Origin of the sequence: Allobaculum stercoricanis DSM 13633 (assembly GCF_000384195.1) — a bacterium.
GTDB classification, from domain to species: Bacteria; Bacillota_I; Bacilli_A; order Erysipelotrichales; family Erysipelotrichaceae; genus Allobaculum; species Allobaculum stercoricanis.
The window spans coordinates 144,416-605,788 of sequence record NZ_KB913034.1; the positions used below are offsets into that span (position 1 = coordinate 144,416).

At 38.2% G+C, this 461,373-nt stretch carries 395 protein-coding genes, 24 tRNA genes, 6 rRNA genes, 2 other RNA genes, 2 pseudogenes, 3 riboswitches and 2 other annotated features (1 of these 434 running past the window's edge); of the genes and pseudogenes, 319 read left to right on the forward strand and 110 right to left on the reverse strand.

The window, feature by feature from the left end; all coding sequences use genetic code 11:
* The first annotated feature begins 40 nt into the window (after positions 1-40).
* From ALLST_RS0100670 to ALLST_RS0100710, 9 genes are all read left to right on the forward strand, one after another.
* Positions 41-595, forward strand: a complete 555-nt coding sequence (locus tag ALLST_RS0100670; protein WP_019892044.1) for a TetR-like C-terminal domain-containing protein — start codon at positions 41-43, stop codon at positions 593-595.
* A gap of 147 nt (positions 596-742) precedes the next feature.
* The gene (locus ALLST_RS0100675; protein ID WP_019892045.1) at positions 743-2,536 is read left to right on the forward strand and encodes an oleate hydratase; all 1,794 of its coding nucleotides are present in this window, start codon (positions 743-745) and stop codon (positions 2,534-2,536) included.
* Positions 2,537-2,753: 217 nt separating this feature from the next.
* Positions 2,754-3,089 (forward strand): PTS sugar transporter subunit IIB, encoded by a 336-nt coding sequence (locus ALLST_RS09635; RefSeq protein ID WP_019892046.1) that lies wholly within the window; start codon positions 2,754-2,756, stop codon positions 3,087-3,089.
* A gap of 373 nt (positions 3,090-3,462) precedes the next feature.
* Positions 3,463-3,624: a hypothetical protein gene (locus ALLST_RS11390; protein ID WP_019892047.1), complete on the forward strand. Its 162-nt coding sequence runs from the start codon at positions 3,463-3,465 to the stop codon at positions 3,622-3,624.
* Positions 3,625-4,094: 470 nt separating this feature from the next.
* Complete coding sequence (gene tkt, locus ALLST_RS0100690) at positions 4,095-6,086, forward strand: transketolase (RefSeq protein WP_019892048.1); 1,992 nt, start codon at positions 4,095-4,097, stop codon at positions 6,084-6,086.
* A 186-nt stretch (positions 6,087-6,272) separates the two neighbouring features.
* The gene (locus tag ALLST_RS0100695; RefSeq protein ID WP_019892049.1) at positions 6,273-6,797 is read left to right on the forward strand and encodes a flavin reductase family protein; all 525 of its coding nucleotides are present in this window, start codon (positions 6,273-6,275) and stop codon (positions 6,795-6,797) included.
* Positions 6,798-7,010: 213 nt separating this feature from the next.
* Entirely contained in the window at positions 7,011-7,811 is an 801-nt protein-coding gene (locus ALLST_RS0100700; RefSeq protein ID WP_019892050.1) for a TrmB family transcriptional regulator, read from the forward strand.
* 127 nt (positions 7,812-7,938) lie between these two features.
* Complete coding sequence (locus ALLST_RS10875; RefSeq protein ID WP_019892051.1) at positions 7,939-9,189, forward strand: proline racemase family protein; 1,251 nt, start codon at positions 7,939-7,941, stop codon at positions 9,187-9,189.
* Positions 9,170-9,427, forward strand: a complete 258-nt coding sequence (locus tag ALLST_RS0100710) for a tautomerase family protein (protein ID WP_019892052.1) — start codon at positions 9,170-9,172, stop codon at positions 9,425-9,427. The genes ALLST_RS10875 and ALLST_RS0100710 overlap by 20 nt, the downstream gene beginning before the upstream one ends.
* 334 nt (positions 9,428-9,761) lie before the next feature.
* On the opposite strand, the gene ALLST_RS0100715 is transcribed toward ALLST_RS0100710, so the two are convergent.
* Together ALLST_RS0100715 and ALLST_RS0100720 are read right to left on the reverse strand one after the other, a co-directional pair.
* Positions 9,762-9,837 (reverse strand) — tRNA-Asn (locus ALLST_RS0100715).
* Positions 9,838-9,863: 26 nt separating this feature from the next.
* Positions 9,864-9,939 (reverse strand) — tRNA-Asn (locus ALLST_RS0100720).
* Between the two features lie 372 nt (positions 9,940-10,311).
* On the opposite strand from ALLST_RS0100720, the gene ALLST_RS0100725 reads away from it, so the two are divergent.
* The 3 genes from ALLST_RS0100725 (at position 10,312) to ALLST_RS0100735 (ending at position 12,831) form a co-directional block, all read left to right on the forward strand.
* Complete coding sequence (locus ALLST_RS0100725) at positions 10,312-11,268, forward strand: HAD family hydrolase (RefSeq protein WP_245553752.1); 957 nt, start codon at positions 10,312-10,314, stop codon at positions 11,266-11,268.
* Positions 11,269-11,288: 20 nt separating this feature from the next.
* A complete protein-coding gene (locus tag ALLST_RS0100730) occupies positions 11,289-12,203 on the forward strand; it encodes a calcium/sodium antiporter (RefSeq protein ID WP_019892054.1) in 915 nt (304 codons plus the stop codon).
* Between the two features lie 85 nt (positions 12,204-12,288).
* Complete coding sequence (locus tag ALLST_RS0100735) at positions 12,289-12,831, forward strand: nitroreductase family protein (protein WP_019892055.1); 543 nt, start codon at positions 12,289-12,291, stop codon at positions 12,829-12,831.
* 103 nt (positions 12,832-12,934) lie between these two features.
* On the opposite strand, the gene ALLST_RS0100740 is transcribed toward ALLST_RS0100735, so the two are convergent.
* Entirely contained in the window at positions 12,935-15,637 is a 2,703-nt protein-coding gene (locus ALLST_RS0100740) for a transglycosylase domain-containing protein (RefSeq protein WP_019892057.1), read from the reverse strand.
* Positions 15,638-15,640: 3 nt separating this feature from the next.
* Positions 15,641-16,141, reverse strand: a complete 501-nt coding sequence (locus ALLST_RS0100745) for a Holliday junction resolvase RecU (RefSeq protein ID WP_245553753.1) — start codon at positions 16,139-16,141, stop codon at positions 15,641-15,643.
* 555 nt (positions 16,142-16,696) lie between these two features.
* On the opposite strand from ALLST_RS0100745, the gene ALLST_RS10880 reads away from it, so the two are divergent.
* Together ALLST_RS10880 and rnpB are read left to right on the forward strand one after the other, a co-directional pair.
* Positions 16,697-17,170 (forward strand): DivIVA domain-containing protein, encoded by a 474-nt coding sequence (locus ALLST_RS10880; protein ID WP_019892061.1) that lies wholly within the window; start codon positions 16,697-16,699, stop codon positions 17,168-17,170.
* 54 nt (positions 17,171-17,224) lie between these two features.
* Positions 17,225-17,572: RNase P RNA component class B (rnpB, locus tag ALLST_RS11200), an RNA gene on the forward strand.
* A 42-nt stretch (positions 17,573-17,614) separates the two neighbouring features.
* Here rnpB and ALLST_RS0100760 read toward each other — a convergent pair.
* From ALLST_RS0100760 to def, 3 genes are all read right to left on the reverse strand, one after another.
* Entirely contained in the window at positions 17,615-18,478 is an 864-nt protein-coding gene (locus ALLST_RS0100760) for a metallophosphoesterase (RefSeq protein WP_019892062.1), read from the reverse strand.
* A gap of 202 nt (positions 18,479-18,680) precedes the next feature.
* Entirely contained in the window at positions 18,681-20,582 is a 1,902-nt protein-coding gene (locus ALLST_RS0100770; protein WP_019892065.1) for a ribonuclease J, read from the reverse strand.
* 380 nt (positions 20,583-20,962) lie between these two features.
* Positions 20,963-21,511, reverse strand: a complete 549-nt coding sequence (def, locus tag ALLST_RS0100775; RefSeq protein ID WP_019892066.1) for a peptide deformylase — start codon at positions 21,509-21,511, stop codon at positions 20,963-20,965.
* Positions 21,512-21,777: 266 nt separating this feature from the next.
* Here def and ALLST_RS09650 point away from each other — a divergent pair, with 266 nt between their 5' ends.
* The 26 genes from ALLST_RS09650 (at position 21,778) to ALLST_RS0100910 (ending at position 53,365) form a co-directional block, all read left to right on the forward strand.
* The gene (locus tag ALLST_RS09650) at positions 21,778-23,106 is read left to right on the forward strand and encodes an FtsW/RodA/SpoVE family cell cycle protein (RefSeq protein ID WP_245553778.1); all 1,329 of its coding nucleotides are present in this window, start codon (positions 21,778-21,780) and stop codon (positions 23,104-23,106) included.
* Positions 23,107-23,370: 264 nt separating this feature from the next.
* Complete coding sequence (coaD, locus tag ALLST_RS0100785) at positions 23,371-23,859, forward strand: pantetheine-phosphate adenylyltransferase (RefSeq protein WP_019892068.1); 489 nt, start codon at positions 23,371-23,373, stop codon at positions 23,857-23,859.
* A 4-nt stretch (positions 23,860-23,863) separates the two neighbouring features.
* Entirely contained in the window at positions 23,864-24,547 is a 684-nt protein-coding gene (gene rnc / locus ALLST_RS0100790; protein ID WP_019892069.1) for a ribonuclease III, read from the forward strand.
* On the forward strand, positions 24,544-28,878 hold the full coding sequence (locus tag ALLST_RS0100795) for a PolC-type DNA polymerase III (protein ID WP_019892070.1): 4,335 nt from the start codon (positions 24,544-24,546) through the stop codon (positions 28,876-28,878). Before rnc ends, ALLST_RS0100795 begins: the two co-directional genes overlap by 4 nt.
* Before the next feature lie 311 nt (positions 28,879-29,189).
* Complete coding sequence (locus tag ALLST_RS10885) at positions 29,190-30,383, forward strand: CAP domain-containing protein (protein WP_019892071.1); 1,194 nt, start codon at positions 29,190-29,192, stop codon at positions 30,381-30,383.
* 96 nt (positions 30,384-30,479) lie between these two features.
* Positions 30,480-30,761: a type II toxin-antitoxin system RelB/DinJ family antitoxin gene (locus ALLST_RS09660; RefSeq protein ID WP_019892072.1), complete on the forward strand. Its 282-nt coding sequence runs from the start codon at positions 30,480-30,482 to the stop codon at positions 30,759-30,761.
* A gap of 186 nt (positions 30,762-30,947) precedes the next feature.
* Positions 30,948-32,177, forward strand: coding sequence for a serine hydroxymethyltransferase (locus ALLST_RS0100810; RefSeq protein ID WP_019892073.1), 1,230 nt, complete (start codon positions 30,948-30,950; stop codon positions 32,175-32,177).
* Entirely contained in the window at positions 32,170-32,643 is a 474-nt protein-coding gene (locus tag ALLST_RS0100815; protein WP_019892074.1) for a 23S rRNA (pseudouridine(1915)-N(3))-methyltransferase RlmH, read from the forward strand. The genes ALLST_RS0100810 and ALLST_RS0100815 overlap by 8 nt, the downstream gene beginning before the upstream one ends.
* 194 nt (positions 32,644-32,837) lie before the next feature.
* Positions 32,838-34,451 (forward strand): hypothetical protein, encoded by a 1,614-nt coding sequence (locus ALLST_RS0100820; RefSeq protein WP_019892075.1) that lies wholly within the window; start codon positions 32,838-32,840, stop codon positions 34,449-34,451.
* Between the two features lie 268 nt (positions 34,452-34,719).
* Positions 34,720-37,872, forward strand: a complete 3,153-nt coding sequence (locus ALLST_RS0100825; protein WP_019892076.1) for a DEAD/DEAH box helicase — start codon at positions 34,720-34,722, stop codon at positions 37,870-37,872.
* 174 nt (positions 37,873-38,046) lie between these two features.
* A complete protein-coding gene (locus ALLST_RS0100830; protein WP_019892077.1) occupies positions 38,047-39,228 on the forward strand; it encodes a phosphoglycerate kinase in 1,182 nt (393 codons plus the stop codon).
* 79 nt (positions 39,229-39,307) lie between these two features.
* Positions 39,308-40,054 carry a triose-phosphate isomerase gene (gene tpiA, locus ALLST_RS0100835; protein ID WP_019892078.1) on the forward strand — a complete coding sequence of 249 codons (747 nt, stop codon included), beginning with the start codon at positions 39,308-39,310 and terminating at the stop codon, positions 40,052-40,054.
* 497 nt (positions 40,055-40,551) lie between these two features.
* The gene (locus ALLST_RS11510; RefSeq protein ID WP_019892079.1) at positions 40,552-41,679 is read left to right on the forward strand and encodes an NlpC/P60 family protein; all 1,128 of its coding nucleotides are present in this window, start codon (positions 40,552-40,554) and stop codon (positions 41,677-41,679) included.
* 73 nt (positions 41,680-41,752) lie between these two features.
* Complete coding sequence (gene ispF, locus ALLST_RS0100850; RefSeq protein WP_019892080.1) at positions 41,753-42,241, forward strand: 2-C-methyl-D-erythritol 2,4-cyclodiphosphate synthase; 489 nt, start codon at positions 41,753-41,755, stop codon at positions 42,239-42,241.
* Positions 42,242-42,421: 180 nt separating this feature from the next.
* Positions 42,422-42,865, forward strand: coding sequence for a D-aminoacyl-tRNA deacylase (gene dtd / locus ALLST_RS0100855; protein WP_019892081.1), 444 nt, complete (start codon positions 42,422-42,424; stop codon positions 42,863-42,865).
* 52 nt (positions 42,866-42,917) lie between these two features.
* Complete coding sequence (gene folD, locus ALLST_RS0100860; RefSeq protein WP_019892082.1) at positions 42,918-43,769, forward strand: bifunctional methylenetetrahydrofolate dehydrogenase/methenyltetrahydrofolate cyclohydrolase FolD; 852 nt, start codon at positions 42,918-42,920, stop codon at positions 43,767-43,769.
* Positions 43,766-43,978, forward strand: a complete 213-nt coding sequence (locus ALLST_RS0100865; protein ID WP_019892083.1) for a DUF951 domain-containing protein — start codon at positions 43,766-43,768, stop codon at positions 43,976-43,978. Before folD ends, ALLST_RS0100865 begins: the two co-directional genes overlap by 4 nt.
* A gap of 63 nt (positions 43,979-44,041) precedes the next feature.
* Positions 44,042-45,142, forward strand: a complete 1,101-nt coding sequence (gene ychF / locus ALLST_RS0100870; RefSeq protein ID WP_019892084.1) for a redox-regulated ATPase YchF — start codon at positions 44,042-44,044, stop codon at positions 45,140-45,142.
* 220 nt (positions 45,143-45,362) lie between these two features.
* The gene (locus ALLST_RS0100875) at positions 45,363-46,016 is read left to right on the forward strand and encodes a site-2 protease family protein (RefSeq protein WP_019892086.1); all 654 of its coding nucleotides are present in this window, start codon (positions 45,363-45,365) and stop codon (positions 46,014-46,016) included.
* Positions 46,017-46,407: 391 nt separating this feature from the next.
* Positions 46,408-47,595 (forward strand): ABC transporter substrate-binding protein, encoded by a 1,188-nt coding sequence (locus ALLST_RS0100880; RefSeq protein ID WP_019892087.1) that lies wholly within the window; start codon positions 46,408-46,410, stop codon positions 47,593-47,595.
* 55 nt (positions 47,596-47,650) lie between these two features.
* Complete coding sequence (locus ALLST_RS0100885) at positions 47,651-48,529, forward strand: branched-chain amino acid ABC transporter permease (RefSeq protein WP_019892088.1); 879 nt, start codon at positions 47,651-47,653, stop codon at positions 48,527-48,529.
* A 3-nt stretch (positions 48,530-48,532) separates the two neighbouring features.
* On the forward strand, positions 48,533-49,495 hold the full coding sequence (locus tag ALLST_RS0100890; RefSeq protein WP_019892089.1) for a branched-chain amino acid ABC transporter permease: 963 nt from the start codon (positions 48,533-48,535) through the stop codon (positions 49,493-49,495).
* Positions 49,496-50,275: an ABC transporter ATP-binding protein gene (locus ALLST_RS0100895; RefSeq protein ID WP_019892090.1), complete on the forward strand. Its 780-nt coding sequence runs from the start codon at positions 49,496-49,498 to the stop codon at positions 50,273-50,275.
* Between the two features lie 7 nt (positions 50,276-50,282).
* On the forward strand, positions 50,283-50,999 hold the full coding sequence (locus ALLST_RS0100900) for an ABC transporter ATP-binding protein (RefSeq protein WP_026472720.1): 717 nt from the start codon (positions 50,283-50,285) through the stop codon (positions 50,997-50,999).
* A 102-nt stretch (positions 51,000-51,101) separates the two neighbouring features.
* Entirely contained in the window at positions 51,102-51,746 is a 645-nt protein-coding gene (locus tag ALLST_RS0100905; RefSeq protein ID WP_019892092.1) for a CBS and ACT domain-containing protein, read from the forward strand.
* A 353-nt stretch (positions 51,747-52,099) separates the two neighbouring features.
* On the forward strand, positions 52,100-53,365 hold the full coding sequence (locus ALLST_RS0100910) for a cation:proton antiporter (RefSeq protein WP_019892095.1): 1,266 nt from the start codon (positions 52,100-52,102) through the stop codon (positions 53,363-53,365).
* A 90-nt stretch (positions 53,366-53,455) separates the two neighbouring features.
* Here ALLST_RS0100910 and ALLST_RS0100915 read toward each other — a convergent pair whose 3' ends face one another.
* The 4 genes from ALLST_RS0100915 to ALLST_RS0100930 all read right to left on the reverse strand — a co-directional run bounded on the left by ALLST_RS0100915 (position 53,456) and on the right by ALLST_RS0100930 (position 56,995).
* Positions 53,456-54,151 (reverse strand): TIGR00266 family protein, encoded by a 696-nt coding sequence (locus tag ALLST_RS0100915; RefSeq protein WP_019892096.1) that lies wholly within the window; start codon positions 54,149-54,151, stop codon positions 53,456-53,458.
* Positions 54,152-54,166: 15 nt separating this feature from the next.
* Positions 54,167-54,838 (reverse strand): TIGR00266 family protein, encoded by a 672-nt coding sequence (locus ALLST_RS0100920; RefSeq protein ID WP_019892097.1) that lies wholly within the window; start codon positions 54,836-54,838, stop codon positions 54,167-54,169.
* A gap of 226 nt (positions 54,839-55,064) precedes the next feature.
* The gene (locus ALLST_RS0100925) at positions 55,065-56,282 is read right to left on the reverse strand and encodes an L-serine ammonia-lyase, iron-sulfur-dependent, subunit alpha (protein WP_019892098.1); all 1,218 of its coding nucleotides are present in this window, start codon (positions 56,280-56,282) and stop codon (positions 55,065-55,067) included.
* A 5-nt stretch (positions 56,283-56,287) separates the two neighbouring features.
* The gene (locus tag ALLST_RS0100930) at positions 56,288-56,995 is read right to left on the reverse strand and encodes a hypothetical protein (RefSeq protein ID WP_019892099.1); all 708 of its coding nucleotides are present in this window, start codon (positions 56,993-56,995) and stop codon (positions 56,288-56,290) included.
* Positions 56,996-57,211: 216 nt separating this feature from the next.
* On the opposite strand from ALLST_RS0100930, the gene ALLST_RS0100935 reads away from it, so the two are divergent.
* The 3 genes from ALLST_RS0100935 to rpoC all read left to right on the forward strand — a co-directional run bounded on the left by ALLST_RS0100935 (position 57,212) and on the right by rpoC (position 66,444).
* A complete protein-coding gene (locus tag ALLST_RS0100935) occupies positions 57,212-57,742 on the forward strand; it encodes a hypothetical protein (RefSeq protein ID WP_019892100.1) in 531 nt (176 codons plus the stop codon).
* Positions 57,743-58,297: 555 nt separating this feature from the next.
* Positions 58,298-62,509, forward strand: coding sequence for a DNA-directed RNA polymerase subunit beta (gene rpoB, locus ALLST_RS0100940; protein WP_019892101.1), 4,212 nt, complete (start codon positions 58,298-58,300; stop codon positions 62,507-62,509).
* A 5-nt stretch (positions 62,510-62,514) separates the two neighbouring features.
* Positions 62,515-66,444 (forward strand): DNA-directed RNA polymerase subunit beta', encoded by a 3,930-nt coding sequence (rpoC, locus tag ALLST_RS0100945; protein WP_019892102.1) that lies wholly within the window; start codon positions 62,515-62,517, stop codon positions 66,442-66,444.
* Positions 66,445-66,641: 197 nt separating this feature from the next.
* Here rpoC and ALLST_RS0100950 read toward each other — a convergent pair whose 3' ends face one another.
* Both ALLST_RS0100950 and asnA read right to left on the reverse strand, forming a co-directional pair.
* Positions 66,642-66,986, reverse strand: coding sequence for a hypothetical protein (locus tag ALLST_RS0100950; protein WP_019892103.1), 345 nt, complete (start codon positions 66,984-66,986; stop codon positions 66,642-66,644).
* A 252-nt stretch (positions 66,987-67,238) separates the two neighbouring features.
* A complete protein-coding gene (gene asnA / locus ALLST_RS0100955) occupies positions 67,239-68,246 on the reverse strand; it encodes an aspartate--ammonia ligase (protein ID WP_019892104.1) in 1,008 nt (335 codons plus the stop codon).
* Positions 68,247-68,607: 361 nt separating this feature from the next.
* Here asnA and ALLST_RS0100960 point away from each other — a divergent pair, with 361 nt between their 5' ends.
* The 12 genes from ALLST_RS0100960 (at position 68,608) to ALLST_RS09670 (ending at position 84,404) form a co-directional block, all read left to right on the forward strand.
* Positions 68,608-69,984, forward strand: a complete 1,377-nt coding sequence (locus ALLST_RS0100960; protein ID WP_019892105.1) for an MATE family efflux transporter — start codon at positions 68,608-68,610, stop codon at positions 69,982-69,984.
* 228 nt (positions 69,985-70,212) lie between these two features.
* On the forward strand, positions 70,213-71,277 hold the full coding sequence (locus ALLST_RS0100965; protein ID WP_019892106.1) for a branched-chain amino acid aminotransferase: 1,065 nt from the start codon (positions 70,213-70,215) through the stop codon (positions 71,275-71,277).
* 184 nt (positions 71,278-71,461) lie between these two features.
* Positions 71,462-71,680, forward strand: coding sequence for a hypothetical protein (locus ALLST_RS0100970; RefSeq protein ID WP_019892107.1), 219 nt, complete (start codon positions 71,462-71,464; stop codon positions 71,678-71,680).
* Between the two features lie 305 nt (positions 71,681-71,985).
* Positions 71,986-73,959, forward strand: coding sequence for an LTA synthase family protein (locus ALLST_RS10890; protein ID WP_019892109.1), 1,974 nt, complete (start codon positions 71,986-71,988; stop codon positions 73,957-73,959).
* A 451-nt stretch (positions 73,960-74,410) separates the two neighbouring features.
* Positions 74,411-76,093 (forward strand): biosynthetic-type acetolactate synthase large subunit, encoded by a 1,683-nt coding sequence (gene ilvB, locus ALLST_RS0100980; RefSeq protein WP_019892110.1) that lies wholly within the window; start codon positions 74,411-74,413, stop codon positions 76,091-76,093.
* Positions 76,093-76,644 (forward strand): acetolactate synthase small subunit, encoded by a 552-nt coding sequence (gene ilvN / locus ALLST_RS0100985; RefSeq protein ID WP_019892111.1) that lies wholly within the window; start codon positions 76,093-76,095, stop codon positions 76,642-76,644. Before ilvB ends, ilvN begins: the two co-directional genes overlap by 1 nt.
* A gap of 36 nt (positions 76,645-76,680) precedes the next feature.
* On the forward strand, positions 76,681-77,730 hold the full coding sequence (ilvC, locus tag ALLST_RS0100990; RefSeq protein WP_342662496.1) for a ketol-acid reductoisomerase: 1,050 nt from the start codon (positions 76,681-76,683) through the stop codon (positions 77,728-77,730).
* A gap of 281 nt (positions 77,731-78,011) precedes the next feature.
* Positions 78,012-79,670, forward strand: a complete 1,659-nt coding sequence (gene ilvD, locus ALLST_RS0100995) for a dihydroxy-acid dehydratase (RefSeq protein ID WP_026472721.1) — start codon at positions 78,012-78,014, stop codon at positions 79,668-79,670.
* Entirely contained in the window at positions 79,667-80,842 is a 1,176-nt protein-coding gene (locus tag ALLST_RS0101000; protein WP_019892114.1) for an ATP-binding protein, read from the forward strand. Before ilvD ends, ALLST_RS0101000 begins: the two co-directional genes overlap by 4 nt.
* A gap of 8 nt (positions 80,843-80,850) precedes the next feature.
* Positions 80,851-82,047: a threonine ammonia-lyase gene (gene ilvA, locus ALLST_RS0101005; RefSeq protein ID WP_019892115.1), complete on the forward strand. Its 1,197-nt coding sequence runs from the start codon at positions 80,851-80,853 to the stop codon at positions 82,045-82,047.
* Between the two features lie 26 nt (positions 82,048-82,073).
* A complete protein-coding gene (locus tag ALLST_RS0101010) occupies positions 82,074-82,448 on the forward strand; it encodes a RidA family protein (protein ID WP_019892116.1) in 375 nt (124 codons plus the stop codon).
* 330 nt (positions 82,449-82,778) lie between these two features.
* Positions 82,779-84,404 carry a sulfatase-like hydrolase/transferase gene (locus ALLST_RS09670; RefSeq protein WP_019892117.1) on the forward strand — a complete coding sequence of 542 codons (1,626 nt, stop codon included), beginning with the start codon at positions 82,779-82,781 and terminating at the stop codon, positions 84,402-84,404.
* Positions 84,405-84,469: 65 nt separating this feature from the next.
* On the opposite strand, the gene ALLST_RS0101020 is transcribed toward ALLST_RS09670, so the two are convergent.
* From ALLST_RS0101020 to ALLST_RS0101060, 8 genes are all read right to left on the reverse strand, one after another.
* The gene (locus ALLST_RS0101020) at positions 84,470-84,703 is read right to left on the reverse strand and encodes a hypothetical protein (protein WP_019892118.1); all 234 of its coding nucleotides are present in this window, start codon (positions 84,701-84,703) and stop codon (positions 84,470-84,472) included.
* Between the two features lie 171 nt (positions 84,704-84,874).
* Positions 84,875-84,948, reverse strand: a tRNA-Gly gene (locus tag ALLST_RS0101025).
* Between the two features lie 4 nt (positions 84,949-84,952).
* Positions 84,953-85,028, reverse strand: a tRNA-Lys gene (locus ALLST_RS0101030).
* A gap of 5 nt (positions 85,029-85,033) precedes the next feature.
* Positions 85,034-85,109 (reverse strand) — tRNA-Thr (locus ALLST_RS0101035).
* A 3-nt stretch (positions 85,110-85,112) separates the two neighbouring features.
* Positions 85,113-85,188, reverse strand: a tRNA-Val gene (locus tag ALLST_RS0101040).
* Positions 85,189-85,551: 363 nt separating this feature from the next.
* Positions 85,552-85,627: transfer RNA gene (locus ALLST_RS0101050), tRNA-Lys, on the reverse strand.
* 5 nt (positions 85,628-85,632) lie between these two features.
* Positions 85,633-85,708 (reverse strand) — tRNA-Thr (locus tag ALLST_RS0101055).
* A gap of 3 nt (positions 85,709-85,711) precedes the next feature.
* A tRNA-Val gene (locus ALLST_RS0101060) sits at positions 85,712-85,787 on the reverse strand.
* A 272-nt stretch (positions 85,788-86,059) separates the two neighbouring features.
* Here ALLST_RS0101060 and ALLST_RS09675 point away from each other — a divergent pair.
* From ALLST_RS09675 to ALLST_RS0101090, 6 genes are all read left to right on the forward strand, one after another.
* Positions 86,060-86,830 carry a M15 family metallopeptidase gene (locus ALLST_RS09675; protein ID WP_019892120.1) on the forward strand — a complete coding sequence of 257 codons (771 nt, stop codon included), beginning with the start codon at positions 86,060-86,062 and terminating at the stop codon, positions 86,828-86,830.
* A gap of 16 nt (positions 86,831-86,846) precedes the next feature.
* On the forward strand, positions 86,847-87,530 hold the full coding sequence (locus ALLST_RS0101070; RefSeq protein ID WP_019892122.1) for a response regulator transcription factor: 684 nt from the start codon (positions 86,847-86,849) through the stop codon (positions 87,528-87,530).
* Positions 87,523-88,806: a sensor histidine kinase gene (locus tag ALLST_RS10895; RefSeq protein WP_019892124.1), complete on the forward strand. Its 1,284-nt coding sequence runs from the start codon at positions 87,523-87,525 to the stop codon at positions 88,804-88,806. The genes ALLST_RS0101070 and ALLST_RS10895 overlap by 8 nt, the downstream gene beginning before the upstream one ends.
* A gap of 368 nt (positions 88,807-89,174) precedes the next feature.
* Positions 89,175-89,420, forward strand: a complete 246-nt coding sequence (locus tag ALLST_RS0101080; protein ID WP_026472722.1) for a FeoA family protein — start codon at positions 89,175-89,177, stop codon at positions 89,418-89,420.
* Positions 89,417-91,549 (forward strand): ferrous iron transport protein B, encoded by a 2,133-nt coding sequence (feoB, locus tag ALLST_RS0101085; RefSeq protein ID WP_019892128.1) that lies wholly within the window; start codon positions 89,417-89,419, stop codon positions 91,547-91,549. The genes ALLST_RS0101080 and feoB overlap by 4 nt, the downstream gene beginning before the upstream one ends.
* A gap of 153 nt (positions 91,550-91,702) precedes the next feature.
* Entirely contained in the window at positions 91,703-92,254 is a 552-nt protein-coding gene (locus ALLST_RS0101090; RefSeq protein WP_019892129.1) for a hypothetical protein, read from the forward strand.
* A gap of 331 nt (positions 92,255-92,585) precedes the next feature.
* On the opposite strand, the gene ALLST_RS0101095 is transcribed toward ALLST_RS0101090, so the two are convergent.
* Both ALLST_RS0101095 and ALLST_RS0101100 read right to left on the reverse strand, forming a co-directional pair.
* Positions 92,586-92,661: transfer RNA gene (locus tag ALLST_RS0101095), tRNA-Gln, on the reverse strand.
* Positions 92,662-92,716: 55 nt separating this feature from the next.
* The gene (locus tag ALLST_RS0101100) at positions 92,717-93,160 is read right to left on the reverse strand and encodes a hypothetical protein (protein WP_019892131.1); all 444 of its coding nucleotides are present in this window, start codon (positions 93,158-93,160) and stop codon (positions 92,717-92,719) included.
* A 71-nt stretch (positions 93,161-93,231) separates the two neighbouring features.
* Between ALLST_RS0101100 and ALLST_RS0101105 the strand changes: the two genes are divergently transcribed.
* The 8 genes from ALLST_RS0101105 (at position 93,232) to ssrA (ending at position 100,154) form a co-directional block, all read left to right on the forward strand.
* On the forward strand, positions 93,232-94,200 hold the full coding sequence (locus tag ALLST_RS0101105) for a rod shape-determining protein (protein WP_019892132.1): 969 nt from the start codon (positions 93,232-93,234) through the stop codon (positions 94,198-94,200).
* Between the two features lie 241 nt (positions 94,201-94,441).
* The gene (gene infA / locus ALLST_RS0101110; RefSeq protein WP_019892133.1) at positions 94,442-94,660 is read left to right on the forward strand and encodes a translation initiation factor IF-1; all 219 of its coding nucleotides are present in this window, start codon (positions 94,442-94,444) and stop codon (positions 94,658-94,660) included.
* 83 nt (positions 94,661-94,743) lie between these two features.
* Entirely contained in the window at positions 94,744-95,694 is a 951-nt protein-coding gene (locus ALLST_RS0101115; protein ID WP_019892134.1) for a DNA-directed RNA polymerase subunit alpha, read from the forward strand.
* A 277-nt stretch (positions 95,695-95,971) separates the two neighbouring features.
* Positions 95,972-96,142, forward strand: coding sequence for a hypothetical protein (locus ALLST_RS11400; protein ID WP_019892135.1), 171 nt, complete (start codon positions 95,972-95,974; stop codon positions 96,140-96,142).
* Between the two features lie 199 nt (positions 96,143-96,341).
* Positions 96,342-98,105 (forward strand): ABC-F family ATP-binding cassette domain-containing protein, encoded by a 1,764-nt coding sequence (locus ALLST_RS0101125; protein ID WP_019892136.1) that lies wholly within the window; start codon positions 96,342-96,344, stop codon positions 98,103-98,105.
* A gap of 590 nt (positions 98,106-98,695) precedes the next feature.
* Complete coding sequence (locus ALLST_RS0101130) at positions 98,696-98,917, forward strand: helix-turn-helix domain-containing protein (RefSeq protein ID WP_019892137.1); 222 nt, start codon at positions 98,696-98,698, stop codon at positions 98,915-98,917.
* 299 nt (positions 98,918-99,216) lie between these two features.
* A complete protein-coding gene (gene smpB, locus ALLST_RS0101135; RefSeq protein ID WP_019892138.1) occupies positions 99,217-99,687 on the forward strand; it encodes an SsrA-binding protein SmpB in 471 nt (156 codons plus the stop codon).
* Positions 99,688-99,772: 85 nt separating this feature from the next.
* Positions 99,773-100,154, forward strand: a transfer-messenger RNA (tmRNA) gene (gene ssrA / locus ALLST_RS11205).
* Positions 100,155-100,354: 200 nt separating this feature from the next.
* On the opposite strand, the gene ALLST_RS0101140 is transcribed toward ssrA, so the two are convergent.
* Positions 100,355-100,786: a Spx/MgsR family RNA polymerase-binding regulatory protein gene (locus ALLST_RS0101140; protein ID WP_019892139.1), complete on the reverse strand. Its 432-nt coding sequence runs from the start codon at positions 100,784-100,786 to the stop codon at positions 100,355-100,357.
* A gap of 654 nt (positions 100,787-101,440) precedes the next feature.
* Here ALLST_RS0101140 and ALLST_RS0101145 point away from each other — a divergent pair.
* Entirely contained in the window at positions 101,441-102,130 is a 690-nt protein-coding gene (locus tag ALLST_RS0101145; RefSeq protein ID WP_019892140.1) for a Fic family protein, read from the forward strand.
* 225 nt (positions 102,131-102,355) lie between these two features.
* Here the strand turns inward: ALLST_RS0101145 and ALLST_RS0101150 are convergent, their stop codons facing one another.
* Positions 102,356-103,243 (reverse strand): hypothetical protein, encoded by an 888-nt coding sequence (locus tag ALLST_RS0101150; RefSeq protein ID WP_019892141.1) that lies wholly within the window; start codon positions 103,241-103,243, stop codon positions 102,356-102,358.
* Positions 103,244-103,739: 496 nt separating this feature from the next.
* On the opposite strand from ALLST_RS0101150, the gene ALLST_RS0101155 reads away from it, so the two are divergent.
* From ALLST_RS0101155 to ALLST_RS0101170, 4 genes are all read left to right on the forward strand, one after another.
* Positions 103,740-104,198 (forward strand): peroxiredoxin, encoded by a 459-nt coding sequence (locus ALLST_RS0101155; RefSeq protein WP_019892143.1) that lies wholly within the window; start codon positions 103,740-103,742, stop codon positions 104,196-104,198.
* Between the two features lie 162 nt (positions 104,199-104,360).
* The gene (gene pfkA / locus ALLST_RS0101160) at positions 104,361-105,323 is read left to right on the forward strand and encodes a 6-phosphofructokinase (protein ID WP_019892145.1); all 963 of its coding nucleotides are present in this window, start codon (positions 104,361-104,363) and stop codon (positions 105,321-105,323) included.
* Positions 105,324-105,389: 66 nt separating this feature from the next.
* Positions 105,390-106,808, forward strand: a complete 1,419-nt coding sequence (pyk, locus tag ALLST_RS0101165) for a pyruvate kinase (RefSeq protein WP_019892146.1) — start codon at positions 105,390-105,392, stop codon at positions 106,806-106,808.
* 106 nt (positions 106,809-106,914) lie between these two features.
* A riboswitch (Fluoride riboswitch) is annotated at positions 106,915-106,986 on the forward strand.
* A gap of 50 nt (positions 106,987-107,036) precedes the next feature.
* Positions 107,037-108,236, forward strand: a complete 1,200-nt coding sequence (locus ALLST_RS0101170; RefSeq protein WP_019892148.1) for a cation:proton antiporter — start codon at positions 107,037-107,039, stop codon at positions 108,234-108,236.
* Positions 108,237-108,340: 104 nt separating this feature from the next.
* Here ALLST_RS0101170 and ALLST_RS10900 read toward each other — a convergent pair whose 3' ends face one another.
* Entirely contained in the window at positions 108,341-111,682 is a 3,342-nt protein-coding gene (locus tag ALLST_RS10900) for an FtsX-like permease family protein (protein ID WP_019892149.1), read from the reverse strand.
* Entirely contained in the window at positions 111,682-112,383 is a 702-nt protein-coding gene (locus ALLST_RS0101180) for an ABC transporter ATP-binding protein (protein ID WP_019892150.1), read from the reverse strand. The genes ALLST_RS10900 and ALLST_RS0101180 overlap by 1 nt, the downstream gene beginning before the upstream one ends.
* A gap of 467 nt (positions 112,384-112,850) precedes the next feature.
* Here ALLST_RS0101180 and ALLST_RS0101185 point away from each other — a divergent pair, with 467 nt between their 5' ends.
* From ALLST_RS0101185 to atpC, 21 genes are all read left to right on the forward strand, one after another.
* Entirely contained in the window at positions 112,851-113,741 is an 891-nt protein-coding gene (locus ALLST_RS0101185) for a DegV family protein (protein ID WP_019892151.1), read from the forward strand.
* Positions 113,716-114,612, forward strand: coding sequence for a DegV family protein (locus ALLST_RS09690; protein ID WP_019892152.1), 897 nt, complete (start codon positions 113,716-113,718; stop codon positions 114,610-114,612). The genes ALLST_RS0101185 and ALLST_RS09690 overlap by 26 nt, the downstream gene beginning before the upstream one ends.
* A gap of 305 nt (positions 114,613-114,917) precedes the next feature.
* Positions 114,918-115,211: a 30S ribosomal protein S6 gene (gene rpsF, locus ALLST_RS0101195; protein ID WP_019892153.1), complete on the forward strand. Its 294-nt coding sequence runs from the start codon at positions 114,918-114,920 to the stop codon at positions 115,209-115,211.
* Between the two features lie 11 nt (positions 115,212-115,222).
* Positions 115,223-115,816 (forward strand): single-stranded DNA-binding protein, encoded by a 594-nt coding sequence (locus ALLST_RS0101200; RefSeq protein ID WP_019892154.1) that lies wholly within the window; start codon positions 115,223-115,225, stop codon positions 115,814-115,816.
* A 14-nt stretch (positions 115,817-115,830) separates the two neighbouring features.
* On the forward strand, positions 115,831-116,061 hold the full coding sequence (gene rpsR / locus ALLST_RS0101205) for a 30S ribosomal protein S18 (RefSeq protein WP_019892155.1): 231 nt from the start codon (positions 115,831-115,833) through the stop codon (positions 116,059-116,061).
* Positions 116,062-116,319: 258 nt separating this feature from the next.
* Positions 116,320-117,198, forward strand: coding sequence for a DUF2232 domain-containing protein (locus ALLST_RS0101210; protein WP_019892156.1), 879 nt, complete (start codon positions 116,320-116,322; stop codon positions 117,196-117,198).
* The gene (locus tag ALLST_RS0101215; protein ID WP_019892157.1) at positions 117,185-119,125 is read left to right on the forward strand and encodes a GGDEF domain-containing protein; all 1,941 of its coding nucleotides are present in this window, start codon (positions 117,185-117,187) and stop codon (positions 119,123-119,125) included. The genes ALLST_RS0101210 and ALLST_RS0101215 overlap by 14 nt, the downstream gene beginning before the upstream one ends.
* A gap of 1 nt (position 119,126) precedes the next feature.
* Positions 119,127-119,579 (forward strand): 50S ribosomal protein L9, encoded by a 453-nt coding sequence (gene rplI, locus ALLST_RS0101220; RefSeq protein ID WP_019892158.1) that lies wholly within the window; start codon positions 119,127-119,129, stop codon positions 119,577-119,579.
* Positions 119,580-120,932 (forward strand): replicative DNA helicase, encoded by a 1,353-nt coding sequence (gene dnaB, locus ALLST_RS0101225; RefSeq protein WP_019892159.1) that lies wholly within the window; start codon positions 119,580-119,582, stop codon positions 120,930-120,932.
* Positions 120,922-121,782 carry an MBL fold metallo-hydrolase gene (locus tag ALLST_RS09695; RefSeq protein WP_019892160.1) on the forward strand — a complete coding sequence of 287 codons (861 nt, stop codon included), beginning with the start codon at positions 120,922-120,924 and terminating at the stop codon, positions 121,780-121,782. Before dnaB ends, ALLST_RS09695 begins: the two co-directional genes overlap by 11 nt.
* Positions 121,783-122,225: 443 nt before the next feature.
* Positions 122,226-122,846 carry a uracil phosphoribosyltransferase gene (gene upp, locus ALLST_RS0101235; RefSeq protein ID WP_019892163.1) on the forward strand — a complete coding sequence of 207 codons (621 nt, stop codon included), beginning with the start codon at positions 122,226-122,228 and terminating at the stop codon, positions 122,844-122,846.
* Positions 122,846-123,037 carry an AtpZ/AtpI family protein gene (locus ALLST_RS11805; RefSeq protein ID WP_019892164.1) on the forward strand — a complete coding sequence of 64 codons (192 nt, stop codon included), beginning with the start codon at positions 122,846-122,848 and terminating at the stop codon, positions 123,035-123,037. Before upp ends, ALLST_RS11805 begins: the two co-directional genes overlap by 1 nt.
* Positions 123,038-123,063: 26 nt before the next feature.
* Positions 123,064-123,447, forward strand: a complete 384-nt coding sequence (locus tag ALLST_RS0101245; protein WP_019892165.1) for a hypothetical protein — start codon at positions 123,064-123,066, stop codon at positions 123,445-123,447.
* Positions 123,440-124,147 carry a F0F1 ATP synthase subunit A gene (locus ALLST_RS0101250; protein ID WP_019892166.1) on the forward strand — a complete coding sequence of 236 codons (708 nt, stop codon included), beginning with the start codon at positions 123,440-123,442 and terminating at the stop codon, positions 124,145-124,147. The genes ALLST_RS0101245 and ALLST_RS0101250 overlap by 8 nt, the downstream gene beginning before the upstream one ends.
* 127 nt (positions 124,148-124,274) lie before the next feature.
* Positions 124,275-124,517: an ATP synthase F0 subunit C gene (gene atpE / locus ALLST_RS0101255; protein WP_019892167.1), complete on the forward strand. Its 243-nt coding sequence runs from the start codon at positions 124,275-124,277 to the stop codon at positions 124,515-124,517.
* Between the two features lie 17 nt (positions 124,518-124,534).
* Complete coding sequence (gene atpF / locus ALLST_RS0101260) at positions 124,535-125,050, forward strand: F0F1 ATP synthase subunit B (RefSeq protein ID WP_019892168.1); 516 nt, start codon at positions 124,535-124,537, stop codon at positions 125,048-125,050.
* Positions 125,044-125,577, forward strand: a complete 534-nt coding sequence (gene atpH, locus ALLST_RS10905; protein ID WP_019892169.1) for an ATP synthase F1 subunit delta — start codon at positions 125,044-125,046, stop codon at positions 125,575-125,577. The genes atpF and atpH overlap by 7 nt, the downstream gene beginning before the upstream one ends.
* Before the next feature lie 15 nt (positions 125,578-125,592).
* The gene (atpA, locus tag ALLST_RS0101270; RefSeq protein ID WP_019892170.1) at positions 125,593-127,113 is read left to right on the forward strand and encodes a F0F1 ATP synthase subunit alpha; all 1,521 of its coding nucleotides are present in this window, start codon (positions 125,593-125,595) and stop codon (positions 127,111-127,113) included.
* 1 nt (position 127,114) lies between these two features.
* Positions 127,115-127,963 (forward strand): ATP synthase F1 subunit gamma, encoded by an 849-nt coding sequence (gene atpG, locus ALLST_RS0101275; protein WP_019892171.1) that lies wholly within the window; start codon positions 127,115-127,117, stop codon positions 127,961-127,963.
* A gap of 18 nt (positions 127,964-127,981) precedes the next feature.
* The gene (atpD, locus tag ALLST_RS0101280; RefSeq protein WP_019892173.1) at positions 127,982-129,418 is read left to right on the forward strand and encodes a F0F1 ATP synthase subunit beta; all 1,437 of its coding nucleotides are present in this window, start codon (positions 127,982-127,984) and stop codon (positions 129,416-129,418) included.
* Positions 129,415-129,822: an ATP synthase F1 subunit epsilon gene (gene atpC, locus ALLST_RS0101285; protein ID WP_019892174.1), complete on the forward strand. Its 408-nt coding sequence runs from the start codon at positions 129,415-129,417 to the stop codon at positions 129,820-129,822. The genes atpD and atpC overlap by 4 nt, the downstream gene beginning before the upstream one ends.
* Positions 129,823-129,942: 120 nt before the next feature.
* On the opposite strand, the gene ALLST_RS0101290 is transcribed toward atpC, so the two are convergent.
* The 6 genes from ALLST_RS0101290 to ALLST_RS11615 all read right to left on the reverse strand — a co-directional run bounded on the left by ALLST_RS0101290 (position 129,943) and on the right by ALLST_RS11615 (position 135,270).
* Positions 129,943-130,527, reverse strand: a complete 585-nt coding sequence (locus ALLST_RS0101290; RefSeq protein ID WP_019892175.1) for an ANTAR domain-containing response regulator — start codon at positions 130,525-130,527, stop codon at positions 129,943-129,945.
* Between the two features lie 33 nt (positions 130,528-130,560).
* Positions 130,561-131,772: a glutamine synthetase family protein gene (locus tag ALLST_RS0101295; protein ID WP_019892176.1), complete on the reverse strand. Its 1,212-nt coding sequence runs from the start codon at positions 131,770-131,772 to the stop codon at positions 130,561-130,563.
* Positions 131,773-131,791: 19 nt separating this feature from the next.
* Complete coding sequence (locus ALLST_RS0101300; protein ID WP_245553754.1) at positions 131,792-132,490, reverse strand: GltB/FmdC/FwdC-like GXGXG domain-containing protein; 699 nt, start codon at positions 132,488-132,490, stop codon at positions 131,792-131,794.
* A 179-nt stretch (positions 132,491-132,669) separates the two neighbouring features.
* On the reverse strand, positions 132,670-134,175 hold the full coding sequence (locus ALLST_RS0101305; RefSeq protein WP_019892178.1) for a glutamate synthase-related protein: 1,506 nt from the start codon (positions 134,173-134,175) through the stop codon (positions 132,670-132,672).
* A gap of 1 nt (position 134,176) precedes the next feature.
* Entirely contained in the window at positions 134,177-134,869 is a 693-nt protein-coding gene (locus tag ALLST_RS11610) for a class II glutamine amidotransferase (protein ID WP_245553755.1), read from the reverse strand.
* Positions 134,866-135,270, reverse strand: coding sequence for a hypothetical protein (locus ALLST_RS11615; RefSeq protein ID WP_245553756.1), 405 nt, complete (start codon positions 135,268-135,270; stop codon positions 134,866-134,868). The genes ALLST_RS11610 and ALLST_RS11615 overlap by 4 nt, the downstream gene beginning before the upstream one ends.
* 391 nt (positions 135,271-135,661) lie before the next feature.
* Between ALLST_RS11615 and ALLST_RS0101320 the strand changes: the two genes are divergently transcribed.
* From ALLST_RS0101320 to ALLST_RS0101400, 16 genes are all read left to right on the forward strand, one after another.
* Positions 135,662-137,758: a glutamine synthetase III family protein gene (locus ALLST_RS0101320; RefSeq protein ID WP_019892180.1), complete on the forward strand. Its 2,097-nt coding sequence runs from the start codon at positions 135,662-135,664 to the stop codon at positions 137,756-137,758.
* 381 nt (positions 137,759-138,139) lie between these two features.
* Complete coding sequence (gene asnB, locus ALLST_RS0101325) at positions 138,140-139,714, forward strand: asparagine synthase B (protein WP_019892181.1); 1,575 nt, start codon at positions 138,140-138,142, stop codon at positions 139,712-139,714.
* Positions 139,715-139,957: 243 nt separating this feature from the next.
* Positions 139,958-140,671: a phosphoribosylaminoimidazolesuccinocarboxamide synthase gene (purC, locus tag ALLST_RS0101330; protein ID WP_019892182.1), complete on the forward strand. Its 714-nt coding sequence runs from the start codon at positions 139,958-139,960 to the stop codon at positions 140,669-140,671.
* A gap of 233 nt (positions 140,672-140,904) precedes the next feature.
* Positions 140,905-141,018: a hypothetical protein gene (locus ALLST_RS11210; RefSeq protein WP_019892184.1), complete on the forward strand. Its 114-nt coding sequence runs from the start codon at positions 140,905-140,907 to the stop codon at positions 141,016-141,018.
* A gap of 19 nt (positions 141,019-141,037) precedes the next feature.
* Positions 141,038-142,651, forward strand: coding sequence for a CTP synthase (locus ALLST_RS0101345; RefSeq protein ID WP_019892185.1), 1,614 nt, complete (start codon positions 141,038-141,040; stop codon positions 142,649-142,651).
* A complete protein-coding gene (gene purF, locus ALLST_RS0101350; RefSeq protein ID WP_019892187.1) occupies positions 142,648-144,093 on the forward strand; it encodes an amidophosphoribosyltransferase in 1,446 nt (481 codons plus the stop codon). The genes ALLST_RS0101345 and purF overlap by 4 nt, the downstream gene beginning before the upstream one ends.
* Positions 144,074-145,156, forward strand: coding sequence for a glutamine-hydrolyzing carbamoyl-phosphate synthase small subunit (gene carA, locus ALLST_RS0101355; RefSeq protein WP_019892188.1), 1,083 nt, complete (start codon positions 144,074-144,076; stop codon positions 145,154-145,156). The genes purF and carA overlap by 20 nt, the downstream gene beginning before the upstream one ends.
* Positions 145,157-145,160: 4 nt before the next feature.
* Positions 145,161-148,343: a carbamoyl-phosphate synthase large subunit gene (gene carB, locus ALLST_RS0101360; RefSeq protein WP_019892189.1), complete on the forward strand. Its 3,183-nt coding sequence runs from the start codon at positions 145,161-145,163 to the stop codon at positions 148,341-148,343.
* Positions 148,344-148,719: 376 nt separating this feature from the next.
* A complete protein-coding gene (gene murB, locus ALLST_RS09710; RefSeq protein WP_019892190.1) occupies positions 148,720-149,604 on the forward strand; it encodes a UDP-N-acetylmuramate dehydrogenase in 885 nt (294 codons plus the stop codon).
* Between the two features lie 205 nt (positions 149,605-149,809).
* Positions 149,810-150,679: a patatin-like phospholipase family protein gene (locus tag ALLST_RS0101370; protein WP_019892192.1), complete on the forward strand. Its 870-nt coding sequence runs from the start codon at positions 149,810-149,812 to the stop codon at positions 150,677-150,679.
* A 105-nt stretch (positions 150,680-150,784) separates the two neighbouring features.
* A riboswitch (FMN riboswitch) is annotated at positions 150,785-150,899 on the forward strand.
* Positions 150,900-150,979: 80 nt separating this feature from the next.
* Positions 150,980-151,627 (forward strand): ECF transporter S component, encoded by a 648-nt coding sequence (locus ALLST_RS0101375; protein ID WP_026472728.1) that lies wholly within the window; start codon positions 150,980-150,982, stop codon positions 151,625-151,627.
* Positions 151,628-152,140: 513 nt separating this feature from the next.
* On the forward strand, positions 152,141-152,410 hold the full coding sequence (locus ALLST_RS0101380; protein ID WP_019892194.1) for a hypothetical protein: 270 nt from the start codon (positions 152,141-152,143) through the stop codon (positions 152,408-152,410).
* 311 nt (positions 152,411-152,721) lie between these two features.
* A tRNA-His gene (locus tag ALLST_RS0101385) sits at positions 152,722-152,797 on the forward strand.
* Positions 152,798-152,904: 107 nt separating this feature from the next.
* Entirely contained in the window at positions 152,905-154,131 is a 1,227-nt protein-coding gene (locus tag ALLST_RS0101390) for a peptidoglycan bridge formation glycyltransferase FemA/FemB family protein (protein ID WP_019892195.1), read from the forward strand.
* A gap of 25 nt (positions 154,132-154,156) precedes the next feature.
* The gene (locus ALLST_RS10910) at positions 154,157-154,786 is read left to right on the forward strand and encodes a thioredoxin domain-containing protein (protein ID WP_019892196.1); all 630 of its coding nucleotides are present in this window, start codon (positions 154,157-154,159) and stop codon (positions 154,784-154,786) included.
* Positions 154,787-154,960: 174 nt separating this feature from the next.
* Positions 154,961-156,112 carry a LysR family transcriptional regulator gene (locus tag ALLST_RS0101400; RefSeq protein ID WP_019892198.1) on the forward strand — a complete coding sequence of 384 codons (1,152 nt, stop codon included), beginning with the start codon at positions 154,961-154,963 and terminating at the stop codon, positions 156,110-156,112.
* Positions 156,113-156,236: 124 nt separating this feature from the next.
* Here the strand turns inward: ALLST_RS0101400 and ALLST_RS0101405 are convergent.
* The 7 genes from ALLST_RS0101405 to ALLST_RS0101435 form a co-directional block, all read right to left on the reverse strand.
* Positions 156,237-156,310: transfer RNA gene (locus ALLST_RS0101405), tRNA-Gly, on the reverse strand.
* A gap of 12 nt (positions 156,311-156,322) precedes the next feature.
* Positions 156,323-156,399: transfer RNA gene (locus ALLST_RS0101410), tRNA-Asp, on the reverse strand.
* A gap of 41 nt (positions 156,400-156,440) precedes the next feature.
* Positions 156,441-156,514, reverse strand: a tRNA-Gly gene (locus ALLST_RS0101415).
* A gap of 4 nt (positions 156,515-156,518) precedes the next feature.
* Positions 156,519-156,595 (reverse strand) — tRNA-Asp (locus ALLST_RS0101420).
* A gap of 42 nt (positions 156,596-156,637) precedes the next feature.
* A tRNA-Gly gene (locus ALLST_RS0101425) sits at positions 156,638-156,711 on the reverse strand.
* Between the two features lie 4 nt (positions 156,712-156,715).
* Positions 156,716-156,792 (reverse strand) — tRNA-Asp (locus ALLST_RS0101430).
* Positions 156,793-156,796: 4 nt separating this feature from the next.
* Positions 156,797-156,887 (reverse strand) — tRNA-Ser (locus ALLST_RS0101435).
* A gap of 142 nt (positions 156,888-157,029) precedes the next feature.
* Between ALLST_RS0101435 and radC the strand changes: the two genes are divergently transcribed.
* The 8 genes from radC to ALLST_RS10915 all read left to right on the forward strand — a co-directional run bounded on the left by radC (position 157,030) and on the right by ALLST_RS10915 (position 165,840).
* On the forward strand, positions 157,030-157,707 hold the full coding sequence (gene radC, locus ALLST_RS0101440) for a RadC family protein (RefSeq protein ID WP_019892199.1): 678 nt from the start codon (positions 157,030-157,032) through the stop codon (positions 157,705-157,707).
* Positions 157,708-157,897: 190 nt separating this feature from the next.
* Positions 157,898-158,740, forward strand: coding sequence for a rod shape-determining protein MreC (mreC, locus tag ALLST_RS0101445; protein ID WP_245553757.1), 843 nt, complete (start codon positions 157,898-157,900; stop codon positions 158,738-158,740).
* Positions 158,737-159,348, forward strand: a complete 612-nt coding sequence (locus ALLST_RS0101450; RefSeq protein WP_019892201.1) for a hypothetical protein — start codon at positions 158,737-158,739, stop codon at positions 159,346-159,348. The genes mreC and ALLST_RS0101450 overlap by 4 nt, the downstream gene beginning before the upstream one ends.
* Before the next feature lie 125 nt (positions 159,349-159,473).
* On the forward strand, positions 159,474-162,116 hold the full coding sequence (polA, locus tag ALLST_RS0101455; RefSeq protein ID WP_019892202.1) for a DNA polymerase I: 2,643 nt from the start codon (positions 159,474-159,476) through the stop codon (positions 162,114-162,116).
* Positions 162,116-163,003, forward strand: coding sequence for a DNA-formamidopyrimidine glycosylase (gene mutM, locus ALLST_RS09720; protein WP_019892203.1), 888 nt, complete (start codon positions 162,116-162,118; stop codon positions 163,001-163,003). The genes polA and mutM overlap by 1 nt, the downstream gene beginning before the upstream one ends.
* A 3-nt stretch (positions 163,004-163,006) precedes the next feature.
* Entirely contained in the window at positions 163,007-163,618 is a 612-nt protein-coding gene (gene coaE / locus ALLST_RS0101465; RefSeq protein WP_019892204.1) for a dephospho-CoA kinase, read from the forward strand.
* A 43-nt stretch (positions 163,619-163,661) separates the two neighbouring features.
* On the forward strand, positions 163,662-164,915 hold the full coding sequence (locus tag ALLST_RS0101470) for a DnaD domain protein (RefSeq protein ID WP_019892206.1): 1,254 nt from the start codon (positions 163,662-163,664) through the stop codon (positions 164,913-164,915).
* Entirely contained in the window at positions 164,902-165,840 is a 939-nt protein-coding gene (locus tag ALLST_RS10915; protein WP_019892208.1) for an ATP-binding protein, read from the forward strand. Before ALLST_RS0101470 ends, ALLST_RS10915 begins: the two co-directional genes overlap by 14 nt.
* A gap of 127 nt (positions 165,841-165,967) precedes the next feature.
* On the opposite strand, the gene ALLST_RS0101480 is transcribed toward ALLST_RS10915, so the two are convergent.
* Positions 165,968-167,218: an IS110 family RNA-guided transposase gene (locus tag ALLST_RS0101480; protein ID WP_019892209.1), complete on the reverse strand. Its 1,251-nt coding sequence runs from the start codon at positions 167,216-167,218 to the stop codon at positions 165,968-165,970.
* Positions 167,219-167,771: 553 nt separating this feature from the next.
* Between ALLST_RS0101480 and fba the strand changes: the two genes are divergently transcribed.
* On the forward strand, positions 167,772-168,638 hold the full coding sequence (gene fba, locus ALLST_RS0101485) for a class II fructose-1,6-bisphosphate aldolase (protein WP_019892210.1): 867 nt from the start codon (positions 167,772-167,774) through the stop codon (positions 168,636-168,638).
* A gap of 130 nt (positions 168,639-168,768) precedes the next feature.
* On the opposite strand, the gene ALLST_RS0101490 is transcribed toward fba, so the two are convergent.
* Positions 168,769-169,305: a hypothetical protein gene (locus tag ALLST_RS0101490; RefSeq protein ID WP_019892211.1), complete on the reverse strand. Its 537-nt coding sequence runs from the start codon at positions 169,303-169,305 to the stop codon at positions 168,769-168,771.
* Positions 169,306-169,628: 323 nt separating this feature from the next.
* On the opposite strand from ALLST_RS0101490, the gene ALLST_RS0101495 reads away from it, so the two are divergent.
* From ALLST_RS0101495 to ALLST_RS0101510, 4 genes are all read left to right on the forward strand, one after another.
* Positions 169,629-171,533: an alpha/beta hydrolase family protein gene (locus ALLST_RS0101495; RefSeq protein WP_019892212.1), complete on the forward strand. Its 1,905-nt coding sequence runs from the start codon at positions 169,629-169,631 to the stop codon at positions 171,531-171,533.
* On the forward strand, positions 171,530-172,024 hold the full coding sequence (locus tag ALLST_RS0101500; protein WP_019892213.1) for a PTS sugar transporter subunit IIA: 495 nt from the start codon (positions 171,530-171,532) through the stop codon (positions 172,022-172,024). Before ALLST_RS0101495 ends, ALLST_RS0101500 begins: the two co-directional genes overlap by 4 nt.
* A 206-nt stretch (positions 172,025-172,230) precedes the next feature.
* Positions 172,231-173,505 (forward strand): UDP-N-acetylglucosamine 1-carboxyvinyltransferase, encoded by a 1,275-nt coding sequence (locus ALLST_RS0101505; protein ID WP_019892214.1) that lies wholly within the window; start codon positions 172,231-172,233, stop codon positions 173,503-173,505.
* A gap of 109 nt (positions 173,506-173,614) precedes the next feature.
* Positions 173,615-174,376, forward strand: a complete 762-nt coding sequence (locus ALLST_RS0101510; RefSeq protein WP_019892215.1) for a LytTR family DNA-binding domain-containing protein — start codon at positions 173,615-173,617, stop codon at positions 174,374-174,376.
* A gap of 88 nt (positions 174,377-174,464) precedes the next feature.
* On the opposite strand, the gene ALLST_RS0101515 is transcribed toward ALLST_RS0101510, so the two are convergent.
* Positions 174,465-174,677, reverse strand: a complete 213-nt coding sequence (locus tag ALLST_RS0101515) for a hypothetical protein (RefSeq protein ID WP_019892216.1) — start codon at positions 174,675-174,677, stop codon at positions 174,465-174,467.
* Between the two features lie 101 nt (positions 174,678-174,778).
* Positions 174,779-175,369, reverse strand: a complete 591-nt coding sequence (locus ALLST_RS0101520) for a sugar O-acetyltransferase (protein ID WP_019892217.1) — start codon at positions 175,367-175,369, stop codon at positions 174,779-174,781.
* 303 nt (positions 175,370-175,672) lie between these two features.
* Between ALLST_RS0101520 and ALLST_RS0101525 the strand changes: the two genes are divergently transcribed.
* From ALLST_RS0101525 to ALLST_RS0101585, 12 genes are all read left to right on the forward strand, one after another.
* The gene (locus ALLST_RS0101525; protein WP_019892218.1) at positions 175,673-176,446 is read left to right on the forward strand and encodes a Cof-type HAD-IIB family hydrolase; all 774 of its coding nucleotides are present in this window, start codon (positions 175,673-175,675) and stop codon (positions 176,444-176,446) included.
* Between the two features lie 44 nt (positions 176,447-176,490).
* Entirely contained in the window at positions 176,491-177,480 is a 990-nt protein-coding gene (gene cdaA / locus ALLST_RS09730; protein WP_019892219.1) for a diadenylate cyclase CdaA, read from the forward strand.
* Entirely contained in the window at positions 177,470-178,309 is an 840-nt protein-coding gene (locus ALLST_RS0101535; protein ID WP_019892220.1) for a CdaR family protein, read from the forward strand. The genes cdaA and ALLST_RS0101535 overlap by 11 nt, the downstream gene beginning before the upstream one ends.
* Positions 178,310-178,529: 220 nt before the next feature.
* The gene (glmM, locus tag ALLST_RS0101540) at positions 178,530-179,873 is read left to right on the forward strand and encodes a phosphoglucosamine mutase (protein WP_019892222.1); all 1,344 of its coding nucleotides are present in this window, start codon (positions 178,530-178,532) and stop codon (positions 179,871-179,873) included.
* A 174-nt stretch (positions 179,874-180,047) separates the two neighbouring features.
* Positions 180,048-180,704 (forward strand): response regulator transcription factor, encoded by a 657-nt coding sequence (locus ALLST_RS0101545; RefSeq protein WP_019892223.1) that lies wholly within the window; start codon positions 180,048-180,050, stop codon positions 180,702-180,704.
* A 3-nt stretch (positions 180,705-180,707) separates the two neighbouring features.
* Positions 180,708-182,216: a HAMP domain-containing sensor histidine kinase gene (locus tag ALLST_RS0101550; protein ID WP_019892225.1), complete on the forward strand. Its 1,509-nt coding sequence runs from the start codon at positions 180,708-180,710 to the stop codon at positions 182,214-182,216.
* Positions 182,217-182,353: 137 nt separating this feature from the next.
* Positions 182,354-183,361, forward strand: coding sequence for a Gfo/Idh/MocA family protein (locus ALLST_RS0101555; protein ID WP_019892227.1), 1,008 nt, complete (start codon positions 182,354-182,356; stop codon positions 183,359-183,361).
* A gap of 115 nt (positions 183,362-183,476) precedes the next feature.
* Complete coding sequence (locus ALLST_RS0101560) at positions 183,477-184,304, forward strand: histidinol-phosphatase HisJ family protein (RefSeq protein WP_019892229.1); 828 nt, start codon at positions 183,477-183,479, stop codon at positions 184,302-184,304.
* 513 nt (positions 184,305-184,817) lie between these two features.
* Positions 184,818-186,344 (forward strand): 16S ribosomal RNA (locus tag ALLST_RS09735).
* A gap of 265 nt (positions 186,345-186,609) precedes the next feature.
* Positions 186,610-189,480, forward strand: a 23S ribosomal RNA gene (locus ALLST_RS0101575).
* 89 nt (positions 189,481-189,569) lie between these two features.
* Positions 189,570-189,674: ribosomal RNA gene (gene rrf, locus ALLST_RS0101580) — 5S ribosomal RNA — on the forward strand.
* The 16S, 23S and 5S rRNA genes sit together here, the layout of an rRNA operon.
* Positions 189,675-189,828: 154 nt before the next feature.
* Positions 189,829-190,527 (forward strand): DUF3800 domain-containing protein, encoded by a 699-nt coding sequence (locus ALLST_RS0101585; RefSeq protein ID WP_019892231.1) that lies wholly within the window; start codon positions 189,829-189,831, stop codon positions 190,525-190,527.
* Positions 190,528-191,148: 621 nt separating this feature from the next.
* On the opposite strand, the gene ALLST_RS0101590 is transcribed toward ALLST_RS0101585, so the two are convergent.
* The 4 genes from ALLST_RS0101590 to ALLST_RS0101605 all read right to left on the reverse strand — a co-directional run bounded on the left by ALLST_RS0101590 (position 191,149) and on the right by ALLST_RS0101605 (position 199,136).
* On the reverse strand, positions 191,149-195,609 hold the full coding sequence (locus ALLST_RS0101590) for a coiled-coil domain-containing protein (RefSeq protein ID WP_019892232.1): 4,461 nt from the start codon (positions 195,607-195,609) through the stop codon (positions 191,149-191,151).
* On the reverse strand, positions 195,593-196,282 hold the full coding sequence (locus tag ALLST_RS0101595) for a DUF6063 family protein (protein ID WP_019892233.1): 690 nt from the start codon (positions 196,280-196,282) through the stop codon (positions 195,593-195,595). Before ALLST_RS0101595 ends, ALLST_RS0101590 begins: the two co-directional genes overlap by 17 nt.
* Positions 196,279-197,862, reverse strand: coding sequence for a hypothetical protein (locus ALLST_RS0101600; RefSeq protein WP_019892235.1), 1,584 nt, complete (start codon positions 197,860-197,862; stop codon positions 196,279-196,281). The genes ALLST_RS0101595 and ALLST_RS0101600 overlap by 4 nt, the downstream gene beginning before the upstream one ends.
* A gap of 293 nt (positions 197,863-198,155) precedes the next feature.
* Entirely contained in the window at positions 198,156-199,136 is a 981-nt protein-coding gene (locus tag ALLST_RS0101605; RefSeq protein ID WP_019892236.1) for a Wadjet anti-phage system protein JetD domain-containing protein, read from the reverse strand.
* A 461-nt stretch (positions 199,137-199,597) separates the two neighbouring features.
* Between ALLST_RS0101605 and ALLST_RS09740 the strand changes: the two genes are divergently transcribed.
* The 5 genes from ALLST_RS09740 (at position 199,598) to ALLST_RS0101630 (ending at position 205,014) form a co-directional block, all read left to right on the forward strand.
* Entirely contained in the window at positions 199,598-200,731 is a 1,134-nt protein-coding gene (locus tag ALLST_RS09740) for an ABC transporter ATP-binding protein (RefSeq protein WP_019892239.1), read from the forward strand.
* Complete coding sequence (locus ALLST_RS0101615; protein WP_019892240.1) at positions 200,728-201,615, forward strand: carbohydrate ABC transporter permease; 888 nt, start codon at positions 200,728-200,730, stop codon at positions 201,613-201,615. Before ALLST_RS09740 ends, ALLST_RS0101615 begins: the two co-directional genes overlap by 4 nt.
* Before the next feature lie 12 nt (positions 201,616-201,627).
* Positions 201,628-202,452 carry a carbohydrate ABC transporter permease gene (locus tag ALLST_RS0101620; protein ID WP_019892241.1) on the forward strand — a complete coding sequence of 275 codons (825 nt, stop codon included), beginning with the start codon at positions 201,628-201,630 and terminating at the stop codon, positions 202,450-202,452.
* On the forward strand, positions 202,449-204,050 hold the full coding sequence (locus ALLST_RS0101625) for an ABC transporter substrate-binding protein (RefSeq protein WP_019892242.1): 1,602 nt from the start codon (positions 202,449-202,451) through the stop codon (positions 204,048-204,050). Before ALLST_RS0101620 ends, ALLST_RS0101625 begins: the two co-directional genes overlap by 4 nt.
* 184 nt (positions 204,051-204,234) lie before the next feature.
* On the forward strand, positions 204,235-205,014 hold the full coding sequence (locus ALLST_RS0101630; protein ID WP_019892243.1) for a hypothetical protein: 780 nt from the start codon (positions 204,235-204,237) through the stop codon (positions 205,012-205,014).
* Between the two features lie 61 nt (positions 205,015-205,075).
* Here ALLST_RS0101630 and ALLST_RS0101635 read toward each other — a convergent pair whose 3' ends face one another.
* Positions 205,076-205,450 carry an ArsR/SmtB family transcription factor gene (locus tag ALLST_RS0101635; RefSeq protein WP_019892244.1) on the reverse strand — a complete coding sequence of 125 codons (375 nt, stop codon included), beginning with the start codon at positions 205,448-205,450 and terminating at the stop codon, positions 205,076-205,078.
* Positions 205,451-205,786: 336 nt separating this feature from the next.
* Here ALLST_RS0101635 and ALLST_RS0101640 point away from each other — a divergent pair, with 336 nt between their 5' ends.
* Both ALLST_RS0101640 and ALLST_RS0101645 read left to right on the forward strand, forming a co-directional pair.
* Positions 205,787-206,002, forward strand: coding sequence for a cation transporter (locus tag ALLST_RS0101640; protein WP_019892245.1), 216 nt, complete (start codon positions 205,787-205,789; stop codon positions 206,000-206,002).
* Between the two features lie 14 nt (positions 206,003-206,016).
* The gene (locus ALLST_RS0101645; protein WP_026472731.1) at positions 206,017-207,897 is read left to right on the forward strand and encodes a heavy metal translocating P-type ATPase; all 1,881 of its coding nucleotides are present in this window, start codon (positions 206,017-206,019) and stop codon (positions 207,895-207,897) included.
* Between the two features lie 126 nt (positions 207,898-208,023).
* Here ALLST_RS0101645 and ALLST_RS0101650 read toward each other — a convergent pair whose 3' ends face one another.
* Entirely contained in the window at positions 208,024-210,228 is a 2,205-nt protein-coding gene (locus ALLST_RS0101650) for a Tex-like N-terminal domain-containing protein (protein ID WP_019892247.1), read from the reverse strand.
* Positions 210,229-210,696: 468 nt separating this feature from the next.
* Here ALLST_RS0101650 and thrS point away from each other — a divergent pair, with 468 nt between their 5' ends.
* The 8 genes from thrS (at position 210,697) to ALLST_RS0101700 (ending at position 220,317) form a co-directional block, all read left to right on the forward strand.
* On the forward strand, positions 210,697-212,448 hold the full coding sequence (thrS, locus tag ALLST_RS0101655) for a threonine--tRNA ligase (protein WP_019892248.1): 1,752 nt from the start codon (positions 210,697-210,699) through the stop codon (positions 212,446-212,448).
* Positions 212,427-213,359 (forward strand): hypothetical protein, encoded by a 933-nt coding sequence (locus ALLST_RS0101660; protein WP_019892249.1) that lies wholly within the window; start codon positions 212,427-212,429, stop codon positions 213,357-213,359. Before thrS ends, ALLST_RS0101660 begins: the two co-directional genes overlap by 22 nt.
* Before the next feature lie 361 nt (positions 213,360-213,720).
* The gene (gene rdgB, locus ALLST_RS0101665; RefSeq protein WP_019892251.1) at positions 213,721-214,311 is read left to right on the forward strand and encodes an RdgB/HAM1 family non-canonical purine NTP pyrophosphatase; all 591 of its coding nucleotides are present in this window, start codon (positions 213,721-213,723) and stop codon (positions 214,309-214,311) included.
* Positions 214,308-214,877: a tRNA (cytidine(34)-2'-O)-methyltransferase gene (locus ALLST_RS0101670; protein ID WP_019892252.1), complete on the forward strand. Its 570-nt coding sequence runs from the start codon at positions 214,308-214,310 to the stop codon at positions 214,875-214,877. Before rdgB ends, ALLST_RS0101670 begins: the two co-directional genes overlap by 4 nt.
* 651 nt (positions 214,878-215,528) lie before the next feature.
* Positions 215,529-216,875: an NlpC/P60 family protein gene (locus ALLST_RS0101680; protein WP_019892254.1), complete on the forward strand. Its 1,347-nt coding sequence runs from the start codon at positions 215,529-215,531 to the stop codon at positions 216,873-216,875.
* Between the two features lie 287 nt (positions 216,876-217,162).
* Positions 217,163-218,359 (forward strand): M16 family metallopeptidase, encoded by a 1,197-nt coding sequence (locus ALLST_RS0101685; protein WP_019892255.1) that lies wholly within the window; start codon positions 217,163-217,165, stop codon positions 218,357-218,359.
* Position 218,360: 1 nt separating this feature from the next.
* Positions 218,361-219,647, forward strand: a complete 1,287-nt coding sequence (yfmH, locus tag ALLST_RS0101690) for an EF-P 5-aminopentanol modification-associated protein YfmH (protein ID WP_019892256.1) — start codon at positions 218,361-218,363, stop codon at positions 219,645-219,647.
* 361 nt (positions 219,648-220,008) lie between these two features.
* Positions 220,009-220,317, forward strand: coding sequence for a single-stranded DNA-binding protein (locus tag ALLST_RS0101700; RefSeq protein WP_019892260.1), 309 nt, complete (start codon positions 220,009-220,011; stop codon positions 220,315-220,317).
* 129 nt (positions 220,318-220,446) lie between these two features.
* Here the strand turns inward: ALLST_RS0101700 and rpsD are convergent, their stop codons facing one another.
* Entirely contained in the window at positions 220,447-221,055 is a 609-nt protein-coding gene (gene rpsD / locus ALLST_RS0101710; RefSeq protein WP_019892262.1) for a 30S ribosomal protein S4, read from the reverse strand.
* Between the two features lie 680 nt (positions 221,056-221,735).
* Between rpsD and nagA the strand changes: the two genes are divergently transcribed.
* The 8 genes and pseudogenes from nagA (at position 221,736) to rlmD (ALLST_RS0101770) (ending at position 232,099) form a co-directional block, all read left to right on the forward strand.
* Positions 221,736-222,872, forward strand: coding sequence for an N-acetylglucosamine-6-phosphate deacetylase (gene nagA / locus ALLST_RS0101715; RefSeq protein ID WP_019892263.1), 1,137 nt, complete (start codon positions 221,736-221,738; stop codon positions 222,870-222,872).
* Positions 222,873-223,340: 468 nt separating this feature from the next.
* A pseudogene (locus ALLST_RS11810) lies at positions 223,341-224,602 on the forward strand (IS110 family RNA-guided transposase).
* 502 nt (positions 224,603-225,104) lie between these two features.
* Positions 225,105-225,344, forward strand: coding sequence for a hypothetical protein (locus ALLST_RS0101740; RefSeq protein ID WP_019892268.1), 240 nt, complete (start codon positions 225,105-225,107; stop codon positions 225,342-225,344).
* Positions 225,345-225,819: 475 nt separating this feature from the next.
* On the forward strand, positions 225,820-227,604 hold the full coding sequence (locus tag ALLST_RS0101750; RefSeq protein WP_019892270.1) for a septation ring formation regulator EzrA: 1,785 nt from the start codon (positions 225,820-225,822) through the stop codon (positions 227,602-227,604).
* Positions 227,605-227,608: 4 nt separating this feature from the next.
* The gene (locus ALLST_RS0101755) at positions 227,609-228,736 is read left to right on the forward strand and encodes a cysteine desulfurase family protein (RefSeq protein WP_019892271.1); all 1,128 of its coding nucleotides are present in this window, start codon (positions 227,609-227,611) and stop codon (positions 228,734-228,736) included.
* Positions 228,720-229,922, forward strand: a complete 1,203-nt coding sequence (thiI, locus tag ALLST_RS0101760) for a tRNA uracil 4-sulfurtransferase ThiI (RefSeq protein ID WP_019892273.1) — start codon at positions 228,720-228,722, stop codon at positions 229,920-229,922. Before ALLST_RS0101755 ends, thiI begins: the two co-directional genes overlap by 17 nt.
* An 85-nt stretch (positions 229,923-230,007) precedes the next feature.
* Positions 230,008-230,790 (forward strand): putative RNA methyltransferase, encoded by a 783-nt coding sequence (locus ALLST_RS0101765; RefSeq protein WP_019892274.1) that lies wholly within the window; start codon positions 230,008-230,010, stop codon positions 230,788-230,790.
* The gene (gene rlmD, locus ALLST_RS0101770) at positions 230,774-232,099 is read left to right on the forward strand and encodes a 23S rRNA (uracil(1939)-C(5))-methyltransferase RlmD (protein WP_019892275.1); all 1,326 of its coding nucleotides are present in this window, start codon (positions 230,774-230,776) and stop codon (positions 232,097-232,099) included. Before ALLST_RS0101765 ends, rlmD (ALLST_RS0101770) begins: the two co-directional genes overlap by 17 nt.
* Positions 232,100-232,461: 362 nt before the next feature.
* On the opposite strand, the gene ALLST_RS0101775 is transcribed toward rlmD (ALLST_RS0101770), so the two are convergent.
* Positions 232,462-233,007, reverse strand: coding sequence for a hypothetical protein (locus tag ALLST_RS0101775; protein ID WP_019892276.1), 546 nt, complete (start codon positions 233,005-233,007; stop codon positions 232,462-232,464).
* 103 nt (positions 233,008-233,110) lie between these two features.
* Between ALLST_RS0101775 and ALLST_RS0101780 the strand changes: the two genes are divergently transcribed.
* From ALLST_RS0101780 to ALLST_RS0101795, 4 genes are all read left to right on the forward strand, one after another.
* Positions 233,111-233,854 carry a hypothetical protein gene (locus tag ALLST_RS0101780; RefSeq protein WP_019892277.1) on the forward strand — a complete coding sequence of 248 codons (744 nt, stop codon included), beginning with the start codon at positions 233,111-233,113 and terminating at the stop codon, positions 233,852-233,854.
* Positions 233,855-234,042: 188 nt separating this feature from the next.
* A complete protein-coding gene (locus ALLST_RS0101785) occupies positions 234,043-234,417 on the forward strand; it encodes a GntR family transcriptional regulator (protein WP_019892278.1) in 375 nt (124 codons plus the stop codon).
* A gap of 1 nt (position 234,418) precedes the next feature.
* Positions 234,419-235,285 (forward strand): ABC transporter ATP-binding protein, encoded by an 867-nt coding sequence (locus tag ALLST_RS0101790; protein WP_019892279.1) that lies wholly within the window; start codon positions 234,419-234,421, stop codon positions 235,283-235,285.
* Positions 235,279-235,929: an ABC-2 transporter permease gene (locus tag ALLST_RS0101795; RefSeq protein WP_019892280.1), complete on the forward strand. Its 651-nt coding sequence runs from the start codon at positions 235,279-235,281 to the stop codon at positions 235,927-235,929. The genes ALLST_RS0101790 and ALLST_RS0101795 overlap by 7 nt, the downstream gene beginning before the upstream one ends.
* A 290-nt stretch (positions 235,930-236,219) precedes the next feature.
* On the opposite strand, the gene ALLST_RS0101800 is transcribed toward ALLST_RS0101795, so the two are convergent.
* Positions 236,220-236,903, reverse strand: a complete 684-nt coding sequence (locus tag ALLST_RS0101800) for a phosphoribosylaminoimidazolesuccinocarboxamide synthase (RefSeq protein WP_019892281.1) — start codon at positions 236,901-236,903, stop codon at positions 236,220-236,222.
* Positions 236,904-237,683: 780 nt separating this feature from the next.
* On the opposite strand from ALLST_RS0101800, the gene ALLST_RS0101805 reads away from it, so the two are divergent.
* The gene (locus tag ALLST_RS0101805; protein ID WP_019892282.1) at positions 237,684-239,150 is read left to right on the forward strand and encodes a C69 family dipeptidase; all 1,467 of its coding nucleotides are present in this window, start codon (positions 237,684-237,686) and stop codon (positions 239,148-239,150) included.
* Positions 239,151-239,231: 81 nt separating this feature from the next.
* Here ALLST_RS0101805 and ALLST_RS0101810 read toward each other — a convergent pair whose 3' ends face one another.
* Entirely contained in the window at positions 239,232-239,792 is a 561-nt protein-coding gene (locus ALLST_RS0101810; RefSeq protein ID WP_019892283.1) for a GNAT family N-acetyltransferase, read from the reverse strand.
* A gap of 299 nt (positions 239,793-240,091) precedes the next feature.
* Positions 240,092-241,513, reverse strand: coding sequence for an amidophosphoribosyltransferase (locus ALLST_RS0101815; RefSeq protein ID WP_019892284.1), 1,422 nt, complete (start codon positions 241,511-241,513; stop codon positions 240,092-240,094).
* Between the two features lie 338 nt (positions 241,514-241,851).
* Here ALLST_RS0101815 and ALLST_RS0101820 point away from each other — a divergent pair, with 338 nt between their 5' ends.
* The 9 genes from ALLST_RS0101820 (at position 241,852) to ALLST_RS0101860 (ending at position 251,493) form a co-directional block, all read left to right on the forward strand.
* Entirely contained in the window at positions 241,852-242,694 is an 843-nt protein-coding gene (locus ALLST_RS0101820) for a zinc ribbon domain-containing protein (RefSeq protein WP_019892285.1), read from the forward strand.
* Between the two features lie 195 nt (positions 242,695-242,889).
* Positions 242,890-243,402 carry a gamma carbonic anhydrase family protein gene (locus ALLST_RS0101825; protein ID WP_019892286.1) on the forward strand — a complete coding sequence of 171 codons (513 nt, stop codon included), beginning with the start codon at positions 242,890-242,892 and terminating at the stop codon, positions 243,400-243,402.
* Between the two features lie 114 nt (positions 243,403-243,516).
* Positions 243,517-244,014 carry a GNAT family N-acetyltransferase gene (locus ALLST_RS0101830; RefSeq protein ID WP_019892289.1) on the forward strand — a complete coding sequence of 166 codons (498 nt, stop codon included), beginning with the start codon at positions 243,517-243,519 and terminating at the stop codon, positions 244,012-244,014.
* A 392-nt stretch (positions 244,015-244,406) separates the two neighbouring features.
* On the forward strand, positions 244,407-245,657 hold the full coding sequence (locus ALLST_RS0101835; protein ID WP_019892209.1) for an IS110 family RNA-guided transposase: 1,251 nt from the start codon (positions 244,407-244,409) through the stop codon (positions 245,655-245,657).
* A 270-nt stretch (positions 245,658-245,927) separates the two neighbouring features.
* Entirely contained in the window at positions 245,928-247,172 is a 1,245-nt protein-coding gene (locus ALLST_RS0101840; protein WP_019892290.1) for a helix-turn-helix domain-containing protein, read from the forward strand.
* A 22-nt stretch (positions 247,173-247,194) separates the two neighbouring features.
* A complete protein-coding gene (gene pgsA / locus ALLST_RS0101845; RefSeq protein ID WP_019892291.1) occupies positions 247,195-247,773 on the forward strand; it encodes a CDP-diacylglycerol--glycerol-3-phosphate 3-phosphatidyltransferase in 579 nt (192 codons plus the stop codon).
* Positions 247,774-247,872: 99 nt separating this feature from the next.
* Complete coding sequence (locus ALLST_RS0101850) at positions 247,873-248,379, forward strand: CinA family protein (RefSeq protein WP_019892292.1); 507 nt, start codon at positions 247,873-247,875, stop codon at positions 248,377-248,379.
* 215 nt (positions 248,380-248,594) lie between these two features.
* Positions 248,595-249,725 (forward strand): recombinase RecA, encoded by a 1,131-nt coding sequence (recA, locus tag ALLST_RS0101855; RefSeq protein WP_019892293.1) that lies wholly within the window; start codon positions 248,595-248,597, stop codon positions 249,723-249,725.
* Positions 249,726-250,047: 322 nt separating this feature from the next.
* Positions 250,048-251,493 (forward strand): nicotinate phosphoribosyltransferase, encoded by a 1,446-nt coding sequence (locus ALLST_RS0101860; protein WP_019892294.1) that lies wholly within the window; start codon positions 250,048-250,050, stop codon positions 251,491-251,493.
* An 87-nt stretch (positions 251,494-251,580) separates the two neighbouring features.
* On the opposite strand, the gene ALLST_RS09750 is transcribed toward ALLST_RS0101860, so the two are convergent.
* Positions 251,581-252,336 (reverse strand): alpha/beta hydrolase, encoded by a 756-nt coding sequence (locus ALLST_RS09750; protein ID WP_019892295.1) that lies wholly within the window; start codon positions 252,334-252,336, stop codon positions 251,581-251,583.
* A gap of 438 nt (positions 252,337-252,774) precedes the next feature.
* Here ALLST_RS09750 and ALLST_RS0101875 point away from each other — a divergent pair, with 438 nt between their 5' ends.
* From ALLST_RS0101875 to ALLST_RS0101895, 5 genes are all read left to right on the forward strand, one after another.
* Positions 252,775-253,095 (forward strand): hypothetical protein, encoded by a 321-nt coding sequence (locus tag ALLST_RS0101875; RefSeq protein ID WP_019892297.1) that lies wholly within the window; start codon positions 252,775-252,777, stop codon positions 253,093-253,095.
* A 314-nt stretch (positions 253,096-253,409) separates the two neighbouring features.
* Positions 253,410-253,644, forward strand: a binding site (T-box leader).
* Between the two features lie 44 nt (positions 253,645-253,688).
* Entirely contained in the window at positions 253,689-254,732 is a 1,044-nt protein-coding gene (locus ALLST_RS0101880; RefSeq protein ID WP_019892298.1) for a methionine ABC transporter ATP-binding protein, read from the forward strand.
* A complete protein-coding gene (locus ALLST_RS0101885; RefSeq protein WP_019892299.1) occupies positions 254,716-255,393 on the forward strand; it encodes a methionine ABC transporter permease in 678 nt (225 codons plus the stop codon). Before ALLST_RS0101880 ends, ALLST_RS0101885 begins: the two co-directional genes overlap by 17 nt.
* A 105-nt stretch (positions 255,394-255,498) precedes the next feature.
* A complete protein-coding gene (locus ALLST_RS0101890; RefSeq protein ID WP_019892301.1) occupies positions 255,499-256,356 on the forward strand; it encodes a MetQ/NlpA family ABC transporter substrate-binding protein in 858 nt (285 codons plus the stop codon).
* Positions 256,357-256,557: 201 nt separating this feature from the next.
* On the forward strand, positions 256,558-257,937 hold the full coding sequence (locus ALLST_RS0101895) for an ISL3 family transposase (protein ID WP_019892303.1): 1,380 nt from the start codon (positions 256,558-256,560) through the stop codon (positions 257,935-257,937).
* A gap of 94 nt (positions 257,938-258,031) precedes the next feature.
* On the opposite strand, the gene ALLST_RS0101900 is transcribed toward ALLST_RS0101895, so the two are convergent.
* Entirely contained in the window at positions 258,032-258,931 is a 900-nt protein-coding gene (locus tag ALLST_RS0101900; RefSeq protein WP_019892305.1) for a class I SAM-dependent methyltransferase, read from the reverse strand.
* 188 nt (positions 258,932-259,119) lie between these two features.
* Between ALLST_RS0101900 and ALLST_RS0101905 the strand changes: the two genes are divergently transcribed.
* The 13 genes from ALLST_RS0101905 to ALLST_RS0101965 all read left to right on the forward strand — a co-directional run bounded on the left by ALLST_RS0101905 (position 259,120) and on the right by ALLST_RS0101965 (position 275,428).
* A complete protein-coding gene (locus ALLST_RS0101905; RefSeq protein ID WP_019892307.1) occupies positions 259,120-260,295 on the forward strand; it encodes a hypothetical protein in 1,176 nt (391 codons plus the stop codon).
* 207 nt (positions 260,296-260,502) lie between these two features.
* Positions 260,503-262,806: an ATP-dependent helicase gene (locus ALLST_RS09755; RefSeq protein WP_019892311.1), complete on the forward strand. Its 2,304-nt coding sequence runs from the start codon at positions 260,503-260,505 to the stop codon at positions 262,804-262,806.
* Positions 262,803-264,107, forward strand: a complete 1,305-nt coding sequence (locus tag ALLST_RS09760) for a chloride channel protein (protein WP_019892313.1) — start codon at positions 262,803-262,805, stop codon at positions 264,105-264,107. Before ALLST_RS09755 ends, ALLST_RS09760 begins: the two co-directional genes overlap by 4 nt.
* A 189-nt stretch (positions 264,108-264,296) precedes the next feature.
* Positions 264,297-266,294 (forward strand): NAD-dependent DNA ligase LigA, encoded by a 1,998-nt coding sequence (ligA, locus tag ALLST_RS0101925; protein ID WP_019892315.1) that lies wholly within the window; start codon positions 264,297-264,299, stop codon positions 266,292-266,294.
* Positions 266,284-267,372 carry a CamS family sex pheromone protein gene (locus tag ALLST_RS0101930; RefSeq protein WP_019892317.1) on the forward strand — a complete coding sequence of 363 codons (1,089 nt, stop codon included), beginning with the start codon at positions 266,284-266,286 and terminating at the stop codon, positions 267,370-267,372. The genes ligA and ALLST_RS0101930 overlap by 11 nt, the downstream gene beginning before the upstream one ends.
* Before the next feature lie 94 nt (positions 267,373-267,466).
* Positions 267,467-267,760 (forward strand): Asp-tRNA(Asn)/Glu-tRNA(Gln) amidotransferase subunit GatC, encoded by a 294-nt coding sequence (gatC, locus tag ALLST_RS0101935; RefSeq protein ID WP_019892319.1) that lies wholly within the window; start codon positions 267,467-267,469, stop codon positions 267,758-267,760.
* Positions 267,760-268,593 (forward strand): amidase, encoded by an 834-nt coding sequence (locus ALLST_RS11745; RefSeq protein WP_281166743.1) that lies wholly within the window; start codon positions 267,760-267,762, stop codon positions 268,591-268,593. Before gatC ends, ALLST_RS11745 begins: the two co-directional genes overlap by 1 nt.
* Positions 268,506-269,153: an amidase family protein gene (locus ALLST_RS11750; protein ID WP_281166745.1), complete on the forward strand. Its 648-nt coding sequence runs from the start codon at positions 268,506-268,508 to the stop codon at positions 269,151-269,153. Before ALLST_RS11745 ends, ALLST_RS11750 begins: the two co-directional genes overlap by 88 nt.
* Positions 269,138-270,559: an Asp-tRNA(Asn)/Glu-tRNA(Gln) amidotransferase subunit GatB gene (gatB, locus tag ALLST_RS0101945; protein ID WP_019892321.1), complete on the forward strand. Its 1,422-nt coding sequence runs from the start codon at positions 269,138-269,140 to the stop codon at positions 270,557-270,559. The genes ALLST_RS11750 and gatB overlap by 16 nt, the downstream gene beginning before the upstream one ends.
* A gap of 294 nt (positions 270,560-270,853) precedes the next feature.
* Positions 270,854-271,516, forward strand: a complete 663-nt coding sequence (locus ALLST_RS0101950; RefSeq protein ID WP_019892322.1) for a hypothetical protein — start codon at positions 270,854-270,856, stop codon at positions 271,514-271,516.
* 647 nt (positions 271,517-272,163) lie between these two features.
* Positions 272,164-272,349, forward strand: a complete 186-nt coding sequence (locus tag ALLST_RS0101955) for a hypothetical protein (protein ID WP_019892323.1) — start codon at positions 272,164-272,166, stop codon at positions 272,347-272,349.
* A gap of 761 nt (positions 272,350-273,110) precedes the next feature.
* Positions 273,111-273,827 (forward strand): ABC transporter ATP-binding protein, encoded by a 717-nt coding sequence (locus ALLST_RS0101960; protein WP_019892325.1) that lies wholly within the window; start codon positions 273,111-273,113, stop codon positions 273,825-273,827.
* Positions 273,824-275,428: a hypothetical protein gene (locus tag ALLST_RS0101965; RefSeq protein ID WP_019892327.1), complete on the forward strand. Its 1,605-nt coding sequence runs from the start codon at positions 273,824-273,826 to the stop codon at positions 275,426-275,428. The genes ALLST_RS0101960 and ALLST_RS0101965 overlap by 4 nt, the downstream gene beginning before the upstream one ends.
* Positions 275,429-275,476: 48 nt before the next feature.
* On the opposite strand, the gene ALLST_RS11645 is transcribed toward ALLST_RS0101965, so the two are convergent.
* The 5 genes from ALLST_RS11645 to ALLST_RS0101990 all read right to left on the reverse strand — a co-directional run bounded on the left by ALLST_RS11645 (position 275,477) and on the right by ALLST_RS0101990 (position 281,866).
* On the reverse strand, positions 275,477-276,481 hold the full coding sequence (locus tag ALLST_RS11645) for an ArdC-like ssDNA-binding domain-containing protein (RefSeq protein ID WP_019892329.1): 1,005 nt from the start codon (positions 276,479-276,481) through the stop codon (positions 275,477-275,479).
* 129 nt (positions 276,482-276,610) lie between these two features.
* Positions 276,611-278,497, reverse strand: a complete 1,887-nt coding sequence (locus tag ALLST_RS0101975; RefSeq protein ID WP_019892331.1) for an ABC transporter ATP-binding protein — start codon at positions 278,495-278,497, stop codon at positions 276,611-276,613.
* Complete coding sequence (locus ALLST_RS0101980) at positions 278,484-280,226, reverse strand: ABC transporter ATP-binding protein (RefSeq protein ID WP_019892334.1); 1,743 nt, start codon at positions 280,224-280,226, stop codon at positions 278,484-278,486. Before ALLST_RS0101980 ends, ALLST_RS0101975 begins: the two co-directional genes overlap by 14 nt.
* On the reverse strand, positions 280,198-280,689 hold the full coding sequence (locus ALLST_RS10920) for a MarR family winged helix-turn-helix transcriptional regulator (RefSeq protein ID WP_019892336.1): 492 nt from the start codon (positions 280,687-280,689) through the stop codon (positions 280,198-280,200). The genes ALLST_RS0101980 and ALLST_RS10920 overlap by 29 nt, the downstream gene beginning before the upstream one ends.
* Positions 280,690-281,101: 412 nt before the next feature.
* Entirely contained in the window at positions 281,102-281,866 is a 765-nt protein-coding gene (locus tag ALLST_RS0101990; protein WP_019892338.1) for a 4Fe-4S binding protein, read from the reverse strand.
* Positions 281,867-282,531: 665 nt separating this feature from the next.
* Here ALLST_RS0101990 and ALLST_RS09775 point away from each other — a divergent pair.
* From ALLST_RS09775 to ALLST_RS0102020, 7 genes are all read left to right on the forward strand, one after another.
* A 16S ribosomal RNA gene (locus ALLST_RS09775) occupies positions 282,532-284,058 on the forward strand.
* A 265-nt stretch (positions 284,059-284,323) separates the two neighbouring features.
* Positions 284,324-287,194, forward strand: a 23S ribosomal RNA gene (locus tag ALLST_RS0102000).
* A gap of 89 nt (positions 287,195-287,283) precedes the next feature.
* Positions 287,284-287,388, forward strand: a 5S ribosomal RNA gene (rrf, locus tag ALLST_RS0102005).
* A gap of 175 nt (positions 287,389-287,563) precedes the next feature.
* Complete coding sequence (gene rlmD, locus ALLST_RS0102010) at positions 287,564-288,868, forward strand: 23S rRNA (uracil(1939)-C(5))-methyltransferase RlmD (RefSeq protein WP_019892340.1); 1,305 nt, start codon at positions 287,564-287,566, stop codon at positions 288,866-288,868.
* Positions 288,869-288,904: 36 nt separating this feature from the next.
* Complete coding sequence (locus tag ALLST_RS11550) at positions 288,905-289,297, forward strand: LD-carboxypeptidase (RefSeq protein WP_211215108.1); 393 nt, start codon at positions 288,905-288,907, stop codon at positions 289,295-289,297.
* On the forward strand, positions 289,216-289,965 hold the full coding sequence (locus tag ALLST_RS11555) for an LD-carboxypeptidase (protein WP_425386753.1): 750 nt from the start codon (positions 289,216-289,218) through the stop codon (positions 289,963-289,965). Before ALLST_RS11550 ends, ALLST_RS11555 begins: the two co-directional genes overlap by 82 nt.
* Positions 289,966-290,000: 35 nt before the next feature.
* The gene (locus tag ALLST_RS0102020; RefSeq protein ID WP_019892341.1) at positions 290,001-290,756 is read left to right on the forward strand and encodes a ChbG/HpnK family deacetylase; all 756 of its coding nucleotides are present in this window, start codon (positions 290,001-290,003) and stop codon (positions 290,754-290,756) included.
* Positions 290,757-290,823: 67 nt separating this feature from the next.
* On the opposite strand, the gene ALLST_RS0102025 is transcribed toward ALLST_RS0102020, so the two are convergent.
* Positions 290,824-291,867, reverse strand: a complete 1,044-nt coding sequence (locus tag ALLST_RS0102025) for a LacI family DNA-binding transcriptional regulator (RefSeq protein WP_019892342.1) — start codon at positions 291,865-291,867, stop codon at positions 290,824-290,826.
* Positions 291,868-292,107: 240 nt separating this feature from the next.
* A complete protein-coding gene (locus ALLST_RS0102030; RefSeq protein ID WP_019892343.1) occupies positions 292,108-293,097 on the reverse strand; it encodes an asparaginase in 990 nt (329 codons plus the stop codon).
* Positions 293,098-293,322: 225 nt separating this feature from the next.
* Here ALLST_RS0102030 and ALLST_RS0102035 point away from each other — a divergent pair.
* A tRNA-Leu gene (locus ALLST_RS0102035) sits at positions 293,323-293,406 on the forward strand.
* Between the two features lie 393 nt (positions 293,407-293,799).
* On the opposite strand, the gene ALLST_RS0102040 is transcribed toward ALLST_RS0102035, so the two are convergent.
* Genes ALLST_RS0102040 through ALLST_RS0102050 form a run of 3 tightly spaced genes read right to left on the reverse strand, consistent with a single transcriptional unit; the run spans position 293,800 to position 295,533 of the window.
* A complete protein-coding gene (locus ALLST_RS0102040; RefSeq protein WP_019892344.1) occupies positions 293,800-294,033 on the reverse strand; it encodes a hypothetical protein in 234 nt (77 codons plus the stop codon).
* Between the two features lie 13 nt (positions 294,034-294,046).
* A complete protein-coding gene (locus ALLST_RS0102045) occupies positions 294,047-295,159 on the reverse strand; it encodes a M56 family metallopeptidase (protein WP_019892345.1) in 1,113 nt (370 codons plus the stop codon).
* Between the two features lie 14 nt (positions 295,160-295,173).
* Positions 295,174-295,533 (reverse strand): BlaI/MecI/CopY family transcriptional regulator, encoded by a 360-nt coding sequence (locus ALLST_RS0102050; RefSeq protein ID WP_019892346.1) that lies wholly within the window; start codon positions 295,531-295,533, stop codon positions 295,174-295,176.
* Positions 295,534-295,754: 221 nt separating this feature from the next.
* Between ALLST_RS0102050 and ALLST_RS0102055 the strand changes: the two genes are divergently transcribed.
* On the forward strand, positions 295,755-296,279 hold the full coding sequence (locus tag ALLST_RS0102055; protein WP_019892347.1) for a thioredoxin family protein: 525 nt from the start codon (positions 295,755-295,757) through the stop codon (positions 296,277-296,279).
* 86 nt (positions 296,280-296,365) lie between these two features.
* Positions 296,366-296,713: a hypothetical protein gene (locus ALLST_RS09785; protein ID WP_019892348.1), complete on the forward strand. Its 348-nt coding sequence runs from the start codon at positions 296,366-296,368 to the stop codon at positions 296,711-296,713.
* Positions 296,714-297,488: 775 nt separating this feature from the next.
* On the opposite strand, the gene ALLST_RS0102065 is transcribed toward ALLST_RS09785, so the two are convergent.
* Positions 297,489-297,773: a hypothetical protein gene (locus ALLST_RS0102065; RefSeq protein ID WP_019892350.1), complete on the reverse strand. Its 285-nt coding sequence runs from the start codon at positions 297,771-297,773 to the stop codon at positions 297,489-297,491.
* A 356-nt stretch (positions 297,774-298,129) separates the two neighbouring features.
* Between ALLST_RS0102065 and ALLST_RS0102070 the strand changes: the two genes are divergently transcribed.
* Positions 298,130-299,266 (forward strand): hypothetical protein, encoded by a 1,137-nt coding sequence (locus ALLST_RS0102070; RefSeq protein ID WP_019892352.1) that lies wholly within the window; start codon positions 298,130-298,132, stop codon positions 299,264-299,266.
* A 184-nt stretch (positions 299,267-299,450) separates the two neighbouring features.
* Positions 299,451-299,526, forward strand: a tRNA-Thr gene (locus tag ALLST_RS0102075).
* A gap of 175 nt (positions 299,527-299,701) precedes the next feature.
* Here ALLST_RS0102075 and ALLST_RS0102080 read toward each other — a convergent pair.
* Both ALLST_RS0102080 and ALLST_RS0102085 read right to left on the reverse strand, forming a co-directional pair.
* The gene (locus ALLST_RS0102080) at positions 299,702-299,902 is read right to left on the reverse strand and encodes a hypothetical protein (protein WP_019892354.1); all 201 of its coding nucleotides are present in this window, start codon (positions 299,900-299,902) and stop codon (positions 299,702-299,704) included.
* Between the two features lie 18 nt (positions 299,903-299,920).
* A complete protein-coding gene (locus ALLST_RS0102085; protein ID WP_019892355.1) occupies positions 299,921-300,646 on the reverse strand; it encodes a hypothetical protein in 726 nt (241 codons plus the stop codon).
* Between the two features lie 488 nt (positions 300,647-301,134).
* Here ALLST_RS0102085 and ALLST_RS10925 point away from each other — a divergent pair, with 488 nt between their 5' ends.
* The 5 genes from ALLST_RS10925 to ALLST_RS0102110 all read left to right on the forward strand — a co-directional run bounded on the left by ALLST_RS10925 (position 301,135) and on the right by ALLST_RS0102110 (position 308,512).
* Positions 301,135-302,187 (forward strand): M23 family metallopeptidase, encoded by a 1,053-nt coding sequence (locus ALLST_RS10925; protein ID WP_083921993.1) that lies wholly within the window; start codon positions 301,135-301,137, stop codon positions 302,185-302,187.
* A gap of 338 nt (positions 302,188-302,525) precedes the next feature.
* Positions 302,526-303,899 (forward strand): RsmB/NOP family class I SAM-dependent RNA methyltransferase, encoded by a 1,374-nt coding sequence (locus tag ALLST_RS0102095; protein WP_019892358.1) that lies wholly within the window; start codon positions 302,526-302,528, stop codon positions 303,897-303,899.
* Positions 303,892-304,755 (forward strand): YitT family protein, encoded by an 864-nt coding sequence (locus ALLST_RS0102100; RefSeq protein ID WP_019892360.1) that lies wholly within the window; start codon positions 303,892-303,894, stop codon positions 304,753-304,755. The genes ALLST_RS0102095 and ALLST_RS0102100 overlap by 8 nt, the downstream gene beginning before the upstream one ends.
* A gap of 377 nt (positions 304,756-305,132) precedes the next feature.
* Positions 305,133-307,706, forward strand: a complete 2,574-nt coding sequence (locus ALLST_RS0102105) for an ATP-dependent Clp protease ATP-binding subunit (RefSeq protein WP_019892362.1) — start codon at positions 305,133-305,135, stop codon at positions 307,704-307,706.
* 62 nt (positions 307,707-307,768) lie between these two features.
* Entirely contained in the window at positions 307,769-308,512 is a 744-nt protein-coding gene (locus ALLST_RS0102110; RefSeq protein ID WP_019892364.1) for an NAD-dependent protein deacylase, read from the forward strand.
* Positions 308,513-308,555: 43 nt separating this feature from the next.
* Here the strand turns inward: ALLST_RS0102110 and ALLST_RS10930 are convergent, their stop codons facing one another.
* Both ALLST_RS10930 and ALLST_RS0102120 read right to left on the reverse strand, forming a co-directional pair.
* A complete protein-coding gene (locus tag ALLST_RS10930) occupies positions 308,556-308,918 on the reverse strand; it encodes a helix-turn-helix domain-containing protein (protein ID WP_019892366.1) in 363 nt (120 codons plus the stop codon).
* Between the two features lie 174 nt (positions 308,919-309,092).
* Positions 309,093-309,182 (reverse strand) — tRNA-Ser (locus ALLST_RS0102120).
* A 571-nt stretch (positions 309,183-309,753) separates the two neighbouring features.
* Here ALLST_RS0102120 and ALLST_RS0102125 point away from each other — a divergent pair.
* Both ALLST_RS0102125 and ALLST_RS0102130 read left to right on the forward strand, forming a co-directional pair.
* Positions 309,754-311,043 (forward strand): tetratricopeptide repeat protein, encoded by a 1,290-nt coding sequence (locus tag ALLST_RS0102125; RefSeq protein ID WP_019892367.1) that lies wholly within the window; start codon positions 309,754-309,756, stop codon positions 311,041-311,043.
* Positions 311,044-311,292: 249 nt separating this feature from the next.
* Positions 311,293-311,679, forward strand: coding sequence for a hypothetical protein (locus tag ALLST_RS0102130; RefSeq protein WP_019892368.1), 387 nt, complete (start codon positions 311,293-311,295; stop codon positions 311,677-311,679).
* A 170-nt stretch (positions 311,680-311,849) separates the two neighbouring features.
* Here the strand turns inward: ALLST_RS0102130 and ALLST_RS0102135 are convergent, their stop codons facing one another.
* Positions 311,850-312,434 (reverse strand): hypothetical protein, encoded by a 585-nt coding sequence (locus ALLST_RS0102135; RefSeq protein ID WP_019892369.1) that lies wholly within the window; start codon positions 312,432-312,434, stop codon positions 311,850-311,852.
* A gap of 267 nt (positions 312,435-312,701) precedes the next feature.
* Here ALLST_RS0102135 and ALLST_RS10935 point away from each other — a divergent pair, with 267 nt between their 5' ends.
* The 10 genes from ALLST_RS10935 to ALLST_RS11215 all read left to right on the forward strand — a co-directional run bounded on the left by ALLST_RS10935 (position 312,702) and on the right by ALLST_RS11215 (position 323,676).
* Positions 312,702-314,753 (forward strand): FHA domain-containing protein, encoded by a 2,052-nt coding sequence (locus ALLST_RS10935; protein WP_019892370.1) that lies wholly within the window; start codon positions 312,702-312,704, stop codon positions 314,751-314,753.
* A complete protein-coding gene (locus tag ALLST_RS0102145) occupies positions 314,728-316,143 on the forward strand; it encodes a protein kinase domain-containing protein (protein ID WP_019892371.1) in 1,416 nt (471 codons plus the stop codon). The genes ALLST_RS10935 and ALLST_RS0102145 overlap by 26 nt, the downstream gene beginning before the upstream one ends.
* Before the next feature lie 17 nt (positions 316,144-316,160).
* Positions 316,161-317,873 (forward strand): hypothetical protein, encoded by a 1,713-nt coding sequence (locus tag ALLST_RS0102150; RefSeq protein WP_019892372.1) that lies wholly within the window; start codon positions 316,161-316,163, stop codon positions 317,871-317,873.
* Positions 317,866-321,480 carry an FtsK/SpoIIIE domain-containing protein gene (locus ALLST_RS0102155; RefSeq protein ID WP_019892373.1) on the forward strand — a complete coding sequence of 1,205 codons (3,615 nt, stop codon included), beginning with the start codon at positions 317,866-317,868 and terminating at the stop codon, positions 321,478-321,480. Before ALLST_RS0102150 ends, ALLST_RS0102155 begins: the two co-directional genes overlap by 8 nt.
* Positions 321,481-321,482: 2 nt before the next feature.
* The gene (locus ALLST_RS0102160; protein ID WP_019892375.1) at positions 321,483-321,800 is read left to right on the forward strand and encodes a hypothetical protein; all 318 of its coding nucleotides are present in this window, start codon (positions 321,483-321,485) and stop codon (positions 321,798-321,800) included.
* Positions 321,797-322,087 carry a WXG100 family type VII secretion target gene (locus ALLST_RS0102165; RefSeq protein WP_019892377.1) on the forward strand — a complete coding sequence of 97 codons (291 nt, stop codon included), beginning with the start codon at positions 321,797-321,799 and terminating at the stop codon, positions 322,085-322,087. The genes ALLST_RS0102160 and ALLST_RS0102165 overlap by 4 nt, the downstream gene beginning before the upstream one ends.
* A gap of 20 nt (positions 322,088-322,107) precedes the next feature.
* Complete coding sequence (locus ALLST_RS09805) at positions 322,108-322,392, forward strand: WXG100 family type VII secretion target (RefSeq protein WP_019892378.1); 285 nt, start codon at positions 322,108-322,110, stop codon at positions 322,390-322,392.
* 147 nt (positions 322,393-322,539) lie between these two features.
* On the forward strand, positions 322,540-323,349 hold the full coding sequence (locus ALLST_RS0102175) for a hypothetical protein (protein ID WP_019892380.1): 810 nt from the start codon (positions 322,540-322,542) through the stop codon (positions 323,347-323,349).
* A 23-nt stretch (positions 323,350-323,372) separates the two neighbouring features.
* Entirely contained in the window at positions 323,373-323,498 is a 126-nt protein-coding gene (locus ALLST_RS11755) for a DUF4176 domain-containing protein (protein ID WP_211215110.1), read from the forward strand.
* The gene (locus ALLST_RS11215; protein WP_211215111.1) at positions 323,479-323,676 is read left to right on the forward strand and encodes a DUF4176 domain-containing protein; all 198 of its coding nucleotides are present in this window, start codon (positions 323,479-323,481) and stop codon (positions 323,674-323,676) included. Before ALLST_RS11755 ends, ALLST_RS11215 begins: the two co-directional genes overlap by 20 nt.
* Before the next feature lie 137 nt (positions 323,677-323,813).
* Here ALLST_RS11215 and thiD read toward each other — a convergent pair whose 3' ends face one another.
* The 7 genes from thiD to ALLST_RS0102220 form a co-directional block, all read right to left on the reverse strand.
* Positions 323,814-324,644 (reverse strand): bifunctional hydroxymethylpyrimidine kinase/phosphomethylpyrimidine kinase, encoded by an 831-nt coding sequence (gene thiD, locus ALLST_RS11565; protein ID WP_026472737.1) that lies wholly within the window; start codon positions 324,642-324,644, stop codon positions 323,814-323,816.
* 69 nt (positions 324,645-324,713) lie between these two features.
* Complete coding sequence (locus ALLST_RS11570) at positions 324,714-325,364, reverse strand: HAD family hydrolase (RefSeq protein WP_019892383.1); 651 nt, start codon at positions 325,362-325,364, stop codon at positions 324,714-324,716.
* Positions 325,361-326,002: a thiamine phosphate synthase gene (gene thiE, locus ALLST_RS0102200; protein WP_019892385.1), complete on the reverse strand. Its 642-nt coding sequence runs from the start codon at positions 326,000-326,002 to the stop codon at positions 325,361-325,363. The genes ALLST_RS11570 and thiE overlap by 4 nt, the downstream gene beginning before the upstream one ends.
* Complete coding sequence (gene thiM, locus ALLST_RS0102205; protein ID WP_019892386.1) at positions 325,989-326,807, reverse strand: hydroxyethylthiazole kinase; 819 nt, start codon at positions 326,805-326,807, stop codon at positions 325,989-325,991. Before thiM ends, thiE begins: the two co-directional genes overlap by 14 nt.
* Position 326,808: 1 nt before the next feature.
* The gene (gene thiW / locus ALLST_RS0102210; RefSeq protein ID WP_026472738.1) at positions 326,809-327,327 is read right to left on the reverse strand and encodes an energy coupling factor transporter S component ThiW; all 519 of its coding nucleotides are present in this window, start codon (positions 327,325-327,327) and stop codon (positions 326,809-326,811) included.
* Positions 327,328-327,607: 280 nt separating this feature from the next.
* Positions 327,608-327,715: riboswitch (TPP riboswitch) on the reverse strand.
* 167 nt (positions 327,716-327,882) lie between these two features.
* A complete protein-coding gene (locus tag ALLST_RS0102215; protein ID WP_019892390.1) occupies positions 327,883-328,824 on the reverse strand; it encodes a peptidylprolyl isomerase PrsA in 942 nt (313 codons plus the stop codon).
* Position 328,825: 1 nt separating this feature from the next.
* Entirely contained in the window at positions 328,826-329,938 is a 1,113-nt protein-coding gene (locus tag ALLST_RS0102220) for a peptidylprolyl isomerase (RefSeq protein ID WP_019892392.1), read from the reverse strand.
* A 712-nt stretch (positions 329,939-330,650) separates the two neighbouring features.
* Between ALLST_RS0102220 and sufC the strand changes: the two genes are divergently transcribed.
* From sufC to ALLST_RS0102255, 7 genes are read left to right on the forward strand one after another with little or no spacing between them, the layout of a single operon-like run.
* The gene (gene sufC / locus ALLST_RS0102225) at positions 330,651-331,466 is read left to right on the forward strand and encodes a Fe-S cluster assembly ATPase SufC (protein ID WP_019892394.1); all 816 of its coding nucleotides are present in this window, start codon (positions 330,651-330,653) and stop codon (positions 331,464-331,466) included.
* 5 nt (positions 331,467-331,471) lie between these two features.
* Positions 331,472-332,260, forward strand: coding sequence for a SufD family Fe-S cluster assembly protein (locus tag ALLST_RS10945; RefSeq protein WP_019892395.1), 789 nt, complete (start codon positions 331,472-331,474; stop codon positions 332,258-332,260).
* Positions 332,250-333,518, forward strand: coding sequence for an aminotransferase class V-fold PLP-dependent enzyme (locus tag ALLST_RS0102235; RefSeq protein WP_019892398.1), 1,269 nt, complete (start codon positions 332,250-332,252; stop codon positions 333,516-333,518). Before ALLST_RS10945 ends, ALLST_RS0102235 begins: the two co-directional genes overlap by 11 nt.
* Positions 333,519-333,532: 14 nt before the next feature.
* Complete coding sequence (sufU, locus tag ALLST_RS0102240) at positions 333,533-333,991, forward strand: Fe-S cluster assembly sulfur transfer protein SufU (RefSeq protein ID WP_019892400.1); 459 nt, start codon at positions 333,533-333,535, stop codon at positions 333,989-333,991.
* 1 nt (position 333,992) lies between these two features.
* Entirely contained in the window at positions 333,993-335,408 is a 1,416-nt protein-coding gene (gene sufB, locus ALLST_RS0102245) for a Fe-S cluster assembly protein SufB (protein WP_019892402.1), read from the forward strand.
* A 15-nt stretch (positions 335,409-335,423) separates the two neighbouring features.
* Positions 335,424-336,023, forward strand: coding sequence for a 5-formyltetrahydrofolate cyclo-ligase (locus ALLST_RS10950; protein ID WP_169336050.1), 600 nt, complete (start codon positions 335,424-335,426; stop codon positions 336,021-336,023).
* A 43-nt stretch (positions 336,024-336,066) separates the two neighbouring features.
* On the forward strand, positions 336,067-337,125 hold the full coding sequence (locus ALLST_RS0102255) for a hypothetical protein (protein ID WP_019892404.1): 1,059 nt from the start codon (positions 336,067-336,069) through the stop codon (positions 337,123-337,125).
* Positions 337,126-337,246: 121 nt separating this feature from the next.
* Here ALLST_RS0102255 and ALLST_RS0102260 read toward each other — a convergent pair whose 3' ends face one another.
* The 4 genes from ALLST_RS0102260 to ALLST_RS09830 all read right to left on the reverse strand — a co-directional run bounded on the left by ALLST_RS0102260 (position 337,247) and on the right by ALLST_RS09830 (position 339,837).
* Positions 337,247-337,453: a cold-shock protein gene (locus ALLST_RS0102260; RefSeq protein WP_019892405.1), complete on the reverse strand. Its 207-nt coding sequence runs from the start codon at positions 337,451-337,453 to the stop codon at positions 337,247-337,249.
* A 1,269-nt stretch (positions 337,454-338,722) separates the two neighbouring features.
* Positions 338,723-338,908, reverse strand: a complete 186-nt coding sequence (locus ALLST_RS0102270) for a DUF4926 domain-containing protein (protein ID WP_019892407.1) — start codon at positions 338,906-338,908, stop codon at positions 338,723-338,725.
* A 3-nt stretch (positions 338,909-338,911) separates the two neighbouring features.
* Positions 338,912-339,322 carry a DUF6883 domain-containing protein gene (locus ALLST_RS11575; RefSeq protein ID WP_019892408.1) on the reverse strand — a complete coding sequence of 137 codons (411 nt, stop codon included), beginning with the start codon at positions 339,320-339,322 and terminating at the stop codon, positions 338,912-338,914.
* Positions 339,322-339,837 carry a DUF4417 domain-containing protein gene (locus ALLST_RS09830; protein ID WP_019892409.1) on the reverse strand — a complete coding sequence of 172 codons (516 nt, stop codon included), beginning with the start codon at positions 339,835-339,837 and terminating at the stop codon, positions 339,322-339,324. Before ALLST_RS09830 ends, ALLST_RS11575 begins: the two co-directional genes overlap by 1 nt.
* A 530-nt stretch (positions 339,838-340,367) precedes the next feature.
* On the opposite strand from ALLST_RS09830, the pseudogene ALLST_RS11425 reads away from it, so the two are divergent.
* Together ALLST_RS11425 and ALLST_RS11430 are read left to right on the forward strand one after the other, a co-directional pair.
* Positions 340,368-340,737: pseudogene (locus ALLST_RS11425) on the forward strand (family 1 glycosylhydrolase); the annotation flags it as partial.
* Between the two features lie 231 nt (positions 340,738-340,968).
* Positions 340,969-341,053 (forward strand) — tRNA-Leu (locus ALLST_RS11430).
* A gap of 231 nt (positions 341,054-341,284) precedes the next feature.
* Here the strand turns inward: ALLST_RS11430 and ALLST_RS0102290 are convergent.
* From ALLST_RS0102290 to ALLST_RS0102330, 9 genes are all read right to left on the reverse strand, one after another.
* Complete coding sequence (locus tag ALLST_RS0102290) at positions 341,285-342,727, reverse strand: leucine-rich repeat domain-containing protein (RefSeq protein WP_019892411.1); 1,443 nt, start codon at positions 342,725-342,727, stop codon at positions 341,285-341,287.
* 72 nt (positions 342,728-342,799) lie between these two features.
* On the reverse strand, positions 342,800-343,315 hold the full coding sequence (locus ALLST_RS0102295; protein ID WP_019892412.1) for a DNA-deoxyinosine glycosylase: 516 nt from the start codon (positions 343,313-343,315) through the stop codon (positions 342,800-342,802).
* A 92-nt stretch (positions 343,316-343,407) separates the two neighbouring features.
* Positions 343,408-344,586 (reverse strand): DHHW family protein, encoded by a 1,179-nt coding sequence (locus ALLST_RS0102300; protein WP_019892413.1) that lies wholly within the window; start codon positions 344,584-344,586, stop codon positions 343,408-343,410.
* A 15-nt stretch (positions 344,587-344,601) separates the two neighbouring features.
* Positions 344,602-346,017, reverse strand: a complete 1,416-nt coding sequence (locus ALLST_RS0102305) for an MBOAT family O-acyltransferase (RefSeq protein WP_019892414.1) — start codon at positions 346,015-346,017, stop codon at positions 344,602-344,604.
* Between the two features lie 2 nt (positions 346,018-346,019).
* The gene (locus tag ALLST_RS0102310) at positions 346,020-346,511 is read right to left on the reverse strand and encodes a DUF4358 domain-containing protein (RefSeq protein WP_019892415.1); all 492 of its coding nucleotides are present in this window, start codon (positions 346,509-346,511) and stop codon (positions 346,020-346,022) included.
* Positions 346,512-346,562: 51 nt separating this feature from the next.
* On the reverse strand, positions 346,563-347,477 hold the full coding sequence (locus ALLST_RS0102315; RefSeq protein ID WP_019892417.1) for an SGNH/GDSL hydrolase family protein: 915 nt from the start codon (positions 347,475-347,477) through the stop codon (positions 346,563-346,565).
* Between the two features lie 360 nt (positions 347,478-347,837).
* Positions 347,838-348,821 carry an aspartate-semialdehyde dehydrogenase gene (locus ALLST_RS0102320; RefSeq protein ID WP_019892418.1) on the reverse strand — a complete coding sequence of 328 codons (984 nt, stop codon included), beginning with the start codon at positions 348,819-348,821 and terminating at the stop codon, positions 347,838-347,840.
* Positions 348,822-348,859: 38 nt separating this feature from the next.
* A complete protein-coding gene (locus ALLST_RS0102325) occupies positions 348,860-350,230 on the reverse strand; it encodes an aspartate kinase (RefSeq protein ID WP_019892419.1) in 1,371 nt (456 codons plus the stop codon).
* Complete coding sequence (locus ALLST_RS0102330; protein WP_019892420.1) at positions 350,227-351,414, reverse strand: homoserine dehydrogenase family protein; 1,188 nt, start codon at positions 351,412-351,414, stop codon at positions 350,227-350,229. Before ALLST_RS0102330 ends, ALLST_RS0102325 begins: the two co-directional genes overlap by 4 nt.
* Positions 351,415-351,586: 172 nt before the next feature.
* On the opposite strand from ALLST_RS0102330, the gene thrC reads away from it, so the two are divergent.
* The 13 genes from thrC to ALLST_RS0102395 all read left to right on the forward strand — a co-directional run bounded on the left by thrC (position 351,587) and on the right by ALLST_RS0102395 (position 364,690).
* Positions 351,587-353,071, forward strand: a complete 1,485-nt coding sequence (thrC, locus tag ALLST_RS0102335) for a threonine synthase (RefSeq protein ID WP_019892421.1) — start codon at positions 351,587-351,589, stop codon at positions 353,069-353,071.
* Positions 353,068-353,940: a homoserine kinase gene (thrB, locus tag ALLST_RS0102340; RefSeq protein ID WP_019892423.1), complete on the forward strand. Its 873-nt coding sequence runs from the start codon at positions 353,068-353,070 to the stop codon at positions 353,938-353,940. The genes thrC and thrB overlap by 4 nt, the downstream gene beginning before the upstream one ends.
* The gene (locus ALLST_RS0102345) at positions 353,933-354,367 is read left to right on the forward strand and encodes an ACT domain-containing protein (protein WP_019892424.1); all 435 of its coding nucleotides are present in this window, start codon (positions 353,933-353,935) and stop codon (positions 354,365-354,367) included. The genes thrB and ALLST_RS0102345 overlap by 8 nt, the downstream gene beginning before the upstream one ends.
* The gene (locus ALLST_RS0102350) at positions 354,367-355,077 is read left to right on the forward strand and encodes a TIGR01906 family membrane protein (protein WP_019892425.1); all 711 of its coding nucleotides are present in this window, start codon (positions 354,367-354,369) and stop codon (positions 355,075-355,077) included. The genes ALLST_RS0102345 and ALLST_RS0102350 overlap by 1 nt, the downstream gene beginning before the upstream one ends.
* 388 nt (positions 355,078-355,465) lie before the next feature.
* Positions 355,466-356,074 carry a Maf family protein gene (locus tag ALLST_RS0102355; protein ID WP_019892427.1) on the forward strand — a complete coding sequence of 203 codons (609 nt, stop codon included), beginning with the start codon at positions 355,466-355,468 and terminating at the stop codon, positions 356,072-356,074.
* 116 nt (positions 356,075-356,190) lie between these two features.
* Positions 356,191-356,264 (forward strand) — tRNA-Thr (locus ALLST_RS0102360).
* 182 nt (positions 356,265-356,446) lie between these two features.
* Entirely contained in the window at positions 356,447-358,045 is a 1,599-nt protein-coding gene (locus ALLST_RS0102365) for a putative manganese-dependent inorganic diphosphatase (RefSeq protein WP_019892428.1), read from the forward strand.
* A 358-nt stretch (positions 358,046-358,403) separates the two neighbouring features.
* Entirely contained in the window at positions 358,404-359,609 is a 1,206-nt protein-coding gene (pepT, locus tag ALLST_RS0102370; RefSeq protein WP_019892429.1) for a peptidase T, read from the forward strand.
* A gap of 1 nt (position 359,610) precedes the next feature.
* Positions 359,611-360,780 (forward strand): NAD(P)-dependent malic enzyme, encoded by a 1,170-nt coding sequence (locus ALLST_RS0102375; RefSeq protein ID WP_019892430.1) that lies wholly within the window; start codon positions 359,611-359,613, stop codon positions 360,778-360,780.
* Positions 360,773-361,633 (forward strand): patatin-like phospholipase family protein, encoded by an 861-nt coding sequence (locus ALLST_RS0102380; protein ID WP_019892431.1) that lies wholly within the window; start codon positions 360,773-360,775, stop codon positions 361,631-361,633. Before ALLST_RS0102375 ends, ALLST_RS0102380 begins: the two co-directional genes overlap by 8 nt.
* Before the next feature lie 58 nt (positions 361,634-361,691).
* Entirely contained in the window at positions 361,692-362,870 is a 1,179-nt protein-coding gene (rpoD, locus tag ALLST_RS0102385) for an RNA polymerase sigma factor RpoD (RefSeq protein WP_019892432.1), read from the forward strand.
* Positions 362,871-363,041: 171 nt separating this feature from the next.
* Positions 363,042-363,815, forward strand: a complete 774-nt coding sequence (locus ALLST_RS0102390; RefSeq protein WP_019892433.1) for an HAD-IIB family hydrolase — start codon at positions 363,042-363,044, stop codon at positions 363,813-363,815.
* A gap of 2 nt (positions 363,816-363,817) precedes the next feature.
* Complete coding sequence (locus ALLST_RS0102395) at positions 363,818-364,690, forward strand: aldose epimerase family protein (RefSeq protein WP_019892434.1); 873 nt, start codon at positions 363,818-363,820, stop codon at positions 364,688-364,690.
* A 98-nt stretch (positions 364,691-364,788) separates the two neighbouring features.
* Here ALLST_RS0102395 and ALLST_RS0102400 read toward each other — a convergent pair whose 3' ends face one another.
* Positions 364,789-365,370: a hypothetical protein gene (locus ALLST_RS0102400; protein WP_019892435.1), complete on the reverse strand. Its 582-nt coding sequence runs from the start codon at positions 365,368-365,370 to the stop codon at positions 364,789-364,791.
* 282 nt (positions 365,371-365,652) lie between these two features.
* On the opposite strand from ALLST_RS0102400, the gene ALLST_RS0102405 reads away from it, so the two are divergent.
* Both ALLST_RS0102405 and agaF read left to right on the forward strand, forming a co-directional pair.
* Positions 365,653-366,828, forward strand: coding sequence for an SIS domain-containing protein (locus ALLST_RS0102405; protein WP_019892436.1), 1,176 nt, complete (start codon positions 365,653-365,655; stop codon positions 366,826-366,828).
* 11 nt (positions 366,829-366,839) lie between these two features.
* Entirely contained in the window at positions 366,840-367,274 is a 435-nt protein-coding gene (gene agaF / locus ALLST_RS0102410) for a PTS galactosamine/N-acetylgalactosamine transporter subunit IIA (RefSeq protein ID WP_019892437.1), read from the forward strand.
* Between the two features lie 176 nt (positions 367,275-367,450).
* On the opposite strand, the gene ALLST_RS0102420 is transcribed toward agaF, so the two are convergent.
* The gene (locus ALLST_RS0102420; RefSeq protein ID WP_019892440.1) at positions 367,451-368,620 is read right to left on the reverse strand and encodes a helix-turn-helix domain-containing protein; all 1,170 of its coding nucleotides are present in this window, start codon (positions 368,618-368,620) and stop codon (positions 367,451-367,453) included.
* 929 nt (positions 368,621-369,549) lie between these two features.
* Between ALLST_RS0102420 and agaB the strand changes: the two genes are divergently transcribed.
* Genes agaB through ALLST_RS0102435 form a run of 3 tightly spaced genes read left to right on the forward strand, consistent with a single transcriptional unit; the run spans position 369,550 to position 371,774 of the window.
* Positions 369,550-370,026 (forward strand): PTS galactosamine transporter subunit IIB, encoded by a 477-nt coding sequence (gene agaB / locus ALLST_RS0102425; protein WP_019892442.1) that lies wholly within the window; start codon positions 369,550-369,552, stop codon positions 370,024-370,026.
* Between the two features lie 40 nt (positions 370,027-370,066).
* Positions 370,067-370,864, forward strand: a complete 798-nt coding sequence (locus ALLST_RS0102430; RefSeq protein WP_019892443.1) for a PTS sugar transporter subunit IIC — start codon at positions 370,067-370,069, stop codon at positions 370,862-370,864.
* Positions 370,854-371,774, forward strand: a complete 921-nt coding sequence (locus ALLST_RS0102435; protein ID WP_019892444.1) for a PTS system mannose/fructose/sorbose family transporter subunit IID — start codon at positions 370,854-370,856, stop codon at positions 371,772-371,774. Before ALLST_RS0102430 ends, ALLST_RS0102435 begins: the two co-directional genes overlap by 11 nt.
* Before the next feature lie 335 nt (positions 371,775-372,109).
* On the opposite strand, the gene ALLST_RS0102440 is transcribed toward ALLST_RS0102435, so the two are convergent.
* A complete protein-coding gene (locus ALLST_RS0102440) occupies positions 372,110-372,985 on the reverse strand; it encodes a MerR family transcriptional regulator (protein ID WP_019892445.1) in 876 nt (291 codons plus the stop codon).
* A gap of 196 nt (positions 372,986-373,181) precedes the next feature.
* Positions 373,182-374,069 carry a YitT family protein gene (locus tag ALLST_RS0102445; RefSeq protein ID WP_019892446.1) on the reverse strand — a complete coding sequence of 296 codons (888 nt, stop codon included), beginning with the start codon at positions 374,067-374,069 and terminating at the stop codon, positions 373,182-373,184.
* A gap of 137 nt (positions 374,070-374,206) precedes the next feature.
* Here ALLST_RS0102445 and ALLST_RS0102450 point away from each other — a divergent pair, with 137 nt between their 5' ends.
* From ALLST_RS0102450 to ALLST_RS0102565, 24 genes are all read left to right on the forward strand, one after another.
* The gene (locus ALLST_RS0102450; protein ID WP_019892447.1) at positions 374,207-376,111 is read left to right on the forward strand and encodes a BglG family transcription antiterminator; all 1,905 of its coding nucleotides are present in this window, start codon (positions 374,207-374,209) and stop codon (positions 376,109-376,111) included.
* Between the two features lie 103 nt (positions 376,112-376,214).
* Positions 376,215-376,964: a copper homeostasis protein CutC gene (locus tag ALLST_RS0102455; protein ID WP_019892448.1), complete on the forward strand. Its 750-nt coding sequence runs from the start codon at positions 376,215-376,217 to the stop codon at positions 376,962-376,964.
* A gap of 352 nt (positions 376,965-377,316) precedes the next feature.
* A complete protein-coding gene (locus tag ALLST_RS10955; RefSeq protein ID WP_019892449.1) occupies positions 377,317-377,940 on the forward strand; it encodes an RDD family protein in 624 nt (207 codons plus the stop codon).
* Positions 377,941-378,020: 80 nt separating this feature from the next.
* Positions 378,021-378,347 carry a PTS sugar transporter subunit IIB gene (locus ALLST_RS0102465; RefSeq protein WP_019892451.1) on the forward strand — a complete coding sequence of 109 codons (327 nt, stop codon included), beginning with the start codon at positions 378,021-378,023 and terminating at the stop codon, positions 378,345-378,347.
* Between the two features lie 3 nt (positions 378,348-378,350).
* Positions 378,351-379,694, forward strand: a complete 1,344-nt coding sequence (locus ALLST_RS0102470) for a PTS sugar transporter subunit IIC (RefSeq protein ID WP_019892453.1) — start codon at positions 378,351-378,353, stop codon at positions 379,692-379,694.
* Positions 379,695-379,696: 2 nt separating this feature from the next.
* Complete coding sequence (locus tag ALLST_RS0102475; protein ID WP_033399744.1) at positions 379,697-380,221, forward strand: GrdB-related putative oxidoreductase; 525 nt, start codon at positions 379,697-379,699, stop codon at positions 380,219-380,221.
* Between the two features lie 45 nt (positions 380,222-380,266).
* On the forward strand, positions 380,267-381,307 hold the full coding sequence (locus ALLST_RS0102480; RefSeq protein ID WP_019892455.1) for a zinc-binding metallopeptidase family protein: 1,041 nt from the start codon (positions 380,267-380,269) through the stop codon (positions 381,305-381,307).
* Positions 381,300-382,361, forward strand: coding sequence for a M42 family metallopeptidase (locus ALLST_RS09840; protein ID WP_019892456.1), 1,062 nt, complete (start codon positions 381,300-381,302; stop codon positions 382,359-382,361). The genes ALLST_RS0102480 and ALLST_RS09840 overlap by 8 nt, the downstream gene beginning before the upstream one ends.
* An 11-nt stretch (positions 382,362-382,372) precedes the next feature.
* Entirely contained in the window at positions 382,373-383,503 is a 1,131-nt protein-coding gene (locus ALLST_RS0102490) for a Sapep family Mn(2+)-dependent dipeptidase (protein ID WP_019892457.1), read from the forward strand.
* A gap of 488 nt (positions 383,504-383,991) precedes the next feature.
* Positions 383,992-384,945, forward strand: coding sequence for a glycosylasparaginase (locus ALLST_RS0102500; protein WP_019892459.1), 954 nt, complete (start codon positions 383,992-383,994; stop codon positions 384,943-384,945).
* 131 nt (positions 384,946-385,076) lie between these two features.
* Positions 385,077-385,388 carry a PTS sugar transporter subunit IIA gene (locus tag ALLST_RS0102505; protein WP_019892460.1) on the forward strand — a complete coding sequence of 104 codons (312 nt, stop codon included), beginning with the start codon at positions 385,077-385,079 and terminating at the stop codon, positions 385,386-385,388.
* Positions 385,389-385,598: 210 nt separating this feature from the next.
* Positions 385,599-386,315 (forward strand): glucosamine-6-phosphate deaminase, encoded by a 717-nt coding sequence (nagB, locus tag ALLST_RS0102510; protein WP_019892461.1) that lies wholly within the window; start codon positions 385,599-385,601, stop codon positions 386,313-386,315.
* 399 nt (positions 386,316-386,714) lie between these two features.
* The gene (locus tag ALLST_RS10960) at positions 386,715-387,449 is read left to right on the forward strand and encodes a hypothetical protein (protein ID WP_019892464.1); all 735 of its coding nucleotides are present in this window, start codon (positions 386,715-386,717) and stop codon (positions 387,447-387,449) included.
* A 65-nt stretch (positions 387,450-387,514) separates the two neighbouring features.
* Entirely contained in the window at positions 387,515-388,240 is a 726-nt protein-coding gene (locus ALLST_RS0102520; RefSeq protein ID WP_019892465.1) for a transposase, read from the forward strand.
* Positions 388,240-389,208, forward strand: a complete 969-nt coding sequence (locus ALLST_RS0102525) for an IS3 family transposase (RefSeq protein ID WP_019892466.1) — start codon at positions 388,240-388,242, stop codon at positions 389,206-389,208. Before ALLST_RS0102520 ends, ALLST_RS0102525 begins: the two co-directional genes overlap by 1 nt.
* Before the next feature lie 52 nt (positions 389,209-389,260).
* Positions 389,261-389,386: a hypothetical protein gene (locus tag ALLST_RS11760; protein ID WP_281166746.1), complete on the forward strand. Its 126-nt coding sequence runs from the start codon at positions 389,261-389,263 to the stop codon at positions 389,384-389,386.
* Positions 389,387-389,680: 294 nt separating this feature from the next.
* Positions 389,681-390,445 carry a class B sortase gene (srtB, locus tag ALLST_RS0102530; RefSeq protein ID WP_026472745.1) on the forward strand — a complete coding sequence of 255 codons (765 nt, stop codon included), beginning with the start codon at positions 389,681-389,683 and terminating at the stop codon, positions 390,443-390,445.
* Positions 390,446-390,661: 216 nt separating this feature from the next.
* On the forward strand, positions 390,662-391,762 hold the full coding sequence (gene murG / locus ALLST_RS0102535) for an undecaprenyldiphospho-muramoylpentapeptide beta-N-acetylglucosaminyltransferase (protein WP_019892468.1): 1,101 nt from the start codon (positions 390,662-390,664) through the stop codon (positions 391,760-391,762).
* A 2-nt stretch (positions 391,763-391,764) separates the two neighbouring features.
* A complete protein-coding gene (gene murB, locus ALLST_RS0102540) occupies positions 391,765-392,682 on the forward strand; it encodes a UDP-N-acetylmuramate dehydrogenase (protein ID WP_019892469.1) in 918 nt (305 codons plus the stop codon).
* Complete coding sequence (locus ALLST_RS0102545; protein ID WP_019892470.1) at positions 392,657-393,730, forward strand: FtsQ-type POTRA domain-containing protein; 1,074 nt, start codon at positions 392,657-392,659, stop codon at positions 393,728-393,730. Before murB (ALLST_RS0102540) ends, ALLST_RS0102545 begins: the two co-directional genes overlap by 26 nt.
* 493 nt (positions 393,731-394,223) lie before the next feature.
* Positions 394,224-394,583: an Asp23/Gls24 family envelope stress response protein gene (locus ALLST_RS0102550; RefSeq protein ID WP_019892471.1), complete on the forward strand. Its 360-nt coding sequence runs from the start codon at positions 394,224-394,226 to the stop codon at positions 394,581-394,583.
* Positions 394,584-394,595: 12 nt separating this feature from the next.
* Positions 394,596-396,245 carry a fatty acid kinase ATP-binding subunit FakA gene (locus ALLST_RS0102555; protein ID WP_019892472.1) on the forward strand — a complete coding sequence of 550 codons (1,650 nt, stop codon included), beginning with the start codon at positions 394,596-394,598 and terminating at the stop codon, positions 396,243-396,245.
* Between the two features lie 300 nt (positions 396,246-396,545).
* Entirely contained in the window at positions 396,546-397,448 is a 903-nt protein-coding gene (locus tag ALLST_RS0102560) for an ROK family protein (protein WP_019892473.1), read from the forward strand.
* A gap of 449 nt (positions 397,449-397,897) precedes the next feature.
* Entirely contained in the window at positions 397,898-398,653 is a 756-nt protein-coding gene (locus tag ALLST_RS0102565) for a metallophosphoesterase family protein (protein WP_019892475.1), read from the forward strand.
* 196 nt (positions 398,654-398,849) lie between these two features.
* Here ALLST_RS0102565 and ALLST_RS0102570 read toward each other — a convergent pair whose 3' ends face one another.
* Both ALLST_RS0102570 and ALLST_RS0102575 read right to left on the reverse strand, forming a co-directional pair.
* Positions 398,850-399,821: an L-lactate dehydrogenase gene (locus tag ALLST_RS0102570; protein ID WP_019892476.1), complete on the reverse strand. Its 972-nt coding sequence runs from the start codon at positions 399,819-399,821 to the stop codon at positions 398,850-398,852.
* 274 nt (positions 399,822-400,095) lie between these two features.
* Positions 400,096-401,280: a S1C family serine protease gene (locus ALLST_RS0102575; RefSeq protein ID WP_019892478.1), complete on the reverse strand. Its 1,185-nt coding sequence runs from the start codon at positions 401,278-401,280 to the stop codon at positions 400,096-400,098.
* Positions 401,281-401,554: 274 nt separating this feature from the next.
* On the opposite strand from ALLST_RS0102575, the gene ALLST_RS0102580 reads away from it, so the two are divergent.
* The 7 genes from ALLST_RS0102580 (at position 401,555) to ALLST_RS09855 (ending at position 408,828) form a co-directional block, all read left to right on the forward strand.
* On the forward strand, positions 401,555-403,318 hold the full coding sequence (locus ALLST_RS0102580; RefSeq protein WP_019892479.1) for a hypothetical protein: 1,764 nt from the start codon (positions 401,555-401,557) through the stop codon (positions 403,316-403,318).
* A 90-nt stretch (positions 403,319-403,408) separates the two neighbouring features.
* The gene (locus tag ALLST_RS0102585; RefSeq protein WP_019892480.1) at positions 403,409-403,657 is read left to right on the forward strand and encodes a hypothetical protein; all 249 of its coding nucleotides are present in this window, start codon (positions 403,409-403,411) and stop codon (positions 403,655-403,657) included.
* A 123-nt stretch (positions 403,658-403,780) separates the two neighbouring features.
* Entirely contained in the window at positions 403,781-404,029 is a 249-nt protein-coding gene (locus ALLST_RS0102590; RefSeq protein ID WP_019892481.1) for a hypothetical protein, read from the forward strand.
* Positions 404,030-404,212: 183 nt separating this feature from the next.
* Positions 404,213-405,436 (forward strand): NADP-dependent isocitrate dehydrogenase, encoded by a 1,224-nt coding sequence (locus ALLST_RS0102600; protein ID WP_019892483.1) that lies wholly within the window; start codon positions 404,213-404,215, stop codon positions 405,434-405,436.
* A 363-nt stretch (positions 405,437-405,799) separates the two neighbouring features.
* Positions 405,800-406,180 carry an IS66 family insertion sequence element accessory protein TnpB gene (gene tnpB, locus ALLST_RS09850; RefSeq protein WP_019891920.1) on the forward strand — a complete coding sequence of 127 codons (381 nt, stop codon included), beginning with the start codon at positions 405,800-405,802 and terminating at the stop codon, positions 406,178-406,180.
* A 132-nt stretch (positions 406,181-406,312) separates the two neighbouring features.
* Complete coding sequence (tnpC, locus tag ALLST_RS0102610; RefSeq protein ID WP_019892484.1) at positions 406,313-408,094, forward strand: IS66 family transposase; 1,782 nt, start codon at positions 406,313-406,315, stop codon at positions 408,092-408,094.
* Between the two features lie 260 nt (positions 408,095-408,354).
* A complete protein-coding gene (locus ALLST_RS09855; protein ID WP_019892485.1) occupies positions 408,355-408,828 on the forward strand; it encodes a hypothetical protein in 474 nt (157 codons plus the stop codon).
* Between the two features lie 285 nt (positions 408,829-409,113).
* Here ALLST_RS09855 and ALLST_RS0102620 read toward each other — a convergent pair whose 3' ends face one another.
* Positions 409,114-409,593 carry a hypothetical protein gene (locus ALLST_RS0102620; RefSeq protein WP_019892487.1) on the reverse strand — a complete coding sequence of 160 codons (480 nt, stop codon included), beginning with the start codon at positions 409,591-409,593 and terminating at the stop codon, positions 409,114-409,116.
* Positions 409,594-409,758: 165 nt separating this feature from the next.
* On the reverse strand, positions 409,759-411,084 hold the full coding sequence (locus ALLST_RS0102625; protein WP_019892488.1) for a citrate synthase: 1,326 nt from the start codon (positions 411,082-411,084) through the stop codon (positions 409,759-409,761).
* Between the two features lie 164 nt (positions 411,085-411,248).
* Between ALLST_RS0102625 and ALLST_RS0102630 the strand changes: the two genes are divergently transcribed.
* The 14 genes from ALLST_RS0102630 to hisE all read left to right on the forward strand — a co-directional run bounded on the left by ALLST_RS0102630 (position 411,249) and on the right by hisE (position 423,989).
* Complete coding sequence (locus ALLST_RS0102630; RefSeq protein ID WP_019892490.1) at positions 411,249-413,174, forward strand: aconitate hydratase; 1,926 nt, start codon at positions 411,249-411,251, stop codon at positions 413,172-413,174.
* A 47-nt stretch (positions 413,175-413,221) separates the two neighbouring features.
* On the forward strand, positions 413,222-414,163 hold the full coding sequence (locus ALLST_RS0102635; RefSeq protein ID WP_019892491.1) for an SPFH domain-containing protein: 942 nt from the start codon (positions 413,222-413,224) through the stop codon (positions 414,161-414,163).
* Positions 414,164-414,341: 178 nt separating this feature from the next.
* The gene (locus ALLST_RS0102640; protein ID WP_019892492.1) at positions 414,342-414,782 is read left to right on the forward strand and encodes an NfeD family protein; all 441 of its coding nucleotides are present in this window, start codon (positions 414,342-414,344) and stop codon (positions 414,780-414,782) included.
* Positions 414,783-414,950: 168 nt separating this feature from the next.
* Entirely contained in the window at positions 414,951-415,874 is a 924-nt protein-coding gene (locus ALLST_RS0102645) for an HAD-IIB family hydrolase (RefSeq protein WP_019892493.1), read from the forward strand.
* Between the two features lie 222 nt (positions 415,875-416,096).
* Positions 416,097-416,319: a binding site (T-box leader), on the forward strand.
* Positions 416,320-416,433: 114 nt separating this feature from the next.
* Positions 416,434-417,549 (forward strand): ATP phosphoribosyltransferase regulatory subunit, encoded by a 1,116-nt coding sequence (hisZ, locus tag ALLST_RS0102655; RefSeq protein WP_019892495.1) that lies wholly within the window; start codon positions 416,434-416,436, stop codon positions 417,547-417,549.
* Positions 417,546-418,184 (forward strand): ATP phosphoribosyltransferase, encoded by a 639-nt coding sequence (hisG, locus tag ALLST_RS0102660; protein ID WP_019892496.1) that lies wholly within the window; start codon positions 417,546-417,548, stop codon positions 418,182-418,184. Before hisZ ends, hisG begins: the two co-directional genes overlap by 4 nt.
* Complete coding sequence (hisD, locus tag ALLST_RS0102665) at positions 418,171-419,472, forward strand: histidinol dehydrogenase (RefSeq protein WP_019892497.1); 1,302 nt, start codon at positions 418,171-418,173, stop codon at positions 419,470-419,472. Before hisG ends, hisD begins: the two co-directional genes overlap by 14 nt.
* A 19-nt stretch (positions 419,473-419,491) precedes the next feature.
* Positions 419,492-420,526, forward strand: coding sequence for a pyridoxal phosphate-dependent aminotransferase (locus tag ALLST_RS0102670; RefSeq protein WP_019892498.1), 1,035 nt, complete (start codon positions 419,492-419,494; stop codon positions 420,524-420,526).
* A 69-nt stretch (positions 420,527-420,595) separates the two neighbouring features.
* Positions 420,596-421,177: an imidazoleglycerol-phosphate dehydratase HisB gene (gene hisB / locus ALLST_RS0102675; RefSeq protein ID WP_019892499.1), complete on the forward strand. Its 582-nt coding sequence runs from the start codon at positions 420,596-420,598 to the stop codon at positions 421,175-421,177.
* On the forward strand, positions 421,174-421,818 hold the full coding sequence (gene hisH / locus ALLST_RS0102680; protein ID WP_019892500.1) for an imidazole glycerol phosphate synthase subunit HisH: 645 nt from the start codon (positions 421,174-421,176) through the stop codon (positions 421,816-421,818). The genes hisB and hisH overlap by 4 nt, the downstream gene beginning before the upstream one ends.
* Complete coding sequence (gene hisA / locus ALLST_RS0102685) at positions 421,815-422,546, forward strand: 1-(5-phosphoribosyl)-5-[(5-phosphoribosylamino)methylideneamino]imidazole-4-carboxamide isomerase (RefSeq protein WP_019892502.1); 732 nt, start codon at positions 421,815-421,817, stop codon at positions 422,544-422,546. The genes hisH and hisA overlap by 4 nt, the downstream gene beginning before the upstream one ends.
* Before the next feature lie 2 nt (positions 422,547-422,548).
* Positions 422,549-423,304 carry an imidazole glycerol phosphate synthase subunit HisF gene (hisF, locus tag ALLST_RS0102690; protein ID WP_019892503.1) on the forward strand — a complete coding sequence of 252 codons (756 nt, stop codon included), beginning with the start codon at positions 422,549-422,551 and terminating at the stop codon, positions 423,302-423,304.
* Complete coding sequence (gene hisI, locus ALLST_RS0102695) at positions 423,301-423,630, forward strand: phosphoribosyl-AMP cyclohydrolase (RefSeq protein WP_019892504.1); 330 nt, start codon at positions 423,301-423,303, stop codon at positions 423,628-423,630. Before hisF ends, hisI begins: the two co-directional genes overlap by 4 nt.
* A gap of 29 nt (positions 423,631-423,659) precedes the next feature.
* Positions 423,660-423,989: a phosphoribosyl-ATP diphosphatase gene (gene hisE / locus ALLST_RS0102700; protein WP_026472746.1), complete on the forward strand. Its 330-nt coding sequence runs from the start codon at positions 423,660-423,662 to the stop codon at positions 423,987-423,989.
* Positions 423,990-424,067: 78 nt separating this feature from the next.
* On the opposite strand, the gene ALLST_RS0102705 is transcribed toward hisE, so the two are convergent.
* Positions 424,068-424,670: a LysO family transporter gene (locus ALLST_RS0102705; RefSeq protein WP_019892506.1), complete on the reverse strand. Its 603-nt coding sequence runs from the start codon at positions 424,668-424,670 to the stop codon at positions 424,068-424,070.
* A 9-nt stretch (positions 424,671-424,679) separates the two neighbouring features.
* Entirely contained in the window at positions 424,680-424,964 is a 285-nt protein-coding gene (locus tag ALLST_RS0102710) for a hypothetical protein (RefSeq protein ID WP_019892507.1), read from the reverse strand.
* 409 nt (positions 424,965-425,373) lie between these two features.
* Between ALLST_RS0102710 and ALLST_RS0102715 the strand changes: the two genes are divergently transcribed.
* The 15 genes from ALLST_RS0102715 (at position 425,374) to ALLST_RS0102785 (ending at position 442,487) form a co-directional block, all read left to right on the forward strand.
* Positions 425,374-425,979, forward strand: a complete 606-nt coding sequence (locus ALLST_RS0102715) for a hypothetical protein (RefSeq protein WP_019892508.1) — start codon at positions 425,374-425,376, stop codon at positions 425,977-425,979.
* A gap of 175 nt (positions 425,980-426,154) precedes the next feature.
* On the forward strand, positions 426,155-426,868 hold the full coding sequence (locus ALLST_RS0102720) for a response regulator transcription factor (RefSeq protein ID WP_019892509.1): 714 nt from the start codon (positions 426,155-426,157) through the stop codon (positions 426,866-426,868).
* Positions 426,868-429,558 (forward strand): histidine kinase dimerization/phospho-acceptor domain-containing protein, encoded by a 2,691-nt coding sequence (locus ALLST_RS0102725; RefSeq protein ID WP_019892510.1) that lies wholly within the window; start codon positions 426,868-426,870, stop codon positions 429,556-429,558. Before ALLST_RS0102720 ends, ALLST_RS0102725 begins: the two co-directional genes overlap by 1 nt.
* 54 nt (positions 429,559-429,612) lie before the next feature.
* Positions 429,613-430,737: an AI-2E family transporter gene (locus ALLST_RS0102730; RefSeq protein ID WP_019892511.1), complete on the forward strand. Its 1,125-nt coding sequence runs from the start codon at positions 429,613-429,615 to the stop codon at positions 430,735-430,737.
* Positions 430,738-430,752: 15 nt separating this feature from the next.
* A complete protein-coding gene (locus tag ALLST_RS0102735; protein ID WP_019892512.1) occupies positions 430,753-431,586 on the forward strand; it encodes a glycosyltransferase family 8 protein in 834 nt (277 codons plus the stop codon).
* Between the two features lie 527 nt (positions 431,587-432,113).
* A complete protein-coding gene (gene murI / locus ALLST_RS0102740) occupies positions 432,114-432,890 on the forward strand; it encodes a glutamate racemase (RefSeq protein ID WP_019892513.1) in 777 nt (258 codons plus the stop codon).
* Positions 432,883-434,277 carry an aminopeptidase gene (locus ALLST_RS0102745; protein ID WP_019892514.1) on the forward strand — a complete coding sequence of 465 codons (1,395 nt, stop codon included), beginning with the start codon at positions 432,883-432,885 and terminating at the stop codon, positions 434,275-434,277. Before murI ends, ALLST_RS0102745 begins: the two co-directional genes overlap by 8 nt.
* A gap of 191 nt (positions 434,278-434,468) precedes the next feature.
* Positions 434,469-435,296 carry a pyridoxamine kinase gene (locus ALLST_RS0102750; RefSeq protein WP_019892515.1) on the forward strand — a complete coding sequence of 276 codons (828 nt, stop codon included), beginning with the start codon at positions 434,469-434,471 and terminating at the stop codon, positions 435,294-435,296.
* On the forward strand, positions 435,293-435,559 hold the full coding sequence (locus ALLST_RS0102755) for a TIGR04076 family protein (protein ID WP_019892516.1): 267 nt from the start codon (positions 435,293-435,295) through the stop codon (positions 435,557-435,559). The genes ALLST_RS0102750 and ALLST_RS0102755 overlap by 4 nt, the downstream gene beginning before the upstream one ends.
* A 221-nt stretch (positions 435,560-435,780) precedes the next feature.
* Positions 435,781-437,895 carry a serine hydrolase gene (locus ALLST_RS0102760; RefSeq protein WP_019892518.1) on the forward strand — a complete coding sequence of 705 codons (2,115 nt, stop codon included), beginning with the start codon at positions 435,781-435,783 and terminating at the stop codon, positions 437,893-437,895.
* Between the two features lie 304 nt (positions 437,896-438,199).
* Positions 438,200-439,249, forward strand: a complete 1,050-nt coding sequence (locus ALLST_RS0102765; protein WP_156816550.1) for a hypothetical protein — start codon at positions 438,200-438,202, stop codon at positions 439,247-439,249.
* A 168-nt stretch (positions 439,250-439,417) separates the two neighbouring features.
* Positions 439,418-440,209, forward strand: coding sequence for an HD domain-containing protein (locus ALLST_RS10965; RefSeq protein WP_019892521.1), 792 nt, complete (start codon positions 439,418-439,420; stop codon positions 440,207-440,209).
* Between the two features lie 55 nt (positions 440,210-440,264).
* The gene (locus ALLST_RS0102775; protein WP_019892522.1) at positions 440,265-441,119 is read left to right on the forward strand and encodes a Cof-type HAD-IIB family hydrolase; all 855 of its coding nucleotides are present in this window, start codon (positions 440,265-440,267) and stop codon (positions 441,117-441,119) included.
* Positions 441,120-441,123: 4 nt separating this feature from the next.
* Positions 441,124-441,996, forward strand: a complete 873-nt coding sequence (gene thyA, locus ALLST_RS0102780; RefSeq protein ID WP_019892523.1) for a thymidylate synthase — start codon at positions 441,124-441,126, stop codon at positions 441,994-441,996.
* Positions 441,996-442,487, forward strand: a complete 492-nt coding sequence (locus ALLST_RS0102785; RefSeq protein ID WP_026472748.1) for a dihydrofolate reductase — start codon at positions 441,996-441,998, stop codon at positions 442,485-442,487. The genes thyA and ALLST_RS0102785 overlap by 1 nt, the downstream gene beginning before the upstream one ends.
* Before the next feature lie 52 nt (positions 442,488-442,539).
* Here the strand turns inward: ALLST_RS0102785 and ALLST_RS0102790 are convergent, their stop codons facing one another.
* From ALLST_RS0102790 to ALLST_RS0102810, 5 genes are all read right to left on the reverse strand, one after another.
* Positions 442,540-443,466 carry an AEC family transporter gene (locus ALLST_RS0102790; RefSeq protein ID WP_019892525.1) on the reverse strand — a complete coding sequence of 309 codons (927 nt, stop codon included), beginning with the start codon at positions 443,464-443,466 and terminating at the stop codon, positions 442,540-442,542.
* A gap of 140 nt (positions 443,467-443,606) precedes the next feature.
* A complete protein-coding gene (locus ALLST_RS0102795; RefSeq protein WP_019892526.1) occupies positions 443,607-443,951 on the reverse strand; it encodes a hypothetical protein in 345 nt (114 codons plus the stop codon).
* Positions 443,952-444,144: 193 nt separating this feature from the next.
* The gene (locus ALLST_RS0102800) at positions 444,145-446,697 is read right to left on the reverse strand and encodes a translation factor GTPase family protein (protein WP_019892527.1); all 2,553 of its coding nucleotides are present in this window, start codon (positions 446,695-446,697) and stop codon (positions 444,145-444,147) included.
* 122 nt (positions 446,698-446,819) lie between these two features.
* Complete coding sequence (locus ALLST_RS09865) at positions 446,820-447,512, reverse strand: histidine phosphatase family protein (RefSeq protein ID WP_019892529.1); 693 nt, start codon at positions 447,510-447,512, stop codon at positions 446,820-446,822.
* 482 nt (positions 447,513-447,994) lie between these two features.
* A tRNA-Lys gene (locus tag ALLST_RS0102810) sits at positions 447,995-448,070 on the reverse strand.
* 354 nt (positions 448,071-448,424) lie between these two features.
* On the opposite strand from ALLST_RS0102810, the gene ALLST_RS0102815 reads away from it, so the two are divergent.
* The 5 genes from ALLST_RS0102815 to rplT all read left to right on the forward strand — a co-directional run bounded on the left by ALLST_RS0102815 (position 448,425) and on the right by rplT (position 452,251).
* Positions 448,425-449,336 carry a DUF7916 family protein gene (locus tag ALLST_RS0102815; RefSeq protein WP_019892530.1) on the forward strand — a complete coding sequence of 304 codons (912 nt, stop codon included), beginning with the start codon at positions 448,425-448,427 and terminating at the stop codon, positions 449,334-449,336.
* Between the two features lie 211 nt (positions 449,337-449,547).
* The gene (locus ALLST_RS0102820) at positions 449,548-450,636 is read left to right on the forward strand and encodes a DUF871 domain-containing protein (protein ID WP_019892531.1); all 1,089 of its coding nucleotides are present in this window, start codon (positions 449,548-449,550) and stop codon (positions 450,634-450,636) included.
* Positions 450,637-450,997: 361 nt separating this feature from the next.
* Complete coding sequence (gene infC, locus ALLST_RS09870; protein ID WP_019892533.1) at positions 450,998-451,642, forward strand: translation initiation factor IF-3; 645 nt, start codon at positions 450,998-451,000, stop codon at positions 451,640-451,642.
* A gap of 40 nt (positions 451,643-451,682) precedes the next feature.
* A complete protein-coding gene (gene rpmI / locus ALLST_RS0102830) occupies positions 451,683-451,877 on the forward strand; it encodes a 50S ribosomal protein L35 (RefSeq protein WP_019892534.1) in 195 nt (64 codons plus the stop codon).
* Between the two features lie 17 nt (positions 451,878-451,894).
* On the forward strand, positions 451,895-452,251 hold the full coding sequence (gene rplT / locus ALLST_RS0102835) for a 50S ribosomal protein L20 (RefSeq protein WP_019892535.1): 357 nt from the start codon (positions 451,895-451,897) through the stop codon (positions 452,249-452,251).
* A gap of 135 nt (positions 452,252-452,386) precedes the next feature.
* Here the strand turns inward: rplT and ALLST_RS0102840 are convergent, their stop codons facing one another.
* Positions 452,387-452,767, reverse strand: a complete 381-nt coding sequence (locus tag ALLST_RS0102840) for a BlaI/MecI/CopY family transcriptional regulator (RefSeq protein WP_019892536.1) — start codon at positions 452,765-452,767, stop codon at positions 452,387-452,389.
* A 1,055-nt stretch (positions 452,768-453,822) separates the two neighbouring features.
* On the opposite strand from ALLST_RS0102840, the gene ALLST_RS0102845 reads away from it, so the two are divergent.
* The 3 genes from ALLST_RS0102845 to ALLST_RS0102855 all read left to right on the forward strand — a co-directional run bounded on the left by ALLST_RS0102845 (position 453,823) and on the right by ALLST_RS0102855 (position 456,075).
* Positions 453,823-454,152 carry a tRNA-binding protein gene (locus ALLST_RS0102845; protein ID WP_019892537.1) on the forward strand — a complete coding sequence of 110 codons (330 nt, stop codon included), beginning with the start codon at positions 453,823-453,825 and terminating at the stop codon, positions 454,150-454,152.
* A gap of 33 nt (positions 454,153-454,185) precedes the next feature.
* Entirely contained in the window at positions 454,186-454,707 is a 522-nt protein-coding gene (locus ALLST_RS0102850; protein WP_019892538.1) for a hypothetical protein, read from the forward strand.
* A 210-nt stretch (positions 454,708-454,917) separates the two neighbouring features.
* Entirely contained in the window at positions 454,918-456,075 is a 1,158-nt protein-coding gene (locus ALLST_RS0102855) for a CD0519/CD1768 family membrane protein (RefSeq protein WP_019892539.1), read from the forward strand.
* A 27-nt stretch (positions 456,076-456,102) separates the two neighbouring features.
* Here the strand turns inward: ALLST_RS0102855 and ALLST_RS0102860 are convergent, their stop codons facing one another.
* The gene (locus ALLST_RS0102860) at positions 456,103-456,684 is read right to left on the reverse strand and encodes a helix-turn-helix domain-containing protein (protein ID WP_019892540.1); all 582 of its coding nucleotides are present in this window, start codon (positions 456,682-456,684) and stop codon (positions 456,103-456,105) included.
* A 77-nt stretch (positions 456,685-456,761) separates the two neighbouring features.
* On the opposite strand from ALLST_RS0102860, the gene ALLST_RS0102865 reads away from it, so the two are divergent.
* The 4 genes in view from ALLST_RS0102865 to ALLST_RS0102880 are tightly spaced (at most 53 nt apart) and all read left to right on the forward strand, a layout consistent with a single transcriptional unit that may run on beyond the window.
* A complete protein-coding gene (locus ALLST_RS0102865) occupies positions 456,762-457,676 on the forward strand; it encodes a trans-4-hydroxy-L-proline dehydratase activase (protein ID WP_019892541.1) in 915 nt (304 codons plus the stop codon).
* 2 nt (positions 457,677-457,678) lie between these two features.
* Positions 457,679-460,057, forward strand: coding sequence for a trans-4-hydroxy-L-proline dehydratase (hypD, locus tag ALLST_RS0102870; protein ID WP_019892542.1), 2,379 nt, complete (start codon positions 457,679-457,681; stop codon positions 460,055-460,057).
* A 42-nt stretch (positions 460,058-460,099) separates the two neighbouring features.
* Positions 460,100-460,894, forward strand: a complete 795-nt coding sequence (proC, locus tag ALLST_RS0102875) for a pyrroline-5-carboxylate reductase (RefSeq protein WP_019892543.1) — start codon at positions 460,100-460,102, stop codon at positions 460,892-460,894.
* A 53-nt stretch (positions 460,895-460,947) separates the two neighbouring features.
* On the forward strand, positions 460,948-461,373 hold the 5' end (the start) of the coding sequence (locus ALLST_RS0102880; RefSeq protein ID WP_019892545.1) for an iron-containing alcohol dehydrogenase. Its footprint extends 687 nt past the window's final position; the window shows 426 of its 1,113 coding nt (coding positions 1-426); its start codon is at positions 460,948-460,950; its stop codon lies off the right edge, out of view.

A 461,373-nucleotide genomic window follows, 5' to 3' on the forward strand; every position in this document is an offset into this window, starting at 1 on the left:
TGGTGCAGACGAATATAATGTTGAAGAAGGTGTGAGTTGAATGTCCCAAGTAACAAAACGAGCATTAGAGCAATCTCTTAAAAATTTGTTGCTCAAAAAGCCATTAACCAAAATTACAGTCGGTGATATTACCGAGGATTGCGGAATCAATCGCATGACGTTTTATTATCACTTCAAAGATATCTATGATTTAGTCGAATGGTCATGCCTAGAAGATGCCAAACGGGCATTAGAAGAAAAGAAAACTTACGATACCTGGCAACAAGGTTTCTTGCAAATCTTTAAAGCGGTACAAGAAAACAAGCCATTTATTTTGAATGTTTGCCGTTGTGTACATCGCGAGCAAGTAGAAAAATACTTGCAACCGCTTGTGGATCAGTTGCTTTTAGATGTGATTAATGAAGAGGCTACAGGGATAATTGTGCGCGATGAAGATAAACAGTTTATTGCCAAAGTTTATTCTTATATGTTCATTGGCTTGATGCTTGATTGGATCAAAGACGATATGCGCGAAGATCCTAAACAAATCGTAGATAATCTTTCTAAGGTTATAAAAGGGTCTATTTCAACGGCTCTTTCGCGATTTAAACTCTAAATTTATCATTTTGAAGAGTTTGATAAAATTTTTTACACCTTATTGCTCCATGATAAAAATTTAGTCATGGGGCTTTTTTTGTTTATTGTGCCTCTTTTGAAACGGAACATAATGAGGGCGTAAACAAAAACAGGAGGTTTTAGTGATATGTATTACTCTGCAGGAAATTATGAATCATTTGCTCATCCAGAAAAACCAAAGGATGTAGACAAAAAATCCGCTTATATTATCGGGACAGGTTTAGCTGGATTGACCGCTGCCTTTTATCTTGTTCGAGATGGACAAATGAAAGGGGAACATATCCATCTATTGGAAAAATTAGAACTTGCCGGAGGAAGTTGCGACGGACGTAAAGATGTAACGAAAGGATTCTTCATGCGTGGCGGTCGTGAAATGGATAACCACTTTGAAATTATGTGGGATACATTCCGTGATGTACCTTCTATTGAAACACCAGGTGTTTCCGTATTGGATGAATATTATTGGCTCAATAAACACGATCCAAACTATTCCTTATGTCGTGCGACTGTAAATTGTGGTCAAGATGCCCATACAGATAAAAAATTCGAATTGGATAAAGACTCCGCAATGGCTTTATCGAAATTATTCTTAACACCAGAAAAAGACTTGGAAAATAAAAAGATTTCCGATGTCCTTCCAGAATCTTTCTGGAAAACGAATTTCTGGCTCTATTGGCAGACAATGTTTGCCTTTCAACGTTGGTCTAGTGCTTTGGAAATGAAACGTTACTTATGCCGTTATGTTCACCACATTGATGGATTACCAGATTTTACCGCATTACGTTTCACAAAATATAACCAATACGAAAGTATGATTCTCCCTTTAGTTAAATATCTAGAAAGTCATGGTGTTCGTATTGAATATGGCATGGATGTCAAAAACGTCATCATCGAAACGGTCGGAGATAAGAAAATTGCTAAACAAATTATTTATGTCAAAGATGGTCAAGAACAGTCTATTGATTTAATTGAAGATGATCTTGTCTTTATTACTAACGGATGCTGCACAGACACTTCTTGTTACGGGGATCAGAAACATGCTCCAGATTTATCAGCGGTTAAAAATGGTTATGGCGAATCTTGGGATATGTGGAAAGCAATCTGTGCTCAAGCTGAACATGGAGAATATGGAAATCCAGACGCATTCTGCAGCAATGTAGAAGCAACAAACTGGATGAGTGCTACAGTGGCTACTTCTAATGAAGAAATCATTGAACACATTATGAACGTTTGTAAACGTGATCCACGGGCAGGTAAAGTGACAACTGGCGGTATTGTTACCGTTAAAGATAGCACAGATAACTGGTATCTTTCTTGGACAATCAACCGTCAACCACAATTCAAATCTCAAGATAAAAACATGGTTTTAATTTGGTTGTATGGTTTGAGCACAAATAAAGAAGGAAACTATATGAAAAAAGCAATGCGTGATTGCACAGGTGAAGAAATCTGTCGTGAATGGTTATATCACATCGGCATTCCAACAGATGAAATTGATGATCTTGCACAAAATGCCTGCAATACAACAACTTGCTTCATGCCTTATATCAATGCCTTCTTCCAACCAAGAAAACAATCCGATCGTCCAAAAGTTGTACCAGATGGTGCAGTAAACTTTGCGTTCATCGGTCAATTTGCGGAAACACCACGCGATACAATTTTCACTACTGAATATTCAATGCGTACAGGTATGGAATCTGTTTATACTTTATTGGATATTGATCGTGGTGTACCAGAAGTTTGGGGAAGTAAATATGATGTACGTGAACTTTTACGTGCTAGCTATTATGCCCTCGATAAAAAGCCAATTACAGAAGTAGGATTATCTTTTAAAGAAAGAGAAGCAATCAAACTCTTGCTGAAAAAAGTAAAAGGAACTGATGTAGAAATTTTACTTAAAGAAAGCGGCTTAATCGGATAAAAGAATAAGAATAGAGGTCGAATGTAGAACTTGAAATAGGTTCGAATTCGACCTTTTTATATTGCTTGTTTTGCAGATCACCATAGATCAAAGACAAAAGAAGATTTATTTAAGAAACTTCGCCCAAAAAATGTTATGAATAATAATGTACATCGTATAAAAAGTTCAACAACAACATAATAATAGGAATCAACAGATTGGAAAGAAGGGTTCAATCATGAAAATATCTTTGATCTGTACAGGTGGACTATCAACAGATTGGATTGTTGAAAAAATAGAAACCTACGCGCAAGAACACGGGCAAGTTGTCGACATTCAGACATTTGGTGCGGCTGATTATGATCCAGGAGCAAGCGAAGGGGATGCAGTATTGTTAGGGCCACAGATCGGTTATTATCAAGAAGAAGTGCAAGAAAAATTGGGAATGGAAGTGGGTGTGATTTCTTCAGCTGACTATGCCACAGCCAATATTGGCGACATTCTCATGATGGCCAAAAAACTAGCGAAAAAAAGAAGTGATAAACCAAGTGAAACAGCAAAAAAAGAAGAATAAAAAAGGGAGACCAATTTTGTTCTTCTTTTTTTTGTTTACTACAAATAGACGAAATGACGTAATGGTTATCCGGCGTGGATGGAAATGATGAAAAATGTGAAAACGATGTAAAATAAATTCTGTTTGTTTTTCTTTTATTTTCAATAGTGTACAATGAAAGCGCATTGGTTTTCAAATTCGGGGCTAGGAAATAGTACGAAATAGGTTGTTAAATCTACGTATTTGGTATGAATGTATTGTATAAATATTTGTAAATATTTAACAATTTAGAAATGAAACAATTCATTTTAAGAAGTACACTTCAAGCATAGATTTAAAGAATATTACTATTTTCTCAATCGATCAAAAATCTATGACACAAGGAGGATCTAATATGTCAAAAGAATTAAATGAAGTAAAAATCGAAGATGTGAAAGTTAAGGTTTTACTTGATGAAGAAAAAGTTCCAACTCTAGAAACATCGAAAAAACAAAAAAGCTTTGGCGAACTCCTCGAACAGTTCTGGAGATTGGACGAAGATTTAGTTGAAGAATAAAATTAAACTCATGAATAATAAAGAAGAGGGAATGGAAAGCCCCCTTTTTTTGTGCAACGAAAAAGCGTGAATCGTGATGATCCAAGAGTTAAAAGGCATAAATCGAATCATCGCAATCCAAACGATTTGCAAACATGAAATAAAGCGAAAGCAAGAGGGAAAAGTGAAGAAATTTTCATTTTCTAACATAAAGAGAAAACGATGGACTTCGCATAGGAAAAGTAACCGAAAACGATGTAAACATTTGACCAATAGGCCAATAATAGGCAAAATAATAGCGCTAGAGGTATACCTAGCGTATCGCTTAGCTTTTTTTTAGGTAAAATCTGTTGGTTTTATGAAGAATGAGCGAAAATATAAATAAGCGAAATTGTGAAAAAATGAGCATACTTGTGAATATCTAGACTTTTTAAACTTTTAAGGTATTCTATTAAAAGGCTCAAAAAAGCCGCAAGATTAAGGAAAATAACATGACGAAAATTGATCAACTATCAGTGAATGCAATACGAATTCTCGCTGCTGACACAATTCAGAAAGCGAAATCTGGACACCCAGGCGCACCTTTGGGAACAGCACCAATGATGTATGAGCTCTACACTCATGAACTCAATCACAATCCACAAGATCCAAAATGGGAAAACCGTGATCGTTTCATCCTTTCAGGTGGACACGGATCTGCTGGATTATATTCTTTACTTCATTTATTTGGATACAAGATCAGCATGGATGATCTTAAAAACTTCCGCCAATTAGATTCATTAACTCCAGGACATCCTGAATATGGACATACTGATGGAGTGGAATGTACAACAGGACCATTAGGGTCTGGTTTATCCGCAGCTGTAGGTATGGCAATTGCGGAAGCTTACTTAGCAGAAAAATTTAACCGCCCAGGATTCCCAATCGTCGACCATAACACATACGTTGAAGTCGGTGATGGAGACTTAATGGAAGGTATTTCCCAAGAAGCATTGTCTTTAGCGGGAACTTTAAAACTGGATAAAATGATTATCCTTTATGACTCCAACGATATTACTATCGAAGGCGATACTCATCCAACATTTGGCGAAGATGTTAACCGCCGTATGGAAGCATTAGGATTCAACACTTGGTTTATTGAAGATGGAAATGATCAAGATGTAATTCGCCAAGCAATCGAAGAAGCAAAAGCAGATCATGAAAAACCATCCTTCATTACAGTAAAAACAAGAATCGGTTACGGTTCTCCAAAAGAAGGTTTAGCAAGCAGCCATGGTGAACCACTTGGCGTAGAAAACGTTGCAGCCCTGAAGAAAAACTTAGGCTGGGACGAAGATAAATTCTTCTATGTTCCTGAAGAAGTTTATGCAAACTTCAAAGAACAAGCACAACGTGGTGCACAAGCACAAGCACAATGGGAAGAAATGTATGCACAATATAAAGAACAGTATCCAGAAGTGGAAGCTGCTTATCGTGCAATGTTCGTTAAAGAACCAACAGCGGACAAAATTGAAGCCCTTGATTTATTTGCTCCAGTAGAAAAAGCAGAAGCAACACGTGTTTCTTCTGGTCGAATTCTGAATAAATTAAAAGACGTAATGCCTAACTTAATTGGTGGATCCGCTGACTTAGGTCCATCCAACAAAACAATTATGGAAGGTGAAGACTTCTTTACTGCTGAAAACCGCAATGGACGCAACATCCACTTTGGTGTTCGTGAACTTGCGATGGCAGGAATTTGTAACGGTTTGGCTTTAGCTGGACTTCGTCCATATGCGGGAACATTCTTTGTATTCTCCGACTACTCCAAACCAATGGCGCGTTTAGCTGCTTTGATGAACTTACCAGTAGTTTATGTTTATACACACGACTCTATTGGTGTTGGTGAAGATGGTCCTACTCACGAACCAATTGAACACTTAGCTTCTTATCGTTCTTTACCAAACATCGTTGTATTCCGCCCTGCTGATGCAGTAGAAACTGCAGCGGGATGGACACTTGCTCTTGACCGTACTGAAGGTCCAACTGCTTTAATTTTGACTCGTCAAAACGTAGAACAAATCCCAACATCTTCTAAAGAAGCATTGAAGGGTGCTTATATTGTTAAAGATTCTAAAAATGAAACACCTGAAGCGATCTTCATTGCATCTGGATCTGAAGTTGCTCCAACATTACAAGCAGCAGCAGTCCTTGAAGAAGAAGGCGTTGACGTTCGTGTAGTATCCATGCCAAGTATGGAATTATTCGAAATGCAGTCCGAAGAATATCGTGAATCTATTCTTCCAAGATCTGTTCGTAACCGTGTTTCTGTAGAAGCATCTAAAGACTTCGGTTGGGGACGTTATGTTGGAATCGATGGCGATATGGTTGGCATGAAGAGCTTCGGCGCTTCCGCACCATCAAGCCAATTATTTGAATACTTCGGTTTCACAAAAGAAAACATTGCTCAAACGATGAGAAATGTGATCGCTCGTAATCGCTAGATATTGATTTCAATCACAATAAGGCAATCGCAAGATGAAGTTTGATGATTTCATCGGCGATCGCCTTTTTTGTTTGTAATTCAGGCAAAACGATTTGTTCAATATTTGATACTTAGGTAAGTGAATACGCTCCAACAAGTGATTAGCGAAATGAGTATAATAAAACTAAGAAAGAGAGGAATTGTGATGAAACGAGTTCCAGTATCTATTGAAGACTATGCCGGACATATTATGAAATGTCTGCCACAAGGAGGATGTTTACTCTCAACAAGCTATAATGATGTATTAGATACGATGACGATTGGATGGGGAACGATTGGTGTGGATTGGAGTATGCCAATTTTAAACGTCTATGTTCGAGAAAGTCGATTCACAAAGACACTGTTGGATAAGAATCCCCAATTTACAATCAATGTCCCACTTCCAGGAGCAGATGTACGTAAAATTCTCGGCTATTGTGGAACGAAATCAGGCCGTGAGGTGAATAAGTTCAAAGATTTAGATTTACATGCCATTAAAGGCGAAAAGGTCGATGCGCCAGCGATTCTTGAACTTCCTTTAACGATTGAATGTGAAGTAATCTACAAACAAGATCAAGATCCCAAATGCATGAGTGAAGAGATCAAACAGCGCTTTTATTCTATGGGGGACTACCATACGGTATATACCGGAAAAATTGTCAATGCATATATTCTTGAAGAAGATGAATAGAGATTTTATATAATGAGTCATAATGGATGAGTTTTTCCTCATCAACAAAAAATCCGCAAATCCCAAATGGAAGGAGCGGATTTTTTAATGCCCCAATATCGAGGAAAGAAAAAAGATGGATATGTCTTTTGATGATCAAAAATCATGTTTGATTAACGAAGGTCTAAGCTAAGGTTTATTTGGAAAAGGGTTGAAATGTGATAGAGTTTTTACATGGAAAATTTATGGACGTTAATGAAGAAATTTAACTTCACAGAGTATGAAACAAAGGTATATACGACATTATTAAAGATTGGTAAGGCGACAGGCTATGAAGTCAGTAAGATGTCAGGTGTTCCGCGCTCAAAAGTGTATAACGTCTTAGAAAGCTTATATCAAAAAGGGATCGTACAAAGAAGCAGTGGTGAACCAACTTTATATAGCGCAATCGGTGTCGATGATTTTATTGATTCGTTACGAACTGGAACGATGAATGATCTAACTAGCTTGCAGCGAGTCCTTCGTAAAGAAGAACAAACGGTGCATGAATCCAATGAAATCTGGAATTTAGAAGGCTATGAGAATATTCTTGCAAAAGTGAAAAATTTAGTTCGTTCCGCTAAAGATGAATTGTTTATTCAAATATGGCTGGAAGATGTAGATGAAGAATTGTTGGAATTGTTGCAGGAAGCGGAACAAAGAATGGATAAGTATGTCTTGATTTTATTTAGTCCGCATCATGAATATGAAATTGGTTTAAAGCGATATTATCCGCATTATTTTGAACATGAAAAATTGGAGGAAATGCAGTCTCGCTGGATCAATGTTGTAAAGGATAATTCGTACATGATGTTGTCTACGATTCATTCGAAAGATTGGGCGAGTGCTGTATCGACGTGTTTTGCACCGATGGTCTTCTTGGCCAAAGAGTATGTCAAGCACGATGCGTACACGGCTCGAATTTTGGAATTGTTGGATGAAAAGACGATTCAATTGCTTGGAAAAGAGAAAGAAAAAGTTCGCGATATTTTTTAGTTCAGGAGACAATCCTGGACTTTTTATTTTGCTTGGGTTTGTAAGCGTTGACTATGTGGTTATGCCTTGTTAAAACCTTAACAAGATGTATTAGTTACGCAGGGTAACTACTAGAAAGGAAAGCGCGATGATTTATTTAAGTGCTAGTGACATCGAAATGGTTGTCAAACATGAAGAAGTCGTATCCATCATTGAAGAAGCGATGCGTCTTTATGAAAGTAAGAACTTTGTACAGCCTGATCGGATTACTGTGACACGAGGTGATACTGAAACATATTTGTATATGCCTTGTTTTACAGATGAAATGAAGGGTACAAAATTTTTGACTTTATTTAGCGAAAATGCGGCGAAGGGTGTTCCTACAATTCAAGGTCTAATGATGTTGAATGATAATGAAACAGGAAAAGTAGCGTGCATGATGGATGGTTCTACATTGACAGCATATCGAACAGGGGCTGTTGGTTCTTGTGGAATCAAACATACAACTCCAGAAAATGTTTCAAAACTTGGTGTTGTGGGTACGGGTGTGCAAGGCTTCTATCAGTGTTTATATGCATCCAAAATTCGTCCGATTAAAGATATTTATGTATTTGATATCTTTGCGGATAAGGCAGAAGATTTTGCATCTCGTGTCAAAGTTGCATTACCAGAAGTAAATGTGCATGTAATGGCGACAGTTTGCGTTGAAGCCGGTCTTGTGGAAATGAAAGAACCATATACAGATGTTGTGTTGGATGCTCCTGCCGGAATTATTCGTACCCATGTCAAAGTGGAAAATAAAAAAGCGACAGAAGTAACGATCACAAACGTTCCAAGTTTTGTATATAAAGAAAATTTACCTTTGACAATTGATAGAAAAGAAATTGTTGTTGATATCGTATTTGCGGGTAACTTCTTTGCTTTAGTGGATGCAAGTCAGTTTGATTTTGAAATTGGGGCTCAGAATGTCTCTAAGTTTTCTAAAGTTGGCGTTAAGATCTTAGATACGATCAAAGAAACATTCCCAGTAAAACATCCATTGTTGGATATTACTGTAGTTGACCATTGTGAATTCTATACAAAATGTCCACATGAAGGAGCCGATATTTGTAATACGGTAATCTTTGGTGCTGGACAGTGTGACCGTTCTCCTTGTGGTACAGGAACAAGTAGCATGTTAGTGAAACTACACCATATGGGAAAATTAAAAGTTGGTGACAGCATCGTGACAGAAAGTGTAATTGGTTCTCATTTCACTGGTCGCATTGCCCAAGAAACGACAGTTGGTGATTTCAAGGCGATTGTTCCACAAATCACTGGAAGTGCCTATATTACAGATGTAAGTACATATTTAATCGATAAAGATGATCCATTAAAATATGGATTCCAATTGGGATAAAAAGATGCCGCATTTAAAAGTACAAATGTATCCAGGACGTACGGATGCGCAGAAAGAACAGTTGGCAAAGTCTTTAGAAGAGTGCATGAAGGAAGTTCTGGGATCACCTTCTAGCAGCATTTCCATTGCGATCGAAGAAATTCCACAGGAAAACTGGCATGAAGAGGTCGTAGAAAAAGAATTGAAGGAAAATTCGAATACTGTGGTGAAAATGCCAGGATATCCATTAGATAAATAAAGCATGAATTAAAAGAGGCGTCTGCAGACGCCTTTTTTATATCGCAGTTAGAATTGAATTGGAAAATAAACCTTCTCGTGATGAAAAATTTGTTCGATCATGAGTGAGAAATGGATTGTTCATTTTGTGGCGTACAATGGCTAAATATTGCGATTCTATGAATATTTCTGCAGCTTTAAAACGAAAATAAATACATCAAGATCAAGTGAGCCGAATCTTTAAATTGTGAGGGTTCGCTTTTTAATTGAAAAGGTAGGGACTAAAGAAAAGAGAAAAACAAAAAAACTCTATCGCAAAGTTTATTGAAAACTTCTTGATAGAGTATTATTGTCAATGGCGCCTGAAACAAGACTCGAACTTGTGACCTGCCGGTTAACAGCCGGATGCTCTACCGACTGAGCTATTCAGGCATCCAAATGAATTAAAACAAACAAAATGGCGCCTGAAACAAGACTCGAACTTGTGACCTGCCGGTTAACAGCCGGATGCTCTACCGACTGAGCTATTCAGGCGCTTTCTGAATGCCTTATTAAAATACCATGGACATACGCCTAGTGCAAGTCTTTTTTACATTTTTTTTATAAATTTTTTGCGGCGCCAATTTTGCCTTACCGATTCATGTATAAAGGGGCAACTTATCATATGAGATCTAGGATATAATCCTCAAAGCAAAAATTGATGGGAATAATGGGAAATAAAAGTTCTCTGTTCGCAAAGAAGAATAGTTGCGTAGCGAATAGCACCTAAAACTGAAAAGGCTTACCACTGTTTTGAATATGCTGTAAAAAATGATAATTAGAAAAGGAATTGGTTTAATAGGCAATAAAGGTAGCACATCGAATGATAAATCGTATACTCTTCTTTGGAAGATGATTCAGGTTAACATGAACAACAAGAAGAATATGCAAGAAAAAATTGATCACGAAGATCCACTTCAAGGGATTCAAAAGCCAACCCATCCTATTAAAGCGGTAGTGATGGATATGGATGGAACTTTATTAGATGAACACAATCGCATTACACCCAATACACAAGCAAAGTTGATTGAACTACAAGAAAAAGGAGTTCAACTTATTTTGGCTTCGGGGCGCAGTTATACTCGCTTGTTGCCTTATGCCGACCAATTGAATATGAAAGAACATCATGGTTATTTATTAGAGATCGATGGCGTTGCCTTATACGATCTTGCTTTAGATCAACGGACGAAATATCACATGATGTCTTTGGCAGAAATTCAAGAAATCTTCGATTACTTAACGACAAAGTCTGCGGAAACGCAGGCGATGTTTGATGATGGCTTGTTTGGTTATATTGCTCCGGAGCTGATGGAAAAGAAAATCGCATTACGAAAAACAATGAATGTCGATGAAGACTTTCCATGGACTGCCGGTCCTTGGTCTTGGTTATGTGATTTTCGGGATGGTTATCCGAATATCCACTACATCAAATCAGCTAAAGAAATCACATTGCCCATTAATAAACTGCAAATTATGCAAGAAGAGCAACCGCTCGCACTTTTATTCCAAGATCTTCAACAAAAATTTGGGGATCAGTTTTCTATTTATCGCACCACCCCGCGTCAATTAGAAGTATTGCCTAAAGGCTTTTCTAAAGGGAGTGGCGTTTTGGCTTTAATGGAAAAAGAAGGATGGAAAAAAGACGAAGTTGTTGTGTTTGGCGATGGGGAAAATGATTGTTCGATGTTTGAAGTTGTCGAGTATTCATTTGCGATGGGAAATGCAAAACAATACGTGCAAAACAAGGCACGTTATGTCACCAAATCAAATCGTCAGGAAGGTGTAATTTACGCCTTGCAAGCATTAGGTCTTTTATCAAACTAAATCGGGAAGGAAATTTCAAAATGTCTTATATTTTGTTACTCGTAGGGTTTGCGCTTTTGATTAAAGGTGCAGATTATTTCGTAGACGGGGCTTCAGGAATCGCTAGACGCTTCAATGTGTCTTCGACCATTATTGGTTTAACGATTGTTGCTTTGGGAACATCACTTCCAGAAGCGGCAGTTTCAATTACTGCTTCTATGGTCGGAAGTAACCAGCTGGCAATTTCAAACATTGTTGGATCCAATATCTTCAATACATTAGTTGTTGTTGGTGCTTCTGCTTTGATTGCTCCTTTTATCGTCGATCGAGCAGTCATTAAACGCGATATGTCCGTGAATATCGGATGCTCCATTTTATTATTGGCAGCAGTTTTAACAGGTACACTAGACCGTTGGATGGGGATTATCTTATTGGTTTTACTCACTGCTTACATTACGGTGTTAATTCGTCATGCTAAAGCAGATGAAGAACCTAGCGTTGCCCCAAAACGTCCGGTTTGGCAATTAGTTCTGTTTTTAGTCGTTGGAGCAGTAGCCATTATCTTTGGTGGAAACGTGACAGTTGAAGCTGCAAAAGCAATCGCTCTCCAACTGGGTATGTCTGAAAACTTAATTGGTTTAACTGTTGTTGCTGTGGGAACTTCATTACCAGAATTAGTAACGTCTATCGTTGCGGCGAAAAAAGGCGAAAGTGGCTTATCTATTGGTAATGCGATTGGTTCTAACATCATGAACATTTTATTCATCTTAGGTGCTTCTGCAACGATCATGCCATTAGCGGCTAGCGTCTATAATATGATCGATTGCGCCGTTCTTTTAGCTGTAGCGATCTTAATTATCGCTTTATGTTGGAAATCGCCAAAGATCACACGTTCAAAAGGAATCTTCATGATTGCGATCTATGTTGTATTCCTTGTTTATACAATCATGCGTTAATCGATGAATTAAAATGAAAGTCCTCTTTGAGGACTTTTTTTCTACAATAAAGAAAAACAAACCAAAAGAAGGAAGGGATTCTCGTATGGATTTTTCAAAAGTTATTCAAGAAAGACGAACAATTCGGGTTTATCAAGATCAATCTATTGATCCAAAAGTGATTGATTCCATCATGCAAGCGACGACATTTGCCCCAAGCTGGAAAAACTCACAGTGTTGGCGGTTTTATGTCGTTAGTGAAAAACAAACGTTACAAGCGTTAAAAGAGCGTGGATTACCGGAAGGAAACCGTCAAAAAGTGGAACATGCCCCTTGCATCATTGTGGCTTGTGTGGAAAAAGGACTGAGTGGTTTAGGCGCAGACAATCAATATGCCAACTCAATTGGAGAGGGTTGGGGTTATTTTGATTTAGGTCTAGCTGTAGAAAATCTTTGTTTAGAAGCCTGCAATCAAGGCTTAGGAACATTAATTATGGGGATTCGCAATGAAGGGGAAATTGAGGCGTTATTCAACATTCCGCAAAAATATGAAGTTGTTGCACTCATTGCCTTAGGCTATCCAGCAATCAAGCCGCCAATGCCGTTAAGAAAGAAAGTAGAAGAGGTCTGTACTTTTATTACCGACTAAAACATCAGGGCTATATATTTTTGGCATCTATCTTGAGGATAGATGCTTTTTTTCGAAAAATGGACAGAAAAAAACACGGCTTAAAATTAAGCCGTGTTTGAAATTAGCTGATCATTTGATTAAGAGCACGTAATCTTGAATCGGATGGGGCCAATACAAGAAGATCATTGACATCGATAGTTGGCAATGAATTTGAATATTCATCGGCAAGAGAAGTTAAGTTTTCGCTTGCTGCATGTTCTTCTTGGTTTTCGTCTTGTAAGACTTGGGCAGATTCAGGAGCAACGTTGTCTGGAATAATGGGTTCTTCCGGAACGATCGGTTCTACTGGAGCGTTTGGATCAACTGGAACGTTTGGATCAACTGGAGGATTTGGTTCCTCTGGATTGATGATTGGATCATCTGGTTTTGTGCTTGGAGCATTTGGATCTGTTGAAGAATCGTTTGGATTTTCCGTTGTAGAATCTTTTGGACCACAAGCATTACCATTTAGTACAGTTCCTTCAGGGCAGGTGCATGTTCCATCGGCAAATGTACCGCCGGAAGCTTCACAAGCTTTTTTGTTTTCTTCTTCTTTTTTCTCATCGGAGTCTTCAGAAGAAATTAGTGTACCAGAAGTGATATCACCACGAGCTGCGAAATCAGATTTGATGAATCCGCCGTTATAATCGGAAACACCTTCTGGTCGTTCGATTGGAGCATAGTTACCACCTTCAGCAAGGAAGTCAAGCATGTGACGGTTAATATGGAAAGCCGTTGCGGCTTGCAGTTCTGTCCATGTCATGTAGTAACCTTGCATGAAGTAAGCAGGTAAATAACCAGACCATGTGGAAATGGTGTAGGTATTGGTATAACCCATAGACCATTCATCTTTCATAACCCCAGGTGGGATACCGTATTGAACGGCTTCTTCTTCCCAAGAGGAAGTACCGGATTTACCGTACGCTGTATAGTATGGGCTTCCAAGAATTTCGTTGTAGTTTTGGTAGCCGCCATAAACAACTTCACGCAGTAAAGTTGACATCATGAAGGCAGCAGCTGGAGAGATTAACTCATAAGATGTGGAGTTGCCCATGATTTCGGCATTGTCAGAACGACGGATCACACGACGAACGCGGTGAGCGTTAATGCGTGTACCTTGGTTAGCAAACATGGAATAAGCCGAAGCCATTTGGATTGGAGATGCATACATATCGGCACCACCAATGCAGTATTGAGGAACGAAACGTTCAGCAACTTCAGTATCAAAACCTAAGTTTTTACAGAAGTTAATCCAATAATCTAAGCCTGTTGAATCGACAAGGTCGATCATGGCTTGCGCTGCAGTTGTGTTTTTCGATACACCGAGTGCTTTAGACAAGGTCATTGGACCATCGTATTTGCCATCGGAGTTTCGTAAGTCAGAACCAGCATGCCAATAGTCTTTAGCTTTATCGTCTACGACGTGCGTCGTTGCCCAACCGAGAATATCGAATGTTGAGGAATAGGATAACAGAGGTTTCATGGCCGAACCTGGCTGACGTGTATTGATGGAGTTATCTTGTTTAACACTATCTGAGTGGTAATGACGTCCTGGACCAACGGCGATAATTTCACCAGTGGAGTTGTTGACGATCGCTGTACCAACATCAAGCATTTCGTTTGGGAATGGAACAACTTCACCTTTCATGATTTTGTCGAGCTCGTTTTGCGCACCGACATTTAATGCAGTGTAGATGTCCATTGGAATAATACTTGGATCTTGGCCGGTTAATTCTTGAACTTCATTGATCGTTTGGTCAATGTAGGCTTGGTTTGGATCGACCGAAATCGTTTCGCGATAATCAAGCGCAAAAGCTAAATCAGCATTTGCTTCAAGGTTGAATTCTTCTTCGGTGATGTAACCGTGTTTGAGCATTAACTCAAGTGTTTGGTTACGTCTTTCTTGACCGGCGGCTAAGTGGTCGATGGAACTTGCTTGTTCATCAACACCATGGATGTTGTTAAGAGGGTTGTTTGTAAAAGGAGCGTTGATACTTCCGGCAAGGAAGGCAGACTCGCCAAGGTTTAAGGCGCTGACATCTTTGTTGAAGTAGTATTTAGCGGCTTTTTGAATCCCTCTTGTGTTTCCACCAGAACCAAACCAAATGCGGTTCAAGTAGTATTCCATAATATCTTCTTTGCTGATCGTTTGTTCAGCGATCAAGGCTAAGTAGATTTCTTGGATTTTTAATTTGACTTGTTCGATTTTAGAGATGCTTCCTTTTTCCGAGATGAGCTTGCTTTCTTGGTTTTTAGTAAAAGCGTTATCGATCATCTGCATCGTCAGTGTGGAACCACCTTGCGAGAAACTACCGGAACTTAAGTTGGTCATGGCAGCTGCAATAAAACGAGGTAAGTCGAATCCGTTATGTGTGAAGTAACGGGAGTCTTCGATAGAAAGGAAAGCATCGATGACGTTTTGTGGGATTTGCTCGTAAGAAACGTCGTCGCGAATTTCCGAACCAAACTCGTAGATCATATTTCCGCTTTCATCGAAGATACGCGAGTTAGATAGCGTGGATAAGCCATCTTTGGAAAAGCGCATGCCTTCTGGATCATTAACGATGTTGACTAAAACAAAGAAGACAGAGACACATCCAACTAAAAATAAAGTGAGAATGGTGACCGCAAATTTATTCCAGCCATCAAGTTTACGACGCGGCTTTTTACCACGAGGATGATTGCTTGAAGATTTCCTTTTCCGTTGTGGGGGTGCTTTAGGCGCTTGACTTGTGTTGTCAGATGGCGCTGTAGAGGGGTCATTAGGTGTGTTAGTATTGTTCACCGGTTACTCTCCTTTCAAGTAGCGTTGATCAACTGCTTTTAAGTAGTTGATGCGCGGATAAATTCCTTCTTGCAAAAGAAGGGCATTTTGTTCAAACCATGCATAAGGAATGGAGTGAGAAGTTGAATGCTTAATTTCTCGAATCAATTCCATCGCATCCGCCAAATACGTCTTTTTGTGGGATGTAAAGCGAATGATAAAAAATCCAATTCCGCCTTGCTCATTCACCATTTTAAGATGGCTGATTTGATGATCTTGGATCATGCTTTTGGGCAGGCTAGTGCGATTTTGGGTTTGTTTCGCTTCAAAATCGATATAGTGCCCTTTATACAAACCGTTATAGTCGGTTGTTGAAGGGGTTCGATAATACGCCTCAGTGATTCGAGCTCGGGCGCGAAGCGGATAGTCAACCTTCACAACTTGGATGGGAGTTGGCTTTTTATAGATTAATGCGAGGTGTTTTTCTTTGTAGTAGAGATTGGAAGCATTGAGATCTTCTTCCAAACTCGATCCGCGCGAAGAGTGGTTATCACTCACCCTTTGAATCGTGGCGCGGTGAATTGAATTAGGGTATCGAATGCTGTTTGTCACGTTGTTCATTATATAAAAAAGACCAAAGCCTTTCAATGAAGCATGCTTTACGCAAATAGATCCCTATTTATCAAAGGTACTCCTTATTTTACTTTATATAAAGTTATTTTTAACGAACAATTATGAAATAATCGCAAATTAAGAATTTTGATCCATTCTAGAAGGGATAGAAATGGACAAGTTTGAAAAAGCATGCAAAAAAATGTATACCAAGTCGGTGATGGAATAAAAATAAAGATGAATCGTGTAAAAAGCGATCGAAATGAAAGGATTTTTGTTTTCTTTAGCCAGAGAAAGGGAAACAAGATAAGATAGTAACGATTTCAAGCAAAATGGTTTGCTTGAGACCAATCCAAGATGAAAATGGACTCAATCATTCAAAACCAAATCCCAAGGAGCATTCCTTTTGCGTGAATTGAACAGAATATTGAGCGATGTTATAATTCAAGGCAAGCGATGGAGGTAATCATGCCAGCACAATTAACAGCCCAAGATATTTATTACAAAGAATTTTCTATCGACAAACAAGGAGGTTATTCCTCTGATGAAGTCGATTCTTTTTTAGACCAAGTCATTGAAGATTATCAAGATTTTGAAGAACACACTAAAAAATATTCCAGTGCTCTAGTAAGTTGCGATCATAAAATCAAAGAACTTAGTGAGGAAAACACAAACTTGAAGAAAGAAACTTCTGCATTGAACGAACAAATTCATGTATTAAGAAATGCCCTTCAAGAAGCAAAAGTTAAACTTGAACGAGCAACAGTGGAAATTCGTTCATTAAAAGAAGAAGCAAGAGAAGAATATGACGAACAAGATACAGTTGAATTACAACCACAAGATTTGACTTTAAATGCGCAAGAAGAAGCAAAAGATCCAATCGAAGAACTCGCAAGACGTGTTGCTCGTTTAGAAGAAGCTGTATTTAACTCTTTCCATTAATCATTTTTTTCGCTAGAATAGTTGAGATCTTTTCAAAAGAAAAATCTGTCATATAAATGGATGCAGCTGCTGGCATCACTTGATGTTAGAGGAAAGTCCATGCTCGCACAGTCTGCGATGACTGTAGTGTTTGTGCCAGTCCAATCAATAAGGCTGGGGCGCCGCAAGGTGTACGGCTGAATCGATGCCTAAAGGGTAACCCATGGCAAAGATCTTTAAAAGTGCCACAGTGACGTAGCTTTTTTGGAAACGAAAAAGGTGGAACGAGGTAAACCCCTCAAGCGAGAAACCCAAATTTGGTAGGGGAACCGTCCAAAGCGAAATGAAGTGGAGGATGGATGCGAAAGCATAGATAAATTGCTGCACTTGCATGATTGCAAGAACAAAACATGGCTTATGAAATTTGTATGACATCAAGCGTCCGCAAGGACGCTTTTTTTTCGCTTAACCTTGATTGAGGGTTAGATATAAAATCTCACAAGGAGAATTGAGTCGAGCGTTCACGTTGACACAACCAATGCCATTAGAAATTTCATAAGGGAAATTTAAAGACAGGCGATGGTTTTGATCAATTCGGCTTGCTCCATCCATTTGTTGATAACCGCCGTAAATGGGCCAGTTAATTTGCGTGCCATGAGCATGTCCTGCTAAAGCATAATCGACACTTAAACCACTTTGACTAGCGGTAATGAAATGGTCGGGATAATGGGAAAGCAAAATGCAGAATTGATCAGGTTGAAAGGCATTGAGTAGTGCATTAGGATCAGCGTTGACATTGAATCCGCCTAAACGAACGCCTTGCAAGCTGTTGTTGGAGAGAACGACACTAGAATTGTTCAACAATTCAACTTGGGATTGTCGTAAAACGTCTTCAACAATGAGGCGATGGTTTTCAAAGACAAGATCTTGTTCGCCATAAACCGCAAATTTTCCTAAAGGAGCAGCAATGGAAGAAAGCCAATTGACCATTCTAGAGCGAACCGAATCACTTAGATCAGCAGTAGAAGAAAATAAATCGCCACCAAGCAATAAGACATCCGGATTTAGTTTTTTGACTTGCTCAAATAAATCATTCGCTTTTTGATCGCTAAAGGAAGCGGGGTCGTATTCAATATCGCTTAAAAAGACAATGGATACTTGATCCATCGAATCCGGGATGGCGGAAGAAGTAATTTGTTCATAGCGAGTGGTGATTTGATTGGGATTATGAAAGAAAGCTCGATACATCGCAACGTTAGTCAGTAACATCATTGTGGTCAAACATCCCGCAATCGTCACCAACAATTTAGAAAAAAAAGACATGCGCATGATGAAGCTCCTTTCTGCAGCAAGAAAATATTTTTTGCTGCGCAACTGTGATTTAGATTATAGAACATTTCCATCAATCGTAAAACGAACCGATTTGAAAGAACAGATTGCGCATCTAAAAAAAACCACATTTTTCAATGCATGAAAGAGGGATCAGGATAAAGATAAGAGAAAAGGGAGTGCGTGGACACTCCCTTTGTTGTTAATTTTGATGATTCGAATTGTTTGGGTTATTCGAATTGTTTGAATTTGGTCTGTTGAAATGCCTTGGGTTATTTCGAGCCATATTCTTCAATTTCTGTTGGGCAGCAATTTCTTCCATCGCTTTGCGTGAGTTTAGAATGACCGGAACAACGATGGGGTTACGATGCGTCTTTTTAAAGAGGAAAGGTTCTAGTGAAGAACGAATGCAGTTTTTAATATCTGCAAATTTCGTTTTCTCTTTCATCTTTGTTTGCAAGGCATTGGCCACAATGAATTCTGCTTCTTTAATTAAAGCTTGCGAATCTTTTAGGAAAACAAATCCGCGTGAAACAATGACTGGTCTTGAGAGTAAAGAGTTCGTCGAAGAGTCAATCGGCACAACGACGGCAACCATACCATTGTCCGCTAAAATGCGACGGTCTTTTAATACAGCAGTGGAAAGACCAGAGATGTCATTACCATCGACATAAATATCGTCACCTTGATAACGCCAGTTCGATAAGATGACTTCGTGATTACGTAATAACAACACGTCACCATTGGCGCAAACAAAGATGTTTTCTTTAGGCATACCGGTTTCGATTGCCGTTTGTCGGTGTTGCATCAACATTTTGTGTTCACCATGAATGGGCATGAAGTATTTTGGTTTAATCAGCTGTAACATCAACATTTGTTCTTGCTTCGAGGCATGGCCAGTAGTGTGCAAGTTGGTGAGGACAGATTTGTTTAAAACAGTTGCGCCAGAGCGGAACAGTTTATCGACAATTTTATTGACGGATACATCGTTTCCAGGAATTGGATTCGAGGAGAAGACAACAGTATCCGTTGGTTTTAAGTGGATGTAGCGGTGCGTACCATTGACGATACGGCTTAGGGCAGCTAAAGGTTCCCCTTGGCTTCCGGTACATAATAGGCACACTTTTTCATCTGGAGTAGAGCGTAATAAATCTGGGGACAATAAGTCTTGATCCCGAACTTTGATTACACCCATTTTACGGCCGATTTCGACAACGTTTTCCATGGAACGACCGAAGACGGCAACTTTGCGTCCTGTTTTCACGGCAGCATCGATAATTTGCGCAACACGGTAAACGTTAGAAGCGAATGTCGCAACGATAATGCGATCTTTAGCTCGGTTCATAATATGGAAGATTTCGCGAGCAACTTCTTTTTCAGAAACAGAGAAGCCCTCAACACCAGAGTTTGTGGAATCTGCCATTAATAAATCCGGTTTAACGGCACCGATATAAGCCATTTTTTGGTAATCCGCATTTTGTCCAATAGGAGTTAAGTCAAATTTGAAGTCTCCGGTATGGACGATTGAACCATTGGAGGTTGTAATCATAACCCCAAGGGAGTCTGGGATCGAGTGGATCGTATTGAAAAAGCCGACATTAAAATATTTCGTTTTAATCGCGGAATTTTCATTGATCTCGATGATGTTTACTTTTGGTGCATCTTTATGTTCGGAGAGCTTTTTTTCAATTAAAGCTTTCGCAAAGCGAGGTGCATAAATCGTATCAATCGTTGTTTGTTTTAATAAAAATGGGATTCCGCCAATATGGTCTTCGTGACCATGGGTAATGACGAGAATTTTGCGCTTGAAGTTGCAACGAATCAAGTGATGATAATCAGGGATGACATAGTCAACGCCTAATAAATCGGTGTCTGGAAATAAAACACCACAATCGACGATTAAAATTTCGTTGCCTTGTTCATAGCAGTACATGTTTTTTCCGACTTCACCGAGTCCACCTAAAGCATAGATTTGAGTGTCCGTATCGAGGACATCTGTTCTTGAGTGAGGGGTGTTGTGTCTTGAATTGGAAGCATAATATCTTCGTGGGCGATGGGAAGCACTTTGACGATTTGGATTAGTGCGATATGTATTGTTATTCATTTAGGGAATGCTTCATCCTTTCTTATTGAGTATGGGGATTTCGCGATGAAAATCGAACGCGATTTGGCTTTGTGTGGATAGTGGTCATTGTTTAGGTTTAAAAAATGAATGATTCAAAACACACATATTTGATCTCATCTACTCCAATTTATGATGAAAAATAATGAAATTCGAGTCAGGAGTAGAACGAATCAATTGATCCAAAAGCGAAACGATCATTAGATTCAGAAATGATTTCCGAATGAATTCACTTCATTCTAACATGAAATAGCATGGAGAAAACAAAGATGATCTCAATCGATCATCATTTATAGAAAAAGAAAAGCGCTTCTTATTTGGAATGAAGAAACGCCTAGGTTAAAAACAATAGAAAATCTAAATTAGATCACAACAGTATCTTTAAGCTGCATGATCGATTCATCGATGCGATCGTAATAGAGTACACCAGAAAGGTGATCGATTTCATGTTGTAAAACGATAGCTAAATAGCCTTCTGCTTCAATTGTGAGTTCTTGGTCAGTTAATAAATCATAAGCTTTCACTTTAATGCGGTTGCTGCGAGCAACGTGACCAGGATGGAATTCCGGAACAGAAAGGCATCCTTCACCTGTGCTTAAAGTGGCTTTCGTTTTGGATTTGTTGACGATGCGCGGATTCGCTAAAGCAAATTCAATGCATTCTCCATCTTCGTCATCGACAACAACGGCGATCATTTTTTTCGCGACACCAACTTGAATAGCAGCTAAACCAACTGCTGGGGAAAGATTATCTGTTTGGCAAAGCTCGTCATCTTGGCTACGTTTGACATAGCTGTGTAAAGCAAGTAACAATTCGCGATCTTCTTCACTTAAAGGAAGGGCAACATTTTCACTGCGTGAACGCATGCGAGGATCGGAATCAACAATAATATCATCATTGGATAAAACCATAGAGTTCTCCTTTTCTTTTTGATCAAATCAAATCTCTAGATAAATCCTAGAGAACAAGTTTTAATATTGTATTGAGATTTGCAAGGTTATATAGATCAATCATAGAGTGATTTATGTGCAAAAATAAAACAAATGCTCATATATATTAGCGATTTTTTGCCGGTTTTCAAACTGGCTTTTTGTGATGACTCTTCTTGATAAAAATGTTCAAGAAGATCTGTGCTAAAATAAGAAACAATTTGAAGGGGGTGTATCTTGTGGAAGAAATGCAACTTGAACAACAATCCGTTGTTCAAGCCACAAAGCAGCGACGATTTCGCATGAAAGATTGGATTCTTCCTAAATATGGAAGTGATCCATGGATTACCCTAACTTCATTTCTTTTGATGGTTTTTGGGACCGTCATGGTCGTGTCAACGAACATGGGGGTAAGTGTCGGGAGTACAAGATCATTAATAATTGTCCTCATCAAACAAGTCGTCTTTATGTGTGCCGCTTGGGGAGTAGGGATGAACTTTGTTTCCAAACTATTCAACTATCGGATTGCCCGCTTTTGGCAAATCGCCTTGTTGTTGCTTTATTTTGCAGCCTTAGTGGCGACATTTGTGATCGGGGTTGACATCAATGGATCACGGGCTTGGATCCAAATTGGATCACTATTTACCATTCAACCCTCAGAGTTTGGAAAACCTTTACTTATTATGTGTTTAGCGTTGTCTGCGGGCTCGATCCATCTTTTGCCAAAAGAAAAACGGAAGTTTTCTTATGTTTTCCGCTATCCCATCATCATGTTGTGTTTTTCGACGGTTTTTGTCGGCGGACTGCAAAAAGACTTTGGATCATTAGCGATCACAATGTTAATTGGTTTAGTTGGAGTTTTAATTCCTTCTTATACATCACTAGAGAAATGGCAAAGAGGGTTTGTTATTACAGTGGGCATGCTCTTTATCTTATTTATAGTGGGTTGCTATTTAACAGATATCTTTGTCGATTTATTTGGAAATGTGGGTTTGATGCGACACATTGCAGTGCGTATCGAAAATATGAAAAATCCTTATCTAGATATCCATGGGGATGGTTATCAACCAGCCAATGCACTCTATGCGATTGCTGATGGCGGATTAAAGGGAACTGGCTTTGGAACATCCGTTCGTAAATATGGCTTTTTAACGCAATCAGAATCTGACTATATTCTTGCCATTATTATTGAAGAGTTAGGAATTGCCGGCCTTTCTATTGTTGTCGTTGGCTATGGCATTATTTTCTGGCGTTTAATCCATTGGGCTTTAAGAGCGAGCAAGCAAGAAGATAAAGTCTTGTTGTGTGGCGTTGCAACCTATTTTGTTGCACACTTCATTATCAATGTCGGAGGGGTCAGCACACTGATTCCGATGACTGGGGTTCCGTTATTGTTGATTTCTGCCGGTGGTTCCGCATTGATTGCGGTGAATATCGCATTGGGAATGGCCCAATCGAGAATCAGTGCCATTCGCATTGCGACAAATGATATTCATGAGCGACCACCTCATCCAAAAAGAGAGAAAAAACAAAAGAAACAGCGGCCGAAAACGAAAGAAATAGCTGTAAAACGTTAAATTCAAACCATAAAACATGAGGTCTTCATATGTGGACAAGGACTGAATCTTGTCTTGGATGAAGACCTTTTATCTTTTAGATTTAACTTGAATTGAGCATCAATTTGGTCTAGACGTTTCCATAAAGGGTAAGTTTGGTTAAAATACGAACGTGTCTTTATCGCAATTACGATCAAGACCGAACTTTTCTACAAAAGTTTTTGTTTGAACCCGATTTGAAATAAAAACTTTTGTGGAAAATCGAATCAATAGAGGAGATATATCATGAGAGGAATATTTGCAGGATCTTTTGATCCACCTACAAAAGGACATGAAGATATCATTTTAAGAAGCGCGAAGCTATTTGACGAAGTTGTCGTTTTAGTTTCCCCCAACTCTTTAAAATCAGGCATGTTTTCCAATGAACAACGTAAAGCGTGGTTAGAAGAAATGGTGCGCGATTTAGATCATGTCAAAGTTGAAATTAACGAAGGACTGACTGTGCAAAAAGCACGTCAACTCCAAGGGGATGTACTCATTCGTTCGATGCGAAATGAGACAGACTTTCCATCAGAAGCGAACAATGCTTGGCTGAATCTTTGTTTAGATCAAGGCATGGACACGATGTTTTTAATCGGAAGACCGGAACACGCCATGATTTCATCAAGCAATGTTCGAGAACTTTTAAAATATCACCAGAGCATTGAGCATCTTGTGCCTGCCAATGTCTTTGCCGATTTACAACCAGAACTTTCGAATCAAAAAGAAGGATAAAACTATGAAAACATTAATTGACTGGCTCAAAGAGAAAGGTTTCGAGCCGAATAATATTCAATTGTATTATGAGGCTTGTACGCATTCCTCCTATGCCAATGAACATCAATCGAATTTAGATGATAACGAACGTTTGGAATTTGTCGGGGACGCTGTTTTACAAATTTGGTCCGCAACAGCGCTCTATAATTTAGTGCCGGCTTTACATGAAGGAAAAATGACAACTATTCGTGCCCAAACTGTTTGTGAAAGTACGCTTGCCAAATTAAACCAACAAATGGGATGGTATGAGTTTTTACGCCTCGGGGTCGGGGAAGAAAAAAGTGGAGGGCGCTCAAGACCTTCCATTTTGGCCGATCATTTTGAAGCTTGTATTGGGGCGATTTACTTAGATCTCGGTTATCAAGCGGCGAAAAAAATTCTAGATGAATATATGAAGCCACTGATCACAGCAAAAAAACCGGAAGATGTCACAGACTATAAAACGCAATTACAAGAATATGTGCAAACCGATAATAAATGCACAATTCAATATCGTTTATTAAAAGAAAGTGGACCTTCAAATGCGCCGGTTTTCACGATGGGCGTTTTCCTTGATGAAATTTGCATGGGTCAAGGGGAAAGCACAACAAAGAAAAAAGCGGAACAAAAAGCGGCCAAAGAAGCGATGAGAAAATTAGCCGTATGAACCAACTCCGGATTGTCGAAATATTAAAAGACTGCCTGGATGATGCATTGATTGAAGCGTTAAGTGAAGTCATCCTTTGTGAACAACCGATTTATCATGCGAAATCCCAATATTTGGAAATGCACTTACAAGCCAAAGAGATGATTTTAGCACCGGACTATGAGCGCACGCTCATGCAACTTCGTCTTGCTTTGCATACGGATATTCAACTCCATCTTCACTATGAAAATATCCAACTCGGTTTAGCTTTGCTTGAACCGTATTTAAACCGCATTTGTATGAGTCAAGCAGCCCTTGAAGCTTTTAAAGGGTTGTTACCGTCTTTTCAAGAACCAAATACATTGATCTATAAAACAATGCGCATGGATTGTTTGAATCAAATGCAAGAATCGGTACAAATTCTAGAAAGACAAATGACCCAATGTGGATTTGATGTGAATATTCAATGCGAATATGAAGATCCAGGAAGAATCCCTGAACCTGTCGCAGTGGTCAAAGAAAATCCTGATATTAAACGAACTGCACGCGTGAACTCTTTCGAACACGAAAAAGATTCATGGTCCGGTTATGGGGGAAATAAATATGAACCAATTGAGATTCGCTTGCTTCAAGATGGTTTACAAAATGTCCAGATTGAAGGCCGAATCTTTGCTTTAGAAATTAAAGAGCTGCGCAATGGACGTCACTTGATGGAAATTTATGTGTCAGATGATGACGATGCGATGCTTTGTAAGATGTTTGATAAAAAGAACTTCACGCTTGAACAAATGAAAGAATATCGCGTGGGGGATTATGTCAAAGTGTCCGGATCGGTTAGCTTTGATAAATTCCAACGGAACATCACATTAATGATCAGCAAGTTGGAATTAACGCGTAAACCGAAACGAAAAGATACAGCGATTGAAAAACGAATTGAATGGCACGTTCATTCCACGTTCTCAGAAATGGATGGCGTTTGTTCAATTGAGTCTTATATTCAACAAGCCTGGGATTGGAATATGCCAGCGATTGGTCTTTGTGACCATAACGTTGTCCAAGCCTTCCCGCTTGCTCAACACAAAATTGAAGCGCTCAAGAAAAAAGATCCAAATCATCCATTCAAGATGTTATATGGATGTGAAATGACAATGGTGAATGATCAATACAACATTGTCTATAACGTGCGCGATCAAAAACTAGATGATGCAGAATTTGTCGTTTTTGACTTGGAAACCACAGGATTATCGAATCGCTTAGATCGTATTATCGAGTTTGGGGCAGTCAAATTAAAAGAAGGCGAAATTCTTGATCGTAAGCAACTCTTCATCAATCCTAAACGCCAAATTCCGTTGCATATTTCCGAATTGACGCATATTCAACAAAGTGATGTCGATGCAGCATTGCCGATTGAAGATGTCTTTGATGAATTGCGCGAATTTATTGGCGATGCGATTTTAGTTGCCCATAATGCGACATTTGACGTCGGCATGCTCAATGCAGCCGCGCGTGATTTAGGAAAACCAGAATTTACCAACCCCGTTATCGATACCTTGCCAGCAGCCCATTCGATGCTCAATTTACGGGGCTATCGATTAGGAAATGTGTGCCGTCATTATGAGGTGGATTACGATGGCGAAGGGGCGCACCGTGCTGACTACGATGCGGAAGTCTTATCCAGTGTCTTTATGTATATGATGCGCGAGTGGGGCAGTGATGCAACATTAGAAACGGTCGCAAATTTAGATCATTCTAGCGCACTACGTAAAAACCGAGGTCGCCATATCAATGTCTTTGCCAAAAACAAACAAGGATTAAAAGAGTTATTTGAACTAGTGACTTTATCTCATACGAAGTATTTAAAGTACAACCCGAATGCGACAAACGTGACTGGCGAACCGATTATCCCGCGTTTTGTTCTTGAGGAATATCACGCCAAAGGAAATCTATTATTTGGTTCTGCTTGTCAAAATGGGGAAATCTTTGAATTAGCCCATACGCGAAGTGAACAAGAATTGTTAGAAGCGGCCAAGTTCTACGATTATTTAGAAGTTCAGCCGTTGCCGGTGTATCAAAACTTAATCGTTAGACAAAGCATTTCTTCCGTTAAAGAGTTATCTCAAATTCTTCAATTTATTATCGATGCCGGGAAAAAGTTGAATATCCCGGTTATTGCCTCAGGGGATTGCCATTATGTTGACTTACGCCATCGTCGCGTTCGTGATGTGTATATCAATTCCAAAGTAACAGGTGGTGGACGTCATCCATTATTTATTCGTGATGAGCGTTTACGCCAAACGACATCTTCTCCTGATCAACATTTCTTAACGACGACTGAAATGTTAGAAGCTTTTTCTTGGCTCGATGAAGAAACGCGCCAAGAAATCGTCATTGATAATCCGAAAAAACTTGCTGAACTTACAGAAGAGCTTTTCCCAGTCAAAGACAAGTTATATCCACCAGAAATGGAAGGATCTGACCAAAAACTCAGTGACATTTGTTACGAAACCGCCAAGAAACAATATGGAGATCCATTGCCAGAACCTGTTGCGGCACGTTTGAAAAAAGAGCTGGATGCGATTATTGGTGCCGGATACTACGTGGTTTATTACATTTCACATTTATTGGTGAAAAAGAGTAATGAAGATGGCTACTTGGTCGGCTCGCGAGGATCGGTTGGTTCGTCCTTTGTTGCGACGATGTCGGGAATTACCGAAGTCAACCCCTTGCCACCACATTACATTTGTCCAAATTGTCATCATTTGGAATGGATCAATGATGGTTCTGTACATTCGGGCTTTGACTTGCCGGATAAACTTTGTCCGGAATGTGGTGCACCATTAAAAGGGGAAGGACAAGATATTCCATTCGAAACATTCTTAGGTTTCCATGGGGATAAAGTTCCAGATATCGACTTGAACTTTTCAGGGGAATATCAAGCCAATGCCCACGCCTTTACTAAAACAATCTTTGGTGAAGATCACGTCTTTAGAGCGGGAACTGTTGGTACCGTCCAAGAAAAGACGGCGTATGGCTTTGTCAAAGGTTATGAAGAAGAAATGGGATTAGAAAACAACCCATTCTCTGAATATAAACGTCGCGACATCGCTAGTGAGTGTGCGGGGGTAAAACGAACGACCGGCCAACACCCAGGCGGTATTGTCGTTGTGCCACTAGATATGGATGTCCATGACTTTACACCTGTGCAATATCCAGCCAATAACCCCTATGCGGAATGGAAAACAACGCACTTCGACTTCCATCAAATTCATGACAACATTTTGAAGTTTGATATTTTAGGGCACGTCGATCCAACTGCGATGAAAATGTTAGAGCGGATCACCGGCGTGGATGTGACGAAAATCCCAATGAACGATCCAGAAACAATGTCGATTTTCTCATCGCCAAAAGCATTGGGAATCGATACCACAACGTATTCGGAAGCGACAGGAGCAGCGGGAATTCCAGAGTTTGGAACGCCATTTGTTCGTGGGATTTTGGAACTGACGAAACCAACAACTTTTGCGGAGTTAGTTTCTATTTCTGGTTTATCGCATGGAACAGACGTTTGGTTAAATAACGCAAAAGATTTAATCGATAACGGAACGTGTAACTTACGAGAAGTCATTGGATGTCGTGACGACATTATGATTGACTTAATCCGTTATGGCTTACCTTCAAAAGACAGCTTTACGATTATGGAAAGTGTTCGTAAAGGGAAAGGGTTAAAGCCAGAATGGGAAAAAATGATGGAAGACAATCATGTTCCGGTTTGGTATGTCGATTCTTGTAAAAAGATCAAATACATGTTCCCAAAAGCCCATGCGGTCGCTTACGTTATGATGGCGATCCGTATTGCTTGGTTTAAAGTACATATGCCTCGAGCATACTATTGTCAATTTTTCTCGATTCGTAGTGATGCTTATGATCTACCGGTTATGACAAGTGGTTTAGCGGCTATTCAAAAGCGGATGCATGAAATCCGCATGGCCAAGCAAGACCCAACTCGAAAAGTCGAGAATAAAGAACTGGCTCTCTATGATGTGTTAGAGCTTTGTCAAGAAATGTATATGCGTGGCTATCATTTCTCGAATCTCTCGATTGAACGCTCAGCAGCCAATGAGTTTATACTCGATCCGGATGATGATCATGCGATCATTCCGCCATTTACAGCAGTGGATTCACTAGGTTTAGCGGTAGCTCAATCGATCGTTAAAGCGCGTAATGAACGCCATTTTATTTCGAAAGAAGACTTATTAAATCGAACTTCGATTTCTAAAACACTCGTTGAACGCCTCGATCTATTAGGCGCTTTAGAGGGGCTAGATGAAGGAAATCAGCTGACCTTATTCTGATTAATGTCTACGTATAAAAAACATGCAAAATTGATTTGTTCAAAATTTTGCATGTTTTTTCCTTTTTTAAGGGAGATTCAAAAAAAGACTTGAATAATTCGACTTGTTCGTGAAAGAATTAGACTTAGGCTGAAGTATAGATATGGATTTAAAGCCAAAAATATGCATTTTTTATTCTTTTTTGTCATAAATCAGTAAAAAAATGCGGCTGCATAAATTTAATCATGAAACAGTTTTCTTAAAATTATGAAAAAACTCATTTGTATTTTTCTTAAGAATTACGAATGATCGCACAAAGGGGGCGCACCGAAATGAGACATTTATCTAAAACGATTGCAGGCACGCTATTAGCATTCGCATTGACTGTAACACCTGTAGTATCGAATATGAGTGTCATGGCCAATACACCAGAACCAATCGTAGTTGATGAAGGTTTCGAAGAGCCAACATATATCAATGAATCCAATACGTATTTATCACAAGACATGGTAAATGCTTATTTAGCTGGCTATAGCGCAAATGATGCAAATATCATTGGTTTCTTTTTAAGAATTGGCGAACAAGAAGCTGCGGCAATCGTTGCTCGTGGAGTAGCAGAAGGTCATATCAATTTAAGTGATCCTAGCGAACCAACAAATTTCGATTATCTTAAACAAGCAGCACGTTACGTTGACGAATGTAACTTGTACCGTTCTTGGGCTGGCGCAGGAGAATTAAGAATTGATCCAGTATTAGTAGCTGTTTCAATCGTTCAAACGAACATCTCTAAAAATACGCTTATTCACTCCAATCTTTACACACCTTATGAATGTTTAGCTGTAGGCGGAACGATCGGCGCAGCAAGTAATTCCGGGTTAGGAAACCCATTTGACATGTGGTATTGGGATGAAGCACCTTATCAAGGGATTCATTACCGCAATTTACTGCGTCCTGATTTTACAACAACAGGTTTTGCGGTATGTTCCAATGCTTTCTATAACGGCTATGTAATGCCTGCTTTTGGACAAACATTTGATGTGAGACAAAACGGCAATAGAACTTATTCTGTATCAGAATTTATAGCATTACTCGATAATGCGAACACAGATACAAACGAAAGTGCACAAGCGATGTATCGAATGTACAACCCAAATAACAGTGAGCACTTCTACACAGGCGATGTCAATGAAGTCAACGTCTTAGAAGCGAATGGTTGGCAACCAGAAGGAATTGGTTGGTATGCACCAAATTCAGGCGCTCCAGTTTATCGTTTGTATAACCCAAATAGCGGAATTCACCACTACACAATGGATCGCAATGAATGTAATACATTAGTTGCGATGGGTTGGAAAGAAGAACCAGGATGGTTATCTGCTCCACAAAGTGGTGTCCCTTTATACCGTCAATACAACCCAAATGCACCAGTTGGACAAGCAACACATAACTACACAACCGATCAAAACGAAGTGCAAGTTTTAAATAGTGCAGGCTGGATTAATGAAGGAGTTTGTTGGTACGGCGTTTAGTCAAACAAACACATCTTGCAAAAGTGAAAGCATGAGCGAGAAAGTGTTTTCGATAATGCTTTCATGATAAAATTCAATAAAAGCGAGGATGTACATATGGCACAAACGAATGTAAGTTTCGAAATGAACGAAAAATTGTTGACTGAATTACAAGATCTTTGCGATGAATTAGGCATGGATACGGAAGATGCATTTAAACTTTTCGCAAAGAAAATGGTCAATCAACAAGAAATTCCTTTTGAAGTAACCGTCGATGATCTTCCAAATGATGATGAACAATCAAAACTCGTTCGCGTTTTGAAAGTAACTGCCCTTGTTGCAGCAGTCGCTGCAGCAATTACAGTTGTTGTTCACTTCATTCGAAAATGCTTCAATTAAGTTCAATCAATAAGGACAAAAAAGACTCTGTTCGACCTTGTTGTCAACAGAGTTTTTTGTATGCCTAAATAAAAGATTCTTGAAAAGATGACACAGATTCTTTAAATCGGAATAAATCAAAGCGTTGTATGTGAGAATCACAAAGAATTTGTTAAGGTAAAACTTAACAAAGAGAGGATATTCATTATGCGAGATCTTGAAATGTTTGAAATCATTGCCCGTGAAGAGCAACGCCAAAAAAATAACATCGAACTGATTGCTTCTGAAAACTATGTTTCTCGTGAAGTACGCGAAGCTCAGGGATCCGTTCTAACGAATAAATATGCCGAAGGTTATCCTGGTAAACGCTACTATGGTGGATGTGTTTATGTCGACCAAGCAGAAGAGTTAACTCGCCAACGGGCGAAAGAACTCTTTGGTGCAGAACATGCCAATGTACAAGCCCATTCAGGAAGCCAGGCCAATATGTCTGTTTACAATACTGTACTTGAACCAGGTGATACGGTACTCGGTATGGATTTAACGAGTGGCGGACATTTAACCCATGGTCATCCCCTGAATTTTTCGGGGCGTACGTATCACTTCGTTCCTTATAATGTTGATCCTAAAACTTGCCGCATCGATTACGATAAACTCGAACAACTAGCCCTAGAACATCATCCTAAACTCATCGTTGCTGGAGCATCCGCTTATCCTAGAAAAATCGACTTTAAGCGTCTGGGGGAAATTGCAAAAAAATCCGGATCATTACTCATGGTTGATATGGCTCATATTGCGGGACTTGTTGCTGCTGGGTTACATCAAAATCCGGTGCCTTACGCCGATTTTGTGACGACAACAACGCATAAAACATTGCGCGGACCACGCGGGGGAATGGTACTTTGTAAAGAAAAATTTGCGAAACAATTAGATTCACAAACTTTCCCAGGTATGCAAGGTGGACCATTGGAACACGTGATTGCCGCAAAAGGAATTGCACTATATGAAGCGATGCAACCGGCATTTAAAGTTTATGCTCAACAGATTTTAGATAATATCCAAGCGATGGTTCGTGTCTTTGAACAAGAAGGATTCAAAATGGTATCTGGTGGTAGCGATAATCACTTGTTGTTGCTGGATACACTTTCATCTTTAAACATGACCGGAAAAGATGCAGAACATTTATTAGATATAGCGGGCATCACCGTCAATAAAAATACAATTCCATTCGATACGCAAAAACCATTTATCACATCCGGGATTCGTATTGGATCGGCTGCGATGACAAGCCGCGGCTTAAAAGAAAAAGAATTTGAACAAATCGCCCGTTGGATTGTTCAAGTCCTCAGGGCAAACGATGAACAATATGCTCAAGAAATCAAAAAAGAAGTTGTTGCTTTAACGCAAAACTATCCAGCGGAGGCCGTCTTTGATTAAGTTATTTTGTATCGGAAAAAATAAAGATTCCTCGTTGCGCAAGTGGGAAGATGAATATAAAAAACGTCTTTCTGCTTTTGATAAAATCGAAGTTGTTGAATTCAAAGATGAACCCGATTCTCATTCAGAGCGAGAAAAAGAAGCGGAAAAAATCAAAGAGATTGAAGGTGCTCGAGTTTTAGACAAAATCAAACCGGATGACTTTGTGATTCTCTTGGATTTACATGGCAAAACGGTCGATTCGATCGAATTTTCTAAGTTAAGAAGCCAATGGACGCGAACCTCTAAACCCTTAGTCTTCGTCATTGCGGGCTCACTTGGCCCAAGTGCCGATTTAGTAAAACGGGCGAATTGGCGATGGAAACTTTCCGATTTGACGATGACTCATTTAATGTGTCGAGTTTTAGTTCTCGAACAAATTTATCGATCATTTATGATTGAAGCGGGGCGCCGCTATCATAAATAGAACGGGATCAAAATAGATATCGATCAGGTCTTCCTGCTGCAGTTGCCGATGGGGAAGGCCTTTTTATTTGACGAGTTTTATAAAATAAGGTAAAAGGCAAAATGCCCCTAAATTGTCCAGAGCGCTGTACAATAGTTGTGATTTTAAATGAGACAAATTTCAACAATGATGTTGTATGAATATGAGGAATACTTATGGACCGAAGAGCGAAAAACTATTTAAGTTATGTGGCGGTGATTCTTCTGACTTATTTTTTAGGATTGACGATATTATCCGCCAGTGAAGAACATACATTGATCCAACGCTTGAACCCAGAAAGTGCACCCCAAATTGGGATGGGTTATTATCTTTTGATCGCCTTACTGGGGGCTTTATTATTGTGTGCAATTGCATGGATATATTTATCGCGAAAAAATGCCAAGACATTTAAGGAAGTATTGCAAACCAAAAAAGGACAAACCGTGTTTGCTTGCAGTGGAATCTCGGGGGCTTTGCTTTCTTGTCTAGCTTCACTCGGACTGATTGGTTCTTTACCTGCAATGCCCCACCATGCTGATTTAACACCAAGTGTAGCAATCAACGATTCAACCGAGGCAAGTGAACAAGAAGTCAGTTCGACTTCAGTCTATATACCGCCAATTCCGGAACTGCCTCCAATTAAACCGGCAGAAAACCATATTGAACTGGCCAAAGGAATCCAAACCATTGCAAATCAACAAACAATTACAGACCTCATTGAATCGAATCAACCGGATCTAAGTTGTGTTCTTGGCCTAGAGGGATCCCATATCACAATCGATTCCTCGATTCTGCAAAAAAGTGGAGATTCAACAGTGCTGGAAGATGCGCTTTTGTTTGGTGTTAATGGAGCATTAGTTGCCGCACCGGGTTCGACACTGAATGTGCTCGCTACGCGAATTGAAACAAATGGACTGGCCAATACGGGGGTAGTCGTGAATGGATTAAATGCGACAGCTTCCTTAACGGGATCGGATGTTTTGACAAACGCTTTACATTCGCCAGCCTATTTTGCGGGATATCAAGGTCAATTGAAAGTAACAGAAGGTTATAGTTCGACACAAGGTGATGCCTCAGCAATCTTTGTTCCCCAATCGACAGCCATTATTGAAGCACAATCACTAAATGCGAATACGCTCGGCCTTGATTCACCACTTGTTTTAGCCCAAGGAATATTGAAGGGGTCCAATATCAATGCCACAATTGATCGTTCCGTATTGGCTAAAATTAAATCTGGAGGAGATGTTACGCTTTCAGATTCGAAGTTTACGGTGGGGGCAATGCAAGCTGAAACGGATGAGCATGCAATATTCGTGATGGAAAATCGAGACCAAAGTGAAAAACAAGATTGGACGGTTTTGAATTTAAACAATAACGAATGGATCGTGCCAACGACTTCGCCGGCGTCTAATGATGCATTTTGTTTTGTGATTGATCATGTCGGAGCACAAATTGAATTGATCAATAATGCGATTTATCAAGTTCCTCAACTTGCAAAAGTAAGTGCGGGGAAATTGAATCTGAACTGTATTCAACAAATACTCCAAGGCCCACTTGTTGCGGACCAAGATAGTGAAGTGAACATGAATTTAACGCAATCCAGTATCTTCACCGGTTCGATCAATGCCAATCAAGCTTGTCCAAAGGTAAAACTTAGCCTAGACGAATCCAGTCAAATCGTCTTAACCGACAACATTTATGTTAGTGAATTCAACAATGCTAATGCAACAAATACGAATATCACCACAAATGGGTTTCATATTTTCGTTAATGGAAATCCGGTTGTTTAACGTAAGTGAAATAAATAGAAATCAAATGAATCCATATCACTTTGAACATCAATTGAGTGATATGGATTTTTTAATACTTAGAAATAGTAGTGAAAGATTTTGGACTATATATATTTCATATGTGAATAAAAAAGGAAAACGGAGTGAATACTAGCAGGTATAATAAAGACAATCTTTATTTTTGAAATTAACAATCGCCATTCGATATAGTTTGATTTTCTATTGCTTTAATGAAAGTCAAAAGATGACGGGGAGTAGGAGGTTTTTGATGTTAAAGCCCGGTTTATATGAACAAGTTATCAATCATGCTCTGAGCGATGAACTCGACCATATTCCGCAATCGCGAAAAGCCATTGCGCCAATTGATCAGGCGGAGTCTTCCAAAATATTGTCGCAATATTTAGCAAATGTATTTCAAAAAGCACTCGATCGAGTCAAAGGGAAAAAAGATGACTTAACCTCACAAATCGAACTGACAAATCAAATTGTGAACTTGATTCAAAAAGAAACACAAGAAGCAGATTTTGTTGATTTTGAAGTGGATTTGCGAGCAGAACAATTGTTTGCACTTCTCAAAGAAAATGATCCTCGTTTAGTGGTGAATCAAACTGCCAATAGTCTTGAACGTCCGGAAACATCAATTGCGCAAAGCTCGCTTTTTACGGGCGCAAAATATGAACCGCAAATGTTCATGGAGCTCAAAAAAGAAATTGCATCAGCAAATCGGATTGATATATTAGTGTCCTTTATTAAATGGACGGGATTGCGCCTGATCATCGATGAGTTAAAGGAATTTACCCAAAATGGTGGCGAACTACGTATTATTACGACTTCCTATATGGGCGCAACGGATGCTAAAGCAATCGAAGAATTGCGTCAGTTATCTCATACCAAAATAAAAGTTAGTTATAATACAAAATCCACACGTCTTCATGCCAAAGCGTATGTGTTTTATCGCGACACGGGCTTCTCAACCGCTTATGTTGGCTCATCGAATATTTCTAATGCCGCTTTAACGAGTGGATTGGAATGGAATACGAAAGTGACTAAGCAGGATTTACCAGAAATTATGGATAAAATTTCTGCGACTTTTGAATACTACTGGAATGACAAAGAATTTGAATGTTATGACGAAGGACAAAAAGAACGTTTAGCAAAAGCGCTAAAAGCAGAAAAATATTTGGATACGAATCAAGATTACAAATATACGTTGGATATTCAACCTTATGCTTATCAACAAGAAATTTTAGATCAGTTAGAAGCCGAACGAACTGTGCGCGGATATATGAAAAATTTGGTCGTTGCGGCAACAGGGACAGGGAAAACGGTAATCTCGGCTTTAGATTACAAGAGGTTTTGTCATAAGAATTCAGGTCAGCCTTGTCGCTTGTTGTTTGTGGCCCATCGAGAAGAAATCCTTAAACAAAGTTTATATACGTTTCGAGCGGTATTAAAAGATGCGAATTTTGGCGAGATGTTTGTTGGAAATTATAAACCAGAGAATATAGATCATTTATTCATTTCGATTCAGACACTGAATTCACAAAGTTTTACCGAGAAAACCGAAGCAACGTTTTATGATTACATCATTGTCGATGAATTTCATCATGCTGCGGCACCGAGTTACCAAAAACTTTTGGGATATTATCACCCTACGATTTTATTAGGATTAACAGCAACACCAGAACGTATGGATGGAAAAAGTATTTTGTCTTATTTCAACCAACGTATAGCGGCTGAAATTCGTTTGCCAGAAGCAATTGATCGGAAATTACTTTGCCCATTTCAGTATTTTGGGGTCACAGACACAGTGGACTTAAATGATTTGAAATGGACAGCAGGCGGTTATCAAAAAAGCGATCTAGAGCAAGTCTATACCTATAGTGCACAAGCAAACCGGCGGGCTAATCATGTTGTTGCTTCTGTTTTGAAATATGTCACAGACATTGATGATGTAAAAGGACTTGGATTTTGTGTGACCGTTGAACACGCCAAATTCATGAGTCACTATTTCAATGCGCATCAAATTCCCGCAATGTGTTTGAGTGGACAATCTTCAAGTGAAGAAAGACGAATGGCAACCAATCGGCTAGTTTCAGGAGAAGTTCGCTTTATATTCGTAGTAGATATTTACAATGAAGGGGTGGATATTCCGGAAGTGAATACCGTTCTTTTCCTTAGACCAACAGAATCGCTAACGATTTTCTTACAACAGCTTGGACGTGGTTTGCGTCTAGCAGAAAATAAAGAATGTCTAACTGTGCTCGATTTTATTGGCCAGGCAAATCGAAAGTACAATTTCGAAGACAAATTTACGGCATTATTGTCGAATACGGCCAACAGTATGCAACGAGAAATAAAAAATGGATTTGTGAATGTCCCAAAAGGTTGTTACATCCAATTAGAAAAGAAAGCGACAAAATACATCTTAGACAATATCAAAGCGTCTTATGGAAATGTTTCGGGATTGATCTCACGGGTGAGATCATATCAGGAAGATACAGGATTGGATTTAACACTGACTAATTTTTTAAAGTACTATCACCTGGATCCTAAAATGATTTATAAGTTCTCAACATTCTCGCGCATTTGTGCTCGCGCTGATGTGATCGACAATTTTGAAGAGCCATTAGAGGGAATTTTAGAAAAAGCATTTGCGAAATTTTCGTTGATTGATTCGCGACGTTGGATTTTATTTCTCCTTAAAATTCTTCCGAATTTGAATAAAGTGGAGTTTGCGACACTAACGGATTGCGAAAAGAGAATGATGCAGATGTTCTATATCACAATTTGGGGAAAAGCGATCGAAAACTGGAACAGTGAAGAAGTATTGGATCATCTTTATGCTTTGTCGCAAAGTAAAGTTTTATTGCAAGAGCTAATCGAATTATTACAATACCGTTTCGATACGATTGATTTTATTGATGAACCGGTGGATTTGGGTTTTGATTGCCCATTGGATTTGCATTGTACGTATACGCGTGATCAATTGTTAGTCGCAATGGATTTTATGAAGCCACAAAATGTTCGTGAAGGTGTCAAATGGTTACCCGATAAACAAGTGGATGTGTTTTTAGTCACTTTGAATAAATCGGATAAAGATTATTCACCAACAACGATGTATAACGACTATTCAATCAATGAACGTTTATTTCATTGGCAAAGTCAAAGTACGACTTCAGAAAGTTCCGCAACCGGTCAGCGTTATATTCATCACATTGAGCGAAAGAGCAAAGTGTTGTTATTTGTTCGTGAAGCAAAGGTGGATCGTAAGACAAACAGTACTCAAGCTTATACTTATCTAGGCCTGGCGAACTACGTCAAACACAAAGGAAGTAAACCGATGAATATTACATGGCAGCTTGATCAACCGATCCCAGCTAAATTTTTGAAAAAGACAAACAAACTTGTAGTGGGTTAATAAAGGACATAATAAAACTATGAAAACGATCTCAAAAAGAACAGTTTGTGAAAAACAAAACAAATTGAATCGAATATGAGTTACAGAAGGGAAACGTTATTACAATCCGATATACGAGTGATATACTGTTATCAGAAATGTGCCCCGCACAATTAAGGAGGATGAATTAGCATCATGGCAAAGAAAACTGTCAAAGATCTCGACGTTAAAGGAAAAAAAGTCATCGTTCGTGCTGACTTAAACGTTCCTCACAAAGGAAGCGAGATCACAAACGACAACCGTGTAAAAGCAGCTGTACCTACATTGAAATATTTAGTCGATAACGGTGCAAAAGTTATTTTAATGTCTCACTTAGGAAAAGTTAAAACTGAAGAAGACAAAGCTAAAAACGATCTTGGTATCGTAGCACCAAGACTCCAGGAACTTCTTCCTGAAGCAACTGTTAAATTCTGCCCAGTTACTCGTGGCGCTGAATTAGAAGAAATGGTTGCTGCTTTACAGCCAGGCGAAATCCTGCTCATGCAGAACACTCGTTATGAAAAAGGCGAAAGCAAAAACGATCCTGAATTAGGTCAATACTGGGCAAGCCTCGGTGATATGTTCGTAGAAGACGCATTCGGTTCTGTTCACCGTGCTCACGCTTCTACAGTAGGTATCCCATCTAACTTACCAGAAAACGCACTTGGCTTCTTAGTAGAAAAAGAAGTCACTATGTTAGGTCGTGCAGTAGACGAACCAGTTAGCCCATTCGTTGCAATCTTAGGTGGAGCGAAAGTATCTGACAAAATCGCTGTAATCGAAAACATGCTTGATAAAGCAGACAAAGTTATCGTTGGTGGCGGTATGGCTTACACATTCATGAAAGCTATGGGTCACGAAGTTGGTAACTCCTTACTTGAAGAAGACAAAATCGAACTTGCAAAAACAATCATGGCTAAAGGTGGAGATAAATTAATCCTGCCAGTAGACAATGTTGTTGCTGATAAATTCGCTAACGATGCAGAAGTAAAAGTTGTTGACCGCGACATTCCAGAAGGATGGATGGGTCTTGATATCGGTCCTAAATCTATTGAACTGTTCAAAGAAACTTTACAAGGTGCTAAAACAGTTGTTTGGAATGGCCCAATGGGTGTATTCGAAATGCCTAACTTCGCTAAAGGTACTTTAGCTGTATGTGAAGCAATCTCTGAATTACCAGATGCTGTTACAGTAATCGGTGGTGGAGACAGTGCTGCAGCTGCTATCCAACTTGGATTCGAAGATAAATTCAGCCACATTTCTACAGGTGGTGGAGCTTCTCTTGAATACATGGAAGGTAAAGTATTACCAGGTATCGCAATCATCACTGAAGCTTAAGTTTTAAAGTAGAATACTTAAATAATAATTCGCATAAGATAAGCTGATTTAAAATCGGCAAGATAGAGGTATTAAAGACATGAGAAATCAAATTATTGTCGGAAACTGGAAAATGAACAAAAACAACGCTGAAACTAAAGCGTTCTTTGAAACAGTAGATGCTGTTGCAACAAGCGACAAAGGTCTTTACGGTGTTGGTGTTCCTTTCACAGATTTAAGAACTGCATTAGACGGTGCTAAAAACTTAATCGTTGCTGCTGAAAACTGCCACTTCGAAGATAGCGGTGCTTTCACTGGCGAAGTATCTGTTCCAATGTTAGTAGAACTTGGTGTTAAATATTGCATTATCGGTCACTCCGAAAGACGCCAAATGTTCGGTGACACTGATGAAACAGTAAACAAAAAAGCTAAAAAATTACTTGCTGCTGGAATCACTCCAATCCTTTGCATTGGTGAAACTGAAGAAGAATATGACAACGGCAAAACTGCTGATGTTGTAGCTGCTCAATTAAAAGGTTCTTTAGCAGACATCCCAGCTGCTGACTATGCAAATATCGTATTAGCATACGAACCAATCTGGGCAATCGGAACTGGAAAATCCGCTTCCGTTGAAATCGCAGAAAACTGCTGCAAACTCGTTCGTGATGTAGTTTGCGACATCGCAGGTGCTGATGCTGCTGACAAAGTTCGCATTCAGTACGGTGGATCTGTAAAACCAAATAACATCGTTGAATACATGGCTCAACCAGATATCGATGGTGCTTTAATTGGTGGTGCTTCTTTAAAAGAAGATTCCTTCATCGAAATTATCGAAAAAACAAAATAAGTTTTTTAACGAGAATTCAAATTGCGTCAGCTTTGGCTGGCGCTTTTTTTTGAATCGCAAATAAGAAGAATGAGGATAAAACTACCTTTTTTGATCAATGTGTCTTTAAAAAATATAAAATTTTTCTAAATGCTCATTTTACGTACATCCTGTTTGAAATCAAATCGAGAAAAGGGTTTAAAAGAGTCTAAATGATCGATAGATAAAGTAAAAATGTGGTAAATTCATAAGAGTGAATAATCATCGTTTTCGCACACTACCTAAATTGGTGCGAAAAATTCTTTTTTGATCGATAGGTAAAGGAAAAAGAAGGTTGACATATTGTTTTTTTTCAAGGTATCTTAGTTAATGAAAGACTGCCTTAATATGCCTAAATTATTCGCTTTTCTTTTAAAACGTAAAAAAACGATATCTAGGTGGTTTGAAAAATGCTTTTTGATAGACCGGCTAATTTTCTTGTTGAAAAGTAGCTTTAAGATGAAAAAAGGAAACGAATTATGAACTTTTTAGAAAAAGACGGGAATAAAATTGCTGTTGCTTTAACGACTGCATCTGCGGTTGCGGCTGGTTTTTCTGTATATACAATGACAACTTCACAAGAAGGTGCCGACCTCGTTGCATCCGCAATTCAAATTTTGGATCCAACTTCTACAAACCAAGAAGTGGAAACAAAACATTATATTGATCAGACAGATCAAAAATTACCTCGTGTAATTACTGGAATGGCTTTTGATGAAGACGTGCGTGAACAGTCTGATTTTGAAGTAGTTAATGAATCAAGTTCTATGGAATTTGAAACGGTTGCTACAGTAGAAACACCAGTCGAAACTGTTGAAGCACCAGTCCAGGCGCCAGCAGAACCAATCCAAGTAGCAGACGAAAATCAAATCGTTACAAACTACGTTGAACCTGTAGTCAATGCACCAGCACCAGCACCTGTAGAAGTACCAGTACAACAAACCGTTCAACCAGAAGCTCCTGCACAACCAGAAGTCCCTGCACAACCTGAAACGCCTGAGGTTCTATTAGATGAAAATCAACAACAACCAATTGTCCCAGAAGAAAATTTGACAGTTGATGATCATGCAGTTGTTGATGCTCCATTCTCTGAGTTGCCAAGTGATTCGCAAGCACCAATTGCCCAAGAAGTCCCTTCAACTCCAGAACAACCCGCTCCAGAAGCGCCAGCAGAACCAGTTGTTCCAGAAGTGCCAATGGCACCAACACCAGAACAACCAGGGCCAGGAGTACCAAGTGCAAACCCATACCAAGAATTGAATGATCGCATTGCCCAAGAAGCAATGAAATTAGTCGGTGTAACAGATGGCTTGCAATGTACAGAAGTAGTCCAAATGGCAATGTCCAATGCTGGAGTACAAGATGCGCAATGCTTATGGCCAAATCAATATGAATCTGCATTTGGATTTGCGACGGATAATCCACAAGCAGGAAACTTAATCTATTACAACCAAGGTGGAAATGGTAAAGATCATATCGCCATTTATATTGGAAATGGTCAAGCCGTTCATGGGAACTATACAATCGATGGTGTAGCTCAAACTGTTATCGCAAGCGATAAAATCCTAGGTTGCGAAGACTATACTTATATCCAAGTTGATCGCTAGGAAACTGGAATATGAATTCAACGAAAAATGAATGCGCCGTTTTGCGGCGCATTTTTTTGGAAGGGAGATATCAATGAAATTTCGAATTGGACAAGCTGTCGATATTCACCAATTAGATGAATCACGACCTCTTATTTTAGGCGGAGTCAAAATTGATGCACCAAAAGGTTTAGTGGGGCATTCTGATGCGGATGTGCTTGTGCATGCAATTGGGGAGAGCATTTTAGGCGCTTTGGCATTAGGAGATTTAGGAAAACATTTTCCAGATACGGATCCAGCATATAAAGGAATTAATTCGATGATTTTGCTGGAAAATATCTATCGTAAAATGAAAGATTGTCATTATCGTATTGGAAATATCGATGCGACGGTATTAGCGGAAAAACCAAAGCTCGCTCCCTATATTTTGCCGATGAGACAAAACATTGCCGATTGTCTTTGTTGCTCCATTGATCAAGTTTCCATTAAAGCAACCCGAGGCGAAAAAATGGGCTTTATTGGACGCCAGGAAGGAATGTGCGCAACGAGCATTTGTCTTTTAGAATCGGAAGACGAACTTTAAAACGCTTTATTTGCAGAGATCATTTCAGAAAAATAAAAATTGATTTGTTCACCAACATAAATCGCTATAATAGATAGGTTAACTTGAAAAGACGACGTGTTTCGTCATGTCTACAGAATAAAAAAGAACGAAGATTTTCAGAATTTGAAAATCGGTAGAATAAAAATAGAAAGGGAAGTTATGCGAGTTGTCGTACAACGTGTCAAACACGCAAGTTGCACAGTAGATGGGAAAATTACCGGTGCAATCGAAAATGGCTTATGCTTATTTGTTGGATTTAAACCGGAAGATGATCAAGCCGTGATGCAAAAAGTGATTCGTAAAATTGTCAATCTGCGGATCTTTGATGATGAGCAAGGTGTTATGAATCGATCCGTTCTTGATGTTGAAGGAACTGTTTTATCGATTTCACAATTCACACTTTATGCGAATTGTAAAAAAGGCAATCGGCCAAGTTATGGACTTGCCGCAAATGCCGAAACGGCTTCAAAGCTCTATGATCAGTTCAATGATTTGTTAGAAAAAGAAATTCATGTCGAAAAAGGAATTTTCCAAGCGGACATGAAGATTGATTTATTAAACGATGGTCCGGTAACGATTATTTTAGATAGTGATGAACTCTAATTGGTAAATTACAGGACAATTAGTTTTAATAAATACAAAGAGGAAAATGTTTATGATTCTTTATGGAAGTGAATTAGCAGCAAAACTTCATGAAGGCATGAAGGAAACGATTGAGCAAATTAAAGCTTCAAATCAGAGAATCCCTTGCCTTTCCGTCATTTTAGTCGGGGATAACCCAGCCAGTCAGTCTTATGTCAAATCCAAAGCAAATGCATGCCATAAAATTGGTCTGGAAAATCGCACAATTCGTCTTGCTGGCGATATTAGTCAAGAAGAACTAGAAAAAGTGATTCAAGAAGAAAACGAAAATCCCAATGTTGATGGAATTCTCGTGCAATTGCCTTTGCCTGAAGGACTGAATGAACAACGCGCATTACTTGCCGTTTCTCCAGATAAAGATGTCGATGGCTTACACCCAATGAATGCGGGCGCATTGTTGTTAGATCGCCCAGGATTTTTGCCTTGTACGGCAAAAGGGGTAATGGCCATTTTAAAAGAAGCCGGATACGATGATTTGACCGGCAAAAAAGCGGTGGTAATGGGGCGTTCAAGCTTAGTGGGCAAACCATTAGCATTGCTCTTACAACAAAAAAATGCGACAGTTACTGTTGTTCATTCAAAAACTGTCAATGCCAAAGAAATCTGCAAAGAAGCAGATATCCTTATTGCTGCGATTGGCAAAGCTGGATTTGTAACAGCAGATTATGTTCGCCCGGGAGCTGTCGTGATTGATGTTGGCATTAACCGCGTAGAGGGTAAACTAAAAGGAGATGTCGATTTTGATTCGGTCGAACCTTTGGCAAGTATCATTACACCTGTACCAAAAGGAGTTGGACCAATGACAGTTTGCATGCTTTTGGATAACACAATTGAAGCTTGGAAAAAACATGAGGGAATCGCATGAGTGATTTAAATTATGATTTAGGCGATATTATCGAAATGAAAAAAGAACATGCGTGCCATCTTTCTAAAGAATGGAAGATTATTCGCATGGGCGCAGACATTCGCGTGAAGTGTTTAGGATGCCAAAGCAGCGTTTTAATGCCGCGCTCTAAATTCGATAAACGAATTAAAAAAATTGTACGAAAAGCCGATGGATCTGTTCCTGAATAAGTCCATCACAAAATAAAGAGAAAACATATTTGTTAGTTTTCAAAAAGAAAGGAAGTTTTAGACATGTCATTAACCGCAGGAATTGTAGGTTTACCAAACGTCGGAAAATCGACATTATTTAATGCGATTACCAATTCACAAGCTGAAGCCGCAAACTACCCATTTGCGACGATTCAGCCAAACGTCGGAGTCGTAGAAGTACCAGATGCTCGAATTAAACGTCTTACAGAGCTCTTTAACCCAAAGAAAACAATCTATACAACATTTGAATTCACAGATATTGCCGGATTGGTTAAAGGGGCATCTAAAGGGGAAGGCTTAGGAAACCAATTTTTAGGAAACATCCGAACAACAGATGCGATCTGCCACGTTGTACGTTGTTTTGATGATGCCAATATTACACACGTTGAAAACTCTGTCGATCCGATTCGTGATGCGGAAACAATTAATTTGGAATTGATTTTGGCTGATTTACAAACAGTCGACAATCGTATTTCTAAAGTAGAACGTAAAGCAACAAGTGGCGATAAAGCAGCAAAAACAGAAATGGCTTTATTGTCTCGCTTAAAGCCACATTTAGAAGCAGGCAACCCAGCCCGTTCATTAGAATATAACGAAGATGAGCGAGCTATGATTCAACAATACAACTTGTTGACGATGAAACCTGTGATCTATGTAGCAAACATGGATGACGAAGGCTTTGCGGCGCCAGAAGAAAATAAATATTTCCAACAGTTAAGCGAATTTGCTCAAAAAGAAGGCGCACAAATCGTGCCAATCTGTGCGCGTTTAGAAGAAGAATTATCAGGATTAGAACCAGAAGAAAAAGAAGTGTTCTTAGAAGATTTGGGTCTTCCACAATCTGGTTTAGACCATCTGATTCAAACCGCCTATACCGCTTTGGATTTATGTACATTTTTAACTGCAGGAACGGATGAATGTCGTGCATGGACATTTAAACGCGGCATGAAAGCTCCTGATTGTGCGGGTGTAATCCATACTGATTTTAAACGCGGATTTATTCGTGCTGAAGTGTATGCGTTTGACGATATCGATCGTTTAGAAACAGAACAAGCTGTAAAAGAAGCAGGAAAAATGCGTTTGGAAGGAAAAGAATACGTCGTTCAAGATGGCGATGTAATGCATTTCCGTTTCAACGTTTAATTTGAAATGAGAATAACCTTCTGTTTAAATCCAATAAGCAGAAGGTTTCTTTTTGTCAGAATGTAAAAATTATTGTTCATTCTCAATATGAATAAGAAGAATGAGCATTTTTGACGTGGTGTGCAAGAAGAGTTCGCTATAATTGATACTATCGAATTCATTTTCAAACAGAAAAAATCAAATTTTAAATGATTCAAAGATAATGATGAAGGGAGAACGTATGTATCGACTGAATTTTGAAATGCTTGTCATCCAACTTGTCGCAGTCGTTTTAGCGATGTCCATCCATGAAATGGCTCATGGTTTGGCAGCTTATTTTCTAGGCGATTCAACCGCAAAAGCAAGAGGACGAATTTCATTAAATCCACTCGCCCATATTGATTGGCTGGGCATTATTTGTTTAATGTTCTTCGGCTTTGGTTGGGCAAAACCAGTTCCAATTAATCCTTATAACTACAAAGACCCAAAATCTGGTATGGTTTGGACGGCATTTGCAGGTCCGATCGCAAACTTTGTTCTGTCCTTTGTTTGCGTTTTTCTCTTTACTTTAATTGCGAGCATATCGGGAAGTTTTGCGTATTCAACGATCGGATCATTTATTTTATCCTTACTCTCGAATACAGCAGTGGTTTCTGCCGGATTTGGGATTTTTAACTTACTTCCAATTCCACCACTAGATGGTTCACGGATCTTCTGGGCTTTTTTACCTGATCGTGATTACTATAGAGTGAATAATCCACCACAATGGGTAACTTTTGCGATTTTTATTTTAATCTTCAGTGGTCTTTTATCTTATCCACTTTCACTGATGCGCAGCACCTTAATTGGATGGATGTCTAGTGCTTCAACAGTAATTGTTGGCTTGTTTCTCTAAATAAAAGATCGAAAATTTTACAGTCTTCTCTATTACACGATTTATTACGTGTAGTGAGAAGACTTTTTATTTTGTCAAAAGAAAAGAAAGATGGAAAAGAGATGAGTAGGTGAAAAACAAATTTGAAGTGAGAAAAACTAAAAATCACATCATATTGTTTATTGATCATGTGAATTGAAAAAATATGATCAATCGTAATGATTTTGTCTAGAGATTAAAGACAAAGCGCCGATATAAAAGAGGTCGGGAAGAAGAGGAATGAAAAAATATAAGTTATTTACATTATTTTTCTGAAAAATAAGTCATTTTTCATGAGAATTACACGATAGGAATTGAGATTCATGAAAATTGTGGTTAAACTTGTGTCATCTTAAGAAAGAGGAAATAAGAAATGAACACAAAAATCTGGAAATCAGCCGCAGCTGTTTGCTTGACATCAGCAATGGTTGCTGGCTGCTCAAATGCCCCTGCATCTAATGGAAACGCTGCTACTGGTGGAGCGGATCTTGGAGATACAGTAAAAGTTGGTTTGAACTTCGAACTTTCTGGACCAACTGCTGACTATGGAACAAAAGAAAGAAATGGCGCAGCAATCGCTATTGAACAATTCAACGCTCGTGAAGATAAACCATTCACAGTTGAAGGCGTTGAAATCGATAATAAAGGTGAACCTGCTGAAGCTGTTACAGCAACAACAAAATTAATTGAACAAGACCAAGTAGCTGGTGTTGTTGGTCCAGCGACTTCAGGTTGTTCTATTGCGACGTTTGACTTTGCAACTGCAAAACAAGTCCCAGTTGTAGCGCCATCCGCAACGCAAGTCGGAGCAACATTAAAACCAGATGGTAGTGCCTACGAATTTGCATGGCGTGTATGCTTTGAAGATAGCTTCCAAGGTAAAGGAATGGCAGAATATGCATTCAATACTTTAGGAATTAAAAAAGTTGCCATCATCAATGAAGTATCTGACTACGGAAATGGTGTATCTGCTGCATTTAAAGAAAAATTCGTTGAACTTGGTGGTGAAGTTCTCGATGAAACACAATACCAATCTGGAGATAAAGACTTCGCAAGTTTTGTTACCAAAATCAAAGATTTAGACTTCGATGGAATTTATGTTGCTGGATACTACAATGAAGCTGCACAAATCGTAAAAGCAATTAAAGCGGAAGGTATTGATAAACCAATCATCGGTGCTGATGGTTTCGATTCTCAAGACTTTATCGATCAAGTTAGTGCCGAAACTGCAAATAATATCTTCTATACAACTGCTTATACGGCAATTGAGCCTTCTGAAGAATTAACGAGATTTATCGCCGATTACAATGCAAAATATGGTGAAGATCCAAGTATGTTCGCTGCGCTGTCTTATGATGCAACAAACTTGTTATTACAAGCTTTAGAAACAAGCGGTAAAACAGGCGCTGATTTAAATGAAGCAATCAAAAATATTGAATTCTCTGGTATCACGGGATCTTTCAGCTTTGACCAAACTACACATACTCCAAAAAAGAACGTTCTCGTTGTAGAACTTGTTGATGGCGTACAATCCAACGTAGAAAGCGTTAAAGTTGAATAATTTCATACACAACTGCAGGGGGTGATCCCCTGCCTTTTTTTAGAAAGGAGATTCTATGTCACAATTTCTTCAACAAGTCGTAAACGGCCTGTCATTGGGAAGTATTTATGCGTTAGTCGCATTGGGTTATACGATGGTTTACGGCATCATCAAACTGATCAACTTTGCACATGGTGATATTTATATGATTGGTGCTTATACAGCATTTTTCGTAACCACATATTTAGGAATGAGTTTTATTCCAGCATTATTGGTTTGTATGATTGTGTGCGGAATATTAGGCGTGGGGATTGAGAGAATCGCTTATAAACCTTTGCGTAAAGCACCACGAATCACAGCTTTGATTACAGCGATCGGGGTTAGTTACGTGATTGAATATACGATGCAATTTTTTATGGGAACATCAGTAAAAACGTACCCAAAAATGTTGCCGGATATTTCTTGGCAAATTGGGGCTGTTAAAATTTCCTATATCCAAATGGTTATTTTTACAGTCACAATCGTTTTGATGGTGTTATTAACATTCATTATTCATAAAACAAAAATTGGGCGAGCAATGCGTGCTGTTTCGGCAGATGAAAATGGTGCAAAATTGATGGGTATTTCGGTCGATAACACAATTTCCATCACATTCTTAATCGGGTCTGCTTTAGCTGGTGCAGCGGGTATGTTAGTTGGCTTATATTACAACTCAGCAAGTCCATTGATGGGAATGGTTCCAGGTTTAAAAGCATTCGTTGCGGCCGTATTTGGTGGTATTGGATCGATTCCAGGGGCATTAGTCGGTGGCTTATTTATTGGTGTTGCCGAAACAATGGTCGTTGCATACGGTTCTTCCTTATACCGTGATGCAATTGTGTACATTATTTTGATTATTGTATTGATCGTGAAGCCAGCAGGGCTCTTTGGCAAAAATGAAAGAGAGAAGGTGTAGTCCATGGCAAAACAACTGTATACCCGTACAAATATGATCTGGACTGCGATTGTCCTTTCTATTTTTGCGGTACTGACTTTATTGATGCAAACTGGAATGATCAACTCCTATTATGAGTCCACTCTCTTTACGATTTGCGTCAATATTATTTTGGCTGTGTCTTTGAACTTGATCGTTGGAATTTGTGGTCAGTTCTCTTTAGGACACGCCGGATTCATGGCAATTGGGGCGTATGTTGCTGGGATCGTCACTCGTTATATCCCAACTTATGGCGGATTATTTATTGGAATTCTTCTTGGCTTTGTGATTTCAGCAATTGCTGCAATCATCGTTTCGGTTCCAACATTACGCTTACGGGGAGACTACTTAGCGATTGCGACATTAGGTTTTTCTGAAATCATTCGTATTTGTATCCAAAACATGAAAATCACAAATGGTGCAGCCGGATTAACGGGAATTCCTCAACTCACAACCTGGCCAATTTTATTCTTGGCAGTTGTGATTTCGATCATCATTTGCACAAACTTTGTTCGCTCTGTTCCTGGACGTGCAGCGATAGCGATTAATGATGATGAAATCGCTGCTGAAGCGATGGGAATCAATACGACTAAATATAAAGTTATTGCTTTTGTGATCGGAGCGATTTTAGCGTCTTTGGCCGGTAGCTTATTCGCGAACTACTTCTACGTATTGAACCCGAACCAATTTACATTTAACAAATCGATCGATATTCTCGTCATCGTCGTATTTGGGGGGATGGGCAGTATGTCTGCTTCCGTACTTGCGGCAATTGTATTGGGTATTTTAAATATGTATCTCCAGCAGTTTACAGATATTCGTATGATTATCTATGGAGCAACTTTGATTTTAATGATGATCTTCAGACCACAAGGTATTTTAGGTACTTGGGAATTTTCTGTGGATCGTTTGTTGAATAAAATGAAACGGAAAAAGGAGGCTGTCTAGATGGAACCAATTCTTGAAGTCTCAAATCTGTCCAAAAACTTTGGTGGTCTTGCGGCTGTTTCCAACATCAATATGACGATCAACAAAGGAGAATTAGTTGGATTAATCGGACCGAATGGTGCGGGGAAAACGACGTTCTTCAACTTGTTAACCGGAGTTTATGAACCATCGGAAGGGTTAATTGAATTGACCATTGATGGAAAGAAAAAACAAATCGGAGGCTTAAAGCCATATAAAATTACGTCTTTAGGCTTAGCACGAACATTCCAAAATATTCGTCTGTTCAAGAGCATGACCGTTTTGGAAAACGTAAAACTGGCCATGCACAAAAATGCCGGCTATGGCGTTGCAAGTGCTTTATTACGTACCCCTAAGTTTTATAATGCGGAACGTTGGATCGAAGAAAAAGCGTGTGAATATTTACAAGAAGTCGGTTTGTATCGCAAACGTTTTGAAAAAGCGACAAACTTACCTTATGGGGAACAACGACGCCTAGAAATCGCACGCGCTTTGGCTACGGATCCAGTGATTCTCTTTTTAGATGAGCCAGCAGCGGGGATGAACCCACAAGAAACAGATGAACTGACAAAACTCATTTATCATCTGCGCGATAAATACAACTTGACAGTTGTTTTGATTGAACACGATATGTCTTTGGTTATGACACTTTGTGAAAGAATCTTTGTATTGAACTATGGTCAGATGATCGCATCGGGCACACCAGAAGAAATCAAAAACAATGAATTTGTAATTAAGGCCTACCTTGGAGAGGAGATCTAGTATGAGCTTGTTGGAAGTAAAAGACCTTCATGTTCACTATGGAGTGATCGAAGCTTTAAAAGGCGTCTCCATTAAGGTTGAACCCGGTCAAATTGTGACATTAATCGGTGCGAATGGTGCCGGAAAAACAAGCCTGATGCATGCCATCAGTGGGATTGTTAAAAAAACAGAAGGTGAAATCATCTTCAAAGATAAATCGATTTTCAAGTCCAATGCAGCCCATATTGTGGCGGATGGACTAGTTCAAGTCCCTGAAGGACGTCACGTATTCCCAGGTCTTTCTGTATATGAAAACTTGATGATGGGCGCGTATTTACGAAAAGATAAAAAGAACCTTCAAGATGACTTGAATAAAATCTATGAACGTTTCCCAATTTTGGAAAAACGTAAAAACCAAGATGCCTCAACACTGTCTGGTGGAGAACAACAAATGTTAGCGATGGGACGTGCTTTAATGGCTAGACCAACTTTGTTGTTGTTAGATGAACCTTCGATGGGGTTAGCGCCTATTTTGGTTAAAGAAATTTTCTCAATTATTTCTGATATTCAAAAAGGTGGAACGACGATTTTGTTGGTTGAACAAAACGCTCGTATGGCATTGTCAATTGCTGATTATGCGTATGTATTAGAAACTGGAAAAGTTGTACTTGAAGGCCCGGCAAAAGAGTTAGCTAATTCAACAGAAGTACAAGAAGCTTATTTAGGTGGAAGCGCCAAAAAATAAAGAATTTGACCTTTCATCTGTTGTATAAACGACAGATAATAAAATTAGATAGAAATAAACGACCATGTTCATTCATCATTAAAATGGTCTTAAGGAGCTAATATGTTTCGTGTTATTGATTTTATGACGCAAAATCCAGTTACCGTCGCTCCCGACGAAAAGATTTCTGCAGTCATCGATTTAATGAAATATAACAAGATCCATCGTACACCAGTTGTGGATAGCAATGATGAACTTGTTGGCTTAATTACAGAAGGCATGATTGCTTCTAGTAATTCAGCAACAAGTTTGAGTATTTATGAACTGAATTATTTGTTATCGAAGACAAACGTGCGTACGGTGATGATCAAACATCCAATTTCGGTGAACGAAAATGCACTCATGGAAGAAGCAGCGGAAAAATTGTTAAAACATGACATTGGATGCTTACCAGTCGTAAACGATCAAAATAAAGTTACTGGAATTTTGACGCAAAATGATATCTTCAAAGCCTTTTTAGATATGCTTGCTTGGAAAAAGAGCGGTTCTCGTATCGTATTAGGTGTTCCGGAAGGTGTCGGGATTCTAGAAAAAGTCATGGGCTTATTCGCAAGTGAAAATGTTTCGATTAACTCACTATCCGTCTATGATTTAAATGAGACAGACGCCCAAATTTTAATCAAAACAAAAGGTGTTGTTGATCCAAAACGGATTAATGAAATTTTTGAACCAGCAGGCTTTAAAGTATTAAGTATTGAAGAACTTTAAAAAATTTAAATGAAGTGAAGTCAAATGATGAAACTTGGCTTCACTTTTTTATTACCAAAAAAGATTCATTACAAATCAGATTATTACAATATTCCATAACAAAGAGATTTAAAAACAACCGATTTGAATGGGGATTGAACCCGTAGAAAGTGGAATGCGTTTACATTGTTGGGCATTATCTGACTAAATTTAAATGATAGAAAAGGAATTTGAAATTTCTAAAAAAAAGATAAAGATTTGAATTGTATTTTTAAAAGAACGCGCTAGAATCTCGTGAGTATTAAGAAAAAGATGCTTTTGTATTTCAGAGAAAGAGGAAAAAGAAGTTATCTGATTTCTTAGGAGGAAATGTTTTGGAATTTGCTTTAGGCATTGGAACAGCAATTGTTGCTGGTCTTTTAATGACGCGTTTAGGCAATAAATTGAACTTGCCAGACGTAACTGCATATTTGATTGCAGGTTTAATTCTTGGCCCTTGCTGCTTAGGATTATTAAAAATTCCTGGACTTGGCTTTCATACGTTTGAAGATGTTGAAATCCTCAGTCCATTCAATGATGTTGCGCTCGGATTTATCGCATTTGCGATCGGTAGCGAATTTAGAATTACTCAATTAAGAAAAACAGGTCATGCAGCGGTGATTATTGGTGTTTTACAAGCAGTCATCACAACATTACTTGTGGATCTTGTTTTATTTGGTGTTCATCTTATTTTCCCAGAAGTTATCACAGTTGCGGATGCTTTGATTTTAGGGGCAATTGCTGCGGCAACGGCGCCAGCTGCAACTTTGATGGTTGTCCGTCAGTATAAAGCTAAAGGAGATGTCACTTCTACTTTATTACCAGTTGTTGCCTTAGACGATGCAGTAGGATTAATTCTATTTGCATTAAGCTATGGTATCGCGACAAACTTAAGTTCTGGCGGAACGAGTGATGTAGTTACATTATTTGGTGGGCCTATTTTGGAAATCGTGTTCTCCATTGGTATTGGTGCTTTAATCGGATGGGTATTAACGCATGTCGCAAGAATTTTCCATTCCAACCGTAACCGTATTTCTTTAATTGTAGGTTTCATCATTTTAGGTGTAACAATTTCATCTATGGAATTTAACGTATTCGGAATTGAATTCGAATTATCTTCCTTATTAGTGAATATGATGCTCGGTACTGTATTCTGCAACTGCTGCAAACACAGTGAAGATTTAATGGATCGTGCTGACCGTTGGTCTGCTCCATTATTAACATTATTCTTCGTATTAAGTGGTGCAGAATTGAACATCTTCACATTCGGAAACATTCCAGTATTACTCATTGGTTTGATCTACATCACAACTCGTTGTGTCGGAAAATACATTGGTGCCGCAATTTCTTCTAAAATTGCCCATTCTCCTGCCATGGTTCAAAAATGGCTGGGAATCACATTGTTCCCACAAGCTGGTGTTGCTTTAGGTATGGCAGCAACAGTTGCAGCACGTATGGGTGCTGAAGGTGCTTTAATTCGTAACATCGTCTTATTAGGTGTTATGGTTTACGAATTATTAGGACCATCTTTAACAAAATATGCTTTAACAAAAGCAGGCGAAATCAAACCTAAAAACCAAAGACAAGCAATTGCTGAATAATCGCAATCTGCCATTTAAAACTGCCGGAGCAATCTGACAGTTTTTATTTTGGGACATAAAGAAAAAGGAGTCGATTTGACTCCTTTTGTTTTAGCTATTAGAAGGAAGGAAAGGACTAACGGCATCAGCTAAGCTGTGAATATTTCTAGTTTGAATTAGAACTGTGCCATTGCCATGGAATTCATTGACGAAGCCTTCTCCCGTTTTAAAACCAAATTCTCCGGATGCTACATGAATGTTGTATTGCAAAGAAGCATCCCAAGCGACAACGTGCTCATTATCGACGGTGATCGGTTTTTCTGGCGTAACATTAATCGCTAAAAGATCACCAAATGCAGAAACGAAAATATCTCCTGTACCTTGCGTTTCCATGACAAATAAACCACCAGTACCACCAAATAAAGCGCGTTCTAATCCTTGTGATTTCATGACATATTCAACACTTTGATCACAAGCAAGAAAAGCACCAGTATTGATGCGATATTGACGATTAGGACTTACTTTTAGGCATTGGATTTTTCCTGGAGTACTTGGAGCAATTCCAATAAAACTATCATCACTTAAACCGATTGCATGGGTGATAAAAAAGCTTTCGCCACTTGTTATACTGCGTCCAAGCGCACCGAGCATGCCACCAATTCCAGATTTGTTGGAATTCATTTTACCTTCCATTGCAACATTGGATAAGTACGCCATACAACCGCGTTCGATTTTAATACTTTCTTGGTTTTTAAGTTGGATATGTAACATTGGGCAATCTGAATCGCCTAAGATTTTATAATTCATAAATTTCTCCTTTGATTATATTGCACTAGCTAAGCTGTGAATATTTCTGGTTTGAATTAGAACTGTGCCATTGCCATGGAATTCATTGACGAAGCCTTCTCCCGTTTTAAAACCAAATTCACCGGATGCTACATGAATGTTGTATTGCAAAGAAGCATCCCAAGCGACAACGTGTTCATTATCGACGGTGATCGGTTTTTCTGGCGTAACATTAATCGCTAAAAGATCGCCAAAAGCGGATACGAAAATATCTCCTGTACCTTGCGTTTCCATGACAAATAAACCACCAGTACCACCAAATAAAGCGCGTTCTAATCCTTGTGATTTCATGGCATATTCAACATTTTGATCACAAGCAAGAAAAGCACCAGTATTGATGCGATATTGACGACCAGCACCGACTTGAAGACATTGAATTTTTCCTGGAGTACTTGGAGCAATTCCAATAAAACTATCATCACTTGAACCGGTCGCATAAGTGATAAAAAAGCTTTCGCCACTTGTCATACTGCGTCCAAGTGCACCGAGCATGCCACCAATTCCGGATTTGTTGGAATTCATTTTGCCTTCCATTGCAACATTGGATAAGTACGCCATACAACCGCGTTCGATTTTAATACTTTCTTGGTTTTTAAGTTGGATATGTAACACGGGACAATCTGAATCACCTAAGATTTTATAATTCATATCGTGCTCCTTTTTCATTTGAAAATGAAAGGGTTTCTTTGAGTTTATATTAAAGTAAGTTGTCGGATAAAACAATTGAATTGAGGCCGAAATTACAGGGGTAAATTGCCTTGAATCGGCGAGAAAAGGGATGTTTCAAAAGAGCTAAAGAGAAGGGCTTTTTTAAATCAGTTCTCATTGTTTCAACCAAAAAAAGGCAAGGAGTAGACCCTTGCCTTTCGTATGTTTATTTATTGTTTTCTTTTTCCATGACTACGGCAGCTAAACCGTCTAATGAAGTTTCTTTGAGCTCCATAGGCAATTTTTTACCCGTCAGGTTCATCGTTTTGACAACCATGTCAAAGGAAACACGGTTTTTCTTCACGTTTCGCAAATATTTTGCAAGACGAGCGGCATCAACGGCGCGTGTTGTCGCAACTGCATTTCGTTCGATGCAAGGAATCATGACGTAACCCATAACTGGGTCACAAGTTAAACCTAAATGGTGTTCTAACCCAATTTCGGCAGCACATTCGATTTGTTCGTTACTCATCCGATCGCAACATGCGCAAAAAGCAGCACCCATTGCACAAGCAGCACCGACTTCGGCTTGGCAACCAGCTTTTGCCCCAGAAATAGTCGCATTTTCTTGGATTAAGTTTCCGATAAGGCCGGCAACTTTTAAGCCATTAAAGATGACTTTTTTAGGGATCTTTTTATCGATGGAATAATGGTAAACCAAAGAAGGTAATACCCCACTAGAACCCATCGTTGGAGCAGTGACAACAGTACCGCCAGAGGCGTTTTGTTCACTTGCAGCATACGCATAGCTTTGTAAAAGTAAAGCATCGCGATCGGCCTCGTTATGACAAGTATTGGCAGATTCATATAGAGCGTAAGCTACACGATCCAAATTTAATTTGCCGGGTAAACGACCTGTTTTGGATAAACCTTTTTTAACTGAGTCGATCATCGCTTTATAAATTTTTGCTAAGTAGACATCAATGTCTTTGCCTTCTACTTCACTAACGTATTCATCATAAGTTAAATAGTTTTCACGACAATATTGATCGATCGCATCCATTGTTGTGTGCGGATAAATATCAACCGCACTTTGTGGAGGTTGGCCATCGATCATGAGTTTACCACCACCGATGGAAACATAAGTTTTTGTGATCACAGAGCCATCAGGATTAAAGGCTTTGATGATCATTGTATTCGGGTGGTCTTGAGGTGTTTTATAATCGAATATAATTTCAACGAATTTACCTTTCAGCGTCTTTTTTAAGATCGCATCCGTTAAGTGGCCTTTACCCGTTAAAGCAAGAGAACCATAAAGCGTAATTTCAAAACTTTTTGCTTCTGGGGCACTGGCTAAAATGTCTTGTGCAGCTCGCATTGGGCCAAAAGTGTGCGAGCTAGAAGGTCCGGGACCTATTTTAAAAAGTTCACGTATTGTTTGCATATAGATTATCCTTCATACCAAGTTGTTAAATCAGCGGGGAAATGGATGTTAACAGGCTCATCAACTTGAATTGGGTCAAGCGAAAGCGATAAATCGATAGGAGAGGTGGAGTTACCAATTTCTAAACCACCTTTAACTTCTAAATTGATCGATTGAAATTGCTCGTTGACAATTTTCGTTTTGATCACAGCACGCTCAATATTTGCGGCACCATAATCATCGATGAGTTTTTCCATCATTACCGGACGAATCGTATAAGTGTAAACATTTTCTTCATCCTCTTTGGTAATCGATTCAAAGATCGCATCCCGTTCCTTGCGATTGAGATTTAAAAATGGATTAGGGAGATGGAAATCTGAAGAATCTTCAATGCCAATGTTGGCAGCTAAAGATTGTGATTTCGTGCCAAAGAAATTCAAGTATGTCTTGCCATCGCAAATATAGAATTCGATTTGTTGATCTTCAGGTAAATCGGTCGTAATCGCAACTTCGACAGGCGATTGATTGAATGCGATATATAAATCTGAACTGAGATCAGACAAGCGAATTGTTCCGTTGACCGATAATGTTTCCGCTTCGCACAAATGGTTATACGAGGAGAAAAATAAATCTGTTAACGCACTGTGATTGCTGTTGGCTTGGCATCCAGTAAACATCAAAGCACTGGATAAAATAACAGTACTCTTGATGAAATGATTTTTGACCAAATTCATAATCCACTCCTTTTTTGAATGCAATTGTCTATGATTTGCGTATTCATATTCATTATAGAAGATAATTTGTCTATTCGCTTAATCTTCGCAGGCTTTCTGATGATAAACAAGATAAAATGAGCATATCGATTCAAGCTTAAATTAAAGTGAATGACTTTGTTTTCGGTAAGCGAACGAAAGAAAGTATTACGTGAACAAAACAAGGAGGAAAATAGAATGATTTTATTGTATGGAGGAAATAAAGACACCTATGTCGCAATCGCCAAACAATTTTTAAAAGATAGAACGATTCGTCATGTCAATGATTCGATGTTGAACTATACAATAGGACAGCTCATTGACCCGAATTCGGATTTAGAGTTCTTTGCGTCGCCCACGCAAATGTATGACGAAATGTTTATTTATTTTACTGAGGATGAACGAGAACAAATTATTCCGTTGTTTCATCACTTTGAACAACAAGGATTAGCGCATCCCGTTGCTGCAATAGAAACGCCAAATAATCTTAAGATGACTTTAAAAGAAGAATTAGAAGATTTATTGGCAGAAGAGCAATATTTCAAAAAGAGAAATCGTCTCGTTGAATTTTTGGAAAATGTAAACTCGAAGCGTCTTGAGCAAGATGGACAATATCGTGAGTTTGTCATGCTTGTGTTCAGCTTGCTTCAACAAGAACAACTTCCAGAAAAAGTAGTCGATGAAATGATTCAGATCATGGATGATCTAAACTCTAATGAGCAAGCGTAAAGAAAGTTAGAAGATTCAATATGGCTAGAGATTAAAACAGATGAAGATTGTCTCATCTGTTTTTTCTTTTGCTCAAAAAAAGGGGAGATAATTTGAAAAGTAAGGAAAAGGGGATACAAAAAAACATAGAATACGCCATGATGAGCATAAAGAGCAAATCAATAGCGTTTTCAATAAATTTGAACTGTTATTTTGTAGAAGTAGATGTAAAATAAAATATGTATTGGGTCTTCAATTCAAGAGATGAATCGAGCAATTCATAATCTAGAGTTGAAGACCTTTCTTTACTTTATGAATGGGCAATTTTAAAAGTGAATGAGCAGCCAAATGGATAAAAATAAGGGCGAAACCCAAGAAAATCAGAAGTTTAAGTGAAATCGGAATAATATGGTTTTAAGATTTGTCAAGAAAAATAGACAAATTCGCACTTTTAAGCGTAAATTTTCTTAAAAAATATCAGAATGGTTGCGCAAGTTGACCCTAAATCATATTATAGTAAATTGCATAATAGCCGAAAAATGGCTATTGTTCAATTTTGAAGAAAGGATCGTGCGCATGGAAGGAAATAGACCATACCAAATCGTTCCGAAAGGAAAAAAAGCGTTTAGACGGGACTATTCCAAGGTCTCCGGTAAATTGGAGCTTCCGAATCTAGTAGAGATTCAAACAAATTCCTATGACTGGTTTGTCAAAAAAGGAATTGAGGAAGTCTTTCAAGAGATCTTCCCTATCGAAAGCTTTAACAAGAATATTAAATTGAATTACAAAGGGTACCACTTCGCAACAACAAAAGCCAAAGATAAAAATGGCAATCAAAGTGAAGGTGGACCTAAATACACAGCTGAAGAATGCATGGAGAAGGAGTGCAACTATTCTGCGCCTCTTTATGTTGACATGGAGCTGGAAATTGTCAATGAAAACGGAGAAGTACTTCGTAAAGAAGACACCGTGTTCTTAGGCGAACTTCCGCTGATGACAGAAACTGGTACTTTTATTATCAATGGAGCTGAACGTGTAATCGTCTCTCAGATTGTTCGTTCTCCAGGAGCTTATTTCTCTGAAAGCTTCGATAATAAGACCGGTCGGCAAAATTATGCATGTGAGTTGATCCCAAGCCGAGGCACATGGCTTGAGTTCATGACCGAACAGAAGAAAAACACAAATGGTCGCGCGATTAACGTATCAATCGATCGTCGCCGTAAAGTCCTCTCTTCGATCTTCTTTAAAGCATTGGGAATGTCTTTCTCTTTAGAAAAAGGAGAAGATACATTCAATACTGAACCTTTAGAAACATTCTTAAAGGCAATGGGTAAAGAACCTCATGATGTGCCAATCGATGAAGGTAAACGTGAATACATGGATCAGTATCTGATGTTATTCAACGCCTTCTTCGGAAAATCTGAAGATATTGAAAACACACTGTTAGCTGACAAAGTTAAAACGACAGAAGAAGCATTGCTTTCTTTCTATGAAAACCAACGTTCCGATGAAATCCCAACATTAGACGGATCCATCACGTTGATGCAGGCTAAATTCTTCGATCCACGTCGTTATGATTTAACTAAAGCTGGACGTTATAAATTAGGCAAAAAATTAAATGTTTATGCTCGTTTAATGAACAACACATTAGCTCACGACATTATCGGTGCAAATGGTGAAGTGTTCATGCCAGCAGGAACACATGTAACACGCCAAGAAAGAATTGAACTTCAAAAGGAACTTTCTAAAGGTGTATACATGAATCCATATCCATTCAAACCAGAATTCCATGAAGCAGATATCGTGACAATTCCTACTTCTTACCAAACAGGATTAGTAGGCCGTATCTTAGCGGATGAAGTGGTTGTTGATGGAGAAGTTTTCGAATTGGGTCAAGTTTTAACTACTCAAGACGTAAACGTGCTCGCACAAGCTGAACAAGAAATCAAAGTTTATGCTGGATTGGTTGCAAAACCAGTTTTATTAACAGAAGAAAACTTTGATGCAGTCATGAACTATGGTCAACGTTTATACACATTAGCTCGTTTGACAAAAGCAAACGGCGCTGATTTAAGAAACGAAGATTTCGATACAATTGCTGCTCGTTATGAAATCGGTGTTTCCCCAGAACGCTTAGATTCCGCAACTTTATTCGATCTGAAGTCTCGTATGGCTCAAGGCGAAGTTTATGCATGGTTAGTCGGAGCTGCTGTTCAGGAAATCGATGTTCTTGATCAAAACGGTAACGTTTGCCACATTACTGGTAACGATCCATTTGCGAACATGCATACAGTGACAATTTCTGACATTTATGCATTCTTTGCTTATTCGCTAAACGTTATGGAAGGCGTTGGCGATACAGATGATATCGATATGTTAGGTAACCGTCGTATTCGTTCTGTAGGTGAACTGATTCAAAACCAATTCCGTATCGGTTTAAGCCGTATGGAACGTGTGGTTAAAGAAAGAATGTCCATCCAAGAAACTGATACGATCAACCCTAAAAAATTAACAAATATCCGTCCTTTAACTGCTGCAATTAAAGAGTTCTTCTCTTCTTCTCAGTTGTCACAGTTCATGGACCAACAAAACCCACTTGCTGAATTGACAAACAAACGTCGTATTTCTGCATTAGGTCCAGGTGGTTTAACAAGAGACCGTGCGGGCTTCGAAGTTCGTGACGTTCACTCTTCTCACTACGGAAGAATCTGTCCAATCGAAACACCTGAAGGACCAAACATCGGTTTGATTTCAAACTTAACAACTTACGCAAAAATCAACGAATATGGATTTATCCAAACTCCATATCGTCGTGTAAACCCAGACGGAACAGTTTCTGAAGAAGCGATCTACTTATCTGCTGATGAAGAAAGTGATTATGTTATCGCACAGGCCAACGAAGTTCGTGATGGTCGTTTAATCAACGATCGTGTCGTTGCTCGTAAAAACGGGGATACAGTAATCGCAGATAAATCTGAAGTAGAATTAGCCGACGTATCGCCAAAACAGATCGTCTCTGTAGCGACAGCTTGTATTCCATTCTTGGAAAACGATGACGCTTCTCGTGCCTTAATGGGTGCCAACATGCAACGTCAGGCTGTACCTCTTTTAAATCCACATTCTCCATTCGTTGGAACAGGTATCGAATATAAGATTGCTCGTGACTCCGGTGTCGGAATTGTTGCAAAAGAAGACGGAACAATTACTTACGTTGACTCTTTACGTATTATCAACACAGATAAAGACGGTAAAGAACATACTTATCACTTACGTAAATTCTCTCGTTCCAATGCGTCTACATGCATCAACCAAAAACCAATCGTTAAAGTTGGTGAAGAAGTTGAAGCTGGCGATATCCTTGCCGATGGACCATCTATGCAAAATGGGGAATTAGCGTTAGGACAAAACGTAACAATCGCCTACATGACTTGGTATGGTTACAACTATGAAGATGCCATCATCATGTCAGAACGTATGGTTAGCGATGACGTTTATACTTCTATTCACTTAGAGGAATACGACATCGACTGCCGTGATACAAAACTCGGGCCTGAAGAAATCACTCGTGATATTCCAAACGTAAGTGAAAGTGCATTACGTAAATTGGACGCAAACGGTGTCATCTTAAAAGGTTCTGAAGTTCACGAAAACGATATCCTTGTTGGTAAAGTTACACCAAAAGGACAATCTGAAGTTTCTCCAGAAGAAAAACTGTTGTTAGCAATCTTCGGTGAAAAATCACGTGAAGTTCGTGATAACTCCTTGAAAGTACCTCATGGTGGTGCTGGTATTGTTCATTCCACAAAAGTATTCAAACGTGGCGATGGATCTGACCTTCCACCTGGAGTAAATACTCGCGTTAAAGTTTATATTGCGCAAAAACGTAAAATTTCTGAAGGTGACAAAATGTCCGGTCGTCACGGTAACAAAGGTGTCATCTCCAAGATTCTGCCATTAGAAGATATGCCATTCATGCAAGATGGACGTCCAATCGACATCATCTTGAACCCATTCGGGGTACCTTCTCGTATGAACATCGGACAGATTCTGGAAATTCACTTAGGCTATGCAGCGAAAAAGTTGAATCAGAAATTCGCAACGCCAGTATTCGATGGTTTATCCAACGAAGACTTGGCAGATGTTATGAAAGAAGCACAAATGACATTTGATGGAAAACAAGTTCTTTACGATGGTCAAACAGGTCTGCCATTCGATGAACGTATTTCTGTCGGTGTAATGTACATGATCAAACTTGCTCACATGGTTGACGACAAATTGCACGCTCGTGCAACTGGACCATACTCCACAATTACGCAACAGCCATTAGGTGGTAAAGCGCAAAACGGTGGTCAGAGATTTGGGGAAATGGAAGTTTGGGCACTTGAAGCATATGGTGCATCTCATACTCTTCAAGAAATCCTCACAATCAAATCTGACGATATCCAAGGTCGTATTGAAACTTATGAAGCAATTACGAAAGGTAAAGATATTCCAGAACCAGGAATTCCAGAATCCTTCCGCGTATTGATCAACGAGTTACAAGGTTTAGCAATTGATGTCACTTTATTAGATGACAACAACAACCCAGTATCTTTAAACTTCTCTACGAAAAACGATGCGCCAGCTCGTGAAGATTTAAATGGTCTTGAAGCAAACGATCAAGAACCAGTTTTAGAAAATGATCTTGATGCAGAGGATATTGCAGATGGATTCGACATGCTCGATGAGTTTGACGAAGCTGCAGTGAATCTCGATCAGCTAGACGAACAAGAATTGGAGGATGAATAAATCGAATGTCAGTCAATAATTTCTCCTCAATTCAGGTTAAATTAGCTTCTCCGGAAACCATTGAAAAATGGTCTTACGGGGAAGTCCTCAAACCTGAAACGATCAACTACCGTTCACAGAAAGCTGAACGTGATGGTTTATTCTGCGAACGCATTTTCGGTCCAACAAAAGACTACGAATGTGCTTGTGGAAAATATAAAAAAATTAAACATTTCAATGGTGTGAAATGTGAACGTTGCGGTGTTGAAATCACGAAGAGTTCTGTTCGCCGTGAACGTATGGGTCACATCCACCTTGCTGCTCCAGTTGCACATATTTGGTACTTACGTGGTATTCCATCTCGTATGGCATTACTGCTTGACTTAACACCAAAGCAATTGGAAGAAGTTGTATACTTTGTAAGCTATGTTGTTACAGATCCAATGGAATCTGGATTGGCTTACAAACAGATTCTTTCTGAACGTGAATTCCGTGAAAACCAGGCTACTTATGGTCCTCTTGGATTTAAAGCAAAAACTGGTGCTGAAGCAGTGTTAGAACTGTTACAGAACGTGAATTTAGATGAAGAATATGCAGCAGTAGAAGAACAATTGGAAAAAGCAACTGGTGAAAAACGTAAGAAAATGATCAAACGTTTGGACACAATCAATGCGTTCCGCCATTCCGACAACAAGCCAGAATGGATGATTCTTCAAAATATTCCAGTTATACCACCAGATTTACGACCAATGTTACAGTTGGATGGTGGACGTTTTGCGACAAGTGATTTGAACGACTTATACCGTCGTGTTATCACACGTAATAACCGTTTGAAAAAACTGTTAGATCTTGGTACTCCAAACATCATCGTTCAAAACGAAAAACGTATGTTACAGGAAGCTGTTGATGCCTTGATCGACAATGGACGTCGTTCCAAACCAATCACTGGTGCTGGTGGACGTGCATTAAAATCACTGTCTCACTCCTTAAAAGGTAAACAAGGACGTTTCCGTCAGAACTTGTTAGGTAAACGTGTTGACTTCTCTGGACGTTCCGTAATCGCGGTTGGACCAGATTTAAAGATGTATCAATGCGGTATTCCACGTGAAATGGCAATCAACTTATTCAAACCATTCGTAATTAACGAAATGGTGAATTCGGAAGTTGTCACAAATGCAAAACAAGCCGAAAAAATGATTGAAGCCCGTGATGAAAAAATCTGGCCAATCGTTGAAAAAGTAATCGAAGGATATCCTGTATTACTGAACCGTGCCCCTACACTGCACCGTTTAGGTATTCAGGCGTTCATTCCAAAATTAGTTGAAGGACGTGCAATGCGTCTGCACCCACTTGTATGTACAGCGTTCAACGCCGACTTCGATGGTGACCAGATGGCGATTCACGTACCATTATCTGAAGAAGCTCGTGCCGAAGCATTAGTTATGATGTTAGGTAGCCATAACATCCTCGGTCCAAAAGACGGTAAACCTATCGTTACTCCTGGTCAGGACATGGTTATGGGTAACTTCTATTTGACAATGGAAGAAACTAAAGAAGAACTGCTTGAAGAAGCTGAACGTTACCGTCAAGCTGGCGTTGAAAAAGAAGCCAAAACTTGGGAACGTTATGCGAATGCGGAAGGTACAGTATATGCCAATATCGATGAAGTTATGTTGGCTTACAAAACTGGATTAGTGCACTTACACTCTCGTATCGCATTACCAGTATCCGGATTAAACAAAGAATCAATTGGACCAGAACATGCTGATGATTTACTGGCAACAACTGTTGGTAAAATCATTTTCAACGGAATGTTCCCAAGTGATTTCCCATACTTAAACGAAGTGTCTAAAGAAAACTTCGAAAAAACACCAGACCGTTACTTCATTCAACCAGGTACTGATGTTAAAAAATTCATTGCCCAACTGCCTACAGTTGATGCGGTGAAGAAAAAAGACTTAGGTAAAGTCATTGCCGAAGTATTTAAACGATACAAAGTTGATGATGTTGCTGAAATCTTAGACGAAATCAAATCCCTCGGATTTAAATATTCCACAGTTGCCGGAATTACCGTTGCACTGTCCGACATCGAAGTTGCCCCTAACAAAGAAATGCATATCGAAGAAGGTCGTGAAAAAGCGGATCAATTGAAACATTTACAACAAAAAGGTCTGCTCACGATGGAAGAATGGGAACGTCACCTCAATAAATTATGGGCTGATGTTAAAGATGACATCGTTGAAGAATTGATGGCAAACTTACCACGTAAAAACCCAATCAACATGATGGCGACTTCTGGAGCCCGTGGTAATACGTCCAACTTTACTCAGTTAGCCGGAATGCGTGGTCTGATGGCTCGTCCGGCAAAAGGTAAATCTCGTGCTGGTGAATATGTACCATCCATCATCGAGGTTCCTATCTACTCTTGCTTCCGTGAAGGTCTGAACGTATCCGAGTTCTTTATTTCCACGCACGGTGTGCGTAAAGGGTTAACCGATACAGCCTTAAAAACTGCTGAATCTGGTTACTTAACTCGTCGTTTAGTTGACGTTGCGCAAGATGTCATCATTAAAGAAGACGATTGCGGAACAGATAAAGGTTTCTGGGTTGAAGATCTTGTTGATCGTAAAACAAACACAGTAATCGAAGGATTATATGACCGCCTTGTTGGACGTTATTCCAAACAAGATGTTCTGAATCCAACAACAGGTGAATTGATTATCGAATCTGATACTTACATGACAGAAGCGATTGCGAAACAAATCGTTGATGCTGGTGTAACAGGCTTATATATTCGTTCACCATTTACATGCAAATCCACAAACGGAATTTGCGTAAAATGTTACGGTAAAAACATGGCAACAGGTAAGGTTGTCGAAGTGGGTGAAGCTGTTGGTACAATGGCTGCGCAATCCATTGGTGAACCTGGTACTCAGCTGACCATGCGTACGTTCCATACCGGTGGGGTAGCCGGTGGTGACGGTGGGGATATCACTCAAGGTCTTCCTCGTGTCGAAGAACTTTTCGAAGCACGTCATCCAAAAGGTGTTGCGGTTATCGCACAAATCACTGGTGAAATTGTTTCAATCAAACGTATTGATGGAACAATGCGCCAAGAAGTTATTATTAAAAACGAAACAGAATCTGTTTCTCACAAAATCAATGCCAACCAGACTCTGCGCCCATGGGTTGCTGTAGGTCAGGAAATTGAAGCGGGTCAACCATTAACTGAAGGTCCATTGGATCCAAAAGAATTGCTTGCTGTTGCTGGTGTTAACCAAGTACAAAACTACATTCTTAAAGAAGTTAAAAAGGTTTACCAATCTCAAGGTATCGAAATTTCCGATAAACACTTGGAAGTTATGATTCGTCAGATGATGAAAAAAGTAATCATCACTGATCCAGGAGACACAGATCTAAATGTTGGTGTACAACTTTCCCTCAACAACATTACGCAAATCAACCGTAATGCATTATTGAACGGAAAAACACCAGCTACATTCCAACCAATTCTGTTGGGTATTTCTAAATCTTCCGTTGAAACGGATTCCTTCCTTTCCGCTGCGTCCTTCCAGGAAACAACGAAAGTACTTACTGATGCAACAATTAAAGGTAAAGTGGATCACCTCATTGGTCTGAAAGAAAACGTTATTATCGGTAAATTAATTCCAGCAGGTACTGGATGCAAAGGCGATCGTCAACAAAACGAAGAAGTTCGTCGTATGGCTGAACGTTTACGTGCAAAACGTCGTTCCCGTCAGATCGAACAGCATCATGACACAAGCTTTGAACAGTTTGCGAATGTTGCCTCCACTGGTTCTACAACACCAGATATTCTGATGCCAGAAACAGTTGAAGATCAGTCTGTTCTCGAAAATGATTCTATCTTAAATGATCCAGAACGTTTCGCTGAACAATTAGAACACTTAGATTCTTTGAAAGATTCTAAACGCTAGTATCTACCCATTTATCAATCAACAAGGAGCTCTTCATATTGAGGGCTCCTTTTGTCTTTGTATGAAATGCGATTTTAATAAAACAAAAAAGACGATTATGTGCTTAACATAAAGCAATAATCGTCTTTTTAATCTGTTTGATGAGTGGAAAGCTTTTGCGGTGTTTATTTATGTTTCTGAATAGGGAAAAGTCTTTTTTAAAAATTTGGATCCACAGGAGCATTTAGTCCGGCTTCTAAATATTTCTTTTCTAATTCAGGCATATTTTCGAGGATTTCGATTTGTTCAGAAGTTAAATTTTCGCCATTTTGAAGGAAAATTTCTGCAAAACCGGATCTTTCTTTGTTTGCATCTTCTTGTGCTGCTGGCGGGGTATCTACGATTTCTTTTTGCTTTTCGGCGGAATTATCATGATTCTGTTGGAAATTTTCTGCAGATACGGAATTATGGTTTGTTTTCAACTTAGAGAACACAATACTCATAGCAGAAACACTCAGGATCACAGCAGCTGATCCCATTAAAATAGCATTTCGTTTTTTCATAATATCTCCTTTCTAGAGTAGTAAAACCTTCTCTATAAACAGTTTAACAATCTTTTGTGAAAAAAACGCTGTGGTTTATTTTAGATGAAATGATGTTTATGCATGGGACTAATTTACAGATGCAAAGATCTTAGAGGTATAGGTGGAATATTTTGAATCATTCAACAAAAAAGATTCTCTATCATAAGAGTAGAAAGACTCAAATGTAAAGAGAATCTGTTTGTTTGAATTTGATGTGAATATAAGTACTGGCTATAGCAGTTGAATGTTTGCTTCTTTACAAGCTTTACGCATATCCTCTGGCCATAAAGAAGCTTGAACTTCACCAACATGCGCTTTTTTCAACAACAACATACATAGACGAGATTGTCCAATCCCGCCACCAATGGTGTAAGGTAATTCACAATTTAAAATTTTCTTGTGGAAAGGCAATTGTTCACGATCAGTTGCATGTTCTTTGACGAGCTGTTCATGGAGACTGTTTTCATCGACACGAATGCCCATACTCGAAATTTCCATTGCAGCTTGCAGTGGTTCGTACCAGAACAAGATATCTCCATTGAGTTTCCAGTCATCATAGTCAGGGGAACGACCATCATGCTTTTCGCCATTGCTTAAACGATCACCGATCTGCATGACAAAGACTGCGCCATATTTTTTACAAGCGGCGTTTTCTCGTTCTTTCGCTGTTAAATCAGGGTATTCATCTAACAATTGTTGAGAAGTCAAAAAAGTGATGCTTTCTGGAAGCTTGTTGACTGCTTGTGGGTATTTGTACCAAACTTCGTGTTCCATGTGTTTGATTACTTTGAAAATCTGTTCAACATGGGCTTTGAGTGTTTCGATCGTTCTCTCTTCTTTTGTGATGACTTTTTCCCAGTCCCATTGATCCACATAAGAGGAGTGAATGTTATCGAGCTCTTCATCTTTGCGGATGGCGTTCATGTTGGTATATAAACCTTCACCAGGTTTAAATCCGTATTCGCCTAATGCGTTACGTTTCCATTTTGCCAGAGAGTGAACAACTTCAATTTGTTCATCGCCAATAGATGCCATCGTAAAATGAACAGGAGTTTCGGTTCCGTTTAAGTTATCGTTTAAACCGGAAGATTTTGTAACGTATAAAGGCGCAGAAATACGTTCTAAGTGCATTTCTTTTCCAAATTCATGTTGGAATGTATCACGGATATATTTAATCGCTTGTTGTGTCTCACGAATTGTTAAGACAGGATCATAGTTTTTTGGAATCGTTAATTTCATAAGACTACCTCCTTCTGAAAGTAATGTAAATCTTGAAAAATACTGAAAGAGTATACCACAAGATTAAGGTAAGAGCCTTCCTTTGTGTTCATTGTTTAGATACTTACTTGAAAAATGTCTGTTTTTGTAAAGTTCAAGCAGGCGAAATCGAAACGGTGTAATTCAAGATTGGAAATGGGATCTATCCAATGCATGACAATAAATAAAAATAAAAGTAAATCAAATATATTTATCTTTTTGACTAAAAAATGGTGGAATCCGGACAAGATTTATCGTTTTGTCAAAAGAGAATTTATTTTAAATTTAAATGGAATTAAGATGAGAAGTCGAATAAGAGAGAAAAAGGGGAGGAGAATAGAGCATGGAAATGAAGCTTCGCAATACGGATGTCACGTTGATGACAAAAGGTCCCATTGCTAAACAAATGATCGCATTTGCGATTCCAATATTTTTAGGACAATTATTTCAACAGTTGTATAACACGGTAGACACACTCATTGTAGGAAACGTTCTTGGAGCACACGCTTTAGCAGCGGTAGCCTCTTCGGGGAATTTAATTCTACTTTTGGTTGGCTTTTTCAACGGTGTTTCAATGGGGGCATCTGTTGTTATTTCGCAATGTTTTGGAGCGGGTCAACATAATAAATTATCGAGAACGATCCATACGACAGTTGCGGCGGGTATTTTGATTTCAATTGTCCTTGCTGTATTAGGACGATGGTTATCACCATTGATTTTAGTTTGGATGGATACACCGGCAGAAGTTTTAAGTTTGAGTAATGAATATTTCGAAATTTACTTCACAGGAATTGCCGGCTTAGTTCTTTACAATATGTTGTCGGGTATTTTAAGAGCGGTTGGGGACTCTCGTCATCCACTTTATTATTTGATTGTTTCTTCTGTTTTAAATGTGGTGCTCGACTTATATTTTATTTCGGTATTAAATTGGGGAGTTGCCGGAGCTGCAATCGCTACAGTAATCGCCCAAGCTTTTTCAGCACTTTTGGCGTTTTGGACTTTGTTACGAGTAGACGGAAGTCATCGAATTGAATTGAAAAAGATTCGCTTTTATGGGGATGAATTAAAAGAAATCATTCGTTTTGGGATTCCTACAGGTGTACAAAACTCCATTATTTCGTTGGCAAACGTCATCGTTCAATCCAATATTAACCAATTTGGTTCTTTAGCAATGGCCGGTTGTGGAGCTTATTCCAAACTTGAAGGATTTGCATTCTTGCCCATTATGTCGTTTAGTTTAGCCATTTCGACATTCGTTGGACAAAACCTAGGGGCACGAGAAATAGATCGAGCACAAAAAGGAGCACGCTTTGGCGTATGGTGTTGTGTATTGATGGCGGAATTGATCGGAATTATTTTCTTTATCTTTGCGCCACAACTCACTGCTTGGTTTGATCGCAATCCAGATGTAATCGCATATGGTGTAGGACGAGCCCGCAACAACGCTTTGTTTTATTGCTTATTGGCTTATTCACACGCGATTAGTGCGGTATGTCGAGGTGGGGGAAAACCAGCAGTTCCAATGTATGTGATGATTATCTTCTGGTGCATTATCCGTGTTTCATTTTTGTATATCACAGCACCACTAAATAATATTCAATTTGTTTATTGGGTTTATCCATTAACGTGGTCGCTATCGTCCATTTTCTTTGCCTGGTATTATCATAAAAAGAAATGGCTGGATCCAATTCGCATGGCACTTGGACAAAAAGAAAACTAAACTCGCAATTTGTATAGAAAAACGATCGAGAATAGAAGGAAATTGAAAAACTTCTTTTCTCGATTTTTATTTTCGTTGTTTGAAACAAAAACTCCGCTTTCTTAAAAATGTAAGGTTTTCAACAGTTTTCATTGAGTTCCGTTTAAATCAGCCGTGTTTTATTGCACGAGGATATTGAAAAGTGTAAGTTAAAAAGAAAATAGAGAAAAATTCAAAGGAGTTTAAAATATGGAAATTCGTTTTGAACCTCGTCAGGTCTTGAAGAAAAAACCACAAGGACCTCTCGGATTTGGTAAATACTATACAGATTATATGTTTATGTGCGATTGGGATGCTGACCAAGGAGGTTTCCACGATGCGCGCATTATTCCTTTTGGACCGATCGAATTAGATCCAGCAACGATGGTACTACACTATGCGCAAGAAACATTTGAAGGGTTAAAGGCATATCGAACAGCTGACAATAAAATTCAATTATTCCGTCCAGAAAAGAATGCCAAACGTTTCGCTAATTCTAATGAACGTTTATCAATGCCTCAAGTTCCAGAAGAATTCTTCGTGCAAGCGATTCGGGAATTGGTTAAAGTCGAAAAAGATTGGGTCCCTCAAAATGAGGGAGAGTCACTCTATATTCGTCCGTTTATGTTTGCCTCGGAAAGCGCAGTCGGGGTGCATCCGGCTGTTTCCTATAAATTTATGATCATTCTTTCTCCAGTAGGCGCTTATTACCCACAAGGAATGGCACCAGTAAAAATCTGGGTTGAAGATGATTATATTCGTGCGGCACCAGGTGGAACTGGTTTTACAAAATGCGGTGGTAACTATGCGGGAAGTTTGAAAGCCCAAGAAAAAGCAGAAGAAAAAGGCTATACCCAAGTGTTATGGCTCGATGGCGTACACAAAAAATATGTTGAAGAAGTCGGAAGTATGAACGTCATGTTCTTAATCGACAACGAAGTTTGGACAGCGCCAATCGATGGAACGGTATTACCTGGGGTAACACGAGATTCAATTTTGCATTTGTTATCTGATTGGGGATATACAATCCGTGAAGAACATCTTGCGATTGATGATTTGATGGCGGCAGCGCAAGATGGCCGTTTACAAGAAGCTTGGGGAACTGGAACAGCTGCCGTTATTTCACCAATTGGTGAGCTGTACTATAAAGGAACAGCTACCCAAATTAACGATTTTAAAACAGGAGAATTAACTCAAAAACTGTATGACACATTGACTGGCATTCAGTGGGGAAAATTAGAAGATCCATATCATTGGACACAAGTTGTTGAATAATCATGGAGAAAGAAAGCTTGGCTGAAACCAAGCTTTTTCTTTGAGCTATAAACGGCAAATCAAAATAAAATTGTAAGCGATTGGCCATCATTAGAGGAAATTGATGGATAGAAATTAAATGTGTACTGCGAGTGAAATTGATTTGAAGTGTAGTTTGGGGTACACTTTGGACAGAGGCAAATTTATGAATCCAATTTTAAAAGAACTTACCGGAATTGAAGGTAAAAAACACATCGTTACTTCTATTGAATACGATACTCCGACTGAAAAAAGTCAGGATGTTGTCTTCGATTCTGTGCGCGACATTTTAAGTAATGGTCTAGATCATTTTTCTAAGATCACATTTGATGTAGAGCCAGATGGAAGCAAAGTAAAAGTAGAAGTTACTGAAAACAAAATGTAGAAACAAAGCGCCTGTAATCGAAACAGGCGCATTTTTTTGCCTATGAAATAGAAGATTCAACATGAAAATTCTTACGACAAACTTAGGGAACTCTTAAATTTTACAATCTTTTCACATATCCTTAAAAATCGCTTGATTCAAATAAAGTCTTTGCTAACATAAGGAACGGTATAAGAAAATTAGCCTTTTTTTATGCGCTCTTAATCTTTGTATTTTTAGCGTAAAACCGAAATGAATTGAACCTTTGAATGCAAATGCATTCGCTGTTGAAAATAGATGAAATCAAAATTGAGGAGGGGATTTACATGTGGATTTTAATTGGAACTTTGATTTATATCGTTTTCTGGTTAACTTGTATCGCGGCTTATGGAGTGCACTATTTGTCCGACACGATTCAAATTACAAGTTTTACCCAGGTCATTTATACATTAACAGCCGGAACTGAGGGGGCTGAAGGAACAATTGGTTCAGCAATCAGCGGATTTTTCCAATCGTATTGGCTCGTGTTAATTATTGGGACAGCAATTTTTGCTTATTACATTTATTTATGTATTCAAAATCAAAAAGCAAAAAAAGCCGGAATCCCTTTCTTTAAAGAAACAAAAACGCAACGTGTTTTCTATTGCTCTGTTGTCGGGGCGGCAGTCATCGTCACAAGTTTATTTGGAACGCAACTTTATCAAGGTTGGCAAGTCTTAGGGGTTGGCGATTATTTAGAAAATGTGAATCGTGAATCAACAATTTACGATGAAAACTTTATTGAACCGGATTCAGTCAATATCAAATTCCCACAAAAGAAGAAAAATTTAATTCATATCGTCATTGAATCGATGGAATCTTCCTATACTTCTCACGAAAATGGCGGTGGATATGACAACGATTTAATCCCGGGATTATATCAACTTGCTAAAGAAGGAACAGACTTTTCAGCACCAGGAACAAAAGAACTCAATGGAGCAATCGTAACCGCAAACTCCGGATGGACAGTTGCCGGTTTAGTTGCGATGAGTGCTGCTGTACCATTAAATGTTGGGAATGGTGATTTTAACCGTAACTTCAACGACAAAGATAAATTCATGCCACACTTAATTACGATGGGCGATATCCTTGAAGATCATGGATATTCCAATTATTTCATGTGTGGATCCGATGCATCCTTTGCCGGACGTCGAAACTATTATCAACAACACGGTGATTATGAAATTTTAGATCATCGTCAGGCCATGAAAGAAAAAGCAATCCCAGAAGGATATTCCGTATGGTGGGGTTTTGAAGATAAAAAACTCTTTAGTTGGGCAGAAAAGAAATTGGGTCAAATTTCGAAAAAGAATGAACCATTTAACTTTACTGTTTTAACAGCGGATACGCATTTCCCAGAAGGATATCCTTGTGATCTTTGTAAAGACGAATTTGATAGCCAATATGAAAACGTTGTTGCTTGTACTGATCGACAAGTGACTGAGTTTGTTCGTTGGATTCAAAAACAAGACTTTTATGAAGATACGACAATTGTGATTAGTGGTGACCACTATAGTATGGATGGTTCTGTCGCAAAAACGACAGGTGCAGATTATGACCGTCGTGCTTATGCAATTGTTTTAAATGGACCAGAATATACATTAAATAAAACAAGAGAATTCTGTACACTCGATTTATATCCAACCATTATGGAAGCTTTAGGCATCCAAATTGAAGGACATCGTTTAGGTTTAGGAACAAGCTTATATTCAAATGTCGATACTTTAATCGAAAAAATGGGTGAGCTTGGTTTAAATGCCGAATTAGTAGCGGATTCTAGCTACTACAACAAGGTCATTATGAGTGGTGACCAAACAGAAGTTACGGATAAAAAAGAAGATCCAAAACCAAAACCAGAAGATAAAGAACCAGAAGAACAAAAGGAACAAGAGGTTTACGAACAAGTTCAAACGAACCAAAATATTCAAGCCGCTGTTCCACCATATTATCAACCAACGGTACCTTGGCCAGATCAAGGCTATGCGCCAGTGAATCCAGAAACTCCAGCAGATCCAAATGCAGGTAGCGAAGTGCCAACAGATCCAAACGCTGGAACTGAAGTGCCAACAGATCCAAATGCGGGAACAGAACCCCCAATCGATCCAGGAGCAGGAAGTGAAGTGCCAAATCTTCCGGAAACTCCAATTGATCCAGGAGTAAATCAGGAAGTACCACCAGTGATGCCACCAACAGATCAAACTGTGCCACAAACGCCACCGGCTACACCAGAACCACCACAAGGTGAAGTTGTTCCTGAATAAATTCAATTCAAAAATAAGCCAGTAGAAATGGACTAGATTCATTTCACTGGCTTTTTTTTATAGGTGCAAGCAAGACGTGAATTAGAAATATTTTCATTTAAATGAAGTTATAAAAATAAAAAATATGCAATTCATGAAAAAAAACAAAAAATAGCAAGATTATTTAGTTCTTTGTGAATTTGAATGGTGAAAATTTTGAAGAATTATTTTGCTGTTTCGAGAACATATAGCGAATATTCTATGGCTTTTGCCAACTTGTTCATAGAAAAAAGGCAAAGAGATCTTTCGATTTGCAAACCGAGTGAAGAATATTTCACAGAAAGAAAACAATCAGAAATGTAACAAACTGCAATGATATTGAAAAATTAATGAAAAATATTCGAACATTGATTGAAGCCAAATTCTAGCTGTGATATAAGAAGCATAATCATTTTTGAAAAGGAAGATTAATATGAAAAAGAACGGTGCACAAATTATCATCGAGACACTGTTAGAACAAGATGTCGATACTGTATTTGGATATCCAGGTGGTCAAGTCCTCGATTTATATGATGCCCTCTACGAATATCGTGACCGTTTGACCCATGTATTAAGTTCTCATGAACAACATGCATGTCATGCTGCGGATGGATATTTTCGGGCTACAGGGAAAACGGGTGTTGTTATTGCGACATCTGGTCCGGGTGCGACGAACTTAGTGACGGGAATTGCAACGGCTTATCTTGATTCAGTCCCTTTAGTTGCGATTACAGGAAACGTATCGACAAGTCTAATTGGTCGAGATTCATTCCAAGAAGTCGATATTACCGGAGTCACTTTACCGGTCACAAAACACAATTTTATCGTCCATACGATAGAAGACTTAGCGCCAATTTTGCACACCGCCTTTGAAATTGCTCGATCCGGTCGTCCAGGTCCAGTTTTAGTCGATGTGCCCAAAGATATTCAACAAACAGTCATTGACTATGAGCCTTTGGGAAAAGCAAAAAAAGCTCAAGAAAAACCGGTGAATGAATATCAAATGAGCAAAGCAGTAAAAATGATCAATGAAGCGCAACGACCATTTATTTATATCGGTGGTGGATCTTTGGGGGCAGAAGTTTCTGAAGAAATTATGCAACTCGCAGATAAAATTGATGCACCAATTGGTTCGACTTTAATGGGGCTTTCTTGCATCCCGACAACATGTGAACGCTTTTTAGGAATGCAGGGAATGCATGGTCATTATGCCTCATCAATGGCCCAAAATGAATGTGACTTAATCATTTCAATTGGTTGTCGTTTCTCCGATCGGGCAACAGGAAATGTTCGTAAATATGCAAAACAAGCGAAGATTTTACAATTAGATATCGACGCAGCAGAACTGAATAAAAATATTACGGTTGATTTAGGATTGGCAGGAGACATTCATGATGCAGTGGTGCGATTGATTGATCAAGTGGATCAACAAAACCATACCGAATGGCATGAGCGGGTTGAACATTTAAAACGCCAAGAACAAATTCAACAGGATCAAATGTTGCAACCGCATCGTTTAACGCCACAGGCATTAATTAATGAAATTGCTAAATATACTGAAGAGAGTACCCCAATCGCAACCGATGTTGGACAACATCAAATGTGGGTCGCGCAATCTTATCCATTCCAAAAACCAAGAACATTCATTTCTTCTGGTGGTTTAGGAACAATGGGATTTGGTTTAGGCGCAGCGATTGGTGCGGCGTTTGGTTCGAAAAAAAGAACGATTCTCTTTACTGGTGATGGTAGCTTTGGCATGAACTTAAACGAACTAGCCACATTAAAAACAACAGGGGCACCAGTCGTGATCGTCGTCTTTAACAATGGTGTATTAGGAATGGTTCGGCAGTGGCAAACGCTGTTTTATAATCAACACTATTCCAATACTGATTTACAAGAACGCCAAAGCGATTTTGCGAAGATTGCCGAAGCGTTTGGTATACCTGGCTTTAAGATTCATACGCTAGATGAGTTGTCTGAACAAGTCGCTAAAGCAATGGCGAAGTCCGGTCCAGTCTTGATTGATGTAACGATTGACCCAGATGAATTTGTATTACCGATGCTTCCACCTGGAGGCAGCATGGATGATATTATCACCCTGCGGGAGGAAATCTGATGGAACGTTTTGAGATCGCTTGTTTAGTGGATAACTCAGCGGGTGTATTGACTCGTGTCTCTAGCTTATTTACACGTCGTGGTTTCAATATTAACTCTTTAACCGTTGGTGCAACGGAAGACCCTAACTATTCACGAATCACGATTTCCGTCAATGGAGATGAGAAAATTCGTTCGCAATGTGTCAAACAGTTAAGAAAGCTTTATAACGTCAAACACGTCAAAGAAATGATTCCCGAAGATCGAGTAAGCCGCGAACTTGCTTTGATTAAACTGAAAAACACACCGGAAACACGTCCGGAAATCGTTAGTGCAGTAGATATATTCCGCTGTAAGATTGTCGACTTCTCCCCGAATACGCTCTGTGTTGAAATTACGGGAGAGTCTTCTAAAATCGATGCCTTTTTAACGGTTGTTGCCCCTTATGGCATTTTAGAAATGAGCCGAACAGGTGTCGTTGCTTTACAAAGAGGTTGTCATTATCTCAGTGATGATGTCCCCGAAGAATCCGCTTTAATGGAAGTCAACAAAGCTGCTATCGTTTTACGATAAACAAGAGAAGCTGCTTTGTTAGATAGAAAATGGAATATAAGGAATACCTTAAAAGGAGAACAGAAAATGGAAAACAGAATCTTCTATGAACAAGACTGCGATTTAAATCGCTTAAATGGGAAAAAAATCGCCATCATCGGTTATGGATCTCAAGGACATGCCCATGCATTGAACCTTCGTGATTCAGGATGCGATGTTGTGATCGGTCTTTATCCAGGAAGTAAATCAGCTCAAAAAGCAAAAGAACAAGGATTTGAAGTATTATCCGTTGGTGAAGCGACTAAAGTTGCAGATATCGTGATGGTTTTAATTCCAGATGAAAAACAAAAAGCCGTTTATCGTGCTGAAATCGAACCAAACTTAACGGCTGGAAAAACAATTGCTTTTGCGCATGGCTTCAATATCCACTTTGCTCAAATCGTTGCGCCAAAAGATGTGAACGTCATCATGATTGCACCAAAAGGTCCAGGTCATACAGTTCGTAGCGAATATCAAGTGGGAAAAGGTGTTCCATCCTTAATTGCAGTTGAACAAGATGCAACTGGCGATGCATGGGAATTAGGCCTTGCTTATGCAGCTGGAATTGGTGCTAGCCGCGCTGGGGTATTAGAAACAACTTTCCGTACAGAAACAGAAACTGACCTGTTTGGTGAACAAGCCGTTCTTTGTGGTGGAGTTTGCGCATTGATGCAAGCTGGTTTTGAAACATTAGTAGAGGCTGGCTATGATCCACGTAATGCCTACTTTGAATGTATTCATGAAATGAAACTGATCGTTGACTTAATCTATCAGTCTGGATTTGAAGGAATGCGTTATTCCATTTCTAACACAGCTGAATATGGAGATTACATCACTGGCGAAAAAATCATTACTGACGATACAAAACTGGCAATGAAGAAAATTCTGAAAGATATCCAAGATGGAACATTCGCCAAAGATTTCTTGTTAGATATGTCTGAAGCAGGTGGTCAAGCTCACTTTAAAGCCATGAGAAAACGTGCTGCTGAACATCCAAGCTCTAAAGTTGGAGAGGAAATCCGCAAGCTTTATTCTTGGGCTGACGAAGATAAACTCGTAAATAACTAATTAAACGAAATCAAGATCGAAATGAAATGTCATTTCGATATCGAGTGAACGTGAAGAAAAAACTGCTATCGAATATCTTAGATATCGCTAGCAGTTTTTCTGTTTATATCTGTTAAAACTAGCGGTTTTCGCTTTAAAAATGACTTTGTTGATCAAGTTGTAAAACCGAAAGAAAAGAAGATGGTCTGGCAATGTTGTAAAATAAACATAATTGTTACAGAAAACTGAAAGGTAAAATTTGAGTATACCTATCCATCAATGAACAAGAAGAGGATTGAATGATGAAAAGTGATGAAATGAAAAAAGGGTTGGAAAAGGCACCCCAACGAAGCCTTCTTCATGCATTAGGATTAACTCAAGAAGAAATTGATCGCCCATTAGTTGGCATCGTTTCAAGCTGGAATGAAATCGTTCCAGGCCATATGAATTTAGACAAAATCACCGAAGCGGTTAAAATGGGCGTTTCGATGGCTGGTGGGACACCAATTGTTTTTCCAGCGATTGCTGTATGTGATGGCATTGCGATGGGACATAATGGAATGCGTTATTCTTTAGTTACTCGTGACTTGATTGCGGATTCAACTGAATCGATGGCTCTTGCGCATGCCTTTGATGCATTAGTGATGATTCCAAACTGTGATAAAAACGTTCCTGGCTTATTAATGGCAGCAGCACGTTTGAATTTACCAACGATTTTCGTTTCGGGTGGACCGATGTTAGCGGGACGAATTGATAATCATAAAACATCTTTATCGAGTATGTTTGAAGCAGTGGGAGCATATAAAGCCGGAAAAATCGATGAAGCAAAATTACGCGAATATGAATTGAACACTTGCCCATCTTGTGGGTCATGTTCGGGAATGTATACCGCAAACTCTCACAACTGTTTATCAGAAGTGTTAGGAATGGCCCTAAAAGGAAACGGCACAATTCCAGCAGTTTATTCACGTCGTATTGAATTGGCTAAAAAAGCCGGCATGCAAGTGATGGAACTCGTTAAACGAAATATCCGTCCTCGCGACATTATGACCGAAGCGGCTTTTAAAAATGCGATTACAGCGGATATGGCTCTAGGATGTTCAACGAACTCGATGCTGCATTTACCTGCTATTGCGCATGAATGTGGGATTGCGATCGATTTAGAAGAAGTCAATCATATCTCGGAACGCACACCGAATCTATGCCATTTGGCACCAGCGGGACCAACGTATATGGAAGATCTCGATGTAGCAGGTGGCGTTTATGCTGTGCTTAAAGAATTAGAAGATGCGGGATTAATCGATGGCAGCACGATGACGGTAACGGGAAAAACGTTGCATGAAAATATCGAAAATGCGATTAACCTAGATCCAGAAGTCATCCGCCCACTGAATAATCCGTTTACGAAAACGGGTGGCTTAGCAGTACTTAAAGGAAACATCGCCCCACAGGGTTGCGTCGTAAAACGTTCAGCTGTCGCTAGCGAAATGTTGTGTCATACCGGACCGGCGATTGTATTTGATTCTGAAGAAGAAGCAATTGCGGGAATTTTTGGTGGCAAAGTAAAAGCGGGTGACGTTGTTGTAATCCGTTATGAAGGACCAGCAGGTGGACCGGGAATGCGTGAAATGTTAAGTCCAACTTCCGCTATTGCGGGTATGGGCTTAGATAAAGATGTCGCTTTGATTACTGATGGTCGCTTCTCTGGGGCAACACGTGGTGCAGCAATTGGCCATATTACGCCAGAAGCAGTAAAAGGTGGATTAATTGCTTATGTTAAAGATGGCGATCAAATCGCAATCAATATTCCTGAATATTCAATTGAATTATTAGTGGACGAACAAGAAATTGAAAAACGAAAAGCAGAAATGACAATCAAAGAAAAGAAAGATGTCACAGGCTATCTTAAACGTTATTCCAAACTTGTTTCAGGTGCAGATCAAGGAGCGACCTTGTCATGAGTGAAACGCTAGCTGATCGCTTGGAAAACTTAATTGTCTTCATGGGTCTTAATGAAGACCCCATCTTTAAAGCTTTTATTGATGTCTTGAAAGCAGATGAAGCGAGTTGTTATGCAAAAGCAGCTCGTTTCACAGGCTTATTGTATAAAGCAGGCTATGTGAGTTGGACGGATTATGTATTTGATCAAATCGACAATATGCCGACGTGTCTTTCTGATGCATATATTGAATCGGGTAGTATTCCAGAAAGAATGGTGAATATCGCAATGGACGAACTGAATTCGATTTCTCAAGCTTGTTCCATTACGCCCGATCAACTCGGCATTCGACGGGATTTATGGAGTGCTGAAGCGATTGACTTCCAAGCCGGATATTTAAATCGTTTGTTGATGATGGATCAAACGGGAATTGGAATTTTTGGTTTACACCACATGTTTCGCTTAAAACGCACAACTGATCTGGAATTAGTTCCAGTTGTGCATCCCGATCCCATCACAATGGATCAACTTTTTGGCTATGAAAGCCAACATCAAGCGATCATTGCGAATACAGAAGGATTATTAGCAGGAAAAATGGCGAGCAATTTGTTGTTATATGGCGATGCTGGAACAGGGAAATCAGCTTCGATTAAAGCAATCGCCAATCGTTATGCTAAAAAAGGTTTGCGCCTAATTGAGGTGGGAAAAGATCGAATTCCGATCTTACCTGAACTTTTAGATTTGATCGCTAAACAACCTTTAAAGTTCGTGATTTATATCGATGATTTATCCTTTAGCGAAGATGACGATTCTTTTGCCCAATTAAAGGCAGTATTAGAAGGATCGGTCAGTGCTAGAAGTGAGAATACAGTCATTTATGCGACAAGTAATCGACGTCATTTAGTCAAAGAGTCTTTCTCGGCAAGAACGGGCGATGACATGCATGTGCGCGACACACTGCAAGAAACACTTTCTTTGTCGCAACGATTTGGACAATGCATTTTCTTTGAAAAACCAAATGCTCAAGAATATCTCAACTTAATTCATCACATTGCGCAAGAATATGGAGTGGATGTAGATGAACAAGTTGAACAGCGCGCAAGTGCTTATGCGATTGCGCAAGGCGGACGTTCCCCTCGAATTGCCCGTCAGTTTATTGAAAATGAAATGATTCAAGCAAAGGAAGGGGAATAGAATAAAAGATGCTTTCACTTGAAACGATCTATCACGCCAAATATGTTTTAAAAGACATTATTCGGCAAACCGACTTAATTCCAGCACCTAAAATCAAATCGGGAGTTAACGTCTATTTAAAAACAGAAAACTTACAACATACGGGTTCATTTAAAATCCGTGGTGCTTCTTATAAAATTTCACAACTCTCTGAGGAAGAAAAACGTCATGGCGTTATTGCTTGTTCGGCGGGAAATCATGCCCAAGGAGTAGCTCTAGCGGCACAAAAATGTAATATCCCAGCAGTCATTTGTCTGCCAGAAGGCGCACCGATTTCCAAAGTCGAAGCGACAAGAGCATATGGTGCAGAAGTGGTTTTAGTGCCTGGAGTTTATGATGATGCGTATGCCAAAGCAATCTCTTTACGCGACGAAAAAGGCTATACATTTATTCACCCTTTCAATGATGAATTAGTCATTGCCGGTCAAGGAACAATTGGTTTAGAAATTTTAGATCAATTAGATAATGTGGATGCCGTTGTTGTTCCGATTGGTGGCGGAGGATTGATCTCCGGAGTTGCCTATGCGATTAAAACGCTACGTCCTGATGTAAAAGTGTATGGTGTCCAATCCGCAGGGGCGCCGAGTATGCTGAATTCTTTAGAGCATGAACAAATCACTTGTCTAGAACACGTGCAAACGATTGCGGATGGAATTAAAGTCAAAGAACCGGGAGATCATACATTTGATTTATGTCGCCAATACGTAGACCAAATTGTAACGGTGACAGATGATGAAGTAGCAGGTGCGATTTTAAAATTGATCGAAACGCAAAAGTTGATCACAGAAGGTGCAGGAGCCGTTTCGGTTGCGGCAGTGATGTACGATAAAATCCCAGTAGAAGGCAAAAATGTCGTTTGTATTTTATCCGGTGGGAATATTGACGTAACGATCTTATCTAAAGTCATCGAACGTGGTTTATTAAAAGCTGGGCGAAGTGATACGCTCGCTATTCAATTAGAAGATCGTCCGGGACAATTAGCAAAAGTGTCCAAATTGTTGGCATCTTTAAATGCGAATGTTGTCAGTGTATTCTATGATAAAGCAAGCGAAGGAAGTAACATCACAGATTGCGTATTGCGAATTAATATCGAAACCCGTGATGCCGATCATATTCGCGAAGTCCATCAAGCTTTAGCAGAAAATGGATTTTCATTACTCGATTAGTAAATTAAAAAGAAATGAGGAACAATATGAATAAAATTTCTACGCCAAATGCGCCAGCGGCAATCGGCCCTTATAGCCAGGCGATTTCAGTCAATGGATTTGTGTTTACTTCTGGACAAATCGCATTAGACCCAAAAACAGGCGAAGTTGTCGGAACAACAGTTGCTGAACAAACAGAACGCATTATGCAAAACCTAAAAGCGGTTTTAGAATGTGCAAACAGTGATTTTGATCATGCGATTAAAACAACGTGTTTTTTAGCCGATATGAATGATTTTTCGACTTTCAACGAAGTGTATGGCAAATACTTCACTTCTAAACCAGCACGCAGTTGCGTGGCGGTAAAAACTTTACCAAAAGGCGTACTTGCAGAAGTTGAAGTGATTGCTTTGGTCAAATAAGAAATAGAACAGATCCAATTGCGTAAGATTTGAATTGAACACAAATCTTACGCAATTTTTTTAATCGTATAAATCAGGCAAAGATAAAAGATAGAACAATCAGTTTTTGTGGAAAATGATAGGAATTATTCAATCAAAGTTAAAGTATTTTTAAGAATTAGATTTTATGATGGAACACATTAAATGGTGGATGACAAACAAAATCTAGCGATCAAACAAAAAGTCTGTAAGCGATTTGACTCAGGTCAAAATTAGATATTTTGTTGAGAAAACGAAGATGATAAAAATGTAATTATCCATTTCAAATCAAGGGATCTACAATAAGACATTATGAAAAAACGATGGAGAAAACACTTGTCCATTTGGACAGGTACGTGTGCATATATATTATTTTTGCTTGTGTGTATTCTTTTGTATGCGATTGACTACATTACCAATGTCATCCAAGTTGAGTCGTTTTCCCAGTTTTTATATACGATGCAAGTCGGTATGGGAGGCGCTTCGAATACGATTGTGCAAATTCTGCAAGGATTTGCGCAGACGTATTTAATTTGGATTATTATTGCAACGATTCTATATGCTTGTTTCTTGCATTTGTTCATTCAAGAAAAGCATGCGAAAAAGTCATATCGCTTCTCAAATACAGTTTTGACTTTAAATAGCGCAGCTTTAGTCGCATCGGTGATTACAGCTGGAACGTTAGTGTATCAAGTAAAACAAGGATATAAGGCGTTGAAAATCGATGAATATTTTGAAGAACAAAATATTGTTTCGACACTTTACGAGGATCATTATACGAAAACCGATTCTAGCCTTGTTCAGTTTCCCAAAAAGAAGAAAAATCTAATCTATATCTATTTGGAATCGATGGAATCAACGTATGCCGACAAAGAACACGGTGGTGAATTTGTTCAAAACTTGATTCCTCATCTGACTCAGTTGGCCAATGATAATGTTGATTTTAGTGAAAACGACTCTTTAATGATCAATGGCGGGCAAGTGACCAATAATACAAGTTGGACGGTTGCCGGTATGGTTGCCCAAACAAGTGGAACCCCACTTGGCGTATCCAACTCCAAATATAATCATTCATTTGATGAAGATATGTTATTTATGCCGAATGTGGTTAGCCTTGGCGATTTGCTCAAAGAACAAGGTTATTCCAACACATTGATGTGTGGTTCGGAAGCAAGCTATGCAGGGCGGGCTAATTATTTCCGCCAACATGGGGACTATACAATTCTCGATTTAAATGAAGCTCATGAATCGGGAAAATTGCCTAAGGACTACCATGAATGGTGGGGATTTGAAGATTCAAAACTGATCGAGTTTGCAAAAGAAGAAATCACAGAACTGGCTAAACAAGATCAACCTTTTAACTTCACGATGTTAACTGCAGATACGCATTTTAAAGATGGCTATTTGTGTGAAGATTGCCCAGATACGTTTGATGAGCAATATGAAAATGTGATTATGTGCTCAGATCAAAGAATTGCCGAATTTGTCCACTGGATTCAACAACAAGATTTCTATCAAGATACAGTCATTGTTTTAGCTGGAGATCATTTATCCATGGATGGATTGATCAATCAAGAGGTGGGTTTGGATTGTCAAAGAAAGACGTATTTTACCGTGATTAACGGGCCAGACTACATATTGAATAAAACTCGAAGCTACACGACACTAGATATTTTTCCGACCACTGTAGAGGCTTTAGGGGCCCAAATTGAAGGAGATCATTTAGGCTTGGGAACAAGTTTATATGCCGATGCTCCAACGTTAAGTGAAGAGTTTGGATTTGAATGGCTGAACAAACAAATCTCTTATCATAATGTTTGCTATGAACAGGAAATTATGGAGGGCGATGGTTTGGATGTCGATGGCAATGAGCATGAAGAAACCAATACGACATTATTGAGTTATTTCATGCCAAAGACTAAAACCGAACAACAATAAGCAATAAAAAGGACTCAAACAAGATTTAGTTTAGATCTTGATGAGTCCTTTTTTGTGTGTGAGGATTATTGATTTTTATTGGATGAATGATCATCGGTAGTACGAACGGCTTCTTCGATTTGATCTTCAAAAGAAGAGGAGGAAGACGAGCTAGATACGCGACGTAAAATTACGCCAATCAGTAAACATGCAATGCCGACATACAAAAAGATGGATTGAAGGTTGATCGCAAAAAGAAGTAAGCAAATACTAGCGGCTATATAAGCGCAAGTTGCAATCGTTTTTGAATATTTTGACATGTCATCATTATAACAAAGACCAAATGGGAAAAACGAAAAATGCATGAAATCATTAGAAGGTGGAGAAAAAGCTTGTGAATTCGATTTATTTTGAAAAAGGGATTAAGATAAGAGAAGATCTAGAAAAAAAGAATAAAAAAACGATGACTTGCGTCATCGTATAATATGCAATGGAGCAGGTGATGAGAATCGAACTCACGTAGTCAGCTTGGAAGGCTGAAGTTCTACCATTGAACTACACCTGCAAGATGGTGACTCGGCAGGGATTCGAACCCTGGACCCCTTGATTAAAAGTCAAGTGCTCTACCAACTGAGCTACCGAGTCATAAATGGTGCCGACTAGAGGACTTGAACCCCCAACCTACTGATTACAAGTCAGTTGCTCTACCAATTGAGCTAAGTCGGCGAATGGTGGAGGCTAACGGGCTCGAACCGCTGACCCTCTGCTTGTAAGGCAGATGCTCTCCCAACTGAGCTAAGCCTCCATTGCTTAAGTGCTAGGTCATTATAGCGGATTGTCGTATCAGATGCAAATGTTTTTTTAACTTTTTTTATCTGACTGCCTTTTGCCTTAACAACGAGGGTTATTATCGCATATAGATTTTAAAATGCAAGAGGAAATTTATATTTTTTTAAATTTTTTTATGGACAATAACGATCGCGAATTAGAGGGGAGTGAGAGGCATTTTGTATTCTTTCTCGTCTGCGAGATAAAATTGCTGGATCAGGAAAAAATAAAAAAAGACTTGAGAAATCTCAAGCCGACGGGCTGCATAAGCAGCAAGATCAAATATATACGAATGGAACAAGTGTATTGATCGTTTGTTTGTTCCATGGGTTTAACAAGATGGTGACTCGGCAGGGATTCGAACCCTGGACCCCTTGATTAAAAGTCAAGTGCTCTACCAACTGAGCTACCGAGTCATAAATGGTGCCGACTAGAGGACTTGAACCCCCAACCTACTGATTACAAGTCAGTTGCTCTACCAATTGAGCTAAGTCGGCGAATGGTGGAGGCTAACGGGCTCGAACCGCTGACCCTCTGCTTGTAAGGCAGATGCTCTCCCAACTGAGCTAAGCCTCCATCGCTTAAGTGCCTGATCATAATAACTGAAATCATTGTGCAATGCAAGTAAATATTTCAAAAAAATTAAAATTTTTTTATTCGCCTATTGAGCCTTAAAATGGAGGAAATAAATCGCAAGCTTTTGAGTGTTGTTTTGCTTGCTACAAAATTACGATTTGCACGATATGAATCGATTTTTTTGAAATATGACGAATTTGATCGATTGTTTTAATCTTTGTTTTGAACTTGTATGGAACGATATATAAAGTAGGGCAGAAAAGGAGTGGAATATGGAAAGAAGTAATTTAATAAGCGAAAAGAATATGCAGTTTCCGTCAATTCATGAGGGAAACTTGATTTTAGTGAATCCAGATTATCCTTGCCAGAGTCAGCCAAGTCGGCTCAGTGAAGTGCGACCTGCTCAAAATACTGTTTTATTAGAAGATCAGGCATCACGTGCTTTGATGGAATTGTTTGATCGTCTTGAGATCGTGGGTGAAATTGTTTGTTTTGATGGGTATCGAACACAACAACAACAAATTGAGCTTTACCAAAACTCTTTGGAGGAAAATGGTCAAGAATATACAGAGAAGTTTGTCGCAAAACCAGGATGTAGTGAACATGAATGTGGATTGGCAATTGATTTAGCATTAAATCAAGATGACATTGATCCGATTTGCCCATCATTTCCTGATCATGGAATTTGTGGCTTGTTTCGTAAACAAGCGGCAAGTGCTGGATTTATGGAACGATATAAAGAATCTAAAAAAGAAATCACCAAGATCAGTGGCGAAGAGTGGCACTTTCGTTATGTGGGAATTCCACATGCCTTAATTATGTTGGAAACTGGATTTTGTTTAGAAGAATATATTGAGTGGATTCGTAATTATCCACTGACTCGTCACCCACTTTACTATGAGGGGTGGACGATTGGTTATGTCAGCCAAGATATGCCGTTACCGAAATTGGATAAAAATTTAGAGTGTTCAATTTCTGGGGATAACGTCAAAGGATGGATTGTGACTTGTGCCGGTCATGTGAAATTTGACACTGTAGAGTAAAAGGGATGGGATCGATATGAAAATTTTGATTGTTGAAGATGAAAAAAATCTTGCCCAAGCCATTGCTGCAACGCTAAGCGCTCATGCATATAGCGTGGATGTCGTTCATGATGGAATTCAAGGGGCACAACAAGCAAGTAGTGGAATTTATGATTTAGTCATTTTAGATGTCATGCTGCCAGGAATGGATGGTTTTGAAATTTTAGATGAAGTCCGTTCATTAGCCCCGGAAACACGGGTGATTATGTTGACAGCTCGCTCGGAACTTTCTGATAAGTTAAATGGACTTAAAAATGGGGCGGATGATTACATGACTAAACCATTCCATATGGAAGAGTTGATTGCGCGTATTGATTTACAGTTGAAAAAAAGCAGTGCTCTACAAAAAGAACGATTAGAACTCGGAAATACTTTTTTGGATATGAGCAGTGGGATGTTAGGCGCAAAACAAAGTGGTGAAACGATCGCATTATCGCTTAGAGAATATGCATTGATGGAATACTTTTTGAATCATCCGGGGCAAATTTTGTCACGTGATCAAATTTATTCCAAAGTTTGGGGTTGGGATAATGAAATTGAATCCAACAACCTTGAAGCTTACTTATCTTTTTTAAGAAAGAAACTGCGTTTAATTGGCAGTGATATCCAAATTAAATCCGTACGGGGAATGGGATATAAGGTTGTAAAAAACGATGCGTGAGTTACGTCGTAAAGTTTTTGTCTCACTTTATTCCTTATTTACGGTTTTGATTGTTCTTGTCGTCGGGTTTGCTAGCTACCAATCTTATCGCTCGGCGCATGACCGTATGCAACAAACATTAACAATCGTTTCTAAAACAGCGCAAGGAATCGCCAGTTCAACTGAATATGGGCCATGGCTTAGCCCTACTGAGGGTCAAATGCCAAGTTTAGATGATCTCGAGGTTATTTCTGAGATGCCTATTTGTTTGGTGATGCTCGATGCGCAAGGAGAGATCTATCGGATTTATATCTCTGATGTCGTTCATGATGAAATGGTTCGCGAAACAATTTATAAAAGTAAATGGATTGAGAATAATTTCATTCCGCCGACAAAATATATCGGGAACTTATATCGAGACCATTTAAGCTGGTCATATGTCTCTGATCGAGCAATCGTGGTGGCTTCAACGGAAGTTTTGCAATCGCATTTATGGACGAGTTTGACGTGGATGCTTGCATTTGGGGCTTTATTTGAAACTTTGTTGTTTTTTGTTTGTCGGCGAGCGGCGGATTCAATGATTGCCCCGATTCAACAAATGTTTGAAAAACAAAAACAATTCGTTGCAGATGCGAGTCATGAGTTAAAAACTCCGGTGGCCGTGATTTTGGCAAATGCAGAAGCGATGGAACAAGATCACGATGAGCATTGGCTCAAAAATATCGAAGAAGAAGCAACACGTATGAATTCGTTGATCACGAATTTGTTAGATTTAACGCGATCTGAACAAACGGATCCTGTTTTAGAACGCGTCAATTTGAGTCGGTTATTAGAAAAACAAAGCTTGATTATGGAAGCTTCGATGTTTGAAAAAAATCTTGTTTTAGAAGAAGACATTGAGCCTGATTTAATGTGTATGGCCAATAGCGCAGCGATGCAACAAGTCATTACGATTTTGTTGGATAATGCGATGGAACACTCAGACGGCAAAATTATGGTTAAAGCGAGCAAAAAAGGAAAAGATATTCAATTTTCAGTATCCAATAGTGGAAAACCGATTCCGCCAGAAGATCGGGAGCGGATTTTTGAACGTTTCTATCGCGCCGATGTAGCACGCAATCGTTCGAGTGGACGTTATGGATTAGGGCTTGCGATTGCTAAAAGTATTGTGGATAGCCATCATGGTCGCATTCAAGTGAGTTGTGATGAGGGAATTACCTCATTCGTTGTCACGCTTAAAATGATCTCTGATATCAATAAAGAGAATAAAAATCGAAGCGTAGATAAAGTTGGATAAAATACACTTCAAAACAAATGTTACGCCTTGGGTTTGACGAGGAAATAATCGTTAAATTCAAGGCTTTTTTATCCTTTTTGGAGCATGTTAGCAAACAGAAAAGAGAGTGCTTACATCAAATTGATCGAAAAGATAAGCAAGATTTAGAATTTGCTAGTTAGTGTATGCTACTTTGCAATTGAAATATCAAGTTAGCAAGAGTAAACTCTGTGTGTTAAATTGGGTAGTATTCACTAACCTATAATCTTTTAAGAAAGATTAGAAAAGCTAAAAAACGAGATCAACCAAAATGAAGTGTTTTGAAATGTTATCTGTCTTTTGTTTAAATAGATAAGTTAAAAAACACAAGGGAAGGGATGATGTTGAATATGACGTTGAAGGAATTAAAGCCTGGGGATCGAGCAAGAGTAACACGGATCAATTGTCAGGGTGCATTAAAACGCAGAATTATGGATATGGGCGTTACGAAAGGTGTCGAATTACTCGTTCGTAAACTTGCACCATTAGGAGATCCTATGGAAATCAATTTGCGGGGTTATGAACTGACAATTCGTAAACAAGAATGCGAAGCAATTGAAGTGGAAATGATTGAGAGAAAGGGAAAGAGATCATGATTCGAATTGCATTAGCAGGAAATCCGAACTCAGGAAAGACAACGCTTTTCAATGTTCTAACCGGATCCAATCAATACGTAGGAAACTGGCCAGGTGTAACTGTCGAGAAAAAAGAAGGTTGCCTAAAAGGGAACAAAGAAATTGTAATTCAAGATTTACCTGGGATTTATTCACTTTCTCCTTATACCCCTGAAGAAGTCGTTACTCGTACTTATTTAATCCATGAAAAACCCAATGCGATTTTGAATATCGTCGACGCATCGAGTCTCGAGAGAAACTTATATTTAACAAGCCAATTGTTAGAACTCGATATTCCGGTTGTTGTGGCATTGAACATGATGGATGTCGTTGAAAAACAAAATGAGCGCATTGACCTTCAAGAATTATCCAAACGTCTCGGTTGTCCGGTCTTTGGGATGTCTGCTGCCAATAATGATGGAATTGAAGCGGCGTCTAAAGCGGTTGTCCGCTTAGTTTTAGAAAATAAAAAACCGATTCCTTCGACGTTTTCTGAAGAAGTAGAATCTGCTCTTGATCAAATTGAACAACTCTTGCCCATTCAAGAACAGGCACGTTGGTATGCGATCAAAGCGTTCGAAAATGATGAGAAAGTGTTTGCGGAATTGAGTCTTGAAGACTCTGTTCGTGGTCAAATCAGTAAAATTCGTGAGCAGTTGGAAACGAAATTGGATGATGATAGCGAAAGTATCATTACGGACGGGCGATATAATTGGGTCGCTAAAATTTTGCGTGGTGTGTATGAAAAACCTTATAAACATGCCATGACTACATCGGATAAAATTGACCACTTTGTCACAAACCGCTGGTTAGCTTTACCTCTATTTGTGATTATTATGGGCTTAGTTTATTACTTGGCGTTATCCACAGTCGGGACTTATATGACGGATTGGGTGAATGATGTCTTTATTGCCCAATGGTGTCAAGGAGGAATGCGTGCCTTTTTAGAGAGTGTGCATGCATCTGATCAAGTCATCTCATTAGTCGTTGATGGAATTATTGGCGGAATCGGTGCGCCGTTAGGGTTCGTTCCGCAGATGGCTATGATCTTCCTTTGTTTATCCTTCTTGGAAGATTGTGGTTACATGAGTCGAATTGCGTTTATTATGGACCGCATTTTTAGACGCTTCGGTTTAAGTGGTAAATCCTTTATTTCTTTCATGGTTTCCACAGGTTGTGGTGTTCCGGGGATTATGTCTGCAAGAACAATTAAAGATGAACGCGATCGGCGAATGACGATGATTGTTACAACATCGATGCCTTGCGGAGCAAAACTGCCTGTCATTTCGTTATTTGCGGGAGCGATTTTTGGCAATGATGGTGGTTGGTGGATTGCGTGGGCCACTTATGTCTTTGGAATTATCGCCATTATTTTATCGGCGTTAGTGCTTAAACATACAAAAATGTTTGCGGGAGAATCTTCGCCATTCATTATGGAACTTCCAGCCTATCATTTACCAAAGATGAAAAACGTCTTACGTCAAACTTGGCAAAGATGTTGGCACTTCCTTAAAAAAGCGGGAACAATTTTATTCGTATGTTGCGTCATTACATGGGCTTTGGTGTCCTATGGCTTTGGTCCAGATGGATTTGGCTTAGTTCAAGAAGTAGATCAATCTTTACTTGCTGCGATTGGAAGTTTTATTGCTCCAATCTTTACTCCTCTTGGTTGGGGCAATTGGCAAGCAACAGCTGCGGGATTATCAGGCTTTGTTGCGAAAGAACAGATTGTTTCGACTATTGGTGTTTTGGCTAATGTCGCAGACGATACGGGATTGGATCCGCAATTATGGCAAGCGGTAGGGGTGATGTTCCCAAGTGCAGCGGCAGCAATGTCTTTCTTGTTGTTTAACTTACTTGATGCACCATGCTTGGGTGCAATTTCAACGCTAGCAAAAGAAATGAATTCTCATAAATGGACAGCGTTTGCGATTGGTTGGCAAATGTTCTATGCATATTCCATTTCATTAGTTGTGTATCAGCTTTGGACATGGTTTGCGACGGGAATGTTCGGACTTTGGACGATTATTGCAATTGGCGTGGTTACATTCTATTTGTTTATGATTGTAAAACCGATGAATAAAGTTTCACCAAAACAAGCGACAAAATAATTCAACACATATCATTTGAATCTACAAAACGATTCGATACACTCGATATAAAAATGAAAAACCAGGTCAATAAGCAAGAAATTATGTTGCGAAATTGATCTGGTTTTTATTGTTGGATTGAGCAAGTTAGAAAGTGTTGATAAAATTCAAGTTATGAAAACTTTTCTATCTCGAAGTTGGCTATGGATCGGCGTGTTATCCTTAGTTTGCTTTACGTTGTGCCCATATGTTGGGTGGTATGCGATCGGAACATTAGCTGTATTTGGCGGAGGCGTTTATACAGTGAAAAAAGCAGTAGATCGCAAGAAGAAGATTTTAGAGAACACGGATGTCTTTTCTAAAATGACACGCAAACAAAAAGATGCATTTCTCGCAAATGATCACAAAGAAGTGCGATCAATTGAATCGATTTCCAAAATGATGCCTTATTTATGTTTTGTTATTGCGCTATTAAATGGATATACGTATTACTACAACGCGAAGGCACAAATTGAAGCGGTAGGGATTGCGCAAATCATTCCGACTTCGTTGGCATTACCAATTTTAATTGTAGGCATGGTCTTATGGTTATTGTTTTTTATTGGTTTTAGCTTCCGTATGAATGAAACAAAAGTAGATGAAGAACATATCGTTCGTTCTGCTAAAAATGAACACAGTCTTTTAGATCGTTCTGTGCGCGCCAAAAAAGGAAAGATTAAACGTTAAGTTGAGCGCGTGGTCTAAAGAAAAAAAGAAGTTGTCGCAATTCTTGGATTTGATTGTGAAATTGAATTTAAGAAGATTGTGCATCTAAAACGGCTTTTAGCTCCTTTTTTAAACAAATCACAAAAATGTTTATTTGCCTTGTGTCTGGTTTCTCTTTTGATGAGTGACCAGGCATTTTTGCTCTATTGGTATGAATTTTGGTTCTAAGTAAAACTGTGTGGGATTTGTCTTTTGGATTAAAAATTTAAATCTCTTTTTTCGCAAAAGAGAAGAGGATCACTTGGAAATAAGAAAAAACCCTTACGTATTTACGTAAGGGTTGAATTTCAAATGGCTGGAGTACCTGGATTCGAACCAGGGAAATGCAGGAGTCAAAGTCCTGTGCCTTACCGCTTGGCTATACTCCAATGAGCTGTTTTTGCTTCGCTTTTTTGCGATTGCCTTTGTAGTATAACAAGCCTCTTAGAACGTGTCAAACATCTTTTTAAGTTTTTTTTGCAAATGTTGATGTTGTACTTTTAGTGCAACCTGTAAAATATGTTTGAGAGCAGAAGGGTTGATCCGATGTGTTTGAGTAAGAAGAAGATCTTGGTCAAATAAAAGCAGTGCGGGACAAATGTATTGACGCCCTGTTCCAAAAACGGGTTTGGATTGGATGCAACCATACGATTGGGCTATTTCGTTATACGGATGAGAATTGATTGTGATGGGAAAATCAAAATAGTGCTGCAAAGCGTTTTGATCTTCGATTGCACAATCAACAGCGAATTCCATGTGAATATTTAGTGACTTTAACCATTCGCTGTTGTCTTGTAAAAGGTCTAACTTCTTTAATGCTTGAAAATGAGGTAAAGAAGGTAGAAGAACCAATAGACGAAGTGGGTGATGGATTAAAAGTTCTTTCATGAAATACCTGTACTTTGGTTATACTAAAACTAAAGCAAATAAACATCAAGCAAAAACACGGAGGTGAAAGCATGATTCGAGCGGGAATTGATATAGGAGCCCATTCTTTACGGTTAGTGATTGAAAAAGAAGGGCTCGTATTCGATGAACCGGCTTTAGGGGCATTTAATGCAAAAGATGAAATTCTCGCAATTGGCAATCAAGCGTTAGATTTAAAAGGGAAAAGTCCGGATGTCATGGTCAAAGCGCCGATTCAAGATGGCCAAGTGGACTTTCCTGTTTTAGAAGCGATCCTCAACGAATTGTGTTTTGAATTTAGGTTATTTAGATTTTTTCAAAAGACGCAAATTATCGTATCCTATCCAACCTCGTTAGATGAAAATTTAATTGATCGCTTAAAAGACTCGTTAATGGGATTGGGTGCATTTGAGATTTATTTTGATCAGGAAATATGGATGGCAGCGATTGGCAGTGGCTTGGATTTATTTTTGCCAGTTGCAAGTTGTGTATTAACGGTCGGTTATTCTAATTGCGATATTGCGTTGTTTTGTAATGGGAAGATTGAGCAAAGATGGTCTTCAAGAGTGTATAACGGGGCGCAAGCAACAGAACGCATACAAGATTGGTTTTTATATCAAGAAAACATGGAAGTCGCACCAGCGACCATCGATCAACTGATTCGCAATTTTGGCACGGTCCGGATTAGTAATACACCAAAAGCAACGCTTGTAAGAGGCATCGATGTCTCGACGCAAGTGGTACGGGAACGGATGATCCATCAAAATGAAATTGCAGCGATCCTCGCCCCTTTAGCACGCGATTTATCGGCGTGGGTGATGAGCTTTTTAGAAGAAGTTCCGGATCATTATCGTTTAGATTTAGCCCAAAGAGGAATTGTTGCTTCAGGGGGTACGATGAAAATCGAAGGGCTAGCGCAAACGATTGAAAACATTGCAGATTGTCCTGTGTATTTAACAGATCGCCCAGACCGCACGGTGGCAAAAGGCTTGGAATTGTTACTCGCAACGCTTCATCAATAGGATTATTTGTGAAAAAAATAGTTCGTTTTTGACAAATCAATGGTAAAATAACAAAACCACAAAGTATCTTGAATGACAAAAACCGCTCTTTTTAAAAGGAAAACTGTCATTTTTTGGTCTCTTTTTAGAATGTTAAGCGAATTCAAGTGAGTTTATTTGCAAAGGTCGTAAAATCAAGATATATTGATAAATGGCTATTTATGCTCTTTTTAATAAAAAATAAGGAGGGACTGGAGACTACATGGCAAAACAGGACATGATCGAACTTGATGGTTTGGTAACAGACACACTTCCAAATGCCGCATTTAAAGTACAACTTGAAAATGGACATGAGATTCTAGCTCACGTTTCAGGTAAAATCCGCATGCATCATATTCGTATTCTCCCAGGTGATAGAGTCAGAGTGGATATTTCTCCATATGACTTAACACGCGGTCGAATTACTTTTAGATATAAATAAGTTTAAATACGGTTAGATTCGATAGAAGATTCTAACTCGATAAAGGTTTTGAAATTATTCACTTGATTTAAGGAGGTTTCAATATGGAAGTATTTTCCAGAGCAACATTCAATCAGCTTCCTGATTGCACAGATACCCGTGCCACATTCACACTTGAACCACTCGCAAGAGGATTTGGAACGACAATTGGTAACGCCATCTGCCGTACATTATTAACAGATCTTCCAGGGACAGCTGTGATTGGTTGGAAGATTGATGGTATTACTCCAGACTCCATTGTCATCGACCAACTTGTCGAAGACGTGGTTCGTGTAAAATTGAATACCAAAGCAATTCAAATCGATACAGAAGAAGAAGGACTCATTACTTTACATATTTCCAAAGCAAACGGTCCTTGCACAATTACAGCAGCAGATATTATTTGCCCAGAATCTACAATGGTTGTAGATCCTGATCAAGTGATCTGTCATTTAAAAGAAGGACAAAATCTGGAAATGGATTTATTTGTTGCCACAGGAAGCGGTTATAAACTCGCATCTGAAATTGCGCAAGAATATAAACTTCCAGAAGATGCAGTAGTTATGGATGCCGTATTTACTCCAATTAAGTCTGCAGACTACAAATCTGAACCAACTTTATTGGGACATGATACAAAATATGACAAAGTCACTTTTGATATCCAAACAAACGGATCCATTACACCAATGGATGCAATCACAAATGCAGCGCAAATCTTAATTGATTTTATGGATGGCATTGTTCCATTTGCACAAATGGATTTGGAGGAAAGCTTTACTGTTCAACCTCCAGCACCAAAAGAAGTTACAAAAACTTCTGCTATGATGATTGAAGATCTTGAACTTTCTGTACGTTCTTACAACTGCCTAAAACGTGCTGGAATTCAAACTGTTGAAGAATTAACGCAAAAGAGCGAAGACGATATGATGCACGTTAAAAACCTGGGTAAAAAATCTCTCCAAGAAGTTAAAGAACGTCTTGAAAGTCTTGGCTATGGCTTTAAGAAATTCGACTAATCTTCGGTTAATTGAAATTTGAATTTAAACAAAAGCATGGCGACAATCATGTCCCGTGCTTTTTATTATGGTGTTTCCATAGACGCTAAAAAGGATCCACAAGCCGTAACAATTACGAAAAGGTTGTTTTACAATTTTTGTAAAATAAGGTGAAGCAAAAAGAGACAGTTAGAGAAAAGATAATGTCGTAAATCTTGTTTTCTAGATTATGGAGAAAACATGGAACAAGGATTAAACTTCTCCTACTTGGCAAATCGATAAATGTGAGGGCAAGAAAATGGATAGAATACAAATTATTGCGGTAGTCATTGGGATTATTTGGGTATTTGCAGTTTATATCATGACTGTAACAGGACTTGTGAGTCAAAATACCCAATTTATACTGGATAGTATCATGCTTATTCTCCTTTCTATTGTGGTAACATGGCAATCAAAACAAAATAAATAGTGCAATTGTCATAAAATGAGTTTTGAATAGACGAGTTCAAGATGATTTTTTAGTGTGCTTGTTGCTTTAAAAGAAAACGATAAGAAGTTCATAGTTTGTGATACATGATTTAGAAATGTCTTTGGAATGTATAAGCGAGATATTCACAAACAAAACGAAATTAAAGTAAGTTTGTTATACTTGTGCAGAGGTGATCAATATGTTATTTTCAGCAGCCGATTTATATCTGAATTATGGAATGGGACCAGTGTTGGATCACGTTTCATTAGATGCTAAAGAAGGCGAAAAGATTGGATTAGTGGGATTGAATGGCTGTGGAAAATCTACACTATTAAAAGTGCTCGCTGACCACGAACCAGCGCAAGGGAAAATCATTCGCACAAAAGGAATGAAAGTTCATCTTCTCGAACAAAATCCTCATTTCAGTCAAGTGACAATTATTGACGAGATGAAGACACAAAATGCGAAACTCAAAGAACCACGAGAAGAGTATGAATTGAAATCAATTTTGACGCGTCTTGGTTTAAATGAGATGAATCAAGAGATTTCAACACTTTCTGGTGGTCAACAAAAACGTTTAGCTTTAGCGCTCGCTTTGGCAGATCGAGCAGACTTACTGTTGTTGGATGAACCGACAAACCATTTGGATATTGACATGATTAACTGGTTAGAAAACTGGTTAAACAAATCTAAACAAACTGTGATCACCGTTACACACGATCGCTATTTTCTAGAGCGAGCTTGTACACGTATTTTAGAATTAGACCATGGAAAACTGTATTCCCACGAAGGATCTTTCGAAACGTATCTGCAAGCTAAAGCGCAACGCGAATTGGATGAGGATAATAGAGCGAAGAAAAGGGAAAACTTATATCGCAAAGAACTCGAATGGGTTCGTGCGGGTGTGCAAGCACGATCAACCAAATCAAAATCAAGATTGGATCGTTTTGAACAATTACGAAATGAGCGAACAAAAAAAGTAAATCAAACGATGGATTTACGTTTTCCAGCGGAACGTTTAGGAAAAAAGACATTAGAATGGCGCAATATTACGTTTGCTTATCCAGATCAAGACTTTCTGTTTAGTGATTTCTCTTATTTATGCAAACGCACAGACCGTTTAGCGTTTGTGGGGGAAAATGGAACTGGAAAATCAACATTTTTGAATCTAGTTGCGGGGATGCTAAAACCAATCATGGGTGAGTTTGAATATGGACAAACTGTTAAAATTGGTTATTTTAGACAGATTATGCCCTTTGAAGATTTGTCTAAACGAGTGATTGACTATATTGAAGAAAATGCGTCCAAAGTCGAAACACTTGAAGGAACACTTACAGCTTCGGCTATGTTAGAACGATTCATGTTCGATAAAAATAAGCAATACTTACCGATCGAACGCTTATCTGGTGGCGAGCGAAGACGTTTATATTTAGTCAAAGTGCTGATGGAAGCACCCAATGTTTTATTACTAGATGAACCGGGAAATGATTTAGACATCACAACAATGGAAGTTTTAGAAGATTATTTAGATAGTTTTCCTGGCATTGTGATGTTTGTTTCGCATGATCGCTACTTCATTGACCGTATCGCTAATGAAGTATTTGAATTGCAAGCGGATTGTAAGTGGCATCGCTATACTGGTGGTTATAGTGATTTGGTTTATGCTCATGAACAAGAAAAGAAAGATTTAGAAGCAACGACTGTAAAACCCAAAGCAACAACGAAAACAAGACGACCTTCTCTTTCCTATATGGAGAAAAAGGAATTAGAACAATTGCTCGTGAAAATGGAAACTTTGCAAAAACATAGAGACGAACTCAACGAGCAAATGGGACAAACGACTGAATACGCAAAACTTGCTGAAATCGAAAAAGAACGAGATGAACTTCAAGAACAAATTGATGAAGCGGAGATGCGTTGGCTCGAATTAGAAGAGAAGAAAGAACAATACCAAGCAATGTAATGAAGGTGCACGAAAGTGTGCCTTTTTTTCATCTTTTTTCTTATGCGGCTTTCTTATGAGAGAAAAATAGTTTATGCACGATTTGTCCATATTCAAACAAAACTAAATGTATAGGAAAAATTATCGATGGAAAGGTGATTTTGACTTTTTTGTCTCAGGAAAAAAGGAGATCATGAGAGGTTAAATAAGAAACAAAAAAATACATAGTATGGGATAATTATGGGCTGAAAAGCGATTGATTCACAGAAAGAAGGACATATAGAGGCTATTTTTTGTGAATTAAACTAAAAATATTTTTGAAATCGCTTTGAAATGTTGAATACGCCACCAAAAATGATTTGTGCTATCAAATGGTCACAATAGTGAATAATGTTTAAAAATGAATTGATAGTGAATAGAAAGTATTATCAATTTATTAAGATTCTTTTCTTATCCAATGGATATATTTCAATGGTAAGAACAAAAAATAGGAAATATGTCATAGATATGTCGAAAGATATGAAAAATACATAGTTTATCGGCTTATTGAATTATATTGTTGATTTTTTAATTGTAGTCGGTAGTATAAAAAAAGAGGAGAGATGTACTTTATGGTCAAAAATAATATTGAAGTCGACATTAAAGTTAAAATTCTCGAAGGTGGATTTACCCAGGAACGTTTAGGAGCAAAAATCGGAACTACTTCCCAGTATGTCAACAGAATTATCAAGAAGAAAGACGGCTTGCTCAACAAAACTTTCATTCAGATGATGGAAGCTCTCGGTTATGATATCGAACTGGTGTATGTGCCACGCGAGAAAAAAGATGCCTAAGCTGGCGCAACTAGTAGAGATCATCAGTTATAGACATCATCACATCAGAAGAGAACAGAACTCTTCGATACATAGGGTATAAAAGGGAATACCGTACACTCCTTTTTATGCCCGTTTTTTTCTTGATGTTTGAGGGGTGGATCGTATCACAAATCAAACGATTTAAAACTTGGATCGAGTCAAAATGAAGAGTGCTTCAAATCTCTGTAGTAAAATAGACTTATATGTAAAATAAGATACATAAAGGATCTCGACATGCATAATTGAGAATACAAATACAATAGAAAGGAAAGTTAAATATGGCTGCTCCAACCACAAAAGGACGAAAACGCGTCGCAGAAAATCGAAAAGCGCGTCATGACTTTGAATTGCTAGATTTCTATGAAGCCGGAATTGAACTAAAAGGGACAGAAATTAAAAGCGTTCGTAATGGAAAAGTTCAACTCAAAGATTCCTACATCTCTATACGTAATGGCCAAGCCCTAGTAAAAGGGATGCATATTTCACCTTATGAATTCGGCAACCGCTTTAATCATGAAGAAGACCGCGATCGCCGTTTACTTTTGCATAAAAATGAAATTTTAAAACTCGATCAACAAGTCCGTTTAAAAGGAATGACTCTCGTTCCTGTGTCTTTATATTTGACACATGGTTTATGTAAATTAGAGATTGCTGTTGCACGAGGAAAAAATTTGCACGACAAACGAGAAACGGCAAAAAATCGTGATGCTGAACGTGAAATTCGTAAAGCAATGAAAGAACGGTATTAATTTTTTTTGATCTAGGGGAACTCTCTGAGCTTAAATCTTGTATTCAAGATAAGACTTCGGTAATATGGATCCGTAGATCAAACATGGGGATGTTTTTGGCATTCGATGAGTAATTGTTTGGACTCAACCACAGCCGGGTGATTCCGTTAAACATCATTCAAAAATAAACGCTAATAAATTTAACTTTGGCCGCACTTTTAACAACGGTGCTGTTGCCTTCGCTGCTTAATAGACGAATATACAGTCTGCAGCCGCTTTAGACGAGTTCGCTTTCTTCTAGTCTGAAGCCGTCGGCGAAAAGAAGATAAGCCAGTAAATGGGCTGGATTGACCTGGACGAAAAATTCACAGCCACACCATTAGAAATTGCGTCTGTCCAAGTCTAATGGAAATTTGACAGAATAAGCTGTAAACGTTGACTCGTGGGACATTGCTTAGACGCGAGTTCGAGTCTCGCCATCTCCACCAATTGACATATATTCGAACCCACTATTTATATCAAGAATTGCTTCAGGTTCGTTTTTGATAAACAGGCGTAGATATTAGCTCTGCGTCTTTTTTGTTGAAAAAACATGATAAATGTAAAAAGACTTCCCTAGATCATATAAATAGGATTGATCGAGTGGAAGTCTTTTTTGCTTATTTTACTTATGTTTTAAAGAAGAGAGCTAGAATGCGCGTAAGCTCAATTCAGGAGTAAGGATTGATTGTTCAATTTGATCAAAGTCTTCATGACGACGTGCAACAGGTACCATTGCAGTGATTTCATCATCATCATAGCCGATGACCATATTTCTTTCCGATAACATAATCGGTCGTTTTAAAACGGAAGGGTTACGCTGAATAAAACGTGTAAGTTCGTTGATCGACATTTCGTCAAGATTTTCTTTAAGGTTGACGTAAGCTTTGGAACGAGTAGAGATAATATCTTCTGTTCCATTTTCACAACGAGAAAGTAAATACTTAATTTCAGCTTCGGAAAGTAAATTGGAGAAGATGTTTTTTTCTACAAAATTGATGTGGTTGTCTTCAAGCCATTTTTTAGCTTTTCGGCAACTTGCGCATCCCGGTGAAGTGTAAAACAAAATAGCGTTTTTCATATAATTTATGCCTCCAAAAACTTTCATAAGTTTTAATTTGCGGGATAATTGATGAATGAGGTTATATGTATACCCGATTCAAATTTAATTATTGTTGCATCTTCATCTTATCTTTATCAGTATTAAGAAGCAACAAAAACATTATGCGAAATGATGTGATACCAAAGTGGAAACAGATCTTAAATCGCGAAAAAAAGCTTTATTTATCGATGTCATGATCTTTATACAATCTTTATATTTGCGTTTAACATTGTTTCTCTAGTGTTAGTGATTTTAGTCGCTTAAACGTTTGGATTGTGAAGAAATCTAAACGTTCATCACGAACAGCTCTAAGCATAGAGGGTATTTCTAAACATAAAATTAATTTTCCTAAAAAATAAATGGATATATTTCATTCAGATTCACAAAAATAGAAAATCTGTAAAACACGTGGTGTAAACCAAAAAGGTCACGCAGAAAAAGAGATAGAGCATTTAAGGTTGAGATCCATGAGAAATGCGTTATTTTAGTGTTCAAGAACGGTGAAATCACGTTTGAATGTAAGAAAGAATGAAAATATAACTTTCGACATGAAAAAAATGACTTAAATTCAGCAGTCAGACAGAAATTCATCTATAATCTAAATATATAAAACACCAGTTAAGGAGAATTATTATGGATGCTAGAGAAGTATTAAAAACAAACCAAACTTATCGGGAAGATTTTATTACGCGCGCTATTTATAACTCCAATGCGATCGAAGGAAGTACATTAACTCGCAACGAAACTTACGCGCTCGTTTTTGATTCAAACCATTGTCCAATTAATGCAAATGCTAAAGAAATTCATCAAGCAATTAACCATAAAAGAGCAATGAAATTAATGTTGGAACGTGTGTATAAGCATGAGCCATTAACAGAAGCTTATTTAATGAATATTAACGATCTCATCAACGAGAATATTTTATTTGGTGGTGCTTATCGTGAAGATCCAGCTATTGTTTCTGGATCAAGTAAGACTTTCCCTGGACCAGAAGAAATCGAAATGTTCTTAGAAAAGTTTATTGCTGAATACAATGAACTTGTTGAAAAAGGATTTGATATGGAAGATGTCGCTAAGTTGCATATCGAGTTTGAAAATATTCACCCATTCTCAGATGGAAATGGCCGTACAGGTCGTATTTTGGTTAACTCTATGTTAATTAGTGGCGGAAAAACGCCAATCTGCTTGCCTTTAGAATTACGAAACGATTACTACAAAATCTTAGAAACAAACAATGTAAAGGCATTAGCTGAAATTTTCAACGAACTTCAGGAAAAAGAAGAAGAACGTATGAATGATTTTATCGCTTTAGCAAAAGCGTAATCGAAAATAAATAATAAGTTAGAACAAGAACCGACGTGCTCGAATTGATGAGTATGTCGGTTTTTTGTCGATAACAAGGGATGGTGCGCAAGGATGATGCCGATAAAAAATGAAACTATCGGGTAGGAAATAAAAAGTCTCCATAGAAGAGTTAGCACAATGTAGAAAAGTGCGAATTTCTATGGGGACTAAAGCATGTTAAGTAAAAGAATATTTAGAAAATGACTATGGTTTTAGCGTGATTGCTTGATTGACGAGATCTTCAGCAAGCCAGTCATCTTCATCAGATGCAGTTAATGTGAATTCAATTTGTTCAACATCACTGATTTTACTTTCTTCTAAAGAGCGATCAGACCAATGCATAGAACTAAATGCAGATTTTCCAGCCGGAACGGAGTTTGCATAGAAGGGGTCGATCATAAAGCCATTGATGGCAGCATCGTCGACGGAAAACATGATATTTTTATCGGTTTTATTTACAAAGTACAGATTTACGGTATATCCAAATGTACCTTCTGGATCATATCCGGTAACGATTACGCTAACTTGGTCATTATCGACTAAAACAGTATCACTAGGTTGACTGTTGCGAACAAAATGCGTTGCTTGTTCTTCGCCGTAAGGATAGATGTGGACGGTTTCTTTTGCGACAGGATCAGCTGCCCAATCGTCGTTGTCATAAACACGGAAAGTAATCTCGATATCAGTACAATCGCCAATTCCATTTTCCTTTAAAGTATGATCGGCAAAGTTGATCTCTTTCAATGCTTTTTTGCTGGGTGCGACTTCTGTAGCAAATAATGGATTGGCACTAACACCATTTATTGCAGCGTTCTCAATAGAAAACATGTAGTTTTTATCTGCTGATTTGTTTTCTAGTTCTGCTTTCACGGTGTATCCCCAAATATTGTCGGGATCTAATTCGGTGAGTTTGATTGAGCAATATTCATTATCAATAGCTACGATTTCTGAAAAAGTACTTTTGGCTTCTGAAAGTTCTTTTTGTGATAAAGAAGACGATCCTTTAGAAGGTGTGGAAGGTTCGTGATTGGAACATGCGATGAGTGAAGCAGACATTCCAAGTGCAAAAAGTAGGGGCGTTAATTTTTTCATTTTTTTTCTCCTTTGTTGATCAATTGGGCATGATTAAAACACATGCCATAGATCAATTGTGCGTTGTTGAATAGCCCCCTAAAACAAATCTCACAATAAATATTCTATGCATTATGTTTGATTTCAAGATGTACCCTAGAATGAGTATAACATCTTTTTTAAACGATAATGATAGCGTTTAACAAATGATGAAAGGGCTTAAATCGCATTTAAAAAGAAAAAACGGTGAATTTTAACAATTGAAAAATATCTAAAAAAGAGATTGAAAAATACTTTTGGTCTGCGAATTTTGGAAGGCAATCAAGAGTGATTTTGCGGATGTGTATGATTTCAGGCATAAACCAGGAAACGAATCCGAAAATAAAGTAAGATTCGCATGAAAAAGAGTAAAAATAGAGTAAAAAGGCTCAAAGGTTTAGTAAAATAGATACTGGCAGAACCTGATTCTGTAGAAGAGTCAGTCGAAAAAAAAGAGTTGAGAATTAAAGGAGAAGTTATGTTAGAAATTGGAACGCTAGCTCCAGATTTTACGCTAATGGACCAAGATGGCAACCCTGTTACATTATCTGATTTTCGTAATCAGAAAGTCGTATTGTACTTCTATCCAAAAGACAATACGAGTGGATGTACAACACAAGCTTGTAGCTATCGCGACCATTATCCGCAGTTCATCGAAAAAGGAGCGAAAGTGATTGGTGTATCAAAAGATACAGTTCGATCACATGCTAACTTCAAAGCAAAATATGATTTGCCTTTTACATTATTGGCAGATCCAGAACGTGAAGTTCTTGCTTTGTATGATGTGCTAAAAGAAAAAACGATGTACGGCAAGAAGGCCATTGGCACAGTTCGAACAACGTATTTAATTGATGAAAACGGTGTGATTATTCAAGCTTATGACAAAGTTAAAGCAGATTTAGATAGCGAAAATCTTTTAGCAGACTTAAGTGTTTAAACTTGATAAATTTTTGGCGAATTCTTTTATTGGGGAAATAGAGCAACCACGAAATGTGATAAAATAACAATGATTGTTTGTGTCACATTTGATCAATCGATCGAATCGAAATGATTGCTTTAAAAAACCAAAAATAATGACCAGAATTGGAGGAAGCAAAAGATGATCAAAAGAATTGGAGTTTTGACTTCCGGTGGAGATTCTCCAGGGATGAACGCCGCTGTCCGTGCGATCACTAAAATTGGGATTAATGCCGGACTAGAAGTATTCGGTATTTATAACGGGTATAAAGGAATGGTTGAAGGTTATATCGAACCTTTAACATCTGAATCAGTTAGCGAAATTCTCACTCGAGGTGGGACAGTGCTTGGATCCGCTCGTTTACCTGAATTTAAAGACGAAGAAGTACGTAAAAAAGCGATTAAACAACTTCAAAAACGTGGAATTGAAGCTGTAATTGTGATTGGCGGAGATGGTTCTTATCGTGGCGCTTTGGAACTGACGCATATGGGCATTAACTGCATCGGTTTACCAGGCACAATCGATAACGACATCACATGTACCGACTATACAATTGGCTTTATGACGGCACTAAACACGATTGTTGATGCAGTCGATAAGCTAAGAGATACGTCCAACTCCCATCACCGTTGCTCAATTGTTGAGGTAATGGGAAACCGTTGTGGAGATTTGGCTTTATGGTCGGGTATCGCTTGTGGCGCGGAAATTATCGTAACGAGTGAAAGTGGCTTCGACGAACAAGATGTTTTGGATCGTCTTCGTGATTTAGACCAGATTAAAAAGAAAAAACACGCGATCGTCATCATCTCCGAAAAGATCACTGACGTTCATCAATTTGCGAAGAGAGTTACTTTGAATACAGGTTTCTCTGGCAGAGCAACTGTTCTCGGTCACATCCAACGTGGTGGTTCTCCATGCCCATTCGATCGTATGTTAGCGAGCCAAATGGCTGAAAAGGCCATTGACCTTTTAATGCAAGGCATTGGTGGTCAATGTGTTGCGATTCGAAACAACAAAATCACTTCATATCCAATTGAACGTGCACTTGTTACACCATCAGAATCAAAGAAACCGTTAACAAACTTATTTGAGCGAATTGGATAAAAAAGATTTAAAAAAGCCCTGTAATCTTGATATAAATTTGACTGAATAAAATGAGGTAAGAAATAAATGGACAAGAAAACGAAAGTTGTCTGCACGATTGGCCCAGCCAGTGAAGACAAAGAAATGATCGTAAAGTTAGTCAACGAAGGGATGAACATCTGTCGTTTAAACTTCTCCCATGGTGACTATGTAGAACAAGGAAACCGAATCACTCGTATTCGTGAAGTTTCCAAAGAACTTAAAAAACCAATCGGAATTATGTTGGACACTAAAGGACCAGAAATTCGTTTAGGCGAATTCGAAAACGGTGGTGTTCAATTTGAAAAAGGTGACGAAGTAACAATCGTCAATGACCCAACTTTAAAAGGAACTCGTGAATCTTTCGCAGTAGTTGTTCCTGAAGTATTCAACGACGTAAAAGTTGGCGACTACATTTTGATGGACGACGGAAAAATGCGTGTTAACATCACTTCTGTAGATGCTGGTAAATCTTTTAAAGGTATCGTTGCAAACCCACACTTCTTAAAATCTAAAAAAGGATGTAACTTACCAGGAATTATCCTGTCTATGCCATTCCTTTCTAAAAAAGACGAATCTGACTTACGCTTCGGTGCACAGAACGATATCGACTACGTTGCATTATCTTTCGTACGTCGTAAAGAAGACGTTCTTGCAGTTAAAGATATCTTAATTTCTGAAGGTAAAGACGATATCCAAATCATCGCTAAAATCGAAAACCAAGAAGGTTTCGATAACTTACGCGACATTCTTGAAGTAGCTGATGGAATCATGGTTGCTCGTGGTGACTTAGGTGTAAACGTATCTTTAGAATATGTACCAATTTACCAAAAACAAATGATCCGTATCGCAAACGAAATGGGTAAACCAGTAATCACTGCAACTCACATGCTCGAAAGTATGCAAGGAAACCCAAGACCTACACGTGCTGAAGCAAGTGACGTTGCTAATGCCATTATGGATGGTACAGATGCTGTCATGACTTCTGCTGAAACTGCAGCCGGAAGCTACCCAGCTGAAGCAGTTCGTACATTCACAAAAATTGCGAATGCAATTGAACCAATGATCGACTACAAAACTCGTCTTGCTGACGGTATTGCTTCTAGCAACCGCAACATGTCTGACTCCATCGCCATTTCTGCAGCTGAAACTGCTTTAGCAATGGATATCAAAGCAATCGTTGCATTCACTCAATCTGGTTTAACTGCAAAACGTATGGCTAAATTCCGTCCAAAAGCTCCAATTATCGCTGTAACTTTTGACGAAAAAGTTCAACGTTCCCTGCTTCCAGTATTTGGTGTATTACCAGTAGTAACTGACGTGCAGAATACTCAACAAAACGATGTTCAACTCGCTCGTAACATTGCATTAAAAAATGGATTACGTCGTGGAGATAACATCCTTGTTGTTGCTGGATACCCAGTAGGTTCTGGATCAACAAACATGATGAAAATCGTGACTATTTAGTTGAAATCACAAAATCAAATAACCAAGCACCCTTGTCTTTGCACATCAGGGTGCTTTTTTCTTGGCTATGTATAAATGTTTTACAAATGTGAGCATTCATGATATAAATTTTTCAGGGAATGAAGTTCTCCCTAGGGAAACCTAAACCGCTAATTCAGCTGATGACTTCTACGATTGTTTTAATCGTGGAAAATCATCAGCTTTTTTCGTTCTAAGGAGGAAATTTATATGTTGACATCTTTGGCACTCATTTTTCTTGTGGGATTTGCGATGGCCTCCATTTTCCAAAAATTGAAATTGCCAAGAATTGTGGGGATGTTGCTTACCGGTATTTTGCTTGGCCCACATATGTTGAATTTATTGCAAGATTCGATTTTATCGATTTCTGGCGAACTAAGACAAATGGCCTTAATTGTGATTTTGATTAAGGCGGGACTTTCATTAAATTTAAACGATCTCAAAAAAGTTGGACGCCCAGCTGTGATGATGGCTTTTGTTCCAGCGACATTTGAACTTTTAGCTTTTGTGATCTTTGCGCCGATGATTTTAGGAATAAACCGAATCGATGCGGCAGTGATGGGCGCCGTTCTTGCTGCTGTTTCGCCAGCTGTCGTTGTTCCGCGAATGGTCATGTTGATGGAAGAAAAGTATGGGACAAAGAAAAGTATCCCGCAGATGATTTTGGCAGGAGCTTCTTGTGATGACATTTATGTCATTGTCCTATTTTCATCGTTTGTATCGATGGCACAAGGTGGCCAAGCAAATTGGGGTGATTTTTTGAATATACCGGTGTCGATTGTGCTTGGTGTTGCCTTAGGAGCAATTGTGGGTTATTTGTTGAGTCTCTTTTTTGAAATGGCTTATACGCATGGGCACTACATTCGAAATACGATGAAGGTGATTTTAATTTTGGCTATTTCTTTTGCGCTTATGGCGATCGAAACAGCGTTAAAACCAATTGTTTCTGTTTCTGGACTATTGGCGATTGTAAGCATGGCTTGTGTGTTGAAAATTAAAAGTCCAGTCATTGTCTCGTCGCGTCTATCAAATAAGTTTGGCAAGTTATGGATTGCTGCGGAAGTGATTTTATTTGTTCTAGTAGGGGCGACAATCGATATTCGCTATACATTGAATGCCGGTTTGACAGCAGTGTTGATGATTTTTGTCGCTTTAGTCATCCGTTCAATTGGGGTGTTCTTATGTCTTATCAAGACACCACTCAATGGGAAAGAACGCCTCTTTTGCATCATTGCCTATTTGCCTAAAGCAACAGTGCAAGCGGCAATCGGTTCTGTACCTTTGGCCATGGGCCTTCCTTGTGGTCAAATCGTTTTATCTGTTGCTGTTTTGGCTATTTTGATCACTGCTCCATTAGGCGCTTTGGGAATGGATCGAACGTATCGAATTTTATTAGAAAAAGAAGCATAATCTGCTTTTAACAAAGAAAAAGAAAAATCCCTAAATCGAGAACCCGGATGGCCGGTTCTATGATTTAGGGATTTTATTGTTTGATATTAGGTAATGATTAGTGATTATTCAACTGCTTTTAAGGATTCAACCATTTGGATTTTACGCAGACGGAATTTCATGATCCAGTTGACAATGAGCGTGAAGATCATCGTCAAGGCAACGGAATAAGCATAGGATTGCCAAAAAATGGTGCGGCCAAAGCGAATCGTATCTAATTCAGCAAGCGCCATAATTAAATCGTGCAGATAAATCCCTAACAATAAGCCAGTAAGGCTACCGATTAAAGCTAGGATAATTGTCTCGCGATTGACGTAGGCATTCACTTCTTTTTCATTGAAACCAAGAACTTTAATCGTCGCAATTTCGCGCATACGTTCGGAAATGTTGACGTTAGATAAGTTGTATAACACAACAAATGCGAGCAAGGCGGCGGATAAGACGAGAACGATGACAATCATCTTGATCGATGAAATCATGTTCTCAAAGTTCTCAATCACGGATGAATAGAACGATACAGAGCGAATGTCTTTGTTGTTCATAATCTTCGATCCTAAATCGTTTTCGAATTGTGGATCAGTCTGATCGTTTTTCAATAAGATTGAGCAGACTGGCGTTTCTTTAATGCCTGTTTTTTCAAAAGTCTCTTCGGTGATGAAGATTTCATGACCAGTATATTGTTCGAAAATACCGGCAACTTTGATTTTGACTGTGCGATTATATTCGCTTGTTTTAAAGGTGAGTTCATCGCCGACTTTAATGTTGAGCTTTTGGGCTGTTTTGATCGGGACGAGGGCTCCATCATTGCTGAGCGTATTAGCAGAATCGCGCGTTTCTGGATTGAATGTCATGAAATCGGCAAAGGAATCATCATCAGGGATAATATTCAGCGTTGCCGAGACATCTTTATCATCATAGTTCACGCTAATGGCAAGTGTTTCTAGAGCAAAGGCATCATTGACACCATCATAAGAAGAAACTTCTTGAGCGATGTTGTTTGCTTTATCAAGATCGACAGTTGGATCGGTCCGCAACGTTGCATCGTAGTGGTAGACTTCTTTGAACTGTCGCGGAACGATATCGCTAATTGAGTCATTTAAACCAAATCCCGCAACTAATAAAGCGGAGCAGCCGGAAATGCCGATAACGGTCATAAAGAATCGCTTCTTGTAACGGAATAAGTTGCGGATTGTAACTTTTTGCATGAAGTTAAATTTAGACCAAATCATCGGGATTCGTTCGATCAAAATTCTCTTACCTGCTTTTGCGGCTTTAGGTCGCATGAGTTGTGCGGGCACTTCCCGCATTTCCTTATAAATCGAAATCCAAGTTGCGGCGAGCACAACGAGGGTAACCATAGCAGAGGCCATAAGCATTAAGCCAGGTTGGAAACGGAATTTGATGGCATCCAGGTTATACATGATGTTCCATGCATTGTAGATGATCAATGGGAAAATATACATGCCTAGCACACATCCGATGATCGAACCGATGATCGATGCAGAACCGGCATAGATTAAATACTTTGCACTGATTTGCCAGCGTGAGTAACCAAGCGCTTTGAGTGTTCCCATTTCGTTACGCTGTTCGTCGACCATGCGAGTCATGGTTGTCATACAAACAAGGGCAGCAACGAGAAAGAAGAACACAGGGAAGACGGATGAAATGCCATCCATACGATCTGCACAAGATTCATAGTCGCGATAAGAATAGTGTGAGTTACGATCGAGAACATGCCAAGTAGCGCCCATTTCTTCGATCTTTTCACGCGCTTTTTTTATATCGCTTTGCGCTTGCAGTTTTTGTCGTTCAAATTCAGCGAGGTTTGTTTCATATTCTGTTTTACCATCGTTGAATTCTTGTTCTTTTGTGGTGAGTTCAGCTACGCCATTTGCGTATTGGAGTTCGCCTTCATCTAATTGCTTTTTAGATTGCTCTAATGTTTTAGCATTTTGATCAAGTTGGATCTTTGTGTTTTCCAACGTTTCCCGTTTTAACAACAACGTCATCAATTGCGTTTCGGAATTTTCGATTGTCGAAATGGCTGCGTTTAACTTGGCAAGATTTTCTTGTCCAGCTTCACGAGATCCCCCAATTTGCAACAAAATTTCGTTTCGCGTATCGTTCACGGTGATTTCGGCTTGGTTGATCTTGCTTTGCAGATTCATCGAAGTTTCAGTCAAGATTGCAATGAATGGACTGTTAGGATGGTTTTCTTTGAGATCGATCAGCTGTTTGTTGACCTCATAGAGTTGGTCATTCATCGTTGCGATCGAATCAACGGTCACTTGCAGTTGGTCTAAAGAGGCTAGTGCCGTTTCAAGTTTTGTTTTTTGAGCTTTTAATTCGCCAAGCTTTTGACGAGCGTCATCTAATTGGGCAATGCCATTGTTGACTTGTTCTAAGCCATCATTGACTTGCTTGCGCGCATCTTGGAGTTGCTTGACGCCATCGTTATATTGCTTTTTACCCTCATCCAGCTGTTTTCTGGATTCTTCTAATTTCTTTTTCCCTTCATCGAGCTGTTTTTGTCCTTCGTCGAGTTTCTCTTTTGCTTCATCGAGTTTAGATTGAGCATCATCAAGTTTTTCCTTAGCTTTTTTTTCTTCTTCATCGATTTTAGCGTAGTAAGAATCGAGCGTATCTTGAATGCGGCCGTCAGCAATTTCTTCAATATTTGCGACGACAGGATCAACTTGATCAAAGTATCGACTCGAGTAGGAATCGAGCGCTTTTGCCCCTTCAACGGTGACATCGATTTCAGTATAGTAGTCGGCTTTGATCACACTTTCAGGGACGTAGACAAAGGTGTTGACTGTTCCGCTACCAATTGCGGAGGTGCCTAGTTCATACGATAAGTAGTTTGGACTGTTTACTTTTCCGACAATGGTAAAGGTATGTCGGTTTAAATCGTCTTCAATGGGCGTTGCGGTCCCAGAATATAAATCAATCGTCTGTCCAATGTCGAAGGAACCAAACATTTGACCCGATGCGCTATCTGCCTGTAACAAGCATTCGTCTTCATTTTCTGGCATACGGCCTTCGATTAAGCGGGGCTGATTGATCGATTGTCCGGCAGAGTAGGACATCAGTTTAACGACAATTTCTCGAGAATCGATTTTCGTTAAATAGTCGTTTGAAAACTGCCCTTGTGCCTCTTCAACTCCTTCGACTTCGCGTAAAGCTTCGAGGTCTTCTTCATTTAATCCAATTGTCGAGAAGACTTGAATGTCTTGGAGGTTATAGCGATCGAAATAGAGATCGGCGGTATTTTTCATATCTGGAGCACTCGCCTTGATGCCGGCAAAGAAAGCGACACCTAAGGAGACGATAGCCAATATGGAAAGATAGCGCCCAAGTGAATGTTTAATCTCTTCGATCAAATCTTTTATCAAAATAGGAGGCATTAGTATTCAATCTCCTGAGCACTTTGTGGATGTTCGTTGAGTGTAATACTATCGATTTTTCCGGAACGAACGCGGATGATCTTATCGCCAATTGGGGTTAAAGCTAAGTTGTGGGTAATGACGATGACGGTTGTTTTTTCTTTTTTGCAGATGTTCTGCAAAACTTGAAGAACTTGTTTACCGGTTTGATAATCCAATGCTCCAGTTGGTTCATCACAAAGAAGTAATCGCGGATTTTTTGCGATTGCACGAGCTATGGCAACTCGTTGTTGTTCACCACCAGAAATCTGCGATGGGAAATTGGATTTACGTTCACTTAATCCGACGGCATCTAAAGTCTCTTCAATATCCAAAGGGTTTTTAGATATTTGACAGGCGAGTTCGACGTTTTCGAGAACGGTTAAGTTTTGAATTAAATTGTAGAACTGGAACACGAACCCGACATCATCACGACGATAATAAGTCAACTCATTATCGGTATAGTCACTGATGATTTTGTCGCCAACTTTAATCGTTCCAGCTGTGGCTTTATCCATTCCACCTAAAAGGTTTAAAATTGTCGATTTACCAGCGCCAGACGCACCAGCAATAATCACAAATTCACCTTCTTCAATGTCAAAGGAAACGCCATCTAAAGCGTGAATTGTCACTTCACCCATCTGATAGTCTTTGCGAACGTTATTAAATTCAATAAAACTCATGGGGATTCCTTTCTGTTCGAATAAAACAATCATGTATAGAGAGTTGAAACTGACTAGCTCGATCTAGTTTTGATTTTTAAGGCTGAGAGAATTAAAAAAGAAAGCTAAATAGTAAGCGAGTACAATCATTTTTATTTTATCAAAGTATCATCAACTCGAAATGCAAATGCTCTAAATCAAAGACAAAAGACGACGTATAATCTCGATTTGCTAACATGAACAGGTGAAAAAACTTAACGAATCTCTTTAGTCTAGGAAAAAGGACGAATCTGCTTTACATGAACAATGAAAATTGTACTTTTCGCCTTTGGCGTAAATCATGCAACGCAGAGGCACTTTTCTTGTTTTTTCAAAACAAAAATAGGCACAATAAAAGCGACCGATTACATCGGTCGTTTGAACTATAGATAATAATCAAAAAGATATAAGAGATATTTTCAATTAAATACGAAAGAAGGAAGAAAGATATGAAAGTTAAGGTTGTTACTGATTCGGGATGTGGATTAAGCCAAGCGCAAGCTGAGCATTTAGGGATTGGTTTTTTACCTTTACAAGTCAATGTGGATAGTCAACAATATTTAGATGGTGTAGATCTCGATACCCAAACGTTATATCGACTTTTGCAAGAAGGAAAAATGCCGACGACAAGCCAACCGCCACTTTATTTAGAAGAAGAATTATTTGAACAATATAAAAAAGAGGGATATACCGATTTAGTAGCGGTGAACATATCTTCAGGATTATCAAGTACCAATGAAGTTGTGCAAGCAACCGCAAAACGAGTGGGATTAAATGTACATACATTAGATATTGGGACAACATTAGCAATTCAACGCTATTTAGTGATTGCGGCTAAACAATTAGTGGATCAACAAAAAGACCCACAAGAAGTGATTGCTCTTTTACAAAAAGCAGTGGATACGAGCGAAGGATATTTAATTGTTGATAACTTAGACCATTTAGCAGCAGGGGGCCGTTTGACTCCGTTAGCCGCCAAATTGGGTGGGTTATTAAAAATCAAACCGGTTTTGAAAGTTGCTAAATCAACAGGAGGAAAAGTAGACTCTTTTGATAAAGTGCGCACCTTTAATAAAGCCCTTGCGAAAGGAATTGAGCAAGTTGAAAAGGCTATCCAATCCGGAAAGGAATATGAATTTTTTATTTTAAACGGAAATGAAGATGCCAATTCGCAAAAGGCGTATAATTTGTTACATGCTTGTGCACCAAACACCAATATTACAGTCTTAGATATGTTTGCGGTTATTGCGTGCCATACAGGATTAGGCTCAATTGGAATTCAGTTTATCGAGAAAATTGAAGGAGTTGAATACGATGAAGCTAGCATTTGTGACAGATAGTGGAACAGGATTCAATGCAGAATTCTGGAAAGAAAGAGGTATCTACTCTCTTCCTTTGCAAATCACCATCGATCAAGAAACGTTTGAAGAAAACGAAACCATTTCATATGGTCAAATCATTCGTAATTTACATGATCAAGTTTTGATGAAAACATCACTTCCTTCTTTAGGAAAGATCGAAGATTTATTTGAAGAATTAAAAAATGAAGGATATGAAGGCGTGTTCTGTGTACCGATTTGTAGCGGACTTTCCGGAACGCTCAACGCGATGGAGAGCGCAGCACGCCAAGTAGGCTTACAGTTTTATGGTTATGATTGTTACAGCACTGCAGTCGTGGAAGCACATTGCATAGAAATCGCCAAACGCTTATATGACCAAGGAAAAACCATTGAAGAAATTATGGCAACGCTTGATCAAATTTGTGCGCATGCCAATACAGTCGTTTTATGTAATGACTTGCAACACATGAAACGGGGCGGACGTTTGACGGCGGCAGCGGCAATGCTTGGCGGCATGTTAAAAATTAAACCGCTTTTACATTTAGATCGCTCGACAGCAGGACGCGTCGATGTGTTTGAAAAAGTGCGAACGATGACAAAAGCGCAAGATCATATTATTGAACATCTTAAAGAAGTTGGCGTGCAAGCGGGCGACGATATTACTGTAGCGCACGTGGATTCATTAGAAGCGGCAAAGGAATTTGCGAAAAAAATTGCTGCGCAATTTCCAGATTGCTCAGTGCGAGTAATCGATTTAGTCAGCGCAGTGGGAATTCATACGGGATTAAATACACTTTGTGTGCAAGTGTTCGATCCAGCCGGATATGACGTTGATGTTTATAACGATCAAAACGCCATTAAAATCCAATAATCAAAATTGAACACAATCAAATAAGATGAAAAAGATGCTTTTGTAAAACGTAAACAGAGGACTTTTTCGATTGTTTTATCGGACACCAAGCAAGAATAGGATGTTGTTGGGGTTCTTTGTTCGATATGAAAATAAAGCGATAAATAAGGTATTTAGAAATACTTTGCGATTGCAAAAGAATTGGAAAAAGAGAGTTGAAGTTCTTGCGAATATTTGTTACAGTTATTCGGCAAGTCTAGCTTGCTCTCTGCCTTGATCTTTTTCAAACAGAACAAGGCCATTAGACCAAAGGGAGGTGTACTCAAATGAAAAAATACGAAGCTATGATCATTGTGAATGAATCTCTTGATGATGCACAATATGCAGCTCTTGAAAAAAGACTGTCTGCACCAATCACAGAAAACGGCGGTTCTATCGACAAAGTTGACAACTGGGGCGTAAAAGAATTCGCTTATGAAATCAATCACATGAAAAAAGGCCGCTATGTAGTGGTTAACTTAACAGCGAATAACGAAGGTATTGAAGAATTCCAGCGTCTTTGCCGGATCAACAATAGCGTCATCCGCACAATGGTAATTAAAACAGAAGAAGAGAAGTAGAGGACAGAATTATGAACCGAGTAGACTTGATCGGTAGATTAACCAAAGATCTTGAACTTCGCCGTTCCAACAATGGCAACAGCGTGATTCGTTTTACACTTGCGGTAGATCGTCGATTCAAACAGCCAGGTGGCCCAGAAGCTGATTTTATTTCTTGTGTCGCATTTGGGAAAACTGCAGAAAATATGGCTCGCTTCCTACATAAAGGTTCTTTAATTGCTGTAGAAGGAAGAATCCAAACCGGAAGTTATATGAACCAGCAACAACAACGTGTATATACAACAGACATTGTTGCGGATTCTGTTACATTCTTAGAGACTAGAAAATCTCAAGGATTTAATGACAATAACGGATTCAATCAAAACTATTCTAACCCAAATTCCGGTTATCAAAATCAACAGTATGGCGCACAACAGAATGCATATCAGGATAGCTACCAAGCCAATCCTTATGCACAAAGCGTAAACACTGGATTTGGACATCCAGCACCAACGCCTGTTGATATGCCTACTTCTAGTTTCGATAACTCTTCATCAGCAGACACAAGCGGTCTGTTTGATGATTCTGAAACACTTGATATTTCATCAGATGATTTACCATTTTAGAAAGGAGATCCGACATGGCTTTCAAAAAACAGCGCATGGGACGCAAAAAAGTTTGCTATTTCACTAAAAATAAAATTAAAGAAATCGACTATAAAGATGTTGAATTATTAAAACGCTTCATCAACGCGAATGGAAAAATTATTCCTAGACGCGTAACTGGCACTCGTGCTCGTTATCAGAGACAATTAGCTACTGCTATCAAACGTGCTAGACAGATGGCTTTATTACCATACGTAATTGACTAATTCAATTCATGCTAGTTCAAGGACGGGTCTTTGACCTGTCTTTTTTTTTCGCTTGTTCAAACCTAGATCCATTCAGAACAGTTTTAAGATTTGATTTTTTGTTACATCTTGCTATGATCCTTTGATTTTAAAGAAGATGAACAGAAAAATATTATTCACGTTTGCAATGATGGAGACTTTATAAATACGATATCAATTGGACAAAGAGATCGTTCTTCGCAATGGAATAAGAGGGCACATACTGCTAAGATTAATGTTATGAAAACAAAATCAATTGCTAAAGCAGGTTTGATTTGTGCGATTTATGGCATGTTTGTTGAACTCGATGTGTTGACCGGCTTGTTGATTGAGACAACATTTCCATATATATTCGCCCTGCCGATCTTTATTTGTGCATTAAAGGAAAATCAAAAAATATCGTTAAGTGCTTTATGTGCCATGGTGATTTTGACCTTCATCTTGTCTTCACTGACCACTTGGGTGATTGCTATTTCAATGCTACTTGCCGGTTGGTGCTTTGGATATTGTATGAATCAGCAATATTCGATGGCAAAAGCAACAGTGATTACATTTGGCGTTTTGATGGTGTCGAGTTTATTACAAATTACCGTTTTGGCTAACTTATTCGGGTTTGACCCAGCGAGCATGAAAGGTTTTTATCGGTGGATTGAACCGATTATCTCTTGGCAAGGACTTTATGTATTACTTGCCGGATTTGAAGCACTGCTAGAAACGATTACGATTGCTTTAATGTCTATTTTAATTGCCTTCAAAATCGTCCCTTATAAAGCAATGCGACCACTTAAATCAATTGGACGTGTACCTGTAGGTTGTGTTTGGGTATTCACTTTTGGGATAATTATATGGATACTCCTTTTGCTTTTTGATCTACAAGTTCAATCTTGGATCAAAGATGTTTTGTTGTTCGCAATTCTTTTCAGTTTGATTGGTTTCATCTGGAACGGTTGCATGATTTTACAAAGAAAAGCGATACAACGGCAATCCCGTATATTGGCGATTGTTGTTGTGATTACGACATTTATCCCGGTTGTTCATTTCGTACAAGCGACAGTTGGTGGTTGGGATTTAATGAAGCGCGCTTTCTTCAAGATGAGGAATCATTATGAATCAGTTTAAACATTGGATAATTTCATTTCTGTTATTACAAGTCGTAGCATTTGCGATGATCGTTTATTTAGCCTATGCCCAAGCATGGGTGGTCTTTGCGATTTTTCTGACGATGACGCTGTTGACGGATGTGATTTTCTTTGGCTTTTTGATCTCTATTCGTCGTAAAGGAATTCAAAGGGATTTAGACATCAGCCGCGTTTTAGGAAAAGATGCCAAAGATGCATTAGAGTTCGGAGAAATTGGCATTATTACTTATGATGATGAATATATCTGTACTTGGACTTCTGACTATCTTCAAAAACAAGGCATTGATTTAGTCAATCAAAAGCTCACGACATTTTTACCGAATATTCGCGAATTATTTGGAGATGTTGATACGATTACTGGAACATACAAGGATCAGATTTTTGAAGTTACACATAAAGAGGGTAGCCAAGTCTTGTTTGTTCGTGATATTACGAAAGTGTCTAAATTAGAAAGTAAGATCAAGCACGGTTCAACGGTTGTCGGCTTGTTATGTTTAGATAACTATGATGAATATCAAAGTATGGATGATGAAGAAGTCATCAATGAAATCAACAACGAAATTCGAATGCCGATTATTGCTTGGGCAAAAGAATTCGGCATCTTCATTCGTCGCATGCGTTCAGACCGCTATTTACTTGTGTTGGATGATGAGATTTTAACGAAAATCCGCAAAAACGATTTCCAAATTTTGCAGCAGATCAAAGATATCTCCGCAAAACTTGATATCGCCATTACTCTGTCGATTGTCTTAGTCGAAAATATGCCGGACTTTTTAGAGTTAGATCGCACGCTCAATGATGCTTTGGAAATTATTCAATCACGAGGTGGGGACCAAGCAGTCATTAAAAATGGAATTTTACCGTATGAATTTATCGGTGGAAATACAGAAAAATCATCGAGTGGATCGAAAGTGCGCGTTCGAATTGTCGGATCAAGTATTCAAGACTCCGTTCGCAATGGGGGAAAAGTATTTGTTTTAGGCCATGTCAATACGGACTATGATGCGATGGGAGCGGCAATCGCAGTTTCAAGTTGGGCTAAAGCACTCAAAAAAGAAGTGTCGATTGTCTTAAAAAATGTGCCTCGTGATGCGCAACTCCAACAAACGATGGATTACTATAATGAAAAAATGACAACCCGTCATCATTTCATTACAGAAGATGAGGCGATTGAACGGCTGGATCCGAAAAAAGATATTTTAATTATGGTTGACCACTCTAATCCGCAAATCTCGAGTGGTAAGCGTCTTGTTGAAATGGGCGTACAAACGATTATTATTGACCACCACCGTCGTGCACCAGCATTTCCAGACAACGTGCTCACATCCTATATTGAATCGCAAGCCTCGAGTACTTGTGAACTTTTAACGGAACTTTTACAAACTTCACCTGTTGTTGTTCCAATTTATGAAATGGAAGCAACGATTATGTATCTCGGAATTTTAGTAGATACAGGACGATTTAAACAACATACATCCGAGAGAACTTTTTTGGCGGCCGGTATTTTACGCTCTTGGGGGGCAAATCCACAAGTGGCAGAACAAGCGCTCAAAGAAAGCTATTCCGATTTCAAAAAGCGTTCAGCTTTGATTGAAACAGCTCAGATTTACCGTGATAAGTATATGATTGATGTGTTACCAGTTTCAGTATCGAGAACAATGCTCTCGCAAATCTCGGATAGCCTGTTAAAATTTAAAGGTTGCCAAGCAGCGTTCACGATTGGTGTGAATGAAAATAATGGCGCTACCGCCATTTCTGCGCGAAGCGATGGAACAGTGAATGTTCAAAAGATTATGGAAAAAATGAATGGAGGAGGTCATTTTAGTGCTGCGGCTTTAGAGCGTGATGATATTTCATGCAACCAAGCAGAGCGGATTTTAAAAGACTTACTCGATCAGGAGGGATAAAATGAAAGTCATTTTGCTACAAGACGTTCGTAACGTCGGAAAAAAAGATGAAGTCAAAGAAGTTTCAGATGGATATGGAAGAAACTTCTTGATTAAACAGAATCTTGCAGAACCTTACAACAAAGTTACTTCTCGTGAATTAGATCAACGTAAAGAAGAAGAACGTCTACAAGATTTAGAAAATCAAAAACAAGCTGAAATCACTGCCGAAGAACTCAAAGAAATGACGCTTGAATTCCAATTGAATACAGGAAAAGGCGGCAATACATTTGGTCAGATTTCTTCTAAACAAATCGTTGCAGCTTTAGCTCAAAAAGGAGTACACGTAGATAAACGTAAAATCATCATGGATACTCCAGTTGCTTCATTAGGAACGACAAAAGTTAAAGTCGATCTTTATAAAGGTAAAATTATTGGCACCATTAACGTGCATGTTAGCGCTAAAGGGGCCTAAATGATTCGCGAACTGCCAAATGCCCAACGCATGGAGCAGTCATTACTCGGTTCACTCCTCGTCTTTCCGGAAGTCATCTCGCTTTGTCGGGATGCGGATTTGAGTGCGACTGAGTTTTTTGTTCCAGCGCACCAAAAAATTTATGACGCAATTTTAGAAGTTGCAGATGAAGGTCAAGCGATTGACTTTGAACGTATTTTGCAACGTTTAACAGAAAATGGCGATGAATCTTCGAGCGGTGGGCTAGAGTATTTATCTCAATTAATGGATGCAGCAGTCTCCGGTGCAGCAGCTGCAAGCTACATTGAAACAATTCAAAATAAATCGCAATTACGCCGTTTAATTGAAACGTCCGATAAAATTGCTGAACAAGCTGGAACCTCTAACGCACAAATCGACACGATTTTAGACGATGCTGAACGTCTAGTTATGGATGTTACCCGCAAAAGAAGAGGAACTGATTTTAAATCTTCTCGTGAGATTGTCGCTGAAGTTAAAGCTGAACTTGAAATGTTGAGAACTTCCAAAGGAATCAGTGGCATACGAACGGGATATGCGGAACTCGACCGCATGACAAATGGGTTCCATCCTGGCGATTTGATTATTTTAGCGGCTCGTCCAGCGATGGGGAAATCAGCCTTGGCCTTGAACTTTGCAAGCCAAGTTGCCCAAAGAAACCCTGGGGCAGTGGCAATTTTTTCACTAGAAATGCCTGGGGCATCGTTAGTCAAACGTATTTTATCTTCGATTGGCCGAATTGATGGTTCAAAACTCGTTTCCGGGAAACTCGATCCTGAAGATCTCAATAACTTAAACGATGCTTGCAATATCTTAAGTGAACGAAAAATTTTCATTGATGATACTTCGATGATTAAAGTCTCACAAATCTTTTCGAAATGTCGAAAACTACGTTCGCAAGAAGGATCACTTTCACTCATTGTTATTGACTACTTGCAGTTAATTTCTGGCGGTGGTCGTTCGGACTCTCGTCAACAAGAAGTTTCGGAAATTTCACGTAACTTGAAAATCTTGGCTAAAGAGATGGAATGTCCAGTTATTGCCTTGTCTCAGTTATCACGTAAAGTTGAAGAACGTTCAGACCATGAACCACAATTATCTGACTTACGTGAATCTGGATCTATCGAGCAGGATGCCGATATCGTTATGTTTATTTATCGTGAAAAGTATTATGCCAAAGATCCAGACGACAATGATCCTACCGAAACTGTCGATCTCTCGCTCAAAAAGCACCGTAATGGGGAAACCGGAAAAATTGAACTCGTCTTTGAAAAGAATTGTTCTTTGTTCTCTTCTAAAATTAGTGAAGGGGAGTTAGACCGTTATGCAAATTAATTTGTTTTGTTCGGGATCCAAAGGAAATTCTTGTTTAATTCAAACAACAACGACCAAAGTGTTAGTCGATTGTGGACCGAGCACAAAACGCTACATGACAAACTCCCTCAAAGATGTTGATGTCAAAGTCGACGATTTAGATGCCGTGTTGATTACCCATTCACATTCGGATCATATTCGCCAATTGGCGATGTTTCAATGTGTACCGATTTATACATGCTGCCCACTTCAAGTTAAAAATTCCAAACGCGAAGAAGTACCTTTGGATTTGCATATGATTACACCACCAGCGCAGTTTGGTATTGGGGATTTAGTCATTCAAGCTTTTCCAACATCACATGATTCTGGACCAAGTATGGGCTTTGTCATTTATCATGAAAATGAAAAACTCGTCTATGTCACGGATACGGGATATATCAAAGCCGATTATTTCGATTTGTTAAGTGATGCCGATTACTATATTTTCGAAAGCAATCACGATTTAGAAATGTTGCAACAAACAGATCGCCCATATTGGTTAAAAGCGCGTATTGCTTGCGATACCGGACACTTATGTAATGCCGATAGTGCAAGATTGTTATCGCATTTTATTTCATCCAGAACAAAACGTATTGTACTTGCGCACTTGTCTGAAGAAGCAAATACACCAGAACTAGCACTTGAAACGTTGTCTCAACGTTTACAAATTTGTGGAATCGACGATCAACGGATGGTGATCGAAGCGGCAAGTCAGTGGCAACCCATTCGTTTTGGGCAAAAAGATCGGGCGCAAGCGCAAGTAGAAGCGCTCGACGAGAAAACTTGTTATTGTAATTTGCGAATGGATGAAATGCTTCCTTCCCAGTCATAAAAATAAATTGATTGATATCACCGAGACTGAATGATTAGTTTCAATAAAATAAGGCGGATCTTCGTTCTTCATCATTTTTGAAGAGTGAACAAAGTCCGCTTTTTTATATGTTGATTCGGCGTGTTATTTGCAAAATGAGATGAAAACGGTGCCTTAACTTTTTTAAATGATATCTCGGTCAGAACAGTTTGTTCCTCTATTTTTGCGGGGAAAATAAAGAGCTGAAAAAAGGGGATGATCCTATGTTTTGAAACAAAAGATGAGTTGTGATACATCGCATCTTTGCAAATTTGATTGCTTGCCCTTTGTTTGGAGATATTGAGTCTAACATTGTGATTGCTTTTAAAACAGAGTCAGAAAAACTGTACAGAAAGCAAGCGCTATGCATTAATCCGGACGCTGTCTTTGTTATAATTAGATAGATAAAGGAAGGTGATTCATTCATGTTAACCGTATTTAATCATCCGCTGATTAGTCATAAATTGACAATTATGCGTGATAAAAACACGTCAACGAAAGATTTTCGTGACAACTTAGATGAAATTGGATCTTTGATGGTATATGAGGTCACTCGTGATTTACCATTAGTTGATGTTGAGGTGGAAACACCAATGTGCAAAATGACAGGAGCAAAGCTGGCAAAAGATGTAATCGTTGTTCCAATTTTACGTGCAGGTCTAGGCATGACAGCAGGGATTATGAATTTAATTCCAACCGCAAAAGTAGCACACGTAGGTTTGTTCAGAGACGAAGAAACGTTAGAACCACACACATATTTTGAAAAATATCCAAAAAATATTGCGGATGCGTATGTTATTGTCGTAGACCCAATGTTGGCAACTGGTGGAAGTAGCGTTGCTGCAATTGATATGGTCAAAAAACAAGGGGCTAAAAACATTAAATTAGTTTGTTTAGTAGGTGCCCAAGAAGGTGTAGACAACGTTGAAAAACATCACCCAGATGTCGATATTTACCTCGCTGCTTTAGATGACCATTTAAGTGAAACTGGTTATATCGTTCCTGGCTTAGGAGATGCCGGCGACCGTATCTTTGGAACGAAATAATGTCGCCCTCAAAATTTGCAGGTTATCTTTTAGCAAACTTGTTATTTTGTATTTGGATTGGATATTTGATTGATTCTTGGACGAATATGACCCCATTTTGGATCATCGCCTTTACCCTTTACGCCATAGTTGGCAGCTTTTTAATCTTTATACATCGCAATAAACATAAAAGCGATATCCGCAAAGATTAGAAAATGAAAAACTGGAGCTATTGTTGATGAGTAAGGGACTGAAACAAATTTTTAAACAGTCTTTGATCTACACCACAGTTATTGTAGTCTTAGGCGCAATTTTAATCGCATTATTTTGGCCTAGTGTCTCGCGTATGAATGCACTACTGGGTTTATTTTGGGGTGCATTGATCGCTTTATGTGGTTTTTCATTGATCTGTCATATGGTGAGCAATTTATCGCAATCCATTCAGGAAGGAAAGAAGAAAGGCAGGTCAGGCTACTTTCTTCGTTATGCATTTTATGCAGTTAGCCTGGCATTAGGTGCATGGCTTCGTTTTTCGCTGATAACCATGCTATTGGGGGTAGTGGCACAAAAAGCCAGCCTTGTGTTGTATACCCTAATAAACGAAAGGATTAAAGATGAGTGACGTATCACAAATTGTAATCCATATCGGCTCCTTTGAATTTCAATTACACCAGTCAATTCTGGTCTGGCTGGTGATCTGCGTATTGATGGCTATTGTTGCTTATATCGCAGGGAAAAAAATAGAGAATGCGGACCCATCCGTTGCCCCAAAAGGGATCGTTTATTGGTCCGAGGAGCTGTATAACCTTTGTCTTTATGTAATCAAAGGTAACTTGAAAGAGACAACTGCTCATTATTTGCCAATGTTTGGCACAATTATGATCGGCATGCTTCTTTCCAATCTCGTTGGATTGGTCGGATTCCAGAACCCAACCTCCAATATCTCATTTAACGCAACACTCGCGTTAATGTTCTTTTTGATGATTCAATTCCATGGCATTACGAAAAGTGGCTTGATTGCTCGATTGAAAGAATTGACGGAACCAATGTGGTTATTAACGCCATTGAATGTCATCGGGGAATTGGCAACACCAATTTCGTTGACGATGCGTCTTTTCGGAAACATCCTCGCTGGAACAATCATCTCGCTATTGATTTATACCGTTATTAAATCTGTAGCTCCAATTGGCTATATTGGCTTATTGATCACTCCATTTATCCATATGTATTTGGATATTTTCTCTGGTGTGATTCAAACGTATATCTTCTTTACTTTGGGTACGTATTTCTTAGGACAACAAGTTGCCCAACAAGAAGATTAATGGATAAAACTCTTAATCAAAGAGAATTCCAAATCTATTGGAAATAAAACACAAATTTTGGAATAAACAATCTGTATGAGCGGTTGTTTATCATAAGAAACATTAATGAAAAGGAGAAATTTTATTTATGTTTAACGAAGAATTTGTCAGAGGTATGGCAGTCCTTGGTGCAGGTATCGCCATGATCGCTGGTTTAGGCCCTGGTATTGGTCAAGGTTTTGCCGCTGGTAAAGGTGCTGAAGCAGTTGGCCGTAACCCAGATGCAGCGAGCAAAATTCAATCTATCATGGTTTTAGGTATTGCCCTTGCCGAAACAACAGGTATTTACGCTTTAGTTATTGCCATCATGCTGATCTTTGTTAAAGGCTAGAATTATGGTGAGATTAGATGATTGATTTTAATATTGACAACTATCTGCGAATTTCCTGGCAGGATGTTTTGCTGGTATGCATCTCAACATTCATCATCGTCTTATTCTGCAAGCATTTTTTCTGGGATAAACTTTTAGCTTTTGTCGCAAAACGACAGGCCCTTATTCAAGAGAATATCGATGCCTCCAAACATTTGCGCGAACAAGCTTTAGAAGAAAAGAAACAATATGATGCACAAATCGCAAGTGCTGGATCAAAGGCGAATGCCATCATTGAGCAAGCAAAACGCGATGCACAAGCGCAAAAAAATGAAATCATCGATTCTGCAAAAAATCAGGCGGAAAATATTGCCCGCGCTGCGCAAGAAGAAATTGAACGTGACAAGCTGAAAGCACAAAAAGAAATGAAAGATGCGATTTGTGATGTCGCAATCACAGCTGCGAGTCAGATTCTTGAATCAGAAATTGATGCAAATAAGCAGAAAGATATTTTGGATAAATTGATTGACCAGGCAGGTGAAGGTAAATGGTAGATAAAAGCTTGCCTTTTGCCCAAGCACTGCTTTCAATCGGACAAGACAATAAGCAAGAAGATCAATATCTTGTAAACTTAAACGAGCTAAAAAAAATGTTTGAAGAAGTTGATCAATTGCGACTTGTCTTATCTCATCCCGGTGTGGATCGAAAAACAAAGGAAAATATATTGATTGAAACTTGCCAAGATTCAATGGATTCTTCCTTTATCGACTTTTTAAAAGTAGCTTGTCGCCAAAATATGGCAGGACAGTTACCGCAGATTGCCGATCACTATGCGCATTTGCTTGATGAAAGTCGAAACATCCAAACAGTTAAAATTACGTCAAGTATAGAACTGGATGAAAAACAGAAAGCTAAACTGACGACAATTTTAGAAAATAAGCTCAATGGAAAAGTGAAACTCGAATGTGTCGTTGATCCATCGCTTATTGCCGGAATGAAAATTCAAACTGAAGATGCAATATTGGATGCGAGCTATTTAAAAGCGCTCGAAAAAATGAAAGAACAGCTTACGAAAAGCTAAAAACAGGTGATGTGAATGAGTTTAAATCCCGCAGAGATTTCAAAACTGATCAAAGCACAGATCCAAAATGTAGATAAAGATATTGAAATGAACGAAAGCGGAACTGTCCTCAGTGTTGGGGATGGGATTGCGACCGTTTATGGACTGAAAAGCGCAATGATGAGTGAACTTCTTCTTTTCCCTCATGACGTTTATGGAATGGTCATGAACTTAGAAGAAGACCAAGTCGGCGTTGTTTTGATGAGTAATGATCCCGATATCAAAGAGGGGGATACAGTTACACGTACGGGTCACGTTGTCGAAGTACCTGTCGGCGATGCGATGTTAGGTCGTGTAGTGAATGCTCTCGGTCAGCCAATTGATGGCAAAGGAGCAATTGAAGGTACACGTCTTCGTCCAGTTGAACGTGTTGCTCCTGGTGTAATGACGAGAAAAAGTGTATCTGTACCTCTCCAAACCGGTTTAAAAATTATTGACTCTATGATCCCAATTGGTCGTGGTCAGCGTGAGTTGATCATTGGTGATAGACAAACAGGTAAAACTGCGATCGCGATTGATACAATCATCAACCAAAAAGATCAAGGAGTGAATTGTATTTATGTAGCCATTGGCCAAAAAGCGTCAACGGTTGCACAAATTGTTGAAAAATTAAAACAGTTCGGTGCGATGGACTATACAACAGTTGTTGTCTCCACAGCATCCGAAGCAGCTCCATTACAATACATTGCCCCTTATTCAGGATGTGCAATTGGGGAAGAATGGATGGAACAAGGTAAAGACGTTTTAATCGTCTATGATGACTTGTCCAAGCACGCCGTAGCTTATCGTGCAATGGCGTTATTATTACGTCGACCACCAGGACGTGAAGCATATCCTGGTGACGTATTCTACTTACACTCCAGATTACTCGAACGAGCTGCTCGTTTGAATGAAAATCATGGTGGTGGATCACTGACTGCTTTGCCAATTATCGAAACGCAAGCAGGTGATATCGCTGCTTATATTCCAACAAACGTTATTTCCATCACGGATGGACAGATCTTCTTAAAAACAGATATGTTCAACTCTGGTTTAAGACCTGCTGTCGATTCTGGTTTATCGGTATCCCGTGTTGGTTCTGCTGCCCAAGTAAAAGCAATGAAGCAAGTTTCAGGTTCCTTAAAACTTGAACTCGCTCAGTTTGCGGAAATGGAAGCATTCTCTAAATTCGGATCGGATTTAGATGCAGCAACTGCTGAAGTCTTAAATCACGGTTATCGTTTGACGCAATTGCTCGTTCAAAAACAATACGCACCATTATCAATGCCAGAAGAAGTATTGGCTTTGTTTAGTGGAAAATACAAATTCTTGAAATCAATCCCAGTAGAAATGGTTCAAGACTTTGAAGAAAAAATGTTACTGTTTTTCAAAAATGAACATCCAGAAATCATTGCCCAAATCGATCAAGAGGGTGTTTTGAGTGATGAATTGATTGCAACAATCAAAGATTACATGCAACAATTTTTGGATGACTATAAAGTAAAGGCAGGAATCTAGTATGGCTGCAAGTAAGCAGGCCATAAAAACCAGAATTGCTTCTGTCGCTTCGACTAAAAAAATCACGAATGCAATGCAGATGGTCGCAAGCTCAAAGCTGAATAAAATTCGCAATGCGATGGAGAAAAACCGTGAATATGCGACAAGCCTCCAAGAGGTGCTCGCTATGGTTTTAGCTCGGTCCGATCAAGGAAATCGTTTGTTGCATGAAGATCCGAATAAACCTTGTTATTTATTTGTGATCACAAGTGATATGGGCCTTTGCGGGGCATATAATGCCAACGTGTTTAAGGTGTTAGAAAAAGAAATGCAGCCTCACGATTATGTAGTCATGATTGGAACGCATGGCAATAACTGGGCGAAAGCACGCAATATCGATTTAACGCAGACTTTGCTCGATATGAGCGAAGAAGATGCATATCCAGAACTTGCTAGTTATATTGATCAAGCGTTAACGCTTTATGATGAGCATAAAATTGGTGCGATCAAAGTGCTTTATACGCGTTATGTGAATACATTGATGTTTGAACCAGAAATCGAAACACTGCTTCCACCAAAAGTACCTGAATCAGTTCAAGAAACGAAAGTGCGAGCAGAAACGATTTTTGAACCAGAAAAATCAGTGATGTTAGCCAGCCTAATTCCAATGATCACCAAAAACGTTTTGTATTCCAAATATATGGAAAGTAAAACGAGTGAACAAGCAAGCCGTCGTTTGGCTATGGAAAATGCGACGGACAATGCGCAAGAATTAGAAGAAAAACTCAACCTCGAATACAACCGAGTAAGACAGAGTGCAATTACTCAGGAAATTACAGAAATCGTTGGCGGTGCCAACGCTCTGAACTAGAAAGGATGCGAATCTGTGATGGAAAACAAAGAAGCATCGCTTACAGTCGAAAAAAACATCGGGAAAGTCGTTCAAATTGTCGGACCTGTTGTCGATATTCGATTTGAAAGCGGAAAACTGCCTGATCTTTTATGCGCAATTCAAATCCCACTTACGGATGGTCAAAGCCTGACTGTAGAAGTTGCCCAGGGCATTGGTAACGACTTAGTACGTTGTATTGCCATGGGATCAACAGATGGTTTAGTCCGTGGCATGGACGCAATCGATACAGGTAAACCAATTCAAGCACCTGTAGGAGAAGAAATTTTAGGCCGTATGTTTAACGTCTTAGGTCAACCTATCGATGAATTAGGACCAGTAGACGCAAAACAATATATGCCAATCCACCGTGCAGCACCAAAATTTGACGAACAGTCGACAACTTCCGCAATTTTAGAGACAGGAATTAAAGTCATCGACTTATTAACTCCATATGCTCGAGGCGGTAAGATCGGTCTGTTTGGTGGTGCCGGTGTCGGCAAAACTGTATTAATTCAGGAGTTGATCCACAATATCGCTTCTGAACATGGTGGTAAATCTGTCGTTGTAGGTGTCGGTGAACGTACACGTGAAGGAAACGACATGTACCACGAAATGAAAGACTCTGGAGTATTAGATAAAACCGTATTAGTTTATGGTCAGATGAACGAATCTCCAGGAGCTCGTATGCGTGTTGGATTAACCGGGTTAACTATGGCGGAATATTTCCGTGATGTTGACCATCAAGACGTATTGTTATTTATTGATAACATCTTCCGTTTCACCCAAGCGGGATCTGAAGTATCCGCTCTTTTAGGACGTGTTCCTTCAGCCGTTGGTTATCAGCCAACATTAGCAACGGAAATGGGGCAATTACAGGAAAGAATTACATCCACAAAGGATGGTTCTATTACTTCCATTCAAGCGGTTTATGTACCAGCCGATGACTTAACTGACCCAGCTCCAGCGACAACTTTCTCTCACTTGGATGCGAAAACAGTATTAGACCGTTCAATTGCGGCACTAGGAATTTTCCCAGCCGTAGATCCATTGGAATCTAGCTCTCGTATGTTAGATCCACAAATCATTGGTGATCGTCACTACAAAGTAGCGCGTGGCGTACAAGAAATCCTGCAGAAATACAATGAATTGCAAGATATCATTGCAATTTTAGGTATGGATGAATTGTCTGAAGAAGATAAGAAAATTGTTAACCGTGCTAGACGTGTTCGTAACTTCTTATCTCAACCTTTCCACGTTGCTGAAGTATTCTCGGGTATTGCCGGAGAATATGTATCACTTGAAACAACGATTGATTCTTTTGAAAAGCTATTATCCGGTGAATATGACAATTTACCAGAACAAGCGTTCATGTTCGTTGGATCAATTGAAGAAGCCGTCGAAAAGGCGAAAGCAATTGAGGAAGAAGCTCAGTGATCGAACTCGAAATCGTAACGCCAAATGGGCATTACTTGGATGATACAGTTAAAAGTATCCATGCCAAAAGCTTGATGGGTGAATTTACGCTTTTGCCTAATCACATGCCAATCGTGATGTCTTTAGTGCCTTGTCGTTTAGTATTAACGATGAAGAATGACACTAAAGAAGAATATGCGATTTCAGGTGGGATTTTACACTTCGATGCCAACAAGGCGACGCTTTTAACCGATGCAATCGAAGGGAAAGCTGAAATTGATATTCCACGTGCACAAGCTGCCTATAAGCGAGCACGCACACGAATTGAAAAACAGACAGAGCAGACCAATATGCGACGGGCTGAACTTGCATTACAAAGAGCAATCAACCGACTGTCGATTACCAATACACAACCAAAAGATTGACGCATCAATCACCGACACGAGTTGATTAGAGACTAGAAAATCAACAAAAAACAAGAAAACCGCCTTATATAAGGCGGTTTTTAAAATTAAGTCTTAGTAGAGATTTACTCGATCAAAAATTTATGAATAGGTTCTAATAATTTCTTCTGCAATAATTCGTTTTGAAATGCATCGATCCATGGCTTGTTTTTCTATGTAACGATGCGCCTCTGGTTCATCAAATTTGAGTTCGCGAATGAGGATCCATTTTGCACGGTTGACGATACGGATTTCTTGCATTTTTTCTTCAATGGACAATGTTTTCTTTTCGGTTTTTCTGATTTTTTCTCGTGCGCTTGAAAGCCAGCTAAGAGCGATGACCATTGTTTGTTTTGAGATGGGTTTTGAAAGCACAAAAACACCGTGTTCAGCGACTTTATCATAGATTTCTTCTTGAAGCTCCGCCCCAACCATCAAAAGGACAACGCTCTCTTTTGAATTCGCTGAATCAATCGCAAAGCGTGTACCGACATCATCAGGGAGTGGTGAGTTGATGATCACAAAATCAAAAGAACGTTCGGTGAGTGCTCGCTTAGCAGCACTGATATTGGATGCGAAATGAATTGGTGAATATTTTGAAGTGGGGAGCATAGCGACGAGTGTACGATTAAATCTTTCAGCCGCTGAAACGATTAGAGTGCTATAAACTCTTTCTTTCAAACTCATTGTTGCTCCCTCCTTTTCGGCTGCTATTCAGCTTTATTTATTGCAGTAGATATCTAAAATTGCTGCAGGGATGTGTTGTTGAATGAAATCACTAGTTGTCGCTGACTTACGAGCATCGTATAAACTTGAAGGTAGTTTTCTAAAATTTTCTAAAGTTTTTGCATCTGCTTTGTATAAGTTAATATTGGCAACTTTGGGTAAGTCAAGTTTATTTTCAAGTCCATATAATGCAGCATAAATAATTAAGGTAAAGGCAAGATACGGATTTGCCATCGGATCTGGTGAACGAAGTTCGGCACGACGATATTCACCAACTGCCGCAGGAATGCGAACGAGCTGAGAACGGTTTTCACTAGACCAAGAAACGTATCCCGGGGCTTTATCTATTCCAAAGCGCTTATAGGAATCTTCAGTAGGATTCAGGAATGCAGTCATATCTATAACCTTATCGAGAATACCGGCGATCATATAACTCAAGTTTTTCGAATGATCACTTGGTTGAACAGACATATTGATATGAAATCCGTTGCCGGGTTCGTGCTCAAGAGGTTTGGGACTGAAATCTACAAAAACACCGTTATGATGAGCAACTGTTTTTACAATGGTCTGGAAGGTCATTGTGTTATCCGCTGCCGTTAAAGGATCCGAGTAGCGAAAGTCGATTTCATTTTGGCCAGGACCAACTTCATGATGGGAGCTTTCAGGGCGGATGCCCATTTGTTCTAAAGTAAGACAGATTTCGCGACGAATGTTTTCACCCCGATCTTCTGGAGCAAGATCCATGTAACCGGCATTATCGTAAGGGATTTTTGTTGGTTTATTCTTTTCATCAAGCTCAAAAAGATAAAACTCCTGCTCAGAACCAAAGGCAAAAGTGTATCCGGCTTTTTTAGCTTCCTCTACGGCTTTTTTTAGCAGACTTCGAGTATCACATTCAAACGGTCTTCCGTCAGGATAGGAGATGCTTGTAAACATCCGGACAACCTTACCATGCTCAGGTCTCCACGGTAAAAGCATCAGAGTTTCGGGATCGGGATGGAGTAAAAGATCAGAATACATTTCATCGCCAAATCCTGCGATTGCCGAAGCGTCAAAGGCAATCCCATATTCAAAAGCGCGAGGCAACTCCTCAGGCATAATTGAGATATTTTTTTGTTTTCCAAAGACGTCACAAAAGGTAAGACGAATAAATTTTACATCATCCTCTTGGACGTATTGGATTACCTCTTCTTTTGAACACTTCATATGATCCTACCTACTTTCTTTAATTTTCTACATACATTTGTTTGTAAGGATTGTTGCTGTCAGGAGTAACGACAGTGAAGGGGGAAGCTAACACCTCGTTTATATTGTAACCAAATAAATCACAGTATTCGATAAGATATGTTTTCAATTCTTCCATATCCGATTCATTGGCTAAGCGAGCGGTTACTTGACGAGGGAATTTCACGTCTTTACATTCACTTCTTAAAAACATTTTTCCACCATGCATTCCCGTACAAGGGAAGAATCCGATGATGTTTTTATTTTTTTCTTCGAGGCCGAGAACAATAATGACACCACCTGCTTGATATTCGCCAAGAAAACTTCCCGCACTTCCGCCAATTACCATAACGGGGACTTTTGTTTTGTAGGATTTCATATGGATGCCGGCACGGTAGCCGGCATTGCCTTTGACAAAAATTTTTCCGCCCCGCATGGCATAGCCTGCAGCATCACCGATATTGCCATGGATAATAATTTTCCCTTCATTCATCGTATCTCCTACGGCATCTTGTGCGTTTGCATGAACGATAATGGTCGATCCATTGAGATAAGCGCCTAAAGCATTACCGGGTACGCCATGAATTGTGATGTTCTTATCCGACAGACCAGCGCCAATGAACCGTTGACCGCAACATTCCTCAAGTGTAATAGGGCTAGTATTGTTTCGCAAAGCTTCATTTAAAGTTTTGTAATCCAAATTTTTAACATTCAATAACATGATATAAACCAACTTTCCAATAAAGTTTTATGATTTTTAGGAGAAAATGAGTTTTCGCAACCTTAAAAATAACCGAGTTGCAACTATTGTTGTACAACAAGTTATTTAAATGATTCATGCGAAAATGCTAAGTTTAATATTTACTCATAATTGTTTCTTTATTCTCCGGCATGAGCAATGCCTAAAATCTCAAGTTCTTTGTTCGTTAGTCCGATGCCACGTAACATCAGACGGTTTCCACGAAGAGCCTCGATGGAGTTGATGCCCATACCGCCCATTAATTCTTTGATTTCTTGTTGCCAGGCGGTTATTAAATTGACAAGACGTTTGCAGCCTAAATCAGGGTTGAGACGCTTAACGAGATCCTCTCTTTGTGTTGCAATCCCCCAATTACATTTGCCACTTTGGCAGGTGCGACAAAGATGGCATCCCAGAGCAAGCAGGGCTGCCGTTGCAATATAGCAAGCATCCGCTCCAAGAGCGATCATTTTCACAACATCAGCGGCATTGCGGATACTGCCACCAACAACAAGAGACACATTGTTTCGGATCCCTTCATCACGAAGTCGTTGATCGACCGCTGCCAAAGCAAGTTCAATAGGGATACCGACGTTATCACGGATACGGGTGGGTGCTGCACCTGTACCACCACGCAAGCCATCAATCGCGATAATATCCGCACCACTTCTGGCAATGCCGCTTGCAATAGCGGCAATATTATGTACGGCGGCGACTTTTACAATGACAGGTTTTTTATATTCTGTTGCCTCTTTTAGTGAGAAGACAAGTTGACGAAGATCTTCGATCGAATAAATATCGTGATGGGGAGCTGGAGAAATCGCATCTGATCCTTCAGGAATCATTCGGGTACGAGAAACATCGCCAACAATTTTTGCTCCTGGCAAATGACCACCAATTCCTGGTTTTGCACCTTGTCCCATTTTGATTTCAATCGCAGCGCCGGCGTTTAGAAAGTCTTCATGAACACCGAAGCGTCCAGAAGCAACTTGAACGATTGTATTTGGACCATATACATAGAAATCTTCATGCAGACCACCTTCGCCGGTATTATAGAGAATGCCAAGTTCAGTAGCGGCACGGGCTAAGGCGGCGTGAGCGTTATAACTGATGGAACCATAACTCATCGCAGAAAACATGATGGGCACAGATAGTTCAATCTGTGGAGGCAATTCGCATTTTAATTGTCCATTTTTGTCACGCTCAATTTTTTCAGGCTTTTTCCCCAAGAACACGCGGGTTTCCATAGGCTCACGCAAAGGATCGATTGGGGGATTGGTGACCTGTGAGGCATTGATCAGGATTTTATCTAAATATACCGGCAACTCATTGGGATTGCCCATAGATGAAAGGAGGACACCACCGCTATTTGCCTGTTTGTAGATTTCTTTAATCGTATTGCTCTGCCAATTGGCGTTTTCGCGAAAAGTACAGTCACTCTTGACGATTTTTAGCGCTCTAGTCGGACAGAATGATACACAACGCTGACAGTTGATACATTTGGTTTCGTCAGCCACCATCACCCCTTTTTCTTTGTTTAAGATGTGAACCTCATTAGCACATTGCCTTTCGCATATACGGCAGGTGATGCAGCGATCGGTATTGCGGATCACTTCAAATTCGGGGTAGATAAATTCTAAACTCATTTTAAAATGCACCTTCCTTTACCTTCACAATTACCGGTTCACCGCCGGCGGGAGCCCAAATGTTTTGGGCATCAGGTTCCATTGTGCGAATCGCTGCTTCTTCGCTAGCGATAAAGACTTTATCTTCTTTTTCGCCAACCACCATTGAACGAAGTTTTAAGCGATCGTTCAAGGCCATCAGTCCACCCTCAAAGCCAAGGACAATAGAAAAAGGTCCGGTGATGAGCAAGCTTGCAAACAGAGTTCGTAGAAAAGTATATTTTTCTTTTTCGGCTAAATTCGTTTTGTCTTCAATCGTGCTCCAGAATGGGGCGGCAACAACGCTAGCCGCTTCATCGAGCGTGAGTCCCTGCACGCGAAGCAGGTAGTCCATAATATAGGTGATGACTTCTGTATCGGTTTGTAAGGTACATTTATAGCCGAACATCTCAATAAAACGGCGGTTCGCATCATAGGAAGAAATTTCACCATTATGGACGATGGACCAATCAAGTAGGGTAAACGGGTGAGCCCCACCCCACCATCCGGGAGTATTCGTCGGGTAGCGACCGTGAGCAATCCAACAATAACCTTCGTATTCCTCCAGTTTATAAAAGACCCCAACATCTTCTGGATAACCAACGGCTTTGAAGGTTCCCATATTCTTGCCACTAGAAAAGACATATGCCCCCTGCAATTCGGAGTTGATCTTCATGACCGTTCGAGCGACGAATTCTTTTTCATCAAGTTGCAACGAGCAAGTAAGGATTTAAATGGAGCAACAAAGTATCTCCAAATAATCGGCTCATCTTTGATTTCAGGGATGGTCCGTGTGGGAATCTTTTCACTCTTTACAATTTCAAAGCGATCTTTTAAAAATTCCTCACATTTTTTTCGTGTTGCCCGGGAGTCATAAAACAGATGTAATGCGTAAAAATCTTTATATTCGGGATAAATGCCATAACCACTGAAACCACCACCAAGTCCATTGGAACGGTCATGCATAGGTTTCATTGCGTTGTAAATAATATCGCCGGACATCCTTTTTCCTTCTTTGGAAATAACAGCCGCAATTGTACATCCGGAGGGGATTCGTACTTGTCCTTCTACTTTCATATGGATTCCTTTCCTTTTCAAAATAGATAAGAAAAGGCGCTCATCTCGCTACAGAATCAGTTCTGTATTGAAATGAACGCCTTTGCTCATTTTTTCTTTTTCGGTACCTTACACCATGAACTTCGTTTTATCAAGGGAATAAGGAGGGTTTCTAAATTTCGTTGAAATTTGTTTGAAAAAGTTTTCTGAAAATGTTTGACAAATTATTTTTGTGGGTATATAAAAGCTTGCATAAAAGCAGATACGTCTTTGGGCGGAGTGTTCAAAGAGGTTCTTCTTCTTTTTGGAATCCAAAAACAAGTACAGATAAAGAAGGCAAAGGCGTCTTTAATGTTTTTACATTAAAGGCGCCTTTGTCTATTTAGGAAAACAAGGAAAAGGAGAATGTATTATGTCAACGGTAACAGATTATTTTGGCAGTTTGGTTTTTGATGACAGAGTAATGAAAGCTACGCTATCCGCTAAGGTATACGGCTCATTGAAAAAGACGATTGAACAAGGAACAGAACTAGATATCAGCGTTGCTAATGCCGTGGCTGCAGCAATGAAGGATTGGGCGGTTGCTAAAGGAGCAACACACTATACGCATTGGTTTCAGCCACTTACAGGGATCACCGCCGAAAAACATGATAGTTTTATTACTCCATCACCTGATGGTGGGGTGATTATGGAGTTTTCAGGAAAAGAACTCATCAAAGGTGAACCAGATGCTTCTTCTTTCCCAAGTGGTGGTCTAAGAGCTACTTTTGAGGCAAGAGGGTATACTGCATGGGATCCAACATCTTATGCGTTTATTAAAGGGAAAACTTTGTGTATTCCTACCGCATTTTGTGCCTATGGCGCACAAGCGCTCGATAAAAAGACACCTCTGTTGCGTTCTATGGAGGCCCTTAATAAGCAGGCATTGCGGATTCTTAGACTATTTGGCAACGAGAGTGTAAAGCGAGTGACTAGCTCTGTCGGTCCCGAACAAGAGTATTTTCTAATCACAAAGGAAATGTATGATCAACGACCTGATCTTCGTTTTACTGGTCGCACTTTATTTGGGGCAAAGCCGCCAAAAGGACAAGAAATGGATGACCATTATTTTGGGGTCATCAAGCCAAGAGTTGCCGCGTATATGGAAGAACTGAATGAAGAACTCTGGAAGTTAGGAATCTTGGCCAAAACGGAACACAACGAAGTTGCGCCAGCTCAACATGAATTGGCGCCAATCTATACGACGACCAATATTGCAACCGACCACAACCAGCTTACGATGGAAATTATGCAAAAAGTGGCCGGAAAGCATGGGCTTGTTTGCTTGCTTCATGAAAAACCTTTCGCCGGGGTCAACGGAAGTGGCAAGCACAACAACTGGTCGATTGCGACTGATACGGGTCAGAACCTCCTTTCACCGGGTGCAACACCTTATGAAAATGCGCAGTTCTTGTTGTTCTTGTGCGCAGTCATTAAAGCAGTAGATGATTATCAAGATCTTCTTCGTATTTCTGTTGCGACTGCGGGAAACGATCATCGTCTGGGCGCAAACGAAGCACCTCCTGCGGTTGTATCTATGTTTTTGGGCGATGAGTTAAATGCGGTTTTGGAAGCGATCAAAACGGATACTCCTTATAAAGATATAGTAAAGACGCAAATGAAACTTGGAGTTGATGTGCTGCCGAAGTTTAATCGGGATACGACTGACCGAAACAGAACATCTCCATTTGCTTTTACAGGTAATAAGTTCGAGTTCCGGATGCTCGGTTCTTCTAACAGCATCGCTTGTGCAAACATTATGTTAAACAGTGCAGTTGCCGAGTCTTTAAAAATCTACGCGGATCGATTGGAAGGTGTAGAAGATTTTGAAACGGCTCTTCATGAGATGATTCGTAAAACAATCAAAGATCACAAACGCATCATCTTTAATGGGAATGGATATGACGAAAGTTGGATTCAAGAAGCAACCGAAAAACGTGGCTTGATCAACTACCGCACAACTGCGGATTGTATGCCGCATCTATTGGATCAAAAGAATGTCGATATGCTCACCTCTCATGGGGTGTTCACCGAAGCAGAGCTTGAGTCTAGATGTGAAATTATGCTAGAGAACTATTGCAAGACGATTGTGATTGAAGCAAACACAATGATTGATATGGCAAAGACGCAGATCGCTCCGGCAATCGAAGCGTATTGCGCTGATGTAGCAAAGGCGGCAACGACAAAGAAAGAGCTTGATCGTGCACTTGCTTGCAGCTATGAAACTGAACTGGTAAGAAAACTTTCAGCATTGACTGATCGGATTGCAATCCAGGTCGAAGAGTTGGAGCAGGCTATTATTTCTTTGAATCGTGCAGAAAATATCATCGAAGAATCCGCTATGATTCGTGATAAAGTGCTTGGCTTGATGGGGAAATTAAGAATCCCTTGCGATGAAGCGGAAACTCTTACTGCAAAGCGCTATTGGCCGATGCCGACTTATGCAGATATTTTATTTAGCGTCAAATAAATAGAGACAATGATCCATCATAGCAATAGAAAAAGGAATGTCGTTTCAAGACAATTCAAGAGTTAAATAGATTCGATTTATGCCATTGAAAGACGAAAATAAATAACAAAATATAGGAAAAGCGTTTGAGAAAAGACAAATCATGTAGATCACTTGTTTATAGCGAGTACGAGAGGGTGGAAGTCGTATAGCAAGCCTGCATGAATAACACTTTTCGAGCTGCAATCTGAACAGAAAATTCTGAGTAGGTGCGCCGTATCGTCATACGTTAATTGACAGAGTCTTCATTGAGACTTGGAAAATGAGAACAAATGCAGGTGGCACCGCGAGTACAGCAATCGCCCTGTAGGATGCTGAATTTATTTTATGGAGGAATTTTCCATGTGTTCTATTATGGGTTATTGCGGTGGTAGTGCCAATTTGCAGAAAGGTTTTGCCCGAACTGAATCACGAGGACCAGATGACAGTCGAATTATTGATACGGGCAATGGCCTTCTCGGGTTTCACCGTCTTGCTATTATGGGAATGACCCCTTCGGGGATGCAGCCATTTGAACTGGATGGCAGTTATGTTGTTTGTAATGGTGAGCTATATGGTTTTGAAAAACAGAAGGAAATACTGAAACAGAAAGGTTATACATTTAAAAGTGATTCGGATTGTGAAATCCTGCTCCCGATGTACTTTGAATATGGCACAGATATTTTCGCTATGCTCGATGCAGAGTTTGTTTGCATTATTTATGACGGAAAAACAGGAGAGTATATTGCTGCTCGCGATCCAATCGGAATTCGTCCGTTATATTATGGTTATGACGATCAGTCAGTGATTTTGTTTGCTAGTGAGGCCAAAAACCTTATTGGACTTACTGATCAGATTCTGCCTTTTCCTCCTGGTCATTACTACAAAGATGGAAAGTTTATCTGCTATTGCGATATAGCCAAGGTAGATGCAGTTTGCCATGATGATCTTGAAACTGCATGTACATTGATTCGTAAAAAATTGGTGGCTGGCGTAGAAAAACGCCTTGTTGCTGATGCTAAAGTAGGTTTTTTACTTTCAGGGGGCTTAGATTCTTCTTTGGTTTGCGCGATTGCTGCTTTAAAAAGTCAAACACCGATAAAAACCTTTGCGATTGGAATGAGCGAAGATGCTATCGATTTGAAATATGCCAAACAAGTTGCTGACTATATCGGTAGCGATCATACGGAAATCTATATGACCCCTGATGAAGTTATCAATACATTGGATGAATTGATTTATATATTAGGTACCTTTGATATTACGACGATCCGCGCCAGTATGGGGATGTATCTCATCTGCAAAGCAATTCATGAGCAGAGTGACATCCGTGTGCTTTTGACTGGGGAAATTTCAGATGAATTGTTTGGGTATAAATATACTGACTTTGCTCCATCGGCCAAAGCATTTCAAGAAGAAGCCCAAAAGCGTGTCCGTGAGCTTCATATGTATGATGTACTTCGCGCAGATCGTTGTATTTCTGCAAACTCACTTGAAGCTAGAGTACCTTTCGGTGATCTTGATTTTGTAAAATACGTCATGGCGCTTGATCCCAAAATGAAGATGAATCAATATGGCAAGGGTAAATATTTGCTTCGCAAAGCATTTGAAGAAAGCGGCTATCTTCCCGATGAAATTTTATGGCGAGAAAAAGCTGCTTTTTCTGACGCAGTGGGACATTCTATGGTGGACTATCTCAAAGAATATGCCAATCAAAAATTTTCAGATCGAGAATTTGAAATTGCGTGTAAAAAATATACGCATGCCACACCATTCACGAAAGAATCACTGCTCTATCGCGAAATTTTTGAAAAATACTATCCAGGTCAAGCGGAAATGATTGTTGACTTTTGGATGCCAAACAAGTCCTGGAAAGGTTGCAACGTCAATGATCCTTCTGCTCGTGCGCTTTCAAATTATGGGGATAGTGGGAAATAAATTCGAATCTTAAACTTTTTTTAAAACGTTTTACCAAGTGGTTGACAAAGAGAGCAAAGTAGATTTTACTTTCTGAGTAAAAGGCAAAGGCGTCTTGGGTTCTATACTCGAAGTGTCTTTGTCTCTTTTTTTTGTCAATCACTAAATTTCATATAAGGGCAATGGTGTCTTTAATGTTGATGCATTAAAACATCAGGCCCTTTTTTGTTTTTTGAAGTGAAAAGAGTAATCGGAGGGACACACATGACTAAAAAAGAGCAACTTTATGAAGGAAAAGCAAAAAAAGTTTTTGCGACCGATGCACCAGAATTACTCATCGTTTCCTACAAGGACGATGCGACGGCATTTAATGGCCTCAAGAAAGGAACGATTGTCGGCAAAGGGGTGATCAACAATCGGATGAGTAATCTGCTGATGCAAAAACTTGAAAAGGCGGGAATTCCTACGCATTTTGTTGAGGAATTAAGTGAGCGCGAAACGCTAGTCAAGAAAGTTTCAATTATTCCCCTTGAAGTCATTATTCGAAACATCGCTGCGGGCTCTTTTTCCAAACGTTATGGGGTGGACGAAGGATTTGTATTTGAAACGCCAACGATCGAATTTTCATATAAAAATGATGAACTCGGCGACCCATTGATGAATGAATATCACGCAATCGCAATGAAACTCGCAACTCAAGAAGAAATCGAAACAATCAAGAAATATGCCTTTGCCATCAATGAACAATTAAAAGCATTTTGGGCAGAATGCGGGGTTATTTTAGTGGATTTCAAATTAGAGTTTGGAAAACTTTTAGATGGAACAATCGTGCTTGCTGATGAGATTAGCCCAGACACTTGCCGACTTTGGGATCGTAAAACGGGCGAAAAATTAGACAAAGACAGATTTCGTCGTGATCTAGGTGGTGTGGAAGACGCGTATGCAGAAGTGATGAAGCGTTTGAACGAACATATTTAACGAATGAATGATGCGGGTGAATTGAAGCACGGAACGATTGCTTTGATCGAGGAGCATCAACCAGTGATTGCCCTTTGTTGCAACGAAGACATTATGGAAAAAAAACGATGAACAATATCGTAGAGGTAAAAACAAGAGGGGCATAAGTGTTTGATGTTCCCTTTAAGGATAATCGATAAATTGTATCATTGGTCGATGATATGGCTTATGTACCAAAAGTAGAGACTGTTTTCATGGCAACAGTAGAAATCATTCCGTTGCAGCTGCTTGCATACTACATGGCCAAAGAAAACGGTTGTGATATCGACAAACCGAAAAATTTAGCAAAGTCGGTCACAGTGGAGTGACCAGTTGAGGAAAAGCAGAATGACGAAATATATATTTGTTACAGGAGGCGTTGTATCCGGTCTTGGTAAAGGAATTACCGCTGCCTCGTTAGGAAGATTGTTAAAAGCCCGTGGTTTAAGGGTCGCGGCTCAGAAATTAGATCCCTATATCAATGTTGATCCGGGGACGATGAGCCCTTATCAACATGGTGAAGTATATGTGACAGAGGATGGTGCCGAAACTGACTTGGATCTCGGACATTATGAACGTTTCATTGATGAAAACCTCAACAAATATTCCAACCTCACCACCGGTAAGGTTTATTGGAATGTACTGAATAAGGAGCGTCGTGGTGAATATCTTGGATCAACCGTGCAGGTTATTCCTCATATTACTAATGAAATAAAAGAATTTGTTTACAGATTAGGAAGAAAAACAAATGCCGATGTGGTGATTACTGAAATAGGTGGAACAATCGGTGATATTGAATCACAACCATTTATTGAAGCAGCACGCCAAATCTCGCTTGAGGTGGGGAAAGAAAATAGCCTTTTTATCCATGTGACATTAGTTCCATATCTAAAAGGATCGGATGAACATAAATCAAAACCGACGCAACATTCCGTAAAAGAACTACAAGGGATGGGAATCAATCCCAATATTTTGATGTTGCGTTGTGATGAGCCATTAGAAGAATCCATATTTAAAAAGATTTCAATGTTTTGCAATGTGAAGCCAGACTGTGTAATCGAGAATATAACTTTACCAAACCTTTATGAAGCACCATTGATGCTAGAAAAATCAAACTTTTCTTCTATTGTGTGCCGAGAGCTGGGTTTAAAAACGCCCGATCCGGATCTTGAAGAATGGACAGCAATGGTAAAGCGGATCAAGGCAAGACCGCATTATGTGGATATTGGTCTAGTTGGAAAATATGTAGGATTGCATGATGCTTACTTGTCGGTTGCAGAAGCACTTCGTCATGCAGGATATTATCACAACACACATATTCGAATTCATTGGATAGATTCGGAAGAGATTACGGTTGAAAATGTCGATGAAGTGTTAGCTAAACTTGACGGGATTCTTGTACCAGGTGGATTTGGTAACCGTGGAATTGAAGGGATGATCTTAGCTGCAAAATATGCTAGAGAAAAGAGTATTCCTTATTTTGGAATCTGCCTAGGTATGCAGATTGCAGTGATCGAATATGCAAGAAATGTTTTAGGAATCAAGGATGCAAACTCAGGGGAATTTGATGAACTATGCAAACATAAAGTCATCGACTTTATGCCTGGACAGAGCAACGATATCGACAAAGGTGGAACATTACGCTTGGGCGCTTATCCTTGCCATATTCAAGAAAAAACAACAATGGAACGTTGTTATGGAACGCTAAATATTAGTGAACGCCACAGACACCGTTATGAATTGAACAACAATTTCCGTGAGGCTTTTGAAAAAGCAGGATTGACACTTAGCGGACTTTCACCTGACGGAAGATTAGTTGAAACAGTGGAGCTGAGTGAAAGACCTTTCCATGTTGGTGTACAGTTCCATCCAGAATTTAAAAGCAGACCGAATAAAGCTCATCCTTTGTTTAAAGGATTTATCGGGGCGGCATTTGAACGGAAATGCGGAGGTAAATCATGAGTCTTCACGAAGAATGTGGCGTATTTGGCGTTATTGCCCCAGAAATCTGTGATGTTGCCAGCATTTCTTATTATGGATTGTATGCACTTCAACATAGAGGTCAGGAAAGTTGTGGCATCGTGGTGAATGATGATGGCGTATTTGTTTCCCATAAAGACTTAGGGCTTGTCAGTGATGTCTTTTCAGCAGAGGTATTATCTCGACTGCCCAAAGGGACAATGGCTATCGGTCATGCTCGTTATGGAACAACTGGGGCGACCAATCGAAATAACTGCCAACCGATTGAAGTGAATCATCAAAAAGGCAGAATGGCGCTAGCGCACAATGGCAATCTTAGCAATGCCGCAAAGCTTAGAAGTGAGTTGGAACTTTCGGGAGCGATTTTTCATACTACGAGTGATACTGAAACAATTGCCTATATTATCACCAAAGAAAGACTGAAAACACCGTCAATTGAGGATGCTCTCAGTCAAGCTATGAATACAATTGAGGGGGCTTATTCTTTAGTGTTGATGTCTGCTCAAAAGTTAATTTGTGCAAGAGACCCGTATGGTTTTCGGCCTTTGTGTTATGGCAAGACGCATGACGGGATATATGTAATTGCCTCTGAAAGTTGTGCGATTAAAGCAGTTGGCGCTGAGTTTATACGGGATGTAGAGCCGGGGGAAATCTTGATCTTCAGTAAAAATGGTGTGGTATCCCGCCGTGAGCATTGCAATAAAAAAGATAAAAAGATTTGTGCGTTTGAGTACATTTATTTTGCGCGTCCCGATTCTGTTATTGATGGCATTTCCGTCCATGCTTCTCGCCTTCAAGCAGGGAAAATTCTCGCAAAGGTCCATCCTGCAAAAGCGGATGTTGTTATCGGTGCTCCGGATTCGGGACTTGATGCGGCGCTTGGTTTCAGTGAGGAATCTGGGATTCCATATGGTATTGGTTTGATCAAAAACAAATATATTGGCAGAACCTTCATTTCTCCAGGACAAGGCGCACGACTGGATGGGGTGAAAATTAAGCTGGCCGCTGTCGAGGAAAGTGTAAAAGGGAAACGAGTGGTTTTGGTGGATGATTCAATCGTTCGCGGAACGACGATGGGCCGTGTTGTAAAGCTACTTCGCGAGGCTGGAGCAACGGAAGTCCACGTACGAATTTCCTCGCCACCTTTTTTGCATCCTTGTTATTACGGAACGGATATTGATTCAGAGGAAAACTTGATTGCCTGCCACCATACCGTTTCAGAAATCGCAAAAATAATTGGTGCAGATTCGCTTGGCTATTTGCCAATCGAACATCTAAGTGAACTTTGTGGCACGAAGCATTTTTGTAGTGCTTGCTTTGATGGTCATTATCCAACAAAAGTGCCAACAGATACTCGAAAGGATCGATTTGAAATACGTTTATCCGACAGGAAGAGGGATAGTGATGGTAAAGGATTTGAATAGAAAAATAATTTTAGAGGATGGGCAAGAATATTATGGTTATGGCTTTGGGGCTAAACAGGAAAAAGTGTGTGAAATTGTCTTCAATACCTCTATGGTCGGTTATCAGGAAATTCTATCTGATCCCTCCTATACTGACCAAGCAGTTGTAATGACCTATCCGTTGATTGGCAACTATGGGATGGCGGATGATGACTATGAGCGAGATACACCAACTCTAGGGGCACTGATCGTGCGCGAATATAATGATGAACCCTCCAACTTCAGAAGCACGGCAACACTGTCCAAGATCATGGAAAAATTTGGGATTCCGGGGATTTATGGAATTGATACGAGAAAACTGACTCGTTCTATTCGCGACTTTGGTTCTCGCAAGATGCTGATCACCGATATTTCTACCCCTTTGGAAAAGGGACTCAGCATTCTGAAATCTATCGACATCCCCACTGATGCAGTATCCCGTGTGAGTTGTAAAAAAATCATGATTTCAAACATTGAAAATCCTCAATATCATGTTGTTGCGATTGATTGTGGCATGAAAATGAATATTGTACGTTCCCTGAATCAAAAAGGCTGCAAAGTGACGATTGTTCCGTGGAGTACGCCAGCCAAGGCGATTATGGCACTGGATCCTGATGGCGTGTTCATTTCCAATGGTCCGGGAGATCCAGTAGATGTTCCTGAGACGATTCAAACGATTAAAGATTTGATTGGCCAATGCCCAATTTTCGGGATTTGCCTAGGTCATCAAATCATTTCTCTAGCTTATGGGGCAAAAACATACAAGCTGAAATTTGGACACCGAGGGGGAAATCATCCAGTACGAAATTTAGAAAACAATAAAATTGAAATCACCTCACAAAATCACTCCTATGCAGTAGATGTTAACAGTTTGAAGGATACGGATTTAACGATTACCCATATCAATCTGCTCGACCACACGATTGAGGGTGTGAAATGCGCGAAAGATAAAGTATTCAGTGTGCAATATCACCCTGAAAGTGCGCCCGGTCCACAGGATAGTGCCTATCTCTTTGACCGATTTATCGAAATGATGGGGGAATAAAACAATGCCGAAAAGAACAGATATTAAAAAAGTGCTTGTTATTGGTTCTGGTCCAATCGTAATCGGTCAGGCAGCCGAATTTGATTATGCAGGGACGCAGGCTTGTCTTGCCTTAAAAGAAGAAGGGTATGAAGTTGTTCTTTGTAACTCAAACCCGGCAACGATTATGACGGATACCTCTATTGCCGATAAGGTATATATGGAGCCGTTGACATTGGAATACATTGCCAAGATCATTCGCTATGAGCGACCAGATGCCATATTACCCGGCATTGGCGGTCAGACGGGTTTGAATCTTGCAATGCAGCTTGAAAAGAAAGGAATTCTTGCTGAATGTCGTGTGGAACTTCTCGGAACCAAAAGCGACTCCATCGAACGAGCTGAAGATCGAGAATTGTTCAAAGAACTTTGTGAAGAATTAGGCGAACCTGTACTTTCTTCCGATATTGCAAGTTCAGTAGAAGAGGGATTAGCTGTTGCGCAAAAGATAGGCTATCCGGTTGTGCTTCGTCCGGCATTTACACTTGGCGGTACAGGCGGTGGTTTTGCTGACAATGAGGCGGAATTTTTGCCGCTGATGAAAAATGCCCTTTCACTCTCTCCAGTCGATCAAGTTTTGATTGAAAAGAGTATTAAAGGTTATAAAGAAATTGAATATGAAGTGATGCGAGATAGCAACGATACCGCAATTACTATTTGTAATATGGAAAATCTCGATCCTGTTGGTATCCATACTGGCGATTCAATTGTCGTTTGTCCATCACAGACACTAACCAATAAAGAGTATCAGATGCTTCGTGACAGTGCGCTCAAAATCATTCGCGCCCTTCAAATCGAAGGTGGATGCAATGTGCAATTCGCCCTTGATCCGAACTCTTTTCAGTATTATCTCATTGAGGTTAATCCGCGAGTTTCGCGATCCTCAGCACTAGCTTCTAAAGCAAGTGGTTATCCTATAGCTCGTGTATCTGCAAAGATTGGGGTGGGGATGACGCTTGATGAAATTCATATCGCCAATACACCAGCTTGTTTTGAGCCGACTCTTGACTATGTGGTGACCAAAATGCCACGCTTCCCATTTGATAAATTTGTAGAGGCGAGTAATGCTCTTTCGACACAGATGAAAGCTACCGGCGAAGTGATGAGCATTGGAAGAACAGTTGAGGAAAGTCTTTTAAAAGCAATACGGTCTTTGGAAATAGGACTTTGTCATTTGTATCATGCAAAATTTGACAATATGAGCAAGGATGAGCTGCTTGATTATATCCAGATCGGTACTGATGATCGTATCTATGCCATTGCCCAACTTTTGCGATTGAAAACTAGCGTGGATCGTATTGCTCAAGCCACTGCGATCGATCGCTTCTTCTTGCGTAAATTACGAAACATTATAGAGGAAGAAAAAGAGATCCAAGATCATCCGGGCAATCTTCAAGTACTTCGTCGAGCAAAGAAAATGGGTTTTTCCGATGAGATTATCGCTCAGTTTTGGAATATGTCGCAAAGCGATGTATTTGCATTAAGAAAAGATAATCATATTCTTCCGGTTTATAAGATGATTGATACGTGCGCTTCTGAATTTGAAAGCTATATTCCGTATTTCTATTCCACTTATGAGGATGAAAACGAGTCGATGATTTCCAATAAACAGAAAGTCATCGTTCTTGGCTCAGGACCAATTCGCATTGGCCAAGGTGTTGAGTTTGACTATTCCACTGTTCGCGCAGTACAGACCATTAAGGCATCAGGCTATGAAGCAATTATCATCAATAACAACCCGGAAACTGTTTCTACTGATTATACATGTTCTGACAAGCTTTATTTTGAACCGCTATGCGTGGAAGATGTGATGAATATCGTCGAGATGGAACAACCCATTGGGGTCATTGCAACGCTCGGTGGTCAAACTGCCATCAACTTGGCTGAACCTTTGAGTCAGCGAGGAGTTAAGATCATTGGCACCGGTTGCGATGCGATTGAGCGGGCGGAAAATCGTGATGCTTTTGAAAAGTTGCTCGCTGCCTTAAATATTCCGCAACCTAAAGGTCAAGCAGTCACGAGTATCGAAAAGGGAATCAAAGCTGCCCAAAAAATCGGTTACCCCGTGCTAGTTCGTCCAAGCTTTGTCCTTGGAGGCAGAGCAATGCAGATCGTTGCCAAAGAAGAAGCATTGCGCAACTATCTTAAAACTGCTGAGGAAATTAATGAAGACAAGCCGGTATTAGTGGATAAATACATCCGTGGTAAAGAAGTTGAGGTCGATGCCATCTGTGATGGCAAACGTGTGTTTGTCCCGGGCATTATGGAACTTGTGGAAAGAACAGGGGTACATTCTGGGGACTCCATCAGCGTGTATCCGCCCTATAGCCTTTCAAATAAGGTGAAAAATACCATTCTTGACTATACAGAAAAGCTCGGACTCGGCATTGGAATTATTGGTTTGTTCAATATTCAGTTTATTGTCGATGAACATGATGATGTGTTTATTATCGAGGTGAACCCACGCTCTTCGAGAACTGTTCCGTTTTTGTCGAAGGCTACAGGGTATAGACTTGCGGACATTGCGACACGATGTAACTTGGGGATGTCCTTGCCGGAACAAGGAATCGATGAGGTTTATCCAAAAGAAAAGGAACGCTTCTATGTAAAAGCTCCAGTATTCTCTTTTTCAAAACTTCACGGAATGGATGCCTATTTGTCCCCTGAAATGAAGTCTACCGGTGAAGCGATCGGATATGACAAAAAACTGCATCGTGCGGTTTATAAGGCGATGACAGCATCGGGTCTTACCCTTCGCAATTATGGGACGGTTGTTGTTAGCGTTGCGGATGAAGATAAAGAAGAAACTTTGCCTTTGATTCGTCGATTCTACAATATGGGCTTTAATATCGAAGCAACTACGTTGACTGGTGAATTTTTGAAGGCTAACGGAATTCGAACACGCATTCGCCATAAACCTAGCGAAGGAAGCGAAGAAGTTTTGGATTCGATTCGTGCCGGTTATGTAAGTTATGTAATTAATACCCGTGCCATTCTTTCAGGTAAGCATTTTGGCGATGGCATCGCTATTCGTCAATGTGCAGCACAAAACAACATCACCATGCTAACTTCTCTAGATACGGTAAGAATGCTTCTAGACGTATTAGAGGAGGTCACACTTGGGATCTCCACTATAGATGCAAAATAAGTTGAATCCGATGAAATTTATAAAAACGCAGAAGCTAAAAAACAACTGATCGGTTTCTGGAAAGCATGTGATTAAAATGTTTTCTGGATCGTTCTATTTCAAAATCAAAAGGTTGAGTTTAAAGAGAAGAACTTTGAATTAGATTTAGAGTGCTTCTCTTTTTTATGTTTGCCAAACTTTGAGTTCATAGAGATTCGATTCGTTTTAGAGCGTGTTGTAACTGATCGCAAGATCAATGCGCGCTCAATAATGGAGTTTCCTCTTTCAAGGTTAAAGCTGATTGTTTTGATCTTTGCCAAAAAATTTGTGATGATATACACGATAAGCAAATGAACAGTACGGTAACAGATCGTTAAATAAAGGAAGAAGTTGAACTATGAATTATTACGAGAATGTATTATTGAAGGAATATACAACATTAAAAATTGGTGGGCCTGCTAAACGTTTTTATGAACCTGAAACAGTTTTAGAAATTTCGCAAATTGTGAAAGAACATAAAGAAAACAATTGGCCACTTGTCGTTTTGGGCAATGGCTCCAATATGTTATTCGAAGATGAAGGATATGATGGATCAGTGTTGCACGTTTCAAAAGCATTGAACCAAATTGAATTTATCGATGACACAACAATTCGAGCTTTTGCAGGTGTAGAAAACGGGGAACTCGCTTTATGGCTTGCAGGACACGAACTTGGCGGATTTGAATTTGCGAGTGGAATTCCAGGGACGATTGGCGGAGCGGTGATTATGAACGCTGGTGCCTACAATGGAGAAATGGTCGATGTTTTATCAGGAGTAGGTTACATCGATGAAGATGGATTGCTTCAATATGCGACAGCTGATCAATTAGAGTTAGGATATCGCCATTCTTGGTTTACAGATCACTTTGGAGTTGTCGTGTATGCGGATTTAAAATTACACAAAACAACACTCAAAGAAGCAGGCGAAAAGCTCTTGGATCTTTATTTGAAACGCCACGCCAAACAACCAATGGAAAAAGCATCAGCGGGATCAACATTCAAACGTCCAGTAAATGGTTATGCCTCAGCGATGATTCAAGAATGTGGCTTACAAGGTTTTGCGGTTGGCGATGCAATGGTGTCGACAAAACATGCTGGCTTTTTGATTAATGATGGCAATGCGACTTGTAAAGACTTTTTAGAACTTGTATCGCATGTGCAAAAAGTAGTCAAAGAGAAATGTGATGCAGACTTGGAATTAGAAGTACGCTATATCCACAAAAATCCAAACGACAATCAATAATACAAAACCACCTGAAGAAGATCGACCATCGATAGCTCAGGTGGTTTTTGTTTGGATCAGAGCAATTGTAAAAAAGAATTTACGATTTGGTTTTGACAAGAAAACAGAAGTTCGTTCATTTCATGCCTAAAGACGTTTAAAAAGTGGCAAAATAAAGGAATATAATCGAACAGATCATCAAGAAAAAAACACGAGGAGGGAAAGCATGACAAGCGGTTTATTGCTAGAAGGTGGCGCAATGCGCGGCTTATATACTGCCGGCGTGATGGATGTGCTTTTAAAACATCATATTGAATTTGATGAGATTATGGGTGTTTCGGCAGGAGCACTTTTTGGGATGAATTATAAATCCAAACAAATTGGACGAGTGCTACGCTACAACAAAAAATATATTACGAATAAAGAATATATGGGTTTTTATTCATTGCTTACAACCGGCAATATCATGAATAAAGATTTTTGTTTCAATAAATTGGTGAATGAACTCGATCCCGTTGATTTTGAAACGTATAGCAAAAGTAAAGAAAACTTTTATGCCGTTGTCACCAATATGGAATCTGGCCAAGCAGAATATATTTTGATGGATGATTTAAAAAATCCGGATCAATTAGAGTATTTACGGGCTTCTGGTTCGATGCCATTTGTCTCAAAGCCTATTTGTGTTCAAGGAAATCAATATCTTGATGGCGGTATTGCCGATAGCATTCCGATTGAAAAAATGATGAGTATGGGGTGTGACAAAATCGTTTTGGTTTTAACTCGACCGGAAAATTATCGCAAAACGAAAACGAATACGCTTGTTCCTCGACTTTTTTATCATCAATATCCTAATTTAGTGGACACGATCAACAATCGGTATATAGCTTACAATAAGCAACTCGATCTCATAGAACAATTAGAACAAGAAGGAAAGATTTTTGTGATTCGTCCTTCACGATTGGTCAAAATGAAAAGAGTGGAAAAGGATCCCGATAAATTACAAGAAATGTATGATTTGGGCGTAAGTGATATGAATCGAGTACTCGCACAATTATTTGATTATTTAAATATTCAGAAAAGCGATTCAGTTAGATGAGAAATAAAAAAATCGAATTGAATCGTGAATATTTGTAAATAAATGAATTCATAATTCAAAATTTTAGGAAGAACGTGAGAATTGCGTTATAATAGTTTAGCAATTAAACCTCTTCAGGGCAGGGTGAAATTCCCTACTGGCGGTATACTCCGCGAACCTTCGGGCCGAACCGGTGCAACTCCGGTAGCAACAGTTAAAGTCTGGATGAAAGAAGAACTTTTTTTGTGCACTTTTTTCACCATGGAAAAATTCCAAGAAGTAGGCTTAAAAGCAACTTTCTTTGTGATTGGAGGTGCACTTATGAAAAAATTATCCACAAAGAAAATGGCAATCCTTGCGCTGTTCAGTGCTTTAGCAGTTGTACTGACATTATTGATGAGGATTCCTCTGATTCCCTCGATTCCTTTTTTTACTTATGATCCTAAAGATATTGTGATCGGAATTGCGGGCTTTTTATTTGGTCCAGCGAGTGCGTTTGTTGTTTCCGCAATCTCTAGTGGAATTGAACTTGCTTTTCGCGGCGGAAACATCATTGACTGGGCAATGAACGTTCTTTCGAGTTGTGCTTTTATTTGTACAGCAGCTTTTGTTTATAAAAAGATGCACTCGAAAAACGGAGCGTTCTATGGCTTGTTAACGGGGATCGTCGTTCAAAACATCGTAATGTTGGCTTGGAACTATGTAATGGATCCAATTTATTTTGGAATGGATCAACAGGCGGTTATCGCAATGTTACCAATGCTTGCATTATTTAACTTCTTGAAATGTTCGATCAATACAATTTTGTTATTACTTGTCTATAAACCAATTGCTAATGCATTGCGTTTATCAGGACTTGTTGCACCAAGCGAACAGACAGTTCCTTCTAATTCGAAAGTCATTGCGATTGTTGGTTGTGGAATTCTTTTAACGATTGTTGTTGTTACGTTGACCATGTTAAAAGGTTAATTCTTTCGATTTTATTCAATGAATCTAAAAATAAGCTTTAGTGAAATGCGAAAATGCATAACGCTAGAGCTTTTTATTTGTCGTGGTTAATCAAAGTGGAAAAAGATTAATTGATTTAACTCAACGGAAATGAAAGTGTTTGAAAATGATTTGATATTTGAAAACGATTACAAATCATATTGAAAAAAATTACATTAGCGTTGCTAACACTCTTGTTTAATGATATTCTCTAAATATAGAAGACACTATATAAAATAAGTGAGGAGAAATGTTAGATGAGGTACAGAAAATATCTGATACATTTCCTCTAGCCATTTGAACAGGCAGTGAATGGCTTTGAGGGGAAAGTATTATAGACTGCCAAAATCGTTCAAAGGTGTGCATTGTGAAAATAAAGCGCAAATTTTTGATTAGTATTGTTTAAATAATTAGATAGGAGAATACTTTTGCAATTCATGAAGAAAGCATGCAATTTTAGCATCTGTATTCTTCTTTAGAAATTACGGTGTAAATATGAAAAAATTTTTCTCGATTAAAAACAAATACTTCATTGCGTTTGTGGTATTGATTGTCATTTATTTTTTGTGGTCTGTAATTTGGATGGGCATTCTTTTTGGAAATGGTTTCCATTACTTTGATCCGGAAGAAACAATTCTTGAAAAATACATAGTCATTTATACTACGCAGATTAACACGTTTCTAGTGCCGATTTTAAGAATGGCTATTACCGGTACAGGACTAAAGATTCTTTATGATATTTTAAAAAAATTAGATCTTTGTTAATATGATTCGATCTTGAAAAGGTGCTGACTAACTCAAGCAAAGGGTGCTTGTAGTAAGTCGGCACCTCTTTTATTTTGAACAATAATGGAAAAAGGAAAGAGAATCTCTACTAATGGTTGGATAGTTTTAAAAAATGATTAGGCTTAAAATAGTAAAAATAAATTCAAAACATCGCACTTATCGATAATAATATAGGGAAGCTCAACGCGTGAATTGATCCACAAAAAAGGCTTATAAAAAAATTTAAAAAAATTTAAAAAATGTTTGACACTTTCTTGAATACTTAGTATATTAATGAGGCATCAAATATGGCGGTTGTGGAGAAGTGGTTAACTCAACGGATTGTGGCTCCGTCATTCGCGCGTTCGAACCGCGTCAGCCGCCCCATTTTTGATAAGTACCCGAACTTCTTAGTTGTTCTAAGTTGTTCGGTTTTTTTATTATACCTTGAGATTGTATAATGGCAGAGATAACTGGAAAGGGGATAAATCCTGATGTCACAGTTCATATTTAAAAACGAAATTTCCCAACAAGAATTTGATACTTTTGCGAGCAATCATGCGCTATGCAATTTATTGCAATCCTATAATTGGTCCAAGATCAAATCAAACTGGGGATCTATGCATACCGGTGTATATAAAGATGGCCAGCTTGCTGGCGTTGCGCTTGTTTTAATCAAACAATTACCACTTGGCTTTACGATGTTTTATATCCCTCGTGGTCCGATTATGGATTATGATGATCAAGAATTAGTAACTTTCTTTTTTCAACAGCTCAGAAAAGAAGGGAAACGTCACCATTGCTTATTTATTAAAATGGATCCTTGTATTGAAGTGGGTGTTTATCCATCAAGTGATACCGATAGACCACGCAATGGCAATGAAAAATATGTGTCTAAAATCGAACAAGCCGGGGCGATTCACCAAGGTTTTACGATGACGCTCAATCAAAGCATTCAAGCCCGTTTTGCGTCGATTTTAAACAAACCGGAAGATTTATTTGCGGCTATGCCGAAAAAGACGAAAAAGCTGATTAAAGAGGCAGATAAACGCCATATTGAAATTGTGAGTGGGCAAGAAGAATTGTTAGATGACTTTGCACGTCTTGTCGAAATGACTGAATCACGCAAACATGTTTCTTTGCGGAATCGTGAATATTTTGCACATTTGATTACGGCTTATCCAAACGACTCAATTATCATGCTAGCAAAGTGCAATCTTAAATTAATCATGGATGAATGTAATCAAAGACTTTCAACCTTAGAAGAGCAACTTGCCCAACTTCCAGAAAACCAAAAGAAAAAGCGTTTCACGCTAGAAGAACAAAAAGCATCTGTTTTGAAAGATATTCATAACGTTCAAGAAGTCATTGATGCTGTGGGGAGTGATGAATCGCGTCCGATTGCTGGGGTTTTAACGATTCGCTATGGTCGCACTTGCGAAATGTTATATGCTGGCATGGACGAAAGATTCCGTCGTTTTATGCCTCAATACAAAACGTATTTAGAAAACTTCCAATGGGCATTTGATCATGGCGTAGAAGAATTCAGCATGGGTGGAGTTGAAGGAACTTTGGATGATGGCTTGACCCATTTCAAGGATAATTTTGCACCGATGATTCATGAATATATTGGTGAATTTGATATTCCGGTTTATAAATTGCTATATAAACCAGCGAAAATGATGTACGAAAAGAAGCGTCAACAACTTAAAGAAGCCTAGAGAAGGCTTTAAAGGAAAAAGACGAATGAATCAACGAAAATTCTTTTCACATATATTTGTTGGCGGATGTGCTTTGTCTTTAATACTTTGTGGATGTACGCAATCGAATTTGACTTCATCACAAATGAGTGAGAATGGCTCAACGCAAAGTGGGCAAGCTTTTGCTTGTGAAGTTACAACTTCATGCGCAAATCAAAGTGAAAGTGGAGATTTGAGTCAACTAGATGCAGCATTAGCGACCTTTACGCCAATGGATTTTGAATCGGCTATTTCTTTTTTTCAAGAAGGCAAAAGTGGAGTTCTCTATTTTGGCTTCTATGATTGCCCATGGTGCCAAGATGTTGTTCCGATTTTAAGCGATGTAGCCGCTAAAAATGGTGGTGAAGTTTTCTATGTGCAAACGCGCGATGCTCAACGACAGCGTTTATACACAGATGAACAGAAAGAACGGATTGTGCCTTATCTTGGCAATTATATGTCGGAAAATAACGAAGGCGTACTCACTTTATATGTACCATTAATTGTTCGCGTTCAAGATGGTAAAGTGACGATGGCACATCAAGGAACGGTAGAGGGTCATCAAGCTGGAGAACGGGAAATGAGCGAAGAGGAACGATTGATCGTTAATCGAGCGATTCAAAATATGTTTGAATAACAATTAAACTTACACAAGTTGACAGAACTGCGGACGATCGAGTCCAAAAGATCAATTGAATAACGGTTCCCTTTTTATAGGTACTCGCATAAGCGAAAACGAGTTCTCATGAAAAGGGGATTTTTTATGGGATTTGAGTAACAGTTGATACAATGTGGATAGTGGAGGAAATATATGTTAGAAACTCGAATTCTTCTATTCATTGAACTCGCAAAAAGTGGGTCTTTGGATGAAGCAGCGAAAATAATTGATCTAGATGTTGATCAAGCTTTGGCGATGGTTCAATCTCTAGAAAATGATCTGAAATGTCAGTTGGTCAGTGAATATCAAAACCATTACCATCTCACAAGATTAGGGGAAAAGTTTTATCACGGATGTACAAGATTGCAAGAAATGGTGATGGACTTGATGGAGGAGATGAACTTTACTCCTGTTCCGCGAATTGCGATTGGATTTAGCGGAATACGGGATAATCAGAAGGTAATCGAACTGGCTAGCCGTTATAAACAACTCTATCCTTCCACAAACTTTACCTATCAAAAGAAAAGCCCAAAACAGATGTTAGAAAGCTTATTTGAACAAAAAATAGATGTATGTTTTGGTCTACAAAACACATTTGATGAACGAGCAGTTGATTTGTGGATTGAGCCGCTGTTCCGTTACAACATTTGTTTTATCTTTAAAAAAGATCATCCGTTGGCATTGGAAAAAGTGATTCACCCCAATCGTTTAGAAGATGAAAACTTACTCATTTTGATGCGTCAAAATGGTCAGAACTTCTTCTTTGATCCATTTATGGCATGCAATATTCGTTCTAGTGTATTTACAATGCAAAAAAGAACGCCAGAAGATTTAATTCATGCGATTTTAGAAGGACAAGGAATTGGGGTAACGAGTGAGGAAATGATCGATCCAGAACAATTGGATAAACTCGATTTAACGTATGCCATTTATCCAAACTCTTATTGTGTGGTCATTCGCGCCGGGGAATCCCGCCAGGAAATTCTGGATTTTATTCGCTTGGCCAAAGAATTCTTTGCGGATTTTGATTTAGAACAATCTGATTTAATCGAACCACATATTATTGAGCGAATTAATGAATTAAAGTCACGACAACGCGGAACAATTATTCAATCGCATGGCGATCGTTTGGTGCTCAATCAAACTAGAGGTGTACAAGGACAAAACTCCGAAAAAGAGTGCAAAAAAGAATTGAAGGAAGCGAAAAAAGAGATCAAAGCACAATTGAAATTAGAAAAGAATCGCCAAGAAATGGATGATCAAAAAAATCTAACTCAAGAAGAAAGTGCTGCATCGTTCGAATAAGAAGATCAAGCTATACCAAATGAGAGAAGAATACTCATTGAGGTATAGCTTTTATTTTATATGGTAAGTGAGTTAGAAATTGAGAAAATAAAAAAACGGACGTTATGTCCGTTGGAATGTTAAATGGAGCGGATGAGGAGAATCGAACTCCCGTATCAACCATGGCAAGGTCGTGTTCTACCATTGAACTACATCCGCAGAATAAAAAAATGGCGGTCCAAACGGGACTCGAACCCGCAACCCCCTCCGTGACAGGGAGGTACGCTAACCAATTGCGCCATTGGACCGTGCATAATAAAACGGACGTTCGTCCGTGATTTAACAAAAATGGAGCAGATGAGGAGAATCGAACTCCCGTATCAACCATGGCAAGGTCGTGTTCTACCATTGAACTACATCTGCATGATGGCGGTCCAAACGGGACTCGAACCCGCAACCCCCTCCGTGACAGGGAGGTACGCTAACCAATTGCGCCATTGGACCATATCAATTTATAATAAATAGTAAGTCGGATTTTTTAAAAAATGGAGCAGATGAGGAGAATCGAACTCCCGTATCAACCATGGCAAGGTCGTGTTCTACCATTGAACTACATCTGCATAGTGGCGGTCCAAACGGGACTCGAACCCGCAACCCCCTCCGTGACAGGGAGGTACGCTAACCAATTGCGCCATTGGACCATGATGGCGGAGAAGGAGAGATTTGAACTCTCGCGCCAGTTTCCCGACCTACACCCTTAGCAGGGGCGCCTCTTCAACCACTTGAGTACTTCTCCAAGGATGAGTCATTGCTGACTTGCCAAAGAATAATAGCATGATAAGTTGGGAAGGACAAGCAAAAAAATAAATTTTTTCGTTCTTTTTGAAAAGTCTTTTTGAAATGGGGAATAAAAACGAGAAATAAGCCTATAAAAGGATATGAAAATCAAAGAAAAAGATAAAAATCAGCGTCCCCGTGAAAAAGCTATTCGCTATGGAATGGAAACTTTAACAGATCAAGAATTGTTATGTTTACTCATTGGATCAGGAACGAAAAAACAAGATGCATGGAAGATTGCCGAAAAAGTTCTAGAAAAAAGTAAAGATCTTTCGCAACTCGCTACCCTTGACATGGCAGATTTGATGGCGATCGAAGGAATAGGTCAAGCGCGAGCGTTGTTGATTCAAGCAGCGTTAGCACTCGCGATGCGCGCTTTAAAAGCGAAAACATTAGTGAAAACGTCCATACGTTGTCAAGAAGATGTTATTCAATGGTTTCGGGCCGAATATGGAAGGGAAAGTCAAGAGCGCTTTGCGGCACTCTTTTTAAATTCGAAAGGAGAAGTCATTCGTCATAAGGTCATCCATATCGGTACGACGAATTGTGCATTGATCCATCCGCGCGATGTATTTCGTGAAGCTTGTTTAGCCAATGCCGTGTCCATCGTCTTTGTTCATAATCATCCTTCAAATGATCCGACGCCAAGCCGGGATGATATTCAAAGCACGCATCAATTCATTGAGATCGCAAAGCTTTTTCAGATGAATGTAACGGATCATATTATTGTGTGCAAAGACTCTTCGTTTAGCTTTGCGGCCCATGCGATGTTGATGTAAGTAAAGATCCAACTACGATTAAAATGTGAAAACTGTAAGAAAAAGACAAAGAATTGGCTTGTGCGTGAGTGATCGGTATAATAAAAAGACAATGAGTATGAAAAATGTGCAAACTTTTCGTTTAGAATAGAATACTTAAAGGAAAGATTTGTTTTGCGACAATAAAAGACGTGTATGAAGGAGGAAGAAGATGCGACGCCGATTCACTAAATTGCAGAAAACTCTCATCCTGTTTATTGGATTCTTTTTCCTGCTAGGAAGCTTGATGCTTTCATTACGACAAAATTCGATCTCTGATCTTGGTTATAGCGCATGGACCTATGTAAAGTATGGATTATTTGATTCACCGGCAGTATCGATTAGTCATGCTTTAGATGATTTTTCCAATCTGTGGCACTCTTATCAAGACAATATTTATCTTAATGAACAACTTGCTAATCAGCGCTCTTATCAGACGCTGTATGCTCAAGAACATAACCGTAATCTCGAGTTACAAGGTTTATTGGAAATGAAAAATGCATTACCAGAATCCACGCAGATCTCTTGCCAAGTGCTTTCTCGTCCAGGCCAAACATGGAATCAAACGATTACAGTATCAGCCGGATCGACTTCCGGGGTTGAAGTGGGTATGGCTGTATGTTCTGCAAATGGACTAGTCGGAATGGTAAGTTCCGTTGAAACGACCACATCCCAAGTAACTTTATTAACAAGCAATGATTTACCAAATAGCTTTGCAGTGCAAATTTCAATGGATGATGGCTCTACTGTAGAAGGTGTCTTCCATGGTTATGATGCGGATCAAAACCGTTATGAAATTCGTTTGTTTGACCATGAGGCAGTTGTCTTACCTGGACAAAAAGTGGCAACGAGTGGAAAAGGTGGCACGTATGCTTCAGGGTTGATGGTGGGAACAGTAACAGGAACAATTATGAATGATGATGCGGTTGTTTCTACTGTATATGTCAGCCCAGTCGAAGATATTAGTGGTTTCACTTACGTCAACATCTTCTCCCAAGGAACACCAGCACCATGAAAAAGAACTTTGGCATCATCTTTGGATTTTTCGGGCTAGCCATGCTCGATTCCATCTTTTCTTATTTAACGCCAATTGATTTTACCTATACGCATTTTTCAATTGCTTGGCATTTTTATTTGACGGGATTATTGGTCTTTGTTCGCGATAAACCAATGATGAACCGATTTTTGATCGGGGCAATGGCGGGAATTGTTCGGGATATGTTTTTTACTTCAACATTCCCATTTAGCTTTCTTTTTTATCCGCTTATTGCACTTGCAGCAGGGGTTTATCAAAATAAAGCGCGCTCTATAGAATCAGCTTGCATGATTTATATTAGCTTGATTTTTTGCGCCGACTTATTCCCATTTTTATTCCAAAAGCTTATTGGGCAAACAACCGTTTCGTTTGTTTCCTGGTTTTATCATGTAGAATTACTTACTTTATTGGTGGGTGGTTTAGTCGTGATTATGATGACTTATATTGATATCGTGATGGACTATTTCTATTTGTTCCAAAGTCGAGTGATCAAAAAGAGTCAGCGTGGTCATCGTCATCCTAAAAGAGAGTTAGCAGCAAGCATGAATCATCCACAAACGGATAATCGCAAACGAAGATTTCGATAACATGAATAAAGTGAAAAGCCGGATCGATCCGGCTTTTTCAATGGATTGTGATTGTGAATCGAGGGGATTGGAGATCCCATCAAAACATGGCACAATCCATGCTAAAATGACACCGAGGTATATCTATGAAAAAACTACTTCTTATTGACGGGAACTCCGTTTTATTTCGAACTTATTACTCCACAATTTATACAAACCCGATGTCCACATCATCAGGAATTCCAACCAATGCGGTTTATGGCTTTATTTCGTTAATCAATAAAGCAATTTCCATGGTTCGTCCCGATGCGATGATGGTCGCATGGGATGCGGGCAAAAAAACGTTCCGCCACGATAAAATGGCGGGGTATAAAGGAACACGTAAATCATTAGATGAAGAGCTCATCGTTCAATTTCCAATCGTTCGCGAATATTTAGATACAGCAAATATTTGTCGTTATGAACAAGAAGGATATGAAGCAGATGATATTATCGGCTCCATGGCCAAAAGTAATCCGGATTATCAAACAACGATTTTGACAAGTGACAAAGACTTGTTACAGTTGGTTGATCCAACGACACAAGTTATTTTGATGAAAAAGGGACTAGCCAGCTTTGATACGATGGACGAAGCGGCAATCCAAGAAAAATATGGATTGAGTCCAAAACAAATTATCGATTTAAAAGGATTGATGGGTGACCCTTCGGATAATATTCCGGGAGTGGCACACATTGGAGAAAAAACAGCCCTGAAATTATTGTACGACTATGGCAGTGTTGAAGGGGTTTATGACCATATTGATGAACTGAAAGGAAAGCGCAAAGAATATTTGGAAGAAGGCAAAGAGATGGCATTCTTGTCCAAAGATTTAGCTACGATTTTTACGCAAATGGATTTACCGATCCAAGTAGAAGATCTTTCTTTATCAGAAATTCCGAGTGAACTTGCCGATTTCTATCGTAAATATGAAATGAAAAGCTTAGTAGAGCGTTTCAATCAAGAAGCGGCGACAAGAAAAAAACTCATTCATGCGGATATGGATGACAATAGGGATGAAGAAACAAGCGAAGAATTAGAAAAAAATGATGCCAACACGATTCAATATGTGGATCATTTTACTGGCCAAGCCAATAGCCAATTGGTGTTGCTTCCTCTTGCTTCTTTGGATCCTTTTTTAGAACAAGAACTATATGGCTTTTTGTATGTACAGGATAATCAAGCGTTTTATTTACCATTAGAAAAAGCGAAAGAAGACCAGGCATTTATTGACCTGTTGACAAATGATCATACATTAGTCACTTGGTCGATTAAAGAAACGCTTCATTTACTCGATCGCCATGGTCTACCATTGGCTAATTTTGCGAATGACTTACAACTAGAAGTTTTCTTGCTTCATTCGCAAGCAACTAAAATTGAAGACCAAATTGCGGCCTTAGATATTGAATTACCGAGTTCTTTACACGAACTTACGCTTAAAAAGCAAGGTGGTTTCACAGTAGAAAGAGCATTGCCTATTTATGGAAAATGGGTTTTAGGATTGCAAGGTAAAGAAGAACAATTGCGCCAACAAATGCAAGAACAAAATATTCTTGATCTTTATGAAAAAATTGAATTACCACTGACTCGCCTTTTATATGAAATGGAATGTTGTGGAATTCAAATCAATGAACAAAAATTGTTGGAAATTGGCCAAGAGTACCAACGTCGCATCGAAGAAATCGAACAGAAGATTTATGAATATGCCGGTCATTCGTTCAATGTTGGATCACCAAAACAACTTGGTGTTGTTCTCTTTGATGAACTCGGATTAAAAGCTGGGAAAAAACGCTCGACAAGTGTTGAAGTCTTAGAAAAATTACAAGGTCAACATCCGATCATCGATGAAATTATGGAATATCGCAAATATTCCAAAATCATTGGTACTTATGTCACCGGTCTACAACGTTATATTCATGAAGGCAAAATTTTTACAACGTTCAATCAAACCGTGACGACAACAGGCCGATTATCCTCATCAGAGCCTAACTTACAAAATATTTCGGTAAAGAGTGCGGAAGGAAAAGAAATTCGTAAAGCGTTCCAAGCGCCGGAAGGTTATTCTTTTATTTCGGCCGATTACTCACAAATTGAATTACGTATGTTAGCCCATATGGCGGATGAACAAGTCATGATTGAAGCATTCCAAAACGATGTGGATATTCATAAACAAACAGCGTCGGCGATTTTCAATGTTCCTCCAATTGAAGTGGATGAAGATCAACGCCGTATTGCGAAGACGGTTAACTTTGCGGTGATTTATGGACAAACTGAATTTGGATTATCGCAAGAGTTAGGCATTTCACGCTATGAAGCGAAAGAATTTATCAATTCTTACTTTGAAAACTATCCAAACATTCATCACTACATGGATGGCTTGATTGAATTCTGTAAAGAACATGGATATGTAGAAACGATGATGCATCGTCGCCGCGAAATTCCTGAAATCCGGGATAAAAACTTCATGACCCGTGAATTTGGAAAACGAGCAGCGATGAATGCGCCAATTCAAGGTTCAGCAGCTGACTTGATCAAAGCGGCAATGTTGAAAGTGAACAAAGCGATGAAAGAAAAACAATTGAAGTCGCAAATGATTTTACAAATCCATGACGAACTGATTTTCTTAGTTCCTGACGATGAACTCGAACAAATGAAACAGCTTGTGATTGATGAAATGGAATCAACGATGGAATTGAAAGTGCCACTTAAAGCCTCACTTGGTGTAGGTAGCGATTGGTACGAGGCGAAATAATGCCAGAGGCACCAGAAGTTCATCATGTCGTTCAATATTTGCAACGACACTTAGCAAACCAACAAATTGTGCAAGCGATTGTTACTTATCCACCTTTGATCGACAATATGCCTGCACAAAATTTTTGCCAACAAATTCAAGGCCAACATTTTCGACAATTTAAACGATTAGGCAAATATATCATTTTAGAATTGGATGATTATACGTTTGTGAGTCATTTGCGTATGGAAGGAAAGTTTTTGATCGTTTCTAGTCGTGAAGAATTTGAACAACTCGACCAAGTACGGGATCGAAAACATATTCATGCCCAGTTTGTTTTAGAAGATGGACGCATAGTTTGTTATAAAGATACGCGAAAATTTGGGCGCATGTCATTATGGCCGCAACAAGATGATTTGCATCATCTTAAACCTTTATCAAAAGTGGGCAAAGATGTATTGGACCCAACACTTTGTGCGCAAGATTTACTCAAAAAGGCTAGTCAAAGAACCATTCCGTTAAAGACTTTTTTGTTAGATCAAAGTGTAATAGCGGGAATTGGGAATATCTATGCCGATGAAATTCTCTTTGCGACCAGGTTGTCTCCATATTGCATGCCTTGTGACTTGTCGAAAAAAGATATGCAAAATATCATCGAGGCCACAAGGTCCATTCTCATGCACGCAATTGAAGCGGGTGGAACAACGATTTTGAGTTTTTCTTATGGATCTAATCATACGGGAAGTTTTCAAAACCAATTACAAGTACATGGTCAAAAAGGAAACTGCCCGATTTGTGGTCATGAAATTGAGCATCAAAAAATCAATGGGCGAACAACCTACTTCTGCCCCCATTGTCAAAAGTTAAAAAAGAAAAGAAGCCGCAAAAACAATCCAATAAAGGAATGAACTATGGAACAACAAAACCAAAAAAAGATTCGAACCTTAGGAATTACGGGGTCGATGGGATCGGGAAAAAGTGCTGCGAGACAAATTCTGGCGCAATATATTCCAACGATTGATTGCGATGGGATTAATCGCGAATTGTTACAAAAAGATCACGAAGGTTGGTATGCTTTAAAACAAGCAAACTTATTTTATGGGGATCCTAATGGTGATATCGATAAACAAGCGATGGCGGATGCGATGTTTGAAGATGCCCAAATCCGTCAAAAAATGGAAGCAATTCTGCAACCGTTAATCATTCAAAAAATGGATGAATGGATGAAACAACAAAATGCTCTTTGTGCCGTTGAAGTGCCTTTATTGTTTGAATGTGATTTACAAGATCATTTCGATCAAGTTTGGACGGTGGTTTGCGAAGATCAAACGGCATTACAACGTTTAGAACAAGGACGAAAGATCAACCCTACAGAGGCTAAACGACGTTTAGCTTTACAATATTCACCACAAAAGAAGGCTCAACAATCCCATGTTGTTTTGCATAACGACCAAGATTTACCAGCTTTACAAAAACAAATCGAAAACCACTTATATCAGCTACAAAATGACATCAAAAAATAGGTGAATAGTTTGATTTTATAAAACAATAGATTGGAGGGGGAATATGGCTAACGTGACCAGTGTCATTGAAAATCAAGAATTATATCGCACAAGCCAGGCGATGCAACTTGTACAAGCGTCGAATATATCCGCAACGTGGTGGTCAGATCTTTCTTTGTTATATCGACCATTAATCGGACCAGAAGCGTTACAGTTTTATTTCATTCTGCAATCTGTTGCTCTTTATCGAAACGATGTCAGTTTGAGTGAACTTAGACAATGGATGAATTGCTCTAATTCGGTTTTACATATGGTTCGAATCCGGCTGGAACAATATAACTTACTTCGAACATTCCAAAACCAAGAAGCAGAAATCTGTAAGTTGCAACTGTGCGCGCCATTGACAGGTCAACAGTTTTTAGAACATGCAGTATTCGCTCGAGCTTTATTCAATAAAATTGGTGAAGAACAGTTTGGAAACTTAGTTGAACTCATTCAACCTAAAATTGAAGAAAATGATCATCTTCAAGAAATTAGTCAGGTACTCTCAACTAAAGCACTTGAAGAGTCGTGGACGAGCGATGCGGAAAAAATGTTGCAATCACTGACACCGCGTTGGGATCAGCCACAAGACTATGATTTTGATTGGAAAACATTCCTGGATAACGCCGAACGTTTATTTCCAGCGCGCTTAAGAACGCCAGAAAACTTAAATCGTATTGCTTATCTCGCAAATGTCTATGGGGTTTCTGCAGCAGATATGCGTGTGAAGTTATCGAGAAGTTTACGAGATGGGCGAACTTGGATTGACTTTGACCATTTAACAAGCCAATTAGCAACAACCACCAAAATTGAAAAACCGCAACAAGCCGATCCAAGTGATTATTCGCAAAAACCTGTTCATTTTTTACAAGCACGTCAAAAGGGCAATGCCAAAGTATTGCCAAGCGAGCGTAAGATGATCGATGAATTAATTCGCCAATACGAATTCTCAAATGAACTGATCAATACAATTTTGGATTATGCAATGGAAACAAATCAAGGTCAGCTGATTGTTCCAATTGTCAATACGATTGCCAATAATGTGGCGCGAAACAATATCAAAACCCGGGATGAAGCGTTAGAGTTTTTCTCAAAAGCACCGAAGAAAATATCAAAACGTAAATATTCATCACGAAATACAATTCCGGAATCAATTACATTACCTAAATGGTATGAGGTTAAAGAATCGGAAAAAGGAACAGATGAGGATGTCGCAAAAATTCTCGCTCTACAAGAAGAATTGTTAAAAGGAGGATCTAGCCATGGAACCGATTGATTTTAAACTCGAACTTGATGAAAATGCCCAAGCTTATCACGATCATCTCGTCAAACAGCTCCAACAAGATCCTCAGGTTCTGGATTTTTTAAAGAAAAATAATCTGGATGCGCAAATTCTTGAACAGCGCTCTGGTGTATTTGATCGTTGGTTAAAAACGATTAAACAGTGTCAATCATGCCAAGGATTGAACTTTTGTGTTTCGAAAGTAAAAGGGAATGCGTGTCATTTAAGTGTGGACGATCAAAATTTCATCAATGAAGAATATATTCCATGCCGCTATCAGCGCCTACTCAATGATCAATTAGCGCACAAAGAAAATTTCACTTTCTCGCATATGCAAAATCAAGACTATCTTGTTTCTTTTGAAGCTCTTTCGCCAACGCTAGCGCAAGAATCAAAAGCATATTTAGTCGCTTATGCGCAAGCAGTTGCGTCTATTAATATGCCACATGGATGTTTATTCTATGGGCAACCGGGAACAGGGAAATCAACATTAATGATGGCTTTGGCTAACGCTTTAGCAAAACAGGGAAAACGAATTGTTTATGTACGTGTCCCTTTACTCATTAGTGAGCTGAAAGAAAATTTAAAAGACAATGAATTTTATCAAAAAACACTGACACGAATGCGTTTAGCAGATGTGTTGTTCCTTGATGATTTTGGCAGCGAATCGGTTTCTCGTTGGTCACGTGATGATATTTTGTTCCCTGTTTTAGATGAACGAATGAATAATCATCGAAAAACATACTTTGCGAGCAACGTAAATATTAGTGAACTCGAGGCAATTTATTCGGTATTCGAGGGATCGGCACTTGGTGGCGTAGCGGCCAAACGATTAATCGATCGTGTCACAACGCTCGCCCAAACGGTGGAATTAACAGGAGTCAGCCGCCGACAATCGCCAAGTGCAAGTCAACTTTAAAGTCTAAATTTATAAAGAGAATGTTCTTTTTCCGGGATGTTCTCTTTTTTTCTGTAACCAAATCGAACGTTTTAGAAAAAAGCGCACAAAATCCCTGACGTTTTTGAAAAAATAAAATAGTAAAATTCTAGAAGGCTACTTGTGCCAGTTGTTCTGGCATGAGAGTTATTCCAAAATTTTCAAGCTTCTTTAAAGTTGATACTAACTTATTTTTGTGATTTTTCTTTTCAAAGTAATCTGAGCCTAAATCTTCATATCTCTCATTCTTTTTGAGTAGTTGCCAAATGATTTGTAATATTGCGTGTGCAACTGCAACAATAGCTCTTTTCCTTCCTCTATGTGAGGCAATCCGTTTATACATTTCTCCAAAGTAAGAATCTTTTTTCAACACAGCTGAGTGAGCACAGACAACTAAAGTACTTCTTAAGAGTTTATTTCCCTTGTTTGTTCTTCCATTCTTTCGTTTCCCAGCGCTTTCATGATTTCCAGGACATAGTCCACCCCATGAACACAAAGCTCCGCTTGTTGGAAAGCGCGACATATCTGTTCCAATGATTGAAACGATCGTTTGTGCACTCGTATCTGAAATACCAGGGATGTCTTTGATTAATTCAACTGCGTTTTCTTCTTCTTCGTTTAGATGATTTGAAATGTCGTCATTCAGTTCTTTGATGTGCGCTTCAAGTTCTGAAATATGAGTTCGAATCACTTTGATCATCTTTGCCTGAATTGGGCTGATACAACCTTGCATATCTTTGATCAATTGTTTTTTAGGTGCTTTTAATCGTTTGGAAATCAACTTTTCTGCAAGAAGTCGTTCATAAGCTTCGTCGTCAAAAATTTCGCCAGAAACAATATAGTCAAGAAGAGCTTTTCCACTCTTACCATTAATATCGGATATTGTCCCAGATAGTTTGATATTCGCTCCTTCTAACATTTTCTGAAGTCGATTCTTTTCAGCACCTAAATCAACGATCAATGATTTTCTGTATCTACATAGTTCGCGAAGTTCTCTTTGACGTCTATTTGGAATAAAACTCGGTTTAAGAAGTCCATTCATTAACAGATCAGAAATCCATTCAGCATCTTTTACATCTGTTTTTCGTCCAGGAACTTGTTTCATGTGTTGAGCATTGACAACCATTGGGTTTAAATCATAGCCTTCAAGAATATTAAAAACAGGCTTCCAATATGAAGCTGTACTTTCCATCGCTACAGCTTCGCATTGATTGGCTGTTAACCAATCCACAAGATCAAGAAGATCTTGAGTTGATGCACCAAAAGAACGAATTTCAGTAGATTGTTTCGTTCTCAAACAAGCAACCAAAATCTTTTTGTGAACATCGATACCACAACAAACCGCATATAGTCTTTCCATAATTACCTCCAAAAATAGAAAAGCGGCCGATCTTCTGCGAATTAATATTTTTTTCTACGTTCTCGAGCAGGGCGAATTATTCGTTCTGTTTCGAAACAGTCAGTGGTGCATACAGAAGATCTTCTATCAATTTTTTTTGCGAGATCAAATCTCAAAAAAGCAACGATCTCTTCCGCTAATTTCAGTATAGCAAGAGAAAAAAGACCGAGTGATCAAATTCACTCGGTTACATCAGGAGTGGTAGAGCCCGACTGTATGGTTATTTTTTTTAGGTGGATCAAAGGGGGAAGAAAAAGTAAGACTAAACATTGAATGAGAAAAAGAAATTGTTTTCTTAAAAAATTCACAAGTAGAAGGAAGAAGTTGTATTGAAGTTTCATCTTGTCTTAAAAGTTTTTTTTATTAATGAAAACAGATTTGATTTAAATAGATAAAGATGATGAAATGTTGATTTTATTCTGTCATAAAATGAAAGAGATCAGTACATAATCCTTTAAAATCGCTATCGAGTAGGATAAACTAGAAATGTTAATAACAAGGAGGAATTTGAGTCATGTTAGTATCTGCAACAGAAATGATTAACAAAGCTCACGAAGGTCACTACGCAATTGGTGCCTTCAATATCAACAACATGGAATGGATTAAAGCCATTCTGCTTGGCTGTGAAGCAAAACAGTCCCCAGTTATCCTCGGTGTATCCGAAGGTGCTGCTAAATACATGTGCGGTTACAAAAATGCTGTTGACATGGTTAAAAACATCATGGAATTCAACAACATTACTGTACCAGTAGCAATCCACCTTGACCACGGTTCTTACGAAGGTGCTAAAAAAGCAATCGAAGCTGGATTCACATCTGTTATGTTCGACGGATCTCACTATCCAATCGAAGAAAACATCGCTAAATCTAAAGAACTGATCGAACTTGCTCACTCTAAAGGTATCTCTATCGAATGTGAAGTTGGTGGCATCGGTGGTGAAGAAGACGGTGTTGTATCCAACGGTGAAGTTGCTGACCCAGCTGAATGCAAACAGATCTCTGATCTTGGTGTAGACTTCTTAGCAGCAGGTATCGGTAACATCCACGGTAAATACCCAGCTGATTGGAAAGGTCTTAACTTTGAAGTATTAGGCAAAATCCAAGAAGTTACTGAAGGTAAACCACTTGTATTACACGGTGGTTCCGGTATTCCTCAGGAAATGGTTAAAGAAGCTATCGCTCTTGGTGTTTCTAAAGTAAACATCAATACTGAATGCCAACTCGTATTTGCTGATGCAACTCGTAAATATGTTGAAGCTGGTAAAGACCTTGCTAACAAAGGTTGGGACCCACGTAAACTTCTTAAACCAGGTGCTGATGCAATCCAAGCTCTTGTAGAAGACTACGTTGAAACATTCCTTGGCTCTGCTCACAAAGCTTAGTTATTATTTTTAATATTCATCATTTATGACAAAAAAAGAGATGGTTCGCCATCTCTTTTTTGTGTGTGTTCTAGTCAAATATGGATTACGAAAAAAATACGATTCATATTCTTGTTACGAGTTTATATGTCTAATAGATCATCTGTTTTATATAGGGAATCAATTCTTCCCAGTTTCCTTTTTGAAAGCCAAACTTCCATAGCGGAAGCACAATTCCGTTTTTCAAGATTAAAACAAGGAACATATCCATATACAACAATTGATCTACGTCATGATACGAAATGGACTTAGTTGTCCCATTAAAACGATAGGCAATCTCTTCTCCAATACAAACACAAAAGGGTATTTCATTTCCTTGTTTTTCCAGGGTTTGATGGATTTTGACTAGCCATTTTTTCTTGTTTCTGAGCGCAGATATGACAAGATAGGCAAGTAGGACAAAGAAACCAATAAAAATAAGAATTGCTGAAAGTAGTGTGTATTCTGTTTTTCCAGACAACACTCCATAAATAAAGGGAGCGATTGCGATGACTAAATAAAGGAATAAAGGGATCTTATTATTTGTTTTTCTTTGATTCCAAATTCCTAATGCTATTTCATTCATGATTTGTTCATTCATTTCAAATTCATTGACGAATGGATAGTTTTGTTTGTTCAAGTTTTCCATTGATTATCCTCTGATTGTATTTCATGCCATTCAAAAAATTAAAATTATGCTCTTATCATTTTTTTACCATAATTGAAGTTTGTTTCCTATCGTTTTATATAAAAAATCATAGTCTATGTTTTGTTTATAGATACTGTAAAAAGAAACGATCCAAGCAAAATGAGGATCATGGAAAAAGCAGGGCATTTCATGAAGAACTGTTGTAAACTATAAAATAAAGTACTCAAAAATAACCTCAATTGAGTGAGCTAGTTTGATCATGTTGTCTTGTATCTTTTGATGAATAGCAAGATGATTTCAAATGGATAAAGGGGATTTGTTTTATGAAGCCTGTTGAAATAAGAGATCTTTTAGAGATGGATTTTTATGGCAATCTGCAAGCAAGAGGCAAAAATGTATTGTTTGTCAAAGGTCATGCAGATCAAAAAAATAATGATTACACTTACGACTTGATGTTATGCCGTGAGGGAAAAATCTATCAAATCACGGATCGGAAGAACGTGAGATCCTATGTGTTTGAAGACAAAAATACGATTTGGTTTGTCAGGGAAGAAAATGGTCAAAGCCAACTTTATCGTATGTATCTAAAAGGTGGCGAAGCGTTATGCAAAGCGACAATCGATCGATCAGGTGTATCGATCTTAGGTTTTGTCGATGAGAATTGCATGGCCCTTAGTTATATTCAAAAAGCAGTAGATGATCACGATCTAGCTAATGATTATGAAGTGCTTGATGAATCGCCTTGGTATGAAAATGACAAAGGATTTGTCAGTGGCCAACGTATTGCTTTAGCAACCTATGATTTAGAATCGAATACATTCCAAGAGATAGAAAATTCGCAATTGCATATTCGTGGGGCAGTCGTACATGACCATTGCATTTATTATTGGGGATATGCTGATACGGGAAAAAAAGAAAAATTACATGCGGATGAAATTTGTGTTTTCAACACAAAGCTACAAAAAACAAGTTGTCTTGTGAAAACGGATTTGTCCATTTTTAACTTACAAGCCACAGAAAATGGCTTATATCTCTTTGCTGAGAATGGAAAGCCAATTGGTCTAAACTCCAATCCGAGTCTTTACTATCTCGACTTTAAATACCAAAGTGTCGACTTGAAAATGGATTGGCAAGAAAACTTAGGAAATAGTGTTGTAGGCGATTGCCAGATCATTGCCGGCAATTCTGTTTGTATGGATAAAGATTGTCTGTATTTTACAACGACAATCGTGGATCATAATAACTTGTTCTGCTGGGATGAAAATCGATTATTACAAGTATTGGAATGGAATGGCACGATTGAAACATTTAGTATTGCCAAAGATACGCTCTATTTTATCGGCGCGAGACCAGATCAACTGCCACAACTTTATCAATACAAAAATGGTGAAATTATCCAATTATCAAATTTCAATCCATTTTTAAAAGATTGTTATGTCGCAACCACAAAACCGGTGTTCTATACCGGATCATTCAATACTCAACAATGTGGATGGGTACTTTATCCAAAAGACTTTGATCCCCAAAAAACATATCCCGCAATTTTAAATATTCATGGCGGACCGAAAATGGCTTATGGGCGTGTGTTTTTCCATGAAATGCAAGTTTGGACATCACATGGTTATTTCGTATTCTTCTGTAATCCATTTGGCTCTGATGGCCAAGGAAATGAATATGCAGATATCCGTGGCCACTATGGATATGAAGATTACCAAGATCTGATGGCTTTTACTGATGCAGTTTTAGCAGAAGTCAAACAAATCGATCCGAATCGATTAGGCGTGACGGGGGGAAGTTATGGCGGCTATATGACCAACTGGATCATTACACATACGTCCCGATTTAAAGCGGCAGCGAGTCAACGTTGTATTTCAAACTGGATTTCATTGTGGGGAACAAGCGATATTGGTCCTGATTTTGTTCGCGATCAAATGCAGGCTGGTCTAGAGGATATTGAAACACTCTGGAAGCATTCGCCACTTAAATATGTAGATCAAGCCGAAACGCCGACTTTATTCATTCATTCGGATGAAGATTATCGCACACCAATTGAACAAGGTTATCAAATGTTAAATGGCTTAATCGATCAAGGCGTTGAAGCTAAAATGATCGTATTCCATGGTGAAAATCATGAACTTTCACGAAGTGGAAAACCTGTTCATCGCATGCGGCGTCTTGAAGAAATTACGAAATGGATGGACGATCATCTAAAGGAAAAAGAATCATGAAGCCTATGATAAAACGAAAAGAAAAAAGAGTTTCGGATAAAAAGTTATTGGCATGTATAGATGGAAAGCTAATGCCGCTAGGGGCGGTCGCAGATCCGGTATTCGCTTCTCGCTTATATGGCGAAGGAGTAGCGATTGTTCCCGAGGATGATGTGATTGTGGCGCCATGTAATGGAACGATCACAATGCTTGCTTATAATCGACAAGCCATCGGTATTGAAACGGAACAAGGAGATATGGTCTTGATTCATATTGGCTTTAATACAGCACAATATGGAGAAAAGGCGTTTGAAGCGCGGGCAACGGAAGGAACAAAAGTAAAACCTGGAATGCCATTGATTACAATCAATCGTCATTTTTTAGAGAGCGTGAATGCGGATATGACAGTCTGCATGGTCATCACAAATCTCAAAAGAATCGAGGATTATCGAGTCCTTGAAGGGGATGTGGTCAGTGCCGGAAAAACACCCGTATTAGAACGAAAAATTTAAAACGGAATATTCGCTATTTGACAAGTATGAAATACAGGATAGGTAAGGAATTGTTTACAAGGATCTTGCTTTACACTTAGATGAAATTCTGTATAATTTTTTTCGTACGTCTTCAAGAATAATCAACAAGAACTTGTTAATGTGTTAATCACAAGGATTTTTGAATGAAAATTAGAAAAGACGTATTTTCGAGAGGAGAAACGAACATGGAAGAAGTCATAAAAATTGAAGGTGGCGTTCGCTTAAACGGAACAGTTCGGATTTCCGGAAGTAAGAACTCGACAGTTGCATTAATTCCTGCTGCTGTTTTAGGAACAGAAAAAGTAACGATTTATGGGGTACCACAAATCTCTGATGTTGAGGCATTGATTGAACTATTAGAAGAGCTTGGCGTAAAAGTCACACGCGTGGATGAAGAAACGCTAGTGATCGATCCATCCGAAATGATGGATGTTCCATTATTAGGGGATGCGGTGCAAAAGCTGCGTGCTTCCTACTATTTCATGGGTGCTCTTTTAGGAAAATATGGAAAATGCATGATCAAAAGCCCAGGTGGATGTTATTTAGGACCTCGTCCAATTGACTTACATATCAAAGGGTTTGAAGCACTTGGCGCAAAAATTAGCTATCCAGGAGATTGTACTTTATTACAAGCACCAAAAGACGGCTTAAAAGGGGCACGTATTTTCTTGGATATTTCTTCTGTTGGGGCAACAATCAACATCATGATGGCAGCCGTTTATGCTAAAGGACGGACAATCATCGATAACGCAGCTCGTGAACCAGAAATCATCGATATTGCGACACTCTTAAATAAAATGGGTGCCCGCATTCATGGTATGGGAACGAGTACTTTAGTCATCGATGGTGTCGAAGAGCTGAAAGGCTGTGTTCATGAAATTATTCCGGACCGTATTGAAGCAGCGACATATATCTTGATTGCTGCAGCAATGGCAGATGATATGAAAATCACGAATGTCATCCCACAACACTTAGAGGCGATCACTTCTAAATTAGAAGAAATCGGCATTAACTTAACTCGTGAAGGGGATACGATTCATGTTTTCGGTAATGAGCCAGATAAATTGTTGAAACCAACAGACATTACCACAAAAGCTTACCCAGGATTTGCAACAGATGTGCAACAACCATTCACGGCTTTATTGACGAAGACAGATGGTTGCTCGAGCGTGACAGAACAAATTTATGTCGAACGTTTTAAACACTGTGCAGAATTAAATCAAATGGGAGCGAACACTTTTGTCAAAGGTGCAACGGCTTATATTAGTGGGCCAACACCATTACATGGTGCATCAGTAACAGCAACGGATTTACGTTGTGGAGCTGCATTAGTCATCGCCGGCTTAATGGCTGATGGGGTAACAGAAATCCATGAAATTAAGCATATTGACCGTGGTTATGACAAACTTGTCGAAAAACTAACGGCATTAGGAGCAAGAATTCGAAGAGAAGTGATTTAGCTTCTCTTTTTTTCTTTGCGAAAAAGAACCATGAATGTTTCGGAAAGTAATTAAAATAGATTAAGATAGAGTCAATACATTCATTTCTTTTAAGAGAGGAAGGGGTTTCATGGTTAAAATCGCAATTCTTGAACATGAAAAAGAAACCAAAGAGATCGTTTTTCAGCTCGCAGGCTTTTTTAATAATATTGACTGGACGTTTAGACACTTTTATAAAGCATCATTACTTGCCAAAGCGATGAAAGAAGAAGAGTATCAAATCTTTTTCTTTGATGAAATGTTCCAGACGCCACGTTTGGAAAGTGTTTTTGTGCACGATAATCCTTCAGCTTTGTTTGTCTATTTATGCCAAGATCCAGCGCATAAACAGGCCACGGAGCACCGCCGTCGAGTACTCTACATCTCAAAATATAATTTAAAACAAGATATGATTTATATCGAAAGTCAGCTCAAAGAACAGATGCGGCAAAAAGAATGTTATCCGCTCAGTTTCCAAGGGGTGAAAATCGATATTCCGATCGAAGACATTTACTATTTGGAAAAAGTGGGAAAATTTGTTCATTTCCATACTCGCAAAGGGGAATTCCATGGCCGTTTGTATTTGGCAGATTTAGAAGAAGAATTCGCAAAATATGGATTTATGCGTGTGCATATTTCGTATTTGGTCAATAGTAAATATTTAACAGGAATTTATAAAGATGAAGTGGAACTGAATCATTCCATGCGTGTTCCGTTATCGCGTGCACAAAAGAAAAAATTAGGTTTAAAAGTACGCAAAGTCGAAGGGGCAACGAATACACCTTTAAAAATGAATAGAGTGATGTATAAACAATCCGATAGTTTGATTGAACAATCTGACGACGATGAATAGAAAAGTTTTTTAAAGAAAAATACGATTTTGATTGAATCATTTGCATAAAAATAAGCGGCAGTGCCCCAAAAGGATGCTGCCGCAATTTTTATGATTTTTTGGAATCATCGTTGTTTGATGATGTGTTTCCTTTTCGTCCCGGAAGTTTTCCTTCATCGACTAATTGTTTGGCAACGCCAATACATAAAAAGCAACAGCCAAGAGGGAAGAACACCATGCTTTTAAAAATGAAGCAGGAGACAAGGAAAACAACTGTCATGACATAGTAGGCATGATAATCTTTCAGATCTTTAAATTTCATTAGCAGATACCTCGTTGTCAATATAGCAGGCATTGATCGAGATTTGTAAGTCTTTGCTTTAGGAATGGTGATTTAAAAGAAAAATCCGCCTAAAAAATGCCTTAGAGTTCACAAAGATCACGGATGCTATCGTCTTTTGTGATTTTACGCAGAATGCGACAAGGGTTGCCAACAGCAACGACATGAGCAGGGATATCTTTGTTCACTAAACTTTTAGCACCAATTACACTGCCTTCACCAATTGTCACGCCCGGTAATATCGTGACATCGCCACCGATCCAAACATTGTCTTCGATCACGATGGGTAAAGCGATTTCGTAGCCTTGGTTTCGCTCTTGATAGATCAAAGGATGGTTTGCAGTATAGAGACCACAACGCGGGCCGATAAAACAATGACGACCGATTGTGATTTTTCCACCATCCATAAAGTAGGCATCGTGGTTAATAAAGGTACCCTTGCCAATACTTGTTCGATATCCATAGTCCGCATATATGGGACTAAGTATGGTCACGTCTTGACCTACATGAGAGAAGAGTTTATTCAAGATTGCTTGTCGAGAGCGCTTTTGGCTTGGCTTAATCTGGTTGAATTGAAAACAAAGATCTTCTGCTTTGTCACGAAGCTTGGATAACTCTAAATCAAAGTTTGCATCATACCAAACTCCTTTTTCCATTCTTTCTTTTTGGCTCATTTGAATGACCTCCTTAGCTGGATTTTAAAGCGATGGATCAGTACATAAAATGCGGTTTGATTCTGTATTGTTTTTATTTTAATCGATCAAATATAGATTAAAAAGATCGGTTTAACCTTTTGTTTTCAAGGCAAAATGAGTATGGAAATCACGTCTTTAAGGTGATGAAAAAAAGACAAAAAAAGGGAGGATTTTACACGGGGATAGAATTGGTTTTATTTATCAAATCAGCGGATTTCTATGGTATCATGGACTAGAAATAACTATCTAATTAACTGCAAAAGATAATAGAAAGAGGACCTTATGAAGCTACTTGCTACAGATTATGACGGAACATTAAAATTTGGTGATTCTGTTCAAGAAAAAGATGTAAAAGCAATCCAAGAATGGAGAAAAGCAGGAAATTTATTTGCGATTGTAACCGGCAGATCAAAACAATCCATCACGCGTGAATTAGAAGAAAACAATATTCAAGTAGACTATTTAGTAACGAATAATGGCGGAATGGTTTTTGATGACAAAGGCGAAATCTTATTAGAAACAACTTTAGATAATATTATGGCAATCGACTTGATGTATGTTTCCCACGAGATGCCTGACGTTGTTTCTTATACCGTTAATGATGGTGTAAATCGTCACAAAGTAGAAGTTCATCCAAATTTAGAAGAACATCGCTATGCAAATCTACAACCAGACTGGACAGAAGAAGAAATTATGGATTCTGGACGCTTTGCCCAAATTGTGTACTCTTGTACAACCCCTGAATCGACAGTAGAACTCGCAAAAAACTTAAACGCTCATTTTGGTGAGATCGTGACTGCGTTTGCCAATAATTTCGTTGTCGATATCGTGCCAAAAGGAGTCGATAAAGCAACGGGAATTGATTTTATTAGTGCTTATGCAAGTGTAAATGATGATGATGTATATTGCATCGGGGATTCTCATAATGATGTACCGATGTTAGAAGCATGCGAAAACTCTGCAGCAGTTTCTATGGCACATACTAATGTCAAAGAGGCTGCTCATTATGAGTATGATAGTGTGGCAGACTACATCGCATTTGCAATGAGTCGCTAGATTGAATATATGAATCAAGTCATCAAACAGAAAGAAGGGATTGTATGGATTTTCAGGATATTATCCTGCTTTTACGTTTGGTTCTTGACGTTTCTATATTAACTGCGCTGGTTTACACTGGTGTTCGCCTTGTTCGTGATAACAGCCGAACGATTCAAATCGTAAAAGGAATTTTAGCATTATTGCTGTTTAAAGCATTAATTGATGTATTCCAATTAAAGACGATTGGTTATTTATTGGATTTCTTCTTGCGATGGGGAATTATCGTGATTTTAATCGTTTTACAACCGGAAATCCGATCGATTCTTGAACAAGTCGGAAAAACAAATGCGAACTTTGTACCGAATTTACCAGTTGAGCGAATGAAAAAAATGGTCGAAGAGCTCGTGAAAGCAGTCAGTGACATGGCAAAAACAAAAACGGGAGCTTTGATTTCCTTGCAGATGGGACAGTCTCTAGAAGAATATGCCAAAACAGGAATCAAAATGGATTCGGATGTTACAGCGGAACTATTAGAGACGATTTTCCAATACGGAACGCCAATGCATGATGGGGCGGTTATTATTGTTGGCGATAAAATCGCTTGTGCTGCGGCATACTATCCATCTACCGCAAAAGATTTGCCATCGAAATATGGAGCACGACATCGTGCTGCGGTCGGGATTTCTGAAGTGAGTGATTCGATTACTTTGATCGTATCCGAAGAAACAGGCAATATTTCGATCGCCCAAAAAGGAACTTTGACGCAATATACACCAGAAAGTTTATATCGTTATTTAGCGAGTCGATTAATCCAACCAACTGAAAATAGATCTTCAGTCTTCCAACCAGTATTAGATTCCGCTCGTTCTTTATCCAATTCATTTGCAAGAGGAAGTCGGAACAAGGAAGAAAAGAAGGATGATCGAATTAGACCTTTATCGGTGTTGAACTTATTACCTGATTCAGCATTAGGTAGCAGCTCACGAATTCAGAAAAAACAAGATTCAAACAAAAAAAAGAAGAAGAGTGGAGGTGAAGGTCGTGGATACTAAACCCCATGGTTTTTTCGGAAAATTATTTCAATCATTAGGCTTGATCGTTCGTTCTCTTTTAGGGCGAATTTCAAAACTATTTGATCGAATTATTTATGATAATCGACTTTCTTTGCTATTCTCTTTTATCTTTGCGCTAGCTATGTGTATTTCCATTAACTATAGCGATTTGCAAGGTAGACTTTTTAAAAACGATTCAGTGACATTGAATATGCCCAATATTCCAGTAGAGGTATTTGTCGATACCAATGCCTTTGAAGTGACCGGCGTGCCAAGTGTCGCAGACATCACCATCGAAGGAGATACGGCTGACATTCAACTTGTTCGTACGCAAAACTCGGCTTCGATTACCGCTGATTTACGACAACTTTCAGAAGGAACAAGTGATGTCACACTTGAAGTATCAGGATTACCGACCGGGCTTACGGTAAAAGTGAATCCGGAAACTGTACAAGCAACATTGGCCAAAAAATATACAAAGACATTCTTTATATCGCCAGATTTAATTGTCGGGAATGGGCAATCACCGAATGCCTACAATGAGCCAGCTTTATCGTCACGCTCAGTTACCGTTCGGGCGACACGCGACAAGCTCAATTCAATTCGTTCAATTCGGGCAATCGTGGATACATCGAGTTATGAAGGCGAATTTGTAGCGGAAGTTCCACTCGTTGCTTATGATGGATCGGGAAAACAAGTGAATGTTTCTATTTCACCAGAAACGGTCACTGCGACAGTGACGCTGGTGCAAAACAATCACGAATCAACAAGTAAAGATAACAATAAAGAGACAGACAAACCAAAATCTTCAATCACAGAATCAAAATAAGGATTCTTCAATTCATTTCGGTGCGAAAAAGAAAATGATTATTGGAAATACAACGTTTCCAGTACAATAAGGTTGTTGAAACAGATAATTTTATATTTGACGAGGCAACCATTATTCTTCGTACGTTTAAGAATGATGAAATGATAGATGGTTTGAATCACTAGCGCCTCGATGGATCATCCAGACAGGCGCTTATTTTATTTAAAAGGAGATTTACAAAATGGGAAAATATTTTGGAACGGATGGAGTAAGAGGTCGTGCAAACGAACAACTTACTTTAGATATGGCTGTGCGTATTGGCCAATGGCTAGGTTGGTATTATTCAAAGTCTAAGACACATGCCAAAATTTTAATTGGCCGCGATACACGTTTATCCGGATCCATGTTTGAACTGGGTTTAGCAGCTGGTGCAGTCAGCACAGGTGCAAATGTGTACTTGTTAGGGATTTGTCCGACGCCGGCAATTTCATATTTAGTTAGCGAAGAAGACTTTGATTGCGGAATCATGGTTTCTGCATCACATAACCCGTTCTATGATAACGGAATTAAAATTTTCAATCACGAAGGCATTAAAATGCCAGAAGATATTTTGTTACAGATCGAAGACTACATCGATGGAAAAAGTCAGATCGAACTCGCAACTGGAGAAAGAGTTGGGGAATATTTTGACTGGGAAACAGGACTTGAGCTTTATATTTCATGGTTGAAGAAAACAAATTCGATGGATTTAAGCGGTATGCATATTGCTGTTGACTTGGCCAATGGTTCTGCTTGTTCAACAGCAGTAGAAACATTAGATGCCTTAGGGGCAACCGTCGATGCGATTAATGCTAGCCCAAATGGAGTCAACATTAACTTAAAAGCAGGATCAACGCACCCAGAAGGGTTACAACGTTTCGTCATTGAAAATCAATGCGATATTGGATTGGCGTTTGATGGGGATGCCGATCGTTTAATTGCCGTTGATGCAAAAGGACGATTAATCAACGGGGATTATATTCTTTATATTTTAGGTCTCCATATGCATGAACAAAATAAACTGAATCAAAACATCGTTGTGACTACAGTTATGGCAAACTTAGGCTTATATAAAGCGTTCCAAAAAAATAACATCGATTATATCCAAACCCCAGTCGGCGATAAATATGTTTTAGAAGAAATGATGAAACATGACTATAGCCTTGGTGGAGAACAATCTGGTCATATTATTTTCTACAAAGATGAAGTGACAGGAGATGGATTATTTAGTGCATTGCGCTTGTTGCATGTAATGAAGGAAACTGGAAAATCTCTCGAAGAATTGGCGAATGGTTTATACATTTATCCACAACTATTAGAAAATGTACAAGTTAAAGATAAAAACATTGTGTTACACGATGAAGACATCCAAGCTAAAATTGATGAAGTGGCCCAATTTTTAGGGGAAGAAGGACGTATTCTCGTTCGTCCGAGTGGAACAGAACCATTAATTCGCGTTATGGTAGAAGCAGCGACGCAAAGACTTTGTGAAGACTGTGTTCACATGGTTACCGACTTAATTTATAAAAAAGGATATGCTGCTTAAAGAAAGCAGAATTCAATCACTAACAATTTAATGTAGTGTTTATGTCATAAGTATTCGTTTAGCTTTAATTTTATTCGATATAATAAAAAGGAAAGTGAATGAAGTGAACTTACAACTCTACTAGAATAGTGGCTTTCATGCCTGGAAGTAAGGAAGACACAAAGGAGATTTCCAATGAAACGAATCATTAATATCGTTGAAGATGAAAAAGACATTAACAATTTAGTTGCTCAATATCTTCGTAAAGAAGGATACGATGTAAATTCGTATTATACCTACGAAGAAGCAAGTGTACACACCCAAGATGATGTTCATCTTTGGATTTTAGATATCATGCTCGATGATAAATCTGGTTTTGACTTATTAGAGGAAATTCGGCAAAGCAATGCCGATACGCCAATTATCTTTATGTCAGCGCGAGATAAAGAATTTGACCGAATTATCGGCTTGGAAAAAGGTTGCGATGATTACATCACAAAACCATTTTCACCAAAAGAACTCGTTTTACGCGTCAACAATTTAATTAAACGGGCTTATAAAGATACGAATAATCGAATCTTTATTGATGGTTATGAACTCGATGAGGAACAACGTAAAGTTTATTCTGATCAAGAAGAAATCGAATTGACGACAAAAGAATTCGACTTATTGATGATGTTTATCAAAAATAAAGGATTTGCGTTCTCTCGTGAAAAGATTTTAGAAATTGTTTGGGATGAAAACTACTTTGGTAGCGACCGTGTTGTCGATGACACATTACGTCGTTTGCGTAAAAAACTGCCAAAACTCAATATCCATACAATCTATGGTTATGGCTATCGTTTGGGGTAGATTATGAAAATGCCTTTACAAAACACATTTAAAAAACTGACCCTGACTCAGCAGATCATGGTTTTGATCTTGATGATGGTTGTGTTTTTAATGTTGTTTTTTAGTTTTTTCCTCTCAGGAAATATTAACGAAACAATTTCGCAACAAATCTATACGACACTTGAGGAAAAACAAAAGCCAATCGTTAGTGCTTTAGAAGTGGGGAAAAGCCCTATACATGATCGCGAATTGTTTGGTTATTTAACGATCGATCGCAAAATCTCAACAGCTGTTGTGACTAAACAAGGTGCCGATATTGTTTGTGCATCTGATATTCACAATCCACCAAAAGGGATGATTGTTGATGGTGTCATTACAGAAGCAAGAGAGATGCTTGAACAGGATCGACCAACGGAACAAAAAGAAGTGTCCTTTAATAGTCACATGTATTATTGTCGATTTACCCCGATTACCGTTGAAGGTATGGATGCTGTTCTTGTTTCCTATACAGATGATGCCTATGCCCAACAACTCCGATCAACCTTGATGGATTCGACGATTTATGTAATTGTGATCGTCTTCTTTATGTTGTTGATCATCTTGTTGCTTTGGGTATTCCAAATCATTCGCCCATTGAATCAGATCAAATCGTATATTGCGCAAATTAAAGAGGGCAAAGATGTCGATTTATATATTTGTCGAGATGATGAAATTGGGGATGTGGCCAAAGAACTGCAGACCTTAACAGCGGAACTTGCTAAACAAGAAAAAGCAAAAGAAGAAATGATTCATAACATTTCGCATGACTTAAAAACGCCAATTGCAACAATTAAGTCATATTCTGAATCCATTAAAGATGGAATCTATCCATATGGTGATTTGGAAAGTAGTGTTGATGTCATTTTGGATAATGCCAAACGTCTTGAAGACAAAGTACACTCCCTTTTATATATGAACCGTGTGGAATACTTAGTGTCTTCGGATTCAGAAGGCGTTACAACCAACATGAAAGACGTCGTAGAAGAAGTTGTTTTAAACGCCAAAGTCATTCGCCCAGAAATTCAATTGATTACGGACGTAGAAGAAGTTTATTTTGATGGCTTGTTTGAATCTTGGCGGGTTTGTATCGAAAACATCCTTCAAAACGCCTTCCGTTATGCAAAAACGTATATCAAAATCGAAGTGCATGAAAATGAACTTTGTATTTCAAACGATGGCCCAAAAATGGATGAAAGCAGAATCGATTCTTTATTTAAACCATTCATTATGGGTGAAGGTGGAAAATTCGGCTTAGGTCTTTCTATCGTATCAAAAGTCGTTGCCGCCAATGAATACAAAGTGCAAGGTATGAATACCGAAGATGGTGTGGCGTTTAGAATTTATCGGGAAGTGGAAGAAAAGAAACCATCGAAACGCGCCAAGGCAATTAATGTAGCGCATTGGAATAACTCCCGAAAAATGCGTGATTCCATCAAAGAAAATAAACAAGAAGAAAATATAGATCCGGAATGCAAACATATGCATAAACGGTAAATAGATCAAATCAATAGAAAACAACCAGGAATGGGCATGATCAACATGCGCTAGCCTGGTTGTTTTTTATAGGTAAAGCGGATGAAACGTGATTAAATAAGAAGTAGAAAACAATCAAAATAAGGAGGAAGAGTCGGATGAAACTTGCAACAATTGGAAGTGGATCAATTGTAGATTTGGCATATCAATCTTTCGCTGAAATAGAGAATATCGAAACATTAGCAGTCTATTCGCGAACAATGGAAAAAGCGAAAGCATTCGCGCAAAAACACAATGTAAAATGCGCATATGACGATTTAGATCAAATGTTTGCAGATCCTAATATCGATACAATTTATATTGCTTCTCCCAATTCTCTACATTATCCACAAGCTAAAAAAGCACTTTTAGCAAAGAAAAATGTCATTCTCGAAAAACCATTTACACCAAATTTAGAACAAACAGAAGAATTGTTTCAAATTGCCCAAGAAAATGGAGTGATGATTTTTGAAGCGATCACGAATGTTCATACAGCAAACTACAAATTACTGAAAGAACATTTGAATAAAGCGGGAAAAGTTCGCCAGTGCCTATTTAACTTCTCTCAATACTCAAGACGCTATGCAAAATACATGGAGCATACAGTTGAAAATGTCTTTGATCCAAAGATGGATGGAGGCGCACTATTAGATATCAATATTTACAATATCCATTTGGCGGTAGGATTATTTGGCCAACCAAAAGAAATTCATTATTATCCTTTGCTAGGATGGAATGGGATCGATACATCAGGCACATTAATGTTGTTATATGAAGATAAAAACATAACTTGTATTGGATCTAAAGATAGTTCTTCCGACTACTTAGGCTATATTCAAGGAGAATCAGGAACATTTAAAATTTCGAATGGTTCGACTGGTCGTATGCAAGATGTAGAGTTTATTCCGCCATTACAAGAAAACCAAACTTCAAACGTTGAACAAATTTCAATCGATCAAGGCTTGCATATGAGTTATGAATTCAAAGACTTCGCAGATGCAATTGATCAACATAACGAAGAGATGTATCAATCTTGCAAAGAACACTCCTTAAAAGTCGCTAAGATCTTAGAAGTTGCCAAACAACAAAGAAATGCGTTAGCGAAAGAAAAAGGATTTGAGCTCTAAAAATTAAAGATGCAATGAAAAGTTCTGATTTGGATGGCAATTTCAGAACTTTTTCTCTAGGACAAATCAACAGAATAAATTAGGGTATACATTAAAAAAGATGAGGAATAGCATCATGATCAAACAAAATTTACATACCCATTCTCAATATGATGATGGTAAATATGCAATTGATGAAATTGTACAAAAAGCACAAGAACGAGGATTTACGATCTTAGGCTTTTCTGGACATGGTTATTATGCAAAAGACGATAGCTCTATGACGCCAGAAAAAACAAAGCAATACATACAAGACGTCCGACAGGCCCAACAACAAGCACCGAATGGATTAAAAATATATTTAGGAATTGAAGAAGATAGCATGGCGCCAATTGAAAATGTCGAAGATTTTGATTATGTGATTGGCAGCGTTCATTACCTTGAGCACAATGGGAAAATTTATCCGATCGATTACTCACAAGAACAATTTGATGAAATGCTGAAAGAAGGATATCAAAACGATATCAATGCTTTGGCCAAAGATTATTATTTAGCAATTGAAAGGCAAGCGCAAAATCCCAATATCCAAATTATTGGTCATTTAGATCTGATTGCGAAATATAATGAGGACCAAACGTATTATTGCTTTGATGATCCTAAGATTTTAAGCTATGCGAAAATCGCGATAGAACAGTTAGTCAAAGCAGGTAAGATTTTTGAAATGAATTCAGGAGCAATGGCAAGAGAATATCGCAATTCCCCTTATCCAAGTATTGAACTTTTGAAGTTGATCTATGAAGCAAATGGAAAAATTTTAATCAATACAGATTGTCATGATAAAGAATATTTAGATTATGGCATGCAAATTTGTTTAGATCTGGCAAAACAAATCGGATTTAAAACGCTAGAAATGTTTAATGGAAAAAATTTTGAATCGAAAAACATAGAGGAATTCTTTGTATAAAGAATTCTTTTTTTTAAAAACGGAAGAAAAGAAGTTGCAACAAGATCTAAAAAAGAGAAAAAACAGGTCAAGGATTAACTCGTTTTTTCGTGGAATTGATATAGAAAACGGATACATTCTACTCAGTATAAGTCAATCAAATTATGGTGATGAAATATGCAAAAAAAAGTGAAATTTTTTTAAAAAATATGCTTGCAAAGAGATGGGATATGTGGTTGAATAGTCGAGCACTCACCGAGCGGCAAGCAAGTGAGGGCACCGACAAAGACTTGGAAAACAACACGAAATAAAGAAATTCAAATTTCGAGTTGACAATCCAAATCTCAAGCGGTATAGTAAACAAGCTTTTTGACCGGGTAGCCGGTTGAAAACAGATGGCTCTTTGAAAACTCAATGACAGACAATTCAAATTCGATAAAAATTATACAACGTCGATTCTGAACAAAAACACTTAATATACTTCAATATATCATTTCACGAAATAAATAAACGCAAATGCGTTTGAGTCAATATCAAATGGAGAGTTTGATCCTGGCTCAGGATGAACGCTGGCGGCATGCCTAATACATGCAAGTCGAACGAGCTACTTCGGTAGCTAGTGGCGAACGGGTGAGTAACACGTAGATAACCTGCCCATACCCGGGGGATACGCTTTGGAAACGAAGTCTAAAACCCCATAGGAAGATTTAAGGCATCTTAAATTTTTGAAATAAGCTTTGGCTTAGGGGATGGATGGATCTGCGGTGCATTAGCTAGTTGGTGAGGTAACAGCTCACCAAGGCGATGATGCATAGCCGGCCTGAGAGGGCGATCGGCCACACTGGGACTGAGACACGGCCCAGACTCCTACGGGAGGCAGCAGTAGGGAATTTTCGTCAATGGGCGCAAGCCTGAACGAGCAATGCCGCGTGGGTGAAGAAGGTCTTCGGATCGTAAAGCTCTGTTGCGAGGGAAAAAGGAAGAGAAGAGGGAATGATTCTCTTTTGATGGTACCTCGCCAGAAAGTCACGGCTAACTACGTGCCAGCAGCCGCGGTAATACGTAGGTGGCGAGCGTTATCCGGAATGATTGGGCGTAAAGGGTGCGCAGGCGGCATATCAAGTCTGAAGTGAAAGGTACGGGCTCAACCTGTACAGGCTTTGGAAACTGGTATGCTCGAGGACAGGAGAGGGCGGTGGAACTCCACGTGTAGCGGTAAAATGCGTAGAGATGTGGAAGAACACCAGTGGCGAAGGCGGCCGCCTGGCCTGTAACTGACGCTCAGGCACGAAAGCGTGGGGAGCAAATAGGATTAGATACCCTAGTAGTCCACGCCCTAAACGATGAGGAGCAGGTGTCGGGGGTAGTACCTCGGTGCCGAAGCTAACGCAATGACTCCTCCGCCTGGGGAGTATGCACGCAAGTGTGAAACTCAAAGGAATTGACGGGGGCCCGCACAAGCGGTGGAGTATGTGGTTTAATTCGAAGCAACGCGAAGAACCTTACCAGGCCTTGACATCCCGAGCAAAGACATAGAGATATGTTAGAGGTTATCTCGGTGACAGGTGGTGCATGGTTGTCGTCAGCTCGTGTCGTGAGATGTTCAGTTAAGTCTGGCAACGAGCGCAACCCTCGTGATGTGTTACTACCATTCAGTTGAGGACTCACATCAGACTGCCGGTGACAAACCGGAGGAAGGCGGGGATGACGTCAAATCATCATGCCCCTTATGGCCTGGGCTACACACGTACTACAATGGCATCTACAGACGGAAGCGAACCTGTGAAGGCAAGCCAATCCGAGAAAAGATGTCCCAGTTCGGATTGAAGTCTGCAACTCGACTTCATGAAGTTGGAATCGCTAGTAATCGCGGATCAGCATGCCGCGGTGAATACGTTCCCGGGCCTTGTACACACCGCCCGTCAAACCATGGAAGCCGGTAACGCCCGAAGCCGATGGCATAACCCGTAAGGGAGTGAGTCGTCGAAGGCGGGACCGATGACTGGGGTTAAGTCGTAACAAGGTATCCCTACGGGAACGTGGGGATGGATCACCTCCTTTCTAAGGAGAAAGTACAAGGGAAGAGTTAAGTGAGTTTGTCATTGAGTTTTGGAAGAGCGATCTTCCAAGGTGAGAGAGGGAGGCCTTGATCATCAACCATCGATCTTTGAAAAACGAATGATCAGTATAAGACATAACAGAAGGTCTGACGTAAGTTGTAGAAAACATTACGAAGGTAATCAGAAAAGATAAACCAAGTCAGAAAAACAGTAAACAGTTCTTATAGTGTAAAAAACAATCTCGAAACAAGCATATTTTGAAATTAGATCAAGCAAGGAAGGGCGTACGGAGGATGCCTTGCCACTCTTGAATGAAGAAGGACGTATTAGACTGCGAAAAGTCATGGGGAGCTGTCAAAAAAGCGCCGATCCATGAATATCCGAATGGGGGAACCCGGCTGGAGTCAAGTCCAGTCATCCATACTTGTATGGAGAACAACCCGGTGAACTGAAACATCTAAGTAGCTGGAGGAAAAGAAAACAAAAGTGATTTTCCGAGTAGCGGCGAGCGAAAGGGAAAGAGCCCAAACCGTAGAAATACGGGGTTGTAGGAACGCGAGATACAAAAGGTAAGTGAACTAGAATGTGATGGAAAGCACAGACAAAGAGGGTGAAATTCCCGTATAGGTAAGCGAACCGAGTCGTTAGCGTCTCCTGAGTACGACGAGACACGAGAAATCTTGTCGGAAGCAGGCGGGACCATCCGCCAAGGCTAAATAAGTAAGAGTGAGCGATAGTGAAGAAGTACCGTGAGGGAAAGGTGAAAAGAACCGCGCAAGCGGAGTGAAAGAGAACCTGAAACCGTATGCCTACAAGAAGTCAGAGCCCGTCAAAGGGTGATGGCGTGCCTTTTGTAGAATGAACCGGCGAGTTACTTTTGGATGCGAGGTTAAGCAGGAAAATGCGAAGCCGAAGCGAAAGCGAGTCTGAATAGGGCGAATAGAGTAGACAGAAGTAGACCCGAAACCGGGTGATCTAGCCATGGGCAGGTTGAAGCAAAGGTGAAACTTTGTGGAGGACCGAACCGACTACCGTTGAAAAGTTAGCGGATGACCTGTGGCTAGCGGAGAAATTCCAATCGAACTCGGAGATAGCTGGTTCTCCCCGAAATAGCTTTAGGGCTAGCGTTAATGGAAAGCTGGCGGAGGTAGAGCACTGAATTCATGATGGCCCCATCCCGGGGTACTGAATGGAATCAAACTGCGAATGCCGTCAGTCAATAGTTGGCAGTCAGAGCGTGGGTGATAAGGTCCATGCTCAAGAGGGAAACAGCCCAGACCGCCGGCTAAGGCCCCAAAATGATGACTCAGTGGAAAAGGATGTGGAGATGCACGGACAACTAGGAGGTTGGCTTAGAAGCAGCCATCCTTGAAAGAGTGCGTAATAGCTCACTAGTCGAGTGGCTCTGCGCCGAAAATGTACCGGGGCTAAGTCATCTGCCGAAGCCGCGGATTTAATTTGATATTAAGTGGTAGGGGAGCGTTGCATATTCATCGAAGCAGGATCGTGAGAGTCTGTGGAGGATATGGAAGTGAGAATGCCGGTGTGAGTAGCGAGATGCAGGTGGGAATCCTGCACACCGAAAGCCCAAGGATTCCAGGGGAAGGTTCGTCCGCCCTGGGTTAGTCGGGACCTAATGCATAGCCGAGAGGCGAAGCAGATGGAAAACAGGCGAAGATTCCTGTACCCGTGATAAAGGCGATGGAGTGACAAAGACGGGAAGTGTGACCCCCTTAATGGATTGGGGGCGAAGCGAAGCAGTACAGATCTAGGCAAATCCGGATCAAGATGTACAGAGCGTGAACGGTAAACGAAATCTTCGGAAAGTAGTGAAGCACATGGAGCGGCTTTCAAGAAAAGCTTCTAGCGTTAACTTTATTGCGGCCCGTACCAAAACCGACACAGGTGGGCACGTAGAGAATACGAAGGTGAGCGAGAGAACTGTTGCCAAGGAACTCGGCAAAATGGCCCCGTACGTTCGCAAGAAGGGGCGCTCGAGAGAGCCGCAGTGAAAAGGCCCAAGCGACTGTTTAACTAAAACACAGCTCTATGCAAAGCCGTAAGGCGAAGTATATGGGGTGACACCTGCCCGGTGCTGGAAGGTTAAGGGGATCTGTTCGTCGCAAGACAAAGCAGTGGTCCGAAGCCCCAGTGAACGGCGGCCGTAACTATAACGGTCCTAAGGTAGCGAAATTCCTTGTCAGGTAAGTTCTGACCCGCACGAAAGGTGAAACGATTTGGGCGCTGTCTCGGCAGCAGACTCGGTGAAATCTTAGTACCTGTGAAAATGCAGGTTACCCGCAACTAGACGGAAAGACCCCATGGAGCTTTACTGCAGCCTGGTATTGGGTTTTGGATGATCATGTACAGGATAGGCGGGAGGCAAAGAGATAGGAACGCTAGTTTCTAAGGAGCCGCCGTTGGGATACCGCCCTTGATGATTTGAACCCCTAACGTAGACGAAAGTCACAGACAGTGCCAGGTGGGCAGTTTGACTGGGGCGGTCGCCTCCTAAAGAGTAACGGAGGCGCCCAAAGGTGCGTTCAGTCTGGATGGAAACCAGACAAAGAGTGTAAATGCAGAAGCGCGCTTGACTGCGACACCGACAAGTGGAGCAGGGACGAAAGTCGGGATTAGTGATCCGGCGGTGCCGAATGGAAGGGCCGTCGCTCAACGGATAAAAGCTACCCTGGGGATAACAGGCTGATCCCGCCCAAGAGTTCACATCGACGGCGGGGTTTGGCACCTCGATGTCGGCTCATCGCATCCTGGAGCTGGATTCGGTTCCAAGGGTTGGGCTGTCCGCCCATTAAAGCGGTACGCGAGCTGGGTTCAGAACGTCGTGAGACAGTTCGGTCCCTATCTGTTGTGGGCGAAGGAGATCTGAGGGGAGCTGTCCTTAGTACGAGAGGACCGGGATGGACCTACCACTGGTGCATCGGTTGTCATGCCAATGGCATAGCCGGGTAGCTAAGTAGGGAATGGATAAGCGCTGAAAGCATCTAAGTGCGAAACCAACCCCAAGATAAGATCTGCGGTAAATAAGACCCCTTAAAGACGATAAGGTGATAGGCTGGGAATGGAAGTGAAGTGATTCATGGAGTTGACCAGTACTAATCGGTCGAAAGCTTCATCTAAGATTCGAGAGTATAAGAAAAAAGGTAACTGTAACAGTTATGTAAATACTGGTCTTCGTTTTTGAAAGATCGATGGAACAATTCAATAGTACAGTGGCGATAGCGGATGGGTCACACCTGATCCCATTTCGAACTCAGAAGTTAAGCCATCTAGCGCCGACGATAGTGAATGCGAAAATAGGAAGCCGCTGGACAAAGAAAAACTGCCTTGATCAAGGCAGTTTTTTTATTGAAAAAATTATGAGATTGATTATACCGTTTTGTAAAGCGGAGAACTGATTTTAATAAGAACGCCTATGATGTATTATTTGAATTAAATGATATAAATAAAATGATTGGAGAGATATCATGACTCAAAATAATGGTCAGGGAAAACATATCATGGTCTATCTTGATGAATCAGGTAATATCCATAAAAACTCTCGAAATCGGTACTATGCAATAGGTGGCTTTTGTTGCGGCAAGGAAGCTCTGCAAAAAATAAAGTCTTCATATAAACGTGCCAATAAAAAAATTAAAGAAACATATGGTATGAATCCAGACGATGAATTAAAGGCATGTAAAATGGATGAAACTCAAAAAATAGCATTGTTTGATGTACTCCAACAAAATAATGATTTTCGTGGCATTGGGATAGTTTTTGATAAGAAAAATTTGTGCAAAGCGATCGAAGGGGAGAATATATTTTATAATTATGGTGTCAAAGTATTGTTTGATGATGTGATCTTACCTTTGGTTGATGAATCAAACGAATCAATTATATTTCATGTGTTCTGCGATAACCGGAGTGTTAAGAGCTGTGAATTGAACGATCTTCAAAGTTATCTATCAACATGCTTTGTTTTTAAAAATTTCTCTTTTACGGTTGAATATAGAAATTCTGCTCATGAATATTCTATTCAAATTGCCGATTTAATCGCTAATACTGCCTTTATGAGCCAGGAACATCGCGAAATGATCGAAAATGTCCTTCAAACATTGGACAAAAATTTTTTTTCGATAGCTTACTTTCCGGATCGCAAAGGAGAAACGGATAAGTTTTTCTAAGTGAAATATTTGTTTAGGAATTATTCATGTGTATACTGTACGTAGAGATAAGACCTGAGTAAAGTAAGTAGATCTTAAGCGTATAGTAAGTACGTTACTCCTTAGGCTCTCTAAATGTACACGATCGCCTCACTATTGAGTGAGGTTTTTTTACTTTTAGTTCGTTAAAAAGAAAAATAATTTTACGTAAATCATATTTCTAAAAAGATTGAGAGAATCAATATGTTTCATTCATGCTTATTTTCGAAATCGTCTCCTCATTTTGTTTACTTAAGTGGATAACGGGACATGAATTTCTACTTGATTAGTTTATTTACAAAAATGTTTAAAACTCCATGAGAGTCGCTGCCAGGCATCTCTAAATAGTTAAGTTAATCTATCCAAAGTTGACGATAGTGTATGGAATAACATACAGTTTCTAAAAAATCCGGAACTACGATAAATGAATTCATCAAGTTCCGGAATATTTAGTTTCTGGGATTTTCGAAATAATCGAAGGAGTGTAAAAAGATGTACCGACAGTGACACATTTTAAATAGCAATATTGGTGCGCTTAACTTTAGCATGAAGACGAATCAGAATTCGTCCAATTACCGATTTCAATTTACTTAAGGATTGACTTTATTCATTCTCCTCGTTTTTGAATAGGCTGAGCTGTTCGTTTCTGTCATAAATCCGAATCTGAACGGGTTCGACAGAACTGTTTTGATGTTCTTGTGGTACTCGGGTATGGACCACATCTAGATGATTTTTTTCATCGAAGTTGGTAATCAGGCGCAGGGTATATATATTTTTGAAGGCATTTAGTACTTCTGCGTTGCCAACATTGGAGAAGGCAACTAGCTGAGTATTTGTGACTTTACAAAGGTTCACTAGTGCCTGAATAATATGGCCGGACTGCACGTAAGCAAATGGGTTGTCTAGTAGCAGAACATGTCCGCTTCGTTTGCCATAGATAGCAGAGAAGTGGTCTTTGCGTTGGAAGTTGAGTAGGGCACTGACAACTACAAAAGCACATAAGAAGCCTTCGGCACCCGACAGTTTACCAGCTTCGTGCCAAGCAATTTTAACTTGGTTGTTTTCTTCTATTTTGTATAAACGGATTGGGATGTTGACAATACCGATCAAATTTTCATAGAGAGCTGGGGCGTAGATGTTCTGCTTAATGAGAGGGATCTGGTTTTCTGGATTTTTTTCGATAGCGACAAGCAACTGATCGAGGTATTCTTCCATCTTGCCTTTTACTCCTGGTTCTATCTCATCCCATTCTTTTACTTCGATGGACAGCATTTTGCGAGTAACATTACCAATCTCAATGGTCGTATCCTGATCGATGGCTTTGAGGTTTTGATGCAGCAAGGACATATAGTCCATTAGAGTGTTAATCAGTGCATGGCGGTTGTCTTTAAGCAGTTTTAGGTCTTCTTCGGTTTTGTCGATTAAGTTTTGTAAGAGTTTTTGCTTTAGCTTAAGCTCATCAGGAAGCGCATACGGGTTTACGAGCAACGGTAGAATAGATTCTAACAGTTGGAAACAGATAGCCATTTTTTTGCGATATTCTTCTTTGACTTTAGTAATCGCAAGACTCAGATCATTATTCATTTTTTGAGCAGTACTTTGCCGGTGATGGCTGGAAGTTATTAAGGCGGTATGCTCGTTGTCGAGTTTTTCTGTAGTCCACTTTTGCACGTCAATTGCTTCGAAATGAACGATATTGTCAGTTTCATCGGTAGGAATTTGCACAAAGCGGGTTAGCGAGGAGACTTCGTTAGCTTCTGCCCGGACGGAGCCAAGAACTTGTTCAAAGTGTGTGGTCTTGGTTTTTAACTCATCCTTGGAAATCGTCAAAGTATCTTGGTCTTCTTTGGCTTTCTGAATTAGACTACCTAGATCTCCCTGACGACATTCTTTGGCTTCAAGCGGAACGCGAGTGCCACAGGTTTCTTCCATATGGTTTTCGAGGGTCTCGATTTGCCCTTCTAATTTTGAAATATCTTTTTCCAGCTTTAGGTTTTTCTGGGTTAGATGATCGATCTTTTTTTTGTTTGCTTTAATCTGATCATATGTTTCTTGTTCGGCTTCAAAAGAATAGGGAATGTTATTCCAGTCTTCTTCCTGGAAACCGTAACGTTTTTCTTGTATTTTGAGCTGCTCTTTGGCAGCCTTTAGCTTAGATTGGGCTTTATCTCTCTCGGCAACGTAAATCCCATATTCCGAACTTTGTAGCTCTGCACTCAGTGAATCAAAGCGCGCACGAAGTTCATTTATTGTTCCTTTGGCTGGTTCGAAGTCTTTGAAGTATTCAAAGGCGCCGACCTGATTGAAGGTATTTATTTTGGCTTGTTTCGCATTTTGAAGAAGACGATCCGCTTCCATTAGGCGATTTAGCATCCCTAGAAGCATTTTGTCCGTATTGTCCAGATCGGATAGCGTCTGGGTAAGCTTGGCGCGCGTTTGGATTTGAAGTTCAAAGTCTTTTGTAGCCTGTTTAAATTTTGTACATATAGTTTTCCATCCATCAAGGAGTACATTTTCATCATTCCAGAAAGTCTTGGCATCGTCGCTTTTCATCATCAGATCATTAATGATTTTTCGGCATTGCTCAAGTTGGAAGGTAAGGTTTGCTTGGGCTTCGATCAGATCCTCTTTGTTTTGTTGTAGAATATCGTATTCGGTTTCCAGCCGCTCAAGTTCTTCTTGGCTTAGACCTTCAGTTTTAACGATATTCCAGTCTTCTTCCAGCTCTTTTTTAGTCCTGCGATAGGTACTAAGAAGGGTTTCATATCCAATCTTTTTGTCCTGTAGGATCTTACTCATTTCTTCTAGTTTAGAAGGGAAGATCAGGTTGGTATTAAAGTGCAGGTAAGTACTTAAATGTCCAAAGTCAATTTTGGACGGATTGGAAAGTACCTCACGACTGCATAAGAAAATTGGTTCGCTGGCATACAGATTGCGTGTGGAGAATTCTTCTAGAATTTTGGCACTTTGTTCTTCATCCATGATCAGTGCGTATGGGAAATAGGGATACTCCTGTACCAGTTTTTCTTTTTTCTTTGGGGGCATTGGCGACTGGCGTAGCCACATTGCACCAGTGATGTAATCAACACCAAGCTTGGCAAAGACATCTTTCATTTCGTTTGATAGACTCAGGCTGGTTCCGGTCTGCATGTTTTCAAGTTCGTTTTTGCAGCGTGTAATATCGCTCATCGCTTGTTCTTCATGAGCTTCATGGAGGGCAATCTGAGACTGATAGCGATGGTCCATCAAATTCGCATCCCAAAGCTTGTTCGGTTCAACGCCTAGTTTTAAGGAGAGTTGCTTCCGGTTTTTCAGAGCCTTTCTAGCGGCGGTCAGTTTTTCTTTAGTGACAATAATTTGGTTATCCAGAGTCAACTCGTCTAGTTCATTTTGTTGGATCTGTTGATTCAAGTTGTTTTTTTGCAATTTTAGCTTGACAATTTGCTCTTGTAAGACTTCATAGCTTGCTTTTGCATTGTTAGCGTTTTGTTCAAGTTGCTTCGTGATGGCATCATACAGTTTATAATCATCTGTCCAACTTAGTGAATGGGTTATTTCCAGATTATTTTTTTCTAAAAAGTTGTTTTCTTCATTGAAAAAAACGTCGATTTTAGATTGGTATACAGCATGTTCAGAGGTGAGGGTATTGACGGATTGATTGAGCGTTTTCTGCTTATTTGTTAGTTCCTTCTGCTCACTTAGCAACTCGTTTTTCTGGACTTCAGACGTTTCAACTTGTTTAGTTTCTTCTTCTAGCTGCATGGAGTACAAAGCGTACAGTTTGCTGCCATAGCTATCTCGCTTTTTGGTGATTTCTTCATGAGGAAGTTGGGCACTTTTGGCCTTTTCACTATATTCCTGATAGGCGGATTCGTACTCGATGATCTTCTGGTATTTATCGGCACAGGCTAACTGTCCTTGATAATGTTCGAGAGCTGCTGTTTCATCTTGGATTCGTTTGATCTCACTGGCGATTTTCTCGGACTCACCCTGGAGTGTTTGATGTTTTGTGTCGTAGCTATACCATTCTTTGGACAGTTTTTCATATTCGAGATGAGCTAGATCTTTTTTTGCTTGAATGATTAGGGCGTCTAGAGTCTCATCTTCTCTAGAAAATGAGGTTAGGGCATTGGAAATACCTCTAGCAAAGGCATCAATCTGATCTCCAGTTGCTTTAAGATCGATATATTCGTCACGAAGACTCAAAGACTGAGTGAAAAAGTTATTGAGTTTGCCCTGAAATTCCATCAATTCGCCTAATGATTTCAGGTTCTCTTTATTTTTGGCCTGCAGCTCGACAAATTCGGTGGTCATCGCCTGAAAGTGTGCCACATGGTTGACTTCTTCCATGTTGGTCTCTTTGTCAATTTTGGCTGCGGCTGCTGGAATCAATACTTCTCGAAGCAGCTTGATTTCAGTATCGTAGGTTTCGCAGAATTTTGCTAGACCAGATTCTTCCAGGTTGAACTGGCGCATCTGAATCCATTCGCCTTGATCAATGCCAAGTTCTTCTAGTTTGGAGAGATAGACTTGTCGGGAGCTAGAATTGGTTAGATTGTAAAGAGCAAAGCGATTTGGATTGGATTTAGCAAAGTTTTCCAGCATTGTTTTCGAACTTTGGAAGGATTTGTAAGCTCGTCGACCATTGGTTTGCAAGTCAACCAGCTCTAGGTTGTCCAACGAAAATTCGACGTCTTTGTCGTATTCAGCAATCCAGGTATACAAGTTGATCTTTTCTTGACTATCCAGATCTGGATTGATCTTGCGGCTGGCCATAAGGCCGATGCAAAACTTGCCGGCTCCAGCATCTTTGAGCCATTCCTGGACAATAAAGGCCGGTTTTGTATCCCGGAAATAATCCGCAAACGGGCGCTTGGGAAAGTTGCGTAATCGTGTTGGAATATAGGGTGCTAGAAGCATCTGGGTCATCACTGATTTTCCGCCACCGTTTTCCATCTTGAGTAGTGTGCTGATGCCATCGATTTCAAGGATCTTGTCCGAAATCACATTGCGACCATAGTTGTACTCCAAGTGAACAAAGCGAACTTTATTGAGTAGAGGCATTAGAATCACCATCTCTTTCTATATTGATAGAGTCCAGAATGGTGAGTTGTTCATCGCTGGACAAAATGACATGCATCAATGCATCAATGCGTGGGGTTAGATATATTTGGTCATCCTCCGGTAGGTACTGAATGAGTTTTTGTTTTTCTAAGAATTTGATCAAAGTCATAAAAATATGGGCTTTGTTGTTGGAGGAGTTGCGATGCTCCATATCGGAGAGTAGGTTGTTGTAAGTATCAACCATTCGTTCATATGGGATATTTCCAGGGTTGTCCGTGTTGTCTAGACCGCTGTTTAATGCATCAGAATAGCGATTCATCCATTCGGCTAAAGTTAAAAACGTTCTGACACGACCACCACCATACTCAGTGGAATAAAACATATCGAGCAGCACGAGTAGAGCGAACATGGATAGGTAATAGTGGACATCGTTTTGGTTTGATTTAATCAAAACGGCTTTTAGGTCTGCTTTGGAGTAGCCGAGAAACTGGTTGTCTTGGCTTGGAAATAGGTACAGGCAGTCTTTTGTCTGAGTCAGCCGGCATTCAAAAGCTGCTGCAGCTGATTCGAGTTGATCGAGATGGTCCGTACCGGACATCAGCCAGACATACATCGGATCGACTGCCAATAGCTGTCTCTCCTTTAAAAGCTGATAAAGAATTTCATTGATCATACAAGCAACTTCCTTTCTAAATGCAACAATAAGCCATCCAAGGAGATAACTGTCTCCAGTTCACCGTCAGGAATAGTGCAATAAATGCGGCGGTCTTGCTTCTGAATCTGGAAATTTACATATTCCTGCAATTCAAGCTGACTTTCCATAGCGCCAAGAATTGCTAGTGGTAAGGAGAATGTGGTCTGTTCTTCCAGGATAATTTCATTTCGCGATCCATATAAATGCTCCAGGTCAAGTGTGGTCAAGGAGGCTAGACTAGCTAACAATTCTCGTGCTTGGTCGACGGATTCAAACTGGTCTAGATCGAAGCACTCATCCAATGGCAGAAAATGGTCTGGTGCTTTGACAAGCTTCATCAAGGCGTCTTCGACTTTCTGATTCATACGACGAACATAATCTTCTTTTTCCTGCTTTTGACGTTCGTACTCTTCTAAATCAAAGTCCGAGTTGATCTCTTCAATCGAACCGTCGTCAAGGTTCACTCGGAGTGGTTGGTACTGGAAGGCTTGGATTAGGGAAAGCTGCTTAGGTGGAGCTTTGAAAAATAAAGGGTGGAGCAGACTATCCAGATTTTCTAAAGATCGTGGCGTATCCATGATTTTCTGCCAGATAACTTGCCGGAAGGGACGTCGCTCGTAGAAGCTCTGGCGCATCTGAAAGCGCAATTGTTCATCGAATAGGGCTGAAAATGAATTAATAGCTTCCAAAATACGGGCATGGGCAAGAATTGAGCGAGACAGATAGCCACTGATCGAATTAAGTGCGGTCAGGTTCTTACTGTCTTGATCAGAAAAAGCGCCAGATTGAATGGCATGATGAAGTTCTTCAGTAAGCTTAGTGACATTTTTACGGTATGTTTGGAATTTTTCTCGGCTATCAGCCATCAACTTGTAGGTGTTCTGGCTTAGTTCTAGATAGTTTTTGCGATCAAGCATCGCGGCGTTGGTTTTTGCTAACAAAGATTTGTTTTGAATTTCGACTTCCTGGATTTTGAGTAGCTGAAAAATCTGGCGGATTTCATCGAGGGCGCGTGGGTAGTTGCCGGCTTTCATTTGCAGTTCGAAGACTAGATCGCGAAACTGTAACTGCATGTTTTCTTCCATCTCTAAAGTTGAAAGCATCAAGTGGAAACCGTCATCGCTCATTTTGTAGGATGCTTTTGGGATGCCATTTTGATAGATGATTTCTGAAATCAGGTAGTTGAGACGGACTTTCCAGCGGTCGTCGTTTTCGATTGGGTTAAAACTGAAGGGAATACCCTGGTTGCACAGGATGCTAGACACCATCAGATCGGCTAGCCGATGACATTGTTCCAGGTCAAGTTGTTTGTGAAACAGCTCACGGTTACCCTCTAAAATGCACATGGAAATGTCTTCAATTAAGCATGTTTCGCTGGCTAGTGTCCGCTCCATGATGAAACGTAGGACCATAAAAAAGAGCAGTATCTGTTCATCGAGGCGTTCAAAACCAAAGCTTTCCAGTGTTCGGCCTTTGGTTTTGAGCATCGAAAACAGCTGTCCAAATAACGCGATTGGATACATTCGTTTCTGAAGGTCAGTATAAAATTCACTTTGCATAGTTTCTCCTCATCAGTGGCCTAGTCTCCGAAGCGAAAAGCTTGAATAGAGGGACAGGTGGTCTGGTTTGTCAAGCATTAAATTCATTTAATATATACTGTAAGTCTGTTAGTCTTAGCCGGTGAGTTCTGTAGTTCAATGAGAAAATGAAGTCTTCGAAATAGTCTTTTATAGAGAATAGCGGGATTCCATTTTTGCAGTGTTGCCTGACATTCTTATCTGTCAGATAAATTTCATAAAACGAGGTGCGTGGATGGAAATGCATTAACAGGCTAAAGAGATTTAACATCTGATCAGCAAGATTTGTATTGGGTATGGTTGAGAATTTCTTGGGGGATATACTGTCCCTTATTCCATAGCTCACGAACTGTGCTTGTAAATTCGGAATCAAAAAAGGCAAAGAAATACTCACCTGTTGTTGGTTCCTGCTTTTCTTTATATTGTGGCATTGTTTTCTTTTCGATATCAAATTTTCGTTTCGCCTCAAGCATTGCCGCATAGCCTGGGAGCCAAGGAATAATGCGGACTTCTGGGTACCTTGCTGCAAACGATTCAAAGATCCGAATCCCCTCGTAGTCCAGATCGCCCCAGTAATAGACTGGATCGATCGAGTTGAGTAACGCAGGGGAACCGAATAAAAGCAGATCCATAAAATAGCTTTCGATCCGATATCCGCCTCCATAGGCTATGCTTTGCAGGTCAAAACCGAGAATGGACGTCTGTGTTATGAGAAGGCGTCTTATGGAAATGAAAGGATCTAGGTTTTCGACGATCAGAAGTGGCCCGGGCTCATCATTTCGTGAGTAGATCGCTAGTGGCTCGTATGTCTGGTAGTAGGCTAGACGCTTGGGATTGAGTGCCAGGTTACGACAAAGTCTATCTCCATGTTGTGCAAGAATTTTTTCTTGGCCAAAGATTTCAAAACTGCGTTCGTTACACGAGACTTCTTCGGGTGGGTCTTCATGGATCGACAGCCAGTGTTGTAGATCCACGATCATGGATTCATCTTTGCTAAACTGCGCTGGATGCTTTTTATAAAACGCTGCAGAAAGGGGAGGCTCAATTAGTCGGTCCGCTTTGGCAACTAAAGGGGCCATATCTTTTTTTTGCTTGACCTTGCGATAACGCTGATACAAAGCGGGCCTTTTGCCGTTGAGTCCAGAGCTTTTAATCGGGACTAAGCGACCTTTGGCCACTTCGTTTTCAATATAATCTACGCCCTGTGCATATGATGGAAATGGGGCGATTAGTTCTTCAAAAAAGATGCCTGTCATGACACCATTGTAACAATATTTTTGTTTTGAACGGACTATAGTAGATAAAAAAAGTTGTTTTTGTTACGCCTTTATCTTTTTTAGTCAAAATGAGTTGTTTTTGATCAATTGATGATTAGAACTGAGTTGGAGAAATCTTCATCCGAAGAAAGTTAATCTCATTAAAATTTGGACGTTCAATTATCTTTTCTTTTGGTGACGGATTTATTGTTTTGATCGATGGCTTTTGTAATACACATTTTTTAAAAACAAAATATCATCAAAATAAGATGATATAACTTATTAATAAGGGCGTTTCATCATGGGTTTACAAAGTTTCTCTTTGCCTTGGTGTAATGCGTATTTTAAAAGAGAAATGGATAGAAATGTTTTGATTTTTAATATGTGGTTTAGAATATAAACAAAGATATAAAGAAAGCTGATTGGTATGAATCAGAGCTTTTGAAAATTGAGAGGATTTTATGGAAATAGGATTGCAACATTTAACCAAGGTTTTTCCTGGTAAAGGGCGAAAAAATAAAAACAAAGAAGTTGTTGCGGTTGATGACTTTAACTTTGTGATTCCGGATGGAAAATTAGTGGGGTTACTTGGACCATCAGGGTGTGGGAAGAGTACAACACTGAATATGATTAGTGGGTTATTAAAACCGAGTGCAGGAAAGATTTTCTTTGGGGATAAAGAGGTAACGTGTTTACCACCTGAAGAACGTGGAGTAGGAATGGTTTTCCAAAACTATGCGCTGTATCCACATATGAGTGTTGAACAAAATATTCGTTTTCCGCTCGAAAATTTAAAAGGGGATCAAAAGTTGGATCCAAATCAAATGAAGGAGAGAGTAGAAGAAGCCGCAAAGCTCGTTAAAATTGAAGGTTTGTTAGATCGAAAGCCTGGTGAGCTTTCTGGTGGACAACAACAGCGAGTTGCGATTGCGCGAGCGTTAGTCAAATTGCCTCGCGTATTGTTATTGGATGAGCCACTATCTAACTTGGATGCAAGACTTCGTCTGCAAACGCGTGAAGAGATTCGTCGTATTCAACAAAAAACAGGCATTACAACTGTATTTGTTACGCATGACCAAGATGAAGCAATGAGTATTTCGGATTTGATCGTAGTGATGAAAGATGGTGTTCTTCAACAAATCGATTCTCCGCAAAATGTTTATGATGATCCAGCTAACCAGTTTGTGGCGCAATTTTTAGGAACGCCACCCATTACGTTATATGACGGACGTATCGAACAAGGAAAATTATGGATTGGAAATGATGCAGTTTTGGATGTGGATCAAAAGCAGGATCAAAACGTCGTGATTGGCGTTCGACCGGAAGGATATATCCTTAAAGAAAATGGTCATTTACATAATGAATTTGTGCGCACAGAAGTAATGGGACGCGATATGAGTGTTCTTTCCAAAAACACAGCGTGCCAAGCTCCTTTTGTTCGTTCGATTCTATCGACAGAACATTTACATTTACTACAAGATAACCAAGCTGTTTTTGATTTGAAGCCACATAAAGTATTCCTGTTTGATGTGAATGATGGGCAAAGACTGCGTTATGCACTGTCGGCGATTGCAGAAAGTAGGGATTTGGAATGAAAAAATACAGAGGCCTACTGTATCTTTTGCCGGCATTCCTCTTTTTAGCGGTCTTCTTGATTTATCCGTTAATCGATGTGTTTATTTACTCGCTCGAAGAAGGATATAGTTCTGCAAGCCAGCAATATGCAGGGATTGGGTTATATAACTATCAATATGTTTTACGTGATCCGTATTTTACGCAAGCTTTGATCAATACGGTTTTACTTGTTGTGATTACAGTTCCTATTTCTACAGGATTATCGTTAGCCATCGCATTTTTATTGATGCGAATCGAAAAGTTGCGTTCACTTTTTCAAACGATTTATTTTTTACCTTACGTCACCAATACGTTAGCGGTAGGAATGGTATTTATGGTGCTGTTTAAACAAACTCCATATTCAGTCGGTTTTGTGAATATGGTCATGGGCTGGGTTGGCTTGAGTCCTGTGGATTTTATTGATGGACCTTATTGGGCAAAAATGTTTGTCCTTTGTTTCTATACGATTTGGGTCGTTATGCCGTTTAAAATTTTAATTTTGACAAGTGCCTTAGCGAGTGTGAATCCGATGTATTACGACGCTGCAAAAATTGATGGAACAAGTTCGTGGCGTACGTTCTATAAAATTACATTACCTTTGATTTCACCATCTGTTTTCTATTTAATCATTACTGGTTTTATAGGCGCATTTAAAGCGTACTCTGATGCGGTTGCCCTTTTTGGAACGAATTTGAATTCAGCGGGTATGAATACTCTTGTTGGATATGTCTTTGATATGTTGTATCGCGATGGAGGTGGTTATCCATCCTATGCATCGGCTGCGGCGATTTTATTATTTGCGATTGTCTTAACCATTACAGTGATTAACTTAATGGTTTCGAAAAAATATACGCATTACAGTTAGGAGGATAGTGGGATGAAAAAAAGAAAACCAATCACTTGGCTTTTATTAGTCTTGTGGGCAATTATGGTCCTGTTTCCTTTTTACTGGATGGTGCTAACGTCTGTTAAAGGATATAGCGCTTATAATGCCGAATATACACCGCAACTATTCTGTGCGAATCCAACGTTTGAAAACTATATTTATGCCTTCACAGAAGTTGATCTCGGTCGCTATTTGTTCAATACGGTCATCTTTACGATGATTACAACGGCTTTAATGGTCGTCGTCTCGATTCTTGCTGCATATGGATTTGCCCGTTTAGATTTCCCAGGGAAAAACATTGTCTTTACGGGATTTTTAGCATTGATGATGATCCCGAATGAATTAGTGGTCATCACCAATTTCCAAACGATTACGGAATTGAATTTGAGAAACACGTTTTTAGGCTTGATTTTGCCCTCTGTTACATCTGTCTTCTATATTTATTTATTGAAAGAAAACTTTGCGCAAATCCCTGATTCTTTATATTATGCCGCAAAGATTGATGGCTCTTCAGATTGGAAGTATTTATGGAAAGTCATGGTGCCAATGTGTCGCCCAACTGTCGTGACGATTACGATTTTAAAAGTCATTGAATGCTGGAATAGCTATATTTGGCCAAGTTTGATTACAGATGATTCAAAGTACTATCTCGTTTCCAATGGAATCCAACAAATTCGTGAAAGTGGGTTTGGACGGGCCAATATCCCGGCGATGATGGCAGCGGTCGTCATTATTAGTATTCCGCTCATTATCTTGTTCTTACTCAATCGCCATAAAATTATGTCTGGTGTTGTTCGAGGGGGGACAAAAGGATGAAGCGCAGTTTATTTGCTCGCATAGCGATCACCATTTCGCTTTGTTTTGCACTTGTTTTGAGTGGTTGTCATGGTGCGAAAACAAAAGTTTCTTTTTCTATACCCGAACAGTTCGATACGACAACTCCAATCGAAATTACGTTTTGGGCGAAAAATGATACAAATAAAAATCAAACGGCAGTTTATAAACAAGCGATCACTAACTTTGAAAAGTTATATCCAAATGTAACTGTCAATATGAAGCTCTATACCGACTATGGGAAAATCTATAACGATGTGATTACCAACATTGCGACGCATACTACACCGAATATTGCGATCACCTATCCTGATCACATTGCCTCTTATATTCAACAAGACGGCATTGTGGTGGGATTAGATGAATTAATGAAAGATGAGAAGTATGGATTAGGCGGGACGGAGTTAAAGTTTGATGGGCCAAATCAAGATGAACTCGTTGAATCATTTGTGCAAGAAGGCGTAATTGGTGATACGCAATATGCGATGCCTTTTATGCGTTCAACCGAAGCGTTGTATATTAACGCTAAACTCGTCGACAATCTTGGTTATGACATTCCGGAAATTGTAACTTGGGACTGGATTTGGGAAGTTTGTAATGCGGCGATTAATACAAAACAAGCCGATGGAATCTATCAAGTGAACAACCAAAAAACATTGATTCCTTTCATCTATAAATCAACAGATAACATGATGATTCAATATTTAGCCCAATCGAATGCCGGTTATAGTGATGAACAAGGAAATATTGATTTATTCAATGATACGACTCGCGAATATTTAAAAACGATTACTGCAGAAACCCAGATGGGTGCTTTTTCGACATTTAAGGTTTCTGGTTATCCAGCCAACTTATTGAATGCTTCACAAACTATTTTTGCGGTAGACTCGACTGCAGGAGCAACGTGGATGGGAGCGCATGCACCACTTTCTGATATTAGTGAAGAAGACTTTACTGAGTTTGAAACAATTGTTCGCCCCGTACCCCAAGCAGATCTCAACAATATTCAAATGATCTCCCAAGGTCCATCCATGGCAGTGTTTGGTAAAGAGAACCCACAAGAAGTATTAGCTTCTTGGTTATTTGTTCAATACTTAATGAGTAATGAAGTCCAAATTCCGTATTCCCAAACGGAAGGATATTTACCTGTAACCAAACAAGCACTTGATGATCCGATTTATCAACAATATTTACAAGATGAAGGAAAAGACGATCTTGAACACTACGATGTCAAAATCCAAGCAACAAAACTGTTGTTAAATAACTTAGATCATACGTTTACCACGCCGGTATTTAATGGCTCAGCGTCATTACGAAATGCGGCTGGAGAGTTAATTGAAGATGTTGTTCGTTCGACGCGTCGAAAACAAACGGTTGATGATGCTTATCTAGATGAACTATATGATAAAGTTACATCTCTCTATCGCTTAGACCAACTCAGTCAAACAATCGAAACGTCTAAAGAGTTAGGACCACTTCCTTCGTCCTCTCGATGGTTTTTGACGATTCTTGGTTGTACATGGGTTTTGATCGCATTGTTTTATGGACGCAAGTACATTCAAAAGCGAAAATCTTCATAAAATAAATCGGTGAGCCATGGAATAATGAACAGAATTGAGGGTTTGAAGCCAACCGATAAACAAAATAGTCCAATATTAGGACGAATATGATTTTTTTGAACCTTTTAGAAAAAAACAAAGTAAACTAAAGATATCGACCCGATAAGGGATAAGATAGTGATTAAGCGATCACGTAGGAGGAAATATGAAAAAGAATGCCTTAACTGCTCTTGTTCTTTGTGCAGGCATGGCCTTAGCTGGATGCTCCAATAATGCACCAGCAGCAGATGGTTCTGGTGCAGCAACAACTGAAACTGCAGCAAATCCAAGTGCAAAATCTGAAGGTGTAATGACTTATCAGGAATACATGGATGCTGAATTAGAATCAGAAGTTACAATTGAAGCATATGTTCAAGCAAAACAGTCTTGGTGGGAAGACAAAGCAACAATCTATGCACAAGATGGTGATGGTGCTTACTTCATCTACAATGCTGCTGTAAGTGAAGATCTCTATGAACAATTAACAGAAGGTACAAAAATTAAAGTTAAAGGCTTCAAAACAGAATGGTCTGGCGAAGTTGAAATTGCAGAAGGTGCAGAAGTTGAAGTTGTTGAAGGCGAAAAATGGACTGCAACAGCAACGGATGTAACAGACTTACTCGCAAATGAAGAAGAACTGATTAAACACCAAAACGAATTCGTTCAATTCAAAGATTTAACAGTTGCTCCAGCACAAGAAGGATCTGAAGAAGCTTTCTTATATAACTATGATGGTTCTGGAGAAGAAGGAAATGACCTTTACTTCAATGTCACAAAAGATGACAAAACTTATACTTTCGTTGTTGAATCTTATTTAACAGGAACAGAAACAGATGTATATAAAGCAGTAAAAGAACTCAAAGTCGGCGATGTGATCGATTGCGAAGGTTTCTTATACTGGTATGAAGGGGCTAATCCACATATCACAACTGTAACTGTGAAATAAAAAATATCCCATAAAATAAATCGATAAAAAAGAGCTACCGCATAAAACGATGTGGTAGCTCTTATTCTTTAATATGGGTGAGGGCAACGTTAATGATGGAATGAATGTGTTCGTCATCTAATGTATAAAACACACCTTTGCCATCTTTTCTAGAACGAACAAGTTTAGCGGATTTAAGGGATCGTAGCTGGTGGGAAACAGCCGAACGGGACATGTTGACGAGCAATGCGATATCCGTAACACAAAGCTCGCCACTTTCTAAAGCGATCAATATTTTTAAACGGGTTGGATCGGCCATGATTTTATAAAAATTGGCAAGTTGATCAATGGTTTCAACTTCGGGAGTATGAGACTTGGCCAGGTTATAGGCTTGTTGATCCCAAATTTCATAAGCATAAGAAGTTGTATTGGAAGAAGCCTTTTCATTTGGATTCATGAAATTATCCTTTCTGATTCTGTTTTATCAGCAAAAGCGAATAGAGTAAAAAGCAATTCAATTCGAGATGCATTGAGAAATGAAATGATTTTAGAGAATTTTGGATCAAAATGTAGATTGAATCTAACATTCACCATTTTTTTATTCTATCAAATTTGTCAACTACTCATCGTATTTTATTGAAAAAAGACAATTGAGTAAGTAAATCGAGTTGCACGCAACGATCGAGAAAAAAATTGTAAAAATAACAGTTGAATGGTTGCGCAACTGTTCGAAAGATGTATAATCAAGATGTAAACAGTTGAACGAGCATTCAACTATAAAAGGAGAACCAAGATGAAAAAGACATATGAAATTGAAGTAGATTGCCCAGTTTGCGCAGGCAAATTAGAAAAATGCGCATTAGCAACAGAAGGAGTAGAAAGCTGCTCAGTTAACGTGATGACTCAAAAATTAGTCATTGAAGCAGAAGCAGACGCTCAAGACAAAATTATTCATGAAATTGCTGAAAAAATGAAAAAAATTGATGACGACATTGTTATTCATATTTAATGGATCGGCAAACTATGACAAAAAAACAAAAGAAAAACCTGAAACGAATTTTAATTAGTGCCGCTTGTTATTTTGGCGTGACGATCTCTAGTTTGTGGATCACTTATCCACCACTTGTCCTCGCCGGTCTTTATTTGTTGATTTATCTGTATATTGCAAGTGATGTTTTGAAACGAACAGTCATGAATATTCGAAATAAAGACTTCATGGATGAAAACTTCTTGATGGCAGTCGCTTCGATCGGAGCGTTTTGTTTACAAGAATATTCAGAAGCAGTTGCGGTTATGTTGTTCTATCAGGTTGGAGAATGGTTCCAATCTTATGCATTAGATCGTTCAAGAAAGAACATTGCAGCCTTAATGGATATTCGTCCAGAATATGCCAATCTAGAAAAAGAAGGATCAATTGAAGAAGTTGATCCTGAAGAAGTCAAAACAGGCGACATTATTGTCATCAAACCAGGGGAACGAGTTCCGCTAGATGGTGTGATTTTAAGTGGAACAAGCTCCATGGATACGTCGGCTTTAACCGGAGAAAGTGTACCTCGTTCAGTACGTCCAGGACAAGAAGTGATTTCAGGATGTATTAACGAAACAGGTGTGCTTCGTGTTGAAGTAAGTCGTCCATATGAAAATTCGACAGTTGCCAGAATTTTAGAAATGGTTGAAAATGCAACGGATAAAAAGAGTCGTTCGGAACAATTCATCACAAAATTTGCGGCTGTCTATACACCAATCGTTGTTTATTCAGCAATTGCCTTAGCGATTGTTCCATCCTTATTTGATGGACAATGGTCAACTTGGATTTATCGAGCGCTGGAATTCCTTGTTATTTCCTGCCCATGCGCTCTCGTCATTTCTGTACCATTAGCATTCTTTGGAGGAATCGGTGGTGCTTCTAAATGCGGTGTACTCGTTAAAGGAAGTACTTATTTACAAGATTTATCAGAAGTTAAAACGATGGTGTTCGATAAAACGGGAACACTGACGCATGGAACATTTGAAGTGAGCAAAATCACAGCGTTGAACATGAGCGAAGAAGCGTTATTAACACTTGTTGCCAAAGCAGAATCATATTCAACACACCCAATCGCATCGAGTATTTTGCGAAAAGCACAACTTGCAGATCCTAAAACTGGAGTTCAAGATGTGCAAGAAATTGCCGGAAAAGGTTTGATTGCCCAAGTCGATGGCCAAAGTGTTGCGGCAGGAAACCAAAAACTTATGGTTTCTCTTGGCATTGATGAAGCAAATCTTATACAAGGAACGGGACTGGGAACAATGGTCCACGTGGCTATTGATGGTCAATATGCAGGGATGATTGAAGTGGCTGACCAGCCAAAAGCTGAAGCCAAAGAAGTTTTCGCTAACCTGAGAAAAGAAGGCGTCAACAAGTTTGTGATGTTGACTGGTGATAGTCAGAGCGTTGCTCAAGCGGTCGCTAAACAAGCGGGAATTGATGAAGTACATGCACAACTTTTACCTGAACAAAAAGTTGAATGTCTCGAACAAATTTTAGATAGCGAGCATCAAGGGGCAGTCGTTTATGTCGGCGATGGGATTAATGATGCACCAGTATTAACAAGAGCTGATGTTGGTATCGCAATGGGCGGTTTAGGAAGCGATGCGGCAATTGAAGCGGCTGATATCGTCTTGATGGAAGATAAACTTTCAGCCCTTGTGACTGCAATGAAAATTTCGCAAAAGACGCTTCATATCGCCAAAGAAAATATCGTCTTTGCCCTTGTGATTAAAGTCGGTATGTTAATTTTAGGCGCCTTTGGTTTTGTGAATATGTGGGGAGCAGTCTTTGCGGATGTTGGTGTCTCTGTTCTCTGTATTCTCAATGCAATTCGCGTTTTAAATGTATCCAAATTTAAAACAGAAACACATTAATCATGCACATGAATAAAATTAAAGAGGATCTTCGTCATGGATGAAGATCCTTTTTTTGGGAGTAGGAAAGTCGAAATGCAGAAAAAAAGATCTTTACTTGAGGCAAAGATCTTTTTGCGACATGAATTAGCGATCCCTACGATTGATTCGATTGTTTTTCTGGGGATGTTTTCCTTTGCGATTATGCGGTTTTCGCTCTGGAACGGGAGCGGAAGGGTCGATCATCGTTAAGGAAATACGTTTGCGAGCAACATCGGTATCCACGACATACACGGTCACGATTTGTCCGGTATGAACGACTTCATTTGGATCGCTGACAAAATGATTACATAAACGTGAGATGTGGACTAAGCCATCTTCATGTAATCCAATATCGACAAAGGCACCAAAACTAGTGACATTGCGAATTGTTCCTTGTAATTCCATTCCTTCAGTTAAGTCTTCAATTTTCAAGATGCCTTTTTTCAAAATAGGTGCATCCATTTTGTCACGAGGGTCAAGTCCAGGAGAGTGAAGTTCTTGAATAATATCGGTGATTGTATATAGATCACTCTCTAAAGTTTTTGCCAATGCTTTGGCATCAAGTTTGGCAAGTGCATCTTTAAAACTTTGGGTATGAAGATCACTTAATGATAAATGCACTTCTTGTAATAAGCGATTGGTCAATTCATAGCTTTCCGGGTGAATGCCGGTGTTATCGAGTGGGTTTTCACCATTGAGAATGCGTAAGAACCCAATACTTTGTTGGTAAGTTTGAGCAGATAATAATTTTTCCAGTTGCAAACGATTGGTGAAAGGATGAGTGTCTCGCGCTTTAACAATTTTGTTGATCTGGGGCTTTTTCAAACCAGAAACGTGGCGCAATAACGATGGTGATGCAGTGTTGATATTTACACCTACTTGGTTAACGGCTTTATCAGTCGCAAAATCGAGCGTTTCTCGGAGTTGTTTTTGTGGTACGTCGTGCTGATATTCTCCAATCCCTAAAGATTGAGGATCAATTTTAACGAGTTCAGAGAGTGGATCTTGTACCCGTCGGCCAATCGAGATAGCAGAACGTTTTTCAACGGGTAAGTCAGGAAATTCTTCTTTAGCTAGTTCACTAGCAGAATAAACCGAAGCGCCTGCTTCCGATCCAATTAAATAAGAAATGTCAGGATAGTCTTCAAGTAAGTTGGCGATCAAATCTTCTGACTCACGACTTGCAGTACCATTGCCGATGACGACAATTGTTGGATGGTATTGGCGAATCCATTGTTTTGTAACTTTAACGGCTTCTAGATAGTCGCGCGATTCTTGATTGACTTCATCATTTTTCCCCATAAAACGGAAAGGGAAAACAACAGTTGTATCTAAAACAGCACCATTTGCGGATAACATCGCAAGTTTACAACCATTAACATAGCCAGGGTCCCAAGATAATAACACTTGGCCTTTTAAAGGACGGGCCATTAACAAGTGGGATAAGTTTGCCGCAAATCCTTTAATGGCATGTTCATGCGCTTTTTCCCGTAATTCGGAACGGATTTCGCGTTTGATGCTAGGAAGCATTAAACGCACTAAAGCATCACGAATGACTGCTTCTAAATAAGCACGAGATGGGGAAGAGGGTTTTAATAGTTTCTTTTGGAGTAACGCTTGTAAAGTGTCGACATCACTCGTAATGGACACGGTTAAGATTTTTTCTTTTTCCGCACGATCAAGAGCTAAAACTCTATGGCTCGGTAAGCGAGTCAGCGTGTTGGAAAATTCATAATAGTTTTGATAAATGCCTTGTGGATCTTGGGCATCTTTCTTTTTCATACTTGTGATCGATTCGTTTTTCTCGATATATTCGCGAACCATTTTTCTTAAATCCGCCCGATCGCTAATTTTTTCAGCCAAAATGTAGCCGGCTTGTTCAAGCGATGGGGTATCTGCTAACTGAGCAGGATCGTATTTTTGTTCCCAGATTTGATCAGCAAGTGGACCAAAACCTTTAGCGATTGCTTCTGTCGCTTTTGTTTTTCGTTTTTCTTTATAAGGTCGATACACTTCTTCTAGATTGGCAAGAGTTTGTGATTCATCGATCGCTTGCTTGAGTTCATGAGTGAGAAGTTTTTTCTCTTCTAAAATTTGCAGGATTGATGCTTTACGATCTTGCAAAGCGTTTTGATATTTCCATGTTTGTTCAATGGAACGAAGTTGATCTTCATCTAAGTTGCCGGTTTGTTCTTTGCGATAACGGGCAATAAATGGAATGGTGGCCCCTTCTTCAAACATGTCCAAAACAATTTGGATTTGGCTTGTTTTTAAAGAAAGTGATTGGGCAATATTTTCAATAATAGTCATAAAACCAGTCTAATCATCTTGAATGACTAAATCAAATCTGGAAAACGAATCAAACGCTAAACAAAGAATTTGAATTCAAAAATGAAATGTCGAAAATTAGATCAAAGAACAAAAATTGTTCGTTTTTTAGAGGCTCAATTTTGACAAGCTAGAATTGTGTTGACTATAATTGGATCAAAGATGTTGAAAAGGACATGGCGTTTGGAATTTGGATTCAGAAAGAAGGGCGGGTGATGCGAGCCCTTTGAAAAATCTAAACGTTACTCCCTTGGAATCGCCCCTGAAAAGGTGTGCCGTATTGCTGCGTTAAAGCATTCAAAGAGCAAGAAATCGAGGTCTATATATTTATAGAGAAGAGATTTCTTGAAATAAGGTGGTACCGCGCACGACAGGCGTCCTTAGGGATTCTGTCGTTTTTTTGTGTTTTCAACACAAATATCAATAATCAAATCAGAAAGGATGAGGACAATGGAACTCGTTAATATTTTAGAAGATGAACACTTATCGATGCTGAACCATTCAGCGGCTCACTTAATGGCGCAAGCTGTAAAACATTTATACCCACAAGCTAAATTCTGGGTTGGACCTGTTATTGCGGATGGGTTCTACTACGATATGGATCTTGGCGATGTCAATTTAACTGATGAAGACTTAGTGAAGATTGAAAAAGAAATGAAAAAACTTGCTAAAGATGGCAAGAGAATTGTTCGCCGCGAAGTATCTAAAGAAGAAGCGCGCGAAATGTTCCAAGACGATCCATATAAAGAAGATTTAATCGAAGGATTAGAAGATGGATCCATTACTGTATATTCTCAAGGTGATTTCACTGACTTATGTCGTGGACCACACGTAGAATCTGTAAAACAACTGAAAAACGTTAAATTACTGAAACATTCTGGTGCTTACTGGAAAGGTGATAAAAACAACAAAGTTTTACAACGTGTATATGGAATCGCCTTTGATACAAAAGAAGATTTAGATGGCTATTTAGAAGCATTAGAAGAAGCAAAAAAACGTGACCACAAAAAATTGGGTCGTGAAATGAACTTGTTCACAATTTCTGAATATGCTCCAGGTATGCCAATTTTCTTACCAGATGGCATGATTTTAAGAAATCTTTTAGAAGACTTCTGGTATGACGTTCATGCTAAAGCAAACTACAAGTTCATCAAGACACCAATTATCATGTCTAGAGAACTTTGGGAACGTTCTGGACACTGGGATCATTACCAGAACAACATGTATACAACAAAAGTAGATGATCGTGACTTTGCGATTAAACCAATGAACTGCCCTGGTGCATTACTCGTATATAACAACGATCTGCATTCTTATAAAGACTTACCATTACGTGTTGGTGAACTTGGACAAGTACACCGTCACGAAGCGTCTGGTGCTTTAAATGGATTATTCCGTGTTCGTACATTTACACAAGACGATGCGCATATTTTCGTCACTCCAGATCAAATCGAATCTGAAGTAAAAGGCGTATTAACTTTAATCGATAAAATCTACAGCGTATTTGGTTTACCTTATACGATCGAATTATCTACTCGTCCAGAAAAAGACTACATCGGAACAGAAGAAATCTGGGATCGTTCCGAAAAAGCGCTTGCTGATGCATGCCATGCAGCAGGTAAAGACTATGTCGTAAACCCAGGAGATGGGGCATTCTACGGACCAAAATTAGATATTCATATCAAAGACTCTTTAGGACGTGATTGGCAATGTGGAACGATCCAGTTGGATATGAACTTACCAGAACGTTTCAATTGCACTTATGTTGACCAAGACGGATCAAAGAAAACTCCATTAATGTTACACCGTGTTGTTTATGGTTCGATCGAACGTTTCATCGGTATCTTGATTGAACACTTTGCAGGTCACTTCCCATTATGGTTAGCGCCAAGACAATTCGTTGTCATTCCAGTTCACCAAGAAAAACACTATGAATATGCGAAAAAAGTTGCAGATCAATTAGAAGCACTCGGTATGCGTGTAACGCTCGATGATCGCAATGAAAAACTTGGCTATCGTGTTCGTGAAGCACAGATCAATAAAATCCCATATCAAATCGTTGTCGGGGATCGAGATATTGAAAACAATACAGTTACAATTCGTAAATCTGGCAGCAAAGACGCTCAGACATTAGATTTAAATGTGGCATTAGATAAATTCAAACAAGAGGTTGATGATAAATGTCTATTCGTCATGGATTAAAATGGGGAGCGAGCCTCCTTGTTGCCCTGACTTTAGCAGCTTGTTCTACAGCCCAAACAACGTCAAGTGCCCAAGCTTTAAGTGAAGTAAGTAGTGAACCAATCAAAGTGTTAGCGCCAGCAGGTGCTCCAGCACTCGCAACACTAGGATTAGGGGATCTAGCCGAAGTGGAATATGTAGAGGGTCAAGATCTATTAGTTAGCGAACTGTCGAAAGCAGATAGCGAATATGATTTGATCGTCGCTCCAATTAACTTAGGCGTAAAAACTTGGAAAGAATCACAAGCTTATCAATTAGATTCCGTTTTAACTTGGGGAAATTTATATATTGTTTCACAGGATGAAAATTGGAATGAAGCCGGAAAAACAATTGCGGCATTTGGAGAAAAAGCAGTTCCGGGAATGGTTTTTAATTCCTTATATCCAGACATGCAAGCCACAATTGAATACTATCCTTCGGTTGTGGAAGCTTCCGCAGCATTACTCTCTCAAAAAGCAGATAGTGCTCTTTTAGCTCAACCAGCTGCAGCAGGTGCAGTTGCAAAAGCTAAAGAAAACGGCACAGAATTATCTTTAGTTGCTGACTTGCAAGCACTTTGGAGCGAGTCTTTCGAAAGTGAACACAAAGGATACCCACAAGCGGCACTCTTTGTGAAAAAAGATCAAGCAGCAAAGTATCAAGATGAATTAGATGCTATGCATACATATCTTGAAAGTGCGACACCAGAAACGATTGAAGCGGATGTTGAAGCAAAAGTGGACCAATTAGGGGTTCCTAATGCAAAAATTGCAGCGGCAACATGGCAACAACAAAACTTGCATATGGTTAAAGCTAGCGAAGTTGAAACAGAAATTGCTGACTTCTTAAGCTTATTTGGCATTGAAATTCCAGAAGGAATGATCGTTCAATAAACAAGGCGTTGAATCAATGATTACGAAAAATGAACTATCTGAATTGTCCGGATAGTTCATTTTTTTAACTTTAAGGAAAGATTTGCATCCTAAATTTACTTATTTGTCATCAGAAAAATAAATGATGCATTTCCTTATATATATAACAAGGTAAGAACATCACAAAAGAACAGGGAAAAACAAGCTTGTTCAACACGTGAAAACAGAGGGAAAATGGCTATTGTTTTCGCATAAGAATTTCGATTTTGGACACATTGCGATAAGATCACAAGTGATCATTCAAAACAAATCGATGAAGAGAAGTAAATATAGACATAAAAAATACACTTCATTGCGATTAAGGATAGAAAAGGACAAACATATGAAAACAGTTTGGATTGCGACGGGAAACCCGCATAAAACAGAAGAGTTTGCGAAGATGCTTGGTGAAAATGTTCAAATCAAAACCCTCAAAGATTTGGACCAAGAACCCATCATCGTTGAAGATGGAACAACATTTGAAGAAAATGCACTGATCAAAGCGAGAGCTTTGCATCAAATCGTGCATGAAGCGGTCATGGCGGACGATTCAGGATTAGAAGTAGACGCTTTAGATAAAGCACCAGGAATTTACTCCGCACGTTTTATGGGCGAAGATACAAGCTATACGATTAAAAACCAAGCAATTCTTGATGCGATCAAGGATAAAACAGGAGATGAGCGTAGCGCACGTTTCGCTTGTGCAATCGCCTGGATTGAAGCAGATGGTACAGAACACGTCTATCGTGCCAATATGGAAGGTTTTATCCACGATAAAATTGAAGGGGAGAATGGATTTGGTTATGATCCAATTTTCTATTTTCCACCATTTAAAACGACAAGTGCTAATGTGCCTGCCGAAATGAAAAATGCTTATTCACATCGTGGACAAGCATTAGAAATGTTAAAGAAAGATTGGGATTTACAACAATGAACCACGTTGTCTTATATGAACCAGAAATTCCAGGCAATACTGGAAATATTATCCGCACATGCATGGCGACCGGATCGACATTACATTTAATTGAACCACTTGGCTTTCGCGTAGATGATAAATCATTAAAACGGGCGGGAATGGACTATGTTCGATCAACCGATATTCACACATACAAAAACTGGGAAGATTTCTTAGCGAAAAATCCGAATGCAACAAAAGATACGATGTATTTTTTAACACGTTATGGACACCGTGCTCCAGCAGAATTTGATTATTCAGATGTATCTCATGACTATTTCTTTGTCTTAGGAAAAGAAAGTACTGGGATTAAAAAAGAAATTTTAATTGAGCACTTAGAACATTGCATGCGCCTTCCAATGAAAGAAGATGCACGTTCTTTAAACCTTTCCAATTGTGCAGCAATCATGGTGTATGAGGCATTACGCCAACAAAACTATCCAGGATTAAGTCATGACGAGTATTTAAAAGGCCCTGAATACCTCGAACAAATTCGACAAGAACTGCAAGACAAGATCGCTTTAGAAGCGGCAAAACAAGACTAAAACAAAATGAAGAAACGAAAAGCGATAGAAAAAGAAGAACTCTATCGCTTTTCTTATAGAAGCAAAGATCAAGTCTTGAAAAGTATCGCACTTAAAAAAAGTATGTTTTTCGCATAAAATCTCAAAATTCCTTTAAAATCACATAAAATACAGAATACACCGATAAATAAAGTAAAAATGCGAATTATTAAGAAATTCTTAAGGGTTTTGGGATCTTACAATTTTTGCATATGGGTAGACTATTGTTTGAAAGTCTGTAAAATGGCAACGTTGAGTTTATTTTTAGACAAACTCGGCTTAGTTCAAAGGGAACCTAATCTTAAAATGATGATAATTATTGTTTTAAGATTAGATTCTAGATCTCATCGCAAATTTCTTTATCTTAGAAGATTGTTTTTATCATAAAATAAGTTGATAAAAATGATGTAAATCGAATTGATTTATAAAGAATTCATGGCGAGAAAAAACGGAAAAAACACCTTATCTCACATAAATTCCCAAAAAGATTTGATTTACACTTTAAATAAAGGACTTGAACGAATAGCGATACTTAGAAATTCTTAAGAAATTCGAAAGATTTTTATTGGGAATTTTGCGCGAAATACACTCTTGTGGTAATTTATCAGTGTTCGATAAAGAGAGGAGAATGAAATGAATTTTGTAGAAAAACACAGTAAACTCCTAGCGATTACGTTATGTTTATGCGCTGCTGGTCCGGTAATTTCTACCGTTCATGCATATGAAGTTCAACCAGGTTGGCATACTGAAGGTGAAGTTAGCTACTACGTTTTAGATAATCACCAAAAAGCTAAAGGCCTGACTCAAATCGACGGGCAGACATACTACTTTAATCAAAATGGTGATATGCAGTATGGCTGGCAAAATGTAGACAATAAAACTTATTATTTTGATAATGGCGGTCAAGCAGTAACTGGAAAATCCGAAATTCAAGGAACCACTTATAACTTCCAGGACACAGGTTGTCTCGATTCTGGATGGAATGAAGATGGAACATACCATAATGAAAAAGGGTTCAAAGTTGCAAATGCTTGGATTAATGAAGAAGGTAATAAATACTACTTCGACGAAAATGGAAATCCAGTGAAATCCACTTGGAGGGATATCGATGGTGCACGTTATTTCTTTGATGAAAACGGACGTACAGTGATCGGTAACTTTGAAGTTGAAGGAACAACTTACTACACTGACGACCAAGGCATGGTTAAACAAGGTTGGCAGATGGAAAATGGAGCTAAAACTTATTACAATGCGGATGGCTCCTTAAACACTGAACCATTAAAAGAAATTGAAGGACAAACATATGCCTTCAATGAAGACGGAACATTAATGACAAATGCCCAGTTCGATGGCATGATCGTTGATGAATCTGGCTTGGTTTCAGAAGCACCTGCACCAGAACCAGCGCCTGCAGCAGAATCTGCTCCAACACCAGAACCAGCACCTGCTCCTGTAGTTGAACAACCAGTTGCAGAAGAACCAGTATATGAAGAACCAATCGTAGAAGAACCTGTATATGAAGAACCAGTGGTTCAAGAAGAAATCTTCGATCAACCAGTAGTTGATGAACCAGTCGTAGATCAACCAGTTGTCGATCAACCAATCGTTGATGAACCTGTAGTTGATCAACCAGTAGTTGATCAGCCAGTAGTAGAAGAACCTGTTGTGAATACTGACAAAGCTTCTGCTATCTATGCAGCAGCTGTTGCACAGCTTGGAATGAGCCAAGACTGCACAATGTTAGTAACAAACTCTCTTGCTGCTGTTGGAATTAGCTTCCACGGTTGGCCAGAAAACTATGCTGCTCTTGGTGATTGGACAAGCAATCCAGTTCCAGGCGACATCATCATCTACAGTGGTCACGTAGCAATTTACGCAGGAAATGGTATGGCTGTACACGGCGGATGGAACGGATATACAACAGAAATGTTCTCCGTAAACTGCTCTGCAGCGTTAATCGGCTATATTCACGTTCGTTAATCTTATAAAATTGATTTCAGAAAGAGGCTTACGCCTCTTTTTTTTTTCGAAATGGGAAGGAAGTCTCTTTAAAGAAAGCGAGAATTTCCTAAAGAACAGATGTGAAAAAGAATAGTTGCATAGGCAAGATCTAGGTTTCAGTCATGCAATTTTGAATAAGCATGTTAATATATGTTTTACTGTTGTTTGATCTAGGCTAGATCGAACAAAAATGAAAAGATCGATCATTTGAATGAAGAAAACGATCCATTCAAGTGAAGATCATTCAAGTTGGAATAGAGCAATTTATGAAAGTAATCAAAACAGAGAAATTTATCGAAAATACAATCAGTGTTCGTTGGTTTACTGATTTAGATCGAAAAACAATAACAGCATGGAATTTGTTATGTGCGCTTTTATCGGCACGAACAGAAAAATTTAATACGCGCCAATCCAAAGCAGCAGCCGATGCACATGCATATGGAGCAAGAATTGGCTATGGCATTATGGGCTATGGCGAAAAACTCATGATTGAATGCCGCATAAGTTATATTCGGGCTGATTTAGTTCAAGATGACCATTACGAACAAGAAATTTTAACTTTACTTGATCAATCATTAAATCATCCTCTTTTAACAGAACAATTTTTACAAGAAGCGAAATATCTTTTGAAAAACCGCTTGATTTATCTCGATCAAGATCCAGATTCACGAGCCCTTCGCGAAGCCCTTAAAATTGCTGGAAAAGGAAATCACTTATCCATCAGTATGCAAGGCTATTTGGAAGATCTTGATGGAATCGAATTAGCAGATGTTCAATCTTGCTATCAAATGTTGAAAAACTTACCATGCCAGACATTAATGGTTGGTAAATTTGGGCAAGCAATCACAGACATGTTAGAAACTCAATATCCAGGCAAACCATTAATGGCAAAATGGCAAGCACTCGTGAGTGAACCTTTTGCAGAAACAACGTTAGAAAGGGAGATTTCACAAAGCTCTCTCGTTCAAATTTACGAAACAGGAGTTTTACCTCAACACGAAGATTATTTTGCTTTATTGGTGCTAAATGGCTTGCTTGGAGCAAGCTCTGTTTCGCTATTGTTTGAAATTATTCGTGAACAGCACAGCTACTGCTATTCGATTAACACGAATTTAATTCGCTTTGATGGAGCGTTAGTAATTTCAACAGGAACTGATCGTAAACATCTACCTGATGTCAAGCGCCTCATTCAAGAAGTGATCGCTGATGTCGTCATGCAAAACTATGATGAAGAAACATTAGAAAGCGTCAAAATGGAAATTTGCGATGGGATGGCGGGACAAAAAGATTCACCAACAAGCATGATGGAACAACAATTCCTCAATGAAATTTTGGCCCGGCAAATCGGTGTAGATCAAATTATGGAGAATATTCAATCTGTGACGAAAGAAGATTTAGCGCGTGTGGCAAGTCGTTTAAAACTTGCGGCAAGTGCACAATTGGTGCAAAAGGAGGGAGAGTAAAATGAAAATTCAATTACCCCTTCGACGTGAACAACGAACGCTTAAAAATGGAATGCATGTCATTTTGATTCAAAAAGAAGGATTTGCGAAATCGCTATTCATGTTAGGAATTCCAGCAGGAGGAATTAACATCACGGATCAAATTGGCGATCAAATTGTGAGTCATCCGCATGGTTGTGCGCATTATTTGGAGCATCAAATGTTTCGCTTAAATGGCCAAGATGTTACTTATGCGCTTGCCCAAGCGCAAGCAAAGACCAATGCGGCAACGGGTTATGATGAAACATCTTATTTTGTTTGGACCAATGCAAGTCCATATGAACCGCTAAAACTATTAATCGATTTTGTCCAAACGTTAGAAATCACCCCAGAAACGGTCGAAAAAGAACGGGGTATTATTTTGAGTGAATATTCACAATATGATCAAGAACCTGAATCTCGCTTGTTAATTGAAACATTTAAAAGCATGTATCATAATCATCCAATGCGGGAAGAGATTTTAGGAACGCCAGAAGATATTTCCAAAATTAGTGTTGAAGATTTAGAACAGTTTTATCAGACCTGGTATGATCCAGCCCAACTTGTCCTTGTCGGCGTTACCGGGCACGATTTAGATGATTTGTTTGATTTTATCGAACAACAAGAAGAAAACTATCCATCAAAAGTTCAACACTTAGCAAAACGAATTTTACCAAGTGAGCCTTGCGAAGTATTGCAACAAAGTAAAACGCTGCATATGGACATTGATTTGCCGTATACATGTGTGGGGGTTAAACTCGATGTTCATGCCGAGGATGCATGGCATTACGTTCGTGATGATTATATGATGAATTTATGGTTAAATAGTCGCTTTGAATCGATGAACCCTGAATTTCAAAACTGGATTGATTCTCATCTCATTGGCGGATTATGTGGTGCAGAAGCGGATTTAGCCAAAGATCACGGCTATATTTTGATTTATGCGCAAACGAATGACCCAGATCGGTTTATTCAAGTCGTCAAAGAAGAATTAAAGGCGAAAACACCGATTTCAAAAGAAGTGTTTGAAAGCTTACTCATTCGCGAAAAAGCATCAAGTATCCGCTTGTGTGAACGATTTGAAACATTGGCTTCACAAAGTGTCGGAGGATATTTTAAAGGCTACGATCCATTGGAAGACCTGAATGTACTTGAAAGTATCCATTTAGAAGATGTGAATGCATTTATTCAAAACTTGAATATGGAACAAATGAGCACAACGACGATTTTGCCACTTGAGTCTTTAAATCAAGATGAAGCAAATGATTAGAATTGAATAGATCTTTTTATAAATGGTCCTATTTGATGATAACTGAAGAAAAAACGCATTTTATCATGGAAAACTCTATGATAATCTGCGTTTTTTTGCGTTTTATCATTCGATCGTGAATTTGGCATCAAGATAGACTCTTCCTATACTAAGAACACGAGCTAAAGCTTCATAAAAAAGGAGGATGATCGAATTAAGTACATGTGTAACTACAATCAGCAGGTTTGACGCATTTTTTCATATCCAATCCAAAATGAATCGATAGGAATCTGGCAACACTAGGATTGAAAGAAACAAATAAACAAAGGAATAAATAAAGAAATCATCAAAATAATAAAGGCAAAATAAGGGGGCAGGTCACATGAATCAATTTTTTGTTATCGGAAAAATTATGGAAATCCCAGAAATTGAGCGGAGTAAAAATGGTTGGAAACGATGTGATCTGAATTTACAAGTTCAACGACCATTTCCTAATGCACAAGGGCAATATGAATTTGACCAAATCGTTGTGCAATTATGGCGTGGTGCCGCAGAAACACTTGTGGCGACTGGCCAAATTGATGGCTGGATGAGTGTTCGTGGAAGAATCCAAACGAATATTGTGGAAAAGGAAGGAAGAACGTATCATAACTATTCTTTAATTGCTGAAAATGTTGAATATCTCCATTAAATTGATCAAACCAGATTGTACAAATGCCTGTTTCTTCCAGACAGGCATTTTGTTTGGCCAAAATAAAAAAAGCGAAGCCATCCATAAAGGAAGGTTTCGCTTGATCGTCGAGATGACGAATTCGAATTCTTATCTGTTGTAGTACTCAACGATAAGAAGTTCGTTGATTGGCTGATCTTTGAAGAGTTCAGCACGTTCTGGGTAACGAACGTATTTACCTTTTTTAGCATCTTTGTCTACTTCAACGAAGTCAACGAAAGATGTAGCAGCAGCAACTGCATCGTTGATGAAAGCTTTGTTTTTATCTTTTTCAGCAACTTCTACAACCATACCTGGTTTTAATGCGTAAGAAGGGATATCCACTTTTTTACCATCAACAAGGATATGACCGTGGTTAACGAGCTGACGAGCAGCACGACGAGTAGTTGCGAAGCCCATACGATAAACGATGTTATCTAAACGGCTTTCAAGCATAACTAAGAAGTTTTCACCAGTAGCACCAGCTTTTTTGTTAGCTTTTTTGTATAAGTTAGCGAACTGTTTTTCAGAGATCTGATAAACGTTACGGATTCTTTGTTTTTCTTGTTTCTGTAATCCGTAGTTAGTTAATTTTACACGACGTGTTTTACCATGCTGACCTGGAGCATATGGACGTCTTGCAAGTTCTTTTCCTGTTTCTGAAATAGAGAAGTTCAGACGACGGGAAACTTTCCAAGTTGAACCTGTGATTCTAGACATAAATGTTTTCCTCCTATTGTCTTCGAACAAAAACAATAACGGGATACAAATCTTCATTGCGGGTGAAATAGACGATGTTTTCTTCAGCCAGCTTACTGTTACTCGCATCTCTTAAGCTATTTCGCCTTAGCTATGACTTTGTATGCTGTTAATTATTCATGCCGAATTACTATAACAAAGATATGGCTCAAATACAAATGATTTTTTTAAAACTATCAATTACGATTTTATTCGATACTTTAAGGGGATTTTTGATGAAATTGAGCAAGAAAAAGCATGATGAATCAGCGAATACAATACACAAAATGACAAGTGGAATGGGATAAAAAATAGATTGGATAATTCGATTCTGATTCAGAAACTACGCGAAGTGATTTTTTGAGAAAATATGTGGAAAAGTATGCACAACCAAGTACTCATTGAGATCGGGTTTATTGAAATCCTGCGCAATTCAATTAGGAGAACCTAAAAGAAATTTGTGAAAAAAAGTAGAGCAGAAGGTAGCTTTTTAAAAAACTATTTGTCAAAACTCAAAAAGATAGCGTTCGAGTTATAATTCCCATTTTTGACGATTATAATAAATATAGTTCTCTTGTAAAACTTGATTTTAATTCGCTGGTTCGTCAAGAACGTGAATGCAATCAAGTTGAGTAACAAGATAGAAAATGGAGAGTCGAACAATGATTATTCAAAGTAAACGCGTTTGGGTCGTTGACACATGGATGCCTTGTCAAATCGAAACTGAAGGCGAAAAAATTAAAGCAATTCTTCCATATGGCACAAAAACACCAGACGAAGATTATGGCAATGAAAGAGTTGTCCCAGGGTTCTTAGATATCCATACACATGGTGCTTATGGTTGGGATACGAACGATGCAACTGAAGATGGCTTACGCAATTGGATGAAAAACATCGTTAAAGAAGGTGTAACTGGTATTTTGCCAACTACAATTACACAATCTGAAGAAGTATTAACGAATGCAGTTAAAAACGTCGCAAAAGTTGTCCGTGACGGATATGAAGGGGCAGAAATCCTTGGAATTCACTTTGAAGGTCCTTATTTAGACCAAGTTTATAAAGGAGCTCAACCAGAACAATATTGCGTACCAGCTGACGTAGAACAATTCAAACGTTATTGGGAAGCAAGTGATCATTTAATTCGTGTCATCACAATGGCAACAGAACATGATAAAGACTACGCTTTAACTCATTTCTGCGTAGACCATGGTGTTCGTGTCAGCCAAGGTCACTCTTCTGCAACTTACCAACAAGCATTAATGGGTGTTGCCAATGGTGCCATGGGTATGACTCACGTCTACAACGGTATGACTAAATTCCACCACCGTGATCCAGGATTAGTTGGTGCAGCATTACGTTTCAATGACGTTTATGGTGAATTGATCTGTGATGGAAACCACTCCACTTACGAAGCAATCTATGATTTCTACCAAGCAAAAGGTCCTCACCATGCAATTATGATCACTGACTCTTTAATGGTTAAATCTTTACCAGTTGGAACACGCGTTCCATTTGGTGGACAGATGATTACTTTAATGCCTGATGGATCCGCTCATTTAGATGCTGGTTCACTTGCAGGAAGTACATTAAACGTAAATAGAGGATTAGAAATCTTAGTAGAAAAAGCAGGTGTACCTTGGTTAAGTGCGATTAACTCTTGCACAATCAACCCTGCAAGCTACTTAGGATTCGAAGATCGTAAAGGATCTATCCAAGCTGGTAAAGATGCTGACTTAGTTGTTCTTGCGGATAACTACGATGTCATCATGACTTACACTCGCGGTAAAAAAGCATTCTAATTTGTTCGTTCTTGAATAAAACAGAATTGGTCAATTAAGAATAGATCAATCCAATACTGTAATCATTTCCCTTTTAGTCGACATTCTAGATGTCACTAAAAGGGATTTTTTTGTAGATTGAACTTATACACGTTAAATATTCAAATTCATCACAAATTTTTGATAACTGCTTTTGATTTGTTAAATAAATTGTATTGCAAAAAAAATAACCATACAGTCGGGCTCTACCACTCCTGATGTAACCGAGTGAATTTGATCACTCGGTCTTTTTTCTCTTGCTATACTGAAATTAGCGGAAGAGATCGTTGCTTTTTTGAGATTTGATCTCGCAAAAAAAATTGATAGAAGATCTTCTGTATGCACCACTGACTGTTTCGAAACAGAACGAATAATTCGCCCTGCTCGAGAACGTAGAAAAAAATATTAATTCGCAGAAGATCGGCCGCTTTTCTATTTTTGGAGGTAATTATGGAAAGACTATATGCGGTTTGTTGTGGTATCGATGTTCACAAAAAGATTTTGGTTGCTTGTTTGAGAACGAAACAATCTACTGAAATTCGTTCTTTTTGGTGCATCAACTCAAGATCTTCTTGATCTTGTGGATTGGTTAACAGCCAATCAATGCGAAGCTGTAGCGATGGAAAGTACAGCTTCATATTGGAAGCCTGTTTTTAATATTCTTGAAGGCTATGATTTAAAACCCAATGGTTGTCAATGCTCAACACATGAAACAAGTTCCTGGACGAAAAACAGATGTAAAAGATGCTGAATGGATTTCTGATCTGTTAATGAATGGACTTCTTAAACCGAGTTTTATTCCAAATAGACGTCAAAGAGAACTTCGCGAACTATGTAGATACAGAAAATCATTGATCGTTGATTTAGGTGCTGAAAAGAATCGACTTCAGAAAATGTTAGAAGGAGCGAATATCAAACTATCTGGGGACAATATCCGATATTAATGGTAAGAGTGGAAAAGCTCTTCTTGACTATATTGTTTCTGGCGAAATTTTTGACGACGAAGCTTATGAACGACTTCTTGCAGAAAAGTTGATTTCCAAACGATTAAAAGCACCTAAAAAACAATTGATCAAAGATATGCAAGGTTGTATCAGCCCAATTCAGGCAAAGATGATCAAAGTGATTCGAACTCATATTTCAGAACTTGAAGCGCACATCAAAGAACTGAATGACGACATTTCAAATCATCTAAACGAAGAAGAAGAAAACGCAGTTGAATTAATCAAAGACATCCCTGGTATTTTCAGATACGAGTGCACCAAACGATCGTTTCAATCATTGGAAACAGATATGTCCGCGCTTTCCAACAAGCGGAGCTTTGTGTTCATGGGGTGGACTATGTCCTGGAAATCATGAAAGCGCTGGGAAACGAAAGAATGGAAGAACAAACAAGGGAAATAAACTCTTAAGAAGTACTTTAGTTGTCTGTGCTCACTCAGCTGTGTTGAAAAAAGATTCTTACTTTGGAGAAATGTATTAAACGGATTGCCTCACATAGAGGAAAGGAAAAGAGGCTATTGTTGCAGTTGGCACACGCAATATTACAAATCATTTGGCAACTACTCAAAAAGAATGAGAGATATGAAGATTTAGGCTCAGATTACTTTGAAAAGAAAAATCACAAAAATAAGTTAGTATCAACTTTAAAGAAGCTTGAAAATTTTGGAATAACTCTCATGCCAGAACAACTGGCACAAGTAGCCTTCTAGAATTTTACTATTTTATTTTTTCAAAAACGTCAGGGATTTTGTGCGCTTTTTTCTAAAACGTTCGATTTGGTTACAGAAAAAAAACGATAGACTTATTCTTTAAGTAAAGATACGGATGTAATGAATATTTGTGACATAAAACGTAGGGTTAGATTTAGCGATTTAAAAATAATAATGAGTATGTTACGTACGTATAAGACTATCGTGATCTATCCTTTTTTACTTGTTAGATATATCTAATATTCCTATGGTCCATGAGATATATAAAGTTAGATGGATCGCTTTTATGATCAATTACGTATCAAAGGACGTGATGCCAATGACTCATTTAGTACTTTGATCAGCAATGGAAATATAAATGTTCGTTTTGATGAGAATCTATTGCTGATCAAATCAATATAGAACAATTAGGTTTTTTAAATATCGAGAATCATTGAGTTCAGAAAGTTTATCAAATTTGTTTGGCGTTCATCGTTTGCATATCAATGAAAGGAAGATCTTTATGAAGAAACTTAATCCAATAGAAAGAGTGAACAGGCTAATTGGGATGTATGGTATCACGGCAATTGTGGGTCCACTTGTGTTTTATTTAAAACTTCGTTTTGAACTCGCAACCTTACTCTGTATCGTATTTGCAGTTTGGATGTTTTTTGACTATAAGCGATGGAAAAAACGAGCCGAGGAATATGTAGTGATTACTTGTGAGGAATACGATCAGTTGAAGAAAAAAGCTAGTGAATAAGACACTTTACAGGTATGAATCATATTTCGATAATTTTTTGATGATCAAAAAATATATAGAAACTACTGTTATTTAAAATAGCGAACAAAAATACGCAATTTATGAATGGATCAATCTAAATGAGGAGATCGATAGACCTATCTCTGTTGATCTAAGCTGATTATATGATAATGATCAAAAATTGAGCGAGAAACATAGAATAAGAACTTCCTACAAAAAGATCTTATTTAGTTTCTCGCCTTTTTATATGGATGGATAATTCCTTATAAATTTGGTGATAGTCATTTTTGAATCAATCGTTTGGAACGATGAGGATCGTTGAGTTTAGAATATTTATATTTAGCGTTTTCAATTCGATTCATCAATTTGCTATAATGGCAAAATCCGATGCGTTTTTGCACATGAACAATTTTCCTCATGTGCAAAGAGAAAGTCGTTTGTTATAATCTAATCTGAATGCGAAGGGGGAGCTGCAATGGAAAATGCATGGAGCCAGTTTGCTGGATGGTGCAATAGTGCCTATCAATATGTCATAAATCACGTTCCTTTAGAGGTAATGGTTTATATAGCAATTGCCATTTTGATCTTAATTTTAATTTCTGTTGTTTCGAGAATGACGAAAAAAGGTCGAGTGGCCAAAAATCTTGCCCAACTTGAAATGGATGTCGAAGCAATTCGTTCCAATCACTTACAAGATAAATTCTTAAAAGCGGAAGCAATTGCCAAAGCGAATGAAGATTTACAAGAACGCGTGGGAGATATCCGTCCAAAATACGAAATCTGTATTGAGTCGGTCAATACATGCGAAAATCTTTACGAAAAAGCTTTTGATTATTTTTCACGTCACAAATATAAAAAAGCATTACGCGCAATGGATGAAGTTGAAGCGGTTCTGTATGACACAGAAGAGCGAATCAATATTGTTGAACAATCATTAGATCAGATTTTATCTCGCGAAACAGAAGTGAAAACAAAAGCGGATAAAGTGATTGAGCAAGTTGCTGCACAAGAAAAACAATACGAGCAAGTTCGTGAAAGTTTATTGGGTGGCCAAAGCTTCATTGAAGAACGACTCAACAACTTGAAATCAATGCAGGCCGATTTGGAATCTCAAATTGAACAATCACAGTTTAACCTTGCTAAAGAAATCATCGATCAATTAGATGAACAATGCAAACTGTTCGATTCTTACTGCAAAGAATATCCATCTTTATACCAACGTGCAAAAGTAGATATTCCAGCGGGAATTGAACAAGTGAAACAGTTAATCGCAAACTTTGAAGAAGATAAGATTGACCCTTCATATCTCAATGTCGACGATAAACTAGATGCGATTCAAAACGCTCTAGACACAGCTTTAAATCATCTCGATAGCGGTGATTTAGAACAAGCAGCGCCACAAATCGATGCCATTACAGATCAGATTTTGGCTTTGCAAGACGACATTACTCTTGAACAATCCGCATTCCATCAAATTCAATCCAATTTAGAAAGCAACTTTAACGTCGTAGATGATGTAGAACGAGAATTAAACGAAATTACTCGTCTCTATGCTTCAATCAAAGATCGTTTTGGTTTAGAAGATTGGACAAAACGTTTTGCGAAAGCAAGAGAACAGATGGAAGTCTTGAAAAAACAAAAAGATGAAATTCAAGAACAGCTCAAAACGAGCGAATATTTCAGTGTTGAATTGATGGACGGTTATCGTAACTTCTCATTAAAAATCGAAGACTTTGGTAAAGAAGTTAGCGATATGAAGGAATTGTTAGTCGGTGCAAGCAGCGATGATTCACGTGCTCGTAAACAGCTGATTAAATTACAGCTGATTTTAAATGAAGTGCGTTTGAATACAAGCATGCGCCAATTACCAGCGATTTCTGCTTCCTTTAATGAGGATTTAGAAGAAGGGGAAAAGAAAATTGCCAATGTTCAAGCAATTTTGGAAAAATCTCCTTTGGATGTAAATGAACTCAACGAAAACCTCCAAGAAGCAATTGATTTCATTTATAAGCTGTATTCCAATGCTACAAACCTTGTTGGTGTAGCGGTGATGGTTGAAAACGCAATTGTCTTTGGCAACCGTTTCCGTTCTTCTTATCCAGCTTTGGATTCCGATTTAACAAAAGCTGAAATCTGTTTCCAAAATGGTGAATACACTCGTGCGCTCAAAATCGCGATCCAGGCAATCGAAACACTTCATCCGGGAATTTATGAGAAGTTGATTGCCCGCAAAGATCCTGCGGTTATGAACCAGGTTTAATTGGATGATCTATTTCGATAATGCAGCAACCACACCGGTCCATCCGGAAGTTGCTGCTCTTTTTGTTAAATTACTCCAAGAATATGGAAACCCGGATTCCTTACATGCTCTTGGACGCAAAACATCGCATTTATTAGATGAAAGTCGCTTAAGAATTGCCAACATGCTTCATGTGCGTAAAGATGAAATTATCTTTACTTCTTGTGCTTCTGAATCCAATTCGATGGCAATTGTGGGCTATGCACTAGCCAACACAAAACGAGGAAAACGGATTATTACTTCCAATGCTGAGCATTCCTCGAACCAATCGGCAATGAAGTTTTTAGAGCAAATGGGCTTTGAAGTGATCTATTTGCCAATTCATGAAGATGGTCAAATCCATGCTCAAGATGTTGCTAAAGCGATGACAGATGACACAATTTTAGTCAGTCTGATTCATGTTTCGAATGAAATGGGCGCAATTAATGATTTAAGTGCGATTAGTGATGTTGTGCATCAAAACCCAACTTGTGTCTTCCATGGCGATTGTACGCAAAGCTTTGGAAAAATCGATATTCCGATGGATAAACTCGATATGATGACCATGTCTGCGCATAAAATTCATGGCGTAAAAGGCTCGGCCTTGTTGTATAAAAAATTCAATATTGAATTACAACCATTACTTTTTGGAGGTCAACAAGAACAAGGGTTGCGTGGGGGAACAGAAAATGCGCCAACGCATATTGCCCTAGCAAAAACGATTCGCCTTGCCTTACAAGAACAAGAAGCAACACAAAAGAAAATCAAAACAATTAAGGATCATTTGATTACTCGCTTACAAGAAATTGAAGGAGCAAAAGTCCTTTCCCCAAAAGATGGTGCTGATTCAATTCTTTGCGTATGTTTTGATCAGATGACAAGCCAAGTTTTACAAAATGCGTTAGATGAAAGAGGAATTTGCGTATCTGCAATTAGTACATGTGAATCGAAACATGCTGGTCCGAATCCTGTTTTAATCAATATGGGATGCACACAAAAGGAAGCAACGCATAATATTCGATTATCTTTTTCTAACCAAAATACATTAAAAGAAGCCGATCAATTTATTGATACAGTAAAGGAGATTATTGCCGCATATGGATTACCGCTATGATCACATTTTGATTCGATACGGGGAATTGTCCTTAAAAGGAAAAAACCGTAAAAACTTTATTCATCGTTTATCCGATAATCTCAAAAAAGCGTTGAAAGGATTTCCCACACTTGAATTTGAAGCGCAATATGACCGGATGTATGTTTATCTTCATCAAGAAGATTGTGATGCGGTTTGTGAAGTCATCGCCAAAGTGTTTGGAATTTCCTCTTTCTCACCAGCAATGAAAGTGGAACCAACAATGGAAGCTGTTTTAGATTCCATTAATCAAGCGATCGATTTAAGTACTCCACATACATTCAAAGTCAAAGCAAGACGTCATGATAAATCATTTGAATTGAATTCTGATGCGATTAACCGTGCAGTTGCGACGCAAATCTTAAAAAACAGTGATTGGAAAGTTAACGTTCATCATCCTGAAGTGACAATTTTAATTGAAGTTCGTGCAGATGCAATTTATGTGATGACGGAAAAAATTGAAGGTGCTGGTGGTTTTCCAGTCGGTGTTGGCGGAAGAGCAATGGTTCTTCTTTCCGGTGGAATCGACTCACCTGTTGCCGCTTATTTAATGATGAAACGTGGAATTCATTTAGAAGCGATTCACTTTGCTGCTCCACCATATACAAGTGCTGAAGCCCGTGATAAAGTCTTCCAATTAGCTAGACTCATCGCTCCTTATCAAGGGGATCTCGTTGTTCATGTTGTACCATTTACGACATTACAATTAGCGATCTATCAGCATGCTCCAGAAAGTTATGCGATCACTTTGATGCGTCGGATGATGATGCGCATTGCTGATGGTTTAGCGCAAAAACGTCATTGCCTAGCAATCGGAACAGGCGAAAGTGTAGGCCAAGTTGCTTCCCAAACATTGGAAAGTATGAACTGTATTAATGCAGTAACCAATATGCCAATGATTCGTCCAGTTGTTTGTATGGACAAAGTCGAAATTATCGACATCGCCCGTCATATCGGAACATATGAAACGTCCATTTTGCCATTTGAAGATTGCTGTACAATCTTTACGCCTAAAGCGCCAGTCACAAAACCAAGAAAAGAAAAATGTGAAGCCTATGAAGCAAGATGGGATTGGCAAGAAATGGTTGACGATTGCATCAATATGGCAGAAATGGTTCGAATTAGCTTCAAAGATGAAGTGAAAAACGAAGAAGAAGATTTATTCTAAATCATAGATTTTATCCAGTCTGAACATCTTTAGCTTTGTTCAGACTTTTTTAAAAAGGAAAAGAAAAGAACAGTACAATAAACTCATGAATTGTCCAATTTGTCATGAACCCTTAACTTTAGAAGGGAAATCATATCAATGTAAAAATAAGCATACTTTCGATCGTGCCAAATCAGGGTATGTGAATTTATCACGGAAACAAAAAGCTTCTGGTGACAATAAGCTGATGGTCCAAGCGCGAAGTGAGTTTTTAGAAAGTGGTTATTACGCATTTCTAAAAGATGAACTTCAAAAATTAATGTCTAAACATCAACCGAAATGTTATTTAGATTTAGGTTGTGGACAAGGCTATTACACAAAAGATTTATCGCAATATGCAAAGTCTGCTTATGGAATCGATTTAAGCGTACCTGCCATCACGCATGCCTCTAAAATCGATAAACATACACAATATATCGTGGGCAGTATTTATGACTTGCCTTTTGAAGGTCAAGAAATGGATTTGTTGACATCCATTTTTACACCGATTCCAACTAAGGAAGCAGCTCGGGTGTTAAAGCCAACAGGCTATCTTGTAACGGTAACACCAGGCAAGATGCATCATGTTGAACTCAAAGAACAACTTTATGAAAATGTTCGTTATAACCCGCCTTTAAAACCATTAGAGGGATTTGAGCTCGTTGAACAACAAGAAATTTCGCAGGTGCATCATGTCCAAGATGTCATGGCTTTGTTGAAAATGACACCATATTTTTATAAAACGCCAAAAGAAGCGATCGAAAAACTGCAAGCCAATCAACAAGGTCTTGCGATCACATTTCATTTTGTGATCAGTACCTGGAGGAAAATAGATGAAAACAAAAATTAAAAAATGGGGGATCAATGGTGAAGGGATTGCCTATTCACATAAGAAGACAATCTTTGTCGACCATGCAATTCCAGGAGAAGTTGTCGACATTGAAATTGTTGAAGATTTACCTAAATATTCAAATGCTGAGGTAAAAGAAGTCATTGAACCTTCACCTCGTCGTCGTATGCATCCCATTTGTCCAAAGTGGGAAAGTTGTGGCGGTTGTTCGATCATTCATGTGGATTATAAAGGCCAAGTTCGCATGAAAGAACAAGTGCTGAAAGAAGCGCTACGTAAATATGCCAATTATGAGGGCAAAGTTGAGCCAATCATTAAAAACCCAGAACCACTCGGTTATCGCAATGCCTGCAAGCTTCCGTTTGGTCATGTGAACGGAAAAATTTGCACAGGAATGTACAAAAAAGGCAGCAATGAGTTTGTGGCGGTGGATCGTTGCTTGATTCATTCTAAAAAACTTGAAAAAGTGCGTATTGAATTGATGGATATTTTTGCGCAATACGACTTACCCGTTGCAGCAAATGCAAAACAACCAGGATTACTTGCTCTTGTTTTAAAAGAATTTGATGAACAAGTTCACGTTACATTTGTGAGCGGTCAGATGAATATCCCTCAGGAATTAGTGGATCAGATTTTAGCGCTTGAAGATGTTGTTTCTGTTTGGCAATCAATCAAAGATGAAGACGTTGCCGATTATGAACTCTTTGGAAAAACGGTGACACATTTAGGCGGACAAGAGCAATTGAGTTTAAAACTTGCTGATTATCAGTTGAATTTACTTCCTAAATCATTCTTCCAACTGAATACCAAACAAGCGATTGCCTTGTATCAGACAATTGCGACATGGATTCCTGAACATTCACATTTCTTAGTGGAAGCTTATTCAGGTGTTGGTGCAATTTCTTTATTTGTGGCTGACCATGCCGATCAAGTAGTTGGAATTGAATATATTGCGGATGCTGTTGACAATGCCAATACGAATGCAAAATTGAATGGAAAAGACAATGTATCTTTTATTTGTGGTGATGCAGGTGAGGAAATGGAAAAACTGATCGCCAAGCAAAGTATTGATACATTAATTGTCGATCCGCCACGTAGTGGATTAAACAAAAAAATGAAAGATTCTATTTTAAAATCGTTACCAGAATCATTAATTTATGTTTCTTGTAATCCAGCTACATTAGGAAAAGATTTAAAAGATTTACAACGAGCATATGAAATCAAACGTGTTCAACCATTTGATTTCTTCTCACAAACTGCTCATGTGGAGACAGCAGTTTTACTCTCTAGACGAAAATCGAAAAAATAGAATACAAAATATAGAAGAAATGAAATAAAGCTCCCAATTTAACAGGGTGTTTCTAATCGAGCTTCATAATGAACATCCAGCAAATGTCTTTTCAAAAGGCAAATTTGCTGGATTTTTTTGTTATAGATTTTTAGCACAAGGGAAAACTGTTTTGGAATCGAATTGGAATTGATCCATATAAATCATTGTAGACAAGTTTGATTTATAGATGATTCCACACGATTTTTCATAGAGTCTTAATTCTGTATGGGTCAAAAAAATCCGAAAGGGTAGAAGTCACCTTTCGGATTGCGTGTTAAATAATTGAAAAAGCCGTTAAAAATACCTGATATTTCTTGGGATGTTCGATTTGGAAAATGATTTCACCAAACTTTAGTTGAATAGTCAAATCCGATGAACTGCTTAACTGTGGCAGTTCCAGCGTCTTTCCAAAAGTTACAACCCACTGTTCCAGACCAATATCTTTGTAATTTCACATTATATATTTGATACTTTGGTCTCGCATAAATTGCACCTCGTTGCCCTTTGTTTAAGGGAAGAGAGTAACTTGCTGTCATGGTCGAAGAAGCAGTAGCATTAAAGCCAACAGCAGATGAAATAGTGGCATATGCAGATGTTACGGTATCACTTACACTATTTGAATAAGTTAGAGATTTTGAAGCTGATAATGTTTCGCCGTTTTTTGATGCACCTGTCCTGTTCGATGCTACTTCGACAAAGGAACCATAACTAATACCTGCTTTACTGACTCCAGTAGATCTGAATGAATTGGTTGGATTACAGTCTATGACCTCGCATACTTGAGGAGTGCTTTTAGGATTTGATGCATGGATTGGTGCATTTATCATACCTGTAACGATCAATGTGGAAGTAGATAAACTAAGCAATAATGATTCGCGTTTTTTCATATTGTTTCTCCTTTCTAATTTAGTTATTGCCTAATTACCTTTTATACAAAAAAATATATAGATCTACAAAAATAATGATAATCTATAAATAGGAGGTGAAGTTATGAAGAAAAAGAGTTTAATCTCAATAGCAGTTTTACTTATGTCATGCTTGCTTGTTTATCTGCTGTGGGATCACACCAATAATAGAAATGATAATAAAAGTGAAAACCACGTAAAGCCTTATTTCGAAACTCCTTCGATTCATACTTGTTCTAATTCTAGCGATCTGTTTTTTGAACTAAGATATGTAGAAAAATCTAAAAATGAGGAGGGAATTGAATGTAATATCGGAATATCAAATGAGAAAGTGTCAATTAAACGAACATCCATAAAGTCAATTACAGCAAATGACAATACGATATACACTATTAGTTTTTATTTAAATACCCCACCAGGGGAAGCGTTATTTGATTTAAACGTGGCTATTAATGGAGAGAATTATGTAATCAAAAATATTACAAATCATAATTTTAATACTGAAGAGATTGTGCCTCGCTCTATTCATGCTTCTGAAACATTTATTCCGCTCACAGATTCGGATTTAAATGAGTTTGTGAACCGCATTACATTAGATAATAAGGACATTACTAATATTGAGTTCGGTGTCTTGTCAGAGAAATTAGTTTCTGTCGATAAAATCGATTCTCATTCTGCTGATATTGTTACGGAAGCAACAGAGCCAGGGATTGTTGGCTACTATATTGTTGAAAATAACCAAAAAGCATGTATCTCTAATGTCTATCATACCTATGAATTATCCAATTATGACGAAATGTTGGAATCAGCAACAAATAGCGATCAGTGATCATATTATGATGGGCGTGCCAGCTTTGTTGAATTAGGATTTTTAAAGTGATGTCAAAAGAGGTCCAGTTATTAAGCTGGACTTTTCATCTGCCTATACTGTACATACTATATATTGACAGTATTAACAGGGTGGCATATACTGTACATGTAATATATATACAGTATATAAGATTACGAGGTGAAACGATGGAAATAATACTTAGTAATTCAAGTTCGAAGCCGATTTATGAGCAGATAGTTCTTCAAATAAAAGAAATGATTATGAACGGAGAATTGAAAGCTAACGACCCGTTACCTTCAATGAGAAAGTTAGCAAAAGATTTACACGTTAGCATTATCACAACACAAAGAGCTTACGATGAATTATCTAAGGATGGATTTATTCATGTTATTCCTGCAAAGGGAGCATTTGTATCAGAACAGAACAAAGATTTTATTCGCGAAGAAAATCTGCGCAGAATTGAAAAACAAATGGAAGAAATATGCATATTGGCTAAACAAACCGGAATAACTAAAGAAGAAATAGAAGAATTACTTCATTTGGTATATGAGGAAAACTGACATGGAAAACGTAATTGAAATAAAAAATCTGAATAAAATATATGATGATTTTCGTTTAGAAAATATAACTTTAAATATATCTAGAGGAAGTGTTGTGGGATTGATTGGCGAAAATGGTGCTGGCAAATCAACGCTCATTCGTTCTCTTTTAGGAGTTATTAAAAGTTCGTCTGATGAGCTTAAAATATTTGGATTAGATCTAAAAACAGATGAAATAAATATTAAGAAAGATATTGCGGTGATATTTGATCAGACGCACTATGATGAAGAGTTTTCGCCTAAGTTTATAGGAAAGATGTTAAGTAAAGTCTATTCTAACTGGGATCAAAAGATGTTTTTAGAATATTTAACGCAATTTCAGCTACCTTTGAAAAAGAAAATCAAAAAGTTTTCTCGAGGAATGAAAATGAAACTGGAGTTTGCGATTGCCTTTAGTCATGGTGCAAAATTACTGGTTTTAGATGAGGCAACAAGTGGACTAGATCCAATAGCTCGTGACGAAATATTATCCATTATTCGCAAGTATACCGAGGATGAAAATCATTCGGTATTGATTTCATCTCATATAACTAGCGATTTAGATAAGATCTCTGATTATATTGTCTATATTCATAATGGAAAATTGATGTTTATGAAGCCATATGAAGAATTAAGAGAAGATTATGGCATTATTCATGCGGGAAAAGAATTATTAGATTCATTGGATCATGATGATGTTGTGGGGATTAAAAAAGAATCATATAGCTATACGATTTTGGTTAAAAATCGCACGTCAATTCAAAATGTTTTTGAAGATTTAGAAATTATAAGACCAACTATCGAAGAAATGATGCTGTTTTATTCTGAGAAAGGAGTCGAATTATGCTAGGCATAATGTTAAAGGATTTTTATCAAGCTTTCTGCAACAGAAAGAATCTAATCAATTGTTTTTTTGGTTTTTTAACTTACTTTGTCTTGTTTTTTGCAATGCCGAGTAAGTATATTGTTATGCTTTTAGTTTGTTTAACAATCCCAATGATTAGTGTTTCACCGTTGCAATATTCAATCGAAAGAGATGAGTTGTCTAAGTTTGATCAGATTATATTGACATATCCAATTTCGAAGAAAAAAATAGTGGTCACTAAACTTTTAGAGACTTATATTTTCTCTTTTGTATGCTTATTCACGCTCTCTATTCCCATTGTATTGACTGCTGTGTATGGATATAAATTTTTGGATTTTAACGATGGATTACTCATTCTAGTTGAAAGTGCAATTTTCACATTGATCATGTTACCAATAAACAATGCAGGTTTTATGATGTTAGGAAATAAGAAAGGCACCATTATGTATGTGGTGATATTGAGTTTTTTTGTTATAGGTTTTCTTATCCTAAATTTTGCAGTTGGGGTTGAACAGTTGTTGTCCATTTCTCTTTATCAGTGGTTATTTTATGGAGGGATGCTAGCTGTTATTTTGAATATTGCAGGATATTTTGCTTGCTTAAAAATATATGATATTAGACATTCCTAGAATTGTAAAAGTGATTAAGGATTTGAAAAAATATGAATCAACAGACATGAACATATGAAAGAATCTATTTGTAAAGAAGATATGCAAATAGATAGTAATTTGCAAGATCGATCGGTACTGATCGTCGGTTTTGATTCATAAAAATTGAAAATTGCCTAATGATATTCTGTTTGGTATGTGAGAGATAGATTTGCTTTATTGAGCAAGTTTATCTCTTTTTTTAGTATTAATGTATGGAAACAGTTCAAAAAAAGGGGCCCTTTGGCCCCTGTTGTTTTTATGAAGATTAATTAGCGATTGTTGATAATTTTTGTTAATTCAACTGGATCAACGATTTTACCGTCTTTGTAAACACGCATGTTTCCAGAAGCGATTTCGTCAATCAGGATAACTTCGTCATTGTTATAACCAAATTCGAATTTGATATCCCATAAATCAAGACCGATAGATTTTAAATCATCAGCAACGATTTTAGTGATTTTTAAAGTCTGTTCTTTCATGCTTTCGAACATTTCTGGAGTCATGATGCCTAAAGCAGCAAGACCTTCACCAGTTACAAGTGGATCACCTAATTCATCATTTTTGAATGTGCATTCAACATATCCACCTTCAAGAACAGTACCATCTTGGATATATTCTCCATATCTACGAATAAAGCTTCCTGTCGCAACTAAACGGCAGATGACTTCAAGTCCGTGTCCAAATACTGTTGCAGGTAAAACTTCCATAGTAGCATCTTCTAAATTAGCACTTACATAGTGAGTTTTGATTCCTGCTTTTTTGAGTAATTCAAAATAGTGGATAGATGTTTCAAGGTTTGCTTTTCCGATTCCTTCAATAGTTAATCCGACAGCGTTTTCACCTGGATCAAATACTCCATCTTTTCCTGTGCAGTCGTCTTTAAACTTCAACATTACGTTTCCGTTATCGAGGCTGTAAACGTCTTTAGTTTTTCCTTCGTAGATTTTTTTCATTTCTATAGTGTCCTTTCATTTGGGTATAACTCTATAACTCTGTGTTAAAACTCTACATGCATTTTTAACACAATATATTTATCACAAAAAAAGGGGAGAAAAAAGACCATTCAACATGTTTAATTCGGTCTTTCGATTTTTTGATTATTCAAACGAATAAGTAACTAGATTAAAGAAAAAAATGAATGATGAAAGAATGTAAGATAGATGAAACACATGTCTAATAAGATGTGAAATGTTTTTTTTGCGAAAGCGCTTAAAATCATAAAATGAAAAAGAAACGAGATGGAAACAAAATGGATTAAAAGCGCATACAGAAAGTTAGATCTTCCCTTGTTTAAAGATCTTTTTCCAGTTTTATTCGATATGAGAAAAACAATAAAAAACAAGTGAAATCTTAACGATTCATTGTGGAATTTATGATGTGAAATTGCCTGAAATTTATCAAATACCTTTTGTTTCCTTAGCGTTTTCATTTATGAATTTATTGATCTTCAATAATACTCAGCATGACCATTTTCATCATGCAAATATGGGTTTGTTTTTTTATAGGAGGACCATAGAAATGACGAATTTCATTATTCAGCTTTCTTTTAAAACGAGGAAATCGGACAGTAAAGATTATTTGTTAAAAGAATAGATGTGAAATATGTTTTTTCAGTGCTGAAAGCCTAATTATGAGCATTCTGGATCAAACAAGAATAGAATGAATAAGGAAGATTGTTTTGCAAATAGAAGAGAGGAAACAATCCAAAGATTAGAGTAAAGGAGGAGAAAAATATGGCTTGTACAACAATTCTTGTTGGTAAAAAAGCAACTTATAATGGCTCAACAATGATTTCACGAAATGATGACAATCCTACCGGATCTTTTGCGGTGAAAAAATTTAAAGTTGTTGAACCAAATGAACAACCTCGCGAATATCATTCGGTGATTTCGCATTGCACAATTGCACTTCCTGATGATCCTATGCGTTATACCGCTGTTCCAAATGTAAACCCAGAAGCAAAGGGAATTTGGGCAGCAGCGGGAATCAATAGTGCAAATGTCGCAATGACTGCAACAGAAACATTAACCACAAATCAGCGTGTTTTAGCCGCTGACCCTTTAGTGGTTTACCAAGAAGCAACTGATACAACTTCAGAACAAATTGGAGGTATTGGGGAAGAAGATATCGTCGTTCTTGTTTTACCTTATATCCATTCGGCTCGCGAAGGAGTCAAACGATTAGGAATGTTATTGGAACAATACGGTACATATGAAAATAACGGAATCGCTTTTGCGGATCATGATGAAGTTTGGTATTTAGAAACGGTCGGTGGCCATCACTGGATCGCTCGTAAATTACCAGATGATTGTTATACAGTGATCGCAAACCAATTCTCATTAGATGAATTTGATTTAGACGATGCAACAGGCGAACAGAAAGAATTTATGGCCAGTGCCGATATTGTTGAATTTATCAATCAGAATCATTTGAATTTATCCAAAGGTCAATTTAATGCACGCCTCGCTTTTGGAAGTCATTCCGATTCTGATCACATCTATAACACGCCACGTGTTTGGTATGGTCAACGCTACTTCAACCGCCAAGATCCAACTTGGACAAACGATGGTTTGTTAACAGGACCAGAAAGTGATGTTTTACCTTGGTGTCGTCAACCAGATCATTTGATCACGGTTGAAGATGTGAAATATGTTCAATCTTCCACTTATCAAGGAACACCATATAGTGTTTACTCCAAATCGGCGCAAGCCAACATCTACCGTTCCATTGGTGTAAATCGCACGAGCTTTTTAGGTGTAGCAGAACTTCGCAATGATGTTCCTCGTGAAGTAAGCTGTATTCAATGGATTGCTTTTGCATCCAACGTTTACAATGCATTAGTGCCAATTTATACCAACTGCACGAAAGTGCCTGAATATATTGGCAATACAACTTTACAAGTGAATACGAATAACTTCTATTGGGCAAATCGCCTCATCGGTGCAATCGCCGATCCTCATCATGACACGACGATTGTTAGTGTAGAAAGATACCAAGAAGCATTAGAATCTGCTTGTCGACAAGTGATCAATGAAGGAGAAAAATCTTTCCAATCCAATTGCGATGCCATTGAATTCTGTAATGCACAAAATCAGAAGATTGTTGATCTTGTGCAAAAATATACGGATCGATTACTCAATGAAGTTTTATTTACAAGCTCTTGCCTCATGCAAAATAGCTACAGCCGTTCAGATAACTAAATTGTTGAATTAAAAAGAAATCAAAAAACACGATCTGCATAACAAGGTCCATTGGGCCATGTTCTCGATCGTGTTTTCTTTTTATAAGATAGGATTGGAAAAAGAAGAGTTTTGCGAATCAGTGTGAGATCGGACGTTTTGCATCGCTTGCATATCTTCAGGAGTGATTTGATAGGCTAAACGTTGCGTACCATCATCTGTATAAATTATGCCGCAATAGGTGAATCCATAACGTAAAATGAGTTTTTGCATAATTTGATTATCAGGATGCGTATCAATTCTTACGTTTTGGCATTGTTGGAAACAAAAGCGGATCAGCTCTTTAAAAAAGCCATGTCTTTTGTGTGTGGAGGCGATACGATGAATCGTCGCATAAGGTTCATGATTGCGCCAATGACCATTTTCAATTAAATCGTAGGTAGGATCATCACCAAAAATCAAAGAGAAGACACCAAGAATTTCCCCTTGATCTTCAACAATATAAGATTGGCCTAGAATAATGTCATTGTAGATCAAAGATTGATTTGGACGATTATCGTTCCATTGATGAGGATTTCCTGTTTCTTTCATGAAGCGACGGGCATGTTCAAAGATGTCTAAAAGGACAGGAATGTCTTGAGCGGTTGTATGGCGAACGTTCATAATAAATCTCACTTTCTATTTTGAAAAATCATTAAAAAAGAAATTGAAAATGTCTTTTCGATTTATCTACAAAATATAAACAAGCAAGAATCTAAAGTTTTCATTGGGTAAACAAAAATTGTTGCTTGAACATTGATAAGGATTATATCGATTTCTATTTTATCTTTAACCTCTTTTGATGAAGAAGATAAAACTCTTTTCTTTTTAGATCAAAACAAGATGTTCGAAATCCCTTACAAGAAAAGGGCGTTTTTAAAAAAAGTCCCAAATATTTGGGACTTTTGAAGGTATAGAGAATGTTATTCAATACCATCGAAACAATATGTGCAAAGTTTGCATTTTGGCAAGCCGATTGATTTTACCAAGTCGTCAAGACGATGGTAACGCAGGCTTGTAAAGTTGGAACGTTGACGAATTGCTTCAAGCATATTGGCATAGCGTTCGCTATCTGGGTTTGTGTATTCAGCCAATACTTCTGCAGAAGGTTCGCCACCTTCTAATTCTTGAATGACACGACGAGTGATTAAATCTAACTCAGATGAAGAGCGGGAGAAGTTCAAATATTTGCAGCCGTATACAATAGGTGGACATGCAGGACGAACATGGACTTCCTTAGCTCCAGAATCGTAAAGGAATTTTGTTGTTTTACCAAGCTGTGTACCACGAACGATTGAGTCATCGATTAATAACAAGCGACGATCTTCAATCATTTCATGAACTGGGATCAGCTTCATTGAAGCAATACGATTACGCTGTTTTTGGCTAGTTGGCATGAATGAACGAGGCCAAGTTGGTGTGTATTTAATAAATGGACGTGCATAAGGTAAATGAGTCTCATTTGCGTAACCAATCGCATGGGCGATACCTGAATCTGGAACCCCAGCAACGCAATCTACGTGATCTTTTAAAAGGTTATCGCGTTGTGCTAATAACTTACCGCAGTTGTTACGCATCAATTCAACGTTAACGCCTTCGTAAGTCGATGTTGGGTATCCATAGTAAACCCAAAGGAAAGAACAGATTTTCATCTCTTCTGTAGCCGGTTTTAAAACCGTAACCGCATCGCTAGTCAGCTCAACAATTTCGGAAGGACCTAATTCCTTGTAGTTTTTATAACCTAAGTTGATAAAAGAATGGCTTTCGAATGCACAACAATAACCAGATCCATCCATTTTTTCACCAACGACAATAGGCGTACGTCCATATTTGTCTCGTGCTGCAATAACGCTGTGTTCAGTTAACAATAAAATAGAGAGCGACCCATCAATCAAGGACTGTAAATATTCAATCCCTTCAACAATGGAATCTTTTAAACAAATAATCGCAGCAGCAACTTCTGTTGGATTAATTTCACCTGTTGTCATTTCATAGAAATAGTTCATTCCATTTTGGAAACAAAGGTGTTCAAGTTCTTTTAAGTTGTTAATACGACCAACTGTAGTGATCGCAAAAGAACCAAATTTGCTACGAACTAATAAAGGTTGTGCTTCGTAGTCAGAAATACAGCCGATACCTAAATTACCGGAAAATTGGTCTAATTCACCATCGAATTTTGTACGGAATGGGGAGTTAGTAATATCGTGAATAGAACGGGAAAAACCGTTTTCACCATGTGTACAAAGACCTGCACGGCGTGTTCCTAAATGTGAATGGTAGTCAGTACCGAAAAACAAATCTAAGACACAATCTTCTTTTAAAGCAGCTCCAAAAAATCCACTCATGATCATTTCCTCCTGCTCGAATGAAAAAGAAATGGATCGTGAACAATCCACTTCTAAAAAGTATTTTAACAAAAATCGAATTCGTAACAGGGGGGAAGTGAGCGAGCTTAAACAATTTCCTTTCATTTTGTACTGAAAAGTGAAATTGATCAGCATTCTGCTCAAAAAATAGAAGAATTATGCCAGGAATTGACTCGGATCAGATAATTTATAGAGAGAAATCAGACAGATTGAATAAAAAACGCTCTTTTTTCACGAATGTTTACTCAATATTAAGAATTTGTTACAAAAATCTAACGTAAGTGTTGGGTATCATGTAATCAAAGGGAGGAAAATACATGAAATGTCCAAAATGTAATTACGATAATCCATCGGGAATTCGCTATTGTCTAAGATGTAATTCATCACTAATCCCCCCTATCCCTCAAGAAACAAAACCACAACAAGTTCAAAAAGCAGATCAAAAATTATTTCCAGTCGTTATTGTGATTATTGTCATTGTCGTGATGATGGCGATCGTTGCTCTTTCTGTTATGAGTATTTTTATTGGCCATATGCAAACGAGTCGCGTTATGCAAGAAATGGTGACTTCATACAGTGAAGAAACATCAGAGTTTGCCGATTTATCCGAACGCTTGTTATATATTCCCGGAACGGATTTGGTCATTGAATTTCCAGAGTATGTGGATTATGTCTACGATTATTCAGAAGATACAGATCAGTTATTATTTGAAATTAAAACGGAAGACAATTTAACGATCACATTTACTTCTTCGCCAATTGATGCTGGATCCTATACGAAGAGTGAAACGCAATCCAGTTTACAAAAAAATGGCTTGTACTATTCGATTGAAGGTTCAGAAAATGAGTATTACTATATTCTTCCTTCAAAACATGGAACGGTATATGGAACAATTATTGATTCATATTCCAACCACTTAGTGAATATTACAGTCGTCGATAATGCATATGTCGAAAATGAATTGCCGGATGAATATTCAGAGACTGAAGGAATTACGGATTCTCTAGAAGATTCACAACAATCGATGATCAATGAAAGTGATCAAGAAGATACGACAAGTGAAGAACAAAGCAATTCTTCGTATGAACAAGACCAACACGTGAACGATCGTTGTCTGTTCGCTCTTGAAGAAATTATGGAATCTACAAATATTGGATAAAATAGAAATATAACGATGTAAAAGACAGATCACTCATCTTTGTGCAATCTGTCTTTTTATTTTTGTCTGGACGTTTGAGGTGTGAATTTTGAATTGGGCAGGACAAGTTCAAAACGATTGCGCAAATTGACTGCGTAAATTGCTAGAATTTCGTAATATCAAAATTGAACCAGACATAATCGATAGAAAGGATGAATGAATATGAATTGGGCAGATCAAGATCAAAACGATAAGTGGTCAAATAAACCTATGTATCAAGGAAAAAACGTAGTGATTGAGGGGGATGTTCGATTTGGTAGGGACACATCCGTTTGGCATAATGCGGTAGTTCGAACAGAAAGCGAACCAATTACGATTGGCCATGCAACAAATATTCAAGATGGATGTATTCTGCATACGGATGCGAATTATCCAATTCATATTGGCCAACATGTTACGATTGGTCATGGCGCAATTATCCATGGAGCAATGATTGAAGACGATTGTTTAATTGGAATGGGGGCAATTGTATTAAATGGAGCCCATTTACAAAAAGGTTGTTTAGTCGGTGCGGGAACGCTAATTCCCGAACATAAAACAATTGAAGCGGGTTCATTAGTCGTGGGTGTACCCGGAAAAGTGATTCGCAAACTGAGTCCACAAGATATTGAACAACAGCGCCAAAACGCTTTTCATTACGTATGTGAAGCCAAGAAAAAGCAGCTTTAGATCAAAAATGAAACAATCATTGTGATAAATGAGCAAACCGAGAGGAATTGATGTATATTGATTCGGTTTTGCTATAATGGATTGGATTGGCAAGGACGCCAGGAGGAAACAGCTATGCTTGAAATTAGAAATGCAAAATTGAGTGATTTAGAGAAAATTGCGAAATTAGAATCTCTTTGTTTTAGTCCAGCTGAGGCAGCAGATCGAGAAAGTTTAAAACAAAGATTAGAAGTTTATCCAAACCATTTCTGGTTGCTCTGGCGAGATGGCGAACTAGTCAGCATGGTCAATGGAATGGTCAGCAACGAAATAGAATTGTTAGATGCTTTCTATACAGATGCGACATTGCATGATGAAAGTGGGGATTGGCAGATGCTTTTTGGCGTTGAAACAGATCCACAATTCAGACAAAGAGGCTATGCTTCAATTTTGATGAAAGAAGCAATCAAAGATTGCGTTAATGATTCTCGAAAAGGCATTATTTTAAACTGCAAAGACCAATACATTCCTTTCTATGAAAAATTAGGATTTACAAATCGTGGTGTCGCAAAATCTGTACACGGCGGTGAAAAATGGAACATCATGGAATTGAATTTGGAAGATGAAATTTAATTCAAAAATAAAAATATGATTTTGAAGGGGCGATGAAATCAGCTTTGTTGCCCCTTTTTGTTTTGTGGAAGATACAATTTAGCAATATGAATATTCATTGATATAAAAATGTAAGCCAAAACATAAAAAATAACCATACAGTCGGGCTCTACCACTCCTGATGTAACCGAGTGAATTTGATCACTCGGTCTTTTTTCTCTTGCTATACTGAAATTAGCGGAAGAGATCGTTGCTTTTTTGAGATTTGATCTCGCAAAAAAAATTGATAGAAGATCTTCTGTATGCACCACTGACTGTTTCGAAACAGAACGAATAATTCGCCCTGCTCGAGAACGTAGAAAAAAATATTAATTCGCAGAAGATCGGCCGCTTTTCTATTTTTGGAGGTAATTATGGAAAGACTATATGCGGTTTGTTGTGGTATCGATGTTCACAAAAAGATTTTGGTTGCTTGTTTGAGAACGAAACAATCTACTGAAATTCGTTCTTTTGGTGCATCAACTCAAGATCTTCTTGATCTTGTGGATTGGTTAACAGCCAATCAATGCGAAGCTGTAGCGATGGAAAGTACAGCTTCATATTGGAAGCCTGTTTTTAATATTCTTGAAGGCTATGATTTAAACCCAATGGTTGTCAATGCTCAACACATGAAACAAGTTCCTGGACGAAAAACAGATGTAAAAGATGCTGAATGGATTTCTGATCTGTTAATGAATGGACTTCTTAAACCGAGTTTTATTCCAAATAGACGTCAAAGAGAACTTCGCGAACTATGTAGATACAGAAAATCATTGATCGTTGATTTAGGTGCTGAAAAGAATCGACTTCAGAAAATGTTAGAAGGAGCGAATATCAAACTATCTGGGACAATATCCGATATTAATGGTAAGAGTGGAAAAGCTCTTCTTGACTATATTGTTTCTGGCGAAATTTTTGACGACGAAGCTTATGAACGACTTCTTGCAGAAAAGTTGATTTCCAAACGATTAAAAGCACCTAAAAAACAATTGATCAAAGATATGCAAGGTTGTATCAGCCCAATTCAGGCAAAGATGATCAAAGTGATTCGAACTCATATTTCAGAACTTGAAGCGCACATCAAAGAACTGAATGACGACATTTCAAATCATCTAAACGAAGAAGAAGAAAACGCAGTTGAATTAATCAAAGACATCCCTGGTATTTCAGATACGAGTGCACAAACGATCGTTTCAATCATTGGAACAGATATGTCGCGCTTTCCAACAAGCGGAGCTTTGTGTTCATGGGGTGGACTATGTCCTGGAAATCATGAAAGCGCTGGGAAACGAAAGAATGGAAGAACAAACAAGGGAAATAAACTCTTAAGAAGTACTTTAGTTGTCTGTGCTCACTCAGCTGTGTTGAAAAAAGATTCTTACTTTGGAGAAATGTATAAACGGATTGCCTCACATAGAGGAAGGAAAAGAGCTATTGTTGCAGTTGCACACGCAATATTACAAATCATTTGGCAACTACTCAAAAAGAATGAGAGATATGAAGATTTAGGCTCAGATTACTTTGAAAAGAAAAATCACAAAAATAAGTTAGTATCAACTTTAAAGAAGCTTGAAAATTTTGGAATAACTCTCATGCCAGAACAACTGGCACAAGTAGCCTTCTAGAATTTTACTATTTTATTTTTTCAAAAACGTCAGGGATTTTGTGCGCTTTTTTCTAAAACGTTCGATTTGGTTACAGAAAAAAAAAAGAAAATGTTTATATATACAAAGATCAAAAAAAGTACATCATTTTGGATGATCTCAAAAACAAGAAAGATGAAAACCAAAGATAACCAGCTATATTTGTTAAATATACGATACTTTTACGGTTTGAGCACCCTTTTTGTTATGATGTTTGAATGTTATAATTCTTTTTCAAGGGAAAAGTAAATTATGCAATATTATCAAATACTCAAACAAAGACGACTGGATTTGAACTTATCGATCCAAGATATTTCTACGCAAACAAGACTTCGACCTGAATATATCCGTGCCATCGAAGAACACAATCTTGATATTTTCTCCGATGACTTTTCATATGTTCGCTATTTCATTCATGGCTATTGCGATGCAATTGGTGTGAATTGGGAATATATTAAGGACGCTGTAGATGCAGATGTGATGGCTTATGCATCAGCGCGCGATCAGGCTTTACAACAAGCTCAGGTTAAGATGATTCAATCGATGCCATCGGCCAAACCATCGAAACAAGCATCACGAGCTTCTAAAAAACGTCGCAACCAGACCAATATGAAAAGTAGCGCATCCAAACTTTCGCGTTACATGAGTTGGGGAAATCAAAACAAGCTTTCTCGTTTGATTTTGGTGAGTGCAGTTTGCTTGATTACGTTGTTTGCGATTATTGGTTATGTCTCGCGCAGTCGTGCGAATGCTTCATTAGAAGCAGAACGCTTGGCTAGAGAACAAGAGTTGAAAAACCAAGAAGAAACAACCCAACGTTTAGCGGAAGATCTCCAAAATCGAAAACGAGGAGAAAGTGCAAACAACCAACAAGGAGCGCTAGGATTAACGGCTTTAGGAAATAGTCGTTATCGTCTAAGCGGATTCTTGCCAACAACGACAACTGTGCCAATTGTAATTACACCAAATGGACAACAAAGCGTCACCATTTATTGGAATGATAATCCAGCTTATTCTGCAACTTCTGATCAATTGATTTCTTATGATCTGAAAGCAGAAGGGGACGGCGTATTACAAGTCACTATTTCTGGTTCAACGAAAACACCAGCGATGAGCATTGGTGGATATATGATTCCGGAAAACTGTCTGACCATCAATTCAACTGGAATGTTAACGATTCAATTTGAAGTGGTTCATGATGGAATTCCTGCGACACAAGGTGAATCACAATCTGTTAGTCAAGAACAACCGACTAGCGAATATGAGTCACAATATGAAGAACCAGTTGAAGAACCGGTAAACGACCCTTCATACTACGAAGATCCAAGTTATGTAGATCCAACATATCAAGACCCCGCATATACAGATCCGACATACGAAGAGCCGCTTTATGAAGAACCGATTTATGGTGGATCAGATGGCTTAACAACTGATGGACAGGATTATTATCCAATTGATGCAAATGGCAATCCGATTTTGCCTGAAGCGGGTTATTAATGGGGGATGAACAAATGAAAAAATGAATTTACCAAATAAGCTCACCGTATTACGTATGGTGATGGTTCCTATTTTATGGGCTGTTTATTTATGTATTCCTGCAGATGCAGGAATCGTATCGCAAGAAGCAAACTTAGGATTACGCAACATTTTAGTTTTAATTCTCTTTACCGTTGCTTCCTTGACAGATATGTTAGATGGCCAAATCGCACGAAAAAGAAATCTGATTACCTCTTTCGGAAAATTTTTGGATCCAATTGCCGACAAAATGTTAGTCAATACAACGTTGATTTTATTGTGCTTTAACCATGAAGCATCTATTATTCCTGTATTAATTATGATTGCTCGTGACTTAATTGTGGATGGATTGCGTTTATCTGCAGCAAGTCAGGGTGAAGTTGTTTCTGCAGGTTTTTCTGGAAAACTTAAAACTGTTTTACAGATGGTCGCAATCATCATGTTGTTACTTCATAACTGGCCATTTGTTTATTTGAATTTGCCAATTAGTGAAATTGCACTTTGGGCAGCAGCTTGCGTCAGTGTATATTCCGGTTGGGTTTATTTCGATAAACTTAAAGATTACGTTTTAGAAACAATGTAAAATATAAAGAAAGTAAATAAGCCATTTGAATATCGATCTTTTCATCGAATTCGAATGGCTTTTCTTTGAGTGAAAGAATGAAGAAAGAGATTAGAACAGATGATGAATAAAGAAGTTGAATACAATATTGATTTTGATCAAGCACAAAATCTCATTGAACTTGCCAAGAAAAAACAAGTCACCATTTCTAGCTGCGAGAGTTTTACTGCAGGATTATTTAGCGCAACGCTCGCTTCAATACCAGGCGCTTCTTGGGTATTAAAGGGAGGATTTGTGACTTATTTTACGGAAATGAAAACGATATTAGCACATGTGGACTTGGATTTAATCCAACAAAAAGGTGTGGTTTCAAAAGAATGCGCAATGGCGATGGCTAGCCAAACAAGAAAGCTGACAAACAGTGATTATAGTGTGTCGTTTACCGGAAATGCCGGACCATCCTCTATGGAAGGAAAGCCGGCAGGATTATTTTATTGTGCCATCGCGACAAAAGAACAAACAAAATTTTTTGAATATCAAGTCGATCTTGAGCGCAATCATTTACGCGGCTATGCCGTAAATCAAATGATTCAAGAATTGATTCACGATTTAGAACATGCGAAATAGTGAATAGTTCATGCACAAAATATGCACATCTAAAATGTGAAAATGCGTATTTTGTAAAAAAATAGATAGACAAAAGGTTTGCTTTCGGTCAATAATTAAGCATCAGAAATGAAATGCGAAAAAATAAAAAATATATTTATTTATTTTTAAGTGACAATAATAATGTCAGAAATACATTTATCGTAAAGACAAGCAGTAATTAGGGGGTAATCAATATGGCAACAAAGAAAGTTGAGAAAGTAAAATCTAAAGACGAGCTTTTAGCAGGCGTTATTAAAGATATTGAAAAAGAATATGGTAAAGGGTCAATCATGAAACTTGGGGATCGTGCAGCAGTTGATGTTGAACCGATCCCATCTGGCTCCTTACTTTTAGATAAAGCACTCGGGATTGGTGGATATCCTAAAGGAAGAATTATCGAGATTTATGGACCTGAATCTTCTGGTAAAACAACATTAGCATTACATGCAATTGCAGAAGTTCAAAAACGTGGTGGCCGTGCTGCATTTATTGACGCAGAAAACGCAATTGATCCAGTATATGCGAAACACTTAGGAGTAAATATCGATGAATTAATTTTGTCCCAGCCAGATTCTGGAGAACAGGCATTAAACATCATGTTGATGTTAATTGAAAGTGGTGCAGTGGATTTAGTTGTTGTTGACTCCGTTGCCGCATTAGTTCCACAAGCTGAATTGGATGGCGAAATGGGCGAAATGCAAGTCGGGGCACAGGCACGTATGATGTCTAAAGCGATGCGTAAACTTTCCGGGATGATGAATCAAAACGATTGTACAGCGATTTTCATCAACCAATTACGTTTGAAAGTCGGTGTGATGTATGGAAACCCAGAAACTACACCAGGTGGCTATGCATTAAAATTCTATTCTTCTGTACGTATCGAAATCCGTAAATCTGAAGTGATTAAAAATGGAACAGAAATTGTCGGAAACAAAGTAAACGTTAAAATCGTGAAGAATAAAGTTGCAGCCCCATTCCGCAAATGTACTTTGGAAATCACTTATGGACAAGGATTGTCTGCTCTTTCTGAATTGATCGATTTAGCTGTAGATTATGATGTCATCAAGAAATCTGGATCCTGGTATTCTTATCAAGGAGATAAGATTGGTCAAGGTAAAGAAGCATCTAAAGAATATTTGAAAAATAACGAAGCTTTACGTAGTGAAATCGAACAAAAAGTTCAAGCATTAATTCGTAGCTCGAATTTGAGTGATGATATTGATCACGACGATATTCAAAATCAAGAAGAATTAGCATTAAATGATGCGATTGAAGAAGATTTCGATAATATCGATCTGGAAACAGGAGAAATCTTAGACGATTAATCCCTATTGATCTCATAACTTAAATGTTCAATCTACAATTTTGTAAATCTATGTAAGCCATACGATATGATTCGTGTGGCTTTTTTTGAGGTTTAAACAAATGCGATGTATGAAATGAAAATCATCTTTTGTACAGGTTATAGGATGATCAAGAACGATAAAAATAGCGGTATCATTTTTGTTAGAGAACTTTTTTATAGAAAAGTACCTAGAATTTTATGGTTTTAAGCGTTTCATGAACTTGAATGATTATAATAATAAAAATATTCAAATTTTTTGAGAAAGCAGATGTGTAATTCTGCTTGATGAAGGGATAAAAAACATGAAAGATGGAAGAAATTTATCTTTGGTCATGGATTTTTATGAACTGACGATGAGCCAGGTCTATTTCAATGATCACAAAGAAGAGGAAGTTGTATTCGACTTGTTTTATCGTCGAAACCCCGATAATGGCGGATTTGCGATTTTTGCGGGATTAAATCAGGTTGTTGAATATATTCAAGATTTATCGTTTACTCACGAACAAATCGAATATTTAAGAAGTTTAAATCGATTTACAGATGAATTCCTTGAATATTTATCGAATGTCCGTTTCACTGGAGATATTTGGGCAATTCCAGAAGGAACACCCGTTTTCCCTTATGAACCATTGATTAAAGTCAGAGCACCTTTGATCGAGGCCCAATTAGTTGAAACAGCATTATTACTTGCGATCAACCACCAAACTTTAATTGCGACAAAAGCGAGACGAATTGTGCAAGCCGCAAAAGGAAAAGCAGTCATGGAATTTGGTGCACGTCGTGCGCATAACTTTGACTCTGCTATTCAAGGGGCACGAGCTGCTTATATTGCAGGTGTAGCAGGAACTGCAACAACGGAAGCAGGGATGCAGTCATCTATTCCCGTATTAGGAACAATGGCGCATTCATTTGTTCAAAGTTTCCCAACAGAATATGAGGCGTTCTTAGAATATGCAAAAACATATCCAAATTCTTGTACTGTCTTAATTGATACATACAACACATTGAAATCCGGATTAGAAAATGCGATTCGTGTGGCTAAAGAATATCTCGAACCAAATGGGTATCGCTTAAAAGGGGTTCGTATTGACTCGGGTGATATGGCCTACTTATCGAAAAAAATTCGTCATCGTTTAGATCAAGAAGGGATGCAAGATTGCTCCATTGTTGTATCGAACTCTTTAGACGAATACTTAATCGAATCTTTAGTTGACCGCCAGGGCGCTAAAATCGATTCTTATGGTGTCGGAGAAAATATGATCGTTTCTAAAAATGCCCCTGTTTTTGGCGGTGTATATAAACTGGCAGCTTTAGAAGAAAACGGTGTTATGGTTCCGAAAATTAAAATTTCGGAAAATGAAGAAAAGATCACCAATCCAGGCGATAAAAGACTGTATCGAATTTATAATAATGAAGATGGCAAAGCAATTGCGGATTTAATCGCATTAAGTGAAGAAGAAATTCGTGAAGATCAGGATTTGACGATTTACCATCCAATGAGTAAATGGAAATCTAAAACACTTGAAGCAGGAACATTTGAAATACGTGAACTTTTAGTCCCAATTTTCGAAAAAGGAAAATTGGTTTACAACATGCCATCCTTAGTGGGGGTTCGTGACTACTGTGCTCGTGAATTAGAAACACTTTGGGATGAAATTAAACGTTTTACTAACCCACAAGAGTACTACGTGGATTTAACGGAAAAATTACTCGATTTAAAAATTTCGATGATCCAAGAAAAACGCTAATGTTGATTCAATAGAAAAAGCCAAACAAAAGGAGATTTCCTTCGGTTTGGCTTTTTTGATGGATTGAGAATGAAAATGACGATCGAATTAATGATCATCCTCATTATCGATGTCATCATCTTGATAAATTTGTGGCTTGATTTCATGACGGAAATAGTCACGAATAAGAGAAAAAGCAAGACTTTGATAAGGACCATCATACAAGAAACGATGCTTAGCATGATGTAAGAAGACTAAGGCTTTTTCTTTGTTTGGAATTTGATTGAATATTTTGCGTGAGGATTTATATTGAACGACTTCGTCACCAGTTCCATGAAGAATGAAGATTGGACATTTGACTTTCAGTATATCGTTACGAAAGTTTTGAACCACACTGACAAAACCTTTGGTATGTTCACCACTCATTGATGGAGCGGCATTGTCGCTTTTGGGCATGATTTTATTTTTGGCAACTCGAGACACTTGGTTAAAATCAAATGGATAAAATGCTGGAGCAGCCAGTAATAAATCTTCAATGGAATAAATACTGGCTAGATGGCTAGCGATAATACCACCCATTGAAAAGCCGACAAGGTGAATGGTTCGGCGTTGTGCAATTGCTTGTTGAATTCTTGTTTCACAACGGCGCATCCATTGGGAAATATCGGTATCATCAGGATCATTTGGATTAAAGTAAGAAAATTGCCAGACCTCAAATCCTTCTTTTTCTAAATATTCAGCAAGTGGATCAAATTCATGCATCGTTTTAAATCCAAAGCCATGGATTGTAATCACAAGATCTTTTTGGGGAAGAGCTTGGCCTTTTGCATCTTTTTTGAAAAAACGTGAGAAGTTGAATTTCATGAAAAACTCCCTCTATTCATGAATCAAAATCAAAAGAGTCTATTATCGATTTTGAAATATAAGTAAATTCGCTATTTCTTATTCTAACGCAAATAAAGGAAGGAAATTCAAAATACGCTTAAAATCCTTGTAAAATCAGGAAATGAAATAGATTCGAACAAAAGAAGAAGTTTTAAGGTGGATGGATCGGTTTGAATTTGATCGATAAAAAACAAGTGGAAACTGTGAAAATTTTAGCAATTTTGCAGGATTTGAGTGCGTATTTATGTGATCTTTATGCAAAATTAAGCATCTTTATTTAGTATTAATTTTCTATCAATTTTTCGTGTATTTAACTTTGAAGACTTTTTGTGACTTGCTAAACTTGTAACGAAAATAAGAAAAAGAGTAATCAATACCGTTTTTCGACCTACGAAAAAGAGGAAGGAAGTCTGTGAAATGCCGAATAGTCCAGAAAAAATGAAGTTATTTTACCTTTGTAGTGCAGCAAGAAACTTGCGTGCAAAAATGATGCGCGCTCTCCATTATACATTGACTGGACAATATGATACGGCGATTCAATATATTCAAGATTATTATCATGAACTCAAATCGCTCCGTAGTGAATATTCTTCTTTAGCGATCGATAAACAAGACTTGTTATGTAAAGATGTCGAATCCTCATTGAAATTTAGCGAACTTGTATGTGATTCAATTATGCAGGCGAATTGTTTACATTCCAAAAATTGCTCGGCAGTAAAATTCCATATTTATAACTAAACGGCAATTTTTGAGTCTAAATTTTTCATTTTGGAAAACGAAAAAGAATAAATATTTGTTGTTTTGAATCGAAAATAGCGTGATATTGATCATTTTCCACGGCCAAAAATAAGATTAAATCGGAAAAATGGGATAAACACCAATCTGAAACGCATAGTTTTTTCTACTAAATCAGAATGATTTGACCACTAAATCGCACATGAACTGAAAAATGTGCGTTTTTTTGTACGCTTTTCTAAATTTTCTGAAAGAAAAATGTTTTATTTTCAAAAAAGGACTTGATGTTTAGAAATGAAATGATAAAGTAGAACCACAAATTGGTGATGAAAAGAAGAGTACCCAATCCAATGTGCAAAGAGAGTTTCTGGTTGGTGTGAAGAAACGACAAAAGGTTGGCGAACATGGTCTTGGAGCTGCATGATCGATAGTTAGACATGACGGGAACGCCCGTTACAGCGTTAGAGTATGAATGTACTTGATGAGGCAGTTGTTGGTGACAACACTGTAAATTTAGGTGGTAACACGGAGTTTATAGCTTTCGTCCTAAGTGATGAGAGCTTTTTTTTATTTTATTGAGCAAGGAGGCAAATGCTTTGATTCAGTTAGAGCATGTAACCAAAACATTTAAAACGAAAGACGGAGATGTCCAAGCTGTAAAAGATGTTTCAATCCATGTCAAAGAAGGAATGATTTATGGCATCATCGGATTTTCTGGAGCAGGAAAATCCACACTTGTCCGTTGCATGAATTTATTAGAAAGACCAGATGAAGGAAAAGTTATTTTCGATGGTCAAGATCTTACACAAGCAAGTCCAGTAGAACTGAGAAAATCACGCAAGAAAATTGGAATGATTTTCCAACACTTCAACTTACTTCCCGCATTAACGATTTATGAGAACATCGCACTTTCTTTACGAATGGAAAAAACACCAAAAGATGAAATCGATGCGAAAGTCATGAATTTATTAGAACTGATTGATTTAGTCGAACGAAAAGATTCTTATCCAAGTCAGTTATCTGGTGGACAAAAACAACGCGTATCGATTGCTCGAGCGTTAGTGAACGATCCAAAAGTATTGTTGTGTGATGAAGCAACTTCAGCACTTGACCCACAAACAACGCAAACAATCTTAAAGTTGATCAAACGAATCAATAAAGAAAGAGGAATCACGGTTGTCATGATTACTCACGAAATGTTTGTCGTGAAAGAAATTTGTGATCGCGTCGCCATTATGGATGCAGGTCGCGTGGTGGAAGAAGGGGACATCGTTGATATTTTCTCTCATCCACAAGAAAAGATGACAAAAGAATTTATTTCTACCGCAAGTAATGCCAACAAAATTGATGAGTTAATTGAACAACAACATCCAATTACGCAACTGAAAGAAAACGAACAACTTGTTCGTCTTCAATATGACCAAACGAATACATCGCACCCGATGATTTCTGAGATTTCTCGTAAATTTAATGTCGACTGCTCGATTATTTACGGAAATATCGAAATCCTTCAAGAATCCCCAATCGGAACATTGATCTGCGTATTAAAAGGGTCTGATGATGATATTCGCAATTCCATCGCTTGCTTTAAACAAGATGGAATTAGAGTGGAGGTGATTAAGCGTGGACACATTGACTAATTGGATCCCTAACGTCATTGAATATTCAAACTTGTTCCCACAAGCCATTGTTGACACCTTGATCATGTTGTTTGTGACGGGTGTGATATCACTATTGATCGGCTTACCTTTGGCCATTATTGTCGTTGTCACAAAACCAGAGGGGATTTGTCCAAATAAAACAATCTTCTTCATCTTAGACAAATTCATTAACTTATTTAGAGCAATTCCATTTGTGATCTTGATTCCGATGCTCTCGGATCCAACCCGTTGGATTTTCCATACGACGATTGGAATTAAGATGGCTTTTGTTCCATTAATTGTTGGAACAGTCCCATTTGTCGCAAGACAGATGGAATCGGCAATGGAAGAAATTCCAGAAGGAATTGTCGAAGCGAGCATTTCCATGGGGATGAGTCCTTGGCAAATTGTTCGCCACGTTTACTTAAAACAAAATATCCCAGGCATGATTCGCGGTATGACAATTGTGTTAATCGCAGTCATTGGTCAAATCGCCATTGTCGGTACAGTTGGTGCTGGTGGTCTGGGTGACTTGGCAATTCGCTTTGGATGGCAAAGACGTATGAACGACATTACTTATGTTGTTTTATTCTTATTGCTCGTCATTATTTCTATTATTCAAATGGTTGGTGACTGGCTTGTTAAAAAGACGACACATTAAGATGTGAACGTTGATGATCGAAAAGATCGAACTGAATTTAGATTTTAATCCTGAATATCATTTGAGGATTAAATAAAAATGAAACACTTTTGGAGGAAAACGAAAATGAAAAAATTGAACACATTGGTGGCTGCTGCAGTATTATCTGCCGGCCTTGTTGGATGCTCTAGCTCCAACAATACTGCTTCTAGTACAGCAGATTCTTCTGCAAAAGCAGATAAAACAATCACTGTTGGGGCAACAACAAGCCCACACGGTGTAATCCTTGAAAAAGCTAAAGATTTATTGGCTGAAAAAGGATACACATTAGAAGTTGTTGAATTCTCTGATTACCCAAACATCAACCCATCTACTTCTGATGGTTCCTTAGATGCAAACTATTTCCAACACTTCCCATACTTAGAAAGTTACAATGCTGACAGCAATTACACTGAAGGTGTAGATGGCTACTTAGTTTCTGCAGGTGCAATTCACTACGAACCACTTGGCATTTATTCTCAAAAACATGAAAGCGTAGATGAAATCGCTGATGGTGCGCAAATCGCAATTCCAAACGATGCAACGAACGAAGCACGTGCATTATTCTTATTAGAAGCACAAGGATGGATCACTTTAGCAGATGATGTAAATATCGCAACTGCAACAATCCATGATATCGAAGAAAATCCAAAGAACTTAGAAATCGTTGAAATTGCTGCTGACCAAGTTGCTTCTAAACTTCCAGATATCGATTTCGGTGTTTTAAACGGAAACTATGCTTTAACTTCTGAAGTAACTGAAGACCTTTTAGTAACAGAAGCAGCTGACTCTGAAGCGGCAAAAACTTACCAAAACATTATCGCTGTTCGTGAAGACAGAAAAGATGATGAAGCAATTAAAACATTAGTCGAAGTATTGAAATCCGATGAAATCAAAAAATTCATCAACGATGAATTTGGTGCTTTTGCAGTTCCTGCTGAATAGTCATCGATTAAAAATTTAAACTAACCCCGAATCTTAAAATCCTTATCGAAGACCCCGACTTTCGATAAGGATTTTTTTGGTTCTAAGTAAAACTGTGTGGGATTTGTCTTTTGGATTAAAAAAATTAATCTCTTTTTTCACAAAAGAAAAGAGATCTCTTTAAAATTGTAATAACCACAAAACAACTTAAGGAGATCTCATATGCATACTAACTGTTCTGTGACCATCAGTCAAACTATTCCTGGAGCTATTGTTTATCCTGAATCACTGACTGGATTCATCAATCAAACAACTGATCTAATCGTCAGCGATTCCGGACAACTTTTTTATCATATCTATGGTGAACAATTCATTACTCCAGAAGATTCTGTTTGTCCTTGTTGCAAAACAACTATGCATGTTCATGGTCAAATCACTCGAGTACTCAAGCATGAATCCAAGGGAAATTCAACTTGCAGAATTTTTGTGAAGGTTACTCGATTCAAATGTCCAAAATGCCATAAAACCCATGTGCAACAGATCCCTTATGAATGCCCCAATCACAGAATGACCACTGATCTTTATAAACAGATCACCTATCATCTTGAACGACATGATTTATCGCTTAAAAAGATCGCACAGATCTGTGGAGTAGATCCGCATACTGTAAAAGCGATTGATAAAGATCGTCTTTCAAAGTTCTACACGACAGAAGATGGATCTCATCGCAAACTCAAGAAACCTATCGAGTATTCGCGTTATCTAGGCATTGATGAATTTAAACTTCATAACCATCATCAATATGCCACTCACATTATCGATCTGGATACAGGACACATTCTATGGATCGCTTTTGGAAAGAAAAAACAGATTGTATATGATTTTATCAACCATGTAGGATACAACTGGATGCGTCACGTTAAAGCAGTGAGCTGTGATATGAATGCCTATTTCTACTCGGCATTCCATGAAAAGTGTCCATGGATCCAGGTTGTGTATGATCGTTTTCATTTGATCAAAAACTTTAATGACAAGGTCATTTCTATGGTCAGAAAAGACGAGCAGCGCCGCTTAATCGAAGAAGGTAATGTCGGGAAAGCTCGTTCATTAAAACAAACCCGATATATTCTTCTATCCTCTCCAGAAACACTTGAAAGGAAGGATGCGCTAGCGAGTCAAGGAACTCTTCTTGATTCTGGTCATGTCCTATTTCGAAAAGAACCCAAAATTCGCAAAGGCGGGTTAATGAAGAAATATAAACAACTATTGAAAGAGAACGAGCTGTTTTTCGCCATAGATCTCATTAAAGAAGAACTAAAAGAGGCCTATGCGACAAGTGACGAAAATACAATGGCAAATCATCTTACGCATATTGTAGAAATCTGCAATGCGACAAAGAATGAACATTTTCAATGGTTCTCTAACTTAATCCTCAAACACTGGAATGGATTGATTAGTCATGCGATTCTACACTTGTCTAATGGCAAAATAGAAGGGATCAATAATAGAATCAAAACGGTTCGAAGAATGTCTTATGGTTTTCGAGATGACGAATATTTCTTCTTGAAATTAATTGACATGAGTCGTTATCGATCAGCTTGATTTATAGATAATCCCACACGATTTTCCATAGAGCCATTTTTTTTAGAAAAAGAAAACCTCGATCTTGTATCGAGGCTTTTGTCAATTATTCAGTTTAGTCGCGTTGGGGATCAAAGCTTGTCCAACGGCCAAAGGATCCGCAAGGTAAATAAGAATTGCCTTTAGTGATCGGTAAAAGTGTTTCTCCTACTTCAACAAAGCCTTTATGCTTACGGGCAACAGTACGTTCTAATGTTTGACGTAAAGTAGTCAATGGGAAACCAGTTGTATATAAATTGACTAAGAAAAACAAAGATTGATCAGATAATAATTCACTTGCTTCAACGAGAAGGTCATAAATATTATCTTCTAGTTTCCAAACTTCGCCATTCGGACCACGACCATAAGAAGGTGGGTCCATAATAATGCCATCATAGGTACGGCCACGGCGTTTTTCACGAGCCAAAAATTTCATCACATCATCGACTAAAAAGCGAATCTTTTTGTTTTGAAGATGATTGAGTTCCATGTTTTCTTTTGCCCAAGCGTTAATGCCTTTTGACGCATCGAGATGCACGACTTCATCCGCTCCAGCTTTTGCAGCAGCCATTGTCGCTCCACCAGTATAGGCAAAAAGATTTAAGATACGAATTTGGCGATTTGGATTTTCTTTTTTAGCATTTTGAATTGTATTCATAATGAAATCCCAGTTTGCAGCTTGTTCAGGGAATAATCCAGTATGCTTAAATCCAGTTGGCGAAATTTTAAAACGCAAATCTTTATAGGAGATCGTCCAATAGTCTTTGATTTTCGTTTTGAATTCCCATTGTCCGCCACCTTTATTTGAACGATGATAAATCGCATGTGCCAATTTCCAATTGGATTCATCATCAATTGGCCAAAGTGCTACGGGATCAGGACGACGCAAAATAATATCGTTCCAACGTTCTAACTTTTCTTTACCCCCAGCATCGAGTACTTCATAATCTTTCCAATCGGATGCAACTTGATTCATAACTTCACCTCTATTTGTTGTTTATTGATTCTATGAATTATAGCATGTGTAAACAACTGTTTTGATTCTACTAGAGAACATTTGATTTTCAAACAATTGGAAAAGAAAATAGGAAATGCGCTATTCTATTAGATGGATCGAATACAGATGAAAATAAAACTCTCATAAAAACAGAAAGGGTTGATAATATGTTTGTTCAATTAATATGTAAAGATCGCAATCCGGATCAGATGGATGAGATTTATCAAACATTAGGCGCATTGTCGCAAAGAGAAGGCGTCCAAATCGAAGATCGTGGTCATGCGGTTGAAATTCTCGTTTGCCCACAAGGAAAAATCGTCGCTCAAGAAGACGAAAAAGATTTGATCTTAGCTGCGAATACCCGTCATGGTGGACCGGGCTTCCATGCTTTTGTGGTTGACTTTTTTGAAGATTTACAAGAAGAAGTAGAAGGCGAATACGAGTTTTTTGATGATACGGAGTACAACAAAGATGAAGACTTTGATCGCCTCATTACCAAATATGAAGAAGAACTCGAATATGTTCGAAAACTGATTTTAGATCGACCAGGATTTAGTGAAAAAAACTATATGTTCGATGAAACGTATTACTTGCCACAAGCACAACAAGGCAAAATTAATACGGCAACCGGCGTGATGGATTTAACGGATTTCCAAACGACAAATATTAAACATTTAATGGATCGTTTCTATGTTTGGAATGATTGGGATCGTGATGGCCAGTTCTATTTAAATAGTGCACTGACTTTAATTGCGAAAGATTATTATGGAAAGTATTCGCATATGGATGAAGTCAGCGCCAAAGTCGCAGAGACAATTGCGGAGGATATCGAAGCCGCTTATCGTTTAAATCCGCTTTTACCTTTACCTTTAAATACGTATCAGGAAATTTGTGAACTTCTTCATCGCGAAAGCAAGTTAAAAGGGGCGATCGCAATGGACGAAGAAATCGTTCCTTATCGCAACAAAGATGTGCATCATATTTTTGAAGATGCCCGAATTGTTGCATTAGGAAGTGCACAAAGAAACTACGATCCAATTTGTCAATCGCTGTTCTTAAGTGCGCCTTATCAAGATGAAGGGGAGTGGAGTTGGCTCATTCAAGCTTCTTTACAACCAGATATTTTGACCAATGTCGATGAGCTATTAGAAAGAGAACCAATTGTCCGAGATGATCAAACGATCGTTTGGATGGATGAATATTTTGAAGAGGGTATTGATTATATCGATGCTATTATTCGTGAAGATGAACGTTATCTGTACATTCATTCATTAGCACAAGACTTAGCGCAAATGGACTATTTGCGCCAATGCATTTTACAATCGGGCTTTTACCACGCTTAATGATTTTGACCACCCAACGAGTCTTGGGTGGTTTTTTTAAATGAAAGCGGATGAAGGTTGGTGTGTAACGGATGTTCAAAAGGAATTCCATCGCAAAAAAATTGCTTTGTGTTAAGATGACAAGAGCCAAAAAATATTCGCCCAAACAGGTGAATAAATTGAATATTGAATACGATTTTCATATTGAAAATAAGAAAGGATAAACCGATGGAACCATTATTAAATTCTTTGAATCAATCGCAAAAAGAAGCCGCGACATGTGTTGACCAACATGTACGGATTGTTGCGGGTGCGGGAAGTGGAAAAACGCGTGTGTTAATGGCACGAATCGAATACTTGATTAACGAGTTAGGTGTTTATCCAAGCAAAATTATGGCGATTACCTTTACCAATAAAGCGACGTGGGAAATGAAAAATCGTCTGACAAAACAAATGGGCGAAATGGATGCTGCAAGAGTACGGATTTCAACGATTCACTCATTATGCGTCCGCATTTTGCGTGAAGATGCTTCAGCGGCAGGCTTTCCTCGCAATTTTGAAATTTTAGATACCGATGATCAAAAATCATTGTTGCGCAGAATTTATAAAGAAAATGAAATTAACTTAAAAGATCATCCTCTCGCTTTAGCAATGGAGGAAATTTCCAATATTCGCAAGCAAGAAGCGGCGCGCCGCTTACCAAAATACAAAGACGATATTCTCGACATTCCCGAGCAAGAAATGGATTCGCAAGTTGTTTTTGCGGCAAAAGAATATTTACGACGTTTAGATGAAATGCGTGCGATGGACTTTGACGATTTGCTGTTGCAGGCGCATAAACTTTTAGCAGAACATGAACAAGTACGAACGAAATGGCAAAACCGCCTCGACTACATTCATGTCGATGAGTTTCAAGACGTTGACCCCATTCAATATGACATCATCCGTCTTATCACACGTGATGATGCAATACTAACGGTAGTCGGAGATCCGGACCAGACGATTTATTCTTGGCGTGGGGCTTCGATTAACATCATTATGAATTTTGAAAAAGACTTCCCCAATACCAAGACAGTCATTCTCGATCAGAACTACCGCTCTTTGCAGCCAATTCTTGAAGCGAGCAACGCATTAATCGCAAATAATCGCAATCGTATTGAGAAAAGTCTATTTAGTGATAAAGAAAGTACAACTTTACTTGATTTTTTTGCCGCAGACGATTTAGAATCTGAAGCTTGGAAAGTCATTGAAACATTACGCAAAGATCGTGGACAATCGAAGCGCAAATGGGAAGACTATATGATTCTCTATCGCTCGAACTACTTGTCACGCTCTTTTGAAAAAGTATTACGTTTGAATCGCATTCCTTATCGTTTAATTGGCGGTGTCCGCTTTTTTGAGCGAAAAGAAGTAAAAGATATTTTGGCTTATATCAAGCTTTTAACGCAGCCTGATCCAACAGATCCTAAACAACTCGCTTTAGATATTCCTTTAGAGCGAATTATTAATGAACCCAAACGCGGCATTGGCAATAAAATGATCCATGATTTGGAATTATTAGCTAAAGAGCGGGATTGCAACGTATTATCCGTGTTGAAAGATGCAAGTTCGCTGACGAAAGCACAAGCAAAAAAAGCAACTCAATTTGTCGAGATGATCGAAAGTCTACAAACAAAATTTAACCATTATGTTGAACAAGGCGAAGTCGATCAAATTATCGATGATATTTTAGACGATACCGGTTATCGTCTAATGTTAAATGCCTTAGGTCAAGAAGGAAAAGATCGTTTGGATAACATTAAAGAGCTCCAAAACGATTTGCATGAAGCGATTAGCGATACCCAAGATTTTACGATCGAAGAGTATTTACAAAATATCTCGTTATTAAGTGATTCAAATAAAGAAAACCAAGCGAATGGTGTAACTTTAATGACTGTCCATGCCGCAAAAGGAACAGAAGCACCTGTTGTTTTTATTGTTGGTGTCAATGAAGGAGTTTTCCCCGCATTGCGATCAATTGAAACAAGAGGATCATCGGCATTAGAAGAAGAGCGCCGCTTGATGTATGTGGCCATGACACGTGCGCAAGAAAAGCTCTATATTAGCTGGAACAGCGGTTATTCTTTTCAAATGGGCGAGTTCTCAAAACCTTCGCGTTTTGTGGTGGAAATTCCGGAAAAATGGATCGAGCGAAAACCTGAGCCTTCATCAACGCTTTTACAAAGCGATGATCTACGTAAAGTTAGAGCACCTAAAAAAGATGATCTTGTTTTAACGAGTGCATCAGGCAAAACGCTCGGTGTGATTCATGGTGGCAAAAATAACAACCGGGCGCAGACTTTAAATAGTCGCCGCATAGCACCAACGAAAACAAAAGACAAAATCAAAGCTGGTGACTTCGTTGAACATCCAAAATTTGGTGTAGGGACTGTATTAGATGTCACACCAACAGCTTTGACGATTGAATTTTCGCAGGGTTATGGCCAAAAGCGGATTGCCCCTGGCTTTGTGAAGAAAAAGGTGATGGAATGAATCAAAAATCAAAAAATATTTTGAAAGCCATAAATATCGATATCACAAAAACACAATTTTTTGGTGAAACACTCATCTATATGGGAATTGGTTTAATCATCGGTATCATTGTTGCTTTCTTTGAATTTATTTTCGCAAAAGGGATCGAAATTGTGACCAACCTTCGACTCAGTCATGGTGGAACATTATGGCTTTTGGCTTTACCGATCTTTGGCTTATTGATCGTTTATGTATTTGATCACTTTGGCGGAAAGTCCAAACAAGGCATGGCATTGGCGTTTAAAATTGAACGTGGTGAAGAAACATCAATTCCAAAGCGCACTCTTTCATTAATGGCACTAGCAACTTGGTTATCTCATTTAGCTGGTGCGAGTGTGGGAAAAGAAGGCGTGGGTATGCAAATTGGTGCGACAGTCTCCAATACGCTAACGCGGAAACTGCCAGTATTAAAAAATCGTAAAACGATTTTTGTGCTCACAGGGATGGCTGCTGGATTTGCGGGATTGTTTGGAACGCCATTTACGGCAATTTTCTTTGCGATGGAAATTTTCGTCAGTGGTGTGATTGAATTTAAAGCGTTAGCACCAGTGGTTATGGCATCAATTTCCGCCGCAAAAGTAACGGCTTTATTAGGTTTACATGCGGAGTCTTTTACTCTTGGCTTAGATTTGCAATTTGAATTATTCACTTATGGTTGGAAGCTCGTATTATTGGGGATCATTTTTGGTTTTGTTGGCGCACTATTTGCGCGGACGATGCATTTTGCCCATCATTTCTTTGAAAAAGTGTTCCCAAATGACTATGTCCGTATTCTAGTAGGCGCAATTGGTGTAGGACTATTATTGTGGTTATTATGGGATGGACGTTATAGTGGATCGGGCGCAAGCTTAATTGAAGCGGTATTCCATGGTGAAACAATATATGCTTGGGATTTCATCTTGAAATTCATTTTGACAGCTTTATGTTTATCGATCGGATTTATCGGTGGTGAGGTTATGCCTCTCTTTACGATCGGAGCAACATTAGGTGCAGTCATTGCGCCATTCTTCGGTTTACCGGCTATTTTTGGTGCGGCATTAGGTTATGCGGCTGTATTTGGAGCGGGAACGAATACTTGGTTAGCTTCCATTATGGTTGGTGCGGAAGTGTTTGGATTTCAATTTTTCCCTTTCTTCTTTGTTTGCTCAACTGTAGCTTATTTATTTAATGGCAACTGCTCTATTTATGCTTTACAAAGAAATTTATCGTTGGCCTTCATGATGGAAGATGCTGATGAAAATGTAAAACCACAAATCAAGTAAGCAAGTACGCACTTGTTTGTTAAACTGTATATTCAACCAGGTTTGTTCATAAGAACACCTGGTTTTTTTGGTACAATAAACAATAGGTCTTTTGGCAATCAAAAGACTTTTGAAATTGAAATAATTTCGATTAAAATTCTTTTGAAACGAATTTGCCAAACTAGTGACAAAAAAGAAAAGAGGTGTCTCATGTCCAAACAACGGATTGAACAACTACGTGCTTTATTAACACAATATGCCACTCAGTATTATATTGAGGATCAACCAACTGTTTCGGATGCTGAATATGACCGCCTGATGGAAGAACTCCAAGCTTTGGAACAACAACATCCAGAGCTTTATGATCCTAATTCACCAACACAACGGATTATCGGGAAGGTGTTAGATGGATTTGAACAAGTTACGCATGCCCAACAAATGTTATCGTTAGGGGATGTGTTCAATAAAGAAGAATTACAAGAATTCGTCGATCGCATTTGGAAACAATTTCCTGATGCTAAATTCACTTGTGAATACAAATATGATGGCTTAGCGATGGCCTTGATGTATGAAGATGGCGATTTTGTTCGCGCCGTGACAAGAGGCGATGGATTTGTTGGAGAAGATGTCAGCGAAAACGTACGAACAATTGCGACCATTCCGATGCATATTGATATGCCCGGTCATGTTGAAGTTCGTGGGGAAGTGATTATGCCTAAAAAGAGCTTTGAAGCGCTCAATGCTCTACAAGAAGAAAATCACCAACCGTTATTTGCCAATCCGCGTAATGCGGCAGCGGGAACGATTCGCAATCTCGATACAAGCATCGCTCGTAAACGCCGTTTGGATATGTACTTATACTATTTCCAAAATGGCGAAGAACATGGCATTCATTCACAACAAGAAGCACTCACATCTTTACAAAAACTGAATTTTCGCGTGGATCCATCGTGGAAACTTTGTTCAACTTTTGATGAGATTTGGTCATTTATTGAACAAGCAAGTCAAAAGCGAGCAGATCTGCCATTTGAAATTGATGGAATTGTTATTAAGCTAAATCGATTTGATCAACAACAACAATTAGGCACAACCGCAAAAGCACCACGCTATGCGATTGCCTATAAATTTCCGGCTGAAGAAGTAGAAACACGATTGATTGATATTACGCTAACGGTTGGACGAACGGGGAAAATTACGCCGAATGCCGTGTTAGAACCAGTTCGAGTAGCGGGAACGAAAGTCAGTGCGGCCACGTTACACAATCGCGACCGCATCGAAAGTTATGATTTAAAAATTAACGACAAAGTCATTATCCGTAAAGCGGGAGACATCATTCCAGAAGTCGTCCGCGCTTTACCAGAAAAACGAGATGATACAGTCGTTGATTTTGTCTGGCCAACAACTTGTCCAATTTGTCATTGTGAATTGGTCAAAGATGAGCAACTAGCCGATTATTATTGCGTTAACCCAGAATGTCCTGCCCAAATTGTCGAAAGTATGATTCATTTCTGCAGTCGCAATGCGATGGATATTGAAGGTATGGGGGATAAAAAAGTCGAGTGGTTACATGATCATCACTTTTTAGACTCGATTGAAGATATTTATTGTTTGCATGAAAAACGAGAACAATTACTTCAACATAAAGGTTGGGGAGAAAAAGGCTTAGATAAGCTTTTTGAAGCGATCGAACAAAGCAAACAACAACCATTAAGCCGCTTGCTTTTTGGTTTAGGTATTCCTTTAATTGGCGCAAAAGCAGCAGCCTTATTGGCGAATGAGTTTGGAACGATGGATGCTTTGATGCAAGCGAATGTCATGCGCTTGCAGTCGATTAATACAATTGGTCATTCAATGGCGACTTCGCTTGTGAAATTTTTTGGCCAAGATAAAAACCAACAATTAATAGCCAATTTAAAAGCACTCCATTTAAATATGGAGCAACCACAAATCAATCAAGAAGAACAAACCGATTCTTTCTTTGCGAATAAAACAGTTGTTGTCACGGGAACGTTACAACAGATGACTAGAAAAGAAGTGACGGAAACGCTCGAACGACTCGGCGCAAAAATAACGAATTCGATCTCGAAAAAGACCGATTTATTGATTGCTGGAGAAAAAGCGGGAAGTAAACTTGAAAAAGCGAAAGCGAATCATGTTCCAATTTGGGATGAAGCGCGCTTTTTAAAGGAGATCCATCATGACGAGTAAAGTGATCAAAACGTTCGTTGCCATGGGGGCAATTTGTACAAGTTTGACTTTGGTCGGGTGTGAGGATAGTGTTCAAAAAGCGCAACCTTTAAAACCAGGCGACTATGCGGCTATCTTGCCATATGAAACAAGCGACACACGCGGAAAACACATTGGTTTAATTGCCGATATTGATATTCGTACACAAATGGAAAAAGGCTTGATGGATATTTCTAAAGCTTATTTTTCACCAGACGAAGTGGCTTACAAAAACCATGCGTTTTTAGATTATGACGAAATCGATGCTTCGGATGGATCAAGAGGACTTTTAGGAACCCTTCGTGATGGCAACCCGAATGGTTTAAATCCAAGTGCCAATGAAGAATTCGATACGGGAAATGGGGTTGTAAAAGGACCAATTCTCGTTGTCGACTTATATGAACTTGATTTTTATACAAACAACGATTTAAAAGGAATTTCGATTGGATTGGCCGTGACTGATGCAGTAGAAGATGACCAAGGCAATCGCATTGAGATCACGCAAGAAAAATTGGATGAATACTTAAACGCAACCGGATCTAAAATTGTTTCGTATATGCGTGAACGGTTTAATGAAATTACGCCAAATATTCCGATTTTAATTGCCGCTTATCAGCTCAATACCAATGAAGAAATTTCCTCTAAAGGTGGGTATGTTTTTACTGAATATTTTACCCAACATCGCAGTAGTACCGATGTGGTATCAGAAGAATATTATCTTTTACCTTCCACAACCTTTACGGAAGCGCAAGCGGATATGGCGTATCAATTTGAAACGTTCCGCCAAGATGTAGCAACAATCTTAACCGATACAACGTATACAGTAGGCCAGGCAAAGGTTCATAATGGTTCGGTACAGCGATTAGACATTACGATTAACGCGCATGGAAAAACAGTTGGTGAAGTTTTAGCTGTTGTTCAATACGTGCGTGAGCGTATGGATATTTTCGAATCGCAAGATTGCGAGTATACCGTGATTATCAAAAACAACGATGAAACATGTGCTTTGATGAAACGTGCTGCAAATAGCACGAAAGTTGAAGTGATCACCGTTTATTAAGAAGTTTAAAATCTCTTTGGAGGAAAGTCTGACTCAAGACTGAAAACAAAGATCAATAGGATCGATGAGATGAATCGACCAAGAAAGGAATAGAATGGAAAAGTTTTCGAGTGAATACTTACGCAAACTAGCGAGCGACTTAAAATTTTCATTAAGTGACGAAGAAGTCGAAGAACTTAAAAAAGATTTTGAAGCCGTAGAACAGCAGATGGAATTATTTGAAACGATCGACACCGAAGGTGTAGAACCGATGGTCTATCCATTTGAAACACCAACGACTTTCTTAAGAGAAGACGTTGAAGATGAAGTGTTAAGCCAAGAAGAGGCATTACAAAACGCTCCAGAAGTACGCATGGGTCATGTCCATGTACCAAAGGTGGTGAAATAATGAAAAGTCTATTAACGCCAAAACAATCTGTTGAAGCAATCAAAACATTACAACCGGTATTAAATGCAGCCATTACGATTGTTGAATCTCCAGAAGAAAATACCAACGATGGGGTATTCGCCAATGTTCCTGTTGTTTTAAAAGACAACGTTTCAACAAAAGGCATTCGCACAACTGCATCCTCAAGAATTTTGGAAAACTATGTACCTGTTTACGATGCAACTATCGTTAAAAAGATGAAAGAACAAGGTGCTGTCATCGTCGCAAAAGCAAGTATGGACGAATTGGGAATGGGTGGAACAAACCGCAATGCTTTAATTGGTCCTGCTTATAACCCATGGAACCAAGACCACATTACGGGTGGATCAAGTGGAGGAAGTGCTGCTTTAACTGCAGCAGGGACAACACCACTGGCGATTGGAACTGATACAGGGGATTCCATTCGTAAACCAGCAGCCTATTGCGGTGTCATCGGGGTTAAACCAACCTATGGTCGCATTTCCCGCTATGGAATCGTGCCTTATTGCTCTTCTTTAGATACAGTAGGTTACTTTACAACCAATATTTCTGATGCGGCACAAGCACTTGAAGTATTAGCTGGACGTGATGATCACGATATGACATCCTCCAACTTACCAGTTGAAAACTACTTAGAAAATCTCAATGGCAATTTAGAAGGTAAGAAAATTGCTGTCTTTAAAACAATAGCGGATCACATTGTCAATCCAACATTGGCAATCCAACATTGGCAAACCGTTTTGAACAACTCGTCAAACAACTCAAAGACCGTGGTGCAATCATTAGTGAAGTTGAAATGGATACCAAACTGCTGAACATGATTGCTCCTGTTTATAAAACGATTTCGAATGCGGAAGCAACAGCAAACCACTCTAACTTAGATGGTTTACGTTTTGGTATGCGCGAAAATGGCGAAAGCGTAGATGAAGTGATGACTGCTTCTCGTACAGCGGGATTCTCTAGTTATGTTCGGGCAAGATTTTTAATTGGTTCTTATTCTTTATTTGAAGAAAACCAAGATCGTATGTTCCGTAAAGCGCAAAAAATTCGTCGTTTAATTGTGGAAGCTTATGCGAAATTGTTTGAAGATGCAGATATCGTTTTAACACCTGCAGCAATGGATACTGCGCCATTGATGAAGGAAAGTGCTGATTTACGTTTTGGTGAAGATCGCTTTGAAAACGAACATATGCAACTTGCCAACTTCTCTGGTTATCCATCTTTAACAATGCCACTTTGTTTGGCAGAAAATGGATTACCATTAGGAATTAATATCACAGCTAAACCATTTGCTGAACAAACCATGTTTGATGTTGCCTATGGTTTAGAACAAATCATCGATTGGAAGGAGGCACCAGCATGTCTTATCAAGTAACGATCGGGATCGAAATCCATTGCGAATTGAAAACAAAAACAAAAATGTTCTCCGCAGCTCCAACAAGCTTCGGGGCATTAGCCAATACAAAAACATCAGTTATCGATTTAGCTCATCCAGGTGTTTTGCCTTGTGTCAATAAAGAAGCAGTTCGCCTTGCGATTAAAGCATGTGGAGGATTACATTGCACAATCGATCCACTTGTAAAATTTGACCGTAAAAACTACTACTACTCCGATTTACCAAAAGGATTCCAGATCACTCAACAATTCCACCCAATTGGACGTGATGGCTATGTTGTGATCAAAACAGATGAAGGCGAAAAACAAGTTCGTATCGAACGTATCCATATGGAAGAAGATACAGCGAAACAGTTCCATAAAGATACGGGAACTTATATCGACTTCAACCGTGCCGGAACACCATTGATTGAAATCGTTTCTCGCCCAGATATGCATTCAGCTCAAGAAGCAGCGGCTTATGTTGAAGCATTACGTCGTACGTTGTTCTACCTCAATGTATCCGATGTCAAAATGGAAGAAGGATCAATGCGTTGTGATGTCAACATCTCTTTAAGCGATGATCCAAATAAATTAGGAACAAAAGTTGAAATCAAAAACTTAAACTCCATTGCCAATGTGCAAAAAGCAGTTCAAGCGGAAATCGAACGCCAAAGTGCTTTATTAGATGCGCATGAACCAATCATTCAATCGACTCGTCGTTTTGATGAACCTTCTAAAACAACAGTGTTAATGCGTAAAAAAGAAGGAAATGTTGACTACAAATATTTCCCAGAACCAAATATCTTCCCAATCCAATTAGATGAACAATGGATTGAATCCATCTTAAATCACTTAGAAGAATTGCCAGAACAAAGATTAGAACGTTTCATGACTACTTTTGGATTAAACGAATACGATGCTTCTGTTATGGTCAATGATCGTGATATGGCTGACTTCTTTGAAGAGGTAATGAAAGATACTAAAGAAGCGAAAAAAGCGGCAAACTGGGTGATCGGGGATCTTTCTGCTTGGTTAAATAAAAACAATAAAACGTTTGCGACAAATCCATGTAAAGCAACAGATATCGCTCGTTTAGTAAACTTAATCGAAGAAGGAACAATCTCTGGAAAACAAGCCAAAGAAGTGTTCGAAGAAGTCATGACGGGAAAGAAACCGGATGATGTCATTCAAGAAAAAGGCATGCAGCAAGTTTCTGACGATTCGACATTAATCGCAATGATTAACGAAGTTCTTGATGCGAACCCACAATCGATTGAAGATTACAAAAATGGTAAAAACCGGGCAGTAGGTTTCTTAATGGGGCAATTGATGAAAGCCTCTAAAGGACAAGCTAACCCTAAAAAAGCAAATGGTTTATTAGTCGAAGAATTGAAAAAACGCTAATTCATCATTTCAAACGAATTTTATTCAAGATAAAAAGCTCCCGTTTAGATCAAATAGGGAGCTTTTCTAATGAACAAAAATGTTCGTTTCCCTCGTTTGCAAAGTGATATAGAATCATTCTGTACGAGAAAAAAGGCTAAAGATAAAGACAATTCTAAACATGGCAAAACAACGTCAGGCAAGTCTAGTACTTGTCTATATTGGATAAACAAGATAAAATACAATTTCAGAAACGATAAAAAAAGAACCGAAAAGGTTAAAATAAATGTGCAAGAATATGGAGGTTATCTGCATATGCCAGAAAAACGAACGAATCGAAAAGTGAGCAAGCCAAAAAAACAAAAAGTAAAACAAGGACATAAGTTAGTTTGGTTAACTTTAATCATTTTAATTATTCCAGTTGTAGTTGTTGGTTATGTTTTGTTGACGAGTGCAAGCGAAAGTGATCAACCAGTTGTGGGTAACCGATTTGATCCTCAAGATTTAAATCCTAAAATTCAAGAAACAGAGATCAACAGTATTCAAGGAGAATTGATGAGTATTGGTGGCATGGAAACAGCTACAGTGACGTTGAAATCGGCAACACTGCGTATCCATTTAAATATGGTCGATAGTGCCGACAATGCCACATTACAAGCGGCAGCGGATCAAGCTTATCAAATTGTGAGCAACCATTTACCAATCGAAACTTACTTTACCAATACGGCTGAAGGTAAAAACTATGATTTAGAAATCGACTCCTATAACTATTTAGTCGATGATACACATCCTCAAGAAGGTTGGCGTTTTATTAAAGTGTCTAAAAGTGGTGCTGGTCAAAAAGTGACAGATATCATCACAGAACCTAGAAATGCGGAATTAGCACAACAAGTTCGCACATCAACCCCACAAGCCACTACAGACACGCCACCGGCTGAAGAAGCTCAAGAACCACTTCCAGAAGAAGTAGTTGAATAAATAAACAAACATAGATGACTCCTCGATAAATAGGTGGTCATCTTTTTTTATCCATAAAAATCAGCGCGTCAATTCTTACCCTTGGTAAAATGAGATATGGATTAGAACGAAATGCAGCTTGTTGCACATCGGTGATAAACACCTATTATCGCGAATTTTTTTAAAGAATTTGTCATGAACAGTATTTCACCGAATGAAATTCGAAAAAGACAATACGAATAAGTGTCCATAAAACGAGAATATTTTAATTCGTTCTCCAATATCATGGCTATGACGAATTAAGGGACCAGAGATTGGGTTCTTATTAAAAGGTGTGTCTAGTTTTAGTTTATAATTTCACGCCTAAAAATTCTAAATAGAGATTATATTTTTGGACGTCGCTAAAGAAATTTCTTTAAGAAAAAATGAAATCAGTGTCAAAAAGCTTCAGAAGGATCCAGAACTTTGAAAATCAATTGTTACAAGAATCAAAAGGAAACGGAAATTTTGAATATATCTAATAGATATAACTGGTAATGATTTTGGATTAATTGATTGAAAATGTTGTAGAACCATAAATGTAAGATTATATTGAAATTGAAAATATATTGAGAAAACATATTAAACTCAGTGAAAGTTTTTACAAATAAATAGAGGAAAGGAGGAAAATGAAAAAACTAATTCGAATCGTTTTGACCATCACAATGATTGCACAATACAGATGGTATCGCAGATATGTTTATCGAACAGCGATTGGTGCGGACGTCAAAGATACTGCTGTCAATCAAAAAATAATTATCGGTGTTCCTAATTCCCCTGAGAATCCACTAGCTTGTCGAGCGTATGGATTCTAGATATACCAAAATAAGAATCGGCATTTTTGTTATTTCTGTTTTGATTGTCATTGGTGCTTATTTATTAATAAAATTAAGGCCAGATGTAATTTCAGAACAAACCTTTAGACTGATTCTTTATATAACTGTGATAGCTAGTTGTTTTTCTCAATATTATCTTTATAAAAAAATAAAAAGAAGTGAATAAATATTTTAAGATCTAGATATTTGTAGAAACAATGGAATAGTGATAAAAACTTGGACGAGGCAGTAACTTAAGGAAATTTACCTTAAGTTACTGCCTTTTGAGGTTGTGTCGGACATAGCACATATCTTGTTGGTGAAAATCTGATCACGGGCATTTGTCGCGAAGTGTAGCAAAGTATAAGCTGAAAGCCGTAAGGCAGGAGTGAGGGAAGTGATGTAGTAAAACTGACGTGCCTGCGAACAGAAACCTGATATAAGGTTAAATGGCGGGTAAGGTTGTCAAGCAAACCAAAGTTCAAAATCTAAAGGGAGTCCCATACTTTGTGCTTAAAAAATAGATCGTAGAAAAATAAGTAATGTTCTTCGAGATTTTTAGTAGGATAAATTAAACAATTTAACTGTGTTATATATTCTCATATGATAGTTATAATCAACTGAAAATAGATAAGTTTCGAAAAGAACACGGAATGAATAGATTACATTGTTGTAAGATTGAAATGTAAAAAATACCAAATTGAATGGCTAAGGCATAAACTGAAGACAGAAGTAAAACGTCCCGACAAGGAGGATCATTTATGATTGAATTAAAAAATGTGACGAAGCGTTTTGGAGATAAAGTTGCTGTTCAAGAAATGAATCTAGAAATTCCTTCTGGATCCATCACCGGCTTTATTGGCCCAAATGGGGCAGGGAAAACGACAACCATTAACATGATGACGGGAGTCCTTAGACCGGATAGTGGCCAAATTTTATTAAACGGCATCGATTTAGAAAAAAATCCTTTAGAAGCCAAAAAACAATTTGTGGTTGTTCCTGATTCACCAGATCTCTTTTTGCGTTTAACAGGACGTGAATATTGCGAACTGATGTCCAAGGTTTATGAAGTAGATCCAACTGTGGCTCAAGAGCGGATTCAACAACTTGTAGAAGAGTTTGATTTGGTTAGTGCTTTTGATGATCAGATTAATAGTTATTCGCATGGGATGCGTCAAAAAGTCATTGTCATTGGTGCGCTAGTCGCCCAACCGGATATTTGGTTTTTAGATGAACCGATGACAGGTTTGGATCCAAATGCGAGTTATCTTTTAAAAGAAAGAATGCGCAAGCAAGCGCAAATGGGAAAAACTGTATTTTTCTCCACTCACGTCTTGGAAGTAGCCGAAAAACTTTGTGACAAAATCGTATTGATCAACAAAGGGCAAATTATTTATGAAGGTTCTTTAGAAGAGTTAAAGGATCGTCATGAAGGTCTTTCTTTAGAAGAAATCTTCTTACAGGAGATTAACAAATGAACAGGACATTATTGCTTTTTTCAATGATGAAGAAAAATACGCGGATGTTGCAACAAGGCAAACATCCAACATTGAGAAAAGTTGGGATGATATTTTTGATGATCTATGTCGCTGCTGTATATGGCGGATTAGCCATTATGCAGTTTACGACACTGCTGAGTGCGGGGCTTATCGAGTTGGCGATTTCTGCTGCATTTGCGACGTTAGTCGTATTCGTGGCTTTTCTTGTTGTGATGATGATCCCGACGATTTTCTATTTTTCGAATGATTTGAAAGTCTATTTGGCCATGCCATTTACACCAAATCAAATCATTGGGGCAAAAACAATGATCGTTGCGTATGGAATGACTCCAGTCATCGCCCTGGTGGCGGCTTGTTTTATCATCTCGGGAGTGATCAGCAATACACTTGGCATTGCCCAATATATATTGATGACATTGAGTCTCTTTGCGGTTGGATATGCCGCAATTGTTGCCGTTGGTGTGATCGAGATTATATTGATGCGCTTTATGCCTTTTTTTCGAGATAAAGATCGCTTTATGCTCATCGTGGGTGGTGTGGTCTCTATTGGTGTTGTCGTTTTGATGCTTGCTATTAATCGGATGGACTTTGATGATATGACGCAGTTTAGCAGTCTGCATATTCCTCTCGAGTTTTTTCCACCAGCATGGGCGAGTTATCACTTAGTTGTCCATCCAAGTTTGTGGAATGCGCTTTTGGTGATTGTCAGCTTTGCAATATGTTTTGGATTATTCTGGTTGTGCGCAAAAACGCTTTATTTAGATATAGCGCAAAATGCTGCTATCCATGTTGCTAAAAAGAAAAAAGCAAAGACAACAGGAGCGTCAAATGCATCAACTTTATCGGTATTGATCAAGACGGAATTTAAAAACTTACTTCGTTCGCCGACTTATTTGATGAATAATGTGCTCAGCGGTTTTTTAGTACCGATTATTATGATGGTCAGTTTTTATGTTTCCTTCACGAAAGCAAGTGATTCTGCGATCAATATTTCAGAACTCTTACCACTGGTACTTGATAGTATTCAAATTGGTGAATTTTGGTTTGCGGCCTTGATTGGTATTTGTTGCGCATGGGTATTTACCAGTTTTAATATGATTGCGGCAACTGCAATTAGCCGTCAAGGACGAAATCGTTTACGCTGGATGTTATCGGCGCCAACGCCATTAACGATGCATCTTAAAGCCTATGTTTATGTGGGAACAATCTTTACGCTGATTAATACCGCTGTCTTTGTTGTCCCATTATTTATCTGGCTCAAGGTGAGTTGGGTCATGTGGTTAGGGTTAATTGTTGGTTTCGTTCCTTCTGTAGTTTTTGAAAACGTATTAAATTTGATGGTGGATTGCTATCATCCGTCGTTAGATTGGATGGATGAAAACGAAGCGATCAAAAAGAATACGAACTCTTTGATTGGGATGTTCTTTATGGCCGTGCAGATGGTCATTGTCATTGTCCCTATTGTTTTGAATATCACACCTAAAATGATGGTGATGATCGCTTTAGGCGTAATGGTCATTGGCTGTTTCTTTATTCGCCCAATTTTAAACCATCTTTCCAAACGAATGATGGATATGTAATAAAAAAGATCGCTACGGCGATCTTTTTTTTGTGAAAAATGAAAGAGATTAAGAACGAATTGTTGGAATTGTTGAAGAGGGAATAAGGGGAGGAATGAGTGAATCGAGCAAGCTTTCTTGTGTCTGAATAACATTTTGGGTATGTTGTTGATTTTGACTTGTTTCAACTCGATCTTGGATAGATGCTTCTGTATTGGCTAAGTCATCTAATAATTGAATCATCGTTAAAGAAATATTGGTGATTCTTTTAAGTGATTGCACGAGAAACGATTCTTTTTTCTTCCATAAAGCAATGTAGGGAAATGAGTATTCAGAACAATCAATGCCCATACGTGAACATACGATATAACTTACTGATTCTGCTTCCATTTCCCGAATGGATTGCTTGCTAGCAAGCAGTTTTTCAAAATCATTAGTTGGCGTATGTAAACGTAGTTTTTCATGTAAAAAGACATGGGCACATTCATGTATCATCGTCTTAAAAGCTTGACGGGAATCACACGTATCGTGAATATAAATTGTTTTGGATTCATACGAACATTTGCCAGTTGCTCCTGCTTCTAGCTTTGCGGGTTGTATTCGATAACCTAAGGCAGTTTCTAAACGGTTTTTAGCTTCATCAAAAATATCGCATTCGCCATGTAAAGTTTTCGGTTCCATGATCTTAGGTAAAGGACGCCCTTCTGTTTGCGAGATGTCAAAAACACAAACCCGACGAAAGCCAACCGTTGTTTCTTTTGTGGCAAGTTGGGTCACTTCATCGATGACTGTTTGTGTTTGGGTGATTGGCGCAAGAATTTTAATTCCTTTTTCGCCTTTTTTGACATGCCGTCCAAATGATTTCCATGTAGCATAGCCAGCGACAAAAGTGGCTTGGGGAAATTGTTTAAAGATCAATAATAAATTGTGGACCGAATACGTTGGAAAGTGCGTCGCAACTTTTAAATAGTCACGATATTGTTTGGATGAAGTGAGCGCGTCGACATTTAGAATGAGCTCTTGAAGGAGATCTTCGACATTTGATTTTTCTAATGATGGATAAGTACTCGACATAGTAATACCTCCTATTTAGTTGTGGTATGAAATGCGCGCTTTGTTTTTGAAAACCTAGAGAAGTGCAAGACAAACATAAAAAAAGCGCTCTATCTCATTGTGAATAGAGCGCAAAAACTAGACGCAAGATTAATCGATTTCTAGAGCACCAGTATAAAGCTGGTAGTAAATGCCTTTTTTTTCAATTAAGGAATCGTGGTTGCCACGTTCGATGATTCGACCTTGATCTAAAACCATAATCGCATCGGAGTTCATAATCGTGGATAAACGGTGGGCGATGACAAAGACAGTACGACCTTTCATCAGTTCATCCATTCCTTCTTGAACGAGTCGTTCAGTACGCGTATCGATACTTGATGTAGCTTCATCGAGAATCAATACTGGTGGATTGGCCACGGCAGCCCGGGCAATAGCGAGTAACTGACGCTGACCTTGAGATAAAGATTCACCATTGGCATGGATATAAGTGTTATAGCCATTTTCGAGATGGTTGATGAAGCTGTCGGCACGAGCAAGTTTTGCGGCTGCGATACATTCTTCATCAGTCGCATCAAGTTTTCCAAAACGGATGTTATCCATAATCGTTCCAGAGAACAATTGCGTATCTTGTAAAACGACACCTAAAGAACGACGTAAGTCAGGTTTTTCGATCAGTTCAATATTGATGCCATCATAAGTGATCGTTCCTTTTTGAATGTCATAGAAACGATTGACCAAATTGGTAATTGTTGTTTTTCCAGCACCAGTTGCCCCAACTAAAGCTACTTTTTGTCCAGCATGTGCATAGAGGTTAATGTCATGCAAAACCGTTTTGTCTTCATTATAACCAAATGTAACATCGTCAAAGATGACATCCCCTTTTAAAGGAACAAGTTCATAACCATTGTTAGAACGTGGGTGTTTCCAGCACCAATGGCCAGTATAATCTTTTGTTTCTACCCATTGATCATTTTCGAGTTTAGTGCGAACTAAGGTTACGATGCCAGAATCACTTTCAGATGGTTCATCGAGAATTTCGAAAATACGAGCAGCACCAGCTTGGGACATAATTACCGCATTGAGTTGTTGAGAGATTTGTGTGATTGGGTTGTTGAATGCTTTGTTTAACGATAACATTGCGGCAATTGTTCCGACTGTCATATTAAACATGCCATGAATCGCAAAGTAACTACCGACGATCGCACATACAACATAAGAGACATAGCCAAAGTTCATGCAGATTGGCATTAAGATATTGGCAAATGTATTTGCTTTTGTGCTTGCTTGGCAAAGTGTATCGTTGATTTTGTCAAAATCTTCTTGCACTTGTTGTTCATGGGAGAAGACTTTGATTACACGAGAACCTTCGATCATTTCTTCAATATATCCATTGACATGACCCAGTTCCCTTTGTTGTTGACGGAAATATTTTCCGGATTTGTGCGTGATCTTTTTCGCGATAAATAACATCAGGATTGAGAAAGATAATGTGATTAACGCTAAGATCCAAGATAACGAGAACATGGAAATGATAACCATAATAATCGTAATTAAAGAGGAGAATACTTGTGGTATCGACGAAGAAATAGTTTGTCGTAATGTATCTGTATCGTTGGTATAGACGGACATAATGTCCCCGTGAGGATGAGTGTCAAAGTATTTGATGGGTAATGTTTGCATGTGAGCGAACAATCTTTCACGGACATTGTTTAATGTGCCTAAACTAATTTTGACAGTCAATCTGTTGAGAACATAAGAAGCAACAACGCCAATGGCGTAGATGACGATCATTTGGATGATCGCTGATAATAACGGGGAAAAATCTTTGGAGCTTGTTGCAAGCATTGGTGTGATGTAATCATCGATTAAACGTTGTTGGAAGGCATTTCCATAAACGTTCGCGAATGAGTTGACACAGACCAAAATGGCGATGATGATAATTAACCATTTATAATCATTCCAAACCATTTTGAATACGCGCTTTAGGCCGTTTGGGTTCAATTTTGCTTTTTTGTTTGAAGTATTAGGCGTTGGCATCTGTGTCATCTCCTTTCTGTTGTGCTTGCCAAGTTGTGCGATAAATTTCGTTGGACTTGAGCAATTCTTCATGAGTACCCATTGCATTGAAGTGACCGTTATCTAAAACTAAGATTTGATCGGCATCCTGCAAGGAGCTAATTCGTTGGGAAATAATAATTTTTGTTGTATCTGGAATTTTTGTACGGAATGCTTCGCGGATGAGAAAGTCAGTTTTTGTATCAACTGCGGAAGTGGAGTCATCCAAAATTAAGATTTTTGGCTTTTTCAGCAGTGCACGAGCAATACAAAGCCGTTGTCTTTGACCACCGGAAACGTTAGTGCCGCCTTGTTCAATATAAGTGTCGTATTGGTCTGGCATACGTTGGATGAATTCATCTGCTTGCGCAAGACGACAAGCTTCCATGATTTCTTCATCGGTTGCATGTTCGTCACCCCAACGCATGTTTTCTTTGATTGTTCCGGAGAACAATACGTTTTTCTGTAAAACCATGGCAACAGAATCGCGCAGTGTTTTTAAATCATATTCTTTAACATTGACACCACCAACACGAACTTCACCACTTGTAACGTCATAAAGACGAGGAATTAAGCTAACGAGTGAAGTTTTTGAGGAACCAGTTCCCCCTAAAATACCTAAAGTTGAACCAGTTGGAATCGAGAAATCAATGTCCCGTAAAACGTAGTGACCATCCACTTGTGGCGTGTAATTGAAATAAACATGATCAAACTCGATCGAGCCATCTTTAACTGTTGTTTGACCATTTTCAGGGGATTCAAGATAGGAAACTTGATTGATGACTTCGGCAATACGATTAGCACTTGCTGTAGACATGGTTAACATGACTAAAATCATGGAGAACATCATTAAAGACATTAATAAGTTCATCACATAGGAGAACAACGAGAATAAATAACCAACTTCCATTGTTCCATCAACGATGTAATGAGCACCGAACCATGAGATTAACAACATACAGGAATAGACTGCAATTTGAACAAATGGTTGGTTGAGAATCATCAATAATTCAGCCTTACGGTTGACGTCGTAAATGTCTTGGGAACGTTTGTTGAAGCGTTCGATGACATAGTCTTCACGAACAAATGATTTAATTGGACGAATACCGGAAATGTTTTCTTGGATTTCTTCGTTTAAGTTGTCATACATCTTGAACATTTTTTTGAAAACTGGGCCAGCTTTTTTAATTAACACACCAATAGATAAAGCAAGGCAAACAAGGACGACGAGTAACCAGCAAGCAATTTTCCAGTTCAAATAGAAAACCATGCATAATGCCATGATAAAGTTCAAAGGAGAGCGGACCGCAATACGGATCAGCATTTGGAACGAGTTTTGAACGTTATTAACATCTGTCGTTAAACGGGTAATTAAACCACCTGTGGAATACTCATCAATATTCATAAACGAAAAGTTTTGAATATTTTTAAATTCAGCAGCGCGTAGGTTTTTACCAAAACCGGCTGCGGCAATTGCGGCATATCGGCCGGACATCGCACCACAAAATAAAGCAAGAATTGCGATGATTAACATTAATGATCCATATCGAATGACGATATCGATATTACTGGGCGTGATTCCTTCATCGACCATTTTGGACATAAAGAATGGAATCAAAATATCTAAGAAAACTTCTAAGCTGACGAAGACGGGGGTAAGAATTGTCTCTTTTTTATACCCTTTAATCTGTTTGGCTAGAGTGGAAATCACAATCTAAAACCTCCTTTTCAAGTAAGTTATTGACGATGGTCTGTAAAAACATCGTTCCAGATTCAATTTCTTCATGGCTTAAGCCTTTTAACATCGCTTCTTCAGCGTTATCAATAATTACGCGAACATTTTCGAGTTGCTCAATTCCTAACTGAGTGAGTTCGATGTTATGAATACGACGATCATTCTTAGAAACAACTCGCTGAATAAGATTTTTGGCTTCTAACCGATCGAGCAATGAAGAAATAGTGGGATTAGATACTTTGAAATGTGCTTGTAAATCTTTTTGAATAATTTCTCGATTTTTTAGGCGATTGGATTGTAAGAAAACGAGGACATCAAATTGTGTTTTAGTTAAATCTTCAGCACGTAATTGATTGTCGATTTTAGTTCTGATGATGTGCTGTAAAGATCCAATAAGGAAACTAACATGTGGTTTATTTTGTTGAGCTGATAAATCCATAAGCTCTCCTTTCTATTTCAATGTTTAACATCGATTAATATGAATCTCGAAATGAAAGACGAGAACATAAATAATGGATGAAAAGGTTGAATGAGATCCTATTTTCTTTTACAGAAATTCACGACATGATGAAATGATAGGAAAGACTTATAAAGAAAAAATGCCGCGATATTCATTTATGAATAGGCGGAATAAGGATCGAATAAGCTAGAAAAAGAATGCTTTTTATACATATCACTCTATATAATAGCTTGCTACATATTAAGTTTTAGGGAAGAAAATGTCAACGCGCTTGCTCATGGAAATCAGTAAAAAAATGGGGTTAAAAACCATACAAAAAAAGAGGTAATAAGTATATACTTTTACCTCTTAAATGGATATTAAATTGATCTAATGAATTGATATTTTATCTTTATAGGAATAATTCGTTTTCCTTCCGAGAAGAAATTACACCTTTGACTCTTTCAATGAGTTGAGCAAGTTGTTCAGGGTTGATTGAACGTGCTTGAACAGGACATTTGACAACGCATCGCATGCAGGAAATGCAATGATGTGGATCGGTTTGATTGGGTCTTGTAGGATCGATAGCTTGAACAGGACAAAGGCTAGCACATTGTCCACATTGCAGGCAGGCATCGCTTGTAATTGGAAGCATTCCACCGCCTGCTTGTTTATAAGGACGGTTTCCAGGAAGGAACTCGATCGATAAATCTGAGATCTTAGAGTCTAGCTTTGCTTGAATTTGATGCACAAAATTTTGGAGATCTTCTTCATCGTTTTTGTCAGGACGAGTGGTCGCAAACTGAGTCATAATCGAGTGTTTAGCCACTGAAGCAATCGCACCGATGACATTCAACTGACATTGATTTGCCAGATCAAATAATTCTATAAGCGTATCGTCATAGGCGCGATTACCATAAACACAAACTAAAACACAATGGGCATGATGACCTTGAATTTGTACAATCCGTTTTGCGGCTAAAGCAGGAACACGTCCGGCATAGCAAGGAACGGCAAGAATAACAAGATCATCGCTATCAATATGGAAGGTCGAAAAATCTAGTGTTGGATTAGTTAAATCAATTGTTGCGAAAGGAACATTCCAAGCGTTGCTTAAAATATCAACGACTTTTTGTGTTCCACCCGTAGGGCTAAATACGATTTGAGTCATATGCATATTCTTTCTCCAATCTATTGTGATCTTTATTATATGGCCTTCATGGATGATTATTGCTAAATAAATGAGAATGGGTGTTATTGATTATTGAATACAACTTAGAAAGATGTCATATCAGAGAAAAGATCATAGAGAAAGTATAAATCGTTTATTTTTTTAAAAGAGGGATCCACAAATAAAGAAAAAGATAAAAATCAACAAAAAAATAAAGATCAAAACGAAGAATTAATAACTCTTTATGAGAAGTATATAATTCAGTATGAATAAAATCTGAAAAAAATAATCCGAAAAAACACGATAGGTAAAGCAAGCACTAATAAAAGTGAATTTTTTTTAAAAATAGGCTTGCAAAGAGATGGGATATGTGGTTGAATAGTCGAGCACTCACCGAGCGGCAAGCAAGTGAGGGCCCGACAAAGACTTGGAAAACAACACGAAATAAAGAAATTCAAATTTCGAGTTGACAATCCAAATCTCAAGCGGTATAGTAAACAAGCTTTTTGACCGGGTAGCCGGTTGAAAACAGATGGCTCTTTGAAAACTCAATGACAGACAATTCAAATTCGATAAAAATTATACAACGTCGATTCTGAACAAAAACACTTAATATACTTCAATATATCATTTCACGAAATAAATAAACGCAAATGCGTTTGAGTCAATATCAAATGGAGAGTTTGATCCTGGCTCAGGATGAACGCTGGCGGCATGCCTAATACATGCAAGTCGAACGAGCTACTTCGGTAGCTAGTGGCGAACGGGTGAGTAACACGTAGATAACCTGCCCATACCCGGGGGATACGCTTTGGAAACGAAGTCTAAAACCCCATAGGAAGATTTAAGGCATCTTAAATTTTTGAAATAAGCTTTGGCTTAGGGGATGGATGGATCTGCGGTGCATTAGCTAGTTGGTGAGGTAACAGCTCACCAAGGCGATGATGCATAGCCGGCCTGAGAGGGCGATCGGCCACACTGGGACTGAGACACGGCCCAGACTCCTACGGGAGGCAGCAGTAGGGAATTTTCGTCAATGGGCGCAAGCCTGAACGAGCAATGCCGCGTGGGTGAAGAAGGTCTTCGGATCGTAAAGCTCTGTTGCGAGGGAAAAAGGAAGAGAAGAGGGAATGATTCTCTTTTGATGGTACCTCGCCAGAAAGTCACGGCTAACTACGTGCCAGCAGCCGCGGTAATACGTAGGTGGCGAGCGTTATCCGGAATGATTGGGCGTAAAGGGTGCGCAGGCGGCATATCAAGTCTGAAGTGAAAGGTACGGGCTCAACCTGTACAGGCTTTGGAAACTGGTATGCTCGAGGACAGGAGAGGGCGGTGGAACTCCACGTGTAGCGGTAAAATGCGTAGAGATGTGGAAGAACACCAGTGGCGAAGGCGGCCGCCTGGCCTGTAACTGACGCTCAGGCACGAAAGCGTGGGGAGCAAATAGGATTAGATACCCTAGTAGTCCACGCCCTAAACGATGAGGAGCAGGTGTCGGGGGTAGTACCTCGGTGCCGAAGCTAACGCAATGACTCCTCCGCCTGGGGAGTATGCACGCAAGTGTGAAACTCAAAGGAATTGACGGGGGCCCGCACAAGCGGTGGAGTATGTGGTTTAATTCGAAGCAACGCGAAGAACCTTACCAGGCCTTGACATCCCGAGCAAAGACATAGAGATATGTTAGAGGTTATCTCGGTGACAGGTGGTGCATGGTTGTCGTCAGCTCGTGTCGTGAGATGTTCAGTTAAGTCTGGCAACGAGCGCAACCCTCGTGATGTGTTACTACCATTCAGTTGAGGACTCACATCAGACTGCCGGTGACAAACCGGAGGAAGGCGGGGATGACGTCAAATCATCATGCCCCTTATGGCCTGGGCTACACACGTACTACAATGGCATCTACAGACGGAAGCGAACCTGTGAAGGCAAGCCAATCCGAGAAAAGATGTCCCAGTTCGGATTGAAGTCTGCAACTCGACTTCATGAAGTTGGAATCGCTAGTAATCGCGGATCAGCATGCCGCGGTGAATACGTTCCCGGGCCTTGTACACACCGCCCGTCAAACCATGGAAGCCGGTAACGCCCGAAGCCGATGGCATAACCCGTAAGGGAGTGAATCGTCGAAGGCGGGACCGATGACTGGGGTTAAGTCGTAACAAGGTATCCCTACGGGAACGTGGGGATGGATCACCTCCTTTCTAAGGAGAAAGTACAAGGGAAGAGTTAAGTGAGTTTGTCATTGAGTTTTGGAAGAGTGATCTTCCAAGGTGAGAGAGGGAGACCTTGATCATCAACCATCGATCTTTGAAAAACGAATGATCAGTATAAGACATAACAGAAGGTCTGACGTAAGTTGTAGAAAACATTACGAAGGTAATCAGAAAAGATAAACCAAGTCAGAAAAACAGTAAACAGTTCTTATAGTGTAAAAAACAATCTCGAAACAAGCATATTTTGAAATTAGATCAAGCAAGGAAGGGCGTACGGAGGATGCCTTGCCACTCTTGAATGAAGAAGGACGTATTAGACTGCGAAAAGTCATGGGGAGCTGTCAAAAAAGCGCCGATCCATGAATATCCGAATGGGGGAACCCGGCTGGAGTCAAGTCCAGTCATCCATACTTGTATGGAGAACAACCCGGTGAACTGAAACATCTAAGTAGCTGGAGGAAAAGAAAACAAAAGTGATTTTCCGAGTAGCGGCGAGCGAAAGGGAAAGAGCCCAAACCGTAGAAATACGGGGTTGTAGGAACGCGAGATACAAAAGGTAAGTGAACTAGAATGTGATGGAAAGCACAGACAAAGAGGGTGAAATTCCCGTATAGGTAAGCGAACTGAGTCGTTAGCGTCTCCTGAGTACGACGAGACACGAGAAATCTTGTCGGAAGCAGGCGGGACCATCCGCCAAGGCTAAATAAGTAAGAGTGAGCGATAGTGAAGAAGTACCGTGAGGGAAAGGTGAAAAGAACCGCGCAAGCGGAGTGAAAGAGAACCTGAAACCGTATGCCTACAAGAAGTCAGAGCCCGTCAAAGGGTGATGGCGTGCCTTTTGTAGAATGAACCGGCGAGTTACTTTTGGATGCGAGGTTAAGCAGGAAAATGCGAAGCCGAAGCGAAAGCGAGTCTGAATAGGGCGAATAGAGTAGACAGAAGTAGACCCGAAACCGGGTGATCTAGCCATGGGCAGGTTGAAGCAAAGGTGAAACTTTGTGGAGGACCGAACCGACTACCGTTGAAAAGTTAGCGGATGACCTGTGGCTAGCGGAGAAATTCCAATCGAACTCGGAGATAGCTGGTTCTCCCCGAAATAGCTTTAGGGCTAGCGTTAATGGAAAGCTGGCGGAGGTAGAGCACTGAATTCATGATGGCCCCATCCCGGGGTACTGAATGGAATCAAACTGCGAATGCCGTCAGTCAATAGTTGGCAGTCAGAGCGTGGGTGATAAGGTCCATGCTCAAGAGGGAAACAGCCCAGACCGCCGGCTAAGGCCCCAAAATGATGACTCAGTGGAAAAGGATGTGGAGATGCACGGACAACTAGGAGGTTGGCTTAGAAGCAGCCATCCTTGAAAGAGTGCGTAATAGCTCACTAGTCGAGTGGCTCTGCGCCGAAAATGTACCGGGGCTAAGTCATCTGCCGAAGCCGCGGATTTAATTTGATATTAAGTGGTAGGGGAGCGTTGCATATTCATCGAAGCAGGATCGTGAGAGTCTGTGGAGGATATGGAAGTGAGAATGCCGGTGTGAGTAGCGAGATGCAGGTGGGAATCCTGCACACCGAAAGCCCAAGGATTCCAGGGGAAGGTTCGTCCGCCCTGGGTTAGTCGGGACCTAATGCATAGCCGAGAGGCGAAGCAGATGGAAAACAGGCGAAGATTCCTGTACCCGTGATAAAGGCGATGGAGTGACAAAGACGGGAAGTGTGACCCCCTTAATGGATTGGGGGCGAAGCGAAGCAGTACAGATCTAGGCAAATCCGGATCAAGATGTACAGAGCGTGAACGGTAAACGAAATCTTCGGAAAGTAGTGAAGCACATGGAGCGGCTTTCAAGAAAAGCTTCTAGCGTTAACTTTATTGCGGCCCGTACCAAAACCGACACAGGTGGGCACGTAGAGAATACGAAGGTGAGCGAGAGAACTGTTGCCAAGGAACTCGGCAAAATGGCCCCGTACGTTCGCAAGAAGGGGCGCTCGAGAGAGCCGCAGTGAAAAGGCCCAAGCGACTGTTTAACTAAAACACAGCTCTATGCAAAGCCGTAAGGCGAAGTATATGGGGTGACACCTGCCCGGTGCTGGAAGGTTAAGGGGATCTGTTCGTCGCAAGACAAAGCAGTGGTCCGAAGCCCCAGTGAACGGCGGCCGTAACTATAACGGTCCTAAGGTAGCGAAATTCCTTGTCAGGTAAGTTCTGACCCGCACGAAAGGTGAAACGATTTGGGCGCTGTCTCGGCAGCAGACTCGGTGAAATCTTAGTACCTGTGAAAATGCAGGTTACCCGCAACTAGACGGAAAGACCCCATGGAGCTTTACTGCAGCCTGGTATTGGGTTTTGGATGATCATGTACAGGATAGGCGGGAGGCAAAGAGATAGGAACGCTAGTTTCTAAGGAGCCGCCGTTGGGATACCGCCCTTGATGATTTGAACCCCTAACGTAGACGAAAGTCACAGACAGTGCCAGGTGGGCAGTTTGACTGGGGCGGTCGCCTCCTAAAGAGTAACGGAGGCGCCCAAAGGTGCGTTCAGTCTGGATGGAAACCAGACAAAGAGTGTAAATGCAGAAGCGCGCTTGACTGCGACACCGACAAGTGGAGCAGGGACGAAAGTCGGGATTAGTGATCCGGCGGTGCCGAATGGAAGGGCCGTCGCTCAACGGATAAAAGCTACCCTGGGGATAACAGGCTGATCCCGCCCAAGAGTTCACATCGACGGCGGGGTTTGGCACCTCGATGTCGGCTCATCGCATCCTGGAGCTGGATTCGGTTCCAAGGGTTGGGCTGTCCGCCCATTAAAGCGGTACGCGAGCTGGGTTCAGAACGTCGTGAGACAGTTCGGTCCCTATCTGTTGTGGGCGAAGGAGATCTGAGGGGAGCTGTCCTTAGTACGAGAGGACCGGGATGGACCTACCACTGGTGCATCGGTTGTCATGCCAATGGCATAGCCGGGTAGCTAAGTAGGGAATGGATAAGCGCTGAAAGCATCTAAGTGCGAAACCAACCCCAAGATAAGATCTGCGGTAAATAAGACCCCTTAAAGACGATAAGGTGATAGGCTGGGAATGGAAGTGAAGTGATTCATGGAGTTGACCAGTACTAATCGGTCGAAAGCTTCATCTAAGATTCGAGAGTATAAGAAAAAAGGTAACTGTAACAGTTATGTAAATACTGGTCTTCGTTTTTGAAAGATCGATGGAACAATTCAATAGTACAGTGGCGATAGCGGATGGGTCACACCTGATCCCATTTCGAACTCAGAAGTTAAGCCATCTAGCGCCGACGATAGTGAATGCGAAAATAGGAAGCCGCTGGACAAAGAAAAAACTGCCTTAATCAAGGCAGTTTTTTTATTGGAAAAATGAATGGAATTTAGTTATTTTGTTTGAGATTTTAGTTAACTTTTTCGGTGATCTAGGATCATTCAATACAAATTTGACGTGAACGTAAAAGTTGTTTACATTGATTTAAGAATAAATTCAGGAGGCATCAATGAAGAAAAATCAAGAATTTGAATTAGAGATTACAGACATTAGTGATCAAGGTTTTGGGATCGGTCATTATCAGGGCATGACAATTTTTGTTTCTAATTTGTTGCCCAAAGAAAAAGCGCTTGTCCGTGTGATTAAAGTGGAAAAGACATATGCGATTGCGCGAGTTATGAAATTAATTAAACAGTCTGATGAACGTGTCCAACCTTTATGTGATCAAGCAGGACGTTGTGGAGGATGTGCCTTCATGCATTTGAATTATCCTTCTCAGCTCGCATACAAGCATAAACAATTAATGGATTTGTTTAATAAGGTGAGCGCAAAGATTGAAGTGCTTCCGATTCTTGCGATGGAAGATCCTTATTACTATCGAAATAAAGCTCAATTTCCTATTGGTGTTCAAAATGGACAAGTTGTTGGAGGCTTCTACAAAGCCAGAACGAATCAAATTGTTCCAATACAGGAATGCAAAATTCAATCAAAAGAAATCAATGACATTTATCATTGGGTATTAAATCATTTATCACTTCAACAAGCCGAGAATTTAAGACACCTTTTCATTCGTCATTCTAAAAAAACGGGAAATTTACAAGTCGTTTTTATCGGTCAAAAAAATATTGACTTGCAGGCAATCACCGTTGATCTTGTTGATCAATTTCCATCAATCCAAAGTGTTATATTTAATGAAAATAAGCGTGCTGACAATGTGATTTTAGGAGACCAATACCAAGTCCTGTATGGTTCTGATTGTATTATTGAACAGTGTTTAAACTTGGAAATCCAACTTCATTTTAAAAGCTTCTTCCAAGTCAATCCTGACCAAATGGAGGTTCTCTATTCAAATGCTTTGTCACTAGCTAATTTAGAAAAAACAGACCATGTCATTGAACTTTATTCTGGAACAGGAACAATCGGTTTGCTTGCCGCAAAACAAGCAGGTCATGTTATTGGGGTAGAAATTGTTGAAGACGCGGTTAAAAACGCAAAAGATAATCAAAAGCGCAATGGTATTGAAAATGCTGAATTTATCTGTATGGATGCCACGAAATTCGCACATCAAAATCAAAATCAAGCAGATGTTGTTTTTGTCGATCCGCCTCGCAAAGGAATGACCAAACAGGGAATTGAAGATATTTGCGCTTTAAATCCAAAGCGAATCGTTTATGTGTCTTGTAATCCAAGAACGCTCGCAAGGGATCTGAAAGAATTTTATGGACGAGGATATACTTGTCCGACCATTCAACCTGTTGATATGTTCCCGCATACAACAGGTGTCGAATCGATTGCTTTGTTGAAACATCAATAATTACGTTTGCAAAAAAATATAGAAAAGAGAAAGCTTATGCAAAAACCAAATCCTTTAAAAAGAGGAGATAAAGTTGCAATTGTGAGTTTATCGAGCGGGATGTTAGGTGAGAAGAGTTGTTCACATAATCTTGAAATCGGGATAAGACGACTCAAAGAATTTGGGTTAGAACCAGTTTTTATGCCAAATGCTTTAAAAGGACTGGATTATTTAAATCGATATCCGCAAAAGCGTGCAGAAGATTTAAAAGCGGCATTTTTAGATCCATCGATTCAGGCAATTATTTGCGCAATTGGTGGTAATGATACTTATCGATTACTTCCTTATTTAATGGAAGATGAAACGTTATTCAATGTGTTAAACAGAACCCTAAATTATTTACTGGCTTTTCGGATACAACGATTAATCATTTTATGTTTTATAAATTAGGTTTGCAGACGTTTTATGGACCGGCATTTATCACTGATTTAGGTGAAATTGCTGATGAAATGCTTCCTTATACAAAGCAAACATTTGAACGATATTTTGTTGATTATACGACATGGAAAATTAAACCAAGCCCTGTTTGGTATGAGGAAAGAACAGATTTTTCCAAACGTGCAGTAGGGACAAATCGAATAAGTCATTTAGAGTTACACGGATATAAACTTTTACAAGGGCAGGATACTTTTTCTGGTGAGTTTTTAGGCGGTTGTTTAGAAAGTATGTATAAAATGCTGTCTAAACAGAAAAAAATAGATGAGGTTGAAATTATTGAGCGTTATTCTATCTTTCCAAGCTGTGAACAGTGGCAAGGTAAAGTTATGTTTTTAGAAACATGTGAAGATCAATCTGCACCGGCTTTAGTTAAGGAAATGTTGACAACAATCGAAAGAACGGGAGCATTCAACAAACTTAAAGGCGTTTTGATTGGTAAACCTCAAGATGAAAGATATTATCAAGAATATAAAGAAATATATTTAGAGGTATTCGGTCATTATGATTTTCCGGTTTTGTATAATGTAAACTTTGGCCATGCTACACCGCGTATTGCTTTACCTTATGGTGCAAAAGTCCTTGTGAAAGCGAATGAACAAACCATTGAATTTATGATCTGATATCGCAATGTTTTTGAAATAGAAAGAGAAATGATATGAAGAAAAAACAAATCTTAGTTCGTGCTGATGATCTAGGCTATTCAAAAGGAGTGAACTATGGTATTGCAGATGCATTAGAAGGCGGAATCATTCAATCGGTTGGTGTGATGGCCAATATGCCGGAAGCGCAAAAAGGGTTAGAATTGATCGCTGGAAAGAATGTGTGTTTAGGTTTGCATACAAATATTTGCTTAGGTAAACCGTTAACGGATCCAAAATTGATTCCTAGTCTTGTTCAAGAAAATGGCGAGTTTAAAACGTCTAAAACTTATCGAAATTCAAAAGAAGACTTTGTTAATTTGGAAGAAGTGATGTTAGAAATTGAAGCTCAATATCAACGCTTTGTACAATTAACTGGGCAAAAACCGGATTATTTAGAAGGACATGCGGTAATGAGCGAGAATTTCTTTAAGGGGATGGAGATTGTCGCAAAACAACATGATTGTGATTATTTCTCTATGAGTTTAACTGGGGCAGTTCAATTTCGAAATTCTGAAGTTGCACTTCTATTAGAATCTTCAAAACCAGATTATGATCCCAAACAAGTTTTAAAAGAGATCGCAACAAGAGACTTTGGCCAACAAATACCGATCCTAATTTGTCATCCGGGATATTTAGATGACTATCTTATAAAAACTTCCTCACTATTAGAACCAAGAACGCTAGAAGTAGAAATGGCGCGAGATACTAAGCTAAAAGAAGAGCTTGAAAAGAGTGGTGTTGAGTTTATCACGTATCGTGATATCCAATAAAAAGATAGCTCAAATCATCAACATGAGTCAAAATGGACTAGAAGATGATTTGAGCTTTTTCTAATTTTTATTTGTTTGTTTTATCTTTAGGTGGACAACAGCTTTCGCGATTGATGATTTGATAGGGTACAAGGGTACGAGAGGCCATCAATCTTGGGTTTTCAAGGTGGTTTAAAGCTTGACTGGCCGCTTCCACGCCAAGTTGAATAGCATTAACATCAATTGAACTGATAAAGGGCGAGTTCAATTTCGAGAAAATGGAATTATTAAAGGAAATAATCGACAAGTCATCCGGAATGGAAATGCCTTGTTCAGCGCAAACTTGGCGAACGATAATTCCAAAAAGATCATCACTAACAACGATTGCGGTAGGTAGGTCTGGATTTGATGGATCGAGAAGATTTCGGATTTGATCCATTGCTTCTTCTATTTGTTCTATTTCAAACGAGAGTTCGGGAATTGTTGGTAGATTGTGTTCGCTTAGGTACATGCGATACCCCCGTCTTCTTGCTGCGGAAAAAAGTTGCGAAGATGGAGCACCAACAAATGCGATCTTTTCATGACCTAAATGAGCTAGATGAGCGGTTGCATCATAGCCGGCTTGGATATTATCGTTATCCACACAAACGGTTTCAGATTTATGAATAATCGGTTGGCCAATTTGCACATAGTCGATGCCTTGATCATATAAATATTGGATAACCGGATCGTTTTTGCGAGCAAATAAAGCGATGAAGGAACAAGCAAAATCAGCTTTTTCCAAGTTTTTGATCGCATGAATAATTTCTGGATCATCTTTACCGGTGATGGTGACACTTAAACAATGACGCATATTCGCAAATTGGCTAATTCCACGAATGACCTCTAAAAAGAACGGGTTTTCATATGCAGAATGGTCAGATGGAGGTAAGATCACTCCTAAAATAGAAAGTCCTTTTTGATGTTCAACAGCCTCTGCAACGACCGGTGGCTCATAACCTAATTCAGCCATTGCTTTGCGAACGCGATCTTGCGTACGCTTGGAGATTGAGGGACTGTTGCGAATAGTTCTGGATACAGTCGAGGGTGAAACTTGTGCTCGAGCGGCAACATCGCGAATAGTAACGGGCATAATATGTCTCCTTTTTGAGTGGCTAATCTGTTCTAAAGAAATGAATGCTAAACAATGTGCATCTATATGCAACAGAATAGCGCAACAAAAGCGCTTTTGAATAGTGATTTTAATGAAATAATATAAAACGATTCTTGAGTGAAGATTCTTAACCATTTATAGCACTCCAACAAGCAAAAAGTCTCTATCCTGAATAACAGAACAGAGACTCTTGAAGATTTCTATAAAATGAGATGCGAATTAATATTCTTTATACAATTGGCGTAGTTGCTCTTTTGAACAATGATTACTTAATCCTAACAACAATAAAATTCTCGCTTTATGCGCCGATAAACGATGGGCAGGAATTGTTTTTTGAAGTGGATCAAAGATCGGGGAATCAAAAGCAGCTCCTTCAAGTAAGCGACTTGAACGAACGATTGTACAATCGCCTTGGTAGTTTTGGATGACTTCTTTGATTTGGCTAGGATAGTTCCCTGCACCTGTTCCGGCTAGAACGACGCCATCATAGTGATCAAGCATATAGCGCAATAAATCAGGATCACAATTGAGATGGACATAGAATATTTCAACTTTTTTATCAAAAGGATACGTTGAATGTGCAAATTGTGAGTAATGAGTATGTCGACGATACGGACTGTGAATCAAATAGACTTGATCGTCTTGCATATAACCTACAGGACCAGGAGCAGCAACTTCAAAGGCATCAGTTTTAATAGAATTGATCTTTGTTAAATCACGACCAGAGTAGATTGTATCGCCAATGACGACAAGAACTCCCAGATCAATCGCATTAGGATTGGCAGCTAATGCGACGGATTGGTAAAGATTCATTGGACCATCAGCACTCGTGGCAGTTGCTGGGCGCATAGCACCAGTCATAATGACGGGTTTATGAACGTTTAATGTTAAGTTTAAGAAGAAAGCTGTTTCTTCTAAAGTGTCCGTACCATGGGTAATCACAATGCCATCAACATTTGGATCTCTTTCAATTTCTTCAACAAAATTCTTTAACTGAATTAAATCGTCATGGGTAATGTCATTGGAATCTTTAGAACAAAAAGGATGAACTTGAAGTTCGGCAAGATTATTGATTTGTGGGATTGTTTCTAAAATGGACACTACAGACAACGTGCCAGCTTGATATTGAGCGGATTCCCCAATCCGACCTGAACCAGCAATCGTTCCTCCAGTCGCAACGATTGCGATTGTTTTTTTAGACTGAATCATGAAATACTCTCTTCTTTCTATTTGAAGTGAGATTATCATAACATGAGTACGTTGAAGATCTTATACAAGAATGAAGAAAAGAAGAGATTAAAAAAAGAAAAACGAAAAGAATTATATGTGAATCAATGGATAAAACTGACAAAATATTTATTTTGAGAAAATCTAGACATTTTAAGGATATAATTTCTTGCCTTTTTTCATAAATGATGGTTTAATAGTGTTCGCGCGGGTGTGGCGAAATTGGCAGACGCACCAGACTTAGGATCTGGCGGTTCCACCGTGGGGGTTCGAGTCCCTTCACCCGCACCATTTTGCAGATCACTCTCAGACTGTTATCGGTTTGAGAGTTTTTTTATTTTTCCTAAATCTATAGTTTAAAATCTTCATCATTGATAGCGCCTTTCTTGCCCGTCTTTACTAAGAAGCATCACAAGCATGGTGGAACATATTTCAAATCCGATTGGCACTTTTTTGGTCCTTTTTAAAATACGAAAAACACATAAGTCATGATTCTATTGCGTCATTTATAAAGTACAATAAACATGCTATTTCGGTTCTCATTTTTCTTCCTATTTAAACTGGGTAAACGTGCATAGATAAAGAAAAGAATATCCCCAAAATAAAGGATATTCTCGATCTTTTTGTTATATGGTTTATAAATGATGTCAATTTATTGGATTTTAACCTAGATATGCGTATGAATCATTGCTCAAGAATCCAATTTGTCATCCAGACTCCTTTTGATGCATTCCAAAGCCGTTTATATTTTTTGCCGTTGATTGTGGTATGAATCCATTTTAAGATATCTTTTTTAGGTTGGATTTCTGTAGGTTGATCAGAATTAATTAATGCTTTATCGTCGGCAAAAACTGGCTGAACATTAAATGAGGAAATCGCAGCTAAACAAACTAAAACTAAAATTAATGTTTTTTTCATAAGTTCGCCTCTTTTATTCGGTAATGATGGGATATTTTGACAGCAATTTATTATCGGGATTCATTGTCGTTATTTTTGTACCGTTAATATAAATACTGTAGCTTCCATCAGGATGTTTTACGATAAAACCGTTTTCTAAGTCACTTGCAGGAGTGGTTGAATATGTTTCGATCGGGGGTTCTAGATAAGGTTCTAAAACAATACAATTACTGATCAGCGGCAAAGAGATAATAATCAAGATTAACAAGATATTGGAGCTCTTCTTATAGGTTTGGTTCAATAAATATGTTATTCGATAATAAAGAGTGCTCGTTCCATCATTTATATAAAACATCGAAGAAATACCAATTCCATCAAAGGACGTTTCTGTTTTAGATGATATGGCTTTTTGGACTTTTAATAATGTTTCTGCATAGTCTGCAACTTCTTGTTCAGAAAAGTAATAAGTTACTTTTTTGTCTACGCGCATTTCAAGAACAAGTTGGATTTTGCTGCATAACCAGTAAATTGGGGGGAACCACCAGTAAATAATCAAAACAATATTTAAGAAAAGCTTGATGATGTTGTCTTTATGTTTTAAATGTTCAAGTTCATGTTGGATGATATGAGTGAATTCTTTTTTTTCTAACCTAATTTCTGGAATTAAGATAATTTTTTTGAACCCCAATATCATTGGAAACGAAATGCCGTTTGCAATCCATACAGGATAGTTAAAACGGGGATCAATATCGATAAAATCTGAAACTTTATTTTTTATTGCTGTTTTTTCTAATAGATCAAAAATAGTTTTGATTTTTTTTAATTGAATGATGAACTTACATATTTGGATTGCGCTCCCAAACAGCCAGATGATAAGCAATAATGATATCACTGAGAAATGGCTAAAAATTTCATAATTAAGAAAAGCTTGGAGCGAGTTCATAATCCAAGGGAATGGGATCGTAAGAGTAAACGGCCATTCAACAGGAAGAAGTAAGCGGAGAATGATCATAAAAGAAAGTATGATCAATAAGTCTGAACGTAAAATATATACTAGTTTTTTATTGAACAGAATCAAATAGAATAGGATGATCATCAAGAAGGTGATGACCAACGTAATAAAAACAGATGAGACAGATAAAATCATAAAATTGGCCTATTCTACGAATTTTTTTTCTTTTGGATTAACTGTTCTAATTTTTCTAATTCTTGTTCATCATGTGTTGCTTCAATTAAATTAGAAGCTATTTCAAAAGGACTTTTAGCTCCGAATAAGAATTGTACATAATCCGCTTGCAAAATTGCGGGTGCATAAAAACGAGCCAATACAGTTCCTGAGTAGTTAATTTCTGCAACTTGAATATATTTCATTTTTAATAATCTTTGAAGAACCTGTTGGACAGTATTGATGTTTAATGATCGTTCTGTTTCAACAATCATGTGAGCTGTCATAGGTTTATCACTCTGCCACAGGATAGACATCACTTCATTTTCTTTTTTTGTTAGCAGTTTGAGAGACATAAATAATTCCTCCTCTTTAAATGAATTATAGATTTAAAATCTTAAATAAACAAATAGTGTTTTTTAAAAAGTATATTGTTAAAATTAACATAGAGAGTTATTATTATAATGAACAAAGGGAAACAAGACAGCTTAAGTCGATGAATAGAAAAAATTATAATTTTTGACAATCGAAATTAATGGAAGACAAATGGTTATTGTGAAGAAAAGAAGTGAGAGAAATGTGCAAGAAAAGAATAGCCATGATCATAAGCGTTATAGTCTTAAATAGTATTGGATTGAGTGGTTGTCAAGTAAATGACGAAACTTTGTTAAATGGGAATCAGGAGTCAATAGTAGAAATTGATCAGGATAAATTCGTAGTTGATCAGAGCATTTTTCGACAAATAAAAGATGACCAAACCTTGAAATTACAAGACAAAAATGATGTCTTTAAGGTTGATGAAGGAATGTATTATGTTTATTTTACTACAGCTGAATGCCCGTTTTGTGAAATGTTAGATTCAATAATTGAGTATTATGCAGTTAAATTCAATCAACCGAAGATTTATTTTGTAGATGGAGATCAATGTAAAGAGCTAGATATCTTCATCAAAGAGAATGATAAAAATCTTACCAAGGATTCTGGATACACATTGTCAGGTGTTCCATCCATGTTAGTGATTGAGGATGGTGAATTAAAGGAATCTTTAACTGGAATTGAACTGATCAATGACGAATTAAAAAGACAAGCTATAGGAAGCTGATTTTCCGTACATAAGGCGCATAGGATTGTATAAAGGATATTTAGTTTAATTGAGGTGTGTGAATTAATATTAGAAGGAGAAAAAATATGAAAAAGTTAACCACATCTTTATTAGCAACTTGTATTTGTTTAGGTAGTTTCTACAATACAGGTATTTTATCTATTAGTGCAAAAGAGGTATCTTCTCATGAAAATCCAGTAATCGAGACCAGAGAAGTAGATTGGCCTGATTACAATTATGGTAATTGGAAAGATGTCGCTGAACATCCTGAAAGGCATCAAAAAGTGGTTCGCTGTATAGGAAAAGTCATTAAAGACATGAAAATTGACATGACCACAGCTGCTGTGCTTGCCGCTTTGGGCAAAGGAGCTAGTTTAGGAACACTATTAGGCGTGGAAGCTGGAGTGAGATTCACTGCATGTATGGTATCTTAAAATGAAATCAAAAGATAGAATGATCAACTTAGTTGTACTAGTCATTGAGTATTTAATGGGGTTGGGTTATTTACCGTTTTTCATATCGACAATGAAAAAGAGCCCATTCTTGTTTGTTTTGGCAATCATTCCGCTCGTAGTATGGATATGGTTTTTATACAGACAAACTAAAAAATTCTTGAATAGAGAACCGTTTTAGGAATGAAATTTAAACCTGATTTATAAGCGGCAATTTTATCCAAGTTAAGCAACTTTAAGTGAGTAAAATGTTCATTTAAACTTTATTTACCACAAGAACACCGAATTTAAACGAATATTCTAAAAAAGATTATATATAATTGAGCACATTTATAAGTGTCACCGTTAAAAACTCTCAGACTGATGCTGGTTTGAGAGTTTTTTATAAGGCGTGTCGGGCATGACACACATCTTGTCGGTGAAAGTCCGGCCACGGGTATTTGTCGCCAAGTGTAGCAAACCGCAAGCCGAAGGCCACAAGGCCGGGGTGAAGGAAGCGGTGTAGCAAATCTGTCGATCCTACGAACAGAAACCTGATATAAGGCCAAATGACGGGTAAGGTTGCTATACAAACCAAAGCCCAAAAGACAAACGTAACGCCAAGACGATAAATCAAAAGGTTGTGCAGTGAAAGATGTGTATCTTACCCAAAGAGATCTTCACAAATAGGATTGAAAACAAACTCAAAGTCCTACAAATAAAAAACGCCATGAATCAGCTAACTGAATTCACGACGTATGGATCGTTATAAAACAATTTATTGAAGAAGGCCAGTTGGACGATTCCATTGCTCAACTTGAGCTTGAATGTATTCGTTAAGACTTGCTAGAAATTCTTCATTATGATAAAGAAAATCTTCATCATCTAAGTCATATTCAATTGATCCGTCAGAAGGAATGGTGGAATATTCGGCGCTTAAGGAAAACGCCACAGGGATATTGACTTCTTCAGTCCCTGCTTGTTCTGATAATTCAAGAAGCTGCTCGAGAATAGGGGCGGCAATTTGTTGAATTAATTCGTATTCACGTAACTCGTCATCCATAGTGATTAGCTCCCTTTCTTCTAAATTCTTGTGATTTCACATTATATAATCACAATTATAACGAAGTTCATAACCCCCTACAAGGTAGAGAAGGGAAAGCGGTTACCTTTACATGATTCAAAAAAGACGAATCAATCCCAAGAGTGATTTGAGCTTGGACTTAGATATGAATGATCTTGTATTTATAAGATAAGGTTGGTGCAGGCTGCTATTTATATGTGCAAGGTAAGACTAAAAGTTGATCATCTTTTGCTTTAACATTAAAATCAGATAATTATTGGTACAATAAAAGAAATAGAACAAAATAATTGCGATATGCTTTATATTTTGATGCGAATAAAGAGGAGCAATTTTGAATGAGCGATAAAGAAAGACAAGATCAGACCGATTCCATTGCAAGCGAAAAAAATGATCATCCAATCAATAATGATATTGATGAATATACACAAAAATTATTGGATCGACGTGCTGAACTGACGTTGTTTCCAGATGATGATGAAGATTTTACATCATCATCTTTAGAAGGTTCACTCACCGATTTTCAACGACGCAATGCAGAACAATCGATGTTAAATGCACTGGATCAATTACGAAAAGAGCGGGGCCAAGTATCCATTGCAGAGGAAGAAAGAAATTTTGAACAAAATGGTGAAAAAAGAGAAGGTCACCAAAACGAAGGCAAAGAAGAATACTACAAAGGAATTGTCCCTAATCGCTATGAAAATAGCAATCGTCTAGACCATTTTTTAGTGACCGAACCACGTCCGCAAACCAAAAAAGAACTTTGGAAACGACCAATTTTTTGGGTGATTTTCTGCGGATGTATTATGATCGCAACACTATTTGGAGCATTTGCATGGAAGGTGACAGTCTATGATCCCCAACATGCAACAGATGTTGATCAAGCTTATGCCTATCGTAAACTGGTCAATTATGCGGATGAATTTCCGATGATGTCAGACCGTCAAAAGAAAGAAATTGTCAATTTAGAGGCAGATTTTAATTCACTTCCTTTAGCGAAAAAAGATGAAATCAATACCTACTTCTCAAATCCGAAACATACAGGAAAAACATTTACCGCTCTGCTGGAAGAATATAAAAAGACAATTGAGGTAGAACAAGATTCTAGAATTCAAGAATTGTTAGATCTAGCACGAAATTGGCAGACGATAGATGGGACAAAGCGAAATACTGTTGTCGATTATTATGATGTTTACCAAGCGTTGGAAGAGAATCAAAAAGAAACAGTGAATCAAGCATTTAAAGAAGGAACAGGTTTAACCTTCGTGGAAGTTTATAATCAAACTTCTGCTGGCTTAAGCGGGGTACCGGTACAAACAAACGCGGATATCCAAGCACAAATTGATTCGTTGACGAAAGATCGCGATAACTATTTGAAATTCTTACAAGAAGAAGGGGAAAGTGGAGAAAATGATGCAATTCTCCAACAATACAATGAACAAATTGCAGCTTTACAAGCAAAATTGCAATAAATTCAAATCATAAAATAAAAACTAAATTTAAAAGCTCCTGATCTATTGAACATGGCCAATTTCCAAAGTCATGTCTATGGATCGGGGCTTTTTTGTTATTTAGATGAGAGCTTCAGATCGAGTTACAACGAAAAATCATTGAGAATGATTGGTTTGAACCAAAAGTGTGTTATTATATTTGAGCGCCGACGTAGCACAGTTGGTAGTGCAACGCACTCGTAACGCGTAGGTCGTAGGTTCAAGTCCTATCGTCGGCACCACTAGAAACTGATTCCGTATTTCATTCATTGAAGTACGGATTTTTTTATGTTTGCTTGATATTCAATTTAAATGCTTTTTAAGGCATGAAAAAACCCTTTTAGAGACGGCTCGTTTACATTGAGTATCTGCTAAAAGGGATAAGATTTTATAGGTCATTATACAAGTGATCGAGTATCAGCTTTCAGGATCATTGTCTTTGTTTTCAGGATGGGCGTTTTCGAGTGCTTGATAAATGACAGCAGCGTGAAAGATAAGCCCGATGAAAATAATTACACCTATACCCAAAAAGCCTAGAAACAGGCACAGAACGCATGATGGAATTAATAAAATAAATCCCCACATAAGAACTTTTTTAGAAATAAACTCTTTTTCCATTTTTTGTTCCAATCTAGCCTAGTAGCTTACGCTTGTTATTTTTGACATAGAGTCGCTAGTGCCATAAAAACTGAATGAAATTGAAGGAGTTTTAGATATACTTACTCCAGAAATTCCGAGGTTTGCAGTTGCGTGAGAATAGGTTGCGCAAATATTTGCGATCCCAGAGCTGTCTAGTTGAGAAATTGTTGCATCGATTCTTACCCAATCTAAAGCTTGTCCATAATAGTGACTGCATTCAACAGCATATCCTAATCCTGTGTTTGGTTGCGATTGCATAAGCGATGTTTTTCCAGATAAAACCCCAACACCTTTGTAGCAAGTTACTGCATTATGACTAGTGATGGCAAAATTGCCAGCCCACGCAATTTCAAAACCATCTTGGATTCGTATAGTTGGAACATTTAACCATTCAGCTACAGCGGAGACTTTGAAAGTATCCTTACCGGGATCGTTGATTCTTGATACAGAGATATAAATTGCCATGTTTGAAAGTGAGATGGCGCCATATGTTTGAAATGTCTGCACAGATATGAGTCCTATTTTCTTTTCTACTTGCACATATTCACCTGAAATGTCAAATGTTGGATCTAATTCTTTCATGTGGTCTAGAATTTCTTTTTGATCATTTGTAAGCTTTGCGTAATTTGAATTTGGATAATCATTGGTGGCAGCATGAATCGGTGCACTAAGTCCAGAGAAACAAATAAGAATCGAAATTAAATAATTTAGGATCTTTTTCATTGAAATTCTCCTTTCTTTAGTCACTGACGCTAAATATTTGAATTCAAATGATAAATCATTTCTTACCGGTTTGTTGAATGGCATAAACTTTATTTGATTAAAGTGAAGCTTACAAAATCGTACTTTGCACTTTTTTTGTTATCTATCAAAGCATCAGTGTGAAGCAAGCCAGTGGTTTTTAAGTAAAAAGATCAAATATTGAAACATATTAAAGCTAAGTTTTTTTGTAAAGAAAGCGCTTTCTTTATCTAATTCAACTTTAACAGGCGGCTCGCAATAATAAAATGTTTTTTTGCAAATATGATATTTTTTATAGAAAATCTAGCCAAAATGTAATGGTTGGACTCGAACTTTTTTAATAATAAGAAATAATAAGAATGCATGTGAAAAATAACCTTTCGATTCAAAACTACAAATTAAAAGAAAGAGAAAATACATGTTTGATTAGAGTTTAGAAACATTATTCGAATATATGTCTATAAAAGGATATGAGACTTATATTCATCATGCTGATGATCAGCTTAAACCTGTACCCTGTATCCAATGAAAAAACGAGTGAATTCTTGGTCGATTTAGCGAATACACAACAATCAGAACAATATAACGGAGAGATTGATCGAGATTTTGCAAAGTTGCGCCAGTATGTCGAAAGACGTTTACTTGTAGTAGAACAAGGAGACCAACGACTTGAACAAAAAATGAATTCAATTGTAAATTTTCGCCATGAAAATTGGCAAGAAGAATACGATTGGTTTTTACATAGGGATGTCGAAGTGCATCGTCAAATCAATTTTTATTCTCGTTTAGATCAACAAATCCAATTGTTCCAACAAGCAAGAGCTGACGAAAAACCAAAAATGGATCAACCGCCTCAAGAAGCATTGGAATATCTTGCGAAAGGAGAGTTAAAACTGATTCATGGTGCTCCAGGGGCAGGGCCTGGTTTTTCTCGAGCATGTCCGGCAGATTTATCTGGAAATGAAATGATAGAAGGAATTGAAGGTGAAATCGAAACGGATAGTAGCATGCTTATGCGCCCAGTTGCCGGCCCTATTTCAGCAGGAACGTGGAGTTATCCTGATGGTGGGTTGCATTTGGGGATGGACATTGCGGCAGGGATGTATTCTCCTTTATATGCGCCCGCAAATGGAGTGATTTTATATGCTGCAAATCCAGTTGGTGATGGCGGAGGATATTTAGGAAACTGGGTTGGTTGGCCTTATGGAGGAGGCAATACGATCGCCATGATTTGTCAAAGCAAAGGTCAGCTATATGGTGTGACTTTTTGTCATTTATCGAGTCGGATTATGGTGAGAGCCGGTCAACAGGTCAAACAAGGAGATATATTGGCCTATACAGGAAATACGGGAAATTCGACAGGACCTCATACCCATATTGAATTATTCGCAATCCATACCTCTTTTGAAGAAGCAGTCAGTTATTTCCAACAAGGAGCAGATTTTTCATTTGGAACAGGATGGTCAACGCCGGCAGCCTGTAGTGCGATCGCTTGCCAATTGCGACCTGAACTTTATTTTTAAGTTTTTAAATCATGTTCTATAAATTGTTGATGATGTCAAAGTAAGTAAAGAGTCATTGTTTTTTATGTTTTTTTTCGTTATTCTTTTGGAATTGATTTAGGTGCTTTCTAAAAGGAGAATTCACTTGATAGTGAAGAGATTTTCAACTTAGAATTCTTTATTGATTGATCAAAGAAGCATTTCAATTTATGGATTGCTTCTTTTACTTTGTTTAAAAACAAAAAATGAATCGAAAAAAGCATGAAATCTGAAGAATAAGTGAATTGCCGCAAGCAGACAAGAATAATCTGTGGGAATGTTTTATCATAAAACAAGCAAACGAAAGAAAGGTAAGAAATATGGATTCATTATTTAAACAACGCATGGAACAATTACTCGTTAATGAATACGATCAATATGTCCAAAGCTTAGAGACCCCTTTGTTTCAGGGGTTGAGAATTTCACCTCGCAAACAAGAGATCGAAATAACCAAAGGATTATTACCTTTCTTGGAAGAACCTTCCAAATTTGCCCGCAATACTTGGTATATTCATGGTCAATACGGACTCCATCATGCGCATTTACAAGGCTTGTTCTATTTACAAGAACCATCCGCTGGCTCGGCCGTAGAATTATTGGATGTCCAACCGAATGATATCGTATTGGATTTATGCGCAGCGCCGGGTTCAAAGAGTACGCAAATTCTTGATCGTTTAGAGGGTGGCTTTTTAGTTGCCAATGAAATCGATGCGAAGCGTGCCCAGGTTCTACTTTCGAATATGGAACGTATGGGTGCTGAAAATTTTATGGTCACAAACATGGATTCCCCAACACTATGCAAGCAATTAAAAAATTGTTTCGACAAGATTTTGGTCGATGCGCCTTGCTCAGGTGAGGGAATGATGAAAAAGCATGAAGCCGCAATTGAGCAATGGTCCTATGACAACGTTTTGCTTTGTGCAGCGAGACAAAAAGAAATTTTACAACAAGCGTGGCTTGCCTTAAAACCTGGGGGAAGCTTAGTCTATTCTACTTGTACATATGCCAAAGAAGAAAATGAAGAGAATGTAGCATGGCTATTAGAAACATTTAAAGATGCAAAACAAGTCGCAATGGATGTGACTTGGGGACGAGAAGGCATTCCAACAGAGGGGATGGATGCCACTAAAGTTCGCCGCATTTTCCCAATGGATGGAGGAGAAGGTCATTTTGCCGCCCGTTTTGAAAAAATTAAAAGTGAAGAGCAATCTACTTCTTCTTTTACCTTTTGCAAAGAAGAAAAACTAGATAAAACGATTCAAGCATTTTTAAACGAACAAACTGATCAGGCATTTACGCATTATTATTTAGAGAAAAATCAAGACAGCACATTCGTGTATGGCATGAATGCTCCTTTTATTAAATTAAAAAAAGGCAAAGTTTTACGTCAAGGGGTTTTCGTGGGGGAATTGCTCAAAGGACGCTTTGAACCTGCACATGCTTTCTATTTATGTAAGACAATAGCTAAACACGCACTGACCAAAACAGAAACAACGATTGAACAAATGGATGATTTCTTTCATGGTCAACAATTAAGTCTTAATGCGCCAAAAGGATATCGTGCCTTGTGTTTGAATGGGATTCCTTATGGCTTCGGTAAAAGTTCACAATCACGGATTACAAATAAGTTACCAAAAGGATTAAGACTTAAACCGAATTCGCATGTAATGGCTACAGGAGGAATGAATGAATAAAAATAATGAGTTCGTACATACGCTTAGACAATATACGATATTGGTCGTAGGCAGTACATTGTTCTCCATGGGGGTCACATTTTTCGTTGTTCCTTGGCAATTGAATACCGGAGGATTGATTGGGATTGCCCAAATCATTTCCTATACGCTTATAGATGGCGCTTCATTATCTGGGGTAATCAACGTACTATTTAATATCCCACTCTTCATTTTGGCATGGCGCAGTTTATCGAAAAATTTCGTGTTTAAGACTTTATTATCGCTTGGGATTCAATCGGCTTTGCTTTCGCTATTGCCGGTGCCTAAGACACCAATTTTAAATGATGAACTATCTTGCGTGATTATCGGTGCTGTCATTGCTGGAGTCGGGATTGGCTTATGCTTACAAGCAGCCGGTAGTGCGGGTGGTTTAGATATTTTAGGAATGTATTTTAGCTACACGAAACCAGGCTTTTCTGTAGGTAAAATTTCTTATATCGTGAATGTGTTTGTTGAAATTGCCGCAGTCTTTATGTTTGGTTTGCCAAACGCTTTGTATTCTACTTTGTTTTTAGTGATCACCTATTTCATTTCAGATAAGGTTCACTTACAAAACATTGTGATGTATGGTTTGATTGTGACTTCAAAAAAAGAAGTAAAAGAACATATTCTTCATGATTTACATCGTGGTGTTACGGCATGGCAAGGCTATGGAGCGTACACCAACAGTGGTAAAGAAATTTTGTTTTGTGTCATGAACAGTTATGAAGTAAAAGCAGTGAAACGAATCGTGAGAACATATGATCCGCAAGCATATTTCATCGTAAGTAAGGGAAGAGCAGAGTTAGGAAATTTCGAACGTCGTTTAATGGAATAAAATAAATCTTGAGCTTGTGAACATTCATTTGTTGACAAGCTTTTTTAGTGTTTAAAACGCATGGTGTGCATAAAAAGTGCGGAAAAAGAAAACGCTATTTTGACTTAATTGCATCGAGTTGCGATAAAACAGATCAAAAAGTACAAACTTAACGAAATTGGAATAATGAATATTAATCAAACAATAACAAATACAAATCGGATAAATATGAAATCTATCTTAAATTGTATTTGTATCTACATAAAAATCTGGATACTAGAGTGTTTTGATGAAATTAGGGAGATGATTCAAAATTCTAAAAATAATTAGGCATTCTATGATTCATCAAACTTGCAAGAGTCTATAATGATGATGTCGGGAAATAAAGGAGGGGAAGTATGGAATTTGATAAAATGTCTGAAAACCTTCAACGCATCATTGTCCAAGCGCTCAATGAAGCAAAATCTAAACAACATTCTAGCGTGGATACAATTGATATCCTTGAAGCAATTTTCAAAGAAGATACCTTAAATGGTTTATTTGATCGACTCAACGTCGACAAGAAACAAGCTTTACAAATCATTGCGCAAGAAGAAGCCAATATTGTGAAGTCAAATTCAGCAAACCTGAATTTTAGTAATGAAGTTCAAAAGTCATTTGAAACTGCCGAAAAATGGGCAGCTGAGCATGATGAAACTTATCTAAGTGTGGCAACATTATGGATTGCACTGATGTTCAATCAGTCTTATATTTCCCGAAAACTTGTTCAAATTTTTAATTTGAAAGAACAACAGTGCTACCAAGCAGAGCTTGAACGACGTGGCGGTCGCAAGATGGATTCACCGAATGCCGAAGATAACTTAGAAGCATTAAAGAAATACGGACGTGATTTAGTTGAAGAAGTTCGTTCAGGTAAAGTGGATCCAATTATCGGTCGTGATGATGAAATTCGGCGAATGATGCAAATTTTGTCTCGTAAAACGAAAAACAACCCAGTCTTAATTGGAGAACCAGGTGTAGGGAAAACAGCCGCAGTCGAAGGTTTGGCATGGCGAATCTTTAAAGATGATGTGCCAGAATCTTTAAAAGACAAAAAGCTAATTGAACTCGATATGGGTTCATTAATTGCCGGTGCCAAATACCGTGGTGAATTTGAAGAACGTCTAAAAGCAATTCTCGATGAAGTAAAACAATCCCAAGGCCAAATTATTTTATTTATTGATGAAATCCATAACCTTGTTGGAGCAGGAAAAACGGAAGGCTCAATGGATGCTGCAAACTTGCTAAAACCATTGTTGGCACGTGGTGAACTGCACATGATTGGGGCAACAACGTTTAATGAATATCGTAAATATATTGAAAAGGATGCGGCTTTAGAAAGACGTTTCCAACAAGTTCAAGTCAAAGAACCAAACGTTGAAGATACAATTTCTATTTTGCGTGGTTTAAAAGATCGTTTCGAATCATATCATGGCGTACATATTAGCGATGATTCACTCGTTGCCGCAGCAACTTTGTCGGATCGTTATATTACCGATCGATTCTTACCAGATAAAGCGATCGACTTAGTCGATGAAGCTTGTGCAACATTAAAAGTTGAAATGGAATCGATGCCTCAAGAATTAGATGAACTACAACGTAAATTGATGTTACTTCAAATCGAAAAAACATCTTTGATGGATGAAGAAGATAAGAAAACATTAGAACGCCGTAGTGAAATCGAAGAAGAAATGGGGCTTTTACAAGAAAAACGGGATGAACTATATACCAAATGGGAAGATGAAAAACGGATTATTGAAAAAGCCAAAGAAGACAAACAAGCTTTAGAAAAAGCAAAATTAGATTTGGAAACAGCGCAAAATGAAATGCGTTATGAAGATGCCGCAAAACTTCGCTATGGAACGATTCCAGAATTAGAAAAACGCATTGCCGAACATCAAGAAGGAAGTCTTGGCAATGAGGCTTTAATTCAAGAAACAGTGAATGAAGAAATGATCGCTAAAATCGTTTCTCGTTGGACTGGAGTTGAAGTGAGTCGTCTCGTCGAATCTGAACGTAAAAAATTATTGAGTTTAAAAGACGAGATGGAAAAACGCGTGGTTGGTCAAGATCATGCGATCGATTTGGTTGTTGATGCCATCTTACGTTCAAAAGCCCAAATTCAAGATGAAAATAGACCAATTGGTTCGTTCTTATTTTTAGGACCTACCGGTGTTGGTAAAACAGAAGTTGCTAAAACGTTAGCTCAACAGTTATTTGATGATGAACGTCATATCGTCCGAATTGATATGTCCGAATATATGGAGAAACACAGCGTCGCTCGTTTGATCGGAGCTCCTCCTGGATATGTAGGATATGATGAAGGTGGACAGTTAACAGAAGCAGTTCGTCGAAATCCATATTCCATTGTATTATTCGATGAAGTTGAAAAAGCGCATCCTGATGTTTTTAACGTCTTGTTACAAATTTTGGATGATGGCCGAATCACAGATTCGAAAGGTGTCACAGTGGATTTCAAAAATACAATTATCATTTTGACATCTAATTTAGGTGCCCAATACGCATTTGAATACAATAAGCAACCACAAGTGCTTTATGAAAAGTACATGGAAGAAGTAAAAAACCACTTCCGTCCAGAATTCATTAACCGTATTGATGAAATTGTTGTCTTTAATGCCTTAGATGAACAAGCCTTTGGCCAGATTGCCCATAAATTCATCCGCGAATTGGCTAAACGTCTTGAACAAAAAGATATTACGTTACATTTAAGCGATGTAGCATACGACAAAATCTCTCAAAATGGTGTAGACCCAGTCTTTGGGGCACGTCCAATGAAACGCTATATCCAGCGTAATCTTGAAACAGATATTGCCAAAAAGATGATTGAGGCAGGCATTATGTCTGATGCGCATATCGAAGTGGATGTAAAAGATCAAAAATTTGATGTTGAAATTCACAAAAAAGAAGACTAAAAATGAAGATATAAAACATACCAGGGATACCGATTTATCCCTGGTTTTTTTAGAGGTGGATTATGACATTAACTGATATTCTTAAAGAATCGAATAACATTGTATTTTTTGGTGGCGCAGGAGTTTCGACAGAAAGTAATATTCCAGATTTCCGTTCGCCAACAGGCTTATATGGAGAGAAAAAAGAGCACACTTATCCTTATCCGGCGGAAACGATGTTATCAAGAACATTCTTTGATCGTTATCCAAAACAATTTTACGAGTTTTATTTCAATGAAATGATTTATCTAAAAGCATTGCCCAATGATGCTCATAAAGCATTAGTCGAATTAGAGAACATGGGCAAACTCAAAGCGATCATTACCCAAAATATTGATGGTTTACATCAAAAAGCAGGATCCAAAACGGTTTATGAACTTCATGGTTCTGTTTTGAGAAACTATTGCCAGAAATGCGGGACATTTTATGATTTAGATCAAACGATTGCAAATCGTGATGAAGATGGGATTCCGCGTTGCCCAAAAGATGGGGCAGTGATTAAACCGGACGTCGTTTTATATGAAGAAGGATTAGACAATGATATTTTGTGGAATGCAGTTGAAGCGATTGCCCAAGCAGATTGTTTAATCGTTGGCGGGACAAGTTTAGTTGTTTATCCAGCAGCAGGCCTTATTGATTATTTTCGCGGACGCCATCTCGTTTTGATTAATCGCGATGAAACAACAAAAGATCATATGGCGAATTTAGTGATTCATGATTCGATTGGAAAAGTTCTCAAAGAAGCAGTAGATCAAATCAAAGAATAAGAAGTAGAGAAAAGAAAAGGCAGGGTCAAAGTTGATCCTGCCTTTATAGTGTCAATTGAATAATGTCTTGTGGTTGCTTTGAAACGGCCAATAAACGTTGACAAAGAATGCGAAGTGTTTCCTGGTCTTGAGGCGACAAAGATCGGTAGTCTTCGATCAATAATTGTTCGTCGACTGTCAAAATTAATGGTGCTTTATTTTCGTCGTCATCTAACCCGATTAAATAATAAAAAGAAACATCCAAATAATCTGCGATTTTATGGAGTTTATCATGAGGGATGTTGTGGATCATATTTGCTTCGTATTTTGAAATTGTCGTTGGTGAGACATCAATTGCTTGAGCGAGATCCACCATTGTTTTATTACGTTTTAATCGTGTTTCACGAATTCTCTGTCCGGTAGTCATAATACAGATATTATAACGAAAAGATGATGAAATGTAAGAAATGTTCTAGCAAATGTGAACGTTTCATGAACAAATTGTTTTGAAATTTCTTCTTGGGGGTAGGTCATGCGAAGAAAATACAATAAAAAAACCAATCTGAAGTGAAGATCACTTACAGATTGGTTTGCTTTCAGATGGCGGAGTCGCAGGGATTCGAACCCTGGGTAAGCTTTCGCCTACACAGCCTTTCCAAGACTGCACCTTAAACCGCTCGGACACGACTCCATCGATTCAGTGCTTATTTAGAATACAAAAAACAGCGGACTAAGTCAAATAGAAATTTAAAAAAATTTTGAGTTTTAATGTCTTCTGATTAGATCTATAAAAATGAGGTGGACAAGTAAAGAATTAAGAGGGAATGGAAAGATAAAAAGTGCATTGGATAGAGAAATCTTGAGTGCGAAAACAATAGATTAAGCTTCATTGTTGAAATTTAGATTAAAATAAGGGAAAATCATCAATCGTTAGTACTTAAACACACAACAGAATTTGTTTCTCTTGTTTGAGCAAACATGAATAAATCACTATTTTTTGATGACATGTTTCCTCTTGTTCATCGAGATGAATCAACTTAGGCAAAAAATACCAATTTGTGCTGAGATTAGGCATAATTAAAATAACTCAATGAAACATTCGATGAATTTATATCATGTGAAATTAAGATGCCATAATTTCACATGATCATGCAGAATATTCCATTTTTTATCGGATTTCATTGCATATAATAAAGAAAGTTTCAAAAAACGAGAGTTAAACTTAAATGTTATTTTTAACATAAAGCAGAGAGGTACTGAGAATGTGGAAATATAAATGTCGAAGTCAGTTGTTATCTTTAATCCTGGCGTTTGTTGCGGGATTTGCGATGACTTTTTTCCTCAATTCCGATGAAATGTTCTTGGAAATGATGGAAGGAACTTTACCGAATGAAGTCATGTCCATTTTTGTTTCGAATCCCTGGATCATTGGTGTTTCGAGTGGAATTGGATTTATGGGTTTGTTGAATGTCTTTTTGCTTATCAGCTTGATCTCAGTTGCCAATACAGGCTTATTACTTATGTTTGCTTTAATTGCGATCATGATGCCTGATTATGCAATTATGATTGGCGTTCTTGCGATTCCTGTGACACTTGTTTTGAATATTTATGGTTGGGTTTCTTTAAGAATGACGGAAAAGAAAAATCTCGCTAAAGCCAATATCAAAGGTGATGATGATATTGTGCGAGCTTTCTTAGAACATCATCAACTCGATCCGAAGTATGAAGCAATTGCCAACGAAGCAAAAGCATCAGTGAAGAAAATTAACTTTGCTTTAGTCCTTGGTTTAATCGCTGAGTTCTGTGCATTATTCTTCTTCCAAAACTTAATTATTTCGATGATCTTAGTCTTCTTCTGTGTAATGGGAATTCAATACTTACAAAGAATTCGCGCAGCAAGTTTGAATAACATTTCAGCAATTTTGATCAACGAATGTAATCCAGAAGGATGCTTATCTGCATTGATTTATTTTGGAAAAAAAGGAAATCACTATAAATTAAAAAATAGAGCATTATGTGCGCAGTGCTTGATTTATCTAAATGAGCCTGAGCTTGCTCAACAAGTATTAATTGAGTTCCCTAAATCCAATGTCACTAATGTTATGGCATATGATTCTTTAATGGGTTATATCTACTACATGTTAAAAGATGAAGAAGGATTGAACCGAGTGAAAAACGAAATGGAATCCGTTCGTGCTGGTACAGGTTCCATGATGATGATGATCAAAACAGAAGAACTCGGGGCAATTCAAAATAGAATTAGCTTGATGAAAGGTGATTTTAATACTTGTAAAAAGTATTATTTGAACTTATTGAAACGTTCTGTTTCTAACCTACAACGATCTGATTGTTCCTACTACATTGCCTTGATTTCATTTGTTCAAGAAGACTACGTCGTGGCTAAAATGTATTTCGAAAAAGTATTACAAACAGGAAATAAATTGTATTTTGTGAACAATGCGAAAAACTATTTATCTAAGATCGAAAACAGTCCACTTCTTGAACATCAACAAGAAGAAATGAATCAACCCATGAATAACCAAATGTTTTAATCCAATCCAAATCTCCTTGTCTAAATTTAGACTTGGAGATTTTTTTTACATCATCCACTATTTGTTTGAAAAGAGATAGACAATAGACAAACATGCCATTGTGTACTCGATTCAATTGCTATAGAAGTGATGAAAAGAAAATCGGAATTGCTAATATAAAATTAGATGAAAAAAACAAAATAACGATTAATAAAAACGAATATGCGCTATATAATAAAAGCAAGAAATATCTTCTAGGAGGTTTTGACAATGACAAGCGAAAACAAAAAGAAGATTCACTACGTGTTTACAATTATGTTCGTTGCATGGGCGATACTCTTAGGACTCTTGTATATCGATTATGTCAAAAACAATCCGAATGTTTCAATTTTGTTTTATGTTCTTGGAATCGCAATGATCGTATTGGTTATTTTCGATATAATCCTCATAAGACGAAAACAAAAATTCAAGTTATCTTCAAAAGGATCGATGATCGGAAAAGTGATCACCTTATGCATTTTGTTTACGACCTTTAATATTGGTTTAGCCTATACGCCTAATGATTCATTTGGTGTGAACTGGATTGGATATCTCGTTAAATTATATTTGATAGTGGGGATGTATTATCCGATTTATCGAGTATTCCATTTCTTTTAAAACGAATTGGAATATTATGGTTCGTGATGAAGATTTGACAAAAGCTTAGACATATCTTTGTGCATTGAAATCGATCAAATCAAGAGCGTTCAGTGATGAAAAGAAAAGGTTGGAACAAACTTTAAAGGATTTTAAGATTTTCTTTAATCCTCGTTGTTCCAACCTATTTTTTATTGATGGTTTGTTGGATATTGCGCAAATGTCAAAACAATAATGTTTAAACAAACGTAGCTGATTTCAGACATCAATGAGATAGATCCGCAAAATGCAATCCAAAGAATTCCACATAAAATCGCTAAGAGTTCAAAGAAAATGATTGTTTTGAACTTTCCATAAGAAAATGGGTTTGTATATAATCGCAACCACAATCCACTCATAAAGATAGAAGAAATTGTACAAAGCAGAGAATGTAAGTCTAGTTGAGCAGAAGATGTTTTTTCTTGCCAAGGAATCAAGACCCCAATACACATCAATACCCATCCACCAATCAAACCGATTTGATAACGTTTGGCATTAGGAAAGGAATATTTTTTGAACAAAAGATTAGATAGAAAAATGGAGTCAAAACTGATCAAAAGCGTGTAAGACAACATAAGAAAAAAATGATGATGGACATAACCTAGGCCTGTTAAATTGTCGACAAAAGGATCAACGACAAAACAAAGGTAAACAGAATATAGACAGATAAAGATGGAGACTGCTAAAAGAAGGGTCCATCTTTTTTTCGCGTTGCATTCTAAAACAGTGTTTTTCATTAGGTGATCTCCATCTTTCTTGGCTTATCAGCAAGTCTTTGGTTTTGAATCTTTTGATTTATACATCCAGTATTTCATTCTAATCTTTTTTATTTTGTTTTGCCTGATATTTAAGTTTGCATTGCATATCGAAGAGCAATGCAATTTAAAGAAAGACAAATTTTGAAAAACTTAAAAATAGAGAACAAACTCAAGAATCACAACTATAAAAGGATACGAGGGCATCCAAGGGTTGGATCATTCGATTCGATCGGCAAGTAAAAGGATATGGATGCAGAAAGGGGAAGAAAAGAGAATCGATCTTTTCAAAAACAATGCGAAATGAAATATGCTTATACGCTTACGCTACAAAATAGACGGATTATTGTTCGCGTTAAATCGAATAAAGATTTTGATCTCTCAGTTTTAAGTACTGTTGATTCAAGCCATCCATTGTTTATGGAAGCTGTACGGCAAAGTCCAGAACATCAAATGATTGAATATGAGACAGGAGATTTGTTGAGCTTAACAGATTTCTTTGATCAAGTTCACTTGAGCAAAGTACAAGCGTGTTGCTTTCTCCATGATTTAGTTCGTGCAATCGGAACGGCATTAAAAAATCAGCCGGTTTTATTGGATCTTGATGCGATTCTTGTTTCTAGTCGAGCTGATCAAATCTATTTATTAAGAGCGCCATTGTCTTTTGATTGTTGGATGAAACGAGAACAAGATGTCGACGAGTTTTGGCAAGATTTACTCGAATATTTACCTTGCGACAACTATGAAATATCTGGCTTGTTGTGGAAAGCGAGAAAAGAAAAACGTGCTATGGAAGAAATCTATCACGATCTCGAAGAACTCTATCAAATCAGCGCCAAGAAAAAGCTTTTTGCTAAACGCCATCAAGTCCCAACATTTCAATTGCCAAAACCGCTTGTAAAACAAGTTAGTGCTGAAAGTCGAATCATTGATCATCAGCCAAGTGCATCTCAACAAAAACCACTTGTTCAACCGGCATTTGCAGGTTTGGATTCTAGTTTGACGAATCAAAATCAACATCAAAGATTGTATGAGACGAATCCTGTTTCTTTTATGGAAAAAGGACCCTTTGATTTCGGATATGAACACGAAAGCACACGATCGCCAAGGTCATCATTTGTGGGATACGATCCAACTTCAATGGCTAAAAGTCCGGCAGTCAGTTTGATTCGCGATCAAGGAAGAGCGGATTTACAAGATCTCCATTTTGACTTTCCAAATGCTTCCTCGAATACAGAAACACTCAATTTTGGCCAAGCTTTTGATTCTCGAAATATCGGGCAGATCAATCCGTATGAAGTTGCGAGTGATCAAATCGGACAAAAACAAAGATCCGACATTAAGACGCAAACTGATTCATTGTACAAGGAGCCAAGTTATTTGAATCTACAAAATATTCAACAACAAAACGGTTATGGTTATGTGCTCAATGATCAATTTGCCCAACAAAACTCATCCTATTATGCAGCAACAAACCAAGGTAACAGCAAAAATCAGACGCATATGTATTCACCTCATCCTCTTGAAACAAACCAAAATGAAAATCCTACACAAGCGCAAAGGAGGAATCAGACTATGCAAGCGAATCCCAACATTATGCCGAATCATTCTAGGTCATTTGTTCGTCATAACTTTGATCCATACGCGAATCAAAGATATAGCGGATACGATCAATCAGATGATTGGCAGCAATGGCAATATTACGAAAATGTTGCATCAAATTATTACGGGCAACAAGAACAACCGGGTTTCTTTGCTCAACCAGATTATGAACAAACCGATTCGGACATGAATCTTCAAGATGTTGCATTGAAGCGCCCCAATCCAAGTGAAAATCGACAAGTAAATACTAGAGCTGAAAGTAACCCTCAACAGACACGTTATTCATATATGCAAGATCAAACTGAGCCATCGCAAATCACCGATCAACAAGCTATTCCGTATTCATTTATCCATGAACCGACATCGGATTATCAAGTCACGGAGACTCTGCCACCAAAACAAAATGAATGCGCGCATATCGATTGGAACAATAAAACATTTTATTTGAAAGGCACACTCTGTATGGCTGGTCGTTCTGAACAATGTCAAGTACATATACCGGATGATTCACTTTCTTTGCAACATGCAAGGTTAAGCAGCGATCAAGGCCGATGGTATATCCAGGATATGAAATCATGCAACGGAACGTGGTTGAATGGCAAACGGATCGTTCGAAAGATGCGCTTGCGTGAAGGTATGATGATCCGATTTGGAAATTGTGAAGCGATTTTCCATGATGCCCCAATCGTCAAATGCTAGAGCCATTCGAACTTCAAGTCATATCCAGACCACGATCACGAGCATGAATTCAACTCAAGTCGTGATGAAAGTTGTCCAAGCCAATGGCACAAACTTAGATTATTTACGCTTAAAACGAGAAGTCGAAGTCCTTACCCAAATTCAAAACGATCGGTTTCCAAGAATTTTAGACCAATTTGAAAATGCAACACGCTTTGGAGTAGTCGAAGAATATTTATCTGGACAAAAACTTGGTGAATGGATAAACAGGACAAAGCCGACAAAAAAGCAACGAATTGCAGTCTTTATCCAAATTTTGGATTTAGTGGAGATTCTTCATCAAAATGGCTTTTTACATATGGGCATTCAATTGGAAGATGTATTGATTCAAAACGAAACCGTGTATTTGACTAATTTTAAAGATTGCCTTTTGATCGGAAGTTTACGTCCCTTAATCGATTCGAAAATTGAACTTCCTTTAGAAGCCCAAAAAGGAATGGCATTAGATATTCGTTCAGATCAAATATCTTTAGCAAAATTATATGAGCAATTTGTTGGCCGTTCTTTATGGCTCAAAAAAGCAAAAGCACCCCATGTGCATAGACGCTTTTCAAGTGTAATGACATGGAAGAAACTGCTGCACATTTCGCTTATTCAAAACCAAATTTGGATTGCGCTAGGTTGTAGTTGTGCGCTAATCGTCATTTTGATTTTGGTGTTCAAGACTTCTTTATTTAGAGAGCAGTTCAATTTACAACAATCTTCAAGTGAAAAGAATCAACTGCAGAGTATTCAATCTATGGATTCGCAAATGATTGAATCAACGCATTCGCTTTCAAATTCAATCACTATTGAAAATGAGGATGTTCAAAGTGCCCAAGATAACTTGTGCATCCAAATATATGAAAAACTCGCTCAAGATCCCGAACAAATTTTAGATTTAGACACTTGGACATCTTATGCCAAAAAGACTTTAGAACAATCATACCTTCCTTTGGCGGGATATCTTTTGGATCACGTACCACCAGGAAGTAAGCAATCGAATTTTGAATTTCAATTATATGAATTTGAATTGTGCGTATTTTGTCAAAAACAAAGCGATGACTCACTTCGTTGGTTGTTATTGAATATCGCAGATCAACCACAATGGGATCAACATTTTTCGCGATTATTGGAATGTTTGTTCGTCAATCAAATTGTCGTAGAACAAGCGTTAATAGAACCTTTGATTCAACAATTAGATCAACAAGTTCCATTAGCGAATACGCTTTGTGTTCATTTGTTGAATTACATTTTATTTTTGCAAAGCCAACAAGCATCGATTTGGCAAATTCCAGATGCAGTCGCAAATGATCTTCAAGTTCATGCTCCAGAGTTATATGGGATGTTTATGAAAACGCAAATTGCATAACGAAAGAAGGTGTCCATATGATCAACACTTGTCTTATTCAGCAATACGCTAATACGCCTATGGCATATATCTATAAGGAAAAAACGCAAAATGAAATTTTAATTAGCAACATCATTCAAGAACCATTTTGGAGATTGAATATTCCTGTTTTAGAGGGGAGTATCACAAAAGATCAATCCCAAATGAGTGAAATTGAAAATCAAGATGAGCAATCATCGGCAAGTGAAAAGAGCTCAGAACAAGCACACCCTAGAGAAGATGAAACAAAAGAAGATTGTGAATCATCTGCGCAAGATCAAACAGAAGAGCAGTCAGAACAAGATCAATCAAAGCAAGAACAAGAAGATGACTATCATATTGCGCATCCCTTTACTCACTCTGGTGCCGTCATTTTGACTAAACAAGAAATGAATTTGAAGTTTGAACAGCTTCCTGAAGATGCAGCACTTTGGATTGAAGAAGATGGAAAAAAGAGAAAAATCGAACTCACTCAAGATGAACTTTCTATTTCATTCAATACAGATCTTGTCAAAGCAACTCTAGTTGATGCACAAGGAAATGTACTTCGAAAATGGTCAATTCTTTGTTTGGCGCAAGAAGATGGATCGCTCAATGATTTGATTTTAGAGGACAAAGAAGAACAACAAGATTCGCAATCGAGTTCTTTGCAAGAGCCAAGTGAGCTAGATTCTTCATTAGAACAACAAGACACTTCACAAAGTGGAGTGAATATGGATTCAAGTACAGCAAATGAATCAGATGATCCTTTAGAAGAACCTTTAGAAAATCCACAACAAAGCCCACCCGAACAAAGCAATCCTTTTCCAGAAGAAGGATCAAACGATACACAGATTCAACAAGAAGCACCAATAGAATCGACACCAAGTTTGTCACAACGTCCCATACAAGCTCCACCTAAACAAGATGTCGTTATCGATATTCCAATCAATTCTAACAATAGTCTTACTCACTCAAATGATGAGGTTTTGACAGTAAAGCCAGAAGAATGTGAAATCAAACTTTCTGTCGATCAAAAAACATTTACGGCTGGACAAAAAGTGTTTACCCAAAATCTTGCTGACGTTCAAATTGTTGTCAGTAAAGGAACACTCTTGAGTACAGAAATTATTTCGCATGATACAAAACAAACTTATTCTTCATTTCAAGATGCGGCAAAAGCTGAACAATCAGGAACATTTGATATCAAAGCTACAATTCTTAACGATAACTTACAACAACAAGCATATTGGACTTTGATTCAAGTCGGTAATGCGATTGCGACAAGTACGACCAAGCAAGGAAAGAAAGTCGATGTTGTTTATCAAATGGATGAACAAGGTAAATTCACTGCTCAAAGTAAAAGTCAAAACCAAAAGATTCAACTGTATCGAAAATTTGAACCGTTGAATAACAAGGAAATTCAAAGTGGAGAAAATCTACGTTTGTATCTCGATAAAGAACCAGGAAATTATCAAGTTCAAATTAATGGTCAAAAAACTGATGTCGACATGGAGAAAGATGAACTTGGTCAGGCATATTTACCGATCGAGACTAAAACAGGAACAAATACCATTCAACTTTTTAAAGATGGTCAAGAGGTATTTAGCCAAGAAATCTTTACAAAAGCGACTAGCCATTTGAATACCATTCTTATTGCAGGAGCATCGCTTTGCGTAGCTTTTATGATTGCCTTGTTTGTGTATAAACGCAAAGGAGAAGTATGTGGATGAGTATGTTTGGATCACTCCTTTTGAAATTCAAAAAATTAGCCCAAAAGAAATGATCGAACAACTTAGTGGTCAATATGTCGAAAATGATTATTGTCTACAAGCTTTAAATCAAATCAATCTCAATGAAGTTTTGAGTGTCAATCAATATTGGATCACTAAACACAAATGGCAATATTGTTGCGTCAAAGGCAATGAACTTGAAGAAAGTAAGGACCGTGAGCTTGGAAAATTGAAACAACGCATTAAACATGGAGGATTTCAACTGAGTTGGGATTCGATGGGTAAATGGCAGCTGAAGCATAATTCGAATTTTCACCTAGCGAAAAGTTATCTGCAATGGATGTATCACAATGGAAAACGAATGGAACAACAAGACTATGTTCTTCAAGATGACGATTGGATCTATTGTTGGCCATACGAGTTTTATGTTCTTGCAGATTGTATCTGGATCAATCTAGAACATACATTTACGACAAGAAATTTGGAAATGTTTGTGGCGGATGAAAAAGGAGATTACGTTTTTTCGCCTTTTATTGGACAAGAAAAATATGAAATTGAGCCATATTTAGAAAATCGTAAGTCCAATTCAAATCGGATGGGCTCTCCGGCTGGAATGATCGTGATCAGTTCACTAGCCTCAGTTTTATCAAATTTCTTGATCAATCCTAATCAAGAAGGATTACTACAAGCGGGATTAGTGAGCGCTATAGTTTCGGGTAGTGCTTTTGTGGGCTGGTATAGTTGGCAATCCCATCGCCGTAAAGTACTCCAACAAAAAGATGAAAATGAATTGATGCAGGAATACTTAGATTATCTTCAACAAAAAGTGAAGACAGTTGAGCAAAGAAGACGAAAGCTCAATAACAGCTTTATTGATGTATGTGAAAAGATTAAAAGTTTTGATCGGTCAATGCATGGCTGCCTTAGCCATGACGATTGGAAACTTCCAGTAGGCATTCAAAAATCGATTTTTGGATCATTTCAATATCCCAATATCCCATGGCAATTCGCGACGAGCAATTCTAAAAAAGCATTAGATCAATTGGCAAGCCAGCCTTTCGATTGTTGGACTTTTTCAATGATCGAACAAGGCGGTATTTATGATTTAACACATTGGCGTATTGAACAAGTGTTATGGCTGTATTTGTTGTGGTGTTGGATGGTCGAAACAAAACAAAGAAAATTTGTGTGGATCACCAAAAAGAAGCTGGCACTGATTCATAACGCTTCAATGCTCAATCATCAATTACTTTGTTTTCGTGATGAAATCGACTTTTTTGCTCTACAAAGCCAATATCCCCAAATTGAATGGACGATTGTAGCCGATCATCTGTTGCCAGAAACAAAATGCAACCCCAAAGATACTTTGCTTTATATCCAAGAAATACATGAAAGTTCCCCTACATTAGTAGTCGTAGAACAACAAAGAAATATTCAATTAGCGAATCAGGAACAAATTAGACAAACAAATCATGACAAGATTGAATCTTTATTTCCCATAAGCATGCCACCAGAAAATTTGTGGCGTAAAACAAGTTATTTAACAGGACAAGAAGATCAAAAACACTCGCTACAAATACCGAGTTGTTATCGACGAGAACTAGAACAAGGAAATCAGAAATTTAAAAAAGTGAATCTTTGTGTCGAACTTTGTCCAGGCGTGTATTGGGATTTAAAAAAAGAAGGACCGCATGCCCTTGTGGCCGGTGCAACAGGGAGTGGGAAAAGTGAAGGACTATGTTCGATTTTATATCAATTAGCTTTGCAAAATTCCGCTTTATCTTTGCAGTATGTGCTGATTGATTTTAAAGGCGGATCGTTTTTAAGCCCATTTTTGGATTTGCCCCATACTGCAGCAGTGTTAACGAATCTCGATTTTCAACAAATATGGCGTTTAGAAAAAGCATTAAATCAAGAATTAGAAAGAAGACAAGATGCAATTAGTCAATTTCTAAAATGTAACCCAGGTGTTCAAACAGAAATAGAAGCAGTACTCAATCCTAAAACGAATCAACTGTTTAGTGAAATCATCGTTGTCGTTGATGAATTCGGTCAATTAAAAAGTCGTTGTCCGGAGTTTATGAAAAGTCTTCAACAAATGGCACGGATCGGTCGATCACTTGGCTTTCATTTGATTTTGTCTACGCAAAAGCCGGCCGGAATTGTCGATGAACAAATTTGGGCCAATGCGAAGAGTCGTCTTTGTTTTCCTGTATTGGATCGGATGGATTCTCGTGAAGTGTTAGGACATGAAAAAGCAGCGATGCTCAAAGCGAGTGGAGAATTCATTTTACAGACTGACGAAAGCGAAAAGATGGGACGTATGTTTTATCTTAAACGACCATTTGATGGAACGTCGAAAGTAGAAAGATTGGATGGGCGAAATAATTGGCAAGTCCTTGAACAACGAACTTTGCAAGACGCTATTCGGCATTTGATTTTAAAACGCCAGGAAATAAAACAATGGCTTTTAGCGCCAGATTTAAAGGAAGTACCAGATGAGTTTAGTGGTTTAAAAGAAGATTTTCTCGATCATTTCGAAAAATATGAAGTGCCCCAAAATCGAATGCATTTATGTTTAGCAAGCGATCAACAAATCGACCAACTCTTTAGCATTTTGTTTTTTGAAAGTCCTCTACCGACTTTAAGCAATATCGATATGATTCAAGCTATACAAAATTCTCATTTTAAAACAAAGCAAAATGAGAAAGTGCTTGAACAGCTTGTTTTGCTCGATGAGTTAGGATTGAAACATTTAGGACTTTGGCAAAATTTGAATTTACCTTCACTATGGCAACTTGCCCAATTCGAACAGCCAGCATTTGTATTGATACGGATGGATGAACAGATCCCATTTGAATTGATCGAAGCATTGTCGAAAAATCATCAACTTAGTGTTTTGATCGCATTTAAGCACATTTCGTTTCGGGATGAAAAACTCTTTCGCTTTTGTAGCAATCGTCTAATTGGTGAAGTAGAAAGTCGAGATCAATTGTCATTGATTTCTGAAGGGAAGATAGCAGCAGTAGAAAAAGCCCCACTACTTCGCATACTCGAGCCAAATGCTCAAAAAGAACAATATATACGCGTGATTATGGGAAACAAAATTCCAAAGTTTAAAACAAAGTCTCATGCATCCAATTTCTGTCATGACTATCAACCGATCGTACTAGAACTCGACTGCAAGCAGCCGATTACCTATTTTGCTAAAGGCTTAATCGGGATTGAAATGACTTTAGGTAAGCCAGTATTTAAAGGAATGAATTCACTTGTGATTTGTTGGCAACAACAAAGTGCTCAAGACTTAGCATTTCGCCTAGTTGAACGTTTAAATTTTGAAAATTCTCGATATAGCTTTGGGATTTTTCCTGAACAAGGCCAATTTGTATTATGCGATCTGGCCAAGCAAGAAGATCCGGCTAATGCGTTGCGACAAATGTTGGAAAAATACGATGTTTTATTCATTGGGGAAGGATTAGAACAGTATAGTTATGCAATTCATCTTCCATATCATACAAAAACGAATAGCCAAGCAATTTATATCCACCAAGGTAAGGTGCTTGAACTGCAACTTGCTCAAGTCTGTGAAATGGAGATGGACGAATAAACATGATCATTTCTTTAAAAGTTTTAGGGAGCAAACGATATCAAATCTTTAAAATTGAGGATCCAAAACATATCAGTTTGACCAAACTAGCGACCTATTATTTTTCGTCGATTCAAGACAAAGATTCAAACCAAATGGAATCAAAAGGAGATCAAAAGGTGGAATATCTGTTTTATTCAAAAGCTGAACAAGGGATTTTAAATCCTTATATTCCATTAAGTCAGTTAAGGGTTGTAGATGAAGATCAATTATTGATCATCCCAACTAACTCGAAATTCCACCTTAATCCTTTTGCAAGCGATAGGAGAATAGACAAATGAGAATACAAGCGAATTTTATTGAAATACGAAATACAGGAAATTTGATTCAACGACAAGCCCAAGAATACGAAGGTTTTATGGATCAGATGTTGAATCGAATGAATGAGCTTCAATCTGCCTGGCAAGGGAGTGATAGCCAAGCGTTTTTAACTCAATTAGAAGCTTTGCGCCCCAAAATGTTGCAATTGAAACAAGCAATCGATCTATATGGCGCTGCACTATTGCATAGTGCCAATGCATACGAACAACTACAAGCCGATCGCACGGCAAGTGCCAAACTACTTTAGATAAGGAAAGGGAATTAGACATGGAAGGAATTGTTATTACGAGTGAAACGCTCGAATCAACTGCAACTCAAGTGCTGAATCAAAAAGCCCAAATGGAGTCTTTGTTTGAACAGATCAAACAAGAGATTCGTTCGATGAATTCATATTGGCAATCACCAGCAAGTGATGCTGCTTTGCAACAATTTGAACAACTTGCCCCTACTTTTGGTAAGTATATTGAAGTCGTCAATAACTACATCGTTTACTTACAACAAACCGCAACGGCCTATCGTGAAAATGAAACGGCGCTTAGTTCTGGTGTATGAGTACGTCATATTACAACCAGCTTATCGCCAGTTTATCCCGTGTTGAACAAAGCATTCCAAGCAATTTACAACCGGAAGAACAAACCGCTTTATCACAAGCATTTAGTCGCGTGTTTTCACTAATTTTTGAACAGATCGAGGCAATTTATGAATATAATTCTCGACACCGAACAATGTAATCGTATTGCCGATGCACTCGCCAACTTGCAACAATCCCAATCTTTTTCAGATCCAAATTTACAAGCAAGAGATCATCAAATTCAAAACCAAATTCATCTGATTGAAAACTTTTTTCGCCGACTTTCCACAATGGTGGAGAATAACGAAAATCGACTCATTTTCAATCAAGACATCTATGTTGGATCGCATACCGGATTGACAGTAAATACGAATTCATCAGGATCAATTCCATCTCTATTAAAAGGGAAAGCGCTCGGCGCAAAAGCCAATCTTGCCTATACGGGAATGTTGGTTGGAAGTGCAAAGAGTATTGGACCGTTTTTTGGTCAGGCCGGAATTTCTGCAATCGAGGGAAATATATCGGGTAAGGCGAGTTTTCGGGTACTCAAAGATAAAAAACTTTATCCTGAATTGAATTTACAGGCACAAGGAAATGCGCATATAGCAGCGGCAAGTGTAATGGGTGGAGTGAACTTAGGAATGGTTCAAACGAGTATTCGAACAGCAGCTGAAGTGGGCGCTGTTTATGGCCATGCAACAGCAGTTCTCGCTCCCGAAAAACAAGTGCTTAGCGCCCAAGTTGGAGCAGCGGCAGTTCGTGGAGAATGCGTTTTAGCGATTGAACTTGCCAACATTAAAGTAACAATTGGCATATCAGGTTCGCTAGGAAGTGTTGAAGCTGGTGTTCATTATTCTAATGAACCAGGTTCTTGGGAGATTGGAACCAATGCGGCGCTGTTTGCGGGAGGTGGATTAAGAATTCGCGTCGATTATTAAAAATAAGAAAAGAGGTGAATTGAATGAAAGATTTTTTACCATTAGGAACAATCGTGACCCTCAAAGGAGGATCCAAGCGAGTGATGATTGTCGGGCGATTGCAACAAGAAACGAATAATCAAATGATCTATGACTATAATGATCTATGACTATAGTGCGGTTTGTTGGCCAGAAGGAATGATTGATTCTAAACAAGTTTATTTATTTAATCATGAGGATCTTGCGATGATTTGGTTTATCGGCTATCAAGATCAAGAAGAATTCGAAGTACGGGCAAGTTTAGAGCGCGAATGTTCTAAATTAAATAGACAATCTACATCTCTTTAACAAAACAAAATGCTGTAAAGATATGCATGAAGCAATTCTTTACAGCATTTTTATCTGTGTATGGAAAAATGTAGTTGAGTTTCCAATGTTGCATAAAACAAACACAGAGCAATTGATCAAATGTGTTGCATGCGTAATCAAGAAGCTTTTTGTTCATGATTTGAATCAGCTGCCTTTTTATATTCTCCAGTAAGGTTAAAAGCGTGATTCATTGGTCCAGAACCTTGGCCGAGATCAAGTTGTGCCGATAAGGCATTGGAAATATAGTCTTTCGCTCTTTGTACTGATGTTTCAAGATCGAATCCTTTGGCAAGGTTTGCGGCAATTGCACTTGAAAGCGTACAGCCTGTTCCGTGTGTGTTTGGGTTGTCGATGCGTTTGCCATAGAACCATTTGATTTTTCCATCTGCACAAAGAAGATCATTGGCATCATTGATATTGTGGCCACCTTTTACAAGCACTGCACAACCATAAGTTTGATTGATGTGAATTGCTGCTTGGACCATGTCGTCTTCGTTTTCGATCTTCATTCCACTAAGTACTTCGGCTTCGGGAATATTTGGTGTTGCAAGAATGGCAATCGGCAAAAGGCAGTTTTTCATCGTCATGACTGCTTCGCTTTGCATAAGGTCAGCACCAGATGTTGCCACCATAACCGGATCGACTACAATTTTATCAGCCTTGTAAAAAGTTAGTTTGTCTACGATTGTTTTGATGAGTTCTGAATTGGAGACCATTCCGATTTTAATTGCATCGGGACGAATATCGGTAAAGATCATATCTAATTGATCAGCAAGAAATTCAGCTGTTGCTTCTAATATGCTAGATACCCCAGTTGTATTTTGAGCAGTTAGGGCAGTGATGGCACTCATCGCATATACGCCATTCATTGTCATCGTTTTAATATCTGCTTGAATACCGGCACCACCGCTGCAATCACTTCCGGCGATAGTCAAAGCTGTTTTCATTTCCATTTTGAAATTCTCCTTTTGTATTTGAATAACTTAAGATAGTCCCTTTAAATTTGCTGTTTCGTTTTATATGTGAAGCAGTTTTTGCGCATTGAAGAAACTGTCAAGATATACATCTGCAAGGTCTTTTAATTCTGCGGTACGTTTTTCGTAACGATCATATACGCCAACAACATAAAAACCGGCATCTTTTGCGGTTTTTGCGCCATGATAACCATCTTCAAATACGGCGGTTTCACTTTGATCAAATCCCATCGCTTGGCAAGCAAGCTCAAAGATATAAGGCTCATCTTTACCATGACCGACTTCGTTGCAAGTAAAAATGGTATCAAAGTAATGGAGCATATCACAGCGTTTTAAAGCAGCTTTTGCTTGCTCAAGATTCAGCGCTGTTGCAATGCACATTTTAATGCCTTTGTTTTGTAAGGCAGTAAGCAAAGCGATGACATGATCTTTTGGCATGACATGATAAAAGTAATAGTCCTCGACAATTTGATTTACCCCATCGATAATTTCCGGCACAGATAAGGGCAAACCATAATTTTCTTTTAAATACGCGGCCGATTGCATTAAGCTCATTGTTTTTAGCGTTTTGCTTAAATCTTTTTTAGGATTATATCCAAAAGAGGCGAGGTAATCAGAAGCAACGGTTTCCCAAATACTCATGCTGTCGAACAGCGTTCCGTCAAAATCGAAAATAGCCCCTTTGATGCTCATGCATTCACCATATTTTCGGAGATACGGTAAAGTTCGCGGCATTCGTTTTCGATATCATCAGCGGAAAAAATTGCACTGACTAAAGCAACGCCATCTACTCCTGTTTTAGATAGCTTGGCAATGTTGCTTTTATTCAAACCACCGATCGCAACGACGGGAATATCGACGGCGTGACAAATATCTAAAAGCGTCTGCATTGGAAGCGAGCCAGAGACGCGTTTAGTCGATGTCGTAAACATTGCACCAACACCAAGGCAATCGGCACCATTTTTAACGGCTTCAAGCGCTTGTTCTACTGTATGGACAGAAACACCAATCATCATATCTTCACCAACTAAAGAACGAACTGCTCCAGCAGCCATATCTTCTTGTCCAACATGGATGCCATCTGCTTTGCATTTGATGGCTACATCCACATTGTCGTTGATAAATAATGGCACATTGTATTTGTGACATAACTCTTTGATCTCGATTGCTTCTTTCAAAAAGGCTTCATCATCTAATTCTTTTTCGCGAAGCTGAACACAAGTGGCACCGCCTTTAAGAGCGGCTTCTACTTGTTGGTAAAGCGTTTGTTTGCCAGTCCACATTCTGTCTGTGACTGCATATAAAAGCATTGTTTTCTTATCGCACTTCATATTTAGCTCCTTTTTCAAGTTGTTCTGGTGTCATGTTATAAATGGCATCAATGATGTAATTTCTATACGAAGCATTGCCATCTAATTCGCTAAGTCGGTCATGAGCAATTTCACCAGCAAGACCCATGGCACAAACAGCAGCGGCAGCAGCTTCTAAAACGTGATCTGGATTGGCGGCAATATATGCCGCTGTTAAAGCGGAAAGTTGGCATCCGGCTCCCGTAATTGTTGTCATCATAGAATGTCCATTGCGAATGACATAAGCTTTTTTAGCGTTGCATACAATATCGATTACACCAGTAATTGTGATGATCGCTCCCGTTTTTTTTGCAAAGCTTTTTGCGAAAATAAGCGCATCATCTAATGTTTCTTCTGTGATTTGATCCGTTATATTGGCATCAACACCTTGGGTTAAGGTCGAAACGCCAGCAAGAGTTTTGATCTCTGAGATATTGCCGCGGATCACTGTAAATTTCACTTCATTCAACAAGCGCAGTGCTGTTTTTGTCCGAAATGTGGAAGCTCCTACACCAACTGGATCAAGAACAACAGGATGTGCAAGTTGATTTGCTCTTTTTCCGGCTAAGATCATCGCTTCAACATTTCTGCTATTCAGGGTGCCAATATTGATATTCAGCCCATCGCAAATCGAGGTGATTTCTTCGACTTCATTTGGATCAGAGGCCATGATTGGCGAAGCTCCACTGGCTAGAACGATATTGGCACAATCATTGACGGTCACATAGTTGGTTATGTTATGAATGAGTGGGGATTTCTTTTTTATGTTTTCAAGGCAGTTTTGCATATTAGTTTCCTAATTTAGATTGAATTTTGCTTAAGATTCCAGAGCGCTGTAGAGTTGTGATGATTAATGCTGATAATAAGGCACCAACTGCAGTAGAGACCAAGAACGGGATTACATAAGCATAAAAAGCAACATCTCCAGCAGCTTTACCCATAAAAGCAATCGCAAAAGGATATGCAGCTAAACCGCCAAGAATAGCCGTGCCAAATACTTCACCAGCACAAGTAGCCCAAATGTTTTTTGTGTATTTATAGACAAGACCACAAAGCAGAGCGCCAAACATACTGCCAGGAAATGCTAATAAACTTCCTAAGGCTAATAAATTACGAAGTAATGAGGCGATAAATGCAGCAGCTAAACCGTAGCTTGGTCCTAATAAAACGGCACACAAAATATTGACCATGTGTTGGACAGGCGAACAGCGACTTGCAAAGATTGGAAATGAGATAACACTTCCCGCTACCGCAACAGCGATCAATAAAGCTGTTAACGCTAGCTTTCTTACATTTGTTTGTTTCATTTGAATGACCATTCCTTTCTGATGCGCTTCAAGGTGTTTAAAGAAATGAAACGCAATACGGCTAAGACAAAACTTAGTGAATTGTAATGAAATAAGTGGACTGATTAAAATACAGAAAAGGAAAGTTTGAAGACTGCTGCTCCTTTTGTTGAGATTACAAGCATCATTCCATTTTTTCGCTTTGAGGGGCGCAATTTCATATTTCTTTTTGATTAGCTTCATTACAATGTTTGATAGTGAATAAAAAACAGGAGATACCTGGCACGGTTGTCTCCTGTAAAAATTCTAGAGTATGACTTCCTACGACAGCATTATCCGCATCAGGTAAAAGGGTCGAAACTAAATGTTTCCTCTCAGCCTGTCCCTACAAGCTCCCCTGTCTTTTTTCGGATTGTATTATAGCACAAAAACTTAACATAGATTTTGAAATCTCTATAGTGAGGATGGTTGTTTACAAATAAAATGGTTTTGCGCGATATCTATGTCATCCATGAAAAATAAAATGCTGTGAAGAAACTCACTAGGTTATTTCTTCACAGCATTTTTGTTTTGTTGTTATTTAGATTGGCTTTCTGAATTCGCACTTTCGAGTGCTTTTTCATAAAGTTCAGGTTGATCAACAAGGTATTCAGGATTCATGCCTTTGTAGTAATCATAAATAGCCTGATCATGGATTTCCAAGTTATATTTTTTGAAATAGAAAATTTGCATTTCTGTTTGAACAGTTTGGTTCGCTTGGAATAGTGTTTTGATCTTAGGTAAGTTTTTGTCGTAGTCTGTAGAAACGACATTGGCAACATAGTAAGTTTTGTCATCTGTTGATGTGTCGTTTGTGAAGACTTGATCCAAAACGCCTTCTTTACCTGCATCTAAAATAGAATTCAATAATGTTGTAGGTAAAGTTTGATCTGTTGCTAAAACGATTTGTTCAGTACCTTTATATGTTGCACCTTCAGATGCGTATTGAGCACTGACTTTTCCAGCGTCTTGGCCATCTTTTAATGCTTGTAAAGCTTTGTTCGCATTATCTTCAGAATCAGTTTCAATGATGGAAACTAATACTGGATCGTATTTTTCGATAATGCTGTCTTTTGCATCTGTTAAATATTTTTCAAATAAGAAAGAAGATTGAACGCTTGGGATTAATGCGCGTTCTAAGTAATCTTGTTTATCCGCAAAGCCTAAAGATTTGATTTGTGTTTCGAAATCTTCACTACTAGAAGAATAATCTTCTAAACGACTTTCTGCTTCTTTTAAGATTTCATCTGTGCGTCCAACTTCCGCATCATAAATTGGTTGACTTGCAAGGAAGATTACACCACTTGCACCAGCAGTAGAACCTTTTAAGCAACGATATTCATCGTTAACGGTATAAGTTTTATTGCCGATTGTCATTAATGTTTCATTTCCGTCTGTTACGGAAGTTTGATTGCTACTAGAGCAACCAACGAGCATTAAGCCAGCCAGTAAGGCGGTTAGAGGTTTTTTCATGTTCATCTTATTCGCCCTCCTGTTCAGTTGTTGTTTCTGTGGAAGTTTCTGTGCTGGAACCAGCTTTTGTTTCGTCTTTTGTTCCACGAATTTCGTTTGCGATCGCTTTTAAGTTTTCATCTAAGTGATCGATTTGAGAATCCATATATTCTTCAACGCTAGCCTGAATTTTGTCATTTGCATAAGAGATTTCTAAATCTTGAGAAGCGTTTAAGATGACTAAAGTTTCTAAACCATTTGCAGAAGAAATAATGTTATTTACTAAAGTCGTTACGATCGTTGAATCTTCGTTTTCTAAAAGAGCAGCAGGATCTGTTTCTTCAACATAAGCTTTATACAATGTGTATTTATCGCCATTGGAAACAGAGATCCAATCTGTTGTTTCGCCTTTTTTCAGTTCGTTAACAGCTTCAAGAACAGAAGAATCTAAATTCGTTGAGTTAGCATCTACATAGCCAACAAAACCCTTCGTTTTGGAAGCATCTTTTTGTTCAGAATATTTTACAGCAACATCAGAGAATGCTTGACCAGCGTCTAATGCGTTTTGAATATCCTTTTGTTTTTGTTTTTGTTCGTCAGTCAGTTCATCTGCATTTTCAACTTCCATAGTGATTACAGAAACAGTACGTGCTTTTTCTGGAATATAAGAAGTTAATTGGGCAATGTGATCTTTGATGAATTGACCATCGAGTTTTTGGATTTTAGAAGCGATTAAGCAATAGTCAGATAGAGCAGAGTCACCTGAGAATCCAAAAGAAGCAAGTTGTGAGTTAATGGAAGCTTTTGTTTTTCCAGTTGAATCGGACTTGATTGCCAATTCGAAGCTTTCTTGCATTTCTTTTGCGGATTTTTTGATTTCATCCGTTGTTTCAATGCTTTGATCAGTTACAGCATTGCGGTACATACTGAATAATACGGAACTTTCAGTGGATTTTGTTTGTTTGAATAAATCGTCACTTGTTACGTTTCCAACAGTTGTAGAAGCAATGACGTCTTTACCATCAACTTGTTTTGATTTCACGCTATCTTTATTCATGTCTGAAACAAAGAAAACTAAAACACCAATAAAGAGAACAGACAAAACGGAAACAAACCAGTATTTTCTAAAAAATTCTGCCATGTCATTTGCTGCGTAATCTTTCGGAAGCAGCAATTTCCTTTCTTTGACGTAATCCGAAAGATAATAAAAGGCAGGCAGGTCCTGCCTGATGTTCAAAAGAATCGGTCATAATTATAAGGAAGGAGCACATAAAATGCAATGTTCACAGCTTGATGGCTGTTTCAATTGCCTTTATTTATCCATCATTATAATAATTGTGATACTCTTGCAAACAAGGAATTAAAATGCTCAAAGATGGATTTTGATTGTATTTTGGATCAAAGACGAAAAAGTCTTTAAAATCCGCAACAATTTTAAAAAGAGAAGCATCTTTTGTGGACGAATTCGACGTCAACCTTATATATTGCTTAAAGATTCAATTTACTTTTAGACGCAATGCATTGAACGAGATGATCGTGCATCGTTGTTTTCTCTTTTTTAATCAGGATTAGATTGAACAGATTCTACTTAAGCTTACAGATCTTAAATGAATATGAAAATGAATTAAAATGCTAGAAAATTGAGCGGATAGGTTCAATCTTTGCGGGGGATAGAGTAAAATTTTTTGATAGCTTAACCTTATTATATATATGAAAAGGAATCATCTTATTTATAAAGAATTCCTTGAACAAGCAAATGATAAAAGTAAGCATATCACTCGATTCAGACTTACAAATGAGCACAAAGTGAGCCGATAGAGTATATTGAAATAGACAAAAAGAGAGGTAGCGAAATGTCAACATTGGAAATCAAAGATTTACATGTCAGCGTTGAAGACAAAGAAATTCTTCGTGGCGTTGATTTGACTATTCATGATGATGAAGTACACGCCTTAATGGGTCCAAATGGTAATGGTAAATCAACATTACTAGCAGCCATTATGGGAAACCCTAAATATACAGTTACACAAGGAACCATCACTTTAGATGGTCAAGATGTTTTATCTCTTTCAGTTGATGAAAGAAGCCGAGCAGGTTTGTTCTTGGGTATGCAATATCCAAGCGAAGTGCCTGGTGTGACCAACTCCGATTTTTTAAGAAGTGCAATGAACGTTCGCCAAGAACGTCCAGTGTCCTTATTTAAATTTATTAAAGGAATGGATCATGCGATTCAACAGTTGGAAATGAAACCAGACTTAGCGCATCGTTTTTTAAACGTTGGGTTCTCTGGTGGAGAAAAGAAAAGAAACGAAATCGTGCAGATGTTGTTATTAAAACCATCCATCACGATGCTCGATGAAATTGACTCTGGTCTTGACGTAGATGCATTACGTATTGTTGCGAATGCGATTCATGCGGAAAGAGAAGAAACACATATGGGATGCGTAGTCGTCAGCCACTATGCTCGTTTCTTAGACTACTTGAATGTTACGCATGCACATATTCTTGTGGATGGAAAAATCGTCGTATCTGGTGGACCAGAATTAATCCATAAAGTAGATACACAAGGATACGACTGGATCGAAAAAGAATTCCATGTCAAAGCAAGAAAAGAAGAAAAACCACAACCCGTTCTGCTTGAAACTTGCGGTGCAAAGAAAGTTGAGTAGGCTCTATGGAAAGAGTCTATGAAAACCGTTTTGCCCAAACAATGGCAATGGATCAAGATTTAAATTTAACATTTAACGAACGTGCAACAGGTTCAATCGTGATCTTTCTTGAAGGGCCAAGTAAAGAAATGAGTCTACATTTAGAAGCAAAATCGTCTTCTCATGTCAAATTATTCATTCAAAATAGCATGGCACATGACCTTCAATTGAAAGTAACAGCCAACATTGCTCATGATGCAAATCTTGAGTGTGGCTTATTAGATTTACAAAACCAACCTTGTCATCTTGAATTACAAGGACACTTGAATGAGCAAGGCGCAAATATGGATTTTTCGATTGCACAGCTTTGCCTTTGCGATTGTCAGAAAAAATCTAATTTGGATATTACAAGCCATGTTAGCCATACATACGGCAATATGCATAACTTTGCGGTTGTTTTTGATGGTGGAAAATATGAAATGGTTGCAGCTGGCCGAATTGTAAAAGGTGCTCATGCATCTGAATCTCATCAAGAAACTCGTGTTTTAACAATGGGAAACAATCACCAGTGTGTAACTTTACCAATTCTTTATATTGATGAGGATGACGTAAAAGCCTCCCATGCTTTAAGCGTAGGCCAACCTGATGCCGAGCAACTCTATTATTTAAATTCTCGTGGATTGACAATGCGCCAAGCGATCGGTCTTTTATCTGTCGGATATTTCAAACCGATCTTAGAATTGATTGAAGATGAAGAGTTAAAGGCAAAAATCGCCCAAGAAACGGAAGAAAGGGTTGGCATGTATGAATATTAAAGAAAATATTGAAGCAATACGTGCGGATTTTCCGATTTTAAAAAGAGAAATGAGCGGTTTGCCTCTCGTTTATTTGGATAGTTGTGCAACAGCGCTAAAGCCACAATGTGTTATTGACGAAGTGGTTCGTTATTACACTTACCTTGGTGCAAATGCCCAGCGTGGTGATTATGAAATGGCAGCGCAAGTTGACTATGCACTGGATGCAGCAAGAAAAACGAGCGCTGAATTTATCAATGCCAAAAAAACGGAAGAAATCGTTTTTACTTCCGGTACAACAGAAGGATTAAACCTTCTTGCTTTAATGATTACCAACCAGTTTTTAAAACAAGGCGATGCAATTTTGACATGTGAAACAGAGCATGCATCTTCCGTATTGCCTTGGCAACAAGCCGGTTTGGCTAAAGATATTCCAGTCAATTTCATCGAAGTTGATCAAGAGGGACGAATTACTCCAGAAAACGTAGAAAAAGCATTTGTTCAATATCCGAACACGAAAGTGGTTGTTTTTGCGCAAGTCTCTAACGTTTTAGGTTTTAATGCACCAATTAAAGAAATTGCCAAAATTGCACATGACCATGGCGCATATCTTGTTGTCGATGGTGCGCAAGCAGTTGCTCATCATGCTATCGATGTTCAAGATATGGATTGCGATTTCTTCTGCTTCTCTAGCCATAAATTATGTGGACCAAGCGGAATTGGTGTCATGTATGGAAAATTCGAGTTACTCGATCAATTACGCCCAATTTTCTTCGGTGGCGAAAGTAATGCACGCTTTGCGAGAAGTTGTGATTCATTAGTTTTGAAAAAAACGCCAACAAAATTTGAATCAGGAACATTACCGATTGAAGGGGCTCTTGGAATGGCAACAGCAATGCGCTATTTGATGAATATTGGATTAAACAACATTCATGAATATGAATGGGAATTAAAACAATACTTTTTAAAACGTGCACAAGAAGAACTTCAAGACAAAATTAAAATTTACAATCCAAACGCGCAAGGCGGAATTGTAACATTTAATGTCTATGACAAAGGCCAATTGATTTTCCCACAGGATATGGCAAGTTACTTATCCAATAAAGGAATTGCCGTACGTTCTGGCCAGCATTGTGCAAAATTAATGGGCGAATTTTTAGGTGTGCCAGGAACAGTCCGGGCAAGCATCTATTTTTATAACACGATTGAAGATATTGACCGACTTGTCGATGCAATCAAAGATGCGACAGTCGAAAAGTGCCTAGATATCTTTTTTTAGAAAAGGGGATAAATATGCCAATCGATCCATCTTACTATCGGGAAATTATTATGGATAACTATTCTTATCCACAAAATAAAGAACTTAAAACAGATGACGGTGAATATGACCAAAGACATATGGCAAGTGATTCCTGCATCGATGACATTACAGTTCAAGCAAAAATTAAAGATGGAATTGTTCAAGATGTTCGCTTTGACGGGCAAGCTTGTACAATCTCCACTGCTTCTACCTCTATTTTGACGCAATTAGTCGCAAATAAGACAGTGGAACAAGCAGAAGCAATTATTCAAAACTATTTCAATATGATCCATGGTCGTCCTTTTGATCCTGAACTCGTTGACGAGGCGATCGTTTTTGAAGGCGTCGCAAAACAACCAAATCGCATTGGTTGTGCAACGATCGGCTGGAAAGCATTAGAAGAAATGTTGCAGGCTCATCGCGAACAGACGACAAAAGAACAGGAGGCTTGAAATGGCTGAAAAAGAACAATCACAAGTACAGGTTTTAGAGGAAAAAGATTACCAGTACGGATTCCATGACGAAGACACTTCTGTTTTTAAAACAGAGAAAGGTTTAACGGAGCAGACGATTCGTGAGATCTCTGCAATTAAAAAAGAACCAGAGTGGATGTTACAAAGACGTTTAGATGCGTACCATTCCTTTTTAAAACAAGAAAATCCAGATTGGGGACCAGATTTATCCCATATTGATTTTGATGAATTTACCTATTACATCAAACCAAGTGAAACCCAAGAACAAGATTGGGAAGAAGTCCCAGAAACAATCCGTAATACATTCCAAAAACTTGGGATCCCAGAAGCTGAACAAAAATATTTAGCCGGGGTCTCTACGCAATATGAATCTGAAGTTGTTTATCACAACATGCTTGAAGAAGTCGAAGAAAAAGGAGTTATTTTCTTAGACACGGATAGTGCGTTACGTCTTCATCCAGAATTGTTCCAAAAATATTTTGGAAAACTCATTCCATATACAGACAACAAATATGCAGCGCTCAATACAGCTGTTTGGTCTGGTGGAAGCTTCATCTACGTTCCAAAAGGCGTGAAGTTAGAAAAACCACTTCAATCTTATTTCAGAATTAACTCGCAATCCGCAGGTCAATTTGAACGTACGCTCATTATCGTCGATGAAGGGGCAGACGTTCATTATGTTGAAGGATGTACTGCACCGATTTATTCGAAAGATTCTTTACATGCGGCAGTTGTTGAAATTTTCGTTCATAAAAATGCGAGATGTCGTTATTCCACTGTTCAAAACTGGTCAACCAATATTATCAACCTCGTAACAAAACGAGCTCGAGTTGAAGATTATGGCCATATGGAATGGATTGATGGAAACATCGGATCCCACTTAAATATGAAATATCCAGCATGTTTTCTTGTTGGACCATATGCGAAAGGGACAACGATCTCTATTGCCGTCGCTTCAAAAGATCAAGTTCAAGACGCCGGCGCAAAAATGGTTCATTTAGCACCACATACTTCTTCAACAATTATTTCCAAATCTGTTGCGAGAAAAGGTGGAGAAGTAGACTACCGTGGTTGGGTTATTCATGGTAAAAATGCGGATCACGCGAAAACAAAAGTTGAATGTGATACGCTAATCTTGGATAAACAATCCCGTTCTGATACGATTCCTTTGAACCGTCACCTCAATCAAACAAGCCAGATTGAACATGAGGCAACAGTTTCAAATATCTCAGAAGAACAACTGTTCTATTTGATGAGTCGTGGTTTAACGGAAGCACAAGCTACAGAAATGATCGTTATGGGCTTCTTAGAACCATTTACCCGCGAATTACCTATGGAATATGCGGTTGAATTAAACCAGTTATTAAAACTGGATATGTCGGATTCCATCGGCTAAAACGCAATGGATACGATGAATCGAAGAAATTGGATTCAAAAAAGAAAGCAGATTCCCAACAAGCAAGAAAGAAATTTTCGAATTGCCTGTGGGCTTCTGCCTTTTTTTAAACGATATCCATCGATTGGAATTTATCTTCCGATTTTAGAAGAAGTGGATGTCTTAGATCATTGTGGATTCCAATTATATGATCAACCTAACGACCAACACTATGTGTATCGTGATTCAAAACTTTTGTCTAAAAGTGAATTTGAAGCAATTCAATGGTCAGCGCCTAAAGTGGAAAGCGAAAGTGTAATGCGCTTTTATCCACTCGATCAATTAGAAAGAGGAGCATTTGGTATTCTTGAACCGAAAGGGGAAAAGAGTGGCCAACAAGAAGTGATCCCCAGTATGATTATCGTGCCTTTAGTGGCGTTTTGTGATGGCTATCGAAAAGGTTATGGAAAAGGCTATTACGATCGCTATCTACAAAACCATCCGCAGAGTTTGCGTGTGGGCATTGCCTTTGATCAACAAGAAGCAAGTTTTATACATGAACAATGGGATCAAAGATTAGATGTTATTATCACGGAAACAAGAGTGTTGATTTATCCAAGGTGTAGCGAAGAATAAAACGATTTAGATCAACAATAAAACCAAGAAAGAAGGTTTATCGATGAGTGTCATTGACAATATTAAAGCGTTCTGGAAAGACTTTGAACAAGAACAAAAAGGCTTGTTAGACGCATTAAACAATCAAAATTATGAAAAATTAACGGAAATCTTAGATACACTAAATTCCGAATGTAATGAGATAAGTGGAGCTCACTTTTTTATTGAAGACGATCCTGAACAACCTGAACTGACGTTTGATACAGGTCCAAATAAAACAAGCCAACTTATTTGTCAACAAATGAAAAAACTCGCTCCAGCAAGCATTAAAAAGACATGGCTGATCAACGATACATTGACTCCTCTGTCCCAAAAAGCGATCGAAGCTGTTTTACAGATTAAAGATGTTGCTTATACATTGATGGATATGACCGCCTTTTATACGATCAATCCCAAAGCGCAAAACTTTGAAGTGCAAGTGTATTGTCCAGGTTTTTCCTTAATTGATAATCCTGAATATAAACGCGAAATGGCCATTTATTTAATCGAACTTGCGGTAGGAGAAAATTGTCTGGAATCTTATATTGGAAGTGCAGATTTTTTAGATGCACCAATCAAAGATGCAAATTTGTGTAATTTATGCGAACTCTATGATGTCATCATGGAAACAGTTCAAAACGAGAAATGGCCAGAATATAAGCATCCATTAGATATTTATACGGTATTTAAACCTCATCAAGACTTTGCTTCGGACTCTTTACGGAAAGATATGAAAATGATCTTTACGGTGAACCCACCATTGATTGAAGAAACATTAGGGGCTAAAAGTGATGTCCAACTCGATTTAAAAGCAAAAGGTGGAGAATATGGTTATATTTATTACGTTAACTTGTTTGACTCCAAAGAAGATGCAGCATTGCGTCAAAAACTCGCCACGCAAATCGAAGCACTGCTTGCACCATTACATTGCGCAAAAGTTATAGGTGGAGCAATTGGAAAATCATATTCCTATATTGATGTTGTTTTATTCGATCAAAAGATGTTTGGACAAGTTTTTGCCCAAATTCAAAGCCAATTGAAAGATAAAGTGGAACTTCATTATCGAAGTTTCGATCAAGACTAAACAATTTAAAAAGCAAGAGGCGCATGGAAACGATTGAATCCATGTGTTTCTTGCTTTTTTTCTTGATCTTTGGTGAGGGTAAAAAAAGAAGTGCTTTGCACTTCTTCATCTGAAATCGAAATTATTCAGCAACAGGTGTAACGTTTGCAGCTTGTTTTCCACGATCGCCTTCAACGACATCGTAAGTAACAGTCTGACCTTCGTCTAAGGAACGGTATCCTTTTTGGTTGATGGAAGAATAATGTACGAATACATCTTTTCCGTCTTCACCAGTAATGAATCCGAAGCCTTTTTCTGCGTTAAACCATTTCACTTTTCCAGTGTTCATGTTTTACCTCCCTGAATAGATTGGAGATTTTTGATTAAAATTCTTTGACTTCAATGCGAACCTGGAAAGAATGGACTATCCAGTAAAAATCAGTTCTTGAATCTATCCTATGCACAAATTATATAGATTTTTGCAACACAGAGTCAAGATAAAACACTTCTAGGCAAACATCAGTGCGCAAACTATTCTAAAAAAAGCGAGTTTTTATAAAGTCTTTATATATGGCGTTTATCTATTAAAAAGGGCTTTGAAAATACTGGATTTTGAATGTCCGTTTAAGTTTATTTTCATGAGATGAACTCACAATAATGAAATCTTATTCGTATGATCTCAAAGCGTATTGATCTATGAAAATAGATTTATCTAACGCAGATCAAAATGCAACACATCAGGAAAAAGAATCGATTTAAAACGGATTTAACATCTAAAAATCGAAGGCAATTAGATCTATACAAACGTTAAAGTCGGAATCGCGTTATTGAAAATGTGCATAATAAGTGTGTGATCGCCTAAAAGTAAAATAGGGACATAGATAAATTGAGTGATTTCTATTGATGTCAATCTAAAAATGCTCGATATGATTGCTCGGGTTGCGTCCTTTGTCGTTTTCGGTTATCCAAATCTTTAGTAATTTTCTTTTTGAATAGAATTTCTCGGATCCTATCTATGTAAAAGTAAAAGATAAACCATGCGATGCTTTATCTTTTACTTGTGATATTGCAGAAGAACTAACGGATAGATTTTGGGTATCTGAAAGATTAGGAATGAATCTTTGAATAGACGTGTTTTTAACAATGATAGATCATTTCTATAGTGTTATCTCTAGTTAATATACGAATCTGGAGAAATCAGAATCTTGGTTATTAAGATAATCGTTTTTGAATGCAACCATTGAAAGGGTGTTGTCGAAAATTTGATGATATTTTTTGCCAATTGATTTAGGTGAAGACATAAGAAACTCCTTTTTCGCTTTACTTACATAATGGGCTGCGTGGCAGTGACGCTCTTGAGGTGAATTGTCAATACCTAAACTGCAAAAAAACATTCGTTTTTGAAAAAGAGAGCATATAAAATGACCCCTAAAACCGAAAAGAATTTTTTCGATCTACAGGGGTCTAAATTTCCAAAAGCTTAACTTAATGACATTGGTAAAAATCGCTTTAAAACTTTCGAGGTTTAGGATGACCTCATGAAAATTTAAAGGCCAAGGTTATCTAAACCTCAACAAATATTAAAGTGTCATTTTTATAATGTTCACAATGATTTGTGTTAGTTATAAACTACAGGTTCTAGTACATCGCATGGTGTGGTATAGACACCTAAGGTATCGCCAGTTGAATCAAAGAATTCAACTTCATAATAAGTGCCATCATATTCTAAAACGATTGCACCTTGAGTTCCAACAGGAAGTTCATTAAATTCTTTGATGAGTTCTACTACATCTAGTTCTTTCATAGCTTATTTTCCTTTCTTGTCAGGATATACCGTTACTATTTTATGCGTAATTCTATTCTTATCTTTTTGTATGACAACTACTACATTAGCATTAATGGATTTTCCAGACTTACCAATTACTTTTGTGTGATAAGTATGTTTAATGCCGAATGGTGTTGTTTCGCTTTTAGTAGGTGATTTACCTACAAGGGAAGCAACTATATTTTTATGAAACAATTTTGAGTCGTTTTTTGAGTAACCTAAAACATCTTTCATAAACTTAGCCTTGGATCCGCCAATTGGATGGTTGACATTTAGCAAATACCCCTCTGTTTTCTTTTTACTATATCTCACATCTTTTGGTGCATTAACAGGAAATTTATTTTTTGTTGCTCCATGAGTATTTCCAAAACCTCCGTGAAAACCTGCCCCCATTAAGCATCCACAGCCTTTCTGCTTTGCATAAATTCACTATCGAATTGCAATATTTCAATTCCCATTTCCTGATACGGAGCAAAAACTTCTTGCGGCATTGCACCATATACAATAAGAGCTGAAGGTTTCAAGCTTTCAATTACATAATTAAGTCCTCTTTGGAAATAAGCACGTTCTACAACTAGCTTCATACACCCATGCGAGCCTACTGCTATAACGCCATGTTTTGTTATTCCTGCACAAGATAGTTTATAAGTTCTTTCATCTCCAAAGCGAATATTTGGAATCACGGCCACCCCATTTTCTTGTAACCAATGAGCTATCGCTCTGCTTCGATAGATATTCCAATACTGCATTACCAAAGGCATGTCGCGATAAACACTAAAATCAGGGGATATGACTCCCTTAAATTTTTTGAGAATTGGAAGATAAACATGCGGTTTATTCCAAAGCCTTTCAAAGTTTGCGTCGTCTTCATAAAAATGTACCCATGCATCATACTCAGTACTTCGCAATGCTTTTGTAAAAATGTTTTTAATTTTTTACAGAAAAGATAATGGATTAATATATCTCAAGAAATCTTATGAAAAATTGTGATCGTTGGTCTGTTTGTCACATCGATCGCCTTCCCCAGACTCGCATAGTCTTTGTTCCAGACAAGATTCGCTAAAGATTTCTCCCTTGTCTTGCACTGTGGTGCATGCGATTCGTCTTGCGACGACCGACGCGCAAAAAGAATTAGTCCTCTCCTATTTGAATGAAAAAGAATAGAAGGAAAAGAGTGTATAAATCGAGTTTGTACTTTAATTTCTTTTTATCCAACATTGCCTGAATTGGTTATTTTTAAATTGCACAAATTGGTAGTTCTTATATTGCATTTTACAAAGAAAAGAAGGTCAGAAAGCAGGAAAACAAAAATTCTGCTTGGACTATCGGAAGATGTCATTTCGCTTATAGACGGAAACATCTCGCGGGAATATATTTGGAGGAATTAAAAATCCTTATTTACAAAGTGTGATTGAGATGACAAATTGACTCAACATGATTACGCACATATTTAAATATGGTTTGTGAACGATATGAAATTCCATTAATAATCGTTGAAAATGGATTAGATGCAAACGATGTGTGCAGTGAAGATACTAAATTCCATGATATCTATCACATTGATTATTTAAGAGATCATATTCAGGCAATGCGCGAAGTAATTGAAGATGGCGTGACTTGATGGGATACACAATGTAGGGTTGTATGGATTTAGTCTCTGCCTCTTCTGGTGAAATGAAAAAAACGTTATGGATTTATCTATGTAGATCGCGATAATGATGGCAATGGGGGACTTGCATCCCGAGAAAAAAGATTCGTTTAAATGGTATAAGAAAGTGATCGCCTCAAATGGGGAAGATTTAGCTTAATCCAAATAGAGACAATTATGATCATTTAGCTATTGAAGAGTTGCAAAGTTGGGATAGTGGGAAAAAATTAGACTTGACCATATTTAGACTTGAATAAACTTCCGGAAGTGTTAGAATAATTAATGGTTTACAAAGAGCCGTGATCGCAAAGATAGTCAATTTAAAAAGTGAAAAAAAGCACTTTACAAAGATTATATTTTGCGTTATATTATATAGGCAACTTCTAAATATGAGGACGTGGTGGAATGGCAGACACGCTACTTTGAGGGGGTAGTGAGCTTAGCTCGTGTGCGTTCAAGTCGCATCGTCCTCACCATTCGAAAGCAAACTTCAAGTCAATTTGGCTTGAAGTTTTTTTTACGTTAATGAGGTGTGACCGTATAAATTTGATCTTAATTGTTAACGGAAAGCTTATCTAACAGAACAGAAACTATTTTCGATTCTTTTAAGCAAAATAAAAAGGCGATGCTTGGTATAAACCAAGCATCGTCAATGTTTTAATGGTAGCCTTATTTTCAATAGGTGTAATAGAGTTAGATGGTTTTGATTAGTCCGTGAATTTGGAGTAGAATGCCATTTTTTCAAGTGGACTCGTATCGATAATTGGGTTGTTTTCTAAACGTAACGCTTCAAGCAATTCTAAATCTTTTAATGGAGATACATCTTCGATGTAGTTTGCTTTGAGCGTTAATTGTCGTAAGAACTTCAAATTCGATAATGGACGTAAATCATGAATCATGTTGTGGTCTAAGCGCAAATAAGAAATAAATTCTAAATCTTGTAATGGGGTTAGATCACGAATGTTGTTGTTGTATAGGTCGACAATACATAATTCATGAAGGTCAGATAATGCAGATAGATCCGCAATGTTGTTGTTTTCCAAAGAAAGAATTTTGAGATCTTTCATGTCTTTTATGCAATCGATGGAACGGATTTGATTACGTCCAACATTCAACTCTGTTAATTTATTGCATTCAACGAGTGGTTCAATCGATGTAATGCGGTTTGTGAATAGATTTAAACGTTCTAGCTTTTCTGCATGTCGCAAGAACTCAATATCAGTTAATTGGCAGAAACGCGCATCAAAGGAGCGTAGGTTTTTAACGTTAGTGAATTCATCGAGATGTGCAATTTCGTTTTTGGAGACATTGAGATCTTGTAGATCTTTAATGTGGTTTAAATTGCGCATGTCGGAGAATCCGGTTTGTTCCATGGAGATTGATTTTAGTTTTGGTAAATCTTCAAAGAAACCAAAATCAGTAGCGTTATTAAAGTCGAGATTTAGATATTCCAAAGAAGGGAAATCTTTGATTGGATGATAATCGACTAAATAAGGGTTATTGGATACATCGAGACGACGTAAATTTTTCATTGCAGAAAGTGGAGAGATGTCCGATAACAAGTTTGTCGAAAGATTCAGTTCTTCAATGTTGTTTAAGAATGATAAATCTTCGATATAGTATCTTCTCATTCCAGACATATCTAAAATCTTTAAGTTTGGCAAACGGCCAAGAATAGAATAGTTAAATGGGCCGTTTTCGGTATTTACGCAAATATTTTCAAGTTGCGTACAGTTTTGAACGTAGTTTAAAGAGTCAATTTTTGCTTTCTTCAAGTTCAATACTTTTAAATTCACCATACTTGCGACAGCTGATAGGTCCATGACATACAAGTTGTTGCGAGAAAGGTTAAGGATTTCAAGATTGTAGTGAGAGTCTAGTGGTTCAATGTCACGTAATCTGTTTCCAGATAAATTGACATTGACTAAGTTCATGAGATTTTTAAGTGGTCTGATGTTGGTAAGTGCATTATTCGAAACATTGATTTTTTCAAGGTTCTCAGCATACTCCAGGCCTTCAAGGGTATCGATATCTAAATCAGAAGCATCTAATTGAATGAGTTCAAGGAGATCTTCTTTTTTGAGCTCTTCCGGCTTTTTATGGAGAGTTCCGGCAATGACATCAGCTAAAGCGGCATTTTGAATTAACATGGTTATCCCTCCGTTAAATTATTGCTATTTCCATTATACATGATAGAAAGATGCATTTGATGATTTTTACAATCATTTCCGATGTTCTTTTTTTAGTGCGTCAAGAATAAGAGGTTTCCAAACTTCCACGAGCTTGTCTAAGCGAAAAGCAGCATTTGCAGGACTAGAGGAAGGAAGATAAATCGCATGTAGTCCATTTGGTTTTTGATAACGATCAAAGAGCTGCAACGCCTTTTTTCCGTTGCAAAATATCGTTGTGATTTCACTTTGTTCGAGAAGGAAAGAAAGGTTTGTGGGCGTGACATCGCGTATGGATGAATCAGATGAACCGTGAATGGAACATTGCTCAATGACATCCCATAATGCAATATGATGGGATTTTAAAAAAGCTTTCTTTTGTTTTGCGGTTGAACCCACTTCTTCATTAAAGATTTCGCCTAACACTTTCCAAAAGCGATTTTGCGGATGAGCATAATAAAAGTTTTGTTTACGGGATTGTACAGAGGGGAATGATCCTAATATCAAAATTTGGCTTGCGGAATCATATTCTGGGGCAAATGGATGAGTAACGTGTTCTAAACTGGACATAAAATCTCCTTTAGTTTGATTTGTAACTTTTAGTGTATCAGGAATACAACATTAAAAAAGCCATTCCAATTGGGGAATGGCTTGAAATCAATTTAAGCTTGTGGTTGTTCTTCTTGTGCTTTTTGCGCTTGTTCTGGTTCGAGCGTACTTTTTAAAATATCTCGTAATGAAATCGTTGAAACAAAGTTGTTATACGAGAAGACCATCGCAATTTTAGTAATTTGACCAGAGGAAAGCACATAGTTCAAGTTGTCATAATAGTAACGAGGATCGACGATATAGATGTTTTTAAAGTAAGGAACTAAAAACGGAATCAGCGAGTTTGCGTAACTATCTTTGAGTAATAATAAGTTTTCTTGCGAATTAGCAAGGGTTGAAATATGAACCAATCCTTGGTTTTGGGAGAGGAATACTTCATATTTATCTTTTCGATTTAAGGCATCGCGATCATAAATCGTAGTCGATTGATGACCATCGTTCCAAGTCACAGTATATTCAGTATTTTGATTGTCTTTATAGACATCAATTTGGTCAGATAAACCATATGAGGCGGTTTTTGAAGCTAGTGTTCCTTCGAATCCTTCTACAACAGGTAAAGGGGTAAACCATTCAGGATTAAATGTGATACTCATAGAATTGAGTAAATGTTCGGCACCGATCATCGCACCTTGGCTTGTCCAATGGTGATCCGTTTTGTAGTAAAGGTAGTCGTTTTGTTTTTCTTTAAAAACAGCACGGGGATCAGCTGGATGAGCAAGTTGGCTATAAATGGAATCTAAAGTCGCATTTTCGCCATGATCATCGACATGAGCTGGAAGTTTATACGACTGAATGTTTGCTGCAGAGGGAGCGACAAGTACCGATGTGGAAACTCCAGTGCTTGCTTCGAGTTGCGAGATCAAAGATAAAGTTTGTTGAATGATCGCATCGTTCGGGTTTGCTGGCTTTTGAAGCAGAGCATCTTTGCCTAAATAGACGTCATCAATTTGTTTTTGACCGATGAGTTTGCGCCATGTGTAGTTGATTCGAAAAAGAAGGTTACGACCTACAAATTGATCGCTCATCGCATCTTCAAATGCTTTTTGATCTTTGCCATTGAGAACACCAGTTAAAGTGATATTTGGCATTTGGGCTAGGGGTCGATTCTCTAATGCGGATTTTGTCGAATCGGGAATGACGAGATTCAATGAAGTCCAGGCCACAGTGATTGTCACTAAAAAGGTGAGAAGATTACGATGATAACGATTTGGCGTTTTTTTATTTTGTTGCATAATATCTCTTCCTTTCTAGAACACGGCATACATAAAAGTTTGTGAGGTTTGTGAGATCAACATGGCAAGGCATAAGATAAATACTAAACCATATCCTAATACGCCCAATAAAGGTTGAAGTGAGCGTTGATTTTTATGGAGTTTTGTCGACAGTCGTGGAATAAACGTAGTGCAACACAAAATTCCTAGAACAAAAACAATGAAATACGTTTGGCCATAGAACAATGCAGTTGCATCGTAGAGTCCGCTTGTGTTGATCATGAAATAACGACCAATCCACGCCAAGCCTTCACTCAATGTTGGACTAGAAAAGAATGTCCAAGAGATGAGTGTCATCAAAATTAAATAAAGATGACGGAAGAAATTAGGGAGTTTTTCTAAATAGCGGTTCAAAAATTTGCGTTCGAGTAAAATCATTCCCGCTTGTAATAAGCCCCAAACAATAAAGGAGGCTTGCGCACCATGCCAAATTCCAGTGAATAGCCAAACGATTAAGACATTGATTAACCATCTTTTTTGATTTACGCGATTTCCACCGAGTGGAATATAAACGTATTCTCTAAACCAATCCGTTAAAGAAATATGCCAATGGCGCCAAAAATCTTGGACGGATAAAGTGCTATAAGGATGATCGAAGTTGGCAGGAATTTCAAAACCAAAAATTCCCGCTAAACCACGTGCCATTCGAGAATAGCCGGCAAAGTCAAAATATAACTGGAAAAAGAAGGCAAATCCATGTAACACGCTTCCTAACCAAGTTGTATTGCCAGCAAGTGCATTGAACACTTCCATAAAGGAATTGGCTAATAAAATCTTATAAGCGAATCCTTGTAAGAATAAAGCAGCGCCTTCACGTTGTAAGTGGGAACGTAAAGGATGGCTTTTTAGTTGCGGTTCGAACTTTGCATAATGTCCGATTGGCCCCATATTGACGCGGCCAAAGAACGCAACAAATACACCAAAATCAACGAAAGAACAAGGCTTTGCTTTTTCACGATAAACATCAAAAACATAGGACATGCACGAGAATAGATAAAAGGATAATCCAATTGGCATGGCCAGTTTTGGGATGATTTGATTTGCACCAAATAAGGAGAAGAATCCCCCAACCCATGGATCAAGATATTTATACATGAACAAAATCAACAAGTTGATTCCAATTGTTCCAATGAGAGCTTGTTTTTTTGTTTTGGGATTTGCTTTACTCTCATTCAATAAGCTGAGCTCATAGGCGCTGATCCAGTTAAACAACAAGGCGATGATCAACAAGATCAAAGAATGGATGGATCCCCAAGCATAGAACAAGAGCGAGACAATCAATAAATAAGTATTTTCGGCTTTGGTATTGTGTAAACGGATAATGCCAAAGCGGTAAATTAGATAAACAAGGGGGAAAAACCCAAAGAGAAAGGAGAAATCGGTAAATTGCATGATTAGGCTCCTTTCAACGCAGAAATAAATGCGTTTTTAACTTGCTCGGTTTCTTGGCCAACATAGAAAATGGCGTAATTCTCTTCAACATCGATCCAACCTTTTTCAACAGCTGCAGCTGCTTCTGGGGCATACCCAGAATAAATGTCAAATTGCGATTGTTGACGAGCGTTTAGTATCTCTTCGATTTTCTGCCCATTGGCAGGATCGAATTCGATCAAAACGATTTCGTTTGGTGAAAGAGCATCGTTTGATCGATATAAACCGATATTGATGACATCATTGGTATCAATATTTAAAAGCCGGCGAATTTTTTGGGTGCTTTGGCGAGGGTAGTTTGTGGCATCAATTGCACCAATAACTTTTTCTTCTACTTTGCTAAAAGTTGTCGTGGAAGAAATTTTTTGATTGAAAAATGAAGGAGCCCAAAAGACAAGTAAACATACCACTAATGCTCCTTTAATAAGCCGGCACATTGTTTGATTTAACTTCATAATTTAACTCCATTTTGAATTTTAAATTTGATTTCGATTCAACAATTCCAGCTAAGGGGTAGGAACAGTATTGATCGCATTATAATAGGCTGTGATCATGTGTCGTCCCCATTGCGGATAGAATGAGGCAGGAAAGTGCAAGCCATCAGGTTCATAGATGGGCGCATTACCATTGTCATCGAGAACGGTGTTATCCACATAAATCCAATTGTTGCGTTCGCACATGCGTTGGATTTGAGCATTAATGGCTTCGAGTCGACCATTTTCTGTGTAGTTCGTCATCGTTCCCGCACGAGGCGCAATGATGCCGTTGACGACAATTTTGGAATTTGGGGTTAATGCAAGAATTTGTTTGATGTATTCTTCATAAACTAAGCCATAGCCGTCTTCTCCACGATCCGCACCAATATCCATAACTAAATCATTGGCTCCATAACTAAGATAGATCACTTCTGGTTTAGAAGCGGCCGCAGCTTGGGTTACTTGTGGTAAAGCTAAAATGGAATCACCGATCCTTGCTAAACAGACGTTTTCAGGCAAATAACCATATTCTTTAAAGCCGACAGCGCGCGAGTCACCTAAAATTACAGAATCGCGAAATAGCGCCCATAGGCGTGAATCATCTGAGCCAATACCTTCTGCAATTTCTTGAAGGCGTTCTTGGCGATCACGTTCACTGATTTTTGCTGAAATGGCGGCTTCATCGCGGTTTTGTAATTCTTCTAAATAGGCGATGCCTTGGGCATAAGTAGACTGTTTGTTGCGATTTTTAAAGAAAAAAACGCCAGTGATGGATAAAGCAACAACAAGTACACCTACTCCGACTGTTTTTGAACTGAACTTCACCTTTTTATGAGCAGCGTGCTTCTCTTTGTTTATTTTTTGAACTGTATGAGAAGGGGAGGGCGCTTGGTTGGACGAATTGTTTTCTTTTGTTAAATCGTTTTGTTCATTTTTAGTTGTCATAAATCGTCCTTCTATCATAAACGTTCCAACAAGAAACAAATTGAAAATGCGATCGGTTCTTGTTGGATTAATATTGAGTAATTAAATGTATATGTGTGATGGGGGATATTAGTTTACATCAAAATTAAGGATCTTGATGGATACTTGTTCATTATACCTTTAAAGTTTGAACTTCACTGCCTTAATGCCGTATTTTGATTCCTTTTTATTTGCAAAAATGGACTCGAAAAAATGCGCTCAAATACATCAGTGTTTTGGTAGTTTTTTACTCGTTTTGCAGGCGGCTAAAGAGTGAAAAAAGCAAGAGAATCGAGATTAAACCAAACAAAAAGACGGCGTTCACCGTCTTTTGCGTTCTAATTACTTTTCGAGTTGGATTAATTCCGCAAGAATTTGCACGGCATTGCTTGCGGCCCCTTTACGGATTTGATCTCCGCAGCAGAAAAGACCAATTGTTTTCTTTTCTGGATCAGCAAGATCATAACGCAAACGCCCTACAAAGACGTCATCTTGATTTGTCGTGTCGATTGGCATTGGATAAATGTTATGTTTTGGATCATCGCGTAACACAACACCTTTGGAATGCGATAATCTTTCTTTTAATTCATCGAGATCTACAGGTTGAGTTGTTTTGACGAGAATCGATTCTGAGTGAGAGCGCCATACGGGAACGCGCACACAAGTGCAATTCACATTTAAATTTGGGGAGTGGAGAATTTTACGCCCTTCATTTTGCATTTTCCATTCTTCAGAAGTGATGCCAAATTCATCAAAGCCTCCAATTTGGGGGATGACATTAAATGCGATTGGATAGGCAAATGCTTCAGGTTGGGCATGTTCGTCAGCTAATTCGCGTTCTAAATCACGAATGCCTTTCACACCAGCGCCAGAAACGGCTTGGAAAGTTGTACAAACGACATTTTCAATATGGTAGAGATCGTTAAGATCATGTAAAGCCATCAAAGCAATGATTGTGGAGCAGTTTGGATTGGCAATAATTCCGTGATGATTTGCGATATCTTGGGCGTTGATTTCGGGAATCACTAGAGGAACGTTGTCATCTAAACGATAAGCAGAGGAGTTGTCGATGACAACACATCCAGCTTGTTGCGCCCAAGGCATCCACATTTTGGTGATGTCATTTTCACAAGCGCCTAAAACATAATCCACACCTTGAAAAGATTGTTCATTCAACTCTTCTACGATATAGCCATCAATTTCTTTACCGGCTGAACGAGCAGAAGCTAAAAGTTTGATATTTCCTTCGATCTTTTGTTCTTTAAGACATTCGAGCATTTGTCTGCCTACTGCACCAGTAGCCCCAGCGATTGCAATAGTCTTCATAATATTCCTTCTTTCTTCAATTTTTTGATCTAATCTATTTAGATCAGCGATTTTCCTTTTGATGGAGCAGTTTCGTAAATTTGGACATCTACATTAGAGGGTTGAACGAATTCTGCATAGATGCATTGAATCGTGCGGGCGAGATCTTTTTCATCGACCCCTACTGTAATGTTGATTTCATTAGAGTCTTGGGCAATCATCACAATACTAATTCCTTCTCGTCCTAACGCCTCGAACAGGCGACCGGCCATACCTGGTTGATGAGACATGGAGTTTCCTACAGTAGACACTAAAGCGATATTGTCGAGAACTTTGAGTTCATCCGGTTGGACAGCTTGCTTAATCGCATGCAAAATTTCATACAAGCCATCTTCAACTTCATTACGAGCAACGATTGCGGTAAAGGAATCGATACCGGAAGGAATGTGTTCAATAGATACATTAAAGCGTTCTAGAACAGAAAGAACTTTGCGCATATAACCAACTTCATTCGACATATGTTTTTTATAAACATAGATTGATAAAAAGCCAGGTTTTCCCGCTAATCCGGTAATTGGATATTTTCGTTGAACTTTGTTGCGCTCTTGAATGATCGTTCCTTGATCGTTTGGCGCATTTGTATTCAAGATGTGAATTGGAATGTTGCTTTCTTTTACAGGGAAGACAGCCTCTTCATGGAGAACAGAGGCACCCATATAAGACAGTTCGCGTAATTCAGAGTAAGTAATATGGGTGATCGGTTCGGGATTTTTAACGATTCGGGGATCGGCCATTAAAAATCCGGAAACGTCTGTCCAGTTTTCATAAACATCAGCTTCAATAATGTTAGCTAAAATCGAACCCGTAATATCGCCTCCACCGCGGGAGAATACCATGATTTTTCCGTTGTTGGATAAGCCATAGAATCCGGGGAAGACGAAATGATCATATTGATTCATCGCAGTTTTTAAGCGGGCTTTTGTGGCATCCCAGTCAATTGTTTTATCGTGGTTAACGCGAATGACATCTGCGGCATCTAAAAAAGGAAATCCTAAATATTCAGCCATTAACTTGGCACAGAAATATTCACCGCGCGAAACGATTTCATTTTGGGAAAGGGAAGAAAGGTTTTGATATAAAGCATCTAATTCCTTTTCAACAGGATATTTTAAATGAAGTGTTTCTTTAATTTCGACAAAACGAGCTTTGATCAAATCAAATACGTTGGAGGCATCGACATGATATTGGCGGTGCGCATCTAATAAATAGAGAAGGTCAGTAATTTTGGAATCGGAACTAAATCGTTTACCAGGTGCAGACACGACGACAAACCGACGGTCGGGATCAGATAGCACAATATCTTTTACTTTTTTAAATTGGCTCGCTTGTGAAACGGATGAGCCACCAAATTTTGTTACTTTTAAAGTCATTTTGCTTGATACACTCCAATCATTGCTTTTTTATCTTGTTTATTGATCACGCTAATTTCTTCTTGGCTCTTGTTTGGAATAAACCAATACATCTTCCTAATTTCTGTATCTAAATTTGCTAACGCTTGATTGAGCTCTGGATCAGGGAAAAGATGCGTTGCCTTTTCTAAATGTTTAAATTGACGTAAATCGATATCATTTGTGGTGCGGACAATCCAATCTTTGCAAATTAAAGAAGCGTCAAAATCGGAATGACGATTCAATTCGATTTTACGAATACGGCCTTGCACGACATCTAAGGCATTGGCAACTAAAGCTTGGGCAGTTGCACTGCCACCGGCACCTTGACCATAGTAGCCTAGCTTTTCAAAAGAAGGTCCATAAACAAGTTGGGCATTATAGTTTTGTTGAACGCTCGCAAAAAATGAATCGTTGGACAGGAAAATAGGTGCAATTAAAGCCGAGTGTTTTCCGTTTACATTTTTGAGCGTTGCGACATGGCGAATGGTGCGATTTGCCGATTTTGCGAGTTCAATATCGATTTTGTCGATATTGGAAATGCCAAACGGTTTCGGTAAATCAGTAATAGAAGCATGGGTTAATAAGCTCGCTAAAATCAAAGACTTGTAATATACATCAATGCCTTCGACATCATTAGTAGGATCGGCCTCGGCAAAGCCAAGAGATTGCGCATTAGAAAGAGCGTTGGCAAAAGAAACTCCATTTTGTTCCATACTTGTCAAAATGTAGTTAGATGTTCCATTTAAAATGCCTTCAACTTGGGTAAGTGGTTCGGCTAAACCGAGTTTTAAAATGGCATCGATAATGGGAATTCCTCCACCAACAGTCGCTTCGATTTGAATACTTCCACCATAATTTTTTGTTAATTCAAGATAAGTATTTAAATATTTACTGATCACGGCTTTGTTGGATGAAATGACGTGTTTTCCATGACGTAATGCGATTTGAATTAATGTGTTGGCAGGTTCTAAACCATTAAGACATTCAAAGACGATGTCAGTTTGCTTTGCGCTTACAATCGTTTTCCCCTGGTCAGTGAAGTAAGGAAGATTCACTTTTGAGGGACGGACAAAGACGTGTTGGATATTTAAGTCATCTAAAGATTGACATAAACGTTCAATCTCTTTTCCGACTGTTCCATAGCCTAAAAGAACACAGTTCATAAAAACTCTCCTTTTTGCAGGTTATTTAGAGATTTAGATCTCTTTGTCAAGAAATTTGAATTTGTGATAAAATTTGTGCTTTTTAACAAAAATGTGTCTATAGTAAAAACACTTGTATTTAAAGCTTGAACATTGTATCATAGAGCATGTGTATTTTCAAGGAGTGAAAATTATGAGAGCTTATTATCAATCAACTCGGCAAAATGCCGTTCATATAAATGCTAAACAGGCAATTTTGCAAGGAATTTGCGAAGATGGTGGTTTATTTGTCTGGCCAGAACTCGCCAAGACGCAATTAGATTTGGAAAAAATTTGCCAAATGGACTATCAACAAATTGCCAATACGATATTTAATTTGATGTTATCTGGCTATGAACAAGACGAGATTGCAGATTGTGTTCAAAATGCGTATACAAGAAGTTTCGAACGGACAAAGCCCGATACGATCACACCGCTTGAAACAGTTGGCGATGTTGAGGTTTTAGAATTATTTAGAGGACCAACAAGTGCATTTAAAGATGTGGCGCTAAGTATTCTGCCTTGGTTTTTATCCAAAGCGTTAAAAGATAGCGATAAAAAAGCTTTGATTTTAACGGCAACAAGTGGAGATACGGGAAAAGCTGCGATGAGCGGGTTTGAAGATGTTGCACAAACCGGAATTTGCGTGTTCTATCCCGATGGGAAAGTATCAGATGTGCAATATCGCCAAATGGCAACGCAAACTGGACAAAACGTGCGTGTTTTTGGGGTTGAAGGAAACTTTGATGATGCCCAAAGCATGGTTAAACAACTCTTCCTTGACGAACAATTAAAACAAAAATTAGCCAAAGAAAACATTGTTTTATCGAGTGCAAACTCGATTAATATCGGACGATTGATTCCCCAAATCGTTTACTATTTTGATGCATACCGCCAATTGGTAAACAAACAACAAATTAAAATTGGTGATGAAGTCTCCTTTAGTGTGCCAACCGGAAATTTTGGGGACGTGTTAGCGGGTTATTATGCAAACTTGCTGGGATTACCGGTTAAAAAATTTTATGTCGCAAGTAATGCCAATAATGTCTTAACTGATTTTTTAAATACTGGAACGTACGATCGTCGTCGTCCGTTTATTCAAACGATTTCACCAAGTATGGATATTTTGATCTCCTCCAATTTGGAACGTTTACTCTACTATGCATCCAATCAAGATTGCCAAAAAGTAGCGGGTTGGATGGAACAATTAGCTAAAGAAGGGTTCTATACTTTAGATGATCAAACCAAAGAGATGATCCAAAATAAATTTGAAGGGGGGTATTATGATGATGACCAACTTAAAACAACAATTGCCAAGGTTTATCAAGAAACAGGATATGTTTTAGATCCTCATTCCGCTGCTGCATATGCACTCGCAAAAGATAAAAAAGGACAAGAGCCAATTATCGCTTTAGCTACAGCTTCTCCTTATAAATTTACACAAGATGTTTTAGCTGCTTTAGGAGGACAGGAAGCAGATGCTTGGTGTGCAATGAAAACTTTATCCACAATGAATGTCGATCCTATTCCGGCAAAACTAAAAGCACTACAACAAGCACCAATTCGACATCGTCAAGTTGTTAGTCCAAAGGGCATGAAAGAAGTGGTTGAACAAAGTGCATTGGAGATCTTTGCATGATTACAGTTTTAGCGCCAGCAACAAGTGCCAATTGTTCGATTGGTTTTGATTGTTTAGGTCTAGCTTTAGATTGGAAGTCGAAAATTTACTTTGAACAGGCCGATGAACATCTCATTACAGGATGTCCGGCACAATATTGTACGCAAGATAATTTGGTGCTGAGTTCCTACTTAAAAACGTGTGAATATGCTAAAGTTGATCCGAAAAAAGTTCATATTCATATTGATTCGGATATCCCGTTTGCTAGAGGATTAGGTTCTTCTAGTCAATGCATTGTTGCGGGAGTTCTTGGTGCAGATGCGTTGATGAATTTGCATTTGAGCGATGAACAAAAATTAGAAGTCGCTTGTCAAATTGAAGGTCATCCCGATAATGTCGCACCGGCATTATTTGGAGGATTGATTGTTTGTGCAAATCATCATGATCATTTGATTAAAGTTAAATTTCCTGCAGGAGGTTGGAAAGCACTCGTTGTAATTCCGAATTATGAAGTGAGCACCCAGGAAGCAAGAAAAGTTTTACCGACAACATTAGAGCGAAATGAAGTTGTTCAACAAGTGTCTCATGCTATGTTATTTGAATATGCATGGGTACATGAACAAGAAGAATTACTCAAAGAAGTCTGCCACGATTTTATTCACGAACCGTATCGTGCAAAGTTAATTGCCGATTATCAAAAGATTCGTGATCTAGCAGATCAATATGGAGTTCCATTTTGGATCTCTGGTTCTGGATCAACCATGGCTTTGATCAGTCAAGATCTAACAAAATTAAATACGATTCAAGCAATAATTGAATCGTTTAATTCGCGATTAGACTGTCGAGTGTTGAATGTTTGCAATACGGGTGCGGAGGTTATATATGGATAAGTATTATTTAGTTCGCTCAGATATTTTGCCTGAAGTGATTGAAAAAGTAGTAGAGGCTCAAAATCTTTTACGGACTGGTCAAGCACGTAGAATTTGTGAAGCCGTTAAGAAGGTCGGAATTTCTCGAGGAACGTTCTATAAATATAAGGACAGTATTTTTCCTTTTGAAGCAGATAACCAAAGTCGCAAAGCGATCATTACTTTAGTTATTCATGATGAAAAAGGCGTTCTTTCGATGATTTTGACGCGAATTGCCCAACTCAACTGTAATATTCTTGCGATTAACCAAACGATTCCAATTAATGACATTTCCAACGTCGTTTTGACTTTAGATGTTACAGAACTCCCTGGAAATATTGAAGATCTCATCGCTTTATTACGTCGACTCGATCGCGTAGCAAGCTGTTCCTTGATCAGTATCGAATAATGAAAAACGCAATTCGAAACACGTTTTCCTTAATCTTTGGTTTATCGATCATCGTTGCGATGATCTTATCGAGTGTTCAAGCTGTGGTGTTTAATCACAGCTTTTATACGTCATTGTATGCTAAACTCAACCTTGCCCAAGTCGAAAATATTTCGCAAGAAGATTTAGAAGAGTCCATCTTTATGATGGTGGATTATGTAGAAGGAAAACGTGATGATTTAAATGGAGAAATCACATGGCGCTCCAAGAAACAACCAACTTTCAATACGAAAGAAATCCGTCATATGAAAGATGTTCGCAATTTATGGTTTAAGGCGAAACTCGTCATGCAAGTTGCATGGGGATTGGTTTTGTTAAGTGTTGTGGTTCTTGTTGTGATCAATCGCAAACAAGCATTATTCGATTTGATGCTTGGATTTAAAAACGGATTGATTGCGATCACAATCCTTTTGGTTTTCTTTGGTTTTTGGTGGTTCATTGACTTTACCGGGTTTTGGACGTGGTTTCATACGATCGTATTTCCAGGAAATTCGGATTGGTTATTAAATCCTGCCACTGATTTTATGATTGTGATTTGTCCGGAACAAATGTTTAGTACGATGGTGTTACAAATCGCTTTGCGATTCATTCTTTCGTTTGGTGGGCTGGCGTTGGTTTTATACGTGTTGACTAAAATCCAAAAAGATCGACTAGATATAAAAAGGATTTAATCCAAGCATGAAGAACAAGCAATAAAAGAAAAAATAGGGATTGTTTAAAAGAAAAAGAGATCATTGAATTGAAATTAAAAAAGGCATCTTGTATAGATGCTTTTTTATCTTTTAGGGCACAAAATTGAAATGAATTGAAGAGATTAATAAGTTTTGAACAAAGAAAAAGGAAAAGACATCTAGCGTTATGCAAACAGCAGCGTCTTTTCCACAGGCGGGTGTCCACAAAAAACTAGGGGGCTAAGTTTTTGTGGACATGTCTAAGAATAAACTCACTTGTGACATTATCGTTGTCATTGAAAAAATAAAAAAAAAGAAAAGAATCATTTTTAATGATATCAAAAGCTAAAAAACAACATCTTATTATATATAGGGAAAGGAAATGTATATGAAACCATTCGTTCTTGCGAGTCAATCGCCACGCCGAAAGCAATTATTAGGACAACTCATTGGTCAAGAAACATTTGAATGTATCCCTTCATGTGCAAATGAAGTTTGGATTGATGCGGATGTAGACACAGCTGTTTTACACATTGCTAAAACAAAAGCAAAAGAAATTGCCGATCGCCACTCTAAGCAATGGGTACTTGGTGCTGATACGATTGTAGTCGATCAACAACGAATTTTAGGAAAACCTAAAAGTTTAGAAGAAGCTAGGCAAACTTTGCATAAGCTATCTGATCATTGGCATGAAGTCAAAACGGCAGTCGTCTTAATTGCACCCGAAGGGGTTCAACCACAAATGCAAGAAGCAGTAGTGACGACCAAAGTTCATTTTCGAAATTTATCCGATGATGAAATCGAACATTATGTCGCAAGTGGCTCACCTTTAGATAAAGCGGGAAGTTATGGCATTCAAGAAGTGGATTTTGTGGATCAAATCGAGGGATCTTTTACGAATGTGATTGGCTTACCGATGGGACTTGTCGAAAACTGGGTGAATGCTTATTTTCCGATCGTGCAAAGTGCAAAAATGATCGAAAAGAACCAAGAGTAACAGTGCCCATTTTGTATACTAGTTCAAGAAATAGGGCTTTTTGTGAAAAATGATTTGTTTGTTGCAATAGTAGGGGAAATATTTTATAGTAATCAAGCAAAACACATAGCCCAATTGCCGATATAGTATAATGGTAATACACGTCCATGGTAAGGATGAACTCGTGGTTCAATTCCGCGTATCGGCACCATTTGAACATCAAGCTAGGTTAAACCTGGCTTTTTTTTAGTCACTGGAGTGAGCTGACCTCCATTAAAAAATGACTTTCGCCGAATCGTTTTTTACTGCAATTTACGGGATGGATTGTCATGATATACTTAAATCAGCAATTCCGTAGAGGATAATTTAACAAGAATAATATTGAGAGGAAACATGAATCAGCCTATCTATGTCATCGGCCATAAACGGCCTGATACAGATTCAGTGTGTGGAGCGATTACGCTTGCTGCATTGAAACAAAAACTTGGTGAAAACGTTGTTCCAGCAAGACTTGGACATTTGAACCCGGAAACAAAATACATTCTTAAAAAAGTAGGCGTTCCAACACCTGTGCGCCTGACGACCGCAAAAAATGCATTAGAAGAAATTGAAATTGATGAAGCTATTTTAATCAATCGCCTCGATACATTACGTTATGGTTGGGATTTGATGCTAGACAATAACACAAAAACGATTTATGTCTTGGACGATAATGGTGATTTTATTGGAATGGTCACATTAGCTGATATTTCTAAAGTCCAAATGCAGGATTTAAATATCACGCGTAATTTATTGAAAGATACACCAGAAGAAAATCTACGTGATGTTGTTCACGGAAAAATCTTGTATCGAGGAGATCGTAAAAAAAGCGGTGATGTACGAATCTCCGATAAAAAGATGATGGAACGTGATTTGACGGGTGCCATCATGGTGTTAAATGATCATGAAGATGACATGATCAAGTCGATGGCCAGAGGTGCGGCCGTGATCATCATTGCCGAAAACTTTGTACCGAATGATTATATTTTTGAAATGGCCAAAGCAATGGGGGTTACTTTAATTAGTACACCTTATAACTTGATGAAAATCATTCAAATGATTTATCGCGCCATTCCAGTTGAATTTATTATGACCCCACGCCATGAAGCAATTGAATTCCATCCAACGGAATATATTGAAGATGTCGAACGCAAAATGTTGCGTACGCGTCATTCTTCTTATCCAGTTGTCGAAGGAAAGAAAATTATCGGTTCAGTTGCCCGCTACCACTTATTGAAAGCTAAACCGAAAAAATTCATTCTCGTCGATCACAACGAATCGAAACAGTCGATTGATGATCGCGATCAAGGGGAAATTTTAGAAATCGTAGACCATCACCGTATTGGTGATATTGAAACAAACCGTCCAATTGTCTTTAGAAATATGATCGTTGGCTCAGTAAATACAATTATTGCCATGATGTATCAAGAATATGGCATTAAGATGGGTGAAAAAATCGCACAACTGATCTTGTATGCGATGATTAGCGATACGATGAACTTTAAGTCGCCAACTTGTACACAAACTGATCGTTTCATTGCTGCTCGCATTGAAGAAGAATATGGATTAGATGCTTCGCAAATGGCAGAAGACCTTTTCCGCAATACGGCAACGATTCGGGAAAAAGATTTTAAATCGATCTTATATCAAGATTGTAAAGAATTTGATTTGTCAGGAATTAAGACAAGCATTAGCCAAGTCTTTGTCTTTGATTATCAAGATGTGGATCAAATTGCGGATGATTTTAAATCCTATATGGCCGATGAGTGTCGAAAGCTTGGCGTAAATTTATGGGTGATCGCCTTTACGAATGTGGAAGGAAATGGCTCACGCTTCCTTGCCGCAGGACCAGAATCATTCCGTGTTGAAGAAGCAATTAAAGGATTTGAAGAAAAGAAATACGTTTCTCGTAAAAAACAAATTGTTCCAGGCCTTGGAGCGGCATTACGTTAATATACAAACCTTCAGTGAAATCGAAAGGACAATCTTTCGAAGCACTGAAGGTTTTTTTCACGAAAAATAAAAATGTGAGAGCCGCAAATTGTTTTGCAAGCGCAATAGTTTGTCCTTGATTAAGCTATGAATAGGACAGAATTGAAAAAATTCACCAATTTCGGGTGTTCTTTTCACATGAAAAATAAAACTTGATTATAATGAAAAGTATGTTAGCTCTAGAAATGCGCCCTTTTTATCTATAGAAAAAACGGCAATCGAGAATGATAGTTATTCATCAGAGCAAACCAAGAACATAAGCACATAAATGCAAAACAAACACGTTAAGTTTACGAAATATAGAAAAGGAGAATTCAAAGTGAGCGTAGTCGATAAATTTTTACACTATGTATCATTTGATACGCAATCCGATGAACATTCAACAACTGCTCCATCCACGCAAAAGCAGTTGATTCTTGCCCAAGAATTAGTGAAAGAACTCAATGAATTAGGAATTGAAAATGCAACACTTGATCCTTATGGTATCGTGTATGCATCTATTGCCCCAACAGCAGGAAAAGAAAACGAAAAAGCCATTGGCTTAATCGCCCATATGGACACTGCAGGTGAAATGAGCGGAAAAGATGTCAAACCAAGAATTGTGAAAAACTATTCGGGAGATGACATCGTTTTAAACGAACAGTTCTCAATGAATCCTGAACAATTTCCAGCTTTAAAAGCAGTAATCGGTGATGATGTGATCGTTACCGATGGAACAACACTTTTAGGTGCGGACGATAAAGCAGGTATTGCGATTATTATGGCTACTTTAGAAAAAGTTTTAAAAGAACAAATTCCCCATGGCCAGATTTGGATTGCCTTTACACCGGACGAAGAAGTTGGACGAGGTGTAGAAAACTTCGATTTAACTAAATTCCCAGCAGATTTTGCATACACATTAGATGGCGCTGAAATTGATTGTGTTGATTATGAAACTTTCAATGCGGCAATGGCAGAAGTTACCTTTACCGGCGCATCCATTCACCCAGGTGAAGCAAAAGATAAAATGATCAATGCGGCAGGCCTTGCAGTGACTTATGCGTCTATGCTTCCACAATGGGCAAAACCAGAACACACTTGTGGTCGTGAAGGATTTATCCATTTACTTGAAATGCATGGTGAATGCGAACACGCTACATTAAGCTATATCGTTCGTGATCATGATCATGATTTATTTGAACATAAAAAACAATTGCTGTTAGATCTTGCACAGTATTTAAACAGCCTACATCCAGATTGTTGTCAAGTGACTCTACGTGAGCAGTATTTAAACATGAAAGACTACATGCAGGGTGATTTTGAATCAGTCAATCGAGCAAAAGCAGCTTTACAAGCATGCGGCATCACACCAAGAAGCTTACCAATTCGTGGGGGAACAGATGGTGCAATGTTAACTCAACGTGGTTTAAATACGCCAAACTTAGGAACAGGTGGAGGAAACTACCACGGTCGTTTTGAATTTGCTTCCGTTCAAAAAATGGAAAAAATGGTTGACGTCGTTTGCCAGATTTTGAAAGGGGAATAAGATGGATTACGCTAAACTCGCTTTAGATGCACATGCGAAATGGCAAGGTAAAATCGATATTGTTTCCAAACCTGTACTCAAAACGGCTTCTGATTTAGCCGTTGCCTATACCCCGGGCGTTGCTGCTCCATGTTTAGAAATTGCTAAAGATCCTGAAACGAGTTTTACCTATACTGGACGTTCTAATTTAATTGCAGTCGTGTCGGATGGCTCTGCTGTATTAGGTTTAGGAAATATTGGTGGCCTAGCTGGCTTACCAGTCATGGAAGGTAAATGTGTTTTATTCAAAGAACTTGGGGGCGTTAATGCGATTCCGATCGTGTTAAATGTCCAAGAAGTTGACCAAATCGTTGATGCAATTGCAGCCATGGAACCTTCTTTTGGTGGCATTAACTTAGAAGATATTGCGGCGCCAAAATGTTTTGAAGTTGAACATAAATTACAGGAAAGAATGAATATTCCTGTGTTCCATGATGATCAGCACGGTACAGCTTGTGTTGTTCTAGCAGCTTTAATTAACGCATTAAAACTAACGCATAAAACAAAAGAAGAGGCCAAAGTTGTCTTTTCAGGTGCGGGAGCTGCAGGTTGCGCAATTGCGAAGTTATTGGCGGATTATGGGTTTAAAAATATTCGTCAATGCGATTTGCAAGGAATGATCACACCAGAGAATGCTGCCAATGAGATGCAAAAAGAATTGGCTTTACGCCTCAATCCAAATGGTGAAACAGGAACGCTGAAAACAGCTTTGAAAAATGCTGATATTTTTATCGGGGTATCCAAAGGTGGATTAGTAGATGAAGAAATGATCGCTTCGATGAACCAAGATGCAATCGTCTTTGCGATGGCAAACCCAATTCCAGAAATTAGTCCGGAACTTGCTAAAAAAGCGGGAGCACGCGTAGTTGGTTGTGGACGTAGCGATTTTCCAAACCAGATCAATAATGTATTGATTTTCCCAGCGTTATTTAGAGGTGTTTTAGATGCTAAAGCCACTCGAATCACCGAATCTATGAAGCTTGCTGCTAGTGAGGCACTCGCTTCATTAATTACAGAAGAAGAATTAACCGATGATTATGTCATCGTTGATGCTTTAGATCCACGTGTAAAAGACGTTGTTTCTAAAGCAGTTGCTAAAGCTGCCCAAGAAGAAGGAGTTATTCGTGCGTAATGTAGGATTAGTCGTTGAAGGCGGCGGGACAAAAATCGCCTATACAGCAGGAGCTTTAAAATGCTTTTTAGAACATCAGATTTATTTTCCATACAGTGTTGGGATTTCGTCTGGATCTGAAGTTTTGTTAGCTTATGTAGCGCGACAAGTAGATCGCTTGACCATCACATCGATCAACGCACCTGCCCAAAAAGGATCCATTGGTTTGATTCCTTTATTTAAAGAAGGCGGACTTTTTGGTCTAGAAGCAACAAATCGTTATATTGAAGCACATGCACCTTTAGATTTTGAATCATTTAAACAATCGCAAACGGAAATGGAAATTGGTGTTTATAATATGAATACCAATGCTGTTGAGTATTTTACGAAAGATTATGTCGATCAAGACATGACATTAATTAAAGCGAGCTGTGCATTACTATTATTAGCTAAACCGTATCATTGGAATGGGCAGAAGTACTTTGATGCTGGTTTAGTCGATATGATTTCTGTCAAGCAAGCACTTGCTCATGGCTGTGAAAAAATTGTCGTGATGTCAACGAAGGAAAAAGGCTACCGCCGTAAACCTGCACCAAAATGGCAGTTATGGCTAGCAAAGTTAATCTATAAAGATCCAGTGATTGTCGACAATTTGAAAAATCGCCACGTTCATTATCAAGAACAATGGGATTTAATTGATCAGCTGGAAAGCGAAGGAAAAGCACTCGTGTTGCGTCCACAAAAAGATATGGGGATTACGCGTTATACAACAGACCCTGAAAAATTAAAACCATGGTTTCAACTCGGTTACGATGAAACACTTGCAAAACTCGATGAAATCAAAGCGTTTTGTGGATTAGACAAAGCAAACTAGCCCATGTGGTTAGCGATCGAAGAGAAAAAAGAGATCAGCATTTGAAAGGGAGATTTGAATGGCTGGAAAGAAAAGCGAAAAAAAACTGAAATTTGAATCAGTCGATGATATTAAACTCGTCTTGGAAGCATCGCGAGATAGCGGAATTCGTTTAGATATTAAAGAATTCAGTGACGCACTCGAAAAGCTTCATCTTGATGAAGCACAAACGACTGAACTGATTGAATGGTGTAGTGAAAATGGTATCAATCCACCAGAATCAGATGAAGATGACTTATTAGACGAAGATCTTGATGATGATCTTGATGATGATTTAGCAGATGATCTCGATGATGAACTTGAAGATCGAGAAAAAGAATTAGCACGTTTAGAAAAAGCGTTTGCGGAATCAACAAGCGGAAAAACAAGTGATCCTGTAAAAGCATACTTAAAAGAAATTGGGGCGATCCCTCTTTTAACTCCTGCCCAAGAAGTTGAAGTTGCAAAACGAATTGAAGCAGGTGACATGGATGCGAAACAAATTTTGATTGACTCTAACTTACGTCTTGTTGTATCTATTGCAAAGAAATATGTAGGGCGTGGTTTATTATTCTTAGACTTAATCCAAGAAGGAAATATTGGTCTGATTAAAGCTGTTGAAAAATTTGACTATACAAAAGGGTTTAAATTTTCAACCTATGCGACTTGGTGGATTCGACAGGCGATCACTCGTGCGATTGCCGACCAAGCAAGAACGATCCGTATCCCTGTCCACATGGTTGAAACCATCAACAAAATGACAAGAATCCAACGTCTTCTTGTTCAAGATTTAGGACGTGACCCAATTCCAGAAGAAATTGCAGAAAAAATGGAAGATATGACTGCAGAAAAAGTTACTGAAATCCAACGTTCTGCATTAGACCCAGTATCTATGGAAACGCCAGTGGGGGATGAAAATGATACTTTCTTAGGAGACTTTATTGAAGATAAATCGACATTGACTCCAGAAGAATATACGCATAACCAATTATTAAAAGAAACGATTGAAGAAGTACTCTCCACATTAACAGAACGTGAAGAGAACGTAATTCGTTTGCGTTTTGGTTTAGACAATGGCCGCACTTGGACTTTGGAAGAAATTGGTAAAAAATTTAATGTCACTCGTGAACGTATTCGTCAGATTGAAGCTAAAGCAATCAAAAAATTGAAAGGTCCACAACGCGCAAAACTGTTACAAAATTTCCATCAAGGAAATTAGTTCAGTTTGAGTTGAACTGTTCTTTATACAATCGTCGAAAAATGGTAAGGCAGATTTTGCTTTACCATTTTTTAGATTGGGCTTTTATCCATAAAACCGTTAGAATAAAAAGCGACTGAAATAAAAATAGGATGATACCTTCAAACAAAATAATACTAAAGGAGTTATTGGATGAAAAAAGCAATATTTTTTGATGTAGATGGAACGCTGTATTTTAACAAGTTTCACCGTTTGGATCCGAATATTCTTCAAGAATTTGATTACCTGAAAGAAGAGGGGTTTGATATCTATTTGTTGAGCAGCCGCTCGCCTTTTGAAATTGTACATCTCCCTCAAGAATTTTTAAGTTACCCTTATGCTGGGATGATTTTGGATGGAGGAGCAGAACTTTATGATCATCATCAAAATCTGCTTTACGCATCGCCTTTAGAGGGGGATGATATCCATAAGATTATCGATTATTGTCAAAACAATAATTTGATTTGGCGCTATTCCGGACCAGATGGAAACTACTTTGACTCAACACCTGCTGATTCAGTGCGATATCACTGGCGTAAACTCTATATGAACTGTCCATTCGTTAAAAAATGGGATGGGGATCGAGCTTGCAACGTCATTATTTGGACAAATGATGTTCAAAAACAAAAGGAGATTGTAAAGCTTTTGCCAGAAGATTCAATCGTTTGTTATTCCGATTGCGTTGAAATTCGCACGAAAGGTATTTCAAAAGAAGATACGGTTAATCGCTTTCGAAAAGAAAAAGGCTATCGCCATATCATTTGTGTCGGCGATGGGATGAATGATGTCGGCATGTTGAAAACGGCAAATCTTGGCGTTGCTGTAGGTAATGCCAAACAAGCGGTTAAAGATGCAGCAGATCTTGTAATTGGCGAGGTTAGCGAAAACGGAGTCAGTACATGGCTTGCAACAAGAAGAGGGAGATAATCATGAGTTTAACGATTCAAAATGATCGAATTTCATTAACAACAGATAATCCAGCAGGACAGATGTTTTCGATTTTAGATAAGAAAATAAATCAAGAACTGCTTTATCAAGCAGATGAAGGATGGAGTGGGCGAAACCCAAGTTTATTCCCGATGGTTGGTTCCACATGGAAAAAAGGGGAATATGAGTGGAAAGGAAAAACGTATCAAATGAAAAATCATGGATTGATTCGTTATGAAGATTTAAATGGATCGATTTGTGAAGATGGCAAAAGCATTTTATATACATTTGACTCTACTGAAGAAACACGTTCGAAATACCCATTCGATTTTCACTTTGAATTAAAATACACACTAATCGAAAAAGGGGTACGTATTGATTATGCGATCAAAAATTCAGGAGAAGAAGCATTACCTTTCTCATTTGGTTTGCACCCTGCATTTAAAACAGTACGTCAAGAAGGGGAAGCTTTTGAAGATTTTTCAATTGAATTTTTTCCAAAAGGACAAGCTGAACAAATTTTATTCTTCTCCGATTTATCTCCAGTAAAACGCGTTCCTGTTTCTTTGGATGAGTGGAAATTATCACACGATGATATCAAAAACTATTTAACACTTGTGTATGATAAAATTGTCGCAGATACAGCAGTTTTAAAATACAAGGATCAGCCTCGGTTAAAGGTAACTTTCAAAGGATTCCCGATGGTTGCTTTATGGAATGCAGGAAAAGAGAATAACTTTATTTGTATTGAACCATGGTTTGGTCATACTGATTTTGAAAAAGTAGAAGTTCCATTTGATCAACGCGAAAATACAATGATCTTACATCCACAAGAAACATTTACTTGTGCTTATTCCATTGAAACGATGGAATAAATCACGGTCCAATACTGTTAAAATGGGAAAAGCTCGGTTAGCAACCGAGCTTTTTTGAACATTGAATGATGATTTAAAAATGTATAAATATGACTAGATTAGTTTTGATCTTCTTTTGGAGCACGCAGAAGCATACGGATTAATGTAAAAGCCATATACAAGCATCCGACTAAAGCGATCCAGCAAATGGTGATAATCACTTGGCTATAGTGTTGATCATAAGCATTGAAGACTAATAAAACCCCAAGCAAAATGTATAAAACGATTTTGATATAAGCTTTTTGGCGAGATTCAGAAGTAATCATTTGATCAACTGTGGAAATTGCCGATTCTTTATCAAAGTTTTTGACAACAGTTAGTCCCTTTTGGAATCGATAAAAGCTATATTCAAATCCAGCAAGGGCAAGTAAGGCAATCACAAAAGCAATCCATAGTGGTAATTCAAACCAACTAGAAAGTGCTGGACCGAGAATCATAAATGTTGCTGCACAAATGACATAACGAGATTGAAAACGATTGAACTTTTTGTATTCGTATTTTGGTAAATACAAAGCTTCGTGAAGATAAGGAGAAACGTAAATCATACGTTTCTTGTTATCGAAATACAGATTCTTTCCTGTAGGTTGACCCGGTTCAGCAACGGCAACTCGTGTAGGTTTGCTACGATTGTTTTGACTCATAAAAAAACATCCTTCCATCATGGTTAAAAAACGCATGTCTTACATTGAAGTATTATAACCGCCTTGCGACAAAAATCACAAAATATCGATGATATTGACGATATTTAGGGCAAAGCATTGCATAAATTAGCAATACATTTAAAGTGATCAACACTATCGCTTAACATAGAGAAACAATATAATTTTCAATTTGTAAAAATCGGTAAAGAAAAAAATTAAATATTCGCAAAAGGACAAATAAAGTTATAATAAAATCATCAAAAGAAAAGGAGATTAAATTTCATGATTTTTGGACATGATGATGCATTCTATCAAGCATGCAACGGGACTTGGACTGCTAGAGAAATTGCGCAGCAGCCAACAACTTGGAAAAAAACAATTAACCAGATTAACGAAATGAAAGGTGAATTAAAATCTTTCATCGATCCACTACTTGCGGATGAAAATCTGGAAATCATCTTCACTGGTGCAGGAACTAGTGAATTCGTGGGAAATGCACTTTTCTCATTTATTAACACTTGCACAGGATTCCGTGCTAAATCTTATGCATCTACTGATTTAGTTCAAACTCCAGCACAATATTTGAACCCAAACCACAAAACATTATTAGTTAGCTTCGGCCGTTCTGGAAACTCTCCAGAAAGCGTTGGTGCTGTTCAAGTAGTTGATGTAGTATGCAAAGAAAATGCATACCACTTATTCATCACTTGCAACAACGAAGGTGCTTTAGCTAAAGCAGTAGCTACTCACCCACATGCATTAGCAATTAACTTAACACCAGAAACACACGATAAGAGCTTCGCAATGACAAGTTCTTTCTCAAACATGATGTTAGCAGCTATGCTTTGCTTCAACTTAGATCGTTTACCAGAAGTTGAAGCTCAATTAGAAGATGCAATCACAGCAGGTCAACGTTTTATCGATGAAGGCTATGTTGCAGCTGATAAAATCGTTAAAGAATACGACTTCAACCGTATTGTTTACCTTGGCGCAAACGTATTAAAAGGTATTGCACAAGAATCTCGCTTAAAACTTTGCGAATTAACAGCAGGTCGCGTAGATACAGTATTCGATTCACCACTTGGTTTCCGTCACGGACCAAAATCTGTAATCAACGATACAACATTAACAATTGTTTACATTTCTGATGACGAATATCAAAGACAATATGAATATGACTTAATCAAAGAAATGTCTGGTCAAAGAAAAGGAAACAAATTAGTTGCTGTTGCAGCTCGTAAATATGCAGATATCGAAGAATTAGTAGATTACTATGTATCCTTCGATCTTGAAGCACCAAGAGAAAATATGTATTTAGCATTCGATTACATCGTATTTGCTCAAGTATTAGCTTTATACAAATCAATCGCAATGGGTAGCACACCAGATAACCCATGTCCAACAGGTGAAGTAAACCGTGTTGTTCAAGGTGTTACAATTTACCCATACGAAGCATAGGAGGAAAACAAATGATCGGATTAATCGTTACTGGTCACGGTCACTTTGCAAGTGGCTTAACTGAAGCATTAAACGTTATTGCAGGACCTGCTGAACATTACGCAGCTGTAGATTTTGAAGTTTCTGATTCCGTTGAAACTCTTTCTGCAAACTTACAAAAAGCAATGGATGACATGAGTGATTGCGAATCTATTATCGTTCTTTCTGATTTAGCAGGTGGTTCACCTTTCAAAACTGCTGTTGAACTCGGATATGCTCGTGGTGTTGAAGTTGTCGCTGGTACAAACTTAGGTATGTTAGTCGAAATTAATATGGTTCGTCAATTCATGGAAGATGTTCATCAATTAGCAGAACAAGCTCTTACAGTAGGTAAAGATCAAGTTCAAAAATTCGTGTTCCAAGCTCCAGTTGAAGAAGAAAATGATGATTTCTCTGATGGAATCTAGTCCACTCCATAAATAATATTCACCAAATCATAAATATGGTCATGAAAAAAGAAGAAGATTGGCAAATGCCACTTCTTCTTTTTTTGCATGCGATAAAACAGAAAAAGAAAACAGCCTTGCCATCAACAAGACTGTTTTCAAAGATGAATAAAAATGAGTGGGTATTGGAATCGCACCTACTGATTAATGGACTTTGAATAATCAGTAGGGGAAAGACCATAGGCTGTTTTGAATTTTCTAGAGAAGTAGTGAATACTCGTAAAGCCAAGCATGTCACTAATCTCTGAAATCGTATAGGTATGTTGCTGAATCAATTGTTTCGCTTGAGAGAGCTTTCGATTCGAAATGTACTGTTTTGGAGAAATGTGTAAGTTATTTCTAAATAAGTTTTGCAAGGAAGATCGAGATACGGAAAACTTCGTGCAAATATCTTCAACAGTAAAGGAAGAATAGAGATTGTTGTTAATGAATACGAGAATTTCATTCAACAAAGTATGCTCATAGTGAATCTGCATAGGGCTAGCACCGGCATCAACAGATTCTTTATGATCGAACTGGTGAAGAAGAATAATAATTTCTTTCAAATATAAAATTGCAAGTTCTTGGTTGAGATAACTGTCATCTTGAACTGCTTTCATAAAGCGACATAGAACTTGATAAATGTCTTTGCGCGAGTGGAATACACGATTCGTTAATGTTTCAGGCAATGCATCATTCATTCTAAACACGACAGTTAAATAGGCACAGTTTTGATCTTCACGAGTGTGATGACTATGAAATTGACCCGGTGCATAGATCATCAAATCATATTTGCTTAAAGGATATTCAGTGTCTTCGATATTTGTTTCAATAGAGCCATGATCAATGTAGATTAGCTCGTAATATTCATGGGCTTCGCCAGGGAAAACGTAAGAACCTTTTCGTACTTGATAATAAGTCGCCAAGATCTCTTCAATATGCAACTTTGTTTCGATCGGTTGATAAGTAATTTCGTTGTTAAGTGGACAAACAACAGGAGATTCCTCTGGAATATAAGCTTCAAGTGTTGATTCATTAGAAATAGAAATAAAACCAAAATACATTCCTGCTTTGATTTCAACAATTCTATGAATGACAAATCGTTCAAACTCTTTTCCATCTTTGGAAATTTCCATCAAGATAATTCCAGATTTGCAATCAACAAAGACTGGAGCAGAGCAATGATAGACTTGCGACACACTTTTGTTTTTGAATTTACTAGACACTTTATGGTAGGTCGTTGTTGGAATGTGAGTTTTCAACTCAGGAAGTTCGTAGTAAACAGCTCCATATGGAGAAAATTCGTAATGTGTTGTTCGTTTTAACATAAGGCCTCCGAGGGATATCTCCATTTGATGTAGAAATTAATCCGTTTTTGAATTTTCTTACTAAAAAGTATAAAAAGTGAAATCTAAGTTGTAAAGGATTTGCACAAAATAATAACTTACATTTTAATTAGTCTTAAAAATTGCAAATGAAATAAATAATATAGATGCTTTTATAACTAATTTTGATACAGTTATATCCTAGCAAGAGTCAAAAAACATTGGATATTGAAGAAAAAACACCCAGAAATACGTCAAAAGAAACGAAAAATTGCAAGAGAACACAAAGTAAAACGTGATTTATATGAGTAAAAACTAAAAAATTATATAACTTGCATAAATTTCCGATTGAGAAATATCAACTGGATGACAAGTAACATAATTTAGTAAATTTAAAGAATATAAATAGTGAATTTTAAGTAAAATAAAAAAATCATAGAAGGAATAGAATCAATATATTGGCACTTTTGAAATTTTAAAGAACAAAAATACAAAATCATCCCCCTTCAGCTCGCTTTTTGAAGCCTAAAAAGGCGGAAATTAACGACATATAAAAAAAACATCTAAGAATTCGGCAGAAATTAAAAGAAGAAGTGCACATATTAGTATTTTCAAATCAAGAAAAAATTTACTGATTTTAAGAAGTTAAATTTTTCTTGATTGAATATGAGCAAAATAGTTGTGAAAAATGGTTTTATTTCGATATTAATCCCAAAATTTTCACATAAACTAAGGAATACGGAGAAAAAACAGTGGATTTTTGACAAAAATTCCGCTTAATTTATCGAATTTAGAAATTATTTTTCTAAACATATTAAAAAATGCAAATATTAATGTGATTTGTGTAAGCGGAAACATCAACAGAACAGATATAATCATAAACGTAGAGAGCGCTTTAAAAGCAAGACTTTATTAGAAAGGAGATTGATTTTATGCCTAATATTGTTGCTACAAGAATCGACAACCGTTTAATTCATGGACAGGTTGCTACTCAGTGGGCTGGTGTTGTTGGTGCTAACTTATTGTTAGTTGCAAACGATGCTGTTGCAAAGGATCAGTTCCGTCAGGGACTCATGAATATGGCTGCTCCTGGTTATGCACAAACTCGTTATTTCTCTATTGATAAAACGATTGCTGTAATCGATAAAGCTAGTCCAGCTCAGAAAATTTTCCTGATCTTAGAAACTCCTCAAGATGCTTTGAGATTGGTTGAGGGTGGAGTTCCTATTGACGTCTTAAACATCGGTAATATGCACATGGCTGAAGGTAAACGCCAAGTTGCTACTTCCGTTGCTGTAGACGATGATGATGTTGCTTGCTTCAAAAAGCTCCAGGAACTTGGCGTTACGTTAGAAATTCAACGTACTCCAAATACTGGTAAAGAAAGTGTAGACAAGTTATTCTCATAATCTCTCTAAGACTTGTCTAGAAAAAAAGGAGACTAAAGAAATGTTTGAAGTCATTTTGTTGGCCATCGTTACATTTATCTTTGCGATTGACCAATTCTCATTGACAGAAATCATCTACCGTCCAATGTGTGCTTGTCCAATTATCGGTGCTATTCTTGGTGATTTAAACACTGGTTTAGTTCTTGGTGGTACATATGAACTTATGATGATCGGTTCAATGCCTGTAGGTGGTGCTCAACCTGCTAACGTTGTAGTTGGTGAAGTTGTAGCCATGATTTTCGCAGTTAAAACTGGTATGGATATCGACTCCGCACTTGGTGCAGCAGTTATCTTCTCCGTATTTGGTACTTACGTTGTAACAATCATGTTTACAATTGCATCTTCTTTCAACTCTTGGTGTGATGAAACTTGCTCTAAAGGTGATGACAGTGGTGTAAGAAAATCAGTTATCGCTGACGTACTCTTACTTGGTAGCTTATTTGCTGTAATCGCAGTTGTTGCTTACGTAGCTGGTTCTTCTATTCAAGCTGCAATGCAATCCTTATCTGAAAACGCTGCATGGTTCATGGCTGGCCTTGGTGAAGCTGGTAAAATGATGCGTTTCGTCGGATTCGGCGTATTGCTTAAAATTATGCTTGCTAACGATATGTGGGGCTATTTCTTAATGGGATTTGCCATTGCTCTTATCGTTGGTAATACACCTAACTTAAGTGGTGCAGCTTTGATCATCGTTGCTTTCATCGGTATCGGTATCGCATTAAGCAACTACTTCACAGCTGTAGCTATTAAACAAGTTTCTGCTAACGCAGCTACGGAGGACTTCTCTGATGGCATCTAATAATACTCAATTAAACCTGCAAGATATGCAGTTCTACAATGACCGCACTCCAGCACCAAAAGTAGATAAAAAAGTGCTGAATAAAATGATCTGGCGTTCTTGTAACCTTCAGATTTGCTTCAACTACGAACGTATGCAAGCAATCGGTTGGTTATGGTGTATGCTTCCAGGTTTAAAAGCGGTTCACAAAAACAAAGATGACTTAGCTATGTCCATGGCTCATAACTTGGACTTCTTAAACACTCACCCATTCATCGTTACATTCGTTATGGGTCTTGTTCTTTCCATGGAACAAAACAAAATGGAAATCCCAACAATTCGTGCCGTACGTATTTCCACTGCTGCTCCATTAGGTGGTATCGGTGACGCATTGTTCTGGTTCACATTAATTCCAATCGTCGCAGGTATGACTTGCGGTATGGCAATTTCTGGTAATATCATGGGTCCAATCATGTACTTCGTTATCGCGTTTGGTGTCGAAATGGTATTACGTTATGTATTAATGTACTGGTCTTACAACTTAGGTCTTGAAGCTGTTAACATGATGACTGCTAACGCAAAAGAATTCACACGTGCTGCTTCTATCCTTGGTGTATTCATCGTTGGTGCTTTAACAGCTAACTACGGTGGTGGTACTACTACAGGTATCGTATTTGAAAACGGTGAAAGCCCAATTGTTCTTCAAAAATACCTGGATACAATCCTGCCATGCTTACTTCCATTATTATTCACATTATTGATGTATGTTCTCCTTAAAAAAGGTTGGACACCAATCAAATGTATCTTCTTACTGCTTGTAATCGGTATCGTTGCTGGTGTATTCGGTCTGCTCGGATCTGGATACGATCCACTAGTACCAGTACCTTGGTTAACTTCAGTTCCAGAAGCTGCAACTGCAATGTTATTCTAGGAATGGAAAAATTAAACGTCCTCGCAAGAGGGCGTTTTTTTTAGGTTTGTTGAGAATATGCACTTCTAGATTTTTTTAAAAGAGAAACGACATAGTTAAGCTTACGTGTGATGTTTTATTTGAAATTATGTTGTTAAGTACAAAGAGAGAATTCAGAAAAGATAAGTAGCTAAAAATCGGATAAAATCATCGAACAAAAAATGTGCATTTTAATCAATACACATTTTTGGGTTCGAATAAAGAAAAAGAGAAGAGCTAAATTACTTTAATTAAAAAAGTGATTCTTTCTAGTAGATCAAAATTTAAATGATGGAAGAGTGCTTTATAAGAATTGATTATTGATCTTTAAGGACAAGGTTAAAATTGGAATCATAGTGCAACCCTAACTCACGACAAATTCTATCGTTTATGGCGTCCAAAACACGTTTGTATTCGGCATATTTTGGCGATAGCACCATCATGTTAGGAATAAATATATCGTTATAACCTTTGTTTTGAAGCTCCTTCATCATTTTTCTTTGAGCAACATAGATCGGATGGTATTTCATAATGCCAGATTTTAGTTTGGCACCCGATAATACCTTCTGTTTTAGTTTTTCATAATCGTTCTCACTCATGTCTCGATATTGAGCAATCATCTCATCGGCAGTTCTTTTTTCCGCTATAGCTCCACCAGCCATTTTTATGCCAAGATCTACAATAAAGGGGATTTTCAATTCAGTTTCATCACAATATTCTAATATGTTTTGCAGAGCTTGTTTTTGTTCTGGCGTGGACATTCGTATATTCAAAAAAGGTCTAAAGTGACTTTTTAAATAAACGCTCCATTCTTTACCAGGTAGCAAGGCTTCAATGGCCTGTTCAACGGTTTGATAATCGAGTAACTCATTTGCTTGATCTAGATTCCCATTTTCAATATATTGTTTAAGTGCTTCGAGTTCTGAATCTTTTAATAGCTTTTCTTGTAGTTTATCCTGATAAATGGAAAGAAGTTTGTTTTTGTCATCTTTTTTCAAAAGAGATTGAATGTCTTTGATACTAATACCGAGCTTTCGATAGAGTGTGATTTTTTTCAAAGTCTCGATATCTTGGTGTGTGTAATTGCGATACCCATTATCGTCTTTATCTACTGACAACAAGCCTTTTTCTTCGTAGTATTTAACAGCACGTTTTGTTATGCCTACTTCTTTGATTACATCGTTTAATAGCATTCAAATACCTCCTTGGTATGTAAACATCATAAGGGTGTACGCAACGTACAGGTCAAGCTTTCTTTACTCAATATATTTTGATTGATCGATTTGTTAATGAGGAATAGGATATAGCGTATGTGAAATTAAAAAAGTCAGCTTCTTAGTTAGGAGCTGACTTTTGAATGAGTTGCGAAATGCTATTTAACTGAATCGATTATTCAATAGGTCGACGATAGAACTTACCGTAGAAATTATCAATTTTATGAGTGTAAATTAGGGCGTTTGGATCTGCCTTAAGGATAATGCGAACGGCTTCTTGCGCTTCATATGTAGAAACGACTGTCTTGCATAAGTGGACAGTTTGATGTCCATAAGCTCCTTGGGCTTCGATGATACTCATACCGTGACGGAAAGCTTCTTGGTATTTTTTAGCGACTACTTCACTATTTGTTGTGGTCACTTCAATTAAAACTTGAGCGTAACGATTAAAGAAGTTATCGATCGTCTTTGTAGAGATGAATTGGAACAGAATAGAATATCCTGCATATTTCCAACCAAACATAGCACCAAAGATAATGATCAAAGTCATGTTAAAAAGGAAGACGTAATTCCAAATACTTTTGTGCAGTAAGTCAGAGATGAATAAAGCAATGAAGTCAGTTCCACCTGTTGAACCATCCGTTCTAAGGGCAATTACAGTAACTAAACCATATAAGAATCCACCAAAGATGATGTTTAATAAAAGGTCATCAAATACAGGTTGAAAGTTAAAAATGGTCAAAAATAAAGATGTGCATGAGAACTGAATGCAGGATAGTAACGTAAATCTCTTTGAGATTCGTTTTGCACAGAATAAAGCACATGGAATATTTAAGGCGAGAATCAAGAATGATGTTGAGAGATTCATGCCAAATAGTTGGGAAATTTTATTGATCAATAAAGCTAGACCGGTAAAACCACTAGACAATAAGTTACACGGATTCATGAAGGTTTGAATCACAAATGTTTGAAGTAGGGAACTACAAACAATTAAAACGATAGAGTAAACTAATCGGATCTGTTTATTTTGAATTTTGTTCGGTTCAATTAATTTCTTTAACATGATTATCACCTAATTCAATTATAGAAGACCCTATATATTCAGAGGTACGCATTAGTTTCCTATCTCTAGGAATTAGGGTGTTGAAGTAACCTTGTAGATTCAAATAAGATAAAATCAATATAGAAAGGATATGGATTATGAACGAGAGACAAGAAAAGATCATCTCTTTTTTAGACCAGAAAAAAGATTGGGTCAAAGGGAAAGATATTGCTTTGGTTATGCACGTGACCACACGAACGATTCGAAGTGATATCGAAACAATTAATAATCAGATGGAAGATGGTTGGATTGAGTCCTCCTATCAAATGGGGTATAGACTTCATATTGAAAAAAAGGCATTAACGCAAACTCATACCAACGGGATTCCACAAACCCCTAAAGAACGATGCGACTACATACTCAAAAAGCTACTCTCTGTTCGTGAGTCTCATATCAGTGAACTTTGCGAACAAGTTTGCGCAAGTATTTATACTGTAGAGCAAGATTTGAAAACGATTCGGACGCGGATGTTACCAGATGATGGATTAGATTTAATCTATAAAAAAGGTTGGGTTTCATTAGTTGGAGATGAATATGAAAAACGGCGTTTATTTAAACGCTTGTTAATGGAAGAAGTGGAAGAAAACTTCTTCAATATTGATTGCATTGCTAAGCTTTACCCAGAATTTGATTTGTATCGATGCAAAGATTTGATGTCTTCTTGTATGAAAGCACACGGTTTTTCTGTTCGTGAAATGGAAGTTCCTATGATCTTGATGCACGTCGGTGTGGCATTAAAAAGAATGATGCTTTTCCATACAATTGAAGAAACCAATGATGACTCTGAAATTGAAAAGACAGTGGAATATGCGGTGGCTAATGATTTATATGATCGGATTGCAAAATTATATCCTTTAAAAGTGAACAAAAATGAGAAACGCCAATTGGCTTTGTTGTTGATGGGGAAAAAGGCATTAGAGTTCACAGATAATACAATTGACTATAATGGTAAAAAGTTTGAATTAGATCAATTGACATTGGATATGTTGCAATCTATTTATTTGCATTTTTGTGTGAATATGAAGGAAGATGAAGAACTTCTTCGTGGATTGTCTTTACACCTGAAATCATTAGTTGGACGGATGAATAATAATACATCGATCACCAATGTTTATTTAGATGAAATCCGCTGGAAATTCCCACTGATTTTCGATATGGCTGTTTGCGCGGGCGAGACACTTAAACAAACAACAGGGATTAATATTTCGCAAGATGAAATTGGGTTTCTTGCTTTGCATTTAGGTGCAAGTTATAACAAAATCACAATGACAAAACGTTATCGTTGTTTGTTGTTTTTCCCAAACGATCAAGCGTTGAGTTCTTTAGTGATCGATAAAATTCGTAATCAATTTGAAGAACGGATTAATATTATTGGGATCGAAAAAACATTTGAAGAAAAAAAGGTCAAAGACATGAATCCAGATTTGATTTTAACGACGATTCCATTAACTCATTCATTAAATATTCCAACGGTTAATATTTCAATTTTCTACAGCCCTGAAAATGAAGCGGAAATTTTTAGTTGCCTAAATAAAATGGATAAAGAAAAAGGGAAGAAAGATTTCGTTAATGGAATTAAAAATTTGATCAAAAAAGAATATTTCTATGATCATTTTCCTGCAAAAAGTGCGGGGGAAGCTTTGCGCAAGATGATTGATCCGCTTGTTACAGATGGACTTGTGCCAAGCAACTATTACAACAGTATTCTAGAACGTGAAAAGTTTGCACCAACCTCTTTCCAAGTAGGCTTTGCCTTACCTCATGCTTTAAACTGTGATGTCAATGAATCTGTGATTTCAATCGCATTTCTAGATCAACCGATTAAGTGGGGGGAATACACGGTAGAATTTGTTATTTTGTTGGGAATTAAACAAAGTGATAATGCTTTATTAGGCGTGTTCTTTGATTGGTGGATTCAATTGGTTTCCGATCCAATTCGCTTTACAAGACTAAAACGCCAAAAAAATTACGAATCATTTATGCATGCGATTTTAGAAGAATAAACTAATACATAGACGTACTCGATATCCAAAAAATAGATCATCAGATCAAAGATGGATCGAATCGATCCGCAAATTCAAAACATAAAGATAAGGAGAAATGAAGATGAAAGATATCAAAATTGAAGTTTGCGCAGGAAGTTATGAAGATTGTTTGGCTGCTGCAAGAGGAAAAGCTGACCGTGTTGAATTAAATAGTGCTTTAGCTTTAGGTGGCTTATCTCCAACGGAAGCAACATTGCGTTTAGTTAAAAGAGATACAGATTTAAAAGTAATCTGCATGGTTCGTCCACGTGGTGCCGGTTTCCATTACACTGAAGTTGAACGAAAAGTGATGATGGCTGAAGCAAAAAGCTTTTTAGAAAATGGTGCGGATGGAATTGCATTTGGTTTTTTAAATGCCGATGGAACAATCGATGTAGAAGCAACTAAAGAAATGATCGATTTAATTCATTCCTACAATAAGGAAGCAGTTTTCCACCGTGCAGTGGATGTAACTCCAGATTTTGAAGAAGCATTCCGTATTTTAGTAGAATTAAAAGCTGATCGTGTTTTGACAAGTGGCCAAGAAGAAAAAGCAATGCAAGGAAAAGAACAGATTAAAAAGATGCAAGAACTCTTTGGTGATCAAATCGAAATCCTTGCGGGAAGTGGTATGAATGCAACAAATGCAATGGAGATGATCCAAGAAACTGGCATTCATCAAATCCATTCTTCTTGCAAAGGTTATGACAATGACCCAACTACATCAGGAGAAAAAGTGACTTATTCTTATTTAGCTGGTGAACATGCTAATGATTATGATGTGGTTAAAGAAGAATTGGTTGCACGATTAATGGCTGCAATCGGTCGCTAATTTTAATCTTGCAATTGAGTTAAGATCTATTTTTTGAATCGAAACACCCCCTTTTTAAACCAAACGAGGTTTAAGGGGGTGTTTTTTTGCGCAAGTGAGAAAGTGTTGGAGAGCATCGATTAGACAAAAATAAGGATTGAAAACGCGGTTAAATAGAAAAAATAAAAAGAAAATGACTAGTTTTTATGCGTTTAGGATTTAAAAGATAGTCTATATTATTCAAAAATAATTGTTTTTGAAAGCAAAAGACTATGTTAAATTTATCTAGTAAGCGGTTTCCCAATATTAGGAAGCGTCTTCAAGCTCATATCTTGTGATGATTCAGTAAGATAGATATGAATGGAGGTATTTTATGAAACAAGGAAGAAAAACAAAGCAGGCAGCTGCAAAGAAAAATGAATCAAGAGCTGGTTACTTTGTGAAGCGTCTTTTCGCTTTTGGGTTTGACTGGTATTTATCAGGAATACTGGCCAATATTGCCATTTCCTTATGTTATGGATTTTTCAACCAAGGAAAGATTGAGGTTCAATACGGGTTCGAAAATATGACAACCCCACAATCCTTAATCACTATTGGAATACTTGCACTAATCTTTTTATTCTATTACGTGTACGTACCTGCAAAAATTTGGAAGGGGCAAACATTGATGCTACACGTGATGCAGTTGAAAGTTGTAGACTTAAACGACCAAGAAGTAGGATTGAAGACATTGCTGTTCCGCTTTGTTGTTGGATGTCTATTATTGGAAGGAACATTCTATTTCTTCACTTCTGCATTTAAAACAATGTTGCTGACAAAGTTCTTACCATTAGATACGGGAACGATGGATTTACTCTTAAGTGGTCCGATCGTAGTTATTTCGGTGATCTCCTTACTCATGTCACTACGTGATAAAACACATAGTCAAACTTTGCACGATAAGATTTCAAAAACTTACGTCAAAGATATTCATGAAGTTGGGAACGGAGCTTTATAAATTTCCTCATATTAGGAAGAAAGTTGAAAACGTTTACTTGTTTTATCTGATATACTCTAATCAACAAGGAGGAAATTACAATGCGTAGAGTTTACTTATTCTGTAATGCGGGAATGTCTACTTCTCTACTGGCAAGTAAAATGCAAAAAGTTGCCGATGAGCATAAACTGCCTTTTGAAGTAAAAGCATTTCCAGACTCTAAAATGGACACAATTATCGCTGAGTTTAATCCTGACTGCATCTGCTTAGGTCCTCAGGTTAAACACCTGTACGGTAAAGTTGTCGAAAAATATGGTCATTTAGGAAAACCAATCTTTGTAATCGATAGCGCTGACTACGGTGCAATGAATGGTGAACGTGTCCTCAAAATGGCAATTAAGAAAATGAAAGAAAACGAAGGGAAATAAAAGATGTTTGACAAGTTAGAAAAAGCGTTAACTCCTATTGCCGATACCCTTTCTAAAAATAAGGTGTTAACTGCTATCCGTGACGGTTTCTTAGTAACCGTTCCAATGACAATCGTAGGTTCCATCTTCTTACTGATTGCAAACTTTCCAATTGATGGATGGTCTGAATTTATCGCTAGCTTCGCTGGTGAAGGATGGGAAGCATATTTATCAGCTGTTACTTCCTCTACATTCGATGTAGTTGCATTAACAGGTGTTTTGGGTATCGGTTATGCTTACGCTCGTGAACAAGGCGTAGACAAAATTGCTGGTGCAGTTGTTGCATTAACATGCTTCTTGATCGTTACTCCTAAATCTCATCCAGATTATGTAAATGAAGCTGGTAAAGCATTCAGCGGTTTCAGCTTTGGTAACTTAGGTACTGCTGGAATGTTCTTGGGTATGATCACTGCGATCGTTTCTGTACTGATTTTCTCATGGGCGATGAAGAGAAAATTAGTCATTAAACTTCCAGATGGTGTACCACCTGCAGTTATGGATTCATTTGCTGCATTGATTCCTGCTGCGTTTGCAATGACAACTTTCGCAATTATTCATGGTATTTTCAAAAATACTTCTTATGAATATGCACACAACTTCATTTATGAAGTACTTCAAGCACCACTTGTTGGTATCGGACGAAGCAACTTATTCGAAGTTACTTACCAATTCTTATCAACATTATTCTGGTTCTTCGGAATCAACGGACCAGCTGTTACAAATACAGTATTTGGCCCAATCCATAAAGTATTAACTCAGGAAAACCTTGATGCTGCTAAAGCAGGTCTTGAAATGACTAATATCTTCACTGCCGGATTCTCTGATTTCTTCTGTAACTACGGTGGTGGAGGATCTACTTTAGGTCTTGTTATCATGATGGCATTCTTAGGTAAATCCGCGCGTATTAAACAACTGGGAAGACTTTCTTTACCAGCTGCGATCTTCGGAATCAACGAACCAATTATCTTCGGTTTACCAATCGTATTAAACCCAATTATGGCTGTGCCATTTATCTTAGTTCCAGTATTGAATACAGTTACTGCAACTATCGCAACAAATATTGGAGTTCTTCCAATTACTTCAGGTGTTCAGTTACCATGGACAATGCCTATCATGTTCTCTGGTTGGTTAGTAACTGGTTCCTTAGTAGCATCTGTATTCCAGTTAGCTCAGTTAGTAATGGATATGTTAATCTACTACCCATTCTTAAAAATGCTGGATAAAAAATACTTGGAAGAAGAAAGCTTACATGCTGATGAAACGGATGACCTCGATGATCTGTCATTCGACGACTTATCATTTGATTAATCATGAAATTACTTTTGATTTTTGATTCTGGTCTTGCTGGAGCAGGTGGAAAAAGTAATCCAAATTGCGAATTAACTGCTAAAAAAGGAATGATCGGAACAGGTGAGATGTTAGCACCTCACTTCAATAAAATCGGAGGAACTGTCATTGCTACACTTTATTGTGGAGTAGAATACTTCAAAGATCATCAAGACGAAGTAGTGAAAAAAATGACAGCGATGGCGAAAAAACTAAGCCCAGACTTTGTAGTTTGTGGTCCTGGTTTCAACTTTCCAGAATACTCAGAAATGTGCGCTATGTGTGCAACATCGATTCTTGAAAATACAGATATCAAAGCCTGTGCGATGATGTCACAAGAAAACTCGGCAACTATTGAGACTTATCGTACAAAAACTCCGATCGTAAAAATGCCTAAAAAAGGCGGTACTGGATTGAATAACTCAATCGAAAATCTTTGTGAATTGATTGATGCAAGTGTAAATCATCCAGAAAAACTTGAAGAAGTTAAAAACAAATATTGCTATTAAAAAAAGAAGCCAGCCGAAAGGTTGGCTTTTTTAGAAAGGCTACTCATGGAAAAAAACAGTTTTGAAAGACTTTCATCTTTATGTCAAGCAATGGGCGTAAGTGGTGAAGAAAATGATGTTAAAGAAATTCTAAAAAATGGATTAGTTGGTGACGAATGGGTTAAAGATCGTTTGGGATCATTATTCTGCGTAAAAAAAAGTAACAATCCAAATGCAAAAACATTGATGATTGCAACGAGCTTAGATGAACTCGGACTCATGGTTAGTGACTATGAAAGTGATGGAACACTGAAATTTGTAGCATTAGAAGGGATTTCTGCAGCAAGTCTTCTTCACCAAAAAGTTTTAGTTTATACAAGAGATCATAAAGCATACACCGGTGTGGTTGCTTGCAATAAAGTACGATTCATGGAAGAACCATCCGCTGCGATCAAAATGGATATGCTCGTATTAGATATGGGTATGACATTAGAAGAAGCGAAAAACGTATTTACAATTGGCGATCTCGTTTCTTTTGCAAGTGAATGTGAACAACTCGGTAGTGATGTCGTAATGGGTAAACAATTAAATACTCGTATGATGTTAGAAGCTATTATCGAAATTAGTGAAAGACTCCAAGGACATGAATTAGATTTCAATGTGGCAATGGGAGGAATTGCGCAATCCATCGTTGGATGGCGTGGAACAAAAACAGCAACTTATGTAGTTCAACCTGACAGTGCGCTTGTTTTATGTGGATTTGATGCGGCTAAATCATCACCAAAAATTACACGTGGTAATGGAATGTGCGTAGGTGTTTACGATAAACAAATGTTACCTGGAAAACGTCTGTTGAATGATTTTACAGATCAGTTTGCTGTCCAAAAATCAATTAGCTTTTATGGCAATGATGGATCCTTCATCCACAAAACTTTAAAAGGAACACCTTCACTTTCTTTAGGTGTTGCAATGAATCACATGGGCGGACCTAGAGTCATGGCAAGTCTGTCTGATTTCGATGATTTAGTCGAAAAAACAGTGCAATACATTTTATCGTTGAACAGCGCTAAAATTGAAGAATTTGGATATGGTGTGAACTATGATTGATTTAAGCGTTTTGAAAAGTCTTTCGGATGCTAAAGGGATTTCTTCTTGTGAGGAAACCGTTTGTGGCATTATCGAAGAAAAAATGAAGGGCCTTGTCGATGATGTACGTCATGATGGATTAGGTTCTGTAATTGGAACGAAATGTTACGACAATAAAGGTCCAAAAATTATGATTGCGACACATGCTGACGAAGTTGGTTTCTTTGTTCGTGACATTGATGAAAATGGATTCTTAAAATTAACACCAGTAGGTAGCTGGTGGTCGCACATGTTGTTAGGTCATAACTTTACAGTTGTGACTCAACAAGGAAAAGAAATTAAAGGCTTTATCGGTAGTATGGCTACTCATGGCTTACCACAAGAAATTCGTTCAAAAACTGTAGATATCAATGATGTGTATCTCGATTTAGGTGTAGCAAGTCGCCAGGAAGCTTTAGATCTAGGCATTCAGATTGGTGATATGGTTGCACCAGACACTGAATTGCGTAGAATGAATAACCCAAAATATATTGCCGGAAAAGCGTTAGACAACCGTGTTAGTTGCGCAGTTGGTCTTTATATTCTTGAACGTTTAAAAAATAAATCTCATGCGCCTTTGTCCTTTGCGGCAACTGCGCAAGAAGAACCAGGGCTAAGAGGGGCGCGTACAGCAACAGACGTGATGCATCCAGATTTGGCGTTTGCGATCGATACGACTCTTGCTGGAGATACGCCAATGAACAAAAACTGCAACCGTTTAGGTGGTGGGGTTGTTCTCTCAATGATTGACTCGAATACTATTGCATCTCGTCCACTCATTCGTTATGTTGAAAATGTATGTAAAAGAGTGGGAATCCCATTCCAATATGCAGTATTTGCAGATGGGGGAACGGATTCAGGTAACATTCATAAAAGTTTTGAAGGAATCGTCAATATGACATTATCGATTCCTATTCGTTACATGCATACAAATCAATCAGTGATTCATGAAGATGATGTTGAAGCTTGCGTGGATTTGCTGACAGCAATTATCGAAGAAATGGATGAAGCAACTTTTGAAACACTGATTAGCTAGGAGAATGCGAAATGAAAGAGAAAATTTTTGCAAAAATCGATGAATTAAAAGATCAGATGATTCAGGATATCTGCGAGATGGTCCAAATCGACTCACAACGCAGTGAACCTCAAGAAGGAATGCCATTTGGTCAAGGTGTAAACAATGCATTAACCAAAGCACTTGAAATTTCTAAACGTGAAGGATTGAGTGTAAAAAATGTAGATGGTTATATGGGTTACGCTCAATTTGGTGAAGGGGAAAACTACATTGGTGTCATGGGACATCTTGATGTCGTTGAAGTAGGAGATGGCTGGATTTATCCTCCATTCTCAGCAACAATTGCAGATAATCGTATTTGGGGACGTGGCGCACTAGATAATAAAGGACCTTTATTCTCTGCGTTCTATGGTATGCTTGCTTTAAAAAAATTAGGCATCGAACCAAATATCCCGATTCGTGTCATCTTCGGTACAAACGAAGAAACAGGTATGGCAGATTGCCGTTACTATCTTGAACACGAAAAAGCGCCATTAATGGGATTTACACCAGACAATAAATTCCCGGCAATTTATGGTGAGCGTGGACGTGCTGTGATTGCAGTAACAGGCAAAAAAGAAGTTGCTGTTCCATTCATCAACGAATACTTTATGAATGCAAAACCAAATGGTGATCGTTTAGGCATCAATTATAAAGATGAACACTTTGGTGAAATGATTATCCGTGGCAAACAGCTGATTGAAGATGGTGATGATTTAGGTATCCGTTTCTCTTTAAGCTACCCAACTTGCGACATTGATGAAGTGATCGCAAAAATCAAATCAAAAGCTGGAGATATGAAAGTCGAAGTGATTTCCAATAGTCCAGTTGTATTACATGAACGTGATTGTTGGTTAGTTCAAACTATTAGCGATGCTTATGCAGAAGCAATGGGTGGATATGTTCAACCAACAACAACAACAGGTGGAACATATGCACATGTTTGTCAAACAATCATTCCATATGGACCTAGTTTTCCAGGACAAAATGGAATTGCCCATCAACCAAATGAATGGATGGACATCGATGATTTAGTGACTTGTGCAAAAGTTTATGCTTGGACACTTTATCGTTTATGCCAGATGGATCAAAACATTGAACCTTGGTCAAAAACAGATCAATAAGCTTTAAGAATTGATCGTTTAAAATCAACTTTAAAATGAAATAAAGCGATTTGAATAGGTGCTGTCCTATAATGTGATAGCACCTTTTTCTTATGGGCCTACAAATAACAAGAATAAAAAAAGAAAACCGATGAACAGAATGTGCGTTTTAGACGATTTGTTCATCTTCCTAAATCTAGGAAGTAGGTAACCTATAAAAATTGCGGAATAAATTTTATAATAAGAGTGTTTAAAGCAGATGATCGTTTCTATGTGAACAATCAAATGAGATTAAATTTTCTATCTACAATTAAAATGATGCTAATTTGTAATGTCGAACAGATTTGCATGATGAATGATTCTTCTAAAAAGCAGGAGGATCAAAACGATCATTCAATGATTTTAGATGTGAAACGATTGATTTCCTCGATTTAGGAAACACTTTGATACAGTCTGCTTGTCTAAACACCTAAGACTTTATTGTCACAAGGAGATAGGAGGAATTGACTATGTGGGCAATGATTGCAACTTGGCGAATGGCGCTTGAAGGAATTACTGCTGGTGGAGAAATGCTTGAAAACAACGCTTCTGCAGGAGATGCGTTAGAAAAAGCAATTCAAGACATCGAAGATTTTCCATATTACAAATCTGTAGGATACGGTGGACTTCCAAACGAAGAAATGGAAGTTGAATTGGATGCCGCTTATATGGATGGCGATACTATGGATGTTGGTGCAGTTGCAGCAATTAAAGACTTCGCAAATCCAATCAGTATTGCAAAACGTTTATCTAAAGAATCTGTAAACTGCTTATTAGTGGCTGAAGGTGCAGAAAAATTTGCACATAAAGAAGGATTCGAAAGAAAAAATATGCTTTCTGATCGTGCTAAAATCCACTATCGCAATCGTGTAAAAGAACAACAACAAGAACTTCGTCCATATATTGGCCATGACACAGTTGGTGTTGTTTCATTAGATAAAGCTGGAAAAATCGTTGTAGGAACTTCTACAAGTGGTTTATTCATGAAGAAAAAAGGTCGTGTTGGCGACTCTCCAATTATTGGTAGTGGCTTCTATGCAGATTCTGAAGTTGGTGGTGCAAGTGCTACTGGTTTGGGTGAAGACTTAATGAAAGGATGCATTTCCTATGAAATCGTCCGTTTAATGAAAGAAGGATATCACCCACAAGAAGCTTGCGAAATCGCTGTCAATAAACTCGATGCTGAATTAAAACAAAGACGTGGTAAAGCTGGCGACTTAAGTGTTGTTGCGTTGAACAATAAAGGTGAATACGGTGTGGCAACAAATATCGAAGGATTCTCCTTTGCGATTGCTCGTGAAAACGAAGAGCCAGCTGTATATCTTGTTAAAAACATTGATGGTAAATGTGTTCATGAACTTGCTAGCCAAGAATGGCTCGATAACTACATGAAAACACGTACTGCTCCATTAAAAGAAAACTAAGAATAACTTTTATTGAGCAGCCGGGATTACCGAGTAAAAATGTTGAATTGAAATGCACTTTCAAAATATTTAAATCATATACAAAATATAAAATACGATATAATACAAATATTGAATTGGAGGAAATTAAAATGGACGGTTTAGAATTAATCAGCTTTCAGATCATTGCAGCTGTAGGAACTGCAAGAAGCAACTATATCGAAGCAATGGAAGTTGCAATTAAAGGCGATATTGAAAAAGCAGAAGCATTAATTAAAGAAGGTGAAGAAGAATTCGTAAAAGCTCACACAGCTCATGGCGAATTAATCACTAAAGAAGCAAGCGGTGAACCAACACAAGTTAATCTTCTTTTAATGCACGCTGAAGACCAATTAATGAGTGCAGAAACTGTAAAAATCGTTGCTTTACAGATGATCGAACTTTTAAAATCGTTAAAAAAATAAACCACTGACGAAATAGAGCGTAAAATTGTTCATGAACAGGAACATTTCAACGCGAAAAACAAAGATCATATTGTTTTTTTGAGCATTCAGAGCTAAAAGGAGATCAACTAAATATCCACTCTAGGAAAAGAAAAGGATATGTTTGATTGATGACCGATTTGTGCAATATATTGAGCTATAATAAAGAGGATAAATAGAGGGAGATTAATCATGAAATTAATTATCACAAAAGACTATAACGAATTGTCTAAAGAAGCATTCAAAGTCATGAAAGAAGTCCTAGACAGCAAAAAAGATGTTGTATTAGGTCTTGCAACAGGAAGCTCTCCAGTTGGACTTTATGCAGAAATGGTAGCTGACCACAAAAACAATGGTACTTCCTATAAAGATATCGTGACTTATAACCTTGATGAATATGTAGACATCGATCGTAACGATCCACAATCTTACTACACATTCATGAACGAACAGTTATTCAGCCACGTTGATATCAAACCAGAAAACACTCATGTTCCTTACGGAAACACAGCTGAAGCTGCTAAAGAATATGATGATGCAGTAAAAGGTGTTGATATTCAATTATTAGGTATTGGACGTAATGGACACATCGGTTTCAACGAACCAGGTACTCCATTTGAAGAAAGAACACATATCGTTGAATTAACTGAAAGCACACGTGATGCAAACAAACGTTTCTTCGACAACGACATCAACAAAGTTCCAACACACGCAATTTCTCAAGGTATCGGAACTGTAATGGATGCGAAGAAAATTCTGTTAATTGCTAATGGTGAAGACAAAGCAGACGCAGTAAAAGCGATGATCGAAGGACCACTGAGCACAGATTGCCCAGCTTCTGTACTTCAAAACCACCCAGACTGCATCGTAATCGTAGACGAAGCAGCTGCTTCTAAATTAACAAAATAAATATCGTTAATTTACTCGTAAAGCGATTTACATAAAACTTATGATTGAAATGGAAAGGGTCATTTTCGGATGATCCTTTTTTCGATTGGACGCAAATAGTTTGATTGTATTTATTTTTTACTATGAAGTGGTTAAATTTAAGGGTGATTTAGTCAAATGTTTGTAATAGAAATCCAAAAGCAAAATGGCTTCTACTATATTATTTATTAGAGGTTATAATTATTGATAATATAATTTATATGCAAAGACAAAGAAGTGTGAAATTCTGAATATGGGATGGATTTATGAAGGGATCGCAGGGTACAGCGCATGAAAAAAATGACTAAGATTGTTCTTACACTGTCTATAATTTTGACACCTTTATTGGGATTTCCAATTTATGCACAGGATGTAAATACGATGCCTGCGCCAGAAATTGAAAATTTTGAACTTGTTGAGTATTTGACAATTGGTGAGACAGGAAAAATTGAAAGTAAAAAAGAAATTTGGAATGGTGTTCCAATCGAATATGATCTCGACATTTGGAACAGTGATCCAACAGTTCTTGATCTCAACAACCAAAATGAATTTAAAGCTTTAAAAGAAGGTAAAATTAACCTTTCCTGGGAAGTTTCTTATTCAAAAGAAACTCTTGGAAAGCTGCATCAAAAATGGCCTGGTCAAGAATTTCCATTACCATTAATTCCTTTTACGGCAACGGTTTATGTAACCAATCAAAAACCAGTCTATCGTCTGTATCATCCGCAATCCGGGGAACATCTTTTTACCACGGATAAAAACGAATACAAAGTTCTATCTGAAAACGGATGGAATGCTGAAAGTAGTCGCTGGTTAAGCGAGAACAATGCTTCGTTGAGTGTCCACCGCTTGTATAATCCTAATGCTGGTGACCATCACTACACGCATGATCTTAAGGAAATTGAAAACTTGAAGTTGGCAGGCTGGAAAGATGAAGGAAGCGTTTTTAATTCTTTCAATCAAAGTGAACAAACGATTCCGGTTTATCGCCTGTATAATCCAAATACAAATACTGGATCTCATCATTTTACAGAAAATAAAAAAGAAGCAAATGAGCTAGAAAAAGTGATAAGTTCCCTTTTAGTAGACACTCGAAATAACTCAATCGAGATGTGATAAGCTCCCAATCTATTGAACACGATAAATACAAAAAATCATGTTCATTGATAGGGAACTTTTTTATGTCTAGAAAAACAAAATATACTGCTGAACAAAAACTTTGGGCAGTTCATCAATACCTCAACCATATGATGTCTGCTTCATCTATTGCGTCAGCCCTCAATATGTCTGCGACAGGGCGCAATTTAATTTTCACTTGGGCTCGGCAATATAAATGTAATGGCGTCGACGCATTTAAAGCCAGACCATCTAATAGCTCATACACTAAAGAGTTCAAAGAACTTGTTTGCCAAGAATATCTAAGTGGGCAAGGTGGGTTAAAAACCCTTGCTACTCGTCATGGAATTCCATCTGATTCGATCGTTTTCAACTGGGTTAAGAAGTATACTAAAAAAACGAACGAACTGAAGGATTACACTCCTCAGCCGGAGGTATACATGGCACCTAGAAAGAAAACAACTTTAGAAGAAAGACGCAAAATTGTTGCATGGTATTACGCTCATGGTTGTAGCTATAAAGAAACTGCTGCTCATTTTGAATGCAGCTATTCTCAAGTCAGAGATTGGGTTATCAAATTCAACGAGCAAGGTGAAGAAGGTCTGCTGGATCGACGAGGGAAAAGAGTCCCTAAAGAAGAACTCGATGAGAATGAACAGTTACGTAGAGAGTTGAAACGACTACAAGCGATTAATCGTCATCTTGAAATGGAGAATGAACTCTTAAAAAAAGCCGAAGCAACAGAAAGGAGATGGTGGAACGATATAGTCGAGTCAAACGAAATCAAATAATGCAAGAATGGAAAGAACATGACTATAAACTGATCGAACAATATCACGTTCAAAAAAATTGGCCGATTCGGGAAATGTGCCAAATTTTAAGTATTAGTCGTGCGGCTTACTATAAATGGCTTCATCGCAAGGAAAAAGGACCAAATCCAGATGAAATCGAGCTGATCGAAAAAATCCAAGAACTCGCAAAGAAAAAGAAACGTTTATATGGATGTAGAAAAATGTCCAGAAAACTGAAGGACATCTATGGAATTGAAGTAGGTGTCAAGAAAGTGTATCGGATCATGGCGAGATTGAATCTTCTTTCTGTTTATCGTCCAAAGAAACATACTTGGATAAAATCTAATCCTGGACAAACTGCAGAAAATATTTTGAATAGAGATTTCGAAAGTACTGCACCGAATCAAAAATGGGTAACTGATATTACTGAAATCAAAGTACCGAAAACAAATCAAAAACTTTATCTTTCTTCGATTTTAGATTTGTATGATCGCAGCGTTATATCATGGAAAGTCAGTACGAAAAACAATTCCGTGCTTGTTGATGAAACATTAAGAGAAGCATTAGAGAAGAATCCAGGAGGATGCCAGCTATTCCATTCAGATAGAGGTTTTCAATATACGCGTCCCGTATTCTGTCATTGGCTAGAAGAAATGGGGATTCAACAATCTATGTCTCGGGTTGGAAGATGCATAGACAACGCAAGTATGGAAGGATTTCAAGGAATTGTAAAAGACATACTCTTTATTCTGCACCCAGAAATCAATTCAATAGAGAGTTGCATCCAAGCTGTATCAGAGACCATTGAATTTTATATGAACGAATATCCACAAGAACGTTTTCATGGAAAAACACCAGCCGTAGTGCGAGCAGAGGCATTCAAAACGGATCATCCAGCAGAATATCCAATTCAACCGAATTTGAGAATCCAGAAATTCTGGAAAAAAATCGAGCAAAAAAATTGGTAATGAATGGCTAGCCATTCATTACCAATACACAACTATATTTAGTTATTTCATAGTGTCTACTTTACAAGGACGCATCAAAGCGGGTTGGAAGTTTGAAGGAATTGCTTATTATGCAAAACCACTACGAACGGATCTAGCAGGTCCAATTATCCAGGAACCAGCTGAGCCAAAAGGATAAGATCTTAATCAAGCAAAGAGGTTTGAGTTCACATGGAATGAACTTAAGCCTCTTTTTCTATTGAGCAAAGATTTTCAAATTTAGAGTTTTGTTTGGAAACGTCTTAAAAGCATGTACAATACTTCTATGAAATCGAAAAAACAACACGAACCGGACTTTTGCAGTCCTCAATATGAAAAACCGCAACCTCGACATGCAAAGAAAATAAATCACGATCAAAATCCAACGAATCATCTTGATCCGTTTCAACAAAATCATCCTAGTCGCAAATCGAAGAAAAAGGGCTCCACATTTTTGATTTGGTTATACCGTTTGATTGGTTTAGCTGCGATTTGTGTTTTTTGTTATGCAGCGTGGAATTTGTATGGGATTTGGAAACAAGATCATCAAATCAAACAAGAAAACGAAGCGCTTCAACAATATATTCAAGCAAATGAAGAAGACCAAACTCCCGAAAAAGAAGAGTACTTCACGATGGATTGGGAAGGAATTAAGGCGCAAAATTCGCAAGTGGTCGCTTGGATTGCGATTCCAGGAACAGATATTTCTTATCCAATCGTACAAGGTGAAGATAACTCCTATTATTTAAATCACACTTTACAAGGCGAATATAACGATATGGGATCGATCTTCTTAGATACAGCTGCAAATCCGCAATTCCTAGACGATAACTCGATTATTTATGGGCATTCTGTTTCGGATATTGGGGGAATGTTTACAAATTTAGAAAAATTTAACGATCAGGAATTTTTTGATACTCATCCTTATTTCTGGTTGATGACACCTACCCAAAACTATCGTGTTACTGCATATGTTTACTATAGTGGCGATGATGAGGGGATGATTTACACAACAGATTTTGGTGATTATCAAAATGAAGTTCTCCAACAGATTCAAAGTGAATCTAAATATGTTCGTCAGATGGATACACAAGAAAAACGTTTTATTTCGTTATCAACTTGTGATTTAACTTATGGCTTCCAATCCAATCAGCGTTATGTATTAATGGGTGCTTTAGAAGAATGGAATGAACTTATTCCTCTTTCTGAAGTGAAATAAGTCAATGATGATTGGCGAAACGAATCAATTTTTTGAGGTTTCGCCTTTTTTTGTGTATTTTAAAAAGCAATTTAAAAATCATGATCAAAAATGATAGCTTTGTAAGAAAAAAGAGTAAAATCTAAATTTAAGCGATAAATATCGCTTTTTGATGGTGTCAACAATAAGAATTGAAAAAATTGCATAAGTTGGCATGTTATAATTTAAAAGATAATTATGAAAAAGATATGTATAGCAACCGGGGGAACTGGAGGTCATATTTATCCAGCGTTAGCCCTCGCTCAAATATGGAAAGAAAAACAACCCGATATTGAAATTATCTTTATCGGCAATGATAACCGCATGGAATCCAAAATTGTACCGGAAGCAGGGTACAAATTTTTGCCTGTTCATGCCATGGGATTAACAGGAAATGTGTTTCACAAAATCAAAGTAGTTTGGTTGATGTTTAAAGCGAAAGGACAGGCTAAAAAATATTTACGCCAGGAACAACCAGATCTGGTGATTGGTTTTGGTGGATATGTTTGTGCACCAGCGGCAATGGCTGCACATGATTTACATATTCCTGTCATGTTACATGAACAAAACTCTGTAGTCGGAAAAGCAAACCAAGTTGTCGCTCGTTATGCCCAAGGGATTGTAACTTGTTATGCAAAAGCGACACAGTTTTTTAAAGAGTCAAAACGCAATGTGCGGGAGTTAGGAAATCCACGTGCTTCTTTAGCGGCAAGAGTGGTTAAAGATGAAGAATACTTCAAATCGCTTGGTTTAGATCCAAAATTGAAAACGATTATGATCGTGATGGGAAGTTTAGGAAGTTCATCGATCAATGAATTAATGAAAGATGCCCTTGGTCAAGTCGATCCTTCTTTACAAATTCTCTATGTCTGCGGCAAAGATAACGATGGGGATTTAACGCTTTTTGATGCATTTAAAAATGTGCATACTGTCCCTTATGTGGATGCATTGCGCATTTATGCCATGTTAGATGGAATTATTTGTCGTGCTGGGGCAACGACACTCGCTGAACTGACCGCTCTAGGTGTTCCGGCTATTATTATTCCGAGCCCTTACGTAACGGAAAATCATCAGTACTACAACGCCAAAAATCTTTCGGATCGTGGTGCTGCATTATTGTTAGAAGAAAAAGATCTCAATGCTAATTCTTTAGCCAAAGCGATTCAAACTGGCTTTATGGATGAAGCAAAGCGATTGTCTTTAAAAGAAAATGCTTATCAACTTGGCACAAGAAACGCAGGGCAAGATATCGTAGAATGGGGCGAACAAATCATCGCCGGGCATCAAAGTGAGGCTTAGTTATGCTAACAAAGGCTCAACTTGAACCATTTGGCGAAACATCTTGTGCAGTTTCGATGAAACAACATACGACTTATAAAATTGGCGGAGTTGCCGATTTTTTAGTCGAAGCTTACGGAACAGAAGAATTGTGCGATTTAATTCAATTATTGAATCAAGAAGATGTTCCTTGGTTGATTTTAGGCAATGGAAGTAATGTCTTGATTGATGATGTCCCATTCCATGGGGTAGTCATTTCCCTAAAGAAATATTTTAAAAACTTCCATTTTGAAGATAACATCCTCTCTTGCCAAGCGGGATGTTCAATTATCGCATTAAGTATCGAAGCGATGAAAAGATCTTTATCTGGACTCGAATTTGCTTCGGGGATTCCGGGAAGTATTGGCGGCGGGATTTATATGAATGCCGGTGCATATTTATCGGATCTAGCAAGCATTTTAATTGATGTGACTGTGCTTAAGGATGGCGAAATTGTGACGATGCGCAATGAAGAATTAGACTTTACGTATCGCCATTCTAACTTTCAAAAACATAAAGATTGGGTGGCTTTATCCGCTCGCTTTCATTTAGAAAATAAACCCCAAAAAGAAATACAAGAAACAATGGATCGTCGTAAACAAAGACGATTAACAACTCAACCAGTGTCGAAACCGTCCGCTGGATCAGTGTTCCGCAATCCACAAGGCTATAACGCCTGGCAGATCGTGGATCAATTGGGTTATCGCGGAAAATCAATTGGGGGAGCAATGGTTAGCCCAATCCATTCCAATTTTATTGTCAATGAAGGAAATGCAACAGCACGGGATGTGGATCGTTTGATTCGCAATATTCAACACGATGCATTGAATCGTTATGGGATTCATTTGATTACTGAAGTAGAAAGGATAAACTGGCATGGCGAAACGGAAGAAATTGCGTAGAAACAAAGATCATTCGCAACCTAAAGCGTATCGTCCTCTTGCAACCTGGAAAAAGGTAACTTGTGGGATTATCGTTTTTGCGTGTGTGTGCCTAGGCGTCTATGCATTTTCTCCTTATACCAAAGTAACAGCACTCATCTGTAATGGAAATTATTACTATACTCCGCAACAGATTTTTAAAATTGCCAATTTATCTGTAAATAAACGAACATTTAGTGTTCCGGAAAGTGAGATTGAAAAACAATTATCGGAAAATCCACTGATCGAATCAGCTGATGTTGTAAAAGATGGACAAAATATCACGATCAACGTCAATGAAAAGATGATTATTGGCTACTATGAAGAAGATGGAGCGAACTATTTAGTTGCATCGACGGGAGAACGAATCAAAGTCGAAAATGAAACAGCACTGCGATCTTTAGTTCATTTTCCTTTAATGGCAGATTTGCCAACAGAAACAATTGATGCGCTTGCTAAGCAGGTGAGTGACCATCCCGATAAGTTAACGCGCAAAATCTTTGAAAAAATCGCCGAAATATTACCTTGGCAAGAAAGCTACGACAAAAATATGTTGAAGCTTGTTTTGCAGGACGGAAATACGGTGTTTACATCGATTAACTCCTTATTTATGATTAGCGCTTATCAACAAGTCCTCAATAATCTACAAGGGGAAAATGTCTGTTTTCTATTTGATGGCATCAATGGCGTCATCAACAAAGTTGCTTGTTCTTACATGTATTTATCTCCGGAAGAACGGGCAGAAAACCGTGAAATTCCAAAACATGTGATCAACCCTGATCTATACCCAAAAGAGGATGAAAAAGAACAATCAACTCAACAGAATACAGAACAGAGTGAGCAACAAACCCCAACAATTGCGGATTTAAATCATCCGCAACCACCAGCGGATTTGAGCACAATTGCCGATTGGCAACCTTCAGCAGTAGATGGAATTCAATACTCACCTTCAACAGGGATGTTTTATTCGACAACAGAAGGAATTTACTATACCTATGACGCAAGTACGGATACGTTTTATCCATATTAGCTTATAAGTAAATATTCTTATAAAAAGATCAAAAGAAATCTAAAGTCTTCATCCAGATCATGCCTATTCAAAAAGGTTGATGTTTAGGAGGAAGGCTTTTTTGTAGATGAAAATGAACGGTGAAAGTGGATTTTGATCGTTATAAATGAAAAGAATATTGATTCGATCAACGATATTTAAAGCAAAATCCCGTGATTTTACCAAACCATAAATAACCTGGGTATCTGCATTGAAAACGTTTCATTTAAAGTAAATATTCAAGAATGATGGAATAGTAACAGATAATCGTAAGAGGAGTTTTTGTTTTGATTGAAAATTGCTTATAATATTGAATGACATTTTATGTCTATTTGATGTGGTCTTTACGGAATTTTCAATTTGCGCCACCATCATCAAATATCCAATTGACACGAAGCGCGCAAAGTTTTGATGTGTTAAAAAATCTATTTAAATCAAAGATAAATCGATCATTGAAGATCGTACTGGAGGAAATATGCCGATTCAAAAATCTACCGAATATGGAACTATCGATATTTCATTAGAAGCGGTCGCTAATCTTGCGGGTGGTACTGCTACAGAATGTTATGGAATCGTTGGAATGGCTAGCCAAAAACTGTTAAGAGATGGTTGGGCTGAATTATTAAGAAAAGAAAATTATTCTCGCGGTGTTATTGTCCGCCAGGACGGGAATTCTTTGATTCTTGACCTTTATGTTGTGGCATTACAAGGAATCCGCATTTCTGAAGTGATGCTTGCTTGCCAACAGCGTGTGCGCTATACCATTGAGAAAAATCTCGAGGTGAAAGTTGATGCCGTGAATATTTTTGTTCAGGGTGTCCGCACAGTAGAATAAGGAGATCACTTCATGGAAAGAATTAATGGGAAACTCTTTAAAGAAATGCTTCGTTCGGGCATGAATTCTCTGACAAATGATCAGGCAAGAATTGATGCGTTGAACGTTTTCCCTGTACCTGATGGAGATACAGGAACAAACATGTGTTTGACGTTCACGAATGGGGCAAAAGAGGCTTTAAAAACAAATGACGAAGCAGTCGGGGCAATTGCCAAAGTCCTTTCTCGTGGACTATTAATGGGTGCTCGTGGGAACTCTGGTGTAATTACATCCCAGATCTTTAGAGGATTCTATCAAGCGATTGCTGATTTAGAAGACATGGATGCGATGCAGTTTGCTAGCGCTCTAGTCAATGGAAGTCGTGTTGCGTATAAAGCAGTTATGCGTCCAGTGGAAGGAACAATTTTAACTGTTGTTCGTGAAGCTGCTGATTATACTTATGCATATTGCGCAACTGAAGAAGTCACAGACTGTATCGAAGTTATGCGTAAAATGGTGGAAGAATCCAAAATTTCTTTGGATACGACACCAGATTTATTACCTGTTTTAAAAGAAGTGGGCGTTGTTGACTCAGGTGGAGCTGGTTTACTTTCTATTTTTGATGGGATGCTCAAAGCACTAGAAGGCAATCCTGTTGAATTAGATGCTTCTGCGACAAAAGCTTCAAGCGAACCAAGTAGCCAAGCTAAAATTGAAGGTGAAGGTGAATTTGGTTTCTGTACTGAATTCATCTTACAGTTAAGTGAACAAGGCGCTAAAAACTTCTCAGAAAACAATTTTAAAGAAGAACTCGCAACGATTGGAAACTCCATTGTATGCGTCCAAGACGAAGATATCGTTAAAGTACATGTTCATACCTTAACGCCTGCTGTTGCAATTAAAATGGGAAAACGCCAAGGTCGCTTCATGAAGTTGAAAGTCGAAAATATGTCCGATCAACATGAAGAAATCTTGTCTAAAGAAAATGATGCTGTTGAAGTTAAAGCAGCACCAAAAGCAGAACGAAAGAAATATGGCTTGATTAGTGTTGCTGCTGGTGATGGAATTGCCAACATGTTTAAAGATTTACGTGTTGATGAAGTCATCTCTGGTGGCCAAACAATGAACCCATCAACAGAAGACTTTATTTCTGCAATTGAAAAAATGAATTGTGACCATATCTTCATCTTCCCAAATAACTCCAATATCGTTATGGCAGCGCAACAAGCAGCAACGGTTATGGAAGATCAAGATGTTCACGTATTACCAGCGAAAACAATTCCACAAGGAATTAGTGCTTGTGTTATGTTCAATCCAGATGCTGAATTAGAAGATAACTTATCAGAAATGACAGCAGCAATTGAAAATGTAAAGAGTGGGGAAGTCACTTACGCAATCAAAGATACAACATATGAGGGTCTGCCCATTAAAGCAGGTCAATATATGGGAATCTTAGGAAAAGCCATTGTTGATGCACAACCCGATATGATGGATGTAACGAAAAAACTTTTATCTGATATGTTAGATGAAGATTCTGAACTCGTAACATTAATCTATGGAGAAGATGCAACGGAAGAACAAGCAGAAGAACTTGCTGCTTATATTGAAGACAATAGCGACGCTGAAGTAGAAATTCACGAAGGAAAACAACCTGTTTATTCTTTTATCATTGGCGTTGAATAAATTTTAGAATAAAAAAGAGGTTTGAACTGATCTGTTAGAATTACGTTCAGTTTTAAAACCTCTTTTTATTTTGATCCATGTAACTGAATACAATTTATGAAGTATAAATAAGAACGAATAAAACGTAGGTTAACTATCGTCTTTTTCCGATGAACAAAGATAAATCTGATGATAAGTTAAAGCAGATATGATTGTTTTTTGTGAAACGTTTAAACATGTTTTTGTAAAAAAATAGAACATAATATTTTATGGCATGTTAAACTAAAGCTAGTATTACTCGTTACATACAGGAGGAAAAAAATGAAGTATTCCATTGGAATCGATATTGGTGGCTCCAATACTCGAGTTGCAGTGATTGATGAGGATTTAAATCTGATCGAGCGTGTACAATTCAAAACAGATGCTCAAGATCCAGATGTGACTCTCAAAAAAATTGCATCTCTCATATCAACATTTAATAAAGAATTCGTTGGAATTGGTATTTCTTGTCCTGGACCATTGGATTTGGAAACTGGATACATTCTTCGCACGCCTAATTTAGGTGAAAAATGGTGGACACTTCCCATTCCGGGAACAATTTCTGAATTAACAGGTCTTCCATGTTATTTGGAAAACGATGCCAATTTAGCAGGCCTTGCTGAAGCCGTTGTTGGTGAAGGAAAAGACAAAGAATTCGTTCAATTTTTAACGATTTCCACAGGCGTAGGATCCGGACAAGTTATTCATAAACAAATCGTGAATGGTGCGCATGGATTTGCTCATGAAATCGCCAATTGCATCGTTTGGCCAGGCGGACCTTCTCATGGTAACCTCGTTCCAGGTGCGATTGAAGCAGTGAGCTCTGGCACAGCGATCACAACACGGGCACGCAATGCGGGGCTTGAAGTTGCGCATGCCGGAGAAGTCAATGATCTTGCAGTAGCAGGAAATGAAGTGGCTCAAAAGATCATGGCTGAAGCGAAAGAACATTTAGCCAATATGATCGCAACGATCATTGCAATTACCGACCCAGAAATTATCATTTTAGGTGGATCAGTCGCAATGAAAATCAATGGATTTGCTGAAGATATTCAAGAACTTGTTAAGGCAAGAGTGTTCGCACCAGTAGCTCCATACGTGGATATTCGACGCTCTACTTTATCAGAAGATTCTGGATTGATTGGTGCAGGTTATTTAGCTTTCTCTAAAGCGGCAGCTAAATAAATAGAAGCTTTCAATTTGTAAATCGCGAAAAAAGAAGACAAAAGAGTTGGACTTGAAGATATTGGTGACGATCGAAAGAAAAACAATTTTGATCCCGACGGCAAACGGTTTCTTCATTTTTCGTTAGCGCAAAGGTTGGCTGATTTATCTATAATTGAAAGATTAAATTTGCAGAAGAACAAATTAATTATGTTTGTTCTCCTGCATTTTTATTATGGCCAGTTGAGCAACAAAATTTATAATGGAAACAAGCAAAGGAAAAGAAAAAAAGCTTGTTGACTAATGAATCTACTTATAAGATTAAAATGGAAAGTGGAAACGTATCCATTTTCATGAAATTCCCTTTATCAAAAGGAAAAAAGAATAAAACATAAAATATCTCGGACAAACGTTTTTAATTGATATAAAGTTAAATCAATCGCATTTGATGCGAATGGAAGAGGTTGACAATGGTATATATCACAAGTGACATCCACGGCGCATTTGATATCCACAAAATAAATCCTCGCGAATTTATCCCTGGACAAACGATGACAGGGGATGATTATCTTGTGATTTGTGGCGATTTTGGCTGTGTTTGGGATGGAGGAAGCTCAGATCGTTTTTGGCTAAATTGGTTTGAAAGCTTACCTTGGACAACGGTTTTTATTGAAGGAAATCATGAAAATTTTGACGTTTTAGAACATTACCCAGTTGTAGAATGGAATCAGGGTAAAGTAAGACAAATTCGTTCGAACGTATTTATGTTAATGCGTGGTGAACGTTATGAATTCGCTGGAAAAAGTTGGTTGGCACTTGGTGGCGGATTCAGTCATGATGTAGAACACCGCCAAGCTGGAAAAAACTGGTGGAATGTTGAAATCTTCTCAAAAGAAGAAGCTTTGCACGCCCAACAAACGATGGAAGCCCACGATTGGAAAGTGGATATTGTCTTGAGTCATGATGTATTTAGTGCTCATCCACTCGCAAATAAATATCAGCACAATATGGCAAATTATTCTGATGATCGTGTTCATCAACATGAATTTTTGGAAAGTATGCGCCAAAAACTTGATTATCAAATTTGGTTTTCGGGACATTATCATGTAGATCGCATCGATTATTTTGATCAAAAACCTTGTGTTGTCTTATTCGATACGGTTGAAGAAGTCGATACATTAATTCAAAAGGCCAAGGATCATCAACCCCTTGATCTTGCTCAATAAATAAAAATTGAATGCATATATAGGAAGTGGCGAATCATTCGTTTACTTCCTTTTTTCATAGGAAAACAACTTAACTTTCGATCATCGTATTGTCGATTCGATAAAAAAAGTTATGAGGAAGAAGATTTCACTCATAACTTTTTGGGGGATAATTTATGTGATTTGATCTAGGCGTTTTGGGAGATCGACTTTTCAATTAGTCAAGATCGATAATATCGCCAAGGTTTTCATTAATTGTTTTAACTAACGTATCGAAAGAGTTGTTAAAACGGTTTTGTTCATTTTCGTTTAATGGCAAAGTCAAGATTTGAGTTGCACCATCACTACCAACTACTGTTGGTGTACTGATGAAGTAACCATATTTTGTATATTCACCATTTTGGTAAGAAGATACTGGAAGGATACAACGTTCATTATTGAGAATAGCGGAAACGATACGTTTTAATGCAAGACCAATTCCATAGTAAGTTGCTTTTTTCAAATCGATAATTTTATAGGCTTTATCACGAACATCAATATAGACGTTTTGGAGTTGCATTAAATCAATTTGGTTTTCATCGAGGTATTCAAGTAATGATTTGCATCCAATAAAGCTATTTGTCCAGCTGACAAAGGAAGAGTCCCCGTGTTCACCAAGAATATAAGCATGGATATTGGATGGGGCAAATCCAAGTAAGTCAGACAGCTCAACACGTAAGCGAGCTGTATCTAATACAGTACCAGAACCGATAACGTGTTGTTTTGGTAATCCAGAAGCTTTCCAAGCAACGTAAGTCATAATATCAACTGGGTTGTTGGCAACGACAAGGATTCCATCGAATTTGTTTGCTTTTAACTGTTCGCAAACGCCTTTTGTAATATTTGCATTGATTTTAACAAGTTCAAGGCGAGATTGACCTGGTCTTTGAGCAGCACCAGCAGTTAATACGACGATGTTACAGAATTCTGCATCCGCATATGTACCGGCATAAACTTTCATTTTAGTATCTGCGTAAACCAGACCATCAGCTAAGTCCATAGCTTCACCACGGGCTTTATCTTCGTTCACGTCAACGAGAACAAGTTCATCAATACCTTTTTCATGCAGTAAAGAATAGGCAAAGGACATCCCTACAAACCCAGTTCCAACGAGCATGAGTCTTCTTTTAGAAATCTTATCTTGAGACATTTTAAAAATTTCCTCCTGTTTTTTCTATTATTGCATGTTTAGCTTTCACTTTGTTGAAAAGAGAAAAAATAATGAAAAAATTTTTGTAAGAGTTTTCCTTTAAATAATCAATTTTCAAATAGGGATTGTCGCGATAAGAAATCATCTTTAAGTGAAAAGTTACATAACCTATGGAGATGTCCCATTTTTTTGTCGATTTTCACGCAAAAGAAAAAAGCCAATGACTTTGAAGATGATCAAAATCGTTGGCTTTTGAAATCAGTTTTAATGAATGCTAAATGCTTGCGTTCATGTTTTTGGCAGAGGATTGAAGATCGTAATTTTGTAAATCAACGGTAAGAGACATTTCTTTGCCATCGCGATTGATTATAATTTCGACTTGGTCCCCAATGGCGTGTTGTTTTAAAACTTGTTTAACATCAGCAGCGGATGTGATTTCTTTACCATCAAAGGAAATGACACGATCCCCGACTTTTAAGCCAGCACGATCAGCTGTTCCGCCTTCAATGACTTGAACGACATAAACACCAGGTTCAATATCAGTATCACCATAGATGTTGTTGTCTTCAATATTTTGCAAAGTGACATTCAATACTGGACGAGAAGTGACACGACCATTTTGGATCAATTCTTGAATAACGCCAGTGACATCGGAAATAGGGATCGCAAACCCTAAACCTTCGATTTCAGTGCTGGAATTTTTGGCATTTACAATACCGACTAAGCGACCGTTAATATCGAACAATCCACCACCTGAGTTACCTGGGTTGATGGCAGCGTCAGTTTGTAAAAGAGTCATTGTTTCGTTATCAATTGTAATTTCGCGACCAACAGCGGAAATTGTACCAGTTGTTACGCTTCCGCCTAACGAACCAAGAGGGTTTCCAATGGCAATGGCAGCTTGGCCAACACGAATGGCATCAGAATCACCAAGAGTAGCAGGGACTAAGTTATTCGCATCGACTTTAATAATCGCAATATCAGTTTGGGGATCTGTTCCCACTAATGTTGCAGTATATTCTGTACCATCTAGTGTTTTCACCTTAATGACACTTGCTCCATCGATGACATGGTTATTTGTGATGATATATCCATCTTGGGAATATACGACACCAGAACCAGCACCTTGGGAGATATATTGACCAAAGATTGAATTTCCAGAAGAAATAGATTCTGTGGAAATTTCGACAACAGAGGGACGAAGTTTTTCGACAACATCGGATACATCGATTGTTGTGACATTTACATTCGTGCTGCCATTATTTGGAGCTTGTTGAACAATTGGGGTATTGTTGGAAGCTTGTTCTTGAGCGATTTTTGTACCTGCATAAGCAGCCCCGCCACTGAGTAAAACAGAAGAAATACCAATGGCACTGACAATACCGATCATTGTGGAATTGCGTAGGGGTTTATGAGAACGTTCAGTTTGTGGGATTTCAGGTGGAGTATTTGTAGACATATGTATATTTTTCATCCTTTCTATAATTCAGATTTCAAATGACACATGATGAGATTTGAAACGATATTTATCATTGATTCAATCGAGTAAATGAAATGTCAATGATATTTTTTATTGGTATGATTTCAGTATATGCGTCAATCTCAAAATAAAGTTAAAACATGCCCGGTTGAAATTAAAAACGTTTATGGATATTTGACTTTTTATTGATCCAAGACATTCACTGAGTTAAAAAATGTTATACTTATGGTGATTAGTCAGGAGAGATTGCCTTATGTCAACAAAAAGTACTGCTGCTAAAACAAGAGCAGCAAAAACTGTTAAGAAAACGACAGCGAAAAAAACAGCTGCCAAAAAAGCCCCTAAAACAACGGCTAAAAAAGCAGTGACACAAGTAGTCATTGAAAAAGCGCCAATAATCACAACTGAAGTGGCTGCATTAGCTAGTCGTACAGAACTTGCCAGAAAATCTGCAGAAGATAATTATACTCAAGTTAATTTAACTGCTCGTTCTTTAAAAGATTCTGCAATCGCGGCTAAAAACTATACAAAACCAGAAAGAAAACCAGCCAAGAAAGTAGTGGCAAAAACGACAGCTAAAAAAGCCAACAAAAAAATTGTATATAACGGATTGCCAACAGTTCGTGGAAAAGATTATGCAAAAGTTGTAGCAGAAAGAATCGCTTCAGCAGCAATGGAAAGCCGTCATGCTTTAGCAACAAAAGCAGTTAAAGAAACTGTATCCCCTGTAGAAGTTGTGGAAGAAAAACCGGCTAAAAAAACAAGAAGAGCTTGCAAACCTAAAAAAGAAACAACAAAAACAACAAAACCTAGAACAACTAGAAAAAAGGCAGTTAAAAAAGTAGACCTTGCAATGGCGAGTCGAATTGCTTTAGCGCAAAAATCTGCAGGAGAAAATACAGCACAAAATAATTTAGCGGCTCGTTCTAAAGCCGATGGTGCACTAGCTGCTAAAGGTTATAAAAAACCAACTCGCAAAAAAGTGAAAAAAGCGAAAAACCCAGCCAAGGTAGAAATGGAAGCGATTATCAACGAAATGAACGCTGGTGCACGAATTATGAAAATGATTGAAGAAGTACCTGGTGTTCCATTCGAAGAAGTAATTCAAGCAGTCCAAGCAAAAGCGGCAATGGCAAGTCGTATTGCCCTGGCAAGCAAAAAGGTGGTTTCAACAATGGAAAGAACTACTCAATGCACACAAGATAGTGAAAAATTCTATAACGATCTTGATGATTACACATTAATTGAAATGTTCAATGCATTAGGCGTTGACATGACACTTGATACATTAAAAGATCAGTTGGCAACAGCCTTAGATATCGATGTTCAAATCGAAACTTATTTAGGCCAAGTCAATGAAGAAGGCAAAACGTATACATTTGAAAAAGATGGATTCGACCTTGGTGTTATTCCATTCTTATGTAAACGTGTTGCTCAAACACTGCCAAATAAAGCGCAAGATAATGTAATGCTTGCCAAAAAGATTATCAAAGATGTTGATCGCATGTTAATTAACGATGGCCTCAATGATGCTGCGATCTACAATGATTTAATGGACGATGTTCGTAAAGTCCTCGTATTCGCACAACGAAACGGAATTTCAACGCTTGCTGAATGCGAAAAAACGATCCCAGCTGATTTAAAAGTATTAGTTGATCGTTTCATGACTGTGGCATATACGATTCTTCCAGGATGGCAATATAACGACGTTAAATACTATGAAGGATTCATCTATGCAGTAGTTGCGCAGTTCGATGACCTTGTTGATCAACAAAACCGTGTCTTAATGGATATTGCCGATCTTTATATCAAACATGGCGATTATCAACGAGGAAATAATGATTATGGTTATGTATTGCGTGAAAACCAAATCAAAGACCAAATCTATTATCGTTATGCTAGCGTTTATGAGCCATTTGATCCTCAGCGCGCTAAAAATATTGCCCAAGATGCTTTACGGGTAATTGACTCTCGCTATGAATATCACCAAAAAATCGTTGATATTCTGAACAAATAAGTCAATTGCTACACACATTTTCTATAAATCGGGTAGAATAAAACGGCTATTCTATTGTTTAAACAATAGAGTTAGAAATGAGGGAAGCAAATGTCAGCATCACCTATTCCACAATGGGTTTTCTCTTGTTTGGATCAATACTCAAACTGCGCATGCGGAATTCGTATTGTAAAACAATTGGGAAAAGAAGGGATCATTGAAGAACTTGAAAAAAGAGGCTATCCCTGTGAATTGGAAATTATTGCGGATCCAAAAGATACAAGCGAATTTCCAGAAGACGGAACATATATTGTGACGTTAAAGACCACAAAGCCAACAAAAAAAGTAGAAGAAGAATAATAGATTCAACTTCTAAGGTAGTTTTGTTTTATTATGCAAAGCTGCCTTTTTTTGTTCTCTAGTCTGCTTGGCAATAAAAGCGAGTAAGTATGATAATATAGAACAAGTAGGAGAAATAGGACGATGAAAAAGAATTCTCAATTTGGCGCCAATACCGTCGCAACAATGTTGATGAAAAAAGCATCTGGAAATGGACAATACCAGGATCAAGATCGCAAAATCGATCCCACTCAAATTGCTTTATATCAAACAGAAATTGAACTCCTTAAAAAACGTGTCGCCATGCTTTCAAAAACGAGAACAGCATGGATGGCCACTTCAATCATTTTATTTGCGATGTTTGTGATCACGCTCGGTTTAAAACTTGCTTAATTAAAACCATTGGTAGATATCTGATCTATCAATGGTTTTCTTTTAAAAAAAGAGTGATCAAGATGATTGAACAAGAAAAATTCAAAAATAGGACAGACGATGAAAAAAGTTTGCTGAAAGAAAATGGAAAAATTGAAAACGAGATGAAAACTGTTTAATATAAATCAATGTGAGGAATAGCTTATGAAAATTCAAATGAAGACCCCATTAGTTGAGATGGATGGGGATGAAATGACTCGTATTCTTTGGAAACAAATCAAAGACATCTTATTAGAACCTTATATTGATTTAAAAACAGAATATTACGATTTGTCGCTGGATGAGCGTGAGAGAACGAAAGACCAAGTCACGATCGATGCAGCAAATGCCAATAAACGTTTAGGTGTGGCAGTAAAATGTGCAACGATTACGCCTAATGCCCAGCGCCAAAAAGAATATAATTTGACGCAAATGTGGAAATCGCCAAATGGAACAATTCGTGCCATTTTGGATGGAACAGTGTTCCGTAAACCGATTATGGTCAAAGGAATTACACCATGCGTGCGAAATTGGGAAAAGCCGATCACAATTGCCCGTCATGCTTTTGGGGACGTTTATCGTGATAGTGAAATCCGGGTGAATCAACCAGGCATCGCAAAACTTATCTTTGAAGCAGAATCGGGAGAGCAAATCGTAGAAGAAATTGCTCGGTTCACAGGGCCTGGTGTTTTACAAGGACAGTTCAACAAAGATGATTCAATCGAATCGTTTTCCCGCAGCTGTTTTGAGTTTGCTTTATCTAGTCATCAAGACTTATGGTTCTCGACGAAAGACACCATTTCCAAAACATATGACCATCGCTTTAAAGATATTTTCCAAAATATCTATGATCGTGAATATAAAGATAAATTTGAATCGGCTGGGTTGGAATATTTCTATACTTTAATTGATGATGCAGTCGCACGCATTATTCGTTCCAAAGGGGGAATGATTTGGGCATGCAAAAACTACGATGGCGATGTGATGTCTGACATGGTTTCTACTGCATTTGGATCTTTAGCAATGATGACTTCTGTCCTCGTTTCACCAGAGGGAAATTATGAATATGAAGCGGCTCATGGAACAGTGACACGCCACTACTACAAATATCTACAAGGCGAAGAAACGTCAACCAATCCAGTTGCGACGATTTTTGCATGGACAGGAGCGCTAAAAAAACGAGGAGAACTCGATCATTTAGATGACCTGATCGCTTTTGCGAATCACTTAGAACAAGCAACTTTACAAACGATTGAAGAAGGGGAAATGACGGGCGATTTAATTACGCTATTTCATAATCCGCAAGTCGAAGCTAAAAAACTGAATTCAAGACAGTTTTTAGAAGCGATTGCCAAACGCCTTCTTGTTTTACAAGTCACAAAAGCTTAATGAAAAAAAGAAGAAGCAATTATTTTGGTTGTTTTAGGTTACCTGAAAGGAATATAGGATTCTTAAGATACTCGTGTTAGTGTGATAAAAAACATATTAGATATTTTTTGATTGTTGATCATATAAAGTCTGTATTGAATTAAAAAGGGAAAATGCTTATTTGCAAGTTTCGAAAAAGTATATGACTTAGAAAGTTAAAGAGACTGTCTTTAAGGAATTATGGAATGAATTCGAGGAATATAATTAACACTTTATATTTTCATTATAAGAACGGAACAATTGTAAGCGTCAAATGAATGACGGGTATTAAGATGAATAGCCTTTTGAGATAATTCGATCAGTTATCTCAGGGGGCTTTTTATTATGAATGATTTCGGCTATTTAGATCTTGGAATAGATTTCTCCAAAGTCAAAAACATTATTCTAGTGAATAAACCAGCCGATCTTCGTAAAGGGATTGATGGTTATGCTTCTATCATTCAGGGAATTTATCACCTAGATCCAACGGATGGTTCTTTGTATCTTTTTACTAACCGAACCAAAGATAAAATGAAAGGAATCCTCCATGATGGCAATGGTTACTGGTTGGTCTATAAACGTCTAGCTAGATCTCATTTAAAATGGCCTTTTACTGAAATAAATCAATATCAAACAATCAGCTCATCACAGTTACAAGCTCTACTATCCGGAATGACAATTGTGCCAGACCCTCAATTTTTACCTCAAAAACCAAAATACATTTAACCCAGCAGGCCACTCTGCTGGGTTTTTGACAAGAACTATATACATATGAAAAAACACATATTTAACATACTTAAATTTAATATAATATCTTATTAAGTTTCATATTATGCATAAATAAGATATAATACAGTTATGGTAAGAATAGATCCTGAAATTAAACAAAAAATCCGAACTAACATAGCGACTCAGATTCGTGAACAAACAAAAGACATGGACAAAAACGATGTCGTGAATTTACTTATTGATACAGTCTGCGAATCTCAAGGCAGAAAAGAGCTCAATAATTATCTCCAAAACGCTCTTTTTGCCGCAAAAACTGAAAACATTCAACTCAGACTCTTTGACTTAGATACCTTAGAACCAACTGATTTGGAAAAAGACACAATCGAATTCTTGAACGAAAAACGTGAAGCCTGTGAGATTACTGAAGAACAGTATCGCGAAGTTTTAGCTAAAGTCCAAAATCATCGAAAAAAGTTGGACAACCAATTAAACGATCTGAAAAAGCTAGATGCCGTTAAGAAAAACAAACCAAGAAAAGACTGCAGAAACCACGAACCCGATATCATCGATGTTATTCAACTCGATGAAAACACTCTCTGCCCATTCTGTGGCAGAAAGATGTCCCATTTAGATTATTCGGAAAAAACCGTTATTGAATACCAACCAGCTCAATACCTAATCAGAAAAATCAAACTGGAAAAAAAGGTTTGTCCGGCAGGATGTACAGATGAAAACGGAAAATCGATGATCGTCAAAGCTCAACCGAAAGAACCAGATCTCATTGACAAGAGCATTGCCACAACTTCTCTTGTTGCCGGACTCGCTTATGAAAAATTCATGATGGGCACACCGTTATACCGCCTTGAAAAGGACGCCTCTGCTTTGGGAGTAGATCTGTCTAGACAGACAATGAGTAATATTTTACAGACGTGCTATGAACAATATCTAATCCCCATCTGCGAACAGATCAATCAGGATCTAGTGAAGCAAAATGTCATCCATATGGATGAAACACCGCTACAGTGTCTTGCCTTAAAAGACCGATCGACTTCCTATATGATCTGTGGAGTTAGTGGAGAATATGCACAACAACAAATGGTTCTTTACCAGTTCAATGAAAGTCGAAAAAAAGAATTTATCATAAGTATGCTTGGGACAGATTTTACCGGCGCACTCATGACAGATGGACTGCAAGGCTACAGATCCTATCCAGGATGCACAAAACTATCTTGTTTGGCACATGCAAGACGGTACTTTTATGATGCCGTTAACTGTAGGGATGATTATGCCCAATTGAAAAAGATTTTGAATGCGTATAAAAATTCCGATGATATTCCGGAAAAAGCTCAAGCCTTCCTTCAAGAACATGAGTCTTTAAATCGTTTAGTTGCCATTTTAAAACAAATCGCAGAACTGTATCAAATCGAGAATGACTTTTCTGATTGTTCAACTGAACAGAGAACACAGGCCAGAAAAAAGCTAAGCAATCCTCGTTTTGAAAAGTTAGTGCAAGAAGTTGAAATTGTAGCAGAAGGATTCGAAGAGAAAACGAAAGCTCATAAAGCTGCAACATACTTCTTGGAGCGTAAAGAAGAATTAGCGAGATACATAGAAAATGGCATTTATCCGATCGATAATAATTTAGCTGAAAGAAAAATAAAGAGTTTCGTGATCGCAAGAAAGAATTTCTTGTTCTCGAATAGTGTCAGCGGAGCAGAATCGGCTGCTGGGTATATGACACTGCTAGAATCAGCTAAAATGAATGGATTAAACCCATTCATGTACCTAGAACACGTTTTGAATACATTGAAGTATTACAAAGAAGAGCAAATTCCACAGAAAGTAGTGGAAGAGTTAGTTCCATACTCTAAAAATCTTCCTGAAAACTTATATCTTCAGTCAAATAATTAAGGCGCTGTATTCTGTTTAGCTACAAACAGAATACAGCGCCTTTTATTCTAATAACACACGTCATTCATTTGACGCTTACGAACAATTCAGCAACGATGGAAACGAAGATTAAGCTTCACTATCGAACAAAAGAGACAGAAAAAATATCTAAACAAAAAGGAAATGCGCATTTACAAGGAAGAATTATTTTATAATTTAGGGGATAAAAGGATTTATTTTTCATGGCGAATACATAGAAACCTGTAAAAGGAGGAAGAAATATGTATAGATTCGAAAATACAAACGCCACAATTGATTATTATATTCCATCATCAAATATTTGTTCTATTTATGAGTTCGATGAAAACTTTGAAAAAAACTGTGTAAGGGTATTAGGTCAACTAAAATATTTGTTTGGAAATCCTAGATACATCACTAATAATTTAGAAAATCAGTTTAGTTATATCATCAAGGCAATCGATGAAAATGAGGATTATTTACTTTTGGAAGTGTATTGTGCTTCAAGTGGACCAGCCATTGGTGGCTTAAATGATAAAAATTCTCATTTTGCAGCTCAAGAATTGACTACATATATACGTCAAGCTCCAGTTGCTGATTATGATTACAAAGGATATTATTTGGACACTATGTCAAAAGTACATTACAGTGTACAAAATGGTGTACCATCTTGGGAAGAAACTGAAATATCGGAAAAAGAAATTGAAGATTTCAAAGAAGAAATCGTTTCTATTTAAGAGCAAAAAAATATAGATTAGATAAATGAAAAACTAAATTTATTTTTACAGTTTCTGTATTTGTAAATGTGCTTTTTGATAGTTTTGCAATTGTTCTTTTAATCAAAAATCAAAGGATCTATTTATTTGAAATGGTAATCTTTAAAATGTTTATCGATTCGAAAAAATATCAAAGAATTGTGCAATATAGATTCAACAAAAAGGATTTGGTTTAGTGAGCGTATAAAAAGAAAACTCTAGGAATAGCTTATAGATAAGCGCCTAGAGTTTTTGTATGAATATGTTTTAAATTGTTTTCGCAAAAGCCTTAAATGCTTCTACTCCATTTTGGTGGAAAGGCAAACTTTTTTCATTGTTGTTGACTAACCAAACGTATTTTCGGCCGTTGTTTAAATTGATTGTAATCGTTTTTGAGAACATCGAAATTCCATTTGCGGCATGGATTTTGATCGATTTAATTTCATCGCGAGTCAGTGTATAAGGATCGCTTGTGGATAAAGCCATACGACCAGGACTCATAATTGAATTTTGGCGGTTTAATTTCGCTAGTGGGAAAAGATCGATATGGTCAGTATGGACGGAAACCCAATAACCACCATATCCTTGGTCAACGTTTTCTGTCATCGCTGTTCCCGCTCCCCCTAAAATGATTGCACCGGTAGGGAAAGTAGAATAAGCGATCATATATTGGTGTTGATCATTTGGAAGTCCTGCATCCGCAAATAAATCATCCATTTTTTCAACGCTATTCCAATCTTGAATCATGTTTTTTCTCCAATTCTTTTTCTTTATATATCCGTATTTTGTCTATATGGAATTTTACATTTGGATTGCGTAAAAACAAAATTTTGTACTCATTTTGTACAAGTCGTTAAAAAAAGAGTGCACATCTACGAAAAAAGCTCATGTCCTTCAACATGAGCAAGATATTTAGAAGTCCATTTTGTCCAATACAGGACATCCATTTTCATCCAATTTGAGTTGGCGATGATCGCCAATATAAATATTTGCAGGACGAATGAGTTTACGGTTATTTTGGCGATTTTCTAAATGGTGAGCAATCCACCCGGCACAACGGCTAATCGCAAATAATGGAGTATACAACGCTTGGTCGATTCCTAATAAATGGTAGGCAAAACCGGAGTAGAAATCGACATTGGCACAAACGGTTGCACCTTTGCGCTTTTTCATCGTTTTAATAGCAGCTTTTTCAAATCGCGCCATTAATTGGAAGGTACTTTCTTGTTGTTTCTCTTTGGCTAATATGCGAACTTCCTCTTTAATCAGCTGACAGCGTGGATCACTTTTTGTATAGATAGCATGGCCGATGCCATAAATTAATCCGGAACGATCGCCAGCTTGTCGATCTAAGATTTTCTCGCATAAGGCTTCGATTTGATCATCTGTCGCATCATTCGAAATTGTTTTGAGTAACATCGCCGTTTGTGATCCAACTTTTTGTGCAGCACCGCCATGTTTTGGACCTTTTAATGAACCGATTGCAGCAGAAATACAAGAATAAATATCCGTTCCGGTAGACGAAATCACGACATTGGCAAATGTTGAGTTATTCCCGCCACCATGATCGGCATGAACCATCATCAAAACATCCAAGACGCGGGCTTCTTGGCGCGAATAAGGTTGATGATTGCGCGCCATCCACAACACATTTTCCGAAAATCCGGCATGGGGTAAGGGATAGGTGGTGATTTTTTGCTTGTGATGGACGGAGAAGACAAACAAAGGTAGAGAAGAAAGAATGACTAAACCTTTCATCATGCGATCTTCTAAAGAGTCATTTTCGGGATTTTGATCTTGTCCGAATAATTTTAAAACTTCAATTTGCATCGCATTTAATAAATTCGCAGTGCGGTAATTGGAGAAAACTAAAGAGTTGGAGTAATGGTGTTTGATCACATACTGGAATTCTTTGAGTTGTTGAGGTGTGGGTAATTGACCAAAGATGAGTAAAAACGCAGTGATTTCATAGCCACAAATAGTTGGCATACTTTTTTCGAGTTTCACTAAATCAGCAACGGAGTACCCGCGATAAATCAGTTCACCTTCAATGGGTTTTTTATCATTATCGATTAACTCATAACCGATCACATCACAAATGCGGGTTAAACCGACTTTTACGCCTGTCCCATTTTCATTGCGCAAGCCTTGTTTGACATGATATTGAGCATATAATTCGGGATTAATTGTGTTATAGGTCTCATTTGCTTGATAAACTTCTTTTAAATTTGCACTCATGTTTATTGGATTCCTTTCCTGCGTGTTTGACAGTATAACAGAGGAATGAACTAAAAATGTAAATAGAACTACAAATATTACATTTAATGAAAGATTTTGCATAAACTTTGAAAGAAATTTGATATGATGAAAACCACAAATTAAAAAGAGGAGTGAATGAAACGATGCAACTGAACTTGACGCAAAAAATCCTCAATGCGCATATTGAGGATCAAAACCCTACTTTTGCAACTCCAGTAGAAGTGAAAATTGATCAAACATTGACGCAAGACGCTACCGGAACGATGGCGTATATCCAACTTGAAGCAATGGGAGTGGATCAAGTAAAAACAGAATTATCAGTCTCTTATGTTGATCACAATACTTTGCAATCCGGCTTTATGAACGCCGATGACCATGCTTATCTTCAATCGATCGCCGCTAAACATGGCGTGTTATATTCCCGAGTCGGAAATGGGATTTGTCATCAAGTCCACTTAGAACGATTTGCTAAACCGGGAAAGACCTTGATTGGTTCGGATTCCCATACCCCAACAGCAGGGGCAATGGCTTGTATCGCTATGGGGGCGGGAGGGCTTGACGTTGCGAAAGCTATGGCAGGTTTTCCTTATACAATTCCTTATCCCCAAGTTGTTGAAGTTCGTTTAGAAGGAAAACTCAATCATGGGGTATCGGCAAAAGATATTATTTTGGAATTATTAAAACGCCGCACTGTAAAAGGTGGCGTGGGGAAAGTGTTTGAATATACCGGATCGGGAGTTCAACATTTAAGCGTTTATCAGCGCGCAACGATCACCAACATGGGGGCAGAACTAGGAGCAACAACTTCGATTTTCCCATCCGACCAGCGCACCCTTGAATTTTTAAAACAACAAAAACGCGAACAAGATTGGATTGAACTGGCTGCTGATCCTGGATGTATTTATGATGATTTAGAAATCATTGATCTGTCGACACTTCGTCCGGCAGTTGCTTGCCCGAATTCTCCAGATGCAGTTTCTCCTATCGATGACTTGCTCCATAAAAAAATAGACCAAGTCGCAATTGGTTCTTGTACAAACTCGGGTTTTGAAGACTTGATGAAAGTTGCATCAATTCTTAAAGGCAAAACGATCGCACCCAATGTATCGCTTGTCGTATCTCCGGGAAGTCGTCAAGTGTTGATAAAACTGATGGAAAATGGCGCTTTACAGACATTTGTTCAAGCTGGAGCGCGTATTTTGGAATGCACTTGTGGACCTTGTATTGGAATGGGGCAATCCCCAAAATCAAACGGGGTCTCTTTAAGAACATTTAACCGAAATTTTTATGGTCGTTCTGGAACAAATTCGGCCGGGGTTTATTTAGTCAGCCCAGAAGTCGCAGCTGCTAGTGCGATTGCGGGAGAGTTTGCTGATCCAACTAATTTAGATTATCAGGATCACGATTTTGAAATGGTTGATTATGTAGATGATTCAATGATTCTTTTACCTTCTAGTCATCCAGAAGATGTAGAGATCGTGCGCGGTCCAAATATTAAACCATTACCGTTAAATGATGAATTGGCGGATTCCTTTACTAAAAAAGTGGTGATTAAACTTGGCGATAACATCACGACGGATCACATTGCGCCAGCCGGTGCAGAAGTTTTACCTTATCGTTCGAATATCGAAAAACTTTCTACTTTCGTATTTAGAAACAATAAAGAAGGATTTGATCAAATCTGTAAAGCGAATCATGGGGGAATTATTGTTGCCAAAGAAAACTATGGTCAAGGAAGCAGTCGGGAACACGCCGCATTAGCACCGATGTATTTAGGGATTAAAGCAGTCATCGCTAAATCATTTGCGCGCATCCATTTAGCAAATTTGATTAATTTTGGCATCTTGCCATTCACATTCAAAAATCCTTGTGATTACGATACGATCGATGAGATGGATGAGCTTGAATTTAAAAATTTAAAACAATTGGACCCCAAAAAAACATATGTCATAATGAATTTGACCAAAAATCTTGAATATGAATTGACTTGTCAATTTGATGAACATGATGTTCCAACTTTACAAGCAGGGGGAACACTTAATTTCATTCGCAAAATGCAAAACGAGTAAACCGAAAAGCAATCATTCAAGGTCAGGTCTAGAAAGAGGATCAATATATGGAGGGAATTATTAAATTGATCATTTTCGCATTATTGTTGTTGATTATCATTTTATTGATCGTCAATAACATTCGCATCGTACCGCAAGCGACAGCTTATGTTGTAGAACGACTTGGCGGATACTATGCAACGTGGGATGTTGGTTTACATATCAAAGTACCACTGATTGATCGAGTGGCTAAAAAAGTTACGCTCAAAGAACAAATTTCAGACTTTGAGCCACAAGCGGTGATTACCAAAGATAATGTCACAATGCAAATTGATACAGTTGTCTTCTTTCAAATTACAGATCCGAAACTGTATGCCTATGGTGTCGAAAACCCGCTTATGGCTATCGAAAATTTAACGGCAACAACATTACGAAATATTATCGGGGATATGGAGCTCGATGAAACATTAACATCTCGTGAAATCATCAATACCCAAATGCGCTCCGCATTAGATATCGCTACCGATCCCTGGGGAATTAAAGTAACGCGTGTAGAACTAAAAAATATCATTCCACCAACTGCAATTCGCGAAGCAATGGAAAAACAAATGAAAGCGGAACGCGAACGCCGGGAAACGATTCTGGTTGCAGAAGGGGAAAAGAAATCGGCAATTTTGATTGCTGAAGGTAAAAAAGAATCGATGATTTTGGATGCTGAAGCCGCAAAACAAGCGGAGATTTTAAAAGCGGAAGCTCAAAAAGAAAAAATGATCCGTGAAGCAGAAGGTCAAGCGGAAGCAATATTGAAAGTTCAACAAGCCAATGCCCAAGGAATTCGGTTCTTAAAAGAAGCAGGGGCAGACCAAAGCGTACTTGCCCTCAAGAGCTTTGAAGCGATGACGAAAGTGGCTGATGGTAAAGCAACGAAGATTATTATTCCATCGGATATGCAAGATATGGCAGGATTAATTACTTCTGCTGTTGAAATCGCAAAAGGACAAAATAGTTAACCTCAACGCTCTAGCCGATTGACCATTCTAGGCTAGAGCGTTTTAGATATCACCAATAAAACGAATACGATATAATTGAAATAAGTTTTATTAGAGATCCCAAAATTATTATTGATGGATTGAATCACGAATGGGTAAAAAAAAGAAAGAATAATCAATTAGAAAGGAAGATCATAAAATGGATAAAATCATATTTTTGTGGTTAATCTTGCTCATCATTTTTGTTGTGATTGAAGCAGCAACGGTGAACTTGACAACAATATGGTTTGCCGGAGGAGCGCTCGTTGCTTTAATTTTCTCATTATGTGGATTGAATCTCATTTGGCAAGTTGCTGCTTTTTTGTTGGTTACAATTCTTTTGTTGATCTTTACAAAGCCAATTGTTCAAAAGCACTTTAACAATAAGCTGATCCCGACAAATATCAATGCAATGATGGGCAAGCAAGCGATCGTGACTGAACAAATTGATAATGTACATGAAACGGGCGCGATTCAAGTGGATGGGTTAACGTGGACTGCTCGTGCAGTCGATCAACAAATTATTGAAGTGGGAAGTGTTGTTGAAGTAATGGAAGTAAAAGGCGTAACGCTTTTTGTACAACCTTCTATTCACAATTAGAATCTTTAGACTTCGCATTGACCCAAAATCAATAGACATTGATAAAACTGTCGATACATGAATCGGCAGTTTTATTTTGATTATGTATGCGCTTTGATGAATTAAAACAAAAAATATCCAAATTTGGATTTAGATTTTGTATCTTGAGGATGAAAGAAAAACAAAAATATGAATACCAATAAACAAGAAGAGAGAATGAAGGTCATGAGTAATCAGATACAAGTATTAAAACCAGAAAAATTAGATATTATTCAATCCGCAAAGAAAAAAGCAATTTTTTTAGATCTCGATGGAACATTTTGGGATCGCCAAATTGTTCCAAATTCAGCTTGGCGTGCTGTCAATCAAGCACGTGAAAATGGCCATTTAGTCTTCGTGAATACGGGAAGACCAGCCCATTTTATTCCGCAGTTTTTATGGGATGCAAAATTAGATGGTTATTGTTTAGCGGCAGGGATGGATTTATATGCTAAAGATCAACATTTGGTTTCGTTCTTTGTAAAACCAGAACTGACGAAGAAAATGGTCCAATATTTAGAAGAACATGATTTTGGATATGCCCTAGAAACGGCAAAAGGAATTTACGAGACCCAACAATATATCGATCGTCATGATCAGTATTTCCAAAAGAAAGGAATGGAAATCAAAGGAAATCGGCATTTGATGTCTGAAATTACAGAAGAAGCTTATAACTACGTTTTAAAAATTTCCTTTAATGCCGATACAGAAAAACCACTTAGAGATGCAGCGGCCGAAATTGGATTTGATATTTTAGAGTACCGTCATCGCTTTAACCCGGAAGGGGATGATAGTGATTTCTATCGAGGTGAACTCACTTGGAATGCCCATAATAAAGCGAATGCAATGGAAACTGTTTTATCGGCAATGAATTTAGATCGTGATCAATATGTCATTGTTGCAATTGGCGATGCTGAAAATGATATTCCCATGCTTGAAGCGGCCGACTTTGCGATTTGTATGGGTCATGCCAACGAGGAAGTTGAAGCTGTTTCAGATGTTAAAACAACGTTATGTCAAGACGATGGCATTTGGAATGCATTTGCATTGTTACAAGTTTTAAAAAAAGATTAATCATTAAAGAACAATGAGGAGGGGAAACTCTCCTTTTTTGTTTGGATGAAGTTATTTTGTAAAAAGTACAATTTTCAAAAGAATTAAAAATTGGCAAGTTTAAAGCATAAATTCAAAAAATGAATCACAATGAAAATAGAATAACGATTATTTACATAAATTGTTGAAAAAGTTACAATTTAATTGACATATGTTTTCAATCCTTCTAAAATCAGCTTAAATTCAGCGACAATGAAGGAACGAGTAAAATCGGGAATTGTTTAGAGAGCTTCTGGTGGGTGGAAAGAAGTCATGAACCGTTTTGAAACACATTCTGGAGTCGGATTCAGGAAATGGAATCCCGGAGTCCCCGTTATCGGATGTACTGTTCAACAGTCGTAGAGGCTACTTTCGTGAGGAAGTAGTAAATAAAGGTGGGAACACGGAATTTACTTTCGTCCTTTGGGATGGAAGTTTTTTTTATTCAAAGACACGATCATAACGAAACGATCGCGTTTAAAAATCAATCAACAATCTTTCCTCTAAAGCAAATAAGAGAAAGAGAAAAGGAAGATACTTTATGGAATTAAGAACACCACTAGGAAATTCAGATCGACTTGCAAAAGAAGTGAGAAAACGAAAAGAGCTTTGTGATCGAATCCAACATGTGTTTGATCAATTTGGATTTGAAGAAGTACAAACGCCGGCATTGGAATACTATCAAACATATAATCAAGCTTTTGCGACGTTACAAGATCGCAAGATGATTAAGTTATTTGATGAAAATCAAGATATCGTCACGATGCGGATGGATATGACGGTACCTATAGCTAGATTAGCAGCCACTTCTTTAAAAAATGCGCAAGTCCCTTTACGTTTATCGTATTTATCCGATGTTTGGAAAGTAAGAAAAGCATTTACAGGGCGCAAAAGTCAAACGCTCGATTGTGGAGTAGAGTTAATTGGTTCTAAAGATGATGCGCAAATTCTCGTTTGTGCGTTGGAAGCACTTGAAGCAAGTGGTTTAAATAATTACAAAATCGAATTATCCGATGCCAGATTATTACAAGTTCCGGCAATGAAGTGTTTTGAACAAGCAGCAGATATCGCAAGACTTGCTGATTTAATCGATCGCAAATCGATGGTTGAACTTAGTGAGTTTTTAGACCAATTCGATTTGGATGAAAGCAATCGTCAATACTTTTTAAATCTTCCTTTATTGGATGGCGGACTGGAAGTGTTTAAACAGGCAAAAGAGCTTGCCCAAGATGAAGAAACGATTCAAACGCTTCAAGATTTAGAAGCACTTGGTCGTTTTTTACAAGAATTAGGCTATGGCGATTATATTCAATTCGATTTAGGTAAACTTCCACATTTGAATTATTACACAGGCATAATTTTTGAAGCTTTTGTTCCTGGTGTGAGCGGCTCGGTTTTATCTGGTGGTCGCTATGACAATTTGATGGCAAGTTTTGGCCGCCCCTTACCTGCAATTGGGTTCGCATTTAAAATCGATCCGCTTGTTGAATTATTAGACACGCTAAAAGATCGAAAGATTCTCGTGATTCGTTATCCAGCTGCATGTGCAAAAGAGGCATATATCATGGCCAAACAAAAACGCCAAGAAGAACCTGTTGCTTTATTGTTGGATGATCATCAAACAAAGATTGTTGTGGAAAGAGAGGTACGACCATGAGTTTACGTATTGCTTTAACGAAAGGTCGTCTAGAAGATCAAACGCTAACGATGTTAGAACAAGCCGGTTACGGCACGCAAAACGTTCGCAATAAAGGACGAGCTTTAGTTTTACCCGATACAAAAAAAGACATTGATTATATTTTGGTTAAATCCAATGATTGCATCACTTATGTCGAACATGGCGTCGCTGATCTAGGGGTCGTCGGCAAAGATACTTTAATGGAAAACGAGGGCAAAGATTACTTTGAAATGCTAGATCTTCAAATGGGAAAATGCTGCTTTATCGTCGCTTCATTACCCCAAGCGAATTTATTTGCGAAAAAAGGGCAAATTCGGATCGGGACGAAATATCCGCATGTCGCTCGGAGCTATTTCTTATCCAAAAATATGGATGTAGAAATTATTAAAATCGATGGTTCGGTCGAACTTTCCCCATTGATCGGGCTAGTGGATGGCATTGTCGACATTATGGAAACAGGCAGTACGCTGAAAGCCAATGGCCTTGTCGTATTAGATGTCTGTGCTCAAATATCGGCGCGTGTCATTGTGAATAAAGCGAGTTGGAAACTTAAAAAAGAAGAAATTATTGCGGTTCTTGCAGATTTAAAAAAGGCGGTGGATGAACGTGCTTAAACCTTATTTACAACAAAACAAAACAGAATTAGCAAACTATTTAGCATCACGGGCATATGAAATTCGCCCCGAAACGCTCATCGCAACGAGTGAAATTTTGGAGGATGTTCGTCAAAACAAAGATCAAGCGCTCAAAAAGTACACAAAACGCTTTGATGGCATTGCATTAGAACAATTTCGAGTCGCTCAAGAGGTCATTGAACAACAAGCGAAAAAAGCTGACCCGTTTTTTGTACAAGCATTAAAAGAAGCAGCGCAAAACATCACCTTCTATCATCAAAAACAAAAACGCAAAGGTTATCGCTTGGATGGTGAAGATGGGGTTTATTTAGGACAAATGATTTTTCCTTTAGAATCCGTAGGAATTTATGTTCCTGGGGGCAGAGCATTATATCCATCTTCAGTTTTGATGAATGCCATTCCCGCTAAAATTGCGGGAGTAAAACGAATCGTCATGACGACTCCTCCAAATGCCGATGGCCTACTTGCCCCCAATCTAGCTGCAGCGGCCATTGTTGCCGGGGTTAGCGAGATTTATACCGTGGGTGGTGCCCAAGCAATTGCCGCTTTAGCGTATGGGACTCAGTCAATTCAACCTGTAGATAAAATTGTAGGACCGGGCAATACGTATGTTGCTGCCGCCAAAAAACTAGTTTATGGCAAAGTCGATATTGACATGATTGCCGGACCAAGTGAAATTCTCGTCATTGCGGATGAACATGCAAATCCGGCATTTGTTGCGGCAGATTTATTGTCGCAAGCGGAACATGATCCATTGGCTTGTTCAATTTTGATTTCGACAGATCAAAACATGATTGATGCAGTCAATGTCGAATTACGCAAACAAACAGAACAATTACCTAAAAAAGAAATTATCGAACAATCTTTAGCAAATTATGGAACGAGCATTTTAGCAAATTCCATTGAAGATGCGATTGCGATTGCCAATGAAGTGGCGCCAGAACATTTGGAATTACAAGTCCAAAATGCCGACCAATATCGAACCTTGTGTCGAAATGCAGGATCGATTTTCCTTGGTTATACAACTTGTGAAAGTATAGGAGACTATTTTGGTGGAACCAATCACGTTTTACCAACCTCACAAACAGCACGCTTTTCTTCACCTCTTTCTGTCGATGATTTTGTGAAGAAATCTTCATATCTTTATTACTCGCAAGAAGCATTGGTCAAACATGGCCAGAAAATTGTCAAAATGGCGCAAGAAGAAAATTTAGATGCGCATGCCAATGCAATCGCTATTCGATTAAACCAATATGAAACAAAATAAAACGAAAGGGGGAGAACGGATGAGTGCTCTTTATCAAGCTCATGTTCAAAAAGGGATCTTGTTAAATGCCAATGAAAGTTCGAATGAACCATCCCAAATGATCTTAGATCAGATTGTGCAAGATTTAAAAGATGGACATCTCAATCGTTATCCAGATGATCAAGCAACCCAGCTCGTGCAAGCATTCGCAAAGTTATACGATCTCGATGCCAAGGGGATTTTAGCGGGGAATGGGAGTGATGCAACTTTACAAATCATGATCAACTCACTTTGTCGTCAAGACCGCCCTTTAGTCACGCTAAAACCTGATTTTGGTATGTACGACTTTTATGCAAGTGCAATGCAAAGCAAGGTATATGCGTATTCAACAAATTGGCAAGGGGAATTTGATGTTCAAGCATTGATTCAATTTGCCAAAGATAAACAAGCGGGATTAGTCTTATTTTCTAACCCCAATAATCCAACAGGGCATCAAATTGATCGGCAAACTCTTTTATCTATGGCTAAAGGACTTGATCCGATTGTCTTGGCAGTGGATGAAGCATATATGGATTTTTCCGATCAAAGTTTATTGGACCAAGTGCAATCTTTAGACAACGTTATTGTGACAAGAACTTTATCTAAAGCTTGGGGACTAGCGGGAGTTCGTTGTGGTTTTTTAATTGCGAATACCAAACTAGCCGAACAACTCGCCAAGTGGCGTGTTGTTTATTCAGTTTCGACCCTTGATCAAATTGCTGCGCAAGCCGGTCTTGCTCATGTTGAAGTGAAAGATGAATATGTCGCTTGTATCCAACAAGAAATAAAACGAATTCAACAACAACTTGACAAAGTGCCACTTTTAAAAGTGGGAGAGATGCATGCCAATTTTTATGCGATTAGCTTTGTTGATGAGCAAGGTAATCTTGATCTCTGGCGCAATGTCCAATTAGAAAAAAGTTTTGTTCAACATAATATCCAAGTGCGTACTTGGCCAAATCATGAACGGATTCGAATCACGATTGGTTTACCCCAACAAAACAATCTCGTTTTGAAATTGATTCAAGCAAATTGATCTTGCCAGGCTAGCCATGAAAGTTCTTTTAGTCAAAATAAACAAAGTAGGATTTGAAAGGAAATATGTATGAGAGAAACACAACTGCAACGGAATACAAAAGAAACCCAAATCGATCTTTCAATCTCTCTAGATGAAGATCAAGCTACAAGTTATGTTTCAACGCCGATTGGCTTTTTTAATCACATGTTAGAGCTGTTCAGTTTTCATTCTAATATTTCAATTGATCTAGAAGCCCAAGGCGATGTTGATGTCGATGATCACCATTTAATCGAAGATACTGGGATTCTTTTAGGCCAAGCGCTTAAAAAAGCTTTAGGGGATAAACGAGGCATTGCTCGTTATGGAAATTGTCGCCTGCCTATGGATGAGGCTTTAGCGCAAGTGGATCTTGATTTTTCCGGACGTCCTTATCTCGTTTTTGAATGTGAATTTCATCGTGAGAGTATTGGCGTTTTTTCTACAGAAATGGTCGAAGAATTTTTACGAGCATTCGCATTTAATGCAGGAATGACTTTGCATATCCATGTCTATGGAAAAAATGATCACCACCAAATCGAAGCAATTTTTAAAGGGCTCGGTCGAGCAATCAAACAAGCGGTCGCTATTGAATCAGATCGCTTACCTTCAACAAAAGGAGTATTAGAATGATTGGAATTATTGATTATGGAATGGGAAATCTCCACTCTGTTTACTCGGCTTGTCAATACTTAGAATTAGAGGCCATCATTTCGGCAGATCCACAACAATTAGAACGATGCGAACGCTTAATATTACCCGGCGTGGGAGCATTTGGGGACATGATTAACATGTTAACAAGTAGTGGTTTGTACGATTGGTTGAAAGAACAAGTTGAAATTTGTCATAAACCTTTACTGGGAATTTGTTTGGGAATGCAGGCTTTATTTGATCGCTCCTTCGAATATGGTGAATATGAAGGCATTCACTTTATGAAAGGCGATATTTGCCCATTAGAGTCTTTACAAGTCCATGAAAAAGGAAAAGAAGTTGTGCTAACGGTGCCACAAATCGGTTGGAATAAGCTGTTCTTTTCTAGTGATTTTGCACTCGCTGATGAATTAGAGGTAGATCCTTATGTTTATTTTGATCACTCATATGCCTTGATGCATTGGGATCCAATCAATTTAAAAGCCTATGCGCAATATGGTCCTTATATTATTCCGGCTATTTTAATTCAAGATAATGTGATGGGATGTCAGTTCCACCCAGAAAAATCCGGACCGACAGGGCTAAGAATTTTGGAATGGTTTGGAAAGGAGTTTTGCGTATGATCCTCTTACCTGCAATCGATATTTTAGAAGGTAAGCCAGTTCGCTTACGGCAAGGAGACTATAACCAAGCAAACCAAGTCGCTGCTTCTGTTTTAGAAACAGCACAGTCATTTGCGGCAAGTGGGGCGACGTGGGTACATTTAGTCGATTTAGATGGGGCAAAAGCAGGACGGCCGATCAACGATGCCCTCATTTTACAAACCGCCCAAGCACTCTCGATCCCTGTTGAAGTTGGTGGTGGAATTCGTAACGAAAGCCAAGCACGCATGTATTTAGATGGAGGAGTAGAGCGTGTCATTCTTTCTACAGCTGCGTTGGCTGATTTAAATTTAGTCAAACGTCTAGCAAAAGACTATCCAGGCAGAATTGCGGTGGGATTAGATTGTAAAGATTCTCGCGTCAAAGTTTCCGGTTGGTTAGAAGATGGTGGAGTGATGATTGAAGACGCTGTGCAAATGATGGAAGAAGCAGGAATTCAAACGCTGATTGTGACCGACATTTGTCGAGATGGCATGTTAAGTGGACCAAGTTATGAGTTGTATCGAAAACTATCAAAATTAACAACTTGTGATCTCATTGCGAGTGGTGGAATTGCGAGTTTAGAAGATTTAGAACAACTTGAAAAAGATGGCAATGTTGTCGGGGCGATTACCGGAAAAGCAATTTATTCGGGCGCCATTGATTTAAAGCCAGCTTTGATGATGTTAAACAAAGCGAAAGGAAAGTAAATATGCTTACCAAACGAATTATTCCATGTCTCGATGTTCGCGATGGCAAAGTGGTTAAAGGGATTAACTTTGTGGGGATCAAAGAAGTCGGAGATCCGGTCGAACTTGCCAAAAAATATAATGATCAGCGCGCTGATGAGCTAGTTTTTTTAGATATCACAGCAACCTATGAAGGGCGTAAAACGATGGTTGATGTCGTTAGGCGTGTTGCCCAACAAGTGTTTATTCCTTTAACTGTTGGCGGGGGAATTTCTTCAATCGAACAAATCCGGGATTTATTACATAGTGGTGCCGATAAAATTTCTTTAAATTCAGCCGCCTTAGACCATCCGGAATTGATTGAACAAGCAGCTAAAGTTTATGGTGCCCAATGTGTTGTTTTAGCTATTGATGCGAAAAAAATGCCCGATGGTTCATGGCATTGCTTTAAAGCAGGAGGTCGTGTGGATACTGGCATAGATGCAGTCGAATGGGCCAAAAAAGCAACAGCATTAGGTGCTGGAGAAATTTTATTAACGAGTATGGATGCCGATGGAACGAAAAAAGGTTTTGATCTTGAACTCTGTCGTGCAATTAAACAAGCGGTCAACGTTCCCGTTATTGCTTCAGGAGGTTGTGGCCAAGTAGAACACTTTGCCCAAGTGTTTGAAGAAGATGTCGCCGATGCAGCGTTAGCGGCTTCTTTATTCCACTATAACGAATTAAGCGTAAGGGACGTGAAAGAACATTTAAAACAGAGAGGAGTCGAAGTTCGATGATCGATCTCGATTTTAAAAAATGTAATGGGCTAATTCCGACAATTGTTCAAGATGTGCATGATGGGACAGTGTTGATGTTGGCCTATATGAATGAAGAAGCGCTGCAAAAAACGCTTGAAACCGGGAAAGCGACGTTTTGGTCGCGCAGTCGCAATGAACTTTGGACAAAAGGGGAAACATCAGGCAATTTCCAACTCGTGAAAAAGATTTATAAAGATTGCGACGAAGATACCTTGTTACTTCAAGTCGAAAGTGTAGGACCAGCTTGTCATACTGGCAATCGAAGTTGTTTCTATCGCTTATTAGAAAAACAGCCTAACTCATGATTGTTTTAGAGATCAAGAAAGGAGAAGAAATGGAACAAAACGAATTTGAAGTCTTGTATCAAACGATTATGGATCGAAAAGAAAATCCCCAAGAAGGATCATATACGGCATATTTGTTTGAAAAAGGCGAAGATAAAATCTTAAAAAAAGTCGGTGAAGAGTGCACGGAGGTTGTGATTGCTTCTTTAAATCAAACGAAAGAAGATTTAGTCAATGAAATGGCGGATCTCATTTATCACTTAACAGTTTTGATGGCGCAAAAAGGAGTTTCAATGGCGGATGTGGAAGCAGAACTCGCCAAACGTTCAGAAAAAAAGCATAATTTAAAAGCCGAGCGAAAACCGATTACCAACTATTAAGCACTGAAAGAATTAAATCAATCTATATATAAATAGAAAACCGTCCAAATCAATTGAATTATTTTGGACGGTTTTTAATTACATGATATTGATAAAGAACGAAATCAAAATTGGAACCATAAACGAGCAGATTACGCCATTGAATACAGATAAAACGACGGTTTCTTCGTTGGTATATTTTAAAATGATCGGCAAGGTCGTATCTTCACTCGTTGCGCCAGCGGGAGCGATGCAAGTGTAGTGATTAAAATGAATAGCGAGAAATGGAATGATCATGAAGGAAAACATCTCACGCATTAGATTGCTCATAAAAGCAATACTGCCTATTTCAGCAGTCGCTAATTCACTAAGGGTAACACCAGCTAAACTATACCAACCTAAGCCACTAGCAATCGCAGTGCCATAACCGATCGGCATTTTTAAAATTAAAGAACAAATAAAGCCCCCTAATATGGAACCAATGATAACTCCAATAGGGATGATGAAAATCTTCACATGATATTCTTTGATTTTAGAAAAAATGCCTTTTTGCATCCCGATGCTAATGCCAACGGAAAACATGAGGACATATAATACGATATCTTTATTTTCTATGATCGCATTGAGTGGGGGCAGTTCGGCTCCAGACATTCCATAAAAGAGTCCGAGAATCAATGCTAAAATCATGACTAAAACAATCATTCATACACCTCATTTTTCTTGAGAATTATCTCTTTTTTCCATAAATTTTTTAGTTAAAACATAGACGATTAGAATGGACAATACGGTGGGGATGAAAAAGAACAATAAACTGGATAGCCCTAATGAAGATAGATTACTCATAAAGTTTTGATCTTTTCCTAATGTTGCGCCCATCGAGAGAATCAACAGAAAAGTACATGCAAGAGAGATAAATTCGTTTTCCTTTTTTGCCCGATTTGGTACGAGGAATCGTCCGGCCAGAATACCAAAACACATAACAATTAAAACATCCACAAAATATCCCCCTTCATTTCAAAAAAAGCATTGCACATTGTATCAAAAATTATAGATAAAATGAACTTTCCTTACTAACGATTCATTTCTGTGAAAGACTTGCCTATTCTTAGGCGAAAAGAATTCGCTATCGTGAAATTGAGGTAGAGAATGAAGAAAACTCAGCTTGAATTCGTACGATAGGAAAACTTTCAAAAATAAAGTCAACAGAACATGAAAAGAAATGTCGTAATCGAGAGGTTGAAGGATTTCTGAAATAATTGAATGGATCATTTACACACCGCTAATGATTGGAGGTGTGTTTTTTAGTTAAGCAAAATGCAAAGAAACATTAGGAAATTGTTTCGATTTTAGCTCGTAAGATTTAACGATTGTTCTTTAAATTAAGATTCAAGGAGTTTTTAATCTTATGAAACAATACTTAATCATTAGTATCGGTATGATTTTATTTGGTTTGAGTTCAACTTATTTGATCGAATTTATAAATCATTGGTTTTTATTGGGGTGCTTTGCGATCTTTTGTAGTTCTGTATTTGTACTTTTTGCCCAATCCCCAAAAGAAGCGATTGTTTTCTATTTGATGTATAGCGTATCGTTTCTTCTTTCAAGATATTTACTGACTAGTTTTGATTTAGCCCCTGTTTTCTATTTCATCACAATTAGTGGTCTTGCTTGTTTGACTATTTTATTTTTGACGCGCCCGGGTGTGAAAATGAATGCTTTACGTTCTTTTGCGGCCCTTGTTTTTATTTTATTTTTAATGAATCAGCCACGATCGGTTTTTTATATTGGTTTAGTGATCGGCATATTGACGTTTGTGAATTTGAGTTTACAAGCAAGTCGTACAGATTTTTCTAAAAAACGCTTCTGGAAAGATCGTACGGCGCATCGAAACTTTCAAGAAAGAATTGCCGCAAGAAATCGATTGACAACCTTGTTGATCGTGCAAAGTGTTTGCGCGGAATATAACAAATTGGATAATTATCAATATAATTCGAAAACGCCATTACTTTAGCGTAAAAGTGGTGTTGTATATAAAATAATAATGTCAATCTTACGTCTTTGTGATTCATTTGAATCACGGTCAAATCTTTGTTTGGTCATGTTAGAATAAAAGTAGTTTGAAAAAACAAACTCATTGATTGATTCAATATCGAATAAACGATTCGTTAAATAGAAAGGGAATAAATATGGAACATTTAATTCTTGTTGTCGAAGACGATCAGGGTCTTCGCGAAGCAATTAATATTTATTTGAAAAGCCAACAATACAAAACAGTGTTAGCAGAAAATGGAATGGAAGGATTACAACAATTGGATAAATTGGGCGATCAAGTGCATCTTGCGATTGTCGATTTAATGATGCCAGTCATGGATGGTTTGACGATGATTCAAGAAGTGCGCAAACGTTATGATTTTCCAATCATCATTCTTTCTGCCCGTTCAGAAGAAGTGGATAAAATTAACGGTTTAACGATGGGTGCGGATGACTATTTAACAAAACCATTCTCATCGATGGAATTATTAGCGCGTGTCAATGCCGCTTTACGTCGTTATGATCGGTTCTTGGAAATGAAAACGACAGGTGTGGATGATAAAAAAGCAGAACTGTTAGTCAATCGAGGTCTGGAACTGAATACCTTAACGAAAGAAGTTCGTGTGGATGGCAAAGAAGTCCATTTGACACCAAAAGAATTTTTAATTCTTGAACTGTTGATGCGTAATCCTGGACGAGTATTTTCTGCTGCCGAAATCTATGAATCAATTTGGAAAGAAGATGCCCTGTCCACAGAAACGATTACCGTTCATATCCGTAAATTACGAGAAAAAATTGAAGAAAATCCAAAAAAACCGGTTTATTTACAAGTTGTCTGGGGCTTGGGCTATAAACTGCGTCGTGACTAATGAAAAATAAAAAGAATTTTTGGTTTACCTCGTTGATCGTTGTACTCACTGTTGTGATCTCGGTTTTAGCCAGTCAAATTACCGGACGAATCGTCATCTCGCAAAACTCGCAACGCATTTATTTAGTGAATTCACTCCAACAATATTTAGAACAAAATGCGGTATCGCGATTGAGAAGTTTAGATTCACAAGCACAATGGTTGAATGTGGAAGAGGATGCTCCTCAAGAAGTTCAGGATTATATTGCGGAAACATTGACGACATCCATTCGTTTAAGTGACGATCAACTATCAAAAGATAGTAACTTAGCGTGGATTATTCATATGCGTGTCGATGGTGTTGACCATGAATATACGCATAACTGGAAAGATTCATACAACATGGAAACCGGAGCCCTCGATTACACGATTCGTAAAAGCGGAAATAAGATTTCCTATTCGGGTTTGAATTATCCAACGCAAGCTTTCAATGCGAAAAAGACAATTCTTGTTCCGCCATCGATCGTTCCGACAAAACGTTTAGGTTCACAAAAAGGTGCCGAATATTCGTATTCATTTAACCTTCCTAATGATTTTTCGATACGTTATTACATTCCGTCGAATATTAAACCCAATGCGGGAGTGATCGCACGGACTTGCGAGAACAAGGATGTCAGAAACTTCTTTTTCGCTCTTTTTGCGGGAAGTGGAGTTTTAGCGGCGATCGTTATTCTGACGAAGTGGAAATATGAAGAAGAAACTTTCATGTTGGCACATTTACGCAATATGAAAGCAATATTTGCATGGTTGACCATGGGGATATCGATTTATGGTGTGGCGTCTATTTTATATGCGCTTGCCGTCTTTAAAGCGAGTGGCACACTGAATCAATTGCTTCAAAGTTTTGGTCTAACGATTACACAAGCAGAAGTAACGGCTTTTGGAACTATACTTGTTGGTTGGATGGTTTTATATCAACTGATCACGTTGGCTTTGTTGTATATCAAATCCATTTTCTCGCAAGGCATCGTGCGTTATTTACAACACGATACCTTAGTTGCGCAAATTTTAAAAAATAGTCAGGTCAACCTTGCACAAGTGATGAGTTCTTCAACAAACAATACTTCGATTTTTCAAATCTTTGTTTTGGGCAGTATTTTAATGGTTATTGTTTGTGCGCTCATTGCTGGTTTTGGCATGGTCTTTGGATCAATTGGATTAATAATTGGCTTTGTCTTTGGGGTCTTGTTATGTTGCGGCTTTTTATGGGGCGTCTATAGCAAGATGGATCAAAGCTATCAAAAAGTTTATCAAGCGAGTCAAAAACTAGCGAACGGTCATTTTAATGATTTAGAAGAACAAGAAATTGGATTGTATCAACCGTTATATAACTTGTTGGTCGAGACATCGAATAGTTGTCAAGAAGCGGTCAAAGAAGGTCTAGCGAGTCAGATTTCTAAAACGCAATTGATTTCGAATGTCTCACACGATTTAAAAACACCAGTAGCCGGCATTCAAAGCTATGCCGAACTGATTTCTTTATCCGATAACATGGATGATATTCATGAGTATTCAAAACGGTTAACGGGATATTCAGAACGTCTAACCGATTTGATCACCGACTTATTTGATGTTGCAAGAGCAACGAGTGGTGATATTGTCCTTGAACAAATTGATTTGGATTTAAGCGAACTGATTATGCAGGTTGCTGCGGAATGGACCGATCAGTTTGACGAAAAACAATTGACACTTGTGATGAATTTACAACCGAATGCCCTAGTGCATTTAGATCCGGGTAAAACGGTTCGCATTATCGAAAACTTATTATCCAATATTTATAAATACGCGATGAAAAATACCCGTGTATTTGTTGATTTGTATGAACGAGAAGGTTTCTGCCATGTAATCTTTAAAAACATCTCTAGTACGCAAATGAATTTTACACCTGAATCGATTGTTGAACGATTTACAAGAGGCGATGCTTCCCGACATGAGAAGGGCAGTGGACTTGGACTTGCGATCGTCAAAAGTTTCACGGAAATTCAACAAGGATCCTTTGAAGTTCAAACAGATGGCGATTTATTTAAAGCAGTCATGATTTTTGAAGCGCCACTTATGGCCAAGATGGCCAAAGAGGCTAGGGAAAAAGAATTTGCGAATCGACCTGAATCGATGCCTGATTTACCTCCAATGCCACCATTAGAAGAACCATTATCTGATACAAGCAATGTCGATCCTATTCAAGTGAATGAGTCCATCATGACTAAAGATGAACCATTACTCGAACATGAAGAAGCTTCTAGTTCAAATGCAAAGGACAATGATGTCATTCAAGAAATGATCAACGAAAATGCTGAAAGTTTACCTGTTGAAAAGATTAGTGAACAAGATCAGCAATCGCAAGAAAATACAGAAGAGATTCCGGCTCTACCTGTAGTTGATGTGGAGGCTATAATTCAAGCTATTCGCGATTTACATCAACGAAAAGTTCAACAACAACAAGAGTATGAAGTCGAAACCGATGTGTTACGCAAGGCTTCTTTGAAATCATCAATAACTGAACTTGAACGCATGGAAAAAGAAGCAATTGCGCAAGCAAAACAAGACATTGAACCAAAATCAGATTTGCAAAGTGATGAATCTATTGATTTGCAAGAGTGGACAAAATGGAAAACATTCATCAAAGAAATAGAAGAAGAACAAGAAAACTAAGCATCTTCAAGGCCAATTTGGAGTTGAAAGTGTTCAATGGTCAGGGAGGTAAACATGAAATTTAATACTAAATCTCCACTATTTCTCGTCACATTTGGAATATTGTTATTTGCCGGGGTAATGAACTTACCGATGGTTTTACAGTTTTTACAAAGTATGTTGAGTTTAGTGTTTCCAGTTATCATTGGACTGGTGTTTGCATTTGTGCTCAATGTGCCCATGCGCGGCTTTGAACGCTTATTAAGACGACTAGCTTCAAAGATGAATAAAAAACCGAGTGATCATACACTTCAAAAGGTAAGTTTATTTTTAACACTGATCACCATTGGACTAGTCATTACGATTGCGTTGACGATGTTATTTCCAGCATTGATCACATCCGTAAAAAGTATTACTCCATTAATGCGGGAACGATGGCCAGAATGGCTCGCTATTTTAAGTAGTCATGAAATTGATGTATCCGCGATTAATGAATGGATGAATAGCCTTGATTTTGAATCGTTAGCAGGTAATGCAAAAAATATTTTGGGTTCTGCATTCAATGCGGCTTCTTCAACGATTTCTTTAATCACGAGTGTTTTATTTGGTTTGATCATTGCTGTCTATGTTTTACTCAGTAAAGAAACGCTAAGCCGACAAACGAGAAAATTTGTTTATGCCAATTTAAAAGAACAAACAGCTGATCAAATTTGTGAAGTCGCAGTTTTAGCACGTGATACATTTGCTAAATTTCTTTCCGGGCAATGTGTGGAAGCGATCATTCTTGGTGTATTGATTTTTGTTTCGTTTAGTGTATTCCAAGTACCTTATGCAGGACTGATTGGCTTTTTGACCAGTTTATTTGCCTTTATCCCTTATGTTGGTGCGTTTGCATCTTGTGCAGTCGGTGTATTTTTGGCTTTACTTGTCGATCCATCAAAAGCAATACTTTGCCTAGTGGTTTATATGGTTGTTCAGTTTGTTGAAAATCAGTTTATTTATCCACATGTCGTTGGTAACTCCGTGGGATTGATGCCAATTTGGACATTGATCGCCGCTTTGATTGGCGGAAAACTGTTTGGTGTTGTGGGAATTATTTTCTCCATTCCTCTTACCGCAACGTTATATGTATTAGTTCGTGAAGATACCAATCATAAGCTTGCCCAAAAAAACAGGTTAAGTACGCAATCCGGCGAATAAAAAGAGGAGTCAAATATGCAGAGTGACAAAATCAATCTTCTCGTCACGTTCGACAAAAATTACATTCGACCGTTTGAAGTAATGCTCAAATCGTTAGTGACCACCAATGCAAAAGAGATGTTTCATGTTTGGCTTTTACATAGTGAAATTCCCATTGAGAATTTGCAAGAACTGCATGAATTTTGTAGCGAACAAAGAGTGACTTTAACGCCGATTCAAGTGGATCGAAAGATCTTTAAATATGCCCCGATTTCCAAACAATATCCGCAAGAAATGTATTACCGCCTATTAGCCCCATTACTTTTGCCAGAATCAATCGAAAAGGTTTTGTATATTGATCCAGATATTCTTGTGATCAATTCAATCCGTCCTTTATGGGAGATTGATTTAGGAGATAATACTTTTGCGGCAGCTTCTCATTCTGGCGTCTTTGATTTGATGAGCGATGTGAACCGGGTCCGATTAGGTCAAGAACACGATTATTATAATTCTGGTGTAATCTTGATTGATTTGATCAAAGCACGAAAGCTTGTCAAAGCTGAAGAGATTTTCGATTATGTAAAAACGCATGCAGCAGAGCTAGTCTTGCCCGATCAAGATGTGTTCAATTTCTTATATGGTGACGATACACTCCAAATCGATGATACGATTTGGAATTTTGATCCACGCTATTTTACGGCATACCGTTTGCGCAGCAATGGTCAGTGCGATATGGATTGGTTGATGCAAAATACAGTCTTTTTACACTTCTGTGGAAAAAAGAAACCTTGGAAAGCAAGCTATTCAAATCGCTTTGCATCGCTGTATAAGCACTACATGAATCTGACATTTCGCAAAACAAATGAGTAAGAAAAATAAGCAATATACAACGAATAAAAGTGGAGTTCGATGAGGATGACTTCACTTTTGTTTTTTCTTCATTTAAAAAAAGAAGGGCTTTGACTAAGTAGGTCGATTTATAGACCAAGAAAGCCATCTTCTTAACGAAAGATTTATGTTCTTCAAAACAGTGCTATATTATTTTTACACAAAAAACAAAGTCTCAAAGACTAAGATAGACGATAAGGTACATCATTGATGATCCAAATGAAGTCTGATCTCACCTTCATTTATGATGTAAAGCAATCAATGAAAAGACGGAAAGATTATTCTAAAAATGAGACCTAAAATCTCAAGGTTATTTGAGCAAACCTAAAAAAGCGAAGAGTAAAAGATCATCATGGTAAGCTTTTAAGGGGGAAAAGAGGTGGATTGAAAATTGTACAATCTACCTTTTTTCTATTTAACAATCAAGACAATCTTATTTTTTGAAAGAATTGAAATCAAATTTAAACGAAATGAAAAAAGATGTTGTATATTGGAAAAAGGTGATACACATGAAAGCGAACGATCCAATCGGAGTATTTGATTCAGGTTTAGGCGGATTAAGTGTCGTCGCAACGCTAAGACAAATGCTTCCTTATGAAAATATTGTTTATTTTGGAGATTCGGCGCGTAATCCTTATGGAACAAAACCAAAACAACAAGTAAGAGATTACTGCTTTGAAATTGTCGAACATTTAAAACAAAAATCTGTAAAAGCAATCGTCATCGCCTGCAATACTGCAACCAGTGTTGCGGCAAATGATTTGCGAAAACAGTACCCAGAATTAGACATTATCGGTATGGAACCAGCATTAAAGCCAGCAGCAACCATGAAGACACCTTCGACGATTGCCGTATGGGCAACGGATTTAACGCTCAAAGAAGAGAAATTTAAACATCTCATGGAGCGTTATGAACAAGACCATACGATTATTCGGGTGGCTTGTCCAAAGCTTGTCGAATTGGTGGAACAAGACGCACTTGATCAAACAGAACTTGTCGATCGTGTTTTACAGGGATATTTAGATCAATGTCAAGGCGCGGAATTTATTGTTTTAGGTTGTACCCACTTTTTATTTTACAAAGAGCGGCTTTTACAACTGATCGATAAAAACGTGCAAGTTATTGATGGCAATGCGGGAACTGTCAATCGCGTTCGCTTTTTATTGGATCAAAAAAATTTGTTGAATCAAGACGAAGAAGGCAATCTTTCTATTGAAAATTCGGATTCTACAAAACTTGAGTTGTCCGAAAAATTAGTAAAAAAAATGGAGGGTAAACATGAGTGAAAAAAAGAATATCTGGCTTGAAAGCACAGATGAACAAAAACAAGACATCATGACAACAGCAGATGGATATATGGATTATCTATCTAAATGTAAAACTGAACGTTTAGCTGTGAAAGAATCAATTTCATTAGCGCAAGAACATGGATATGAAGATATCAAAACATATATTTCTGCAAATAAACCATTAAAAGCTGGTGACAAAGTGTATTACAACATGAATGGAAAAGCATTAGCTTTATTCCATGTGGGTACAAAACCACTTTCTGAAGGTTTAAATATTTTAGGTGCTCATATCGATTCACCACGTATCGATTTAAAACAACATCCAATCTATGAAAAAGATGGAATCTGCCTTTTAGATACTCACTACTATGGTGGAATTAAAGCATACCAATGGGTAACAATTCCTCTTTCTTTATTTGGGGTTGTGTATTTAAAAGATGGTCGCCAAGTAGAAATCGCTATTGGGGACAAAGAAGACGATGAAGTATTTGTAATCACAGATCTTTTAATCCACCTTTCTGGAGAACGAATGACAAGAAAAGCCAATGAAGTCATCGAAGGTGAATCACTCGATGTTACATTTGGCTCAATTCCACAAAAAGGCGATGCGAAAGATCCAGTCAAAGCCAATATTTTAAGTCTATTAAAATCTCGTTACGACATTGAAGAAGAAGACTTTATCAGTGCCGAACTCGAACTCGTTCCAAGTGGTAAAGCAAGAACTTGTGGTTTAGATCACTCCATGATTTTAGGATATGGCCAAGATGACCGCATTTGTGCTTATACATCTTTATTGGCAATGCTCAATACAGCAAATGAAGAAGTAGAAAGAACAAGCGTATGCTTATTAGTCGATAAAGAAGAAGTTGGTTCTATCGGGGCAACAGGTATGCAATCCTACTTCTTTGAAAACGTAGTAGCTGAACTGATGAACTTATTAGGTCAATATAACGAATTAAATGTTCGTCGTGCTTTACAAAACTCTTGCATGTTATCTTGCGACGTTTCAGCTGCTCATGATCCAAACTATGCAGAAGCAAGTTCCCCAAATAACAATGCGGCTGAATTTGGTTATGGTGTTTGCCTGTCTAAATATGTAGGTAGCCGTGGTAAATCCGGATCAAATGATGCTGATGCAGAATATATTTCAAAACTGCGCATGATGGCAAGCGATGCTAATGTCATCTGGCAAACAGGAGAACTTGGAAAAGTAAACCAAGGTGGAGGCGGAACAATCGCTTATATCTTGGCTAGATACGGTATGCAAGTCATCGACTGTGGTGTTGCATTAATGAATATGCATGCACCATTTGAACTCGCTTCTAAAGCAGACGTATACAGCGCATTGAAATTCAATGAAGCTTTCTTACGTTCAATGAAATAAAAACAAATCGCTTGTAGGTGCTTAGCCTACAAGCTTTTTTATACAAATGCAAAAAATGGGTTTATATTTTGTTTATTCTGATTGGCATGAGATGGCTTACAATAAAATCTCCTTTAAATAAAGTGAAAAAATGGCTATTCTAATACTATTAAACGTTATTCGACTCGAAATCCGAATGGAAAGGAGATTATATGAGTAAGAAAATTCTTTTGATTAATGATATGGCGGGATATGGAAAAGTTGCCCTTGCGGCAATGATTCCTGTGTTATCTCACATGAAATATGAAATCTTTAATTTACCAACAGCACTTGTTTCCAATACATTGGACTATGGTAAGTTCGATATTTTAGAAACAACGGGTTATATGAAAAATACAATGCAAGTTTGGGATGAATTGCAATTTGAATTTGATGCCATCTCTACAGGCTTTATTGTGTCTCAAGAACAAACAAAATTGATCTCTGATTTTTGTAAAAAGAAAGCACAAAAAGGAACAGTCATCTTCTGTGATCCAATTATGGGTGATGATGGAATACTCTATAATGGCGTGGAAGAGACGACAATTGATTTAATGCGTGAATTAATTTCTGTTGCCGATTACATTGTTCCTAACTATACCGAAGCCGCATATTTGGCGAAAATGCCTTATCAAAAAGATGGCTATACAGAAGAAGAATATCGCAACATGATCGAGGTTTTACGCGCTACTGGCGCAAAATCTGTCGTGATCACAAGTGCAATTTTAAAAGGAACAAAACAAAGTGCAGTTGTAGGATATGATCATCAACTCGACTCATACTTTAAAATCGACTTTGAAGAAGTTCCTGTTCGTTTTCCAGGGACTGGAGATATTTTCTCCGCAGTATTTACAGGCAAAATCTTAGAAGGTTTACCTGTTGTCAAAGCCACTCAAAAGGCAATGGATGTTGTTAAAAAAATGGTTGAACTCAATATGAATAACGTTGATAAGTATAAAGGGATTCCTTTGGAAATGTATTTAGAGGATTTAGAAGGATGAACAAGCCGAAAATTCGAATCACACTAATCGATCAAAAAGGAAAATGTGGTTGTCATCGGGGACATCAAATTGGGGATAGCTTTGATTTTGATCTTGAAAGAGGAAAACTTTGCCCAATGGCGATGCATGTTGCTTTTCCTTATATTGATATTTTGCGATACGGTGGTGAAATCCCCGGCCAACCGAAAGGAGAAGCTGTCTTTTCTTGTCCTGATGTCGATACGCTCAATATTTTTAAAATTGAACGGATTGATCAAGAATAAGGATTTGCTAGCTTCATGATTTTGAATCCATTGCTTGGATTGAATCATTCATCACGATATAAAAGCTTAAAAAACGACAAGATGATCAAGAAAAAGTCTTGTCGTTTTCTTTTTGGCCTAAAAAAACAAGATACATAGCGAGCTATGAATTCTGTTGGTATAATCAAAAAAGAAATGAGCATTTTTGCTTGTTTTTTTGTGTTTGAAAGAAGGAAGAAGAAATGCCGAAAAATCGATTTTCCCATACACGATCTTGGATCAAAAAAATAGGTTTGGTCACTTTGCCGCTTTGCTTGATCATGACGCAAGTACTTTATGCAAAAGAAGAAGCATGGAGCGAACAGGCTAGTGAAGATCAATTTATTGAAGAGTCAACCCAACTAGAAGTGAATGAAGAATCAGAGGATTTGCAAACCTCTTTTGATCAATCTTCAGCGATGCAAATTGTAAAGTTAACAGAAGCGCAAATTCAAAACTATGTTCCGCAAATCAATATCAATGCACCCGCGAAAACATTAGGAACTAAAGATGTTGAACTTCTTATTCAAGGCATTGAAGAACTCGAAACAAGATCAACCCTCTCAAGAAAACTGAGCCAATATCCACTTGTTGTTCAATTAGAAAGTTTAGATAAAGAACAAAGAAAAACGCTCAAAGAACGCTTGATGGCGATTCGACCTTATATGGAAACCCAGCCCGTTCATTCCATTTATAATCCCAATACAGGTGAACATTTGCTGTCTACAGATATGCATGAAGTGCATGATTTAGAGGCAATGGGGTGGCGTAATGAAGGCATCATTTTTGGCTCAACGATAAAAGAGGGTGTTCCAATTTACCGTTTTTATCAAAAATCAACGGGACATCATCGTTATACGTCGAAAAAAGAAGAAATGGACCAACTTAAAGCAAAGGGTTGGAGTCAAGATCAAACCATTCTCTATGCAAGCCCAATTGATGGCCAAGAAGTTTATCAAATTCAAAATCCAAACGACAAAAGAATTGCTTTAAGTCCAGATCCTCAAGAACGAGAAGCGCTTTGTAAACTGGGGTGGATTGATTTAGGTGTAGCATTTAAAGTGACACCTTATGCCAATGTCGTTGTCCAACAACAAAACAATCAAGCAACGCTACAAGCTTTTGATAGCAAAGGCAATCAGATTGTCGGAACGTTAAAAATGCGCGTCCATGCTGCTTACTTTGATCCTAATCACGAGGGTAAGATGAGCTTTGGATATATTGATGTGTTGCCTGAACACCAAACAGGAGAATTGATTACAGAAAGCTGTTATCGTCTCTATTTAGGCGATGGCCAAATGGCAACAGGTGAACAAAATATCAACAATCAAATCCGCTATTTTGATCTAGGTGATGGCCATATGGTCCGCGATAAAATGATTCGCTATGGAGCTGATCGTAGCGCCTATTATTATGATCAAGAAGGAAATCGATTTACCGGCACGATGGAATATCAAGGACGTCTACTTGAATTCGATGCGCAAACCGGCAAACTGAAGCAAGATGTGCAAAAATTGATGAATCGATTAACACAATATATTGAGCAAAATAAACGACCCAATGAGACTTACTCGCTTGCTTTGCGTTTACCTAATCAAAATGAACAGTATCTTTGGAACAATGGTGTTCAACAATCAGCAAGTACGATGAAATTGTTTGTGATGGGGGCAATTTACGAAAATTATGAAACGTATATTGCGCGCTATGGAAAAACAACAATCGACAACGCTTTACATGCAATGATTACCGTTAGTGATAATGAAAGTTGGAAGTATTTAACTGCTGTTTTAGCAAACGGAAGCTATGCCCAAGGTGTAGAAGAATTGACAAATTGGTGCAAGCAACACGGCTATAGTCAAACGAGAATGGAAAATCGCGCTTATGGAAACTTTACAAGTGTTCATGATTCGTCAAAGATTCTGCAAGATATTTACTTAGGTAAGCTCAAACATTCAAAAGCAATGGAAAATCTCATCTGTCAACAAAGAATTCCAGGGCGTTTACTGGCGGGAATTCCAGCAAATGTAAAAACAGGCAATAAAGCAGGTTGGTTATCCAATACGTCCAATGATTCAGTGATTGTATGGATGGATGATGGCGTTTATATTCTCAGTATGATGACAACAGACTTAGTCGACTACAATAACTGTTTGAAAATGATGCAAACAGTATCCAATCAAACGTATCTTTGGATGAAAGATAACTATGATGGAACAAGCGTTGTTCATGAAGCTAAGAAGATGGAAGAAGATTCAACCGCAAAAAATCTGATTCTTTTTTCAGAAGAAAAATCTAAACAATCAAAATCTAAATCATAAAGAACAAGTTAGGCAAAGCGATTCTTTTTATAGTTGAACTTTGCTTTCTTTTAAGATGAATAGAAGAAGATCTTACAACCTATAGAAATAGAGAATGAAGGTGGACAGGGGGATCTAGGTAAAATTGGTCAATCTACATGATTGTGCCTTATAATGAATGTAGAATAAGAGAAAATTTTTTGGAAATCCCTAAAATGATCGTTAATAAGTTCAATCACACATGTTAAACAAACTTTATCATTTCTATTCAAGGATCATGTTGAATTGAACCCCCACTTTAAAATAGCGAGTTGAAAGAAGGCCTATGATGAAACAATATTCAAGAATGAGTCTTGCCCTTTTATTGGCAACGAATGTTCTTGTTGGATGTCAAAACGCCAACCAGAATCCGTCCCAGACAAATACTGCTTCAGCTACACTGCAAGAACCAAGTGAAGCGACCACAAATAATCCAAGTGCGATTTCAAATGATTTATTGAATCAACTTGTACAAGCCAATCAAGATGATCAACTGGCAAAAGAAATTTGGACAAAGCTTTTAAATCAGACTGTAGAATTCCATCATGGAAAAGTAGAAACCAATAGTGAGATCGAATTGTATGACTATAAAGGTGATGATATTACAAGTCATACACCGGCAAATTTGTTAGAAGAAATTGATCGTCAAAGTGGAATGATCATTCGCGATCATGACATTCTTGCGATGAGTTATATGGAAAACGATGACAAAAATCAATCTACTTTACTCAATTTATATGGTAAGTTTGCGCGAGTTTCTTCCAATCGCTCGATTGCAGTCAAAGCCCTCCTCAATCATGAACAAGCACATTTTGATGAGGGGCTGATTACTGATATTAACGAGGATACATATACGCAAGATACGTATGCCGAAGTGTTCTTACAAGAAAACTTAATGAACGGGGGATATTTACGTAGCATAGATCCGATTCAAAACGCATCTTTATATGTTTATGATTGCATTGAAACAGAAGATGGATATGAGCTCACTGCAACGATTCGATCTGTTTCTGACTATCAAACGATGGCTAAACGAACAATGGTTTCGGAAGATGAGAACGAAACGCAAACGTTAGTCGCTTTAGATGAGGCGACAAAAGAACAATTTGTGTTTACATTTGATCGCAACGGAGTTTTAAAAGAACTCACGAATGACATCTTTAACGTTCGCATTAACAAAGACAAGAAAACATATGTCAATTTGCATCAAGAAATCGAAGTAGAAGAGTTTGATGAAAACGAACACTTCACCCAAGAATTAGATCGATTAATGCAGATGATCGAAAGTAGAAAATTAGAATCGGGAAGCGCATTTGATGTTCCACAATTAGACTAATGCGCACCGATTTGATTAAAAAAGAATGAATCAAAAAACTCATCGATGCAAGAGGATTCATAAGCAATCGATGAGTTTTTTCTGCAAAAATCAACGAGCGAAAGAGTCAAAAATTTATTAAAACAAACAAAGACGTTAAAATGATGAGGAAGATAAAGAAGGTAGAACATGATCAAACCAGCGCAAACCAAACAAGAAAAATTTTTTGATGAGTATGTCAAACCATATGATCCAACGGATCCTAAAATTGCATTGAAAATCGAACATACTGGTTATGTCGTTCAAGCCGCTGATCAAATTGCTAAAAGTTTAGAACTCAATGACCAACAAAAACAACTTGCGCATGTTGCTGCGTTATTTCATGATATCGGGCGTTTTGAACAAGTGCGTCGCTATCATACTTTTTTTGATTCTCAAAGCGTGGATCATGCTGCCCTCGGGGCTTCAATTTTAAAAGAAGAAAAAATTCTCGCAGATGATTTTTCTTTAGATCAACAAACACAAATTATAGAAGCTGTTCGCGTGCATAGTATGTTAGCAATCCCTGATCAGCATGTAGGATGGCAAAGAACATTGGATCAAATCGTTCGCGACGCCGATAAGATTGATATTTTCCGTGTTGCAGCAACCCAAGATGCAATCGATACTAGTGGCCAACCAATTACCGCTATTCAACATGCAACGATTACGCCGATCGTTTATGATTCAATTATGAGTGGTAAAAGTGTTTTACGTTCAGATCGTCAAACCGCACTCGATATGTGGATTTCGTTTTTAGGATTTGTCTTTGATTTGAATTTTTCAAAATCTGCTGATCTCATTTTAGAAGCAGGATATTGGAATATACCTCTTCAAAATATGTTAGATGAAAATCTCATCACGGATCATAAAACACGTCATGAAGTAGAAATGTTACTTGAAAAAACAAAACAGTATTTAATCCAGATGACACAACAATAAAAAGAATAAAACCTCTTTGAAAATATTGACTATATAAAATAGAAGGAGAAACACTATGGAAAATCAAAACCGCCCGATTACAACACTTGTAGCTGTTGATTTAGATGGGACTTTATTAACAAGTGAAAAGAAAGTCAGCGAAAAAACGAAAGAAGCGATTCGTGAATTAAAAGAACACGGGATCTTATTTGGAATTGTCTCTGGCCGTCCGGTAGAAAGTGGCTTAATTCTTTGTGAAGGATGGGGCATTCAAGATTCCATTAGCTTTTTAATTGGGATGAATGGTGGCGTTCTTTATGATGTTCGACGCAAAGAAAAAGAAACATATTCTATTCTGCCAGGACACACAATCTGGAAGATTATTGAAGCTTATCACGATATGCCAACGCTTCATTTTGAGGTGATGGTTGGAAATAAACGTTATGTTCAATACTCCACGCCAGAAACGATTGCTAATGCCAAATTATATGGTGAAGAAGAAATTATCGTAGATTTAGAAGCATTTTTAGAAAATCATAATGTGAATAAGCTCGTTATTCGCTCTACTGTTCAAGAACAGCCTCGCGTTAAAGAAATTGGGGATAAAATTAAAATTCCTGGCGTTATTGGCTTTTCAACAAGTGACGTTCTTTATGAATTCGTCGATCCAGATATTAATAAAGGTTATGGCTTATACAAAGTTTGCGATCACTTTGGTTTAAACTTAAAAAATGTCGTTGCTTTTGGAGACGAAAATAACGACGTGCAAATGTTGATGACAGCCGGAACCGGTGTTGCGATGAAAAATGCTTTACCAGGTGTCAAAGCAATTTGTGATGTCGTGAGTGAATATACTAACGATGAAGATGCTATCGCACATTACATCAATGAGGTGATTTTGCCTCAACAACAAGAGAAAGTGGAGCGATAAACATATGGCAAAATGGGATGATATTTATTGTTCGTTATGCGAAACGATATTAACGACAGGAACACGCGTCCATAACCGGACGGGAATTGATACCATCAAAATACCAAGTACGCATTTCCAACTTGACGTTGGACAAGAATTTCCAATCTTAACGACAAAGCAGCTCTTTATTCGCCAAGCAGTTTTAGAGATGTTATGGATTTATCAGGCGCAAAGCAATGATGTTCGTTGGCTACAAGAACGCAATGTGCATATTTGGGATGAATGGGAAATTGATGAAAACGGCGACTGGAAAGATGTAAAAACAGGAAAAGTATTACGCCATTTCGATCCATCCATGGCGCATACGATTGGGACCGCATATGGTTATGTTGTCAAAAAGTATGGGTTGATTGATCGTTTGATTCAATCTCTTCAAGAAACGCCTGAGGATCGCCGACGTGTAGTTTCGCTATGGCAAGATGCCGAAATGGAAACAGCCGTGTTGCCAAGTTGTGTATGGAGTAGTGAATGGGATATTACCGATGGAAAACTCAATGTTTGGGTTCACCAAAGATCTTGTGATGTTCCACTTGGTTTACCATTTAATGTGACACAATACGCAGTATTGATGAAAATGTTGGCCCAAGTTTGTCATTTAGAAGTGGGAACATTAGATTGGTCGATTAAAGATGCGCATATTTATGTTAATCAAATCGAGGGAATTCAAGAACAACTCTCTAGATGGCACGAAAATGGATCGTATGAAGCACCAACACTGTGGCTAAATCCAAAAGTGGAAGATTTTTATCAATTCGATAACTCCAAAGAATTAAAAGATATACGTTTAGAAGGGTACAGGCATATGGGAAAAATCAGCATGCCGATTGCACAATAATGAAGTTAATGATGATTGCGGCGATTGGGAAAAATCGCGAATTAGGATTACAGGGCGATATGCCTTGGAAAAGAGCACTCAAACAGGATTTGACATTTTTTAGAGATACAACAAAAGGTCATGCGATGGTCATGGGGCGAAAAACATTTGAAAGTTTGCCCAAGATGTTACCGGGAAGAAAACATATCGTCATCACGACAAGTGAAATGAAACCACAAGAAAATTTGGAAGTGTTTCATTCGATCGATGCATTTCTGCAAACATATCAAGATACGGATCAAACTATTTTTGTGATTGGCGGAGGTTCGATCTATCAACAAATGTTAGACGCTTGTGCGGGTATGTATTTGACTTTGATTGATTGTGAATTTGAAGCGGATACTTGGTTTCCGCAATGGGATTGCGATCAGTTTACTTCAACTTGCCTAGGTCACGTTGAAGAAAATGGCTACTCGTATTCTCATGTCTTATTCACACGAAAAGAAGCATAAAATAAAAGACTGAATCACACTGTAAAGTAAGATTCAGTCTTTTTTTACCCAATTATAGGGAAGTTAAAACGATTGTCCATAAAGGAAGAGTGATCATCGACAGAACTGTCGATAAGAAAATTAGCTCGCTAGCAAAACGTTCATCAACATCGTATTTTTGGGATAAGATCGCCATCGTGACTGGCGCTGGCATTGCACTTTCGAGTACACAAATTCCAAGAGGCAGACCACTAATTCCAATTAGGGCTAAAAGACAGCCAATCGCTATCGGAATGAGAACAAGGCGGAATAGGCAATACAATAGAACATCTTTTTGAAAGACATCGCGAATATCGATTTGCGAAAGAATCACGCCAATGATCAGCATGATGAATACGGTATTACACTTACCTAGATCAGATAGTGTTTCTTCTAATAACGTAGGGAATTGAAATCCAAAATATTGAGCAACCATACAAAGGACGCCAACTTCAATTGCAATCATACAAGGATGGAAAACGACTTTTTTGACTAAAGCTTTTAGATCCATTTGTTTGTTGGATTGATAAATTGTGATGCCATAAGCCCACATCACAATGCGTAACCAAATTGCATAAATTGAAGCATAAAGAACACCGATTTGGCCAAAAGCTGCTTGTGAGATAATTGTGCCAAGTGTACCTGCGTTATTGGATACAGTTGCATACTCGAGATTAATTCTATGTTTTGGATCACGTATGTGTTTCCATAATAGAGGAGAAACAAAGAGCATCAATACCTGAATCCCAAAGGAAAGAACAAAAATAGTTAGAGTAGATTGAATGATCTCATCGGTTGGTTCAATTAAAAATGAGATGAAAATGGAGCAAGGCAAAATTAGATTTGCCACTAAAAAATTCATTTGTTTCGCCGTTGATTGGCTGATCCATTTTTTACGCCCCATGATCCAACCGATCGCAAGAAAACATAAGATTTTAATTTGAAGTCGAATCATGTCCATAGAATTTCTCCTTAAAAAAGCGAGATCTATTGTATCGACAATTGATAATAATGCCTAAAAAAATAGTAGAAGAAGAAAAAATGCAAGAGAAAAGGGCTTTCGAATTGTTCGAAAGCCCTAAATGGCTAAATAGAAGGGAATTAAACTCTTCCTTTAATGCGAGAAAGTTTTTGAATCATTGCTTTCTTTTCTTCTTGTTCTCTGATTCTTTCTTTTTCGGCTTGTTCTTCAATTTTTTGATTCACTTTTAAAGCGACATAAGCCGTAGCACAAGCTACACTTGTCGCAATAGCCCCAAGCGCAATCGCTTTAAATGCGCGATCGGTACGAGCTTGTTTGACGTAACGGTCATGATCTTCATCAAGAGAAATAAAGCTATTTGTTAAACGATTTGCTTGATTATTTAATACTTTTGCGGCTAAAGCTTTACGTGTATTTGTGTTTAAATTTTGAATTTCATTAGCTAGAGAATCTAATTTGTTCATGATCCTGCCTCCTTTCATTGTTCTTACTTTCACTTTACTCTCATCCCTTCATGAGAACAAGCTAGACGATCAGTTGATCAAATCATCCATATTCATCCGAAAAATATAAAGAGAGTGAACAAAAGAAAAAGACCAATATGACAAGGATGGTTCAAGTTTCTTGTCGATCATCGGTCTTTTATATGATTTGAGATTAGAAAGAACCTTTCTTTTTGAGGTTATCTAAGGCGCTAAAAGCAAGGGTATTTGTCGATTGGACGAGACTTTCGAGTTCTCGAGCCGAAATTCTTCTTGCCCCATGGGAGAACACAGAGTTCTGGATTAAATTATCACTCGTTGCTGCAATACAAGAAAACTTGCCTTGGAGATCGTGAACTTTCTTTTCGATAAAGCTATCGGCAGTGACTCCAGAAGAAGTATAGACAATCGAAGACGATCCATTTTTGCTTGTAGAACCTTTGGATCCTTGCGTTTTTGTTCCATCGAAAACGATAATCATCGACCAACCTTTATAGCCTTGGTAGTTGACAAGGCGTGTGATCAATTCTTCACGAGCTGCAAACAAAGAGGTTCTCGCAATCTCTTTAAGATCTGACCAAGCATAGATCATGTTATAGCCATCGACGATTAAGCAAGTTGGCAAGTGTTTGAAGTCTTTGACTTGCGTCGGCTCTAAAGAAAGTTCGGTACGTTTCTTCTTTTGCATCGTTTGTTTTTTGGCATTGCGATTGGCACCACCGGCTTGGGCAAAGACCCGTTTTAATTCATCTTGCGAAACTTTTGAAGAATTCAAAGTTGGCGAAGAAGAAGCACCTGCTGTTTCGATTGGAATATGGAGATGATCTTCGACTTCGTACCAATCAATAATTGTGCCACTGCCATTAGAACAAAAGACAGAACCACATGGGTTTTTGCGATCCAATTCGGCTTGATAACCAATTTGTTCAATAATCTCTTGGCTATCTGTACATTCTTGATATCCACTCGTTTCCATTTCGATATGGGCCGATCCTTTAGAGCTTTTTGCGAGATCTTCTTGAATGTTCATTAACGTACGCACGGGTCCTTGTCCTACAATTTGGACGTTATGGGAATCTAATTCTTTGATTTCAACAGTGGCTTTGCGCGTTTCTAATAAATAAAGGATCTTGGAGAGGTGTTCACTACTCGTTTGAATCGTAAATTGGAAATACGGTTCTAATAACACATTTTCTGCTTTCATTAATCCTTGGCGCACGGCACGATGGCTAGCTTGTCTAAAGTCACCACCAGAGGTGTGCTTTTGATGGGCACGGCCATTCACAAGCGTAATCTTGACATCGGTTAATGGCGAATGCGTCAAGATCCCTGGGATTTTCCAATCCGCTAAAGCAGAGAGGATCAAACGTTGCCAATTGAGGGAGAGAACATCGCGGCTGACTTTCGAAGAGAAAGAAATACCGGAGTTGCGTGGTGCCGGTTCGAGTAAAACGTGAACTTCGGCATAATGGCGTAATGGTTCAAAGTGCCCATAGCCCATGACGGGATTGGCGATTGTTTCTTTATAAACAATTTTTCCGGTCGAAAATTCGACTTGAAATCCCGATTGTTCAAAGATTTTCTTTTTTAATACATCTTTTTGAATAGCTCCCATTAAATGAACAGCAATGGATTGTGTTTGTTCATTAAATTCAACTTGTAAAGCAGGGTCTTCCATCATCAGTACGCGCATATAGCCCATCATCAAAACGGGATCGCAACCACTTGGTAAGATGAGTTCGTAATATAAAGCAGGGGAAAGTAACGCTTTATGGAATGATTGTTCAAATCCAAGTCCATCGCCAGGAAGAACGTCTTTTAGTCCTTTTACCGAAACAATTTCCCCAGCAACGGCTTCTTGAACACTTTGGAATCCACGTCCTTGATAAATACGGATTTGATCGATTTTTTGATCTTGAATGACTTCTTTGGCCTTTAAAGAACCACCCGTAATTTTAAGATGGACAATAGGCATTGAAGTATCATCGCGAGTGACTTTAAATACCCGCGCCCCAAAATTACTTGGATAATCTTGAGGGAGTGTGTATTGAACAAGCGCATTGAGTAAGGCGTCAATCCCTTCGTTTTTTAAAGCGGAGCCAAAGAGAACAGGAAATGCTTTTCGATCCATGACTGCTTTGGCCATCGAGGTTGGAGAAAGGGATTCGTTTTCAAAAAATTGTTCCATTAACTCTTCGTCACAACTTGCGAATTGTTCGATCCAATCAGGCGCTTGTAAATCGATGATATTTTGTTCGAGTTGTGTGGAAATGTTTTGAAGGAGTTCTTCTTTCGTTAGATGAGTTGCATCCATTTTGTTGATAAAAATGATTGCGGGAATTTTATATGTTTCCAAGCATCGCCAAATCGTTTTGGTATGGGATTGAACGCCATCTAAAGCACTAATTAAAACGATGGCACAATCGATTACAGAAAGGGTGCGCTCCATTTCAGCAGAGAAGTCAGCGTGGCCAGGCGTATCAATAACGTTGATTTTGACATCGTTCCACGTTAAACCAGCTTGCTTGGAATAAATCGTAATCCCTCTTTGACGTTCGAGAGAATCGAAATCAAGAAAGGCATCTTGATGATCGACACGACCTGTTTTTTGAATGACCCCCGCATTGAATAACATCGATTCAATGCAAGTGGTTTTGCCTGCATCTACATGAGCTAAAAGCCCAGTACAAATATGTTGATGATGGATGTTGGGGTTTGATTGACTCATATTGGACGCTCCTTTTAAATGCAATGAAGAGGGATTAAATAATAAAGACACAGGACAGGAAAAGAGGACATTCTTGTTCTGTGTCAGAGATAAAATCATGATTGTTAAAGGGAAAAATATGTTTATTTTCCGTGTGGTCCATTGGGATACAGACCAGAGATATGGCAAATTTCTCGATTTGTCTGTTCATGGACAAGTTCAGGGATAGCTTGATGCAATTCGTTTAATTGGTGGGCACTGAGCGGCTTTTTTTCATCTCTATTTAAAGCGGGAAGATCATATGTGCGAACCGTGCAGTTTTTAACAAAGAATGTCGCAAATTGCTCGGGATCCATAGGATGAAAATAGTTCTCAATCATGCGCATAATGCCACCATGCGTGACGATTAAGACGTTTTCCAATCCATATTTGCCATCTTTTTTCGCAAGATCATCAAGAAAAGAATAGACACGACAAGCAACTTCCAGATAAGATTCACCACCAGAAAGAGGTTTGAAGAAGTTTCGTTTAACTTTTTGAAACTCAGGGTCGTTGCGTAAAACGCCTTCATAGATTCCAAAGTTCATTTCAATTAAGCGATCATCATAAATGATTGGAGCAGCAAGATGTTGATATTTTGTGATTTCATGGGCAGTTTGATCGACTCGAATCATTGGCGAAGAATAGATCGCATCGAAGTGGATTTTAGCGAGTTGAATTCCCGCAAGATCCGCTTGGCGTTTTCCAGTAGCGTTCAATGGTAAGTCACTTCGACCTAGAACGCGGTTGGCCTTATTGCGATCGGTCTCACCATGGCGAATTACGTACAATTTCATTGTGGTGTGTCATCCTTTCGTTGAGGAAGAATTGTTGTTTGGTTATTCATACATTAATATCAATCGTTCATTTTACCTGCGAAAGGAAAGAAAATAACAACAACATTTGAATATCCAAATTAAAATATGTGAAAGTCCTTAGTCATAATGTACAACGAAAAACGAGAAGTTCAAAACACTTAAAAGGATATTTTGACGAGAATAAAAAACAACAGAATAATCAGCTTAAGCTTTAAATCAAAAGATTCGATTTATATAGATTGATTGTAAGCGAAAAAGAACATGTGGTCGAATAAAATGTTTTGAGCAATTGAAGAAATGATTTAAAACTTAAACATAATGAATTATTTATCCTGCACCTTTATGGGGTTGCATGGATTAACGAAGAGTAGCAAAAGGTCATTTGAATTATGCAATTTTTGCGACCAATAAAAAAACGAGTTTCTTTATCGTGTTAATAAAGAAACTCGAGTTGATTTCAATGGTGGATCCTTAGGGATTCGAACCCTAGACCCACTGATTAAGAGTCAGTTGCTCTGCCAACTGAGCTAAGGATCCATTGTTTGCTCAAATATATTACCACTTGCCCAAAGATTTTCAAGTCAACAACAAAACTTTTCAAATCTAAGGAATTTAATCGCATAAAACGTCTCATTTTCACATAAGTTATGAAAGCGCTCAACTTATAGAATACGCTTAAATTAGAAAATAAGCGAATGGAAATTTTACCTAACGAGATGTGCAATCTACCCAAAAAATAGCAAGGAATTCCTTTAAAATGATACATAAGAAGACCGTTGAATCTCTATTCAATCAAAATCTCTTCGAACGCAAAGAAACTTGATCTATTGAATAGAATAGGACAAGGATTGAGAATCTGACAGACATATACATTTGAAAGGATTATGAATCATGAAACGTTTGTTAAACTGTGACACATCTGATTTAGTCAAAATGAATAAAGCGGATAAACTTGAAGCAATTGAAGCAAGTGAAGGACGCGTTATCGTTCAAGAATTATCTTTATTCCACAAAACTCAAATTTTAGGTCCATTAAGTGATGCTGAAGTGGCATGCGCTTTTGGTGCTGACTTATTGTTGTTCAATGCATTTGATTGCGAAAATCCTTATATCGCTGGTGTTGAAGCCGAACCAAGTGAAGTTGTGCGTAAAGTAAAACATCTTACTGGACGCATGGTGGGATTGAACTTAGAACCAGTTGGAAAATCCGAAATGATCGGAAAACAGGAAAGCATGGTCAACGGTCGTAAAGCAACGATCGAAAATGCCCGTAAAGCCAAAGAATTAGGATTTGACTTTATTTTATTAACAGGAAATCCAGGAACAGGTGTTGATAATGCAGCAATTATTGAAGCATTAAAACAGATGAAAAGCGAAGTGGGCGATGATCTCATTTTAATGGCAGGGAAAATGCATGCTGCTGGTTCTAAAAAAGAAGCTGGATGCAATATTGTCACAAAAGAACAAATCAACGAATTTATCAGTGCTGGAGCAGATGTCATTTTACTTCCAGCACCAGGTACAGTTCCTGGTGTTACATTCGAATTCGTTAAAGATATGGTGGAATACATTCATGAAAATGGAAAATTGACTTTAACAGCAATCGGAACTTCTCAAGAAAGTGCATCTAAAAATACGATTGAACAGATTGCTTTAATGTGCAAAATGACAGGTACAGATTTACATCACGTAGGAGATGCGGGTATTGGCGGAATGGATCCAGAAAACTTGATGGCCTACAGCGTTACAATTCGTGGTAAACGTCATACTTGGACACGCATGGCGCGTTCGATTAACCGTTAGTGAGAAAGATACAATTCAAAAGGAAAGGGATGCCTTTCCTTTTTCTTTAAAGACAAAAGTTGAGGGAAAAGATCACCTAACGCAAGGATAAAAATTTCATTCTTTTTTGATAGGTTTTGTTTATACTAAAAAATAAGAGAACATTCATCAAATTGATTTTATAGAAAATGTTTTATGGAAAGCGAAATTGAACGAGATCTAAGGAGGACACATGGCAAGACTTGGGATTTCAATTTATCCAGAACACGATAGTGTTGAAAGAATTAAACAGTATATTGATGATGCTGCAAAATTTGGTTTTACAAGAATTTTTTCTTGTCTTTTATCTGTTGAAGGAAAAAGTGCAGATGAAATCATTGCAGAATTTCGTCCTTTGAATGACTATGCGCATGAACGAGGAATGGAAATTATTTATGACGTTGCTCCACCTGTATTAAAAAAATTAGGTGTTGAATGGAATAACTTACAATTCTTTAAAGATATGCATGCAGATGGCATTCGTTTAGATGAAGGTTATGGCGGATTAACCGAAGCATTAATGACTTGCAACCCACAAGGGTTAATCATTGAATTGAATGCAAGTATGGGAAATGGTTATATTGCGAACATTTGTTCCCACCATCCTGATGTTTCTCATTTAGTCACTTGTCACAACTTCTATCCACAACGTTATTCGGGATTATCATTGGAACACTTTAGAAAATGCAATGCGGATATTAAAGCGCTGAATTTGAAAATTGCAGCATTTATCGGTTCTAGTCGCCCAGGAACATTTGGTCCATGGCCTGTGAATGAAGGACTTTGCACATTAGAAGATCACCGTGATTTACCACTCGATGCGCAAGCTCGTTTATTAATTGCAGAAGGAACGATTGACGATATTTTAATCGCAAACTGCTATGCAACTGTCGAAGAATTAGAAGCGTTAAGCAAATTACAGCCAGGTGTATTAAATCTCAAACCTATTCTTGAAAAAGAATTACAACCTGGTGAATATAAAGTTCTTTATGAACACGAACACCATGTTCGTGGCGATATCTCTGCGTATGCAGCACGCAGTTCAAATCCACGTGTAACTTATGCAAATGAAACGATCAAACCAGAAAACTGTCGTGAATTAAAACGTGGTGATTTTGTCATCTTGAATGACGGTTATGGCCGTTATAAAGGGGAACTACATATCGTAACGAAAGATATGCCAGCGGATCCTCGTAAAAACGTCATTGGTCATTTACCAGAAGAAGAACTCGGTCTTTTAGAAGCATTAGTCCCATGGCGTCCATTTGTCATTAATCGCTAATGGGATCAAAAAACAAAAAACAATCTTGACTCATCTTTTAAAACCATCAGTCTAATTTGGCGGGTGGTTTTGTTTTTTGTGGCTATATGCAAAAGTAGAAATAAATTCTGACAAATTTAAAGGGAAATATGCGTAAAGCTAGCTACTTTACATAAAAATCGGTAAACTAAAAAAGCTAAAAGAAATAACAGCAGATATCCATGGAAATTCAAATGAATCGTTTGACTTTTTTTGGATATTTTAATATGATAATTCGGTAAGAAATGGAAAGAAGAAGCACCCCTTCTCACCTGATGTGTGAATGACACATGGGTCCTATGCCAAATTTCAATCAAATATATTGATCGAATAGGTATTTTGGGTGCGCTCTTTGCGCCCATTTTTTTATGAGTTCACGAAAGGAAGGTACTCACTTATCAATAACAGAAAAGTTGCCCCGAATAACGTCAATGACGATTTATTCAATGAACGGATTCCCTTCAGTAATGTACTGGTAATCGATGCCAACGGGAATCAGCTAGGAGTTAAAACAAAACGCGAGGCATTAGAAATTGCTTATCGACAAAACTTAGATTTGTTGTGCGTCGCTCCTAAAGCTCGTCCAGCTGTCTGCAAAGTTCTTGATTATGGTAAATACCGTTTCGAACAGCAGAAAAAAGAAAAAGAAGCTAAGCGCAAACAGCACACAGTAGAGCTGAAATCGCTCCGTCTTTCCCCTGTCGTGGATACGCATGATTTTGAAACGAAACTTCGCCAGGTTCGCAAATGGATTGAGCAGGGCATGAAAGTTAAAATTGATATGCGATTCCGCGGACGTATGATGACTCGCCAAGATGTTGGTCGTCAGATTATGAATGACTTCCTTGAACAGGTTCAAGACATTGCAACGGTTGAAAAGAAACCATCCCTTGAAGGAAATACAATGTCCTTGGTTATTGCGCCACAAAAGAAAAAGGCTGCACCTGCTCAAAACGAGAAAGCGGAAAAAACTCAGAACGACAAATAGTCTTCTGAAAACTGAACCATAAAGAAGGAGGAATACGACTATGCCAAAAATGAAAAGCCACAGAGGCCTCGCTAAACGCGTTAAAAAAACTGGAAGTGGAAAATTAAAAAGATCCCACGCTTATACTTCTCACCGTTTCCACGGTAAGACTAAAGACCAAAGACGTCATCTTGCAAAAGCTACAACAGTAGATGCAACAGATATGAAACGTATCAAATACATGTTAGTGAAATAAGAGGAGGATAAGAGAATATGCCAAGAGTTAAAGGTGGAGTAGTTGCTCGTCGTAGAAGAAAAAAAGTTTTAAAACTTGCTAAAGGTTACTTTGGAAGTAAACATACCCTGTACAAAACTGCCAATGAGCAGGTAATGCACAGCTTTAAATATGCTTACAATGACCGTCGTAAATTAAAAGGAAATATGCGTAAATTATGGATTGCACGTATCAACGCTGCAGCTCGTATGAACGACATTTCTTATTCCAAATTAATGCACGGTTTAAAACTTGCTGGAATCGAAATCAACCGCAAAATGCTTTCTGAAATGGCTATCCATGATGCAGAAGCATTCGCAAAAATCGTTGAAGAAGCTAAAGCAGCTTTAGCTTAATTCGATTTCTAAATATATTTGAATATTAGATGATCTTCTTTGTGAGGGTCATCTTTTTTTGTCTGACATAGGCCGGGAAAGGTAATAAAAAACAGAAGATGCGATTCATCTTCTGTTCAAATGGAATGTTTTAGTTTATTGATCGTCTTGATTGGCGTGTAATCGGCTTTTTTGTTCGAGTAAAGCGGCCATGACGAGATCAATATTTTTTTCGTTACCAAGCTCAGTACTTAATGCAATCATGATTGCGGGGATATCTGGAGACTCGATAACCGTACATAAATAATCGTAAAATTCCCTCTTAGGTGTAAAAGATTGTGAAGAGGTTGTGGAAGAATAGACACGTCCAGCTGGTTGGATCCAGTCTTTTTCAATTAAGTTGTGTATCATTGGATTTACTGAATTTGGTTTGATCTTTGTCGTTAGTGAAGCGACTTCTTTCCTTGTTAAAGGGGTCTCACTTCTCCAGAAAATCTTCATGATTTCAAGCTCTGCTTTTGTCAGTTCTTGAATCATTTCGCAACGCTCCTTTTCTATGAATGCATAAGAGGTATAAATATAGCTTGACGATAAAGAGATTTTCTAAGTTATACAAGTTTGTTTGGGGCTCAATTATCTTTCATAAATAAGGGAAAGATACTATTTAAACGAATGAGTATAAATGGAACTTTATATATAAGAATTGGATAAATATTTATCCTAAAGAATAAAAATATATTCTACAGAATAAATTTTTATTTACATAAAGAGATGATGATTTGAAAATATCGTTTATTTATTTGATTCGTGAATTGTTACGATTGATCCCTCCTTGTCGATATGAGAATCTATATGGCCATTTGTACAACATTCACAGTATCGAGATGGAATAGACACCTAAACATCGCCTGCATGATTTGTATCAAAACAACTTAATCCTTAGTGGTCCGAAAGTGAAGTGCATTCTATACACAATCGAACAAAATCGAAAAGATACAATTCAATACCTGCATGCAATTGAGCTTCCATCTTTGAATGAATGTATATGCAAAGTAGGATTGCGATTATGTGGAATAGATGATTGATCCAGAATCGCATCAGGTGAGATGGAATCCCGCTTTCAATTTCTTCGTCCAAATCCCTCAAAATCATTGTTACTGATTTATAATCAAAACACTATTTTAAAGAGGGGATTTTGATTTTGTTTACAATTTGATGCTTGAATGAAGCGATTTAAAACATGCTAATTTAAGCATTTTTAAGGACAACAGATTAGACTATGCTGGATGGATAGATGTTTGATTAAAGACAAAAAATAATGAATAGGTAAATTGAGAAAAGTGGCGGAAATTCGATTTTTACAAAAGGGATATTAAATTAGAACTTATACGAATACTGAAAATGATATGATCCCCAGAATCAACTCATCAGAATATAAAATTTAAAATGGTGCTAAATGCGAATTAAAGATCCTTGAATTTGGATATAGTAAATCAACTACGAATTGGCGAATATGGGATATTATTCAAGTGATTGAGCGTATTATAGATAAAAACACAAAACTTATCTGTTGAGCATAAAGGAGGTAAATTATGATTAATATTGATGACTTCGATAAAGTTGACGTGAGAGTAGGTACAGTATTAGATGTAAAAGAAAATAAAAAGTCGAGAAATCCAGCTTATGTGTTAAGCATTGACTTTGGACCTGTTATTGGAGTAAAAAAGTCATCGGCACAGATTAAAACTTTATATCAACCAGAGGACTTGGTTGGTCGACAAGTAGTATGTTGTGTAAATTTAGAACCAATGCATATTGGTTCGGTGAAAAGTGAAGTTCGTGTTTTAGGTTCAGACTCCGAACAAGGTGTTGTACTTTTACAAATGTCTGAATCGGTAAAGAACGGAGATCGCATTTTTTAAATGCATTGAAATCTATAGAGAAGAGGGTAGAGAATGTTACAACAATTAACAAATCAAGAATTAAAAGATGTTGCTGACGTAATGTTTCAAACGCGTGTATCAGCGGGCGCGAAATTTTTTTCAAGAAAACAATCGATTTACTATTGCTTAGGATTTTCTTTTTTATGTATTTTGGCAAGTTCGCCTTTATCACAATTGAGTATTCAGCTCGGGCAATTTTGCTTGATGGTATCTATCCTATTGATGGCTCTTGCGGCTTATATTTTCTTTTATATTCGTGGCGTGAAAAAGAACGTGCAAAAGATGGTGAAATCAAGAATTGGAGATCCTATTGAGGTTGTTGTCCATAATGATCATATTCGCTATAACAACCAAAATTTTGCATATAAAAATTTAAATCGAGCTTTTGAATATAAAAATCTCATCTTTTTGACATTCGGTCAGAATTTCATGGTAGTGAAATCGTCTGATGAAATTTTGAAGGTGATTAAAAATCATCAGAGGTTGAAATACGTTAGATATAAAAAGCCATTTAATTTGTTTGCTAACGACTGATGAACAAATAAATAGAACGAAGTACAAAAAAGAGCTTTCTTCAAGACAACAGGTTGTGAAAAAAGCGTTTTTTTGTACTTTTTTAAATATTTGACAATAATTTCACGAAAATCATAAATCCGTTCATAATAATGAAATTACGCTTGACAACACTTTCACATGTTAGATATAGTGATTTTGAAAGAAAGAGATAAAAGAGTTGGAGGATTTATGGAAAATCAACAAAAAGAATTACGCCATGTAAAAGCGATTTCTTTAGAAACGTTTATTACTCTGGCAGTAATCGTCGGACTGTTCACTTACTTAGGTAGTGTAATGGGAATCGACAAAGTCTTCTCGGTTATGATGAAAACTGGGTTCGATGTATTAATTAACACATCATTCTACATTATGGCCGTAGCTATTTTAGCTGGAGCAGTTGCAGCTATCTTATCAGAATTTGGGGTAATCGCTTTGATCAACAAGATCATTTCTCCAGTTATGCGTCCTTTATTTGGTTTACCAGGGGCAGCAGCATTAGGAGCAACAGTTACTTACATCTCTGATAACCCTGCAATCTTATCCCTTGCAGAAGACGAAGGATTCAGCAAATATTTCACAAAAGCTGAAAAAGCAACTTTCACAAACTTAGGGACTACATTTGGTATGGGTCTGATCGTTACAGCTTACATGTTAAGTTTAGGTAGTGAATACTTCATGGCTGTATTGATCGGTAACATCGGTGCTTTCTTAGGTGGTGTTGTTTCCGTTCGTTTAATGTTAAGAAGTGCTAAAAAATACTACAACGAAAGTCCAAAAGAACGCGTTGTTGTTGAACATGATGAACAAGGTGAAACTCGTGTAATCCGTAACGGTGGAGTATTCGAACGTTTCATGTCAGCAATGATGGAAGGGGCTAAATCTGGTGTATCTTTAGGTTTAGCTTGTGCTTCCGGTACTGTATTAATCTGTACATTCGTAATGATCTTAACTTTCGGTCCAGCTGGTGAAAATGGTGAATACTTAGGTGTTGCTTATGAAGGTGTTAAATTATTACCTACAATCGGACAATACTTCTTACCAGTTGCTCGTGTTCTTTGGGGCTTCGATAATGCGGAAGTATTAGCATATCCATTCACAGCTTTAGGTGCTGTAGGTAGTGCGATGGGTATGACTCAAGGATTCATCGACCAAGGATTAGCAAATGCACAGACTGTAGCAGTATTTACAGGTATGGGTATCTGCATGTCTGGATTCTTAAGTACTCACATCGGTATGTTGGATACTTTGAAACAAAACCAATTCGTTAAACAAGCTATTTTATTCCAGTTAATCGGCGGTCTTTGCGCTGGTGTATTCGCAAACTACTTATTCATTCTTCTGGGATAAATAAAAAAAATAGAGAGAAATTTCTCTCTATTTCTTAAATGGATTTGGAGTATTAATCGTAATAAACTTTGCAGTTTTAGAACCACAATTCTGCCAGTTATGAAGCTTAGTTGAATCAATCGTGATCGTATCTCCTGGATATAAATCGATTTGTTCACGATCTATGGTTACTCGAAGGTTTCCTTCGAGTACATAGATCCATTCATATCCTTCATGAGAATAGGTTTGAATATCGAAGTTTTCTATACCGGAAGGTTGTAGATGACATTCTCGAGGAAGAAATGAAAGATTGTGAACAGAGTTGGATAACACACATGAATATAATGTTGGATTCACAACAGTTATTTTACGGTCATAAGTTCTTAATAGAGGAGAAAGGTCCTCTTCATCAATCTGGCGAGTATCCAAAATCTCTTGGATTGGTGTTTGTAGAGCATTCGCAATTTTCTGCAAAGAGTCGATTGCGACATTGGATAATCCACGTTCCAATTGAGAAAGAAAACCAATCGAAAGATTCGTGCTTTCACTCAATTGTTTCAATGTGATGTTTTGTTGGTTACGAATCTCTTTGATTCTTGTTCCAACGCCGATGTTGGTGATTTCGGACATGCAAATACCTCATTTCTATTTACAAAATCTAATGTTAGGCGATTACCGTTAAAAGTCAATTTCGAGGAGGCGGCAAGGTGGAAAAGCCAAATATAGTCAATATTCAGAAGTATTCCATTCACGACGGGGATGGAATCCGTACAACAATTTTCTTTAAAGGCTGCGCATTGAGATGCTGGTGGTGTCACAACCCAGAAAGTCAGTCTTATGAAAAAGAGCCAATGATCAATTATGAAAAATGCGTAGATTGCGGTGCATGTCAAAAACACTGCAGCCATGGAGCTATCAAATTTGAAAATGGTCATTTCATTACTGATACAAAATTATGCGTTGGATGCGCTGATTGTACCGATTTCTGTATTTTAAATAACCGTGAAGTTTGTGGAACACAGTATGAAATCAAAGACTTGATGAAGATCATCGATAAAGATAAAGACTTCTACGAACAATCTGGTGGTGGTGTTACTTTATCGGGTGGCGAAGTAATGTCTGCGCCAATCGAATATCTTGAAACTTTATGCAAACGCATTAAAGCAAAAGGATATGATTTATGCATCGACACATGTGGCTTTGCTCCAACGGAAAATTATGTTCGTATTGCGCCTTATGTTGATACATTCTTATATGATATCAAAGTAATTGATGATGAGATTCACAAAAAGTATGTAGGTCAGTCCAATGAATTGATCTTAAAAAACTTAGAAACAATCAGTGAATTAGGAGCGAATATCAACATTCGTATTCCAATCGTAGTTCCAGTGAATGATGACGATAAATCGATTGCGGATATCATTCAATATTTAAAAGATAAAAATATTCAGGTATCACGCGTAAATTTATTGCCATATCATAACACAGGATCTAGCAAATATGAGAAATTACGTCGTCCATACTTGGCAAAAGATTGCCAAGTGCCATCTAAAGATAAAATGGCAAAAATCAAATCTGAATTCGAAAAAAATGGATTTTCTAATGTTAAAATAGGAGGATAATCATGGAAGAATTAAGAGGGATGAACGAACGTGTACGTAAGCTGAGAAAACAGTCTGTAGAAACAACTCCACACATTTTCATGGAACGTGCAATCTACATGACACAAGCTTACAAAAAATATGAAGGAAGCGTGTCTATTCCAGAATTACGTGCACTTTCAATGAAAGAAATTTTTGAAAACAAAACAATCACAATCGAAGATGGTGAATTAATCGTTGGGGATAAAGGTGCTGGACCTCAGTCAACTCCTACATTCCCTGAACTTTGCTGCCACACAATTGAAGACATGCACGTAATGAACGACCGTGACTTAATCTGCTTCAAGGTCAGCGATGAAGATTTAAAAATCCAAGAAGAAGAAATCATTCCATTCTGGGAAAAACGTTCTATCCGTAAAAAAATCATCGAATCCATGACTGATGAATGGAGAAGATGCTACGAAGCTGGTGTCTTCACAGAATTCATGGAACAACGTGGTCCAGGACACACTGTTGGTTCTGAAAAATTATACGTTAAAGGTTTCTTAGATTACCAAAAAGATATCCAAGACGCTATCGCAAAATTAGACTACTTAAACGATGAAAAAGCGATGTCTAAACGCGAACAATTAAATGCTATGAGCATCATGTGTGATGCAATCATGATCTTAGGTAAACGTTATGCTGCCTTAGCTCGTGAAATGGCTGAAAAAGAAACTGATCCAGTTCGTAAAGAAGAATTATTACAGATTGCTCACAACTGTGATGTTGTACCAGCACACAAACCAGAAACATTCTGGCAAGCAATCCAGATGTATTGGTTCGTACACTTAGGTGTTACAACTGAATTAAACCCTTGGGATGCTTACTCTCCAGGACGTTTAGACCAACACTTAAACCCATTCTATGTTCATGACTGCGAAGAAGGAATTCTTGATCATGATAAAGCATTAGAATTATTAGAATGCCTCTGGGTTAAATTTAACAACCAGCCAGCTCCACCAAAAGTAGGTATCACATTAAAAGAATCTAGTACATATACTGACTTCGCAAACATCAACACTGGTGGTATTACACCAGATGGTAAAGACGGTGTTAACGAAGTAAGTTACTTAATCTTAGACTGCATGGATGAAATGAAATTATTACAACCATCTTCTAACGTACAGATCTCTCGCAAAACACCTCAAAAATTCTTGAAACGTGCTTGTGAAATATCTCGTAAAGGATGGGGTCAACCAGCGTTCTATAACACAGAAGCAATCATCCAAGAATTATTAAATGCAGGTAAAACAATCCAAGACGCTCGTATGGGTGGTACAAGTGGATGTGTTGAAACAGGTGCATTCGGTCGTGAAGCATACATCCTTCAAGGTTACTTCAACTTACCAAAAATCTTAGAATTAACTATGTTTGATGGTTATGACCACGTATCTAAACAACAATTAGGTCTTCACACTGGTAAAGCAGAAGATTTCAAAACTTATGAAGAATTCTTCGAAGCTTACAAAAAACAAGTTGAATACTTCGCAGATATCAAAGTTGAAGGTTCTAACAAAATCACTCAAATCTTTGCTAAATACATGCCAGCACCATTCTTGTCCATCTTAACTGATGACTGCATTTCCCGTGGTTTAGACTACAATGCTGGTGGTGCTCGTTATAACACTAACTACTTACAAGGTGTAGGTATCGGTACAATCACTGACTCCTTATCTTCAATCAAATACAACGTATTTGACAAACATAAATTCACATTACCTGAAATTGCAGACGCATGTCTCCATAACTTCGAAGGTAACGAATTAATGTTGAACCTTGTATTGAACAAAACTCCAAAATACGGAAACGATGATGACTATGCAGATGACATCATGCAAGACGTATTCAACCATTATCAACAAACAATCACTGGCCGTGACAACATGAAAAATGGTAAATGGGGAATCAACATGCTTCCTACAACTTGCCACGTTTACTTCGGTGAAGTTATGCTTGCTAGTGCAAACGGTCGTCGTGCTCATAAACCAACTTCTGAAGGTATTTCTCCAGAAAAAGGTGCTGACGTTAACGGACCAACAGCAGTTGCAAAATCCTGCTCCAAAATGGACCACTTACGTACAGGTGGTACATTATTGAACCAAAAATTCACTCCAAGTGTTGTAGCTGGAGAAGCTGGTCTTGACCATATGGCAGACTTTGTTCGTACATACTTCAACATGGATGGACACCACGTACAGTTCAACGTTATCGATCGTCAAACATTGATCAACGCTCAGAACAACCCTCAAGAATACCGAGACTTAATCGTTCGTGTTGCTGGATACAGTGACCATTTCCGTAACTTGAGTAAAGAACTTCAGGACGAAATCATCGATCGTACTGAACAAGATTTTGAATAAAAATTTTGAACAAAATTGAATAGATTTAGAGGAGTTTTACAAATGAAATTAGGATTTATTGGCAGTGGAAACATGGCGAAAGCGATGATGGGAGGCATTATCTCATCAAATATCTTAAAAGCTGATGAAATCATTGCTTCTGATGCATTTGCACCAAGTTTAGAAAAAGCAAAAGCAGAATTAGGAATTAACACAACATTAAGCAACGTTGAAGTAGCTGAAAATAGTGAAATCATCGTATTATCCGTTAAACCTCAATTCTATGCAGCTGTAATCAATGAAATTAAAGATGTTGTGAAAGACAACACAATCATCGTTACAATTGCTCCAGGACAAACTTTAGCTCGTTTACACGAACAATTTGGACGTGATCTTAAGATCGTTCGTTGCATGCCTAACACACCAGCAATGGTTAAAGAAGGTATGACAGCAGCTTGTCCTAATGAATTTGTTACTAAAGAAGAAGTTGAAACTGTATTAAATTTATTAAACGGTTTCGGAAAATGTGCAGTAGTTTCTGAATATATGATGGATGCTGTTGTAAGTGTATCTGGATCTAGCCCAGCTTACGTTTACATGTTCATCGAAGCTTTAGCTGATGGTGCTGTATGCGATGGTATGCCACGTGATTTAGCTTACAAATTTGCAGCTCAAGCGGTATACGGTTCTGCAAAAATGGTATTAGAAACTGGTATGCATCCAGGTGCTTTAAAAGACATGGTTTGTTCCCCAGCTGGTACTACAATTGAAGCAGTTCGCGTATTAGAAGAAAAAGGCTTCCGCAGTTCTGTATTAGAAGCTATGAAAGCTTGCACGAAAAAAGCTCATAGTATGTAATTAATAAAAAAAGACCTTTCCGAAGGTCTTTTTTTTCAAAAATGAGGTTTATTATGAATGGATTTAAAATTGTTCCTCAAATCGAGTGTTATGAGGATGCACCATCATTTGTAGAAGCTAACCCCTTCTGTGAAGATGATTTTATCTTGATTTCAAAAAGTGTTTATGAACACGATTTTAAAGCAATCATTCAAGCAGGAAAGGTATTCTTCCGCACAAAATATGGTCAAGGTGAACCAAACAGTGATATGGTCAACGCCTTAATCCGAGATTTTTTAGATAGCGGATGTAAACGAATCATTGCCGTTGGTGGTGGTAGCGTTATGGATATGGCTAAACTGTTATGCGTATGCGAAAGCGGTTTTGATTGCCAATATCTATTTGATCACCAAGACGAATTAAAACATAACTATCCACTAATCCTTGTACCAACAACTTGTGGTTCTGGATCAGAAGTTAGCAATATTTCCATTGTTGAA

Coding starts and splice junctions, on each gene's coding strand:
- ALLST_RS0101625 (WP_019892242.1), top strand. CDS start 202,449: ATGAAGCGCAGTTTATTTGCTCGCATAGCGATCACCATTTCGCTTTGT.
- ligA (WP_019892315.1), top strand. CDS start 264,297: ATGTCCAAACAACGGATTGAACAACTACGTGCTTTATTAACACAATAT.
- ALLST_RS0102220 (WP_019892392.1), bottom strand. CDS start 329,938: ATGGCAGAATTTTTTAGAAAATACTGGTTTGTTTCCGTTTTGTCTGTT.
- ALLST_RS11210 (WP_019892184.1), top strand. CDS start 140,905: ATGGCAACAGTAGAAATCATTCCGTTGCAGCTGCTTGCATACTACATG.
- ALLST_RS0101635 (WP_019892244.1), bottom strand. CDS start 205,450: ATGAATCCAAATGAAAAGGCTTCTTCCAATACAACTTCTTATGCTTAT.
- ALLST_RS0102490 (WP_019892457.1), top strand. CDS start 382,373: ATGAAAGAGAAAATTTTTGCAAAAATCGATGAATTAAAAGATCAGATG.
- ALLST_RS0100725 (WP_245553752.1), top strand. CDS start 10,312: ATGAACAACAAGAAGAATATGCAAGAAAAAATTGATCACGAAGATCCA.
- ALLST_RS0100820 (WP_019892075.1), top strand. CDS start 32,838: ATGGACCGAAGAGCGAAAAACTATTTAAGTTATGTGGCGGTGATTCTT.
- ALLST_RS0100960 (WP_019892105.1), top strand. CDS start 68,608: ATGGAAATGAAGCTTCGCAATACGGATGTCACGTTGATGACAAAAGGT.
- ALLST_RS0101800 (WP_019892281.1), bottom strand. CDS start 236,903: ATGAAAAAAATCTACGAAGGAAAAACTAAAGACGTTTACAGCCTCGAT.
- ALLST_RS0101930 (WP_019892317.1), top strand. CDS start 266,284: ATGACGAGTAAAGTGATCAAAACGTTCGTTGCCATGGGGGCAATTTGT.
- ALLST_RS0101785 (WP_019892278.1), top strand. CDS start 234,043: ATGGAAATAATACTTAGTAATTCAAGTTCGAAGCCGATTTATGAGCAG.
- thiI (WP_019892273.1), top strand. CDS start 228,720: ATGGATTACCGCTATGATCACATTTTGATTCGATACGGGGAATTGTCC.
- ALLST_RS0101810 (WP_019892283.1), bottom strand. CDS start 239,792: ATGAACGTTCGCCATACAACCGCTCAAGACATTCCTGTCCTTTTAGAC.
- ALLST_RS0102580 (WP_019892479.1), top strand. CDS start 401,555: ATGTCAACAAAAAGTACTGCTGCTAAAACAAGAGCAGCAAAAACTGTT.
- sufC (WP_019892394.1), top strand. CDS start 330,651: ATGTCAACATTGGAAATCAAAGATTTACATGTCAGCGTTGAAGACAAA.
- ALLST_RS0101805 (WP_019892282.1), top strand. CDS start 237,684: ATGGCTTGTACAACAATTCTTGTTGGTAAAAAAGCAACTTATAATGGC.
- ALLST_RS11745 (WP_281166743.1), top strand. CDS start 267,760: ATGAAAAGTCTATTAACGCCAAAACAATCTGTTGAAGCAATCAAAACA.
- gatB (WP_019892321.1), top strand. CDS start 269,138: ATGTCTTATCAAGTAACGATCGGGATCGAAATCCATTGCGAATTGAAA.
- ALLST_RS0100830 (WP_019892077.1), top strand. CDS start 38,047: ATGGCAAAGAAAACTGTCAAAGATCTCGACGTTAAAGGAAAAAAAGTC.
- ALLST_RS0102080 (WP_019892354.1), bottom strand. CDS start 299,902: ATGGAAAAAGAGTTTATTTCTAAAAAAGTTCTTATGTGGGGATTTATT.
- ALLST_RS0101245 (WP_019892165.1), top strand. CDS start 123,064: ATGAGTAAGGGACTGAAACAAATTTTTAAACAGTCTTTGATCTACACC.
- ALLST_RS0101960 (WP_019892325.1), top strand. CDS start 273,111: ATGATTGAATTAAAAAATGTGACGAAGCGTTTTGGAGATAAAGTTGCT.
- ALLST_RS11215 (WP_211215111.1), top strand. CDS start 323,479: ATGACTATAATGATCTATGACTATAGTGCGGTTTGTTGGCCAGAAGGA.
- ALLST_RS0102345 (WP_019892424.1), top strand. CDS start 353,933: ATGGATAAGTATTATTTAGTTCGCTCAGATATTTTGCCTGAAGTGATT.
- ALLST_RS0101900 (WP_019892305.1), bottom strand. CDS start 258,931: ATGAATCAAGTTGCATCCGATTGGAAAGATTATGAAGTACTCGATGCT.
- ALLST_RS09755 (WP_019892311.1), top strand. CDS start 260,503: ATGGAACCATTATTAAATTCTTTGAATCAATCGCAAAAAGAAGCCGCG.
- ALLST_RS0102545 (WP_019892470.1), top strand. CDS start 392,657: ATGGCGAAACGGAAGAAATTGCGTAGAAACAAAGATCATTCGCAACCT.
- murG (WP_019892468.1), top strand. CDS start 390,662: ATGAAAAAGATATGTATAGCAACCGGGGGAACTGGAGGTCATATTTAT.
- ALLST_RS09670 (WP_019892117.1), top strand. CDS start 82,779: ATGAAAAAACGATGGAGAAAACACTTGTCCATTTGGACAGGTACGTGT.
- ALLST_RS0102430 (WP_019892443.1), top strand. CDS start 370,067: ATGTTTGAAGTCATTTTGTTGGCCATCGTTACATTTATCTTTGCGATT.
- ALLST_RS0102525 (WP_019892466.1), top strand. CDS start 388,240: ATGCAAGAATGGAAAGAACATGACTATAAACTGATCGAACAATATCAC.
- tkt (WP_019892048.1), top strand. CDS start 4,095: ATGACGAAAATTGATCAACTATCAGTGAATGCAATACGAATTCTCGCT.
- ALLST_RS0101150 (WP_019892141.1), bottom strand. CDS start 103,243: ATGAAAAAATTAACGCCCCTACTTTTTGCACTTGGAATGTCTGCTTCA.
- ALLST_RS0102505 (WP_019892460.1), top strand. CDS start 385,077: ATGGACGGTTTAGAATTAATCAGCTTTCAGATCATTGCAGCTGTAGGA.
- ALLST_RS0102520 (WP_019892465.1), top strand. CDS start 387,515: ATGTCTAGAAAAACAAAATATACTGCTGAACAAAAACTTTGGGCAGTT.
- ALLST_RS0102585 (WP_019892480.1), top strand. CDS start 403,409: ATGTCAGCATCACCTATTCCACAATGGGTTTTCTCTTGTTTGGATCAA.
- atpF (WP_019892168.1), top strand. CDS start 124,535: ATGATTGATTTTAATATTGACAACTATCTGCGAATTTCCTGGCAGGAT.
- ALLST_RS0102045 (WP_019892345.1), bottom strand. CDS start 295,159: ATGATTTTATCTGTCTCATCTGTTTTTATTACGTTGGTCATCACCTTC.
- ALLST_RS0102020 (WP_019892341.1), top strand. CDS start 290,001: ATGAAGAAAAAACAAATCTTAGTTCGTGCTGATGATCTAGGCTATTCA.
- ALLST_RS0102465 (WP_019892451.1), top strand. CDS start 378,021: ATGCGTAGAGTTTACTTATTCTGTAATGCGGGAATGTCTACTTCTCTA.
- ALLST_RS0102730 (WP_019892511.1), top strand. CDS start 429,613: ATGAAATTTAATACTAAATCTCCACTATTTCTCGTCACATTTGGAATA.
- ALLST_RS11610 (WP_245553755.1), bottom strand. CDS start 134,869: ATGAAGATCAACTCCGAATTGCAGGGGGCATATGTCTTTTCTAGTGGC.
- dtd (WP_019892081.1), top strand. CDS start 42,422: ATGCGAGTTGTCGTACAACGTGTCAAACACGCAAGTTGCACAGTAGAT.
- ALLST_RS0101685 (WP_019892255.1), top strand. CDS start 217,163: ATGAAAGTAATCAAAACAGAGAAATTTATCGAAAATACAATCAGTGTT.
- ALLST_RS0102160 (WP_019892375.1), top strand. CDS start 321,483: ATGATCATTTCTTTAAAAGTTTTAGGGAGCAAACGATATCAAATCTTT.
- ilvB (WP_019892110.1), top strand. CDS start 74,411: ATGAAAAAGAACGGTGCACAAATTATCATCGAGACACTGTTAGAACAA.
- ALLST_RS0101560 (WP_019892229.1), top strand. CDS start 183,477: ATGATCAAACAAAATTTACATACCCATTCTCAATATGATGATGGTAAA.
- ALLST_RS0102775 (WP_019892522.1), top strand. CDS start 440,265: ATGGAAAATCAAAACCGCCCGATTACAACACTTGTAGCTGTTGATTTA.
- ALLST_RS0102755 (WP_019892516.1), top strand. CDS start 435,293: ATGAACAAGCCGAAAATTCGAATCACACTAATCGATCAAAAAGGAAAA.
- ALLST_RS10925 (WP_083921993.1), top strand. CDS start 301,135: ATGAGACTTATATTCATCATGCTGATGATCAGCTTAAACCTGTACCCT.
- ALLST_RS0102550 (WP_019892471.1), top strand. CDS start 394,224: ATGCCGATTCAAAAATCTACCGAATATGGAACTATCGATATTTCATTA.
- rplI (WP_019892158.1), top strand. CDS start 119,127: ATGAAAGTCATTTTGCTACAAGACGTTCGTAACGTCGGAAAAAAAGAT.
- ALLST_RS10965 (WP_019892521.1), top strand. CDS start 439,418: ATGATCAAACCAGCGCAAACCAAACAAGAAAAATTTTTTGATGAGTAT.
- ALLST_RS0101890 (WP_019892301.1), top strand. CDS start 255,499: ATGAAAAAATTGAACACATTGGTGGCTGCTGCAGTATTATCTGCCGGC.
- ALLST_RS0100890 (WP_019892089.1), top strand. CDS start 48,533: ATGGCAAAACAACTGTATACCCGTACAAATATGATCTGGACTGCGATT.
- ALLST_RS0102475 (WP_033399744.1), top strand. CDS start 379,697: ATGAAATTACTTTTGATTTTTGATTCTGGTCTTGCTGGAGCAGGTGGA.
- ALLST_RS0100905 (WP_019892092.1), top strand. CDS start 51,102: ATGTTTCGTGTTATTGATTTTATGACGCAAAATCCAGTTACCGTCGCT.
- ALLST_RS0102705 (WP_019892506.1), bottom strand. CDS start 424,670: ATGATTGTTTTAGTCATGATTTTAGCATTGATTCTCGGACTCTTTTAT.
- ALLST_RS09675 (WP_019892120.1), top strand. CDS start 86,060: ATGGAAAGAAGTAATTTAATAAGCGAAAAGAATATGCAGTTTCCGTCA.
- hypD (WP_019892542.1), top strand. CDS start 457,679: ATGGAAGAATTAAGAGGGATGAACGAACGTGTACGTAAGCTGAGAAAA.
- rpsR (WP_019892155.1), top strand. CDS start 115,831: ATGGCTTTCAAAAAACAGCGCATGGGACGCAAAAAAGTTTGCTATTTC.
- rlmD (WP_019892340.1), top strand. CDS start 287,564: ATGAAGAAAAATCAAGAATTTGAATTAGAGATTACAGACATTAGTGAT.
- ALLST_RS0101020 (WP_019892118.1), bottom strand. CDS start 84,703: ATGTCAAAATATTCAAAAACGATTGCAACTTGCGCTTATATAGCCGCT.
- cdaA (WP_019892219.1), top strand. CDS start 176,491: ATGGATTTTCAGGATATTATCCTGCTTTTACGTTTGGTTCTTGACGTT.
- rpmI (WP_019892534.1), top strand. CDS start 451,683: ATGCCAAAAATGAAAAGCCACAGAGGCCTCGCTAAACGCGTTAAAAAA.
- ALLST_RS0101590 (WP_019892232.1), bottom strand. CDS start 195,609: ATGCCTCTACTCAATAAAGTTCGCTTTGTTCACTTGGAGTACAACTAT.
- ALLST_RS0102105 (WP_019892362.1), top strand. CDS start 305,133: ATGGAATTTGATAAAATGTCTGAAAACCTTCAACGCATCATTGTCCAA.
- ALLST_RS0102445 (WP_019892446.1), bottom strand. CDS start 374,069: ATGTTAAAGAAATTAATTGAACCGAACAAAATTCAAAATAAACAGATC.
- ALLST_RS0102720 (WP_019892509.1), top strand. CDS start 426,155: ATGGAACATTTAATTCTTGTTGTCGAAGACGATCAGGGTCTTCGCGAA.
- atpH (WP_019892169.1), top strand. CDS start 125,044: ATGGTAGATAAAAGCTTGCCTTTTGCCCAAGCACTGCTTTCAATCGGA.
- rlmD (WP_019892275.1), top strand. CDS start 230,774: ATGAAAACAAAAATTAAAAAATGGGGGATCAATGGTGAAGGGATTGCC.
- ALLST_RS09865 (WP_019892529.1), bottom strand. CDS start 447,512: ATGAAATTGTACGTAATTCGCCATGGTGAGACCGATCGCAATAAGGCC.
- tpiA (WP_019892078.1), top strand. CDS start 39,308: ATGAGAAATCAAATTATTGTCGGAAACTGGAAAATGAACAAAAACAAC.
- thrB (WP_019892423.1), top strand. CDS start 353,068: ATGATTACAGTTTTAGCGCCAGCAACAAGTGCCAATTGTTCGATTGGT.
- thiD (WP_026472737.1), bottom strand. CDS start 324,644: ATGAAAACAGCTTTGACTATCGCCGGAAGTGATTGCAGCGGTGGTGCC.
- ALLST_RS0101990 (WP_019892338.1), bottom strand. CDS start 281,866: ATGCATATGACTCAAATCGTATTTAGCCCTACGGGTGGAACACAAAAA.
- feoB (WP_019892128.1), top strand. CDS start 89,417: ATGATTCGAATTGCATTAGCAGGAAATCCGAACTCAGGAAAGACAACG.
- ALLST_RS10885 (WP_019892071.1), top strand. CDS start 29,190: ATGAGACATTTATCTAAAACGATTGCAGGCACGCTATTAGCATTCGCA.
- folD (WP_019892082.1), top strand. CDS start 42,918: ATGATTCTTTATGGAAGTGAATTAGCAGCAAAACTTCATGAAGGCATG.
- ALLST_RS0101470 (WP_019892206.1), top strand. CDS start 163,662: ATGGCTAACGTGACCAGTGTCATTGAAAATCAAGAATTATATCGCACA.
- ALLST_RS0100865 (WP_019892083.1), top strand. CDS start 43,766: ATGAGTGATTTAAATTATGATTTAGGCGATATTATCGAAATGAAAAAA.
- ALLST_RS10915 (WP_019892208.1), top strand. CDS start 164,902: ATGGAACCGATTGATTTTAAACTCGAACTTGATGAAAATGCCCAAGCT.
- ALLST_RS0101525 (WP_019892218.1), top strand. CDS start 175,673: ATGAAGCTACTTGCTACAGATTATGACGGAACATTAAAATTTGGTGAT.
- ALLST_RS0101755 (WP_019892271.1), top strand. CDS start 227,609: ATGATCTATTTCGATAATGCAGCAACCACACCGGTCCATCCGGAAGTT.
- ALLST_RS0101680 (WP_019892254.1), top strand. CDS start 215,529: ATGAATTTTGTAGAAAAACACAGTAAACTCCTAGCGATTACGTTATGT.
- ALLST_RS0102850 (WP_019892538.1), top strand. CDS start 454,186: ATGTTACAACAATTAACAAATCAAGAATTAAAAGATGTTGCTGACGTA.
- ALLST_RS0102050 (WP_019892346.1), bottom strand. CDS start 295,533: ATGTCTCTCAAACTGCTAACAAAAAAAGAAAATGAAGTGATGTCTATC.
- thiM (WP_019892386.1), bottom strand. CDS start 326,807: ATGCAAAACTGCCTTGAAAACATAAAAAAGAAATCCCCACTCATTCAT.
- ALLST_RS10900 (WP_019892149.1), bottom strand. CDS start 111,682: ATGCCTCCTATTTTGATAAAAGATTTGATCGAAGAGATTAAACATTCA.
- ALLST_RS09695 (WP_019892160.1), top strand. CDS start 120,922: ATGCAAATTAATTTGTTTTGTTCGGGATCCAAAGGAAATTCTTGTTTA.
- ALLST_RS0101505 (WP_019892214.1), top strand. CDS start 172,231: ATGGAAGAAGTCATAAAAATTGAAGGTGGCGTTCGCTTAAACGGAACA.
- ALLST_RS0101615 (WP_019892240.1), top strand. CDS start 200,728: ATGAAAAAATACAGAGGCCTACTGTATCTTTTGCCGGCATTCCTCTTT.
- ALLST_RS0101070 (WP_019892122.1), top strand. CDS start 86,847: ATGAAAATTTTGATTGTTGAAGATGAAAAAAATCTTGCCCAAGCCATT.
- rnc (WP_019892069.1), top strand. CDS start 23,864: ATGAAAACATTAATTGACTGGCTCAAAGAGAAAGGTTTCGAGCCGAAT.
- ilvA (WP_019892115.1), top strand. CDS start 80,851: ATGCTTTCACTTGAAACGATCTATCACGCCAAATATGTTTTAAAAGAC.
- ALLST_RS0102350 (WP_019892425.1), top strand. CDS start 354,367: ATGAAAAACGCAATTCGAAACACGTTTTCCTTAATCTTTGGTTTATCG.
- ALLST_RS0100710 (WP_019892052.1), top strand. CDS start 9,170: ATGGATTCCAATTGGGATAAAAAGATGCCGCATTTAAAAGTACAAATG.
- ALLST_RS0102860 (WP_019892540.1), bottom strand. CDS start 456,684: ATGTCCGAAATCACCAACATCGGCGTTGGAACAAGAATCAAAGAGATT.
- ALLST_RS0100880 (WP_019892087.1), top strand. CDS start 46,408: ATGAACACAAAAATCTGGAAATCAGCCGCAGCTGTTTGCTTGACATCA.
- ALLST_RS0101380 (WP_019892194.1), top strand. CDS start 152,141: ATGAAAAAATTTTTCTCGATTAAAAACAAATACTTCATTGCGTTTGTG.
- ALLST_RS0100825 (WP_019892076.1), top strand. CDS start 34,720: ATGTTAAAGCCCGGTTTATATGAACAAGTTATCAATCATGCTCTGAGC.
- ALLST_RS10960 (WP_019892464.1), top strand. CDS start 386,715: ATGCCTGCGCCAGAAATTGAAAATTTTGAACTTGTTGAGTATTTGACA.
- ALLST_RS0101630 (WP_019892243.1), top strand. CDS start 204,235: ATGAAAAAGAATGCCTTAACTGCTCTTGTTCTTTGTGCAGGCATGGCC.
- mutM (WP_019892203.1), top strand. CDS start 162,116: ATGCCAGAGGCACCAGAAGTTCATCATGTCGTTCAATATTTGCAACGA.
- ALLST_RS0101125 (WP_019892136.1), top strand. CDS start 96,342: ATGTTATTTTCAGCAGCCGATTTATATCTGAATTATGGAATGGGACCA.
- ALLST_RS0101975 (WP_019892331.1), bottom strand. CDS start 278,497: ATGCCAACGCCTAATACTTCAAACAAAAAAGCAAAATTGAACCCAAAC.
- thyA (WP_019892523.1), top strand. CDS start 441,124: ATGGCAAAATGGGATGATATTTATTGTTCGTTATGCGAAACGATATTA.
- ALLST_RS0101905 (WP_019892307.1), top strand. CDS start 259,120: ATGTTTGTTCAATTAATATGTAAAGATCGCAATCCGGATCAGATGGAT.
- atpG (WP_019892171.1), top strand. CDS start 127,115: ATGGCTGCAAGTAAGCAGGCCATAAAAACCAGAATTGCTTCTGTCGCT.
- murB (WP_019892469.1), top strand. CDS start 391,765: ATGCTAACAAAGGCTCAACTTGAACCATTTGGCGAAACATCTTGTGCA.
- ALLST_RS0102270 (WP_019892407.1), bottom strand. CDS start 338,908: ATGAAAGAACTAGATGTAGTAGAACTCATCAAAGAATTTAATGAACTT.
- ALLST_RS0102145 (WP_019892371.1), top strand. CDS start 314,728: ATGATGCCCCAATCGTCAAATGCTAGAGCCATTCGAACTTCAAGTCAT.
- ALLST_RS11510 (WP_019892079.1), top strand. CDS start 40,552: ATGAACTTTTTAGAAAAAGACGGGAATAAAATTGCTGTTGCTTTAACG.
- ALLST_RS0102845 (WP_019892537.1), top strand. CDS start 453,823: ATGATTAATATTGATGACTTCGATAAAGTTGACGTGAGAGTAGGTACA.
- ALLST_RS0102435 (WP_019892444.1), top strand. CDS start 370,854: ATGGCATCTAATAATACTCAATTAAACCTGCAAGATATGCAGTTCTAC.
- ALLST_RS09785 (WP_019892348.1), top strand. CDS start 296,366: ATGAAAAAGTTAACCACATCTTTATTAGCAACTTGTATTTGTTTAGGT.
- ALLST_RS0102745 (WP_019892514.1), top strand. CDS start 432,883: ATGAGTGAAAAAAAGAATATCTGGCTTGAAAGCACAGATGAACAAAAA.
- ALLST_RS0102325 (WP_019892419.1), bottom strand. CDS start 350,230: ATGACTTTAAAAGTAACAAAATTTGGTGGCTCATCCGTTTCACAAGCG.
- ALLST_RS0101375 (WP_026472728.1), top strand. CDS start 150,980: ATGAAAAAATTATCCACAAAGAAAATGGCAATCCTTGCGCTGTTCAGT.
- hisI (WP_019892504.1), top strand. CDS start 423,301: ATGATCGATCTCGATTTTAAAAAATGTAATGGGCTAATTCCGACAATT.
- rplT (WP_019892535.1), top strand. CDS start 451,895: ATGCCAAGAGTTAAAGGTGGAGTAGTTGCTCGTCGTAGAAGAAAAAAA.
- ALLST_RS0101850 (WP_019892292.1), top strand. CDS start 247,873: ATGATGAATAAAGAAGTTGAATACAATATTGATTTTGATCAAGCACAA.
- ALLST_RS10890 (WP_019892109.1), top strand. CDS start 71,986: ATGTGGATTTTAATTGGAACTTTGATTTATATCGTTTTCTGGTTAACT.
- ALLST_RS0102065 (WP_019892350.1), bottom strand. CDS start 297,773: ATGGATGACGAGTTACGTGAATACGAATTAATTCAACAAATTGCCGCC.
- ALLST_RS0102760 (WP_019892518.1), top strand. CDS start 435,781: ATGCCGAAAAATCGATTTTCCCATACACGATCTTGGATCAAAAAAATA.
- ALLST_RS0101495 (WP_019892212.1), top strand. CDS start 169,629: ATGAAGCCTGTTGAAATAAGAGATCTTTTAGAGATGGATTTTTATGGC.
- fba (WP_019892210.1), top strand. CDS start 167,772: ATGTTAGTATCTGCAACAGAAATGATTAACAAAGCTCACGAAGGTCAC.
- ALLST_RS09650 (WP_245553778.1), top strand. CDS start 21,778: ATGCAACTTGAACAACAATCCGTTGTTCAAGCCACAAAGCAGCGACGA.
- ALLST_RS0102125 (WP_019892367.1), top strand. CDS start 309,754: ATGTGGAAATATAAATGTCGAAGTCAGTTGTTATCTTTAATCCTGGCG.
- ALLST_RS0101250 (WP_019892166.1), top strand. CDS start 123,440: ATGAGTGACGTATCACAAATTGTAATCCATATCGGCTCCTTTGAATTT.
- ALLST_RS0102110 (WP_019892364.1), top strand. CDS start 307,769: ATGACATTAACTGATATTCTTAAAGAATCGAATAACATTGTATTTTTT.
- ALLST_RS0101305 (WP_019892178.1), bottom strand. CDS start 134,175: ATGAGTTTAGAATTTATCTACCCCGAATTTGAAGTGATCCGCAATACC.
- ALLST_RS0102635 (WP_019892491.1), top strand. CDS start 413,222: ATGGAGGGAATTATTAAATTGATCATTTTCGCATTATTGTTGTTGATT.
- ALLST_RS0101775 (WP_019892276.1), bottom strand. CDS start 233,007: ATGAAAAAACGCGAATCATTATTGCTTAGTTTATCTACTTCCACATTG.
- ALLST_RS0101080 (WP_026472722.1), top strand. CDS start 89,175: ATGACGTTGAAGGAATTAAAGCCTGGGGATCGAGCAAGAGTAACACGG.
- asnA (WP_019892104.1), bottom strand. CDS start 68,246: ATGAAATTAACGATTCCAAAAAACTATGATCCTGTCTTAACAATTCGT.
- hisE (WP_026472746.1), top strand. CDS start 423,660: ATGGAACAAAACGAATTTGAAGTCTTGTATCAAACGATTATGGATCGA.
- ALLST_RS0102025 (WP_019892342.1), bottom strand. CDS start 291,867: ATGCCCGTTACTATTCGCGATGTTGCCGCTCGAGCACAAGTTTCACCC.
- ALLST_RS0102375 (WP_019892430.1), top strand. CDS start 359,611: ATGGATTACGCTAAACTCGCTTTAGATGCACATGCGAAATGGCAAGGT.
- ALLST_RS0102735 (WP_019892512.1), top strand. CDS start 430,753: ATGCAGAGTGACAAAATCAATCTTCTCGTCACGTTCGACAAAAATTAC.
- ALLST_RS0102055 (WP_019892347.1), top strand. CDS start 295,755: ATGTGCAAGAAAAGAATAGCCATGATCATAAGCGTTATAGTCTTAAAT.
- ALLST_RS0101840 (WP_019892290.1), top strand. CDS start 245,928: ATGCAATATTATCAAATACTCAAACAAAGACGACTGGATTTGAACTTA.
- ALLST_RS11570 (WP_019892383.1), bottom strand. CDS start 325,364: ATGAGCATCAAAGGGGCTATTTTCGATTTTGACGGAACGCTGTTCGAC.
- ALLST_RS0102365 (WP_019892428.1), top strand. CDS start 356,447: ATGAATCAGCCTATCTATGTCATCGGCCATAAACGGCCTGATACAGAT.
- ALLST_RS09805 (WP_019892378.1), top strand. CDS start 322,108: ATGGAAGGAATTGTTATTACGAGTGAAACGCTCGAATCAACTGCAACT.
- ALLST_RS11645 (WP_019892329.1), bottom strand. CDS start 276,481: ATGTCGAGTACTTATCCATCATTAGAAAAATCAAATGTCGAAGATCTC.
- rpoC (WP_019892102.1), top strand. CDS start 62,515: ATGTCAGTCAATAATTTCTCCTCAATTCAGGTTAAATTAGCTTCTCCG.
- ALLST_RS0102290 (WP_019892411.1), bottom strand. CDS start 342,727: ATGTTAATTCAAAATGCCGCTTTAGCTGATGTCATTGCCGGAACTCTC.
- ALLST_RS0100965 (WP_019892106.1), top strand. CDS start 70,213: ATGGAAATTCGTTTTGAACCTCGTCAGGTCTTGAAGAAAAAACCACAA.
- thiE (WP_019892385.1), bottom strand. CDS start 326,002: ATGAAGTGCGATAAGAAAACAATGCTTTTATATGCAGTCACAGACAGA.
- rpoB (WP_019892101.1), top strand. CDS start 58,298: ATGGAAGGAAATAGACCATACCAAATCGTTCCGAAAGGAAAAAAAGCG.
- ALLST_RS0102390 (WP_019892433.1), top strand. CDS start 363,042: ATGAAAAAAGCAATATTTTTTGATGTAGATGGAACGCTGTATTTTAAC.
- ALLST_RS0102420 (WP_019892440.1), bottom strand. CDS start 368,620: ATGTTAAAACGAACAACACATTACGAATTTTCTCCATATGGAGCTGTT.
- murI (WP_019892513.1), top strand. CDS start 432,114: ATGAAAGCGAACGATCCAATCGGAGTATTTGATTCAGGTTTAGGCGGA.
- ALLST_RS0101510 (WP_019892215.1), top strand. CDS start 173,615: ATGGTTAAAATCGCAATTCTTGAACATGAAAAAGAAACCAAAGAGATC.
- ALLST_RS0102150 (WP_019892372.1), top strand. CDS start 316,161: ATGATCAACACTTGTCTTATTCAGCAATACGCTAATACGCCTATGGCA.
- ALLST_RS11400 (WP_019892135.1), top strand. CDS start 95,972: ATGGATAGAATACAAATTATTGCGGTAGTCATTGGGATTATTTGGGTA.
- ALLST_RS0101180 (WP_019892150.1), bottom strand. CDS start 112,383: ATGAGTTTTATTGAATTTAATAACGTTCGCAAAGACTATCAGATGGGT.
- ALLST_RS0101600 (WP_019892235.1), bottom strand. CDS start 197,862: ATGCAAAGTGAATTTTATACTGACCTTCAGAAACGAATGTATCCAATC.
- ALLST_RS0101010 (WP_019892116.1), top strand. CDS start 82,074: ATGAATAAAATTTCTACGCCAAATGCGCCAGCGGCAATCGGCCCTTAT.
- ALLST_RS0101950 (WP_019892322.1), top strand. CDS start 270,854: ATGCCAGAAAAACGAACGAATCGAAAAGTGAGCAAGCCAAAAAAACAA.
- ALLST_RS0102565 (WP_019892475.1), top strand. CDS start 397,898: ATGGTATATATCACAAGTGACATCCACGGCGCATTTGATATCCACAAA.
- ALLST_RS10945 (WP_019892395.1), top strand. CDS start 331,472: ATGGAAAGAGTCTATGAAAACCGTTTTGCCCAAACAATGGCAATGGAT.
- ALLST_RS10875 (WP_019892051.1), top strand. CDS start 7,939: ATGATTTATTTAAGTGCTAGTGACATCGAAATGGTTGTCAAACATGAA.
- smpB (WP_019892138.1), top strand. CDS start 99,217: ATGGCTGCTCCAACCACAAAAGGACGAAAACGCGTCGCAGAAAATCGA.
- mreC (WP_245553757.1), top strand. CDS start 157,898: ATGCGACGCCGATTCACTAAATTGCAGAAAACTCTCATCCTGTTTATT.
- ALLST_RS0100885 (WP_019892088.1), top strand. CDS start 47,651: ATGTCACAATTTCTTCAACAAGTCGTAAACGGCCTGTCATTGGGAAGT.
- ALLST_RS09740 (WP_019892239.1), top strand. CDS start 199,598: ATGGAAATAGGATTGCAACATTTAACCAAGGTTTTTCCTGGTAAAGGG.
- pyk (WP_019892146.1), top strand. CDS start 105,390: ATGGACAAGAAAACGAAAGTTGTCTGCACGATTGGCCCAGCCAGTGAA.
- hisZ (WP_019892495.1), top strand. CDS start 416,434: ATGGAATTAAGAACACCACTAGGAAATTCAGATCGACTTGCAAAAGAA.
- ALLST_RS0101210 (WP_019892156.1), top strand. CDS start 116,320: ATGAAAACAAAATCAATTGCTAAAGCAGGTTTGATTTGTGCGATTTAT.
- rpsD (WP_019892262.1), bottom strand. CDS start 221,055: ATGTCTAGAATCACAGGTTCAACTTGGAAAGTTTCCCGTCGTCTGAAC.
- ALLST_RS0101105 (WP_019892132.1), top strand. CDS start 93,232: ATGATTCGAGCGGGAATTGATATAGGAGCCCATTCTTTACGGTTAGTG.
- sufU (WP_019892400.1), top strand. CDS start 333,533: ATGCCAATCGATCCATCTTACTATCGGGAAATTATTATGGATAACTAT.
- ALLST_RS10955 (WP_019892449.1), top strand. CDS start 377,317: ATGAAACAAGGAAGAAAAACAAAGCAGGCAGCTGCAAAGAAAAATGAA.
- atpA (WP_019892170.1), top strand. CDS start 125,593: ATGAGTTTAAATCCCGCAGAGATTTCAAAACTGATCAAAGCACAGATC.
- ALLST_RS0102480 (WP_019892455.1), top strand. CDS start 380,267: ATGGAAAAAAACAGTTTTGAAAGACTTTCATCTTTATGTCAAGCAATG.
- ALLST_RS0100915 (WP_019892096.1), bottom strand. CDS start 54,151: ATGAATTATAAAATCTTAGGCGATTCAGATTGCCCAATGTTACATATC.
- pfkA (WP_019892145.1), top strand. CDS start 104,361: ATGATCAAAAGAATTGGAGTTTTGACTTCCGGTGGAGATTCTCCAGGG.
- ALLST_RS0102315 (WP_019892417.1), bottom strand. CDS start 347,477: ATGACAACTAAAAATGAACAAAACGATTTAACAAAAGAAAACAATTCG.
- ALLST_RS10895 (WP_019892124.1), top strand. CDS start 87,523: ATGCGTGAGTTACGTCGTAAAGTTTTTGTCTCACTTTATTCCTTATTT.
- ALLST_RS0102310 (WP_019892415.1), bottom strand. CDS start 346,511: ATGAAGTTAAATCAAACAATGTGCCGGCTTATTAAAGGAGCATTAGTG.
- ALLST_RS0102330 (WP_019892420.1), bottom strand. CDS start 351,414: ATGAACTGTGTTCTTTTAGGCTATGGAACAGTCGGAAAAGAGATTGAA.
- ALLST_RS09690 (WP_019892152.1), top strand. CDS start 113,716: ATGAAGCTAGCATTTGTGACAGATAGTGGAACAGGATTCAATGCAGAA.
- ALLST_RS0101835 (WP_019892209.1), top strand. CDS start 244,407: ATGGAAAGACTATATGCGGTTTGTTGTGGTATCGATGTTCACAAAAAG.
- ALLST_RS0102300 (WP_019892413.1), bottom strand. CDS start 344,586: ATGCAACAAAATAAAAAAACGCCAAATCGTTATCATCGTAATCTTCTC.
- carB (WP_019892189.1), top strand. CDS start 145,161: ATGCCGAAAAGAACAGATATTAAAAAAGTGCTTGTTATTGGTTCTGGT.
- ALLST_RS0101825 (WP_019892286.1), top strand. CDS start 242,890: ATGAATATGAATTGGGCAGATCAAGATCAAAACGATAAGTGGTCAAAT.
- ALLST_RS0100730 (WP_019892054.1), top strand. CDS start 11,289: ATGTCTTATATTTTGTTACTCGTAGGGTTTGCGCTTTTGATTAAAGGT.
- gatC (WP_019892319.1), top strand. CDS start 267,467: ATGGAAAAGTTTTCGAGTGAATACTTACGCAAACTAGCGAGCGACTTA.
- rpsF (WP_019892153.1), top strand. CDS start 114,918: ATGAAAAAATACGAAGCTATGATCATTGTGAATGAATCTCTTGATGAT.
- ALLST_RS0102725 (WP_019892510.1), top strand. CDS start 426,868: ATGAAAAATAAAAAGAATTTTTGGTTTACCTCGTTGATCGTTGTACTC.
- ALLST_RS0101185 (WP_019892151.1), top strand. CDS start 112,851: ATGAAAGTTAAGGTTGTTACTGATTCGGGATGTGGATTAAGCCAAGCG.
- ALLST_RS0102215 (WP_019892390.1), bottom strand. CDS start 328,824: ATGAACATGAAAAAACCTCTAACCGCCTTACTGGCTGGCTTAATGCTC.
- ALLST_RS0102630 (WP_019892490.1), top strand. CDS start 411,249: ATGCAACTGAACTTGACGCAAAAAATCCTCAATGCGCATATTGAGGAT.
- ALLST_RS0101320 (WP_019892180.1), top strand. CDS start 135,662: ATGTCAACGGTAACAGATTATTTTGGCAGTTTGGTTTTTGATGACAGA.
- atpE (WP_019892167.1), top strand. CDS start 124,275: ATGTTTAACGAAGAATTTGTCAGAGGTATGGCAGTCCTTGGTGCAGGT.
- ALLST_RS0101820 (WP_019892285.1), top strand. CDS start 241,852: ATGAAATGTCCAAAATGTAATTACGATAATCCATCGGGAATTCGCTAT.
- ALLST_RS0101750 (WP_019892270.1), top strand. CDS start 225,820: ATGGAAAATGCATGGAGCCAGTTTGCTGGATGGTGCAATAGTGCCTAT.
- ALLST_RS0101480 (WP_019892209.1), bottom strand. CDS start 167,218: ATGGAAAGACTATATGCGGTTTGTTGTGGTATCGATGTTCACAAAAAG.
- ALLST_RS0100770 (WP_019892065.1), bottom strand. CDS start 20,582: ATGAATAACAATACATATCGCACTAATCCAAATCGTCAAAGTGCTTCC.
- ALLST_RS0101450 (WP_019892201.1), top strand. CDS start 158,737: ATGAAAAAGAACTTTGGCATCATCTTTGGATTTTTCGGGCTAGCCATG.
- ALLST_RS0100925 (WP_019892098.1), bottom strand. CDS start 56,282: ATGCAAACAATACGTGAACTTTTTAAAATAGGTCCCGGACCTTCTAGC.
- ALLST_RS0101140 (WP_019892139.1), bottom strand. CDS start 100,786: ATGAAAAACGCTATTTTGTTTTACACTTCACCGGGATGCGCAAGTTGC.
- ychF (WP_019892084.1), top strand. CDS start 44,042: ATGTCATTAACCGCAGGAATTGTAGGTTTACCAAACGTCGGAAAATCG.
- ALLST_RS09760 (WP_019892313.1), top strand. CDS start 262,803: ATGAATCAAAAATCAAAAAATATTTTGAAAGCCATAAATATCGATATC.
- ALLST_RS0101345 (WP_019892185.1), top strand. CDS start 141,038: ATGACGAAATATATATTTGTTACAGGAGGCGTTGTATCCGGTCTTGGT.
- ALLST_RS0102085 (WP_019892355.1), bottom strand. CDS start 300,646: ATGAAAAAGATCCTAAATTATTTAATTTCGATTCTTATTTGTTTCTCT.
- ALLST_RS0102620 (WP_019892487.1), bottom strand. CDS start 409,593: ATGATTCAAGATTGGAATAGCGTTGAAAAAATGGATGATTTATTTGCG.
- ALLST_RS0101670 (WP_019892252.1), top strand. CDS start 214,308: ATGAACCACGTTGTCTTATATGAACCAGAAATTCCAGGCAATACTGGA.
- ALLST_RS0101895 (WP_019892303.1), top strand. CDS start 256,558: ATGCATACTAACTGTTCTGTGACCATCAGTCAAACTATTCCTGGAGCT.
- ALLST_RS11575 (WP_019892408.1), bottom strand. CDS start 339,322: ATGGGGGCAGGTTTTCACGGAGGTTTTGGAAATACTCATGGAGCAACA.
- ALLST_RS0100670 (WP_019892044.1), top strand. CDS start 41: ATGTCCCAAGTAACAAAACGAGCATTAGAGCAATCTCTTAAAAATTTG.
- ALLST_RS0100875 (WP_019892086.1), top strand. CDS start 45,363: ATGTATCGACTGAATTTTGAAATGCTTGTCATCCAACTTGTCGCAGTC.
- ALLST_RS0102070 (WP_019892352.1), top strand. CDS start 298,130: ATGAGCGATAAAGAAAGACAAGATCAGACCGATTCCATTGCAAGCGAA.
- ALLST_RS0101640 (WP_019892245.1), top strand. CDS start 205,787: ATGAAAAAGACATATGAAATTGAAGTAGATTGCCCAGTTTGCGCAGGC.
- ALLST_RS0100935 (WP_019892100.1), top strand. CDS start 57,212: ATGATTTTATTGTATGGAGGAAATAAAGACACCTATGTCGCAATCGCC.
- purC (WP_019892182.1), top strand. CDS start 139,958: ATGACTAAAAAAGAGCAACTTTATGAAGGAAAAGCAAAAAAAGTTTTT.
- ALLST_RS0101795 (WP_019892280.1), top strand. CDS start 235,279: ATGCTAGGCATAATGTTAAAGGATTTTTATCAAGCTTTCTGCAACAGA.
- dnaB (WP_019892159.1), top strand. CDS start 119,580: ATGATTCGCGAACTGCCAAATGCCCAACGCATGGAGCAGTCATTACTC.
- ALLST_RS11390 (WP_019892047.1), top strand. CDS start 3,463: ATGTCAAAAGAATTAAATGAAGTAAAAATCGAAGATGTGAAAGTTAAG.
- pgsA (WP_019892291.1), top strand. CDS start 247,195: ATGAATTTACCAAATAAGCTCACCGTATTACGTATGGTGATGGTTCCT.
- ALLST_RS0100895 (WP_019892090.1), top strand. CDS start 49,496: ATGGAACCAATTCTTGAAGTCTCAAATCTGTCCAAAAACTTTGGTGGT.
- upp (WP_019892163.1), top strand. CDS start 122,226: ATGTTAACCGTATTTAATCATCCGCTGATTAGTCATAAATTGACAATT.
- ALLST_RS09660 (WP_019892072.1), top strand. CDS start 30,480: ATGGCACAAACGAATGTAAGTTTCGAAATGAACGAAAAATTGTTGACT.
- ALLST_RS0102040 (WP_019892344.1), bottom strand. CDS start 294,033: ATGAAAAAAACATTAATTTTAGTTTTAGTTTGTTTAGCTGCGATTTCC.
- sufB (WP_019892402.1), top strand. CDS start 333,993: ATGGCTGAAAAAGAACAATCACAAGTACAGGTTTTAGAGGAAAAAGAT.
- ALLST_RS0102440 (WP_019892445.1), bottom strand. CDS start 372,985: ATGCTATTAAACGATGTAATCAAAGAAGTAGGCATAACAAAACGTGCT.
- ALLST_RS0101815 (WP_019892284.1), bottom strand. CDS start 241,513: ATGAGTGGATTTTTTGGAGCTGCTTTAAAAGAAGATTGTGTCTTAGAT.
- ALLST_RS0101290 (WP_019892175.1), bottom strand. CDS start 130,527: ATGAGTTTGAAAGAAAGAGTTTATAGCACTCTAATCGTTTCAGCGGCT.
- murB (WP_019892190.1), top strand. CDS start 148,720: ATGAATTATTACGAGAATGTATTATTGAAGGAATATACAACATTAAAA.
- ALLST_RS0101790 (WP_019892279.1), top strand. CDS start 234,419: ATGGAAAACGTAATTGAAATAAAAAATCTGAATAAAATATATGATGAT.
- ALLST_RS0102560 (WP_019892473.1), top strand. CDS start 396,546: ATGAAGTATTCCATTGGAATCGATATTGGTGGCTCCAATACTCGAGTT.
- ALLST_RS0102135 (WP_019892369.1), bottom strand. CDS start 312,434: ATGAAAAACACTGTTTTAGAATGCAACGCGAAAAAAAGATGGACCCTT.
- ALLST_RS0101115 (WP_019892134.1), top strand. CDS start 94,744: ATGGAAGTATTTTCCAGAGCAACATTCAATCAGCTTCCTGATTGCACA.
- ALLST_RS0102095 (WP_019892358.1), top strand. CDS start 302,526: ATGGATTCATTATTTAAACAACGCATGGAACAATTACTCGTTAATGAA.
- ALLST_RS09855 (WP_019892485.1), top strand. CDS start 408,355: ATGTATAGATTCGAAAATACAAACGCCACAATTGATTATTATATTCCA.
- ALLST_RS10920 (WP_019892336.1), bottom strand. CDS start 280,689: ATGGATTTATCAGCTCAACAAAATAAACCACATGTTAGTTTCCTTATT.
- ALLST_RS0101000 (WP_019892114.1), top strand. CDS start 79,667: ATGAGTGAAACGCTAGCTGATCGCTTGGAAAACTTAATTGTCTTCATG.
- ALLST_RS0102395 (WP_019892434.1), top strand. CDS start 363,818: ATGAGTTTAACGATTCAAAATGATCGAATTTCATTAACAACAGATAAT.
- ALLST_RS0102450 (WP_019892447.1), top strand. CDS start 374,207: ATGAACGAGAGACAAGAAAAGATCATCTCTTTTTTAGACCAGAAAAAA.
- ALLST_RS0100930 (WP_019892099.1), bottom strand. CDS start 56,995: ATGAATTTGGTCAAAAATCATTTCATCAAGAGTACTGTTATTTTATCC.
- ALLST_RS0102555 (WP_019892472.1), top strand. CDS start 394,596: ATGGAAAGAATTAATGGGAAACTCTTTAAAGAAATGCTTCGTTCGGGC.
- ALLST_RS0102130 (WP_019892368.1), top strand. CDS start 311,293: ATGACAAGCGAAAACAAAAAGAAGATTCACTACGTGTTTACAATTATG.
- def (WP_019892066.1), bottom strand. CDS start 21,511: ATGGTTTTATCCAATGATGATATTATTGTTGATTCCGATCCTCGCATG.
- ALLST_RS0102165 (WP_019892377.1), top strand. CDS start 321,797: ATGAGAATACAAGCGAATTTTATTGAAATACGAAATACAGGAAATTTG.
- ALLST_RS0101550 (WP_019892225.1), top strand. CDS start 180,708: ATGAAAATGCCTTTACAAAACACATTTAAAAAACTGACCCTGACTCAG.
- ALLST_RS0102355 (WP_019892427.1), top strand. CDS start 355,466: ATGAAACCATTCGTTCTTGCGAGTCAATCGCCACGCCGAAAGCAATTA.
- ALLST_RS10935 (WP_019892370.1), top strand. CDS start 312,702: ATGGATGCAGAAAGGGGAAGAAAAGAGAATCGATCTTTTCAAAAACAA.
- hisD (WP_019892497.1), top strand. CDS start 418,171: ATGAACGTGCTTAAACCTTATTTACAACAAAACAAAACAGAATTAGCA.
- ALLST_RS0102785 (WP_026472748.1), top strand. CDS start 441,996: ATGAAGTTAATGATGATTGCGGCGATTGGGAAAAATCGCGAATTAGGA.
- ALLST_RS0101490 (WP_019892211.1), bottom strand. CDS start 169,305: ATGGAAAACTTGAACAAACAAAACTATCCATTCGTCAATGAATTTGAA.
- coaD (WP_019892068.1), top strand. CDS start 23,371: ATGAGAGGAATATTTGCAGGATCTTTTGATCCACCTACAAAAGGACAT.
- ALLST_RS0102500 (WP_019892459.1), top strand. CDS start 383,992: ATGTGGGCAATGATTGCAACTTGGCGAATGGCGCTTGAAGGAATTACT.
- ALLST_RS0100675 (WP_019892045.1), top strand. CDS start 743: ATGTATTACTCTGCAGGAAATTATGAATCATTTGCTCATCCAGAAAAA.
- ALLST_RS0101955 (WP_019892323.1), top strand. CDS start 272,164: ATGAAAAAACTAATTCGAATCGTTTTGACCATCACAATGATTGCACAA.
- ALLST_RS0101200 (WP_019892154.1), top strand. CDS start 115,223: ATGAACCGAGTAGACTTGATCGGTAGATTAACCAAAGATCTTGAACTT.
- ALLST_RS0101390 (WP_019892195.1), top strand. CDS start 152,905: ATGTCACAGTTCATATTTAAAAACGAAATTTCCCAACAAGAATTTGAT.
- ALLST_RS0102645 (WP_019892493.1), top strand. CDS start 414,951: ATGAATACCAATAAACAAGAAGAGAGAATGAAGGTCATGAGTAATCAG.
- ALLST_RS0102855 (WP_019892539.1), top strand. CDS start 454,918: ATGGAAAATCAACAAAAAGAATTACGCCATGTAAAAGCGATTTCTTTA.
- hisG (WP_019892496.1), top strand. CDS start 417,546: ATGAGTTTACGTATTGCTTTAACGAAAGGTCGTCTAGAAGATCAAACG.
- ALLST_RS0100735 (WP_019892055.1), top strand. CDS start 12,289: ATGGATTTTTCAAAAGTTATTCAAGAAAGACGAACAATTCGGGTTTAT.
- nagA (WP_019892263.1), top strand. CDS start 221,736: ATGATTATTCAAAGTAAACGCGTTTGGGTCGTTGACACATGGATGCCT.
- ALLST_RS0101965 (WP_019892327.1), top strand. CDS start 273,824: ATGAACAGGACATTATTGCTTTTTTCAATGATGAAGAAAAATACGCGG.
- ALLST_RS0100760 (WP_019892062.1), bottom strand. CDS start 18,478: ATGCGCATGTCTTTTTTTTCTAAATTGTTGGTGACGATTGCGGGATGT.
- nagB (WP_019892461.1), top strand. CDS start 385,599: ATGAAATTAATTATCACAAAAGACTATAACGAATTGTCTAAAGAAGCA.
- ALLST_RS09840 (WP_019892456.1), top strand. CDS start 381,300: ATGATTGATTTAAGCGTTTTGAAAAGTCTTTCGGATGCTAAAGGGATT.
- ALLST_RS0102625 (WP_019892488.1), bottom strand. CDS start 411,084: ATGAGTGCAAATTTAAAAGAAGTTTATCAAGCAAATGAGACCTATAAC.
- ALLST_RS0102715 (WP_019892508.1), top strand. CDS start 425,374: ATGAAACAATACTTAATCATTAGTATCGGTATGATTTTATTTGGTTTG.
- ALLST_RS0102590 (WP_019892481.1), top strand. CDS start 403,781: ATGAAAAAGAATTCTCAATTTGGCGCCAATACCGTCGCAACAATGTTG.
- ALLST_RS10950 (WP_169336050.1), top strand. CDS start 335,424: ATGAATCGAAGAAATTGGATTCAAAAAAGAAAGCAGATTCCCAACAAG.
- ispF (WP_019892080.1), top strand. CDS start 41,753: ATGAAATTTCGAATTGGACAAGCTGTCGATATTCACCAATTAGATGAA.
- ALLST_RS0101520 (WP_019892217.1), bottom strand. CDS start 175,369: ATGAGCCAAAAAGAAAGAATGGAAAAAGGAGTTTGGTATGATGCAAAC.
- ALLST_RS10910 (WP_019892196.1), top strand. CDS start 154,157: ATGAATCAACGAAAATTCTTTTCACATATATTTGTTGGCGGATGTGCT.
- ALLST_RS0102405 (WP_019892436.1), top strand. CDS start 365,653: ATGATTTTTGGACATGATGATGCATTCTATCAAGCATGCAACGGGACT.
- agaB (WP_019892442.1), top strand. CDS start 369,550: ATGCCTAATATTGTTGCTACAAGAATCGACAACCGTTTAATTCATGGA.
- ALLST_RS0102790 (WP_019892525.1), bottom strand. CDS start 443,466: ATGGACATGATTCGACTTCAAATTAAAATCTTATGTTTTCTTGCGATC.
- ALLST_RS0101090 (WP_019892129.1), top strand. CDS start 91,703: ATGAAAACTTTTCTATCTCGAAGTTGGCTATGGATCGGCGTGTTATCC.
- ALLST_RS0101100 (WP_019892131.1), bottom strand. CDS start 93,160: ATGAAAGAACTTTTAATCCATCACCCACTTCGTCTATTGGTTCTTCTA.
- ALLST_RS0101545 (WP_019892223.1), top strand. CDS start 180,048: ATGAAACGAATCATTAATATCGTTGAAGATGAAAAAGACATTAACAAT.
- ALLST_RS10930 (WP_019892366.1), bottom strand. CDS start 308,918: ATGACTACCGGACAGAGAATTCGTGAAACACGATTAAAACGTAATAAA.
- glmM (WP_019892222.1), top strand. CDS start 178,530: ATGGGAAAATATTTTGGAACGGATGGAGTAAGAGGTCGTGCAAACGAA.
- ALLST_RS0101130 (WP_019892137.1), top strand. CDS start 98,696: ATGGTCAAAAATAATATTGAAGTCGACATTAAAGTTAAAATTCTCGAA.
- ALLST_RS11550 (WP_211215108.1), top strand. CDS start 288,905: ATGCAAAAACCAAATCCTTTAAAAAGAGGAGATAAAGTTGCAATTGTG.
- hisB (WP_019892499.1), top strand. CDS start 420,596: ATGAGAGAAACACAACTGCAACGGAATACAAAAGAAACCCAAATCGAT.
- proC (WP_019892543.1), top strand. CDS start 460,100: ATGAAATTAGGATTTATTGGCAGTGGAAACATGGCGAAAGCGATGATG.
- ALLST_RS0102175 (WP_019892380.1), top strand. CDS start 322,540: ATGAATATAATTCTCGACACCGAACAATGTAATCGTATTGCCGATGCA.
- tnpB (WP_019891920.1), top strand. CDS start 405,800: ATGAATGATTTCGGCTATTTAGATCTTGGAATAGATTTCTCCAAAGTC.
- polA (WP_019892202.1), top strand. CDS start 159,474: ATGAAAAAACTACTTCTTATTGACGGGAACTCCGTTTTATTTCGAACT.
- ALLST_RS0102815 (WP_019892530.1), top strand. CDS start 448,425: ATGAAACGTTTGTTAAACTGTGACACATCTGATTTAGTCAAAATGAAT.
- ALLST_RS0100810 (WP_019892073.1), top strand. CDS start 30,948: ATGCGAGATCTTGAAATGTTTGAAATCATTGCCCGTGAAGAGCAACGC.
- ALLST_RS0101500 (WP_019892213.1), top strand. CDS start 171,530: ATGAAGCCTATGATAAAACGAAAAGAAAAAAGAGTTTCGGATAAAAAG.
- ALLST_RS0102455 (WP_019892448.1), top strand. CDS start 376,215: ATGAAAGATATCAAAATTGAAGTTTGCGCAGGAAGTTATGAAGATTGT.
- ALLST_RS0101215 (WP_019892157.1), top strand. CDS start 117,185: ATGAATCAGTTTAAACATTGGATAATTTCATTTCTGTTATTACAAGTC.
- ilvD (WP_026472721.1), top strand. CDS start 78,012: ATGAAAAGTGATGAAATGAAAAAAGGGTTGGAAAAGGCACCCCAACGA.
- tnpC (WP_019892484.1), top strand. CDS start 406,313: ATGGTAAGAATAGATCCTGAAATTAAACAAAAAATCCGAACTAACATA.
- thrS (WP_019892248.1), top strand. CDS start 210,697: ATGGAACTCGTTAATATTTTAGAAGATGAACACTTATCGATGCTGAAC.
- ALLST_RS0102235 (WP_019892398.1), top strand. CDS start 332,250: ATGAATATTAAAGAAAATATTGAAGCAATACGTGCGGATTTTCCGATT.
- thiW (WP_026472738.1), bottom strand. CDS start 327,327: ATGAAACAAACAAATGTAAGAAAGCTAGCGTTAACAGCTTTATTGATC.
- ALLST_RS0102100 (WP_019892360.1), top strand. CDS start 303,892: ATGAATAAAAATAATGAGTTCGTACATACGCTTAGACAATATACGATA.
- thrC (WP_019892421.1), top strand. CDS start 351,587: ATGAGAGCTTATTATCAATCAACTCGGCAAAATGCCGTTCATATAAAT.
- carA (WP_019892188.1), top strand. CDS start 144,074: ATGGTAAAGGATTTGAATAGAAAAATAATTTTAGAGGATGGGCAAGAA.
- ALLST_RS0100695 (WP_019892049.1), top strand. CDS start 6,273: ATGAAACGAGTTCCAGTATCTATTGAAGACTATGCCGGACATATTATG.
- ilvN (WP_019892111.1), top strand. CDS start 76,093: ATGGAACGTTTTGAGATCGCTTGTTTAGTGGATAACTCAGCGGGTGTA.
- ALLST_RS0100795 (WP_019892070.1), top strand. CDS start 24,544: ATGAACCAACTCCGGATTGTCGAAATATTAAAAGACTGCCTGGATGAT.
- hisH (WP_019892500.1), top strand. CDS start 421,174: ATGATTGGAATTATTGATTATGGAATGGGAAATCTCCACTCTGTTTAC.
- ALLST_RS0101780 (WP_019892277.1), top strand. CDS start 233,111: ATGAAGAAAAAGAGTTTAATCTCAATAGCAGTTTTACTTATGTCATGC.
- ALLST_RS0102320 (WP_019892418.1), bottom strand. CDS start 348,821: ATGAAGACTATTGCAATCGCTGGGGCTACTGGTGCAGTAGGCAGACAA.
- ALLST_RS0102800 (WP_019892527.1), bottom strand. CDS start 446,697: ATGAGTCAATCAAACCCCAACATCCATCATCAACATATTTGTACTGGG.
- ALLST_RS0102765 (WP_156816550.1), top strand. CDS start 438,200: ATGATGAAACAATATTCAAGAATGAGTCTTGCCCTTTTATTGGCAACG.
- ALLST_RS0101555 (WP_019892227.1), top strand. CDS start 182,354: ATGAAACTTGCAACAATTGGAAGTGGATCAATTGTAGATTTGGCATAT.
- ALLST_RS0101400 (WP_019892198.1), top strand. CDS start 154,961: ATGTTAGAAACTCGAATTCTTCTATTCATTGAACTCGCAAAAAGTGGG.
- ALLST_RS0100920 (WP_019892097.1), bottom strand. CDS start 54,838: ATGAATTATAAAATCTTAGGTGATTCAGATTGTCCCGTGTTACATATC.
- ALLST_RS0101605 (WP_019892236.1), bottom strand. CDS start 199,136: ATGACAGGCATCTTTTTTGAAGAACTAATCGCCCCATTTCCATCATAT.
- rdgB (WP_019892251.1), top strand. CDS start 213,721: ATGAAAACAGTTTGGATTGCGACGGGAAACCCGCATAAAACAGAAGAG.
- coaE (WP_019892204.1), top strand. CDS start 163,007: ATGGAACAACAAAACCAAAAAAAGATTCGAACCTTAGGAATTACGGGG.
- ALLST_RS09635 (WP_019892046.1), top strand. CDS start 2,754: ATGAAAATATCTTTGATCTGTACAGGTGGACTATCAACAGATTGGATT.
- ALLST_RS0101830 (WP_019892289.1), top strand. CDS start 243,517: ATGCTTGAAATTAGAAATGCAAAATTGAGTGATTTAGAGAAAATTGCG.
- hisA (WP_019892502.1), top strand. CDS start 421,815: ATGATCCTCTTACCTGCAATCGATATTTTAGAAGGTAAGCCAGTTCGC.
- ALLST_RS0102820 (WP_019892531.1), top strand. CDS start 449,548: ATGGCAAGACTTGGGATTTCAATTTATCCAGAACACGATAGTGTTGAA.
- atpD (WP_019892173.1), top strand. CDS start 127,982: ATGGAAAACAAAGAAGCATCGCTTACAGTCGAAAAAAACATCGGGAAA.
- ALLST_RS0102255 (WP_019892404.1), top strand. CDS start 336,067: ATGAGTGTCATTGACAATATTAAAGCGTTCTGGAAAGACTTTGAACAA.
- ALLST_RS0102600 (WP_019892483.1), top strand. CDS start 404,213: ATGAAAATTCAAATGAAGACCCCATTAGTTGAGATGGATGGGGATGAA.
- ALLST_RS0101620 (WP_019892241.1), top strand. CDS start 201,628: ATGAAAAAAAGAAAACCAATCACTTGGCTTTTATTAGTCTTGTGGGCA.
- ALLST_RS0101650 (WP_019892247.1), bottom strand. CDS start 210,228: ATGACTATTATTGAAAATATTGCCCAATCACTTTCTTTAAAAACAAGC.
- yfmH (WP_019892256.1), top strand. CDS start 218,361: ATGAAAATTCAATTACCCCTTCGACGTGAACAACGAACGCTTAAAAAT.
- ALLST_RS0102030 (WP_019892343.1), bottom strand. CDS start 293,097: ATGATTCAGTCTAAAAAAACAATCGCAATCGTTGCGACTGGAGGAACG.
- ALLST_RS0102575 (WP_019892478.1), bottom strand. CDS start 401,280: ATGTCTACAAATACTCCACCTGAAATCCCACAAACTGAACGTTCTCAT.
- ALLST_RS0100700 (WP_019892050.1), top strand. CDS start 7,011: ATGGAAAATTTATGGACGTTAATGAAGAAATTTAACTTCACAGAGTAT.
- ALLST_RS0102305 (WP_019892414.1), bottom strand. CDS start 346,017: ATGCAATTTACCGATTTCTCCTTTCTCTTTGGGTTTTTCCCCCTTGTT.
- ALLST_RS0101645 (WP_026472731.1), top strand. CDS start 206,017: ATGACAAAAAAACAAAAGAAAAACCTGAAACGAATTTTAATTAGTGCC.
- ALLST_RS0101660 (WP_019892249.1), top strand. CDS start 212,427: ATGTCTATTCGTCATGGATTAAAATGGGGAGCGAGCCTCCTTGTTGCC.
- asnB (WP_019892181.1), top strand. CDS start 138,140: ATGTGTTCTATTATGGGTTATTGCGGTGGTAGTGCCAATTTGCAGAAA.
- ALLST_RS0102640 (WP_019892492.1), top strand. CDS start 414,342: ATGGATAAAATCATATTTTTGTGGTTAATCTTGCTCATCATTTTTGTT.
- hisF (WP_019892503.1), top strand. CDS start 422,549: ATGCTTACCAAACGAATTATTCCATGTCTCGATGTTCGCGATGGCAAA.
- ALLST_RS0102795 (WP_019892526.1), bottom strand. CDS start 443,951: ATGAACAAATTAGATTCTCTAGCTAATGAAATTCAAAATTTAAACACA.
- ALLST_RS0102295 (WP_019892412.1), bottom strand. CDS start 343,315: ATGTCCAGTTTAGAACACGTTACTCATCCATTTGCCCCAGAATATGAT.
- infA (WP_019892133.1), top strand. CDS start 94,442: ATGGCAAAACAGGACATGATCGAACTTGATGGTTTGGTAACAGACACA.
- ALLST_RS0102840 (WP_019892536.1), bottom strand. CDS start 452,767: ATGATTCAAGAACTGACAAAAGCAGAGCTTGAAATCATGAAGATTTTC.
- ALLST_RS0101370 (WP_019892192.1), top strand. CDS start 149,810: ATGACAAGCGGTTTATTGCTAGAAGGTGGCGCAATGCGCGGCTTATAT.
- ALLST_RS0100950 (WP_019892103.1), bottom strand. CDS start 66,986: ATGAAAAAACGAAATGCTATTTTAATGGGATCAGCTGCTGTGATCCTG.
- ALLST_RS0101595 (WP_019892233.1), bottom strand. CDS start 196,282: ATGATCAATGAAATTCTTTATCAGCTTTTAAAGGAGAGACAGCTATTG.
- ALLST_RS0102570 (WP_019892476.1), bottom strand. CDS start 399,821: ATGTCTCAAGATAAGATTTCTAAAAGAAGACTCATGCTCGTTGGAACT.
- ALLST_RS0102400 (WP_019892435.1), bottom strand. CDS start 365,370: ATGAGTCAAAACAATCGTAGCAAACCTACACGAGTTGCCGTTGCTGAA.
- ALLST_RS0101145 (WP_019892140.1), top strand. CDS start 101,441: ATGGATGCTAGAGAAGTATTAAAAACAAACCAAACTTATCGGGAAGAT.
- ALLST_RS0101515 (WP_019892216.1), bottom strand. CDS start 174,677: ATGAAATTTAAAGATCTGAAAGATTATCATGCCTACTATGTCATGACA.
- ALLST_RS0101170 (WP_019892148.1), top strand. CDS start 107,037: ATGTTGACATCTTTGGCACTCATTTTTCTTGTGGGATTTGCGATGGCC.
- ALLST_RS0100970 (WP_019892107.1), top strand. CDS start 71,462: ATGAATCCAATTTTAAAAGAACTTACCGGAATTGAAGGTAAAAAACAC.
- ALLST_RS0101765 (WP_019892274.1), top strand. CDS start 230,008: ATGAATTGTCCAATTTGTCATGAACCCTTAACTTTAGAAGGGAAATCA.
- ALLST_RS0101155 (WP_019892143.1), top strand. CDS start 103,740: ATGTTAGAAATTGGAACGCTAGCTCCAGATTTTACGCTAATGGACCAA.
- ALLST_RS0101295 (WP_019892176.1), bottom strand. CDS start 131,772: ATGAAGTGTTCAAAAGAAGAGGTAATCCAATACGTCCAAGAGGATGAT.
- ALLST_RS0101740 (WP_019892268.1), top strand. CDS start 225,105: ATGAAGAAACTTAATCCAATAGAAAGAGTGAACAGGCTAATTGGGATG.
- ALLST_RS11755 (WP_211215110.1), top strand. CDS start 323,373: ATGAAAGATTTTTTACCATTAGGAACAATCGTGACCCTCAAAGGAGGA.
- ALLST_RS09750 (WP_019892295.1), bottom strand. CDS start 252,336: ATGAAATTCAACTTCTCACGTTTTTTCAAAAAAGATGCAAAAGGCCAA.
- ALLST_RS0101585 (WP_019892231.1), top strand. CDS start 189,829: ATGACTCAAAATAATGGTCAGGGAAAACATATCATGGTCTATCTTGAT.
- ALLST_RS11805 (WP_019892164.1), top strand. CDS start 122,846: ATGTCGCCCTCAAAATTTGCAGGTTATCTTTTAGCAAACTTGTTATTT.
- ALLST_RS0102260 (WP_019892405.1), bottom strand. CDS start 337,453: ATGAACACTGGAAAAGTGAAATGGTTTAACGCAGAAAAAGGCTTCGGA.
- ALLST_RS0101860 (WP_019892294.1), top strand. CDS start 250,048: ATGAAAGATGGAAGAAATTTATCTTTGGTCATGGATTTTTATGAACTG.
- radC (WP_019892199.1), top strand. CDS start 157,030: ATGAAAATCAAAGAAAAAGATAAAAATCAGCGTCCCCGTGAAAAAGCT.
- ALLST_RS0102750 (WP_019892515.1), top strand. CDS start 434,469: ATGAGTAAGAAAATTCTTTTGATTAATGATATGGCGGGATATGGAAAA.
- ALLST_RS0101700 (WP_019892260.1), top strand. CDS start 220,009: ATGAATCAATTTTTTGTTATCGGAAAAATTATGGAAATCCCAGAAATT.
- ALLST_RS11615 (WP_245553756.1), bottom strand. CDS start 135,270: ATGAAAGTAGAAGGACAAGTACGAATCCCCTCCGGATGTACAATTGCG.
- rpoD (WP_019892432.1), top strand. CDS start 361,692: ATGGCTGGAAAGAAAAGCGAAAAAAAACTGAAATTTGAATCAGTCGAT.
- purF (WP_019892187.1), top strand. CDS start 142,648: ATGAGTCTTCACGAAGAATGTGGCGTATTTGGCGTTATTGCCCCAGAA.
- agaF (WP_019892437.1), top strand. CDS start 366,840: ATGATCGGATTAATCGTTACTGGTCACGGTCACTTTGCAAGTGGCTTA.
- ALLST_RS10880 (WP_019892061.1), top strand. CDS start 16,697: ATGCCAGCACAATTAACAGCCCAAGATATTTATTACAAAGAATTTTCT.
- ALLST_RS0102470 (WP_019892453.1), top strand. CDS start 378,351: ATGTTTGACAAGTTAGAAAAAGCGTTAACTCCTATTGCCGATACCCTT.
- ALLST_RS0102670 (WP_019892498.1), top strand. CDS start 419,492: ATGAGTGCTCTTTATCAAGCTCATGTTCAAAAAGGGATCTTGTTAAAT.
- ALLST_RS0101875 (WP_019892297.1), top strand. CDS start 252,775: ATGCCGAATAGTCCAGAAAAAATGAAGTTATTTTACCTTTGTAGTGCA.
- recA (WP_019892293.1), top strand. CDS start 248,595: ATGGCAACAAAGAAAGTTGAGAAAGTAAAATCTAAAGACGAGCTTTTA.